Source organism: Parabacteroides sp. KHUB-01, assembly GCF_056640935.1.
The window spans coordinates 346,029-807,401 of sequence record NZ_CM153256.1; the positions used below are offsets into that span (position 1 = coordinate 346,029).

A 461,373-nucleotide genomic window follows, 5' to 3' on the forward strand; every position below is an offset into this window, starting at 1 on the left:
AGTATTGTGAAGAAAACAATTTGACCATTGGTGAAGCATCAGCCAAGGAGTTCGTTCATTATAAGGACGAGCAGCTTGAAACGGGTATTGCCAATGGTGATGCTTAAAACCATTCAATATGGCAATAAGAACAAATACCAATCCACGACAAATGGATCTGCAACCTGAGTTCCGTCAGCTATTGATGAGAAACGGGATGCAAGCCCATGTGGTCAGCAATGGCACTGCGTATCAATTAATCGTGCAGGGGCATGATTCTCCTATGCTCACCTATAACATCAGCCAAAAGCAGATGCTGTCTTTGACAGACTGGGGAACCAATTCTGCCAACAAGAAAGCCTATAATATATTCACAAGCATCGTTGGCAATGATTTTTATATGCCAAAAGACTTCGTTCACTTCCGAAATGCCAATGGACGTGTAGCAATGGGTTTGCATGGTTACAGAATAGGCATCGGTGAGTATGGACGATTTGGCCGTATAGGAATGCCGCCCCCGTTTTTAGGTTGGACACCGAGAAATCAAGAGGGCTTTCATCTTAGACGTGTTGGAGGTCAACTCTTCTACCCAAAAGCACCTATGGTTGCAGAGCGTTGGGACAAACGTATGAAGCCTGGCGAATTACAATCAGGAGGCTATGGTTTCTATTATAAAGGACAACAAAGGCAGAATGTAATTATTCAGCAGCCCAGTCGAGATGTTCTTAAGGATTTGCAGACAGTCATCACTCCTATCGTTTCAAGACCTCGAAGCCAAGAACCTGCCAAGCCCTACAAGGAGCTTGTTGGCTCAGACGTATATTTTTCAAATGAGAAATGGCAAGAATGTCTTTCATTGCATGGTGTTATCATCGACAAGGATGCTAAAACACTAACCATACAGTCTGAGAGCATCAATGCCGATATGGTTTATGACCTTAAAGACGATGAGTTAGCTTCGCTTACGAATAACTCCATTAAGGATCAACCTTTAGAAAAGCGTCTTGAGATTATCAATGCCATTATCAAAGACGACTTTGTAGAGGGTATTGATATGAATATGCTCAATAGTAACGAGCGTATCTCGATAGCTCTGCACCCATCCGTCAACGAAGAACTGCAACAGCGTATTGAAGAGGAACATACCATATTCCATGGAATAGAGCAGACAGATGTTCAAAGTCATGTCATTCCAGACATCAATTACAACGAAGCAACCATCATTGATGGTAATGACCTTGCCTATATCAATGAGAACAAGGGATGGTATCGGGAAGGGACACATGGAAGAGAGGTCCAGGTTGACGATATTATGGTTCATCCATCTGAAACAGAAGGCAAGTACAAGATGACAGCCATTATCAATGGAGAGGCTATCAGCCATGAAATCAGTGCTAAAGAATATGACAAGTTCCTTGCTGTGGATGATTATCACAGAATGAAACTCTTTTCTAAGATTTTCACTGAGGTAGATATGAAAACGCATCCCGAAGCCAAGAGTAATATAGGAGCCAAGATTTTGGGAGCATTGACAGCTGGAGCAGTTGTAACTACAGGCATTATCCATGGGCTGAATCATCATCACCACAGACCCGATTTTCATGAAGGGCCGCATTTCGGGCCGAGGCCCTATTTCAAGCCGGGTGTTGATACACCTCGTGATGTAGCAGCTCGAGTCTTCGAGGCAGAGATGAATAAAGAGATTGGAGAAATCAGAATGGGAAGATAATGGATAAAGGAATGACATACGACGACTTCTTGCGAAGTCTATCCATCAAGGATATTCTTGTTGATGCAGGCTATACTCTGAACAAGAGAGATGGCTTGCGTTATCCTTCGTATGTCCGTTATGGAAGTGATGGAACACGCATTCGAGGGGACAAATTCATAGTTACTCAGAATGGCAACTGTTGTTTCCGCCCTCCAGAACAGAAACTATACAATGTCATCTCATTCATCAAGGCTTTTCCTGAAAAGTTTACCGAGTTCAGAGGTGGCATATCTTCTGACCATTTGGTTAATCTAGTCTGCAATCGACTGATGAATAATCCCATAATGGATAATTCTACACATCATCGGAATTATACCACAGGAGTAAAACCATTTTCTTTGGATGACTATACGGTGCATCTGTTTAACCCTCAAGATCGAGAAACCCAGAAAAAATTCTACCCCTATTTCAAACATAGAGGTATAGACCTATATACACAATATGCCTTTCACAAGCACATTACATTGGCAACCAAGGATCGCCCAGATGGTAAGTCATATACCAATCTTTCGTTTCCACTCACCTTACCAACCGACAAGGAACAAAAAATTGTTGGATTCGAAGAAAGAGGCAGACCACAGAGTGACGGTACATCATACAAGGGAAAGGCAGAGGGCAGTAATTCGTCCAGTGGATTGTGGATAGCCAACCTTTCGGGAAAGTCTTTGGAAGATGCCATGAAAGTCCTTTGGTTCGAAAGTGCATACGATGCCATGGCTTATTATCAGCTTCATCGACAAAGTGGAGCTGACACTAAAGCCGTGTATGTCTCAACTGGTGGTAATCCTACTGAGAATCAATTTTGTGGTTTGGTAAGTGTCACGCCCCAAGCCAAACATCACCTATGCTTCGATAATGATAATGCAGGACGAATTTTCGCCTTAAACTTTGCATATCAACCCAAATTAGAATGGAGAGACTATGTCTACAGTCTAAAAGATCCATTGGATGTAAAAAGCGGAGATTATTCGCTACTGCCTAAGGACGCAAGGAATTTGTATGCTAAGGCTGAATCATTGGAGATTGAATATTATTCTTCAAAGAGCAGTGGTTTGGTGTGCAAAGAAGACCTGGAAGATATCAAGTCTGAAGCAATCATGGCTATCAAACAGTTTAATGAGGCCATACGTGAAGCTTTGCCATTCAGGTGTTCTGTGGCAATAGAGCAAATACCATCAGGATACAAAGACTGGAATGATGCATTGATTCATGGAAAGGCAAAAGATATTGAAACTGAAGAGACGATTGAAAGAACTGGAGGAATGAAAAGATAATCAAAAATACTATGGCAATAAGTAATCGAAACATATTAAGCATTACCCCCAACCCGATACAGTTCATCATTAATGAACTTCCATACCTGATGCTCTGTCCATTGGGTTTGGTGTATTCAGGTATTGAGGGTAATCCCTTATCCAGTTTGGTGTTAGGCATATCTATCTGTTTACTCATGATGTTAATCTACAGATATGCCTATTTGCGTAGAATACGATATCATATCGGTGAGGAACAACTGATTTTTGAATATGGTATATTCCAACGAAAAGTGCATTACATGGAACTCTATCGAATTGTAGATTTCTATGAACATCAGAGTTTTATGCAGCAGTTGCTTTCGCTCAAGTCTGTTACTGTTTTCTCTATGGACAGGCAAACCCCACGACTGGAGATGCAAGGTATACGAGCCTCTAAGGAGATTATTTCGATTATTCGCCAAGGTGTTGAATCAAATAAGAAAAGACGAGGAGTTTATGAAATTACCAATAGATAAGATACTGATTATCATCTGTCTCTTTTGCGTAACCCATGCAAAGGCCCAGATTGCGGCATCCAATCCACTTGAATGGATGGCTTTGGCCGAGGGTAATGAGCTTCTTAACTCTGAGATTGAGAAACAGATCAATGGTCAGACCAAGACCGCTGTTCTTCAGAATACCATAGCAGCCGAATTTACCAAAATGCATGAGTGGGAAAAGAAGTACAATGCCTATCTGAAGACTGCAAGTGGGTATGCTTCATCACTAAAGGCATGTACTCATCTATACAACGATGGAGTACGCATATTCATTACGCTGGGAAAGGTTAGATGGAAAATATAAAGTCACTTGACCCACTATTATACTCTAAATTGACCCATCAAAAAAATATTAGAATTAAGTAGAGAAAAATGCATTTTAACCCGGGTCAGTTTCAATTATAATTCTTTATAGCAGATACTACTTCTTTTTAGCATTAATCTTTCTTACAGAATCTCCCGTTAGTTCAATTTTGTGTGCCGTATGTACAATTCTGTCCAGGATTGCATCAGCTAAAGTAGGATCTCCAATTGCATCATACCAGCTTTCAACTGGAAGTTGTGATGTTATTATGATTGATTTTATTCCGTGTCTGTCTTCTATTATTTCCATAAGTATTGACCTTTCCCTGGCATCCAGTCCTATAAGAAAGAGATCGTCTAAAATAAGCAGTGAACACTTTTCAATTTTTTTCATCTCAGATTCTATAGTTCCCTTGTTTTTGGCCATTTTAAGCTGTCCCATAAGCTTTGACGCATTGGAGTATAAAGTTCTGACTCCATTTTTGCATGCTTCATATCCTATTGCTGAAGCTATATAGCTTTTACCTGTTCCGGAGCTTCCTGTGATAAAAATATTCTGTCCGTCTCTTATAAAATCAAGAGAAGCAAGTCTCTCGAGCTGGTTCCGGTCAAGGTTCCGTTTTATTGTATAGTCTATTTTTTCCATATATGCCTTATATCTGAAGTTTGCAGATCTTATCAGTCGCTCAATGCTTACATTGCGTCTGTAATCATACTCGCTTTCAAGAAGCCATTTCAGGAACTCATCGTTTGTCATACCATCAGAGGATGTTGTCCTGCAGTCATTCCTGTATGTTTCAAGCATACCGTAAAAACGTAATTTGGAGAGTAACTCCATTATTCTGTCCATATTTTTTCCGACAGTTCTGTTTGTTTTATTATTACTTGTCATTTTTATCCATATTTTTAGAGTTAAAATAATCCTTACCTCTGAGATTTCTGTGTTTAGGGGTAAGTTCAGGAGCAAGCCCCTCCATTTGTATATGATACTTTTCATCTTCCCTGTTTACCAGAAGGCTTTCAAGTTCGTTGAACCCGAACATGCAGGATTCCATTGCTATCTGGCATGCAAGAACCACTCTGTCGTGTCCGAAACGTTCCACAAGACATAATATACCATCAGCTGAACGTATAGCCTGAACAGGATATTTTTTGGCAACAGCCACCAACTTTATATACTCTTCCACTACCGGGTCTATTTCACGTGCCTTGCGGTATATATCATCCATTCTGATTCTGTATTCATGTAGTACTCCGGGAAGTTTATGGGAAGGTTTTTCTGAATAAGTGAAAGGTGTATCATCCCTGCGATGTGTCGTTATGTGTCTGAATTTATGATATATCTCCACTGTGTCCCCATCATACAGTAATTCTACAGCATCGCCTATATACTCTTTAGGAACACTGTAATAGTGATTGTTAAGCGATACATAACTGTTTTTCATGACAGTTGCCGTTTTCCGGTTTTTTGATATAAATCTTGTTGCCGGCAATATATGTAGCCTGTCTTTCTCGACCTCGAGGAAACGCTCCCTACGGCTGTAGCTGCGGTTGTACATCTTTCGGCTGTTCAATGCGTCAGTATGTTTCATTATTTCTATGTTCAAGGCTTCAATATCATTGAATTTCAATCCTGTCATCTTTGAATATACCTCCCTGTAAAGCAGTCTTACAGCATTTTCAACCAAAGCCTTGTCTTTGGGTTTGCGCACTCTTGCCGGAAAGACAACACAACCATAATGGTCTGCAAATGCCGCAAAGTCATCATTTATTACAGGCTCTATTCCACCGGGCCTTGTTACGGCAGATTTGAGGTTGTCGGGAACTATGGCATTTGGTACACCTCCAAAATAATGGAAAGCATTTTCACATGCCTGGATAAGATATTCTTTCTTTTGCGATGGTACAGCCTCGTAATAAGTAATCTGACTGCATGGAAGTATCGCAGCAAAGACTTCTACGGGAACCTTATCACCCGTATTCCTGTCTGAAATATAAAGTTTGTCACCGGCAAAATCCACATACATCTGATCACCAGCTATATGATCTATGCGTCCAACCGGTATTTTTACCTCCCTTTCACGTCTGAGATACAGGCAGAATGAACAATAACTGTAACCTTGGGGACGGTTTCTCAGATACTCCTCATACAAGGACCTTCTTGTTGTTCCACGGGATTTAAGTCGTTTAATGTACTCAGGTATATGTTCTTGAAGATACTTATACTCTGCAGATCCTGTTGATTCGTTGTCAGTCTCCGTACCGAAAAGTTCATGCAGATGATGCTCGTCCATTTTCAACAGGCGTTCCAGCTCTATACCCATATCCTCGTATATTCGGATATACCGTTTACTGTATTACGTGAAATCAGAAGAGAAGAACTGATACTACGGATACTCATTCCTGACTGGTAGCACCGCAGTATGTGCTTGATTCTTATTTTCATTCTTTAAAATTTTTATTCGGTTAATGATACCGGGTTAAAATGCTTTTTAAAGTACAAAAACAAGACTGAAATGTGGTAATTCTATAGGGTCAATTTTTATTATAATCTAAGTGGGTCAGTTTCGGTTATAAAGGTGGGTCAGGTGATTTTTATAATAGTGGGTCAAGTGACTTTATATTTTCCAGTTAGAAAAGCCATACAGAATAACCCACAGGGTATCGTCGCAACCATGAGCATGAACAATCTCTATATTGAGACAGCAACAGAGCTGATTTCAGTTTTCACGATGCTCAATGATGCAGTGGCTAAAGGAGGAACGGACAACATGTTAAATGGAGCAGAGCGTTCAAAGACCCTCTGGGCATTGAATGACCGTCTTGCCTGCTTTTCTGACAAGTTGAATATGTTATACCTCAGTATCAGATACTACACATTAATGGATGTATGGGATAATGCCACTGAAGGTATGATAAATAAGAACAATGGAATGATTGCTAACAGAGCTTTGGACCGTTGGAGAAGAGCAGCCATGTATTCAAGGAATTGATAGCTTATGAAGAGAGTGATTTTAGTCATGATGTTGTTACTCAGCATCAATAGCATAAAGGCACAGAATGACCCAGTTCTAGCAGGTATGATACTTCTCTATACCGAAAAGGCAGAAAAGACCCTCAAGAATCAGGAGCTGGCTATGATGATGCAAACCACCGGACATCTTTGGACAAAGGAAGAAGTTGAAGCAACAGCCGACTTGCAGAGGGAGTTCAATACCTACCTTGACTCTTTTCGTTCGATTCTTTGTTATGCAGCACAGATATACGGTTTTTATCACGAGATAACGCTGCTTACCGAGAACATGGGTGGACTGATACAGCAATTAGAAAAGAATACTACCAACGCATTGGCTGTTGCACTCTCCACGAACAGGAACAAAATCTATCGGGAAGTTATCCTGAACAGCGTGGAGATTGTCAATGATATTCGGACGGTCTGTTTGAGCAAGAATAAGATGACCGAACAGCAACGTTTGGAGATAGTCTTCAATATACGTCCCAAGCTTCAGGTGATGAACAAGAAGCTCAAACGGCTCACCATAGCGGTTAAATACACCTCCATGAATGATGTGTGGCTGGAAATCAGTGAAGGTACACGCCCAATGGCCGACAAGACACAGATTATTGAGGATGCTAAAAGACGGTGGAAACAGATAGGTAGAAATGTAAGACCATAAAATTTATAGATATGAGTTTTTGGAGTTCATTATTGAAATATGGTGGCCAAGCAGTAAAAGCCACAGGGCGTTCTGCTGGTCAAGCCCTGCTACAACCTAGTAGAACGCTGAGAGGTGCAGGGCAAGCAGTCAAAACAGCAGCCATAGGTGGAGCAGTAGGTTATGTCGGTTGGGAAAAGCTGACCACGGACAAAAGTGTTGTACGCATCGTTAGTGATGCCGTTGTAGGCTCTGATGCATCGGACGCAATAGCAGAAACAGCTAGTGATGTTAAAGCATTGAAGGAAAAGGCTGGAGAGGCAATCGAAACGATGAACACTGCTATGGGAGACATGAATTCAAAATGGAGTGGCATGACCAACTTCTTTCAGGGTCTCTTCAGTGGTAATGGTATCGATATGTTCAAGAATTTCTTCAGCAACCTAGGTAAAGGCAATGTTTCAGGACTAAGTCTGGCTGGACTAGTAGCTGCTGCTTATTTGGTTTTTGGCAGAGGTGGCTTCTTGGGTAAGCTTGCAGGAACAATGCTAGCCTTGATGTTAATTGGCAACAACTCCAATATGAACCAAGTGATTGCAAGAGACAAAGGCACAGAACGTAATGTCGAGCCTGAAGAAACACAATCTAGAGGCATGAAACGATAAATATTAGGATTATGAAATATACAGAAGAGATGATCTTGTATTCTTCAAGTGGTTACTGTATGCCCTTCGAAGAACAGAAAGGCAAGGAAGTAGAAATGTTGTTTGGTTACGGCAATCAAAAGAAAGAAGACTCAAACGAAACTTACTTCAATCATGGCATTGATTTCAAAGCCAAGAATTATCTATTGTCTGCCGTAGCTACTGGTATTGTAACGAGTGTCGGCAATGAGCGAAACAAAGGTGTGTATCAGACTATCCGCTATGGTAACTATGAGGTCACATATTCAAAGTTGGCTTCTATATTCGCCCATTTCGGTCAAAGGGTTAAGGCTGGTGATATTGTAGCCATGAGTGGCGACTCCCTGCATATGGAAGTCAAGTTCAATGGTCAGGAACTCAATCCTATCGAATTTCTCACTATGCTCTATGGTAACATTAAGGCATTGGAAGAATCCCGACACAATGGAAGAGTTGAGTTCATGACTTTTGATATGGGGCCAACCAAGTATGAGAAGGACAAACAGGAAATAGAGGAACTTTTGATGCAATATTTCCCCATCTACATGCAAGACCTTCATTGTGGTGAATATGCATTACCAGAACACACAGAGCAATCTCTAAGAAACATCTTCTCTGTAGCCTCTTCGAAGAACTATTTCTTTGAATCAGTCCCAAGCATGTCCAATCCGATGGGGTTAGGAAACAGAGCTATGCCTATTGCCGTCAAAGTTCAGAATCTGCTTATCGGTGATTTCTTGAACTACCTGGCATTACGGCATAATGTCTACCTATCCACGATGGATGAAGTAGTAAAAAAAAACTTTATGCCGAAGCAACAGTAAGTAGTGGAATTGTTGACCCACTGGCAGAATTGGATATCGATATCCAAACATTTGATATACCAAGACTCGTCTCTGTCTATCCTGACCGTGCAGGTGTAAGATGGTGGACAAAGGCTTGGTTCAACAATCGGGATGAAGGAGAATGTTCTGTAGAGATTGAACGGCAACAAGCAATCCAGTTCATACAGAACCGCATTGATAAAGACTTGTGGTTGGAGGAATACTTCCCGAAACAGATGGAAGTCTACCACCATGCCATAGAACAAACCAAAGAGCAGTTATTACAACAATTGAACATTTAGAAGATGAGCGTTAGCAACCAAATAAGTCGTTTTGCAGAACTGGAAGTGTTGATGGACAAGTATTTTCATCAGCACATTGCTCCTATTATGAAAGAGACAAGAGCGTATCTTGTTCAAAAGCAAGGAGAAGAGATGCGAGAGTATTCAACCAGTGCTGCTGGCATACTCAGTAGCATGGCTTCTGCCCATATGCCGATGTCCACACCCTATGATACCTTGAAGGTCACTGGAGAGTGGAACTCCAAGAATACTGAAGACTATATAGCCATGTGTAGGGAGCGGATTGTGGAATCAGATAAGATTCAGCACGACTTGACTTTCATTGCTGACGAATGGCGTAATACCGTGATAGACGAAGTTGGCTTGGAACGTTATGATGAGTTGTCTGAAGCTATCGGTACAGATTTGGCCAACGCTTTTATTGAGAATCGGTTTGAGCAAAAGATGATAGACAAACTGGTTAAAGAGAGGACGCCCCAGTCTTCTTCTGAATATATCATCCGTAAAGCTGCTGAATCATCTATTTTCGGTCTGAATCAAGTTTTAAAAAAGTCACCTTTGGATCATGAGATTGATAAACGTGGCGAAGCAGCTTATAACCCAAGTAATCTTGAAAAGGGTGCTGGTTATACAGTTGGAGCTGTAGTTGATGCTGTTTCTATGGGTGGTGCAGGTTCATGGACCAGTCTTGCCAAGTTTGTAGGAATTGACCTTGCTATCACAGCAGTAGCAAACAGAGGGAACGATGAAAAAGAGGCAGTTTCTGTCGAAGAATGTATTAGCAAAGGTGTATTCAATAGCGACAAGAATGTGTTCGATGGATTCCGTGAAGAAGCAAGGAGACTCACTATAAACGAGAGTGAATACATTGCCAATACAAACAAGCAGTTGAGCAATCCACTATACATACCTGATTACAGCTTCAGCCATTGGATAGATCCTCAGCAGCACATCTGGAAATGGAATGAAAATTCTAACAGTCAAGAATCACGATCCAATGTCCCACTTGTCATAGCTCCAGGGCATGAGAAAGCGTACCTTCAGTCTCTTCAAGAGAAAAAGAAGACTGAACAAACAGAAATTATCGAGGTAGAAGAACCCTCTCCTATTGTTACCAAGGAAGAGGTTCAGAATGACGAACAAGTTATAGAGGAAGCAAATGAGAATGTAAGTACTCCACAACAGACGAACACCAAGGGTTGGTCAGGATTGCTAAGTACTGTAGGGCTTGATAATTTTAAGGATGTGAGCCATAATCTCGGTTATGTCTTTGCCATGCTTCCCGATATGATTGTTGGTCTGTTTACTGGCAAGACCAAATCATTGAATTTAAGCAACAGCCTTCTTCCTGTAGCAAGTATCCTTGCAGGAATGTTTGTGAGGAATCCATTACTGAAGACATTGCTGATTGGACTCGGAGGCATGAACTTAGTCAATAAGGTCGGACATGAAGCCTTGCAGAACAAGCAGAATGAAGGTTGGGATAATCCGAATGTCAGAAATGCCAATCAGGTGCAGTATCGAAAATATGAGGATGAGCCTTTAAATAGCAGAATCAGTGGTCCAGTCCTACAAGGACATAGCTTGATTGCCACTATCGACAACATACCTTGTACGATACAGCTTCCAAGCTCAGTCATTGATGCCTATAGGTCGGGAGCCTTACCATTGAATACATTGGCAAATGCTGTTTTGGCAAAGAGTGACCAGATGCAACGAATGGCTTCACAGAACTATGAACAGGAACAGAGAGAGACAATCACCAGAGTTAGAGGTATACAATAAATCAATATCGATATGAAAGAACTTACCAATTCGGAAAAAGCTTCAGCAAGCAGACAAATAGAGCTGCTGAGTGATGCGTTTAATACTGCATTGAATGCCGGTGGATATTGGTTGAATGCCACGGGTAAGAAATATCCAAAGTTTTACCCTCAAGGTGTAGCCGTCAATCCCCACAATGCCTTGTTGATGGCACTTCATTCTGACAAGAATGGGTGTAAAAGTAACCTTTTCACTCTATACAACGAAGCTAAAGCACGTGGTGCTTCAGTAAGAGAAAACGAGAAAGGTGTACCTTTCCTTTTCTATAACTGGAATAAGTACGTGAACCGCAATAATCCTGAGCAGATTATCTCCCGAAGTGATTATCTCAAATTGGCACCTGAAGAACAGAGGCAATTTAAGGGCGTTCATAACCGAGAAATCAGAACCCTCTTCAACATTGACCAGACCATACTTCCCTACGTTGATCGGGATGGTTATGAGAGTGCCATCTTGAAGGATGGAAGCATTCACCATCGTCAAGTTACGGCCAATGATGAACGCTATTTGAGAATCAGATTCAATGATTTTCTTCTTAAAATGAGAGAGAATCTTGTACCTGTTCGAAGTAATGGAAGTGGAAAATCTTACTACGATTCTTCCAAAGATGCAGTATATGTCCCTATTCAGAGAGGATTTGACCATTACCATGACTATGTGCAAGAGACATTACGACAAATCATATCAGCAACTGGACACCAGCAGAGACTGGCACGTGAAGGTATGGTCATGAAAAATGGTGTTGCTCCATCTGAGGACTCTGTAAAAAGAGAACAATTAGTTGTCGAGATTGCTTCAGGTATTAAAATGTTGGAATTGGGACTTCCTGCCAGGCTATCTACAGAAGGCATGAAGATGGTTGAGTTCTGGAATCGAGAACTCAAAGAAGACCCTAATTTGCTCTCTGCTATAGAGGGTGATGTAAACAACTCTCTTGAGGTTATTCGTAGAGCAGAGAAAGGCGAAAAGATTGAATATGCCACCTATCGTAATGCAAAGGAAACGGAACAAATGCGTGATCAGCTTCCAAAGCATTATACAATAGCAGATGAGATAAAGAGCAGACCTAATTCAGATAATCGTATTGTCGTCATTGTCAAAGATATTGGCTCCAAGCAAGCCGATGTGATCCTCCCTCAAGGAGCATCCTTGGAGCCTGATGTGGAAGTTAAAGGCATGAGTAAGGCTCGCATAGAACGAGAACTTAAACTCAGTGGAATTGAGAATGTGAGGTTCTACAATCCCGATGGAGCCTTTGGCTACCGTCCGGATGACTCTTACTTTGCCAATAAGGAGATTTCAGAAGCCCGACTCAATAATTGGGCATTGGAATACCTTTCAACCCTTGACGCCACATACGCAGTCAAGAAGGCTAATGAAGTTCGTTTCGACCAGATACAAATGCTTCAGGATGACAAATGCAGATGGACGTTATATATCAAGCCTGAAGGTAAAGATGGCTTCTCGATATATCCTGATAAAGCGGATTTGAACCTCTTTTTCACCACTTTGAAACAATCAATGAATAACTTGGGAAACATTCGTTCTGAATTGGCCAACAAATATTACGCTCTGTCAGAGACGCATCCCGAATTAAAGGTGGACCTCTTTGGAAGTAGTGCTCAAGATACCGATCTGAATAAGATTGAACGCATTGCCATATACAAGACGAAGGACGGCATCTTCTGTGCTGCATCCATCAATGGTGAGAAGGTTGCACCACGCAGTGTTACGCCACAACAATGGCAACGCATGTGGATTGCAGAAGACAAGAATGAGTATAAACGCCATTTAGCAGCCACTCTATATGCAGATATTCTCAATATCGGTGCTTCTCATGAAAAGAGTACCAATGAGAAAACGGCTCAGGAAGTAGAGAATGCCAATCAGAATGAGAACCAATCAGAAGAAGAGAGACGACCACAAGGAATTAAAATGTAATCATAGATATGGGAAAGAGTAAAAATCAGGAATATGCGGAACAGTACGCCCAGTACGCAAAGGAACAGATGGTCAAATACGGCATTCCAGCATCCGTGACATTAGCTCAAGGAATATTGGAGAGTGCCAATGGGCAGAGTCAGTTAGCGAGGAAGGAGAATAACCATTTTGGCATTAAAGCCAGTGCTGCCTGGCTTGCTCAGGGCGGTAAATATGGAGTATACACGGATGATAAGCCAAATGAGAAGTTCTGTGCCTACGACAATGTGGGTGAATCCTTTGAGCACCATAGTAAGGTATTGGTTGACAATAAGCGTTACGCCCAGTGTTTCACTTTAGCTCCTGACGATTATAAGGGATGGACTGAAGAAATAGCCAAGGCTGGATATGCCAGTGGCTCAGACTATGACAAGAAACTCCAGCAAATCATTGAACGTAACGGACTTGACAAGTATGACAAGGAAGTGATGCTACAATTACAGTCTGAAGGGAAATCTACAGGACAAGCCAATGCTGAGATGAGAGAACCCCAACCGATTGTAGTAGATGACAAGATTCTTGTTACAGAATATTCCTTACCACTTAAACGTGATGATTTCTTGTTTGTCACATCCCCATTCAGAGTTCGTGAAGACCCTCTTGACCCATCGAAAAAGCAGATGCATTCCGGTATGGACATCAGGTGTGATAAGGAAATCCTTATGGCAACTGAATCTAATGGCAAAATTGTCAAGGTTAACCACAACGGACAGACAGAGGCTGGTAAAAGTGTGACCGTTGAGTATGAACGAGAAGACCAGACAAAGGTACAAGTTACCTATGCTCATCTTGATTCCGTAACAGTGAAAGTTGGCGATACTGTCAAGGCAGGTCAACAGTTGGGTATTTCAGGTAATACAGGTACACGAACAACTGGACCTCATCTACACCTGGAGGTGAAGACGATTCAAGCGGATGGATCTTCGAGAAATGTTGACCCTGCTGCATACTTGGCTGAGATTTCTCAAAAGGGAAATATCCAAATACAAGCACTACATAACGGAACTGATTTGATGGCCAAGTTCCAGACAACAGAACATGGAACACAAATAGACCATACGATGACCGCTGATGACTGGATGAAGAAACTACTCTCATCCGAAGATAGTGGCATTGGATTGGGTGGCAGTCATGACCCTATTATTGACTTTGCTGTCACGGCTTTCTCTTCATTGATGATGCTTGCCGTAGAGATCGATAAGAAGAGCGAAGAGGAAAAGATTGATGAGATCTCCGATGCTGTAGACAAGAAAAGCATCGATTTGACCTCTTTGCTACCTAATTACAAGAGTTGTACACTGGATATCAACGATAAAGGAGAGACGCTTATTAGAGCAACTACTGGCGACAAGACAGTGTCGCATACGCTGAGTTCCAACGAGCTTAGTCGCCTTTCTGTGGTTTTGAATAATAATGAGCTTACAGATGAATCAAAACGCCTGCGTGTAGCCGGAATAGTAAATTCTGTGATATTGACCAAGTTTGCCTCTCAGAACTTCGAACAAGGAATGAGTCAGGGACAGGGTCAGGAAGAGAGTCTTAAACGATAGTATTAAAAGCGTGATGATATGATACAAATGATTAGAGCACCTGATGGTGAATTTATAACTCAACGTTCAACAAATTAGTCTGTATTAGTCATAGTCATTGTATAACACTAAAGCAATAATTATGATTAAATGTGAAGTTAGCGTATGTGGCACTATCAACAAAGAGGCCATCATTCGCACCAATAAAGACGGTAAATCGTTCATGTCTTTCGCTATGAATATCGTGCTTCCTACAACATCAGGAAGTAAGGTGTTAGATGTCAGCGTTCTTTGTGATTGTGAGAAGAATAATGATGTATCCAAATTCTGTGTCGGCACACGATTGAATGCATCTGGAACATTGCTCTTCAAGAAGCGTGGAGAGAACCTATATCTCAATCTTTATGCAGAGGGATTTGAGTTCGAGAATGTAGCTGCCATCGATTCTATCAAGGGCAGTATGCTGTTCCGAGGTAAATTGGGCAAGACCATCGAGGAGAAAACCGATAAAAAAGGGAATAAATATCGCACCTTTTCAGGAGTATCATCGGAAAAGGTGTCAGATGGCTTTGAGTATATCTGGATCAGTTTCTTTGATTTCAGTCAAGTTCTTGATGACGCTATCAAACCAGAAACAAAGGTGGAGATTGCAGGAACTTTGGATCTGTCTTTCTTCAAGGAGAAGCTTACCATCAGTTCAAGAATCAAGAGCGTCAGCCCATATGTACCTGTTGCCAACACATCTAATCAAGAATAGTTATGGCTCGATATCATAAAAACTCATCAGGTCCAAGCAGTGAAGACAAGGCTCTTGAGCTGTTCGCGGATATGATTATTGAAAAGATTGAAGGTCTTCAGCAGGATTGGAACAAGCCCTGGTTCACCCAAGGTGCCCTAAGATGGCCTAAGAATCTGACTGGTCGTGAGTATAATGGAATGAATGCCCTTATGCTTATGATGCACTGTGAAAAGAATGGATATACCATACCCAGGTTCTGTACTTTTGACTGTATTCAGCGATTCAACAAGCCAGACGGTAAAGATGGCGAAGAACTTCCCAGAGTATCAGTCCGCAAGGGCGAACAATCATTTCCTGTGATGCTTACCACCTTTACATGCATCGACAAAGAGACCAAAGAGAAGATTAAGTATGACGACTACAAACGTCTGACAGATGAAGAAAAAGCACACTACAACGTATATCCCAAGTTACAAGTCTTCAGAGTGTTCAATGTGGCTCAGACAAACCTTCAGGAAGCACGGCCTAAACTATGGGAGAAGCTGGAACAAGAAGAGACAGTCACCGCAAGGGAGAATCAAGATTCGTTCAAATTTGAGCCGGTAGACAAAATTATAGCAGATAATCTATGGATTTGTCCCATCAAGCCACAGTACCAGGATAACGCCTATTTTTCCATATCCAAGAATGAGATTGTGGTACCAGAGATGCGACAGTTTAAAAACAGTGAGGCTTTCTACGGAACACTGTTTCACGAGATGATTCACTCTACTGGAGCTAAAGACCAATTGGATCGGTTCAGTCCTTCACATGGCTTTGGAAGTTCTGAATATGCCAGAGAGGAATTGGTGGCCGAATTGGGCAGTGCTCTTACATCACAACGATATGGAATGACCAAGAATATAAAAGAAGACAGTTGTGCTTACCTGAAGTCATGGCTAACCCAGCTCAAAGAGTCACCACAATTCATTAAGACAACTCTGTTGGATGTAAAGAAAGCAACCTCCATGCTTACCCAAGTAGTCGATAAAGTCTCTTTGGAACTGGAAGAAAGCAGGACTAGCAATGTTGGCCAGCGAAATGATTCGCACATTGTTGAAGAATTGTCAAATGAAGGTATACAAAAGGATGTGGAAGAGGTTGATGAAACGCACGAAACTGAAGATATCGAGAGACGTTCTTCCATGAGAAGATGAGATTAGCCACCAGTAGTATTCGCTATTGGTGGCTAATCAATTTATGCTTCCAGATACTCCTGCCAGTCCATCTCATCTACTGTCAGTTCCTTCAGCTCCCAATCGTAGGCAACTTCAGGTAGCGTAGTATAAGGAAAATGAACCGTATAACCTATCTGGCCGTATGAACAATGGAGTGGCGTAACACAAATCATCGTTCCATAATAGGTTTGAGGAGTGCAATATTTCTCCCAATCAAAACGTCCATTGCGGATGTTGGTACACAATGTACGTATAATCTTATTTTCCATATTTCTCCTCCAAGGTTAGGTACAAGTCAAGTATATATTTCTCTGTCGCCTCCATATCCTCTACAATATCCTTGATGTGATAAGGTGCTCCATTCTTTCCGTGTCCGTCTTCACCAATCCAAAGATAGGCTTCATAGTCAGGGTCGTATGAATCATAGCATTCATAAAGATTATGAATAAATGACTTGACATCATTACCTGACATTTCAACAGAGATATTAAAATCCTGACCAGCAGGAGTGAAACGCTGAAGCTCAACACATTTAGCATTCTTTCCAAGATTCTCAATAGAGACGTTCCACCCTTGCTGTTCAATGATTTTCTGTAGTCGTTTAACACTCATTCCCATAGTTGTAGCTTAAAAGTTTGCCAAGAAATCCTGCAACTCCTTATCCTTTATCTCCTTGAGTTTACAAGGCTTAAAATCCTCAATAGCCTCTATATGAAGTTTTACAGGTAATCCATATCTACTACCGTCAACCTCTATGCTCTCCATCTCACTAAGGCTGAAGTAACCATACTCTGTTTGGTACATACCGGTTACAATACCAAAGAATGTGAAGTCATCACCTTGTTGTTCTCCCTCGATGATGTACCATCGGATATTGCCTATTCCCAACACTGCCACACATACGGCATCACCTCGCTTGTCATCTTGAGAATACAGAGGGTACTGTTTCAGTGCCTCAATCATTGCTGCTGTCAATAATCTGCTTTCCATAAGTCTGTCTTTGTTAAATGAAATAATCCTCGTTATCTACTTTAAGTGCCTCTATCAGCTGCTCATCTGGTAAAGCCAGTGTCTGCTCGTCTATGAAAAAGAAAATCTCATCATAGATTTCTTGGGCTTTCTTGCTTACGAAACCCTCCATTGGGTCATCCATGGCTTGCGGTTGAAGAGCATCCAAAAACTTCAGCCCACCAATGATAAGGTCGTAACCTTCATTGTCCTTAACAATCCTACAGGTAAACACCTCACCTTGAAATACAAAATCTCTTGTCGTCATACGCTTGAATATTAAGTTTTTTCTTTTCCCTTATTTTATTGCTTCCAATCGAAGCGGAATCGGGATTTACGGATGCTGATAGAGGTCATTTGAAGAGCTTTCTGTAGGCTTTTATGATGAAATACGCTCTCCTTGAGAGGAAGATTTCTTCATAAACATGCTTGAGCCGTACATAATGCTCAATGACCTACCTTTGCTATCCGAAAAACCGTATTTCGGTTCGCAAGCATAAATGATGATGTTCTTATAAAGGAAGGAGCATACTAACTATAATAGAGATAGATATGTAGCATTTATAAAAGGGAACCAGGCACTAACTACCCTCCTATTGGAGAGCAGTTAATACCTTACGCAAGCATACGTTGCTTAACCAGTGGCACATTCTTATGAACTAAGTTTATGATATGCTGGTGATGTTTCGTATTCTTGTTGCATAAACCTCTTGATTGAATGACTTGGAAAGTCTTAAGGCTCAATTCAACAGTTTCTATTCGTTGACCATCAATTCTTGCAGAGAAGACCAATGAGTGTGGCTTCAGGAAATATTCACTCTGACCTACACAATGATGCATCGTTTTGCCCTCGTTGTAGTATTCCTGAATACTTTCCAATACCGACACGATAATGGTTCCGTCTGTGAATGACAACCCAAAGAACTTCTCCTTGAGTTCCTTGAAGCGAGCCTCATTCTGAATGGCTATCTGTCGCTGTCGCTCCTTTTCTTCACGCTCTCGGATGCGTTCAGCCATCTTCAAAAATCTGTCGTGTGAAGACCTCAAATCTGTAGGGCAAACGTAAAAGGCATTATTCAAGTCTTTACCACATTTGTCCAGTAGTCTGATATAGTCAACCCACAAAGACACATCAGCGATTTTGTAATTATGTCTAAGCACAATTCTGAGTGATGCCCAACAAGCATCCAATTCTCTCTGATGATTGAGGAAATATGACAATTCACGTTTCCGACCAGTCTTCAACAAGGTTTCTATCCTACTGTCTTTCAATAGTCCTTGAATAAGAGCTTGAAACGGCATATCCGCTATTGAACCTCGCAAGCCGTTTCTCTTAAGTATTGGCAATACCTCATAGTGTGGATATACATAAGAGTCAGATAAGTAAGCATACACTTCATTATCGTATCGAAGTTCCAAATTGCCGTCACGAACAAAAGTGTCTCTGTAAAAACCCATAGTCCGTTTCAAGGCAGTCACAGCAGTTTTCCCTTGCTCATTTGTCCAGTATCGGGCAATCTCCATAACACTCTTTTGAGCAGGAGTGGAAAATATAAAGTCACTTGACCCACTATTATAAAAATCACCTGACCCACCTTTATAACCGAAACTGACCCACTTAGATTATAATAAAAATTGACCCTATAGAATTACCACATTTCAGTCTTGTTTTTGTACTTTAAAAAGCATTTTAACCCGGTATCATTAACCGAATAAAAATTTTAAAGAATGAAAATAAGAATCAAGCACATACTGCGGTGCTACCAGTCAGGAATGAGTATCCGTAGTATCAGTTCTTCTCTTCTGATTTCACGTAATACAGTAAACGGTATATCCGAATATACGAGGATATGGGTATAGAGCTGGAACGCCTGTTGAAAATGGACGAGCATCATCTGCATGAACTTTTCGGTACGGAGACTGACAACGAATCAACAGGATCTGCAGAGTATAAGTATCTTCAAGAACATATACCTGAGTACATTAAACGACTTAAATCCCGTGGAACAACAAGAAGGTCCTTGTATGAGGAGTATCTGAGAAACCGTCCCCAAGGTTACAGTTATTGTTCATTCTGCCTGTATCTCAGACGTGAAAGGGAGGTAAAAATACCGGTTGGACGCATAGATCATATAGCTGGTGATCAGATGTATGTGGATTTTGCCGGTGACAAACTTTATATTTCAGACAGGAATACGGGTGATAAGGTTCCCGTAGAAGTCTTTGCTGCGATACTTCCATGCAGTCAGATTACTTATTACGAGGCTGTACCATCGCAAAAGAAAGAATATCTTATCCAGGCATGTGAAAATGCTTTCCATTATTTTGGAGGTGTACCAAATGCCATAGTTCCCGACAACCTCAAATCTGCCGTAACAAGGCCCGGTGGAATAGAGCCTGTAATAAATGATGACTTTGCGGCATTTGCAGACCATTATGGTTGTGTTGTCTTTCCGGCAAGAGTGCGCAAACCCAAAGACAAGGCTTTGGTTGAAAATGCTGTAAGACTGCTTTACAGGGAGGTATATTCAAAGATGACAGGATTGAAATTCAATGATATTGAAGCCTTGAACATAGAAATAATGAAACATACTGACGCATTGAACAGCCGAAAGATGTACAACCGCAGCTACAGCCGTAGGGAGCGTTTCCTCGAGGTCGAGAAAGACAGGCTACATATATTGCCGGCAACAAGATTTATATCAAAAAACCGGAAAACGGCAACTGTCATGAAAAACAGTTATGTATCGCTTAACAATCACTATTACAGTGTTCCTAAAGAGTATATAGGCGATGCTGTAGAATTACTGTATGATGGGGACACAGTGGAGATATATCATAAATTCAGACACATAACGACACATCGCAGGGATGATACACCTTTCACTTATTCAGAAAAACCTTCCCATAAACTTCCCGGAGTACTACATGAATACAGAATCAGAATGGATGATATATACCGCAAGGCACGTGAAATAGACCCGGTAGTGGAAGAGTATATAAAGTTGGTGGCTGTTGCCAAAAAATATCCTGTTCAGGCTATACGTTCAGCTGATGGTATATTATGTCTTGTGGAACGTTTCGGACACGACAGAGTGGTTCTTGCATGCCAGATAGCAATGGAATCCTGCATGTTCGGGTTCAACGAACTTGAAAGCCTTCTGGTAAACAGGGAAGATGAAAAGTATCATATACAAATGGAGGGGCTTGCTCCTGAACTTACCCCTAAACACAGAAATCTCAGAGGTAAGGATTATTTTAACTCTAAAAATATGGATAAAAATGACAAGTAATAATAAAACAAACAGAACTGTCGGAAAAAATATGGACAGAATAATGGAGTTACTCTCCAAATTACGTTTTTACGGTATGCTTGAAACATACAGGAATGACTGCAGGACAACATCCTCTGATGGTATGACAAACGATGAGTTCCTGAAATGGCTTCTTGAAAGCGAGTATGATTACAGACGCAATGTAAGCATTGAGCGACTGATAAGATCTGCAAACTTCAGATATAAGGCATATATGGAAAAAATAGACTATACAATAAAACGGAACCTTGACCGGAACCAGCTCGAGAGACTTGCTTCTCTTGATTTTATAAGAGACGGACAGAATATTTTTATCACAGGAAGCTCCGGAACAGGTAAAAGCTATATAGCTTCAGCAATAGGATATGAAGCATGCAAAAATGGAGTCAGAACTTTATACTCCAATGCGTCAAAGCTTATGGGACAGCTTAAAATGGCCAAAAACAAGGGAACTATAGAATCTGAGATGAAAAAAATTGAAAAGTGTTCACTGCTTATTTTAGACGATCTCTTTCTTATAGGACTGGATGCCAGGGAAAGGTCAATACTTATGGAAATAATAGAAGACAGACACGGAATAAAATCAATCATAATAACATCACAACTTCCAGTTGAAAGCTGGTATGATGCAATTGGAGATCCTACTTTAGCTGATGCAATCCTGGACAGAATTGTACATACGGCACACAAAATTGAACTAACGGGAGATTCTGTAAGAAAGATTAATGCTAAAAAGAAGTAGTATCTGCTATAAAGAATTATAATTGAAACTGACCCGGGTTAAAATGCATTTTTCTCTACTTAATTCTAATATTTTTTTGATGGGTCAATTTAGAGTATAATAGTGGGTCAAGTGACTTTATATTTTCCACAGGAGAACCTTTAACAGTCTTTACCTCCATCAAAAAGATACGTTGTAATTGCAATCCGTCTTGAGTAGATACGATTGAGAAATAACTTTTATCAGTCATTGTGCGTAGCCTTGTATCCTTGATTTTCAGATATGCATTACATTTCGGGCAACGAGCATATTTGCTATGTTGTTCAGTACTCCATTGATGACCACAATCCATACAAGTCGTTTTACCACTTGCTGTTCTATAAGCATAATGATTTATAGTCTTTTGATAAGCCCATTCTATTGGTGCTTCGGTGAGTTGTAGCAACTTTTCGTTAGCTGCTACAACCTCATATTGGAAACGTGTCTTGGGTCTCATAATCAGAAATCAAATAAAGATGGTTGTGGAGTACTGGGCTGTGGTTTTGTAACCTTTGGCTTATTGTTACGGTTCTGCATTATACGCATCTGTTCTGCTTGATATGCTTTGATAGCCTCCTGTCGTGCCTGCTCCTTTTCTTCAGCAGTAAGTTCTATCTGGTGGTTTACAACTACACCACAACTTATCGGAGAGCCAACATCGATGTTATCCTCATCATAGTAGTGCGTTGCGAGAGAGTAGACTTCATCGTCAGTCATACCACAACAGCCACTTGCTTTGACTTGGTTCAGAATGAATGTGATGCAGTCATCGAGGTTCTTGTTCTCCTTTGCATAAGATACCGCAAATAAAGAGTCTGTACTGGCTCTGTTGTCCAAGTACGCCTTAATTGTCTTCTTGAAGTGTTCTGTTCCTTTCATATCGCTTAAACTTTAATTTTTTCTTTTCCCTTATTTTAAAACCTTTTGGCTTCATGGTCGGGTTGAGAATTTCAAGCGTTCAGAACAGCGAACAAGGTAGATAAGACAAGTAAATGGCCTAGGATTTAATGGAATACCCAAATCTGTGATTTGTGGAAGGTTGTTGTTAAATCCCACGCCTATTAGCAAAGCGGTACTTGGCATTCGAACTGTCGCAGTAACTTTGCGTAGAAATTCCCTGCCGACAATGAAAGCCTAAGTCATCAAATGGTATAGCTATAAAAAAGTGAGAGTACCAATCTTCACAGATGGGTACTCCCTAAAATCACAATTATGACAAAAAAAGTAGCTATCGCAAACTCAACACAACTTTAGTATGACGATTCGCCTCGTTTGGCGAGTATTCTTCTATACCACCGGCAAACACCTTGGCTATTCTTGCAGAGTCCACTCCTTTAGATATAAGCTTATTAGCGATATAATCTGCCCTGGCTTTACTTAAAGACTCATTGATGGTTGCTGTACCTGTACTAGAGTCAGCAGCTCCTATAAGTGTTATATGTAAACCATGCTTGATAGCTACTCTGGCCAACTCCTCAATATTGAGATTCTGCGATTCTTCTTTGAACTGGGAAGAGTTTATCTCAAAGAAGAAGTATATAGGTGCTCCAATAATCTGTCCCTCTACAAGTGACTGTGTAAGACTATCATTGGCCAATGATGCTATATCTGTTTGGATAGCACCCGTAGAACTGGTGTTTGTGTTATCCGTTTCTGATGATATACTTACAAGTGGCGACTTGCCATCCCATTTGCTGTTTTTCATTCGGGCTCTTAGGGAGTTCAAACCGCTATAGTTGTTTCTTGGATACTTATTCTGAATGATATTTTCATTATCAAACAGGTGTTTATACTTATCAAGCAGCCCCTCGATTTCTAAAATCGTCTTTAATTGCTCAAGCGTTTTTTGTTGCATATCGATTCGATCTGAAAAAACTTGATTCTGTTCTCGCATCGAATTTGCCCAGTCGGTCAACCATTCATTCTGCTGCACATACGGAAGATGATCTACAGGCTTCTTCCATCCTATTTTGCCAATCTTGAATGACAAACCTACAGAGGCGTTGAGCATATGGTCGCCCAAAGTGTTCTTCCTAAATTGACCATCAAAACTTTGGAATGTCGTAGCGTTTGACACTTCCATTGTCAATGCAACCCTCTGACAGAAACTATATTCGGCTTGAAAACCGTACGAAATGGCGAATGGATTATGCTTATTGGTTTTGTTATGAATCATACCAACACCTACAAAAGGAAATAAATTCCAACGCAGTTCGTTGTCTTCTCTGTACAATGTCCCCAGTACATTCCAAAGCAAATCGGCATGAACGGAATGGTATTCCTGTTTGTCCAGGAGTGAGTTCTTAAAATTGAAACCTTGGTAACTGATTCTTGAGCCGATAGAGGGTGTGAACCATTTACCTATAGCCAAACCAACTGATGGCTGCATTCTGCCAAACAGATCTTCGCATCCTAATGGAGTGCCCATAAAAGCATTCGTACCACCAGAGATATTCACAAACCAGTTGCCGTTCCAAGGAGATGTTACAACCACTCCTTTTTGGTAAGTAGGCTTCAGGTATTGATACGTTTCAGTAGCATCAATAGTTGCTTCCATTCGAATTGTATCAAGATTATATGATTGGTCATCAGCTTTGACTTGAACCGTACAGCATAGAGCTGTCATCATCATTAATATCATTTTCATATTTGAGATTCTTTTGATTAATAGATTTTAAAACTTTATTATCGTTAGCCATTATCGTTTGGGCTTGTTTGCGTATTTAGGCTTCATCATCTTGGATGCCATAGCCATACATCTTCTGGCCCAGTTTCTATCGTCTTCATCCTCATTGCGTCCCCATTTCAAGTCGCTTTGCGTTCCTCCACCGCCATTGCTTTCGGCAAATGTTGTAGCATCGTCAATCAGATTAAGGAAGAGCAATGTGGCACAATGCATCACTCCAGAGCTTCGTTCTGCCAAATCATTTATGAGACTGTTGTCAAAGAGATTTTTATCGTCTTCACCAAAGTTTGCCGAAATGGTGCGATGTTCCTTAACCACATTCTCAAGCATCACATCTCTAAGAATATTGACCGCATTGGAATGGACACTACGAGAATACTTCATAGCCTCGGACTTCAATTCGTCACGACGCTCTCCTATGGACACAAGGTCATCCTTCAACAATGAAAGTGTTCTTTCAGCCTGAAGCAACTTGTCTTGCTTGTCTGCCAATTTGGACTGGATAGAGGATAGTTCCCGGTTAAGCATCTCCATCTTCGTTCTGATGCTGTCTTCATTGCCATATTTCTCAAGTAACTCTTCCTGAAGTGCCAATAGTTCATTCTCCTTTTCCAGTCTTTGCTGATTCAGGTTATCAACCATAGTACTCAAACCTTTTACTCTTCGTTCTGCCAATCTTATCTCGACATTCAAGTCAGAAAGAGCCTTCTGATGTTGGGTTATTTCCTGCTCGATCGAAGTGCATAGTTCGGTCAGATGTCGTCTGTATTCTTCGGTTGTCCGATGGCGAGCACCAGTTTCGGAGATACTTGACCCACGTTCCATTCCCCATTTGCTATTAACCTCTGCAAAGTCATTATGAAGCTGCTTCATTCGTTGACTGAACTCATACTTATCCTTGCCTGCAAAGATTTTCTTATAAGCAAACCGTTCATTCTCAATGGGTAAAAGAGTGCAATGTATATGCGGATTGAGTTCGTCTAGATGAACGATGAATGCCGCAATATTCTTCTCTCCATACCTGTCGGCCACGAATTTATAGACATCCTTAGCCCATTCCTCAATGTCTTTCTCTCGATGAGCATTAGAGTTATCAGCACCTTGCTCAAAGTCTATTTGTTGATTCCCGAACGCCAATTCCCTCATCCTTTCCCTTGATCCACCGAAGATAAAGTTGACTACAGTCCTATACTTAGGCTCTTCTAAGCCCATATTAGGGTCTGTAATGCCTCTTTCTCTCAGGATTGAAGCAATCTGCTGTGGAATGGTCTTCGTTTTGTCTACAGGCTTAATTTCGCCTTTTACGACCTCAAAGTTCAGATGTTCCCTTGATGGGTCATAGTTTCCACGACTCAAAGCAAACTCTTTACCCTTTTCGGTTCGGTTCCTCTTATGTTCATTGCTTTGGGAAACGGTCATCCCTTTTGAGACATGAACATCTATTACCTGTTTTGCCATTCTATTGTTCCTGATATTGGTTAATAATCTTGCCACAGCTTGCTGCTTGTTTTGGCACCTCTCCCGACAACGGAAGTTAGTCGGGGTATTAGGCTCCCCCTTCTTCCCTCAGTTGTACACCGGGCAAGCCCGATGAAGTAGATGCAATGGCAAGCCAATGCCAGCTGTTACAAAAGTTAAGTTAGTCATTGTCCAATATCTGAGCTTCGCTCTCCGAAGATTCAAGAGAGGTAAATCCTTCTTTCAACTCGGACAACGACATTGATTCAGGAATTGTGATGACGATGCTTTTAGGCAATGTTATCTTCTGGATCAACCCGAACGCCTCCATCCTCTCAAGATACGAACGAACTGTAGCCCTATGCCAGTGCCATTCAGCTGCAAGGTCAGTTATGGTAACGTGGCATTGGTAGGTCCCAATCTCGTAATCCTTATTTCTCAAGAAGCGTGACACAAACCTTTTTGATGCTTTGTCCAATAGGTCGCAATAAGCTTCTACCTTGGATTTCCTATCACCGATTCTCTCTTTGAGGTAGAGGAATAGTGAAGCATTTGCCGATACTGCAATCTGCGGAATTTGATTTTCTTTCATCTTTGTTTCTCTTTACTTGTTTTACAATTGCGTGGATTCAGTATCATTGTCACTATCCACTTCATCGTGACAATTAGCGTGATGATTATCATTATTGGAATCGGTAGTTACTGAGTCGTTTTGTCCAGTCTGACTGCATTCTTTCATAGTAGCATATTCGGCAAGCTCAGACGATGAAGGATAGAATGCGGATGCCATTAAAATAAAGGCGATTGAAACCGACAAAGTGTACAATTCAGGCATGAATAACGTGGCCAACGCAAACAATCCGACAAAGAAGAATATTTGCCTATTGTCCCTGAATGCCAGCAACATTTTATGTGTACGGTTGTGAGAGAACAAGAAGATACACAAAACGGTCGTTACCAAGATGCCAAGATGAGCACCGTGTCCATTGAGATATATGTAATGGAACACCAATAGTATAATCAGCAACACTTGTGTATGAAGCTTTCTCATTGTCTCTCGACGGAGCATCATTCTACGGAATTTCTCTATCCAAGGATGCTTGCTATCATACAATGCAATCGGCACAATAAATAAGATTGCCGGAAATAGAAGTTGTAAAATAATCCAAATCATAATGGTTAATAAAATGGGTTTGTATTGACGTATGCCTTAAGGTTCAATTTGAGATATCCGTAAGTGGCCAGCTCAATAATTGACTCAACATCTCTAGGCAATAGATAGTGTGCACCTCTGTTCAATCGGTTTTTGATATGAGGATCTTTCTTCCGTAGAATAGCCAATGCACGGTCAAGTTCATGCTCGGGTATATGCCAGATGCGACCTTTGGCATATTGCTCATGTTCGTATAAAGCCTCTATTACAAGTGTACGACCTACATAGGCTGTCCATTGACGCTGATGGAATATCATGTGCCGTTGAAATAGGTTACTCTCTATGGCTTTTGCCCATGTCCGTCTATCGTTAATTATAAAGACCAACTGACGGTAAATATTCATTCTCATAGGAATCCAATCATCACGTCCTCTTTCTTGCGTACATACTTAAATTCTCCATCTTTTGAATGCAGCGTTGTGTCCAGACACAAATCACCATACATCATCTCCAACGAATCATAGATGGTCACATGGATATTGTACACTTTGCCATCGCTCAATGTCTGTGCGTTCATCTTGAACATCTGACCAAAGGCTGGATTGGAATATGCACAGGTGCTATGTCCAAACTGACTGGTTCGACTTGGAACATGATGATACAATGTGATAAGTTCAATATCATCCTCAAACATATCCATAACCTCTTCCAGGTCATATGGCTCATCGGTTACGAATGTCAATAGCACAAAGTCATCATAGAATTTAGGTTCTTCCATTCTTGTTGTATCTAGCAACTGTGGAAGTTGACGAGGTACTTTATCAAGAAAATCGTCATAAAAATGCTGTAACATAATCATAGGATATTGCAGTTATACGATTTAAAAAGTGTCTATTAAGGATAGGGTTATATTAGTTGGCATTGTCTCAATGATGCTTGGTTCCAGATTGAGATGTACATTTAGTTTGGATATTGCCATAGGCATTGAATCGGACACCTTGTGAAATTTCATCCTCTCTACATCAGACATCAAGGAGCAATCAAATGGCTCGATAAGAATGTATGGCTGAAGAAGCATCCATAGGTAAGACATTGCCTGTTCCTTGTTTGAAACCTTTGCATCCGATATGTCATCAATGCACGCTATAGCGTTCAAGAGCATTCTTCGCGTATTTCGTTTAGACATGAATACCACAGCATCATTGTAGGAAATCAAACCTTCTTCTGTAGACTGGTAAACCAACATACAAGCCTCTTCAGTCAAATGGGAAATGTCAGTCATATCGTGTATGCTAGAATTATCAAGATGATTCAAAAAGGATCTGAAATAGAAATCCTCCATACTGAAAAATTCAAGCATTGCTTGTTTGTTTGAGATGCCATCCTCACAAGTTTTAACCAGAAAAGTTCTATAGTCCTTTAGAAGTGATTCAATTTTTCCTGTATGTAGTTTTATAGAGTCCAACTTAGAGTAGAAGTCATCGGCTTCAATGATTATAGACATCATTGCTTCATCGACGTTTGGACTTATTTTTAGCTTCAAATCAACCAAGTCTGCAAATGTCATTTGTGTCATACCTAGCAGACGAGAAATATCCACTTTTATGTATTTATCAGTCTGTTCCAGACTCAAAAGAATACTACGCTGCGTATTGTTGGTAGTATCATTAGATATAATAGGAAATACGGCACCTCTTAATTCCTGCCATCGGGATATTTTATCTACCACTTCCTCAAATGAAAGGTTATTGCAAGAGGAAAGATCTGATGAAAACTGAGTATATGCATTGAATGCATCTTTACTTGATTTGAACTTTTCATTTGTAGTATCATTTCCGCAAGATGCAAGTATGATTATACACAAGCTAATCATTATACTTGTTATTGTTTTATGAACAACACATAAGTATGATTCTCCAAAACAAGATGCAATTAAGTTAGTTGCATTCCGAAAATTGTTTTTGTTATTAATAATGCGTTTCATCTACTATATACATTTAGTTCTCAACTCATTTGCGATACAAATGTATATATAAAATTTGGATGAAAGCAACAAATGATTCAAACTTTATAATATATTTTAATTCATACTCTAAAGTATGATTTTACATACAAACAAACACATATAATCGACAAATACAAAGTACGATTTTAATATAATTTTGCTCAAAGTATGATTAAGTATAAAATAAAACTCATATATTTGCACTGTCAACAAGAAACAAATAATGTTATGGCAAAAATTGGTTATATATTTAATGCTGCTCATCAGGAAGGATTAGATTGTGACAGAGCCTGGATGAAAGAGTATGGTTGTATTCAAATCATTGAAGAAGCAACTGATCACGAAGCATTGCGTCCTCAATGGAAGCAACTGATGGCAAATCTTGACAGAGGTGATGAGTTGGTCATCTCAAAATTCAGCAATGCGGTACGAGGTTCACGTGAACTTTCTACCCTTATCGAGTATTGCCGAGTAAAGGTTGTTCGAATTGTATCTATCAATGACAAGATAGACTCAAAGGGCATCCTCTTCCCTGAGACAACTGCTGCCCAGGTTCTTGAAATAGTTGGAGCATTGCCGGAAGAAGTCATCGCACTTCGAAGAGCTTCTGCTCACCAGATACAGTTGCAGAAAAGTATCAAGGTGCCAAGCAGCATTCAAGGTCAGAGCAGAGACGAGCGTGAAAAGACCATTGTTGCCATGTACAACAACGGACACTCTATTGATGATATTTGGAATATCAGCGGATTCCGTAGCAAGAGTTCGGTATTCCGTATCCTGAACAAATATGGGGTCAAGCTCAACAGAGGAAAATTCAGTGGTCCGCTTGGCAAAAGAAAGAGCAAAGAAGAACCGTCTGAAGAATAATATATATGAGTCCAAAACAAAAAGCGTTGTATGCCCTGATGGAAGACCAGGGATATAGCCATGCATGTATTACGGCAACGATCATGCTTCTGCGTGACGAACGTTATGCATTGGATGATATGATACTCTTCATAGAGGATGAACAGCCTACAGAAGAAGAGATAATAGAGAAGACAGCTGAATTACTCCAGAAATAATAAAGTCTTTCTATCGCATTTACAGGCTGCAATATTTGGCTAAGTGACTAAAATTGAGTATCTTTGTATTGAATATAAACACCTTAAATATAATTATGTATGATGGATGTAATCATTGCAATCGGGGTGTTTTACGTAGTCGTTAAACTCCTCAAAGGTGTCTTCGGTGCTTTCTCAAAGACGGATTACCGAAGAGACCGTTAGCATTAAAAATGCTGTTCAACCCTTATGGGTTCTCTCGTATAAATATATGTTTTAATTCTCCCTCATCTCATTCTTTAATAAGGGCGGGAGTTTCCACGTGAGATGCCCTAAAGAGGCAAATCTATACATATTCAAAAGAGCAACAATCAAAGCTACGGACAACAGTCGTAGATGATTCTTGCTCTGAATATATATAGTTTTGCAAAGGGCTAATCGATATTGTCTTGTACTTCTTTAGAAGCATAAGTCTATATCGATAGAAACATGGAAACGGGTTGGGTGTAAGTCTATAAAAGTATCGATATTTAACGAGCAAAAAGAAAGCGGCCGAAGCCGCTATCTATTAGGCTGAGGATATTACTACTTCTTCTTTCCTTTTGCAGTGCCTTTAGGCTTTTCTTCCTTTTCTTGAGCCGGATAGAAAGAAGTGGCAACCATAACGATTCTGTTGTGCTTGACACCCTCCTTGTCGGTCCACTCTTCAGGTTTGAAGTAACCTTCAACTGTGAGCAATGTGCCCTTGGTAAGATTTTCAAATGAATCAGTTTTCTCGTTCTTACGCCATGCTTCCACATTGATGAATGCCGAGATACGGTTTGAATCATCACCGTTTTTCTCTTGACGGCTTACTGCCATTGAGAAACGTGCTACACTTGTGTTGGCAAACTGGCGGATTTCAGCGTCCTTACCTACGAAACCTGTTACTGCGAATGAGTTTTCAATCTTTTTCATAACGAAATGTATTTGAAGTTATTAATCAATTTTTACAATGCATAAATAGTTGGTGCATAAAAGGAATACACCAAGGATTACAGCGTAAATACTCTTTATTTTCACTTCACTGAAATCGGAGACTCGATAAAGGAAGATTTACACTGAAACGCCATTGGTTAAGTTCCTCAAGAACGATCCTTGTTGCATACTAACTTCGCAGTGGAAAAATGATGATGACTTCTTAAAAGACAGGGCGGAAAAAGTTGATGTAACACATCGCATAGGTTTGTATAGGACACTGTAAATCCTGTTTGCCGATAGTAGTACGTTTCGGGCAATCAAGCCATGAGAACAACTGTTTGAAAACCGTGGCATTGTTATGTGAAAGCTGTAAGATGGAAAATCATTTAAAATGCCAAGAGCACATAGAGTGGAGTCGGATTAAAAGCCGAAACGCCACAAGAGAGTATCAAGCACAGAATCATGGTAAGCCATTTATTGGCTCAAGATGGAAGATGCCCATAGGCTTGCAATGGAAGAAGTGTTATACTCTAATAGATTGTCGACAAGGCCGGTATTGCGAGTCAATTCATATAAAAGGAGCAAACAGTATAATATAGAAATAAATAATTATATAGTTATATAAGTATATAATTATACAAACATATCTTACTATGAATTAGATTTGTATAGTAAGTATCTCGTTGATGTTAGTCAAATAGTTCTGACTACGGTGTTCGCATTTCACTCTCCATTTCTGTTCCTTGTCCCCTTCAGCCAGCAGTTTTATTGTCTTCAAACCATACCGATGGTTTATTACATCGATAGCTTTCATTAAGTCAGAACGCTCCTTCCGATTGTGAATCGGATCGAACAGATTCATCTGAAGCATGGACATGCTGACGATATCACCTACGATGACTCCTGATTTCTTGTACTGGATGCCAGGGCGGTAGATTTGTTTCAACAATTTCAATGCAGCACTCGTAATCTCAAGTGTATCGGAGGTGGGTGTTATAAAAGTATAAGTGGCAGAATTTCCATATTGGGGCAAATCCTCTCTAAACCGATTGCTACAGATGAAGACGGTAACGGAGCGTGCTCCAGCGTTCTGACCACGAAGTTTGTTGGCACAACTGCTGGCAAACAAAGCTACGGATACCTTGAGGGATGGTAAGTCTGAAACCATTTCACCAAAGCTTCGGCTGGTACAAATGGTTTGGTTCTGAACAACCTCGGATGTATCAATACAAGGGGTACCATTCAGCTCAAGCCACGTCTGTATGCCTGGTTTATGAAAATTGGAGCGAACCCACGATTCGCTTTTGTTGGCAAATTCAAGAGGCGTGGATACTCCCAAATAGTTCAACTTACTTAAAGTTTGTCGGCCGATGCCCCATATATCTGCCAAATCAAAGAGGGATAGAGCCTTTATCCGTTTCTCTTCGCTATCAATCATGCAAACGCTATGGTAGCCATCGTATTTTTTGGCGAATTTATTAGCGACTTTAGCTAGAGTCTTGGTAGGTGCAATGCCAACACTTACTGGGATATCTGTCCAAAGCTTTATCCTGTCTGCCACGCCTCGCATCAAGTCCACCAGATCGAAATGGCTTTCATAGCCTTTGAGGTTACAAAAGCTTTCATCGATACTATAGTTCTCTACGTGATGAATGGACTTGCGGAGAATGTTGGTTACTCGCTTGCTCATGGCTGCATAAAGCTGCATATTGGTAGAGAAAATAGTAACGCCATGCTTACGGACAATATCCTGCACCTTGAAAATGGGATCGCCACGATGAAGGCCGAGTTTCTTTGCTTCGGGAGTGAGTGCAACAATGCAACCGTCATTGTTCGAGAGAACACAGACGGGCTTACCCTCCAGTCCAGGATGAAAAACCTTTTCTACCGAACAGAAGAAGCTGTTGCAATCTACCAAGGCATACATATCAATGACGGGGTTTGTGGATGATATAGGTGACTGTTCCCCAAATGGAGAATCGGTCATCGGGAGTAACCTTTATTTCTGGAAAGTCGGGATTGGCTGGTATGAGCCATCCGAAGCCATCTCTCTTGACGAAACGCTTCAATGTGTAATCACCGTTAAACTCGCAAACAGCTACCTGACTTTCGGTTGGATTACGGTTGCTCTTATCGACTATGACAATGTCACCAGAATGTATACCTGCATCGATCATTGAATATCCTTCCACACGGATAAGATAGCATGATTCGGGATTGGGACATAGCATCTTCAGCAGTTCAATGTCTTGAGCTTTCTCGTCATTATCCAATGGAATCGGGAATCCTGCAACAATACCAATGTCAAAGTACGGCAAATTCATTTCCTTGATTTGAGTTGCCGAATATACAGTACCCAACTTCTCAAGGTTTGTACGCTCGTCAACGATGGACTTTGCTATACAGTTCTTGATGAAGTCCGTCTTGTTATCTTGAGCATCTATGTATTCAGCCATACCTTTAGGTGCTCTGAAAGTATAGAGTTTGCTATCGGTACCAGGTCTTCCAGCACCTTCACGCTTTCCTCCTCTTGAACCTTTTTTCATTGAATTATCCATAGTCTCCATATTCTTTGGTGCAAAATTATGAACTTATTTTGATTTCCGTATTACATAATCAAAGAAAAGTATTCATCAATGCTGAAAAAGTAGTAATTTCATGCCGTATAGCTTCATTTTGTATTCTGTATAGCGGTATAAAGGATGCCGTAGGATGCATTTGAGACACCTGTCATGAAGATGACAAATGTCTGTATGCTGTAATAGAAAAGTAAGTCCAGACTATATCGTAGTGCAACCACGACATAAGGATGGTGTTGTAGAAACACCCTATAAAAGGAGAATGATTTTGCAATGATTTCCAAATGATGTGCGTCATTCGGAAATCATTGTTATTAGCGTGGCTACTCAAATGTGAACTTATTGATGTAAAAGTAGGTATCCAAGTCCTCGTATTCATACTCATGGATGTAGTCCATCATTTCGTCTTCAGATTTATCACCTCTTTCCACTCCCATCTTTGAACACCATTCCTGTATGGCATCTTCAATGGTATCAAAGGCTTCATCACACAAATCATCGAACGGGTCTCCAGAACACGACACACAACAATCTTCAGTAAAGAACTCGCCCTCGTCATGAACACAGAAGATGATACATCCTGGTTCTATTTCACGATAACTGATGCTAAGCTCATCGCCAAGAACTTCATTGACGGCATGGAAGAAATCGTGACAGCCAGCCCATGCCGTATCGGTTTCCAATGTAAGCAAGTGCCAATCCTCTTTTTCGTCCGATTCATATTCCGCAAAGATGATATTACCTCTGACGGAAATCTGCCGTTGCTGATAGTCTATTCCGTAATGTTCTGCCAATTTTGCAAGCCAAACATCTTTTGAATTTACATCCATAGACTCAAGGGTGTCCCATAAATTCTTTACTGCCTTTTGTGTACCAGTAATCTTGTAAGTGGTGTAACAGTTGTTTGCCATACTCTTAACGTATTGAATTATAAATGTTGATAATCTCCATCCCCATAGACTTTGCCTTTTTATAAGTATAAAATGTGCCACCTTTATATTTGCCATCATACAAGGTAATAAGCCGTGAACTTCGTTGAACCATATAGTCATTTCGTCGCAAGAAACATTGTTGTTGATAATGTTCGCTGACAATAATAGTTTCATCCACCTCATTTAGAATACGTTCATATTCCACTTTATGCTTTTCATTCCATCGCTCAGCCTGTTCACGATATGGTAGAACTGCTATAATTTTAATCTGCGATAATTCAGGCTTCAAAGAAAGGACAGCCTTAGCAGCCAATAAATCAAATCCTATTGCCATTCCACAATAGAAACAATGATAACCCTCGTGATAGGATTTGGTTATCTCATTTCTCAAAAGTTGCATAATTTCATTTTGTTTTGCAAATGGTACAATCCTATGTCCACTAAAGCAAACCGATTTCAATGTCTCAAATTCTTTTTTCATTTTATACTACCTTATAGTGAGTTCTTGCTAAAAATACACCGCCAATTACATTTGCTCCATTACTTTCAAGTTGATGGGCGTATGTTGCGTAACTTATGCCCTTGGTTATTATATCATCAAAAACCAATACGCACTTTCCATTAAAGAAAGCAGAATCAAAAACTATGTTTTCTTCCTTACGAATATCAAGTTCTTGTTTCCGGTTCTTATGAAGAGGTCTTCTCTCCTTACTGATTGTTACGTGTTCATAGCCGTTGATTGCACCCGTTAGTTCGCATACTCGCTTGCAGAATGCCTTGTAGCGGATTTCGTTTTTCATACTTGTTGATGCAGGGACAGGTGAAAAAACGATATTGCCACAATCTAAACCACATAGTTCATTCATGGCAAAAGCGGTTCGTTGGGCAACTTGTTCAAATGATTTTCCATCCTTAAAATCAAAGATGACTTTTCGGTCGTTGATTTCACGTTCGCCTACATTCTTAATCCGTGTAGGGAAATATTTGTAAAACCATACTTGAGGTTTATCCAATTGTCTTTTAAGTTCGCTGCACAACATAAGTTTCATAAGTTTTTCTTTTCCCTCATGTAGATTCAATTCTATTTTGGGCGGTTCAACAATTATGTTGCGTCCAAGATGCAGCTGGTCCAAAGACAAAGGTTCTACTACAAAATACTACCTGAAAGTGTGGAGATTTTGCAGTAGACATGCGGCTCGACCTTTAAGGCTTTGAGACAAAGCAAATAACTTTGCAACACAATTCTGAGCCGACACAAAAGAGTTGTTATAGTAATCTATAAAAGAAGATGTATGTAGTTACATAGTTATATAATTATATACTTGATTAAAAATATAATTGGTCAAATCTTTGGCTATACCAATGTTTTTCAATATCTTTGCATATACTTAATTATATAATTATATAACTCAATGGAAAACAGAATAGTATTGTTCAGCAATATAAAGGGTGGTGTGGGAAAGACTACGTTGTGTGCTCTTTTTGCAAGCTATCTCGCAGAGAAAGGCATACCAGTATTTGCAATGGATGCAGACTTGCAAGCATCCTTGTACCGTCACAGACAGCGTGAGAAGAATGTTGATCCAGATACATCTGCTCCATGGGCTGTTGAGATGCTGAACACCTCAGACGGGAAGAAACTGGAGGAGACCATCAGCAAACTTAAGAGCGTTCCTGGTATTGTCTTGATTGACTGCCCGGGTAACTTGAACGACCGAAATCTTGAGCATATATATAAGGCTGCTGATGTGGCCGTAATCCCCATGTCTTTCGATGCGGATACAGTTGACGCAACAGGTATCTTCATTAAAGCATTCAAAACTATTTCGAATGCAAAGCTCTTGTTCGCACCAAACCGAATAAATACGTCAGAGGGTAAGGCTGAAGAACTTCGCCAACGCACTCAGACAACCGAGTTCTTGGGTCTGGTGGGAACTGTACTACCTAGAATCAAGCAAAGTGTAGTAGTTAAGAGATATACAACACTGTATCCATTGGAGCGAAATCAGAATAGTGCAGTGGAATCAACATTTGAAACAATCATTCAGGAACTGAATATAAAGTAATAAAGCTATGGCTAATAAAAAAGAAAGACCTGCAATAGAAAACCCATTGGCAAATATGGGTCTTGATGAAATTGTCAGAGGTATAACAATAAATGAAGCCCCACAAGAAAAGCCAGTTGTAAAAGTCAAGGAGCCAAAGAAACGCATATCGGCTGGTATGAAGCGATTCGAAGAAAATCTTGACAAGTATACTGGCGTGAGCGAACAAGGCGTAGCCATTTGGCTTCCAAAAGAGGTAAAGAAACGCCTTGAGGTTATCCGTGCTAATGCGGACAGAAATATTCCGCTCAGATCATTGGCTGCTGCCATTATTATGACCTATATTGAAGAAAACGAATCAAAACTGGATGAGCTATGATACAGAAGGATATGACAATTAAAGATATTCAAGATTTGATTTTCGGTGACGAGGATCGTGTTCTTGAGCTCAAAAAGAGTACTGGAGAGTTGAAGGATGGCATGAAGAGTGCATGTGCATTTCTTAATACCGATGGCGGTTGGGTGATTTTCGGAATCACACCTACCTCATTAAAAATAGTCGGTCAACAGGTAACAGACAACACAAGAAAAGAGATAGGACAAGAAATTGCAAAATTGTATCCTGCCATCGACTTGAAGCCTATCTACGTGCCCGTACCTGACAAAGACGACTTTTACGTGATAGCCATACACCTCAATGCATGGCCAAGAGGTACTGCACCTTATACATACGACAATCGTCCATATTACAGACTGGAAAGCATCACCAAGGTCATGCCAAGAGAAATGTTCGAGGAAAGAATCCGTGAAAGCAAACCTCATTTGTATGCATGGGAAAGACAACAAGCGGATGGTATAAACATCGAGGATTTGGATGATAACCTTATAGCTGGCGCAGTACGTGGTGGTGTTAAAGGAGGTCGATTGAGCACTTCTGCCTTGAGCGAAACAACAGAGAACATATTGTCTAAATTCCAACTGCTCAATGAAGGTAAGCCTAACAATGCAGCGGTTGCTCTTTTTGCGAAAGAAACAGGATGGTACACTCAATTGGAGCTGAGAATGGCTCGTTTCAAAGGCAATGGAAAGAATGAGTTTGGCGATAACCAGTCATTAAAAGGCAACATATTCAAACTGTTCGATGCAGGTATGGCATTCTTCTTCAAGCATCTAAACCTTAGTGGCAAGATAACAGGAACTCGCAGACAAGAAGAATTGGAAATCCCTTATGTGGCACTTAGAGAAGCATTAACCAATGCTTTGTGTCATCGAACATATGATGAACTTGGCCCTTCGGTTGGAATTGCCATATACGATGATCGTGTAGAAATAACGAATCCAGGAAGATTCCCTGCTCATTTAACCGCTGAGACCATTAAGCAGCCTCATGATTCGCATCCACGCAATCCTCTTATTGCAAATGTTCTTTATTTGTCTACATATTTGGAAAAATGGGGTTCAGGCGTTGCTCGTATTATAGAAGCGTGCAAAGAGCATGATGTTCCAGAGCCAACTTACGAAGACAGAGGAGGTTTCATTCATATTGTTTTCAAGAGAAAGTCATTTTCACTGTCAAATGACACCCAAAATGACACCCAAAATGACACCCAAAATGACACCCAAAACGGTTTGTCTGAAAGACAGAATAAAATTGTTGAAATATTGAAGAAAAATAATAAAACTACCGTTGAAGAATTGTGTGGAGTATTTTCAAAATCAGAATCAACAATAATAAGAGACATTAGAAACATAAAGAAACAAATGTCACTTAGTTGGATTGGACCAAGCAAAGGTGGCCATTGGGAAATCAAAGAATAAGGAATAATGAAACCATATATAATCTGTCACATGATGTCTCTCCTTGACGGACGAATTGATTGTGATGTAACAGAAAAGATAGAGACTGGGGATGAGTACTACGATGCCCTGAACCAGTTGGATTGTTCATCTACATTGATGGGTAGAGTGACCATGGAAATGCATTATGCACTTCCAGAAGCATTTGTTGCAGAAGACAAAGCTCCTATCGGTGAGGAATGCTTCAATATAGCCATTCAGACAAAAGGTTATATCATAGCCATTGATACAAAGGGAAGATTAAAGTGGCCACACAACCAGTTCGACGGAATGCCACTTCTAGTCATTACGTCAGAGGATTGCCCGAAAGAATACCTTGACACTCTAACCAAGCAGTATATATCATGGATTGCAGTAGGCAAAGGCTCCATCGACCTAAAACGTGCCATGGAAATACTAAGAGCCGAGTTTGGCATAGAAAGGTTGAGCGTAACAGGTGGTGGCAACATAAATGCTGCATTCCTGAAAGAAGGCCTCCTAGATGAAGTGAGTATGATGTGGTGTCCAGGTATCGATGGTAGAAAAGGTATGACAGCTGCGTTCGATGGACTTGCCAATGACTTCCCTCCTACTAAACTCAAGCTTATAAGTGTAGAAAAACTAGGAGACACCATTTGGGCAAGGTATAATCTATAAAAGGACGAAAATAAGGTTTATTACAAAGAGTCGGCAATGCTTTTGCTGATGGGCAAAACATGAAAATATGAGACAATTCAAAGTTATAAATCAGCTACAATTGATTGATAGTGTTCTAATGTGCAAGAAGCCATCAGGACGTTCATTTCAAAAAGCTCATTATAGACAAGGTGATTTAGATGAGGCCTGCGGTGCGTATTCAATTGCAATGGTTCTCAACATATTGGGAGTGTTTGAAGCAGATAATATTTACAGTGACTCAAATAGTGGAGATAATCGATTTGCAGAAAGAAGACTCATAAAAGCATTAAATGAACAAGGTCTTTATCGTGACGGCTTAGATTCTAATGAAATCAGGCAAATTCTCACAACAGCTTGCGATAAAGTTCGAAGATAGATACAATTTGCTGTAGGTTTGTTATATTTACACCGATAAATCGAAATTTTATGGTCACTTATTTTGATGCATGTGAGATTCTTGAAATGCTGTCTGAAGCATCTGTAAAGGTGTTTCTGGACGGCGGTTGGGGTGTCGATGCACTTATAGGCAGAGAAACAAGAATACATAACGACATCGATCTGTTCGTAGAGAAGAAAGACTATGGTAAGGCCATATCCGTGATTACCTGGAAGGGATACAGAGAAGTTGTAATGGACTATACGACCGATAGCCATACTGTCTGGAAAGATGACAACGGAAGAATAATCGATCTGCATTGTTTCGAATATGTCGAAGATGGAATTCTATATGACGGATACACTTTCCCAAGCGAAACTTTCTCAGGTAAAGGAAATATCGGGAATATTGAGGTAACATGCATAAACCCGGAGGCACAGGTACAGTTCCATCTTGGATATGAATACGATGAAAATGATGTCCACGACGTCCTGTTATTATGCAGAACTTTCAATCTTGAGATACCGGAGCAATATAAAACTCACATCTGATTCAATATGCTATGATTACTGATAGTTATGATATTGAAACTGAACCAATGATCAATCTGTTTGATTTCTACGGCAGACGTGGAGATTTTGCAGATATATGCCTGATAATATTCTCGAAGGAGATTCATCGGCATTTACTTGATTCCTACGAATCTGAAATTATTGCAACTATGCCGGCTTGCAATGGCGATACGCATATCTATAAAACAACTTATAAAGGAGTTACGATAACTTTCTACCTGTCAGGAATAGGTTCAGCAGTAGCATCCTCTCAATGTCATCTTGCAAGCTGGCTAACTGGAGCATCAAAGTTCATTATGTTCGGTTCCTGTGGCAGTCTTGACCGTACAACCACACAAGGTAGATTTATCATACCGACACAAAGTTACAGAGGGGACGGGTGTTCATATTATTTTGCAGCACCATCTGACTATATTGATATAGCCGCAAGCAAGGAACTTTCCATAATTTTCGACATACTTTATACTTCCCTAAAACTATGACTATAACTATCTAAATATCAACACAATTCAAACTTGCATAAATTTACGACTAACACGAAGGTAACATATTCGTCGAAAAAAATTAGCCTGATTTATAATTGAAAGACAGTTGCAAATATACTACTTTTACCTTTTCCTTGGAATTATTTTTTGCCTTCAAAGAAAAAAATAAGCCCAATTATCCGCTTCCCTCCTTTTTTATACCCATCCAAAATCGTCTTTGCTTTCGACCTTGTTCAAAGATATACATGAACAGGTCAATAAATATGTCAGTCAGTTCATGTATATATAGTACATGACTTCTGACTTGTTTTGTCTTTTGACCGAATTCGATTTCATTGTCATCGTAGAGCCCCGTCTTTAATCAAGTCAAAATATTAGTCAGTCAGTTCGTGTATATATAACACGACTTTCTGACTTGTTTCGTATAAGGTCTTTTTTCTTTTTTTTGAAGGTCTCTTCTTTTATTGTTTCCACGTTGTGTTAATGATGTTCCATTTATAGAGATTTCAGCATTTACGATTCCCACGAAAGTTTGTTTTCGTGTGCAAAGTTACGGAGAGAGAACGTCCACCAAGAAGCGTTCCCTATCTTCAGCAAAATTTGACGGAAACTTTCCGCAATCACAGATTCCGGCATTTCATAAAATTTTATCCTTGATTTCTTGTCTGTCGTCCTTTCACTCTCCGTCTGAGACGGCACATGAAAACAATCCTTTCAGGAGAAGTCGAAAGACCTTGAGTAAAGGGGAACAAGTTTAACAAATTAAAGTTTAAGAATATGCCTAACTGGTGCTGCACAGCGTATGCGATAGAGGGCGACGCAAAGGAATTACAAAGCCTCTATGACTTGATGAACAAGCTACAGGAGTCAAAAGACCCTTCTGTTCCGAATGGATTTGGGACTACTTGGTTGGGATGTCTTGTTGATGCCCTTGGCGAAAAATGTGAAGATGTATCTTGCCGTGGAAGCTGGAACGATTTAGAGTTTGACGGCAGAGTGCTTACTTTCAATACAGAAACAGCATGGGCTCCATGCAATGAGACGCTCGATGTGGTATGTAGGAAATATCCGACATTAAACTATCTATATCGGTCGGAGGAACCAGGAATGGCTCTGTATTATACCAATGACGATGAAGGCAGATACTTTCCTGATAGATTTGTTGTCGAAGTGTGCATTTCAAAAAAGGAATACTACACCGAGTATTTTACAGATTTGCAGAGTGTATATGAGTGGTTGGAGGAAATCTGCGATATGCAAGTCCAGTCAAAGCTAGATGTGGATGCGATTGTAGGACAATGGAGAAAAAAATACGCACATGCCTACTGCTATATCCACGAGTACAAAATTTCCGATTAACTGGATTTATTACTAATGCACAGAGTGTTAATTAGGAATCGCTAATTTACGCTAATTGAAATAGGGCCGTAACATAGCCCCATTTCAATTAGTGATAAATTAATTAGTGTTGTAAGAATTGAAGCGAATAGATTTAGTGTGGCATTATTTTTTTTCCTTAAATGGAGATAGTTTTATTGTACCATACCTATCTGGCATTGCTGCCGACGAACAATGAATAAAGGAATTGCAAACATGAGTAGAGTAAACATCCCCATATTTCGCAAGCCAATATACTAAACGCCCACTCGGGTGTTTTTTGTTCCCAGCAGCAGATATATAGCATTTTTTCGGAGAAAGATTCTCTATGATTGACGTATTCAGATTCCTACGGCTTCCATGATGAGGAACTTTAAGAAACTCAACATTTCTCAACCATTTATATTTGTCCAGCATCATCTGAAGAGAGGTAGTATTTGCGTCTCCAGCAAAGAGTAGTCTTTTACCATCACCAGGCTCGTACAAGACAATAAGGCTGGAAGCATTGTAAGGAGATGGGTCTTCTTCATTGTCAATCACACTCTTTATATCCTTCTCATCAATCTTGAACGCATCGTCGTATGCTTCTTTTGAGCTATCTTCGTATGTCTTTATACCATAGTTTGCCACCATAGCCTTTACTACCTCAACATAATAATCAGCAGAAGGACCTACAACACATATTGGAAGTTTATCATGTTTGAAGCCATCTACAACATTGTAAACGTCACAACCTTCATCAATGGCCAATTCGATCAAATTCAAATTATCGTCAGTTGACTTATTCCATATTTTACGAACAGCCGATACAGCGTTATCGTGGTTACGATAACGCTGTATATCGTTTTCGTCAATGAAAGATGCAGGATCTGTTAGCCATAATTCCTGGATAGTAATTTCTTCGTCTAAAAAGAGGTCAAAGAAGCCATCTTTATGGTCACTGTCTGGATGTGTACATATTGCCAAGTCAATATAGTAACTTCCATAATAATCATTCAGATGCTTTTTTATTATAGCAGCATCACCTGCATTACCAGCATCAATCAGTACGATGAACTGTTCATCACCAATATAGTGTCTGATAAGTATTGCATCAGCATCTCCTACTTTCAGGACTTCGTATTCATATTTTAGTCCATTTTTAGTCTCTTTCATATTCTTCTCCAGTAATATATGCGTTATACATAGCCCTTGCATAATCATTGGCTTTAGATTTGTAGGATGTATAATCTATTAAACCAAACAAAACCTGAACAAATAAAGCCACCAACAATATCCTTGTGTATGGCATATCTAAGATTAGATTCACAATAAGTGCAAGAATGATTGTGCCGATAGCATACACACAAGCTCCAAGATAATTACGACAGAATCCGTACTTTCGATTATACTGCTGAAGATTTTCGTTTTTACGAGTCACCTCTCTTATCTTTCCAACAGCATCAACAATAGCACGTTTAGCCTCGGATGGATTCGCAAGTTCTTCATCTTTTGACAATAGTTGAATACCAAAGTCAGCCTTCACTTTTGCCGCAATCTGTTTTATTTCAGTTTCAGACTTCCTCATATCACTGCTCCATAGAAGAAGTTTTGTTGTTGGCATCTCTGTTTCATCTTCCTTAAACAGGCGGAACTGAAACAACAGTTTAGAGGCATCGATAAAAAGTTGACGCATCCAATAGGCCAATGCGCCATAAATCAAAGCCACCGGGATAAATAATCCGATTTTTGCAATTATCGACTTCCATACCTCAATGGTATCGGGTACAAATGATGTAACATACAATGTAGTCAAGATGATGGGGATTATCATTCCCACGATAGCTGGATACACTCTTGCCTCTTTTACGTACTTATTCATTGTTTCTTAAATTTAATTTAATGAAAAAATCGCAAACTTCATGCCAAAGTCATTTTGGCTAATTCTATAGTATTTCACAATCGAGGATGTTATAATAGCATGTCAGGTTCTCTGTCATTATGACAGCATTTAGGACATACATAAGAACAACTCCCCAAAACTGTGAATAAGAATATAAGCGTGGCGGGTAATATAAATGAGTTTAAGGCAAAATGATGAAGAACATGAGGCACAACCTCATTACTGAATTTCAGTCTGCCGACAGTTGCGCCATGTTATAAGGTACAAGGATTTGTTCAAAACCTTTGCAAGTTATCCGGTTATAATCTTTTTTCTTTTATAAGGCTTCCAGCAGCTTTTTCTCTGCGCCCTGTGGAGGATTCTATTTTTCTACGAAGGTAAATCGGCTTTCCCAATCATGTCAATGCCGACTGTAGTCGCGAGTGAACCGTAAAATCTTCCTCTTCTCCGTCGAGCGTATTTTTCGTATCAGCCTTGCAGGATTGCCCCAGCCTCCTTCTTTATTGCAGAAAAATAAATCCCAGCGGTCGCAAACAGGCCGAATAAAGGGAAATAATAACAATCAAAATTTATAAGACAATGAGCAAATATGATTTTATCAAGGCAGGCAACCTTCTTTATTGGAATGACCCCGATAACGGCATATCCAGCGGTGACTACAAAGTCATTTCCGTTCCTGAAGAAGTACATGAGGACAGCATTATTCTGATTGCAAGCCGCCATTCCGAAGCGGAGGTCTTTGCCTCAGAATTATCACCGATACCCCAGACAAGAAGTCATAAAGAGGAATTTCTGAAATGGAGAGAGAAACAAGAAGCAGACGGTTCTGTGTTTTACAACAGACTTTCGGATGTTATCGCTACCGAATTTGATTTGGAAGTAGGCGACATGGTGGCGTTCACAAACGATTACGGTGTGGTCTTTGGACCTTGTGAGATATTGGCTTTCGGCAAGCCATGGAACGGTGACAGATGTGTGTACCTTGACAGTGATGCCTATTGGTTTGCAGACCGTCCGAGCCAACTGACACTGATAAGCAAGAGAACTTCAGAATAACAGACCTAAGCATAGACCATCCGTTATAATACGGGTGGTCTTATACTTCAAAACCATATCCGGGCTATCCCTTTTATAATTCCGTTTCATGCTTATCCTATTTTACCCATCCAATATCCCTGTATAAAGCCGGATCTGCTTGCCGTGACATCGCCACGGTTTGTTTTCCTGTGCAAAGTTACGGTGGACGAACACCGCTCAAGTACCGCCGTGCTACCTCCGATGAAATTTGACGGAAACTTTCCAGAATCAGAGATTCCGGCTTTTCATAAAATTTCATTCCCGGTTCCTTGCCCTATGTTCTTGCCTCCCCCGTTTGAACCGCACGTAAAACAAACCCTTACGGCGAAGTTAGAAGGCTTCAAAGGCAGGGAAATAAATAAACTGAAATATGAAAGTGATATGTACAAAATGCGGAGGTATGAATGTGGCGTGTGAAGCCATGATTAACCCCAATGACAAATCTTTCCGGAATTATACGGACGAAGCGTTTGTTTATGGATGGTGTGATGACTGTGGCAACGGTGTTGTCCTCTCTGATATTGATGAAATCAAAGAGGATATAGACAAACTCTATGCAGATTTTTGTGCCGAGCATGGAACAGAGCCGCTTTATGCGATGTGTGAAATCGTGTGGAAAGATGAAAAATTTGTCGAGCCGTCCCCTGTAACCGTAAAGTTGTCCTCAGATGCGGACGATGCCACTGATGAAAAGATATTCTTCTATTGCGATGGTATCGAAGACCTTAAATCTCTCGCTGAATTTGGTGTTGAAGATTTCGTCCTTACAGCCTGCAACTATTTAACCAATGATTTATAACAAGATGAATAAGTACAACTGGAAAGGCTATGATTTTATAGGGACAGTACCCGAATTTGCAGAAAAGTTCGGGTACTGCAAGACCCCCACTTTTGTCAATGCGGTAAAGCGTGTTCCCCGACATAAATACAACTGCATGGATGAAATGGAACAAAGAGCCTATGAGGAAAAACGCAAACGTGCGAAGCGAGCCTACTGCATCTACATGAACGAAGAGATGACTGACAGCTACATCGTCACGAAAGAGGAATACTTGGCAACAAACCTCCCGATAAAGGAGAAGCTCCACGAACCGTTCTTGCTCTCGTATCGTAACAGGGTATTGCCATATAACTTCATCGGAAACAGCCATGACGAAATCCCTGTCAGGTCAGCCATGGTGAAATACTCTGCCGAAGCAGTGAAATTCGCCGAACAGCTTTTGCTTGCCGCAGGATATTTCAACGGTAGCAACTCTGTGAAAAAGCCATTGGTAAAGATAAACTACACTTCGCTATACCTGACCTATGCTAACGGTATCAGCATTACCTTTGACTCTGAACGGAGCCGTGACGGAGTGGACAACTGCCGTCTTTCGATTATCGACTTTAACGGAGAACGGATTTACAACGGGTGGCGGAGATTAAACAGCGTCGATGAAATCCTGTACTATACCACCATAAACAAGGACAGCAAAGACGCCTCTTGCTATTTGGGGGGATAATGACGGACAGGCAGGGAAGCCCCTGCCTGTTTTCTTAAATCATCCGTTGCCATTCCTCTTGTATTCCACGGAGTTCACCTGTGGTTATATCTACGATTTCCTGTTATAGCCATACATGACCGTCCATTTATATAGTCAGCTCCGTCCTTTTCTATTTTGGATTTATCAATTCCTGCTTGTCGGTCGGGGTTACAGAATATTACGGTGCAAAGGTAGAAGCCGCTGTCAGATCGTCAAGGTCTGGCACACGGTGTTTGTCACTGCAAGATGGAGACTCCGCTCTATCTTTCCCTCCAAAACCTTGCCTTATCTGCCATGCGCCACCTTTACAGGCACTGTAATATTCAAAATCCCGATGCACAAGCGAAAAGGCAGGGATAAAAACCAATAACTTTAACACAGACAAAACCATGTATGAGACAGAAGAAACATCGGACATCATCGGCGCATACTGCACGCTTATAGAGGACTATCAAGGCATCTGTGACGCTCAGATTGTTGGAGATTACGGCACAGAGGTCGTAGTACGGCTTTCAAACGGCATAGAGATGGCAACCCATCGGGACGAAGTGATTGTTTTCGATTGACACATGCCAATGTATGGATGCGGCAATCCGGGTAACATGCTCGGATTGTACCGTCCTGGTATTTCCTGTTATATTTTTTTGAAGGTCACCCTTTATACTCGCCGGACACGGTTGCGCAGTGATTCCCTCTTTTACCTGATAATTCCTTTGTTAATGGCAGACTGGTTCGCCGAGACAGTCAGTCCGTACCTTCCTTGAAGACACGCCGGGAGCGTGCATTTCCTTTTGGGCTTGCTCTTTCTACTTTTGCCGGATATATTCTGTAGGCGGTTCACCGGATGTGGCAAAGACTGCGGCACTTTATCCGTCATCTTTCCAATCATCCATTATCCGTATGGGCATCGACCATGGACCAGCCTTTCTTGGGTAGCGGTCTATATGTCCACGTACAGCCGCACTCACATATACAGCCTCGAGGCGTCTCTTTGCTGTCGGTACTGCGTCAAAATGAAAAGAACGTGCAATATCCGGTTCCCGAGTTTATGCGGAAATCGCTATGACGTACAGCCAACCGGTAAAGTATGGTGTCGTCAAGTCACCACAACAGTATTACGGCGAGTCATACACACTTATTTTTCCTGATGCGAAGTTATGATCATGGCGGAGCTTTAGCTCCTACGGGACGGACATTGCCTTTGACCAACGGCTTTCAACAAATCTTCCTTTTTCTTTTCACAGGCTCAACAAAAAGAGTATTTGCCGAACCTTCCGCTGGTGCTACCCTATGCCCATGTCATCTTTTTGCATCGTAAAAATTAAATGTTTAACTCTTTAATACTTAAAGTTATGGCAACTTCAACAAACAACACCAACTCTTTCAACCTCAGTGGCTTCGTAGCCGTCAACGCAAACATCCGCAACTTCGAGAAGAACTCGGTTGCCCGTTTTCCCCTCTCCATCAGCCGCACGGAAACCAACGGCGACGAAACCACCCGCAAGTCGGCCCTTGTAAACTGCGAGTGCTGGCGCAAGTCCGAAGAGGCATCGACCTTCGAGCTTCTCAAGAAAGGCAAGCTCGTCCAGGTTTCAGGCTTCATCCGTCCAGAAGAATGGACATCGGAAGACGGAACCAAGCACAGCCGCATCGTCTTCGTTGCAACATCCGTCAGCGAACTGTCCACCGAAAAGAAAACCGATGGCAAAAAGCCAGCGAAAGGCAAGACTTCCAAGAAGAAGGCTGCGTGACGCTTCCCAACCTCTCTTCTCAAAAGACGGCTACGGCCGTCTTTTCTTTTGCTCACCGGCTGCGACCAAGCCCTTTATATATTCTGATTGTCACCGGTTGTAATATCATAATCACCGTTTATATCTCATAGTTCATCCGGCGGCCGGTCATCCGTTTTCTGCGGCGAATTTGGAGGTGGCAGGGCAAACATCAAGGCACACTCCGTTCTGAAGGCCTTGCCTAATTCCCCTTATGACCACCATCCCCTCAATGCCGCAAGAAAACAGGAATGGCCGAACCGCAAGCCGGGCTAAGGCAGGGAAAAGGTCATTCCACAAGTCTAACAGTTAAATTCAAAAAAATGGAAAAGAGTATCGAAAAAATCCCGACCTACGCATTGCCTTATCTGGTGAATGGCGATGCAAGCAACCTGAACGCTGACGAGATTAAGCAGATTGACGACATCTGCCGCGAACAGGGCATCGAAGTAGTCGTCCCCATCACAGAAAGCGAAGAAGGGGGCGCGGAACCGTATTTCAGCAGCGTCCCTTTGTTCGGGCAGCCGACCGAAGTGGAGGATTGCATCATAATCTATAAGAACAATGATTAGTGCCATGAATACAGATGACCGCAACATCGTGTTCAGCAAAGCCAAGCTGGATGAAATAAGGCAGGACGGGCAAACCGTTCTGTCAAGTAGTGACGGCGTTTCTATTCCGATGATATTCCGCAATCTCAGCGGTAAGAATTTTTCGGGAGCGGAATACCTGGACTATCTGAAACACGTTGCATACGGTGATATGGGTTTCGTTCCCGGCACAATCACGTTGTGGCACGGCGGGGTTCAGATGGCGGAAGCTGTACTGGAGAAACCGGCATACTGACAATCAAACCTCTAAAATCACTGATTATGGAAAAAGAAAAAGTGACAGCCCATGACGAGGAACTAATAGAACTCGCATACTCCACTACCTACCGCAGCAGCATCCGCACGATGATACAGGAAGCCGACACAGAACGATGCCGCATAGTCCTACGGCGCATCATGGAAGATGCCGATGTGGATTGGGAAGATTGAGCATGACAGAGGGACTGCTGACATTCGGCAGTCCTTTTCCATGCGAAATCCATTTATAGCAGACATGATGTCCTTGAACGAGCCTTTTATAAGTTTTGGCAACACCGGCGGGCCACAGGGACACCCGATGCTGCCAGGCACGCCGACGCCCTGCATTCCGTTCAAGTCCAGGCGGCCTCCGGCTCAGGGCGAGCGTTGGTCGGCAGAGTGTGTCATGCTTCCACACACAGCCTGTCGGTGACACCCACGGTTCGCTCTTCACCCCGACTCACCCTCCACTCCGGGTTGTCGTGCCAGTGCTGTTGTCAGCCCCGTGACTTCCGCCTGCTTACTTTTATAACATATAGCCCATTTTATAATGACACTTGTCCGACATGACCGATTCTCCCTTTATAGCCTTTCGGCAACACTGGCGGATCGCAAGGACACCCGATGCTGCCAGGCACGCCGACACCCTGTATTCCGTTCAAGTCCGGGCGGCCTCCGGCACAGGGCGAGCGTGGGCCGGCAGAGTGTGTCATGCTTCCACACACAGCCTGTCGGTGACACCCACGGTTCGCTCTTCACCCCGACTCACCCTCCACTCCGGGCTGCCGTGCCTCTGCTGCGGCCAGTCCCGCGACTTCCGCCGCTGCCTTTTATAATCAGACCTTTTATAAAAATTCTCCGCCATTTATAGAAAAATCCTTTTCTGTCCGGAACCGTCACTCCCGGTGGTTATCGGCGCGAAGTTCGGCATCCGGGCTTATAAGCCAAGGTTGTACGGAGTTTCTGCGAGATTTTACGGACAGGCGGTAAAATCATCTTGAAAACCTTGTCCCTAAAGCCTCTTAGATGCCCCTGTGTTGCGCAGATAACCACCTCACGGACGGCTCCGGAAGGAGCAGGAAGTGAGGGAAGAAATAAATCTTCAACATTAAGGTCAGATATGAGATACAACAAGAAAAAGGCATTAGCCGACAACGTAAACGCCATAGAGACAGCTTTGGCGGTACACGGTCAGGGCAGACAAGCCACTGACAGCGAGAAAAAAACATTAGCCCTTTATTCGGGGTTCGGAGGCATCAAAGAGGTGCTGAACATCGGCACGGACAAGCCCATGCCCGACGGCATGGCAGAGCCTATGAAACGCTTGCAGGAAATCCTGCTTGCTTTTGCAAAGTCCGACATTACGGAGTACAAAACCCTCATTGACAGCATAAAGTCATCCGTGCTGACGGCGTTCTACACTCCGCAGTTCATCATCGACACCGTGGCGGCGCAGATACACGCCACTTTCAAGGACAACGGTATGCAGATGCGCACTTTCCTTGAGCCGAGCGCAGGGATTGGCGGCTTTATGAAAACCGCCATGCAGGGAACAAGGGCATACGCATTTGAGAAAGACGCCATCACAGGGCTTATCCTCTCGCTTCTCCATGACAACGCCACCACGATAAGCGCAGGATATGAGACTATCGGGGAACAAGACCTGCAGGACAAGGGATTTGATGTCATCGCCTCAAACATTCCGTTTGGAAACTTCCGTGTGTTCGATGCCGATATGTGGAAAAAGGGCGGCATATACGAGCAGTCCACCAAGACCATACACAACTACTTTTTCATAAAGTCCATGGATTTGCTCAACGAGGGCGGCATACTCGCTTTCGTGACCTCAAGGGGCATCGCCGACACTCCCGGCAACAAGTTCGTGCGCGAGTACCTTGTGAACCATGCAGACCTCATAACCGCATTACGGCTTCCCGACAACATCTTCATGGAGACCGGCGGCATAGAGGTAGGCACTGACCTGTTGGTGTTCCAGAAGCACACACGGAAAACAACCCTGTCACACCGTGAGCAGCTGTTCATGCAGGTAGGCAGGGAAAACGGCACGGACGGTATCGTGACGGAATATGCCAACAAACTTTTCATGCAGCCCAAGACGGCACTTGCCACCGACAGCCGTATTTCCATGAACCAGTTTGGCAAGTATGTAAGGAAATACCAGTGGCAGGGTGAGGAAGCGATGATGCGGCAATACTTCTCCGCATTGCTCAAAATGGACTTCAGCCGTTTCTTCCGCAAGAGCCTTTTTATCAATGACGGACAGGACACCGCACAGGGGCAGATGTCGCTCTTTGACCTTTTCGGTGAGGAAATAACCGCCAAGCCCAAAGATATGGGCAAACGTGCATACACCGACACCGTGGCATGGTGGATGAAAGACGGCGCAATGGTGATGTTCGAGGGGCAGCTCGGCAACCTCAAGATGCGCAAGTCAAGCCGTTATGCCGATGTAGCCGTGGATTTCGTGCCTATGGCTGATATAGAAGCGGCGAAAGAAAGGGCAAACGACTATTTCCCTATCCGTGAGACCTATCTTGAGCTGTCAAACAAGGAGCGTGAGGAAGAACAGGAACATCCTGAACTGCGGGAACGGCTTAACGCCCTATATGACAAGTTCGTAGCCAAGTGGGGATATTTCCATGACAACGACAACAAGGAGTTTATCATGCTTGACAGCCTCGGTGTCGAGGTGTTCACCATTGAAATGCAGTCGGGCGATACCATAGGCAAGGCTGACATCATGCGTGAGCCGGTGGCGTTCAAGAAGATAGACACCATGACCGTGCTTTCTCCAATGGAAGCGTTGGCGACAAGCCTCAATTTTTACGGCAAGGTGGATATGCCGTTTATCGCACGAAGCTCGGACAGGAGCGAGACGGAAGCCATAGACGACCTAAAAGGCGAAATATTCTACAACCCCATATCGGGAGAATGGGAGAACAAAGGTAAGTTCATTGCCGGGAATGTGATTGCGAAGCACAAGGAAATCATGTCGCTGCTGCAGGAACTTGAGGGCAGCGAAAAGGATTATACGGAAGCCTCGCTGAAAGCGTTGGAAGAAGCGACACCCGAAGCAATCCCTTATGAGGAGCTTGACATCAATATGGGCGAGCGTTGGATTGACTCAAGCCTGTATGCCGCTTTTGCAAAAGAGCTTTTCGAGACCGATACCATGGTTATGTATTTCGATGTGAACGACACCTATGTTGTTTCCTTGCAGGGATATTCAGCTGTAGCCTATCACACCTATTCTGTCCGCAACTATAACGGTGAGGACTTGTTTGTTCACGCCTTGCAGGACACCGTGCCCGAAATCACCAAAGAGGTGTACCGCAATGGTGACAAGGTGCGTGTGCCGGACGAGGAAGCCATACAGGAAGCGGCTACCAAGATACAGGAAATTCGCAGCAAGTTCAATGCGTGGCTTGACAACCAGCCCATAGAGGTGCGTGATGACCTTGTGAGAGCCTACAACGAGCGTTTTAACTGTTATGTCCGTCCTCATTATGACGGCTCGGCGCAGACATTCCCCGGTCTCTCGTTTGAACAGTTCCCTTACGATGACCTCTATTCCTCACAGAAGGATGCTATTTGGATGATTAAGCAGAACGGCGGCGGCATCTGCTGGCATGAGGTCGGTACAGGAAAGACCATGATAATGTGCGTAGCCGCATACGAAATGAAGCGTCTCGGACTTGTGCGCAAGCCTGTGATTATCGGGTTGAAAGCCAATGTGCATGAGATAGCAGACACTTTCAGAAAGGCTTATCCGTCAGCGAAGATACTCTATCCGGGCAAAGAGGATTTCACCCCTGCCAACCGTAAAGAGGTGTTCTCAAAAATCCAAAACAACAACTGGGACTGCATCATTCTCACACACGACCAGTTTGCCAAGATACCGCAGTCTGATGAAACGATGTTTGAGAGATTTTCGGAAGAACTGCAGGATGTCGAGCGTAGCCTTGAGGTATTGGAGGAAAGCACCATGCGTTACCGAAGTGGCAGGATGCAGAGCGGATTGGAGAAACGGCAGCAGAACCTACAGGCAAAACTCGCCAACCTACGCATGAGCATCAACAGCCGCAAGGATGACACGGTGGATTTTCACTCCATGGGAATAGACCATATTTTCGTGGACGAGTGCCACATGTTCAAGAACCTTATGTTCCAAACACGCCATACGAGGGTTGCGGGCATCGGCAACACGAAAGGCTCACAAAGGGCTGCGAACCTGCTTTTTGCTATCCGTGACATACAGAAGCGTACAGGGCGCGATTTGGGTGCAACATTCCTGTCGGGTACTGTCGTAGTCAATGCCCTTACGGAGCTTTATGTGATGTTCAAGTATCTGCGTCCTGATGAACTGAAACGGCAGAGGATAAGCTGTTTTGACGCATGGGCGGCTATATTTACCAAGAAATGCGCCGACTACGAGCTGAACGTGACAGGAAACATCAAACGCAAAGAGCGTTTCCGCACCTACATCAAAGTGCCGGAACTCGCCGCTTTCCTGCGTGAGATAACGGACTACCGCACCGCCGACATGATTAACCTCGATGTGCCGGAGAAGAACGTGCGCTTCCTTTCCCATGCCCCGACCATGGCACAGGAAGAAATGATAGGACGGCTTGTGTCATTCGCCAATTCCGGAAATTGGACGGATCTGGGACTTGACACACCCGAACCGGACAATCTCGACAAGGCTAAAATGCTTATCGCTACCAACGTGGCAAGAAAAATGGCTCTCGACATGAGGCTGTTCGGTGACAAGTTCCTTGACGATGAAAACAACAAGGCTTCCATATGCGCAAGGACGGTCTATGACTACTATGTGCGCTCAAACGCAAACCGTGGCACACAGTTCGTTTTCAGCGACCTTTCCACCTACAAGCCTAATGAGTGGAACATCTATTGCGACATAAAGGAGAAACTGATAATGCTCGGCATCCCTGCAGGTGAGATACAGTTTATCCAGTGCGCCACCACCGAGAGGGCGAGGAAACGGCTGTTTGACGATATGAACACAGGCAGGGTACGTGTGCTTTTCGGCTCTACATCCATGTTGGGTACAGGTGTAAACGCCCAGCAGAGGGCTGTTGCGGTGCATCACCTTGAGATACCTTGGCGACCTGCCGACATGGAACAGCGCAACGGTCGGGCGGTACGCAAGGGCAACACCGTGAAGCTGTGGGGAAACAACACCGTGGATGTGGTAATCTATGGTACAGAAAAGACACTTGATGCCTACAAGTTCAACCTCTTAAAGAACAAGCAAATGTTTATCAATCAGATAAACAACGGCACGATAGCCGTGCGCCGCATCGACGAGGACAGCATGGACGAGGACAACGGCATGAACTTTGCGGAGTTCGTGGCAATCCTTTCGGGAAATACCGACCTGCTGAACAAGGCGAAGCTCGACAATAAAATCATGCAGCTTGAAAAGGAGTTTGCCATATTCAAGAAAGAGCGCGGACGTGCGGAGCGCAAGATCGCACAGAACGGACAGGACACGGAAAAGGCGGCATCCTTTATTCAGCGTATGGAAGATGACCTTGAGTATGTGGCATCATACAGCGGCGACAAAATCGTTTCCCTGCTCTCAACCGGCGAGGACACGGCGGAAAAGACAGGCCGTGAGCTTCACAGGATAGCAAAGACATACAGAGGGAACGCCTATACCGTCATCGGCTCATACATGGGGCTTGACCTCTTGGTAAAGAGCGAGTATAACCTTGACGGCTCATTTGACCGCAACACTTTCTTTGTCGAGGGCAAAAGCGGTCTGAAATACCGTTACGGAATTTCCGGTGCATTGCCATTGGGCTTTTCAGACACGGCACTCTATCCGCAAGCCACGCTTGACAAACTGCCTTCTATCATAAAGCAGCAGCGTGAACGCATAGCCAAACAGGAAAGCGAGCTTCCCACATTACAGGCTATCGTCAGCCGCACATGGGGCAGACAGGATGAACTGACCACACTCAAACAGGAATGTGACGAGTTGAAAAAGCGGATTGAAGAGAGTCTCAAGGGCAACAGACCGGAACTGGAAGAGGCGGAAACAGACACGCCCCCGATACCCGGCAGAAGAGCAACTGATTACGCTGCCTGATTACAATATAATTTCTGACCTTTCCCTCTGTTTGGTTGTGATAACCGGGCAGAGGGTTTCTTCTGTATAGAAAAGATTGTCTTGGGTGTTTCCCGGACTACCCTCCGGCATACCTATTATACATATCAGATACCCTCTTATCCACTGTCCACCGGTCCCTTTTTACATAGTGGGAACCACCTGATCCTACTTGCCTTTTGTATGTAGAAGCACCTGTTATACTAATCTTTTTAGAGTATCTTTCCTTGAAAGCCGTCCGACCGTGGTTTACGGCGCGAAGTTCGGCATCCGGGAGCGATGTGCAAGGTCAGGCTTTGTTTCAGCGAGATTTTGCAGCATGGGTGAAAAATCATCTTGAAAACCTTGCCTTTCGCCCCTTGACGATGCCATTGTTATGCGCAGATAAACCTCTTGCGGAAGGCTTCGGAAGGAAGATTCCAAGATAGGGAAATAAAAATTAAAACAAAATTCAGCGATGCGAACAAAAAGAATGACAGCAGAACAAGGCAGAAGATGTGGCATCAGCCGCTTCCCAAACTGCCACTGCACAGGCTCAATAAAGGGCATGAAGAAACTCTATTACGGAAATGATGCGCTTCTTGTAAGGTGTGGGCAGTATGTCTATAATGTGACAAGCGAGCCGTCAATATACAATCAAGCAACAATATAATTTCATACGGACATGAAACAGATAATATGGACAAGTGACTATCTTTTAGATGATAAGGCGAGAAAGGAATACGAGAACTCACAGCGTTACCTACTCGATGATGACGATTACAAAGTCAGCGATACGGAATGGGCAGAGGTTGTCAATGATAATCTGTCGGACGAGCGCATGAACCTTGACAAACAGATAGAAGGTGTTGTCATAGCATTTGCCGACCTCGGTTTATGGGACGGCAGACGGCAAGGGTACAAGATACTCGGACATAACATCAACGGCATATTAAACGTGTCGGAAGATGATAACGAATGGTATGGCGACGGTTTCAACATCCGTGGCAGCCTCTCACATCATGACGGCACCCATTATGTACTTTACCGTGTGGCGAAAGACATTGACGAGGCGGAACGTATAGGTGAAATGATTTACAACCGTGAAATAGACGAAGCCGGCTTCCGCAAAAAAACACGCTCGCTTTATCCGTATGTGGCGGAGATTTATGGGTGGAAAACAGGACGTTTCAGAAGGGCTTTTCAAAAAGCGGTGTGACCGATGACACGCTGATTTCTCCATGAGGGGTTGTAAAAATCCTTCATGGTGGAACGGCATGCCGTCCTTTCCCTTTATATCTCCGTTTGCCATCCGACCTGTTATACGGAATATTCCCTTTTGTGACATAGGCTTCCCGCCCTATAATAGCGGAATGTCTGTAAATTTCCAGCAAAACATCAGGAGCGAGGACCGGATGACCGGCATCACGCTTCTTTCTTTTTTGCAGGAAATCTTATCGGCAAACATGACACATGCCGTATGCTGACACAAACGGCAAGAGTCATTCTTCAGTTTGCCTGGCAGACATCATATACCCACCCGTGCCTATGTCTTTCAAGTCGTCCAGGTGGCCGATTCCTATTTTTATCCAACAGATTTCATGGTAAGGACTTGCCTTTAGTCAATAGCCACCTTATTTATCTCGGTCTGCAGTATATCGAGGAATTTTGCGGCATGGGCACCGTCCATTTGAGTGTGGTGGAATTGGAAAGATAAAGTCAACTTTGTTTTGAACCAACTCTTACGGTATCGCCCCCATATCATAAACGGATTATTGAAGATACCACTATACATCCCCACGGCTCCGTCGATTGCATATTGGGCCAATGCGGATGTGCCGATCACCATGCTGTTGGTTATATCATGATTCTCGCAAGTCTCCGCCACTCGTTGCGTCAGACGGAGATAATTGGCATTGAATTTAGCCACATCCGGAGAATATGGAATGTCGCATGAACTTACTTCTCCGGTCTTGTTGGCAACAATGGTATTGACCGCTATCGAATCATAGCGGACAAGTCTGTCGCCCACAGGAAGCATAAAGAACTCTCTTACCTGGCTTGCCGCTTTGCCGATACACCAGCAAAGCAGCATATTGAATTTCAAGCCGCTTCGTTTACTGATTTTTCGCAATTTACTGACATTTATGGTACGAAACAATGTAACCATAGGCATTGGGACATTCATCCACATTTCAAATGCGTATGCGCGGGTTGTCTCCGCAGGATTGACTTCTTGCATCATTTTTTTGATGCAAAGTTACGCAGACATTTTTGCATGGGATAGAAGAAAAGAGACATTCACACCGGATGGGTGAACAAATCGGAATATGGCTCACAATGGTTCAATAGTGATTTGGGTGTGTAGCCACTCATAACCTTGAAGTCCCGGATAAAATGCGACTGGTCGGTAAAACCGCAATGGTAAGCTATATAGGCATAATCCCGTGAACCGCATTGCAACATCCTGAGCGATTTTTGAAATCTGACAATCCGGGCATATTCCTTCGGATTCATGCCCACCTGTTCACGAAACACACGTTCGTATTATTTCTTGCTCAGACAAGCGTTGTCGGCAAGGATATTGATTGGAATGGCCGAGGTGTTCAATAGTTCCCTTATCGAATTGCCTATTCTTTGAATATTCAATGTCGGTTTTACTTTACCCAGCAGCCACCGTTCAAGGATGCCAAGGGATTCGTCACTACTTTGGCAATCGAATATCTTTGTGGCAATCTCGCTGAGCTGTCGGTTATCAATATCATATCCTGAAATCTCCCGGTTGTAAAAGGCAGATGGCGGTGTGTCTATGAACATCCCTATGGTATGCGGATAAAACACAGCCACAATCATGTCCAAATTTCCATCCGATTGAATATGTGACGGGAAATTCACTTGCCCACTTATAGTAAACCTGTTCTGGAGACTATTTAGTTCGGGAACATATAGTGGTGATTTGCGGTGGAATATAATCTGAAGACAACCAATGGGAAATGTCAGGACACTGAACGGCTCATCGTCCTCCAGCATCCAGTAATAACGCACATACGGGCGTAACTCTTGTTTCGGTTGGATAATCCTCATGACATACGTGTTTTGTATGTGAATACTGTTTTCCTTTATTTTGCAGTCTGATCTGAATGTCTGGAGATGAACTCAACAGATTCTTTCACGGAACGGCAGAATGCCGTCGGCTGTCCGGCAACCGTTATAAACAGATGGACTGATCCGGGAATCAGAACATATTTCAGCTCCACCCCAAGTTGCGTCAGCCTGTCTGCGAAGCCTGCCCCTTGACACCGGAGTATGTCTCGTTCAGCCGCCACAAGCAATGTTGGTGGCAGTTTGGCAAGAGCCGAATCAGCCGCTTCTGCAGGAGATACCAACGGATGGTGTGGTTCTGAGGTATAAGCATCGTTGAAAGCGTTCATTAGTTCACTGTCAAGTCCGAACCCTTTCCCGAATTGTTTCCATGATTCAGAGTCGTCTGCATAAGCTTTTGTGACAGGATAGAAGGTAATCAGACTGTTGAAAGTATTCTCGGGGAAACTCAGTGCCACGGCTATGGCAAGATTTCCGCCGGAACTGTCTCCACCAACAGAGATGCTGTCACATTTCCACTCCGTCATCTTGCTTTGAGCAAATTTTATGGCATCAATGCAATCTTTCAAACCTTCGGGAAAAGGATGCTCAGGCGCAAGCCTGTAATCTACGGCAAGCACAGCAATGCCCTTCTCAGCCATTGCTGCGCAATATCGGGAACAACTGTTTACACTGCCAATCACCCAACCGCCACCGTGGAAATAGACAAGTAGTGGTATCGTGTCGTTATCATAGCGATCGCTACGGAAGAATGTCAGGTTGTTGCCTATGTCAGTGCGGGTCACTCCAATGGGTAATTCAGCTGCCAGGTTTCTTGCATTTCTTACGTTAAAAAGCAAGTCGTCATCGCCGGCAATCGCCTTGCGGATCGCTTCTGTCTGGCATTCCTGAAGTTTGTCCGGCATATTGGCAAGAAATGAATCGGCTTCAATACGTTCCGTATTCTTGTCGCAGTCGGTATTTGCGGAATATAGTGAGCATGCGCACCATATTACAAGTGCAACAATAAGCAACCTGTTGAATTTTGACATCAAAAACATTGATCTAAATGGAATTATCTTTATAGAAAAAAGAGTTCTTTATGTTGTCTATACTTCTTTTGATATATATGGAGGATAATCGTCTTTTGATAATCTTTTTTCCAATGTTTTCGGATTGACATCCCAAAGTGTAGGAAGATACTCATATACAACTTTTCCTTCATTAAGATAAACACGGATTCTGGAATCAAAAGCTACAGGCTTATATTTATCCTCATCAATAGGATTATCCCTATACAGTAATTGGTTTTCCTGCCAACAGAGTTCCTTTCCATCAAAGACGACATCAAATATACCACATACAACTGCATCCATCGTTTGGTTTTGAACTGTCGTGGAAACACAATGCATATACCCTGTTAATTGATTTGTACTTTTCCTCATTGCCAATTCATAACAAAACACACTTGTACCTGTATAGTCTTTAGCGATGGTAGTTCTCACACCGTTCTCATCTAAATTAAAAATCTGTTCATGGGTTATGGTAGTGAGATTAAACTTAAAGCCATTTACTGTTCTTTCCAGATTGGAAAACACCATTTGGTCGCTGTATATACCTTCCAAATTCCCATCTCCAAGTGTATAGACAACCTCATCAGTAGCCAATTTCTTGCCAATAAGGTGATTCTCTAAAAAGTGAATAATTTTATCTTTCATATCTAAACGATTATTAGTCTTTCCAGTATTGGAATTGAATATATTTTCCATATATTTTACTTTACTGCTTTTTTATTGCATGACATTTGCGTAAGGTCATTTCATCGGCAAATGCCTGTTCACCACGTTCACGGATATAGTTGATACATGCAGGACGGTCTGACCCGAACAAGAGACCTAAAACATTCCCTATGGGATTGGAGAAAATCCTGCAATCTGTAACATCCCTATCGCACTCAGCACAGGTGTGAAAACCGCAGCCTTTGGCACATGTCCTGATTTTGCACCATGAAGTTTTCTCATTAAGGTGGCAACCGGGGCATTGTTCCGTAAGATACTTACGACATGCGCCACAATACAGCCCGCACGCAGCTATCAGTTGTTTGTTTGCTTCAATCTTTTTCACTACTATTCACATGTGCGCCCCATAGTCCAATAAGGCTGATTATTAAATGCAAAAGCGCGGACCGCAATACCACTTCTAATTTGGAGGTCGTAGGAAACCTTGCATACAGATGTAGTAATAGCAGCCCACGCTATAGCGTGAGAACCACCATGCCATCTTAGTATGCAATTTGAAAATTTCCTACGTTTCCAAATACCTGATGAGCATAACGCTTCTTATCTTTTCGTATGTTTCGGACAAGAGTTGCCTCTATCCGGGTGCAAAGTTACTCATTTTTTGCGGCAATCTCTTATAATTTAATGGCTTTCTGCGTTTGGGCTGTAAGATTTTGCCTCACATCGTATTCTCGCACTCCCCAAAATCCAGTTATATGAAATCAGAACACGCTATGTTCTGAAACACCTCTTCTATATTGTCTTTTTTGTGTTCGTTCGGTTGGCCGGCCTCAGATGATTGTTTTACCGCGAAGTTAAGTCCGTCCGGCAACCGTCAAGGCCATACCTGTCGGTGACTTCCGAAAATCTTCCTCCTGCGGAGCGTATTTTCGTGTCAGCCTTGCCTTTATGCCTGCCGTTAGCTTCGTGTTTGCAGTAAAAAATTCCTCTAAGTCCGGAACACACCGGAAGAAAGGGAAAAGTAAACTTAAAAAATATCAGTTATGGACAACAGGCCCAACAAGGAACAGGAACTTGCAAAACAGGTGGAAATGGCTCTAAACTCCTTCAGCTTCAGCCCCAAACTGTTTGCAGCAGTTATCCCGACAATGCACCGCACGTTACAGCAGTCGCTTTGGCGGCTCATAAAGGAGTGCATTAAGGTTATCGCTGACGATAAGACAGGACACGATGACCGCAACATGGCGTCACATCTTGAAGCCAAGGAGATGCTTGAATACTTAAACAAACATGGACGGCACATTCCGTTCGTATAAAATCTTATGGATATGGAACAGACACTCTATCTACTTACAACCCTCATTGAAATGCAGGACAGCATTTCTGACGGACACGCCCCATATCGTTCACTTGACGATGCGATGAAAGCGTTTGAAGATGAAATCGCAGATTGCCAAGAAAACTTCAACGTGCAACACGGTAGCACCCTGATAGACCTGCCACGGTGCAAGGAATGGAGAACAGAGGACGGTTACGGCTATACGGTGACAGTCGAAGAAATGACACTGCTATGAAAAAGCCAAAATACAACTACATCTACAGACTGATTGACCGGATAACCAAGTCCGGTCAATCAAATAATGACAGTTTTACCTATTACGGGCATCTTGTGGAACTGCAAAGCGGTACAAGAGGCTATGTTTCTGTGACACTGTACAAAACAGATGACAGATATGGTGGTGAACTCGCAGATTTTAGTTTCGACTATTGGACGCTTGAACTGCATTTTGTCAGCACAGTAGGAAAGGCTCTAACGGAAAGCATCATCTATGCTTTCAGACATTTTTATACTCCCCGGACTATTCGCATATCATACGATGAATACGAGTATGAGGACGAGGATACGACCTATGAGTATGACGAAACAGATTGGGACAAGCCGCCTGTAAAACGGTTCAACAAGTGATAACCATCAAACAAAAAGTATTATGACATTCGATTACAACAAGGAACACAAGACATCCATGTCGCTGGTGCTTGAGAACGGTATTTCAGTAGAGGGCGAGTTTATCGACCTCAGAATAACAGTCGATACCCTGCCCACAGGGAAGCAGTGGTATCAGATACGCCACTGTGACGATGATGGCTCAGAACCCGCATCGCTGAAAAGGGGGTGCGTGGTTGTAAACTTTTTCGGCACTTTCATCTGCGACCCGATAGACGAAATGAAAGACGGTGACGAACTGGAGATAACAGAATGGGATTGGTAAATGACCGCCCCTGTATATAACTTAAAACATGGATATATGAAAGTAAAGAAATTTGCGACATTCGGGCTGTTTGTTGACGGCGAAATGATAGACAGCGGAAGCATACACGCTATGGAGAACGAGGCGACACGAAGAATCTTAAGCGGTCAGTCTGAAGCCGCCCACATATCTGTCTTTGACTTCGACGGCGACAAGGTAGTGGAGAAAGTACCTGTCTTATCGCTCCGCAGAAACAATGACGATATCATCATCGCCAATATGCTGTTGCCCGACAATTCCGAAAACGTCAGGAAAAACCTCACGCTGATTGAGATAAAGGATATTGTCGATGAGATAATGGAGTGTGACTCTTTGGTTGACCGCACCGAGTTTGACACGGTACGGTGCAACATCGGCGGCGGTATGCTGTGGCTCTGCGACCTTGAGAAGCTCCAACGGCATTTCGACATAAAGGGTGTTATCGCCGAAGGAGATAATATCGCCCTGCTTATCCGCAATTACCAACTTTGACCTTTTTCCCTTTGCCTTCCCCACCGAGGCAAAGGGAGCCTGCTTTTTTATAACGCTGAAGCGCAACCCCTTTTTAATGCGTAACAGTCCATACCTGTTTTATCTCCCGGTTTTATCCGTCGTACCTGCCTGTTATAGTTCTCTGCCATGATTTCATACATACCGCCTGGAAAATATAAAGTCACTTGACCCACTATTATACTCTAAATTGACCCATCAAAAAAATATTAGAATTAAGTAGAGAAAAATGCATTTTAACCCGGGTCAGTTTCAATTATAATTCTTTATAGCAGATACTACTTCTTTTTAGCATTAATCTTTCTTACAGAATCTCCCGTTAGTTCAATTTTGTGTGCCGTATGTACAATTCTGTCCAGGATTGCATCAGCTAAAGTAGGATCTCCAATTGCATCATACCAGCTTTCAACTGGAAGTTGTGATGTTATTATGATTGATTTTATTCCGTGTCTGTCTTCTATTATTTCCATAAGTATTGACCTTTCCCTGGCATCCAGTCCTATAAGAAAGAGATCGTCTAAAATAAGCAGTGAACACTTTTCAATTTTTTTCATCTCAGATTCTATAGTTCCCTTGTTTTTGGCCATTTTAAGCTGTCCCATAAGCTTTGACGCATTGGAGTATAAAGTTCTGACTCCATTTTTGCATGCTTCATATCCTATTGCTGAAGCTATATAGCTTTTACCTGTTCCGGAGCTTCCTGTGATAAAAATATTCTGTCCGTCTCTTATAAAATCAAGAGAAGCAAGTCTCTCGAGCTGGTTCCGGTCAAGGTTCCGTTTTATTGTATAGTCTATTTTTTCCATATATGCCTTATATCTGAAGTTTGCAGATCTTATCAGTCGCTCAATGCTTACATTGCGTCTGTAATCATACTCGCTTTCAAGAAGCCATTTCAGGAACTCATCGTTTGTCATACCATCAGAGGATGTTGTCCTGCAGTCATTCCTGTATGTTTCAAGCATACCGTAAAAACGTAATTTGGAGAGTAACTCCATTATTCTGTCCATATTTTTTCCGACAGTTCTGTTTGTTTTATTATTACTTGTCATTTTTATCCATATTTTTAGAGTTAAAATAATCCTTACCTCTGAGATTTCTGTGTTTAGGGGTAAGTTCAGGAGCAAGCCCCTCCATTTGTATATGATACTTTTCATCTTCCCTGTTTACCAGAAGGCTTTCAAGTTCGTTGAACCCGAACATGCAGGATTCCATTGCTATCTGGCATGCAAGAACCACTCTGTCGTGTCCGAAACATTCCACAAGACATAATATACCATCAGCTGAACGTATAGCCTGAACAGGATATTTTTTGGCAACAGCCACCAACTTTATATACTCTTCCACTACCGGGTCTATTTCACGTGCCTTGCGGTATATATCATCCATTCTGATTCTGTATTCATGTAGTACTCCGGGAAGTTTATGGGAAGGTTTTTCTGAATAAGTGAAAGGTGTATCATCCCTGCGATGTGTCGTTATGTGTCTGAATTTATGATATATCTTCACTGTGTCCCCATCATACAGTAATTCTACAGCATCGCCTATATACTCTTTAGGAACACTGTAATAGTGATTGTTAAGCGATACATAACTGTTTTTCATGACAGTTGCCGTTTTCCGGTTTTTTGATATAAATCTTGTTGCCGGCAATATATGTAGCCTGTCTTTCTCGACCTCGAGGAAACGCTCCCTACGGCTGTAGCTGCGGTTGTACATCTTTCGGCTGTTCAATGCGTCAGTATGTTTCATTATTTCTATGTTCAAGGCTTCAATATCATTGAATTTCAATCCTGTCATCTTTGAATATACCTCCCTGTAAAGCAGTCTTACAGCATTTTCAACCAAAGCCTTGTCTTTGGGTTTGCGCACTCTTGCCGGAAAGACAACACAACCATAATGGTCTGCAAATGCCGCAAAGTCATCATTTATTACAGGCTCTATTCCACCGGGCCTTGTTACGGCAGATTTGAGGTTGTCGGGAACTATGGCATTTGGTACACCTCCAAAATAATGGAAAGCATTTTCACATGCCTGGATAAGATATTCTTTCTTTTGCGATGGTACAGCCTCGTAATAAGTAATCTGACTGCATGGAAGTATCGCAGCAAAGACTTCTACGGGAACCTTATCACCCGTATTCCTGTCTGAAATATAAAGTTTGTCACCGGCAAAATCCACATACATCTGATCACCAGCTATATGATCTATGCGTCCAACCGGTATTTTTACCTCCCTTTCACGTCTGAGATACAGGCAGAATGAACAATAACTGTAACCTTGGGGACGGTTTCTCAGATACTCCTCATACAAGGACCTTCTTGTTGTTCCACGGGATTTAAGTCGTTTAATGTACTCAGGTATATGTTCTTGAAGATACTTATACTCTGCAGATCCTGTTGATTCGTTGTCAGTCTCCGTACCGAAAAGTTCATGCAGATGATGCTCGTCCATTTTCAACAGGCGTTCCAGCTCTATACCCATATCCTCGTATATTCGGATATACCGTTTACTGTATTACGTGAAATCAGAAGAGAAGAACTGATACTACGGATACTCATTCCTGACTGGTAGCACCGCAGTATGTGCTTGATTCTTATTTTCATTCTTTAAAATTTTTATTCGGTTAATGATACCGGGTTAAAATGCTTTTTAAAGTACAAAAACAAGACTGAAATGTGGTAATTCTATAGGGTCAATTTTTATTATAATCTAAGTGGGTCAGTTTCGGTTATAAAGGTGGGTCAGGTGATTTTTATAATAGTGGGTCAAGTGACTTTATATTTTCCAATTTGATGAAAGAGTAATGCTCTCTGTAACTTTGAAGAGTGATAGCCTTGTAGAACAGGGTTTTCAACACACCATCCTGAGGTATTCTCATCTCTATAAGCCTTTCCGTGTCTATGACCTTTATCCATGTCCTGTTTTTATGTATGATGTCAGCAATGAGATAAAACGTTCTTTTCTCCATCAAAGACCGCAGTTGAAGTCGTTCATGATTTGAACATGTTCACGTTTCACCTTGAAGGTTCCACGCTTCTCGTGAAGACGTAGGTCTTCAAAGAGGTCAGCTGACATCACCTCAATGGAGTTGTATATCGTGACATTGAGCTGGTGGACAAGTCCGTCAACATGTGTCTTGCAGTTAATCTTGAACATCCGTTCCGTGACGGGGAAGCAGTAGGCGCAGCTCTCATGGCCGAAGACCGTATCAACTGGTGGTTCCAGATGATAGAGGATGGCAAGATCAGCATTCATTTCCAACATTTCCAGGACATTCTCCATAGACTGAGGCTTGGGAACGTCATAGAGAAGAATGGCGTAATCCTCATAGGAAGTGACCTTGCTGAGGAAAACATTATCTATGAGGTCTGGCAGGATTACTGGTCCTGACGTTTTGAATTTGTAGATGGCTTCCTGTAACATTTTCGAGGTTGATTAGAGTGTTGATATGTATAAACGCATGAGCTGTGTTGGCAATTTATCGGACAGTTCCTTGTCTAAAAGATGTTTGCTGGCAAGCCTTGAAACAATCGCCTGGAAGTCCTTCGCAATATCTGTCATGGCTTGCGACTGCTCGGGAGTAAGCATTGCCACGCCAAAGGAATCCATCGAAAGGTACGGCTGGAGCATCATCCACAAATAGGCATTGGCTTGAGGAGCATCTTTTATCTTACCTCTTTTTAGTACCTCGTGGCAGATCTTTGCATTGAGAATCAATCGGCGGTTGGTTCTCATGGACATATAGACCAGTGCTTCCTCTGCGGAAATTATTTTCTTGGAGGCATTTGAATATACATTTGTACAGATGTCGGTTGTCAGGTTCGTAATGCCAGTCATATTCATTGAGGAGCATTTGTCAAGATGCGCAAGAAAAGAGCGGAAGTGTCTGTCCTCATTGGCTATGTAATTGAGGAACTCTTTCTTTGAATAGATTCCCATCCTGTTCACCTCGGAAAGGTACTTGGAGTAGTCTGCAAGTATCTCATGTACATCTTTATTATAGATTGGATTCTTATCCAAGCTGGAATAGAAATTACCAGCAGCCTGTTTTAAGGAATCAAGTCCACTCTCTTCAGCATATTTAGATGTGTGTAATTTCACGTATGCCACATCGCTCAAAGTGCATTTATCAGCCAATCTTAGCAGAGCCGTGCGGATGGAGTCCGTGTTTTCCGCAAACACCATTGACAAGCCGGCATGAGCTGTGAACGCTGGGTCTTTCTCGATGTAATGAAGGACTGTATCTGACAACTCTTGCCACTGGTTGATGTAAGCAGCCATTTGTTCAGAATTGACTACTTGTTGTTCCTGTATGGAATGAAAGAAGCTATTATATTTTCTCAAAGCGTCATCAGAAGACTCAAAATCATATTGAGTTCTAGTAGAACACGAAGAGGAAATAAATAAGGTACATAAAAAAAGCAAGTGAAAGATTAAACTCTTATGAGTCTTTTTTCTTTCACTTGCTTTACTTTCTTTCATTTCGCTTTTGAGACCTGAAGCAGAAGGGTTGCAAAGGCAACGCTGATAATGGAAACAGTGTGGTATTATCCTATATTTCATTGGCATTTATGTGTTAAATTCGAGTGCAAAGATACGGATATTTTTCCATACCACAATGAAAATAATGCCACTTTAAATTATTTTGTTATTCATACTCTATAAAGTATGATAAATTACCAACCATGGAAAGCATTAAACAAGGTTAAATAATCAAGAAGGGTTAATTATATTGCCTCAGTATGATTATTTTTCTGAATATAATTTGTAACTTTGCACGCAAAATAGAATGATGCGTATGACCAAACCTCACTACCACAAACGGCTGGCTGTAAGGTTAGGTTGTATCTAACCATCATAATATCAGATAAATACCTTTTTACAATGGCAAAAATTGGCTACATCATGGCTATCTCCCAGTACGACAGACTGGAGGAAGACCGAAAGTGGATGAACGACTATGGTTGCATCCGTATCGTTGAAGAAAGTGACGAGAACGAACGCAACAGACCGCTCTGGAAACAACTGATGGTTGCCCTGCAAAGGGGCGACGAACTTGTTATATCCAAGTTTTCCAATGCCTTGCGTGGCAGTCGGGAACTGGCAACATTTCTGGAATTTTGCCGAGTCAAGGTCATCCGTATTGTAAGCATCCATGACCAGATTGATTCAAGGAACGAGCTGTTTCCCGAAACAAGGCCGTCCGATGTATTGGAAATGATGGGTGCTTTACCGGAAGAGGTTCTTGCCCTGCGTAAGTCTGCGGAGCATGTAGTCAATTTACAGGAGAAGATGATAGTGTCACTACCTCCCGTCTCGTCAGCTAAGATGCAGAAGCTCGACAGAGAAAAGACTGTCATCAACCTGTATGTTGCAGGTCATCCCATTGATGAAGTATGGAGGGCCAGCGGTTTCAGAAGCCGAAGCTCTGTGTTCCGCATACTGAACAAGCATGGCATCAAGCTGAACCGTGGCAATCATTCTGGGCCAATCAAGAGAAAGGGCATATCTGACAATCCACAAGAAAAAGAATAAATAGCATGAAAAAGATACTCTTCCTACATGGTTTCTTTGCTACTGGCAGCTGTCCGATGGCGAGAGCACTGAGGGAGGCCTTTGATGGGCAAGCCATCGTGCTGACTCCCGACCTTCCTCTCCATCCCAAGGAAGCACTGAAATACATACGCATGCTTATAGACAAGGAGAAGCCAGACCTGCTCATAGGCAACAGTTGCGGGGCTTTCCTTGCACAGATGCTTTCTCCTGTCGTTGGCATCCCTGCCCTACTTGGCAATCCTCATTTCAAGATGACGGACTTCCTGAGAGAACGCATTGGCGAACATGAGTACAAGGCTCCGCGCATGGACGGTAATCAGACAATAGTCATCAACGAATCACTCATCAATGAGTTTGGGGAACTCGAAGCCACACAGTTTGATTATTGTAATCCGTATTACAAGGATCGTGTGTGGGGACTCTTTGGTGAACAAGACACACTGGCTCATTTTGAGCCGTTGTTCTTGCAACACTATAACAACAGCTATCACTTCCCTGGCGGACACACGCCCACAGAGCAGGAAGTCAAGACTTGGTATGCCCCGCTGGCACAGAAGATGCTCATGGAGTATTCAGTTAAAGAAGAAAGATTTTTCCGTCATTTTAAGGGAGGAATGTACAAGTATATCCATTCCGCATATGACAGCGAAACTCAGGAACGCATGGTAGTATATCAAGCATTATATGGTGAGGAAGCATACTGGGTTCGTCCCGAGAAGATGTTTTTCGAGCAAATAACAAGAGACGGAAGGACATTTAACCGATTCACAGAAATAGACAGATAAAGATGGAAACATTCAAAGACGTTATATCAAGCGACCAACTTGTCTTGGTCGATTTCTTCGCCACATGGTGTCAGCCATGCAAGATGATGCACCCCATCTTGGAGCAGGTGAAGACAGTGCTGGGTGACAGAATCCGCATCATCAAGGTGGATGTAGATAAGTACGGCGTAACAGCAAGCCAATACCGCATTCAATCCGTGCCTACGCTGATGCTCTTCCGAAACGGAGAAGTATTGTGGCGCACAAGCGGTGTGGTAGATAAAGCCGAACTGCTGGCTACGCTTGATCCATTCTTAAAATAAAAAGATGAAAAGAATAAAGGAAGAGTAGCGAGTTGTGGAGCAGATGATACGTTCTGTACTGCAGGAAGAAGGAGGGCAATAATGAATTATGTCCTGGGTGCCAAGAGTTGCTACAGTACGCTACTGCAAGACTGGAACGCTGTAAGTTTGGCGAGAACAAACCAACTTGCAAAAAGTGTCCCATCCACTGCTATCGTCCTCAGATGAAAGAACGAATGTGCAAAGTGATGCGCTGGGGTGGGCCAAGAATGATTTTGTATCACCCGGCAGCTGCCATCAAGCATGTCATAAGAGAATTGTAACAATAAGAAAATTAGCATGAAACAGATAGAAACACTCGTCTTTGATTATGGAGGTGTCATCGTGAACATTGATGATGCTTCTGTTGTGAAAGCCATGGAGAGCCTGGGCGTAACGGCGTTCAAGCGACTAATCCATGTCCGCAAGATCAAGAGACTGATGCACCAATATATTAATGGTCTTGTAGCGGAATCAGAAACATTGAAAGAGATGCTGAGTCTTTGCCGTAAAGGAACCACAACCGCGGATGTTGAAAAAGTGCTCGAAGAGCTGTGTGGTAATCTGCCCGTAGAAAGACTGGAAGCATTGGTCAAACTTCGGAAGCAGTACAAGGTCTATCTGCTCAGCAACATCAACGACACGCTTTGGCAGAAGTCGGTCTGTCTGATGAAGCAGCTTGGATATTCCACGGACGAGTTGTTTGATGAAGTATTCCTCTCATACGCCATGCGGAAGGAGAAGCCATCCGTCGAAATCTATGAAGAGATGACGAAACAGACTGGATTGAATCCTGCCACCACCCTCTATTTCGATGACCGTGCCGAGAATGCCGAAGTTGGCAGAAACTTCGGCTTCCAGAGTGTACTGGTAAAGACCAATCATCTGGAGGAGCATCAGGAATGGCAAGAAATTAACAAGAATACAAAAGAATAATCTTATGCGCATAATAGGAAACTTACTTTGGTGGCTCTTCGGAGGTCTCGAAGCTGCCATCGGTTATTTCACTGGGAGTCTGGCTCTTGCATGTACCATCATCGGCATTCCCTTTGCAATACAGACATTCAAGATTGGTCTGCTCTGCCTATGGCCTTTTGGTTCAACGGTAAGAGAAACGAATAGTCCAACTGGTTGCATTCGCATCCCGCTGAATTTACTCTGGCTGATTTTCGGAGGTTTGTGGGCTTGCATCATGCATCTGTTCTTCGGCTTTCTCTTATGTATAACCATTATCGGCATTCCTTGGGGAAAACAGCATTTCAAGATGGCCGGGCTTTCGCTCGCACCATTCGGCAAGGATGTGGAGTTGGGAATTTAAAGTGATACAGATTGCGCGGATGGCGTATTTACACATGAATAGATAACAAAATAAAGAACGAAGCATATGAAAAGTTTTGCACCAAAGCCGTGGGTAGTACCACAGCCTGTGCTGATTATAGGCACATATAATAAGGATGGAGTTGCCAATGCAATGAACGCTGCCTGGGCAGGACAGTGGGACATGAAGGAGATTATGATCTCGATGGGAAATCACGTTACCACAGACAACCTAAAAAATGGCGGTGAGTTTACCGTTGCATTCGCTACCAAGAAAACCATGGTGGGTTCTGATTTCGTGGGTATTGTTTCTGCCAAGAACGATCCAAAAAAGATGGAGAAAACAGGATGGAACATCAAGAAGGCAACTATGGTTAACGCTCCCGTATTTACAGATTTTCCTATGACTTTGGAGTGTCGCATCAAGGAAAAGATTGACGAGTCGGAAGAGGGCTATTACATCGTGGCAGAGATAGTCAACATCCTTGTGGATGAGAACTATCTGGCAGAGGATGGCAAGCCCGACATGGAGAAGATGGAACTCATCGTGTTCGACCCGATACATCATGGTTACATCGAACTTGGCAAGACCATTGGAAAGGCATTCTCAGATGGCAAGGCTTTGAAATGATGACACTCAGATACATCTTCCATAGCGGATTCCTGCTTGAAACGGCTCGGTGCATCCTGGTCTTTGACTACTGGATGGATCCTGCCGATGTCATGAGTGGCTACATGAATACATGTAAACATGTGTACGTGTTTTCAAGCCACTTCCATGAGGACCACTTCACGAAAACAATCTTCAAATGGAAGAATAGCATCCCCAATATCACATACATCCTGTCAAAGGATATACTCAAACGCCGAAGAGCGCAGAAAGAGGATGCCGATGTATGGATGGCCAAAGGAACGGTATGGGAAGATGAGAACCTGAAAGTATCAGCCACGGGCAGCAATGACAGTGGCGTGAGCTGGATTGTGGAGACAGAAGGTAAAACCATCTTTCATGCAGGTGACCTGTGCAACTGGTACGCACGCTTTCTTGTTGACGGCACGCCTGTAGGAGAGGTCTTCAGTGAAGAGATTGATCAGTACATCAATCCTGTAGCAGAGGAAAAGCGGTTCCTTGGTGAACTGAAAGACATCCGAAAGACTACCGACTCCTTTGACCTCGTGATGTTTCCTGTGGACGGACGCATCGGCAATGGCTATACGCTTGGAGGGCGTCAGTTTATCGAACGCTTCAAGGTTGGAATGTTTGTCCCAATGCACTTTGTCATGAGTGGGTTTGAGAGTGCGTGGCGCATGGAGCCTTTCTGCAAAGAAAAGGATGTCCCCTTTTGGTGCATCGGGCACGAAGGAGACAGCATAACAATATAATATTAACACATTAAATCGTTAAAACAATGGACGCAAAAGAAAAAGTATTAGCAACAATGAAAGAGGCAGGTCAGCCTCTTAACGCAGGTAAAATCGCAGAACTCAGCGGTCTCGACCGCAAAGAGGTAGATGCAGCCATGAAGCAGCTGAAGGCAGAGGGCGCAATCGTCTCTCCTGTTCGTTGCAAATGGGCACCTGCAGAGTAAAAACTTTAATGGCTTGGTACTGCGGTCTTGAATAACAGGCTGCAGTACCTTCCTTTCCTATCTGAACTTCTGTACCACCAATAGGATGATTACCCGACTGCAAAGGTATACCTTTGCTACGTTTTTTTATAAAGTAACAAAACATTCGCCACATAGTAGCCATGCAAGATATTTGTTTGTCTTGTTATATGCGATTTTTTATGGAAATTTCATTGTTTTTCAAAAAAAAATCGTACCTTTGCACCGAAATGTCAGATACACATGAATACTGAACAAGTATGAGGTGACACAGAACAGGAAGAAATATATGGCATTACCAATAAACATCGACGAACTGCAGAAGGGGAAGACTATGGAATGGTCACTTCCTTACGACGGTGCCCGTACATCAGGCTTTTGTTGACGAGAAGGCTTATCTTGTCTCTATTGGCAAGGAACTGGATGAGGGTGGCAAGAAAGAAGGAAAGAAAGACAATGATTTCCCAAAATACTTCCCAAAAGAATCTATGGAAGAAATAACTGATAGACAGCGTATTATACTATCATTGGTGCAGAGTGATTGCACTTTACTTCCCAAAAGATTTCCCAAAAAATTTCGGAAAAAGAACCTGTAACACAGAGAACGATAAAAAAAGATATTGCAGACCTGCAATCCAAAGGCATACTCTCTCGTGAAGGCGGTCGCAAGGATGGCCGATGGGTGATAACAAACAAAAATGACAACAAAAATCGTGAGTAGTGCAGAAATCAGAGTTATTGGCAACTCTTGACCCATTCTTAAGATAATGAAAGCATATACATATATAGATAAAGGCAGGTTTGAAGATTGACACCACACCGCTCATCACCCACCGTTTTCCGTTGGAGAGGATAGCTGAAGCCTATGAACTCTTTGAGCAGAAGCGAGATGGAGTTATCAAAGTGGCCATAACTCAATAAACAGATAAAGGAAAGATGAAGATACATCAAATCATATTCAACCCCACGGGAGGAACTCAACGAGTGAGCGAAATCCTACTCTTTCTGCTTCTCACCTTTTTCCTGGCTTACATCCAGACTACAGAGGCGAAAAGTCAATCCCCATGTCTTTCATATGGGGCAAGCATTATGAATGGAGAATTATGTTGCGGTCATCAGGAGGATAGTGCTTTTGCCATGCATAGCGTCATGAAATTTCCACAGGCTTTATACGTAGCAGACTACTTGCACAAGAAAGGACTGACACTGAGCGACTCTGTTCTTGTGCACAAGGACAGTCTGGACGCTGAGACATGGTCGCCTATGCTTTCAAAATTTGAAGGTATGCGTTATTTCACGTTTGCTGAGTTAATAGAATGGTCATTGAAACAGAGCGACAATAATGCGTGCGACCTTTTGTTTGCATCATGCGGACAGCCGGATGCAGTAGAGAAATATATCCATACGCTTGGATTCAAAGACATCCATGTGCAACTGACGGAGAAGGAGATGAAAAAGAATCCTCATAGAGCCATAGAAAACTCAGCCACTCCAAAAGAAATGGCAAGGCTCTTGGAGTGGTTTTATCTTCATAGGGATGACAACAAGAATCTCTCCTTTATCTGGGATACAATGGCTGATTGTAATACGGGTCAGCAACGCATAGCAGCAGTCTTGCCCAAAGACGGCAAACTGATTCACAAGACAGGTTCTGGTTTTCCTTCTTCTGACGGAAGACAAGATAGAAACGATGTTGGGATCGTTCTGTTGCCCGACGGTTCTCACTTATCAATTGCCATCTTCTTCCCAAAGTCAAAAGAGGAGAAAGAGGTGGCAGAGGTAGCAGAACAATGTTTGATGCGCATCCAGGCAGATGGATTTCTACGTAACATGCCGTCAGACCTACAACACAAACAGACATTGGCTATACTCAGAGCTATAGATGGAGATAACAAAGAGTTGACAGCTGTCCGCAATGCCCGGAATGCTCCACCCAAGTATTCTGACCATGTGGAAACAAAGATGATTACCCCAATCATGCGCCTTTATGAGCCCAAGGGAAGTCAAGACCAACGCCTTCCAGTCTTGTTGTATCTGCATGGAGGAGGCTGGACTTTTGGGAGCATCAATAGTTGTGGAAGATTCTGTGATGCCCTGGCTGCATCGGGCAAGATGAGAGTTATAGCTCTTGACTATCGTTTGGCTCCAGAGCACCCTTATCCTGAAGGACTGGACGATTGTATCTCTGCCGTCAATTACATCATCGACCATGCTGCAGAGCTGCATATTGATGCCAACCACATCACCATTGGCGGTGACAGTTCTGGAGGCAACCTTGCCCTGGCCACAGCTTTGTCAGAAACATGCCGCGGCAAAATAGAATCCTTGCTTCTGTTCTACCCTGTGACAAAGGCTTTTGACGATGGTTCGGAATCATGGAAGCAATATGGTAAAGGATTTGGTTTGGATGCCGAAATCATGGAAGCTTTCAATCGGGCGTACACCATCAATGCAGACAATCGCTGTTCCGCCATCAGCGTAGGCCTGTGTAGTGATGAAATGTTGAATATGCTTCCGAGAACTTTTCTCATAGCTGCAGAAAGGGATATTCTGCGCGATCAAGGATTGAATCTTGCAGAAAGAATGTGCGGACAGATACAGAGGATAGAATATAAAGGAGCCGTACATCTTTTCATCACAGTTCCCGGGCAGGATACGGCATTTGACAGAGCAGTCAAAGATGCCATTGGATTTATCTGTAACAAATAATAAAACAATTCTCTGTCACTGAAATGCGTTTCAACAATATTGTTACTTCTCCTTGTAAAGAACGTAACTGGGCATATATAAATTTTCTTCAGGTTGGAAAGCATATTGTTATGCCATCCTTCAATATCGAGGAAGACAATATAGCGTATCAGTATGTCAAAAATGCCTTTCCTGATTGTCATATACATCTGTTAGAAATGACGGAAATAGCAAAAGAAGGAGGAGCTTTGCATTGTATCAGTTGGAACATTCAAAGATGAGGACTGATTTAACACAACAATAATGACCGCACCGAGTATTGAATCATCTACACGAGAAGAGCGTTTGGATTATGTTCTGAATGAATGGAAATGCTTACACAACTGTGAGTTGTGCGGCAAATGCCATGTTCTTAAAGGCCGATGCGAAGAATTGCTCTATGCCGACTATATAGACGGCAAGCGGTCGTATATGGATATAACATTGGAAATAAGAAGCAACAGATGAGTCTATGACACTAGATACAACCTATAATAATAACACATTAAATCGTTAAAACGATGGACGCAAAAGAAAAAGTATTAGGAACAATGAAAGAGGCAGGACAGCCTCTTAACGCAGGTAAAATCGCAGAGCTCAGCGGTCTCGACCGCAAAGAGGTAGATGCAGCCATGAAGCAGCTGAAGGCAGAGGGCGCAATCGTCTCTCCTGTTCGTTGCAAATGGGCACCTGCAGAGTGATGGTACAGGACTCGACAACATATTATGTATGGATAGGCGGGTCATGTGACTACGGTCATAAAGAACCGACGCACGAAGCAAGAGCAGAATCCCAAGCTCGCTTGGGTTATGCCTTGCAAGAAGGAGGAAGACGAAAGTCAACGTGCTGGTGGTACATGACATGGCAACATAAGCATCAAGGAAATCGCAAGGATATGCGAGACATATCATCTTAACAATCATTAGTATTATGACCGAGGACAACCGTACATATATAGCCATCGACCTGAAATCGTTCTTCGCTTCCGTGGAATGCGTAGAGCGAGGTCTCGATCCGCTCACCACCAATCTTGTTGTGGCAGACGTGAGCAGGACAGAGAAGACCATCTGTCTGGCTGTTTCCCCTGCCCTCAAAGCCTACGGCATTGGAGGAAGGGCACGACTGTTTGAGGTTATGCAGCGGTTGCGTGAAGTCAACAATGAGCGAAGGTACAAGAGCCCTTTCTGTCGCCTGACTGGAAAGTCGTGGAAGGACGAGGAACTCAAAGTTCACGAAGATTGGGAAGTTGACTACATTGCTGCCCCTCCTCACATGGCCAAATACATTGAATACAGCACACGTATCTATCAGATATACCTGAAATACGTCGCTCCAGAGGATATTTACGTTTATTCCATCGACGAGGTCTTTATGGACGTAACGGCTTACCTTGACACATACAGGATGACGGCACATGAACTTGCCATGACCATGATACGTGATGTCCTGAAGAATACCGGGATAACGGCTACTGCCGGCATCGGCACAAACCTTTACCTCTGCAAGATAGCCATGGACATCATGGCAAAGAAGGCTCCTGCTGACAAGGACGGTGTGCGCATTGCGGAACTCAATGAGATGAGTTACCGGGAACAGCTTTGGGACTATACCCCCATCACAAAGTTCTGGCGTGTGGGCAAAGGCATAGCAGAGAAACTTGCTCAGTATGGTATGTACACCATGGGCGATGTGGCTCTCTGTTCCGTAGAGCGTGAGGGACTGCTTTACAAACTCTTTGGTGTGAATGCGGAACTCCTTATCGACCATGCCTGGGGATGGGAACCTGTCACGATGGACTATGTGAAAGCCTATCGACCTGAGACCAATTCGCTGAGCAGCGGACAGGTGCTAACAGGACCCTACACATTCCAGAAAGCAAGGGTCGTTGCCCAGGAGATGGCGGATGCCGTTGCTCTCGACCTTGTGAGCAAACGGCTCGTTACAGACCAACTGGTGCTGACAGTAGGCTATGACATAGAGTCTTTGACGAACCCTGACATTCGTGACAACTACCATGGCGATGTCACAACAGACCACTATGGCCGCCAAGTGCCGAAGCACGCTCATGGGACAGCCAACTTAGACAAGTTCACTTCATCTACCAGACAGATTATGAAGGCTGTGGCATCCCTCTACGACCGGATTGTCAACCCCAACCTGCTGATACGTCGCCTGACACTAACAACCAACCATGTCATCAGTGAAGAGAGTGCCAGAACAACGAACTCCACTCCCATACAGTTAGACCTGTTCACCGACTATGAAGCATTGGAGGCACAACATAAAGCCGAGGAAGAAGCACAGGCTAAAGAGCGAAGGATGCAGGAGACATTATTGAGTATCAAGAGCAAGTTCGGCAAGAACTCCATACTCAGGGGACTGAACCTTGAAGAAGGGGCTACAGCCATAGAACGCAACAAACAGATAGGAGGACACAAAGCATGACGGATAAATACGCCCATATCATTGACTTGCCCCACCACGTATCAAAGGTCAGACCACAAATGACCATGTACCAGCGTGCAGCTCAGTTTGCCCCATTTGCGGCTCTAACAGGGCATAGTGCAGCCATCAGTGAAACGGCAAGACTGACAGACAAGGTGATAGAACTCTCTGAGAATGAGTGTGAAGTGCTCAACCAGAAAATCACATTACTTTTAGCGAACCTCGACGAACATCCGAATGTCTGCATTACATACTTTGTTCCTGACTTGCAGAAGGAAGGTGGCAAATATGAGACACATTCGGGTTCCATCAAGTCCTGGGATGAGTACGAACAAAGGATTACCTTCGACGACGACACGCAAGTCAAGGCAAATGAAATCATTGACATAAAAGGGGAATTGTTCGACAACAGAGCATTTTGAATGTCCATCACCGATTGAAGTGTAGCCACATAATGCACCTGTAGGAGCATCCAATAAGGCTGCCACTACAATTCTTAGTCATTACATGTAGAACTATGACTATCTATCCCGTCTGAAATCATTGCGCTCGTCCCCATGCCACCATGCTCCTAAGAAAGCGAACAGCACGCGGAAGACAACGACAATGACAACAATATCAAATATCTCATTCATAAGCGTTCTAATATAAGTTTGTAACAGAAATACCCATCTCTCTTGCCTTTCTTATGGTGTAATAAGTTCCTCCTCTTTCCCTACCATCATAATAGGCAATAATCTGTGCTGCATTGCATACCATAAACTCATCCCTGTCAAGGAAACACCTCGGATAATAATGTTCCGACAATACAATCACCTCGTCTGCTTTTTCTATAAGTTCATCGTAACACCTCCTGTCATGTGGTTTGAACCTGCCAGCCTGTCCTCTGAAAGGTATTGCGGCGGTGAGCACCATTCCTGGGTGAGAGAGCTTCAGAGACTGTACGGTCTGAGCTGCCATAAGGTCTATGCCTGTGGCAAATCCCGAAATGAAGTTTCGGATGCCATTGTCGTATGCTTCGACAATGGCTCGTGACAGACGTTGCCTGATAATCTCTTTTCGTGAGAAGTCATAGTAACGATGTCCTGTGAAGGCTGCTGATTTAGCCCTGTCAAATGAGTTGTTGTTTCTTTTTTTCATTGCTGTACATATTTATATGATGTCTTGCCGAGGAATATGCCATCTGTAACATGCGCCCCAACCTGTTCTAATTGATTACTATAAGCACAAAAGGAAGAGCCGGTTGTCACCACATCGTCCCAAATGCAGACTATCTTATTCTTGAAGAAATCTGCATCCACCTCAATGTTCATACCCTCCTGTAATCTCTTCATGCGTAATTCTTTCTTTATTTTTGTTCCATGAACGGCAGTACGTTCCCCTTTTACTCTTACATGTGAAAAACCATCAATGGCACCCGATAGCCTGCATACAAGTTCGGAGAAATACTTGTTGCGAGCCTCGTTTCGTTCCTGGCTGCTTGCAGGAACACAAGAGAAGACTACCTTGCCTATCTTGCGTCCATACTTCTTCACCAACATCTTTGCAACACATTTGGCTACTTCTGCATGGTTGTGACCATCCTTGAAGTCATAGATGATTTGTCTGTCAAAAACAGCATCAAACCCAATGTTTTTTATTCTTGCAGGATAGTAACGTAAGAAACTGCTTAGGTTCTTGTCTTCTTGTCCTTTGATGTAAACCTTGACCATGTTCATTGTTCTTCTGATTTTTATTTCCCTCTCGTTAAATCCTTTCGGACTGTGATTGGGAAGATTTTCTGCATTCAGAAGTGCGGTCAAGGCAATCAGACAAGTCTGCCGTGAAGAATACTCTTTTTCTGTGAAAAAGGAAGATTGTCCACGAAGCACGACTTGCCATTTTGCATTGAACAGTGGTAACTTCGCAGAAAATTCTCCCTAATCACCCGTCCGACAGGAAGTAAAGAGCATCTTTACGTGAACCCTACATGATAGGACTTGCCAAGATAGTAAAAGAGGATGTACTGCTTTTCGCTCTTTGTTAGTCATTCGGGGTCTTATAAGTTTAGATACCACTCATTGATGTTCCACACCTCAATGTCATAATTCGTCTCATAGCCTTGGGTCTGGTAGGCAATTTCAAGTTCCTTACGGAGTATGCGCCTTGCTTCTGCTTTCAGCACACGTTTTGAGGTTTGTTCTATCTCGTCCTTGTCGAAGAACTCTTCCAACTCTATGCGATGGTTCTTCACAATGGCATTCACTGCCGCCCATTTGCTTGTGAAAACGCCTGCACACTTTCGATGGCTCATGCTATGCCATGCATCGGTTTCATAAACTACAAATATTTGTCTCATAATACTTTGTGATTATTAGGAATAGGCAGCATTGTAGCCACCTATCCCTAAAGTGAATTACTATCCAATCTCTGAAATGATGAAGTCAATATGACCAGCAAAGATGTCATCTGCCTTAATCTCATGCTCATTGCCTCGGTCGTTCTTCTCATCACCAATGAAAGTGATGTCTCCGTCTTTATCCATTCTGACAGCAAGGATAACCACGTCACAAGGCTCATCATAGTCGTATGCGGCTACGATGGGACATTCTCCCTCAAAGTGCCACTCATAGCCATCATCCACCTTTTCACCATGAAGTCGAAGTGCGGTTGCAAGTTCTTCCTGCTCTCTGTTTTTCACTTCCTGCACACTGTCATAGATGGTAAAGTCTTTGAGCCTTGCGTGACGTGATGCATGCATAAACTCTCCGTTGGGTTGGCTGATGCTGTAATCATGGAATTGCACCGGCACAAAGTCAATGGGGGCTGCCATCCATGAAATGTTGTTAAGCGAATAATCATGCTCTGTCAAGAACTGCTCGATGTCCTCGTTTATCATGTGGTCGGGAACATTCAAAACTTCGATGCGAACATTTGCGCTGTCCATTACGATAATCTTCATAATCTTATGCGTTTATAGGGTTATATATTAGTCTTTGTCATAGAGCCGTGAGAGAAACGCCTGCAGTTCTGCGTCCTCAATCTCTGCAAGGGTGCAAGGCTTGAAATCCATGTCCTGCTCAATCCTCAAAGTGCCAAGTCCGTACTCGCTTGCATCATAGGTGATACTTGCCATTTCGGTTACAGACTGGTAGCCGTACTCCGTCTCTTGCAGTCCAGTAACGATGCCATAGAGCGTAAAGTCATTGCCTTCCTGCTGTCCTTCCATGATGTACCAGCGGATATTGCCAAGGTAAAACACAGCAATGCAGAGAGCATCCTTATGCTTGCCATCCTGTGAATAAAGAGGATAGTCTGCCAATCTCTTCTGCAACTCAGATGTTATCAGGCGGTTAGTCTTTGTTGCACACTCCTGGGTTCTTGCAGTGCTCGAACCTTGTTCGGCTCTGCTGCCATTGTTCTTTTGCATGTTCAAATCTGTTTTCATATCTCTAAGATTTTTTCTCCCTTTCGTTAAGTCCTTTCGGACAGGATTGGGAAGATTTTTCTGCTTTCAGAAGTGCGTACAAGACAATCATGCAAGTCTGACGTGAAGAATACTCTTTTTTGTAGAAAAAGGAAGATTGTTCACAAGGCACGACTTGCAAACTTGTTGAAGGACGCAATAACTTCGCAGAAAAATATTCCCGAAATCCTACGGACGACATGGAGGAACATTATAACTCAGAAAAGAAAACATAGTATCGCCAGAAAGGAAATCGGTTAAAACTGTATCGGGTGGGCTAATTCCAAATCATCTTGCTGTCAGTGGTGACAAAAGTGAAGTGTCATCAATACAAAGAGCCCACTTCAGAAAGAATGGAGCGTTTAGTTCCATCCTTACGGAAGTGGGCATGGATTGAAGACTTTTCACGTCACCACCTTTTGGGGAGTGTCTTCTGTTCATAGTCGTTAGATCTTGAATGGAAGACTCTCACCAAAATTGCAACATGGTTTGGGGTTGGTGTGGGGCGAAGCATTATAACAGCTGGGTGGGAATGTCCTTGCAGACACCAACAGCCAGTGCGACAATAATGAACTCTTCGTCTATCTTTGATGACAGAATGTTCATGTCGCACCTTTGATAGAGAGGCTTCCTGCCCATAGTCGATACGCTCGACCATGGAGCAAGGAAGTCTCTCCATCAAACTGTTAGTGTTTGCGGACATCGGTGTGGGCGAAGGTTAAGCTAAAGAAAGAATTATACGTTATAGCAGGGAAAGAAGTATATTGAAACGAGGACAGCCATCTTTTTATAAGTTGTAAGAAGGGAGGGGGCAATGAAGAATGCTGCTGTGAGCAAGAGCATCTTCTTGACGAATGGACATGCAGTATAGGCAAACTGATTAAGTGGGTAACGCTTGCGTCCCACCTACTCAGTTTGTTAGATACCGCATGTCGTTTCGTGATGCTCCTTCCTGCTGAGTGACCTGGCTTTACGTCATGCTCCGCTGACATAAATGAAAGGTCTTTCAGGTGGAACTCCAGTTGCTTCCTTCATGGTGTGGGGCGAAGCTGTAAAACATGTGGGTGGGAATGTCCTTGCAGACACCAACAGCCAGTGCGACAATAATGAACTCTTCGTCTATCTTTGATGACGGAATGTTCATGTCGTACCTTTGATAGAGAGGCTTCCTGCCCATAGTCGATACGCTCGACCATGGAGCAAAGGAAGTCTCTCCATCAAACTGTTAGTGTTTGCGGACATCGGTGTGGGCGAAGGTTAAGCTAAAGAAAGGATTATACGTTATAGCAGGGAAAGAAGCATGTTGAAACGAGGACAGCCATCTTTATATAAGCTGAAAGAAGGGAGGGTCAATGAAGAATGCAGCTGTGAGCAAGAGCATCTTCTTGACGAATGGACATGCAGTATAGGCAAACTGATTAAGTGGGTAACGCTTGCGTCCCACCTACTCAGTTTGTTAGGTACCGCATGCCGTTTCGTGATGCTCCTTCCTGCTGAGTGACCTGGCTTTACGTCATGCTCTGCTGATATAAATGAAAGGTCTCTCAGGTGGAACTCCAGTTGCATCCTTCATGGTGTGGGGCGAAGCTGTATCTTGGCAAATGAAAATACTCTGGAAAAAGAATAACTCATCGTTTTCGACGAGATAAGGATTATAAAGGTCTTACATAGAAGATTATACAGTTGTGTACATGTATTCACGTCCACATGAATACAACTACACAAAAGAATGATTGCCACCACCAGAACTGGAAAATCTGATAGTGGCAATCTTCATTATTTCAATAAACAAAGGAATAGTTCACGTTAAAACATAAATCAGACACCTTCATGGTGGTAATGACCATAGACCTATCCTCGGTGGTGAAACAGTATTGGTAGGAAGTTTCATCGGATGCAGATACGAGAGTGTAGTGTTTCTTCAGATAGTCTATTATCAGACGGCTGTTGGAGATAAGTTCCGTATCTATGACTGAATACAGGGTGCTGTCGCTTCGCAAGAAACTATAGAGAATAGCCTCGTTGCCATTACCCGTCTTATATGCCAACTGAAAACTATCAGCGGTCTTGTTCTCTGCCTCGAAATGGTAACGCATCATTGTACCACTCATGTAAGTTGTTACTTCATCCAAGGACGCACCTTTGATGTGATACGGCTCTACCCATACTTTGAGCTCGGATGATGGTTTTTCAGTTTCTTCGATAATGTCATTATCACCACAAGAGGTAAACACTGTTGCCACCAACAATGATAGGATGGCGGTTAGGAAATACTTTTTCATTGTCTTTTTATTTTATTGGTTACTAATATTTTGAACTATGTTCTCACGTCCACATATATATATGTATTCATGTCTATATGTATTCATGTCCACATGTGTACACGTCCACCTATATACATGGCTACATATCCACATGGCTACATCACCTCATGAATCTCTTTCGACCTGATTTTCTTCACCTTTCCATGCTTGGACTCATAAGCCTCTATACCTTGTTTCATGACATATTCCATGAAGGAACGGATAGTAAAGCCTTCTTTGTGGGCAATAGCTTGCACCTTGTCCACAAGGGCTTTTGAGCATATAAAGGAGAAGTGTCGCCAAGTGTCATCAGGCTTTTCCTTGGTTGTTGCTTTCGTAGATGGTGCTGGAGCATCATTCTCTGGTAAAGGAGCAGCCGGCTCTTCATACCTGTCCTGCGGCTTGATGGCAGCATTTCCCAAGATATTGCCAAGCAGGATGTCCATATTCTTCTTTCCCATGGTCTTTATTGATTACGTGAAATAATCTCCTCCGTCAACGCAAGGTAATCTTTGGCTCCATTGGAGTTAGGGTCGTACTCGAAGATGCTTTTTCCGCTTCCTGCCGACTCGGCGAGGGCTATGTTCTCACGGATTCGGGTCTTCATGGTGATGCTTTCGTAGCGAGACTTTACGGCTTGCTCAACCACCTTGTTCAGTTTTCGATGGTTGAAGCGGGCTATGAACACACCTCCCAGGCGAAGAGAGGGCTTCACTCTTTGGAGGTTGGTCACAAAAGCATCAAGCATCCTCATTCCTTTGAGCGGAAGCAGCTCAGGAGTCATTGGCACGATGATTTCATCGGCTGCAAGAAAGGCATTCGTGGTGACGATGCCCAATGAAGGTGGGCAGTCGATGAGGATGTATTCATAGTCCTGTCTGATTGGGTCAAGAAGCCTACTGAGCAGCTGTTCTCTTGCCAAGAGATTGGTCAGGGCAATCTCCGCACTCGCCATTTCAAGTGAAGATGGCACAAGGTCGAGATTTTCCCTAATATGCTTCACTGGCAATGGTGCTCCATCTACGAGAGCATCAAAGATGCTGGTCTCAATCTCATCTTCGTTAGGGATGAAATACAATGTGAGATTTGCCTGTCCATCGAGGTCGATGAGCAGGACTTTCTTTCCCATTTGCGCCATGCAAGCCCCGATAGAGGCTGTAGAAGTGGTCTTTGACACCCCTCCTTTGTGGTTGGCGAACGTAATGATTTTCTGTTTCATACTTATTTCCATTATGTATATATGTATAAATGTGTACAACTATACAAGTCCACAAGGCTACGTGGCTACTTGTATTAACGTGTACAAAGTTACTGACGTTACTTTGGTTAGCCTTGTCACTTCTCCTGACAGCCTTTATAGTCAGGAGAAGTGTTAGGTGGTCAGAGTATAAACACCTCGTCTCTGAGTACTGTCACCTCTGCACCATTGCTCACTTGTACAAGCAGTTCCTTTCCATAATCTTCAATGATTGTAGCAAAGCGGCAGCCTTTCCATGGGGTTCCCAGTTCGCAAGACTCTCCCAATAATTCTGATTCATATTCGTACATATTCTGTGTAGGTTTAATGCGAGAGCACAAGGCTTGCTCATGCTCTCGCTTGTTTCTTATTCAAAAGTGAAGACACGAATATAGAAGTAGGTTTCTTCATTCTCATACTCATACTCGTTGATGAAGTCAACCATCTGTTCCTCTGTGCGTTCTCCTTGTTCGATTCCGGTCTTTGATACCCATTCGTTGATAGCATCCTTCACCGTATCGTAAACGTCATCATAAGCGTCCTCAAATGGTTTGCCGTTTGAACTGACACAACACTCTTCGGGGAAAAAAGAGCCTTCATCATGGACGTAGTAAACTTCGCATCCACATTCACAAACTCGGTAACTGATAGAGAGTTCATCGTGTAGATGATGGTTTATCTCCTCAAAGAGTTCGGTGCACGCATCCCATGCGCTTTCTGTCTCAAACGAGAGAAGAGAATTCTCGTCATCTTCCTCATACTCTGCCCAATAGATATGCCCTCTGACGCTGATTTGCTTTGCTCCGTAGTCGATGCCATAGAAGTCTGCCAATTCGTTCAGCCATACATTCTTGGTGTTCACATTCATGCCCTGAAGGGTCTTCCAAAGGTCGCTCACAGCCTTGCGAGAACCTGTCACCTTGTAGGTGGTAGTTGCCTGATTTGCCATAACTGTCTATTTGTTTATTGTGAAATGTGGGCGGTAATGCACCGCCACACTATTAGTATTCTGCTATTACTGCGAATGTAGCATGATGTTCAAGCCATTCCCTTACGCATTCCATGTTATACTCGCTTGTGATGACTGCCGTTTGTTCGTCTATTGCGGTGAAACGTGTGCTTTCGTAATCGTCAATCCATTCTTTCAGATTGCCAACTCCCAAATAAGCCGCATCGTTAAAGACTTCATCTATTACTGCAATGGGCGAGTTGAACCTGACAATAAGTGTCATGTAAGAAGTAATCATCTTGTTCCCTCCTTCCTTTTCATCCATTCATCACGCTTCTTCCGGCACTCTTCAAGCGTTGCGCATACGCAAGAGAAGAGTTCTCCGTCCGCATGTCGGTAGTCATATTGTACAAGTGTACGTCTCTTTCTGCCTATGCCCGACTGATATTTCTCGTATTTCTCAGCACCTGCGATGGTGCAGGTGCTTACTCCATTGATAGTCATTTTCTGTTCCATATCTGAATTGATAGAATTGTTACCATTCTGTGTAATAACTCTGGTCATTGCTTTCGCATTCTTCTGCCCACTCTTCATCTGTGAAGTCACTATGTAAGCAATCCTCGCTGCAATAGTAGGCTACTCCCATATCCACACAATAGCCTTCACGCATGAGTTTGCCGCACTCAGAGCATCTACGGCAGGCTCTGTCAGTGTCCCACCAATAATCCACAAAGGACTCAGCAATTACGTCTTCGCTTGTGTTCTCGTCCCACTTGTCACGGTAGAAGTCCGCAAACTTGTTCAACTCATCCTTGCTGAAAAGTTCCTGGTCTGTGCCACTAACACCCTTGGTCAGTCGGCTCAAAATCGATTCTCTTGTCGTCATATTGATATTGTTTTTTCTCCCTTTCGTAGATCAACTACTTCGGGAATGGTTAAAAATTATGTTGCTTTCAGAAGGTGTTACGGCTATCTTGGCAAGGTTTTGATGCAAAATACTACCCGAAAGGTGTGGAGATTTTCCATCAAAGCGGGCAGCCTTGACCTTGCAGGAGATGAGACGTAACCATTACCTTCGCAACAGAATTTCTACCGATTCCCAGAAGTCGATGTATGGCAATCATTATAACAGGAACACCCATTCGGCAAAGAAAAGGAGATGCATAAAAAAAAGCGACCCGAAGGCCGCTCTTTGATGACGAGAAGGGTTATTTGCCCTTCTTTGTCTTGCTCTCCTGTGGAGCAGGAGTTTCTTCTTTCTCCACAGCTTCGTAGAACTTGGTTGCGACGAGAACCACACGGTTGTGCTTAACTCCATCGGCATCCTGCCATTCCTCAGGCTTGAAGTAGCCTTCTACCGTAAGGAGTGTTCCCTTTACAAGGCGGTCGAAGGAAGAGGTGTTCTCGTTTTTGCGCCATGCCTCTACATTCATGAAGGCTGATGTGCGGTTTGTTTCTTCGCCGTTCTTCTCAGTACGGCTGATGGCCAGTGAGAAACGTGCAACGCTTGCTGTTGAGAACTGATGGATGCTTGCATCCTTACCTACGAAACCGCTTACTACGAAAGAATTTTCAATCTTTTTCATAACTTTGATATTTTAGAAGTGAAACATTTATTTTTTACGTTGCTATCAGAGTTGGCAAGGAAAGCAGGCAAGCAAGGAATTACCGAATTATTTCACCTTGGCATAGAAAAGTTTTTTGGATGATGTCAGACGAAAAAGTTTTTGAAATAATTCAGGTAATAAGGCACTGGTACTTGATACAATGCGGCTTGCACTAACTTTGCGACGGAAAAAGTAAGTGTGTCTGCTTCGTCCAAAATAAGAAGTGGAGAAAAGTGCAGAAAATCAAATAGTCGGTGTTAGGTAAAGGAAACAGGTATCTATATCAGATAAACAAGCGATGCACAAACATCGTGTCCATAGCCGTTGAAGGATGGTCGGAAACTGAGCAACAGCATGAAGAGCTTGGGGATGCAAATACGATGAAAAGACGGAGAACGCACAAGGAAGGGAACATAAGGAAGGCACACCTGAGGATTAGGATGTCGAGAGTAAACGCAATGCGGTTCTCGCAATGATTCACAGAAGCTAAAGAAAGAAGTAATTCAGCAAGGAGAAAAAAGAAGGACTGACCCTGCCGTCAATGAGCAGCCATCGGGCTCAACTTATGGCATGTAAGTTTAAGTTTAGAATTACTCATGTATATATACATGTTCTCCAAACTCAAATGTTTTCATGGTTTCAAGTCTATTACCCATACTTTCGAATGTAAAAAAGACAGTTTTCCTTCAGTAGGGAGAAGGTATAAAAAAGAGCGACCGAAGCCGCTCTTTATGTAGTATCAATATGTAGATTTACCTGGCAAGGTATGTTTCAACCAGTGTATGCAGTTGTTCTATCGAGAGGTTGGAAGTTCCTGTTTCTTCAATCTCTGCATACGCTGCTTTGTTTTTTGATATAACAAACTTACGCTCTTTTCCTTGTATCTCGCAAAGAAGATGGAAATTGCCTTTGTAAGTTTGTTCTACACGTACATTCTCATATAGAATGCCATCAATATCAAATGATGGTGAACTGCTATCTGGCAAGAAGCCCCAATTTGCCAGATGGTTGTTCAAGCAAGTTTCAACAGCAGCTATCCATTGCTGACCTACACCACATTCTTCTGCGTATTTACGGAACTTACAGATAGCAGAAGCAACCTCTTTGATAATGGTTTCTGCCTTTCTGATACCATTATCTTTGGCGAGAGCAAGAGCATCTTCAAGGGTTTGACCTTGCAGCTTTCCTTGCATCATAAGGCAGTGCATAGTCTCTGGAAGGAAACCTCCGACATTGAAAATATAGGTCATATCATATGCTGGCGATAACTGCCAATGACCGTTTTCGTCCATTAGGAAAGAAAAGTTCTTATTGTGGTCATCGGTGTTGTTGGCAAGGATGTTGAACACCATCCTGCGAAATACCTCTTCCTGTGTGGATTCAGGAAGTCGCATCTTACGACATACCATCAGCAGTTTCTCGTAGCTGTCTGCCTCGGGGTATAAGGCAGCCAGTGTCTGCATGTGAAGCTTACGTTCCTCATCACGATCGAAACGATGCGTTATGAAGTGATTCTGTCCCTCAACTTCAATAAGTTCACATGGCATCATGTTGATACCAGCAGCTGTAGCCATTTTGTAATAAGCCATTTCAAGCTCAGCAGAAGAACGTGAAGGATCACCAAACTTAAGAATACAGTATTCAAACTCTTTTTGCCCAGCTATCTGTCCGCTTCTTATCTCACCTGTCTTTGGATTTATGGCAATGATGGCTTTAGGCTGTCTGCCACCTGCAGAGGTGCCAACAGCTATCAAGGATTGCATCGTCAAAGACTCATCTGGCATTATCTTTACGTTCTCACGCTCAGTGAATATCTTTTGAGCCAAGTCCGTCAAAGCTTTAAGATTGAGTTGTTCGGACTTCTTAATGCCAGATGATTCAGGGATAAACTCCAATGCTCCCATTCCTCGCTTGCCAATGAAAGAGAGAATTTCAAGAGGAGTGATTTCCTGGTTTCGGATGCCGCTCTGTATTCTCCAACATTCGAAGACTTGATTTCCCCAAGCATCAGGAAGCGAATCAGCAAGAAAAGGAGGCAATTTACGGTAAAGCTTCATTTCCTTATCTCCCATGATAGGACGACGGCTTGCAGGTGACTTGGTAGAAGCAATAAGAGGGAAAGGATCTAGTTCGCCACCGATAACAGCAGGATTGAACTCGAAGTACGAAATTCCTTTCCTGCCATCCCATGACAAACGACCGATTTCCTTGTCCCAGAGCATTATTTTAAGGGAGCTTGTTATCATGATTTCTTATGTCTAATTCGTTGAACCTTCTTTTCTGACTTGATGAGATATGCAGAATCTGGAAGTTCTGGCATCAGTTCGTCTAGAGTATTTATCTGGCCGATAGCCTTCATCAGCAATAGGAACGTACCAAGCGACATATTGCCTGACGTTCCGTTCTCAAACTTGTGAATGGTAGTAATGGTGATACCAGATTGCTCAGAGACATCCTTCTGCGTCATGTTACTACGCAGACGATAATCTTTGAATCTCGCTCCAAGCAGCTTTATCAATTCTGGTATGGAATATTCGTAATAGTCAGCCATAATGTCACACTTTTATTTTATACTTTGCTATAATTTATAGATTATATTATCGTCTATTTTATATTACGCTTATATTTACGACTGCAAAATTACGCAATGTTTTTGAAATAAATGCATAACGGCAAGGAAAATGTTGGATAAAGAGCAAATTTTATGGTTCTGTAAGGAAAAAGAGTGCCCAAAACACAAAAAAAAGCGACCCGATGGCCGCTCTTTGATGACGAGAAAGGTTATTAGCCCTTCTTTGTCTTGCTCTCCTGTTGAGCAGGAGTTTCTTCTTTCTCCACAGCTTCGTAGAACTTGGTTGCGACGAGAACCACACGGTTGTGCTTAACTCCATCGGCATCCTGCCATTCCTCAGGCTTGAAGTAGCCTTCTACCGTAAGGAGAGTTCCCTTTACAAGGCGGTCGAAGGAAGAGGTGTTCTCGTTTTTGCGCCATGCCTCTACATTCATGAAGGCTGATATGCGGTTTGTTTCCTCGCCATTCTTCTCAGTACGGCTGATGGCCAGTGAGAAACGTGCAACGCTTGCTGTTGAGAACTGATGGATGCTTGCATCCTTACCTACGAAACCGCTTACTACGAAAGAATTTTCAATCTTTTTCATAACTTTGATATTTTAGAAGTGAAACATTTATTTTTTACGTTGCTATCAGAGTTGGCAAGGAAAGCAGGCAAGCAAGGAATTACCGAGTTATTTCACCTTGGCACAGAAAAGTTTTTTGGATGATGTCAGACGAAAAAGTTTTTGAAATAATTCAGGTAATAAGGCACTGGTACTTGATACAATGCGGCTTGCACTAACTTTGCGACGGAAAAAGCAAGTGTGTCTGCTTCGTCCAAAATAAGAAGTGGAGAAAAGTGCAGAAAATCAAATAGTCGGTGTTAGATAAAGGAAACAGGTATCTATATCAGATAAACAAGCGATGCACAAACATCGTGTCCATAGCCGTTGAAGGATGGTCGGAAACTGAGCAACAGTATGAAGAGCTTGGGGATGCAAATAAGATGAAAAGACGGAGAACGCACAAGGAAGGGAACATAAGGAAGGCACACCTGAGGATTTGGATGTCGAGAGTAAACGCAATGCGGTTCTCGCAATGATTCACAGAAGCTAAAGAAAGAAGTAATTCAGCAAGGAGAAATAGAAGGACTGACCCTGCCGTCAATGAGCAGCCATCGGGCTCAACTTATGGCATGTAAGTTTAAGTTTAGAATTACTCATGTATATATACATGTTCTCTAAACTCAAATGTCATGACCTCAAATGGCTTAGAACAGGAACAGAGATTGAGTTTACAGGTTTATGGAAGCCATATATATGTATATGACGAAATAAACTTGTATGAATAGCTGATACTCCATTTTTTCTTTCTCTTTACTGAAGAAAGTTAAATTTTGAGGTGTTTTGACTGATTTCAGTATAAAAATGCCACAATGAAAAGTATTTGTGGTAATTTTGCATCATCATTAGAACAGGTAATATAGATTGCAACTCATACATCTTATCGGCAAGATGTCGAGCCAAGATAGAATTGCATTCTCCAAAAAGCATGAAAGCATATGCCAGAATGAACACATACAAGTTCTTCGAGGTGTTCATGTTGAACAACTGGATCTGCAGAACAAAGCAAGATTACGCTACGTTTTGATAAGAGCACATAGCAATATTGCGTTATTGAATGTTAAATATGTTAATTTTACAATCTGCAAAATTAGGTTCAAAATGAAAAGAAGAGAAAGCAAAATTTAGACAAATAGCTGATAATCAAGCTAAAATGTTTTCAAAAGGACAACGGCTCAACTATCGTCCTTTTAATACGTAAAACACTGATAATCAGATGTGTTGAAAATCTGCGTGGGAAAGTAGAAAATGTTAATTAGAAGACATCTCCCCAATGGAAGGTCAAATCATGACAAAATAGCAAAACCGCTGATATTCAAAGGATTAACAGGAAAGTACAGAGAGTGTGACCAACGGCTCAATTACCGACCGTTATACACTATATACGCTGATAGTCAGAGTGTTACACGCTCTGTATTGACAAGTGGTTGGACAATCACGATGTATGCCGAAAGCTGCGTATCAGTCCGAGGACATTGCAGACGCTTCGTGATAACGGAACGCTTGCATTCAGTAAGATTGGTAACAAGACCTACTATCGTCCCGAAGATGTTGAACGCATTATCAGGATTGTGGAAGATAGACGCAAGGAAGCCAAATGGCGAGGTAGAACCATTTGACCAACTGTAATGAGTAAAGTAACAATGATAAAAACTAAAAGCGTATGAACAATGAAATCTGGGAAAAAGACCACGAGTGGGTAAAGATGTTCCACTCAAACATTGACAGACTATTGGTGTCGATTGAGAAGTTATTTGAGAGCCGACAGCCAGGTGCGTTCAACGATGAACTGCTGACCGACAAGGAGGTCGCCCACATCTTGAAAGTGAGCCGAAGAACGCTCCAAGATTATCGAAACAATGGCATCTTGTCTTACATTCAGGTGGGTGGCAAAATCCTCTACCGCACCTCCGATGTGCAACGAACCATTATGAGCGGATTCAAGGAGGCGTATAGGCTACGGGATAGTGAATAGGATTATATACAGCTGCACCATTTGACTGTAATAGTAAAGGGTACAGCTGTGTATATTTAAGTCATATTGGAATATTAGTTTCTATCATCTATTAAAATAGTGTCTTCATCTAACTCCCAATTTTGATACTCACCGTATTTTTTAGTGATAATTACATTGAATCTTTTAAAGAGATTGAAAAACTCTTCTTTACTTAATCCCTTTTCAAAAGAAATTTTTACAGCTTTGTTAGGATTTTCTAATTGTTTATCCTTGCAGATAATGGAAGCACCAAAATAGCGCTCACCATGATAAAATTCTGCCCCAATAGGCTCATATCGTTCTGTATCAACCCCTTTTTGTTTTAAATACTCATCCAATCTAATCCAATCGTTTATATCTGCAGCTGCAGTTCCAATAAAGTCATTATACTGTACACTTGCTTTCATTTTAACACCTCCTTTCTATAATTAGTTTAACTTATAAAGTTGATTATATAAAGAGTATTACAAAAAACGCTCCACCTTCTATGTATATGTCATATTTTCAGTGTTTAAGCAAATATTTTATTGATTATCAATCGTCGACTGTCGATATGTCATGATATTAAGTAGATAGCGTAGGGTTGCTTTTAATTGATTATTCTATACCATAGGTTTAGTTTTGACGAATAAAAGCAACCATGTTTATTGTGCTTATCAAGAAAAACACTATCTTTGCGGTTGAATTTAATCGATTATTATAAACTATGAGTTTAGAATATCAAAGTAAATTAAACCAACTGCTTATGTCAGGCAAGAAGAATGGACTCTTTTTCTCTGATTGGTTAAGGAAAAATGGTTATTCAGATCAGTTGATAAGAAAGTATCGACAATCTGGATGGCTTGCGACTTTAGATAAAGGGGTTATGTATCGTACAGGAGATTCATTATCTTCATTCGCAGCATTGTCTTGTTATAATGAACAGTTAAATAAAAAGGCGAGAGTGGCTGCACATTCTGCATTGGAACTTTTCGGCTTTAATCATTATGTTCCGATGGGAAAGCCCTTACTTATGGTAGCCCATCATAATTCCAATATACCCAAATGGATGACAAGTGATTCTTTTGACAAGAATTTCAAGCCATTTAGCACTAAAATGATTGATGTACCCCAAACAAGTACCTTACAGATAGAGGGTGTTGATGTTTTAGTATCTTCTCCAGAACAAGCTTTTATGGAATGCTTGCTTTTGGCTCCAGAACAATATAATTACATGGACTTATACTATATAATGGAGCAATTAACCTCATTGCGTGCTGATGTGGTGCAAACACTGCTTGAACATATAAAAAATCAGCGAATAAAAAGAGTTTTCCTATATATGGCCGAAAAAGCAGGGCATTATTGGTTCGACATGCTGAATATAGACAGAATAAATCTCGGCACATCCAAGCAGCAATTAGTAGAGAACGGAATATATATAAAGAAGTATAGAATTACAATACCTAAAGAATTGAACGAATATGAATGATATATACAAAAAACAAGTAGCCCTTTTGATACGCATTATGCCTTCAGTTTATCGTATCAAGGATTTTGCTGTTCACGGGGGAACAGCCATCAATCTGTTTCATAAGAATATGCCTCGTTACTCTGTGGATATTGACTTGACCTACATTCCAATACAGGAAAGAGAAGAGAGTTTGAAAACCATTAACGAACATCTAAAAACTCTTAAAGCTAATATAGAGAAGTCTGTTCCTGGCATTAAAGTCGTTCCGAAGTATGATGTTTGGAAATTGCAATGCACACTCAACGGAGCAACTGTTAAGATTGAGGTAAATGGCACGAAGAGAGGTCTAATCGGAGTGATTGAAGAAAAAATGTTGTGTGACAAGGCTCAACAAGAATTCAGTATGGCATGTAAAGCTCGTACTGTGTCATATTCACAATTATATGGTGGTAAGATAACTGCTGCATTGAGTCGCCAGCATCCACGAGATTTGTTTGATTGCAAGTATATGGAAATTTCATCTTTCGATGATGTGAAAGATGGTTTTATGTTATGCCTACTCGGTAGCGACAAACCCATTATTGAATCTTTGCAACCCAATAGCATTGACCAAGCTGACGCTTTAGAAAAGCAATTCAATGGAATGTCTGATGTCGAATTTGGTTATGCAGATTACGAAGAAGCGAGAACAAATCTGATTGCACAAGTCAATGCTGCATTAACAGAGGCAGATAAAGACTTTATTTTGTCATTTGAAGAAGGAACACCCGATTGGGGCAAGTGTTGTGCAGGGGATTTGGGCAACTACCCATCGGTTAAGTGGAAGTTGCAGAACATCATCAAACTAAAAGAGACCAACCCACAGAAGCACAAACAAGGTATTGAGCGATTGAAACAATTCTTTGGTAGATAATATTTTGTCTTATTTTACAAATTGATTACATATAATATGAGTTGGTATGAAAATCTATTGATAAATCCTCTTTACCTAATTATCTTGTTAGTCATTTTGACATTAATAGGGATATTCATTGTAAAGAATACATCAATATCGGATAAACAATGGCGGAAGTTTGATTTTTGGTGTTTAATCTTCGCATCTTTAGGTATATTTTGCATATTGAGTGATAACAGAGAATTCTTTTACACACGAGAGGCAAATATACGGAGCCACAGAATCAATACATTTGAATGGAGGGTAAATTGGGACTTAGATCCCAATATATATAATCGCACATTTAATACTACAATATATAGCCCCAAGGAGATTGAGTTAATTGATGAAGATTATAAAACTATGTATTCATGGATTCTTGTTAATAAAGACTCTATTTTAGAATGCATCAAAGAAAGGCGATATATTGATACTTTATCCCATTGCTGTCCACTAAAAATGTGGACGGTTAATAAAAGTTAAAAATCAAACAAAGTGGGTTCATAAAACCCGTCAAGTTCTTTGTCAATACTGAAGTTAGATTTGTTAAAGAGGTCTTGAAGTGGTGTCGTGTCGGTAAGTGATATTCCGAGGATCTGTAGGGTCTCATAGATTGTGCGGTCAAGTTTCATTTGATGATGTACAATGGCCACCAAGCAATATGAAATGATGGCAGTGTAGATCTGTATCCTGACTGCATTTTCAGAGTCACCCCAGAACTTCTTGATCTTCAGATGCTGTTTCAACCATTTGAAGAACAGTTCTACTGACCAGCGGTTCTTATATAGAAGAGCTACTTCTAAGGCAGTGATATCCATTGCATTAGTAAGAAAAACAAAGTTCTTCTTGAGCTCCTCGTCGTAGTATTCAACTCTGCGGAGTTGCTTAGGATAATCGTTACGGCTTTTGTAAGTTACCAGTTCTATGATTGAGTCAGATAACACGCCTTTTGGCATTCGTCTCTTCCATCTGATGACCTTGTATTGTAGGTTCTTTTTGGCTCTAACTACGAAGAATGCACATGCGCACTCGATCCTGTAGAGCTGTAAAAAGAAGTTGTATCCTCGGTCGAAGATGTAGTAGGCACCTGTCTCAACCGGTATTTCTTTCATCACTTGGGAGTCATGAACTGAGGCTGTAGTAATGTGAAAGAATGCTGGTACTCGGGCTTCAACATCGTATAGCGTGTGAACTTTTATACCGCCTTTCTTCTTCCTGAACTTCGCCCAGCAGAATACAGCAAGGCAGAGTTCGATGGTAGTGGAATCGAAAGCATAAATGTTCCCGGCTAGGCTGAATATCTTTGTAACTTTCAGAGTACGAGCCTGTTCTACCATATAGTAGGCAAACTCCTCAAAGATATGATAGTCCCTGTTCTGGTTCGCTTTTGCAAGATTGCTGCGTGTGACAGAGTCTCCGAATCCAAGGAACTTAGCCTTGCCTCGGTGAGCCTCTATTGCGACTATCAAGTCTCTAAGACTGTCACGTCTGGAGAGTTGACCGAACATAAGAACTTTGAGCTGATTCCAGCATGAAAAGTGCTTTATGTAGCTGTCACCGTGATACTTAGCAACGATTCTATTGAACTTATTACGGTTCAAGGACGATGTTAATTGAGCAAAAACGTATGATTTGTTATGCATAACCAGCTGATTTGCTGGCAAATATAAAAATCAAAACCGTTCGGCCCTAAAACTACCCCTAACTATCTAATTATCAGTATTTTCAATGAACTATTTATAAATTTTTAGTGGACACTAATGACTTTATCCTTTAAGTTACCAAATTTCAAAACAGGGAATCAGACATTCTTACCTCAAGAAATCGAAGAATTTAAACATATAATATCAGAGTATAACAATGTCTTGGATGAATATTACTATTATACAGAAGGGACTAATAGAAATTGGGTAGAACTTCTATATGATATCTTTGCTCCAATGTTTTTGGTAATAAGTTTGTCCTATCAGTTTGTTAGATGGTTTTGGGAAGGGACTAAGAAGTAGGAGCAAACAAAACTAAATTATATTTCTGGAGGGAGTGCAGTTTACCGTCTGCCCAATTATTATGATTCCTAAAGAAATCCCCTCCTATGGATAGAAACGAGAACAGCGTACATTTAGGCGTTCAAGTTATATACCTATCTGTACGCTGTTCTTCTTGTGTTTTAATTACATTTCCGTCAGTCGTTTGTTTCCGTTGCCGATAGCGTCCATTGTACAGACGTGAAAGGGAAAAGGTTTTCGGGCTGAATACTCTCCGTAGGAGGAAGATTCTGCCCGAAACGGCTTGCCGCTTGACCTTTACACTTTCAGAAGAGTCTGTACTAACTTAATGGACAGCAACGGAAATAAGCGACTGATAATTTTTTTTAAAAAGCTATAATTCTTCCCCTACCAATGCAATCCAATTATCACATTTTGTACATATACATCTTTTTAGATTTGCATTTAATGAATTACATACGGACTGTACTATCTCAAGTGATTCTTCCTTTTTTGTATTTTTCTTAAATAAAGTTGTGTTCGGCAGATAGCATTTAGTATTATTGTCACCAATCATAACTTCTTCGAACCCAAAATTCTCGATTAACCTTTTTCTTACTTGAGTATGATATTGCTCTATATCATATGTGACTAAAACATTGTATTTTTCGTTCATATATTTAAGTATTAAGTTACAAATAGAATATAACAAAAAGTAAACCAGTGTGTATAATGAGACAAATTGTCATATTTTAATAATTATTATGACATAAATTACTTCATAATATATTCTCTATTATCTTTCTTTTCTCAATCAATCTATCCATATCCTCCGAAATCTTATCATCAGTTACTTTTGCATAGCCTTGAGTTGTACGGATATTGGTATGTCCCATCATCTTGGCAATACTCTCTATCGGAACTCCTGCCGAGACAAGGAGCGTTCCGAATGTGTGCCTCGATTGATGGTAGGACAAGTTATGTTTGAACTGGTGTGCAAATCCCAATTCGTGTATCTCGAACCAAATCATATCCCTACAAGGTAATGGAAAGATTGGCTTGCTGTCATCTGTGGTATTGTACAGCGAAATAATCTGTTCGGCAATCGGGTGCAGTGGAATAAATGCCTCTACATCTGTTTTCTTACGGTAGGTTCTAATGTATTTGCGCCCTTCCGCTGTTGTTCCTATGTGATGAGGATATAATCGTTGCACATCCACATACGCCAATCCACAAAAACAAGAGAAAATAAATGTTCGTCTCGCCAACTCCTGCAATGGATCAGGCTTTGGATGATTCATAATATCCTGCAATTGACTTTTGCTTATGTACATCAATTTCTTCGGAGGTTTTTTCTCATACTGGACATCTTCTATTGGGTTGAAACGCAAGATACCATTATCCACAGCCAAATAGACTAACCGTTTCAGCCAACACAAACAATGGTTCCTATATGATGGCTTATGCGGGTAGTTTATCTTCATATAGAGAATATAGCTGTTGCCCAATTCCTCTGTAATATCGGTAAATAACATATCCTCCTTACCCAACGAATTAATATACTCACGCAAATAATGTTGGTACATCTTTGATTGGCGATATGTAGATGTGGAGTCAATCTGTACGGAACGGATTTTAAGATGTTCCCTCTCTATCTCTCCTGCTTGCAATATGTATTTTGGAATATCTGAAACACCCGTAATGGCATTCTTTAGCAATTTGGCAGTAATGACACCATTTGTTTTTAGCAGACTATTGTAAGTATCATCAATACGATTCTTATAGTCATTGAGCATGCCATTGATTCTAATATTCTTTGTTTCGCCTTTCTTACCGTTCCAGTCATCAGGACGGCAATAGAGTCCTGTAGATAATACAGTGGCTTTGCCATCAATGGTTACTCGGCACATAATGGCGGTTGTACCATCGGCTTTAATTTTGCTGCGGTTAATGTAGTACAGTTGTTTATATGTACTTCTCATAATTCAAACTTTTTGTGGGTTATAAAACTAATGTCATATCACTTGTTGCCTTGATGAATATATCCATATCATCGAACAACTTCTTAGGTGTTACCTTAGCATAAAGTTGAGTAGTGGTAAGGTTGGTATGCCCAAGCATTTTGCTGATTGTTTCAATGGGGACACCTGCTTCAAGCGTAATCAGACTTCCGAAGGTATGACGCCCCATGTGATAGACCAAATCCGTCTTAATCCCGGCTAAATCCCGAAGTCCTTTCATATGCCTTCGCAGATTAGGGTGGTGTATCATCGGGAATAACTCCTTGCGCTCATTGCTGCGGTATTTCTCTATCAGAGCAATAGCTTCGGGCAATAGTTTCACTCTACCCAAATGTTCATTCTTCTTTCGCAGATATTTCAGCCATAATGCACCGTTATCGTCTGTATATATGTTATCGTCTGTTATTGAAACAGCATCGGCATAGGGAACGCCTGTATAGCAAGCGAACAAGAATAGATCCCTTGCAATATTATGCGTTACTCTTGATGCCGGAATTTCCAAATCTCGGATTTTCTCAAAGTCCTCACGGCTCAATGCTCGTGGTGCTTTCCTGTTTTCTTTTGGAAGTTTGAAATTTACGAAATAGCGTTTCTCTGCATGACCCTCTTTGAAAGCCAATCGGCAAATCTTTTTGAGTATGGCCAGATAATGTCTTGCCGTATCAACAGCAAGACCTTTATCCTTCAAGACATACTCCTGAAACTCATATGCCATATGCTCATTCAACTGCCCGAAAGCCAAATCTTCAACCTTGAAACGCTTTTTAATAAACTCACCAAGGTATCTACGAGTATAGATATAGGTTGACATAGATGACTTGGCGACATCGATACCGATTCTCGACTGCATATCATCAATATGAATATCCAATCGCTTAAGCAGCGTCATTTGAGATTCAACGCTACCTTGAAACGCTTCTTTGACTGCTGTTGCATCGAAATCAATCTTGCGTTCCAAGAGAGAATCAAATGCCGAGTTTATGGCAAGCAGCAACTTGTCAATCTTGGCATTGATTTCAACAGCCTCCTTGCTTTTGCCATTTAGTCGGCTCTCGCGAGGATTCCATAATTCGGGAGTACACGACAGCTTGCTACTGAACTGCGCCATCGTTCGGTTTACGGTAATGCGTCCCATAATGGGAGCCTTACCCGACTTGTCTAATCCACTCTTTTTAAGGTAGAGCAACACCTTGAATTTTTCTATTTTCATACGCTTATATTTTTAGTGGCAAAGTTAGCCTATATATAAGCGTTCTTTGTTATGCAAAATGATGACAATCAACGCAATGTGATGCTATTGCAGATTATTTCGTTACCACTCGGCTTTCGGCAACAGCCAAGCTAACGATTTGGTAACTGAACTCCTGCTCATAACCGTTACTTCTTGCGTTAAGTAGATAGTGCAAGAAATTCACTTTTAGTTGTTTCTCAACCGTTTACGTTTGCCTTATTCTATTCCGAAATTGTTTGCTTTGCTACTTGCTTTCCACTGCTTTAGGCACACGTATGCTACACTACAGATCGCAGCCGGTACGGACATCTTCACAGTGTCAAAAATGCTTACTCATAAGAATGTTGCAACAACACAAATCTATGCTGAATTAGTGAGTGAAAAGAAAAGAGAAACTGTCGATAAGATATCACTAAAGTAATATGCAATAAAATTGCATATCTGAAATAAACATGCAATAGTGATCAAAAGTTTTTATATGTATAGCCGTTGGGAAAATCGGAGTTTCCCAACGGCTTTTTCATTTATGTAACAATACAAAATACAGTTAAAAATGTAAATTTTCTTTGTTCGTTTTTTTATAAGTATGATTGGCAATTTCACGAAGTATGATACTTATATTATATTAAAAACCAGACATTTTGTAATCATTTCCTTTAATTTCTGATACTTCAAAAATATATTTGCATCAAAATCAATAACAAAAAATCATTAATTATGAAAAGATTAAATTTATTCCATTTTGCTGTAATATATGTAACTGCAATATGTTCAATTACCTCAATTCCCAGATATCTGATATTGAAAGGAAACTCTCCACATAGTCTGGACCTTGTATTATACTCACTCTTCACTACCCTACTTTTTATTACAATCATATTTATGGTTGAAACAGCTTACTGTAAATATATTGTACCTACAATATGTAATTTTATTGATGTATTACAAGATCAAAGAAGTAGAAGGGTTACCAAAATAAAGGGAAATACGAAAAGGAATGGTCGACTATCCATAAAACTATTTCATAAAACCATTGATGATGGTAAAGAAAAGACAGAAAATTCTATATTGTACTCTCATGAGGAAGAAGTAAGATTGGATAGAGAACGTATCAAAAAAGAAAAAGATGATACAATAAAAGAAGTCTTGTCTTATTTTGAAGCTACTTTCAAAGATATACTGACAAGCAATGAAATGAGTGTCATGAAAGAAAATATTATGGCCTTAAACAATAAAACAGAAATAAAGACAGCTGTATTACGTCGTTTGAATGGAGTTACATCAAAAGATCTATACCATTTAGCTAGAAATATCGGAAAGCGGTTAGGATGCTCAAACATGCAAATAGCACATTTCATCAAAAAAAGTTTTCAGCTTATGCTTGAAGATACAGAAATACTGACCATTTCCAGCAAACTCACCTGTAATGAAGGACGGTTTACAATAAAAATTATTCCTATCGGAACACCGCTCGTTGCACAATCTCTTCCCTTTTCAAGGGATTAATATAGAAAAAACATTACTATCCATTGGTTAACTTATAATCCACCAGTTAACCAATAATACACCATCTTTCTTTGCTGAAAATCAATTTAAAATGATGAAGATAAAATTAAATTTCGAGGAATTACCTCAAGCCACAGCTTTTCTATTGGAGAAGGTGGAAGAACTGACGATTTCTATTAATGAGATGAAGCAGTTATTAAAGAGACAGACAGCAGCAAAGGAAGAAATGATTGGTATTAACGAGGCTTGTGAGATACTCAGTCTGGCTAAGCCAACGGTTTATGCTCTTGTTCAGGCAAATAAAATTCCCTATTATCAACCTGGGAAAATGCTTAAATTCAAACGTACAGAACTTATGGAATGGATGGAAAAAAGCAGGAAAAAACCGATTGACAAAGAGAACCTATACAAAGAGATACAAAAAGGAGTAAAACATAAACCAAAATCATGATGGGAGGAATTTTAGATATGGGAAAAGTTGAAATGACAGATGAATACGTAAGAGTTGGTACCACACTCTATAAAATAGTTTTTCAGCCTCTTATTAATGGCACATTTGCCAAGCGTAGAGTCCCTTGGAGTATGGGGACTTTACGTTATGATCATGGGAAAGACTTCATAGCAAGTGTTCCTAAATACGATGGTTTCTGTACAGTTCCAAGTCACGTAGATTATAAGAGGAATATTGGCTCGTTCCTTAATCTGTATGAGCCGATTACCCATACCCCACAAAAAGGGAAGTTCCCACATATACAAGAACTTATTCTTCATATTTTCGGAGAACATTATGAGTTAGGTATGGATTACTTTCAGCTTCTTTATCTCAATCCAGTACAGAAACTACCAATTCTACTTTTGGTTTCTCAGGAAAGAAACACCGGTAAAAGTACCTTTCTGAATTTTCTGAAAGCAATCTTTCAGGATAACATCACATTTAACACCAATGAAGATTTTCGTAGCCAGTTCAATGCTGATTGGGCCGGCAAATTACTCATTGGAGTTGACGAAGTGTTGCTTAACCGTAGAGAGGATTCTGAACGATTAAAGAATCTAAGTACAGCAAGTGTATACAAGATTGAAGCAAAGGGTAAAGACCGCTGTGAAGTGCAATTTTTTGGTAAATTCATCATGTGTTCCAATAATGAAGATACTCCTGTTCTTATAGAACCGGGAGAAACACGTTATTGGGTGCGAAAAATTAATCCTCTCAAAAATGACGATACGAGTTTTCTTCAAAAACTAATCACGGAAATTCCAGCATTCCTTTACTTTCTTCAACACCGTCAACTTACTACGGACAAAGAAAGTAGAATGTGGTTCAATCCGCAACAGATACATACGCTAGCTCTCGACAGGATTATCAATTGTAGCAGGAATCATACAGAAATAGATCTCGCTGAAATCTGCATAAATATCATGGATACCATGAGCCTGGATAAATTGACTTTCTGTATCAATGACATTCAGCAGTTATTATTACTTAGTAATATCAAGGTTGAAACCTATCAAATTCGAAACATTTTAAAAAGGAACTGGAAACTTACACCTACTGACAATTCTCTTGCTTATTCAACCTTTATAAAAAACTTCCCTCCAGGCCCTCCGTATCGAGAAGAAAAGAAAACTGGCCGCTACTATACCATTACAAAAGAATTTCTTAAAAAGTTCCGATGATTTGATGAAATGATGAATATTGTTGTTAAACAATAGGGAATGAATGATTTATAATTCATCAAATTTTCATCATAATTCAGAAAAAAGACTCAATGTTTCTTTATTTGAGGCATTGAGCCTTTTTCTTCCCTATTGTAAATAGGATATACTAGAGTGAATACGATAGATTAGAACTACTCTTCTCAGGAAAATGTACTGAACAATGCCGGGTGCGTCAGAATCTTTACGCACAAAATCTCCGGAAAGGAGTCCAAGCGTGATTGTCCTGACAGCTTACATAGATTACCTACGTTCCGGTGATGGATTTGTCATTTTCCACCTGGATAAACTAAACCGGTCCATCAGAAAAGCTCAACTTTTGTGCCAAATTTGATGAAGCACAATTGGCCATCTGTGCATTTTATTTGTGTTTCGATGTATTTATTTCACCAAAGTTCTGATTGTGTTCATTTGATTGAATAAAAAGTTTTAAATCTTTTATTTGTCGAAAATCTACATATACATTATATACCCCAACATCTTGTTTTTTTCAGAAAATCTAGACATACAATACATTCGTTATTATATAATTGAATCATTTTTAATTGAATGTTTACAATTTATTCTACTAAAAAGATAAATTCAACAATATTGGACATTGAAATTATTTTTAAATAAAAAATCATTTATAATTTAGGCTTATCATTCGTAATGCCAGATATATAATTTAGAATTTTTGGTAAATCATCAAAGTTATTAAACCAAATCACATTTAAACCAAAATCTGACATCATGTATTCCATTTCCTTCCAATGTTCCTCATTTACCTCCTCGGATGCTTCTCCTTTTAATGGCGTTTTCTTCAAAAATACATAATGAGGTAATTTTTCTATTTGATCTGAATCTTTATCTTTTTCTCGTGCCAACTCTAAAAGGCGTCTCTGATTTGGATCTGTCATAGAAAAACCTATAAAAAAACAGGTTGATGTATATAACGCATTTAACTGAACGACATTTGCCCAATTGTTAGGATTACTATATAGAGCATGATAATCCTTTTCACTTAAAACGGAATTAGATGGCTTTGTATTATCTCTTGAAATCATTCCATGAACATGATATATCGGAATTTGATTTATCCTGGGAATCATATTGCCAGAAACAGAATAAAATCCTTTTTTATTTAATAATTCATCTAAAAGGTCGTCAAAATTATATGTAATAATTTGTGCCGGTTTTTTACGTCTAACAGCTTTTGATACAGCTTCTATAAGCGTAGACTTATATTTTTTCTTTTTGTACAATACATTGCGAATACGATCTATGAATATTTGCTTATTATCATCTTCCGTTCTACTATCATCTTTAAGATAACCATCTGAAGCATATCTGCCTGTTATTATACTTGAATATCCCAATGCAGAAGATATTGATTCTGAATTAGCACTATTAATATATTTATAAGGTGTATGATTTTCTTGATTTAACAATGCTTCTAATAGTTCTGACCAACTCGGTAACTTTGCATCCATAGATAGTCCTGCCCCCAAGAATAAAGTATATTTTGTATTGTTAAAGTCATCCTTTGCCTTATCAATTATATCAATTCTGTTAATAATTGACTTATTATTTTCGACAAGAGTTTTGTTTTCTAAATCTTGTCTGAAATTATATAGCTCTATAAAAGAAGTATTTAAAGATTCTAAATATTGATTTATATTAGAATCATCAATACGACCAATATAAATAATTACTAACTTTGAAACTTCCTTTGCATTAAACAATGGTAAATATTGTTGATAAATCCAACTTATAGATGAATAGAGTAAACGACATTTAACTTCTATAGCAGTTCTGGGAGGCCATTTCTTTGCTTGACATCCTTTAGTTAAGTAATAATCAGCTCTTACCATCCCTGAAAGAAAACTCTTTTCTCTTTCTACAGTTCCATTTGGACATATTGAAGTTAAAAAATCCCCTACTTTATCTTCAAAAAGTTTTGCTGCTAAATATGAATATGAATTCCCTGTTCTCATGATCCTTCTAAAATTATTATTAATCCTTTTGCAACCTTCTAAGGTATTAGTCCTTCATTATATACTCAAATATTGAATCCTAAATCATTAACCTCTCCAATTTCATTTTCCACTTTTTCCAATCTGGCATTTCCTGAGTCAACAACTCATAAAAGTCTTTGGTATGGTTACGATGAACAAGATGGCAAAGTTCGTGTATGATAACATACTCTATACAAATACGAGGAGCACAGACTAATCGTGGATTGAGCAGAATTTGCCCCGTAGCAGTACAACTTCCCCAACGGGTTGCCATATCTTTCAGTTTGATGGCAGACGGTTTGACCTGATAACGATTAAAACGTGCTATTAACGGAGTAGCATACTCTTCAAACTTTATTTCAGCACGTTTTCTGTACCAAGCCAATAGTAAGGCGCGTGCATCCTTACGGTGCCTACACTCTATTTCTATTATGTTTCCTTTATAATGCACTTCGTTACGTTCGCTATCAATGATGCGTAACATATACTGTCTGCCTAAATATAAATGAGATTCCCCACTGACATATTTACGTTCGGGAGTGTGTATACCAAAAGAAGAAAAATATCGTTGCTGTTTGCAAATCCACGAAGCCCGACGATGAACATGTTTTCTGATTTGCTCCAGTGGTGCTTCCACTGGAGCCTTTACTTCCACACTACCGTCCGGATGCACGCATATACCCAAAGTTTTTCTGCGTCTGTATTCAACAGCATACTCCATGACAACAGAGCCATATTCTATACAGTCTTTTATTTGATCCATAGTTTTGCCACGTCTACACAGCCGTCAATAATTGTATCCATATCATCAAAAGAGAAATTAAGTCCATACTTCCTTTTCACCTCATCTATCAGATAATCTTCCAACTCGATTTTCATACGACCAATAATATCCGATTTCTGCTGCCAGTCAACCAATACACTACCATCCACAATTAATGTATGATTGATAATTTCATCAAAAGTCATAGCAGTTTCCAATGCCAAATTCTTCAAGCTCATCTGTGCGTCACCAAATATGCGCTGATAGGTTTCCAATGCTAATCCGTAATAAGCTTTTGCTGCATTATTTTGCTGTAACTCTTCCGGCAATTCATTGTCGGTATGGGCCAATATGTCCTCTTTATATTTCAGGACTCGTTTCAAATACTCCAGTTCATCAATTCTACCTTGTTCATAAGCAGCAATGGTCTCTTTCAGCAATTGGGAAAATTTCTTATAAAACACCGGATCTGTATCCATATTTTCAGTAATGAATTTACTGGTTCGGGAGGCTATTGTATCTGCCTTTGCCGCTGTTCCTACAATCTTTTCCACTTCCTGCTCAAAGGCTTCCGTATCAAAGATATTCACTAATTCAGTGATTGGCCTTACCGCTCCACTCTCCACATGCCGATTAATCAATTTCTGTATCTGCCCTTCATATTGCTTGTAATCTATTGTATCTGAATAGCGTAATTGAACTGCCGATCTCAGTTTGACGAACATATTCAAGTCATCTTTGTATCGTTTGATATCTTCTTCTGGAGTCTTCGCATGGAAATCACGTGTAGAAAGAGCTATTTTCAGGCAAGATGCATAAGCAGTCAGTCTCTCATAAAACTCCTGCCGCCTGTCTTCCTCACGTAATGACTGTGCATATGCCTCCAAGTCCCGTTTATTGGAAATTGACTTGAACAAATCCCATAAATATGAATATTTCTGTGGCAACTTTGCTATTTCAGTATCAACTGACTCCAGAGTCTCACGGAAAACCGCCTGTTCTTCCTCGTCATAATTAGAATACAAATCCAACGCTTCGTCCAATTCTTTTAAGACTCCATAATAATCAATAATGTAACCAAACTCTTTGCCATCACATACCCGGTTGACACGCGCCACGGCCTGTAACAATGTATGTCCGTTCAGTTTACGGTCCAAATACATCACTACGATCTTCGGTTCATCAAATCCTGTCAGCAATTTGTCCACTACAATCATGATTTCAGGCTGTTCCTGATTCTTGAAGCGGGAAATCAGATTATCTTGATATTTTTTAGGAGTTCCGTGCTCATCCATCATCTTTTTCCAATACGCCTTTACTTCTTCCGACGTATCACCGTATGACGATTCTTCACCTTCTCGCATGTCAGGAGCTGTAATAAGCACCTCAGAAGATACCAAACCTATCTCGTCCAAATATTTCTTATACAATACAGCAATGGTTTTTCGGGGCGTGACCAACATAGCCTTGAATTTTGTTCCCTGCCAGTTGTCACGGAAATGTTCAGAGATATTCCAGGCTATGGAATACACCCGTTGGTCTGTCTGATTGACAAAATCAGTTCGTGAATACTTTTTCTTAAGGTCGGCTGTCTGATACTCATTAAGTCCCTCACAAACCTTGGTGAAGAAATCATCTATAGGTCCCTCATGTACCTGCTGCGGGACAATTCGCCCTTCATAAAGCAATGGAACTACGGCACCGTCTTCTACAGCCTGACGCACAGTATATACAGGGCGGATGATACCGCCAAAGGTATTTGCCGTATTCTTTTCCTTCTTCATCAGTGGTGTACCGGTGAAAGCTATTTTGCAGGCATTTGGCAGTACCTTATCCATCTTGATGGCCATTTCCTTGTATTGGCTGCGATGTGCTTCGTCAATCAGGATAAAGATATTCGGGTCAGTAAGTGGTTGTTTCATGCGTTTTACTGCCGTTTCAAACTTGTTGATGACAGTTGTAATAATGGCATCTGTCTTGCTTTCCAATAATTCCACCAGATGAGTTCCTGTAGTGGCATTCATCACTTCCCGTCCGCATTTCTTGAATGTACTTGTAATCTGGCTGTCCAGATCCGTGCGGTCGGTTACCATAACAATTCTTGGATTCTGTATTTCTTTGATCTGGGCTATAGATTGTGCCAGCAGAACCATCGTAAGTGACTTGCCGCTTCCTTGAGTATGCCACACCACACCTCCACGACGTTTGCCATGTTCCAATTTTTTCACACGTTCAGTAATCTCCTTTACAGTAAAATATTGCTGATATCGTGCCAGCTTCTTTATGCCACCGTCATATATAGTAAAGTTGTGAATCAAGTCGAGTAAACGTTCAGGGCTACACATACTGAGCAGATATCTGTCCTGCTCGGTTGGTATTATATTTTCCTGTTCCATAGCATCGAAGTGTGCCCTTACATAGCGGAAGCGGTCGCAGAACATATGAACCTTCTTTTTCTCGTCCAATGGAGTATTGACGAGCTGATTCAATTTCTGTGTATACTCATTCTCTTCTGTTTCAGTGATGAACATTTCCTTCCACATTGTCCAGAATTTGGCAGGAGTGCCTGTTGTGGCATACGCTCCGTAACTGTTTCCTATGCTTAGGAGCAAGGCACTGTACAGATAAAGTCCACGTATGCCATCGTCCTTCTGGTTACGCAAGTGTTGTGAGATAGCCTGGTCAAGCGCCCCTTTCATGTCCGGTCGCTTACACTCTATCACCACAATAGGAATGCCATTAACAAACAGCACAATATCAGGACGGTACGTATCGGCCATCCCGGTACGGGTTACTGCAAACTCTTCCGTTACATGAAACACATTTCTTTCCGGTCGCTCCCAGTCGATAAAGCGCATGGTGTAACTTTTTTTATCACCATCGATACTCTGCTCAAACGCCTTGCCCAGTGTCAATAGATTATAAACAGCTTCATTTCCGCTCAGATAACCGCCTTCCATCGGGATATTACGCATGGCCAGAACTCCGTTCTCAATGTTTTGTTCTGAAAACAGTTCCTCCTTGTTGCGATTCACCCGAATGGAATTAATGCGACGCAACTGGCTGCGCAGTACGTCCTCCAGCAATACGTTCGATGTCTTCCCGCCACGCATGGCCAATGCCTCGTCAGGAGTCAGATAGGTGTATCCTAATTTTTGCAGCAGCTGTAAAGCTGGTATTTGACTGATTTGGTCTTCTTTGAATGAAATCATACTTAGAATTTTATAGAATCCAACGGATAGGTAGTGAGAATGTATAAAGTAAGCACATAATCCATATAACGAAATTTATAATAGTCAGACACTGCTTACGGAAAGAACTAGAAGTCTTTTCTAGTTCATATATATATTTAAAATCAAAAAACAGATATACTATAATTATAATTAGATTAATTGAATAGCATATTACTTCTGTCCATTTTGTTGACTTTGATAATTTCTCAAATCGTGTTATCTTATTACCTGTTTTTTTGTATAATATACTAACGTCTTTTATATCTCTATCACTAATATTGATGATGCTATCATTCATGGAAATACATATCAGGTCAATGTATTCTTTGGGTTTCCATTGCTTGAATACTAGTCTATTTTTCTCATCTAAATCTGCAATTTTATTTGGTATGAGTTGTATGAACTTTAAATCGGTTGAATAAATGTTTGTGATAGGCAATCTGTTCAGTTCCGTTAAAATATCACTCTTATCACCAAAACCTAAAATTGTTGTATTTCCTGTGTTGGTTATTCTGTATTCTATTAAGGAATACTTGTTATCCACCTTGATAGAATCTAAGTAATATATGGAGAATTTATTTCCATATATATTATTAATAGGTACATTTCTACATTCTTCTATTGTTAGCTCCTTATGGTTAGCGTTTTTTATTTCCCATATTATTTGAAAAAAGATGGGAATTAGTATTGGTATACAATATGTTATAACTTTTCTCATATAATACGTTTTTTACCTGTGAGGAGTTGCTGCATAAGCCCGCGTTTTTGTCTTTGGATTAGCTTTAGTCTTTGCTGAGCTATTTCTATTTCGCGGTCTGAGGCAGATAATACTTCTGCAATAGCAGTTTGCTCAACGAAAGAAGGTATATTTAAAATGAGTTCAAAGAAGTCTTTGGGAGTTACATTTAACAAGCCATGTGCTCTTCCTCCTTCATTAGCTATCTTTGTTAAACCTTTATTTAATCCTCCATTTTCAAAATAATAAGAGAGGAAATCAATGTTTGTATTCGTTCTTGATTTTACATTAAAACATATATATAAAGATGTAACAACAGCTTTATCTGTTTCTGATAATCTCTTGATTGCTCCCATAGGATAACCATTAGAATAACTCTTATTGTAACAGAATTCATCCTTGAGAACCAAATAGTAGCTCTCTAGAGTTTCACTTGCAACACTTTTATTGAAGAAGTCTGTTTGAACGACAAAACCTCGTTGGGCAGATATTGTCATTACATTTTTATTATCTTCAATATTCTTTCGGACAACCTTTTCACAGATTTCTTCTAACTTTAAATTCTTCCACTTTTCACTAAATCCAGGCAAACGTTTCTTTCCAGTGAGTAATTGTTGCATCAATCCTTTTTTGCGCAATTCAAGTTTCTCAATGAGCTGCGTTTGCTTCTCAATGGCTTTGTCCCATACTTTAAGGATTTCTGCTATTTTTTTTTGCTCTGGAAGTGGAGGAATTGGAATAATATAATTATTGACAATATCTCCAGATAAGTTACCTTGTCCTCCTTGTAAATACTTAGCAACATACATATTCTTTTTCAATTCTAAAAACGAACATAAAAAAAATGTAAGCAAATTATAAGGACGAATACATAAGATAGCTTGATTGATAGCCCCATTTATTTGAGATATCGCAGAATCTCCGCTATTTGCACCATACAAGGCTATCAATAAATCGCCTTTTTCTACTATTTTAGCAGATGATTCAGCTAATCCTAACTCAGAAAGGAATAATGCAGTATTTTTTTGATGTATCTCTCCAGAGCGAATAAAAGGTATATTGCCATCATAATATTCGTTATTACCTGCTTTAGGTGTTCCGCCACTAAAACTTTCAGCCACGTCTCCTAATTTCTTTACCTCCCATTCTTGTGGAATAATCCCAAGTGGTGAATTCTTATATCCTTGTGGTATATTATTGGTTGTTTTCATGCTGTGAAACTGTATTGTCATTTTTATTAACAATGACTTTTAGTGTATTACCAACGGTGTGTGCTATATCTAATGCTTTGTCGAGATCTTTTTGGTCATTTGTATTGCTTGTCGCTTTAATAATGTTACCAATAAGGTCAACCAATTTATTGTAATTATCTAATTTGTCATTCATTTTTGTGTAATAATTAAATTAGACAGGATTGTTGTTTTCTATGAAAGCCATTAAGAAACGACCTATTACGTTTATAATGGTTGCTTCATCTTGTTCTGACAAAGATTCAAGATAAGAAAATTCCTTATTATATAGGCTATCGTAATATAAATAGCCATTTGTCAAGGAAATATCAATCTTGTAAACAAACTGTTGTACAATCAGTCTGACTACAATTATTCTTGTAGCCGTAGTAACCGCAGTAGGCTTAGTTACCGTCATTGTTGACGTGTAAGTATTGTTGCTTGTGTCAAATACAAATTCCGCAACACCTGGGTCCCATATAAAAGACGAGAATATTGAATAAAACTCTGAAAGTTCAGAGTCGATACGATTAAGTAAAGGCTGATAAACCTTGTTGAGAACATTATCTAAGAACTCATCTGTAAGTGCCGGTTTGTTCAACTTATCACGATATTTTAGTTTTAGACTCTTTCTCCAGTCGTCAGCTTCATCTATATTTTCACCATGTGCAGCTTTTATACTTATAATCAATGCACGTTCTAAACATTTTGACATATACGCAATAAACGGTTCGAGTTGCATTACCTCGGCATGGGCACCAACAGATGGAGTTGGTCCTACAACGACATCGCATCGGTTTAACACTGTAAGATAATTTGATTTGTCCTTACTCTTAACAACAAGCATGGGATAACCATGACGTGTGAGAATGTAATTTACAAGCAAACGTGAGATACGTCCATTGCCATCTTCGAAAGGATGAATACGAATATAACGGTAGTGAAAAACAGCAGCCAATTCAATGGGCGACAACTCACCTTTCTGTTCTTCGATATTGTACCATTCCACCAAGTCGGTCATCAAGGCCGGTGTCTCTTCAGGTGAAGCATATTCAAAACGTTCGCCAGTAACCGTTATCACCGAATTGGGACGGGTTTTGTACACTCCTGCATGAATGACATAGGAAGTGGTGGTTCCATCCGGTAACTGACGATACATGGTATAATCTTCACGAAGCAAGGTATGATGCAACTGACGAATAAAAGTTTCCGTTAAAGGATGACTTTTATCGTCTGCCTCTTCCTGCACCATTCTCAGACAGACATTATGGGCTTTCATCTCTTCCAGATCCTTCATGTTAGCCTCGTCTACAACCTTTCCGAAAAGTAACAACAGTTCAGTTTGCCCATAGGTCAAAGTATTTCCTTCTATATGATTGGAGTTGTAATTGAACTCCAACATGAATTTTCGGTCCAGCCTGTTCTTATCTTCCGGCTTTAATGGCTGTAAGGACAGCCATTCATTATATAGTTGATCAAAGTGAGTCATATTTTCCAAGTCTTAATATCCCAATTCCTTTAAATAATCTCTCATCTTAGCCTGTACCTCTGCTAATTCTGCCTCCAATGCATCAATTTCTTTTTGTACAGCCGGAATATCCACTTCTGCTTCTTCCTCAAAAGTGTCCACATAGCGGGGAATGTTCAGATTATAATCATTTTCCTGTATATCGGCAGGAGTGGCTACAAAAGCATATTTCTCTTCCGCTACACCTGGTTCAAGCTGTCTAGAGGTAAATTTTTGGTAGACAGAAACAATATGATTGATATCTTCCGGACGCAGTTTGTTTTGGTTCTTTCCGTTTTCATACTCTCTGCTGGCATCAACAAACAACACATTGTCTGTTTTTTTCCCTTTGTTGAAAATAGCAATGGCCGCCGGAATACCTGTTCCGAAAAACAAATTGGCAGGCAAACCGATAACAGCTTCCAGTAGATTTTCATCTATCACCTGTTTGCGGATTTTGCCTTCGCTTGCTCCACGAAACAGTACGCCGTGGGGAATTACCACACCAACTTTACCACTACCTTCCTGAGCTGCTTCTATCATGTGAGAAATAAAGGCCCAGTCTCCCTTACTCTTTGGCGGAACACCTCTCCAAAAACGGTTGTAGGAATCGTGAGCAGCCTCTTCAGCTCCCCATTTGTCTAATGAAAATGGAGGATTGGCAATCACTGTGTCGAATTTCATCAATTTGTCATCTTCCTTCAGCTTCGGATTACGCAAAGTATCTCCCCAGCGAATCACTGCATTGTCAAAACCGTGGAGGAACATGTTCATCATGGCCAGCGCCCAAGTGCTGCCATTTACTTCCTGACCGTAAAGAGAGAAGTTATTGTTGCCCACCTCCTTGCCGGCCTTAATCAGCAGAGAACCGGAGCCACAAGTCGGATCACAGATACGTGCACCAGGTTTGCTCTTTGTCAGTTTAGCCAACAAAGTTGAAACTTCTGCCGGAGTAAAGAACTCTCCCGCTTTCTTCCCTGACTCACTGGCAAATGTAGAGACCAGATACATATAAGCATCTCCAATGATATCATTATTTTCCAAATGAGATTCATCCAATTCCAATTCACTGAAATCTACCAATAGATTTTTCAAGCGGGCATTCTTTTCTTTCGGTTCACCCAAGTTAGCTGAATTGAAACTGATATTACGGAAAATACTGCTGCCGTCCTCACTGCTCATTTTCTCCCGATTGGCATCCTCAATATCAGCCAATGCCATATCAATCAACTCTCCGATATTGTCCGCCGTACGGTGTTGATATAAATAATCAAATGAACTGGTTTCTGGAATAAGGAAACGTTCATGACGCATGGAACGGGCCGCCCGTTCTTTGTCTCCTTCGTATCTGTTTAAATATTCTGAATATTTGGCTTTGTATACATCACTGACATATTTCAAGAAAAGCATAGTCAAAATATAATCTTTATATTGACTAGGATCTATCACTCCACGGAAAGTATCACAAGCTTTCCAAACTACACGATTGATTTGTAACTGATCTGTTTTTTGTTGATTTTCCATATATTGATTACTTTATTTTATTCATTAATAATTGTTGGACAATAGTCTGTTTTTTTTCAATGATTGCCTGTTGTAGCTCCATTTCTCTTTTTGACAAACGAGCTATGGTTACAATAGTTTTCTGTTCTTCTAACGAAGGGACAGGTATCTCTAAATTTTCCACAGCAGGTTTATGAATAAGTGGTGTTGCACTACCGGCCTGATTGCTTTTAAAATATGCCTTTACAGAAGATTGACACAAGAACCAACAAAGATACTCAGATGTAACTATCGGTGATTTTAATCGGATTACGAAAAAAGAAGTAGAAGCTACCGCTTTTTCTTGCTCACGAAATACCACACTTAAGTAATTTACTCCCTTAGAGGCAAAAAGAATATCACCTTCTTGCAATAAATTCTTCTGCATTTTAGCTGTCAATAATACTCGGGAAGCATATTTTATGATTACCGCATCCGTACAATCTTTAGTCTGTAAATATGCTATCTCTCCATCAGGGTCTGTTTTCTCATATACCCCAGACAGAATTTCCGCAAGGTCTTTTAGATATATTTTTTTCTTAGTAATCATTTTACTTATATTTGTCAATGCAAATATACATCTTATTTTTATTATTCCAAAGCACATAACATATTTTTCTAAGTAATCTGATTACTATTTATATTATATAGGCATAATACCATATATTATCCATACGATGATATGTAAATCTCTACCTGTAGTGAAAAACTAAACGACTCATTTCAAATACATGGAAAGTGAAAGTAAAAAGCGGAAAAACAATACCTGTTATCTATATAATAAAAAAGAACGTATGATATACGGAAGTATCAAGGGAACACCAACTTCTACATGCCTATATGCTTCATCACCATTTTGTCTATCACCTTGAACGTAACGAAGTCCACATTAAAGAAGACTTTAGAAGTTTTTTTACCTTAATGCGGAAATAAAACAAAGCATTATGGGGATATAATGCTATTTTATTGTAAATTACTATATTTGTAACATAAAACCAACAAATATTTGTTATGGATACAACAAGATTAGAAGCAAATTATGGGAACGAAAACTTATTCTTAATAGGGATAATTATTATTGTCATTTTAATCATTTTCTACTTCCTGCTTAAAATAAGCAAGAAAAATAATAAATTGACTAAGAAACTTGTAAATGCAACCTCTGAAAAAACATCTAATAAATTAGAGGAAAACATAAAACAAAAAACATCTACAAATAGATTTCAAGATGAACAGGGCATAAATCAACCCCAAAATTTCTCTTTTGAAAAACGCCCAAAAAGAATACCAAGTCCTATACTACAAGAAATAAATGAAAAAATAGAAGAGAAGCCCGAACATTCCTTACCCAAATACATCGGATATGAGCCGATAAATATATTTACTCAAACAGAACCTTTACATTATCCGTATGTAATAATGCCTACAAGGACAAAGTGTCCAATCAAATTTCCCCAAAAAGGAAGAAGCGGTAGAAAAGGATATAAAGAAGATGAATTTCTTTTATATATACAAAAATATTTTAAAGAGACATTCAGCATATATGATGATCGATATGTTTTGACGAAAACAAATAGATATGAGCCTGATTTTTCATTATTAAATGAAAAAGATGGAATTAATATCTTTCTAGATATAGAAATTGATGAACCTTATGAAGGTATTAACGATGTTAATATTAGAAAAGCAACCCATTTTCAATTTGCTGATATCAATAGAAATAATGAATTCAAAAATAGAGGTTGGATTGTTATCAGATTTGCAGAAATACAAATTCATCAGAATCCCAACGGATGCTGTAGGTTTATCGCTGATGTTATTAAAAGTATCTATCCCCAATTTACAATTCCACATGATTTGTTATCAATAAAACGTATAGAACCTGTTCAACAATGGACTAAGGACATTGCGTTGACCTGGTCAAAACAAAGATACAGAGAAAAATATTTAGGTATCAACCAATTTGGATATATACCAGAGACGGTTGGGGCAGATATTACAATCATCCAAGATGAGAAAGTAGAGGAAGAAATCGTAGATGATAAGATGGTTGTAATTCAAGAAAAGGCCATGAGTGATATGCCTGAACAAAACATTGTGATCACTGCCATTGAAACCGGCAAATACGTTTCCTTTCAATACGACCAGGAAAAAACTATCGTAAAACCTTCAAACTTTGACGGGATCATTATGACGGGGTATTGTTATGTAAGAAATGGAGTTCGCAATTTTGAAATAAGTAAAATGCAAAATTCCTGCTTAAAGGATAATTATTGCACACTAAGTTTATCCGCTGATAAACTAGGAATCAAAAATGTTGCAAACATCATGAATATTATCATCCCTAATAAGAAATATGTTAGGATGGAATATACCAGAAGAGAATGGAATTCTATTTATATAGATCCTGAAACAGGAGAGTTAGTTAATAATAAAACCGAAGCAGAAACCAGTATCCGTACAATTAGTAATATACAGCTTGATACTGAAAGATGGGGAGATAATTATATTCGTGCTTATTGCCATAAAAGAGAAGCCGAACGTACATTCTATTTTGCAAGGATTAGCCTTCTAGAAATTTTAGATATATAAAAGCAAAGAGCATTGACATTATAGCGAGTAGATTGTAGTTCAATTGAGCAATAGCACAGTCTACTTCTTCAGTATATTACTTTATTTCTAATGTTTGAAAATAAACATCAATGTTTTTTTTGATTGCTCTGTGTATCTTCCATAATAATTTGTAGCCCCAACAACATTTTAACCTATGATACGAAAATCAAGAAACTTTTTTGAATAATGAAACAAACCATTAAATATAGATATGCCTTTGACTGCAGAAAGAATACAATTGACATCACTACTATAAATAAAAACGATAGAAATAGTTCAAAATATTACTGTATTTCATGCGGAAAAGAGCTCACAGCCAAATTAGGGGATAAAAAGCAACATCATTTTTCTCATAAAATCAGTACGGACAGTACATCCTGTAGCTTTGAAACTTATTTACATAATCTAGCGAAATACAAGATTAAAGAAATATTCGACAATGATACAACTTTCAATATCAATATGACTGAAAAAGTTATATGCTCATCTATACAAAACTGTTATTTTTCATCAGATGAAAATTGTTGCAGTCACAGTAGAGAAATACTTGTGAATTTAAAAGACCGTTATGATTTGTGCACTGTAGAAAAACAAATAGAAGGTTTCAAAGCTGATATATTATTGGAAAACAGCAATAATAAGTATAAGCCATTATTAATAGAAGTTTTTGTAACCCATGAGTGTTCAGAAGATAAAATTAATTCAAAATTACCTATTATTGAAATATCCATCAAGAAAGAAGAAGATATCCAAGACATTAAAGAGATAATCAAATCAAACAAAAAAACATACAATATACCTCCTATAAAAGTATATGAACCATTAGAGATAAACTACCCTTTTCAAAAATATGCATTATATGCATCAGGTAAACATTACGCTAATTATATTAGTGAAGGGACTTGTAATGACATAGATCTAAAAAAGTATAACAAAGCATTATTAGAAATTTCAGTGTACAAGAATCAAATGAGTATCAATTCATTTCTACTCTATGCTTCTTTTTTAGGATATAATATCAGAGATTGCTCTATTTGCCAACATTACAAATACGTTGAAAGTTATTATGGAAATTATCCATTATGCTTGAGATATAAGAAAGATAACACTCCTAAAAATCCTAATTCCTTATATGCATATCAATGTGAATATTATAAAATCAATAAGATTAATTATCTGAGTTTCGTTAGTTCCATATCTGAATATGGGATTAGAATTATTCAAAACCAAGTAGAGTTGTTCAACAATATTGATCTAAAATCTTTATATATAAAAAACATCAACAATGTTTTAAAGGATTGTATATCCCAGGGCAACCGCATCAAAATTTGTAATCATCAGTGAAGTGTTTATCTGTGCCTCACCTTAGATTTGCAGCGGCAAACCGAAACAGAAATAGAAATGATAAATTTGCAGTGAAATGAATCCATCCAAGTATTTTTCAGAAGTTACCGATCCTCGTGTAACAGGTCGTTGTCTACATTTGTTGTCAGACATATTAATGATAGGTTTGTGTACTTACCTGACAGGCGGAACAGATTATGAGGATATGCGTCTGTTTACCTTGGAACGTGGAGAAAAACTTAAGGATATGCTTTCACTTCCTCACGGTGTACCTTCAAAAGATACGTTTGAGCGTGTGTTTCAACGCATAGACCCAACCGAATTAGAACATTGTCTTTGTAGTTATGGGAAGTCAATCCTGTCGGATTTATCAGAAAAACAGATTGTTATAGACGGGAAGAAGCAAAGTGGGACATCGCCGACCTCTCGCGGGAATAAAGGTCTGTACATTTTGAATGCCTGGGTAAGCGAGAACGAATTCTGTATATATCAGAAAAAAGTGGAAGACAAGTCCAATGAGATAACAGCCATTCCCGAAGTGTTGTCAGCCATAGATATTGAGGATGCAGTTATATCCATAGACGCTATGGGAACGCAACGTGAGGTTGTAGACTTGATACTTGAAAAGAAGGGGCATTATCTATTGTCGGTAAAAGGTAATCAGAAGTCTCTATATGAGGATATTGAATGTGCTTTTAAAGTACACGGCGGCCTTGATTCGGATACGACTGTGGAAAAAGACCATGGAAGGATAGAAGTCAGGAAATGCAGCATTCTTCCAGCCATGGAATATCTGCTTCCGGAAACCATTCAATCTTGGAAAGGACTAGGGACGATTGTAAAAATGGAATCAAGTAGGGAGATGAACGGGAAAACGGCTCTTGAAACCAGATATTATATCAGTGACGAGCAAGGATTAAGTGCGTCTTACTTTCAAAAAATAATAAGAGGACACTGGAGTATTGAGAACCAACTGCATTGGCATTTGGACGTTACTTTTAAAGAGGATGATTGCAGAGCGAGGAAAGGATATTCATCACAAAACCTGTCAGTGATTAGAAAAGTGGCTTTACATATCATCTCTGAACAAAAGGATAAGTTAAGCCTTAAAAAAAGACTTTACAAGGCAGCTTTGGATATTAACTATTTAAAAAAGTTATTGCAGTTCTGACCGGATGATCTGAATCATAAAAAAGAGGCCTCTTTTTATAAGAGTCCTCTCATAAGATCTTACGAATCATAGTCGAAAGACTTTGGTTGTAAAATCGACACGTAAAAAATCCAATCGCTAAGGTTGTTTTTCATAGTTAAGGTTTTGCTATCCGCAATATCCGCTTTATTTCCCAAATAACACATTTTTTTCAGAACTATTTTAACAAACCTGTTGCAAAACATATTTTGAATGGAATTTTGGTGCGGTTGCCCTGTGTATATCCCAATTAGAAGATTCGTTCAGAAAAAAGAATTTATTTATTAAAATAGCTGACAGAGATATAGATACAAGTGATTATTATAACAAGGCTGAAACTTTAAAAATAAAAGAATATGTACATTGTCTAAAACTATATCATTCAACAAAAATCAGCAGACCGCCATTGTTTATATATTGTATTGAGGCGAATTTTAATTATCCTGTTGAGAATTCTAATAAAGCAATATGTATAAAAATCAACGACAAAAACGACTTACAGGAATTCATTTATAAGAACATCGTAAAACTTTATAGGAATAGCAAGATTTGTTATCACAATATTAAAACACACAAACAAGAAAATAAGCCTGAAATGGATTTGCAAAGCACTTATAATATTGATGCTTTAAATGAAATATATCAAGTTCCGCAACTTCCGTCTGATTATAAAGAAGATGTTATTCCCTTTTTAATGAAAGAATTCAACACTAAAAACATTTTTATAGAAAGATATAATAATGAGGTAATTGCCTTAAAGCCTTTATACAATAATTGCGAGAGAAGTGATATTAAAGAAAATGTTCTATTAAAAATATTCAATAACAATAAAGCAATATGCCCTATTTATATTCAACTATGTTTTAATAATGAGTCTCCTATTAAGGATATGCCAACTATTGTATTAAGACTTGATTTATATGGTAAATGGAAAGAATCAAAACACCAGGAATGTTTGCTGATAAAAGAAGGTAAAAATGGAGAGTTTTACAAAATAGACCATCTTTACAAGAATAATAATTAGATTTGTAACACAAATTAGCAATTTTATGAAATTAGGATATATACACAGCAACAGAGAAGAGCAAACCCGAGTCATGCAAGTACTGAAAATGACTTCGGAATCTGTAGCTCTCGATGAACTCGGCATTGGCCGTATCCGTGATGCTTTTGCAGACCGTATGTTTCCCGGAATATCTACCCTGCAAAAGCACATGAAGTATTTCTCGCTCATGCCACAACTCTATCGTAAGGCTACAGAAAAACGATATAACCGTTTATCGGAGGTGAAAGCGGAAATTATCCGTCTGGAACGGATCATGACAAAAAATCTATACGATGGCAGTGCGGACAAACGAGGTATCACAGGAAGTGAGATGATTGGTAAAAGTGGAAACAATTATGTAAAATATGATCCGGCATACATCTACAATTCCGGATTACAGACTTTTGGAATCTTACGTAGTCCACAGTTATATGAACTAATCTACTCAACTTCAAAGGCATTACACAATGCTCCTAAAGTGACCAAGACGGATAATGAAGATACAAATGACGATGTGGATGAGAAGTCCGGCCTGTTCCAGTTCTGCTCTTTTCCTAATGTAGATTATGATTTTACCCAGAAATGTACATTAGATCTGACCGTAGAGGATAAAGACTTTATTGTGGATCACATTCTGAACGCAGAAGCATGTCAAGGTACCTTATTACGTTACATCGTGGATAATCCTGACTTTGCAATAGCCGATAGTTTTGAACAGATTCCCTTCCGTCATTTGCCACAGGAGATTGGAGAATTGCAAGATTTGGCCCGACGCTTCGCAGATTTCATATATATGGTGCACATCCGCTATAACTATATATATTCGCAATACCAGGATGAAGAAATGCGAATCGAATTTCAAGAAAAACTTGAAGAATACCGGAATAGTGGTACGAACATAGACAAAGTGCTGAATGCTGTAAGCATACGGGAAAACAGTGGGAAATGGTTCTGCAAAGAAGTTGCGGAACGCATTGCAGCCAATGACATTGAAGAAGATGGCGGTTTGGATCAGTTGATTATCAACCGGGAACGAAGAGTAAAAGGGAATCGAAGAAAAATTGGAAATCCAGCATATATTTATAATAAAAGGAATCGCATACACTACTATAAACTTACCTACCGGTGGGAAACGGTAAAAACCTTTACCGAGGAATTAAGAAAGGAGGCTATCAATGGCTGATGTATTATGGAATGATATTATCTATACGGATGTGTTGCAAAGCGATGGCTTTGTAATTGATTATGCGGTTTGTACTACCTATAGTCTGGACATGCCTTCCTTGTTATCAGTGCCCTTTATGTTGGGCACAATGACCGACCTGACAGAAACAGCCATGCGCTCTCCTCACCTAATATTGGAGACTATCAATAAATCAGCTGGTAAGTTTGCCGTTTTCTGCAATGCCGGATGTATGGCAGTACCGCAAGCCAACTCCAAAGTGTATTCACTATTGGAGCAGAGCGTTGTACAAGTAACACTGCAAGCAAAGGGAGGCGGTTTCGTCAATTTTCATCCCAAGATATGGATTATAAAAGAAACGAACCCGGACACCGGTGCTCAGCAAATTAAACTGATTGTCCTTTCCCGCAACCTTACCGGTTCCAACGATCTGGACGTAGTATGTGAACTTGTCGGTAAAATCAGCCCCAAACCGGCCACAAGAAAAGCGCAAGTCAAACATACACCTCTTGTGGATTTCCTCACATGGTTAATCGCAAAAGCCAATAGCAGTACTATCCGTAAAAATATGCGTTCTATCTGTAAGGACATCGACTATATTGAACGATTTGACCTTACAGATTCTCCTTTTGAAGATTACGAGTTTTTCCCTATGGGGATACCTGGATATGATGGATATACAAAGTGCTTTGGACAAAGTATGCTGAATCATGCGGCAGAAATGCTGGTCATCTCCCCCTTCGTGGACAAGAATATTTTGAATCAGATGGTCAGTTGCAATCCTAGTGCTAAAAAGACACTCATCACACGACATGCTTCAGTTACACAAGAGGTTATAAACTTGTTTAATGACGGTGTTTATGCTCCCAAGGAAGTACTGACCGATAAGGTGGAAAAAGATGTAGCTGTCGACTTGCACGAGAAAGTGTATTTCATACGCCGAAACGAGGGCAATCTCAGCTATAACCATCTGTATCTTGGTTCTACCAATGCCACCATGAATGGATTCAGACGGAATGTGGAGTTTTTACTGCACCTGAAGTTTGCTCCCTATAAATCTTCGTATGAAAAATACCGGAGTGAACTGATAAACGACAGCAAGGAATGTATGTTCGAGCAGGTTCTTTCGGTACCAGAGGAAGACTCTGAGAAAGAGGATGTCACTAACGAATTGATGCTGCGTCGTGCAATTTCGGCCATTCAGCAGGCACAAATTACATCTAATGACGGAAACTATACCATCACCATACAATGCCAGACTAACAGAATGCCTTCGGAGCCTGTTTTTCTTTATCCTTTAGGATGTGACGGCAAGGAACAAGTATTAGCTGACGGGTTGACATTTAAAGATATGGCACTGGATTCATTAACAGAATTTTACACGATACGGATTGGAGATTTGCGTCGTCTGATAAAAATACAGACGGAGGGAATGCCAACCGATGAGCGAGACAAAGCAATATTCCGTTACTTTATCAATACGAAAGGAAAGTTCATCAACTATCTGGCATTCATGCTAACTGATGAGGTGGAACAGTATATATTGGAAAGCCAACAACTGGAAAAGGAGCTGGCCAATGACAAGGCATCCTCTTTGGAACAGCAAATTAGTACCTCACTTTATGAAGACATGGTGAAAATGGCCTATAAAGACCCTGACCGCATCGCTTCTATCCGGCGAATCGTAGAGAAAGCAGACGAGACAGTCATCCCAAACCATTTCATGGAGATGTACAACACATTTGAAAACGTTATTAAACAAATAAAACGCTTATGAGTCAGGAAGTAAAGGATTTTCAGCGTACTACGGCAGATCGCATTCTGCATATCTATAAAAATTTAGGTCATCGAAGGGTATTGCTAGCCGACGAAGTGGGATTAGGCAAGACGTTCGTGGCCAAACAAGTCATCAACCTAGTTCGTGAATGGCACAAGCAGGAGAAAGATGACTTCTTTAAGGTGGTTTATATCTGTTCGAATGCCAACATAGCCGATCAAAACATAGAGAAATTAGGGGTTGAAAATCGGATGAGCATCAGCGAGAGCCGTCTGTCAATGCAGCATCTCTATATCAAATTGGCTGAGAAACGGATTGCAGAACAGCATGAGCAGGGAGAAATGCCTGAATCAATCATTCCGCTGACTCCTTCCACTTCCTTCCGTTTTTACAGTGCACAAGGAACAGCCAATGAACGTGCCTTGATGTATAATATTTTATGCGGACTGGATCAAGTCAAAGATTATAAGGAAGTTATCAGTGATTTTCTTAGCTGTAATGTTAAAAACTGGCAGGAGCTTACGAACATTTATAACGAAAAAATCAATGGATGCGGAGATGATTATCTTTGTGAGATGCATAGTAAGTTACAGACGAGATTGTCGGATACTATTACAAATCAATTGATTGAGTACGCACAAAATGGTTGCGATAATCGTCAGAGGGCAGACATGATCAATAAGCTACGTCGTATTTTCGCAGAAATCAGTATTGACATGCTCGATCCTGACCTGGTTATCATGGATGAGTTTCAACGCTTCAATTCGTTGCTTGAACAAGGTGATGACGAGCAATCCATGCTGGCCAACAAATTCTTTGACAACGAGCGTTCCAATACGAAGATTCTGTTACTTTCTGCTACGCCCTATAAACCTTATTCCACCCTTGAAGAGTTAAATACAAATGGGAATGACGAGCACTATCAGGACTTTATGAAAGTAATGGATTTTCTATATGCCACAAAAGATAAAATGGACCGGTTCAAGTTGATATGGCACACATATTCTGCTGCACTCAAACGTACAAATGTGGTTGATTTAACACCGCTTGTGGTAACCAAGAATGAAGCAGAAGAAGCACTGTATGGAGTGATGTGCCGCACGGAACGGTTTAATAGTGGCATTATAGACGATTCCTGTGTATGTGACGTACAGGTCGTGCCGGAAGATATCCTTTCGTTTGCAGAGGGGCAGTATCTGATGGATTGTCTAAATCAAGAAAATACGAAAGTGCGCTTGGGTAATCTCCCCATGGAATACGTCAAATCTTCACCTTATTTGTTGTCCTTTATGGATAAATACGAACTGAAGAAACGAATTGCTTCGGCATTACAACACTTAGACGTAAAAAGATATGGAAAAAAGGACGCATTGCTTCTATCGAAGTATGCCATCAATAATTATCGTCCCATTCCTGCTGCTAATGGAAAATTAAAGTATCTTCACGACCTAGTATTTGGTACACATCACGAGAAGAAAACACAGTTGTTGCTTTGGGTTCCTGCCTCTAATCCATACTATAAAGCCGGAGGTGTATTTGAGAGTAACGAAGCCCGCAGTTTCTCCAAGATTATCCTATTCTCTTCATGGGAAATGGTACCGAGAATGATTTCCATTATGATGTCATATTATTCGGAGTTATATACTTTGGGAGAGTTAAAGAAGGTAGAAGCAGAGATACGCTATACTTCTCAAAAGAAGAACCGTTATGGCGAGAATCGTTTAAGAGCCGACGGATTATTAGAGTATCCTTGCCAAACCCTATCCGGTCTTTTCTCTCCTACCACATTTTATGGAGAGAAACTTTCCTCAATCCGGAAAATCATAAAACAGAGAATTCAAGAAGAATTTGCACAGAATACTATCATAAGTAGTATTCCACAACAAGGGCGAAACAACGCCAAACTTATTCTTACTCTCATGAAAATACTGGATGGAAAGCCAGTAGAAGATTTGAACGACTTGTATGTGCCTTCAAATGCATTGGATGTGATGACAGATATTGCCATCGCTTCACCGGCTGTATGTGCTTATCGGCAATCCAGCAATGAAGAAGATGCCCAAATGGTGGCTAAAGCAATCGTCTCAGTATTCAACAAACCTGAAAGTGCAGCTGTGATAGACCTGATGTATAACAAAAAGAACGATGATGATTATTACGAATCTGTTCTTGATTACTGTGTGGTAGGTAACCTGCAGGCTGTACTTGATGAATATGCCCACATGACACAAACAAAGATGTTGGGACATACTGTTACGGAGGCTATTATTGGCACAAGCAATCTTAGCATAGATACAACCGATTCATTGGGAATGGAAGAAAAGAAACAACTTATGCGTTGTCATTTTGCTATTCCATTCATTGATAAAACGGTCACTGACAAATCTGTAGCTCGTACCACTAATATTCGTAAGGCTTTCAATTCTCCTTTCCGTCCGTTCCTGCTTTCAACAACATCAATAGGTCAGGAAGGCCTTGATTTTCATTGGTATGCCAGAAAGATTGTTCACTGGAATCTACCCTCAAATCCTGTAGATCTAGAGCAACGGGAAGGTCGTATCAACCGATTTAAGTGTCTGGCTATTCGCAGAAATGTGGTAAAATTGTATGGCAGTGAAACTTATCATACTTGGGATGAACTGTTTTCTCTAGCTTATTCGAATTTGAAAGGCACACATTCGGATATTGTTCCTTATTGGTGCCTTCCTGTCGCAGATCTGACGGAAGAACAACGGGCAAAATTGGAATACATTGAGCGTATTGTTCCGCTTTACCCGCTTAGCCGCGATCGATATAAGTACGAACGTCTTATCAAGGTGCTTGCCTTGTATCGCATGACACTGGGGCAACCACGTCAGGAAGAGCTGTTAAACCTTTTGAGAAATATGCATCTTTCGGATGAACAGCTCAAAGAACTGACAATTGATCTGTGTCCATATAATAAAAGGAAATGATTATAAAAACAGTTTCTCTCGAAAGACTCTATATTTAATCAGATAAAGTAGATAAAAGAACAGAAATCACCTTACTTCTCATCTATAAATTACAGTCTAAAAATCTCCAGCTTTTAGTCCTATAATTGAAGTAAACAAAGGCTAAAGCTGGAGATTTTAATCATTACAACATTCACAATTGAGGGGAATTATAAATACCTTTACCAACATAAAGTATCCATCAATAGTCAATTATAATTCTAATAGATTTATTGCTTAATAACTTAAAATATAACCAACAAATTAATAAATAAAATGCTCAACAAATTGTTATTCATTCATTGTATAGAAACACATAACAAAAAGTTTTTTATATCATTGACATCAATATGCTCGGATATACAACAAAAACATCCAACAATAAACATCTGTTCAAAAGGATAGATAAAGAACCATTTGTAATATTGCAGAAAAAATGAGCAAAACATGTTCCGTTTGCTTAAGATTATAAGAAACTATAGGGAAGAGATTAGTTATATAGAAATCAAACAATTAATCACAGATAAAATGCCAATTAATGTAGCTCTTTTACTAGATATTTTGATATACACTTTTTCCCTAAACTATCATAGAAAAACGCTTTTATAAAAGGGCTTGCCCTATTCACTTTTTTAAAAGAGGGAAGCCTAATTCCCCCTTCTTAAAAAGGGCGTTAGAAAAAGACAGTTTAAAAAGGCAGCAAGCTGGATAATTTTGTTATGCAGTTTACAGAACAGAGAATCGAATTTTTGCCATAATTTGGATCAAAACATTATCAGCTGCACAAATACTAGCAATACACAAAAACAATCGTAAGAAGGGCCTAAAACTAGCTAAATTCCAAAGTTATTCTCCAGTAGCGACAGCCGTTTTATCATATCAAGAGCAATAGAAAACCAATACAGACTTGGATCTTTTTTAATTAAGAGTCCCCAATACATCATATACGACTGAAACAATTTATATTGGAATGTCCAACATAATTATACAACAGGATAACCTTAAGAAATAGAATTTTTGTTATACACTATACCTAGCAAAAATATGATTAGAGCAAAATAACAATGTACAAGAAAATAGGGCTTAAAGTAGCAAACAAATAAACTTGATCGCTCCAAATGTAAGTATAGTATGGAAAGAATAATAGTATCTAACAAAAAACTTTTTAAGATGCATTAAAAACCATACTTTTATTCTAAATTGACATAATCAAAATCCAAACAATAACCTCATCATTTCATCAATTCATCAAAAAACAATTGTATCACATAACGTAGAATTGTATAAAAAAGCAATAAGCACTTTTATATTTAAACGTCATTTCATACTTTTGAGATACATCTTTTTTTTCACTATTAATGCCCAGCACAATAGTAATAATTTATAACAATATACGTCATGATTAAAATTTATAGTATGAATACTTGTCCGGACTGTATTTATGTTGAAGAGCAGATACAGGGAGACGACAGATATGAGATTATAGACATAGGTTCGCATGTAAAACATTTAAAGGAATTTCTAAGAATCCGTGATAATAGCCCTGTTTTTAATGAAGCGAAAAAAGTTGGAGCTGCAGGCATTCCATGCTTTGTTCTAGAGGATGGTTCTGTTACACTCATACCAGAAGAAGCCGGACTTGCTTCAAGACCAATAACAGAAGGAGTATCATGTAATATAGACGGAAGTGGTTGCTGATACAAACTATATTTTGAGACATCTAACCTATCATATAATAAAGTTTAAATATGAAATCTGCTTATTATATGATAGGTTGTACTCAAAAATGACCTCTAATCACAAATTGATCTTAGATAATAATTGGCAGTTCTATATGAATGTTTACTATCTTTCTCCTCTATGAATCGTGTATATTGGAAATATAGCTTCTGATATAATGCAATGATGATGAATATGGTATACTTACCTGCCGCTTGTTGTATGGGAAAATTTTGCCAATGAGGATTTATAAAGATGTAATCCTAGCAAAGGACTCAACTATATTGAGAAATTAATGGAATATCTTTTTAAGTCATCCGATGAACATTGAAGATATTTCCGTATTTTTGAAATCATAATTTAATCATTAACAGAATGTATTATGGGACAAGAATTTTGTCAAAGTTGCGGTATGCCTCTCACTGATACAAATAAAGGAACAAACTCTGATGGAAGTTTGAACAATGAATACTGCTCTTATTGTTATCAGAAAGGACAATTCACACAAGATTTTAACATGAGCCAGATGATAGAATTTTGTGCTCAATTTACGGATCAGATAAATAAGGAGACAGGATGGAATCTTACTCCGGAACAGGCTAAGAAAAATATGAGACAATTCTTCCCTACTCTTAAACGATGGAAAGAAAAAGATGAAAGAACATTTACAGAAAAAGCAACTGGCTTGTTAGCACAATGTAAGGACATTACGATTGCCTCAATTGATAACGAAGGATTTCCACGTCCGGTTCCAATGTCCAAAATCAGTTCAAAAGGATGTAATGAGGTATGGCTGGCAACCGCTGCCAATTCTGTGAAGGTTACAGATTTCAAACTGAACAACAAAGCCGGACTTTGTTATTCAAACTATGGTGACAGTGTCGGCTTGAGAGGAATCATTGAGATTATAACTGATGATAACATACGAAAAGATATGTGGCAAGACTGGCTTATCAATCACTTTCCGTATGGCCATACAGATCCTAATTTTGTACTTTTACATTTCATAGGAAAAGAGGCTACATTTTGGATTAATGGAGAATTTGCGCACGAAAAGTTGTAATATAAATTCATATTATTAAGAATAGACATAGCATTCTTTATGTCTTGCATTCATTATGAAAAAAGTAAGATATTTATGACAATAACCTTCTACTGAAAGGACAAAATTACAAAATGCAAATCAAAAATGGCCGACAATGGAAATTCATAATTTATTGGATGTCAAATCAAGAACCGAGCTGCGTGAATGGTTAATACAGAACCACAAAACTGAAAAAGAATGCTGGGTAGTGGTAAAACGTGGTAGACCTACGGATAACAATACTTTCTGGTATATCGACGCTGTAGAGGAAGCCCTATGCTTCGGTTGGATAGACAGTACTACTAAAAAAATAGCAGATGATGTAACAGTCCAGAAACTTTGTCCACGAAAGCCAAAAAGCAATTGGTCCGAGCTCAATAAAGAAAGATGCCGCAGAATGGAACGATTAGGACTGATGACTGATGCCGGAAGAGCTGTTCTGCCGGATATGTCTCCCAATGGTTTTACCATAGACAAGGATATATTGCAAAGGCTACAATCCGACCCGTTAGTGTGGAACAATTTCTGCCAATTCCCTGATTTATATAAACGAATCAGAATTGATACTATCCAAATTAAAAAGAATCAGCCTGAACTTTTTGAAAGTCGCCTGAACAAATTCATAGAAAATACCCGAAAAGGACTTCTTTACGGAGAATGGAATGACAATGGAAGACTTTATAATAAGATTTTGAGATAAAACAAGAAACATTATTTAATATACACATTTTATTCTCTTCGATTTTGTACCACTATGATGTTATACCTGATTTACAGAATCATCTAAATTATGTGTATTTTTGATGGTTAAAAAAAATCCTTATATTTGAAATTTTAAATATATTTGCAAATATATTATTTAAGTATAAATCCACTCTTTTACATATATTTATTGAAAATGGAAAGTTTTGCATTCGCATATAAGTTAAGAAATGTCCAGGACGATAAAGACCAGAACAATAAAGGCCAAAATGACAAAGGCCAGATCAACAAAGACCAAAATGACAAAGGCCAGAACAACAAAGACCAAAATGACAAAGAGCAGAACAACAAAGGCCTAAATGACAATTTTGCAGCAGAATGTCATATCAATGTTTGGAAAATTGACACAGGAAAATATATATTTTCAAATACGAAATTATATTTTGATTTTGGTTTAATGATTAATTCAGAAATTGAATGGATATATGTGTATATCCCCTTTGATTTTGTAGAGAATGGTCATGATTTTGATTTGATAAAGAAATTACAAAATAATAATCAATTACTTTGTACTGTTTTTAATAGTGATTACAAAACTGAGGTAGGTCAGGGTGATACCTTTGGGAAAGTCATGGATAAAGAGAATAATACAAAATTCTTTTTACATCAGTTAGGACCTACCAAATTTGATATTATCCCTTTCTATAAAACATACTCAAAAAACAATAAGAGCATTATTGCTGGGAAATTATTAAGAATTCATATTCAAAATGCTCCATTAAAAATAAATAAAATTTATATTCGCTTTAGAATAGAACCGACAAAGATTAATGATATAGTTAAATCAGAACACATTTCTAATGATTTTCTTCAAGCAGCTTTCTCACAAATTGACATGTATGATTTTCGTATAAATGAAATTAGAAATATTAGTACGGATGTTATGGATAAAATTAAAGAGGATAAATATACCCCCTTTAACTTTGATAAAGTTCATTTATTCTACATGGCTGATACAAGGGAAAATGTGGCTAATGGTAGTTCTATAAAACAAGACAGTCGACTCTTAGAAAAAGATTTATGGGAAACATATCTTCCTAAGAATTGCTATAAAAGAAACTATATTGCTCATCATTGGAAAAAAAGAGAAAAAAAGAAGAAATGAAAATAAACGAAAACTCAATAATTGAGACTAAAGAAAAATTTATTCCATTTAATGATTACCGTATATTTTTTACTACTATATACCCAAAAGTCCAATTGATTAGATTATTTGTATATTTATGTATAGTAGTACTTCTAGGTTGGTGTGGTTCTATGCTTTCATTCAAAATTTCAAATTTTTTACCATACTCAATACCTGAATATTTTAAACTGTTAATAATATCTGGTATGATTATTGTTGTTTTTATATCTATTATAGTTACTTCATATCATTTAATTATTAAATTGATTAGAAAATGAAAATACTCATAGGTACTGATATACTTCTTTGTTATTTATTAAAGGCTGACTATATTGATGGAATTCATTTGTTAATTAATTGGCTGGATAAGATCAAAGCAGAAAAGATTATTGATATTTCTTCTGTTGCTATTTTAACAAACTTTGCTCCTATATCTGAGTTTGATAAACTTTATACTTTTATCCCATTAAAAATAGTACCACCATTAACATCAAAAATTTATTCCCTAAAATCAAAAATCAAAAATTTATTGTATGTAGAACGCAAATCAGCCAATACGGCATTAGCTCATTTAAATTTGCTTGACACAAATAATGTTGATTATCTCATTACTGAGAATGAACAGACACATTTAATGTCTCAAGAAATAGGATTAGACTCACGTGTATATACCATAGAAAGTTTCATAGAAAAATGTTCAATAGAATATCGTCATTTAGATGAAACTAAAGGAGCAATTGTTCAAATATGCAAATTTGGTTCTTTATCTATTAAAGATCCTTTCTTTGGAGATTTTAAAAGAGAATATAATCCATACTTTATGGAATGGTTTAGAAAAAAAGCAGATGATGATGTATTTATCAGCACAGATAAAAAAGGACGGCTCAAAGCTTTATTAAAATTAAAAATAGAAGATGAAACAGAAGATTATTCTGATATATGCCCTGTTTTTCAACCACTAAGAAGGCTTAAAATTTCTTCATTAAAAGTTAACTATAATGGTCAAAAATTAGGTGAAAGATTTATGAGAATTATTTTTCAAACAGCTTTAATTAATCAAGTTGAAGAAATTTATATTACCATTTTTAATAATAATAAAGCACGTAAAAGATTAATAAATATGATAACAACTTGGGGATTTGAGAATTATGGAGAAAAAGAAAGTGGGAAACTATATAATGAATTAGTTTATGTAAAAAAAATGAAGTACACTTTCAAAAATGATATTATGAAAAATTTTCCTATGCATCATATACCTAATCATGCATTTATAATCCCTTTAAATAAAACATATGTTTATCAACTATTACCACAAGATACTCTTTTTGAAGATAAACTAGATATAATGCCAACAAAACGAGCAATCAAAAAGATCGTTATACTTAATAATAGTAGTAATACTGAAATATCGTCAGGAGATTGTTTGCTATTTTATCAAAATTCATTAGAGAAACAAGAACGGAAATTACTTGCTGTCGGCATAGTAGAGTATATTTATAAAAAATTTGAAACTTATCAAGAATTTTACAATAGATGCAGAAAAAGAAGTATACTTTCAAATGAAGAATTAACCAATTATTGGATAAAAGCTAATAGAGAACCTGTTGTTATTGAATTTCTTTATATATATGGAATTGAAAGTTTCAACATTGATAATAATGACTTGGAAATGAATGAAATTAATACATCACAAATAACCTCACAAACTCCAATAAAAATTAATATCAGACAGTATTTAAATTTATTAAAAAAGACATCGTATGAAATGTATCTTACTACCAATTAAGCCCAAATTCGTAGAAGAAATACGGATAGGTAATAAATTATATGAATACCGTAAAGCTATACACAAAGATAGTAACATAAAGAAAATATTAATATATAGTTCATTTCCAGTAAAAAAAATAGTTGCTATAAGTTCTATAGAAGCGATTTTATGTAATAGCCCTGAAAACATTTGGGAGTCAACATATCTACATTCAGGAATTACTAAAAATTTCTTTGATAAATATTTTAATGGTTGCCCAATTGCCTATGCAATAAAATTGAAAGATATTTCATTTTATGAGAAATCAAGGGAACTTTCTGAATTAGGTCTTAAATCAGCTCCACAATCTTTCCAATATATAGAATTACCTGAATCATTTTTATGATTATATAGGGCACAGAACGAAGCGTTAAAATGAGGTTGAGCAGAAAGTGACCGCAACAAGTTATGGATTAGCACGTTACAGGAGATTGACATCGGACGGCCTTTCAAAACGAAGTTTACTTTTGGCTTACTCCAGGTTTACACGTAGGAGGTTAAATGAGGCCGTTTTCTTTGCCTCTGTTGCCTTTTAGCTTTACTCCCGTTATCTTTATTAGAATGGCTATAGAAAGCCGTTAGAACGCGCCATAATGACGTCTGTTCTGGCGGCTCTTATTTTGAGTACAAATTTGAGGTGTGATTGAAAATAATTTGGCGTAAATTCTTCCATATAAGCGTTATTTGGTATATTTGCAGTAGAAAAAGTGCGATATGGGACAGATTAAGGTAGTACATGTTCATTTGATTTTTGAGAAGAAAGACTTCTATTTCGGTAGCCTTTCTGCCGTGTTTGATACGTTGGATGAAGACCGTATCGGGATCAAGAAAAGCACCCTTTTGCACGCCAAAATGGAGGACGGAAGCATCCGGATGACCAAGCGCGCTCGGATTGTTGTCTCTCACCTTATTCGTAGTACTATATAAATTGCTGTTATATAGCTGTTTAGCCGCTGTTTCGCTTACTTCCCGGAGCGTTTCAGCGGCTTTTTTTATACGTAATGGGTTACGAAAAGGGTTACGTATAAGGGTTACATTATAAATGTTAAAAGGGTTACAAAAGGGTTACAAAAACCATGCTTTCAGACCTCGTACAGATATACAAAATGTAAAATAAATGCCCCTTTTGGCAGAAAAAGCCGTTTAAATGGGTAGAAAAAGCCACTTGCAAACGGTATATAATTATATCTAAACATTGTATAATTACCTATTATTCAGTATATTATGTAATATGGTAACCTTTTAAGGTATAAAATGTGCGTGCGTGGGGCGTTTGAGTGCTATTCGAGTCGTATTACGCCAATGACGAGTGCGACCGCGTGGATGGCAGCGAGTGGCAATTCGAATGGGTCGTACTTCTCATTGTCTGATACTATCAATACATGTTCTTGATCGCTTCCCGGTTTGATGCGTTTGATTAGTGCTCCTTGATTGGTGTCGATTACATACACCTTGTTCCACTGGAAGAACAGGTCGCTCATCGATACACGCTGGCAGGCTACGATGTCACCGGAACTGTATTTCGGGTACATGGATGATCCTTTCACCGGAATAAGGAAGTCTGCCCCTTTGAACATAGGTACAACATAGCGTTCGCATTCGTATTCCAATACCGTTTGCTCACATGTGAGTGCACCGGCCATCGCTTCAAAAGGTATCAAGGGGATGCCCTCACCTGGTTGGGTAGCAATTCTGGCAGTTGTTTCCTCTGTTTTATCCTCAGCAGTACCATAGGAACCAGTACCAGTTGGCGCAGTGGCCCCAATATAATTCACACCTTTTGCCGGATCTGTTCGAACCAAGTCTTTCGGTATGCCGCCATCATCTTTCAACATCTGTCCTCTACCGGTTAGCAGCCAATCACTATTGATGTTTGGATAGGTGGCGATAAATTTCGCCATTACATCCTCTGTGATACCTGTACTACTCTCAAGAGTCCCTCTTGACACCCCTATTTTACTGTAAAAATCACGCTTGCTTATACCTAAAGTACCAGCAAAAGACAAAATCCTTTGCTTTATTGGCGATATTTTTTGTTCTTTTGTTTGCATATGGCGAAATGTTTTGTATATTTGCACCGTGTTCAGTGATGAACAGCGGCCAAATATACTAAAAAGGGCCGAGATTCACGAATATTAGAAGTAAAACTTAAAAAGAGCAAAGAATATGATACTGAGATTCGAGACTGGAAACGTGCCTGCAAAGGAGATGGATGGAAAATATAAAGTCACTTGACCCACTATTATAAAAATCACCTGACCCACCTTTATAACCGAAACTGACCCACTTAGATTATAATAAAAATTGACCCTATAGAATTACCACATTTCAGTCTTGTTTTTGTACTTTAAAAAGCATTTTAACCCGGTATCATTAACCGAATAAAAATTTTAAAGAATGAAAATAAGAATCAAGCACATACTGCGGTGCTACCAGTCAGGAATGAGTATCCGTAGTATCAGTTCTTCTCTTCTGATTTCACGTAATACAGTAAACGGTATATCCGAATATACGAGGATATGGGTATAGAGCTGGAACGCCTGTTGAAAATGGACGAGCATCATCTGCATGAACTTTTCGGTACGGAGACTGACAACGAATCAACAGGATCTGCAGAGTATAAGTATCTTCAAGAACATATACCTGAGTACATTAAACGACTTAAATCCCGTGGAACAACAAGAAGGTCCTTGTATGAGGAGTATCTGAGAAACCGTCCCCAAGGTTACAGTTATTGTTCATTCTGCCTGTATCTCAGACGTGAAAGGGAGGTAAAAATACCGGTTGGACGCATAGATCATATAGCTGGTGATCAGATGTATGTGGATTTTGCCGGTGACAAACTTTATATTTCAGACAGGAATACGGGTGATAAGGTTCCCGTAGAAGTCTTTGCTGCGATACTTCCATGCAGTCAGATTACTTATTACGAGGCTGTACCATCGCAAAAGAAAGAATATCTTATCCAGGCATGTGAAAATGCTTTCCATTATTTTGGAGGTGTACCAAATGCCATAGTTCCCGACAACCTCAAATCTGCCGTAACAAGGCCCGGTGGAATAGAGCCTGTAATAAATGATGACTTTGCGGCATTTGCAGACCATTATGGTTGTGTTGTCTTTCCGGCAAGAGTGCGCAAACCCAAAGACAAGGCTTTGGTTGAAAATGCTGTAAGACTGCTTTACAGGGAGGTATATTCAAAGATGACAGGATTGAAATTCAATGATATTGAAGCCTTGAACATAGAAATAATGAAACATACTGACGCATTGAACAGCCGAAAGATGTACAACCGCAGCTACAGCCGTAGGGAGCGTTTCCTCGAGGTCGAGAAAGACAGGCTACATATATTGCCGGCAACAAGATTTATATCAAAAAACCGGAAAACGGCAACTGTCATGAAAAACAGTTATGTATCGCTTAACAATCACTATTACAGTGTTCCTAAAGAGTATATAGGCGATGCTGTAGAATTACTGTATGATGGGGACACAGTGAAGATATATCATAAATTCAGACACATAACGACACATCGCAGGGATGATACACCTTTCACTTATTCAGAAAAACCTTCCCATAAACTTCCCGGAGTACTACATGAATACAGAATCAGAATGGATGATATATACCGCAAGGCACGTGAAATAGACCCGGTAGTGGAAGAGTATATAAAGTTGGTGGCTGTTGCCAAAAAATATCCTGTTCAGGCTATACGTTCAGCTGATGGTATATTATGTCTTGTGGAATGTTTCGGACACGACAGAGTGGTTCTTGCATGCCAGATAGCAATGGAATCCTGCATGTTCGGGTTCAACGAACTTGAAAGCCTTCTGGTAAACAGGGAAGATGAAAAGTATCATATACAAATGGAGGGGCTTGCTCCTGAACTTACCCCTAAACACAGAAATCTCAGAGGTAAGGATTATTTTAACTCTAAAAATATGGATAAAAATGACAAGTAATAATAAAACAAACAGAACTGTCGGAAAAAATATGGACAGAATAATGGAGTTACTCTCCAAATTACGTTTTTACGGTATGCTTGAAACATACAGGAATGACTGCAGGACAACATCCTCTGATGGTATGACAAACGATGAGTTCCTGAAATGGCTTCTTGAAAGCGAGTATGATTACAGACGCAATGTAAGCATTGAGCGACTGATAAGATCTGCAAACTTCAGATATAAGGCATATATGGAAAAAATAGACTATACAATAAAACGGAACCTTGACCGGAACCAGCTCGAGAGACTTGCTTCTCTTGATTTTATAAGAGACGGACAGAATATTTTTATCACAGGAAGCTCCGGAACAGGTAAAAGCTATATAGCTTCAGCAATAGGATATGAAGCATGCAAAAATGGAGTCAGAACTTTATACTCCAATGCGTCAAAGCTTATGGGACAGCTTAAAATGGCCAAAAACAAGGGAACTATAGAATCTGAGATGAAAAAAATTGAAAAGTGTTCACTGCTTATTTTAGACGATCTCTTTCTTATAGGACTGGATGCCAGGGAAAGGTCAATACTTATGGAAATAATAGAAGACAGACACGGAATAAAATCAATCATAATAACATCACAACTTCCAGTTGAAAGCTGGTATGATGCAATTGGAGATCCTACTTTAGCTGATGCAATCCTGGACAGAATTGTACATACGGCACACAAAATTGAACTAACGGGAGATTCTGTAAGAAAGATTAATGCTAAAAAGAAGTAGTATCTGCTATAAAGAATTATAATTGAAACTGACCCGGGTTAAAATGCATTTTTCTCTACTTAATTCTAATATTTTTTTGATGGGTCAATTTAGAGTATAATAGTGGGTCAAGTGACTTTATATTTTCCACTGTACCATTCTCGAATTTGTGGATGGTTGTAAGTCCAATACCGGATTGCTCAGAAACATCTTTCTGAGTAAGATTGCAACGAATTCTATATTCCTTAAATCTGTTGCCTAATAGCCTTACAAGCTCAGGCGTGGAGTATTCATAGAAATCTACCATATAAGCCGAATTTATATATCATTATAATGATAGTTATATGTATTTTCGAGTATTAATCTTCACTATTATGAAGATTATAAACACAAAACTATGTAATTTCTGAGAATAAAACTAATTTTTATTAGAAAACTTATTGTCAAATCATAGTGATTGATTGTAAATCCTATATTTTATACTTGTTCTATTTTCATATCCTACCGCTTGCTACATCCACCTTAAATAGTTTTACAACACCCTCCCCAAAAAGTACCTAAAGTGATGCATCAGAGATATAGCTCACATTCTTTCCGCACGGTACATGCCTTCTTTAGCATCATGTTTACGACAGCAAGGAGCAATCCGTTCACCTTTCTTGCATGATGTGGACATACAGTAACGCATCGCATGCACGAGATACAGACTTTCTTGTTTACTTTTGCCGGATTATTCTTGTCGATGGCTCCTACCGGGCATCTTAAAGCACAGAGACCGCATTGGGTACATGCATTTGTGACTTTAGGCACGATACCTACATTGGCAATTTTCCGGTAAGGTCTGTTGCCCGGTATTGCTGGAGTGGAAAAGTCATTTGTCTTCAATTTCTCACTTATCTTCTCTGCAAACTCTTTCAATATTCCGTAATCATCCTTATCAGGTCTGTTTGTGGCATATTTATGAGCTATTGAATGTTCAGCAATTGCAACAACAGCTCCTATAACAGAAAATCCCGCCTGCTGAACAATGTCCTGAAGTTCCACCAATGTATCCTCATAGGCTCGATTGCCATACACGCAAACCAAAATTGCTTTTGCTCCATTGCCCTGAATCTTTGCAATGCGCTCCGCGGCTGTGGAAGGCACGCGCCCGCTATATGATGGAACAGCAACTATAGCCGTATCTTCATTTGCCAAAGAGAATCTATGAAAATCCTCATTCGCGTTTGACAAATCGATACATCTAATTTCCTGACTCAATTCGGCAGCCAGAAAGTCGGCAACTTTCTTTGTTCCACCTGTCGGACTGAAAACTATTTCATAAATGTTCATATCTTTTATCTCCTCTATCTATGATTTTTATTCTGTTTTACTCAGCATACCAGGAAGTAATATATTCAGTCTTTAACGGGACTAATCTTTTTACGGTCACACATAATATCATCCATATTATCAATAGACCATTGGAGTAGTGAATCAAGGATTGGCTTCAATGATTTTGCTCTTTCAGTAAGAGCGTATTCCACTCTCGGTGGTATCTCTGAGAATATTGTTCTTGTCACATATCCGTCCTCTTCCAGTGTACGGAGTGTCATTGTCAGCATTTTCTGTGATATATCCGGCATTTGCTGTTTCAGCTCCATAAAACGCATGCTTTCCTTATCTGACCTGTCAAGGATATATATGACGAGTAATGCCCATTTGTCACATAATCTTGCCAATATGTTCCTTACAGGACAACCTGGGAACATGGCATCTTGTACTGTTGATCTTTTCATGGACTATCTATATCTAATGAATTCCAGTGCACAAAGATAATAATATACTTTATTTACCAAGTATATTTTTTATACTAAAGCAGAAAGCACGTGATTCAAAATGGACACTAACCCCAGCTTTAATGCATTAAAACAAGAAATTCTCACCCCTACATATATATATAATGAATTATTTACTAATTTAGCACAATGAAGGCCGTGAAAACGGTTTGAGACAAATAAAGTTTGGATGAGAAAAATTGATTCTGTTGGCTTGCCCCAGCTCTATTACTGATTCTTGTCAAATTTTAACAATGATAATTTATGTATTATGAAATTTAATCGTCGAGAATTTTTAAAGACAGGAAGTATGGCCGTACTTACATCTCTTGCTGCTCCTTCATTCCTGAGCAGTTGCACAAGTGGTAACGCTGTTGACAAAGCACAAGGAGTGGCTTTTGCCTTGAATCACTTCAAGGTGAGTGAAGAAGATCTTAATAAAGTTTTGGCTGCGGCTTTGGAAAAGGGTGGAGATTATGCTGATCTTTTCTTTGAACATACGCATTACAACAACATAGGGTTGCAGGACGGAGAGGTTAACTCTGCTGCTTCAAACATCGACTTTGGTATGGGTGTGCGTGTTCTTGCAGGCGACCAGACTGGTTATGCCTATGTTGAGAACATCACTCTGGATGAGATGATCAAAGCGGCACGCACTGCTGCCAGAATTGCAAACTCTTCAAACAAATTCCAGCCGGCTAATATCACTGAAATAAAGCCGGAACACAATTACTATAATATTTCAAAGGATTGGGATTTGCTGTCTGTCCAGGACAAGATGCCTTATTTGCAGAAGCTGAACGACCGTATTTTTGAACTTGACAAGAGAGTTCATAAGGTTAGAGCTTTCCTTGGTGATTCAACTTCTCATATTTTGTTCTGCAACAGCGAAGGACAGATGTATTATGATTATCGTCCGATGTGTTCTCTTTCTGCCGTATGTATTATGGAAGACAACGGACAGGTTGAAAATTCATATGCTGCAAGAGCGTTCCGTATGGGCGCAGAATTCCTTAATGATGAGCTGATTGAGGAATTGGCTAATGAGGCTGTGAATAAAACATCTATCCTGTTCCAGGCTATCAAGCCTAAAGGTGGTGAAATGCCGGTGGTTATGGGTGCCGGTGGTTCCGGTATCTTGCTTCACGAAGCTATCGGACATGCTTTTGAGGCTGATTTCAACCGTAAAAATGTATCTATTTTCTCAGACTTGCTTAACAAGAAAGTTTGTGACGAGCATATCAATGTGGTGGACGATGGTACTATTCCTTTCAACCGCGGTTCTGTGAACATCGATGACGAAGGTATCGAAGGACAAAAGACTTATATCGTGAAAGAAGGTATTCTGACAAGTTATCTTCACGACAGAATCAGTGCGAAGCATTATGGAATCCGCTCAACAGGTAACGGACGCCGTGAAAACTTCAGACAGATGCCTATTCCTCGTATGCGTGCTACTTATATGGAAGCAGGCAACGTTACTGAAGAGGAAATGATTTCAACTGTGAAGAAAGGTATCTATGCTGCAAACTTCACAAACGGACAGGTTCAGATTGGTGCCGGCGACTTTACATTCTTCGTAAAAGACGGTTATCTGATTGAGAACGGAAAGCTGACTCAGCCTATCAAAGATATCAATATCATTGGTAACGGTCCGAAGGCTCTTGCCGACATTACTATGGTTGGAAACAACTATAAAATGGACAACGGAACATGGACTTGCGGAAAGGATGGCCAGTCTTGTCCTGTAACTTGTGGTATGCCATCTGCTTTAGTAAGTAAATTAACTGTAGGAGGAGAAAATTGATTATGATTACAAATGAAAATAAAAAGCTGGCTCAATGGGCTATGGAGTTTGCTCTGAAAAATGGTTGCCAGGCTTCACGAGTAACAATATATAATGGTTCAAGCAGTACGTTTGAGATTCGCGATATGAAGATTGACCGTCTTCACCAGGCTTCTGAAAACAGTTTTATAATTCAGATTTATGTTGACGGAAGATTCGGTTCTTATTCCACTAACAGACTTGACAAAAAAGAACTTGAGAAATTTATCAAAGACGGCATAGCTGCTACACGCTTCCTTGCTGAAGACAAGGCAAGAACTTTGCCGGACGCTGAACGCTATTACAAAGGAGGCGGCGAGGATTTGCAGCTTTTCGACTCTAATTTCGACAATATCCAGCCGGACGAAAAGGTGGATTTGGCAATGAAGGCGTGCGACGAAATTATGGGCAAGGATGACAGAATTATTTCTGCGTCTTCTTCGTTCAGCGATGGTAAGGAATTCAAATACATGGTTTCAAGCAATGGCTTTGAAGGCGAAGCTTCTTCTTCTTCGTTCAGCACTTTTGCCAGCGTAAGCATCAAGGGCGAAGGTGAAGCGCGTCCGGAATCATACTGGTATGACTTCTCTTTGTTCTATGACACTCTGAAGAAAGAAGGTATCGGACAGAAGGCCCTTGAAAGGGTTTTGCGCAAGTTGGGACAGAAAAAGGCTGGTTCCGGCAAATATACTATGGTTGTTGACAACATGAATTCTGCAAGATTGCTTTCTCCGGTAATTGAAGCTATTGATGGCGGAAGTATCCAGCAGAAGAATTCATTCCTTCTTGACAAACTGAACCAGAAAGTGTTTGGCGACAAAATGACGATTATTGACGAACCGCATTTGAAGAAGAGTGCCGGTGCAAGATATTTCGACAATGAAGGTGTTGCTACCAAACGCCAGCCAATTTTTGAGAATGGTGTGCTAAAGACATACTTCATCGATACTTATCGTGCCAACAAGATGAATGTTGCGCCAACTATCTCCTCTCCTTCTATTATGGCTATGAATCTGGGAGATAAAGATGTTGAAGGTTTGATTTCTGATGTAAACAAGGGTATATTCGTTACTGGTTTCAATGGTGGAAACTGCAACAGTTCAACAGGCGACTTCTCTTATGGTATTGAAGGTTTCCTTATCGAAAACGGAAAGCTTACTAAACCTGTTTCCGAAATGAATGTAACTGGAAATATGGTTACACTGTGGAGCAATCTTGCTGCTATCGGTAACGACCCAAGAACTTCGTCAAGCTGGAGAATTCCTTCTTTGGCGTTTGAGGGTGTGGATTTTAGCGGATTGTAAGTATAGGGGACGAGTTGACGAGTTAACAAGGGGATAAGGCTATAGGGGAACAAGTATTAACTACTTGACTTCTTAACTACTTGACTACTTGACTCCTTCCCCCTTGTCAACTCGTCTCTGAATCCTCGTCGACTTCAATAACAACTTTAACAAAAACAATTATGAAACGAAAGATATTGTCACTGATGGTGGCAGCCTGCTCTCCTTTCATGTTCGTAAATGAATCTGATGCCTGCACAGGTATTTCTCTATCTGCAAAAGATGGGAGTTACATTTATGCACGAACTATTGAATGGGGCGGCAGCGAGCTGAACAGCCAGTATGTAATTGTTCCAAGAGGTTATGAACATCAGGCGTTTACCATTAAAGGTCAGGGTATGACGTTCAAATCCAAGTATGGATATGTAGGTCTGTCGGTAGAACAGAAAGAATTTGTAGCTGAAGGAATCAATGAAGTCGGGCTGTCTGCCGGTCTTTTCTATTTCCCTAACTACGGAGAATATGAAGCTTTTGATGAAGCGAAACGCTCAAGCAGTATTTCCGACCTTCAGCTGGTTTCGTGGATTTTGGCAAATTGTTCAACAATCGAAGAGGTTAAGGAAAAGATAAAAGACATTCATGTTGTGGCAATAGACCCGAGAGCTTCTACTGTTCACTGGAGAATTGCCGAGCCGACCGGGAAACAGGTTGTGCTGGAAATTGTTGACGGGAAATTGAATTTCTATGACAACAAAGTTGGTGTTATAACAAATTCTCCTGGTTTTGAATGGCATGTAGCCAATCTGAACAATTATGTGAATCTTTATCCGGGTTCTGCACAAAGCCAGAATATCGGTGAAGAAAAGATTTCCCAGTTCGGAGCCGGAAGCGGCTTTTTGGGAATGCCGGGAGACGTAACTCCTCCTTCTCGTTTCGTAAGAGCTGCTTTCTATAAGGCTTCGGCTCCACAAAAGCAAACGGCTTATGAAACAATTGAGCAGTCATTCCAGATATTGAACAACTTTGACATTCCTATCGGAATAGAGTTTTTGAGCTCTCAAACTCCGACAGATATTCCAAGTGCTACGCAATGGACATCGGTTACGGATACTAAAAACAAGAAGATTTATTTCCGTACGATGTATAACAGCACTATAAGATGTATTGATTTGAATAAAATAGATTTTAATTCTGTGGGATATAAATTTGTTCCTATGGATAAGGATAAAAAACAACCTGTTGAGGAGATTTGTGTAACCAATATTTAAACTTATCAGAATTATGAAACGTCGAGATTTCCTTAAATCAAGTGTTATTGCAGGCGCTGCCCTTTCCTTAAACTTTGAAGGTTTGCAGGCTGCTTTGACATCAAATAGTATCGCAGTAGAAAAAGCGCCTGATATGGTTGCCGTTATGGGTGGAGAACCGGAAGTTATGCTTGATAAGGCATTGCAGGAATTGGGCGGAATTGGAAAGTTCGTTAAAAAAGGACAGAAAGTAGTTATCAAACCAAATATCGGTTGGGACAGAACTCCGGAGATGGCAGGAAATACAAATCCTAAACTTGTGAAGGCTTTGGTTAAGAAATGTCTTGATGCCGGAGCGGAAAAAGTTACTGTGTTTGACCACACTTGTGACAACTGGCAAAAGTGTTACGAAACCAGCGGTATAGAAAAGGCTGTGAAAGAAGCCGGTGGTATCATTATGCCCGGAAATGACGAAAAATATTACAAGGAAGTTTCTATTCCTGGCGGAGTTAAACTGAAAAGCGCAAAAATCCACGAAGCTCTTATCGAAGCTGATGTATGGATCAATGTTCCTGTGCTGAAGAATCATGGCGGAGCGAAACTTACTTGCGCAATGAAGAACTATATGGGTATCGTTTGGGACCGCCGTTTCTTCCATCAGAATGATTTGCAGCAGTGTATTGCCGATATCTGCACATGGCAGAAAAAGCCGGTGCTGAACATTGTTGATGCTTACAGAATTATGCATCAGAACGGCCCGCAGGGAAAGAGCCTTGCCGACGTTGCTACTTTGAAATCTTTGATTGCTTCTCCTAATATTGTTGCTGTTGACACTGCTGCTTTGTCATTGTTCAACCAGGTGAAGAAACTTGATATGGCAGCTGTTGGTCATATCAAAAACGGAGAATCTCTGAAATTAGGAACAACAGACTTGAAGTCTCTGAACATTAAACGAATCAAGTTATAATTTCTGACAATGAAGAAACTTAATATACTTAAAGGAGCGAGAATTGTTCTCGCTCTGGTTTTCTTCTTGCCTATAATATTGTTTTTCGTTGATTTTGCGGACGTCCTTCCGGATAAGACACATACATTTCTGCATTTGCAGCTGATGCCTGCCTTGCTGGGTGGCTTTGCGGGTGTGGTGATTGCTGAATTGCTGCTGACATTCGTATTCGGACGAATATATTGTTCCGCTATTTGCCCTGCGGGAGTTTTGCAGGACATTATCAACCGTATATATTGTATCGGCAAGAAAAAGAAGAATGGCTCTCACCGTTTTTCTTACAAGAAACCATATAATATTCTGAGATATTCACTTCTTGTTCTGACTGCGATAAGCGTATTGGCTGGAGTTCTGAATATCTATCTTCTGCTGGATCCATACAGTAATTTCGGCAGAATTGTGACTAATATTTTCAGACCAATTATTATATGGGGAAACAATGGCATTGCCAGCATATTGATGTCGATGGATAATTACAGTCTGTATCAGGCAAGTGTAACTACGGTTACGACGGCAGGTCTGATAAGTGGAGTTGTTGCTCTTGCTTTGTTTGTAGTTATGGTGGTTTTCCACGGACGACTGTTCTGTAATTCCATTTGTCCGGTCGGTGCTTTGTTGAGTATTTTGTCACGCTATTCGCTTTTCCGTATAACTATTGATAAAGAATCGTGCGTTCATTGCGGGAATTGCGAGCGAGTTTGCAAAGCAGAAGCTATAAACAGTAAAGATATGACTATTGACACATCAAGGTGTGTCGATTGTTTCAACTGCGTTTCTTCATGCGCGAAAGGAAGTTTGAAATACAAACTGAAACCAGCTTTTGCCAAAGAAACTGCTCAGGATGCTACGGGCGAAACACAGACAAATAATTCTGCAAGCCGAAGCAGACGTTCTTTCATCGCTTCGACTGTAACTGTTGCTTCTACCCTTCCGATTGCTTCAGCTCTTGCTGAAAAAGTTGGCGGAAAAGGCGGTCATCATAAGAAGAGAAGAAAGAAATGGGGACCGATAACTCCTCCGGGCTCTCTTAATATAGAGCGCTTCAAGGATTTGTGTACGGGTTGCCATCTGTGCGTTACTCAGTGCCCGAGCCAGGTGCTCAGACCTGCGGGATTGGAATATGGATTTGACTATCTGCTGAAACCGCATGTTTCATATATTGACAGTTACTGTAATTATGAATGTACGGTCTGCTCTGATGTTTGCCCATCTCACGCAATAAAGCCTATTACAAAAGAAGAGAAGGCAACGACTCAGGTAGGTATTGCTCATTTCTTTATAAACAGATGTATTGTAAATACTGAGAATACGGATTGCGGAGCTTGTTCGGAACATTGCCCTACTCAAGCTGTTAAGATGGTGCCTTTCAAAGGCACGCTTACTATTCCGGAAGTGAATCCGGATTTGTGTATCGGCTGCGGCGGTTGCGAATCTATTTGTCCGGTAAGACCTATGAGAGCTATTATTATCAAGGCTAATGCCGAGCATAAGAAAGTTGAGAAACCGAAAGTTGAGGAAATCAAGGAGGTTGAGGTTACGGACTTTGGGTTCTGATGTGAATAGTATATATCATCCACTATAATATGAGCTCTGAAGTGGCGACACCATTGGATATTAGTGTCGCTCCTTCAGAGCTCATTTTTTTCAATTGCCACGATGGGCTAATATTGTTATATGAACAAATTCAAATTGGCTTCTTCTGCCCTTTCCAAATATGTGGCAACTCCGCCAATATTTACATTGTCCATCAATTCTTCCTTCTTGACACCCATAACATCCATACTCATTGAGCAGGCAATCATTTCGATGCCGTTTTCTACTGCCTGATTTATCATTGATTCAAGACTGTCAATTTTCTTGCGCTTCATTATTCCACGCATCATCTTGTCGCCAATGCCAAACATGCTCATTTTGGATAATGACAGGCTGCGGCTGTCTGATGGAAGCATCCAACCGAACATCTTTCCGAAAATATCCTTTTCAACGGCAGGTTTCTGCTGTTTCTTGACAACATTCAAGCCCCAGAATGTAAAGAACATTGTTACTTTCTTGCCAGTTGCCGCTGCTCCGTTTGCAATAACAAATGATGCCAAGGCTTTGTCCAAATCATCGCTGAAAACGATAATTGTTTTATTGTCCTGCTGTGCAACCGGTGAGCACTGCGGATTATTGTTTTTGGCAGCTTTCTTTATGTTGGCACATATTACACCGTTTTTATTCTGCAATGAAAGCAATTCCGCACCAGTCATTTTGCACCACGATGCAACGTCTTTTCCAAAGGCTGAGTCTGTCGCTTTTATTGTTAGCGTCTCACCGTCCTGCAGCAATCCGAAATTCTTTTTAAGCTGCATAATTGGTCCGGGGCACATCAATCCGCATGCGTCAACTGAAACTACAGGATTTGAGGAAGAAGATATGCTTCCGTCGTCGTTCATACTTTCAGTCGGGCATTCACATGAGATTTGAGGTTTCTTGACGGGCGAAGTTGCAGCACTCCATGTCTTGTAGCCACCGGATAGATTCTTCACATTCTTGTAGCCGTTCTGAGTGAGAATTCTATAAGCCAGATAACCACGCAGACCGACTGCACAAGTTACGACAATTTCCTTGTCCTTAGGAATTTCACTCAGATGCTCGCGGAGTTCGTCAACCGGGATATTTATGAATCCAGGTATTGAGCCAAGCGAATATTCATCTTTTGTTCTTACATCAATCTTTATTGTTTCGTCCGGCAGATTGGCAATATCTCGCCAAGAAATAATATTTACTCTTCCGTTAAGAATATTATCGGCAACGAAGCCAGCCATATTTACAGGGTCTTTTGCTGAAGAATATGGAGGAGCGTATGCGTGTTCCAGCTCGGTCAAATCATAGATTGTTCCTTTTCTCTGAATTACTTGAGCCAGCATTTCTATTCTCTTGTCAACTCCGTCGAAACCTACGACCTGAGCGCCTAGAAGTCTGCCATTCTCCGGAGAAAACAGAATCTTTATGGAAAGACCGACTGCTCCTGGATAATATCCGGCATGCGAACTGCCATGAGTGTATGAAGATATGTAAGGAATAGATTCTCTCTTGAGCAACTTGGCGTTGGCTCCGGCAGCAGCTACTGTCAATGAGAATATCTTGGCAATTGATGTTCCGATGGAACCATCGTAAGTATATTTGTTTCCATAAACGATATTGTCTGCAACTATTCTGCCTTGCTTGTTTGCCGGTCCGGCAAGAGGAATCAGTGCAGGTGCGCCAGTCACAGCATTCTTTACTTCTGTGGCATCACCAAGAGCATAGATATCATTGGAAGAAGTCTGCATATATTCATTTACAGCAATTCCACCCGTTTTGCCAATTTCCAATCCGGCTTCTTTTGCCAATTTGACTTCCGGTCTTACTCCTATGCTTAAGATAACCAAATCGGCTTCTATTTCGTCTCCGCTTTTAAGACGTACGGCAACTTTGCCATTGACATCAGTAAATCCGGTCACACCATTTTCCAAATGCAGGAAAACTCCATTTTCCGACAAATGATGGTGAACAATGGAAGCCATGGAATAGTCCAGCGGAGCCATTACCTGATTTCCCATCTCAACGACATGAACTTCTGTTCCAAGTTCTCTCAGATTCTCTGCCATCTCAAGACCGATGAATCCGCCGCCAACAACTACAGCTCTGCTTATTTTTCGGCCTTCAACGAACTGTTTTATTGCATCCGTATCAGGAACGTTTCTCAATGTCATGATATTCGGATGGTTGATACCTTCGATGCCCGGACGTAAAGGTTCGGCTCCCGGAGACAGAACAAGTTTGTCATAATTCTCAGTATAAACTTCACCGTTACTCAAACGGCGGACTGTCACTGTGTGATTGTCTTTATCTACTGATATTACTTCCTGTTCTGTCCTTATATCGATTCTGAAGCGCTTCACGAAACCTTCAACTGTTTGGACAAATAATTTATTTCGTTCTTTGATAACGTCACCGATATAATATGGCAAACCGCAATTTGCATATGATACATATTTGCCACGTTCAAACATAATAATATCAGCTTTTTCGTCATTTCTGCGCAATCGCGCTGCAACTGTTGCTCCTCCGGCAACTCCTCCTACAACTATGTATTTCATAGAATATAATTATATATTTATCATTAATAATATTTGCTAGTGGAAAATATTTAACTATTAAAAAAAGGCATCAGCCTTTTTTAATACAATCAGAAAGAGATTTGAATAGTTCTTCAAAGCCCAGCTCCTTGTTCTGCATTTGGCGGATCTTTTCCCTTCCTTCATCAGTCAGGACAAAAAGCATCTGTCTCTTGTCAACAGGATTAAGAAGTCTTTGAATATAAGACTTATTCTCAACTGATGTTATTACTTTTGAAACACGTGAATTTGACAAACCAATATATTCACATATTGCGCCCGCAGTTTTTGAGCCTCCTTCTTTCAGACTGCAAAGCACCATTGCTTCATTAATTGTTATATCATTTTCCTCAGAAAATGCTTTCTCAAATTGATATAATACTTTATAAATATCTTTTATAGAGCAAATCGGTTCCATCTTTATTTCATTTTTCACTGCAAATATACAATATTTTTATACATACAAAATAATTTCTAGTAGAAAATATTTCTATGTACGGCAAACTTGCTTTACTGCAATATTATTTCCCCATTAAACATATTCATTAACCGACCCATTTATATTCCATAAATATTTAAAAAATAAACTATATTGATAAAACAGAACATTTTTAGAGCCAAAATACCCATTACATAAATATTATTTATAATATTGAATTTTCCCAGTACAAATAAAAAGTTTAATTTTGCACTTCAATATTATTCCAAAAACGAAGAAACGGAAAGAAGAACTATATTCATGGTCAAATTTAAATTTTCCTACAATTATTGGCTGGTTGCCTTTTTACTACTTTTCACCAGCTCCATTGCATTTGGACAGAACACTACTTCTGCATCCGGTATTGTAAAAGACTCAATAACCGGAGAACCTTTGTCATACGTATCTATTCTTTTCAAGAATACTACTATTGGTGCAATGACTGACGATAATGGTAATTTTTCACTGAAAAATACACAAGGAGCTCGTCAGCTTATAGTTTCATCATTGGGATACAATGAGAAAATAGTGAATTTGAAACCTAATCAGGATAATAAAAACCTGGTGATTCTGATAGCACCAACAAGTTTCGAAATTGCTGAAGTTATTGTAAAACCGAAGAAGGAAAAATATAGCAGAAAAGATAACCCGGCTGTAGAGCTGATAAAGAAAGTTATCGAACATAAAGAAGATAACAGAATTGAATCAAAAGACGAATATCAGGTTGAACAATATGAGAAACTCAGTCTCTCACTGGACAATTTCAGTCCGAACCTAGACAAAAATAAATTTACCAGAAAATTCAATTTCATAAAGAATTATCTTGACACATCTGAATTCAACGGAAAGCCAATTCTTACATTGTCGGTCCGCGAAACTCTTTCTGACAAATATTACCGTAAAAAGCCTAAAGCTGAAAAGATTATTACCAAAGCTAAACGTCAGCAAGGTGTTGATAAGACTTTGGATGAAGGCGGAATAAGTTCAAACCTGGAAGAAATATTTCAGGGTATAAATATCTTTGACAATAATATTAATATCTTGCTTAACCGATTTGTAAGTCCTTTGTCTTCAACTTTGGCTACAACGTATTATAAGTATTATATTATGGATACTGTAGATGTTGCAGGAGACAAATGTGTTGACTTGGCATTCGTTCCTGTTAACAGTGAAAGTTATGGATTTACTGGTAGATTGTATATTATGCTTGACGGAAGTTATGCAATAAAGAAATTTACCTTGAACACTCCGGCTGATATTAACCTTAACTTTGTTGACAAACTGAGAATAGACCAGCAGTTCAAACAATTGGAAGACAGCACATGGGTTCTTGACAAGGAGAATACATATATTAATTTCTATATAATAAAAGGAACACAGGAATTCTATGCTCACCACTTGCGTAACTATGACAAATATAAATTTGAAGTAGCAAATCAGGATTCTATTTTCGGATTACTTGGCCGTACACATATTGCGGATAATGCGACTGCATTGCCTGACAGTTTTTGGGTAAGTCATCGTCATATACCGCTGAAAGAAAAAGAAAGTGCTTTGGATGAGTTGCTTGCACAGATGAGAAAAGTTCCGGTGTTCAATGTAATTATCAAAACAGCAGAAATTCTTATTTCCGGATATATTCCTACAGGAAAAGACAGAACTACAAGTAAATTTGACTTCGGTCCTATGAATACTACATTCAGTGCGAATGAACTTGAAGGTTTCAGAATGCGTGTCGGTGGTATGACAACTGCAAATCTTAACCCTTACTGGTTTGCCAGCGGATATGTGGCATATGGTGTAAATGACAGAAAGTTCAAATATAATGTGAAGTTGACAAAGAGTTTCAACAAAAAGGAATATCATGAAGGTGAAGTTCCGCGAAACAATTTGTCATTGATTCAGGAATATGATGTCTATACTCCTGGTCAGGACTTCCTTTTCACCAGCAAGGATAATATGTTCGTTGCAATTAAAGTCGGTACACCGGTAACTCGTATGCAGTATATCAGAAAGACGATGTTGCAATATGAAAAAGAATGGCTTAATGGTTTAAGCATACTTGGTTGGGTGAGAAATGAAAATAATGAAGCTGCCGGAACATTAAGCTACGACAGAATTAATGAAGACAAAACACTCACTCACATCAAGGACTTTACAACAACAGAAATTGGTGCAAGATTGAGATTTGCTCCTGGAGAAAGAGCATATAACGGCAGAGCGGGTAAAGAGTCTGTATTTAATCTGTCTCAAGATGCTCCTATATTCAAACTGTCGCATCAAGTTGGTGTTAACGGTGTTCTGGGTGGCGACTATTATTACAACCATACTGAATTCAGTGCGGAAAAGAGAATTTGGCTTTCTTCATTCGGACATATCGACGCGAAAGTGAAAGCAGGAAAAGTTTGGGATAAAGCTCCTTTCCCACTCCTGATTCTGCCTAACACAAACCAGTCTTTGACTATCCAGCCTGAAGCATTCAATATGATGAATGCGATGGAATTCGTTACGGATGAATATGTATCATGGTATTTGACATATTATCTGAAAGGATGGATTCTGAACCGTATTCCGGTTATCAAATGGCTGAAGCTTCGCGAAGTTGTGTCGTTCAGCGGTGTGTATGGAAATTTGACTGATAAGAATAATCCAACAATCACTCCTGGCTTGTTCCAGCTTCCTGACGGAACGATGCCTATCGGAAATGTTCCGTATATGGAATGCAGTGTTGGTTTGGAAAATATCTTCAAGATTTTACGAATTGATTATTATCGCCGACTTACTTATTTGGATAATCCAAACATAAAGAAAGGCGGTGTGAGAATTGCCCTTCGATTCTCATTCTAAAATCATGTTGATAAACTAAATGTTAATAATAAGGATGAACAATAATGATATACAACGCACACCAAATGCATGGGCTTTGACTCCTTTGGTTGTTTTTCTGGTTTCATATGTCGTTGTATCGTGCATTGCCGGTGATTTCTATAAAATGCCAATCACCGTTGCTTTCCTTCTTTCCTCAGTCATAGCAATTGCTATGTCGAAAGGTGGAGTTTTAAGCAATCGTATCGAGCAGTTTTGCAGAGGAGCAGCCAATACAAACATCATGTTGATGGTGCTTATATTTATATTAGCCGGAGCTTTTGCCCAGACTGCAAAAAATATGGGAGCGGTTGATGCTACTGTAAATTTGGCAATGTCATTATTACCGGGTAATCTGCTTGCTGCCGGAATATTTATTGCTGCCTGCTTTATCTCAATATCAGTGGGAACATCGGTAGGAACAATAGTTGCACTGACGCCAGTTGCCATTGGTATAGCAGAAAAGACAGGAATGCCGGATGCATTGATGCTTGGTGTTGTTGTCAGCGGTGCTATGTTTGGAGATAATCTCTCTTTTATTTCTGATACCACAATTGTTGCAACCAGAACTCAAGGTTGTCAAATGTCTGATAAATTCAAAGTCAATATCAGAATAGCAATGCCGATTGCCATTATAACCGGAATAATATTTATTCTGAAAGGAAATTCTGCTGTAGAAGCATATGCTGTTGAACAAATTGAATGGACTAAGGTTATTCCATATATTGTTGTTCTGGTGTCTGCCATTTGCGGAATGAATGTTATGAGAGTATTGTTTGTCGGAATATTGCTTTCCGGCTTAACAGGATTGCTCACCGGAACATTTTCACTATGGGACTGGACCGGAGCCATGGGAAAAGGGATAACAGATATGGGCGAGCTGATTATCGTCACCCTTCTTGCCGGAGGTTTATTGGAAATGATTCGATTCAATGGCGGTATTGACTGGATAATTTGTAAATTAACAGCGCATATAAAATCTCAGCGAGGCGCGGAATTCAGTATTGCATCTTTGGTCAGCTTTGCCAACTTATGTACGGCAAATAACACAATTGCACTGATTATGTCCGGACCGATAGCCAAAGATATTGCAGATAAGTTTAACGTGGACTCCCGAAGGAGTGCAAGTATATTGGATATATTCTCATGCTTTGTTCAGGGCATAATTCCTTATGGAGCGCAGTTGCTGATGGCGTCAGGGCTTGGAAAAGTTTCTCCGATTGAGATTATGCAATATTTGTATTATCCGTACTTGCTCGGTGCAGGAGCCTTGCTTGCGATTATATTCAGATATCCTAAAAAATACACCTAAATAAAAACATTCGATATATGACAACGATTGGTACACCAAAATCATCCACAGCAACTAAAGTGGTGCTTTGTGGATCTGGAGAATTAGGTAAAGAGTTCGTAATTGAGTTACAGCGTTATGGTGTGGAAGTTATTGCATTGGATAAATATCCGGATGCTCCTGCCATGCAGGTGGCTCACCGCTCTTATACACTTTCAATGCTTGATGGAAAAGCCTTGCGTGAAATAATAGAAAAAGAAAAGCCTGACTACATTGTTCCGGAAGTTGAAGCAATCGCAACACAAACTTTACTGGAACTAGAAAAGGAAGGATATAATGTGATTCCAACTGCTAAAGCTACATGGTTGACTATGAACCGCGAAGGCATTCGTCGCCTTGCTGCTGAGGAACTTGGTTTGCCAACTTCCCCATATCGTTTCGCTGAAACAAAAGAAGAATTTGAAGAAGCTGTAAAAGTAATCGGTATGCCTTGCGTGGTTAAGCCAATTATGAGCTCAAGCGGACACGGACAGAGCGTAATCAGAAAAGCTGAAGATATTGAGCCGGCATGGCACTATGCTCAGGAAGGCGGCAGAGCCGGTGCTGGTAAAATGATTGTTGAAGGATTTATTGATTTCGACTATGAAATAACTCAGCTTACAGTGAGACATATTGGCGGAACATCTTTCCTTGAACCAGTTGGTCATGTTCAGAAAAACGGTGACTATCGTGAATCATGGCAGCCGCAAGTAATGTCAGAAAAAGCTAAAGCTAAAGCTCAGGAAATAGCACGCAAAATTACTGATGCTCTCGGTGGTAGAGGTATTTTCGGTGTAGAGTTGTTTGTAAAAGGTGACGATGTTATATTCAACGAGGTTTCTCCTCGCCCACACGACACAGGAATGGTGACAATGATTACTCAGGATTTGTCTCAGTTTGCTTTGCACGCTCGTGCTGTCCTAGGTTTGCCTATTCCAAATATCAGATTCCACGGACCGGGTGCTTCCAGAGCAATCGTTGTTGAAGGCGACAGCGACCATTTGTCATTGGGAAACTTGGACAAAGTGCTTGAACAGCCGGACACACAGATGAGATTCTTCGGAAAACCTGAAGTTCACGGACATCGCAGAATGGGTGTTCTTTTGGCAAGAGGAAATGATGTTGAAGAAGCAAGAAAGAAGACTGGCATTATGCTCGATAATCTGAAAGTAAACTTGTAAAATTCACTATATATAAAATGAAAATAGCGGTATGAAATATAATAATTCATATCGCTATTTTTTATGTGAAAACACATCCGAACCTAGAGTAAATTAGGGCCGTATATATTTCAAAATATATATAGAAGTACGACAAATTGGGGCCGTATATATTTTAGAATACATCCGTATATATTTGAGGAATAATTTAACCGAAGTTTCCAGGATTCATTTACCTAGCAGAAGTTCTGTTGCTGTTCAGCAAATCTCTGGCATTAGCCAATGATGCTTCAGTTAATTGCGAGCCGCTCAACATTCTGGCAACTTCGTTAATTCTTTCCTCTTCCGAAAGTTCACGGATATTAGTTACAGTACGTTCATCAATATCTTTCTTATAGACATAATAGTGCGACCTTCCTTTTGCTGCAATCTGCGGCAAGTGAGTTATGGTGAGAACCTGCATTTTAGTTCCGAGTTCCTGCATGATATTTCCCATCTTGTCGGCAATATCACCGGAAACACCAGTGTCAACTTCATCAAAAATGATAGCAGGCATGGCTGTGAATCCGGCAATCATAGCTTTCAGACACAACATAAGCCTTGATATTTCACCACCGGATGCAGTTTGCGACACCGGCTGCAAATCTCCGCTCTTATTGGCAGAAAACATAAAGCACACATCGTCTATTCCGTCGTTATCAGGCTCTTCCTTATGAGCAATATCCACACGGAAACGGATATTTGGCATTCCAAGAGGCGTCACCATTTGTACAAGCTGTTCAGACATTGCTTCTGAAGCCACCTTTCGTTGTCCGCTGAGCACATAAGCCTGCTGAAGCAATTCCTTATACGAAGCTTCAACTTGCTGCGAAAGTTGCTCAATCTGCTCATCAAATGAATCTATTTCCTGAAGCTGCTTTTCATAATTTTCCTGGATTGAAAGAAGTTCGGGAACAGACTGTACATGATGTTTCTGCTGCAAAGAATAAATTGTATTCAGTCTGTCATTAACCCATTCCAGGCGCTCGTGGCTGAATTCGATATCGTCTTTCTTCGACTCTGCATCGGAAGACAAATCACTCAAATCGATATATGCCGAGCGCAATCTCTCTGATATTTCTTTTGCCTGAGGGAAATATCTTTCCAGAGAATCGGCAGCAGAGAATGCATCTTTTATTAATTGGATTGCTCCAAATTCCTCTCCATCAAGAAGCTGGGTAATCTTATATAATGTGCCTTTTATTTCTTCGGCATGAGTCAGAGTTTCCTGTTCCTGCTCGAGTTCCTCCTGCTCTCCTTCCTGCAAGCGCGCATCCAGAAGTTGCTCAAGTTGGAAACGGACATAATCTTCTTCTTGCTTTGTTTGCTCGGCACGCTGTTTCAGTTCCTTCAAATCACGTTTCAGAGACTGATATCTGGAATATTCCTTTCTGTAAAGAATAAGGAGAATCTCGTTCTCAGCCATCACATCAACAACTTTCATCTGAAAATGATTGTTGCCGAGAAGCAAATTCTGATGTTGTGAATGAATATCTATCAGTTTGCTTCCCAATTTCTTCATTATATTAAGAGAAACCGGTGAATCGTTTACAAAAGCACGTGATTTGCCCGACGCATAAAGCTCACGTCTGAGAATACAGGATTTATCATCATATTCCAGATCGTTGGCAAGGAAAAAAGGTTCCAATCTGTATTGTGTAATATCAAAGACAGCTTCGATAACGCATTTTTCAGAACCGTTCTTTATGCTCTTTCCATCCGCTCTCTGACCAAGCACAAGAGACAAAGCTCCGAGAATAATTGATTTTCCGGCTCCGGTTTCACCAGTTATCACAGAAAAGCCTTTATCAAAGTGGATATCAAGATTGTCAATAAGAACAAAATTCTTTATAAACAGCGATTTGAGCATAATATTTATTTTTTAAGTGCTTCCAATCTTTTGGTCTGGGTTGGGAAAATATTAGAAAGAAGTTTCAATGCCGACTGTTTTTCCTGGCTTGTCGCTTTGGAATAAATGCTCATGAGTTCATCAAGTTTTGTATCTGCATAAACCTGAAGAATCACGGAAGTTGGTCTTGTTTTGTAAACTTCTTCCAACAATGGTAAAGTCTCGATAATTGTTGTGCGTCCTCTATCAGGATTGGCAGCCATTTCATCCAATCCTTTGCGGTGATATGTGTACCACATATTCCGGAAATTCTCGGAAGTATTATCGGTCAATGCAGTAATCAAGGCATGCCTGTTCTGATTGCCGTCGAAGGCTTTCCAGCCATTCCATGTTCCCTGCGACTGAGCCATATTGACTATCTGCTGCGCCTGTTCGAAATAAGCCTTTCCGCCAAGAGGCGAAAAGCTGTCGAAATCTAATCCTAATATGATATAGATATAATATACAATAGTTGCTGTAAGATTACTGGTCAAGGATGTGCCAGTGAATTCCAGCTGTTCAAATTCCACGTATTCAAAATCAAACTGAGTGTCGCGGAAATTGAATAAAGTTGTTGTATAAGACGAATTATAAACCGGACGACGTGACTGCACCTGAATTTCTGCAGAAAACGTATTATCGTTCTGCTCATTGACTATGATAGTCATTGAGCAGTCGATACGTTCGTTAACTGCAAATGTTGCGTCAGTCCATTTTCTGTTGTTTACGAATTCTGTCAGTGATGTCTGAAGTGTCGTAAACACAGATTTGTTAGTTCCCTGAATTTTGTCGCTATTAACTGTAATCCTTGCATTCAATTCCTGAGAATTGGCAACAAACGGAACAGCACAGAAAAGCAACGAACAGAACAAATTTCTTATTTTCATAATTCAGAGCACTTATTTATATGTCGTTATACAATCATTTTGCAGCTTTGTCAATAAACTGGACAAGTTTAGTGACAATATCTTCGGCAACTTCGTGTTTGCTTTTAAGCGGATATTCAGAGATTTCACCTTCTTTGGTAAGAATAGAAATTTTATTTGTGTCACATCTGAATCCGGCTCCACTGTCGCGAAGAGAATTAAGAACGATGAAATCAAGATTCTTTCTTTTCAACTTGTCAGCAGCATGCTTTGTTTCATCGCTGGTTTCAAGAGCAAAGCCCACCAATATCTGATTATCCTTCTTTATTTCGCCCAAAGAAGCTGCTATATCTTTATTTGGAACAAGATGAAGAGTCATCTCTCCTTCTTTTTCTCTCTTTATCTTGTCTTCAGCCTGAAATTCCGGACGATAGTCGGCAACAGCAGCACATAATATTGCAGCATCTGCATCCTGAAAAGCATCCATCGCTGCTTCATACATTTCATTTGCAGATTCCACATCAATGCGCGAAATATTCGGATGCTTTGCTTCCAAAGACACAGGTCCGGCTATTAGCTTCACATTTGCACCTTTTTGCGCACAAACTTCAGCAAGGGCAAATCCCATCTTTCCGGATGAATAGTTTCCAATAAAACGGACCGGATCAATCTTTTCGTATGTCGGGCCGGCAGTAATAACAATATTTTTGTTTTTCAACTCAGACGAAGAAGAAAAGAATTTCTCCAATTCTTCGATAATCTTGTCCGGCTCTTCCATTCTTCCCTTTCCGACAAGGTGACTTGCCAATTCTCCTGTTCCCGGTTCAATGATATGATTGCCAAAAGAACGGAGACGGTCCAGATTCTGCTGAGTTGTTGGATGAGCAAACATATCCAAGTCCATTGCCGGAGCGATGAATACTGGAGCTTTACATGACAGATATGTTGTGACAAGCATATTATCGGCAATGCCGTTAGCCATTTTGCCTATCGTAGATGCAGTAGCCGGAGCCACAAGCATTGCATCAGCCCATAAGCCTAAATCTACATGGCTATGCCACGAACCGTCGCGATTGGAAAAGAATTCGCTTATGACAGGATTACTGCTCAACGCCGACAAAGTTATAGGAGTAATGAATTCTTTTCCGGCAGGAGTTATAACAACCTGAACTTCGGCACCTTTCTTCACAAGTCCACGGATAATATAAGCAGCTTTATAGGCAGCAATACTACCGGTAATTCCTAATATTATATGTTTACCTTTCAACATAATTATTTCTTATTAAATCCTCTAAGTTTGATTTCAGTAAGTTTCTGTTTTGTGTTCAGAGAGAAATCACTGTTCATCATCCATGAATAATATCCCGGATCAACAGAAAGAACTTCTTCTACAAGACGTCCTTTGTATTTTCCAAAATTTATCACTTCCTGACCTTTCTCATTATAAATCATTCGACCTGCAAAATCCACGTTGTTGGAAAACGAAGAGAATTTTGACAAGAATGTTACATCATTCTCAAGTTCCGGATATTTGTCAAGCTGTGCTTTCAGAACTTCGTATGTAGCCATTGTGTCTGCAGAAGCTGTGTGTGCATTCTCAAGACTTTTACCACAATAGAATTTGTAAGCGGCAGACAAAGTGCGCTGTTCCATCTTATGGAATATAGTCTGAACGTCGATAAACTTTCTGCGCGAAAGATCTATATTTACTCCGGCTCTCAAGAATTCTTCTGCCAAAAGCGGAATGTCGAATCTGTTGGAGTTGAATCCTGCAAGATCGCATCCTTCGAATTGAGCAGCCAAAGTCTTCGCAACATCCTTAAATAAAGGGCAATCCTTTACATCTTCATCAGTTATTCCATGAATAGCTGTGGATTCCGGCGGGATTGGCATACCGGGATTTATTCTCAATGTTTTAGATTCTTCCTTTCCGTTCGGGAAGACTTTCACATATGAAATCTCAACAATGCGGTCTTTCACTATATTGATGCCGGTTGTTTCCAGATCGAAAAAAATAAGAGGATTTCTAAGATTCAATTGCATAATCACACAATTATTTAAAATCCGCAATCATTTGAATAAACAAACAATTGCGGAACAAATTATATTATCAGTCATTAAGCATCATTGGCATAAGCAACATAAGCAAATCTTCCAGAGGCTCATTTTCTGCCGGAACAATTAATCCCGGACGAGCAGCATCACCAAGTTTCATTATAACTTCTTCTGAACTGATATTGCTCAATATTTCAATCAGATATGTAGCTTTAAATCCGATATTCAAATCTTCACCGTCGAATGAGCATATGATAGTTTCTTCAGCAGCTGTTGAGAAATCAATATCCTGCGCAGAAATCACCATCTTCCCTGATGTAATATTCAGCTTAACCAAGCTGCTTGCCGGATTAGAGAATACAGAAACACGCTTCAGTGCATTCAGGAATGAAAGTCTGTCAATTGTCAGCTTGTTCAACTTATCTTCCTGAGGCATAACACTGTTGTAGTTCGGATAACGTCCTTCAATCAGGCGGCAAACCATTTCGAAGTTATTACAACTGATGTGAGCATTATTGTCGTCAAACTTGATAAGAACGATATCGTTTTCCTTAGCCAAAATATTCTTCAACAAATTGGCTGGTTTCTTAGGCAAAATAAATGCTGCTCTTTCCGGTGATTTGACAGCAAGATTACGAAGGCGCACAAGTTTATGTCCGTCTGAAGACACGAATGTAAGTGCATCCTGCTGTATGTCAAAGTAAATGCCATTCATAACAGGACGCAATTCATCGTCGGCTGTAGCGAACAATGAGCGGCTGATTCCGTTAAGCAACTGTGTTGATTCGATAGTAAGAGAAACAGCATTTTCGCTTAATGGACGTTGTTCCGGATATGCATCACCATTTTCTCCGATAAAATTATACTTACCGTTCTGGAAATGAATGAAGATTTCCAAATTACTATCATTGATATCGAAAGTAAGCGGCTGTTCCGGCAATTCCTTCAAAGGTTCAAGAAGAATCTTTGACGATACAGCAAATGTTCCTTTTCCCTGAACATTCATAACTTCAACAGAAGTAACCATTCGTGTTTCAGCATCCGAAGCAGTGATAGTCAGAATATTTCCATCCAATTCAAAAAGGAAGTTATCCAAAATCGGTAAAGAATTCTTGTTTACAATCACTTTGCTGATAGATTGAAGGCGCGACAGCAACGCTGTACTTGAAACATCAAATCTCATAATTTAAGTTATTTAGTTTTTTAATATTATCTTGTTTTTGGTGTATTGCTCCGGATAATCCGGACAGCCAACACGAATACAAATGTACTAAAAATATACGAATAGTATCTATTCTGCCGACAGTGTTTTAATGCCGGAAAACTTAATCTTTCGGAAAACTGATATAAAAACAAAAAGGCATGCCGAAATCGACATGCCTTTTGTTATAATAAGATGTAACTACAATTATTTTGCGAAATAATCTTTTACAGCTTCGTTTGGAACCATTTCTTCCTGGAAGATGTAAGCACCTGTTTTAGGAGACTTAACCATCTTAATTACTTTTGAGAAAGTACGTCCATCACCTTTTTTAAATGTTGCAACTGCTTTCTTTGCCATTGTTCAAATCTCCTATTATTTAATTTCTTTGTGTAAAGTCATCTTCTTCAAGATTGGGTTGTATTTCATCAATTCCAATCTCTGAGTAGTGTTCTTTCTATTTTTAGTAGTGATATAGCGAGAAGTTCCCGGCATACCGCTTTCTTTGTGTTCGGTGCATTCCAAAATAACCTGAACTCTGTTACCTTTTGCTTTCTTTGCCATCGTTTAAATCCTCCAACATTAAGCGTTTAAATAACCTTTTTCCGCTGCCATTTTGATAGCTGCATCCAAACCTAATTTGTTAATAGTGCGCAAGCCTGCTGCAGAAATATTCAGGCTAACCCAACAATCCTGTTCTACCCAATAGAACTTTTTAGTAAACAGGTTAACATCAAACTTACGTTTCGTTCTTCTCTTAGAATGCGAAACGTTGTTGCCAACCATTGCTTTCTTTCCGGTAATTTGACAAATTTTAGACATCTCTATTCTTTTTATTACATGTAATGAATCATATTTTCCAAGCACAAAGATACGAAATCTTTTCTTTTCCGCAATCATTATGCCCCTCTCTCTAGGATTTTCACTTCTGAACTAGCATCACGATCAGAACTAAAAACTTTCCTCGCTGTAAAAAGATATAATATCCTATCTCTTACGGGGTGCAAAGGTAAATATTTATTCCATATATTCCAAACAAACCTAGAAAAAAGATTCATATAATTACGAATAAGATTTTATATCTTCATTATCAACGCTATAATTTCCTACAAAATCTCTTCCTTAATATAACCAAGTATATAAATCACCTGTACTTTGCAAAGATTTTCCTCAGAAAAACATTAAACAGCGCCAGTAATGGTACAGTAAGTAATATAGGAACGCTTTCTGCAGGAATATTTATTCCTTTAAAGAATGTTTTCACTCCCGTCATCATAGCAGATAATGAATTAGGGAAAAACCAAATCATAAAACCAAAATAAAAACAAACCATCAAAATTATAGTAAGAAGCATCAAAGCATAAAGCCTTCTCTCCTTTTTGTATTCACGGAGCAATTCTTCCTGACGTATCTTCTCCATCATTTTATATGAAAAATTACTAGGAATACGATATGACGGCTGTTTCCTTACTGCTTTATTCAATCCTTCATCCATATTTTGTCATTTATTTTTTTGCTTCAATATACAATTTCTTTCTGAGTCTGAACAAACGCACCTTCACATTTGATTCAGACAAATTAAATATAGAAGATATTTCTTTTACAGATTTCTCTTCTTCATAATATAATGTAATCAGAGCCCTGTCTTCAGGCGGCAATTTCTGCAGTGCATTCATAAGAAGTTCGATTTGAGCTTCACTTTCGTCGGACAAAGCATCGTCAACCTCTGTATCAGATATAGTATTCCACACTTTATCATCTACAACATATTCTTCATTTTTCCTCTTTCTTGTATATGAAATAGCTGTATTGTATGCAATCCTATATAACCATGTAGAAAAGCTACTGATTCCGTTGAATGAAGGCAAATTCATATAAGCCTTCATAAAAACATCCTGTGTAACTTCTTCAGCATCTTCCTCGGAATTAACAATGCGGACAACAAGAGTGAACACCTGCTGCCCATAAACATCCATAAAATAGGAAAACTCTTCGGTCTTTCCCGACAAGATGCGCATTATTATTTGTAATTCATCCTTCTTCATTATGCCTCTTTAGACGCAACATAGGAAAACTGGTTACACTTTATATTTGAAAAATAAAAAAAATATTTTTTTGTAACCTAAAACAATTTGCTGCGTCTAAAAGGACAAAGAAACAAATTTACTAACGAATAAAACATATTATTATGGATGAATTAATGATTGTAGCTAATGTAGCTATTGTTTTCGGAACAATTTACAAATTGTTTGAATTATTTGCCGGACGAAAAGAACGTTTGTCTTTAATAGAGAAATTGGGAGACAAAATCAATCCGGACACTTTTAAGAATGGTATTTTCTACAAACCAAGTCTTTTCTCTTTCAACACACTCAGAGCTGGATGCTTGTTAATTGGTCTTGGACTTGGAGTATTGCTAGGATATGTTATTGTGAGCATTAATTTCCCACAATATTTCAGTTCAAATGAAATTATAGGAAATTTAACTGAGACAGTTTCAACCATTTATGCATCTTGCATACTAATATTCGGAGGTCTTGGTCTGCTGATTTCATATATCATTGAGCTCAAGCAATCTAAAAAGGAGTAACAAAATTAATTACAGGGTCCGAACCTATGCCAGCACAGGTTCGACCCCAAATGAAAATAGGATCGAACCTACAAACTCATAGGTTCGGTCCTATTTTTATATTATTAAGTTTCCAGAAATTTATTCAACAGATATAGATAAATAAAAAAGAGTTGTCTGCATTCTCAGCAAACAACTCCAAAACAATCGTGACCGCGACAGGATTCAAACCTGTAACCTTTTGATCCGTAGTCAAATGCTCTATTCAGTTGAGCTACGCGGCCATTCTTAAGTGATTCGCATAGGATTCAAACCTATAACCTTCTGATCCGTAGTCAGATGCTCTATTCAGTTGAGCTAGCGAACCATTTGTTTTTTAATCACTACTTTACCAATCGTGACCGCGACAGGATTCAAACCTGTAACCTTTTGATCCGTAGTCAAATGCTCTATTCAGTTGAGCTACGCGGCCATTCTTTGTGATTCGCATAGGATTCAAACCTATAACCTTCTGATCCGTAGTCAGATGCTCTATTCAGTTGAGCTAGCGAACCATTTGTTTCGTGATTGCGAGTGCAAAGGTAGCTATTTATTTTAAAGATACAAATTTTTTATACACTTTTTTCTTCCCAATAAAATCAGTTTTATTATATATTACTATTGAACAAATAGTTAATGCCTCAAAAAAAATTACTATCATATAACAAAAAGTTGGGATATGAAATCTGCATATCCCAACCTTTTATCCTGATTCAATCAATATCCTAAAATATATGGCTGCTCAACTGCCTTCACGCCATCCGACATCCATTTAGGCATAGGCTCTTTTTTGAGGAAATGATTAAAGAATTGAAGCATCCTTTTCTGGAAATCCACCTGATTTGCCATTCTCAAAGGCCAATGAGGTTCGCCGGTATAATTAAGCATCCAGCAAGGTTTACCAAGTCTTTTCATTGCAACAAAATATTCTATTCCCTGATACCAAGGCACGTGTCCGTCAGCATCGTTATGCATAATAAGAATAGGTGTTTGCACTTTGTCCATATTGAATAATGGAGAATTATCCCAATACTGGCGAGGCATATTCCAAGGAGTTCCACCAATTCTGCTCTGTGTATGCTCATACTGGAAGGAACGAGCCAAACCTGAGCCCCAACGTATTCCGCCATAAGCACTGAACATATTCACCACAGGAGCACCGGATTCAATGGCTGAAAACAAATTTGTTCTGGTTGCAAGATAAGCCACCTGATATCCGCCCCAGCTATGTCCTTGCGCCGCAATAGCCTTTTCGTCGATATAACCTTCAGATATAAGCTTGTTTATTCCAGACATAACACAGTTGTAGCAACTTTCACCCGGATAACCATCCTTATATCTCACATCAGGATTGAACACAATATATTCATTACTGTTATACAAACGATAATCCACTGTTGAGCGATGTGGCTGCGGAACGCGATATTTATAAAGAGTTTCCGAATTAGTCTCATAGAAATTCACTATCAACGGATATTTCCGTGAAGGATCAAAATCCACCGGCTTATAAACAACTCCTTCTATTTTTCTTCCATCCAAAGAAGTCCAGCTAATCAGCTCTGCTGTTCCCCAACGGAAAGGTTTCTGCTGCTCGCCGCAATTCGTCAACTGCACAGATTTGCGGAAATTCATATCCGAAAGCAAAATATCCGGATAAGTTTCATATGTTTCCTTAGTATAAATCAGCGCATTTGAATCTTTAGCCTTAATTGGAGAAGAAAGCATATAATTTCCTTCCATAATAACATCCGGCTGTTTTGCCCCCGGCTTAAGTCTGTAATAACCATATCCTTTTGAGACGCGGTTATAGCCTTTGAGCAATAAATCTTGTTTGTCATTAATGCTCCGTTCTTCGTCGTCCAACTTCACATAAGAATAAAACACATTTTTCTGACGTCCGTTGTTTGTGATATTCTTTATCTGACGTTCGCCAGTTGGATCAAGTTCCCAAATATCATATCTGTCATAAACCCAAAGAGAACGGTCTCCTTCAGTCCATCCGGCAAGTCCGTATGGAGACGGATAATTAGGCATATCAAAATCCTCGTCCCAAGCGACGAAAGATGATGGCTCGGTCAATCGGTTAATCTTTCTGCTCTCTAGTTCGGCTGCATACCACGAGCTGTCAGTTTCTGCATACCAATAAGCATATTTTCCTTCCGGTGAAATCCTCATTCTAGCATAATCAGCTTTGCTGAGAAGTTCTTTATCTCCGGTTTCAACACACACTGTATAATAATCGCTGCGAGTGCGTGCTTCCCACATCGAAGAAACCGAATAAGGTTCGGAAGTTGAAACCAATGCATATTTTGCATCACCTTCGTTTCCGACCGTACAATTAGGAACAGATTTGTCGGAAAGCTGAACCATCTTTTCTGAGTCAATCAGATACACAGCGCTATAGTTCTTCTTCAAATCCTTTTCCTTGTTGTATTGCTGCACAGTGTATTGAACCGGCTCGTCCCAGCTCCACACCTGCACATTCGGTCTGTATTCATCAAGAATTGTAGTATCTTTCTGCAATGGCTCAGGCGAAGTGCCAAAGAACAGACGCTTTCCGCTTTCCGAGAACCACAAATCTCCATACTGACTCACCACCCAATTATCCGGCATTCCTTCCGACGAGCGTGAAACAATTTTTGCAGCTTCCGAATTATTTACGGACAACCACAAATCCATTGCCTTGTATGTAGAATCTTTATCTTCACAATAAAGGAAAGCTATGCGAGAACCTTTTTTATCAAAAGAAACTTTGTCGAACACACCTTTTCCCTTTTTTACGAGCCTTTGATTTTCCGACTTCAAATCTACACAATACAAACCAGCTTCACTGTCTTCGTTTCCTTTAGTAACGTAGTAAAGCGCATCGCCTTCTTCAGCAAAACCAAAGGACGAAACTTTCGGATATGAAAAAGTTTTCTTTCCGTCCAGTGAGCGCATCTGCAAAGTAGAATCTTTTCGACCTGCCTGATAAGCAACCCAATCAGCGACTTTGCTCACCTCATACTTGCGCAACGAATCAACAAAAAACGATTCTGCTCCAATCTGCATTATCTGCAATTTGTCCATCGGAAGTTTATTTTTCTTCACTTTTGCCAATTTTGCAGAATCAAGCACAGCTTTTCCTGGAGACAACTGCACAAGAATATAATCCGAAGATGAAGAAAATTGAGATTTAACCACTGGAGAAAAAGTTGCAACTTCTTTTCCGTCTTTACCGTAGAGTTTCAGTGTCGCGTCGCCTTCCCAAGGCGCAATACGTGCTGAAACCCAGCGTCCGTCATCCGAAACCGAACTGGACGTAATATGTTGCCAGTGAAGCAAATCTTCAACCGTCATCTCTTTATTCTGAGAAAACGAGCTGAGTCCCATTCCCAGGCAAAATGTCAGCAAACACAGTGTCCTGTTATTCATATACAATATATATTTATTTCATTTTGCAACAATAATAATAAAAATGCGTATCACATGCAATAGTTTCACGCTACTTATTTCCGATACAAAAAACAAAAGCCGGATTCTGAATAAATCAGAATCCGGCATATAAAATGAATATGAATATTATTCAAATATTATTTGTTCATTTCAGCTTCGATAGCTTCGAATTTATCACCCATATTCAAGTTGTAGTAGATACCACGCAAAGCAGTCATTACATCTCTAGCTTCTGGGTTGATCTGGTGAGCTTTTTCGAAGTAAGGCATTGCCTGTTCGAACAAAGCTTTAGCCTTAGACAATTCTTCCTGATATTTCTGCTGATCGTTGATGCTGTTAGCTTCAGCCTGTTTGTTTACAGCCTGGTTGTAGTAAACACGACCCAAGTTTGACAAGATATCAGCATTTTCTGGGTCCAAGTCCAAAGCTTTCTTGAAATATTCTTCTGCTTTAGCTGCATCTTTAACACCAGTTTCGTAAACACGACCCATTACGTCATACAACTGAGCGTTGTTTGGTTCTTTAGAAATAGCTGTATTCAAATATTCGATAGCCTGTTCGTTTCTGTTTGAATAGATATAGTTGTTGATCAAGCTCAACAAATAATATTTTTCTTCAGGGAATTTTTCCATACCTTCTTTCAAAGTTTTTTCCAAATTCACTGAATCTTTAGCCTGTTCGTATTCGTAGCACAAATACTGATAAACATCATTTGCACGGAAATCAGTACCTTTTGCACGTTCCAAAGCAGCTATAGCCAAAGGACGATTGTTCAACTGAGTTGCAGCAACTGCAGCATAGAACTGAACTGTCATGAAGTTAGAGTCTCTTTCAGCAACTTTTTCACCCTGGAACATTGGAAGGTCTGAAATCTGCAAATACTGCTGGAAGAAATCATAAGCCTTCTGATAATCTTTCTGATCGAAATAGTAAGCACCACCGTTGATATAATATACGTGGTTTGTGCTCAAAATATCTTTGATTTTCTTTGTAAATTTAGGTTTTACTTTACCTTTTTCGTTTGGAAGCTGATCCAATTCATAAGATTTCAAGAAATAAGGCAATGTGCTACCCAAAGCGCTATACATAACCTGTTCATTTGGCTGCTGACCCAAAATCTGTTTTGTTCTTTCGTTGCTGAACTGCTGGTCTTCAATGAAACCTGCAGCATACCAAGTTTCAGCCATGTCTTTTGTTTCAGGGTTTTCCATAGCACCTTTGATCAAAGTTCTTGCTTCGTCAAAATTAGGTGCAGTACCTTTTACGATTGACTGAGCTTCCTTAACTGCTTTTTTCTGAGCAAATGAAGCTGAAGCTACAAGGCACAAAGCCACTGTAAATAAAATTCTTTTCATTGTAATAATAATTTAATTAATACTATATTGATTATTCTTTTTGTTTAAACTTCCTGATTATCTTCTGAATCAACATCCGATTGCTGATCTGACACTGTGTCATCTGAAACTGCATCAGAATATGGTTCAGCTACAGTTTCACCCGAAGCCTTCTCTCCTTTTTCTATTGCTGTTTCTTCTTCTGTATCAGACATCACTTTACAAACAGATGCGATCTCGTCATTTCGTTTTTCAAGATTGATAAGACGGACACCTTGCGTTGCACGACCAATTACACTCAAGTCGGACACATTCATACGGATTGTGATACCAGATTTATTGATAATCATTAAGTCGTTTTCATCTGTCACGTTCATCAACGCCACCAATTTACCAGTTTTTTCGGTAATATTGATAGTCTTGACTCCTTTTCCTCCACGATTCGTGATTCGATAATCCTCAATGTTAGTACGTTTTCCATATCCTTGTTCAGAAACAACCAACACTGTCTCTTTTTCTTTATCTTTCACACAAATCATGCCCACAACTTCGTCGTTAGGATCTTCATCCAATGTCATACCGCGCACACCAGCTGCTGTACGTCCCATCTCGCGCACTGCACTTTCGTGGAAGCGGATTGCACGTCCGTTGCGGTTGGCAATCAGAACTTCGTTGTTGCCGTTTGTCATACAAACCTGAATCAAACCGTCGTCTTCTCTCAAAGTGATTGCGTTCACACCATTCTGACGAGGACGAGAATAAGCTTCAAGCAATGTTTTCTTTATTACACCTCTCTTAGTACAGAACAACAGATAATGTGAGTTAATGAACTCTGTATCCGTAGTAAGTTTCTTGACGCGGATAAATGCCTGAATCTTATCATCAGCATCAATATTAAGAAGATTCTGAATAGCACGACCTTTGGCATTCTTCGCTCCTTCAGGAATTTCATAAACCTTCAACCAGTAGCACTTACCTTTAGCTGTGAAGAACAGCAAAGTTGCGTGCATTGATGCAGGATAAATATATTCCACGAAGTCTTCGTCCCTGGTTTCTGAACCCTTGGCTCCTACACCACCGCGAGCCTGAGCACGGAATTCGCTCAACGGCGTACGCTTGATATATCCCATGTGAGAGATTGTAATAATCATCTCATCATCGGCATAGAAATCTTCCGGATTCAATTCCTCAGACGCATATATAATGTCAGTCTTACGTTCATCACCATATTTGTCCTTGATTTCCTGAAGCTCATCCTTGATAACTTTCATACAAAGATCATTGTTTTCCAGAATTTCTGTCAAATATGCGATTGTCTTTTCTATTTCTTCATATTCAGCACGAATCTTATCCTGCTCAAGACCTGTAAGCTGACTCAAACGCATATCTACGATTGCTGTAGCCTGCTTGTCCGACAAAGCAAAACGGTTCATCAAGCTGCTGATAGCTTCGTTTCTGTTCTTTGAAGATTTGATGATTGCGATAACTTCATCAATATTATCCAAAGCAATCAGATAACCTTCAAGGATATGGGCACGTTCCTGAGCTTTAGCCAAATCGAAACGTGTACGTCGGATAACCACATCATGGCGGTGATCAACAAATGCTTTGATCAAATCCTTCAAGTTCAACTGACGAGGACGACCGTTTACAAGAGCAATATTGTTAACACTGAAAGACGACTGCAAAGCTGTCATCTTATACAACTTGTTCAACACTACGCTTGAGTTTGCATCACGCTTCACATCGATTACGATACGCAAACCACCACGGCTTGAAGACTCGTCGCTGATATTTGAAATTCCTTCAAGGCGTTTTTCGTTCACCAAGTCAGCAATGCTCTTAATCAAATCAGACTTGATAACCTGGTATGGAATTTCAGTGATAACAATTTTCTCGTGATTAGTATCCTGTTCGATTTCGGCTTTTCCTCGAAGCACTATTCTGCCACGACCAGTTTCAAAAGCCTCTTTCACACCCGCATATCCATAGATTGTTGCGCCAGTTGGGAAATCAGGAGCTTTCACATACTGCATAAGACCAGCCACATCAATATCTCCACGGGCATCAATATAAGCCATTGAAGCATCAAGCACCTCGCTCATATTGTGAGGAGGCATATTTGTTGCCATACCAACAGCAATACCAGAAGCACCGTTCACCAGCAAGTTTGGTATTCTTGTCGGCAACACTGTAGGCTCCTTCAACGTGTCGTCAAAGTTCAACTGAAAATCAACTGTGTCTTTATCTATATCGCGAAGCATTTCTTCTGCCAGCTTGCTCAAGCGGGCCTCAGTATAACGCATCGCTGCCGGGCTGTCATTATCCATCGAACCGAAGTTTCCCTGTCCGTCCACCAATGTGTAGCGCATCGACCATGACTGCGCCATACGAACCATGGCATAATAAACTGAAGAGTCACCATGAGGATGATACTTTCCTAAAACTTCACCAACAATTCTTGCAGATTTCTTATAAGGTTTATTGGATGTATTTCCCAGCTCATTCATTCCAAATAATATACGGCGATGAACCGGCTTGAAACCATCCCTAACATCCGGAAGGGCACGCGACACTATGACAGACATTGAATAATCAATGTATGCCGACTTCATTTCCTCCTCGATGTTAATCTTAATAATTCTGTCTTGATCAACCATTTAGTTTTATATTTATTACACTCAACAATCTTTCCTACGAAAAATTGCACTAAGGTAAGGTTTTTCCGTCTAATACGAAAATAAATAAGGTATTTTTAATTCCGACGCAGAAAACCCTATGTTATGCCGTCAAATTTATCCTTTTTTCGTCAAATATTCTGACAAAATCGTCCACTTTTTCATTTAACCCAGTAAATCAGCAATTTACATTTTCAACATATTTTTCAGGCTTGAAAAAATATTTTCATCCGGATGAAAAACTTTTTTCACAATATATGAAAATGTTTTTTCATAATATATGGAATTTTATTTCCACACAATTACGACAAAGTTGGAATTGTTATACCTCAAGAATTAATTCAATATATATTTATAGTTTTTTGAAATGATTGGCACGAATTTTGATAATAGTTCAATATAGTTTATTATTTTTGCAAATTCCGACAGAATGGCATAATACTGACATATCTGAAGGCTTTATATACATTATATAATATATAAACATGACCAATAATTATTCAGACCGTTTGAGAGATGTCATAGAATATAGCAGAGAAGAAGCCGGCCGCCTTCAAAACAGCTATATCGGGCCGGAGCATTTGCTTTTGGGCATTCTCCGCGACGGTACGGGCAGAGCTATCGACGCCCTGCATCATTTGAATGCGGACTTATCCGCCATAAAGAAAGAAATTGAAGATGAAATTAGAAACGAGCTTGACAGCAATGTTCAAACTTTTGAAATAATTGTCAGCAAAATAAGTGAGAAAATATTAAGGATGAGCATTCTGGAAGCGAAATTGCTACAGAATGAGCTTGTTGATTCTGAACATTTATTATTAGCAATCATGAAAGAAGGAGAAAATATTGCAGCCAGAATTTTACAGAACAATAATGTGAAATATAAGCCTATATACGATTTCCTTTCCGGAGCAGCCAATGAAGCTGAAGAGGAAGTGGAAAAACTTGGCAGCATAAACGATGGCTTTACTGAGGACGAAGATGATGATGAAGACGATGTGATGCCTCAGAAGGACAATTCACGTCAGTCGTCGGGCAATGCCTCATCGTCACAATCAAAGCCGACATCAAACGACACTCCTGTTCTGGACAATTTCGGAACGGACATGACTCGTGCTGCTGCTGAAAACAGACTAGACCCTATTGTGGGCAGAGAAAAAGAAATCGAACGCCTGGCGCAAATCCTGAGCCGCCGCAAGAAGAATAATCCTGTGCTTATCGGTGAGCCTGGCGTTGGTAAGTCTGCAATCGTTGAAGGTCTGGCACTTAGAATTATACAGAAGAAAGTATCACGCGTATTGTTCGACAAACGAGTGATAAGCCTTGATATGGCTTCAATCGTTGCCGGAACAAAATACCGCGGACAGTTCGAGGAAAGAATAAAGGCAATCCTTAACGAATTGTCGAAGAATCCGAATATCATCCTGTTCATCGACGAAATTCACACAATAGTAGGTGCCGGTTCTGCTTCAGGTTCAATGGACGCAGCCAATATGCTCAAGCCGGCTTTGGCTCGTGGCGAAATCCAGTGCATCGGCGCAACTACTCTCGATGAATACCGCAAGAACATCGAGAAAGACGGAGCTTTGGAACGCCGCTTCCAGAAAGTAATTGTTGATCCGACAACTGCCGAAGAAACTCTTCAGATTCTGAACAACATTAAGGAACGTTATGAAGAGCATCACAACGTAATTTACACTCCGGAAGCATTGAAGGCTTGCGTGAAACTTACTGAGAGATACATCAGTGACCGCAACTTCCCGGACAAGGCAATCGATGCCCTCGACGAAGCCGGTTCGCGCGTGCATATCTCAAACATCGTTGTTCCGAAGAATATCGAAGACCTTGAGGCTATGATTGAAGCTGCAAAGAATGAGAAACTTGCCGCAGTGAAATCACAGAATTTCGAACTTGCAGCAAGCTTCCGCGACAAAGAAAGACAGTTGCAACTCGAACTCGAAAAGGCAAAAGCAAAATGGGAAGAAGAATTGCAGGAACACAAAGAAACAGTTGACGAAGACAAAGTGGCAGAAGTTATCGCTATGATGTCCGGCGTGCCTGTTCAGAGAATTGCTAAGGCTGAGAATGCCAGACTTCTGGAAATGGCTGATGTATTGAAAGAGAAAGTTATCGGCCAGGACGATGCCGTGCAGAAAATAGTAAAGGCAATTCAGCGAAACCGTGTTGGTCTGAAAGACCCTAACAAGCCAATCGGAACATTCATGTTCCTTGGTCCGACCGGTGTCGGAAAGACTCACCTGGCAAAGAAGCTTGCTGAATTCCTTTTCGACTCGGCTGATGCTCTTGTAAGAATTGATATGAGTGAATATCTTGAGAAATTTGCCGTGTCAAGACTTATCGGTGCGCCTCCGGGATATGTAGGATATGAAGAAGGCGGACAGCTCACAGAGAAAGTACGCAGAAAACCTTATTCTGTTGTATTGCTCGATGAGATTGAGAAAGCTCATCCGGACGTGTTCAATCTTCTTCTTCAGGTGCTCGACGAAGGACGACTGACTGACAGCCTTGGCAGAAGAATCGACTTCAAGAACACTATTCTGATTATGACATCAAATATCGGAACTCGCCAGTTGAAGGACTTCGGCCGCGGAGTTGGTTTCAGCAACAATATCAATGGAGATGTCGACAAAGAGTTTTCACGTAGCGTAATTCAGAAAGCTCTTAACAAGGCGTTTGCTCCTGAGTTCCTGAACCGTATCGATGATATTATCATGTTCGACCAGCTTGACAAGAAAGCTATCTGCAAAATTATCGATATTGAATTGCGTGGTTTGTTCAAACGTGTGAGCGACCTTGGCTTCTCTCTTGAACTTACAGACGAAGCTAAAGATTTCATTGCAGAGAAAGGCTATGACGTTCAATTCGGCGCAAGACCGCTTAAACGTGCTATACAGAAATATCTCGAAGACGAAATCGCAGAGCTTATTATCCGAGCTTCTGTTGGCGAAGGCGACAAGCTGATTGTCGATTATGACAAAGAAGAGAAGAAAATTGTCACTACGGTGAAGAAATAAATATCAATACATAATAAGAATGTATCAAATGCCGGGACACTGAGAAAGCAGAAATAAAATGGCAAAGGGAACTTGTCTGACTGCTAACTCTGTGTCTCGGTGTTTTATAACATTCTCAACCTTTAACAAGCAAAACAAGAATTAGTCTTATAAAACCTCTTAATTTTTTATTACCCTGAAAATGAAAAGAACAAGCAAAATTGTCCTTTTAGCAACTTTTGTGCTTACCTCACTGGGTGTAGCAAAAGCATTTGCACAGAAAACAAACCAGCCGGACAGTGTTGAGATGCGATTACGTTCGCTTTACACTAAGCGTGAAGTTATGATTCCAATGCGCGACGGAGTATCTCTCTATACGGCAATCTATGAGCCAAAGAACAATAAGGAAAAGCATCCTATTCTGATGCACCGTACTCCTTACTCTTGCTCTCCTTATGGCGAAAGTTTCTGCCGCCATCTCCGTTCTTCATTGAAGAATTATGTTGACAACAATTATATTCTGGTGTTCCAGGATGTTCGCGGTCGCCACAAGAGTGAAGGCGAATTTGTTCAGGTGCGTCCTCTCAATAAGAATAAGAAAAGCAAGAAAGACATCGACGAAGGAACTGACACCTACGACACTATCGAATGGCTTATCCGCAATACTAAGAAAAACAACGGAAATGTAGGAACATGGGGAATCAGCTACGACGGATTCTATGCCACAATGAGTGCTTCTTCTGCTCATCCGGCTTTGAAGGCTGTTTCACCTCAAGGTCCTGTGACAGACTGGTTCCGTGGCGACGACCGCCATCACAATGGTGCTTTCACACTTCTGCAAACTACTAATTTTCTTCCTGGTCTGGAAGGCCGACACATCGGTGTTGGTGTAATGAAAGAAATTGTAAAGAACGATGTCTATACAGATTTTCTTAATATAGGAACATTCAAAGACGTCAACGAGCTGGTCAACGACACAACTCCAACTCTATGGAACATGATTGCCTCTCATCCTAACTTCGACAAATTCTGGCAGGAAAGAGATGCACGCCAGTCATGCTATAATCTGAAACCAGCAATTCTTGTTGTAGGCGGTTTGTTCGACTCTGAAGACTGTTATGGAGCATGGAACACATATAAGGCGATTAAAGAGCAATCTCCGGAAACAGAACTTTACCTTGCCTTCGGTCCGTGGTGGCACGGAGCATGGACTCGCCGCGATTTCCAAGGATTTGGAAATATGTATTTCGGTAACAACACATCAGCATATTATAAAGATGAAATAGAATATCCGTTCTTCAGATATTATCTGGAAGGAAAAGGAGAAAAGCCATCAAAGAAAGTCCAGGTATTCTACACTGGAGAAAACAAATGGAAAAGTTATGACGAATGGCCGGTTTCAAACGTATCTCCTACTACATTCTATCTGCACGAAGGCGGAAAGCTGTCGGCAGAAAAGCCAAAGGAAAAAGCATCGTTCACCGAATATATTTCCGATATGTCGAAGCCTGTTCCATACACAGCAAATCCGACAACATACAGAACTCTGGAATATATGATTGACGACCAGAGATTCGCTTCTGCCCGCCCGGATGTAATCACATTCGTGACAGACACACTTACTGAGCCGCTCACCATCGCCGGCCCGATTGAAGTGGAACTAAAAACAGCAATCGGAGGAACAGACGGAGATTTTATGGTGAAAGTAATTGATGTTTTCCCTGAAAACTTCCGATATCCGGAAGAAGCAGTGAAATATCTCAACAACAAATCTTATCCAATGAGCGGATATCAGCTGATGGTGAGAGGTGAATTGTTCCGCGGCCGTTATCGCGAGAGTTTTGAACATCCGAAAGCTTTCACTCCGGACAGCATCACTTCGGTAAATTACACTCTGTATGATGTAGCCCACACATTCGAGCCGGGGCACAGAGTAATGATTCAGATTCAAAGTTCATGGTTCCCGATTATAGACAGAAATCCGCAGAAGTTCATCAACACATACAAATGTTCGCTTGACGATTTCATGATGAAAATGCCAGTGAAAATATATCATCAGGACGACGCATCGACAAGAATAATCCTTCCGGTAGTCAACAACTGACAAAAATAAATAAGGCACAGAAGAGCAGAGTTCTCCAATTCAATCTCTGCACTTCTGTGCCTTAATTCTTCAAACACAATTTATATCAGCCGAAATGAGGAGGACGCTTTTCCAACTTCTTCTCCACAAATGATTTCATAAATGCCACAGTTTCGTCAATACCAAGAACCGAAGCATCAATCGAGAAATTATATGACGAAGCCATTCCCCAAACTTTATTTGTGTAATAATTGTAATAAGCCGAACGGGATTTGTCGATTTTGCTGATTTTCTCTTTCGCTTCCTCAACAGTGATGTTCAGACCTTCAACAAGGCGCTGAATTCTGTTCTCCATCGTATTGTGGATAAAGAAACTTATGCACGCAGGATTATCACGCAAAATATAATCAGCACATCTTCCGACCAGAATACAAGATTCTTTTTCAGCAATATTTCTTATTGCGTCGCTCTGAATGCGGAAAAGTTCGTCATTCGAAAGAATGTCATTATACGGAGTAAGAATTCCCATATAAGAAAAGCCCATACTGAAAGCATATGACATTCCGCTTGAAGCTCTTTCATCAGCTCTGGCAAATACTTCTTCACACAAGCCACTTTCCTTTGCTGCTGCAGACAGCAGTTCTTTGTCATAATATGCTATGCCTAAAGCTTCTGAAAGTTTCTGTCCTATCTCGCGACCACCGCTTCCAAACTGACGGCCTATGGTCAATATTATTTTATCATTGTTCATGGTACTCTGTTTTTATTGTTTAAATGTAAAGATAATCGGAAGAATCAAAATATAACAGATTCTTACCTCTTTTTTTTATTTGTCTATAGCAAAATAACAGCAAATAATCATATTTACTGCTTTTTTCAGCAGCAAAATTACATGACACCTTTCTGTTTGAAATTCTTAAACTGACGGAACAAAACAATAGCCGTTACAATTGAAGCTGTCAAATCAGCAAGAGGAATACTGCCCCAAACACCAGGTGTTCCTATAAGCTTAGGCAAAATAAGCAATGCCGGAATAAGGAATATCATCTGTCTTGTAAGAGACAGGAATATTGCCATCTTTGATTTTCCTATTGACATAAAGAAGTTTGTTGCAACCATCTGGAAACCGACGATAGGAAAGACTGCAAAAACAATTCTAAGACCTTTTACAGCAACGTCAATCAAAGCTTCATCTCTCGTAAACATTATTACAACAATTTCCGGGAAAAGCTCACATATAATAAAACCGGTGCTGGCAACGGCAACAGCACAAAACGTAGTCTGTTTTGTCACCTCAAACACTCTGTCGAACTGCCTTGCCCCATAATTATATCCTGCAATAGGCTGCATTCCCTGGTTAAAGCCGAGAATAATCATAATAAATAAGAAAACGACTCTGTTCACAATACCATATGCACCGATTGCGATGTCACCGCCATGCTCTTTCAATCCAAGATTGATAAGGAGAACTATCAGGCACGAACACATATTCATAAGGAAAGGTGAAAGTCCGATAGAGAATATTCCGTCAACCAAATCTTTTCTCAAATGATATATTCCTTTCCGGAAATGCAAAAGCTGCGTAGGTCTCGAGAAATGTATGAGCTGCCCAGTAAGAGAAATGACCTGAGATATAACTGTCGCCCATGCTGCTCCCTTGATTCCCCAGCCAAGCCAGAAAATAAATATAGGATTCAGAACACAGTTTATGACAACAGAAAGCAGTGTTGCATACATTGCCATACGCGGAAATCCTGAAGAACGCAAAACGGAGTTAAGCCCCAAATACATGTGAGTCACAACATTTCCATACAGCACTACACGCATATAATCTTTTGCATAAGGAAGTGTCTGCTCACTCGCTCCAAAGAAATAAAGAACCGGATCCAAAAACATTAAAAACACAACAGAGAAGAGCAAACCCATCACAACATTCAGAACAAGCACATTTCCCAAAACATTGTTTGCACCTTCATAATCCTTCTGCCCCAACTTAACAGAAACCAAAGTTGAAGCACCAACACCAACCAGCGAACCAAAAGCCGCTGCCAAATTCATCAGTGGGAATGTAAGAGCCAGCCCGGCTATTGCCATAGCGCCAACGCCTTGTCCGATAAATATGCTATCAGCAATATTATACAACGAAGAAGCTGTCATTGCAATAATTGCCGGAATTGCATATTGCGTCAGGAGTTTTCTGACCGGCTCAGTCCCTAAAATCAACGGGGAATTTTTATCTGCCATAATCTTACGGTTAAATTTGTGCAAAGGTAATTTTTTTTATCTTTGTAAAGTATGAATAAAAATATTTTAATATGGCTGAAGAATTGACAATATGCTCAGGCAGCAAAGAAGAACAATACAAAATGCTATTTCCACAGATGCAATCTCTCATTGGAAATGAAACAGATATGATTGCCAATATGGCAAATATGGCAGCAGCTCTAAAACAGACTTTCGATTTCTTTTGGGTCGGTTTCTATATAGTCCGTGACAATCAGCTTGTGCTTGGTCCGTTCCAAGGTCCAATTGCCTGCACGCGCATAAAACCGGGTCGAGGTGTTTGTGGAACAGCGTGGAGCGAAGCCAGAACTCTTATAGTTCCGGATGTAGATAAATTTCCGGGCCATATAGCCTGCAATTCTGCTTCCCGTTCTGAAATTGTTGTTCCTTTAAAGAAAAACGATTCAGTATATGCAGTTCTGGATATAGACAGTGACACTCTGAATTCTTTCGACGAAACAGACAAACAATGGTTGGAAAAAATAGTAGGAATATTGTAAAGGATGATTTGATATATCTATAATAATGCCACCATAGAAGCTGAATGTAAGCATTCTATGGTGGCATTTTTCTCAATAAATCTTATAATCTCCTGCCTTCTCAGAAATTACCTTTTGTAAATCGGTAATATTCAATTCGTGCTCGCTCTCGATAACTGCAACCGGTGGATTTAATGTTACAACAGCTTTCACACCTTCAATACTGTTCAATGCCTTTTCTACATGTGTGCGGCAGTGATTACACATCATTCCTTCAACTTTAAATTCGTACTTCATATTATTCTTATTTATTGGTTCTGAAATTCCTATTTTCTTCCTCATCAGACGAAGACTGTTCGACACCACACTCAGACTGCTAAATGCCATAGCAGCGCCGCCAATCATCGGGTTCAATAAAAATCCATTGAACGGGAACAATACACCTGCGGCCACAGGAATGGCAACCAGATTATATATAAATGCCCAAAACAGATTCTGGTGTATTGTTCGCACTGTGAATTGCGACAGACGAATAGCTTCTGCAATCTTAGTAAGGTTTGACGATAAAATTGTTATCATCGAAGTATCTACAGCAATGTCACTTCCTTTTCCCATTGCAATGCTGAGGTCAGCCTGAGCCAATGCCGCACTATCATTTATTCCGTCGCCAACCATAGCAACAGTATGTCCTTTCTTCTGTAATTCTTTAACAAACGCAGCTTTATCTCCGGGAAAAACGTTTGCCTTATAATTTGTGATTCCAGCTTTTCCGGCTATATATTTTGCAGAAGCTTCATTGTCTCCAGTCAACATATATACGTCAATATTCATATTTCTGAGCAAATCAACTGCATATGCTGAAGTTTCCTTTATTCTGTCTGTTAGTGCAAAGGCTGCAATAGCTTTTGTGGTATCAGAAAGCCATACAATTGTTTTGGCTTCATTCTCCCATTCTTCTGTTTTTGATTTTAGAACTGTGTCAATATTTACATCGTTTGAGCGAAGCAATTCCGTGTTTCCTACATAATAAGTTCTTCCCTGAACAGAACCAGTCACTCCTTTACCGGGAACATTCTCGAATCCAACGACAGTTGATTCCGCATCATACTTCTGTTCTTTCATATATGACACAACAGCTTTCGCCAGAGGATGCTCTGACTGAAGCTCGAGGTTGTAGAATGCAGTGCGAGTCTCCGGAGAAGTTTCAATCCAAAATTCATCGGTAACAACAGGATGTCCTTCCGTAATAGTTCCAGTCTTGTCAAATATAATAGAGTCCACCTTGCGGGCAACTTCCAGGCTTGTTGCATCTTTGACCAGAATGCCGGATTCAGCCCCTTTCCCTATTCCTACGATTAAAGCCGTTGGAGTGGCAAGCCCCAATGCGCAAGGACAAGCAATAATAAGCACTGTAACCATGGCTAGTATTCCATGTTCAAAACCTCCGGACTGAGCCAGTATACACCAAAGGGCAAATACAAGTATTGACAATCCAATAATCACCGGGACAAATACTCCTGCTATTTTATCCACCATTTGCTGAACCGGAGCTTTGCTTCCCTGAGCATCCTGCACCATTTGGATAATCTGGGCCAACATAGTGTCCTGCCCTGTCTTCTCCGCTTCAAAACGTAGTACACTATTTTGATTGATTGAACCGGCAAATACTTTATCTCCGTTCTTTCTTAACGAAGGAATCGGCTCGCCGGTAAGCATACTTTCATCAACATATGATTCACCACCAACCACAATCCCGTCAACGGCAATTCTCTCTCCAGGCTTGACAACGATAATATCTCCTACCTGGGCTTTTTCCACCGGAACAAATCTTTCACCTTCATCAGTCTGAATTGTTACTGTCTTAGGTTGCATACCAATAAGTTTCCTTATGGATTTAGAGGTCTTTCTCTTTGCCCTTGCCTCCAATAATCGTCCAAGAAGAATAAAGCTTATAATGGCACTTGCTGATTCGAAATATAAGTGAGACTCAATGCCTCTTTCCTCCCAAAATTCAGGGAATAAGAGATTGAACAAACTGAAGGAATAAGCTATAGCTGTACTGGTTGCCACCAACGTGTCCATATTTGCCGACATATGCTTGAATTGTTTCCAGGCATTAACGTAGAAACGATGTCCGAAGCAGAACAAAACAATGGTGGACAAAATCCATACGACATATTTCATGTAATCTATGTCGATGAAAAACATACTTATTAATATGACAGGAATGGTAAATATTATGGCAGAAATCGTCTGCCTTCTCAATTTCCTATATTCATTTTCATATCTTGAGTCTGCAGAATCTCTATCTTCTTCTGTTTCCGTCAGCAAATCATATCCTGCATTCTGAACAGCAAGCTTAAGGGTTGAAGCAGAACATTCATCAGGATTGTATATAACTTGAACCGAAGCCGAAGCATAATTCACATTAGCCTCATACACACCACACTGATTACTAAGAGCTTTGTTAACACGTGCTGCGCAGGAAGCACAACTCATACCCAGCACTGGAAACGTCTCTTTCCTTATTTTACCTTTGTCCATATCATTCTTTTTTGCGGACAAAGATATTATCAGACAGAAACAGGGCTGTTATATATTTATGGATATGATTTATATCTCGTCAAGTGGTTTCAGTTTCCTTTCCTTTGCAAGCTTGAATTTAGTCGGTGAAAGTCCGGTAATAGATTTGAACTGTGCACTCAGATGAGCCACACTGGAATAATGCAGTTTGTCCGCAATCTCGCTTACCGACAATTCATCATACACTAGCAATTCCTTTACAAGCTCTATTTTCTGAGCAATGCAATATCGCTCAATACTGACACCTTTCATTTCCGTAAACAATTTGCTAAGTGCACTATATTCTCTATGGCATTTCTCCTGCAAATAATCAGAAAGATTCATATTTTCAGAATATTCAGGATTGCGGATATATTCAATCACACCTACTCGGATTTGTTCCATCAACCGCATACGCTTGTCATCAATAACTTCAAAACCATATTCCTCCAGTTGATGCCTGATTGACTTGAATTTTTCTTCCTCCAACGGTTCAGTAAGCGTAACTGTTCCCAAATCAACATTCAACGGAATTATACCATTTTCCCTGAAAAGATTCGAAACAATGATTATACACCTTCGGCAAACCATATTCTTTATATAAATCTCATTTTTCTCCATAAAGCAACTTCTTAATCCTGCTAAAACAAAAAACACGGGGATACAAATATAGTATCTCCGTGCTATAAATATCAAATAATTGAAGTAAGGCAAATTTACCGGAAGTTAATTAACCTCCAATTTCGGCATTCAATCCTCTGTCCTTGAATATATTCAGACAATGACGCTGCCATTCTTCCGAAGGAGCACTCATAGGAATATTGTCGGGATTATAAACTGTGCCCAGTTTCTCATGTTTATTCTTTCCTATATCGTGATATGGAAGCAAATTTATCACTTCCGGCGGATTAGGAAGCGAAGCCAGGAAATCAGCAGATTTAGTGATATTCTCTTCGTCGGCATTCACACCTTCAATCAGCGGAATGCGGATAAAGAACGGATGACCTGCCTCCGACACCATACTGATATTTGAAAGAATAAGTTCATTAGGAACTTTGCAATAGAAACGGTGTTTCTCCGAATCCATCAGTTTCAAGTCCACCAGAAACAACTCACAATTGCTCATCACCTGTTTCACCAGCTCCGGACGGGCAAAAAGAGTCGTATCAACAGCACGATGAAGCCCAAGTCCCGCAGCACGGTCCAAAAGAGCAAGAAGCATTTCCGGATGCATAAGTGGCTCGCCGCCACAGAATGTGACACCGCCACCTGAACCGTCAATCACAGGAATTTCCTTACGCATCTGCTCAGTAAGATAATCCAGTGAATATTCAGTTCCTGACATTTCCATAGCCAGCGTCGGACATTCTTCAACACATTTGCCACAAAGAACGCACAATGACTTGTCAGTAACAATCCCGTCACGAGTCAGCTTCAGCGCGTGTTGAGGGCATACCTCAACACACGACTGACAACCAATACATTTTTTCTTTGTATAAAGCTTTTCCTTATGATTAGCTATACCTTCCGGATTATGACACCATACACAATGCAGCGGACAGCCTTTCATAAAAATAGTAACCCTGATTCCGGGACCGTCATTAATGCAATATCGCTTTATATCAAAAATCAGGCTCATAGCCAAATTCCTTTATTTAGAAAGATTCATTTTCTGTACGTGAAATAATTTCGCCCTGCAAATCGGCATTCATATCGTTGAAATAGTCGCTATATCCTGCCATTCTCACCAAAAGGTCTTTATAGTCTTCCGGCCTTTCCTGAGCTGCATACAGAGTCTGAGTATCAACAATATTGAACTGAACATGATGTCCGCCCATTGCAAAATAACTTCTTATAAGATTTGCCAATTTTGCTATGTCGCTGTCTTTCTTCAGCAAGCTAGGCAAGAAACGTAAGTTAAGCAATGTTCCGCCACTCTTTATCTGATCAAGCTTGCCCAAAGATTTCACAACAGCTGTAGGTCCGTGAGTATCGGCACCTTGTGATGGTGACGTACCATCGGAAATAGATCTCTTCGCAAATCGTCCGTTCACACTAGCACCAAGCACAAGGCCAAAATACACGTGGCAAGTTGTTGAAAGCATATTCAGACGGAAACATCCACCCTTCGTATTAGGTTTGCCATCTATTGCATCAACCAAATCATCATACACCTTCACAGCGATTGAATCAGCATAAGGATCATCATTTCCGAAGAACGGAGTTCTGTTCACTATGAACTGACGCAATTTCTCCTCACCTTCCCAGTTCTTTGCAACAGCATCAAGCAATGTAGACATCTCGATTTTCTTGTCTTCAAATACATGCTTTTTCAACACAGACAAGCAGTCGGTTGTTGTTCCAAGACCTGTGCACTGAATATATGTAGAATTATATCTTGGACCACAATCATAATAGTCTCTGCCTCGAGCAATACAGTCATCGATGAACAATGAAAGGAATGTTGCCGGAGCATATTTTGCAAACATTCTGTCGATATAGTTGCTTACACGCACTTTCTGGTCAATGATGAAATGCAGCTGTTTCAAGAATGCATCATACAATTCGTCATAAGACTTGAAATTACGCGGATCACCGGTTTCAATACCAACTTTAATGTTTGTAACCGGGTCCATACCGTTATTAAGCGTTACTTCAAGAATTTTCGGCACATTCAGATAACCAGTCAAAAGATAAGCCTCCTTACCGAATGCACCAACTTCGATACATCCGCTGCATCCACCTTCACGAGCATCTTTCAAAGATTTTCCCTGGCGCAGCAGTTCCTGAACATAAACGTCAGGATTGAAAACAGATGGATAACCATGTCCCTGTCTGATTACCTTACAACCTGCATGCAGGAACTTATCCGGAGTTACAGAGCTGATATGGATTGAGCAACCCGGCTGCAAGAGGTGCAATTCTTCCAGAACTTCAAGCATTATGTATGAAACTTCGCTTGTACCATCAGAACCATCTGCCTTCACACCACCAATATTCAAGTTTGTAAAGTCATTATATGTACCACTTTCCTTGGCAGTAATTCCCACTTTTGGAGGTGCAGTATGGTTATTCACTTTAATAAAGAAGCATGACATCAACTCCTTAGCCTTATCACGTGTAAGAGATCCGTCAGCAATTCCCTTTTCATAGAAAGGTGCCAAATGCTGATCAAAGTGTCCAGGGTTCATAGCATCCCATCCATTAAGCTCGGTGATTGTACCAAGATGAACGAACCAATACATCTGAATAGCTTCCCAATAGTTACGCGGAGCATGTGCCGGAACCCAACGGCAAACTTCAGCAATCTTCAAAAGTTCTTCACGACGCACAGGGTCACTGCATTCCTTAGCCATTTTCTCAGCAAGGTCTGCATGACGCTCAGCAAACAGAATAGCAGCATCGCAAGAAATAGACATTGCCTGCAATTCTTCCTGCTTATCTGTAGCTTCAGGATCATTCATGAAGTCTAGTTTGTCAAGCTCGTCTGAAATACGTTTCTTCAAATCAAGCAAACCAGTTCGATACATCTTTCCATCCATAGCAGTATGACCCGGAGCTCGCTGTTCCATAAACTCTGTGAATAGTCCGGCCTCGTATGCCGCTCTCCATTCCTGAGGAACGTGTCCGAAAATACGCTCGCGCTGTGTACGTCCTTTCCAATAAGGAATAACCTCACGTTCGTATCTGTCAATATCTTCCTGAGAGATAGTATATCTCTGCAATTCGCGTGTATTCAGCACATGAAGGTCTTCCACACTGTGGCATGTCAGTTCAGGGAAAGTAGGCACAGCTTTTGGACGCGGTCCTCTTTCACCAACAATAAGTTCATCATCACCGATATAGATTGTCTTCAAACGGCATATTTCATAAAAATTCTTTGCTCGCAGGATAGGAATAGGATATTTACCATAGTTCTCCTTATAGAACTCTGTTTCTATCAATGCACGCTCGATAGACAATGAAGGCTGAGCATCAAATGATTCTTTTCTCAAACGTTTGATTCGATCATTCATTCCGCAGACATTTGCGGATGGCTCAAAATTACAAGCGCTTTGTGGCGCACGCTGTGCGGTCTTAGTTTCCATGATATGATATTTTTATTTCGGATGTGCATTCATTGGGATACACAGTCCAAATACAACTTTAACTTTTTAATCATCGCAAAAATATCAAATAGAGAATTATTTTTCAAACAAAAATGTAATTTTTACATCAATAAAAAAGTATGTTGTTCAACACAGATATTTTTTCAAGTACACAATGCTCCATTATATGCCAAAACTTCACTAAATTTGTTAAAACAATTCACAACATTTTTATGTTTATATAAAAAGAAGTTTCACATATTAAAAACTATATAATATGAGAGAACAGCAATTTTTAGGACTCATTGAAAAAAGCGTGCGCGCCCATTGGGAATTGGAAGCACTCACCGACTACAAAGGCCTGACTTATTCATATAAAGATTTTGCACGACACATTGAAGAATTTCATATAATACTCAAATCTGCAGGTATCAACAAAGGAGACAAAGTAGCCATAGTTGGCAGAAACTCTTCCCGTTGGGCTATAACATTCTTCGGGACCCTCACATATGGAGCTGTTGCTGTTCCCATACTTCATGATTTCACTCCTGATATCATACATAATATTATCAACCATTCCGAGGCAAAGGCACTTATGATTTCTGCAGCCAACTATGCATCGTTGGACACAGGGCTAATCCCCAATGTGGGACTTATCATGCAGCTCGACGATTTCACTCTACTGAAAGCCAACGATGAAGTACACAGGACATATGACAACTTGGAGAAACTTTTTGCCGAAAAATTCCCGTCATTCAGTCCGGAAGATGTATCCTATCACATAGAAGACAATGAAGACCTGGCTGTGCTCAACTACACTTCCGGAACCACAAGCCTCTCCAAAGGAGTAATGATTCCTTTCCGCAGCCTATGGAGCAACACCAAATTCGCTGAAGATAATCTGGAATTCATAAATCCGGGCGACAATATACTATGTATGCTCCCAATGGCGCATATGTACGGACTTGCTTTTGAAGTGCTGAATTCAATCAACAAAGGTTGTCATATCTTTTTCCTCACCAAACTGCCTAGTCCGGCAATCATACAACAGGCATTGAAAGACATCAAGCCACGCCTGATACTTGCTGTTCCGTTGATTATTGAAAAAATGGTCAAAGGGAATATTTTCCCAATAATCGAAAAACCTCATATGAAGCTCCTTCTTTCACTTCCTATTGTAAAGGATATCATAAGAAAGAAAATATGCGAAAGAATAAATACATTCTTCGGAGGTGAATTTGAAGAAATTGTTATCGGAGGTGCTGCAATAAACAAAGATGTTGAGAATTTCCTTCGTGAAATAAAATTCAGATACACCGTCGGATATGGAATGACTGAATGCGGTCCGCTGATTTCATATTCCCAGTGGGATGTGTTCAAGCCTGGCTCTGTCGGAAAAATCGTGGACAGGATGCAAGCAAAAATTGCAAACCCAAATCCAAATACCAAAGTCGGAGAAATCCTTGTAAAAGGAATGAACACCATGTTGGGATATTACAAGAACGAAGAAGCTACTAAAGCAGTAATGCTGGACAACGGATGGATGAGAACCGGCGACCTTGGACTGCTCGACAAAGACAACGTCCTCTACATCAAAGGACGATGCAAGACCATGATTCTTGGTCCAAACGGGCAAAATATCTATCCTGAAGAAATAGAGAACAAACTCAACAACAAAGACTTCGTTGTCGAATCTCTTGTTATTTCCGAAAACGAAAAGCTCGTCGCCCTCATATATCCGGACTACGAAGCTATAAAGAAAGCCAGTTCCAACGCTAATCCAAATATCGAAAAAATTATGCAGGAAAATATTTATTCTTTGAATAATGAAATACCTCGCTACTGCAAAGTTTCATCTTTCAGAATTATGGAAAAGGAATTTGAGAAAACTCCTAAACGAAGTATCAAGAGATATTTGTACCAGAAGTAAATCGGTGTTTGAAATTTTTATATTTATATTAAAGAGTGGGCACATTTGCTCACTCTTTTTTCACTTTATATTACGTCAAATTATTTTCAATTTGATTTGAATATTTTTCTCATATACTCTAATTAAAATAAAAACTTATTCTATACGTATATATAATTACAGACAATTAATTATCATTTGAAGTTCATCTAAAAATTTTGCAGCATGAGCTCCATCCATTTGTGTATGGTGGAATTGAAATGAAATAGTCAGGTATTTCCTGAAGAAAGTTTTTTTTATTTTTCCCCATATCAGGAATGGATTATTGAATATACCACTATACATTCCAACAGCACCATCTATTTCATAATTCACAAGAGCAGAGGTACCAATAACCATACTTTCAGTTAAATCATAGTTTTCACAGTTTTCTCTTACCTGTTTGGTCAATTGGAGATAATCATTATTGAATTGAATCAGATTTTCTGAAAAAGGAATATCACAGGAACTTATTTCACCAATTCTATTGGCTACAATCGTATTCACGGCAATTGTATCATATTGAACCAATCTGTCACCAACAGGAAGTATATAGAATTCCTTAATTCCGGAAGCAGCTTTGCCTATACACCAACACATCAACATATTCAATTTCAGTCCTTTCTTTTTACTAGTTTTTACAAGTTTAGTCACATCTACCGTCTTGAAAAATGTAACCATTGGCATAGGTGCCTGCATCCACATCTTGTATGCGTATGCTCGTGTTGTATTTGCGGGGTTAATTTCTTTCTTCATTTCTGTAGCTTTAATTTAAGGTACAAAAATAAAAAGAGCATTTGAGCATGTATAGAACAAAAGAGACATTATAATGGAATGCTAAACAGATCAGAATATGGTTCACATATTTCTTTCAGAGATAAGGGAGTATATCCACTGAATATTCTAAATTCACGGATAAAATGTGACTGGTCTGAATAACCGCATTGATAGGATATTTGCGCTAAACTGATACTTTCAGGTTGGTTTTGCATAAGTTTAAGGGATTTCTGAAATCGTACGATTCGTGCATACTCTTTCGGATTCATACCGACCATAGCAAGAAAAACACGTTCAAACTGTTTCTTGCTTAGGCAGGCAATAGATGCCAGTTCTGAAATCCTAATATTAGGATTAGAATACATTTGACGGATAACTGTCATAATCCTGTCAATATACTGTTCACGTCTTGATGTTGAATTGATTCTTAATTGCGAAAGTAGCCATTGTTCTATAAGATTTATACAGTAGTCATTATCTTCACAATCCAGGACTCTCGCAGCTAGACAATTTAATTTCTTATTCTCCAGTCCATAACCAGATACTTCCCTATTATAGAACAGAGACGTGGGAACATTAAGAAAGGTACTCATGGCATAAGGATGAAACACTGCAACAATCATCTCTATATTATCCGTAGCACTAATATGAGACGAGAAGTTAACTTGTCCACTAATAGTTAGTTTATCCTGCTTCGTGCTTAATTCGGGAATATATAAAGCCGACTTTTTATGAAATATAATCTGAGGGCAACCAATTGGGAAGGTGTAGGTCTCGATCGGCCGGTTACTCTCAAATATCCAATAGTATCTGATATAATCCCTCAACTGTTAGCATGGTTTATAAAATCTGAATCCACTTGTCATCTATAAACATGTTTGTTTTCCTTAAAAACAAGAACAAAGATAGTGATAATAGAACATTATCCGAACATATTTTAAGCTATTAAAAATGAACATTGAAGATATTTCCGTATTTTTGAGATTATAATAATAAAAACTCTCAATTTTTAGAAGCAAATATATGGGACAACAGTTTTGCCAAAGTTGCGGTATGCCTCTCACTGATACAAATAAAGGAACAAACTCTGATGGAAGTTTGAACAATGAATATTGTTCCTATTGTTATCAGAAAGGACAATTCTCACAAGATTTTAACATGAACCAAATGATAGAATTTTGTGCTCAATTTACTGAACAGATAAATAAGGAGACAGGATGGAATCTTACTCCGGAACAGGCTAAGGAAAATATGAGACAATTCTTCCCTACTCTTAAACGATGGAAAGAAAAAGATGAAAGAGCACTTACAGAAAAGGCAACTAGCTTGTTAGCACAATGTAAGGACATTACGATTGCCTCAATTGATGCCGAAGGATTTCCACGTCCGGTTTCAATGTCCAAAATCAGTTCAAAAGGATGTAATGAGGTATGGTTGGCAACAGCTGCCAATTCAGTGAAGGTTACAGATTTCAAACTAAACAATAAAGCCGGACTTTGTTATTCAAACTATGGTGACAGTGTCGGTTTGAGAGGAATCATTGAGATTATAACTGATGATAACATACGAAAAGAAATGTGGCAGGACTGGCTTATCAATCACTTTCCGTATGGCCCTACAGATCCTAATTTTGTACTTTTACATTTCATAGGAAAAGAGGCTACATTTTGGATTAATGGAGAATTTGCGCACGAAAAGTTGTAATATAAATTCATATTATTAAGAATAGACATAGCATTCTTTATGTCTTGCATTCATTATGAAAAAAGTAAAATATTTAGGACAATAACCTCCTACTGAAAAGACAAAATTACAAAATGCAAATCAAAATGGCCGACAATGGAAATTCATAATTTATTGGATGTCAAATCAAGAAACGAGCTGCGTGGATGGCTAATACAGAACCACAAAACGGAGAAAGAATGTTGGGTAGTCGTGAAACGTGGAAGGCCTACAGATGACAATACTTTTTGGTATATCGATGCTGTAGAAGAAGCCTTATGTTTCGGCTGGATAGACAGTACTACAAAAAAAATAGCAGATGATGTCACAGCCCAGAAACTTTGCCCCAGAAAGCCAAGAAGCAATTGGTCCGAGCTCAATAAAGAAAGATGCCGCAGAATGGAACGATTAGGACTGATGACAGATGCCGGAAGAGCCGTTCTACCGGATATGTCACCTAATGGTTTTATCATAGACAAGGATATATTACAGAGGCTACAATCCGACCCGGTAGTGTGGAACAACTTCTGCCAATTTCCTGATTTATATAGGCGAATAAGAATTGATACCATCCAAATCAAGCGGAACCAACCCGAACTTTTTGAAAGTCGCCTGAACAAATTCATAGAAAATACCCGAAAAGGACTTCTCTACGGAGAATGGAATGACAACGGAAGATTATAAAATACAGGAAAGCATTAACCTATTTCTATTTTTATTACCTTTGTATCTAGGATATTAAAAACAAAGATTGTTCAACCTATGAAATGGCAATTGTGCATATAGCTGCGCATAATAAATAGCATTCTCAATTCAAGCTATTGTTAATATACAGGCCCATAATACAGGCCTATACTTCTTTATTTTGCCATTATATCAAATAATTACTTTACAAATAAGTTATGTTACCAGTTGACAGTACTTATTGTATTATATCATGTTGAACAATGAACTATACATATAAAAACATATGGCTCATCAACTTTCCGGTTATGATGAGCATCCTTATCGAACAACTTATTAATATAACTGATGCTATCTTCTTAGGTCATGTTGGTGAAATAGAATTGGGGGCATCAGCACTCGCTGGAATCTGGTATCTTGCCATTTATATGCTCGGCTTCGGATTCAGTATAGGTTTACAGGTTGTCATTGCACGGCGTAATGGCGAGCAGCAATATTCAGAAACAGGTAGGACATTCTTTCAAGGATTACTTTTTCTGTCGGGTTTAGCAGTTCTACTGTGCACTATTTCGAAAATATTATCTCCCATGATTCTGAGCAATCTGATTGCATCTGAGAAAGTATATTATGCTGTTATTGACTATCTGGACTGGCGCATTTGGGGATTAATGTTTTCTTTTCCATTTCTTTCGTTACGATCTTTCCTTGTCGGTATCACACTTACAAAGCCCTTGAACAAAGCTGCCTTCACCGCAGTATTGGTGAATATACCTTGTAATTGGCTTTTCATATTTTATTTCGATATGGGAATAGCCGGTGCTGCTATAGCATCTTCATTTGCAGAATTGTGCTCATTGATAATATTGTCTATACATGTTTTACGAAAAATGGACAGAAAGGTTTATGGTCTGAACTGGCAGTTTAATAAAAACATATTCCATCACGTTTGCCGTGTATCTATCTGGAGCATGTTCAATCCGTTTATTGGTGTAGCCTCATGGTTTGCCTTCTTCGTAGCTATTGAGCACTTGGGCGAGTTGGAACTGGCAGCGACAAATGTAATACGTAGCATATCTACCTTGTTTTTCGTCATAGTCAATTCACTGGCAGCAACAACCGGCTCATTGGTAAGTAATCTATTGGGAGCAGGACAAAAGAGTCAGATTTTCCCGTTATGTAACCGGGTTATCCGTTTGGGATATGCCGTGGGATTCCCTCTTATTATCCTTTCTATAATCTGTTTCAATCCTCTTTTCAATATTTATTCGGATAATGAAAGTATGATACAAATAGCACAGCTACCATTTACAGTAGCTCTGTTGAATTATGCTTTTGCATTACCTGGTTATGTATATATGAATGCTGTCACAGGAACAGGTGCCACACGTACAACCTTCATTTTTCAAGCTGTAACCATTATAGCCTACCAGATTTATTTATGGACGATAAGTAATTTCAGCTCATCACTGTCTGTATATTGGACATCTGAATATTTGTATGTAATATTATTTGGAATACTTTCCGTCATCTATATTAAATACAAAAACTATTCATAGTTTTAATTCCATAATTAAAAGTAATTTAGAGAAATCTACTATTCCAAATTTTAATACCTAAAAGAACGTGATTTTTATAAATACGCTCTTTTAGGTATTGGTTATTATTTCCTATTCTTTGATTGTTCTATTTATTTCTATATGATAGTCTTACCTATGTTAATGAAAATCACACACTAAAATTCCACAACCTTATCTATCTTCAATATCCTGCCACTCTCTCCATCAACCAATTTATACTGTATCTGTCGAATTCCACCAGTCGGTTTAGCATTACTGTCTCCATCATTGTAGATTGGGAAACGTTGGCAAAATGTGTTTTCAACAATAGCCATTTCATCATGTCCCATATAACCTTTGTTTATTTCATTATTTTCTGATACTTCGGGTAAATATACCTGACTTACAGATTTTCCATTGTTTACAGAATATCCGATAAATTTTCCATAACTACCGCTTCCATCTGATGTAAGATAAACAAACAACTCCGGATAACTGTCAATATTCAAATCTCCTATTTCGGCATTAACAACCGCATATCCAGTTATATCATGACACAATGTTTCGTTGGATACACTCAATCCGGAAGGTTGAATCATAAGGCTGTCACCTTTAACACTAACATTAAATGATATCTTGCTTCCAGGATACGTCAATTCTTTATTAAATCTTTCCTCACATACCTCCTGTTTTAATGAACCTGCATCTTCTTTAGCTGTCACATCTGAAACTTTTTCATTTTTGCTGAAGGAACAAGACATCAATAAAACACATAACACAAATGAACTTATTTTCTTCATATTCTTCATTCTTTTATAACTGCACAATAATTTATTACTTATACATTTTTATATCATTACATATTTGCTGGATTTCATTTATAAATCTTGATACATGAAACCCGTCACAAACAGCATGATGAACTTGAATAGAAATAGGAATAAGATATTTATCATCTTGCTGAAAATATTTTCCATAAGTAAAAATAGGCAACAGATAACTTCCATCTGCAAATATATTCAGATTGAAACCGGTAAATGTGGCCCAAGGTAATGAAGATATTGGAAAGGTATTCGCTGGAATATTAGGCTTGGCATCTATTCCACAATTACAGCCAAACATCTCGATATCCTGCTCATAATTAGCAAGGAAAGTCATAAGATTATCATTCCATTCTGTCCATATATTGGAAAATGTTTCATTCTCCTTATGGAAAACTGTATAGCATGGCGACATGCTATCCCATACACCCAATTCACCCTTATCATTTATTGCTGTACGAAACTCTTCATGATTATTTACGACTTTTGTCAATACATAAATCAAAAGTGGATAAAGTTTCGTATGATTTTTGTTTTTAAACAATATAACCTCTGATATGTCTATGTTTACGGTAATGCTATACGTACACCGTATCTGACTAAAATAATGATCAAAATACGATTTTCTTTTCCAAGTTTCTTTATTTATAAGTTTAAACATATAATTTCTATTTTGAATGAAGACCTATCCGCAAGTCTTCATTATATAATCACTCTCTTACTTTCCCCAATTAACCTATCAAACCCTCAAGAATATACGCTGCTTATACATAACCCACATAATAAAGTAAACAATCGCTACATTACTTAATACAATCAATGGGTGATAAAAGCTGCCAAGATATTGTGAAAATCCATAAAGCAAAGATTCTCCTATGCAATTAAAACTGATAGTTTCAGCCAACATATAAACTACGATAGAATTTTGACCATAGACCTTGAGCCAAGTAATATTACTGCGGTGACCTTTATAATCTATCCAATAATAAAACAGTCCCATAAGCAGAAAACAATAACCGCTGCTGACAAACACCATCGAGCTAGTCCATATTGTCTTGATGACCGGCAACACCAGATTCCATGTCCAGCCTAGCACTACGAGAGCAGCTCCGACAGATAGAAATAACTGAACCTTCTTTTTCTCTGCCAGTTCGTGACTTTTGGCAATATATCCGGCAAACATTCCCGACATCACTGTCACCACAAAGTTCAGACTGCTTAAAATCCAAGTGTAATAATAACCAACAGCAAAAACTACTGTTCCATTCTGCATTTCAGCCCCGTCGCGGAAACGACCCATCAATGCACGGTCAATTCCTTCACAGAGATTGCCATCCGGAGTGTAGTCTCCACCGCCAAACGAACCTAATCTGATGAACTGCATTGCAGCCCAATAAATCATCAACAAGACAAATGACGATATAATCTGAGTACGTTTGGATGTGTACAAGTAAAACAGTACAGAAAATAAATATCCCACGGCAATACTCTGCAGTGTATTTGTATACAAATAGATATGCGACGGATCTAATGACCGTAAATTACCCTGCACTATCATACCAAAGAGCCATAGAAGCAACACACGTTTCACCAATCGCCTTATAAATGGCTTTTTGTCCGGATCATTCTTATAACGTGAATATGCAAATGGAATCGTAATTCCCGACATAAAAAGGAATAATGGCATTATCAAATCCCAAGGTGAGAATCCTGTCCATTCCTGATGTGAAAGCAACCATTTACACGAATTCAACCATGGCACGTCAGCGGCATTGATAACAGACATGAGAAATGGTCCTAACGCAACCAAAAAGAACAAATCGAAACCCCTAAGGGCATCAAGCGATTCCAATCGCTTCGGCATAGCTTGTTTTTCCATATTTATTAGAATTAATATTTGTCAGATTTAAAGAAAACATTTTTAGAAATAATAATTATTATCCCTTATCTCAAGCGTGATATCCATATATGAACGCTTGCCCTCGATATAGTCTGCATATAATATCTCGGCTTCCTTTCCTTTCAGGATACGGCACTTACCACACGATTCACAATCGTGCAGGCATTTCCAAGCATTGAGGACGAATGCTCTGCGCTCTTCTTTTGTTGATTGTTCAATATTTGGAGGTATCATAATATGCAAATATATAACTCGAAAAGAGCAGAAACAAATCCAGAACCGGATTTTTTATTTGAAATAATATGATGCTAACATAAGCTTGATTTATCAGACATAATATCTTACCTTTGATGGAACTTCAAATAATAATGCTATGATTAAGATTTATGGTATGGAGACTTGCCCTGATTGCACATATGTGGAAGAGCAAGTAAAAGGAAACGACAAATACGAAGTCATCGATATTGGCCGGCATGTGAAAGATCTGAAAGCTTTTCTGAGACTCAGGGACAACAGTCCGGTTTTCGATGAAGCAAAACGTAACGGAGCTGCAGGCATTCCTTGTTTTGTTCTGGAAGACGGAACTGTTACATTGAATCCTGAAGATGCAGGATTAAATTCACGCCCGGTAAACGAAGGGGCAACATGTAATATTGACGGAAGCGGTTGTTGATTATGGCACACAAGATTATTTTTCTTCACGGATTTTTTGCTTCAGGGGAATGTGTTCCGGCACAAGCCCTGAGAGAATATTTCAATGGTAAGGCAGAGTTGCTGACACCAGATTTGCCTTTACATCCATATAAGGCTATCGAATTCATGCAGCATGTTTGCGAACAGGAAAAGCCGGATATATTGATAGGAAACAGTAACGGTTCGTTCCTTACACAAATAATCGCTGCAAAAAATGGAATTCCGGCATTGCTGGGAAATCCTCATTTAAAGATGACGGATTTCTTAAAAGAACGTGTTGGCTTGCATGAATATAAGTCGCCGCGCGCCGACGGAAATCAGCAGCTCGTCATAGACCAGGCATTGATTGACGAATTTGAAGATCTTCAGCAACACCAGTGGGACTATTGCACACCTGACAATCAGGAAAGGATATGGGGCTTATTTGGAGATAATGACCAACTGGCACATTATGAGCCGCTATTCCTGATGCATTATAAGCATTCTTATCATTTCCCCGGCGGTCACACTCCAACTGCGGAAGAAGTAAAGAAATATTATGCTCCGCTGGCAGAAAAGTTATATATGAGCTTTGTTAGATAGAATTATGACAAAAGAACTTTTACATTCATGTCCGGAGCTGGTGGATTATATTGACGAGGTGGGCTTTCTTCCTCTGCTCGACATGGGAATCTCCGGATGGTCGGCTGAAGAAGTTCTCGACGAGGATTGCGGGTATAACAAATTGCCTGACGGAGGATGGGAATGGCCTCTGTGGGAATGGAAAGGTGCCATATTGAGAGACAGCGGCTGCGCATACGGAAAGTTTTTCAAGCAGAAGGCTGCGTTCATCAGCAAGGAATGGTGGCCGGATTTCTTCAACTATCGCCGCAGTGTTTTCCCTTATCCGGAAGAAGGAAGCGTTGAGGAATTTATTTTATCTACGCTGAAAAGTTGCGGAAGTCTCATCACGCGCGAACTTCGTGACGCTTGCGGATTCACGGGGCCGAAAATGAGAAGCCGCTTCGATGCTTATGTGACGCGTTTGGAAATGGGCGGTTATATAGTAACGGAAGATTTCATTTATCCACGCGATCGGCACGGACGTGAATATGGCTGGGGATGGTCGCTTCTCACTACGCCAGAAGCTTTGTTCGGACGTGATGCGTGTTGTCCGGGACGCTCACCGCAGGAATCACGGGAAAGGATTCTTTGCCAGTTCCGTAAAATTCTGCCGGATGTATCTGAGAAGACATATGACATTCTGCTAAAATAAAAGCAAGTGCGATTATATAAACAATAATGCTTTTTCCTAATCGGATAATGATTCAGGAAAAAGCATTATTGTTTGTTGGAGAATTTATTTTCTTTCGATTTCTCTCAGATTTTCCATTTTCTTTCTCTGCATGAATTCATATATTCCTTCGAGATGCTCAACAACTTTCTGATTGCCAAACTCATATACTTTTGTAACAAGCCCGTCGAGGAAGTCACGGTCGTGAGAAACAACGATAAGAGTTCCGTCAAAATCCATTAGAGCCTGCTTCAGGATATCTTTTGTCTTCATATCGAGATGGTTTGTAGGCTCGTCGAGGATAAGAAGATTCACCGGTTCCAACAGTAGCTTAATCATTGCCAGTCGTGTTCTTTCTCCTCCGGAAAGCACTTTCACTTTCTTTGTCGAATTTTCCCCGCCAAACATAAAGGCACCGAGCAAATCCTTTATCTTGTTTCGGATATCACCTTTGGCAACATCATCTATTGTCTGGAAAACTGTAAGATTCTCATCCAGCAGCGATGCCTGGTTCTGAGCGAAATATCCTATCTGGACATTATGTCCGATAGTAAGCATTCCTTCATGCTCTATTTCCTTCATTATACATTTCACCAATGTGGATTTACCCTCACCGTTGCGGCCAACGAATGCGATTTTGTCCCCACGCTCGATTGTCAGGTTCACATTCCTGAAAATGGTCTTGTCACCATAGCTCTTTGCAACGTTCTCGATTATCACCGGATATGAGCCTGAGCGAGGTGATGGCGGGAACTTAAGGCGAAGTGCCGAAGTGTCTTCTTCGTCAACTTCAAGAATTTCAAGTTTCTCAAGCATCTTCACGCGGCTTTGCACCTGAAGAGTCTTAGAATATGTACCTTTGAAACGCTCGATAAATTCCTTTGTTTCGGCAATGAACTTCTGCTGTTCGTCATAAGCTTTCTGCTGCTGTTCTCTCCTCTCCTTTCTGAGCTGGAGATATTGAGAATAATTCACCTTATAGTCATAGATTCGTCCCATTGTGACTTCTATGGTGCGAGTTGTGATATGGTCAACGAAGGCACGGTCGTGACTGATAACAACAACTGCCTGTCCGCTATCAATGAGGAAATCCTCGAGCCACTGGATAGACTCGATGTCAAGGTGGTTAGTCGGCTCGTCGAGCAACAGCACGTCCGGTTTCTGAAGAAGGAGTTTTGCCAATTCGATTCTCATTCTCCATCCGCCGCTGAATTCTGATGTCTGGCGATTGAAATCTGTTCTCTTGAAACCAAGACCAAGGAGAGTTTTCTCAATATCGGCATCGTAGTTTATCTCTTCAATAGAATAGAATTTCTCGCTTAAAGTGGAAACTCTCTCGATTAGCTCCATATAGCTGTCGGAGTCGTAATCTGTGCGAGTTTCCAGCTCCTTGTTGAGAGCTTCAATTTCTGCCTCCATCTCATGAAGATGGGAAAAAGCCTGGGCTGTTTCCTCAAAGACCGTACGTCCGTCTTCTGTCATAAGATGCTGAGGCAGATAAGCTATTACTGTATCTTTAGGGGCGGAAACTTTTCCTCTGGTCGGTTCTCTTACTCCCGCCAATATTTTCAACAAAGTAGATTTTCCTGCTCCGTTTTTTCCCATCAATGCGATTCTGTCATTCTCATTGATAACGAAAGAAATATCCGAGAATAGAGTTGTCCCTCCAAACTCAACTGTCAATCCGTCGATAGAAATCATGTCGTATTTTATTTAATTCTGATGTTTCAAATGAATGGATATAAAGTTGCAAAGATACTATTTTTCCGCCATATGACAGTCTATTATTGATAGATATACTCTACATCCGATTTCTTGAACCTTACGATTCGTGTATTGTTTGCACCGGCACCATTCTTTGTTGCATGTAATGCACCCATACTGCCATTGAAATACCAGCCCTGACCCGTCTCAGGATTGTGAACGGCAAAAAGCATATTGTTGTAGTGTCCGTGATTAATCCCGCTATCGTTCCACTGACTGCTGGAACCATACCACACCAAAGGTTCATGCTCGCTCACCGAAGCATTATACATACTTATGTAAATCAAATCCGGCAAGGCAACACTTCCCACTGAAACATCATTTCGGCGTTTTTGTCGTCTCTGCAACGATGTGCCCCCGTTCCACGCTGTCGAATGCGAGCCATCCCACATAAGCCAGATATAATCGCCGGTCGACTCAAGAACATTGTTGTAGTCCTGCATCGAAGGAAGTTCATAGCCGTTAGGTGCTATTGATTTCGGATCAAGTTTATTGATATGCACAGTGTTATTGAAATAACCTGCCAATTTTGCCACGCCATTGTCATCCACAACTTCAAGACCCTGAGTCTTATCACCCATATATTGCCATTTCCACAGGTTGAAATATTCTTCAGCCGAGCATTCGCCAAGATACTCATAAAGAGTTTTACCTGCTCTGGCTGCCGGATCATTTGACGAAAGAATCTGATCCTCAAAATTACGGGAATCGCCCATAGCATTATATTTGCACCACCATACTCCATTCAGATAAGTGACAGGTAATCCCCAGTTTCTTCTGGAAATCGTATATTCTTCTCTGTCGCTACCGTCAGACTTGTTTTCTATTACAATTCTGGCTGTCTGAACACGACCGTCTGCCTTCGGGTCATTAGGTTTCCATCCGGCAAGGACACGGAATGAAGTCATGGATCTGTAAGTAGAAACTTCTTCAATTTTCACCCAATTATCCTCATCTACAGGATATTCAATTCCCAGAGATTTTTCAGCAGGCAAAGTAAAAACAGCTATCTCATTTTCCACATATTCAGAGAAATGATACTCATTGTTTTCGTCAAAATTGATAGAACCGCTAAGCTGAACAGGATTAGCTTCCATAACCACAGTAATATAATCTGCCTGATAATTTTCATTCATTCCTTTGCGGTGGAACATCAGCTTACGCTCTACAGCTTTCATTCCTGGGCGCCATATTCCCTTAGAAACAGAAAATATGTTTTTTCCTATGTGTTCTGGAGAATTACCAATTCGGGTAATCTGAAGAGGTAAAGCCGGATCCGGAATAAACTCCAATTCATCATCACAATCCAAAGCCAAGGTAAAATCTGTTTCTTTGTATGAAAGAACTATTCGCTTGTTGGATTCTGAAACGGATGCATCAGCAGGAAGTTTGGAACTATTTATATCAATGAATAAATTACTTGTATTTGGCAATAATTCAACTTTTCCGCCATCTTCCCACTCAATGACATTTATGATTATACCATTTTCAGGATGTTCGGGGTCAACTGGTCCAGGATTTTCCGGTTCCGATGGTTCTGAAGGCTCTGACGGTTCTCCGGGTTCTGATGGTTCACCTGGTTCTGACGGTTCTGATGGTTCTGACGGACCGCTTGGCTCAGAAGGGCCAGATGGTTCCGATGGACCAGATGGTTCGCTGGGTCCGTCAGGATTTTCTGACGTTGTATTATCAGAATACGTAATATTGACAGTATATACAGTATTTCTTCTCAATATTGAAGGAAACTTCACTTCTTTGACCATAGTCTTGTTGTTAGCCTTGATTGTCAAAACAGCACGTAGATTATCCGACACCTGCTCACAAAGATATGCTACTGCCTTTTTATTTCCAGAAACTGGCTTTTCAAGATTCACCGTAACATCTCCAAATATTGCTGAATCAGGCGTTGCCACCGATTCTTTCGGGAACATATATGACTTATTTGCCACATTCTTAAACACGATTTTCTCCACAGATACAGGAATTGATGTATTAACAGAAAAATCAATACGAGCCACACCACGTCTGAGTTTTATCGTATGTTCTGCCAAATCAGACAAATCAACGTATCCACTGTAATAATCCAAAGAAAGACCTCCGTGATGAGCAACTTTTATATCGAGCCATTCATCTTCCGTCATACCTCTGTCGCGCAATTTGCTCAAAGGCTGCTCGCCCGGAAGATTTCCTACCATATAAAGTCGGCCTTTCGATTCGTCAATTCTTATTCCGCTGTTCAGGTCGATATTCTCATATACCTCCTTCAACAGACCATCTTCGAAAAGACAAGCGTGCAGTTCGTTTATAATGTTCTCACCATCAGCACTAGCGTCTTGCCCCTGTATTTTGTATGGCTGTAAATTAGCACGTACAATCACAGCATTCCCGCTATTCTGATTTAGATTATTTCTCATATCATCTTCGCACGAAACAGCAAAGAGTAATATAATTAATGATAAAATTCCCGGTATGAAACTATCAAACAGTTTCGTCAATATTGTGTTTATTTTCATCTTAATTTTTATTTCAAAATATTATTCTTTCAAGTGCAGCTATTTATCACTACTTAAGTTTCTCAACAGTACACTTAACTAGGTTTCAAAGTTTTGTCAACTTGTTTCCTATTCAACTAGTTAACTGAAGAAACTTGAAATCATTATAATAAATCATGTCATTGAAAAGTCATGCTACAGTAATTACAATTATTTATAACATTTGTCATATTCAAAATATTGCTCCACCTAGGTGGTTCAATCGGCTCACCTAGGTGAATTGATTAGCTCACCTAGGTGGATTGATTGACTCACCTAGGTGAGCCGATATTTTGATTACTAACAAATCCCTAATCCATTACTAAAATGGAAGCATATCATTATTATGATATTGAAAAAAATTCAGCTACTTAAATTACTCATAAATATATTCCACCGGAGTTTTTACGCAGCGAATTGTTCTTGTCTTATTCTGGTTATTGGCAGAATACTTGAACCAGTTTCCTGAACCGTCTGACTGTGAATAACCCTCAATAGACCATGTATTTGACTTGTTTCCGAATGTTGCAAACAATATACTCATCTTTGCTATAGATGTTTCGTTCCACTGATGTCCCAAACCGCAAAGAAGCAAATGTTCGCCTTCATATTCAAAATCATAGAAAGTAATTGGTCCGTATTCATTTCCCAAGAAAGAAGCATTGCGCTCAACAACCTTGAAATTCAATCTTTGTCCCAAACCATTGTTAAAGGCACCAGGATTATGATAACCCAAATTTGAATTATTACCCCAATTAAAGAACCGGAAATCATCATAGTCCGGTATTTCATATCCATCAGGAGCCATAAATGTCGGAGACAATGTTCCAAAGTTGTCGGATTTGGTATTATAATTCTCATACACAAAACCTTCTCCATTATGAACAATACTTAGTCCCTCCTGGTTTCCAGCCTGATACTGGTCTCCAATTACATTAAGGAATTCAGCATCGCTACATGAAGACATATAATCCGCAAGATTACCACCAGCCGGCTCATTCGAGACAAGTATCTGGTCAGTAAAGTTCTTCACATTTCCTCTAAGATTGTACTTACACCACCATGTTCCATTGATGTTGACAACAGGCAATCCCCAGTTCTGACGCTTAACGGTATATGTTTCGATGTGTTGGTTGCTGCCATCGGATATAGTAATCTGTGCAGTCTGTATTCTTCCGTCAGCATCAGGGTCATTGGGCTTCCAACCTGCCAACAGACGGAAACGGTTGTTGCCATTTTCTTCAAGTTTCATCCACTCCGGAGAATCATCTGCAAAAGAAAGAGAGATATTCTTCCCTTCAGGGAGAGTAATTACTGCCACTTCACCATCAATATATCGTGCAAAATCACACATCGCATTTTCATCAAAGTTGAGATGACCTTCCAACTTTACAGGATTTGCCTTGAATACCAGAACAACCCTATCTCGCAACACATCATTCTTATATACATTTATATATGCATATTGCTCAGCAACACCTGGCATTTTGAGCTTACTGCGAACATTAAGCTTACGTGAATTTGTTACCAGTGAACGAGACGAAATAAATTCCATATCAACTTTGTCAACATTTCCATCAATTCGGCAATCGGCTCCTTCTTCCGACAAAATAGCAAGTGTGAAACTATTGTCCCATGATTCAACAAAAACAGAGTCTCTGTTCTTATTGACATAAACAGCATCACTGAGTATTGAATTATCTATGTCGACAATCCCTTTATATACGTCTTCTGTTTCCGAGCCTGTTCCATACTCCCAATCACCAGTATCAACACTAATGGCAAAGTCTGCTCCGCTTCCATAGATTTTTAGTGTATAGACCTTGTTTCTCAGAATTTCCGGCAATTCAGCTCTCAACCTCTTCCATGCACCATTTACTGTTATAAGAACTTCTACTTGAAATCTTTTGTCATACTGCTCTGGTAAATAATCAATGGTTTCTTTTTTGTTAGAAAAAGGAGTGTCGCCGAAATCTTTGAATACATCTTCTTTATCAAATATATCTTCGACTTTTCCCTCTTGTTCAAATACATATCCTTGAGAAGCCACATTTTTTATTCTCACACTATGCACATTGGCATCAACGGAATATGATTCCAAATCAATTCGAGCCACCGAATGTCGGATTGCAACTGTAAGATTATTGTCATCATTGCCAGTCAAATCAGCTTTTCCGGTCATTGTAATACCACGATGGTTCATACCTTCCATATCGGACTTAATGCTGAGAAAGTCTTCTTCAGATGTATTGTCAACCTGAAAGTTGTTATCTTCTATTATTCTGGCAGCATTAGCAAGGAAATACAAATTTCCTCTCGTCGATGCCATGTTAATATCAGCAACTCCTTCTTCGTTTATACTAATATTGCTAATTACTTCCTTTAGAATATTATCCTCGAATCGGAATGCTGAAATATTATCAATCTCAGAAGATAATCCGCCCGAATTCTGCTGATTCGGCATTGAAAACCTTACAGAAAGAGGTTCTGCAACAGTTGTAGAATCTCTGAAGTCATCTGCCGTGCAAGCACACAATGCTATCAGAAAAACAGGTAAATATATGTATCTTAATATTTTCATTTCTTTTATCTTCAATTTATCAGTATTTATTCGGGTTCAACTTACTCTTCAAGTAATCAGGAGAATCAATAGGCATTTTGCTTATATTCTGAACATAGAAATTATTCATTAATCTTTCTGCCCATGGTCCGTAAGTAAACGAACTGTTATGTCCGTATCCCATAACATGACCTAATTCGTGGAACATCACATTGCAGGCATATGTATTGCTATAATGACTGAACCAGCCATCCTGATATGCTCCGAAAACAGTTGGGCTTCCCAGTCCGACTACTCCATTTCCCGGATAAACAAGGCCAACTTGCAATGTTCTCTCCTGTCTCATCTGAGCCAATACTTGCTCTACTTTTACAGGATTTCTGTTGTCGTCATATAAGTCACCAGCATTATCACGCAAAATCTGCTCGTGTTCTTCCATATCAATCAAATAAGTAAAATTCAGGAAGAATGCCACTGATTCCCTACAATGCACGGGACGAATTCCCATCCAATTACCGACAGGTCCGCCATCTTCTCTGTCCGGGTCACCATTGAAAAGTCCCCAAAAAATATTCCAGCCATGCTTGATAGCTTTTATCTTTTCCCAATATGGGTCAGTAGATTCTATCACAAACTCAGCTCCAGAAAAATCTGAAATAGATAGTTTTGGAACATTCACATATCTACCGGATTCAAGTCGGCACATTGTAGCCCGTTTCAACATTGGTGTTGTTTCATAGAAGTCTGCAAAAGCAGGTATTGAATCAAAATGTGCAAAATCAAAATACTCATCAGAAACAGATGGCAGCTTAACTTTTATTGTTGCATCATACAAGACGCGTGGAGAATAGAAACGTGCATGCAATTCTCCATTATCATTTACTGATATCTGAAGAGGACGTGAAGTGTTGAAACTTCTCTGAGTTCTGTCTGTATAGATATCTTTTGTTTCTTTATCTGAAAGAATCTCATAATGCTTTGATAAATTATAAGACCTAGGTGTAATATACATCACAGGCGAATTATCATCCGGATGATTAACCACATTCTCTATATTATGAATATTGTTAGGAAAAATACCTTTCTGTTCGAAATCAAATGAGACTGACGCTTCTTCTGACAAATAATTAACAGTTGAATGTTCGACAGTTGCTTTTACTGATGAACCACCGACCGTTGGCATAAACATGAAAGAATGAATCTCATTCAAGCTTATTTCGTCCATTACGCCATCGCTTTCTCCATCAAAATCTCCGTTTCCTTTAAGGGATGTATAGAATCTGGACTTCGTGATTAGTAGCTTTTTATCTACTGTCGCATTTCTCACATATTCATTATTATATATGAAATCAAAATCAAGTCTGCCGATAATTCTTTTCTGCATTATATCTTTGTCAATCACGGCAATTTCTGTTTCTCCAAATTCTGAAGCACTAGTTTCAACTACAAATGGTGTTGAAGAATAGAAATATTCAGCTTGTAATGGTCTGTGCAAATCGGAAGGGAAACTAAGCCACTCTTCATCGGCAGATGATATTTTATTTATCTCTGCCATATCTTCACTCTCATCTCCTTTAATGCCTAACACCAAAAGATTATATTCGCCTTCGTGTAAACCTTCAGCATAAATTTCGGACTTTGAAGAATTGTGGTCCATTTTTACAGTTTCCACAATATTACCGTTTTCATCAGCTATGTAAAAGAATAGTTTATCATAAGTAGCAACAACAGAAGCGACATTACTTTGTCTTCCATTTGATTCCGAATAGTTTTCATGCCTCAATTTGAAGCGTATAGGATACATTAAACTCTGAGACGAATCCTCGGAAACTAACAAATCATTGCTACAAGACGAGAATAAAAAAACACTTATAAAAATAAGTAAACCAAAAAACTTTTTCATTATCTGTATTTATTTTGTTTTAGGATAAATATTAACCGGATACCAAATTCAAAGGAACTTCAATAGCTCCGCCATCTTCCCAAGATTCAAACTCTGAGCCAACTGTTATTCCTTCATTATTGAAAATGACATTCATCATACAATATGTTCCTGCCTGGAAATTCTTCAGTTCGTCAATTACTGAAGCAGGAACTATTGATTTCACAATCTTTCCGTCTGCCAATTCAGCTTCAATAATTACCGGAATTCCATCAAAATTATCTGAAGGAATCAATGGCATATAACCACGTCCAAGGTATCATAACTAAACTAAAATAACCGCAGATTCCCCATAAAAAAAGTCTGTACCTTAACACCATAAAAATTTTATCAATAAATAAGTTTGTAACCTATAACACCAATTTTAACAGATTATACACATATTATGTTCATTAAAGACAATAAGTAAAAGCACTGTTTTATGATTTATTGCGAAATTTCCTATTGAAATTTTTGTAAAATACATAATCCAATCATAGATAAACAACTATTATCAAGCCTATTACTCCTATACACTAAGACTTAACAAGCAAGAACCTTCAATTAAATCATTTTAATACACTTTTTACATAAATAGAGGAATTATTTACAATAAGCCATATATTATCGAATATTCAATTTAAATTGTTCCAAAGACATCAAAAAGATGAAAACTGTAATAAAAAAACATACAAACTCTGTTTTATCTGTTGCAAGGATAAATTTATAATTCTATCTTTGTACTGGCTTACAAAAATGAGAAAAGCGTAAAGTTTTTATTATCATTAATATAATAAATTAGCGATTATGATTTATTCACATGAAGTTCAACACATGTGTGTTGTTAAAAAGGGCGCTAACCACCCTTGCGCTCCGATTCCAGAAGAAGGAAAATGGGTTAGAGCAACTCAGATTACTGACATTTCAGGTTTGACTCACGGTATCGGTTGGTGTGCTCCAAAGCAGGGTGCTTGTAAATTGACATTGAACATCAAAGAAGGTATTATCCAGGAAGCATTGGTTGAAACAATCGGTTGTTCTGGTATGACTCACTCAGCAGCTATGGCTTCTGAAATCCTTCCAGGCAAGACTTTGTTAGAAGCTTTGAACACAGACTTGGTTTGCGACGCAATCAACACAGCAATGCGTGAATTGTTCTTGCAGATCGTTTACGGACGTACTCAGTCTGCTTTCTCAGAAGGCGGTCTGCCAATTGGTGCAGGTTTGGAAGACTTGGGTAAAGGTTTGCGTAGCCAGGTAGGTACAATGTTCGGTACATTGGCTAAAGGTACTCGTTACTTGGAAATGGCTGAAGGATATTGTACTCGTATGGCATTGGATGCTAACGACGAAGTTATCGGTTACGAATTTATCCACCTTGGTAAATTCATGGATATGGTTAAGAAAGGCGTAGACGCTAATGAAGCTTTGGAAAAAGCTAAAGGTTCTTACGGCCGTTTCAAAGATGCTGTAAAATATATCGATCCTCGTAATGAATAAGAAAACACTTACACGCGTACTCATCGGGCTGATAATAATATGTGTTATCGGATTTACGATAGCTTATTTTGCTCTGAAAGGTGAAAAGCCTTGGTTAGCATTCTATGTGGCTTGTTGTGGCGGTGTGCTTGTTTTCAATTTTCTGATTTCATTATTTCTCGTAAACAAGAATTTTAAAAAGTAAAAAATATGGCTTTATTTGAAAGTTACGACCGCAGAATCGATAATATCAATGCGGTTTTGAAAGAATACGGTATCAACGGCATCGAAGAAGCAAAAGAAATTTGCGCTGCTAAAGGCCTTGACCCATATACAATGTGTAAAGAAACTCAGCCTATCTGCTTCGAAAACGCATGTTGGGCTTATGTTGTAGGTGCTGCTATCGCAATCAAAAAAGGTTGCACAAACGCTGCTGATGCTGCTGAAGCTATCGGTATCGGTTTGCAGGCATTCTGTATCAAAGGTTCTGTTGCTGACGACCGTAAAGTAGGTATCGGTCACGGTAACTTGGCTGCACGTTTGTTGCGTGAAGATACTCAATGTTTCGCTTTCTTGGCAGGTCACGAATCTTTCGCTGCTGCTGAAGGTGCTATCAAGATTGCTGAAATGGCAAACAAAGTACGTAAATCTCCGTTGCGCGTTATCTTGAACGGTTTGGGTAAAGATGCTGCTAAGATCATTTCTCGTATCAACGGCTTTACTTATGTTCAGACTCAGTTCGACTATATGACTGGCGAAGTTAACGTAATCGAAGAAGTTGCTTACTCTGACGGTTTGCGTTCAAAAGTAAAATGCTACGGCGCTGACGACGTTCGCGAAGGTGTTGCTATCATGTGGAAAGAAGATGTAGACGTTTCAATCACTGGTAACTCTACTAACCCAACACGTTTCCAGCACCCAGTTGCAGGTACATATAAGAAAGAACGTGTATTGGCAGGCAAACCTTACTTCTCAGTAGCTTCTGGTGGTGGTACAGGTCGTACATTGCACCCAGATAACATGGCTGCTGGTCCTGCTTCATACGGTATGACTGACACAATGGGTCGTATGCACTCAGACGCTCAGTTCGCTGGTTCTTCTTCAGTTCCTGCTCACGTTGAAATGATGGGCTTCTTGGGTATGGGTAACAACCCAATGGTAGGTGCTACAGTTGCTGTTGCAGTTGCTATCGAAGAAGCAATGAAGAAGTAATTAAATATTTAACAATAAAATGAGGATATATTCTATTTAGATATATCCTCATTTTTTCATATAGAATAACCTTAAATATTTAATTAATATGCTGTTTAATGATATTATACAGAATTTATATAGCGATGATGAATCATCTATTCTTGAAATCTTAAATGCAAGTATTCATGTTCAAGAATTAAAAATTATAAATGATGAACCTGCTATTCATACAGGTTTTTATTGCTATGTACATACTGGTAATTTATTTGAGTTTATATATATAATATCTACTAAAGAACTATGCTTTCAAAAATCTTCACATAATAATGTATATGCACCATTGGGACTACCTTATATTTGCGAGTATACACCTAATCCTTATAGTTATAAACAATTTAAATTTACACATCAAAAAGGAATATGGTATAATTCTTACAATAACATAACCGATACTTTCTCTTTTATAGAGACTAATGAAATTAAAGAATATGAGATTCAAGATAAAAAAGTTATAAAAATAAATACAAAAGACAATAATGTTATATCACAATTTAAAATTAAAGCAAAAACATTTACAATCTCAAAAAATAGAAGGAACCTATTAATACCAGAAAACAAAGAATTTAATTATAAATTAAATCCACTTTGCCTTCCTAAGTTTTATAAATCAAACAAGTTTCATATATTTAAAGATAATCATACAATAGAGAGTTCCTTTTATGAAGAAAATTATAAGACATATGAAAAATATAATGGAACATATGCACAAGATATAGAAGGTCTAGATGATGACTTTATTGATGATGTTTTAGGAGGTGAGCCTGAAGCCTATTGGAATATTGATTAAAGGATTATCATTTTACAAAAAGAGTACCTATCTATATAAACATATATAGGTACTCTAATAAGTATAACTATTTTCACATCAATTTTATGTCTACAGCTCCTTCAATTCCTTATACAAACGCTGAACCGGCAAACCCATGACATTGTAAAAACTGCCTTCTATATTTTCAACAGCAACATAGCCAATCCATTCCTGGATACCATAAGCTCCAGCTTTGTCGAACGGACGATATTTATCAACATAATAAATAATTTCTTCGTCTGTCAACTCCGCGAAACGTACGGAAGATGTAACGGAGAATGTTTTCTTAAAAGATTTAGTTGTCAGACAAACTCCGGTTATTACCTGATGTTCATGACCGGAAAGGGAACGTATCATAGCTATTGCCTCGTCACGGTCGGCAGGTTTTCCAATCACCTGATTATTGTTCCACACAATTGTATCTGCAGTAATCAGCAAATCATTATCTTCCAACGAATCCAGATATGCAGATGCTTTCTGTTCGGCAAGATATGCCGGGATTTGTCGTGCCGGAAGACTTTCCGGATAAGATTCTTCAAGTCCCGGAATTACTTTTACCTGAAACTCCAAATCCAGTCCGCCCAACAATTCCTTCCTTCTTGGCGAATTTGATGCCAGTATAATATTATATTTATCTAAATTACGCAACATATTTCTTTTCTGTATTTATCCGCAGCCAGCAGCTTGCCTTTCCATCTCAATATATTTAGGAATGAAAAAGTTTTTTCTCCCTGATGAAAATTTATTTTCTCCCTAGTGAAAAAAGTTTTTCATAGGCATGAAAAAAGTTTTCCAAAGCAAAAAAATTACTTGGAAATGCAATTGCTTGACTACTAACATCATATTCAAAACACTATTTTATACAATCATTTCACCAGCCAAAAGCCTCGCCCTGCATCCATCGTCCCTGAGCTTTCAGAGTCTGTTCGATAACGTCGCGGGCAATTCCGTCGCCACCATTTTTATGGGATATATATTTTGCAATGCTTTTTATCTCAGGAGCTGCATCGGCAGGTGCAACAGGAAGACCGGCAAGTCGCATAACTTCATAATCAGGAATATCATCTCCGGCATACATCACCTCTTCAGGCTTTAGTCCTGTTTTATTCAGGAAATCCTGATAATCGTTTATTTTCACAGCGCTGCGCATATAAATATGCTGGACTCCCAAACGTTCGAACCGGATGCGGACTGAATCTGTGTAGCCTCCGGTTATGATTGCGACCTGATAACCCAGTTTCACTGCCAGCTGCATTGCATAACCGTCTTTTATGTTTACCGTGCGCATTGGGTCGCCATTCGGATGCAGACTGACAACGTCTCTCGAAAGAACTCCATCGACATCGAATACGAAGGCACGGATTTTAGTCAAATCATAATTTATTGTACTCATTTCGTTGATTCCTTATGTATGCTTTGGCTCAACAGACGATAAATTTCGTTCATCATCGGGTCCGAAAGCATATTCAGATGTTTGTTTATTACATTTTCGTCATATCTGACAGCAGGTCCGGTCTGCGCCTCACGCGGAGGAATCTGATGAACCTTGCTCACTGTTTCGTCAATCAATGGAAGAAGAACATCGAAAGGAATATCAGCATCTTCAAGAATATTTGCTGCCAATGCATAAATATGGTTTGTGAAATTGCATGCAAAAACTGCTGCCAGATGGATATTCCTTCTTTTCTCTGAAGAAAGGACTCTCACATCGGAAGATATGCTTAAACCTAGATTTTCCAGTATTGAAAGATTCTCTCCGTCGCAAGCTTCGATGAATATCGGGATTCTGCTGAAATCCACAATGCGCTGTTTGCTGAATGTCTGCAACGGATAGAAAACTCCATATCGTTTCGCGTAAGGCTTGAATACTTCCATCGGAACACTGCCTGCGGTGTGAACCCACAATCCGTCGTTTTCCGGCACTTGAGACAGTACTTCTTCCAGACATGAATCTTTCAGCGAGAATATATATAAATCTGAACCGGGAAGAATTTGGCTTGCGTTGGTAGTGAAGTCACAACCTAAATCCCCGGCAAGTTTCTTCGCATTATCTTCTGTGCGGCTATATACTTGGGCAAACTCCACTTTGCCGCACGATTTTAAAGCTGCGGACAAATTGGTTGCCAAATTGCCCGAGCCTACTATTGTCACTTTCATTCTTCTGATTTTGTTTCCGGAGCTTCCGGCATTGAATATTTTCCTAGATGTATCTTTTCCCACTGAAGTTTTGATTCATCGAAAGGCTTGTTGACCTGGTCTTTATATCCAAAACCAATGATGGATAGAACTTCGAGCTGATAAGGAATATCCAGAAGATTTCTTACATACTGAGCGGCATCAACGTCTTCGTCGTACTGACGGTTGCGAATCTGACACCAGCAGCTTCCCAATCCCAAATCTTCAGCCTGAAGCTGCATGAATATTGAAGCAATTGAAGTGTCTTCAATCCACACGTCGCTTTCCATTACATTTCCAAGAACAACAACTGCAAGCGCACATTTTTCCAGAAAAGCAGCACCGTGAGGCTTGCAGGCTGCAAGTTTCTGAAGCATTTCCTTATCTTCAACAACAACAAACTGCCAAGGATTTTTTCTTTTGGACGCCGGCGCCATCAAAGCGGCACGCAATATTTTTTCAACTTGTGTAGGATTCAACAACTGAGAAGTAAATTTACGTGTACTTCTTCTGTCCTTTATCAATGATGCAAAATCTTTCATATTTTCTTTCTAATTTTGTAGTCTGAATCACAAAAATAGAAAGAATTTGTGATATTCAGAAATTTGGCAAAATTCAGCAAAAACAAAGAAAAGTTTAATACTGAAATATAATTTTTTGTATTTTCTACGTTTATATGTAGAAATGGTCTGTTGATATGAATATATAATGAAGTCATATCAATATTTTAATCCTATAAATAAAAAAGTAACAAATGATAAAACGTCGTGCAATAACAGCACTTATATTTATTTTTATTGTATTCTATACTTTTGCGCAGAAAACAGTAAAAATCACCGGCTACGTGAGAGACGCAGATGGCAGTCCGCTGGAGCTGGTAAACGTAAGAATAAAGAACACTCTTAACGGAGCCATGACCAACGAAAAGGGCTTTTACTCCATCAACACCACACCGGGCGATTCCGTTTCGGTAATATATTCGTGTATCGGCTTCAACAAGGCAGAGAGAATTATCCCTTTGCTAAGCGGCGATATGCGCCTTAATGTGCAGATGAACTACACATCACTTGAGCTGGGCGAAGTTGCCGTCACTGCCATCCGCAAGCAGACAACAACTATGGAAACTATGAAGGCAGACAAAATAAAGCTCCTTCCCGACCCAGCCGGCGGAAGTATTGAAAGTTTGGTTGTGACCTTTGCCGGTGTTTCGTCAAACAACGAATTGAGTTCGCAGTATTCTGTGAGAGGCGGTAGTTATGACGAAAATATTGTTTATGTAAACGGTATCGAAGTGTTCCGCCCATTGCTGATTCGTTCCGGACAGCAGGAAGGACTAAGTTTTGTAAATCCTGACCTTACAGAGGCAGTAAATTTCTCAGCCGGAGGTTTCGAGGCAAAATATGGAGATAAGATGAGTTCTGTTCTCGACATCAAATACAAACAGCCAAAAGGTTTTGAAGGTTCAGCATCGGGAAGCCTTATGGGTGGCTCGGCATATGTGGGAAGCGGAAACAACAAATTCTCGCAAATTACGGGATTCAGATATAAAAGCGGTAGTTCGCTGCTGAGCACAATGGACACGGACGCGGAATATGACCCTCGATTCATGGACATACAGACTTATATGACATATAAGCCATCGAGCAAAATTGAGATGAATTTCCTTGGAAATATGTCACGTAACACATATCACTATGTGCCTCACAGCAGGGAAACATCTTTTGGTACGACAAATGACATCACAAACTTCACTGTATGGTTTCCTAACAGTAATGAAAAAGACAAGTTCCAGACGCTTTTCGGAGCATTATCTCTGAAATATAAGGTAAACGACAAATTAGATTTAGGTTTGCAGGCATCAGCATTCGACAGCCATGAAGAAGAAAGATATGATATTTCGGGAGAATATTGGCTGAGCGACGGAACGGAAAACACTGCAACCGGAGATGCCGGAGCATCAGCAATGTCTGTCGGCAGATATATGGAACATGCGAGAAACCAATTACACTCCAGTGTAATGAATATCGCACACACAGGAAACCTGCGTCTGAAAGGAAACACCATAAACTGGGGATTACTGGTTCAGAGAGAAAGAATCAACGACAGAATCAGTGAATGGGAAAAACGAGATTCATCGGGATATTCACTTCCACACACTGGCGACGGAGTGAATATGTATTCAAACTTATATTCAGACAATAAGCTGGAAAGTACCAGATTCTCGGCACACATACAGGATGCATTCAAGTTCAGAACAGAACAAGGTATGTTTACCATCGTTGGCGGAGTTCGAGGAAGTTACTGGAGTTTCAACAAAGAGTTTATTTTCAGCCCGAGAGCATCAGTTGGATTCATTCCTAATTTCGACCAGAATCTGACAATGCGCTTTGCAACAGGTATTTATTATCAGTCGCCTTTCTACAAAGAACTGCGTATGATAAAAGAGGACGAGAATGGCAACGACATAACTGTCCTTAACGACCAGCTTAAGTCGCAAAGGTCAATTCATTTCATATTAGGCGGAGATTATACGTTCAAACTTATGGACCGTAATTTCAAATTGACTACGGAATTATATTATAAGAAACTGGATGACCTTATTCCTTATACAGTAGATAATGTGAAGATAAGATACTACGGAGAGAACTGCGCGAAAGGTTATGCAGCAGGACTTGACATTAAATTCTTCGGTGAATTCGTCCCGGGAACAGACTCATGGATAAGTCTGTCGCTTATGAAAGCAGAGCAAACTATCAGGGGAACAACCAAAGCTCCACTGCCAAACAGTCCGGGTTATAACCTCAGTCTTTTCTTCCAGGATTATTTTCCGGGATACAAAAGAGTGAAGCTTAATCTTAAAGGGGTTTTGTCCGGAGGTTTGCCTGTTACTATTCCGAATCACGGATATGAAGACGGATATTTCCGCACACCGGCATATAAGCGCGTTGACATAGGTGTTTCATATCAGTTGGCCGGCGGCGAAAGCAGACTAATGGACCGCGGAGTGTTCCAATATCTGAAGAATATATGGATTGGACTTGATGTATTCAATATATTTGATATTAAGAACACAAATTCATATTATTGGATAGCAAAACCAGATGGAGCACAGTATGCCGTACCGAATTATCTGACCGGACGCCAGATTAATGCTAGGCTTATTGTGGATTTCTAATAAAATCGCCAATATTGTATTATGGACACGGAAAACATCATTTTATGGTTAGAAAACTTTAAAAAAGATGAACTTTCTTAAGAATTCGTTTCATTTTTTTCTTTTTAATCAAAAAAAGAAATGTACCTTTGCCCGTAAGAAAAAACATAAAAACATTATCAATCTTTAAATCATTATCAAAATGGAACTTACACATATTGAACATTTGGGTATTGCAGTAAAGAGCATCGAAGCATGCTTGCCTTACTACGAAGGTGTTTTAGGTTTGAAATGCTACAGCATTGAAGAAGTTGCTGATCAGAAAGTAAAAACTGCTTTCTTCAAAATCGGACAGACAAAAATCGAATTGTTGGAACCAACCAGTGAAGACAGTACTATCGCTAAATTCATCGAAAAGAAAGGTGAAGGCATCCATCACATCGCATTCGCTACTCCTGACGTTCAGACTTGCTTGAACGAAGCAGAAGAAAAAGGCATTAAGTTGATCGATAAAGCTCCACGTCGTGGTGCTGAAGGTTTGGACATCGCATTCTTGCATCCGAAATCAACTTGCAGCGTATTGACAGAACTTTGTATGCCGGGCAAATAATAAATGGGAAAATGAGAATTGAAAATTGAAACATATTCTTAAGTGGAATTATTTCGATTATCAATTCTCACTTTTCAATTTACTAAGTTCATTACTAACTTAAATAAATCATAAATACAAAAATGAGTAATCAGCTTGAAAAAGTAAAAGAGCTTATCGCTTTGCGTGAACAAGCACGTTTGGGCGGTGGAGAAAAGAGAATTGAATCTCAGCATAAAAAAGGTAAATATACAGCTCGCGAACGTATCAGCATGTTGCTTGATGAAGGCAGCTTCGAAGAAATTGATATGTTCGTAAAACACCGCTGTTCAAACTTCGGTATTGAAAAGACTAAATTCTTGGGTGATGGTATCGTAACAGGTTATGGTACAATCGACGGCCGTTTGGTTTACGTTTACGCTCAGGACTTCACAGTATTCGGTGGTGCATTGTCTGAAATGTTGGCTATGAAGATCTGTAAAGTTATGGATCAGGCTATGAAGATGGGTGCTCCAGTTATCGGTTTGAACGATTCAGGTGGTGCTCGTATCCAGGAAGGTGTAAACGCATTGGCTGGTTATGCTGAAATCTTCCAGCGCAATATCTTGGCTTCAGGTGTTATCCCTCAGATTTCAGGTATCTTTGGTCCTTGTGCCGGTGGTGCTGTTTATTCTCCAGCTTTGACAGACTTCAACATCATGACTCGTGGAACAAGTTATATGTTCTTGACTGGTCCGAAAGTTGTTAAGACTGTAACAGGTGAAGATGTAACTCAGGAACAGCTTGGTGGTGCTAGCGTTCACTCAACAAAATCAGGTGTTGCTCACTTCGCAGTTGACACAGAAGAAGATGGTTTGAAACTTATCCGTCAGTTGTTGAGCTATTTGCCACAGAACAACTTGGAAGAAACTCCAGTTATTGAATGTAAAGACCCAATCGATCGTTTGGATGACTACTTGAATGAAATCATTCCTGACAATCCAAACCAGGCTTACGATATGTATGAAGTTATCGGTACTATCGTTGATAACAACGAATTCCTTGAAGTTCATGCAGACTATGCAAAGAACATCATCGTTGGTTTCGCTCGTTTCAACGGTCAGGCAGTTGGTATCGTAGCTAACCAGCCAAAAGTTATGGCAGGTTGTTTGGATAGCAACGCTTCTCGTAAGGCAGGTCGTTTCGTTCGTTTCTGCGACGCATTCAACATTCCTTTGGTAACATTGGTTGACGTACCAGGATTCTTGCCAGGTACAGGTCAGGAATACAATGGTGTTATCCTTCACGGTGCTAAACTTCTTTATGCTTACGGTGAAGCTACTGTTCCTAAAGTAACTGTAACATTGCGTAAATCTTATGGTGGTGCTTACTGTGTGATGAGTTCTAAACACTTGCGTGGTGATATGAACTATGCATGGCCAACTGCAGAAATCGCAGTTATGGGTCCGAGCGGTGCCGTAGAAGTTATCTTTGCTAAGGAAGTTGCTGCTGCAGAAGATCCAAAAGCTTGTGCTGCAGAAAAAGAAGCAGAATACAAGAAAGCATTTGCTAATCCTTACAATGCAGCTCAGTATGGTTACATTGATGATGTTATCGAACCTCGTAACACTCGTTTCCGCATCATCCGTGCATTGCAGCAGTTGCAGACTAAGAAGTTAAGCAACCCTGCTAAGAAACATGATAACTTGCCATTGTAATTCTCTAAAAAAAGGAAAACTTATGATGAATAAAAAATTCGGAATGTTGTTGCTGCTTCTGACACTGTTTACATTCGGTGCTCATGCTCAGCTGACATCTTCCGTTAGAATAAACGAAGTATTGGTTGTCAACGAAGATAACTTCGTAGACGACTATGGCAAGCGTCATCCATGGATTGAATTATACAACAATTCAGCAGGAACTGTCGACTTGCGTGGTTGTTATCTGACAGACGATAAGAACAATCCAAGAAAATACATGATCCCGAAGGGTGACGTATTGACTAAGATTCCACCTTATCAGCACACTTTATTCTGGGCAGACAATCAGCCTACACGTGGAACTTTCCACATTAATTTCACTTTGGATCCAAACAAAGACAACTATATCGCTTTGTATGATGCAGACGGTACAACTTTGATCGACGAAGTTGTTGTTCCTGCAGGTCAGAAAGCTGATATCAGCTATGGTCTTGACATGGACGGAAAAGGAAAATGGACAACTCTGACAAAAGTTACACCAAGTACTAACAACGTAACTTTGGACAGTAACGCAAAAGTTGAGAATTTCCAGCGTAATGACTCTTGGGGTATTGGTATGACAATCACAGCTATGGCAGTTGTGTTCATTGGTTTGATTGTTCTATACTTGGTATTCAAACAGATTGGAAATGCTGCTATCAAAGCAAGCCAGCGTAATGCACAGAAAGCTGCTGCAGCTGCAGGTACTAAAGTTTCTGCTGATGCAGGCCGCGAATCAGGCGAAATCTTCGCTGCAATTTCAATGGCTTTGTATGAAATGAGCGATGACAATCATGATATTGAAAACACTGTATTGACAATTCACAAAGTACAGCGCAGATATTCTCCATGGAGTTCTAAGATTTATACTTTGCGACAGACTCCTAACAAAAAGTAATTATTCCTTTTAAACTGAAATTAAAGAATGAAAAGTTTTAAATATACCATCAACGGTAACGAATATAAAGTGCATATCAACTCAATTGTTGATGATATTGCTGAAGTTGAAGTAAACGGTACTCCTTACAGCGTTAAAATGGAAAAGCCGGCTAAAAAGCAAATGGTAACATTGAAGCGTCCGGCTCAGGCTCCAACAACTCCGGCTGGCGAACCAGTAGTTGCTCGTCCAGTTAGCTCTGGCGCTGCAGGTGCTGTTAAGTCTCCACTTCCAGGTGTTATCCTTAGCATCGACTGCAAAGTTGGTGATGTAGTTAAGAGAGGTCAGAAGATTTTGGTATTGGAAGCTATGAAAATGGAAAACAATATCAACGCAGACCGCGACGGTAAGATTGTAGAAATTAAAGTAAACAAAGGCGATTCTGTACTTGAAGGTGCTGATCTCGTCGTAATCGGTTAATAAGAGTATGTTTTCATCAATATTATTACAAGCGGCAGGTGCATCTGAAAGCTTTGCTCAGTTCTTGGCTGAAAACATACAGGTGTTCTTGTCTTATACAGGTTTTGCGAACGCAACTCCGGGCCACTTTATAATGTTGCTCGTAGGTTTGCTGTTCATCTTCCTGGCAATTAAATATGAGTTCGAACCGATGTTGTTGATTCCTATCGGATTCGGTATCCTGATTGGTAACATTCCTTTCAAAGATGCAGGTCTTCAGTTAGGTATCTACGAAGAAGGTTCAGTGTTGAATATCCTTTATCAAGGTGTGAAACAAGGATGGTATCCGCCGTTGATCTTCCTTGGTATCGGTGCGATGACCGACTTCTCGGCTTTGATTTCAAACCCGAAACTTATGCTAGTCGGTGCAGCTGCACAGTTCGGTATCTTTGGTGCTTATATCATCGCTTTGCAGATGGGCTTCGACCCAAGCCAGGCTGGTGCTATCGGTATCATTGGTGGTGCTGACGGTCCAACAGCTATCTTCTTGTCATCAAAACTTGCTCCTAACTTGATGGGTGCTATTGCGGTATCAGCTTATTCATATATGGCATTGGTGCCAATCATCCAGCCTCCATTCATGCGTTTGTTGACTACTAAGAAAGAACGTTTGATCCGTATGAAACCGCCGAGAGCCGTTTCACAGACTGAAAAGATCATGTTCCCGATCGTAGGTTTGTTGTTGACTGCTTTCTTGGTTCCTTCTGGTCTTCCATTGTTGGGTATGTTGTTCTTCGGTAACTTGTGTAAAGAAAGTGGTGTTACTCGCCGTTTGGCAGAAACAGCTCGTGGTCCGCTGATCGACGTTATCACTATGCTTCTTGGTGTTACTGTAGGTGCTTCAACTCAGGCAACTCAGTTCTTGACATTGAACTCAATCAAAATCTTCGGTTTGGGTGCATTGTCATTCGTAATCGCAACTTGTGCAGGTGTATTGTTCGTTAAATTCTTCAACTTGTTCTTGAAAGAAGGTAACAAGATCAATCCGCTTATCGGTAACTCTGGTGTATCAGCCGTTCCTGATGCTGCTCGTATCTCACAGAACGTAGGTTTGGAATACGATCCTAGCAACTATTTGTTGATGCACGCTATGGGTCCGAACGTAGCAGGTGTAATCGGTTCTGCAGTAGCAGCCGGTATCTTGTTAGGTTTCTTGGGATAATAGATTGAATATATTACTATAATGAAACGAGGTAGTTCCTAATTGGAATTATCTCGTTTTTGTTTTATGAAATATATATACCATAAATCGAGAACAAAAACGTACACTATAATTTGCCACTCCACTCTCCTTTTCATATCTTTGCAACGATAAAAACAAAGGTGTAATATTCAGCCGTTCGGCTAATATTAGTAAAAGGGAATTCGGTGTGAATCCGAAGCTGTACCCGTAGCTGTAAGTCTATTAATCCACAGGCGTACTCTTTATGCCACTGGCTATTTGCCGGGAAGGTGCCTGCATTATGGAAGACAAGCCAGAAAACCTGCCTTTGTTGGTTGTGCCGGCAATTCTCGGGTAAGAGCTGCTGCTAACTCTTTAATTCTATTTATGCTAAGAAAAAGATGTTTTTGTCTGCAAGGACTCATTAGTCTTTTGCTGCTCGTCTGCACACATACAAATGCACAGATTGATACAACTAAGACGCAGGATTTGTCGGAAGTTGAAATCACGGCAAAGTCACGACCTTCAACAACCCGCTCATCTGCACCTATTCAGCTTTTGGACAAGAAAAGTATTGAAATGCTGGGCATGCAGGATTTGTCCGAAGCTATAAAAAGATTCTCCGGAATTACTGTCCAGGATTATGGAGGTGTTGGCGGACTCAAAACTGTCTCAGTAAGAAGTCTTGGTGCAAAACATACAGCCGTAAGTTATGATGGAATAACTATTACGGATGCACAGAGCGGACAAGTAGATATCAGTCGTTTCTCGTTGGATAATGTAGGAATGATTTCTCTATCCATCGGGCAAACTGACGATATATTCCAGACAGCCAGAATGTATGCATCTGCCGGAGCTTTAAGCATACAAACCTCTGCTCCGGAGTTTACCGACAAATCATTCAATCTGAAAGGGAAAATCAAAGGCGGTTCTTTCGGTCTGATAAATCCTTCTGTAAATTATGAGCAGAAATTAGGTTCTAAATGGTCTGCTTCAGTATATGGAAACTGGACGAAAAGCAACGGTGAATATCCTTTTACTCTGGTGAACGGAAATCAGATTACAGAAGAAACACGACGAAACAGCGACATCACAAGTCTGCGCCTCGAAGCAAATATATACGGAAACCTTGGAAATGCCGGAGACTTGAAGGCAAAAGTATATTACTATGATTCCGAACGTGGTTTGCCGGGAAGTGTTATATTATACAACAACACGGCAAATGAACGTCTTTGGGACAATAACTTCTTCACTCAAGTGAACTATACAAAAGCATTTTCCGATATGTGGAAAATACGTGCTGATTTGAAATACAATTATTCTTTCAGCAAATATCTTGATGTGAATGACAAATATGCAGATGGATTCCAGAAGGACCTGAACACTCAGAACGAATATTATGCTTCGCTCGGTGCTTTGTTCTGTCCTCTTTCTGGATTGTCTTTCTCTCTGAATTCGGATATTGCAAGAGCTATGCTCGACAATAATTACATGAATTCTCCAATGCCGAAAAGGTGGACTTCGCTGACTGCTCTTGCCGCGCAATACAAGAACTCAAGAATTACAGCAACAGCAAGCGTCCTCGGCACATACATTACTGATGAAGTTGAATATGGCGACAAACCTGCCGACAGAAAAAGACTCTCTCCTGCCCTTAGCCTTTCGTGGCGACCATTCGAAGAGCAGAATCTGAGAGTGAGAGCTTCATTCAAAGATGCTTTCCGTGTTCCTACTTTCACAGACCTTTATTATCTGCGAATGGGAAACACAAATCTGGTTCCGGAAAAAGCTACGCAATACAACATCGGATTGACATGGAGTGAGCGCCTTGCATTCTTCAGTCTGATAAATATATCGGCAGATGCTTATTACAACAAAGTGAAGGACAAAATCGTTGCTTTGCCTACATTATATATATGGAAAATGATGAATTTCGGCGAAGTAGATATTAAAGGTGTTGATATAAATTTCAACTCTGAAATTCCGCTGTATGATAAGATTATTCTTTCTCTGTCGTCTGCTTACAGCTATCAATACGCTGTTGACGTAACTGATAAATCAGCCAAAAACTATAAACATCAGATTCCTTATACACCGCGGCACTCTGGTTCAGTTTCGGCTATGATTGAGAATCCCTAGGTAAATATCAGTTACAGTCTGATTGCTACCGGAGACAGATATGCATTGCCTCAGAATATTGAAAGCAATCTGATTAAATCATATATGGAACATACAATCTCCGCAAACCGCAGTTTCACAATAAAGAATAAAGTAAAATTACGCCTGCAAGGAGAAATAGTGAATCTTACAAACAAAACTTATGAGGTGATTCAATATTATCCTATGCCGGGAAGATCGTGGAGATTGAGTCTAGGAATTGAGTATTAATGAAGTTGACAAGGAGAGAATGCCTGATAATCTGGTCAACTCGTTCCCTTGTCAACTCGTTCCATCAAGCTATATATTTATAAATCTAAATATCAATAAAATGAAAAAGAAAAACTATTTTGCACTTTGTGCTCTTTTGATGGCTTCAACCTTGGTTGGTTGCAGCAAAGATGATGCAGAAAACAATCCACAGCCGGAGCAGCCGGGACAAACTGTCCTCAACGGATATTATGTTCTGAACAGCGGAAAAATGGGAAGTAACAATTCAACAATAACTTTCTATAATACCGAAAGTAAAGAAACAACAAGCGATATTTTTGAAACTGCCAATGGTAGAAAACTTGGTGATACAGCAAATGATATGATTATCTATGGCTCAAAGATTTATCTGGCTGTATATGGTTCACAGACTATTGAAGTGACAGACTTGAACGGCAAATCACTCAAACAGATAAAAAGCAATACAGATAAACCATTGCAGCCAAGAGCTTTCACTTCATACGGCGGCAAAGTTTATGTTTCTTTGTTTGACGGCTATGTTGCAAGTATCGACACAACATCACTGGAAATAGACAACACAGTTGCTGTTGGCAGAAATCCGGAACAATTAACTGTAGCAAACGGAAAATTGTATGTTGCAAACTCTGGTGGTCTTGACTATAATACTGAAGTTGGCTACGACAAAACTGTTTCTGTCGTAAATCTTGAATCATTCACAGAAACAAAGAAAATTGAAGCCGTTCTTAACCCATGTAATGTTCAGCGTGATTCACAGGAAGATGTATATCTTGTTTCTATGGGTAATTATGCTGATGTTCCAAACACATTGCAGAAAATAAATACTTCGACAGACGAAATATCAACTGTTTCTGTTGCAAATGCTACTGAAATGGCTTCACTTGGTGATAAAATATTCATGATGTATTCTCAGTATGATGAAAACTGGAATCAGACAATTACTTATTATATGTATGACGCGATAAATGAAAATATAATAACTGATTCTGCGCTGAAAGAAACTATTGCTAAGCCTTATAAGATTGCAGCAGACAAAGCTTCTAACATGCTATTTGTCACTGAATCAGACTATACAAATAACGGAGACGTATATTGTTTCGACGGAGACGGAAATCTTAAAGTTAAGTTCGAAGCTGGTCTGAATCCTATAAAGGTTATTGCTTCAAGCGTACAATAATCGAGAAATATAGAATTATTAACTTCGCCACAACTGTGGTTTAATTAGGTCACAGCCGTGGCGAAATTAAATCACAACTGTGGCGAGATTAAATCACAGCTGTGACTAAAATAGTTTATACTGAACAACAGGGCAAATAAAAATATAAGCAATAAACTTCAATTTTGCAACCGGAAAAATATAAGATAATGATGAAATTGATATATACTCTGATAGCTGCATGCATGCTTCTGATTTCATGTCAGAATACAAAAAACAAACCGGAAGAAACTCCAATCGGAACAGAAACCATACGCTATGCCCAAGGTTTTTCAATTCGTCATTACAAAGATTACTCAACTGTTGAAGTGCGCAATCCGTGGGACACAACGAAACTTCTGCAAAGATATGTCCTAATTGACAGAAACTCCGAAGAGCCGGAAAACCTTCCTAAAGGAACTGTAGTAAGAACTCCAGTTAAGAATATTGTTGCCTACACTTCTGTTCACGTTGCAATAATCGACCAGCTTGGTGAAAGCGACAAAATAATCGGTGTTTGCGAACCGAGATATATGGACACTCCGGTAATACAAAACGGATTGAAAGAGGGAAAAATCACCGACCTTGGTGAAGCAACTTCGCCAAATGTTGAGAAAATGATAGAGATTAATGCCGAACTTGTCATTGCATCTCCTTTCCAGAACAGCAGTTATGGACCAGTTGAGAAAATAGGCATTCCTATTATTGAAGGTGCTGACTATATGGAAAATCTGCCTTTGGGAAGAACTGAATGGATAAAGTTTTACGGACTGCTTTTAGGCAAAGAAAGCAAAGCAGACTCTATTTTCCGTGAAACTGAGCAAAGATATTTGAAACTTAAAGAGCTGACGGCAAATATAAAAGACAAACCTACTGTTTTCACTGAAAAGAAATTCGGCGCATCATGGTACATGCCGGCAAAGAGCAGCTATATCGCACATCTTCTGGAAGATGCCGGTGCAGAATATATTTTCCGCGACCTAGAAGGCGCCGGAAGCATTCCGCTAACTTTCGAGCAAGTGTTCGAGAAAGCTATTCATGCCAATATATGGCTGATAAAATACAATCTTGCTAAAGACATGACTTATCGTGAACTGGAATCAGAATACAGTCCATACAGAAATTTCGATGCTTTCAAGAACAGAAAGATTTTCGGTTGCAACACCGGAATTGTTCCTTATTATGAAGAATTTCCTCTCCATCCGGACTATTTGCTGGAAGATTTCATCAAGATTTTCCATCCGGAAATAATCGGAGACAGAGAGTTCAGATATTATAAACCTATGGAATAAGTTCAATCAAATCAAATTCGCCCCAATACCAATGCGTATATCCGGCAATCAGATTCTTATAACGATAAACCGGAGTCGGGCACAAGGTGTTGCGGGCTGAATATTGGTTGACAACCGATTCGAGATTTTCCTCTTTCACTGATGAATAATGGAATTCGTGACCTCTGATTTCACGGTCCTTATAAATGAATTTTCTGTATCCGAGATGAAGTTTCATTGATTCCATTGTTGCAACATTATCCAGCACTCCAACAACCGGATATTGCTTGCCGTCCATTCCTATTATACTCTTGCACAAATACATCATGCCGCCACATTCGGCAAAAGCTTTGCCTCCGTTCTCAATATAATCAGCAATTGAGCAAAGCATCGTCTTGTTTGAAGATAATTCTTCGAGATAAAACTCCGGATAACCGCCCGGAAGATAAAGGAAATCAATATTGTCCGGCAATTTGCAGTCAGCGATAGGACTGAAATATATTATCTCTCCTTTTTCAGATAATTTCCTTATATTTTCACGATATGTGAAATTAAAGGCATTGTCGCGAGCCACTGCTATACGCAATTTATTATCTGCAGCTTCTGAATCGGCAGAATATTCATGGCGGTGCACAGTTGCAGCAGTCAGCTCAAAAAGCTTATCCATATCCACATGACGCTCTATTTCCTCTGCAACTCTGTTAATCAGTTTCTCCTGTTCTGCAAGATGCTCAAGGCTAAGTCCCAAATGTCGTGAAGGAATTTCCATTCCGGACAATTTGGGCAAATATCCGAGACATTCCACACCTGCGTCATCACAAGCATCTTTCAGAAAAGAGAAATGAGATTCTGAAGAAACCTGATTGAATATCACTCCGGCAATATTTACCGATTTATCAAAATTCTTAAAGCCGAAAATCAACGGAGCAACAGAATAAGCCGTTGATTTGGCATTGACAAGAAGAATAACCGACAAATCCAAATGTTTTGCAATATCAGCACTGCTTCCTTCAGATTTGCGCGAACCGTCAAACAAACCCATAACTCCTTCCACAACGCAAGCATCTGCATCATTTCCATATCGGGTAAACAAATCGCACACATGCGCTGGCGAAGCCATCCAAGTATCAAGATTGACGGACTGAGTGCCCGCAGCCAACGTATGATACTGAGTGTCTATATAATCCGGACCGCATTTGAACGGCTGAACCTTCAGATTTCTGTTTCTCAGAGCACGAAGCATTCCCATTGTGAATGTTGTTTTTCCGCTACCGGAAGAAGCGGCTGCTATAAGGAAATGGATTTTAGACATGGAGTTTCAAGTTTGTTAGTTATCGAATTTTTAAGTTTGTGAATTGTATTCTTGTTATTTCGATGCTTTCCCGCAATCAATACAAATCCAAGACAAAGCTTTGCATTGTCAGCAAATCAATTGTCCATAATTTGCCGGACAAATTCTCACCGCATCCTGTAATGAGTTTTATGGCTTCAGACGCTTCAACGCAGCCAACTATTCCGGGAAGAACGCCCATAACGCCCAATGAAGGACGAGGCATCGACATTATTTCTTCCTCATCGGGAAACAAATCTCTGTATTTCCTTCCATCAGGAAGATTGAACACCGAAACTTGCCCGTCGAATTCACGAATAGCGCCATAAATATATGGAACAGACAAGCGCGAAGTTATATCGCCTATCAAATATCTGGTTGCAAAATTGTCGGTTCCGTCAATGACAATATCATAGGCAGATATTATGTTTTCGGCATTCGTTTCGTCCAGTCGGAACGGATAGGCAGTTATCTCTATTGATGAATTCAATGCTTGAAGTCTGCGCTTTGCGCATTCAACTTTAGGAAGTCCAACTTCAGACTCAGTATATAAAACCTGACGCTGAAGATTCGACTCGCTTACAACATCATCGTCCATCAATCCCAAATGTCCAACACCGGCAGCTGCAAGATAAAGGGCAATGGGCGAACCAAGTCCGCCCACGCCCACAAGCAATATCTTTGCCTCGGACAATCTCCGCTGTCCGTCCTCTCCTATTTCATCCAGGAGCAGATGACGCGAATATCGTTCACGAAAATCTTTATCCATGAGCCTGCAATGTTGGTTCATCAAAAGCCTGGTCCCAGTCTTTCCAAACCGGCTCAATTCCCAATCCCTTCAAAGCGGCAGTAACTTCGCGGGCAGTTCTCTCGTCACTGACATGGAACTGTTCCAAAGTCTGAGGATAAGAATAATAACCACCTGGTTCAGTCTTACTTTCAGCGCTCATAGTTGTTACACCAAGGCGAGCCATATTGTCGCGGAACTCAGCACTCTCACGTGTAGAATATGAGATATCAACATCATGGTCAAATATTCGTGTAGCGAAAGTAAGCTGAGCCAATTCTTTGTCAGACATAACAACATTCGGCTGGAAACCACCGTTTTCCGACGGACGCATACGAGGGAAGTTGAAGCTGTATTTAGTTTTCCAGTAATGCTTCTGCAAATAGCGGAGATGATATGCCATCATAGTCACATCTGTGCGCCATTCCTTTTCCAGACCAATCAACACTCCCATTCCGATGCTGTGAACTCCGGCCTGTCCCATTCTGTCGAACCCGTTCACTCGCCAGTCGAATTTGGATTTCATTCCACGCGGATGATAAATATTATAGTTTGCCTTGTGATATGTTTCCTGGAAGCAAATCACACCATTCATCCCGTGATGAGTCAGCTCCTTATATTCTTCGGCAGACAAAGGCATAACCTCAATCTTAAGGTTTGAGAAATATGGCTTTGCCAAGTCCAGTGCACGGGCAATATACGGCACTCCGGCTTTAGCCGGATTCTCGCCTGTTACAAGAAGCAGGTTCTCAAACGGAGCCAGTTTCTTTATTGCCTTATATTCATTTACGATTTCCTCCTCAGTAAGGATAGTTCTCTTCATCGGATTGCTGACGTGGAAACCACAATAAACGCATGAATTGGTACAAGAGTTTGTGATATACAACGGAACGAACATCGACATTGTATTTCCGAATCTTTCTCTTGTATATTTATAACTTAATTGTGCCATTGTTTCCAGATACGGCTCAGCCGCAGGTGAAATCAATGCCATAAAATCATTGACATCAAGATGCTCTTTTGCCAAGGCACGACGAACATCGGCTTCGGTTTTAGAGTAAATAAGGGATGTTGTTTCATCCCAATCTATTTTTTCTAATTCTTCCGAAAACATATTTGGATAGTTTTATAAATTCTTTAAATCACGGCTCAACTTCATTGCGCAGAAATTCGGACCGCACATTGTGCAATATTCACTGTCTTCGTGACGGCCTTCCTTGTAATATTCCAAAGCTCTGTCTGGGTCGAGACTTAGATGGAACTGGTCGCGCCAGCGGAATTCATAACGAGCCTTTGACAATGCATTGTCGCGAATCATCGCACCCGGATGACCTTTGGCAAGATCGGCAGCGTGTGCGGCAATCTTGTATGTGATAACTCCTGTGCGCACATCTTCCTTGTTAGGCAAGCCAAGATGTTCTTTCGGAGTAACATAGCAAAGCATTGCAGTTCCCAACCAGCCAATCTGAGCAGCACCGATGGCAGACGTAATATGGTCGTAACCCGGAGCAATATCCGTTACCAACGGACCGAGTGTGTAGAACGGAGCATCGTGGCACGACTTAATCTGGCGTTCCATATTCTCACGAATCTTATGCATAGGAACGTGTCCCGGACCTTCGATAAATGCCTGGACATTCTTTGCCCAAGCTCGCTGCACCAATTCTCCCAATGTGTCAAGTTCAGCAAATTGAGCTTCGTCGTTGGCATCATAGATTGAACCCGGACGCAATCCATCGCCCAATGACACAGCCACATCATATTGTGCAAGAATATCACAGATTTCATCAAAATGCTCATAAAGGAAGCTTTCACGATTATGCATAATGCACCATTTGCTCATAATACTTCCACCACGGCTCACGATACCGCAGAGACGTTTGTCGGCAAGATGAACATTCTGATATCTTATACCTGCATGAATAGTGAAATAATCGACACCTTGCTCGCACTGCTCGATAAGAGTATCTTTATATATTTCCCATGTCAAGTCCTCAACTTTTCCATTTACTTTTTCCAAAGCCTGATAGATTGGAACAGTTCCGACTGGAACAGGACAGTTTCGGATAATCCATTCGCGGGTTTCGTGGATGTTTGCGCCAGTTGAAAGGTCCATCAATGTGTCGCCGCCCCATTTGCAGCTCCACACAGCTTTGTCCACTTCCTCATCGATTGATGAAGTTGTTGCTGAATTACCGATGTTAGTATTAATCTTGACAAGGAAATTACGTCCGATAATCATCGGTTCGCTTTCCGGATGGTTGATATTTGCAGGAAGAACAGCACGACCTGCAGCAATCTCGTCGCGCACAAATTCCGGAGTGATATATGACTCAATGCCAAGTTCTGCACAGTTCATATTCTCACGAATGGCAACATATTCCATTTCCGGAGTGACGATTCCCTGCTTCGCATAATACATCTGAGTGATGCATTTTCCTTCTTTAGCTCTATAAGGCAAGGCAATATGCTCGAAACGAAGATGGTCAAGAGATTTGTCATCACGGCGCATCTTTCCATATTCTGATGTAATGGAAGGAAGCTGCTCCACATCTCCACGGGAAACAATCCATTCCTCACGCATACGAGGCAGACCTTTCTTCAAGTCAATCTCGATAGAAGGATCGCTGAACGGACCGCTGGTATCATAGATATATACCGGGGCATTTGGCGTCATAACCTTCTTTCCGTCCTCAACCGTTACAGTCGGAGCAAGATTAACCTTCTGCATTCCAACTTTGATGTATGGGAACATTTTCCCTGACATATATGTTTTCTCGGCATGAGCATAAGCTCTGTTGTCTTTTTTATCCATATAATTTTAGTTTCTGTGTTTTTTAAGTTTTTGAGTTTTACTCAAGATTAGCGAGCTCAACTCATACTTATCTTCTTTTTATCCCAAAAATGAAGTCAAAGGAGATGATGCAGAAGCCTGGAAGTTATTTGCCACTCCACCTAATCCGGCTTCGTAAGCCTGACGTCCTGCTTCAACCGCAGCCTTGAATGCTTTAGCCATTTCAACAGGATTTCCGGCAACGGCAACAGCAGTGTTAACCAACACAGCAGAAGCACCAAGTTCCATAGCTTCAGCAGCATGACTTGGAGCACCGATTCCAGCATCAACAACTACTGGAATACCAGCCTGTTCGATAATTATGCGAAGGAAATCACGAGTCTGCAAACCTTTGTTTGTTCCAATCGGAGCACCAAGAGGCATAACAGTTGCAGCACCAGCTTCCTCAAGCTGCTTGCACAATACTGGGTCTGCCTGGCAATATGGAAGAACAACGAAACCAAGTTTCACCAACTGTTCTGTTGCTTTAAGAGTTTCCACAGTATCAGGCAACAAATAACGAGGATCCGGATGGATTTCAAGTTTCAACCAGTTTGTTCCAAAAGCCTCACGCGCCATCTGGGCAGCAAATACGGCTTCTTCGGCATTACGAACGCCTGAAGTGTTAGGCAACAACTGTATATGGCTGTGTGTGATATGTTTCAGCAAGTCATCTTCCTTGTCGTCCAAATCTACTCTCTTCATTGCAACTGTCACCATTTCTGAACCAGAAGCAAGAATAGCTTCTTCCATCAATTTATTTGAGTTGAATTTTCCTGTACCCAAAAACAAACGGGAATTAAATTCTTTTCCCGCAATAACCAACTTTTCCATATGATTATGATATTATATATATTTATTATCTGACTTATGCTTCTCAAAGACTTTATCCGCCACATGCAGCCTTAATCACAACAAGAGAATCATTCTCTTTTATGACAAACTGCGCCCATTCAGTACGCGGAACCAAACGATTGTTTACGGCAACAGCAATTCCTTTTTCCGGCCATTGCAACTGCTCTGACAATTGAGCCAAAGTTGAAGTTTCAGGACACTCCAATGATTTGTTATTCACCTTTATATTCATAAAACTGTATTTTGATATGAAATAAATAAAAACGATGCTTTAACTCACACAAAATGTGGATTAAACTCTAGCATCCTAAAATACAATGGAAATACAAAGGAATGTATATAAGCGGAATATTATGAAGAGAAATATCAACAATCCCTACGGCAGCACTAACTGCGTCAGGTTCGAAGGGTATAATCTCAGCCTCCGTTCAGGCACCCCTTTGTTTTCAATAGCAAAATAAGACATTTTTTTTCGAATTACATAAATATAGGATAATTATTTTCCATTAAATATCTTCCTATGTTTTGCATTAATCTCTATTCAAAACATAATGATACTTCCCTTTAATTTTGGAAATTCAAATTTTTTAAATATATTGCAGACTAATTATAAATTAACTTTCAAAAGTGCGGCTTTCAATCAAAGAATCGGCAAGTTTACCTAACGTCACAAAACAATAAAAGAATACACATCATGAAAGAAGAAAAAGAAGAAAAAGTCGGCGGTCTGCCGGAAAATGCTTACAGGGAACTAAAAGAAGGAGAAAAATATGTTCCTGTTATGTCTCCGGACAAGAATTATCGCGAAGTTACTCCATGGTCCGTATGTTGGGGTTTGGTTATGGCAATAGTTTTCAGTGCGGCTGCCGCATACCTCGGACTGCGTGTGGGCCAGGTATTTGAAGCAGCAATTCCAATTGCAATTATAGCAGTCGGATTGTCAGGAGGATTCAAAAGGAAAAATGCTTTGGCTGAAAACGTAATAATACAGTCAATCGGTGCCAGCAGCGGAGTGATTGTTGCAGGTGCCATCTTCACATTGCCTGCATTATACATTCTGCAAGACAAGTATCCGGAAATAACAGTAAACTTTTTTGAAGTGTTTATGAGTTCTCTTCTGGGAGGTATTCTGGGTATATTATTGCTTATTCCGTTCAGAAAATATTTTGTTTCGGATATGCACGGCAAATATCCATTCCCTGAAGCAACGGCAACTACTCAAGTGCTTATTTCCGGCGAAAAAGGAGGAAACCAGGCGAAGCCATTGATTTTTGCCGGTCTTATCGGAGGTATATACGACTTTATAATCGCATCATTCGGCTGGTGGAGCGAAAATATAAGTACACGCATCATTGGCGCAGGCGAAATGCTTGCCGAAAAAGCAAAGATTGTATTTAAAGTGAACACAGGCGCAGCTGTTCTCGGTTTAGGATATATTATCGGACTTAAATATTCAGTTATAATATGCGCCGGTTCATTTTTAGTATGGCTGGTTATAATTCCTGCAATGTCTGCAATATTTAACGGAGATGTTCTTACATTCGGCAATGCAGCCATAACTGCAACTGTTGGCCAAATGAGCGCAGAAGAAATCTTCACTAATTATGCCCGCCACATCGGTATCGGCGGTATTGCTACAGCCGGTGTAATTGGTATCATCAAATCATGGGGAATAATCAAAGGAGCTGCAGGCTTGGTTTCACGTGAATTGAAAGGCAAATCTGATGTTGCAGATAATACTTGTGTACGAACACAAAAGGATATTTCAATGAAAATCATTGCTTTTGGAGTTATTGCTACATTAGTTATCACATATTTATTCTTCCATTTCGGAGTTCTTGACAATTGGTTCTATGCCGTTGTAGGACTTTTGTTGGTTGCTGTCATAGCATTTCTGTTTACTACAGTGGCTGCAAATGCAATTGCAATTGTTGGAACAAACCCTGTTTCCGGAATGACTTTGATGACGCTGATACTTGCTTCCATAATTCTGGTTGCAACAGGATTGAAAGGCACAGCCGGCATGGTTTCAGCTCTTATTATCGGAGGTGTTGTTTGTACTGCATTGTCAATGGCGGGAGGATTCATTACAGACCTTAAAATCGGATATTGGCTGGGAACAACTCCGGCAAAGCAGGAAACCTGGAAATTCTTGGGAACATTGGTTTCTGCGGCAACAGTTGGCGGCGTTATTCTGGTTCTAAACAAGACATATGGATTTACTAGCGGACAGCTCGCTGCACCTCAGGCAAATGCAATGGCAGCAGTTATTGAACCGTTAATGAACGGAACTGGCGCGCCATGGGCTTTATATGCAATCGGAGCAGTTCTGGCTGTTATATTAAATTTCTGCGGAATCCCGGCTCTTGCATTTGCTCTTGGCATGTTTATTCCAATTGAACTCAACACTCCTTTGCTTATAGGTGGAGCCATAAGCTGGTATGTCGGCAGCAGAAGTAAAGATGAAGCATTGAATGCAGCAAGGCTGCAGAAAGGAACTCTCCTTTCATCAGGATTCATCGCCGGAGGAGCATTGATGGGTGTTATCAGCGCAATCTTAAGATTTGCGGATATAAATTTATATTGCACAGAATGGGCTTCGGGCGCAATGGCAGAATGGCTTGCAGTTGTTATGTACGTATTGCTAATGGTTTATTTGACTAAGAGTTCATTAAGCGCAAATAAATAGCAAGCCAAACAGGCCTTTGCCTGATAAGATAATCAGGCAAAGGCAAAATCATCAGTCAATAAATATTAATACAACAACAATTATTTTATGGAAACACCGGAAATCAATATAGGCATAGTTAAAGGAGAAAGTATCTTTTTCTCTTTCAATGGAGAATATATCCTTGCAGAAACGGGAGCATTAATCACAGGAGAACAAAAGGTTTCCGTAAATAATGGAAAGATTCTTTTCAATGGCAAGTGGCACGACGAGCTGTTCTTCGAACCCACAGGAGATGATGTTTCGTTCGACCTTATGGATGTTACAATCGGTATTGACTTCCATTGGGAACGCAAGGAAAATCAGCGATTCAAAGGAGCTCTTAATCTGATTGTTGATGGAGAGTCTATTGTTGCAATCAATCAAATTGACATAGAAAGTTATCTCAGCAGCGTAATTTCTTCAGAGATGAACTCTGATGCTCCGGGAGAATTCCTTAAAGCTCATGCTGTAATATCAAGAAGCTGGGTTATGTCGCAAATAAGGAAATCATTGCGCAGACATGAAGACAGCAAAGGTGAAGGTCAGGTTGAAACAGAAAACCGAAGAATCAAGTGGTACGACCGCGAAGACCACAAGCTTTTCGATGTCTGTGCAGACGACCATTGCCAGCGCTATCAAGGAATAAGCCGCAAGACAAATCCTCAAATCGAGAAGATAATAGACAAGACATATGGTGAAGTCCTTATGTATGACGGTGAAATCTGCGATGCCCGCTTCTCAAAATGCTGCGGCGGAGCCATTGAGGAATTTGATGCGTGTTGGGAAGATATTTCCGTTCCATATCTTAAATCTGCCGGAGACAATCAATATGATTTGCTTATCGAAGATTTAACAAAGGAAGAAGACGCGGAAAAATGGATTCGCAGTTCTCCAAAGGCTTTCTGCAACACTCACGACAAACAATTGTTGCAGAAAATCCTAAACAACTACGATTGCGAGACTCCGGATTTCTACAGGTGGAAAGTTTCATATTCACAGGAAACACTGAGTAAGCTTATAGAAAAAAGGACAGGAATAGATTTCGGAAATATCATAGACTTGGTTCCCCTCAAACGTGGAAAATCCGGCAGAATCTATGAACTGATGATCAAAGGCAGCAAGCGCAATATGGTTATTGGCAAAGAGTTGGAGATCAGACGTTCTCTTTCCGAATCACATCTCTACAGCTCAGCCTTCGTAGTAGATAAGGTAATGGGCAAAGATGGAATACCTGAAGAATTCACTCTCACCGGAAGCGGATGGGGACACGGCGTCGGACTTTGCCAAATCGGAGCAGCAGTTATGAGCACAGAAGGATATACTTATAAGGAAATCTTGAAACATTATTTTCCCGGCTCTGTTCTGGAAAAAATTTATGAAAAAGAAAAATGAGCAGATATACAATTCTTTTTATAATAGCAGTCTATTTCGGGCTGCTATTATTTATTGCATGGCTAACAGGAAGGAAAAGTAGCAGCAACGATGCTTTCTTTACAGGCAACAGGCAATCACCATGGTACATAGTTTCTATAGGAATGATTGGCACTTCCCTGTCCGGTGTGACTTTCGTTTCTGTTCCCGGCATGGTGAGAAGTATCGACATGACATATATGCAAACCGTATTTGGTTTTTTCGTCGGATACATTATCATTGCGCACATACTTCTTCCACTCTACTATAAGCTTAAACTAACATCAATCTACAGTTATCTGAAAGATAGAATAGGTCATAGAGGCTATAAAACCGGAGCTTCTTTTTTCCTGTTGTCTAAAAGCATAGGTGCAGCTGCAAGGCTTTATCTCGTGGTTCTGATTCTTCAGCATTATGTGTTTGATGCGTTCAATATTCCTTTTGCAGTAACTGTCATATTAAGTATATTGCTTGTCTGGATTTATACCTTCCGCAGTGGCATCAAGACAATTATATGGACAGACACAATACAAGCAATATGCCTTATTGCCATGTTGGTTGTAATCATATGGCAAGTCAAGGACGCTTTGGGCATGAGCTTTGTAGAAATGAGCGCTTCTGTTGCTAACAATCCTCATTTCCGCATTTTCGAATTTAACGACTGGAACAGTTCCCAACATTTCGCCAAACAGTTCTTCAGTGGAATATTCATAACAATAGTAATGACCGGGCTCGATCAGGATATGATGCAAAAGAATCTCTCATGCAGGAATCTGAAAGAGGCGCAAAAGAATATGTACACTTACGGATTTGCCTTCACTCCGGTGAATTTCCTGTTTTTGGTTTTAGGAATACTTCTCCTTATTGTTGCCGAACAGAAACAAATAGCCTTGCCGGAGCTCAGTGATGACATATTACCGATGTTCTGCACTTCTGGAATATTGGGAAACAGCATACTTATTTTCTTCACCATCGGAATTATTGCAGCAGCATTCAGCAGTGCCGACTCGGCATTGACAGCCCTCACCACTTCTTTCTGTATAGATATATTGGATATACAGAACGACAGTGAAAAACAGGCAAAACGCAAACGACTGATGATTCATATTGCAATATCAATAGTTTTTGCCCTCATTATTCTGGTTATAAAAGAAGTGAACAACAGAAGTATTATTGACGCAATATATATGATTGCATCATATACATACGGACCACTGCTCGGAATGTTTATTTTCGGCTTATTTACCAAACGCTTGGTAAAAGACAAGTTTGTTCCGTATATTTGCATCATATCTCCGGTAATCAGCTTTGGCATTAATTATGTTGTTGAAAACACAACAGACTATATTTTCGGATATGAAATATTGATGATAAATGCAGCCATAACATTCTTTGGAATGTGGCTTACTTCAAGCAATAGCCGGGAAACCAGTTCTTCATTAGAAATTAAAAACTAAATTTTCATGGAAATAAAAAGCGCAGAATTCGTTATCAGTAATACTAACGTAAAAAAGTGTCCGGAAGGAAACAAACCTGAATATGCTTTTATCGGACGAAGCAACGTTGGCAAATCATCATTGATAAACATGCTGACAGCAAAAAAAGGTTTGGCTATGACCTCCCAGAAGCCTGGAAAAACCATGCTTATCAACCATTTCATAATAAATGACGAATGGTATCTAGTGGACCTTCCTGGTTATGGCTTTGCACAACGTGGCAAAGAAGGACGTGAAAACATACGCAAGATTATTGAAAGTTACATTCTGATGCGTGAGCAACTTACTTGTCTCTTTGTCTTGCTCGACTGCCGCCATTCTCCTCAAAAAATAGATTTGGAATTTATGGAATGGTTGGGTGAAAACGGTGTTCCGTTTGCTATAATATTTACAAAGACTGACAAAATCAGCAAAGGCAGACTGGCAGAAAACACTGAAGTGTATAAGAAAAAGCTCCTTGAAACTTGGGAAGAATTACCTCCTATCCTCTTCTCTTCATCAGAGAAAAAAGAAGGAAGAGATGATATATTAGATTTCATTGACAATATCAACAAATCAGTAAACGAATAAAAACAAAAAGCCTGGTCAACACCAACCGGTCCGACCAGGCTTTTTTGTATATTAATATGTCCAAATAATTACGGATTATAGATTTCTAATCCAGATGTTACGATAAGCAACAGCAACACCATGATCCTGAAGCAACAAAGGCAATCTGCCATGAGCCTTGTATGTTGGGAATCCAATATACGGAGTATTACCTTTCAGGATATAGTTATTCTGAACCAAAATACCATTCAAAACAACAGTAACCATTGCCGGTGATTCCAATGCGCCATCAGTTGTGAAACGTGGAGCTTTATAATAGATATCATAAACCTGCCATTTTTCAGTTCCAGTAAATGCATTAGCCAAAGGAGCCTGCTGTTTGTAAACACTACCAACCATACCGTTTACATAAGTAGGATTGTCTTCGCCATCCAAAACCTGAACTTCATAAATGCTCTGAAGGAAAATACCACTGTTACCCTTCATCTGCAAAGTATTCTTCGGACCAGCTTTAGGAGTTTTGAATTCAATATGCAACTGGCAGTCACCGAAATATTCTTTTGTCTGAACGTCGCCGCCACCAGGAACGATTACCATTGCGCCGTCTTCAATTTTCCAAGTAGGATCAGTAAACTTACCATCTTTTGGAGTCACCCATTTTGACAAATCTTTTCCGTCAAACAATACGATTGCATCTGATGGTGGATTACCTGGTTTATCACCTGGTTGAACTTTAGGTGGCTGAGGAGTATACCATTCTGTAGCTGCTGGAGAAACATGTCCACCTTGCTGAGCGTTTGCTGCTGTAAAAGCACAAACCAAACTGATTAAAAGAAGAATTTTTTTCATGTTTTTAAATATTAGTTAGCTATAAATTAGGTTTAATTATTTCATCACATAGTATTCTGCCTTGTGTTTTCTTGAACAAATATATTAGTTTTTCAACAAATAACACAAAAAAACCTGCTCAAATTTATTCATCACGGCTTTTTTACATAATGAATAAATCAAAGCAGGTTTAATAAAATATATCTAATAGCCTAATATTCTGAATTTAGAGATATGCAACTTCTTTACCTCTTACATTATCATCAATTTTTCCATCAGAATATGCCAACTGGCCATTTACATATGTTTTCCATACGGAATGGTGGAAAGTATATCCTTCAAACGGCGACCAGCCGCACTTTGTCAATATATTTTCCGGAGCAACTGTCCAATGCTTTTCCGGATCTATCAGAACCAAGTCTGCATAATATCCCGGGCGGATAAATCCTCTCCTGTCAATATTAAATAATATAGCCGGATTATGTGCCATTTTCTCCACAACCTTCTCATATGTGAAAAGTCCGGACTTAGCCATCTTAAGCATAGCAACCAAAGAATGCTGAACCAACGGACCTCCGGATGCAGCCTTCAGGCATGAACCTTCTTTTTCCGAAAGAAGATGTGGCGCATGGTCTGTCGCTACAATATCAATAAGATTATTGTTTACAGCCTCGCGCAAAGCATCACGGTCAGCAGCTGTTTTTATTGACGGATTCCATTTTATTCTGTTGCCGAAACGGGCATAATCACTGTCGTCAAACCAAAGATGATGAACGCAAACTTCACCTGTAATCTTCTTTTCCGACAATGGCAAGGAATTGTCCAGCAAAGTAGTTTCCTTTGCAGTTGACAAATGAAGTATATGCAATCTTGAACCAAGACGAGTAGCCAACTCAACAGCCTCGGAAGATGAAGCATAACAAGCCTCTTCGCTTCTTATTTTGCTATGGAAAGATATATCCAAATCTTCACCATACAAAGAAGTGTAATGAGCGATGTTGCGTTTAATCACTTCCTCTTTCTCGGCATGGATAGCAATCAGCATTCCAGTTTCACCAAACAGGCGTTCCAGAGTTTCCTTATTGTCCACAAGCATATTTCCTGTTGAAGAACCAAGGAACAGCTTCAATCCGGGAACACGGCTTCTGTCCAGCTTCTTTATTTCATCCATATTATCATTCGTTCCACCGAAGAAGAATGAATAATTGGCAACTGAAGTTTCTGCCGCCCTGCGGAATTTCCATTCCAAATTCTCAATTGTAGTTGTCTGAGGTTTTGTGTTCGGCATATCCATAAATGTCGTAACACCTCCGGCAACTGCCGCACGGCTTTCTGTTCCGATATCAGCTTTGTGAGTCAAACCCGGTTCACGGAAATGCACCTGGTCGTCGATACATCCGGGAATAAGCCACTTACCAGTCGCATCAACAACCTCAGCTCCGTCGATATCCGGACAATTGCCCTCGAATATCTCAGCAATCTTATCCCCTTCTATTAAAAGAGAGCCGACATAGCGACGGCCCTCATTTATTATTTCTGCATTTTTAATCAGTGTCTTATGCATAAATCTCTTTTTTATTTCAAACCTCTGTTCTTAAGCAATGGCTCAGTGTTAGGAGTTTTTCCACGGAAATTCTTATACATATCCATAGCATCGTCAATGCAACCCGGCATCAAAACATACTGACGGAATTTCTGAGCAACTTCCTGATTGAAAATATCTCCAGTTTCCTTGAATGCTTCATAAGCATCAGCATCAAGAACTTCTGCCCACATATAGCTATAATAACTAGCTGTATAGCCGCCGCCCATTGTGTGGTTGAAGTATGTTGTACGGTATCTTGACGGAATCTGCTTCAACAAGCCGCGTTTGCCAAGAGTTTCAGACTCAAATTTCACGATATCCAAGTCTGCAGGAATTTCCTTAAGAACGTGATAGTCCATATCAAGATACGAAGCTGCAATATATTCTGTTGTAGCAAAACCCTGACCATATTTATCACTTTCTTCAATTTTCTTCACAAGCTCAGTTGGGATAACTTCACCAGTCTGATAATGTTTAGCATAAACTTTCAAAACTTCAGGTTCAAGAACCCAATGTTCCATAATCTGAGAAGGAAGTTCAACGAAATCACGAGGAACACTTGCAACTCCGGAATAATGAACATTTCTGAAGAAATTATGCAATGCATGTCCAAACTCATGGAACAATGTCTTAGCTTCGTCAACACTCAACAAAGCAGGTTGTCCGGCAGCAGGCTGAGTAAAGTTGCAAACAACAGTTACAATAGGAGCCTGATATTTGCCGTCAACATATGACTGCGGACGATATGAACCGCACCATGCTCCACCGCGCTTGCTTTCACGTGGGAAGAAGTCCATATAAAGCACACCAAGGCTTGAACCATCTTTGTCCTTGCATTCAAATGCCTGTGCATCCGGATGAGGCAATGGAATATCGCTCAAAGCAGTGAAAGTAATTCCATACAATCTGTTAGCTACATAGAAAGCTCCATCACGCACATTTTCAAGTTTAAGATACGGACGGACTTCATTCTCATCGATAGAGAATTTTGCTTTCTTAGCTTTTTCGAAATAATATCTCCAATCCCAGCCTTCAGCAGTGAAGTTATTGCCTTCTTTCTTGATTTCGCCCTGAATGTCAGCCAATTCTTCTTTAGCTTTAGCCAAAGCCGGAGCCCAAACTTCATCCAGAAGATTATATACATTCTGCTCATTCTTAGCCATACGAGTGTCAAGCACGAAAGCAGCATAATCATCACAACCCATCAATTTAGCCTTTTCAAGTCGTGCAGCAATCAATTTCTTCACAACTTCCTTATTGTCGGCATCATTATTGTTGTTTCCACGATTGATATAACCGTTGAAAATCTTCTCACGAAGTTCGCGATTGTCAGCATACTGCAAGAAAGGCATTACGCTAGGATTCTGAAGAGTAAACACCCATTTGCCTTCCATGCCCTCGCTTGCCGCAGTAGCAGCAGCATTGGCAATCAAGCTTTCTGGAAGTCCTGCCAAATCCTCTTTCTTGTCGATTACAAGCTTGAAGTCATTAGTTTCCTTAAGCATATTCTGTCCGAAAGTAAGCTGAAGCATTGAGATTTCATTGTTCAACTCACGCAACTTAGCCTGCTTGTCTTCCGGAAGATTTGCACCGCCACGAACGAAATCCTTATAAGTTTCTTCAAGAAGCTTCATCTGCTCCTTGTCAAGGTTCAGTTCGTTTCTCTTTTCATAAACTTCTTTTACTCTTGCAAAAAGACGAGGATTAAGGCTTATATCATCGCTATGCTTTGACAAAAGCGGAGAAAGCTCACGGCTCAAAGCCTGCATCTCGTCACTTGTATTTGCACTGTTCAAACCATAAAATACAGCGCTTACCTTACGGAGCAATTTTCCGCTCTGGTCCAATGCAGCAATAGTGTTTTCAAAATCAGGAGTTGAACGCTGATTTATAATAGCATCTATTTCCTTTGCCTGTTCTTCCATTCCCTGGATAAAGGCAGGCTTGTAATGTTCCAACTTTATTTTATCGAAAGGAGGAACACCAAAAGGCGTTGTATATTCCGTAAGGAATGGATTCTCGCCAACAACTTCAGCAGATTTCTGTGCGCCGCCACCTCCACATGCCGACAACATAGCAGCCAATCCGGCTGTCAGAAAAATTTTCTTCATAAATTCAAAGTTATTATTGTTTTATTCAAGTTTTGCAAGCCCAACCTTCAGTTAACAAAGTTGACAAGAAAACAACTAACAGCAGTTTGTTCCCTTGCCAACTTGTTCCTGAAGCCTCGTCTTCTTTCAAAAGTATATTTTATTGTTTTTTAGCAGCCTCAACTTCCTCAGCATGCAATGGAAGTTTCTTACCCAAAAGGCGTGCGCCTGTTTCTGTAATCAGATAATCCTCTTCGTTTCTTATACCGCTGAAGTCCTTATATGTCTCAAGCTTGTCGTAGTTCAGGAATTCAGTGAACTTGTTCTGGCCTCTCCACAAATCAATCAATTCAGGAATAAAATAAATACCAGGTTCGATTGTCAGAACAAATCCAGGTTCAAGCTCACGGCCCAATCTCAACGACTTGCGTCCGAACTGAGTGCTCTTCGGCTTTCCGTTATATCCTACATAAACTTCACCCAAATTCTCCATATCGTGAACATCCAAGCCCATCATATGTCCCAAACCACAAGGCATAAACATTGCATGAGCACCGGCTTTTACAGCTTCCATCGGGTCGCCTTTGGCAAAACCAAGGTCCTTCATACCCTGCATAATAACTGCGCAAGACTTTTCATATACATCCACGAAAGGAATACCCGGACGAAGCTCAGCAACTGCAGCCTCGTGAGCAGCCACCTGAATGTCATATACATCACGCTGACGCTGAGTAAACTTGTCGTCTGCAGGAATTGTTGACGACATATCACCGGCATATCCCATTTCAGTTTCTGCACCGGCATCCAGCAAAAGCATATCACCGCTTTTAATCATATTGCTATGGTCGTGATTGTGCAATGTCTGACCGTTAACAGTTGCAATAATAGGGAAAGACAACTGATAATCATGTTTGTATGCAGCCTCAGCAACAGCAGCAGCAACTTCACATTCACGAATGCCCGGACGGACAGTACGCATAGCAGCAAGATGCATATCAGCAGTTACAACACAAGCCTTTTCAATTTCTTCAATTTCTTCGGCAGATTTATAATTTCTCTGATTTACTACGCCATATATGAAAGGAACAGATGGCTGTTCAGCACCAGGAGCCACACCCAACCAGGCAAGAAGCTTGATTTGATGTTCGGCGCGATATGTAGGCAAATAATGAATTGTCTGTCCTTTGCTCTGGGCAGATTTCAAATATGATTCTATTTCTTTATACGGTCTGACTTCTCTTATACCTGCAGCCTCGCTTTTTTCTTTCAAAGTTGGCTGAGTTCCCATCCATACAATAGCATCAATAGTCAACTCATCACCAAAAATGATTTCCTTGTCATTGTCGATATCAATAACGGCAGACAATCCTGCATAAGGAAGTCCAAAGAAATAAAGGAAAGTTGAATCCTGACGGAAATGATATGTATTATCTGCATAGTTCATGCCACTTTCATCATTTCCCAAAAACAACAGCAGTCCTGAACCGACTGTTTTTTTCAATTGAGCCCTGCGGGCAATGTAAGTTTCTTTTGCAAACATAAGATTAGCTATTTTAATACGGCCGGGTGCCGAAACCAAAAATTCCGACACACGGCCTTTATTGTTTTACATGTATCAAAGATACTAAGTTAATCTAAGTTTTGCAAATTAATATTTATCCTTTTGCATGCATCACCAGCAAAGGAGTATTTGTGTGGAACAACATCCTGCGTGCAATGCTCGGACTGAACATTCTGGCAAGAATATTTCTCCTGTATGTGCTCAACGCCAATATATCAATATTCTGATAGCGCACGAATTTCTCTATCGCTAGCAGTAAATCCCCGTCATCAAGCACAGTATATGAAATATTCGCATCCGGATACTGCTTCTTGAAATACTCTTTTGCGCCGGACAGTCTTATCTCATTCCAGTCGTTGCGGCTAGTCGAAATATTGAAAAGATGAATATTTACATCATATCCGGCAAACACTTCCATAAAAGCGTCAAACACCAGCAAATCCCTTTCATTGAAAGAAGTCGCAAAAGCAACATTCTTAACCTTTGCCAAGTCGTTGAAAGGAGTATCCTCAGGAATAGCAAGCACCGGAACCTTATTCAGTTCAATAACTTCACCGGTGACACTACCAATCAAATCAGCATCTTTCTGGTCCGAGCCCCTGGTTCCCATTATGATTATATCAGGTCTGTATTCCTTTCCGTAAGCAATAATCTCTTCTTCAGGCAAGCCTTCACGCAAAACATAATTGAATTCCACCATCGGAAGTTCGCCATCCTCCATCTTCTTGTTCAGCACACTGCAAATTCCTTCCATATCCCTCTGCACCTTGTCGCGCAAATGCTCCGGAGAATCCTCTTCTTTCAAATGATAAGCCGTGGTATCACCTATCGGAGCAGCAGTCGGGAAATATGGAGTGTAATATGCATGCATAATCATCACCTCAGCATTTTTCTTAAATGCATAGTTTATACCAATCTCACAAGCCTTCAACGAATAATCCGAAAAATCAACCGGGATCAGTATTTTACCAATATGAGGATCCTTTGCCACCTTTTCCTCTTTTTCATCCAACCATTTACTGTCTTCAATAATTCTCAAGGCATGAGGAAGGTCTGTTTCCTTTATTCTGATACGGACTCCGGCAGATACAACCGGCTGAATCTGATTCACGTTGTGAATATACACTTCAATACCTTCAGTTTCCAACAGAGTCTTAAGGATTTGAGCTTTCTCGAAAGTATGTATAGCTAATGTTACCAGTTTGTCTTCCATAATCTATCTCCTTTCTTTTCTTATGTAATTATTATACAATTATCAGCCCTTTATTATTAAACAGTTTTGCCTGAAAAATAGTTCGGGAATTGAATAAAAAAGATGGAATATAATCTATTTGTCAATCTTCTTCTTCCGCCAATATCTCCATTGCCCTGTCATATATTGTTGTGTCGTCCAGAACAACAATTCCTCCATCAGGACCTGGTTCAATATGCAGCCCGCAACTTTGCCCGTCTTTGAAATTCTGAGCTCCAAAATAGTTTCTTACTGTCTCCACGGATATTCCCAACTCATCAGCTATTCGGTGCGTTGTCCCATCAGGCAAACTGTCTTTTAGTTTTCTCAATTCATTAAACGAAATTACTTTCGGCATTTATCAATCTTTTTTATTTGTTAAACTTATATCTTTTTCTTCGACTAACATAGTTATTTATTTTGGTTGGTGCAAATTTATGGGGGGATAATGTGGGAAATCTTTATTATGGGGGATTTTATGGGGAGGAAAGGATGATATGAAAATCCGCCTCTGCAAAGCCAAATACAAAGATGTTGTCACTCCTGTCGAAATCAGAAAAATGGAGAGTACAAGGATTAATATGTGCAGTAATATTATTGAGAAGTTTAGGAGGTTGGTTGAGATGGCTCAATAAAAGAAATCGAACATACAAATCTCAAATATCTTATTCAACATTCATCATCTGATAAGGTATTTTCAATCCCGTGAGATAGTTCGATATTTTATAGAAAGTATCGAACACGTCCGAGGTTTTCCAAGCCTCTCCTTTCTCTCCATATTCATGGCTAAAAAATCCGGGCAGAGCTTTAAGTGATGAACCGGTCACATCCATCAGTCTCTCAATTCCCGCACGCTCAATTATTATCATTTTCCTTAAACAGGATAATAAATCCTCCGGATTATCATATTTCTCTAATACTAATTCAAAAACAAGATTCCTTTCTTCATCAAAACCTACTCTCAACGCAGCCCATGGATCCAGATCATCGTGCATATATATTATACTTTCCTCAAAAACAAGTTGTTTGTTCATAATCTTTATTTAAGTTTTTGTTTGGGTTCTAATAATAAGTATTTTCCTTTAAAAACCACACAAATAATAAGTTAATCTTGATTAAGATATAAGGTTATTATTTGTCGGAAATTCTATTCCTTAACCTTAATAAAATTCACTTCATTAAATGTCTTAAATTGCACCATCCTGTTATTCGTAAGTGTTCGTAGTTGCCAAAACAAATCATCATAGGCGGCTTCATCATAATAGAAGAAATCAAACTTTTTGCGTTCACAGCCTTTGGTGCTTTGTTCACGGAAGAAGTCGAAATAAATATACAAATAGAAAATAAAAACATTATTTTAATTTGTCTATATATAACCATTTCCGATATTTTCCAGTCATAAAACAACTCTTAACTTTCTATTTATCTAAGCATTACTTATAAACAGTTGTTTTTACCTTACAAAATTAAGGATAATACAACCTAAGCAGTTTACCGTCTATGACCCTGTTACGTTGTTTTTACCTTACAAAATTAAGGATAATACAACATCATTATCAAAATGGCAAATAATAAGAATGTTGTTTTTACCTTACAAAATTAAGGATAATACAACTCTATTGCCCGAGTAATGAAAATGCACCTGAGTTGTTTTTACCTTACAAAATTAAGGATAATACAACATGCAAGAAATTATGTATCTCAAAGAATATGTTGTTTTTACTTTATAAAACAAACAAAACATCTCCATTACAAACACTCCATAATATGTTCCAAATTCTTACTAAATAAATTATAAACCTTTTCAGCAATCATTATTTCTACATTATTGATACAAACTTTTTTATATTCATTATGTAAAAACATATTCCTTGCATTATTGATAAAATTACTATTAAAATTATTATTAGAAACACGATGAACAATTATATCTATCAACTCAGAAAATGGATAATAACCTTTGTTCGGAGAATCCGAAATAAGTCCTTTTTCCAAAAGTTTCTTTTCAAGTTCATGACATAACTTTACAGCCTGAACCCTACATTTGTCAAAACATTCCTCTTCATTAATATATGACTTATAATCTATAATTTGCCTGTTCCCTTCAAACAACTTATCATAAGATATAAATCTTATATCTTTTTTCAGACGAAGCATTTTTCCAAAATTCTTGACAGGAATATCAGTGTCAGAAAATAAGGTTATATTATTCATTTTAATCTCAAAGCGTACAGGTTGGTCAAATTTCTTATTAACATCTTTCAATGTCATAGAAAAACTTGTTGAAACTTTTTCTTTTCTTCCTTGATTATCACCAAACAAAGTTTCGTTCCAAAGCCTTTTTGCTACCATAAATAAAAGGATGTCCTGAACCTGATATTGGCGTATGATGGACTCATTATTACAAACCTGATTATACGACTTGCGTAACAAATATTCTTCTTTTTCCAATATATCATTTGCTCTTGAGACTTCTATATTTTCAGGCTTCTTCTCTTTCAATCGTTCAGCTCGTTCTTCCAATGTCAAATAACGATTTTCATCGAGAAATACATATTTTCTAGGTTGTTTATAAAATTCCTGAATCTCATCTTCATTTATTATTTCATGAAACTTCAATATCTGATAAGCCACATTCCATGAACGATTGTCAGCTCCTTGATTCTTTAGATATGTTCCAAGTTTCGTCTTCTGTAAACAGCTTTTAATCGCTTCATTAAATATTCCACGAGGCAAAAAAATAGGTTGACCTTCTTTTTCTCTTTCTGCTGCAGAACTTTTTCCCTGCTGCAATTTCCTTAAAGGATGACATGCTATGTTTATACGTCCTTTATGAAGTTTCAGTTTTATTCTTTCAAAATAATTCAAACGCTCACGCATATAAGCCAAATAGAAGTCAAACAATGATGCCATTGTATTAACTTTGATCTGGCTGAGAAAAGGATGCGGATTCTTGCCACCGATTAAAAACGCTCTTTTAAAAACATCTTCCAGTTCATTTCTCCTGAAAAAAGCCAAAGATGTTTGCAAAGCTCTGAAATTTGCTCCAGTCACTTTATCTTTACTGTCTTTAGCCGGTTGAAGCCACAACATATCATGGGCCAGAATATCAGCTTTCTCACCAATCTTAAAACTCTTTTTGTTGTCACGTTGTTTTTCGGCTTCATTTAATTTTGTTTTAGTCCATATTATAGCTTTTTCTACACGTCGAATCATCAACACAGATACATCTTCAGCCTGTTTTGTTTTTTCTTCTTTGGATTTTAACAGGGCTTCACGCAATATTTCATCTACTGATTTGTCACATTTGTTGGCAAACCTACTATCCGAACGCAGATACGCGTAAAACAATAATGCAGATAAATCATACTTGCTCATCCAAAAATGAGGAACAACATTTTTTGACCCTTTATTTTCCAATTTTGGTAAACCAGATTCTGTTTCACTCAGAAGCCTTATTCCGACATTGTTATTATTAACAACATAATGCGGATAAGCTTTAATCACATGTGGCTGGAATTCATCAGGTAACATATAACTTGTTTCTGTGGAATCCTTAACCTTGATATTATATTGATTTGCCACAACAGACGATAAATCTCTATAAATATCCTTGCAACAACCATACATTTTTTCTGACAAATAACGTTCCTGCTCTGTTTCATCAATACGCACCTTCATATAAGCTTTATGGACATAATTTCCCAAATACGTATAAAATCCTATTCGCTTGAAGTCATCCAAACGATCCAAATATGTCAGTGCTAATTGCTCAAATCGGTTTCTTCCTCTTTTACAATAAGCCTCATAAGATGTATCTTCATCAATATCTATATTCAGCTTATCCTTATATTGATTAATATAAGTTTCGTGTAAAGTTTTATATAATTCATTTGGGATCTTACAAATTTCACCTAATAAATCCATAATAAATGCAGTGTCGCTATATTTCTCAGCTTTTAATCTTTCCACTGGCTTTATATTGGAATGCGCCAAAAAAGTTTCCAAGGTTAACCTATAAGAAAATGTTCCGCCATTCTTAAACCCTTTTAATTGTTTAAGCATCAAATAACCGTACTTCCTATTAAGGAATAAAGACGTAAAAAAAGCAACACCTTTTTCTGTAAGCTGATTATTCTTCTCCAATAAATACATAAAATGATCAGCTTCTGTTTTTCTGACAGCATTTTTACCATTCATCTTATAACGCCTTAAATGTGATACTGCACATTCGTTGGCAGAAAAACGCTCTTTTACCAATTTAATGCTTGCATCATAAATTTGAAGTAAAGCCTTAAGTATTGAAATCTGATATATTATACCTTCCTTTTTATATATTATAGGACTATAAACAACCGCGTTATGAATATAATGAGTATAGCTATCACGCAAATCCTTCAGATTTTTTGCGAAAGCACATAATACATCTTTATAAAATGTCTTTAATTCCTGTAATTCAGATTCTTCAAATCCATTAGCAAATTTCAACGCTTCCAACCACGGGAAATAAAATTCCACTATCTTTTCTGTCTCCGGAACCCTATTTGAATTATTGAATATACGGGATATATATGTTTCCACTTGATCTAAATTCTGGTCATTTCCTTTGGGTGTTTTCAGCTTTTTCGCCAACAAATGAATAGTATTAATAAAATTATCATTTGCCATATTCAAATAACTGCCGAATATATATTTATTATCCATGGTCTATCTCTTTAAATATTTACTAAACAATATATTATAAGCTTCACTCATTCTTAATATTCAAAAGTAACAAAAGAATAATGTTTAAGCAAACATAAAATAATTGTATTTGATTTTGGTTATTAGAAACAACTCATAACTTGCTTTTTCTCTTAGTTTTATCAATAGTCTGTTGTTTTTACCTTACAAAATTAAGGGATTTACAACAATATCTTGACTTACTTAAGAGTAAGGAAGGTTGTTTTTACCTTACAAAATTAAGGGATTTACAACCAGAAAAGGAAAAGACTTAGCCCACACGGTGTTGTTTTTACCTTACAAAATTAAGGGATTTACAACACGGAAAAATTGTTGGTCCCTTTAGTTTGGTTGTTTTTACCTTACATAATTAATTGGGGTACAACCAATATTTTTATAGGATTACATTCAAAGTGTTACTTTTTTGTTTGCTTCGTTTTGTTACTAAAGTTTTTCACAATAATATAGTTATAAATTCATTGTTAAACTATTAAAATCAACATACCAAAAGATTATTTACAGATTTTATCTATCCATTTTTAGGTATCATTGAAATAACATCTGGCATATTACGAACTACATCCCATTTTGCAATTTGTATCATTTTCTGTTTTCTGTCTGAGCTATAAAATGTTAAGTCTTCACGTTGACGAATTAGTTTTTCCAAGCTACCTGTTCCCGCTGACGAGAAAAGAAAAGCCTTTTCAGGGTTACAGATTCTTTTGCACATATGGAAATATCTCTTTATATGTTATAGCATTCATATTTCCTATTACAAGGAATTTTTTTCTATAATTAAACAACAAAGAAATAAACTGCCTAAATAAAGAAAAAGGCGGATTTGTAACAACAATATCCGATTCATTCAAAAAATTAATACATTCTTCGCTTGCAAAATTTCCATCTCCTTTCAACTTGTTAACATTTAGAACATTAATTATTTCTTTGTAATTTTTATTTGCGAGTAGTTCTTCCTCAATCTTATCAACTTGAAGAACATAGCCTCTATTATCTATGCTTGATTCTAAACATGAACGTTTTGAATTTCCATAAGATGTACAAATCAATTTTTTCAAATTGAATCTATTAAAATTGTATATAAAAAATCTACAGAAATCAGATTCAAATGGATCATCACAATTACATAATACGATCTTGTCTAAAAATTGGGATTGATAATTAATTAATTCTTTTTCAATTATCTCTAATGGAGTATAAAACTCATCATTTTTGGTATTCTTTGCTGATTGTAAGTATGTATTAGTATTACTTTGCATTATAAATTGAGGATAAATTTCATTTTACAAATATACAATTTTCATCAAAATATACTTTATACTAAGAGTATCTTGTTTTCATTTCGAAGAAATAATGTCTTTTAATCAATAAATTAATTCTTTACTAATCAAAGAGCCGCCACAAAGCGGCTCTTTTAACATTTTTCTAAGCCCTCATCTCCCCCCACTTATCAAACTCCTGCATCAGCAGCCATGCCATAGCCTGGGATTTTATGATATACTGGCAAGCATGTTCCGGGATATTAAAACCTCCGGTCGGTTTGAAATCTTTGAAACGCTCCATGGCTTCCAGTTTCTGCTCACGGGTATGATGGATAATTCCACGGTCCTGCAATGTCTTGTAAATATATGGCGGGCGGAGCATTTCCAGACTTTCTCCGTTTTTGTAGCGGCGGAAGGCTTCACGAACGTATTGCATATCCCGGTCGGCGGAAGAAAGGCTGTTGTCGGCGGAAAGGGCTTTTTGCTGTTGTTCTTCCTGAATCTTTTTGCGCACCTGTTGGCGAATATCGCTTGTCTTGTACTTTTCAAGCCAGGTTGTGAATGTCCAAAGATTTATTCCGTTAAAGCGGCCTAAGCGTCCTTTTGCTCCGTTTTCAAAGCAATATTCAATTTCCTTGCATGTCAGATAAGAATAACATTGAAAAAGGTCTGATACGAGTTTTGCGGAAATTACACCAACCGCCTTTTCTTCATAAGTCTGATAACCGACCATAAAATAGCATTGCACTATCTGGGACGATACAAACTCGGTCAACTCTTTCTGGCTCATATCTTTTATCTTTCTATCATGCATTGCTTTATAAAGCATCATTTCTTCATAACTGTTTTCCATACTACAATCCTCCTCCATCTAATAATCGTTGGGCAATAACACTCGCTTTTTGAGCACATTCCATAGCCTCGTCAACCTTCGATTTCTTTTCTTCACGAATCTTACGGGGCTTTGAATTTTGCTGTTCCAATATCTCCGGAACTGACTGGAATTTCAGGTATCTCCACCAGTTTATCAGACGGCGTTTATAGTCGTTGATGTTAAGCATCGAACCTGTTTCGCCGATTGACACTATGTGCTGTTCAAAATAGTCCATAATTTCTGGCAGCAGTCTTAACACCGGAGATCCTTTCCCGCTGCTTCTGACAACGCTGCTCAGCCATTCTTCGTCTTTCATAAGCTCGGCATTCCATTTCTTGCAGTTTTCGCTGAATGAGTTTGGCTTTTTAATTTCTTCCTCTAAAACTATAACTCCATTTGCTTCTCGCGCGCACGCGCACGCGGATGATGAAGAAGAATATAAATTTTTTACTTTACTTTCTTTTACTATACTTTCCTTTCCTTTACTTTCCTTTACTTTACTTTGTTTGGAAATGTCAACATTTTCACCCGTTGAATCAACTGAAATGTTACATTTTTCATCATTCAACGGAGATGATTGTTGCATTTTTGAGGCGTTTTTTGATTCAGAAAAACGCTTTGGAATTGGCACCAAAAGATATTCAACATTCTCACATACAAAGTTTTTACGGCGTGATATGATTTCAAAGAAACGCTCCTGTATTCCTTTTGATGTTAAGATTTGGTGCTCTAAAAAGAGCTTTTTGTTAAAGAAATTAAACTCAACCAGAAAGTCGATTATCTGCTGCACCTTTTTACTGTTAAAACGTGAGTGCAACGAATATGTAAACACCTTGCAAATTGTTTCATTCCATCGCATATAATAACCATTCGTATATATTTTGCACAATAGTTTTATATACACTCCGGATGCTTCAAAACCAAAATTTGCCATTAGCATTTCGATTTTTTCATTTTCGAAAAATTGTGTGTCCAGTGGGAAATACGATAATTTATTTATTTCTGTAGCCATAATTTTTTAGTTTATTAGTTAGCAATTTATCAAGGCTGAAAGCCTTCTTATAGCCCAGGGTGTAAGCCCTGGGTCTAACATGAAGTCGAGAGACGGAGCGCTGAAAGTGCGACACCAAAATCCAATTGTTTCGCTCCTTCAGAGCTTGTTTTTGGATGGCGGCTAGTGACCCAGGGCTCACGCCCTGGGCTATGCTAAAGGCTTTCAGCCTTATATCCCTTGTCTCTGTAGCCTTCTCCATTTTGGTGGATTTGCAATCCACATTGATTGGAACGGGATTACAAATCCCGAACAGCATAAACATTGGATTACAAATCCAATGCAACGGATAGCCTCAAATCCTCGTCAACTCGTTTACTTGTCAACTTGTCTCCTCATATTTATTGCCCTCACAATCAACCTCCCCGTCCTCATAGTCAACAACTCCGACGGCAAAACCCGGATAAGCAACCAACCACAGGCGGCTGCTTCATTGTATTTTTCCATATCACGTAGGAATCCTTCGGGGCGGAAATGGCGACCGCCATTATATAGACCGCCTTCAACCTCGACGGCAACTTTTGCTTCGATGACTGCAAAATCAAAGCTCCAGTCGCGCGTGGGATGGAAACGGTGCTCCGCAACGACATGAAAACCAGTGTTGCGGAACACCATATCGTCAAGCGGCGAATAGCTCATTGTAATCTATCAGGAATTGCTCAGCTTCATACTGAGAGTCAAACATTTTAACCTCATACGTGTTCATCCGGTTATCGAATGCTATCCAGGCATTGTTGGCTTCTTCATAGAAATATCCGTAATCGTGGTTATGGTTGAAACTGTAAGCACGGCTAAGATGTTCACCAACATTCAGCTCATTGTACTTTTTCTTTGCCTCATTGTCGAAAAGGCAGGAGTTCATAAACTCCCGCACTTTGTCTGCATTAATCATGTATTTTTTCATAATCATGCTACTTTTTTAGGTTCTACATTGGTGTTTTCTATTGTCAGGAACTTGTCCAGTCCGTAACGCTTGCCTTTCGTGATATACAATAACGCTTCACGTTCGCAGAGTGACATATCTTCAAGAAGGCGGTCTATCCATGCATATTCATCTTTGCCCAAATGTAAACGCACCGATATATTGCTTGTTGACTCGTAATTCACTGAAAGATGGGCATATATAGTCAGCAACTCACTATTTCCCGACGGCTGGCGATAATATCCGTCAACAACAAGATTGTGATAACTTGTTCCCGTGATTTTTTCAATATGGAATGCAAGGTTTTGCATTGCCAGCGCAAATTCTTCGTGAATCGGCGCCTCGTTGAAATAAACTGTGCGATAAGTATCGTCGTTTTTTTCATCAAAAATTTCCATTTCTACTTTTAAGTAGTTACTTTTGATTGATATTTGAAAAATCCTTTTTTCAGATGTCATAATATTATTGTTTTTAAATATTTATAAATTTCAACGGGTTAACCTAAGACGTGAGTCTTGGGTTAACTTTTTTTGTCTCTGTCTCTGTTCCAACGGATTTGCAAACCGTTGGTTATTCTTGGTGGATTTGCAATCCACATTGATTGGAACGGGATTAAAAATCCCGAATAGCATACACATTGGATTACAAATCCAATGGAACGGACTACTTAATTTCTCCATAATCACGCCGCTTTAGGTTCTTCCTTATATTCCACGCATGGAGAATCAATTCTAACACCTTTCCTAGCCTGTTGTTTCGCAAACATCAGCATCGGGTGCATTATGCGGCGAAGGTCTGCATCGGGCAATCCCTTACCGACATTTTCCCACCAGAATTTGAACAGCTCAACATAGCCTTCGTTAGTCAAGGCTTCAGGAACAAGCTCCATCTGCACTGCTTTGAGCTGCAATGAGGCAAGTCCGGCAGAACGGCGTTCGGCTGCACGGTTGTAGGCTTCGGCCTTTTTCTTTTCGTCCGTGATTTTTCCGATTCGTTTCTGCGACATCTCATAGTTTTTCTGCAATCTTGCTGCTTCCGCACGTGCTTGTTCGGCTACAGACTTAAGGTATTGCTTCAGCAACTGATTACAATTATAAGCCGGTGATTCTGACTTTTTCGGATCAATAGCATTTTCAAGCGAAACAAGCTGCTTTTGCAGTTTTGTCAAAGCATCAGTTATCGGTCGGCGATTTTCGTGCATCAAACGCACTGCACCTGAGCATTCAATAATGTAATTACGGATTTCATCGGCAAGGTTTTCATTAACACCAGAGGCTTCAGCCTGTTTCAACAGCTCTTCTCCCGTATTTTTCACATTGATACTTTTCCCAGCATTTTCTGCTAAAACGGTTTCACATGATTGGATTTCCAATCTTAGATTTAATGATTTGTTTTTTCTCATGTAATATATTTTAAGGTGTTGGCAACAAGAATATTCCCGTTGTCTTACAGTAACAAATATAACAATTTATTTTTAAACAATAAAACATTTATAGCACTAATTATCAATTATTTTGATTTATATCATTTAATTTTTTTAGTTTAAAATATATGTATAATTTGGTGCACTGTGGGATACTGTTGCCTTATTTGTAGAATATTGGCGATATAGTAAGAATTCGTCGTTTGGCGAAAGGAATCATTTTACCCACGAATATAATTCATATTTCCTTTCGGAAGAAAATCAATTTACTCCCGAAGGTAAATCAATTTACTTCCGAACGTATTTTAATTTTCTTCCGAACGTAAATTCACACCCAACATAATAATGAAACATTTGCAAGACATATACGGATACTGGGACACAGAAGCGGACAGCAGGGCTATGAAAGCAACGTATATTTACCAATCATACCAACGTAAAATATATAATGTAAATGAAAAGAATCCTATTATCAATTTTGATTCCTGTATGCTATGCCTGTGGAAGCAGTAGAAAAACGGAAAACGCCATGTCCGCCAGCAGAAATATGTTTTCAACAGAAACGCTGAAGGCTACTACGGTGAGCATACCTGCAAAAAAGGCGTTTCTCTCCATTCCGCTAACCGATGGGAAAATAACTAAACCGCCTGCCGGAGCATCATACCAGGCACGAAACGCGCACAACACAGTAAAGGCAACCATCGAAAATGACACGTTATTTATTGAATCCGTTTGCGACAGTATTCAATCAACGTATTACGGCTATGAAAGGATATCAGGCGAAAATGAAAACAGCGAAATACGGCAAAACAAGGAAACGGAAACCGGAAAAGACAGCAGCCTACGAACCATTTTAATTATAATTTCTGCTGCAATCGTCCTGTTATGCGTATACAGAAAACAATAGGCGAATGTAGATGCACGCTGGCGGACAATAGCGGACAGTGCAAGGTATGGGCGGTTGTAACTTTGTAATATCAAGGCTGAAAGCCTTGGGTTATAGCCCTGGGTGTAAGCCCTGGGTGTAAGCCCTGGGTCAGGTAGATTTCCCCCACCACCAATATAGCCCTGAAGGGGCGACACAATGTCCGGTTGTGATTTTGGGGGTTAATTGAGTGTCGCTCTTTCAGAGCTCCGATTGGATGGTGACCATTATACCCAGGGCTCACGCCCTGGGCTATACAAATCAGACTAATGCCTGATTTGAGAAGGCTTTCAGCCTTATCAACTAAAAAACTTAAAAACTAACAAACTTAAAAACTTAAAATCTATGGCAGTAAAGTACAGATTAGTAAAACGTAAGGTATCAGACCTTAAAGGTGGTGCCCAGGTTGAAAAAACCTTTGCGAGCACCGTTTACAACAGCAATGTGGAACTGGAAAGCGTATGCGAACTGGTTGCAGTACGTTCGTCAATGTCGAGTGCCGACGTTAAGAGTATCATTGACTCCCTTAACTACGTGCTTGTCCGCGAGCTGAGCAACGGCAATATTGTGGAACTTGGTGAACTGGGCAACTTCCGCCCTTCGGTTTCTTCAAGCGGTGCTGCAACTGAAGAGGAATTCTCTGTGGCAACCAACATCCGAAAAGCGAGAATCATCTTCTCGCCGGGCAAGGCTCTCCGAAACCTGAAGAACAACTTTAGCTACACGGTTGTCAAGCCGGTTACGGTTACGGAAGAATGTGACAAACCACACTTGGAGTAAGGCTAAACGGTTGATTTTCTGCTACAACAGCATTAAGAAAAGTAAATAATAACTTGCCTATTTACAAGATTTTCACTATCTTAATGCTATGAAAGCAGAAGCAATTACAATCAAGGAAATGGCCCTGATGTACTTCCCGAACAGTACACCGGATTCTGCCCGCCGACAGTTGTCACGATGGATACAGAAAAACACACAGCTACAGGCTGAGCTCGCGGACGCAGGATTTTACAGAGGCCAGAGAGTGTTAACGCCTAGACAGGCAGGTATTATAATTTATTGGTTGGGGGAACCGTAGGAAAGAGACAAGGTATCAGATACGAGGGGACAAGGGAAATAACTATCAAGGCTGAAGGCCTTGGGGTTATAGCCCGGGGTGTGAGCCCCGGGTTAAGATGCACCTCCTCTCTCATCTCAGCTCTGAAAGAGCGAGGTTGAGCATCAAGGTGCGCTCCTTCAGAGCTTATATTTGGGTGGCGGATAGTGACCCAGGGCTCACGCCCTGGGCTATAAGAAGGCTTTCAGCCTTATACGGCCTTATTTCTGAAACCTTGTCAACTCGTTTACTCGTCAACTTGTCAACTAACAAAAGAAAGGAGGCATGAAAAACATACAACTATACATTGCTACAATATTATGCATTTCGGGATTAGTGTTATTATATCTCGGTTTTTGGGTTCCACCTCAAGGGGAGATTCATTCTTCCGTCCTGGTTGCCTTCGGTGAGGTTTCGACATTTGCGGGGGCGTTATTTGGGGTGGATTATAAATATAGGGACAAGGTGTCAGATACGAGGGGACAAGGGGAATAACCATTAAGGCAGAAGGCCTTGCATTTTATATGCGTAGGGCAACGCCCTACGTTTTAGGCATCCATCCTATCTATATACGCCCTGAAGGGGTATAACTGGGGGAAGTTCCGCCCTTTCAGGGCTTAATCCCTATACACACATCTGATACACAGGGCGTTGCCCTGTGCTGTAAAATTTAAGGCTTTCAGCCAAACGTGACGCTCCTTCAGAGCTTGTTTTTAGATGGCGAATTGTGACCCAGGGCTCACGCCCTGGGCTATGCTAAAGGCTTTCAGCCTTATGCGCCCTCGTTCCTGTAGCCTTGTCAACTCGTCAACTAAATCAAAGAAAAGGTGGTGAAGAAATAAAAAAAGCTGTATCATCACTGATACAGCCCTACTATTAATTCGTTTCCAAGAACAATCACTGAAACCGTAAGGAAAATGGCGCATACTATCAAATGCTTTCTTTTCCCTGAATATCTGTCCGCCGGATTATCAACGAAATCCGGAACTCTGTCTTTAAGCCATTTCCGACGAGCGGCAGCATATAAATAATATACAAAAGCACCAAAGAACAAGCCGGACAAAGCTCCGGGTATGATATCTGTTATGAAATGAACTCCCAGATATATTCGGCTATAAGCTGTCACAGCTGCCCACAGGAAAATGGTCCAGCCGAAAATCTTGTCACGCATGAGCAATGTCATAAACATGGCAAAACCGAAAGCATTTGCAGCATGACTGGAAATGAATCCATATTGTCCGCCACGGTAATTGAACACTGTATGAACCAAATCCTTGAAGTCCGGATGATGCGTCGGTCTGAAACGGTGGAAATAATCCTTGCAGAAGCCTGAAGCAAACTGGTCGCAAAGTGTTATGACCAACGCTATTGCCAAGGCGATGAACAGGCTTTCTCTCCAGTCTTTCTTATAGAACAGGACAAAGAGAATAAAGGCTGCCAAAGGTAGCCATATCACTTTCCCGGTATAAATCCACATGAAATTATCCCAGAAAGGCGAATGGCAACCGTTTAGCGCAAGAAACGCATCACGTTCATAGACCAAAAGTTTTTCAACCATTGTTCAATTATATTTTTACTATATCCTTACTTGGCATCCAGCCCACATTTCCATCTTCAAGGGAGATTTCGCTCCATTCGCCCAAAGTGCTTTTTACAGATACTTTGGTTCCTTCATGAATGACAAACAAGTCTGTTCCGCTATTGTCCGGTGAGCTTTTAACTGTTACTGTCGGAGTAAAGACTATTGCATCCGAACGATTTGTAAGCTCACTTTTCTGAGCTGAGCCAAACACGTTGGACATGATTGTCACGAACAGGAAGAATAATCCGGCATAAAAGCCGACTTGCTTGAATAATCTCTGTTTTGAGAAAAAGAAAACTGCAAGACAAACCAGAAATACAAGGAAAGTGACAATTCCTGTACGTCCCCAACCATCTGCCGAGGCAATATTCTGGATTGAATGATACCATTTAACGAGGAAAAATTCTCCTAGCGGTTCAATCTTGTCCACTGTCATTTGCTTTGCCAACTGCAAATTGAAGCGGATGTCTGCATCTGCCGGTGAAAGCAGCAAAGCTCGTTCGTAGTTAAGAATTGCCTGCGCTATCTTTCCTGACTTGTAATATGAGTTTCCCAAATTATAATAGATGGCAGCAGATTCGCCGTTATTCTCCAGAATGCCTTCATACAGTTCGATTGCTGTATTGTAGTCTTCTTTTGTGTAGGCAACTTCGGCTTCTTTGATAACCGCATCCTGTGCTATTGCAGGAAAAGAAATGCAAGCCAGAAACAAAAAGATTAATATTCTAATATTTGCTCTCATACCTAATTTCACTTTTTAATTGTATTTTCCATTTTGCCAATAGCATCAACTGTCTGTCCGTATAGCTTGTCCATTGCATCAGGAGCCTGAGACGGAGCGTAACGGGCGAACTCGCAAGTATTGAGGATTTCGATAAAGTCTTTGATAAGAACTTCATCAACGCCATATTTGGCAAGCTCTGCTTCAACATTGTCTTTGGTCAACTCTGCCTTTGAGATATTAAGTTTGTCGCTCAGATATCCCCACAAAGCACGGAGAACTTCTTCGTAGAATTCTTCCTTCTTGCCTTCTGCCATCAGTTTGCCGGCGCTCTTCAATCGTTTTACGGCAATCTTGTTTGCTTTCTTGTTACGCACACGTGCCAAGTCTGCATTTTCCTTTATCTGCTTTCTGTAGATAACGAAGAATATTGCAAACAACACCAGAGGAATAAGATAGCACAATGTGTACATGAACGAACCGAAGAATACATCTTCACCTTTCTTTGTGAAATGGAATCCCTTAGTCTTAAGATAGCGAATATCTTTGCCCAAGAATTTCACGCTTTCCCTGTTGGAGCTGAAGTTTGAAACAACTGGTGCTGCGGCATCTCCGCCCTCGCCTTTATCAACGTGCAATTTATACGGTTCTGATTTGATTGTTTTGTAAGAACCGGATTTAGTGTCGAAATATGAGAATTCAATAGCCGGGATTTCAAAATCGCCTGCATATCGTGGGATTGCCATATATTCGACAGTTTTGGTGCCTGACACGCCTGACACAGTAGTTTTACTGTCTATCTCGACTTTCGGATCATAGATATCAAAGTCGTTAGGGAATTTCACTTCCGGATTCTTGACCAGCTTCAAGTTTCCGTTACCGCTGATTTTTACTGTAACGGTAACAGCTTCATTAGCCTTCAGGCTGTTTGTGTTTATAGTTGAAGACATAGTGAAATTACCAACCGCACCTGAGAATGAAGCAGGTTTTCCGGAAGGCAACGGCTTGACATCAACTGTTGCCGAAGCTGTTGTGAGTTTCTTGTTCACTTCCTGATAAGCATCGAAGAAGTCGTCAAATATACTTCTCACCTTTCGCTGTGTTGCAACAGGAATTACGGCATCAATCTCTGCCGGACTGATAGTAATCTTTCCTGAACGCTGAGGATAAAGAACTGTTTGCTTCAGAACAACAGTGAAATAATTTCGTCCGTTATAATTGTCTTTTTCCCACTGTTTCTGCTCCGGCAATTCCACTTCCTGGGCAAGGAATCCTGCGAAATCAGGGAACTTGGCTCCACTCAGGTTACATGGACGGGCTGCATAAAGCTTGAATGTGACCAAAAAGCCTTCCTGCTCATACACGCTACGGTCAGAAACTTCCATACGCACAAAGAAGTCGTCTTTTCCGATTGACGAAGCAGAGCCGGCATCGCCCGAAGTTTTGTTTTTCGATGTCTTGTCTTCCGGAAGGACTTTAATTGTCAAAGCGTTTGACGTGTAGTTTGCGCCATTAGCCTTTACCGTAGCCGGAGCAATCTCGAAAGTTCCTTCCTTTTTCGGCATCAAAATATAAGTAAAGCTAACTGTAGTTTCACTCTTACTCTGACCGTTTACCCATGAACTACTGTGCGACACAGACTGCGATGGTCCCATAAGCACTTCAAAATCGGGCATCGACTGCACTCTCAAATCCTTTGCCTCTGCATTGACGGTGTAAGTCAGACGAAACTGCTCTCCCATGGCAACGGCACTCGGAGCCGAAGCTTTGAAAACAATATCGCCTGCTGCCTTGGCTGTGAAACCAACCATAAGCAAAAGGACAAAGAAGAAAAATAATTTTCTCATTGATATTCAGTTTTTTTATTTATTTAAGTTCCGCAAGCTCAACTTAATAGTTAACAAGGCTCAGATACAAGTTTAGAAGGTTAAAAAGCCTGTAACTTTATAAGTTGTTATCTAAAAACTCTTGTTAACTTGTTTTCTTGTCAACTTGTTTCCTGCAAGTTGAGCTTGCAAAACTCTAATTATTTACTTTTACTTCGTTATAAAAATATCCAAGGCAAAGAAGTTACCACTGTTTCTCAGTCTTGCGTCGCTGCTGTTGCTGCTGCTGAGCCTTCTTAACCTTTTCCTGAGTGTCTTTTTCGTCCTGCAAGAAAGCATCAAGCATTTGCTGGGCATTGTCCTGACTCATCTGTTCGTTTGGCTGTTCCTGCTCCTGAGTCTTGTTCTGCTTGTTGTCCTGCTGCTGTTGCTGTTGTTGCTGCTGCTGGTCTTGCTGGTCCTTGTTTTCGTCCTTGTCCTGATTCTGCTGGTCCTGGCTCTGATCCTGGTTCTGCTGGTCGTTCAGCAATTTCTGGGCAAGAGCCAGATTATATCTGGTTTCATCATCTTTAGGATTCAAACGAAGAGATTCCTTGTAAGCCTCCACACTCTTGGCATAATCTTTACCGTTCATAAAGATATTGCCCATATTATGATACACTTCGGAAAGGCGCTGCTTTCCTTCGGGTGTTTCTTTCAATCTTTCACTCTGACCGGCAAGCAACTGATACTGCTCTGCAGCTTCCGGGAATTTTTTCTGCCTGTACAGGGAATTTCCCAAATTATATGTGCCTTCAATTGAACGGGGATTGACTTCAAGAGCCTTTCTGTATTCAATTTCCGATTCGGTGAATTTCTCTGATTTATACAAATCATTCCCTTCACGCACATGCTTTCTCTCTGCCTTTTGCGCAAACACGGAGCTGCTGCTCAGAATCAGAACCGTCAGACATAATATAGTTCTTTGCATACGCTTCATTTTTTATCAAGAGAATAATTTAATTTTCTTAAATATATGATTCTTTCTGTCCAAGGTGAAGAAATCCACCAACAGCAGAATCAATGCAATCCATGCGAAAATCTGGAATTGCTCGTCGTATTCGGAATAGACTTTGCTGTCAAGTTCCGATTTGTTCATTTTGTCAATTTCTTTCTGCAATGCTTTCAAGGCAGAGTTTGTATTGTCCGCACGGACATACATTCCATTGCCTGCCGCAGCAATCTCCTGACACATCTGTTCGTTCATCTTGGTGATAACAACATTTCCTGAGTTGTCTTTCATGAAGTTGTTATTTCCATCCAATGGAATAGGTGCGCCTTTAGGGTCGCCCATACCTACGATATTCACGTGTATGCCTTTTTCGGCAGCTGCCTTTGCTGCTCCCACGGCATCGTCCTCGTGGTTCTCACCGTCGGTAATCAGAATAATAGCTTTGTCTGAAGTTTCGCTCGGTGTAAACGAACGTGAAGCCAAATTGATTGCCGCGCCAATCGCAGTTCCCTGTGATGAAACCATCTCCGGATTAATTGACGAAAGGAACATCTTTGCAGAAATATAATCCGAAGTTATAGGAAGCTGGGTAAATGCGTCACCCGCAAAGACTATCAGGCCGACTTTGTCGTTAGAAAGGCCATCGGTAATCTTGGCAAGCATTTGCTTTGCTTTATCCAATCTGTTAGGAGCAACGTCTTCAGCAAGCATTGAATTGGAAACATCAAGACAAACCATAATTTCAACGCCCTGGCGTTTTACTGTTTCCAGCTTTGAACCGAACTGTGGTCCCGCCATCACAATAATAACCATTGCCAAAGCTCCCCAAAGCAACCAAAACTTAAGATGATGCCTTGAAGCCGAAACGTCCGGCATGAGCTCCGACAGCAATGCCGGTGTGCCGTATTTCATTATTGCCTTACGTCGCCAGTAACGTGCGTAAACATAGAACACAAGCACCAATGGCAACAATAGAAGCAAGTATAAAAATTCTGGATTTGCGAAACGAAACATAATCTTAAGATATTAAGGAATACTTTTTAATACAGTGTTTCTCAAGAATAACTCAAGCAGAAGCAACACAAAAATCAGAATTGCCCAATTCTTGTATTCTTCCTGTTTCTTGCTGAATTCCTGAACACTAATCTTTGTCTTCTCCATCTTGTCAATTTCAGAATATATTTCCTTCAGACTGGCATTGTCGGTCGCACGGAAATACTGGCCTCCGGTTGTGGCTGCAATCTGTTTCAACACAGCTTCGTCAATCTCAACCGGGATATTCTGATACTGGACACCAAAAGCAGTTGGAATTGGATAAGGAGCTTCGCCCTGAGTTCCCACACCGATAGTATAGACGCGGACGCCAAATGTCTTGGCAATTTCTGCGGCTGTTACCGGGGCAATTTCTCCGGTATTGTTTACACCATCAGTAAGAAGGATTATCACCTTTGATTTTGCCTGGCTATCTTTGATACGGCTCACGGCATTAGCCAAACCCAAACCAATGGCTGTTCCGTCCTGGATAACACCAGGCTGCACATCCTTGAACAGGTTCAGAAGAACTGTATGGTCGATAGTTAAAGGACATTGTGTGAAACTTTCCGCAGCGAAAACCACCAGTCCGATATTATCATTCTGTCTGCCGTTGATAAACGAAGATGCAACATCCTTTGATGCTTCCAATCGGTTAGGCTTCAAGTCTTCGGCAAGCATTGATGTGGAAATATCCATTGCCAGCATTATATCAATACCTTCAGTCGAAGAGTTCTGCCAACTGTTAGTAGATTGCGGACGTGCCAGAACCACTATAAGCAACGCCACAGCCACAATGCGAAACACAAATGGCAAATGACGCAAATATACTTTCCACGACTTAGCCTCGGGCAGTTCGAACACTTCCGAAGAAGATACCTGCAAACTTGCCTGGCTCTTGCTCAGCTTATAAATGTACCATCCTATCAATGGTATAAGCAAAAGCAATAAATATAAATATGTTGGATTTGCAAAAACCATTTTACTGTTTCACTGTTTTATCGGTTGTTTCTTTTGCCTCATCATCGTTATCGTCAGAGCTGTTGCCGTCGTTGTCGTTCTTTGGCAACTCAACAGGTTTTGTCTGGTTAACGAAGAAATAGGCATTCATCAAACTCAAATCATTCTCATCCGGAAGAGGACGGAACTTCGCGAATTTCACATAATCGGCAAGTTTAAGCACTTGTTCCAATTTATCATAAGCCGGAACAACATCATCTATTTTGCAGACACTGTCAAGTATTTCCGCAGATGTCATTTCCATTGCGTTCACACCGAATCTGTCTACAATGTACTTACGCAATGTGTCGGTAATCGACGTATGATATTCTTTTTCTTTTCCCTGCTGCCACAACTTGTTTTGCTTGATTTCGTCGAGCTCCTTGATAGCCTGCTCATAAGGAGGAAGCTTAGGTTCTTCAGGCTGCTTGAATGGAATAAGCGACTTGCGCTCACGTATACGCTTGATAATATATACGGCAAGAGCAATAAGCAGAAGAGCCAGCAGAATACCGCCGATTATAGGATAATAGTCTGCCCATACGAATGGCGGTTTCCATACATCTTTAATATCAGCAAACTCTTCAGGTTTATCCACATTCACAGGAACAGATGACACCTTCAGCGCCACCTGGTTTGAATATACAGTATCAGCTCTGTCGATTACTTTTATCGGCGGCAACAGATAAAGACATGAATCAAACGAAGTGACCAGCACATCCTGCTTAATCAACATTCTGTCGTTCTCGATAAATGTTGTGTCAGGCTTAGAACGCTCCAGCACCTCAACGCCACGCATCAATGTGTCTGCTGGAACAAGTATCTGCACTTGTTTATCCTTATCAGTAGTTACTGTCAGATGCAATTTTGTCTGCTCGCCGATAAGTATTGCTGCCGAGTCAACAGTCACTTCAATGAGTGTCTGCTGAGCCTGCACCTTACCGGAGGCAAGAGTAGCCAAAACTGAAAGAAACAATATGCCTTTTTTAAACAATTTCATCTTTACTATTTTAGTTTCGTTTGTCAAAAAGAGCCATTAAAGCTTTTACATAGTCGTCTTCCGTACGAATGGAAACAGAATCGACACGACATTTCTTGAATGTATCATCCATCACCTTCTGACGCTCCGACCACCATTTGGCATATGCTTCGCGCACACGGACCGATGAAGTATCAATCCACTGTTCCTTTCCTGTTTCAGCATCTTTTATCTTCATCAGACCGACTGAAGGCAATTCAGTTTCTCTTCTGTCGTACACCTGTATTGCAACCATATCGTGTTTCTTGTTGGCTACAGTGAGCGCGTCCTTGAAGCTGTCTTTATTTATAAAATCTGAAATAAGGAAAGCCGTACAACGTTTCTTTATCGCATTAGTCAGATATTTAAGAACCTGACTGATATCAGTCTTCCTGTCCTCCGGATGGAAGTCTATCAATTCGCGGATAACATACAGAATATGCTTCTTTCCTTTCTGTGGCGGAATAAATTTCTCAACCTTGTCAGAGAAAAATATAACTCCGATTTTATCATTGTTCTGAATAGCTGAGAAAGCCAGTGTTGCTGCTATTTCTGTGATAACTTCTTTCTTCATCACATTTACAGTACCAAAGTCACGGCTTCCGGAAACGTCGATAAGAAGCATAACTGTCAACTCGCGTTCTTCCTCGAAGACCTTTACATACGGACGCACATAGCGGGCTGTGACATTCCAGTCGATGTCGCGGATATCGTCGCCAAACTGATATTCACGCACCTCGCTGAACGCCATACCTCTGCCCTTGAAGGCTGAATGATATTGTCCGGCAAAGATATTGCGGGAAAGACCGCGGGTTTTTATCTCAATCCTGCGAACTTTCTTCAGTAGTTCACTTGTTTCCATTTTTAAGGTACCTCAACTTTGTTCAGAATTTCGCTGATAACTTCTTCTGTTGTCAAATTGTTTGCTTCTGCTTCATAGCTCAATCCGATACGGTGACGAAGAACGTCATGACACACTGCACGGATATCTTCCGGAATAACGAATCCACGGCGTTTGATGAAAGCATAAGCTCTTGCAGCCAAAGCCAGGTTGATTGAGGCACGAGGTGAACAACCGAAAGAAATCATATTTGCCAAATTAGGCAAACCATGTTCCTGAGGGAAACGTGTTGCGAAAACGATATCCACGATATAGCGTTCAATCTTTTCGTCGATATAAACTTCGCGTACAATCTTGCGTGCTTCAATAATATCTTCTTTAGTAAGAATTGGCTGAATATCTACCTTTTCACCAGAAATATTCTGACGGATGATAAGCTTTTCTTCTTCTTTCTTAGGATAGTTGATGATGACCTTCAGCATGAAACGGTCCACCTGAGCTTCTGGAAGAGGATAAGTACCTTCCTGTTCAACAGGGTTCTGAGTTGCCATTACAAGGAAAGGCTTCGGCAACTGATATGTCTGTTCGCCGATAGTCACCTGACGTTCCTGCATTGCTTCGAGCAAAGCACTCTGCACTTTTGCCGGAGCACGGTTGATTTCATCCGCCAAAACGAAGTTTGCGAAAATAGGACCTTGCTTAACCTGGAATTCTTCGCTCTTCTGGCTATATATCATTGTACCGATAACGTCCGCCGGCAACAAATCCGGAGTAAACTGAATACGGCTGTATTTTGCATCAATCAATGAAGACAAGGTTTTAATTGCTAATGTCTTTGCCAATCCCGGCACACCTTCCAACAAAATATGGCCATCAGAAAGCAAACCGATTAACAACGATTCTACCAAATGCTTCTGACCCACAATCACCTTATCCATACCCATCGTAATCATATTTACGAATGAGCTTTTGCTTTCAATTCGTTCGTTCAGCTCGCGAATATCTACTGTCTGACTCATATAAATTTAGTTTTTTATGTTATTTGTTTTTCTTTCTGCGCAAAATTAGAAATGTTAAATTCGTATTGCTCACTTTAGCCGTTAAATAATACTAACTATACATTTCCTTTGTTTATCATATTATAAAATGACTGATATATTAATATTTTTTTGTAAGAATCTCACTTTGCAAGGCAGCAGCCTTTTCTCTTGACTCTGCACTTGACGCGTCTATTCCATACAGTTCCGGTGCAGGAATCCTTATCTCCGTTCCTATCGGAACATTGTTCGGGTCTGCAATCACTGCTTTGTTATATTCATAAAGATATACCCAGAATATCTTATGTCCATAATATTTCAGTGCTATAACAGTGAGCCTGTCACCATGGGCAATAGTGTCTTTTCCTATTTCCTTCGTGTTATTTGCCGGCTGTTTCACTTCTTCCGTTTCAGAAAAAATATCTGCGGCTTTAACTGTGTCCGGAACGAAGGCAGCCGTATCTGCTTTTTCTTCTTCAACATCAAGCGTATCCGGAATTACTGTTTCAGGAACGACTGCCGGCTTTTCAGTTGTTTCAACTGAAGGAACTTCTTCCCCGCTATATACATTATTATATATATACACGGATATTCCGACAACAAAAACTACAATCCAAAATGCAACCAGCATTTGCAATGATTTATTCTTCTTCTTCGGTTGCGGCATTTCAGATTTCTCTTCCGGAACGGCAGCCGGGACTTCATTTGGCTGCGGAGTTTCTTCTTCTACGGGTATTTCTTCTTCATGCGACGCTTCTTCTGCTGCCGGAAGTTCAGGAACTTCTTCTGGTTCCTCGTTGCGGACCTCTTCCACAACTTCCTCAACATTGCTTTCCGGCTCTGGTATATTATCCGGAGCTGTTTCTTCTTCCACGTCGGAATGATGGGTAACTTCTTCAGTTTCAATTTCCGGTTCTACTTCTTCAGCAAAGTTTTGCTCATTGTCGTCTGAAACTGTTTCATCAACATGCTGTTCTTCTGGAGAAGTAACATTTTCTTCAGTTTCAGTTTCCGGGCGCAATGTTTCCTCTTCTTCCTCTTCTACTGAAGATTCGTCTTCCATTGGTTCTGACGATTCAGCCAAGTCAGGGAATTGAACTCCTTCATTGATTTCTGTAGTCTCAAAAAAGGAGAATGGTTTGTTGACAATATCTTTCAGTTCTTTGTCCGGCACGAATGAAAATTTATAATGGTCCGGGATTTCTATTCTTTCTCCGGTATTAACATGGATGCTCTCACGTTTCTCCACCGTTATAATCTTAAAAGCACCCAATCCCTTAATCTTAACCACCTTATCAATAAACACATGTTCGGAAACGAGCGCGACAAATTCACGGAGAAAACGTTCCATTTCCTCCTTGTCCCGTCCGGTACGGACCGCAAGCATCGAAGCCAATTCTTTTATTGTAAGTCGGTTATTCATCCTGTTCTAATGTTTTTAACTTGTTCTTTATTGTGGTTCCGGGCTTAAAAACCGGCACTAATTTAGGTGGGACCAGATAGCGCTTTCCATTAGCCGGGTTAACAGAAATCCTTTCTGCCTTCTTCCGCGATTCAAACTGACCGAAATATTGCAGATAAACTATATCATTGTCAACCAATCGAGAACCGACTTCCGAGCTAAATGCAGAAAGTACATCCTGCACCTCCTCCGGAGTCCATTGCATACGCTCGGCAAGCTCGGCTATCAATTCTTTGTGTTTCATATTTTCACCTTTCCGTAAATTTCAAAAGGCTGCGCGTCTTCAATTTCCACATTATAGAAATTGCCTGGCACAAGCTCTCTGTCTTTAGTAATAAGCACTTCCGGGTCAACTTCCGGAGAATCATATTCTGTACGTCCGATATAGAAGTCGTCTTCCTCACGGTCCAGAATCACCTTATATGTGTTTCCTATCTTGCTGTTGTTCACATCGGCAGATATACGTTCCTGGATACGCATCAGATAATCCAGTCTGTCCTGCTTCACATCTTCCGGAATTTCATCCTTGTAATTCTTGAAGGCATAAGTTCCTTCTTCGTGACTGTATGCGAATGCACCCATTCTTTCGAAACGGATTTCTTTTGTGAAATCAACCAGCTCCTGATAATCCTGATCTGTTTCGCCCGGATGGCCAACCATAAGAGTTGTTCTCAAATGTATGCCGGGAACTTCCTCGCGCATGCGGCGAATCAAATCATATGTCTGCTCCTTGCTGATGTTGCGTCGCATAAGTTTCAGCATATTATCACTGATATGCTGCAATGCAATGTCCATGTATTTACAAACATTGTCGCGCTCACGCATAACACGAAGCAAATCCATCGGGAAATGTGTCGGATAGCCATAATGCAGCCTTATCCACTCCACACCAGGAATGTCCGAGATACGCTCAACAAGCTCCGGAAGCATCATTTTCTTATACAAATCCACGCCATAGAATGTCAAGTCCTGGGCTATGAACTGGAATTCCTTCACGCCTTGCTTCACAAGTGAACGGACTTCCTGCTCAAGTTCCTCCATCGGGCGAGACTGATATGCTCCGGTGATGATAGGAATTGAGCAATAAGAACAAGTTCGGTTACAACCCTCACCTATTTTAAGATAGGCATAATGCTTTGGAGTTGTCAGGATACGTTCGTGCGCCAATTCCGAATGATAAGATTTTCCCAAATCAGTAATTAGCTCTTTCCAGTTGAATTTACCGTAAAATTTGTCCACTTCCGGAAGTTCCTGCACCAAATCGTTCATAAATCTTTCCGACAAGCATCCCATCACAAACAGCTTACCGATTTTGCCCTGTTTCTTTGCCTCGCCCAAATCCAGAATCATTTCAATAGACTCAGCCTGAGCATCGCCGATGAAACCACAGGTGTTTACAACCACAATCTCACCATTAATCTTATGAGGATCGTGTTCTATCTTATAGCCATTTGCTGCAAACTGACGCATTAGCTGCTCGGAATCCACCAGATTCTTCGAACAACCCAAAGTAATTATGTCAACCTTATTCTTTCGCATTATTATTCTCCAAACAATGAGTTTACAAATTCACGCTTGCGGAAAACCTGCAAGTCTTCAATTCCTTCTCCCAAGCCGATATATTTTACCGGAATGCGGAACTGGTCTGAAATACCAATCACAACACCGCCTTTTGCTGTTCCGTCGAGTTTTGTCACAGCCAAAGCATTGACCTCAGTTGCTGCAGTAAACTGTTTTGCCTGTTCAAAAGCATTCTGACCTGTAGAACCGTCGAGAACAAGAAGGATTTCGTGCGGAGCATCAGGAACAACCTTCTGCATTACGTTCTTAATCTTTGTAAGCTCGTTCATCAAGTTAATTTTATTGTGCAAACGTCCGGCAGTGTCGATGATTACTACATCTGCACCATTTGCCTTTGCTGAGCTCAATGTGTCGAAAGCCACAGATGCAGGGTCGGAACCCATTTTCTGTTTGACAACCGGCACACCAACTCTCTCACTCCAAATAACAAGCTGTTCCACGGCTGCAGCACGGAAAGTATCCGCCGCACCCAGATATACGCTTTTTCCAGCTTTCTTAAACTGATAAGCAAGCTTTCCGATAGTTGTAGTTTTTCCTACACCATTCACACCTACCACCATTATAACGTATGGTTTTTTATCTTCAGGGATAGTGAAACCATCACCGTCAACAGTATTGTTTTCTGTAAGCAGACTGGCAATTTCATCACGCAACAAGGCTGTCAGTTCCGAAGTTGTGACATATTTATCCCTTGCCACTCTTTTTTCAATTCGGTCAATGATTTTAAGAGTTGTCTCAACGCCTACATCCGAAGTGATAAGAACTTCTTCCAGATTATCAAGCACTTCATCATCCACCTTACTCTTTCCGGCTATTGCTCTGGTGATTTTGGTAAACACATTTTCTTTAGTCTTGGACAAGCCTTTGTCCAGATTCTCCTTTTTTTCTTTGCTGAAAAAGCTAAAAATACCCATATATCAAATCGTTTGCTTTATACTATGCATAATATCGAGCAAAGATATTAAAAATTCGTGAAACAACAGTATGTAAATTATTTAAGTTTCACAAGCTCTATAACTATAAGGAGTTATAAAGTTTAAAGTATGATTTTGAACCTCCGACTAGATTCTTTCCTCTTTATATAAATATTTGATATAAGACCAAAAGGGAAGCAAATATTCTTAAAACTAAGCTTTAGTTTCTATAAATTAAGCCTTAGTTTACAAAAACTAAATCTGAGTTTGTAAAAACTAAGACTTAGTTTTAAGAAAATATTTAATCCTAATGGCTACACAATTAATATTTGCAGGATTTAATAGACAAATTGGCGAAGTAAATAAGAAAAAATAATTTTTCTTGATTTCTATTTTTTATTTATATTTGCACCGTCTTGGTGAAATGATTAATCGTCCGATTATCATTTTTAAAAGGGAATCCGGTGAAAATCCGGAGCAGTACCCGCTACTGTAACACTTAATCGAAAAAGGGAATCAACACTATCGCCACTGTTTTTTCAAATGGGAAGGCATGATTTCCAAAAGGTGGAGTCAGGAAACCTGCCAAGATTAACGGATAATTTACATATCCCGGGATTAGGATATTAATTTACTATAAAACAAATAATATGAACATCAAAAAAAATCTTGTCATAGGTCTTGCTATGGCATGCGGATTATTCTCACAGGCTAATGCTCATGGTGACGGAAACTATGTGCATTCCGACTTGCTGTCGTCACTGCAGAAAGGCGACAAAGCTGCGTTGCTTATGGTTCATTTTGGAACTACTCATGATGACACTCGCCAACTAACTATTGACGCAATCAACCAAAAGGCAAAAGAATTGTTCCCTGAATTTGAAATCAGAGAGGCTTATACCTCAAGAATCATAATGGCACGACTTGCCAAAAGAGGAACAAGGAAGTTGAATCCTGCCGAAGCTTTGGCTCAGCTTAAAGCTGACGGGTTTACTCACGTAATAGTTCAATCGACAAATATAATTGACGGGGTTGAAATGGAATCTCTCCGCAAAGACATTGCCAGCATGGAATTTCTGTTCAAGGAAATCAGATTGGGCAATCCTCTGCTCTATTCCGTTGAAGATTATGAAAAAGTTGCTGAAATAGTTTCCAAGAAGGGAAAGGAAAAAGCTATGACTATATTGGTCGGTCACGGAACTTACGACCCGTCGACTGCACAATACGCTATGCTGGACCATGTTATGCAGACTAGCGGACATAAGGATTTCGTTGTCGGAACGGTGGAAGGTTATCCTTCTTTCAACAATGCTATCGACAGAATCCAGGAACAGAAGAAGATAAAGGAAGTGCAGCTTTTGCCTTTCATGTTTGTTGCCGGCGACCACGCCAAGAATGATATTGCCGGAGATATGAAGCAGGAACTTGAGGAAAAGGGCTACAAAGTGACTGTTCTTCTTGAAGGACTCGGACAAAATCCGGAAATCCAGGATATTTTCATTGACCATATTCGTTTTATGACAAAGCATAGAATGATTGATATCATGGATAAGAAAAAGGCATATACCGAAGAAGAGAGTAAATAATTCTCAGACCTCTCGAATTTATATTCCATAACTACTTATTGATATAATTATCTTGGTCGGGGTAAATATAAAATTTATCCCGACACAAACTTTACACGCTTAAAAAAATGAAAAAATTATTGACTATTTTACCGTTATTATCTTGTGCAATAACACTTTCCGCACAGGAAAAGAAAGAATATACAAACTTCAACGACACAACATTCAACATTCAGGAAGTCGTCGTTAATTCCATTCGTAAACCTCGCCCACAAATATCTAAACTGGAAGTTCCTTCAAAATATCTGCCTCTGTCAATAAATGCTCTGGAAGCCGGAAGTCTGGAGATAAGAGGAATCAGGAATATTCAGGATGCCGTTCGCTTTATGCCCGGAATCAGAATCCAGACATCATACGGAGCTTTCCAACAGATTTCGGTCAGAGGTTTTGACCATGCGGTTATGATGATTGACGGAATTAGGGATGAACGTTCGGGAATAAGCAATTCATATCCGGTTCCAGACCTTTCGTCTGTCGAATCTATTGAGCTTCTGAAAGGTCCGGCATCAGTGCTTTACGGACATTCTGCCGTGGGCGGTGTTCTGAATATCGTAAGAAAAGCTCCGACAGAAAAGCAAACCGTAAATGCTCGTGTGGCATACGGAAGTTACGACAGCAAAGAAGCCACTTTCGGCATGGGCGGAAAAATTGCCGGCCCGGTGAATTATTATGCTAATATAAACTATTCGGACCAGGAAGGCTGGCGCAGCACGGGAAACAAAAGATTCTCGGGTTATCTTGCCCTGAATGCCAAATTATCAGAAAAAGATATAGTTGACTTGCGTGCCGGATTCAACCGGGATTATTATGGAACGGAAATTGGTTTGCCGGATGTAATGACTGACGATATTTATAACGTGTCGGACAATAAGCTATATCTGAAGAAGAATGAGATGCTGCCGGGACTGGACAAAGAAGCAAGATATAACAACGAATCTGATTTCTTTTATAACAGAGGATGGAATATTTCGGCTCAATATGTCCATAAATTCTCGGAAAATATGAAGCTCACGGACAGACTTTCTTTCTCAGCAGACGATATAAATTATTTCGGCACGGAATCTCTTGATTATCTGGAAAGCAGCGAGCCTATATACAATCATTATTATCTGAAAAGCAACGGAGAAAAGCAATATATCTGCCTCGACAGTGTTTATCTTTCTTTTCCTCTCCGCTTCTCGCACGTATCGAACACGGTTGGAAATACGCTTGAGTTGAGCGGGAATTTCCATACCGGAAATATAAAACACAATTACATGGGTGGATATTCATTTGTGGCTTTCAACCGTACAAGTTACACAGGATATAATTTGGGCGACGATGTCCAAGGGCCGGGATTATATTCTCACGTTTCGGTTTATAATCCGCAAAGTATGGGATATATGACAAGCAAGTTCTCTTCTGCCACAGTAACGCATCATTACACCAACAGCCTTTATATCCAGGATTTATTGGATTTGAGTGAAAAGCTGAAAGTTCTGGTTGCTCTCCGTGGTGATTTCTTCCGTTATCTGTCTGCAAAGGCAGAAACTCCGACCGGATACAGAGAATATGACAGTCACGGAAGTTTCAGCAGAATATTGAATAAGGCTTTGACTTATCGTTTCGGTGCGGTTTATCTTCCTCACCCGAACACTTCTCTGTATGCTTCGTTCGCTTCATTCTTCAAGCCTATCAGAACATTCTATCAGGATAATGTGATTTATATCGACGCAAACGGTGAAAGATATAATGCTTCGCAAAATGGAGAAGTGTTCAAGCCGGAAAACGGTTATCAGGCTGAAGCCGGCGTAAAATACAGTTTGGGGAATATTCTTCATGCAAATGCCAGTGTTTTCTATATTCGCAAGATGAACAGCACGGCTACATTGCTGACCGGCTACACGGAAAACGATGTTGAAAAGAACATCATCGGACAAGTCGGTGTTCAGGATTCGAAAGGTTTTGATGTAGAAGTTACGGTGACGCCTGTTCATTCTTTAGGAATAACTGTCGGTTACAGCATGAATGAATCTAAAATACGTGAGATGAAAGAAGTAAAGGATAAAACTCTTGCTGATGCGATTTATGGCTCGAATCCTGACGAGACAAAGGAAAATCTTAACAGCCAGAAAGGAAACTGGCAGACTAATATTCCTGACCAGACGTTTTATGCTTACGGAAGCTACACCATTCCTAAAGGTTTATTCAAGAACCTGGAATTCCATTTGAGCACGAACTATACTGGAAAGGTGTATAGAAATACGGCAAATTCTATGTGGTTCAATCCTTATTGGCTGACAGATTGCGGCGCGTCATACACAATAAACCAGAATATCCGTCTGACTTTGAATGTAAACAATTTGTTCAACAACAGTTATTACAACCAGGCATTAGGAAATCAGTTGGTTCCAAGTATGCCAAGGAATTTCCAGGTTTCCATAGCTTATAAATTATAAAAGAGATGTCTGTATCAAGTAAAATACACAAAATCCTCGGCACATTGCTAAGTGCATTGATGGCTGTTTGGTTTTTCTCCGGATTGGTAATGGTTTATCACAGATTTCCGCGTGTAACCAGCAATGAAACAATAAGGAAGAAAGACAATATTGATTTGCGCCATCTTCCGGATATAAATATTATCACCGAAGAATTGCCGGGAAATGCTTCGATAAAAAGTTTGTATGTAGATTGTGTTCTGGGGCAAACTTTCTTTCATGTCAAAACTGATGCAGGAACATTTGATATTCCCGCAGATTCACTACAGTCGTTACCTGAAATAAACGGCAATACTATCAGGATGACGGCTCAAAGATGGTGCAATGCTCCGATAGCAAGGATTGACACGTTGTACGAACTGGAACAATGGATTCCTTTCGGGAAATTAAGAGAGGAATTTCCTATTTACAAATTCCACTTTGCTGATGCAGAAAAGCAACAGCTTTATATTTCGTCGAAAAGCGGAAAAGTGTTGCAGCACACCACAAGTGAAAGCCGATTCTGGGCATGGCTGGGAGCGATTCCGCACTGGGTTTATTTCACTCGTCTGCGCCAGGATGTTGAGTTGTGGAGCAACACAGTTGTTTTCCTTTCCGGACTTGGTTGCATAATGTGTATTTTCGGCATTTACAGAGGTTTCAGGGTGATTCGTTATTCGGGGAAAAACAGGTCAATCACTCCGTTTAAGAAAAAAGCATACAGATGGCATCATATTTATGGTTTGGTGTTCGGCATAACTGTATTTTTATTTTGTTTCAGCGGAATGATGTCTCTTGCCCGTTCAATGGATTGGGTTGTGAAACCAAAGTTGGGTTTTGACCCGGTGAAAAGGCTGTCGGAAAATCGGCCGGATTTACAGTCGTATTCCATTGACTACAGAATTGCTGCCGGCTCACTAGGAAAAGAGATAAAGCAAATCGAATGGAACAACTTTGGCTCGCTGCCATTCTATAAAATATATACTTCGGATAATATATATTATATTGATGCGAGAGACACAGAGCCCAAAGAGTTGCATCTGTCCGAGCAGGATGTGCTTTCTGAAATAAAGAATGTCCATAATGAAAAAGACATAAAGATTTCACTTATGGATGAATATGACACATATTATCTGTCGAGAGTAAAACTTGCGCTTCCGGTGTGGAAAGTTGAAATTGAGAATTGCGACAATAGTTGTTATTACATAAAACCGGGAAATGCCCAGATAAAATATGTTGACGATTCATATCGTTTCAATCACTGGGTTTATCCGGCATTTCATCGTCTGAAACTTTTATTCCTGGTAAAAAATCCTTTGGTATGGAAAATTGTCATGTGGATGCTGATGATTGGCGGATTTATCGTATCAATTACCGGAGTTTGGCTAGGGACAAAAGTTCTGGTTAGAGAAACAAAGCATTATTTCCGCAGAAATAAAAGAGCTGAATGATTTTATTTAAGATTAGTATGTAATATGAACAAAAAAGGCTGTGTTGAGAATTTCAACACAGCCTTTTATTTATCCGATACCGACAGTCTCAGAATCATTCTTCATTTTCATCAGCATCCGCCTCATCATCATCATCTTTCGGGGCAGGACGCACAAAGAATGCGCTCAGTTCATATAATCCGTATAACGGGAAGAACACTACACTCAGCGTAAACGGATCGCTACTTGGAGTGATGAATGCTGCAGCAATCAGCAAACCGACAATTGCATGACGGCGATATTCATGGAAGAATCCACGATGCAAAAAGCCTAATTTAGAAAGCAGCCACGATACCAAAGGCATCTCAAACACTACGCCCATAACGAAGATGAGCAGCAGGAAGTTGTCCATGTAGGAATCCAAGGATACTTGTTCTATGATACTGGCACTAAGCTGATATGTTGCAAGGAAACGCAGAGTCATCGGGAAAACCACGAAATAACCGACTGCACAACCCAAGAAGAACATCAATGTACCAAAGAAAAATACCCATCGAACATTCTTCTTCTCGTTTTCATACAAGGCAGGACTGATGAATTTCCAGATTTCCCACATTAGATAAGGGAATGTCAATACAAGAGCCAGCCAAAAAGAAGTTGTCATGTGAGTGAAGAACTGTGATGCCAACCTGATGTTGAAAATCTCAACATGGAAATTGTCATTACAGAAGTCCGGCAGCACATCAACATAAGGGCTGATGTCGCGAAGCCATTCATTCAATGCACACAACCAACGGTAAAATATGAAATCGGAAGAGCAAGGAGCCAATATGACGCGATCAAAAATATCACGCATAAAGGCAAAACTGCCTATCGCAAAAACAAAGAGCGCTAAAATGGAACGAAACAGAGTCCAGCGGAGTTCTTCCAGGTGATCCCAGAAGGACATTTCATCTTGCTGTTCCATTCTTTTTTATTTTTTTTCTGTATCGTCAACTTTAATTTCGTCTTCCAGACCTTTCACTCCGTCTTTAAAGTTTTTCACTCCTTTACCCAAGCCTTTCATCAACTCAGGAATTTTCTTACCACCAAATAACAACAACACTATCAATGCGATAATGATAATTTCACCTGTACCAAGGTTTCCTAAAAATAGCAATTCGTTCATGATATTATAAATTTTATATAGTTAATATATCTTGATAAAACGATGGCAAAGATACAATTTGAAATGAATTATCATCATATTATTTTAAATTTATTACCTTTGCAACGTCTTAAAAAACTAAAATTAGAAAAGAATTAGAAACATGAAAGCTTATGTATTTCCAGGACAGGGAGCCCAATTCGTAGGAATGGGAAAAGACCTGTACGAAAACAATCCTCTTGCTAAAGAGTTGTTTGAAAAGGCTAACGATATTTTAGGTTTCCGCATAACTGACCTTATGTTTGCCGGCACAGATGAAGATCTGAAACAGACAAAAGTTACTCAGCCTGCTGTGTTCCTTCACTCTGTTATTTTGGCTAAAACTTTAGGTGAAGAATTCCAGCCTGATATGGTTGCAGGTCATTCTTTGGGTGAATTCTCTGCTTTGGTTGCTTCAGGAGCTCTTTCTTTCGAAGACGGCTTGAAACTTGTATCTAAGCGTGCAATGGCAATGCAGAAAGCATGCGAAATGACACCTTCAACTATGGCTGCTGTTTTGGCTTTGCCAGATGAAAAAGTTGAAGAAATCTGTGCAACAATCACTGACGAAACTGTTGTTTGTGCAAACTACAATTGCCCGGGTCAGCTTGTAATCTCAGGAACTGTTCCTGGTATTGAAGCTGCTTGCGAAAAACTTTTGGCTGCTGGTGCAAAACGTGCATTGAAACTGAAAGTTGGTGGTGCATTCCATTCTCCGCTGATGGAACCTGCACGTGCTGAATTAGCTGCAGCTATCGAAGCTACAACTTTCAGCGCTCCTACTTGCCCAATTTATCAGAATGTTTCAACTAAAGCTGAAACTTGTCCTGATACTATCAAGGCTAACTTGATTGCTCAGCTTACAGCTCCAGTACGTTGGACTCAGTCTGTTCAGAATATGATTGCTGACGGTGCAGATCATTTCATCGAACTTGGTCCGGGTGCTGTTCTACAGGGTATGATTAAGAAAATCAACAAAGAAGTAACTACTGAAGGAAAACAGTAATTACTATATATAAGACTGAAGCGTATATTGCAAGGTGATATAAGCCTGCAATATGCTCTTCAGCTTTTATTATTTATTGAAGTTTCCTGATTGCTCAATAGTAAAGTTGACAAGGTCAAACGATTGTCACTTAGCATTTAATTATTAAGAACTATATCTACTTATTATTTACTTGTTAAATCGTTACTGAAAGTTGAGCTTGTGAAACTTGAATTAAATTATTTATTCAATAAGTTATCTATATCTATATATATGAAACATTTTTTCCTCTCCGTTTTCCTAATTGCAGCAATTGCAGCTCCGGCACAAAAGAAGCAAGTTCAAACTGTTTGCCGGTCTGGATTCTCTTATGATATCAGTAAAAGTAAAAATTGGGGATTCAACAAACCTGTTGTTACGACAATCAATCCTTATTCGTCGGCAGAAAGAGCAGGGATAAAGCCTGGTGATATCATTGAGGAGATTGACGGTTACAAAATCGCAGACCTTACTGAAGCAGAAATATCCAGCCTGATGAATCCGGAAGGGAAAAATGATATTGTTCTGATAATATCTAATATTCAGAACCCTACTAGAGAAGTTATTGTAAGAAAAGAATGCAAGAAGTCGAATGCTATTACAGAAGAGCAATTGGCTTCGGCTTTCTGTATGTATAGCCTTGAAACAACTTCGGAAAGAAAATTCACTTGTCCGTTCAAGACAACTGTAACTGCTGATGAAGTTGATTTCGCTAACTACAAGACTTTCGCCTTCTCTCCTATCGACGAGAGCAACAGAAGACTTGAGTCTGCAATAAACAACTCCATCGAGAAAGAATTGATAGCCAAAGGCCTTGAAGTTGACACTGAAAATCCGGACATGATTATCCAGACTTTCTACTTCTTCGACAAAAACCCTAATTATGTAGGACATAACCAAGTGGTGGTAAACAAGGAACGTCCGATGAGATACAGCTCTATTCATAAAAAGATGATGGATTTCCCATTTTTGAATATTTCTGCATCCGAAGCTGAAGCTCCTTACCTATTGCAATATGGTTTCAGATTAATCGACCAGAAAGAAGTTCCTGGAAGAATTTTATGGGAATGCGAATCTAACGAAATGTTGGACGAGCCTTTCCAGTTGGATGAATATGCGCAGATTCACACTCCGTTGATGTGTATGCAATATCCTTATGTGAAATATACAAATAATGTAACTTTCTATATCAATCAGAAAAGTTATAACTACACCGGTATCAATTACAACATTGACAATCTGAGTCAAATAGTAAGTGTTGACAGAAACTCTCCTGCATATGAAGCTGGAATAAGAGCAAAAGATGTTGTAGAAGAAATCGGTAACCAAAGCATGGAATATTCAGCAGAAGAATTCACAGCTGCTTACAAACAGTTTATTACAAACACAATGAAGTATAGAGACACAAAGACTGTGTTTACTGATGCCAACGGATTCACTCGCTGTATGTATTGGGATACATTTAATTATATTGATGTATCAAATGCGATAAACAAGAAAAACAGCCGTAGTGCATTTGCATATTTGTTCAACTATGCGCCTTATATAAATCCGACCGGCAATAACGCCTGTACATTCAAGGTTAGACGAGGTAAGACAGAAAAGGAATATACTATCCGTCCAACCGTTAGAAAAGAGATGACTATAGAAATACGATAATGATATATCCATATAATTTCGAACAAAAGACGGGCTTTGATAAAGTCCGTCTTCTTATTTCAGAAAAATGCCTGAGTACACTTGGAAAGGAACTTGTTGATGAAATGAGTTTCCTGAACAATTATGCTCTTATCAATGAAAAACTGGATCAAGTAGCGGAGTTTGTTTCCATTCTTGAAGGAGAAGACGACTTTCCCGCAAACTTTTTCTTCGATGTTCGTTATTCATTAAAAAGAATCAAGCCTGAAGGAACTTGGTTGGACGAACGTGAGCTTTTCGACTTGAAACGTTCGTTACAGACTATTTCCGATATTGTAAGATTTTTGCGTCCTTCGGATGAAAGTGAAGAAATACGCTATCCGGCACTAACTGCGCTGGCTGGCGAAACTGTTCTTTTCCCTCAACTAATCAACAGAATAGACAGTATTCTAGATAAATTCGGGAAAGTAAAAGACTCTGCGTCTGTTGAATTGCAGACAATCAGACGTGAGATGACTATAACGATGAGTGGCATTTCCAAGAGTCTGCAAGCTATTCTCAGAAGTGCACAGAGTGAAGGTTTCGTTGAGAAGGATGTAACACCGACTATGCGTGACGGACGACTGATGATTCCGGTTGTCCCTGCCTTCAAGCGCAAAATCCGTGGTATCGTGCATGATGAATCTGCCAGCGGAAAAACTGTTTTCATCGAGCCTGAAGTTGTTGTTGAAGCAAACAACAGAATTCGTGAACTTGAAGGCGAAGAAAGAAGGGAAATAATTCGCATTCTTACAGACTTCACAAATGAAGTACGCCCGCTTGTTCCTGAAATTCTCCAATCATATAGTTTTCTTGCAGAGATAGACTTTATCAGAGCAAAGGCTATGTTTGCTCAGGTTATGAATGGAATACGCCCTATTGTTGAAGACAAACAGCAGATTGACTGGGCAAATGCCATACATCCTATATTATATCTGTCTCTGAAAAAACAGAACAAACAAGTTGTTCCTTTGGATATCGAGCTCAATGATGAGAACAGAATACTTCTGATTTCCGGACCAAATGCCGGAGGTAAATCAGTGTGTCTGAAAACTGTCGGTCTGTTGCAATATATGATGCAGTGCGGTTTGCTTGTTTCGCTTCATGAAAGCTCAAGAATGGGAATATTCGATAATATTTTCATTGATATTGGCGACGAGCAAAGTATTGAGAATGACTTGAGTACATATTCTTCTCACCTGACAAACATGAAGTATTTCGTAAAAAACTGCAACAACAGGACAATACTTCTTATAGATGAGTTTGGCGGTGGAACTGAGCCTCAAATCGGTGGCGCCATAGCTGAAGCTTTGTTGGACAGATTCAACAAGAGCAAAAGCTTTGGTATCGTAACGACACACTATCAGAATCTTAAGCATTTTGCCAAAGATACGCCGGGCATAATCAATGGCGCGATGTTGTATGACCGCCATCTGATGCAGCCTCTTTTCAAATTATCTATTGGAAATCCGGGAAGTTCATTTGCAATTGAAATTGCACGCAAAATCGGATTGCCGGAAGATGTCATTGCAGACGCTTCGCAGAAAGTCGGCACTCAATATATTGAGACAGATAAATACCTTCAGGATATCGTTAGAGACAAGCGTTACTGGGAAACCAAAAGACAAAATATACGCCAGAGAGAAAAGAAGCTTGAAGATATAACTGCAAAATACGAAAAAGACCTTGAGGAAGTGAATCGCCAAAGAAAGGAAATTATGCGCCAGGCTAAGGCTGAAGCTGCAAAAATCCTTCAGGAAGCAAATGCACGAATAGAAAATACTATCCGTGAAATCAAAGAAGCTCAGGCAGAAAAGGAAAAAACTAAAATTGCACGCAAGAGTTTCGAGGATTTCAAGGCTTCTGTGGCAAACGAGAAGGAAGAGAACGATGCTATAGCTCGTAAAATGCAAAAGCTCAAGGAAAGAAAAGAACGAAAAGAGCAAAAGCAAAAGACTTCATCAAGCCAGCAGACTTTCAACAAGGACGTTATTGAGATTGGAGATAATGTTCGTATCAAAGGTCAGACTTCAGCCGGCACTGTAATCGACATTCAGGACAAGCAAGTAACTGTTGCTTTTGGAATGATAAAGAGTACAATCAAGATTGACAGACTGGAAAAAGTCAGCAAAGGACAAATCAAGCGCGAAATTCAAAAAAGTACCTTTGTCAGTGCACATACTACTGACGAAATGCACGAAAAGAAACTGAATTTCAAACAGGACATTGATGTCCGAGGCATGAGAGGCGACGAAGCTCTGCAGGCTGTCACATATTTTATCGACGATGCTATTCAGGTCGGCGCTTCAAGGGTGAGAATCCTACATGGAACAGGAACTGGCATTTTGAGACAATTGATTCGCGAATATCTGAGAACAGTTCCAGGAGTGAGACATTTCCAGGACGAACATGTTCAGTTTGGAGGCGCAGGTATTACAGTTGTTGATTTGGATTAATCGCCAAATATTAAAAAGTGTTCAAGATTCACATCTTCTCCTTGTCTATCAAGAATATAAGAGAATTGTGAAACTAGGAAAAGTAAAAAACACTGTATAATACAGGTTAAAATAATAATTACGGAATTAAGACCGTATTATTCTGAAAAAAGGTCGGCATCTTTTCTTGAAAACATGGTAGTGTTTCCGGAAAAAGATGCCGACCTTTTTTCGGAAATAACCGGTAAAAATAATTGCTCCATTTTCATCCGAATGTAATCTGAAATATTTACGGAAGAAAATATATTTTCTCTCGGAAGAAAATCAAATTACTTACGGAAGGAAAACGAATTGCTTTCGGACGAAATATTGATAATTTTTATATAAATCCCTACCTTTGCCACCATGAAATCTTTCAAAACAGAGGCATGGTTGCCTACAACAAAAAAAGAAGTTGAAGCACGTGGATGGGATTATATCGACGTGATTATTTTCAGTGGAGATGCCTACGTTGATCATCCTTCATTTGGCGCTGCCGTTGTGGGCAGAACGCTTGAGGCTGAGGGATTGAGAGTAGCGATTGTTCCACAACCGGATTGGCGTGGAGATTTCCGAGACTTCAAGAAACTTGGTGCTCCGAGATTATTCTTTGGTGTGTCGGCAGGTGCGATGGACTCGATGATAAATCACTACACTGCCAACAAAAGATTAAGAAGTGACGATGCATACACTCCGGACAGACGTGCCGGAATGAGACCGGACTATCCGAGCATTGTATATACGAAAATACTTAAGGAACTTTATCCTGACGTTCCAGTGGTTCTTGGTGGTATTGAAGCATCACTGCGCAGACTTACTCATTATGACTATTGGCAGGACAAACTTCGTCCGGGCATACTCATTGACAGTCCGGCAGACCTGTTGATTTATGGCATGGGAGAATTGCCTCTGAAAGAGCTTGTTCATAAATTAAAGTCCGGTATTCCTTTCAAGGATATAAAGGATATTCCTCAAACAGTTTATTTATCTTCAGACATAAAAGCTGGAGATGACGACATTGTTCTTTTCTCCCACGAAGAATGTTTGAAAGACAAGCTGAAGCAGGCTAAGAATTTCAGACATATTGAAGAAGAATCCAACAAACTGAATGCAAAAAGAATCATCCAGCGTGTAGGCAAACAGGCTTTGGTTGTGAATCCTCCGTTCCCTCCTATGACGGAAGAGCAAATTGACGCATCTTTTGATTTGCCTTACACTCGCCTGCCTCATCCGAAATATAAGGGTAAAGTGATTCCGGCTTTCGAAATGATAAAATTCTCGGTTAATATCCATCGCGGATGTTTTGGCGGATGTGCTTTCTGTACTATATCTGCACATCAGGGGAAATTTATTGCATCCAGAAGCAAGGAATCTATTTTGCGTGAAGTAAAGGCTATCACACAGATGGAAGATTTCAAAGGTAATCTGAGTGATTTGGGTGGTCCTTCAGCAAACATGTATAAGATGAGAGGAAAGAATACTGATATTTGTGCGAAATGCAAAAAGCCTTCGTGCATATCTCCTACTGTTTGCAAGAATTTGAATGCAGACCATTCTCCTCTACTTGAAATATATAAGGAAGTGGATAAGTTGCCTGGTATAAAACATTCATATATTGGCAGTGGCGTGAGGTACGACCTTCTTCTGCATCGCTATGATGACGAAAAGCTAAACAAATCAGCACACCAATATACAGAAGAATTGATTTCCAGACACGTTTCAGGAAGACTGAAAGTTGCTCCTGAGCATACACAGGACGAGGTGCTGAAACAAATGCGAAAGCCTTCGTTCAAATTATTCGAGCAATTCAAAAGGATATTCGACCGTATAAATAAGGAGAAAGGAATGAGACAACAGTTGATTCCTTATTTCATATCAAGCCATCCGGGATGTACGGAAAGCGACATGGCTGAACTTGCTGTCATTACAAAGGATTTGCATTTCCAGCTTGAGCAGGTGCAGGATTTCACTCCTACTCCGATGACTCTTGCTACGGAGATGTATTATACGGGATATCATCCATACACACTGGAGAAAGTATATACAGCAAAAACAAAGGAACAGAAACTGGCTCAGAGACAGTTTTTCTTCTGGTATAAGCCGGAATATCGTCAGCAAATTACCAAATCTCTTCAGCGACTGAAGAGAAATGACCTTATACAGAAGTTATTCAAAAGAAAGTTTTGATTGAATATGAAAACAATTTATGCATTTTTAGCCGCACTACTGAGTGCCGGACAAGCATTAAATGCTCAGACACCTTACAGAACTCAGGTGTTTGAACATAAGCATATCAAATCTTTACAGATTTTACAGCCGGATCAGACTTTTTCAATTCCGGTTCTGGCTCTTAATTCTGACGCACAGTTGGAATTTGTATTTGATGATTTTCTGAATGCACACAGCAGATATGCATACTCGATAATACACTGCGATGCAGATTGGCAACCATCAGATTTATCTCCTATCGAATATCTGGATGGATTTCAGGATTTGACAATTGATGATTTTGCCAATTCTATGGCAACAACAACTCAATATACAAATTACAGGTTGTTTCTGCCAAACGATGATATCCAATTCAAAGTATCCGGCAATTACGTTCTGAAGGTTTATCCGGAAGATGACCCGGAGAGAATCGTTCTGACTGCTTGTTTCCAGGTTGTGGAACCACAGATACAGATTTCGGCAGAAGTTACAGGCAATACAAATATTGATACATACCAGCGTCATCAGCAAGTCAATTTTGTGCTTAACACAAAGAATTTCCAGATTGCTTATCCGCAGAGCGATATAAAAATCTGTGTTACACAAAACAACAGAACAGACAATGCTGTTACAAACATTAAGCCAAGCGGCATTCTGGACGGGCAAATTGTTTATGAGAACATTCCGGAACTGATTTTCCCGGCAGGAAATGAATACAGACGAATGGAGTTCCTAAGCAACAAGTATAACGGAATGAGAGTGGAAAGTATTTCATTCCACAATCCATTCTATCATGTGACCTTGCTCAAGGATTTTCCGAGCGCAATGTCTTCATATGAATATGACCAGGACCAGAACGGACGTTTTTATGTGAATTCAAGTGGAAGTACTGACCCTGACACCGAAGCTGATTATTATTTCGTTCATTTCACTTTGGCTATGCCTGAAGCAAAACAGGGCAAAGTATATCTGAATGGTGAAGCATTTCATAATCTCTTCAATGAAGGAACAGAAATGTCGTTTAACCACGAAACCAATCAGTACGAAAAATCAATGCTTTTGAAGCAGGGAAATTATAACTATCAATATCTTTATGTTCCCAATGGAGAAACCAAAGGCAGAACAGATGCAATCGAAGGAGATTTTCATCAGACTGAAAATGAATATTGCATATATGTTTATTACCGCCCAATGGGTGCAAGGTATGACAGACTTATCGGAGTTTCTTCAATCTCAAATTTAAGGGAAAAGCAATTACAATAAATAATATTAGCCGGCAAACCTACTCAGATTTGTCGGCTAAATTTTATCATTCTAATGAAATGACTACAGTCTTCTCACCTTTGCCTCCCAACAATTCAAGCATTTGTTCTCTCGTGGATACACCGTCCACCTTTCCTAGTTTCGTAAAACTCCATGAATTTGAATCATAGTAAATCACAAATGAATTTCCCTGATATAAAATAATATCTCCGGGACCAGTCGTTGTGTACGCATCATTTCTTGGCAAGGAAAAACTTAACGAACCTACTTTTTCCATATCTCCGTAATCATTCATTCGAATACTTATTTCACCTTGAGAGAGACGTTTAACCAAAGCCTCAGTTGATGAGTTTTTCACTAAAGTAGCCGTAAAAGTTTTTCCATTTATATTCAGCGCTATTTTTCCACTTTCCATATTACTATTATTATCTGATTCGTTATCTTCCTGTTCTGTATTTTCTGTCTGTCCGGCTTGCTCCATTGCTTCATCATCAACCACGCTACACGAAACAAACAACATGAATACACAGAACATAAATGGATAAGTCAGCAATTCATTTATGTAATCTTTACTTAAAGCCATAATATTATTCATTTATATTATCAGGCTAAATTAATATGCTATTTCAGAAGGTTATACACATCATCTGTAACAGCTTCGAGCCATTCATTTGAAGTTTCTTCGCCGGAAACCTCAAATGCCAGATGAGAGAACCAGCTGTCAGCAGCAGCTCCATGCCAATGTTTTACTCCTGCAGGAATATGAATCACTGTTCCGGGAAGAATCTCTACTGCGGGTTTACCTTCTTCCTGATACCAACCACGGCCGGCAACGCCAATCAGCATCTGTCCTCCTCCCTGCTTAGCATGGTGTATGTGCCAGTTGTTTCGGCAGCGAGGCTCAAATGTAACATTATATACAACAACCTGGTCATTTGAAATCGGAGCCAAATAACTGTTTCCAATGAAGTATTTTGCAAAAGCAGTATTTGGTTCTCCAATAGGGAAAATCATTTGCTTCTGGAACTCTGCCTTTTCATCTTCTGCAGTCTCTTCTGCCCATACATCTTTAGCCAGGCGAAATGCTGCCCATGCTTTCGGCCATCCTGCATAAAAACCGATATGTGTAAGTATTTCCGAAATCTCAGTTCTAGTAATGCCATTCTTACGAGCCGACTGAAGATGATATATCAAAGAACTGTCTGTTATTCCCTGACTGATAAGCGATGTAATAGTCACCAAGCTGCGGTCACGCAATCCCAATTTGTCTGTACGGCTCCATACTTCACCAAAAAGAACATCATCATTTAATTCTGCAAATTTAGGAGCGAAATCTCCGAGCTGTTCACGTCCTGCTGTCTGTTTTATTTTTTCCTGTGCCATAATTGTAATATTATTTAATGTCAATGCCATAAAGGCAATAATAACTTTAGTTTTCATTTTAATTCAATTTTATAATCCTAATTATCGTTTTTGCAAAGTTAAATGTTAGAAAGAACTGACTTTGTATACAATTCAACGATATTTATACCTAAATTATAGATTATGACATATAAAATAAGCTATAGATATCTGATTAAAACACAACAATGATTGAGACATTTTGCATATTACTTCAATTTGCCTACTTTTGTAAAAGCAAAAAATAGAAAACACAAATTGTATTAAATATGAAAAGAATAACACTGACAGCTGCAGCACTTGCATTAGCCTCTACACTTATGGCACAAACCCCTGAACAAAAAGGACTATCAACAATAAACAAAAGCACAGCAGAAGCACATATCGGCTTTCTTGCCTGTGATGAACTTGAAGGTAGAGAGGCTGGTTATCCAAGCTGCCGTATAGCCGGTGAATATATTGTTTCACATCTGAAAAGCATGGGATTGGAACCTCTGAGCGGCGACTCTTTCTTCCAGCCTTTCGAAGCATATCGTAAAGAACGCCAGAAAAAAGCACGTTATCAGGTGCATCCTGATTCTATCGCCATTCTGAAAAAGGAAACACACCAGAAATTGTCTTTGAGAAATATTCTTGCTAAAATAGAAGGAAAGAATCCGAATGAATATGTGATTGTCGGCGCACATTATGATCATCTTGGTGTTGACCCACTTCTTGACGGAGACAAAATTTATAATGGAGCAGATGACAATGCTTCTGGTGTATCTGCGGTATTACAGATTGCAAGAGCATTCCTTGCTACTGGCAAGCAGCCGGAACGCACAGTTATTTTCGCTTTTTGGGATGGTGAGGAAAAAGGTCTTCTTGGTTCAGAAGCTTTCGCTCAGTCTTGCCCATTTATCAAAAACATCAAAGGTTATTTGAATTTCGACATGATTGGACGAAACACAAATGAAGCAAATCCTCAGCATGTAGATTATTTCTATACTGAAGCACATCCTGCTTTTGGAGAATGGCTGAAGAATGACATCAAAACATATAATCTAAATCTAAAACCGGAATATCGTCCTTGGGACAGACCAGTTGGCGGAAGCGATAACGCTTCGTTTGCTAAACGAGATATTCCTGTTATCTGGTATCATACTAATGGACATCCGGATTATCACCAGCCTAGCGACCATACCGACAAAATAAACTGGGACAAGGTTGTTGATATCACAAAGGCTTCATTCCTTAATATGTGGAATTTGGCGAATGAGAAGAAATTCTAAGACGTTTATATAGTTATAAAGTCAGGGCTTCGAAGAACAAATATTTATATTGTTTCCCGATATAAATTGCATACTGTTCTTCGAAGCCCTGACTTCTTTATGTTTTTACGCATTTGTACTACTTCAATTATAATTTTTATCTTTGCTGAATAAAACAATTCAAAATGCCACTAAAAACAATTCTAATAAATATAATCTGCCTTTTTGTCTTTATGCCGCTGTTGTGGGCAAGAGATTCCGAACAATTCATGTTCAAACGTATTGATGTTGAGAAAGGATTTGCCAATAGTGAAATCAGATGTATATATAAAAACAGTGTGGGATACATGTGGTTCGGCACAAGGTACGGGCTTTGCCGATACGACGGATATAATGTAATTTCATACAAACAGGATTTAATGGCTAATGGTGTATATCAGAATAATGATATCGCATTAATTCAAGAAGATGCAGAAAACAGATTGTGGCTTGAAACCAGAACCGGATATAATATCTTTGACCCACTGAAAGAAGAATTCATTTCCAATTCATCAGAAGAAATAAAAAAATATGCACTGACAGACAGTATTCTGTATATGTATATTGATTTAGGTAAAAACATGTGGTTTGTCACCAATGATGATATTCGTTTCTTTAATATAAAAACATCCAAAACAAACATATACAAACTCGGAGACACAGGAAGACCTCAAAAAGGGAGAATTGCTGCTATTTGCCAAGGGGAAAACAAATATTGGATCCTTCACACCAATGGACTTGTGGAATGCATGGATGCGCAGACGCATACAATTACAATGAAAGATTCAACTCTGGTATTCAATTCTCCGGATTTCTATGATGGGCAATCACGCCTTTTCTCTGATTCAAAAGGTAACTTATGGATTTATGGATTGATGGAAAAAGGTGCTTCCTGCCTGAATACGAACAAAAATACTTGGGAACATTTTTCCAAAAGCCAGGAAGATGTCAGACATCGTCTTCCCGCAAATATTGTTACGGGAATCACCGAAGACAAGCAAGGAAGAATTTGGATTTCAATGGACCATGGTGGCATTGCTTTATTGGACAAGGAGAATAATATAATATCAGAAATAAGACACGACAGAAGAAACGTAAACAGTCTGGCTCAAGATGCTGTAAAAAGCATATATATTGACAATGAAGATATTGTTTGGGCTGGAACTTATAAACGTGGCGTATGCTATTACCACAGCAGCATTTTCAAATTCCACACCGTAAAGAATCATGAAAGCGACAAGGAAATGGATGTAAACTGTTTCCTTGAAACTAAAGATGGGAAAATATGGATTGGTTCAAACGGAAACGGACTTCTGTGTTACGACAGAGATACGGAAAAATTCATATCCTACAAACATGATCCCCAAAAGACTAACACACCTGCGGGAGACGTTATTGTCAGCATTGTCCAAGACTACAAAGACAGATTGTGGATTGGATATTACATGAATGGCATGGACTGCTGGGACGGAAAGAAGTTCACACATTATGACTTCATTCCAAACGAAGAATGCTTGCTCCCAGACAAAAATGTATGGAAGCTCTTATGTGATGACAAGAAAAGGCTTTGGATAGGAACTCTAAACAGTGGAATCGTTACTCTCGATTTGGAGACTGGGAAAAAGCTCAAACATTTTCCTTCAATAAGTTCTGTATTTTCGATTATTCAACGTGCAGACGGAAGTATTCTTATCGGTGCGTTGAACGGACTTTTCATTTTTGATGAAGACTCAAAAACTATAAAAGAATATGAGCCGGAAATATTCGGTAAAGCACAACTTAGCAGACACGACATTAACTATTTATTTGAAGACAGCAGAAAACTTCTGTGGATTGGCACACGAAACGGATTGTTCATCTTTAATCCCATAACAAAAGAATTAAGACTATTCACTGTTGAAGATGGTTTGTCTGCCGATTTGATCCAAAGTATTCTTGAAGATGCAGAACATAACATATGGATTGCAACTAACCGAGGATTGACTCTAATAAAAGTAAACACACAGAATGACACTCCGGGATATTTCTTCAAGATGCTTAACTACGACCAGGCAGAAGGATTGCAAGGCGAACAATTCAACTATAACGGAGCGTTGGCTACTTCTCATTCTGAATTGATATTCGGCGGCTCATTAGGATTTAACATTGTTAATCCTAGTGCAATCCATTACAACAACAATAATCCAAAGGTTATCCTTACCAAACTGAAAATTTATGATAAAACAATCACACCGGGAATGAAATATAACGGTAAATCAATATTGGACAAAAGTATTTCATATACCAAATCAATTGAATTGGGACATAGTGAAAACTATTTCACTCTTGAATTTGCTGCATTGGATTATTGTGTTCCGGATAAATCAAGATACTTTTATAAACTTGAAGGATTAAATGATTTATGGATTGAAACAAATCCTAATACAAGAGAAGTAACATATACAAATCTCAACCCTGGTAAATATACATTTCATGTCAAAGCTATAAACAGCGATGGAATGGAAAGTATCGAACCTGCGTCATTGGAAATCATAATTAATCCTCCATTCTGGAAATCCAATCTGGCCTGGGGCATATATTTAATCATATTGTTATCTCTTCTATATATTTATCACAGATATTCAAAGAAAAAAGAAGAGAAAAAGATTATTTATACCCGTGAAAAAATGAAAATAGAGAATCAGCATAATATGGATGAAATGAAGCTGCGTTTCTTCACAAACATAAGTCACGAATTCCGTACACCGCTTACTCTTATAATTACTCCATTGGAAGAATTAATAAAGAAATCTGAAAAAGCAGAGGATAAAGAACTGCTAAGAATCATCCATAAAAATGCTCAGCAGCTTTTGAATCTTGTAAATCAGCTTCTCGATTTCCGCAAAATGGATGTCAATGGTTTGAAGTTAAATCTGCAAATTGGAAACATTACTCTTTTTGTGAAAGATACTGTTTTTCTGTTCAAGGAAGCTTTTGCACATAAAAATATTGAATTCAGCATTGACGGAACAGATGAAGCTATCTTCATGCGTTTCGACGGAGAGAAAATTGGTAAAGTGCTTAATAATCTGCTTTCAAACGCTTACAAATTCACGCCTCAGAATGGTAAAATAAATGTATGCATTGAGCGTGATGACGCTAATCATGAAATCAGAATATCAGTCAGCGACTCCGGAATTGGTATCCAAAAAGATGAGCGGGATAAAGTATTCGACAGATTCTATCAGGTAAACCATAAATACTATGACGCCAACGGATTATCCGGAAGTGGAATCGGACTTCATCTTTCAAAAGAATATATTGAACTTCACAAAGGTAAAATATGGGTAGAAGATTCACAGTTTGGAGGATGCAAAATGGTATTCTCTCTTCCATTGCCTGACGAAGGCGAAGAAGCTCTAATTGAAGAATTGGAGAATGCCAGAAATAATGAAGATGAAGATATAAAGGAATATAAAGATATAAGCAACAGTAATATGCCAAAATTGCTGATTGTTGACGACAACAACGATTTCAGAACTTTCCTTTGCACCTGTATGCAAAACCGATTTGAAGTTATTCAGGCTGAGAACGGAGAAAAAGCTTTTGAAATTGCAGTAAACGAAATTCCGGACATGATTATCTCTGATGTTATGATGCCGGTAATGGACGGCATACAGCTTTGCAAAAAACTGAAGAATGATGTCCGGACTTCGCACATTCCACTTATTCTGCTCACAGCAAAAACCGCAGAAGAAAGTCAGATAGACGGATTGAAATCCGGAGCAGACGATTATATTTCCAAACCGTTCAATATAGATGTCTTATATATAAAAATGAAGAATCTGATTGAATCAAGGAAAAAAATGCAAAGTATGTTGAAAGAGCCAATTCCTATCGAGCCTTCAAGAATAACGGTAAACAATATCGACGAGGAATTGATAAGAAAAGCTTTGGAATATACAGAGGCAAACATTTCAAACCCTGATTTTTCTGTTGAGGAACTCAGCAAGGAACTTGGCATGAGCCGCGTTCATCTTTACAAAAAGCTTCTGTCGCTCACAGGAAAAACTCCAATCGAATTCATCCGACTTGTTCGTCTAAAAAGGGCTGCCCAATTATTGAAGGAAAGTAAAATGAATGTTTCTGAAATCGCATATGAAGTAGGATTCAATCATCCTAAATATTTTAGAAAATATTTCAAGGAAGAGTTTGGCGTTCTGCCTTCGCAGTTTGAGAAATCATAAAAAACAATCCGGAGTTCAATTGAACTGCCGGATTGTTTTTTATATGAAATATAATGGATGAGATGATTTTCTCAATCCTGATTCACTGAAATTATACCATTGATTATGGACATACATAAAGTTGAATCATTGCATAATCCTTCTTTATGAAATATAATAGACTCATCATGTTCTAATGTTTCGATATATGTATTCACTGATATTGAACTCTTTCTCTCACTAATTGGTTTTATGAACATAGAGACCTCTGTTCGCTGTCCCTTATATACACTTAGCAATTTGTCGACTACTGTAAATTTTTTTGCTTTAATAAATCCTGCCGAGGAATCAACACAGTCAATGAAATAATCTTCATTGCACAAATAGCTTAATGCACTTTGATATAAGCTATCGGAATTCATCTCAACCGTATAAGGTTTTATGCCTTGAGCTAAAACAGTATTATAACATATGCTTATAAATAAACCTATTATCAAAAATATAGCTTTCATATTATTCTTTCTTGTATAAATTATACCTATTCATTATTAATATTAAAGAACAATAGAATATTAATAGAAATAATTAGTTGTAGTCCAAAGATAAAGACGGACATTTTCCCTTTAAAACAGAGATTAATTTATCCTGATTCTCAGGATATAAATAGAACTTCTTTCCTTTAGTATTTGTCAATCTGAGAGAATATAATCCTTGATGATTAAATTTTATTCCATTATAAATATCAGCTCTCACTATTTCTTTTAAAACAATAGTATTATACAAATTATGGTTGGATTTAATCCGTAATAAATCATTCACAAAAGAATAATATTTGCAACTATGAATCCAGCTTACAAGAATTCCGGGAATCATAAAGAATAAATAATGAATCCAAAAGTTAGAAGTATAATTGGATACCAAATCAAATATACCTAATAATATAAATCCACATAAGAGCCATATCAGAAATATTGTGCCTCCGTAAAGCAATCTGTTTTTCAGTCTGAATTTTTCCATACAATATAAATTTAAGTTACTTATATCCTAGTTATCGCAAATATATCAATATTATTATATCATTTTACTGATAATAAATTAAAAATACTAATTCTATTCTGCAAACTAAATCTAAGTTTGTAAAAACTCAGACTTAGTTTCTACAAATTAAGACTTAGTTTTTAAAAACTAAAGCTTAGTTTTAAGAATATATGTAATACTTTTATATCGAAAATAAGGTATGCGCAACTTATTTAGAAAAGGTTATCAATGGAACATGATAATAGAACAAAATTCGTACCTTTGTTTCTGAGGAAAACTTGAATGGGAAAAGGGAAATGAATCTAAACAAGCAAGTCATATTTATTATTTTCTGCTGGTTCACTTTATTATCTGCTAACGCCAACGATGGTAATAATTTATCTCTCAGATTTACATTGTCAAAGAAAGTCTGGAAAAATCTTTCCGTACAAGTTGAAGAGGATTTACGCACCACTTCAGACTTTCATACGGCTCAATGGCTGCTGAGTATTGCAGAAGTGAACTATCAGTTTCATCCGATGCTTAAAGGTGGTGTCGGATATACTAATCTGGCAAATTTCCTGGATTCAAGAGAGACGCGAAACAGATATTATTTTTATCTGAACGGAAAATATTCAGTCAGCAATTTCAGATTTTCCCTTGTTGAACGCTTCCAAAGTACATATAAAAGGCACAGCAGCGAACCAAACAATTATCTGAGAAGCAAACTTACAATTGGTTATACAATCAAGAAACTGAAACTGGAGCCTTTTGCTTATGCCGAACCTTTCAATAATGCCGGATGTAATGGAAAGCTGAAACTGGACAGAATAAGGTTTTCCGGAGGATTGAATTATAAAATAAACGGCAAAAACACTTTGCAATTCTACTATCGCTATCATGTGTTCAAACGGTTCGACCCGGTGAATTATCTGCATGCTTTGGGCATTGTATATAAATTACAATTATAATATTCTGATATAGATAAAATTATATGCAACTATCATAAAAATAAAACCCTTCTCCTCGCCTATCACGAAAAGAAGGGTTTTTATGTAAAGATTGTTATATTCTGAAACTTCAGATATCCGACAATTCCAAACTCTTCAGCTTATTATATAAAGTCTTGCGGTCGATACCTAGCATTTGCGCAGCCTTTGTCTTATTATTTCCGCATGCAATCAATGCTTTGCGGATAAGTTCACGCTCGTGATTTTCATCCTTTAGCTGTGAAACGCCGACAACTTCACGGCGAGGAGCTTCAATCAATTCTTCAGGCAATTCACGGCGAGTAATGTATCTGCCCGTAGCCAGCAATGTTGCATATCTGATGACATTCTTCATCTGACGAAGATTTCCGGGCCATGAATATGATTCGAAAATCCTCATGGTTTCTGCATCGAAACCAACGATATCTTTCTGCAACTCACTGTTTGCCATATCCAGGAAATGATTGGCGAATAGAAGCAAGTCTTCTTTTCGCTCGCAAAGATTCGGGATACGGATTGTGAATTCATTTATTCGGTGATATAAATCCTCACGGAAATCTCCTTTGTCGATTGCCTGACGGAGATTTTCGTTGGTTGCCGAAACCAGACGCACATTAATATCTATTTCCTTGTTGCTGCCGACCGGACGAACTTTCCTCTCCTGCAATGCTCGAAGAAGCTGAACTTGCACTTCGTATGTAAGGTTTCCGATTTCATCTAGGAACAAAGTTCCGCCTTGAGCTGCAACAAAAGCTCCTGTCTTGTCGCTTATAGCTCCGGTAAACGAACCTTTCACATGACCGAAGAATTCCGACGCTGCCAAATCTTTTGGAATCGCGCCACAATCGACAGCTACGAAAGGAGCATTTTTTCTGTTGCTCTGCTCATGAATGCGTCGGGCAACATATTCCTTTCCCGTTCCGCTGGAACCATTTATTAGCACGGACATGTCTGTTGGCGCAACAAGACGTACATGCTCATAAAGTTGGCGAGCTTCGAAGCTCTGTCCTTCGATGTATTGATTAATTGCTTCACTCTTCTGTTTCTTTGCAGGCTCTGATTTTGCTTTAGCTGGCGCGGCAACCGTTTTCTTTGTGTTTGATGTTGTTTCGGCAGTCTCGTTTTGCTTTACCAGTTCATTGATTTTCTGCAGAAGATTTTCGGGATTGACAGGTTTGGATATATAATCCGAAGCACCAAGTTTCATTGCCTGAACAGCAGTCTGAATCTCGGCATATCCGGTCATCATAATAAAAGGAATTTCCCTTTCATTATCTTTCATCCATTTCAACAAATTAATACCATCCTGATCCGGCAGGCGCAAATCAGACAGAATCAAGTCGCACGCTTCCTTGCCAAGCCATTGCTCAGCGTCTGCTACACTTGACACACTATTCACTTTAAAACCTTTTTTCCCAAGCCAGGTTGTAAGCATCAAAGAGAAAGTTATATCATCTTCTACAATAAGAATAGATGGCATAAAGTACGTTTTTAAGTTTTGCAACAAAAGTACATATTTTGATTGAATTTACATTAGTGTTACATCACTTATTGAGAAAGATATTTTAAGGAAAGATTAGCGAGAAGAATAAAAAAGCACAGAAAACGCTGAATGAAATCATTACGTTTTCTGTGCTTGTATATTAATAAATGAAGTTTGTCAAACTCTACCTAAAGATAACAAATAATATTCTTGTTCAATATTATTTCTTCAAGTTCAAGCTAACTTTCATTTCTGTTGTACTACTCAATACTTCTGTCAATTGAGGCAACAATGCTTCTACCATAGGCTTAACATTTTCTGGGATAGATTTAAGAATCAAGCCTGAAATTGTTTCGTTTGTAAGAACGAATGAAAGAAGTGGAACAATAATATCTTTTTCCAATGTGATTGTTGCGTTGCTTCCATCAACAGAGCAAGTCAAAGGAACACCTTCAGACAAAAGAGGCAAGAACTGAGCAATAGCACCCATATCAAAACCAGCTTTAGTCTGGTTGATAACAGTAAGCAACATTGCAATATTCATCTGAACATACATCTTGTCGTCTTTCATATAATAATTAGCAATGTTCAGAGGAGAAACCTTTTTCTCACCGTCCTTATTGTAATCAGCTACGATATTTCCATCATTATTGAAAGAGATTGTATTCAAGGCAGCCTTGATTGGCTTATCTAAAGCCATAGAAAGAAATTGAACTAAATTTTCAACAGGCCATTCTTCAGTAGAACCAGGCAACAAAATACCTTTATCAGAATTCCATACAAGAGTAACAACCTTAGCATCTGCCAAATTCCAAGTTCCCTGAATTTTGCTTTCCGGCATAACATTGTTGATAGCCAAAGTAAGTTTTCCTTTTTCTACCTGACCTTTATATTCAGTTGTACGTCCGTTCTGTGAATCTGTGCCTTCGAACTTATAAGTTTCACCGTCAAGAGTCAAAGCCACATTAGAAATAGTTGTTGTAACTTCACCTGGAATTACACCCGGAGCCAAGTTCATTACAGGCATATCAGCCTTAGTTGGAATAAGTGAAGTAAGATCGAACTCGCCCTTCATTTCCAAAGTGGCAGTCTTACCGTCTGTTGTATTAAATGTGATAACTTTTCCAGGAAGAACACTTTCGCTATAAGTCAAGTCCAAAGATTCTCCTTTATAAGATGCATTTACATCCAGAACTTTTCCTTCTTCAACAGTTGGTTTATCATCTTTACTACAAGATGTAGTCATTAAACTTAAAGAACATAGCATAGTAAATGCATACAATAAATTCCTTTTCATAAACAATTAATTTTAATTAGTAAAATAGCCAATATCTATCATAAGACAAATACAAGCGTTTTTTTATCACTCCTTTTATATTTGATATCAGATAATCTGATTTCAAAGTCTTATATTTTTATCCGGGAATTAACATGACTTATGAGTCATAATATCAAGCACCAGCTTGTCAGTTTCTTCCATTCCCTTGGAACCAATAGATGTCAGGTTACGGATTGAAATATCCACATCTTCGTCAATGATTCCTTCAACTGAAGTAACAACTTTATCTTCGATTGCCATCATTGCAGAAAGCATAGCAGTTGAAACTCCGCTGGAAACTTTCATTGCGCAGCTTGGTTTGGCTCCGTCGCAAATCATACCAGTGATATTTCCAATCATATTCTTGATTGCGTATGACATCTGGCGTCTGTTTCCTCCCATAAGCCAAGTGATGGCACAGCTTGCGCCTGTTGCAGCAACGACACATCCGCAAAGGGCAGACAATCTTCCCAAACTCTGCTTTATATATATTACCATAAGATGGCTCAGCATAAGAGCACGTATCAACTGTTCTTCAGAAGCATTCATATCTTCAGCAAATGAAACAACAGGCAAAGTCGCAGCTATGCCCTGATTTCCGCTACCTGAATTACTCATAACAGGAATCATAGCACCATCCATTCTGGCATCGCAAGCAGCAGATGTTAATGTAAGCATGTGAGTGAAAGAAGAATCACCCATATATTTCTTTCCTACTGGACCGGAAATTGTCTTGCTGACAGTATGTCCGTAATTAGCTTTTACGGAAGCCAAAGCTGCCTTCTTGTTCAATTCGGCAGTTTTCAATATGAAACGGATATCATCAAGCGGAGATTCAAGAGCAAAATCACACACTGTGTTGAATGTAAGAGTAAAGTCCTCATCATGAGCATCGTCATCAGAAGAATACTCATGCCTTTTATCAAGAAGAATTTCTCCGTTCTTCTCTACATAAACGAAGTTAGTGTGCTCATGACTAATAACAACTTTAGAGAAATTATCAGCAGCATAAGCCACAATCTCAATATATAATTTATCTACATTTTCCTTCAGAGCAATATTAATACAATGGCTGTCGACCATTTGTTTGCCTTCTTCCAAAGATTCCGGAGATAGATCTCGCAAAACTTCCAGCTCGTATTCCGATTTTCCAATCAATGCGCCTAAAGCGACAGCTATTGGCAAACCAACCATTCCTGTTCCTGGAATACCAACACCCATAGCATTCTTTAATATATTGGCACTAAGGAAAACATCTAATTTTTCAGGTTTAGCACCAAGCACTTCGGCAGCTTTAGCTGAAGCCAAAGCTACGGCTATTGGCTCTGTACATCCGATTGCCGGGATAACTTCTCTGTTTATAAGCTTTATAATCTGTGTTTTAATTGCATCATTCATGGCTATTCATTTTTCTGAGAGTACAAAGATAAAATATTTGCATGACAATGTATTTGTAAGGATGAAAAAAAGAATATATTTGCAATATATAATAATTGACGTTTTGCAAGTTGTTCAACCCAAAAACCAAAGAATACTTCAGGCAACAGTTTACACTGAGTTGATAAAAGGAATAGTTGTAATTAGCTTGTCAATCCGTCAAATTGTATTCTGCATGCAAAACTTGCGAAACATCTAAACATAATATTTATATGCTGAAACGTTTATTATGTTCAATTACAGTTATAGGATTATCTCCGTTTTTTATTGCTGCACAAGAAATAACCCAGCATGAAAAGCCTGGAGAACAGTTAACCTTGGTTGAAAGACTGACTCATGGGAAAACCAGCATTGAAAATGCAGAAATGAACTTTCAAATATTTACGACTGCCAATGCAGAATTTCATGACAAGAATTTTGATGGGGCTAATTTCAAGCTGAACAGAGTAAGGCTGGAAATAAAAGGTGATGTAGGGAAATATCTTTCTTATCACTATCGCCAGTCGTTCAACAAATATATGGATCCATTTTCACTCGACAATCTGTCTTCATCTCTGGAACTGGCTTGCGTAAATCTCAATCTGTCCGACAAACTGTCGATAACAGCAGGAAAGCATTTCCTTGCTATGGGCGGATATGAATATTATGTCAATGCCATAAAAGTACGTGAATTCAGCGAATTCAACGAAATGATAAGCTGCTATCAGGCTGGTGTCACTGCAAACTGGCAAATCACTCCTACTCAGGAATTATGTCTTCAGGTAATGAACAACCGTTCCGGAAGTGACGATGAAATATACAAGACAGGTTTGCCAGAAGGCGTAAAATCGGCAAAAGTTCCATTTTTCTATTCTGCAAACTGGAACAGTTATTATGCAGACAGAAGTATAATGCTGAGATATGCTGCATCACTGGCACAAGTGGCACAAGGATACAGTGCTTTTTATTTCACTTGTGGAAATATATACGAGAAAGGTCCTTGGCTTGCCTACCTTGATATTATGTACACTAAACAGCAACTGGACCAGCACGGAATAATAAGCCATTTGCCGGCAAATCCATCAATGGCTCCGAATACCGAATATTTGTCTGTAATCGGGAACGTGGATTTCAGGTTTCACCCAAGATGGAACAGCTATATCAAAGGTGCATTTGAAACGGGACGAGTATATAAAAGTTCAGAATACTTCGAAAAAGGGAATTACCGTAATTCCTGGAATATTCAAACATGCCTGGAATATTTCCCTTTCCCGAATATAGATCTTTTCGTATTCGGTCTGTACTCATACCGAGGTGTAAACCTTAATGACAGAACTGTTGAACTTGGAGCTACGGCCTACGACAGACACAGATTCTCACTCGGACTGGTTTATTCTATTCCTGTATTTTAGAGAATATGCGACAAACAGAAATTTACACAATATTTTGACTAACAAATTGATACAATACATTAATTTATATTAGAAATGGAAATAATAAATTTAGGAGCAGGAAACTCAATCTTAAACAAATTCGTATCAGAACTGAGAGATGTGAATATCCAGAAGGACAGTATGAGATTCCGAAGAAATATTGAAAGAATTGGAGAAATAATGGCTTATGAAATCAGTCGCCGTTTCGACTATGCAATTCAGGAAATACAATCTCCTCTCGGAATTGCACCAATGTCTTTGCATACTGACAATATCGTAATCAGCACAATTCTTAGAGCCGGACTTCCTTTCCATCAGGGTTTTCTCAGCTATCTTGACCATGCGGAGAATGCCTTTGTTTCTGCATACAGAAGATATAAAGACAGACTAAACTTCGACATTCATATCGAATATATAGCTTCTCCTTCAATACAAGACAAAACTCTTATAATAACAGACCCGATGCTTGCAACTGGAAGCTCCATGGAAATGGCATATCACGCTCTGCAAACAAAAGGCGAGCCGGCGCATATACATGTTGCATCAATAATTGCCAGCAAACCCGCTTTGGAATATGTAAAAAGTAAATTGCCTAAAGATAAAACAACAGTTTGGGTTGCCGCACTAGACGACAAACTAGACGACCACGCATACATCGTTCCGGGATTGGGCGACGCAGGCGATCTTGCTTACGGAGAAAAAGAAGATTGAATATCAGAAATGATACGCAACGCGGAATGATATAAGCGTCTGGTTCATCGTCTTGACTAGATTATACTTTAGCTCTGCACCAAGGGTAAACAAGTCGGTGAGCCAGACTTCTCCTCCAACTCCTGCATTTACACCAATGCGTGTAAAGTTCTCCTTCCCTTTCAGAACCGAATGATCAAGATGCCATTCATAAGTATCTTTCCAGAATGACAAATCTATACCAGCCAAAGGATAAATGACAAATATATCTCCAAGAGGAACAACATAATGAGCATTCATATCCAATGCCCATCCGCTCAATCCGCCATCCTTTACGAAATATGTCAGACCGGGATTCAAACGTATTTCGTCAGTTATATTATATCTGTAATCTATTCCTACAGTAGCATTCTTTGTCTTGAATCCATAACCAACCTGAAAGCCTACAGATGAATATCCTTGATATATCTGAGCCTTTACTGTCATTCCAAGGAACAACAAAAGAGAAAGTATTATTATTTTCTTCATAAAGAACATTTTTTATTAACTTAACTTTCAGATAACGAGTTAACAAGAAGACAAGTTAACAAGGGCTTTTAGATATAAATTGTAAAGTTACAGGTGTTTTTATCTTGTTAACTTGTACCTGAAGCCTTGTTAACTTTTAAGTTGAGCAACTTGCGCAACTTAAATATACTAATTAAGTATCACAAGTAAGAACTTTCAGGTTATCGATTGATAAGGAGACAAGTTGGCAAGCCTTTTTTAAGATATCCTAAATTAATACTTATATATTAACCTCGTCAACTTGTCTATAAAACCTTATCTTCTTAATATTTAATGGTCAGGATTAATAATTCTCCTTCAACAACCTGTCCGCAACCTTATCTCCCAATTCACTAGCCTTGAGCAAAGACACTTTCGCTTCATCCATCTTTTTCTGACGTATTAGCGACACTCCGCGCAATCTGTGACAAGCAGCAAAGTCCGGAGCCAAAGCCAAGGCTTTGTCCACACTTGCCAACGCTTCGGCATATTGCTCCTTTCTAATCAGGACAGACGCTTCTTCGGCAAGATATGTAGCATTGTCCGGCGCCATCTTGATTGCTTCTTTTATGTCGGCCAAAGCGCCATCCAAATCGTTGGCACGGAATTTTGCCTGTTCACGGAAATAATAGAAACTGTCATTCACATTGCCATTCATCATCTGGTAATACAAATCATAATCGGCAATAGCTTCACGATATTTCGTTAATTTCAGTTTCCAGTCAATACGTTCCAAAACAAACGGAGCTATTTCCGGTTTTGGAGATGATTCGCCCGCAACTATGGCACTATCCAGCAAATTAATAATCTCTCCAATATTGACATTAGGCATTTTCTCACGCAATTTGGCTGCCATATACCATGTTGAAGGCGAAGCTATGTCGCTTTTATTTACAATCATATATTCGTCATATGCCTGCTGCATATTTCCTTCGTTCACATATATATCTGCCTTAAGCTGGTGATAAAGCGGCTTGTCCGATTCCGATATTGCCTCGTCCAGTTTTGCCTTTGCCGATTCCACACTCCAACTACCATTGTTGAGCAGCGAATCCGACGATGCTACGCCATACATAAGCTTAGCTTCCTGATATAAGCCTTCACTCTTATCGTCAACTTTATCCTGATATGAACGGATATCATTCATTGCCATATCGAGGCTGTTTGCTCCCAATTCTTTTCTGAAATAAGCATAATGCGAAGCTCTGCTCAGATAAGCATCTGTATTTGATGGGAAAGTCTGAATGTAATCGTTCAAAGTTTCCAAGTAAGTCTTTGCATCCTGTTTTCCCTGAAGCAACATAAGCATCACCTGTGCTTGCTCGGCATTCTCTGGCCACGCCTTGCGTATTCCCAAATCAGAATAAGTGGAGTTAAGAACATCCATTGCCTGAATAGTCAGACTATGCGCATAAGCTGCCGAAACGGCAAACGAACGTTCCTTGTTTCCCGAAGCATCTTCCTGAGCAAGACCTATGACTTTTCCATCTTCCGTCATAATAGGCGAATTCACCCAATCATGATTTATCGGGATAGACAATTCATAGTAACTGTAATCGCCTTTCAGCTTTGTGATATCATTGATTTTGCCGCTTCCGAAATTCTTTATCTTACCTTCGGAGAAAGGCATAAGATAAGCAGTGCTTCCTTCAGCCGGTTTCTGGTCGGCTATGACAAGAAAAGCAACTTTCTTATCTACATCGGCACGCAAGCGGATAACATCATACAGCTCATCGGCACCAATCACTCGCGACACTTCATATTCCTTGCCTTTGGCATCTTTCACCACGGCATGGTCAGCGTTCTTCAACACAGAATATGACGACAGCAACTCTCCCGTTTCGGAAACGAAAAATCCGGTTCCTTTACGCAACTCTTTGTTGTCTTTATTATATGTAGTTATAACCACTACAGCCTGTTTCTGCTTGTCCATCCATTTTGGAGCCTTCTGCTGCGCATGGATAGACACGGCAATAAAACTTGCCAGAAAGAATGATATATATTTTCTCATGGTAAAAAAACTTTTTTTATTCCTCTCCGTCCGGAGTATGGAGAATAAATGTTGTTGCCCCGATTGTCACGATTGCTCCATCTTCAATGACAACTCGTTCGTTTTTTCCGAGGATTTCATTACGCAGGAATGTTCCCGTAAGACTTGGGAAATCGCGCAGTGTATAAACCAATTTTCCGTCGCTTCCCTGTTTCACATTGATGATGCAATGTTTGCGTCCCATACTAGGGTCGCTTGTTATGATTGGCGCATCAACTCCTTCGGTGTCTTTGTTTCGGCGTCCGATAACATTATCTCCCAAAATCAACGGCAAATCCTGCTTGAAAGCAAAAGCATTCTCAATCACTGTTATGAATCCGCATGAGAAATCCGGTTCTTTCACTTCTTTTTCCAATCCGGATTCGGTGCGAACTACTTTGCGTCCTATTTTTATCTTGAACTGGGCTGTACATTGAGGACAAACTATAGCCAATACTTTTCCGTCAGGATATTTAGTATCATCAAAAGCAATCTGACGATCACACTTGGGACAAAATACTCTTTTCATTTTTCTAATTTACATTTTGAGAACAAAGATATAAAAGGTTATGGATTTTTTCCACAATTTTACTCATTATTCCACAAAACAGGAATTATAGCTATAATATCTTATCATTCTTTCTTACAATATGTTAACCAAAATATCATTTTTATGGCACAAGCATTGCCATTAGATATATGAACGGAATAACACAGCATACACATTATGCTGATTCAACATTTAAAACTCAAAGGTCATGAAAAAAAGAATTATAGTAGCTGTTGCAATAGTATTGGGCAGCATTTCAGGAATAAACGCAATTGAGAACGTAAACAAAACTAACGAAGCTATCAGAACTGAAGCAAATCTAAATACTTCGGATGTCGAAGAAATGGAATATACTGAAATTTATCTCAGCGACATCACAAACGAAGTTATGACAAAAATTGCACAGGAAGGAGCAATGATAAAACAGGCTTTCATGACTTACACAAAGGAAGGAATACGCCTCTACAAATTATTCCTATATTCTTGCGAACTCCAGGAAGCAACTTTATATATCACGGAAACCGGACAAACTGTCAATGAAATAGTGTTCCCTTGATAAAAGAGGCGAAAATCTCGTTGCATACGAAAGAGATTTATTACTGATAATTTTATTCTTATTTTTATATAAATGCTAGTCTATTCTTAAAACTAAGTCTTGGTTTGTAAAAATCAAGTCTTAGTTTTTATAAACTTAGTCTTAGTTTTTAAAAACTAAAGCTTAGTTTATAGAATATATAATATATTTCCGGATTATACGGCAAAGCTTAAAGATTATACAGCAAATAATAAGGAATATATATTATATATCTCCGGCTTTCATAAGTTTGGTTGGCAAGGACATAATAAAAGTGTGCCGCTCTCACGAGCCACACACTCCATCAAATAATTAATTAACAAAAAACAAAGACTGATTTCATTGGTCAAATAAATACTAAAAAACAACCTTAGTGATACAAATGTAAATAGTTTAATTTACTACAAACAAAATCAGTGACAAACACCACAAAAGTGATGACAAACGTATGCGGAGGCATATTGCCACAAGCTGTTCAATAGTATACTTTTGCATTTGAATTGATCTTAATAAACAATATAAATAATCTGCCACTTGATGACAGTGAATATCATTGACTGATAGCTGTGTTCCATTTCTCGCAACTTAGTTATAAAGCTTCAGAGAATGGAGCACAGCATCACTCAGTTCAAAAACACTCATTACTAAGAAAGAATACTTTCTATTGAAAGAAATGCCAAAAGATTATTGGGAATAATAACCGTTTTAAAACTTAATTTTATATGAAGAATCATGCATTATGGATGCTTCCGATGATTGCTATCGGAACTGTCGCATCTGCGCAAAATTCTGCAATAACAGGAAAAGTTGTCGACGCTGATGGCTATGAACTTCCGGGCGTCAACGTAAGTATCAAAGGAACTAAAATCGGGACACTAACATCCATCGACGGAACATTTTCAATCAGTAATATTCCAGACAAGGAAAAAGCCGTGATAGTTTTCTCATATGTAGGATATAAAACTGTGGAAATGCGCGTGGGCTCACAAACATCATTCAATGTGATGATGAAGGAAGACACGGAAAATCTTGACGAAGTTGTAATTCTGGGCTATGGCTCACAGAGCAGGAAAAACCTTACTGGTGCAGTGAGCCAGATTGACTCAAAAGTTATCGGAGTTCAGAATGTTTCAACTGTGTCAAAAGCCCTTGAAGGCTCAATCCCGGGACTTCAGGTTTCTGCAGCTGACGGACAGCCTGGTGTTGATATGGGAATAAGAGTGAGAGGTGTAAGTTCTGCAACGGGAAACAATGCTTCGGCGCTAATCGTAATTGATGGTGTTCCGGCGCAGAACGAAAACCCGCTGTCAAACATGAATCCTCAGGATATTGAAACAATTACCGTTCTTAAAGACGCAGCATCAACTGCAATGTATGGTTCACGTGGAGCAAATGGTGTAGTTCTGATTACTACGAAAAAGGGAAAGACTGGAAAGACTCGTATTTCGTTTGACGCAAGATGGGGATGGAATTCTATCGGTTCGTTCAACACCAGTGGAATGACTAGTGCCGCAGATTATTACACTTATGTTTGGCAATCAATCTACAACTCATACAGATATGGAGTTAATGGAACCGGACGTCCGGGAATTGACGAGAACGGTGTTCCATACACAAATGTGAACAATCCTAACCACACTCACGAAGAAGCAGCCAAATTTGCCAGCGAGCATCTTTTCAACTACAATAGTGGAGCGAGCAATAGTGAAACAAATTTCTACAGAAACGGATTAGGAAACTGGATGGCATATAATGTTCCGGGAGCAATCTACACCCCGGATGGAGGAACAGGAGTTCTGCAAAGTGCCACAATGAGCGGACAATATCTTGTTGGACTGGACGGGAAAATAAATCCGAACGCGCAATTCCTCTATGGCGACGGAGATACTTATGCCGACGCATTGCTGAACACAGCTTTCCGTCAGGAATATAACATATCTGCCAGCGGAGGTTCGGACAAGGTAAGTTATTACACATCTCTCGGCTATCTGTCCGACCCGTCATATATTCGCTCTTCCGATTTCGAAAGATACAGCGGACGTGCCAATGTAGATGCCAAATTGTTCAAATGGCTTAAAGTTGGAGCTAATGTGGGATACACACGCACAACTACAAATGCGATGTCGACCAAATGGGGACGAAATCCGGGCGCTGCAACAGGAAACGTGATGCTGTATGTAAACGGACATTTGCCGACAATGTCAATGTGGGCGCGCGAGGCAAACAGCGACGGCTCAATTGGTAATATAATATATGTAGACGGACAGAAGAAGGAAGCCGGAGTTGAAGGTTCTTCTTATTCTCCTCTTGGTTCAACTGCAGGTAATCAGCTGGGGCGTGATATTCTTTTCGAGATTGACGAAAACAAGAATCAGACAGAAGTTGATCTTTGGACATCAAGAGTATATGCCGACTTTTCATTCCTGAAAGACTTCAAGCTGACTGTTAATTTTTCAATGGATCAACACGCCAATAAGCTGACAAAATATCTGAATAGCAAAAGCGGACTTGGTGATGGTGTGGGCGGCATAGGAACACAGAAATATACCCAAAGGATTATAAACACTCAACAGCTCCTGAGCTATAACAAGGACATAAACAAACATCACGTTGATGCATTGATTGGTCATGAATACAATGATTTGGATAAAGATATGCTTAGCTGGGGTTCGGCTTATGAACTGATTCCGGGATATATTTCTCCAGGAAACTTTACAAGCCACTATTATAATATTTCCAATCTTGCCACTCCGGGATGGTCGCTCGACAAAGTCCGAATGGAATCATATATGGCGAGGGCTAATTATGTATATGACGATAAATATTATTTGTCTGGTTCTGTGAGAAGTGATGGTTCATCAAAATTCATGATAAATAAATGGGGCACATTCTGGTCAGTAGGCGGTGGATGGCGTTTCACATCCGAACCGTTCATGCAGGCAACCAAAGGATGGCTGGACAATGCTAAGCTCCGTGCAAGCTACGGTGTCATTGGTAACCAGAATGGTATTGGTAACTATACAAACCACACTTGGACTTATGGCGTGGCTGTATGGAATCCTTCAACTAACGGACAGGGAACAGGACAAGAATATTCCATTGGCTATGGTTCACTGATAAACGAAGAACTTACTTGGGAAACAGTTCATACAACTGATATCGGTCTTGATTTCTCTCTGTTTGGAAACAAACTGGTTGGTAGCGTGGATTTTTATGATAATCTAACGGTCAACTCTTTCTACAACGAACCTGTATCTATTCTTGGAAATGCCGGAGCAGAAACCAGACAACGTAACTCTGCCAAGTTAAGAAACAGAGGTTTTGAATTAGAATTAAGTACAAACATCATAAACACCAGAGATTGGACATGGAGCGTGTCACTCAACGGTACTCATTACAGAACAATCTTGGTTGACGTTCCGGAATCTACAATTCCCGCCTGGAACGAAACTTCTGACCTTCCTAAAGGAACTTGGCTTGCCAACGGAGAAGGATGGAGTGCGACTGGCTCAGGTGATACAAGTTTCCCGTTCTATCTGAGAGGCGAAGGTCGTGACTGGTATAATATTTATTTGTATAGATATGCCGGAGTTGACCAGAACAGCGGTCTTCCAATGTATTGGCACCGCGTTACGTATGACGATGTGCACAACAATGACCACGGCGGACGCTACGCTAATTATCAAGTCGGAGACAATGTTCCTACAACCGTAAGCAGCGACGCTTCGCAATATGAAATGGGAAGTGCGATTCCAAAATGGATTGGCGGATTCACAACTTCGTTGCGCTATAAGGATTTCGACCTTCAGGTGATACTTGCATATCAACTTGGTGGAAAATTCTTCTCCACAGAATATGCCAACGGACTTTACAGAAGTGCTCAGGCAGGAATTGGATATGAGCCTCAATCAACAGATTTGTTAGGAAATACCTGGACTCCGCAAAATACTAATGCATATTTTCCAATGCAATGGTATGCTGTTGACGAGAACTTTTATTACGATGGTTCAACCTTTGGTTCGTGGAAATACACAGATATGTCATTGTTCTCAGCTTCTTATTTGAGATGTAAGAATATCACTTTGGGATACACTCTTCCTCAGAACTTATTAGACAAAATGCATATAAGTAAATTAAGAGTATATGCTTCTGCTGACAATCTGTTTTTTGTTTCTGCTAAAAAAGGTGTTGACCCAAGTATGGCTCTTACTGGAGGTTGGGCTGTCGGACAATACATTTATCCAACTATGCGAACAATGTCCATTGGTATAAATCTTGAGTTCTAGTCTTTATTTAGTAATTAATGTTTCGAAAAACTTAATATGAGATAGTGGCAAAAATAGAATATTGAGTTACCGGAACCACAAAATATAATATTGTCATGAAAATGAATTTTTACACAAAAAGCGCAATCATAGCTTTTGCCGGAACTCTAATGATGAGTTCTTGCGCAGATAAACTTAATATAACCGACCCAAACAAGTTCACTGATGAGCAGATTGAAGATATCCTTATGAACGGAACAGATGCTCAGAGAGAAATGATTCTTGGCGGATTAGCAGCAAACATGCCCGGACAGCTCTGCCGCAGAGACAACAAAATGTACGGCGGTTTCAGCAACATGACTTACGACAACGAATGGGCTTTTGCCATGATGAGAGATTTGCAATGTGGAGACATTGTCTATGGCGACACAAGGAACACAGCCGGCTGGGGAAGATACTATCGTAATGATCCTTCGCTTATGTATTGGGAATCAAACCAAGTTGAATCGTGCTACGGATATTGGGTTGGTCCTTCGCTTATTATAAACGAGGCAAACAAAGTTCTTATGTATTTGTCGGACGATATAGTTTCTGCCTCTGCCCTGCTCAAGAAATACAAAGCACAATGTCTGACTATACGTGCATTCGGATATATGGAGCTGATGGAACGTTTCACCAAATCCTATCTTCACGGCGGAAAGGAAGGAACAGGAATGCCTATCTATACCAAATATGCATATAATGAGCCTGTTGCACCTTCATCTGCCGAAGAAACATGGAATTTCATAAAAGAAGACCTGAACCAGGCTGTAGAGCTGTTTGGTGAATCAAACTTTGGTAACGGAGGTTATACAATAGGAAATACTCAAACCGAAGTTTATGATATTGACCTTGGAATAACTCAATATATGGTGGCACGTGCTGCATTGCAAACCGGAGATTATCAATCCTGCATAACAGCATGCAAGGATATATTGGATCATTACGGATGGAAATTCATAGAAGAAAAACATTATGGAGCAGCCAATAGCAGAGTAAAAGCTATATGCGAGAAGAAAGATGATGTTTTCGCTGACGACAATGCTTTTATGTCTGTAGCTGTAAATCCTGAATGTATGTTCGGATGGACCAACGACAGTAATCAATATCCATGGTTCTATCTTGACCCATTCAACAGTTCAAATGGCGGATATGGTGAAGATTATATGCAGATTGACGATGTCCTGTACAGTAAATTCGCCGACACCGACTATCGCAAAGAGCGATTTACGACTGAGATAAACGAGTTCCCTTATTTCGAAATCGTTTCCAACGACACTGTGTGGTATCCGAAAAATATTCCTGCATTTACATCTCTGAAATGGGCTGCCAGCATCGCTTCCGATCAGGACAAAAGAACACACGACAAGACAAATTCCGATGTGATTCTGTTCCGTACATCCGAAGTTCTGCTTATGCTTGCTGAAGCACAGGCAGTGTCAGGAGATGAAAATGGCGCAAAAGAAACTCTCAACAAACTTCTGGCTGCAAGAACCAAGGCCGAAGCAACTCCTCTTACTTGCGACACTTATCCTTCAATGCAGGGTAAATCTGCTTTGGAAATGGTAAAACTTCAGTGGAGAATGGAAATGTGGGCAGAAAACGGTGTGAATTTCTTCAACCATAAAAGATGGAACGAAGCTCCGGTTTATGAAGGAAGTAATCATTGGAGCGACAAAACTTCTGTCACTATTGAACATATGACTTGGGATATTCCAGATAAGGAAACTCAGACTAATCCAAACTGGGGTAAATAAAAAAAGAAACAAGTTGACAAGTGAACAAGTTGACAAGGAAATAATAAACCTTGTCAACTTACATTCTTGTCAACTCGTTTCTTTATTTTCTATATTTCAATCCGGCAGCAATGCCAATAAGCACCACCAGTCCTATGCCTGAATATATATATACAAACAATCCGTTGATATTGTCATTCTCACCATATGAGTGCATTCCACTAAGGAAATAATTCACGCCAAAGAATGTCATCAATACAGAGAGGAATGCTATTACCGATAGAAAATTAAATGACCATTTGTTATGCAACTTTGGCAACAGACGCAAATGCGACACAAGCGCATAAACAATCATTGTTATCAGAGCCCAAGTTTCTTTCGGGTCCCAGCCCCAATATCTTCCCCAAGATTCATTTGCCCATATTGCTCCCAAGAATGTACCAATAGTCATAAGAACAAGTCCTATCAACATTGCCATCTCATTAATAACAGTCAGCTCCTCAATTCTTGCCGAAACAAGAGCTTTATTCTTTTCGTTGCGTACGATAATCAGAACCATATTTGTCAGACCAATCAGGCAACAAATGCCGAAGAATCCATATGCAGCAACAATGACCGCCACATGAAACATAAGCCATGGCGACTTAAGAACAGGAACCAACGGACTTATCTGCGGATCCATCCAGCTCAATCCGGACACGAAGAGGATAATGCCACCGAACAAAGTTGCCAAAGCCATCGTCATTACACTTTTGCGCATAAATACAAGTCCGGCGAGTACAGTAGCCCAAGCTACATAAACCATTGTTTCGTAAGAATTACTCCACGGAGCATAGCCTGCAATATACCATCGGAATCCCATTCCATAAATGTGATATGCGAACACCAGTAAAATACCGGCTATCAAAACTCCACCTGCAATCTTTATCCAAGAACGATAATTGAACAGCGATACAAAAGCCAACACAAGCAATAACCCACCCAGAATAAGATATCCTTTCTTGCAAGTTCTGAACACATCCAAATTATTATACTTTATCTCTGCTTTTATCTTATCTGTGCTGAAATCGGGAATGCCGTTTTTCTTTTCCTGATATAGTTTTATGCCTTCAAGCAATTCGTCAGCTTTTGCCCAGTCCGAAGTCTGCAGACCTTTCTGCACTTCCTGAATATACCATGGGAAAACCATAGCCACGAACAACGAATCCTTTCCTGAGAATGAAGACAAATCATCTCCCGGCGCATACCATTTATGTTCCGGATGTTCTTCCTGAGGGAAAATTTGAATCAGCTGGAAATTCATAAGCTGATAAATAAGATTAGCCTGTTCATCCAGCTTTAGCAAATCCTTGTCCAAGCGAGTGCGCTGTGCAGGCATCTTCTGAGAATCTGTTTAAATTTATTTATAATTAGTTGTAAATCAGTAGGTTAATTGGAATTTTTTTCGTAACTTTATGATTATCAAGACATTAAAGTTATGCATAAGTACCCAACCAACCTGACTGATAAACAGTGGCAAGTTATAAAAAATATGTTAGACCCCAAAGAAAGATTCAGAAAATATTCACTGCGCTCTGTTTTTGACGGCATCCTGTACATCGTGAAGACCGGCGTGCAGTGGAGAATGCTCCCATCGGATTTCGCTCCGTGGCAGACAGTGTATTACTATTTCAGCAAGTGGAAGAACGAGGGCCTGCTTGAAGAGATCTTCGACACCCTCCGCGGCATTGTCCGCCGTCTTTCGGGCAGGGCGGAGAGTCCCAGCCTTGGGATCATCGACTCAAGGAGTGTCAGGACCTCCCATCATATTGATGGTCAAAGGGGAATAGACGGAAACAAAAAGATAAAGGGCAGGAAGGAGCACATAGTGGTTGACACACTGGGGCTGCCCATGTCAGTGAGAGTCCATCCGGCAAATGTCCATGACAGCGTAGGGGCGGAAGAGGTGTTCGAATCCATGAGATACAAATTCCCGGGGCTGAAACGGATTCTGGCGGACGGAGGTTACAGGGGCGAGACTGTCAGGAACACGGTCAAGAGACTGCTGCATTGCGACCTGGATGTCGTACTCAGGTCCGACAAACGGACGGACAGATTTGTCCCCATGCCAAAAAGATGGATTGTCGAGCGCACTTTCTCATGGCTCGAGAACTTCAGGAGACTGACCATTGACTATGAATACAGGGCCGATACGCACGAAGCCATGATGCATATCGCTGCCATAAAATTATTTTTGAATAAAATTTAAACAGTTTCTGATAAACTTCTTCCAAATCTTTCTGCAGCTTATAGGCGCCGTTGGAATCAAACAATTCCACATAAGCACATATATTTTCAGTAAGATTATACTTTGATGAAATATCCTTGCTTGGCAAACTTATGAACGGCACCTGAACCCACATATTAGGCATAGCCAGAAAACTAAGAAGAAACTGGTCTGAATTCAGTCCCTTAAAATTATCTTCGTTATAAATCTTCCTCAATATCTCAGAAGAGAAAGTATTCATCGGAATCATTCTTCCGGAAATAGACTGAACTGGAAGTTCTCCGAAAAGCTCAGCCTTATCAACAGGCACTGATTTTTCCAGCAAAACCTTTTCTATCTGTGATTTAGCATTTACATACGAAGCAGACATGGCGATAAGAAGAATCACACACGAAATTTTTCCAGCCGATTCTCTGATTCTCTTCAGTTGTCTGTTCAATTGCATAAATCGTGAATTAGGCTCAACAAGGCAAATTATCAGACCCAGGAACAACAAGGCATAACCAACATATGTGATTGTACGTCCGGCAACATCTCTGCTCACAGAAAGCACTGTGCCAAGCTCATCCCTGTCATACGAAGCCTGAAAGAAACGATAACCCTTCAAGTCAAGAACATTATTCATATAAATCCTCTCCTGGCGCTTTTGGCCGTCCACATACACATTCACCTTACTCTCGTAGGAAGAAGGGCTTGACGAACCGGGATATCTTGTAAGGATAAAATCCGTCAGCTCCACATCAAAAGGAAGATTATGAGTTGTTACTCCCTTGGATGTACGGATTTCCATTACACTTGTTTTCTCTCCTTCACGGATATGCATGATGCCTTCTTCGCTGAACACATGCGAAACAAAGGCACCACACAAAATTACTATAAACGAAAAGTGAGTTATTATCGCTCCCCATTTCTTACGGCTGAACAATGAATACTTTCTTGTCATAAACAAGAAATTGACAATCATAAGAAGCTGCAATAAAATGAATAAAGGCGAATAATAAACAATTGATTTAGCGGCGACTGTCCCCATATATTTCTCAATAAATGTAGCGACAGCCAGTCCAACTGCATATATTATCATAAGCACGGCGGCAGTTACCGCCGACGATAGCAGATTTTCTATTTTCCTCATTTAGTCAACTTTTTTTCACTTACACCCTCATTTGTTATTTTGATAGGATTGATATAACCTTTCTCATCGAAAGTCATTCTCTCTATACATGTGTAACGGTGATGTCCGTTTTCATCGTTCAACGGATGACGGTGATAAACTATATAATATTCATCTGTTCCCGGAATGTTGATAATAGAGTGATGTCCGGCTCCAGTTCCAATTTCCGGATCCTGCTGCAGAACTACACCAATTCGCTCAAACGGACCGAAAGGAGAATCACAGATTGCATAAGCTACACAATAGTCCGGACCAAACCATCCGCCTTCGCTCCACATAAAATAATATTTTCCGTTTCTCTTGAACATTGTCGGACCTTCCACGTAATTTTCCGGTGTAATTTCCTTATAGTATTCACCATCATCAAATGGCTTCAAACCTGTAAAGTCATCTTTCAGGCGCACCAAATTACAATGTTTCCATCCGCCATAATACATATAGTATTCACCATTTTCACAGAATACATACTGGTCGATAGGTTGTGCACCGTTCACGATATCATTAATCAAAGGTTTGCCCAGCAAATCCTTATATGGACCTTCCGGCTTGTCGCTGACAGCAACACCAATTCCGCCAACTTCACCTTCATGCACATCATTCGCTGCAAAGAAAAAGTAATATTTTCCATCCTTGCGAATAACAGATGGAGCCCACATAGCTCGCTTAGCCCATTTTACTTCAGCTGTGTCGATTATAGAACTATGTTTTGTCCAATTCACCAAATCTTTAGAAGAGAAGCAATCAAAGAAAGTCTGTTTTTCATATTCAGCACTATAAGTCGGATAAATCCAATATGTGTCATCATATATTATAGCTTCCGGGTCAGCATACCAACCTTCGAAAACCGGATTTCCACTTTTCTTCTCAACCACTGTTTCCTGATTTTTCGTCTGTGAGCATGCAATGCCCAACAAAGGGAAAATCAAAGCCATCAACTTATAAAAATTTCTCATTGTATATGATTTAGGATAAAATAAAAATAACAATCTATTTTCTTAATTAAAGTGTTCTTCCATATGTTTAGCCAATCCGCCTTCAGAAGTTTCCTTATACAAAGAAGGAAGGTCTTTTCCCGTCTGTCGCATCACTTCCACAACCTGGTCGAAGCTTACACGGTGCTTTCCGTCCGAGAAAGTAGAGAATGTATTTGCATCAAGAGCTCTAGCCGCAGCAAAAGCATTTCTCTCGATACACGGAATCTGAACCAGACCACACACCGGGTCACAAGTTAATCCAAGGTGATGTTCCAGTCCCATTTCGGAAGCATATTCAATCTGAGCAGGTGTTCCACCAAACAGCTGACTTGCTGCTCCAGCAGCCATAGCACAAGCAACACCAACTTCACCCTGGCAACCAACTTCTGCTCCAGAAACCGAAGCATTAGTTCTAACAACATTGCCAAATAGTCCGGCAGTAGCCAAAGCTCTCAATATTCTTGAGTCTCTAAATTCACGAGTTTCTTTAAGATGATATAATACGGCAGGCATAACACCACACGAACCACATGTAGGAGCAGTCACAATCTCGCCACCACAAGCATTTTCTTCAGAAACAGCAAGTGCATATGCATAAACCAGACCTCTACTCTTTATACTATTACCAAAACCTTTAGCACGAATCATATAATCAGAAGCTTTGCGACGTATACCAAGTCCTCCTGGAAGAATACCTTCAGCCTCAAGACCTCTGCGCACTGCAGCTTGCATAACGTCCCACACTTCAGCAAGATAATCCCAAATTTCAGAACCTTCACGCATGCCAACATATTCCCAATATGAATGACCTGTTGACTCACACCAATTCTGTATTTCACGGATCGTACTCATTTCATATATCTCAGCAGCTTTCTGCTCATTATATTCTTCATTAGCCAATGTCCCTCCGCCAATACTGAAAATAGTCCAACTGTCCAACACTGTTCCATCCTGAGAAAAAGCCTGAAACAACATTCCATTAGGGTGAAATGGGAGGAACACCTTAGGTTCCCATATTATATCTACCGGAGCTTTCGGAGTAAGGACTTCAAGTATTGCCGCATCCGTCATATGGCCTTTGCCTGTTGCTGCCAAACTACCATATAAAGTTACTGACAGTTTCTTATAATCCATGCCACATATTCTCTCAAGAAACATTTTAGCAGCACGGCGCGGACCCATTGTATGACTACTGGATGGTCCATTTCCTATTCGATATATTTGTTTAATTGATTCCATATTCAAAGTGTTTAGAAAATTAATTTATAATTGCACACAAAGATATGGAGAAACAGATAATTTTTTACTATAGCACCAAAGATTTTACATATCCGGTTTATTAAAGTTAACAAGGCTTCAAAAAGACAAGTTGACAAGAACAAGCAACTATTACTTTTCTATACTAAATATAAGAAAAATCCGTTCAAATGCTTTTCCTGTCAACTTGTCAACACTTCAACCGTAAGGTTAGTTTACAAAACTTAAGATCCTATTTATTCATCCCAATACGGCAATTTATAAGGATTACGATAGTCATAATGATACAACCTGTGGGCTTCTGCTTCCTTGTCATTTCCGAAACTCAAAGTTGCAGGATCCCAATTTACAGGGCGACGCAGTTCATGTGCAATATTATTCAGACAACACATTATATTCGTACTACATCCAACCTCTACCGGAGCGATAGGGATTTCACGTGAACGCACACAGTCAACAAAGTTCTGCATATGTGACGGTTTCTTGAATCTATCTTCTCCAATTTCCTTCAATACCGAAGGATCTGAACATTCAATAAATCCGCGTGCTACTTTCAACCAACCTTTAGTACCAAAGAATTTTATACCTTTTTCATTTGGATCTGGCTTTCCGTCTTTCCAGTCATCAATGATTTGTTCTGTAACAACAATACCATTTGCATATTTCATTGTACAATGCTTTGTTCCGTTATATCCTTTAGGAATATATTCTGAAGGTCCTGATCCATCCATACCAAGAGCTGCTTGTGTTATATCATAATGATGTGCACCCCAGTCGCCGGTAAAACCATTTCCTGTTTCCTGATAATAACGCCATACAGCCCAAGGTCCTGTTTCTTTCATCTCAGGATTATCAATAGGAGGACACATATCTGGATGATAATGAACTTTAGGACTTGTCAACGGTCCCATCCATCGGTTAAAGTTCAAAGATGCAGGAACAGGGAATTCAGGCAAATCAAAAGGAACAGGAGGTTCTCCAATCTGGACCTGAACACTCTCAATATGCCCAATCATTCCAGAACGTACAATATAAATTGCCTTCTGGAATTCACTGTCCGAACGCTGCTGACTGCCAACCTGTAATACACGGTTGTTTGCCCTAACTGCTCTTTTCACTGCAAGACTCTCTGATATTGTATAAGTCAAAGGCTTCTGTAGATAAACATCTTTTGATGCCTGGCACGCATGAATAGCTGCAAGTGCATGCCAATGGTCTGGAGTAGCTATCGAAACGACATCGATATCTTTTCTATCCAGCAAATCTTCATAAAATTCATATGAGTCACATCTCTGATTCCAACCTGCCTCCTTCTGCCATTCCATAACCTTCTTTGCAAATCTGGCAGTCTTCAGCGAATCTACATCACAGCCTGCCACAACCTGCACTCCCGGACATTTACTTGCCGCGTAGAAATCACTCAATCCTTGTCTGCCCAAACCGATGAACCCCATGACAACCCTGTCACTCGGCGCAAATTTTTGTCCGTTTACAGACCAACTAGGAAGGATTGTAAAACTAGCCAAGCCTAACGCTGACAAACCAAGGAACTCTCGTCTGTTCAATTTTTCTAAATTCTTTTTCATGATTCTAATAGTATTTTAATTCGATTTATATGGTTAATAAATGAAATATTTCTAAGTCTTCTTTATTAAATCGTCATTCTATCTCCTTACCGGAAATTCAGCAACACGCAATGTAGTACAACCAAATGGAATCAATTCAATAGTTTTCTCACCAATAACATCAGCGTCCATCTGTGTATAATATGCAACCGGACCCACTGAACCATTCACAAGTTTCCAGTCTTTAAGTATCTTTGCCTTAGTTCGGATAACAATAGGTGCATTATCCACATTCCACGGATAAGAATTCTTTCCTTGCTTTTTCTCCTCAACAATGAATGATTCCTTTATCTTATCCTTAGCCAATGCTGATGCAGAAAGAGCAAAATTCCACGGAGTGTCCGACGTCACTTCATAATAACTGTCACCATACTTAGTTCTGTATTCTTTTTCAAACTCTTTTTTAATCCATTTCTCATTCATCTTAAGAGCATAAATTAGAGGACCACGCTCAATCACTGCACCATTATCATACCAACAGCTGACAGAAACTTCCATCGGCAGATTCAATGTCAACCTGTCACCACTTTTCCATTCCCGGTAAACTTCAGCCACCTCCCCAGAATGTATGTCGATATCCAATTTTTCTCCGTTAACCATTATCTCTGCATTTGCACACCATGCTGGTATTCTGAGATGAAACGGGAAGCACACCTTATCCTTATCATCAAGTGACACAAGAAAATCAATCTTTTCGTCAAAAGGATAATCAGTTTCTTCTGTAATCCTAACACCAACACCATTGGCAACTTTCACACTAACTTCCGACGGAGCGTAAACTAGTGCTGCAACACCACGGTCCTCAGTAGCATACCAAAGATTCTGTACTAGCTTAGGCCAACCCTGATGCAAGTTGGAAGTACAACAAGGATATCCCGTAAGCACTCCAAAAAGCAAATCCGTATCATCATGTGGAGTAGAAAATTCTCTTACATCTCGAGTTACACTTACCTGATTAAACTGCTGATAATACTGGCGCGCATCATAGTTGTCAGTCACCTGCGTAGGAAGCACATTATATGCAATCTTTTCCAAATAATCAGCCCATTCCACACCACCTGTAATCTCCAGAATCTTCTCAAGAGAAAACATCATCTCAACAGCTGTACAAAGCTCTGAACCTGCAGTAGGCTTTCCAAAACGCAATAATTCATCACCGCCCCACAAACCAGTTGGCAAACCTATAGTATTACGAATCTGCGATACAGCCTTTCGCATTGCATCCAACTGACATTCATCCTTACACTGCTGGTAATAAACCACCGGTTCCTTGAACCCCTGTGCCAGATTTACACAATGCAGACTATGTTGACGAATAAGATGATCTCCTTCCAGGAAGACATCAGTCCAGTTGAATGTCTGACTATGAATCAATTCCCCAAGTTCTAGCAGAAACTTGTCTCCAGTTATATTATACAGCCAATAAACAACCATCAGATTATCTCCGCCTCGTTGTTCTCCCCAGAAAGTCCAATGACCTAAAGGACTTTCCGGAAGTTTTTCCAGCTGATATCTGAAATATTTCGTCAGGAAATCAATTACTCTTTCATCTTCTGTAGCCATATAATACTGCTGCATAATCTTCAGCATCACCATCTTTGGCCACCAGTCGTGTGCATTGTCACGTTGTAAACCAGCCTCATAAGGACGGTCTGTGTCCGGACCAAAATATCCGTTTTCTTTCTGAGAGGCAAGCGACCATTCAATCCACGGCTTAACCTTTGCTATCAGTTCCTCATCATTCAGGATATATGCCAAAGGTAGCAAACCGTCAATCCAATACGGACCGCGTTCCCATACATCACCGTCACCGCCAAGCCATCCGTTCCGGCTACCCATAACATGCTCATATACTTTATCGAGATGACCTGTCATTCCATTCTTCATTCTAAGAAGCTGCTCATGCATCCATCCTTCGGCTTTTATACTGCCCAATGGCAATTCCATATAGTCCTTTTTAACCAAAGGATATCTGTTATTTATATAATTGTCGCAACTCACAACCTCTGTTTCCGGTGTAGCTGAGGCTGTTCCAATCAACGAAGAGACAGCCATTATCGCTAAACATAGTGTTTTTTTCATAAGTAACAATTCAAAATTAATTTTTTATTTAAATATCCAATTGTGGGCAAGTTTGCACAAAACTCACTTTAGAAATTTCTCAGCACGACCAGGAGAAAGCAACTCCCACAATGAAGCAACTGTCCATCCCGGACCAAATATATCATTATAAAAGCCTTTGCCATTCTTTCCATAATCCCAATTTGTGTGCTGCACCACTTCCGGATAAAATCCCTTCTTGGCAATGTTGCACATATGACCATCATAAGGTAACAACTGCCTCATAGATGAATCAATAACATTGGCAAAGTCAGCAAATCTGCTCTCGCCAAACTCAACAGACAGCCAGCGTAACACATTCACAAAGTCAAAGACAAAGACATCAATATGATTATTCTCCACTGAGACATTTCCCCAACCTCTGGTTTTTAGTCCTAAATCACCAAGCATCTGTCCCGGAGCAAAAGGAACATCCCAAGTGTAATACCACGACAAGGCAAAGCATGCAGCCTTTCTTGCCAGTTCAGCATAATGCTCATGATCCTTTCCTTTCGACACTAATGCCAAATAATATGATGCAGAACAAGCATAAAGAGAAGCCTCCTTATCCTCACAGTTTGCATCAAGAGTAGAAGAGAAATAGTCCGACTTAGATATTATCTCTTTCTCCAAATAATCCACTGCTTTGCGGGCTGCATTCAAATATTTCGTTTCATTGAAGAACTTATAGCCCATCACCAGCGGCAACACAGCCGATGGAGTGCTACCACCACTCTTGTCAACGATGCTCATGTCGTTTCTGAATTTTCTCGGAAAACTTCCGTCCTCATTCTGCAATTGAAGAAACAAGTCCAAGATACGGCGGATTTTCTCGTTCCATTCAGAGTGCTTCCTTCCATTCTGTTTCTCGTGATTCAGATAATACAATATGGCATATACACCTTCTGACTGACGGCGTATACTGTTTAAGTCAGCATCATATTTATGTTCAAACTTAACAACTTCACGCAGGAAGCCACTATCGGAGAATCCTTTTTCTTTATAAGAATCAAACACAGAGCGTGCATCTGCTACCATTTCCTCATCATTCTTAGACTCACCATATTCCAAAGCATTGAAAGCATTCAAAAGAGTGCGGCCAATAAATCCAACCTCAGCAATATCATTAGGCTCACAAGTAGCTGTTTCCAGTTCCACTCCTGAATAATATTTCAATTCATATTTGTCAACATAACTTTCCTTAAAATAATTGCTCAGCACACTTTTCATATATTCAGTATCATATGCTGTTTCCACCGGCATAGGCTTGTAAAGGTCAAAACATTCTTTCCATGTTTTCTCAACGACATCAGAATATTTATCACTTTTCTCCTCCGATATAATCCATGAAAAAGAACAAGTTTCACCTTTCGGCAAATAGCAGAATGTTTCTATCTCAGGAACAAGAGTAAGTTTCCTGATATAACTGGACGGAGATTCGCAATACGGAAAACCGAACGACAGACAAGATTCTCCATTATCATTCTCAAAACCTACATAACCTATTGAAGAAACACCTGAAAGAATCACTTCTCCACTTTTATGTGAAGTCATAGCATCCTTTCCTTCTCCTTCCGGTACACGGAAAACTGACATTGATTTTTTCTCCTTTTCATCATAAATTACAGTTACAGGAGAACTCAATCTGTCTTCACGCACTACCCAGCTATCCGAAGTATAGAACGACGGAGCCTCTTTCGGCGAGCGTAAATTCTTCCTATACCAGAAGCCCGGCATCAGAAACATACAATCGTCATGTCTGTATCCGGTCTTAACCTTATGCTTGTAATTAAAATATATATCATCAGTAGCTACTATCATAACCTTAAGCCTTTTCTTGCCTCCGGTTGTATCAATGCTATTATACACAAATGCCGGAATATCAGCACCAGGAACCAGACGGAAATCCATACCGCCTTCGCCTCCGCTCTTAAATTCAAGATGATAATCCTTTGCCGGATTTCCTGGAGTTTTAAGGCTAATCACTGCTTCCATTCCGTTCGAAAGATTTACCGGAGATGTTACAACCGGAGCCTCAGCCTTATCCGATGGCTGCAAGTTCTCAACATAAGGCCAACCGTCCTTATCCCATAACACCTTGTCAAGAAGCACCTGCCTGTGAGCATCAAGCCTGTCGAGCTCAAAGGCATGATAAAGCATCCATGTGTTTCCCTCATCATCAACCTGCAGCAATGAATTATGACCAGTCCCTACAAAGCGATTATTCTTATGAAGCACAACTTCATGCTTGTTGTCCATCATGCTACCGCCTTTTCTGTCTAAATATGGTCCAAACAAACTTTTCGAGCGTCCAACCACAGTTGTATATGTACTTTTCTCACCCTCACAACATGAACCAATCGAACCGAACAAATAATAATAACCGTCTTTCTTCCATAAGTTTATTCCTTCATAGGCATTTCCAGCAATCTGCTTTTTAGTTTCCAGTTTCGGAGTGATATCCATATTGCTGTTTATATCCAGTTCCATTATATATATTCCTCGGAAACTTCCCCACAGCATATAATATTTACCATTCTCCTCATAAAAGAACTGGTCGATTGAATTTTCCACATCTACATCACGGCTGTTGAATACCTTTCCCTTAGGCACAAAAGGACCAACAGGCGAATCAGACACAGCATATCCCACTGTGCTTATCCAATGATTACCCCATTCGGCAAGAGAATAGAACAATACATATTTTCCATTTATATACTGTATATCCGGAGCCCATATTGCAGCCTTCTTTCCTTCAGGATTATTATCTACAAAATTCGGACGAGTCGCATCGGTAAAAGCCGTTCCCACTTCAACCCAGTCAACCAGGTTATCAGACCTGAATATCGGAAGATTCTTTATATCTTCAGTCGAATACAAATAATAATAACCATCACCAGCCTTTATCGCTGTTGGGTCCGGAGCAGAAATCCGAATAACCGGATTTGTATAATATTCTTTACCCTCTTTATTTTCCAAAACTGTGCTCGCATCAGCCGCACAAAGCAGCGAAAATCCCGCCGCTAAAATCAACATTCCTGATAATACAAACTTTCGTCTCATAATTATTTCCATTCCAACCAAACTTTCATCTTTCCTGCCGAGCGATTATCCCACGCATAATAAGGCACAAACAAAATATTTTTGTCGTCTGTTTTAGCTTTAATCACCTTTACTCCGCCAAGCAAATCCGGAACATCAGCAACTTCAAATGACGAAGAGTCATTCAAGTGGAGCGAATCAAAACCAGTACCATTGTCCACTTCTTCAATACAATATACAAGCGGTCCTCTCTGAATAGCCCTCTTTCCAACGTTTTCCTTAACTCTCGGGTCTGACTCCATAATTTCCACAGGCATTGCCATATCCAGTGTCACAACATCTCCAGGGTTCCATTCCTTAATCACAGCATATCCTTTCTCTACATCAGCGTCCACAGCCTTACCATCAACACTCAAGCTGTATTCATCGCACCATTCCGGAATACGGATTCGCAAATCCTTGTCAATATCATTCTCTGCCGAAACTGTCAGGTTCACCTTTCCTTCCCATGGATAAGATGTTTCCTGATGCAGCTTCACTTCCTTACCATCAATATCAACAACTGTTGTATTTCCTATAAACAGATTCACCCATAAAGCATCCTTTGAAACTCCATAAATATAATTTCCAATCGACGGAAGAAAACGTGAAATCTGACTCGGACAGCAGGCACAACCATACCATTCCTTACGATTATGATTACCTTTTGACTCCAAAGGATTCACATAGAAAAATCTATCACCGGCAAGTGACACACCTGCCAGCGCACCATTATACATAGAACGTTCCAGAACATCCACATATTTCGAATCTCCTGTAAACTGATTCATTCTCTGATTCCAAAAAACCATTCCTACAGAAGCACAAGTCTCACAATAAGCCTCAAGATTAGGCAAGTCATAATCAACAGTGAAACCTTCATTATGTCCGGACGAACCTATTCCGCCTGTAATATACATATTGCGATGCACCACATCATCCCACAATTTGTTCATCGCCTCAACATATCCGGTATCGTTCTTCAATGCGGCAACATCTGCCATTCCACAATACAGATACATACATCTTACAGCGTGTCCTGAAATACTTTCCAGGTCACGAACCGGAACCACATCCTGATAATACTCCTTGTTCCACTCGCCTTCGCCGCCCATGCTGCCATAGCCATGTCCGCGCTCCTCAAGCAACCAGTTAGCGAAATCCAAATATTTCGTCTCGCCAGTAGTTTCATATAATTTCACCAAAGCAAGCTCAATCTCCTCATGACCCGGAACCCAATTTCTTTTTCCCGGACCGAACACACTCATCATATGGTCAGCCATACGAATACTCACATCCAGCAACTTTCTCTTTCCCGTAGCCTTATAATAAGCCACAGCAGCTTCAATCATATGACCAGCACAATACATCTCGTGCTTATCCATATTAGTCCATCTTTTGTCCAGCCCCGTAAGAGTATAATACGTATTGATATATCCGTCAGGTTGCTGAGCCGCCGCCATTTTGTCAATCCATTCATCCGCCTTCTTTTCCAGCTCTGCATCAGGATTGTTTATCAGGCTATAAGCAATACCTTCCAAAGCCTTATACACATCCGAATCATCAAAAAAGATACCGGAATGCTTGCCTTCGCCCTTTGCTGCATTCTCAAAGTTCTTTATTCGCCCTGTCTGATTTTCAATCTGGTCAATACACACCGGCAATGTCGCTGAGGTATGTTTTTCCAAACGAGGATACCAAAACGAATCCTCAATTTTCACATGTGAAAAATCAATCTGACTTATTTTCTTTAACGGTGCATCATCCTGCTGCACATCTTTCGGACCAGTACAGCAAACAAACAAAAATGAAATAACAGATAAGGTAACAATTTTCTTCATGATATTATTTATTCATATTTATTTAACTTGGTTTCAGAGGATGAGTCGATAAGATAATAAGTTAACAAGATTATAGAGAACAATTATTAACTACTTGACTCCTCTATTCCCAAAATCCACGTTATCCTATTTCTTCAGGCTCTCTACATTCCAAATATTTTCTCCATTTTCAGATAATATCCTGACAACATATCCTTTGTCAGCATTATCTACTTTATTTTTACAATCCAAAACCAACTTGACATCAGAATATGGTTCAATAAGAGGAATCAAACCTTCGGCAATCAACCTTCTATCTTTACCATCTTCTGCATAAAGCTCAAATTTGGAATCTGCTGAAGCTTTCAGACCAAAGTTATCTATATACACCTCAATCTTATCACCTGGAAGTATTGTAGGTTTTCTGGCAGATAATATCGACGGAGTATAATCAACCCAAGGCACACGCATAAACCCAAAAACCATACTTCCATCCTTCTTCTTACCAATAACTTTAGGAGCAAATTCTTTGCTGTCAACCCCACAACCTTTTGCGTCAAAAACCACAATCAAGTTATTTCCGGACTTTTCTGTTCGCAGAACTTTAGTTCCCTTTCCATAATTCACATATTCCGACGAGCCGAATCTCAAACTGTTTAGATCCAAATCGTCAAAAGGAGAAAATCCCTCTTCTGCCTCAACAAGTACACGTACTTCCTTTGTATCCTCATCAACTGGTTCTTTATTCAGCATTGTAAGAAGCATACCTGGATTCAATGGAATACTGATATTCTTTGAACTGTGGCGGTCGTTAGGCAAATCTTCATTCTTAAGAGTATCAATCACCGCAAAATTAGCCTGTATTGCCCGTCCATATTTATCCTGCAGAATTTTTATCCTCTCATATTTGAACCAGTTCTCGCAATGTCCATCCTTATGCTTCGAAATTACACCAGGCAGATAAGCCTCACCCGGATCAGTAACCCAGTTCACACCGTCTTTGGAACGTAAATAAAAGGCAATTCTTCCCAGCCAGTCGTTTACAATCAAATGATACTGCACATTATCTTTCCAAACAACAGGATCTTCAAACTCTCCATCAACGGCAGGATAAACCATCATGTTGGAAATCTGACTATATTCGGACAGACCTGTACGGCTAATCCACACACCGCCACCACGGCATATCATCAGATTGGATCCATCCTCACGTTTAGTAAATGTCAGATTGGAAAGTCCTTCAATAATTTTCCTGTCACGAGGATTGAATTTGAATTTCCCATATTTCCATGGACCGTCCAAAGAATCTGACAAATAATACCCATCTATTACATATACTACATATTGCCCGTTCTTAGCTTTGAATATCTCAGGATTATGCCCCGGTCCTATTGTGTCCTTTATAATATATGGACCAACAGAATTGTCACAGACAGTATGATAAACTATCGACTGTGGCCATGTGTGATGTCCCTTTGGCGAATCCTCACGCCACCCGCAAACATACAAATGATATTTTCCATCATCACCTTTTATAATATTTCCGCCCCAATATGACCGAACATCATCTTCTATTCCATTATCAATAAAGCGGGGAACAACATTTTCTCCGCCCCAGACTTTGGCTGAAAGTTTACCTTCCGGCATCGGAAGAAAACGGTCTATAAAACGGGATCCTTCAACCAAGTTATCCCATTCCTTAGGACGCGGACGTTCTGTAATCTGTGAAAACACACTGGCACTTCCCTGACAGACAAACAGCAAAAACGCCATTGCTAAATTTCTTTTAATAGTATCCATAGATTTAAATCTTTTATCTGCCATATTCATTTCCTCACCAAAAGCACCCAGTCTTCCCCTTTCCCATCATCTGGAACGGAAAAGCCGACGCTATTCGAAGCCTTACAAACACCGGCATCTGTATATTCGCCGGTTCTCGGATTCATCCACCATACACTAAGTTTACTGCCATTACCAAGCTGCGACAGATCACAAACAATATCCCTGCCATCCGGAATATACACCAAAACATATGAATCTCCTCTCATGGCAACAACCTTATTATCCGGATTTTCATTTGGAGAAACAACTATTCCATAGTCAGGACAACGCTTCTCCCAACTTATGCTCTCCATCAATCTGCGGGCATGAATCATATCTCCGGCACCTTCCAAATCCAAGGAAGTGTACCAATTGCCACGAGCCAATCCCACAGCCTCATGTTCCGGTGATTTCATCTGCCATATATCATGACATCCATAAGTATGTCCCAAAGCCCCGGAAAACAAATTCCAATATAAAGCCTTTCGCACATCTGCCGCATCAAACCATCCTAAAGAATCCGGTTTCCAGCAAACCGGATGATTCTCATATCTCGGCTCGGCATCCATACACGGCTTCACCGGTTCCATCTCATAGTCCCGTTTTATCATCCTTTCATAAACTGCATAATTCTGCTGGCAATGTCCCGTCTGAGCCATATTGAAATCCAACCATTCTTCATTATGGAACCAGTCGGACGACGAATACTCGCCTTGCGGATGGAAAGACATAAGATGATTCTTGTCAACAGATTTTATTCCCTCTGCAAGGGCATTCCATATTGCAAAGTTTTTGCCACCGCCAAAGCGGTCGCCACCGTTTATCCATATAATATTGGGGAAATCCTTATATCTTTCGCCAAGCCATTTCCCATATTCAAAAGCATTCTTCTCATTAAAGATCTCAGGACCAATACCCCATTGCTTGTCCACCTTGTCGCCCCACGTAGGCAACATACCAATATATAGACCTTTATCACCGGCAATTCTCACAACTTTATCCACCCATTCGAAATATTCCGTATTAGGATTCTCCGGAGAATTATCAATCAATGGTTTATTCCCATTTCTGTCCGGAGTATTAAGTCCGTCAATCTCAGCTAGAACTACTGCCTGTATCACACTAAATCCCTTAGCTCTTCGATTCTCCAGATATTTCTCAACCTCTTCCTCGTTCAAACGGTGAAAAAGCTCCCATGCAGTATCGCCCAAATAAAAGAACGGCGTACCATCTTCATGCTGAAGATAGCGCCCATTTTCTGAAACCTCTAATTTACCATGAGAAAAATCCACTGAATTGCCTTCCCATAAGTTTTCCTGGGCATTTCCCTGCATTGTCAGCAATACAAACATTGCTAAACTCAAAAACCGTTTTTTCATATTATCTTATCTCTATTTAAGATTCCAAAACATTTTTGTTACTGTTCGATAGCACTTTATTTTATTTATAACCTTATAAGGTTTATATGTAACATAATATAAAGCATGCACAACATATATGCAATATTCGTAAAATTTCTCAAAATATGCAAGTAGGGATATAGTAAAATACTAAAGACAGAAACTACTATCATATAATTAAACCTGTACTAGTTTCCAGATCATAATGTATATATATTTAATTCCTTTTCCTATTTTTGTACAAAACCAATTATTAATAAAGTATGAAGGCTAAATTATTACTTACATTGTTTGTCTTTTCATTTTGTTTAAGCATGACATCATGTGTAACAAGGAGACATCATCACCCTGGGCCTCCACCACCACATAAGGAAGTGCCACCGGGGCATCATCATAAAGAAATACCTCCAGGACATGCTAAGAAAATTTATGGGGATAAGTCAGCAAAAGATCATGCTCCTGGACACAACAAGCATAAGCATAAATAAAAGACAACATCAAGAACAAATCATGTGCGACAGAGTAATCCCTATCTGTGTCGCACATCTTTCAAAACTTTGTATGGTAAAATTTAAAATTGAGAGCTGCAATTGAGATTAAAATTTCAGGACAAGTTTTGGACAAGTTCTTTTACTCAAATTTGAGGATATTGTCCTTTTTTCTAATTTCAAAAATAAAGTAATAATAAAAAGAAAGCGAGAAAACTCGTATTGGTTATCAATACTTTAGTTTTCTCGCTTCAAGTGATCAGGCTGGGATTCGAACCCAGGACCCACAGCTTAGAAGGCTGTTGCTCTATCCAACTGAGCTACCCGACCATCCTTCTCAATTGCGATGCAAAGGTAGGTGATATTTTTTATTATTCCAAATGTTTTGGAAACTTTTTTCAAAGAAAAATTGATTTTTTATTCTCTTTGCACAAGAATCTACCATCAATACCTTATATATCAAAATATTGCAAATATAACCCCAATTGCGTTTTTTTCGCTCAAAACAAAAAAAAGAGATTGCAAACGGAGTTTCCATATTGCAATCTCTCAGTATTTTCTTCAGCAAAGCCAACAAAAAGGCTCAGAATGCTTAAAAAAATTATAAAGCACCTACTTCCTTCAAAGCTGCATTTGTTTTGTGTACAGCTTCAGCGCTCTTGTCGAACAATGCTTTTTCTTCAGCGTTCAATTCCAATTCAACGATTTTTTCGATACCGTTCTTACCCAAGATTACTGGAACACCGATGCACAAGTCTGAGTGACCATATTCGCCTTCCAAATATACAGAGCAAGGGATCATCTTCTTCTGATCGTGAAGGATTGATTCAACAACGAATGCTCCAGCAGCACCTGGTGCATACCAAGCTGATGTACCTAACAATTTAGTCAATGTTGCACCACCAACCATTGTTGACTGAACGATTTCCTGCAATTTTTCTTCGCTCAACAATGTGCTTACAGGAATACCTTTGTATGTAGCCAAACGAGCCAATGGAATCATTGTTGTGTCACCGTGACCACCGATTACCATACCTTCAACTTCGTTTGCGTTGCAAGCCAAAGCCTGAGACAAGAAATATTTGAAACGTGAGCTATCCAAAGCACCACCCATACCGATGATACGGTTCTTTGGCAAACCTAATGATTTCAATGCCAAATATGTCATTGTATCCATTGGGTTAGAGATAACTACCAAGATAGCGTTTGGAGAATATTTCAAGATATTCTGAGCTACGCTCTTAACGATACCAGCGTTAACACCGATCAATTCTTCACGAGTCATTCCCGGTTTACGAGGAATACCTGAAGTGATAACAACTACATCAGAGTTAGCTGTTTTTTCGTAATCGTTTGTGCAGCCTACAACTGTTGTGTCGAAACCTAACAACTGAGCTGTCTGCATCATATCCATTGCTTTACCTTCAGAAACGCCTTCTTTAACGTCCAACATTACAACTTCGTCTGCCACTTCATTGAAGGCAAGAACATTTGCACAAGTAGCACCTACATTACCGGCACCAACAACTGTTACTTTTGACATAATGATTTAATTTAAATATGTTATTATACAATAAACTTGCTTTTCCTAAGCATTGACAAATGTACTAATGTTTGATTGAATAAGGAAATTTTTCCTTATTTTTTTAGAGCTTACTCAACATACAGTACCAGTCCTTTCAGATACTCTCCTTCCGGATGATATATATTTACCGGATGGTCAGCCGGTTGTGTGAGCTGATGAAGAATCCTTACATTGCGTCCAGACTGGGCTGCAGCACTGAACACTGCAAGACGGAAATTCTCCTTGCTTACTACCTGCGAACATGAGAATGTAAAGATAATTCCGCCCGGCTTAATCTTTTCAAATGCGATGGCGTTAAGTTTTCTATATCCCTGAAGAGCATTGCGGAGAACATTTTTATGTTTTGCAAATGCTGGTGGGTCAAGTATAATCAGGTCATAGTTACTTCCCATTCTTTCCAGATATTTGAATGCGTCTTCGGCAAATGCCTGATGGCGCTCGTCGCCAGGGAAATTCAGTTCCACATTTCTGTTTGTCAGAGAAATTGCTTTTGCCGAACTATCAACTGAATGAACCACTTTTGCTCCTCCCCTCATTGCATAGAATGAAAAACCACCGGTGTAGCAGAACATATTCAACACAGAGCGGCCACGCGAATATTTCTCAAGCAATGAGCGGTTCTCACGCTGGTCAACGAAGAATCCGGTTTTCTGTCCTTTCTGCCAGTCAACACAGAACTTAAGTCCATTTTCCAAAGCAATATCCTCAACATCACCTCCAAGAAGATAACCATTTTCACTGTCGATATCTGCTTTATAAGGCAATGTTGTTTCTGACTTATAATATATATTCTCAAGCAAATCACCGATAACAGCTTTCAAAGCCTTAGCTATTTCGTGACGTGCATGATGCATTCCTACTGAATGTGCCTGCATTACTGCTGTGTGGGCATACATATCAACAACAAGTCCCGGAAGACTGTCGCCCTCACCATGTATAAGGCGGAATGTGTTGTTTGTCGGAGTGTCAACAAGACCGAGTGAGCGGCGTATGTCAAATGCGATTCTGATACGTTCTTCCCAAAACGACGCATCAATCTCACGCTGGCGGAACGACAACACTCTCACAGCTATACTGCCAATCTGATAATGGCCCACCGCCAGGAAACGGCCGTTAGATCCATAAACCTCAACTAAATCACCTTCTTCAGGCTGTCCCTCGATTTTACTGATTGCTCCGGAAAACACCCACGGATGAAAACGCAACAGCGACTCTTCTTTCTTGGGCTTTAGAAATACTTTACAATAGCTCATTTATTCGTGATTATTCAGATGTTTATAAATTGTAAGGCATGCCCAGGCATCCAATGCCGCATATTTTTTCTGCGGCTCGGTCAGCACGTCGGCCTCCCAGTTCGACAGGCGCTGCCCCTTTGATATTTTCTTCTTAAACAGAATTGCATATATTTTCTGCAAGCTGGCTGCGTCAATTCCGTAGCTGCCGACAATCGACTGCAGGTCGATAAAATTAACCGGCTCCACTGATGAACGCTTGCGTAAGGCTCCGAAATCGTCGCGGAGAGAAAGTCCGATTTTCGTTACTTCCGGACTCGACACAAACTGTTTCAGCGACTCAGGAAAGCCTATATAGTTCAGACGAAACAGAAAGCATGTGTCGTCTGTTGAAATTTGGATTAGCGATACTTTATAGTATTGTCCTTTCTTGAAGCTCGGACGTGTTTCAGTGTCAAAACCCACAAGATTGTATTTCATAAGATATTCCACTGCCTTGTCTGCTTCTGCCTTGGTCTGTATAACTATTATACGACCGGCAAATTCCTCAACCGGCAATGTAGATATCTCTTCCTTCGTTATTGTCTGTAGTGCATGCTCTGCCATCATTTCTCCTCATTTGATTCCCACAATTCATCAGCACCATAACGGAGATTATGCAATGCTCTCAAAGCATTGAGCAACTGCTGCCCCCAATAATCCTTGAAGTTGTTATAGCACAAAGCTATCGACTCGCGCATAACTTCTTCATTTCCCTGGCGGAACAATGCAACAAAATTTCCTGTGTCCTGATATACATCTGCCAAATTCTCCGAAATAAAAGCAGCTATGGCGGTTTCGCTATATGCCATGTCGGCATGGAAAGTTTCAAGATATGTATCCTTGTCCGCCAGAAGGGCTGCAATGCGCGAACGGACCGAATCATACATATCTTCAGTCACACTGAGTTCAGGTTCGTAATAATCGTCCGCCTCAATCACAGGAAGAAGTGAAGCCTTGAGATAAAGCAATGGCAGTATCTTTGTTGCCTTATCAACAAATTCAAGTGCTTCCATCTCACCCGCATGCTCAACAAATGAGCAATATTCAAGCGCAACGGTTACAAACTCAAGTGTATTATGCGAATATATCGGATTATTGTCTTTTCCTTTGTCCATAAAAATGAAAACTGCTTTTAAAAATTCCGTTCTGCAAAAGTACGAATTTTTCTTATAATATACCTAATTTTGTCAGTCGGCAAGTAAAATCTGATTTATCATGAATTTGATAGGGAAAACTATAAGAATAATTCGCAACATTTTAATCGTGCTGTTTGCAGGAAGTATATTGATGGTGATTGCATACCGCTATATTCCTGTATATTTCACTCCTCTTATGGCAATAAGATATATTGAGCAAATAAAGGATGGCAAAAGCAAGGGAATAAAACATGAATGGAAAGATATCGACAATATCTCACGCAACCTGGTTATGGCAGTGATTGCGTCGGAAGACAATCGCTTTATGACTCACAATGGTTTCGACATTGAGCAGATAAAACTTGCCCGTGCCGAAGCTGCCGCAGGCAAGCGAGTACGCGGAGCCAGCACCATATCACAGCAGACGGCAAAGAATGTGTTCCTATGGCCGGGAAAAACCTATTTCAGAAAAGGACTTGAAGCATATTTCACATTGCTTATAGAATTTATGTGGGGAAAGGAAAGAATTATGGAAGTTTACCTGAACTCCATCGAAATGGGCAACGGGATTTTTGGCGCCGAAGCCGTAGCCAAAAGCCATTTCAAGAAGAATGCCGGGAAACTAACAAAAGGCGAAGCCGCTCTTATTGCCGCGTCTCTGCCCAATCCCAGAAGATTCAATTCCGGAAAACCTTCGCCATATATGTATAAAAGGCAGAAGCAGATTGTTTCTCTGATGGGGAAAATTTCTCCGGTTGAAATTGGTTGTAAATAGTTCAATTTGATTTGTATAACTTTATTCAATAATATCTATGAACAGTTTCCATTACCACGATTTGGGAAAAATAAAATATGAAGATGCTCTGAAAATACAAACTGAAAAGTTTGATGAATCAGTGCAGAAAAAGAGAAATGGAGAAATTGCCGACAATCATCTGTTTTTCTGCGAGCACAATCCGGTGTTTACTATCGGAAAAAGCGGAAAAGATTCAAACCTGCTCATTCCGGAATCTTTATTGGAAGAAAAAGGTATCAGCCTTTATCATATCGGACGCGGCGGCGACATAACTTACCACGGCCCTGGACAGATTACCGGCTATCCGGTGTTCGACCTCGAGCGCTGGAATATCGGTCTGCATTCATATATCGACAGAATGGAAGAAGCCGTGATTCGTTTCCTCTCGCTATACGGCATAAAGGGCGAAAGACTAGATGGTGCCACAGGTGTATGGATTGAGCCTCATGTTGCAGGACGGGCACGCAAGATATGCGCCATTGGAGTGAAGAGCAGCCGCTATGTTACGATGCACGGCTTCGCACTGAACATCAACACAGACCTCAGCTATTTCAAGCTTATCAATCCTTGCGGATTCACAGACAAAGGAGCCACTTCCCTTGCCAAGGAGCTTGGTTCGGAACAGGATTTCGAGCTTGCCAAGGAAAGACTGAAAGATATTTTCGCCGAATTGTTTCCTTAATCATTTCACCGCCGTCGAATCCGCTTTGGAAACTTTATCATCCTTCTTTTCCTTGTTTATGAAAGGCAGGGTGAAACGACGGCGGCGGAACATCTCTGAGAAATTGGAGAAATCACGCTTGAACATAATACCAACGCCCTGAGTTGTAAGCGCCTGCTTCAGATACTGATATAAATCATTGGCGTGATTATACGCCTTCAGGCGAATATCTCCACTCTTTGTCAACTTATATTCCAAATCAAATTCGCCAATGAAAGCATTCTTCTGAGTAGAATTATTCTTATATCCAAAGTTTCCGTTAAAAATAAGTCTGTTGTTGAGCAACTGGCTTGAAAGGAGCATTTCCACCTCAGTATCAGTTATTCCGTCTTCACTGGCACGGATATTAGTTCCTATCTGGACTTTATCAGTTATGTTGTTGAGCAAACTCGACAATTGTGATGACAAAGCCGACGAAGCAACAGCCGTGAAATCATTCGAGCCTTTTGTTCCCGTATATTCCGGAGTATAGAACTTGTTGAGCACAAGCAAATACACGATTTGTCGCGTCATCATATCTTCAGTGTCAACAAGGCTCTTCATCTGTCTCTCCAGCTCTTCATTTGAGCCCGGCAATTCCAAATCGAATGAAATCTTAGGACTGCGCAACGAGCCGTCAAGATTCAGCACACAATTCACAGGAACATTTGTTCGCGGACTTTCAAGTGCCAAATTCTGGTCCAAGTCTCCAATGTTTGCAGTAAGATTATATATCGCATTGATATTCATATTTGCCTCAAGCGGATCGCCATTGAAATTGATTATACTTCCTTCGCGAATCTTGAACTCCTTATGTATCAACTGCTGCAAGCTGAAATTATAACTTCCGCTGAGAATACCCACGTTTCCATACATTCTCAGGTCAGTCTTGTCGCCATACTGAATCTGGAGGCTTCCGCTTCCATAACCTTTGATATGGTCTCCTGCATTCGGGTCCATTATAAGTTCAATGTTTGCATCCGGAGTGATGTCGAGCAAAAAGTTCATACGCATCTCCGCCCCTTCGTCCTGCGGAAGAATAGGAATATCAGCAACATTGTGCACCGAATCTTTGTTCTGAGCATCTGCCTTCAGCTTCTTTCTGTCCACAAATGTTATAAAGTCATATTCTGCGGCCTTTGAACCACCCATAAAATTGAGAAAAACAGACGTACGAGGTTCACTCTTCATATTTATATCAAAATTGAGCAATTGTTCGTTTCCACCGATTCGTGCGGTTCCACTTCCGAAAACAGTTCCGTATATCATAGGATTATGACGTTCCGAAGCATCATACATAAGCATATTCTGGGCTTCGATTGCAACCGAGAAATCATAATCCTTGAAATGTTTATGATTGAACGTAAGGTTCACACTGGCAGAATTATTGAACTTATCATAAACTTTCAGATTCCTTGTTCGCACCGACTTCGAATCCAGGAATATAGAATCGGAGAAAGTGTAATATGTATTCAGGAACTCAATGCCTAAGCCTCCGTCGCGCACAAAAGCATTCCCCTCCACATTAAGAGCCTGGAAAGGACCATAAAGGCGAACATTACCGGAGCCAAAACCTTTTATATTCTGCACCACCTTTTCAACGAAAGGATGCAGAAATGCAATATTGATATCATTGGCGTCGAAGTTTAAGGACAATCCTGCCGGACGCTTCTCACTCTTGACCGGATAAATATATCCGTAAACGTCAGTCCATGTTGAGTCATCCTTGAATATCGAGCCTTGCATCAAAATACCCTTCTCTTTGTCGTCCCATTCACTGAAAAGGTCCAGTTTACCCAAAGCCACCTTATTAAACGAAAAGTCTTTTACAATCAAATCCGTATTCAATATACGACTTCCATATAAATCGTTGATATTGAATTTTCCGGTTGCTTTACCGGCAAACTGAAGCACAGGAATGTTCAGGATATCGAATATATTGCTAAGTTCAATATCATTCAGCTCAAGATTAAGAGTGTCTTCCGGCGAAGGCGATACAAACCCGTTTATCTTGGCATATTGCATTCCATGATAAACATAAATATCCTTCACTTCAACCCGTTTGTCCTTCAGAGAAATAAACGCCGGAGAAATATTCCACACTGAATCGTTAAGAGTCATCTGAGTCGGATTCAGTGTTATTTCCGTAAGCAAAGATTTCTTTTTCTTCTCTTCCCGGATTTCAGTGAACAAGGTTGATGCTGATATCTCTGCCTTGAAAGTCTTTTCCTTGTTGTTTGCCCAGTTTACCACCGTATTGAGCACATTATCTTTAGCTCCAAGCTTCAAGTCCAGATAATTCTTCCTTCCTTTCTCATTATAACTTGTAGCTCTCAGTTTAAGTTCGATTTTATCAGTAAGATTGTCGCAATCCACATAACCCGACTGGAAAGTAGTCTTTCCCAACTTGAAATGCGGCAAAAAGGCCTCAAGCCTGAAACGGTTATACTGATTATTATACAACCCGGTTATCCTTCCCGGAGAAAGAACAGTGAATGGCAATTTCAGTGTATTCGACAAGTCTTCTGTATTCTGAACCGTAAGCAGCAGAGAGAAATTATTTTCCTTTATATCCTTGATATTCTTCTTTGACACATTAATCAAAGCCGGAAGATAAGCGCTGAATGTATTCATAAAACTTGGGAAAATAGTCTTGAATGAATACGCCCCAGTCACTTCCCCGTTCAACAAGTCAGACTCGATTATCAGTTTTCTGTCCAACGAATGTCCCGAAGCTGCCACTTTGAATTGTTTCAGGAAGAAATTGCTTGGCTTCGTATTGAAAGTAATACTGTCAACAATTATGTTTCCTTCAATATTGTCAATATTATTTCCTGAGAAATCGGCATTCAGAGAAAAACTAATATCCGGCTCCTCATATTTCTTTGTCAGATTCAACTTATCAGGATGGAAATTCTTGACTTTTGCCATAAAATTGAAAACCGAATTCTTTCCATTATGACTGAAGAAGCCGTCTGCGTGAAGAGAACCGTTAGGGTCATTTATCATAAGACAGCCATCAAAAGCATTTCGGCTGAAACTTCCATCAACAGTTATATTCTCATATTTATATCCTTTATAGTCGAACTCGTTTATTGTAGATTCAATTTTTCCGGCAAAATGCCCGTCTACAGGCCGGGATGCATCTATCGAGATGTTCAACTTCGCCCTGCCAAAAGGATTTCCTTCGGGGAACAGTCGCTCAATCTTAAGGCTCGATGTGGAAATATTTCCTTTGAGGAATGCAGCAATATTTTCTTCCTTGTTCTTTCCGAACACAAGGTCAGTCTGCAAACTTCCAACCGAGGTTGAAAGCTTACCATAAGCAACAAGATTATCGAAAAAGCCAGATATTTCGCCTGTGAAATCAATTGTTCCCAACTTGGTAACCGGTGCAGGAAGATTTACCGGTGATTTGCTAAGACTGTTTATGAGCCAGTTCAATCCGGAAGATGTGATGAACATACTGTTCACCTGGCCGAACAGATAAGCATCAGAAGGATGGCTTATTCCTTTCAGCTCCATTTTGCCAGACAGCCTCAACTGCTTATTATAGTTGACCGACAGATTCTGAAGATAAATATGATTGATTGAGCCGGACGCACTGGCTGAAATAGAAATAGTGTCCGAAAAATTCTTCAGAGCCGGAACAAACGCCGAAATATCTCTCAGACTGATTTGCGATGGCGCAATATGCAATCGCATTGGCGAATCTAGCAAATTCTCACGAAACATCGAATCAACAGGCGGAAGCTTTAAATGCGCCTGCATAATTTCCAGATTAGTCTGCGGCAGTTCCAGGTGGAAATCCGTAACATATGCGCTGTCGCGATTTGCCACAACACCAACAGTAAGCTTATTCAGAGAAAAACCTGAAGCTTCATCAAGGCTCAATTTCTTGACCTGGGCATTAAGACTGTCTTTATTGAATGCTCGAAGCGAGATTTTCGCACTTACATTCTGAATGTCGATATGCTTAGGATTGAATTTCCCGGGCGAGTAAGGTGCATCTTCAATATCAAAAGAGAAAGCACCTTTGCGCACAATAACAGTGTTGAACCGTAAATCAATATTACGCTCCTTTTTCACTGTATCCTTCGATGCAAAAGCATCTATCACAAACTGGAGATTAAGCGGCTCGCCGGAAGTTTTCTTCGACAGACGGACAGTCGGGCTGAACAGACGGACTGTGGTAAACACCATTTTCCCATCAAGCAAAGGAAGCATTTCCATTCCGGCAGACACATGAATAGCCCGGAAAAGCTCTTTGCCCTGCTGGTCTTCCAAATATAAATCCTCAAGAACAACACGGTTTGGCCATTCCATATCTACTCTGCCTATCTTGACAGGCACACCCAATCGCTCTGTAAGTTCTTGCGTGGCAGTTTCCGAAATCTTGTTTTGAACATACGGGATGCTGACCAGAATAGAAGGCAGAACATACAGAAAACCAACTAGAATTAGTAGTAAAACGGTTATGTATTTTAATCCTCTGATATCAGTACTTATAATTATTTAAGCACAAAAATAGAATTTTATCGCGATAGATTTTGTTATTTTGCATAAAAAAGTAAACCGAATTTATTATGAGTATAACAATATTAGGCATAGAATCATCATGCGATGATACTTCTTCATCAGTTATCCGCGATGGAGTTATGCTGTCAAATGTAATTGCCAGTCAGGCTGTTCACGAGGCTTATGGCGGTGTCGTTCCGGAACTTGCCTCACGTGCTCACCAGCAGAACATAATCCCAGTCGTGTCCGAAGCAATCAAGCGTGCAGGAATCGACAAGTCCGAAATTGACGCTATTGCTTTCACCCGCGGACCGGGACTGATGGGCTCACTCCTTGTCGGCACATCATTTGCCAAAGGTTTGTCGGCATCACTCAATATCCCGATGATTGAAATCAATCACTTGCAGGCTCATGTGCTTGCCCATTTCATAAAGGAAACTCCGGAAGACGACCATGCTCCTTCCTTCCCTTTCCTTTGCCTTTTGGTTTCAGGAGGAAATTCACAGATTATAAAGGTCAACGCATACAATGATATGGAGGTTATCGGACAGACCATCGACGATGCTGCCGGAGAAGCCTTCGACAAATGTGCAAAAGTGATGGGACTCGGCTATCCTGGCGGACCGGTTGTGAACCGTCTTGCCAACGAGGGAAATCCAAAAGCATTCTCGTTCAGCAAACCTCATATCCCGGGCTACGACTACAGCTTCAGCGGGCTGAAGACCTCATTCCTTTACACTCTGCGCGATGCCCTCAAGGAAGACCCTGATTTCATCGAAAAGAACAAAGAGGATTTATGTGCTTCGCTACAAGCAACAGTAATCGACATTTTGATGAACAAATTGCGTAAGGCTTCTAAAGACCTTGGCATAAAAGAAGTTGCCGTAGCAGGCGGTGTTTCTGCAAACTCCGGTTTGAGAGATGCTTTCCTTGACCATGCAAAGAGATATGGATGGAAAGTTCATATTCCTAAATTCTCATTCACAACAGACAATGCAGCAATGGTGGCAATCACCGGTTACTACAAGTATCAAGACAAAGATTTCTGCCCAATGGATGCTGCACCATTCTCAAGAGTTCAGATATAATGAAAACAGAAGAGAAATTGGCGGAATTGCTGCGCGAACATAATCTTAATATGTGTTCGGCAGAAAGCTGCACAGGCGGAAGAATTGCCAACATTATCACATCAATGGCAGGAAGTTCGGAATATTTCAAAGGCAGCGTGGTGGCATATTGCAACACTGTTAAGCATAATGTCCTCGGCGTTTCGTCCGAAGATTTAGAAAAATACGGTGCCGTGAGCAAACCGGTTGTCGAGCAGATGGCAACTGGCGCCTGTCGCGTTCTGGATTGCGAATGTGCTGTTGCCACTTCAGGAATTGCAGGTCCGGGCGGTGGCTCGGCCGAAAAACCTGTTGGCACTGTGTGGATAGCTGGCGCCTTCAAATCCAAAGTTGTTTCGGAATGTTTCCATTTCGAACACGACAGAGCCGGTAATATTGAGGCTTCGGCTAATACTGCGCTGCGCATGCTTTGTGAGTTGGTTGCTGAAGAGATTGAAGGGAAATAATAAAAATTCTCATTATCAAATCTTTGGATGGAAGCGTTTAATCATATTGCACTGGTAATATATTGTGTATAAAACACATATTAAGCCTTGAAAGGACATACCTTACCTCAGTTATGCCTTTTCAAGGCTTATTTTTATAAAAATACATTAGGGATATCAAACTTGCGCAATATTCTTGACACTGTCATCAGATGCTCTGCATCATAATCTGATTATCTTCCTCACGCCCTCATTTCCCCCCACTCATCAAACTCCTGCCTGAGCAGCCACGCCATCGCACGTGATTTTATAATATACTGACAAGCATGCTCCGGAATCACAAGTCCTTCGGTCGGTTGGAAATCCTTGAAACGCTCCATGGCTTCCAGTTTCTGCTCGCGGGTGTGATGGATAATTCCACGGTCTTGCAAAGTCTTGTAGATATATGGCGGGCGGAGCATTTCCAGACTTTCTCCATTTTTGTAGCGGCGGAAGGCTTCGCGGACGTATTGCATATCCCGGTCAGCAGAAGAAAGGCTGTTGTCAGCAGAAAGGGCTTTTTGCTGTTCTTCTTCCTGAATTCTTTTGCGCACCTGTTGGCGAATATCGCTTGTTTTGTACTTTTCAAGCCAATACAATAGCACACGGATATTTACACCGTAATAATCACCATATTTGCCTTTTACGCCATTATCGAAACAGAACTTTATTTCTTCCATCGTATAATTTGAATATTCACGGAATATATCCTTTGCCAATGTTATAGAAATCAGCGTTATATCATTTTCCGAATATTTTGACACTCCTGCCAACGCATAACATCGGGTTATGCATGATGATAAAAAATCTACGACTTGCTCCTGCGTAAAAGTATGAATCTTGGGCATTCGCATTGCCCTGCTTAATATTTCAAAAGACATTTTCTAACCCTCCACTTTTTCTTAATATTTCACGTGCCATAATTTTTGCTTTTTTACCACATTCCATTGCCTTATCAACATTCGACAACGGCTCCGCTTGTCGTCTTTCAAAATTATAGCTACGTTTTTTTTCTTTCCTGTTCTGAATTTCGTAAGCTGATTTGAAATCCAGGCAACGCCACCAGTTTATAAATCTGCGTTTGTAGTCGTTTATGGTTGTTATCTGTCCGCTCTCGCCCATTGAGATTATATGAGACTCGAACAACGGCAAAATGTCTTTCAGAAGGTTCAATACTTCCATACCTTTTCCGCTGCTGCGAACAATGCTGCTTAACCATTCTTCATCCTTGCGAAGCTCCTCATACCATTTATGGCATTTGGCTTCAAATTCGCCAATTCCGTTTCCAACTATCTGGAAAACATTTTCGGATGATGATTGCACTGTTTCCGGTGACAGAACCTCTGCTTCCACTGTTTCTACTTCAGAATCATTTTCAGAAAAATTTTTCGCGGATTCGCTATTACTACTACTATTAAAAAAATTATATACTTTTCTTTTCTTTACTCTACTTTCCTTTACTTTACTTTGTGGCATTTCTTCCGAATTAACCGGGGTTTTTTCTGCAATAACTTGAGTTTTTACCGGAATAACTGCCATATCAAGCAAATAAGGCATTGTTTTTATGTTTATGTTCTTTTTTATCTTTGCTGTAAAATATCTTTTTTGAATCTCCACAGAAGTTAGAATTCTCTTCGTTTTCCACATTTCCGCATCAAACAATTTTAGATTAACCAAGCCATCAAGCATCTGCAATGATTCGTCTTCTGTTATTCCGAATAAATCAGACAATTCAAAAACTTCATTATCCTTTATTTCAATATAATATGAATTCTTGTATATTTCACAAAGCAAAAATACGTAAGCCATAAAACCTTTTTCTCTATATTGTTTTATTACTCTGCGTATCTTTATATTATGCAATATATCTACATCCATTGGAAAATAATCCAATCCTTCTTTTATTGGTCTAGCCATAATGTTTTCAGTTTATTAGTTTTTATTTATTAGTTAGCTATTTATCAAGGCTGAAGGCCTTCTTATAGCCCAGGGTGTGAGCCCTGGGTCTGGCATAAGATCGAGAGAAGGAGTGCTGAAGGAACCTTAAAAACTCCCGCACTTTTTCTGCATTAATCATGTAGTTTTTCATAATTACGCAACTTTTTTAGGTTCTACATTGGTGTTTTCTATTGTCAGGAACTTGTCCAGTCCGTAACGCTTGCCCTTTGTGATGTAGAGCAGTGCTTCACGTTCGCAAAGTGACATGTCTTCAAGAAGGCGGTCAATCCAAGCATATTCATCTTTGCCAAGATGCAGACGGACAGCCATATTAGTTGAAGACTCGTAATTCACTGAAAGATGGGCATATATGGTCAGCAACTCACTATTTCCCGACGGTTGACGATAATATCCGTCAACAACAAGATTGTGATAACTTGTTCCCGTGATTTTTTCAATATGGAATGCAAGGTTTTGCATTGCCAACGCAAATTCTTCGTGAATCGGCGCCTCATTGAAATAAACTGTGCGATAAGTATCGTCATTTTTTTCATCAAAAATTTCCATTTCTACTTTTAAGTAGTTACTTTTGATTGATATTTGAAAAATCCTTTTTTCAGATGTCATAATATTATTGTTTTTAAATATTTATAAATTTCAACGGGTTAACCTAAGACGTGAGTCTTGGGTTAACTTTTTTTGTCTCTGTCTCTGTTCCAACGGATTTGCAATCCGTTGGTTATTCTTGGTGGATTTGCAATCCACATTGATTGGAACGGGATTAAAAATCCCGAATAGCATACACATTGGATTACAAATCCAATGGAACGGACTACTTAATTTCTCCATAATCACGCCGCTTTAGGTTCTTCCTTATATTCCACGCATGGAGAATCAATTCTAACACCTTTCCTAGCCTGTTGTTTCGCAAACATCAGCATCGGGTGCATTATGCGGCGAAGGTCTGCATCGGGCAATCCCTTGCCGACATTTTCCCACCAGAATTTGAAAAGCTCGACATAACCGTCAACGGTAAGAGCTTCCGGTATCAGTTCCATTTCAACGGCGTTCAGTTGCAACGAAGCAAGACCGGATGTGCGGCGTTCCGCAGCACGATTATAGGCTTCTGCCTTTTTCTTCTCGTCCGTGATTTTTCCGATACGTTTTTGCGACATTTCGTAATTCTTCTGAAGGCGAGCTGCTTCGGCTCTGGCTTTTTCGGCTACAGACTTAAGGTATTGCTTCAGCAACTGATTGCAATTATAAGCCGGAGATTCGGATTTTTTCGGATCAATAGCATTTTCAAGAGCAACAAGCTGCTTTTGCAGTTTAGTCAGAGCATCAGTGAACGGTCGGCGTTTTTCGTGCATCGTCCGGACCGTACTTGAGCATTCGGAAATGTAAGTACGGATTTCATCGGCAAGATTTTCATTCATACCATAAGTTTCGGCTTGCACAAAAAGTTTTTCACCGGTGGTCTTAGTTGCAACGCTTTTCCCGGCATTTTCGTTTAAAACGGTCTCAAAAGAATTGATGTCAATTTTGAGAGTTATTGATTTGTTTTTTCCCATATATTGAGATTTAAAGTTGATAAGTGGACTATTCCTCTTATCTTATAGTAACAAATATAACTATATATTTTTTAACCACAAAATATTTATACTATTAATTTACAATATATTTAATTTTTTATGTTATTGTTTTTTTATTTAAAATATGTTTATACCTTAGTACTACTTTGATATACTAGTGCCTATCCGAACCTATATGGAAATACGTCCGTATATATTCTTTCGTGGGGCAATATATATTTCTCCGTGGGGCCGGACCTACAAAAAATGGCTTCGGGGCTTTTTAGATATACATCAACATTTATTCTCGTATTTATACTATTATTGAGATACAATGGAATCTTTCGGAAACCATAAGCGGACAAATGCGGACAGTGGGAAAAATGGAGGCGGTAACTTTGCAATAGATTTAAACACGGAGACAAGAATTAGGATTGAACCGCTCCTTCAGAGCTTGTATGTGGGTGGCGGCATAGCCCAGGGCTCACGCCCTGGGCTATGCCAAAGGCTTTCAGCCTTATACCTCCGTTACAACGGATTTGCAATCCGTTAGTTAATCTTGGTGGATTTGAAATCCACACCATTGGAAACGGGATTACAAATCCCGAATAAATTTCCATTGGATTGCAAATCCTATGGAACGGAGGCTTTCAGCCTAATTCCTTGTATCTGTAACCTTGTCAACTCGTTAACTCATAAACAAACTTATAAACTCAAAAACTTAAAGCCTATGCCAGTAAAGTACCGTTTAGTAAAAAGAAAAGTAAGCGACCTCAAAGGTGGTCCGGCAGTCGAAAAATCATTTGCCCAGACAGTCTATAACGCAACTATCGAGTTGGAAGATGTCTGTGAACTGGTGTCGATGCGTTCGTCAATGTCGAGCGCCGACGTGAAAAGTATCATCGATTCGCTCAACTACGTGCTTGCCTTTGAGATGAAGAAAGGAAACATCGTAAAATTGGGAGAAATCGGAAACTTCCGCCCGTCCGTATCGTCAATCGGCGCAGGAGAAGGCGAGGAATTCTCGGTGGCAACCAATATGCGAAAGTCAAGAATCGTGTTCACTCCGGGCAAGCTGTTGCAGAATATGCGTTCAGGATTGTCATATTCCGAAGTTGAGCCGGTTGTGGTAACTGAAGTTTGCGACAAGCCTCATTTGGAGTAAATCCACTGAAAAACAGTATGTTTTGCTTGTTTTTGTCATAATTTTTCACTATTTTTATATTATGAAAAACAACGCATTACATATGAAAGAACTGGCGGTTATGTATTTTCCGAACAGCACCGCCAGTTCGGCACGCCGCCAACTAAAGCGTTGGCTGATGCTCAACACTACGCTTTGGGAGTCGCTTCTCGAAGCCGGTTATATCAACGGACAGCGGGTTTTTACGCCGCTCCAAGTTAAGTTAATCTTTAAATATTTGGGAGAACCGTAGGAAAGAGACGAAGGAACAAGATGACAAGGGGAATGGCGCCCTCTGTTCCAATGGCTTTGCAATACACATCATGGGGAAACAGGATTGCAAAGCCAATGGAACAGACCTCATGTAGCCTTCTCAACTATCTCTTGTCGACTCATCAATTAATGAACTTAAAGCCTATCTGTAAAATTGAAATGGAAATCAATTTATATTTTCTATCTCTTCCACACTTAACCCTGTATATTTCACTATAATTTCATATGGGACATTATCTGCCTTCATTTTCTTTGCCATATTATATTGAGCTTTCTCCATTCCTTCCTCAAATCCTTCAGCTCTTCCTTCAGCTCTTCCTTCAACTCTTCCTTCAGCCAGTCCCTTAGCTCTCCCTTCAGCTAATCCCTTAGCTCTTCCTTCAGCAATTCCCTCAGCAATCGCCTGTTCCTTCATATAATTCCACGTATTATAATTATCACGGTAAACTTTGAGGCAGGCTTCATATTCATCACGTTCTTTCTTGTTCATATTGACAATACGGGCTAGCTCTTCCAAACGCTGGAAAAGTGCCTTCTGTCCTTTGAACTGTAAAGATTCCAATTTCTCCATATGCTTTAAATTGTATAGCCAATAATCCAATGGCGTTTCACATTCTTCTTCCGTTTTGTTGAATAATGGAAATTCGATAAATATCTCACGTATCATTTTTGATACAGGTTCACCCGTTTCCTTATCGGCAAGGATTATGTCAGTGCGCACCTTGTTAGTCTTGCCACTTTTAAAATTAAGGAAGAATATTCCATATACGGGTACTATATCGAAATTCCATCCATCGCCAATCTTGTCCTGACCGGCTATGGCACGGCAAATATAATAAAGTCCACGCTCATAAATATAAGGCTGGTTGCAATTTTGCATTTCTACTATAAACATATTGCCGTCTTTGTCCTTGCAGCGAAGGTCGAACACTGCTGTTCTGCCGTCTGAGGTTTCAGGGGGCATTTCAGTGTTCATATACGTAAGGTCTTCGATATGACGCTCGCCTTCCAACAAATCATTGAGTAAATCTATCAGCAGTTCCTTGCTGTTTTCCTGTCCGAAAAGAATTTTAAAACCTCTGTCCACAAACGGACTGATAAATACACTTTGTTTCATAGAAAGATTTTTTATGGTTACATTGCAAGTTTAGGGAATTTTTTTGACAACTACAAATTTTACTCTGGTTTTGGAATAAGCACAGAGAGCACGGATTCATAGAGCTTTTTTATCTAATAATAAATCCCTCGTATTTCCGTGCTCAAAGTCTTATACTACATATCAAGAAGCCTTTCCAATTCCTTTTCCGTAACTTTCAGGACACTTCCATGTCTGATTCCTTCAGGCATTTTCAGCTTATCTGATATTTCATTCCAGTTTTTCAGGTCGGAAGATTCAATCACGCCAAAGCAGCCTTCTGTGTATTTGTCGAAATAGACATAATATTTAGAGCCTAAATCAAGCAAGGTTGGCCCTTCTGCCCAATAATTACCGGTGATTGGTTCCGAAGGTTCTGAATACGGACCTGTAAGTTTATCGGAATATGCAATTCTGATATTCTTCTGAGGCGGAGTGAGAGTTTCATCTTTCAGAAGCATCACATATTTGCCGTCCAGATAATTAATTGAAGCGTCGATAACATTGAATCCGTAATCATAAAGAAGGAATGTTTCTGAGAAAGTTTGGAAATCTTTCGTTGTCACAGCATACATTCTGTGGCTGAGATTGTTTTCCTTGCCTTCGGCTGTTTCCGTAAAACGGCCTTCGATGGTTGAAGCCCAGTAAATCATATATTCGCCGTTCTTGCTGTCATAGGTAATCTCCGGCGCCCAGCAATTTTTTACTCCGTCAACGCCATCGAACACGGGAATCATTTTCTGCTCGCTCCAGTTTATCAAATCACTGCTGCTGGCATAGCCAATTCCCTTTTCGTGCCAGCTGACTGTCCACACCATATGAAAAAGTCCGTCGCCACCACGGATTATACACGGGTCGCGCATCAGTCTGTCCTTACTCAATTCCGGTTTAAGCAAGGATTCACCATTGTTTATGGTGTTCCAAACAAGCCCGTCGGTGCTATAAGCCAGGTGCAATCCGTCTTCGCCATTTCCTGTGAAATAGGAGAAAATATATGCATTTTTCTGGTTGCCGGAACAAGCGGCTAATAAAAATATTTGCAATAGAATTATTATGTATTTCATAGATTTATGCGTATGATTATGTTTAGAGGACAAGGGAACGAGTTGATACTAGTTGACAAGGCTTCAGGTAAAAAGAAATTTCTACTTGACTTCTTGACTACTTAACTCCTCAACTCTCCTTGTCCCTAAAACCTCGTCAACTTAAAATTATCTTCCATCCTACAACACCGGCAACAAATATTTCCATATCAGATTTATTTCTGCCTGCATATCACCGATATTTGCCGTAGTGACAATAACCGCATCCTTTTCAGGAAGCACAATTATATACTGTCCGTTGGCACCATCTGCCCTGAATGCATTATTGCGGCAACGCCACATCTGATAGCCATAGCCTTGCAGCCAGTCGCTGTTGCGTTTGCTCAAACCTTTTGACTTCAATTCTTCCGGACGAACACCGGCAGGAACAGACTCAACCAAAGCTGAAGAGGCAACATCAAACCATGTTTCGGGCAGAAGCTGTTTTCCGTTCCACTGTCCTTTCTGCAAGATGAACTGTCCCATCTTTGCCATATCTTCAGTGCGGATATATAATCCCCATCCTCCGCAGTTGATTCCCTGAGGACTTTCTTCCCAGTTCAGACCAACAATGCCAAGCGGACGGAACAATCGGGGATAAAGATATTCAATAAGGGTCTGACCGGTTACTTTCTGTATTATTGCAGAAAGCATATAGGTTCCTAGGCTGTTATAACAGTAAAATGTTCCCGGTACGTGCTCGAACGGAGCTGAAAGGAAAGCCCTGACCCAATCAACATTACCGGACTTACGAGTCAAGCCTGTCGGGTCTGTATCATGTCCGCCTGTCATAGTCAGCAAATGGCGGATTTCCAATTTCTCCAGATTCGGACTGACGGTTGAAGGAAGTTTATCCGGGAAGAAAGATATAACCTTGTCTGTTTCCTTCAAAAGACCTTCGGAAACGGCAAAGCCTATAGCTGTTGCTGTGAATGTTTTACTGACGGAATTCATCACATGAGGCTTGTTCCATTCTCCTTCACTCATCCATTTTTCAGTGATAACCTTTCCGTGCTGAAGTATCATCAAGCTATGCAAGTCCTGATTTTCTTTCTGAACGGCTTTAAGATATTTATCAACTGCCTTTGTCACTTTTGGAGAAGCTTCGGCACGAGGAAGAGATTTGGTCAAATCGTTATAGCAGATTAGACGTATTCCTTTTTCTTTTATCACATCTTTTACCTTCTGACTGGTGAAAAGATTAGTAACACCCTGACGGTCCTCTGCAACATTTTCATATCCGATGTGTCCGACGGTCTGCATTTCTTCGTTGTCCAGCGCCGGGTGGTCGATAAACATATAATTCTTTCCCGGCTCCAGTTTGTTCAGACGGCTGATAAAGCTTTTCTCCTTTTCTTCAGAAGTTTTGCTTGGTCCGTCATATCCCGCATATGAGAAGTTATATTCTTTCATGGAATCGGCTCTGTCCACAGCCGGAAGATTATATTCCTTTGCAAGACGTTTGACGAGAGCATTTACTTCGGGAGAAAATCCTGTTGCGCCCATATGTCCGGAAATATGGCTGATTTGCGGAATATTCTTCAAAGCCAACTCTATCTGAGCTCTGAATTCCTGTTCTATTTCATCTATGTTCCATTTATTCTCAGTAATTGCCAATCCGGGATAGTTAGGATTCTTTCCCATCATCGGGAAGAAATATCCATTGCTATCAACCAGGCTCGGGCAGTTAGTGAGCGGTCGCCATTTTATATTGTCCCATTCACTTGTGATGGCAAGGTGCAAGCCGACATCAATTCCGGGATTTTCCCTCAGCATACGTGCTGCCTCCGGGAACCAGGGAGTGACAACCATAACTTCGATTGAGGTTTCTATTCCGTTTTTGTAACCTTCCATACAAGCAATGTTGGCTGAACGGAATGAACCCATATCATCTGCCCTTATAATCAGATTTGCTCCATTATTCTGAGCAAAAGCAGAGAATGCAGAAAATGCACACATAAATGCTGTTCCTAATAAAATATGTTTTTTCATGATATTGGAATTTATATTTATTCAACTTGTGATTCTACTACGCAAAAAGTTCCCGAAGCCTTACCAACCAATTTATCGTCACAATAAATCTCACATTCGCAGAAATGCAAACGGCGTCCGGGTTTAATGACAAATCCTTTGGCTATCAGCTCATATCCCCATGCTGCGCGGAGGAAAGAAATCTTCAGCTCGGCTGTGAGGACATCGTTTTCGAAAGGAGTCATTGTGTATGCGGCAAATCCGGCTATGGTGTCCGCCAATGCGGCAAGAACTCCGCCATGAGTCACACCACTATACTGGCGCTGCTCGTCACGCAATGGCATACGAGCCTCAACATAACCTTCTTCTATTTTGCTGAAATGAATTCCAAGGAAATTTACATAAGGATTTGTGGCTATTCTCTCTTTTATTTTTTCCAATAATTTTTCATCCATGATATTTAAGATTAAAGTTTACACTTATAATTGACTATAAAAATATATCAATCATATTATACATGCAATATATGCATAAAATAAAAAAGAGGTCGCCCACAATAAAATTTGAGACGACCTCGATTTATCAAGTTCTTTATTTAATCCAATCAGAACAGAAGAACAGTCAATTCACGGGCACCGTGTGCACCCATAACCAATGCCTGTTCAATATCTGCCGTCTTTGAAGGACCGGAAATAAATACGCCATAACCATATTCGCCTGTATCTATTTTCTGATAAGCTTCGTGCATATTATTGACCAGTTTTTCACGGTCGAGCAATATAATCAGTGCTTCGGAAATAAAATATACGGCACGCTGCTCAACGTCCTGTTCAATCCAAACGGCTCCGTTTTCACATACTCCGATGTGTCCACGCACTACTGCCAAATCTGTTCCATCCAGCTCAGCAGAAGAAGCCACATCGTCCGGATGGAAAGTTGCACAAGTAATCTCTTTCAGATTTGATGCAATACGCTTGGCTTCCGGATATAATCCACGAATCAAAGCATTCACATCTTCTCCGGGTTTCACTTCTACTACATGTCCGCCTACTTCGCCAACGACCTTACAAAACTGTGCTACCGGATCAGCATAGGTAATTGCTTCTTTTTCCAGTGATGACAAATCAGGTTTATCATAACGAACCCTTGTATTACGACGGATATTCTGTAATATATCTTCTCTACTACTCATGGATACTTATTTTACTTTACCCTTTTTCCACATTTCATTAAAACTTTCTTTGGCAAACTGAGGCATGTCGTGTTCTTTTCCCCAATCGTTCAGGCCATTGTAAACCATTGAGTGCGGGAATGAATTGACCCACGGAGCACGTCCCAAAGCAAAATTAAACAACGCCGGATGTTCCATCAGCACCTTCATTCCGCCAGACATAACTCGTTTGGAAGAGCTTGCCACTCCAAAGCTATCCAACTTCTGTCGCCAACGGTAAATCTGGTCCGCAAGGTCAACTTTAGCAGGACAAACATTCTGGCAAGAGTAACACAGAGAGCATGCTGATACATTATCATAATAGCGCAACGGAGCTTTGAGCATACCCAAATTGATACCGATTGGTCCGGGGATAAAATAAGTATAGGAATAACCACCAGAACGACGGTAAACCGGGCATGTGTTCATGCAGGCACCACAGCGAAGGCAGTTCAATGTCTTTACGTGTTCCTGGTCGGCAAGAATTTCGCTACGACCATTATCTACGATAATGATATGAAGTTCTCCTCCATTGCGAGGCTTACTGTAATGAGAAGTATAAGTGGTAATCGGCTGTCCTGTGCCTGAACGAGCCAGCAAGCGGGTAAATACGCCCAGGGCTTCCCTGTCTGGTACAATCTTTTCCAATCCAAAAGCGGCAATCTGCAACTTAGGTTGTGAAGTTCCCATATCGGCATTACCTTCGTTGGTACATACCACAAACTCACCTGTTGAAGCTACGGCGAAATTGGCGCCTGTCATAGCAGCTTCGGCTTCAATAAATTTGTGACGCAAATTCTTGCGTGCTGCATGTGTAAGATAAGTCTGGTCGTTGTTTCCCGGTTCCGTTCCCATTTCCTTCACAAACAGTTCACCGATTTCTTCTTTCTTTATATGAATTGCCGGCACAACAATATGGCTCGGTTTCTTGTGCATGAGCTGAAGGATTCTTTCACCCAGGTCACTTTCCACCACGTCGATACCTTTCTGAATCAGGTATTCATTCAATCCACACTCTTCAGCCAGCATGGACTTGCTTTTGATAAAGTGATGTACGTTGTGTCCGTGAAGAATATCATAGACAATAGAACAATACTCATCGGCATCTTTTGCCCAATACACGTGTGCTCCGTTTGCCTGAGCATTTTTCTCAAATTCCTCGAGGAGCTCGTCGAGGTGGCTGTTGCTGTACATCTTGATAGCTGAAGCCATATCACGCAAATGCTCCCATTCCGGTACATCCCGGCTTATTTTATCGCGTTTGGCACGCATCATCCACAAAGTCTGGTCGTGCCAGGCTGCCAGTTTCTTATTCTCCTGAAACTTCTCGGCAGCTTTTGAATGTTTCGTACTCATAATCCTGCTGCTAAAACTTCGACGATATGAATAGTTTTGATAGGTAATTTTTCCCGGGAAATGATTCCGCTCTGGTGCATCAGGCAAGAGCCGTCGGCTCCTACAATATATTCAGCCCCAGTGTCAATATGGCGCTGAACCTTGTCGTGTCCCATCTGTCCGGACACAGAATGCTCTTCAACTGAGAACATACCGCCGAAGCCACAACATTCATCAGGACGTTCCGGCTCAACAACCTCAATTCCTTTTACAAGGGAAAGTAAATCACGAAGTTTATTATAATAAGGTATGTTCAATTCACTAGGGGAAGAAAGGTGCATCAGGCGAACGCCGTGACAACTGTTCTGGAGACTCACTTTATGCGGGAAAGATGCCTGCAATGAAGTAGGCTTTACAACATCATGGATAAACTCGCAAATATCATAAATTTTCTCTTCACTGGCACAACGATGTGGCTCTTTAGCCAACAGGTTGCCATAATGGTCGCGTACAAAAACTACGCAACTTGCCGATGGGCCAACAATGTAATCATACTGTTCAAAAAGCCGGTCAAAACGTTTGGCTAGCTCTACAGACTCATTTTCAAACCCCGCATTTGCCATTGGTTGTCCGCAGCAAGTCTGGTCCAGCGGATAATCAACATCAACTCCAAGACTTTTCAGCAACTTAAAAGAAGCTACTCCCACCTGTGGATAAACGGCATTGATATAACAGGGAATAAATAATCCTACTTTCATATACCTAAATAAGTTTTTTAGTCTTCTTTTTCGTTGAACAAAAGTAAAAGGTTTTATTTGGAAATAAAAATTTCAACTAATTTTTTGAGCAGGATTTAAGAACGAGAAACGAAATATTACAGAACTTCAAGGGAATACATAAATAAATTTTTTCACCTTGCCGACTTGTCTATGAAGCCTTATGTCAGAGATAAAAAAAGAGGCCACCTCTTTCCTTTCTGAGACAGCCTCTTTCCCTCAATGTATGTTATATCAACATTTTATACTTAATTCTCTAAGTACATCTCTTATCTTTTCATATGTTACAATACGAGTAGGAACTAATGGCAAACGCAATCTGTTCTCGATAAATCCCATCATATTCAACATACTTTTCACACCGGCAGGATTTCCGTCAACGAAAAGAAGACTGAAAAGTTCTGTGAAACGGTGGTGGATTGTGCGGGCACTGTCATAATCACCGGCAAGAGCAAGACGCACCATACGACTGAATTCACGAGGGAATGCATTGCCGATTACAGATATAACGCCAACGGCTCCCAAAGTAATCAAAGGGAATGTTATACCATCATCACCGGAAATAACACTGAAATTCTCAGGTTTGTTCTTGATGATATCGTCCATCTGTGTGATATTGCCTGAAGCCTCTTTAACTGCAATAACATTCTTGAATTCTCTGGCTATTCGCAATGTTGTTTCTGCTGTCATGTTTACACCTGTTCTGCCCGGCACATTATATAATATAACAGGCAATTCAGTTGCTTCGGCAATAGCCTTGTAATGTTGGTAGATTCCTTCCTGGGAAGGTTTATTATAATAAGGAACAACAGACAGAATAGCGTCTATTCCTTCAAAGTTTCCATTCTTCAAATTATCAACGACAGCTCTTGTGCAGTTTCCGCCCACACCAAGAACGATAGGAATTCGGCCGCGAACCTTAGTTACAACCAGCTCTATGATTTTCTTTTTCTCTTCTTCAGTAAGAGTTGGAGTTTCGGCTGTTGTTCCAAGCACAACAAAATAGTCCGTTCCGTTTTGCAACTGATAGTCCACCAAACGGTCTAAAGCCTCATAATCTACACTGCCATCTTCTTTAAACGGAGTAATCAAAGCTACTCCCATTCCTCTTAAATTTATATCAGCCATAAGTTTTTATTGACAAAATTCTAACTTTACACACGCAAAAATAGAAAAAAATATACTATTTAAAACTAATTGTTTGCAAATAAAATAATATTTGAGAAAACAAATAATCAATTTCCGCAGCTTCTGATGTAGAAATTGTCAAATCATATAAGTCCATATCATTACTCTTTACACCAACCTTGAATGGAGCATTATGCTTAAGAAGCATATATTGTAGTGCCGGGACTTTTCCACATGTCAAGTCAATAATAATATCGCAGCCGACAGAAAGGCATTTGTCAAGTTTCTCCTGCTTCGGGAAGCCCAACATCGTCAAATCTTTGCCAGGCGAAATAATTATGTCGTTTTCGGAGAGTTTTTCCGAATTGTCTCCCGTTGTGGAATAAACACATAATATCACATCCTTATTATCCGATTTTAATTGTGACAGTTGTTTGTCTATCACATCCAAATCAGAATAAGAACAAAAGACAAGCAGACGATTAGCCTTTTGCAGAGAGCAGAATTTGCGGCTACTACGCTCCGGCTGTTTTTTCATCTGCCTGCTAATTTCCTTTTTGATATAATACTGTGACAAAATCATCTTAAGATTCCAGCATTTTTAGAAATTCTTCTTCAGACACTATTCTAACTCCAAGTTTTGAAGCTTTCTCCAGTTTTGCAGGTCCCACATTTTCTCCAGCTAATATAAAACTAGTCTTTTTAGATACAGAACCGACATTTTTCCCGCCATTCTGCTCTATCATGTTTTTATATTCATCACGTGAGAAAGATGAGAATGTTCCGCTAATCACAATCGTCAGGCCTTGAAGTTTGTCGGATCTTGAAGCAAGACTTTCTTCCGAGACTTTCATCTGCAATCCTGTATTTTCCAGTCGTGCCAGAATTGCCATGTTATTTTCGTCGGCGAAATAGTCCACTACACTTTGTGCGATTCTCTCTCCTATCTCATTTGTAGATACAAGCTCTTCGAATGAGGCATTTCGGATTCTATCCATAGAATGGAAAACCAAAGCAAGTCGTTTTGCCACAGTTTCACCAACATATCTTATTCCTAAAGCAAAGAGAACACGCTCGAACGGCACTTGCTTTGATTCCCTCAGACTTTCCATCAGATTTCGGGCACTCTTTTCTGCCCATCGTTCCAATGAAAGCAAATCAGTCATCTTGAGGTCATACAGGTCTGCAATGTTCTTGACCAAGCCTGCATCATACAAAGCCTCGATAGTTTCAGGACCAATATTAATGTTCATCGCCTTGCGGGTAACAAAATGCTCTATTCTTCCTTTTATCTGAGGAGGACAGCCGTTGGTGTTAGGGCAGTAATGAGCTGCCTCACCTTCAGGACGGAACAATAAAGAACCGCACTCCGGACATTTCTTTATGAAGGAAACTTTGTCTCCCATCATGAATGAGCGGGAATCAACATCCACTCCCACTATTTTAGGGATAATTTCTCCTCCTTTTTCTACATATACATTATCTCCGATATGTAAATCAAGAGATGCAATGATATCGGCATTATGCAATGATGCACGTTTCACAACTGTTCCGGCAAGCAATATTGGCTCTAGATTTGCAACAGGAGTAACAGCTCCCGTTCTTCCCACCTGAAACGAAACAGAGTTAAGCCGTGTGCAAGCTCTCTCTGCCTGGAATTTATAGGCGATTGCCCAGCGTGGGCTTTTTGCTGTAAAGCCGAGGTTTTTCTGCTGTCTGAGAGAATTGACTTTCAAAACAATTCCGTCAGTTGCCACCGGCAAGTTCTTTCGTTCTGTATCCCAATATTCTATATATTTGAGAATATCTTCTACGGAGTTGCATATTCTTATCACATCAGGAATCTTGAAGCCCCATTTGCGGGCGGCTTCCAAATTTCCATAATGAGTGTCGGCAGGCAAATTCTCGCCCAACACATAATAAAGATATGCATCCAGTTTACGGGCTGCAACAATTGCAGGATTCTGCTGTTTCAGTGTTCCTGAAGCTGCGTTTCTCGGATTTGCGAACAGAGGTTCTTCCTGTTCTTCTCTTTCCTTGTTCAGGCGGTCGAATTCTGCCCATGGAAGAAGGATTTCTCCTCTGATTTCGAAATTCTCAGGATAATCATCACCTTGCAACTTCAACGGAATAGAACGTATTGTACGCACATTGGCAGTGACATCATCTCCACGTGTTCCATCACCGCGAGTTATAGCACGGACAAGACGGCCGTTTTCATAAACTAATGAGATTGATGTTCCGTCATATTTCAGCTCAGCTACAATTTCGAAAGGTTCGTTCAAAGCCTTTGCCGTTCTTTCATAAAATTCGCGAATGTCAGCTTCAGAGTAAGTATTTCCCAATGAGAGCATTGGATATTTATGCTCAACCTGCTCAAACTCCTTTGACAAATCACTTCCGACGCGCTGAGTTGGCGAATGCGGGTCAAAGAACTCAGGATGCTCTTCTTCCAACTTCTGCAACTCACTCATCTTGTCATCAAATTCCTTATCCGAAATTGTTGGTGACGACAGCACATAATAATTGTAATTATGCTGTTCCAATTCACTGCGGAGAGCTTTTATGCGTTCTTCTATTGCATTCATATTGTGAGTATCTGTTCAATATTAATTTAAAACTTTGAGTTTTGGGAATTGTATGACTTAATAGTTGACAAGGCTTCAGAGACGAGTTGACAAGGAGTTTTTTAATTGAAAATTAAAAATTGAAAGTTGAAAATTATAATACTCTGTTCCTCTGAGACTCTGTGTTTAAAAGCCTCGTCAACTTGTTCCCTTGCCAACTACCTTGAATAAGTTACAAACAAATCCGCTCCTAATATACAAATTTTACATTGTCCACCCAAAATGTATTTCCCGGAGAGCCTATATATGCTCCACCATGGCTGGAAACGAACTGCAGAACAATATGAGTTGGTGTTTCGTTTGCTCCAGCCCATCCTACTTCCTTGATAGGAACACTTTTTCCTTGACCGTTCACTGTATATCTTTCCTCAACCTGAATACGCATATAGTCTTTGTATTCCGGCTTAGAAGTTATATTACCATACAATACAGGAAATTCAGCTCCATTTACCCATCCGTTGCTGGACTTTGAGAAGCGTTGTATCATTGTACCTACCCTTTTGGCAAAGACATTTCCGTCCTTGTCTTCCCATCTTTTCTGCAAAAGCAAGACTACAGCAATTGAGTCTTGTCCGGGAATCTTTGTTTTACTGCTGAATCCGGTGCTTCTCACACGATACATTTCAGGCATGACTTTTGTCTTATAGTCAAACTTCAATGCTTTCGGGCGTTTGGTGAAAGGAACACCGCTCAACAACATACTCTGCGGATTCTGAGTTCCCTTTATTGGCTCATGAATCGTTCCAAGGAATGTTGAACCGGCAGCAACGACCTCAATATCAATAAAGCCCAATGCTTTCACTCTTTCCATTCGGGTTTCCATTCGGACGCACCATCCGTTACCTCGTCTTTCAGGAAATACAGATGTATTTGTCTTGACAATACCGGCAATTTTTGCCATGACATTTGATGTTGCCCATGGCGAGCCGCCCTTATTGGTGTATGGAATACTTCCGACGATAGTGTCGGAAGGTCCAAGTTCATATAGCAGTTTTGTGTTACCACCTATTATTTTAGATTCTGTAATCTTGCGGACAACCCAATTGTCCATATCGCCATACTTGATAGCTTCTTCCTGAGCATCAGCAGAAGTAAAGCTGCAAGCAAGCGAGAACAGACATAAAACAAAATTCTTAATTCTACCTAACCCCTTCATTGAACACAAATAAACTTAAAGCATGAACAAAATCTACTACAAATTATATCCCCATTCCTTCAATGCCATACCCCAGTTTTCTTCAACTGTCTTAACTGTCGCATCTTCGTATTTGTACTGATTCTTTTTGTAGCCTTTTTTCTTACCCAAATAAGCTTCGATACTAGCTTTTGATTCATTGAAGTTTGGCAAATCAAGAGTTCTGTATATTTCCTCAGTCATTCCAAATGCATCTTTTTCGAAATCTTCGAATTTAACTTCGATAAGATTGCCTTCAGGAATAAGATGTTTCTCTTCTTCGTACTTATAATACAACCTTTTATAAACCTCAACGAAATTCTTTATCAGTTCTTCGTCAGAAATATTCTGAAGCATCAAAGGCTTTATTGTGTTTGTGAAGAAACTGCGTGTACTTTCATACACTGTATATGGATTACGCTTCAAATAAATAAACTTGGCATTAGGGAACATTTCCACCAAAGTCTTCACTCTTCCTGTATGTGGAGGATTCTTACTCAAATATTGTGTTCCACCAGTATTGTAAAGCGAAACTTTCACAAGACGCAAGAAAGTGTCTTTCCAAATCTGTCTTTCACTTTCTGAAATATCATTAAATAGCAAATACTTATCACAATATTCCAACATTCTCTGAGGGAAGAACCAGAAATTATAATAAGTGTATGGCATCATATTTGACAAAGCAAATTCTTCTTCCTGAGGCAAATCCACTTTCAATTCCATATTGTCGGTCGGTCTGTGATCCGGCATCAGAAAAGACATATTCTTCTTGAAGAATCCCTGTCCCCACAACATAAGATTAGGGAATACTGTCTGATATGTTGTTGTGTATCCGAAATGCTTGTCGCAGGCAAGGACATTATGCACAAAAGTAGTACCGCTTCTCCAATGTCCGAGCACAAACAAAGGATCCATTTCCAATGGTTTGTCGGCAATCTTCTTATAGCGGCTATCCTCAAGTGGCTTTAGCAGACTCAATAAACGGCAAACACCTTTTGTCAGTCTGTATTTACCTTTATAACCGTCCTCTATATTCTGATTTGCAGTAACCTTCTTGAAAGTATCCCAGTCTGCACCAACCAGAGTATTTATCGGAAGTTTGTCAAATTCAATAAGTCCCATTATATATTAATTTAGTTCTATTACTTTAATAAAGTTGACAAGGCTTCGGAGACAAGTTGACAAGACATAATAACCATAACTCATTCCCTTGTCAACTTGTTCCCTCGCCAACTGACTATATTACTTAATTACTCTCAGTTCAACTCCGTTTTTCTCAATTTCCTTACAAACACGTTCAACGGCATCATAATGTTCTGGAGAAATGCCGAGTTCAGGCAAATTCAATGTTATTACGCCATTGTCGTTCAACTGCTGATTTGCCTCAACCTTGTCGATTATCATACCAACGGCAGAGGTATTGTTTGTAATTGGGTCTATAAGGATAAACGCGCCAGTCTGCTTGTTCTTCTTATAAGGGTCAAAGAATAATTCTTTTCCTGTTGAAAAAACAACACGGCCGATTTCATTCAATACAAGGTGATCAACTTCTGACTGTTCCATTGTGTTCACATTCACCTTATATTTTATTCCGTCGATTCTTGCACGAGTTGTATTTGTTGTATGCTTGATATAGAACTGCTTGCTGACATCCATCGGTTCTTCGTCCATCCACACAAGCATTGCCTCAAAGTTTCTGCCTTCATATGGTTTGTTGTCCGGATGAACAAGCATCTCTCCTCTTGAGATGTCGATTTCATCTTCCAAAGTAAGAGTAACAGACATTGGAGGGAAAGCTTCTTCGATTTCTCCTTCATAAGTTACAATGCTCTTGACCTTTGATGTCTTTCCTGAAGGCAAAGCCATAACAGCATCTCCCTTTCTTACAACGCCGCTTGCCACTTTACCGCAGAAACCTCTGAAATCCAAATTCGGACGTAAAACGAACTGAACAGGATAACGGAAATCGTCATAATTGCGGTCCTTGTCGATTGGAACGTTTTCAAGGAAATCAAGCAATGCCGGTCCTTCATACCAAGGAGTGCGGTCACTCTTCTCAACAACATTGTCGCCATCGAGTGCAGACAAAGGAATGCAAGTTACATCGTCGATAGCAAGAGGAGCTACAAACGACATATAATCTGCAACAATCTTATCAAACACTTCCTTATTGAAGTCTACCAAGTCCATCTTGTTCACTGCAAGGACAACGTGGCGTATTCCAAGCAATGACACCAGATAAGTATGGCGACGTGTCTGAGTAATCACTCCCGTACGTGCGTCAACAAGAATAATGGCAAGGTTTGCTGTTGAACCGCCGGTAATCATATTTCTGGTATATTGCTCATGCCCCGGAGTATCAGCGATGATAAACTTTCTGTTGTTTGTGCTGAAATATCTGTAGGCAACATCAATTGTAATACCTTGCTCACGTTCCGCCTTCAATCCGTCTAGAAGCAAAGCATAGTCAATATGGTCGCCGGCATTTCCCATTCTCTTACTGTCGCGTTCCAAAGCGTCCAGCTGGTCTTCATATAATTTCTTGCTGTCAAAAAGCAGTCGGCCAATCAATGTTGACTTTCCGTCATCCACAGAACCGGCTGTAAGGAAGCGCAACAAATCCTTCTGTTCGTCTTTATCCAAAAAGGCTTTTATATCTAGATTACTTTCCATGATTTCCAATTTATTAAAAATAACCCTCACGTTTTTTCTGTTCCATACTTGCATCCTGGTCGAAATCGATGACACGAGTTGTTCTCTCGCTCTTTGTTGTTGTCATCATCTCTTCTACAATCTTTTCAATTGTATCAGCATCGCTTTCAACTGCACCAGTCAGCGGCCAGCAGCCTAATGTTCTGAAACGAACTTTTCGCATCTGGATTTTATCTCTGTATTGTTCAGGCAAACGGTCATCATCTGCCATAATCAGATTACCGTCAATTTCAACAATCGGTCTTTCTTTTGCAAAATACAATGGAACAATTGGAATATTCTCCAATCTTATATATTGCCAGATATCCAACTCTGTCCAGTTTGACAACGGGAAAACACGGATACTTTCGCCTTTGTGAACACGGGCATTGTATATGTCCCACAATTCCGGACGCTGGTTCTTTGGGTCCCACTGATGAAATTTGTCTCGGAATGAGAAAATTCTTTCCTTGGCACGGCTCTTCTCTTCATCACGGCGAGCACCGCCAAAAGCTGCGTCAAATTTATATTTGTCTAATGCCTGGAGCAAAGCCTGGGTTTTCATCAAATCAGTATGCACCTTACTTCCGTGAGTGAAAGGTCCGACACCGGCTCTGAAAGCCTCCATATTTGATTCAACAATCAAGTTCCATCCAAATTCTTTGGCGTAATTATCGCGAAACTCTATCATTTCCTTGAATTTCCATTTTGAATCAATATGCATCAAAGGGAAAGGAACTTTACCCGGGGCAAAAGCCTTTTCTGCAAGGCGCACCATCACAGATGAATCTTTTCCAATTGAATAAAGCATAACCGGATTCTCAAACTCCGCTGCTACTTCACGTATGATGTGAATTGATTCAGCCTCAAGTTCCTGTAAATGGCTTAATTTATAATCAGACATATTTTTGAGTTTTTTAGTTTTTAAGTTTATGAGTTTTGAGTTGAAAAGAGGACGAGTTGACGAATTGACAAGGATTAATACCAATCATTTCACTCTTAATCGTCTACAAACTCTTGTCAACTTGTTCCCTTGTCAACTTGTTCCCTTGTCAACTTGTTTCCTTGTCAATCGAGAATCTTTTCCAAAAGCAATTTTACTGATTCCTCAACAGACAATTTTGATGTATCCAATGTCAAATCCGGATTCTCCGGAGCTTCAAACGGAGCTGACACACCGGTAAAATCCTTTATTTCTCCTTTACGGGCACGTGCATATAAACCTTTCACGTCACGACGCTCACATTCTTCAATCGGCGTACTTACATACACTTCCATAAAGCTGTCTTTACCGATAATATCGGCTGCCATCTTTCGCAAATCATTATTCGGACTTATGAATGCTGCAAGAGTTATAACTCCAGTTTCAACAAACAACTTTCCTACTTCTGCTATACGGCGAATATTTTCCACTCTGTCCTCAGGTGAAAAACCAAGATTATTATTTATTCCGCTTCTTATATTATCTCCGTCGAGAATACGGCACAACAAACCACGTTTGTGCAACTCACGCTCCAAAGCTATTGCAATGGTACTTTTTCCTGAACCGCTCAGGCCTGTAAACCAAACCATCAACCCACGTTGTCCAAGCAATTCTTCCTTATCCTTTCTTGTCATCATCTTGTCGAAGATTGGATAAACATTATGAGTTTTTGTTTCCTCCATTATATTTTTGTTTTATGTTTTTCTTTATTCAAGTCATTATTTTCGGCAAGCTTAACTTCACTTGCAAACAGCAATCCCTTAAAATTCCCATATCAAAGGAATCAGGAATATTGAAATCAGGAATGTAATAAAGTTTAAAGGCAATCCGATTTTAACGAAATCCGTAAACTTGTATCCACCGATACCTTGAACTATCAGATTTGTCTGATAACCAATAGGCGTACTGAAACTAGCAGAAGCAGCCATACATATAACAACAAAGAAAGGAGTTGGTTCAACACCCAACTGATTTGCTACTGAAAGAGCTATCGGGAAACTTAATGCTGCAGCTGCATTATTGGTTATAAGTTCGGTAAAAATATTAGTTATAATAAATATTACAGCCAAAAGAGCATATGGACCAAGTCGATCTGTCATACCTATTATATAATGTGCTATCATATCAGCTACGCCCGAATTAACCATTGCTTTGCTGATAGCAAAAGCACAGGCAATAGTTATCAGAATATCCCACGAAATATATTTCGTATATTTCTTAGGTGGAAAAATCTTTGTCCATGCCATAATTATTGTAGTTATACAAACGAAAAAGAACATATCCAGTTTCAAATCCGGGAATGTTTCTTTCGTTATTGGCAATTCTCCGATTGTTGCTCCAAGAATCATGAAAATCAACAATCCCAAAGCCAACATACGTTTCTTTGGCGAAACTTCTTCCTGTGAATCTTTTCCATTGGCAAGCATAAGGAAGACACTGGATTCACCCCATGTCGGAATGAACGTATCATCTGCCCACAATACCAAAGTGTCACCCTCATTCAAACGGACTTTATCCAGATTATGAGTAAACCTTCTTCCTCCGCTTATTACTTCTTTAACAATAGCACCATAATGGCGAGTAAAATTAAATTCGCCCAATGTCTTATTCAAACCAGGGAAACGAGCTCCAAGCACGGCTTCAACTTTATGCAGATTTCCAAGTTCTTCCTCAGAAGAATCATCAGAGTCAGTTTTACGTGAAGAATCCGGAAGAAGCTTGTTTGAGAATATGAAAAGGTAAATCATTCCGAACAATGCAATGAAAAAGCCGACTTTGCCCAATTCAAACATAGTAAAGCCTTCATATCCTGCTTCCAATATCATTCCGTGAACCACCAGATTTGTTGACGTACCAATCAATGTACACATACCACCCAGAATAGTCACATATGATAGAGGTATAAGAAATTTTGTTGACGGAAGTTTAACATGTTCAGCCCATCTTTTTATAATAGGGGCAAATATTACAACAACAGGCGTGTTGTTGAGAAATGCAGAAATAAATGCTATTGAGGGAAGCATCCTTAACTGGGCCTGGAAAATAGTGGTACTTTTCCTTGGTAATAATTTCTTTATAAGTTTTCCCAACGCCCCGCTTTGCCTGACACCTTCACTTACCAGGAAAAGCATACCAACAGTTATCATGCCCTTATTACTAAAACCTTCCAACATTTCCTTAGGGGTTAGTATTCCGGCACAAAGAAACAGTACTGAGACTGTCAGCAGCACCATTCCCGGACGCATCTGATCCCAGATAAGGGCAGCTATCATTCCGGCTAGCACTGCCAATACAAAAAATATTTCAAAACTCATGCCAATATCTTATTTCTTTACAGATTTAGCCACAAATATACGAAGATATTGGATGAGTTTTGGAAAATTGCACTCAGATTTAAGCACAATAATACAAATAGACCAATATTGTCACGAAACGGAAGATACCGATTTTACGACAAACCAAGGATTTTTTAAATCTTCCTTGTTATACTTTATCGGTGTTTTTTCATCTATATGATATATCTCACATCCTGCGCCACGGGCAATTGCATGTCCGGCAGCCGTGTCCCACTCCATAGTTGGGGCAAATCGTGGATATATATCAGCTGAACCTTCTGCAACAAGACAAATCTTCAAACTGCTGCCGCTGCTTATCAATGTTACTGGCAAGCCTTTCTTACGAAGATTATCAATATATCTTGTTGTTTCTTCTGTCTGATGAGAACGGGAAGCAACAACAACAATTCCCTGATGTGCTGCTGCCAATGGTAATTTAGAAGCTCTTTCTTTTATTTCGTCATACGAAGGCTGAGTCATGCAATCCACATCAGAAAGTTTATATGCTCCCATATTATCGGATGAGAAATAAAGTTCTTTTCTTACTGGAACATAGATAACACCAAGCACCGGGACATGATTCACCACCAATGCTATATTCACAGTAAACTCACCGTTTTTCTTTATAAATTCCTTTGTTCCGTCAAGCGGATCAACAACCCAAAGAGTGTTCCAATTCTTTCTTTCACTATAAGGTACTTGCAATTCTTCCTCACTCAGCACTGGTATTGAAGTAGTAGACAGAATTTTAACAATAACTTCATTCGAAGCTTTGTCTGCCAATGTCAAAGGAGAGTTATCAGCCTTCATTTCAACACCAAAATCAGAATCCGGATTATTGTAAATATCCAAAATAGACTTTCCGGCATCCAATGCCGCACGTATTGCGATATAAAGATAATTCTTGTATTCCATAACTTTTTAATTTAGGGGACGAGGATAAACAGATACAAGGTTACAGTATATATAAATCATCTGTTTACTTGTAAACTCATTAACTTGCCACTGCCTTCTCGACACAAACCATTTATTTGCTAAGATAGCATATTGTCATGAATAACGCAAAATTTTAATGTTACTTAAGTTTTGCAAGTTACGAAACTTAAAAAATGACAAGACTTCAGGTACAAGTTGACAAGTTGACGAGTTGACAAAACTTCAGAGAAACAGATATTTCTTCTTGACTCCTTAACTCCTTGACTTCTTAACTCCTTTCCTCTTATACGCAAACAAATTCCAGCGTTCTTCCGGCCAATTTTGCTTTTGCATTTCAAGCTTTGCCATTACAAAAAACAAATCCGACAATCGGTTTACATATTTCAATATATCTTCAGGCACAGCATCTTTCCTGTTCAAAGTCCACAATCTTCTCTCGGCTCTTCGAGCTACTGTCCGTGCCAATTGTAATTGTGCAGACACAACAGTTCCTCCGGGAAGGATAAAAAAGCCGAGTTCCTCAACTTCCGAACTGAACTCGTCCAGCTTATGCTCAATGTCAGTAACAATATTTTCATCCAGCGTATTCGGATTATTATGGCGTATTGCCGATGGTGTGGCAACAAGGCTCATCACAACCATCAGATTTCGCTGGATGTCATACAAAAGTCCATTCCATTCATGCTCCGGTTCCAAGAGGGAACGGACCACTCCAATCAAAGCATTAAGCTCGTCCAAGCAGCCATTTGCCTCGATTCTTATATCATCTTTAGGAACTCTTTCTCCTCCGTGTATCCCGGTTGTTCCTTTGTCTCCTGTGCGTGTGTATATACGTTTCATGCCGCAAATATACTTTTTGTCATCAAATACGCCATCACTTAACTCTTATTTTGTATGAGCCGATGCGGTTCTTCTCGCCCATAATTTTATATCAATTTAGATTAACCGGAATTTCTTACGGACAAAACACATAATTCCTTCCGAATCCGGCAAGATTTTCTTCCGTAAGTAATTCAATTTACTTTCGAAAGAAAATCTTATTGCTTTCGAAAGTAATTTAGGGCACAAACGAATTTCGATTAATAACACTTCTTATTCCACCACCTGCAACTTAGCATACTTAAGCAAAAGCTGTTTCTGACCGGAATTTTCGAAAGATACTGTTGCTTTTTCGTTTCCTCCGTCGCCTTCAATTGCAATGATAACACCTTTACCGAAACGGTCGTGACTGACAACGGCTCCGACAGAAAGACCTGTTGCTGAAGAGGGTTTCAGCGATGGTGACGGTGATGAAACACCGGTATTAATCTTTGTAAGTTTGCGAGGGGCAACCGGTGTCTGATTCATAGGCGAACGGAATGCCGGACGCTCTTCCCTGCCGAACAATGGCTGTGAAGATTCCGAGCGAACGGATTTGCTAACTGCTCCAAATCCTCCATCAACTGGCATCGTAAGGTATTCCGGACTAATGTCCTTCAAGAAACGGCTTGGCGAACATGGTTGGTTCTGCCCGTTGCGGAAACGGCTTTTGGCATAGCTGAGCACGCAATTTTCTTCGGCTCGGGTTATAGCCACATAGAAAAGGCGGCGTTCTTCCTCGATTGCCCTCAGGCTGTCGCGCGACATGGATGAAGGGAACAATTCTTCTTCCATACCGACAATGATGACGTTCTTGAACTCCAAACCTTTGGCAGCATGAACTGTCATCATCGTGACCTTGTTGGTGCGTTCTTCCTTCGTATCATCCTGGTCTGTCAGCAATGACACTTCTGCAAGGAAGTCGGATATTGATGTATTTTCCGAACCTTCTTCGCGGCGTATCTCACAGAATTCGGATATACCTTTCACCAATTCCTGAAGGTTTTCGTATTTGCTTATTCCTTCAACTGAGCGGTCCTGCGCCAAGGTGTGTAACAATCCGCTTTCCTTAACTACAAGTGCGGCAAGTTCGTCTGCCTGCAACTGGTTCTGCTGGTTGATGAAGGCTTCCATCAATGTGCGGAAATCTGCCAGTTTGCGTGCCGTTCCGGAATTTATGGAAACGCCATATTCGATAGGAGACTGCAGGACTTGCCATAAGCTCAACTCGTTTGTGGCTGCGGCAATAAGAAGTTTGTTCAGTGTTGTGTCTCCAATTCCGCGAGCCGGATAATTTATGATTCTCTTGAATGCCTCCTCATCATTAGGATTTATAATCAGACGGAAATATGCGATTACATCTTTGATTTCCTTTCTCTGATAGAATGAAAGACCGCCGTAAATCTTATACGGAACGCCACGCTTGCGGAATGCTTCTTCGAGGATTCTGGACTGGGCATTCGTTCTGTAAAGTATTGCGAAATCAGAATATCCGTATGACGCAGCGCACATTGTGCCTATGATACTTGCAACGGAATATGCTTCTTCATAGTCCGAATACGACGAGATAAGTCGCAGCTTGCTGCCAACACTTTTCTCTGAAAATACAGTCTTGTGTATCTGCTCCTTATTTTTGGATATAAGACTGTTTGCTGCATTTACGATATTCTGTGTGGAACGATAATTCTGCTCCAACTTGAAAATGCGGCAACCCGGATATTGGTTACGGAACTGGAGAATATTGTCGATATTAGCCCCACGGAAAGAATATATACTCTGTGCATCATCGCCAACAACGCAAATACGGCGGTGAGTGTCGCAAAGTTTACGGACAATAAGATGCTGCGCAAAATTGGTGTCCTGATACTCATCAACAAGTACATACTGAAATAATGACTGATATTTCGCCAAAACGTCAGGATGGTCACGGAAAAGTATATTCGTGTAAAGCAAAAGGTCGTCGAAATCCATTGCTCCCGCGCACTGGCAGCGAACCTGGTAACGCTTGTATATCTCGCGGAGAAGAGGAACTTTGGCATTTATGTCGTTCTCCACCAGCTCCTTGTTCTGCTCGTATGCCTTATAAGTTATCAAAGCATTCTTGGCATTTGATATGCGGCTCTGCAGCATGCCGGGGCGATAAATCTTATCGTCCAGCTGCATTTCCTTTATTATTGCTTTTATTAGATTCTTTGAGTCAGTAGAGTCGTAAATGGTGAAATTGGAAGTAAAGCCAATGCGCTCAGCCTCGACACGGAGAATACGGGAAAATATCGAATGGAAAGTTCCCATCCAGAGGCGGCGTGCCACTGATTCTCCAACTATGCCGGCAATTCGTTCCTTCATCTCACGTGCAGCCTTGTTGGTAAAAGTCAATGCCAAAATTCCACGTGGCGAAAGTCCTTGCTTTATGAGCCAGGCTATTTTATATGTAAGCACGCGTGTTTTTCCGGAACCGGCTCCGGCAATTACCAAAGAAGGTCCGTCGCAATAGAGGACGGCATCACGCTGGCTGTTGTTAAGTAGTTCCAAATATTCTTCCATTGTTGTTTTTGTTTAAGTTGACAACTTGTCGTTTGCCAAGTTTGCAGACTTGCAAAGTTAGTGTTTTATTCAGGTTTCACAAGCTTGACTTTCGGTTAATGAGGGAACAAGGGAACAAGTTGACGAGTTGACAAGGCTACAGATAAAAGCTATTCTACTTGACTCCTTGACTTCTTAACTCCTTAACTTCCCAACCTTCTTCTGCCATTATGTCAGTCTTTCACTTTGGCATCACTTTTGTAGTATATCTATCGAATTTGAAATTAAAATAGAAAATAAGAAAGGAGTATAAATATATGAACTTTAACAATTTTACAATTAAAGCGCAGGAAGCAGTTCAGCAAGCCGTTCAGCTCGTAACTCAAAGCGGACAGCAGGCTATCGAGCCTGTTCATTTGCTGAAAGCTGTCATAATGACTGGCGAAAGCATGAGCAACTTCCTGTTCCAGAAACTGGGTGTAAGTCCGCAAAACATCATGCGTGCGCTTGATGCCCAGATTGCTTCTCTTCCGAAAGTTTCGGGTGGAGAACCTTATTTGTCAGGCGAGACAAACAATGTTTTGCAGAAAGCCATTGAATATTCATCAAAGATGGGCGACCAATATGTTTCCCTCGAACCGATATTCCTGGCTTTGTTCACTGAAAAGAGCGTTGCTTCTCAGATTCTGAAAGACGCCGGAATGACTGAAAAAGAACTCCGACTTGCCATCGAAGAACTCCGCAAAGGAAACAAGGTGACAAGTCAGTCTGCAGAAGATACATACGATGCGTTGAGCAAATATGCAATCAACCTGAATGAACGTGCAAGAAGCGGCAAACTCGACCCGGTTATCGGACGTGACGAGGAAATCAGACGAGTTCTGCAAATCCTTAGCCGACGTACAAAGAACAATCCGATTCTTATCGGTGAACCGGGTGTTGGTAAGACTGCAATTGCTGAAGGTTTGGCTCACCGTATTATACGTGGTGATGTTCCTGAAAATCTGAAGACAAAACAGATTTACTCACTTGATATGGGTGCGCTGATTGCCGGTGCAAAATATAAAGGTGAATTTGAGGAACGTCTGAAGGCTGTAGTAAACGAGGTGATGAAGAGCGATGGCGAAATCATCCTTTTCATTGATGAAATCCACACACTTGTCGGTGCTGGTAAAGGTGAAGGCGCTATGGATGCAGCAAACATTCTGAAACCTGCGCTTGCTCGTGGTGAACTTCGTTCAATCGGTGCTACAACTTTGGACGAATACCAGAAATATTTTGAGAAGGACAAGGCTTTGGAACGCCGTTTCCAGATTGTAATGGTTGACGAGCCGGATGAACTTGATGCAATCTCTATTCTTCGTGGTTTGAAAGAGAAATATGAAAACCACCACAAGGTGCGTATCAAGGATGATGCGATAATCGCTGCCGTTCAGTTGTCCAGCAGATATATTTCTGACAGATTCTTGCCGGATAAGGCTATCGACCTTATGGATGAAGCAGCTGCTCGTTTGCGTATGCAGATGAACTCTGTTCCGGAATCATTGGACGAAGTCTCACGTCGTATCAAACAGTTGGAAATCGAAAGAGAAGCTATCAAGCGTGAAAACGACCAGCAGAAACTGGAACAGTTAAGCAAAGAAATCGCCGACTTGAAGGAAGAAGAGACAAAACAAAAGGCTCAGTGGGAAAGCGAGAAAGAGCAAATCAATAAAATTCAGCAGAATAAAATTGATATTGAGAACCTCAAATTCGAAGCTGAGAAGGCAGAACGTGAAGGCGATTTCGGTAAGGTTGCCGAAATCAGATATGGTAAAATCAAGGAAAAGGAAGAAGAAATCAAGCGTGTCCAGGAGCAGCTTCACAATATGCAAGGTGCTGCTGCAATGATAAAAGAGGAAGTGGACAGCGACGATATCGCAGATGTTGTTTCCCGCTGGACAGGAATTCCTGTAAGCAAGATGCTTCAGAGCGAGAAAGACAAGCTTCTGAACCTTGAAGCTGAACTTCACAAACGTGTAGTTGGTCAGGATGAAGCTATCTCGGCAATCGCAGACGCTGTACGTCGAAGCCGTGCCGGTTTGCAGGACCCGAAACGACCAATCGGTTCTTTCATATTCCTTGGTACAACCGGTGTTGGTAAGACAGAGCTTGCCAAAGCGTTGGCAGACTACTTGTTTGATGACGAGAATATGATGACTCGTATTGATATGAGCGAATATCAGGAGAAATTCAGTGCAACCAGACTTATCGGTGCGCCTCCGGGATATGTAGGTTATGATGAAGGTGGTCAGCTTACTGAAGCTATCCGACGTAAACCTTATTCAGTTGTTTTGTTTGATGAAATCGAAAAGGCTCATCCGGATGTGTTCAACATCTTGCTGCAAGTGCTTGACGATGGTCGTCTGACAGACAACAAAGGTCGTACGGTAAACTTCAAGAACACTATCATTATCATGACCAGCAATATGGGTTCTTCATTGATAAGAGAGAACTTTGAGAAGATTAACGACAGCAACCACGATACTGTTGTTGAACAGACAAAGAATCAGGTTCTGGATTTGCTGAAGAAAACTATCAGACCGGAATTCCTGAACCGTATCGACGAGATTATTATGTTCACTCCGCTTAACGAAAGCGAAATCCGTCAGATTGTGACATTGCAGCTTAACGGTGTGAAGAAAATGCTCGACAAGAATGGTATAAGATTGGAATTTACCGACGCTGCTCTTGATTTCATCAGCCATGAAGGTTTCGATCCTCAGTTTGGTGCCCGTCCTGTGAAACGTGTCATCCAGAAATATGTACTTAACGAATTGTCTAAGGAAATATTGAGTGGACATGTGAATCGTGATAAGGCAATCGTAATTGACTGCGTAAACGGAGAATTGGTTTTCAAGAATTGATTGTCCGGTAATATAGAATAAAAATTAAGCTCTGAAAGGAAGATTACAAATCTTCTTTTCAGAGCTTTTTTATTAACTGAAGAATTATATCAATTTTCTTTAATTTCTAACAGCAAATCAGCACATCTCATTGATAATCTTGATTAGCTCACCGCCAATTTCCTCAGCTTCCTGCATTGTATGTGCTTCAGAATAGATACGGATAATCGGCTCAGTGTTACTCTTACGGAGATGAACCCATTTTTCAGGGAAATCTATCTTCACTCCGTCGATATCAGTAATATCGTATTGTGAGAATTTCTCTTTAACCTTCTCAAGAATAGCATCAACATCGATTTCCGGAGTAAGCTGTACTTTCTGCTTAGAAATGAAATATGGAGGATATGATGCACGAAGTTCGCTTGTCTTCACATTCTTTTTAGCCAAATGAGTAAGGAACAAAGCAATACCAACCAGAGCATCACGGCCATAGTGGCTTGCTGGATAGATTACACCACCGTTTCCTTCGCCACCAATTACTGCGTTTGTAGCTTTCATCTTTGCTACCACATTCACCTCTCCTACTGCAGCTGCATTATATTCGCATCCGGCATGGCTGCGTGTAACGTCTCTCAATGCACGGCTTGAGCTCAAATTGCTCACTGTGTTACCAGGAGTATGAGAAAGCACATAATCGCTGACAGCAACCAATGTATATTCTTCACCGAACATCTCGCCGTTTTCACATACGATTGCAAGGCGGTCAACATCCGGGTCAACAACGAAACCAACGTCTGCCTTTCCTGATTTCATCAAATCTGAAATCTCAGTAAGGTTTTCAGGGAGAGGTTCCGGATTGTGTGAGAAATGTCCGTGAGGTTCGCAGTTAAGTTTAATCACTTCTTCTACGCCTAAAGCTGAAAGCAATTCAGGCAAAACAATTCCACCAACAGAGTTTACACAGTCAATTGCTACACGGAACTTGGCAGCCTTGATAGCCTCAACATCTACCAAATCCAAAGCAAGGACACTGTCAATATGTTTCTTGTTATAAGTGTTATCGACAATTATCTTACCCAATGAATCAACATCAGCATAATCGAAAGACTCAGATTCAGCAATAGCTAAAACTTCTGCACCTTCTGCTGCATTAAGGAATTCTCCACGTTCGTTGAGCAGCTTCAAAGCGTTCCACTGTTTTGGATTGTGGCTTGCTGTGAGAATTATACCACCACAAGCTTTTTCCATTGCAACGGCAAGTTCTGTTGTCGGTGTTGTTGCCAAATCAATATCAACAACATCAAAGCCCATTCCAATCAATGTTCCTACAACAACCTGCTTAACCATCGGACCGGAAATACGCGCATCACGGCCGACTACTATTTTATTTGAAGTCTGCTTTGTATTCTTTCTGATGAAAGTTGCATAAGCAGAAACGAACTTTACAATTGCAAGTGGATTCAAACCTTCTTCCGGATTTCCTCCGATTGTACCACGGATTCCGGATATAGATTTAATTAGTGTCATAATATTTTAGTTTTTAAGTTTATTAGTTTTTGAGTTTAATTTAGTTGACAAGGCTACAGATAAAGAGTTTTTCTTCTTGACTACTTAACTCCTACTTCTGAAATATATATTTAACCTTTGTATAATACAATGGTTCTCCCTGAGAAACAAAGTCTCCTCCTGAAACCTTAAATGGGACAATCAACTTAACATATGAACTGTCACCAACGTATTCCAAACCGGAAGCTAATCCTTCACTGATAAACGATGTTGGAACTGCATTTCCTGACGCAACTTGTACTACAGTAGAGTAATAATCACTGAAAGTAGCAGTAAATGCAGCCGGACCACCATACAAATCATAACTAAGATTATTTATCTCCACTGTATCAGACATAAAGTATTTCACCTTGAAACGGCTCTGTACGACTGTTCCATTTGTATATCTGTTTCCGTTACCCGAATCTATCACATTCAGATAAACGCCATTATCCAAGATATAGAACTGATTTTCTTTGAAAACTCCATCGGCAGGATATTCGGAAAGAATTTCAATTCCCTCTTCATCAATCAGACGATCTATGGCTTTCTGCTCAGCCTTCAGCATGTCCGTATATGATTTAGTTTTATTACAAGAAGCTATCATCATAACGGCTCCAAGAATCATCATTAAATTTAAACCTTTTCTCATCTGTATATTCTTTTATTTCTGCATACAAAAATATTAAAATACTCTTTGCAGAACTTATCTTTTATTATTTCTTATAAATTATTGGGAACAAACTCGTTCAGCCCTTTCTCAAAAACAGCAACAGCCTCTTCCAAAGTTCCGTGGAACTCGCCGCCGGAAGCGTTCTTATGACCTCCGCCGTTGAAATACTGGGATGCAAACTGGTTGCAAGGGAAATCACCTACAGAACGAAGTGAAATCTTGATATATTCCTTATCTTCACGGATAAAGACACTGAAATCAACATTCTCGATACTCAAAGGCAGATTTACAAAACCTTCAGTATCTCCTGATTTATAATGGAAACGATCCAACTCATCCTTAGACAGAGTGATAAGGGCAGCCCTTTTTTCAGGATAAACTTTCATCTTCTCATAAAGGACATATCCCATCATACGAAGTCTGTCCTCTGTATGAACCTGATTGACCTGACGATAAATCCAGTCCTTATCTATTCCTTTCTTGATAAGCTCGCTGATTATTACATAAATCTCCGGTTTGTTTGAGTTATATGTAAATGCTCCTGTATCAGTCATCATACCAGTGTAGATACATGTAGCAGCATTCTTATCTAACAAAGAGAAATGTCCCATACGGCAAATGAAACGGAAAATCATTTCAGAAGTTGATGCCATTTCTGGATATGACATTGTTACCCTACAAAAATCTGCAGGATTCAAATGATGGTCAATCATCACTTTTCTACCCTCGGCAGCCAAAAGCGGACCTGCAAGTTTCTCTACTCGTTTTGGTTCATTGAAATCCAAACAAAAAATAACGTCTGCTTCGCTTATCAACTGCTCTGCAAAATCAGGATACTTTTCATGCACAACAATATCCTTTGCTCCAGGCATCCAACGATAGAATGATGGAAATTCATTTGGCACCACAACAGTAACATTATCCTTACCATAAGCTGTCAGAAAATGATAAAGTCCCAATGAAGAGCCCAATGCATCTCCGTCCGGCGATACATGGCTGACTATTACGAAACTTTCACCTTTTTCTACGTATTTCTTTGCTTTCTGAATTAATTCTTCCTGAATGATTTTTGTTATCATACTTTTATCGCACAGTTTTTCTACGCCGACAAAGATACTATATCTTCCGTAAACAGAAAAACTTTATTGTGCGTTATGATAAGCAGTTATTAGCAAATATGGCTTTATTCAAAAAAGACTGCAGTGTTTGAAAAAAATATTCGTAATGTTTCAATCGGAAACTCGCAGTGTTTCCAGACAAACACTGCAGTGTTTTTAACGAAGACATAACAATCCCATTAAGAAAAGAATAAACAGACACGACAGAAGAATTTTATTGTTCTTATATTTTATATAAATCACCAGCAAAGCCAATAATATATATGAAAGAAACAACATCGCTTCATCAAAGACAATCCGGAACTTTGGAACATCTGCAAACATTTCCACAAGTGTAATAATTGTATTTACTGTCCACTCTGTCAGTTCCGAAAGATATGGGACGTATATATTCAATTTATCAGTAGTGACCCATAGCAAACCTAATAGTATCAGACAGGACGACAACCATGATACAGGAACTGACGTGAATATGAAAACCCACGGCACTTCACGGAAATAATACATACATAATGGCATTGTTGCAACTTGAGCTGCAAGCGTAAGGGCTGTTCCGTTCCAAAAAGCGGACAACAAAGGATTTGTAATCCGAATAAAATTCTTAATGCGGGAATAGAAGAACTGAATTGAGAAAACAGCAAGATAACTAAGTTGAAATCCTATGTCGAAAAGAAAAAACGGATTATATAGCAACATAAAGAATGCAGATGCTGCCCAAACATTATAGCCGTCAACATCTCTCCGAATAAGATTGCCAAAGGAAAACAGTGTTATCATCAGGGCTGAACGGACAGTAGGAGAATCTGAACCCGAAACAAATGTAAATCCCCAAACACATAGCATCATTGAAACAAAATCAAGGGCTCGAACAACTCCCATCTTCCCGAACAAAGAAAACAGACGGGATAATATCATATATAAAACTGCTACATGAAATCCACTGACTGAAAGTATATGAACCACACCGGCCGCACTGAAACTGTTCGTCAACTCGCGACTCATGGATTCCCTGTCGCCTAGCACAAGCGTTGCCAAAACTGATCTTTCCTTTTCCTGCACATCAAGATTAGAAAACGAAGCCACGAGATTCTTCCTGACAGTCAAAGCGTAATTTTGCAAATCAGATATTCCTCCTTCCGGCAGAGACAAGAATATATCCATATAAACTATAGATATAAACAGCAGTAACAATGAGAATAATATTCCCCACATAAACCGTGAGTTATAATCCGGACAGGAGTTTTTTCTGAAATAAGAACATAGCAAAACAATGGCAGACGCAAGAAGTAACAAAGCTGCCAATATATATTTTCCATGGAAATATACTGCTATAATTATTCCGGATACAAACAAAAAAAGCGGCCTTGCAAAAGGTCGCTCAATAATTTCTTTAATCATAATCAAGGCTTTTTGGGAAAGCCGGATTGGAAATGAAACGGTATTATTTTCAATTCCAATCCAGACTGTTATGTTATTACATTATATCATAGCGCCTTCATCTCCCGGATAACCTTTTCTGGATCAGGAGAGTTAAACACAAAACTTCCGGCAACCAAAACATCAGCTCCCGCTTCAATAAGTCTTTTTCCTGTTTCCATGTTCACACCGCCGTCAACCTGTATCAGTGTGTCCAAACCTTTACGGTCAATCATCTCACGCAACGCTTTAGTCTTTTCCACCGAATGTTCTATAAAGCGTTGACCGCCATAACCAGGATTAACTGACATAAGAAGAACCATATCCAAATCCTGAATGATATCCTCCAAAAGGCAAACAGGAGTATGAGGATTCAATGTCACTCCTGCTTTCATTCCCGCTTCTTTGATGGCAGAAACCGTTCTATGCAAATGAGTACATGCTTCATAGTGAACATTCATCATATATGCGCCACAGTTGGCAACTTCCTTGACAAACTTGTGAGGCTCAACAATCATCAAATGAACGTCCATAGGCTTGGTGCATACACCTTTCAAAGCAGACAATACAGGAAATCCAAAAGAGATGTTGGGAACAAAAACACCATCCATTATATCCAGATGTAACCAGTCAGCTTCGCTTCGGTTAATCATTTCCACATCTTTCTGCAAATTCAGGAAGTTGGCAGAAAGCAAAGAAGGAGCAATCAAATGTTTCATATTATCTTTATTTTTTGCAAAGGTATGAAATATATTTGAATACTCCTTCTTCCTGATTTAATCAAAATAAAATACAATTAGTTCCATTAGTTAAGCACGAAACCCGATAATTCCGCATCAAACTTATTTTCAGCCTGATATACTCGTGCAAACTGGCGAATAAAATCTAATGTACTCTTGCGAGGTTTTTCATCCAAAGATACATTAACCTCTTTTTTGAAACTCAAATCTTTTTCGTTAATACAATGTGTAGAAATTCCACCCATAGGCAAATGTTTTTAATGTTATTACACAATTAAAACGAAGGTGTATTTCTTTTATTGTATATGCAAGAATAAAAAATCAAAAAACTGAAAGTTCAATTTTATTTTCTTCTGCCATTCTCCTCATATTCAGAAGTGCATATCTCATTCTGCCAAGTGCAGTATTAATACTTACACCTGTAATATCAGCAATTTCCTTGAAACTTAAATCCTGGTAATAGCGCATAACAAGAACTTCACGCTGATTCTCCGGAAGGAATTCAACCAGTTTTCGCACATCCTTCAAAGCCTGTTGGCGAACCATATGGTCTTCGATCGAATCGTCACACAGCTTCATATTGTTGAACAAATCAACTTCAACCTCGTCATTGGAAATTGTATTCTCGATACGTTCCTGACGATAATTATCAATGATTAGATTATGCGCTATTCTCATAATCCAAGCCTTGAATTTTCCACTTTCTGTATAACGATTTTGCTTTATGGTCATAATCACCTTAACAAAGGTTTCCTGAAATATATCTTCAGCCAAATCTTTGTTATGGACAATGAAATTTATATAAGAATAGATTGAACTTTGATATCTGGACAATAGTATATCAAAGGCATTATTATTCCCTTTTGCATAAAGAACGACCAACTCTTCGTCAGTCATCATTCTTAAATTTTCCATTACACTAATATTTTATATTCCGAGTAATGTTTATGCTATAGGCGATAGTTTTTAGAGGTTACACAAATGATTACAGCACAAAAGAACATATTTTATTTGAAATCAACAAATAAAAACAGTCCTTTTTATCAAAAAAGTATAAAAAACAGAAACTTTAATTCTGTTCCATGATATTTATTAAGCCAAACCACTTAAAAGAGTATAATTAATTCAGATTCAGCTCAACGATTTTTATCTCTTCTTTAAAGTCTTCGCATTTTTCAGTTAAATTTCCATCAGGAGCAATCACACAGCTTTCTCCTTTATATACAGTTCCGTTACGATCCTCTCCAACACAGTTCACGGCAACTACGAATGCTTTATTTTCTTTTGCCCTTTCTTTCAATAAATTGTTCCAGTCATCACTTCTTGAAGATGGCCAATTGGCAATATATAGAGCAATATCATAGTTATTTTCATTTCTGCTCCATTCTGGGAAACGAAGGTCATAACATATGAACGTTGCCAAACGAATTGATTTCCATTCCAAAATCAACTTTTCTTCGCCTGGAGAAAAAGCTCCTTTTTTGAAACAATTATGCTTATCGTATATCTTAAAACTTCCATCAGGACTTACTGCAAGCAAGCGATTATAATATTTATTATTTTCCTTGTAAATTGTTGAACCAACAACAAGAGCTCCGCTTTTCTTAGCCCACTTTCTCATATTGGAAATCACATCCTGATAACGTTCAGCAACACTGTCCTTCATATCTCTGGCTTTGATTTTGTCCTTTACTTTCATTTCACAACCAGACGTAAACAATTCTGGGAAAACAATTATATCACATTCTCTGCAAGAAGAAACTCTTTGCTCAAATGATTCGATGTTTGCATCTACATTTCCCAACTCTAATTTTGCCTGAACCAAAGCTATACGTATATTTTTGTCAGAAGAAAAAACATTCATTATTGAAACAACAGAAAAAAACAGAGTTATAAAAATCAATCTTTTCATAAAATCCGTACAAACATTATTATTGAAATATATTCATAAAAAAAGAGACACAGCAACACTGATATCAGTATAACCATGTCTCTATATTTTTATCTAATCCTTTCTAATTTACCTTCCTAGATTTATTAAAACTTATATCCTAAAGTCAACAACAATCTGGTTGTTTTAGTTTTAAGCGAAGCTGGCTGAATATCAACTACAGCCTGACCTTCTTCATCAAAAATAGGAGAGAAAGCATACAAATCTTCTTTTTGTGAACGAAGGACACATGCTAAATCAGCATAGAATCTAGGTGTAAATCTATAACCAATACCTACAGTATAATTAGTAATACCTAAGTCTACATTGTAATGAGGCATTGTTCCTGCCGTTGCCACAGAAACATTATTGTTCTTCAAATCGTTATTCATTCCAGTCTGAGTCCATGAAGCTCCTGCACGGACAGCAAACTGTGGAGTCACCTTCACCTCTGCTCCCACACGAAGTGTATTTGAATTCTTCATGAAATTCTGAATATCTCCGTTTGTATATGTATTCTGATTACCATAATAATCATACATTCTCATTCGCTTATAATTCATAAGCTCGTAGTCAACGCTGACTAAAGCAACCTGTCCTAATATTGCCGCAGCACTGAATGTCCACTTATCCGGTGTACGATATTCATATTTTGAATAAGCTCCAGCAGGTGTATTCGCAGTCCAAACACTGTTTCCGATAGTTGTACTTGCCTCTGTATAATAGAAATCTGTCATTTTATACCATGTAGGTGATGTATAAGCAACACCAAGTCTCAAAAAATTCACAGGATTTACTATAGCACCAATATTAAAACTATAACCTGTTCCATCAGTGTTCAAGCCATTACCACCTTTGTCTGTACCAAGAGTCAAAGTACTGTTATCTGCAAATTTCTCATTATAATATGACAAATAATTATAATTCAAATCCGTTATAGCCACACCAGCGCCAAGCATAAGGAAATTAGATATATTTGCTCCAAATGCAATATTATACTGATCCACCGAACCGCTCTCACGGATATTCATTATTGCTTCTGTAATCTTTGTTGGTACAACGCCTCCTGAGGCATCTTTGGTTGCAAACGGACTGTAGAATGATTTTTTATCCTTATCATATTCTATCATTCCTGAGTTCATGGCTATAATAGACATCCAGTCTCCCACCTCCGGATTTTCATAAGGATTATAGTCATTAGTCTGCCAAAGCTGGTCTCCTGTCCAACCATTCAAATTTGCTCTTACTGCCGCATAATCAGACATTGAATAATCCAAGCCTGAAGTACGTGCTGTATAATCTCTTGAATAATTCTTCAGTCTGTTGTAAGAAAAGCCTACATTCCAGCTTACCAGTCCTTCTTCGTTAGCCGTAGGGAAATATCCGACATACGCTATATTATCAAAATTAACCTTTGTCTTATTCTCAGAACTTGAAGTTCCTATCCAATCAGACTTAGTATTAATCATATTAAGACTAAGTGTCGTTACAACTTCTGAACTTCTGTAAACAGCCAAGCCAGCAGGGTTTATGTTCATAACTGAGACATCACCTCCTAATGCACCAAAAGCTCCACCCATACTTACCGCACGGGCTGTTCCACTTAATTCAGACTGAACATAACGATAAGCATCCATCATACTCTGCGAATAAGCAGTTCCCAAGCAGAATGCCAATGCAGAAAACACTGTTATAACTTTTCTTTTCATCTTGTTTCTTTCTTAATTTGAATGTCGTTTCATTAAAAACGAATTATCTTCTTCCACCACTCATTGAACGTCCGCCACCGCTATAGCTACCAACACTTGAACGTCCACCACCAAAGCTACCGCCACCGCTGCTAAAGCTTGAACGGCTACCTCCGAAATTAGAAGAGTTTGAATAGCTGTTGCGTGATGGCATACTGTAACTTCTTGTTGTAGTTCCAGAATTTGAACGTCCTGTTGAGAAATTACTGCTATTACTGCTTCTACGGCTTGGTGCAACAATTGTACTTGTTCTTGTACGAGATGTTGTTGAACCAACAGATGAACGAGTAGTAGCTCCATTAGCTATAGAACTACGAGAAGATGTTCCAGATACAGAAGATCTACGTCCTGAAGTTGTTGCAGCAGAAGAGCGAAGAGAAGTAGAACTTGTGCTTCGACGAACAGATGCTCCACTAACTGAAGAACGGCTGCTATATCTTGATGAAGAGCCACTGCTTCTCAAAGAAGAACTATATCTGCCAGTACTGCTGCCTGCTCTAGAAGAATAACTTCTTCCTGCAGAACGACCTGTACTACTCATATATGAAGAGCGTCCATTACTATAGTAATGTCCTGGTGTAGAATAAGCCCAACCATAATGGTGATAATGAGGTCCCCAATAACCACCCCAACACCATGACGGACCATACCAGCCACCGTAATACCATGGGTCATACCAACCGCCATACCAGCCGGCATAGAATCCACCCCATCCAAAATGCCATGGTCTGTAATACCATGAAGAATAACTCCACCAAGGTGAATACCATCCTCCATAATACCATGGGTCATACCAACCACCATACCAACTGCTGTACCATGGTGAACCCACATTAATATTCACATTCACATTGGCTCCGTCAGTATCATAGTCATAAGCATAATATCCTTCACTTAAATACAAGTCAACCTGATCTGCTCCGGCAATTGTAAGCTTACTCGGTGAATGGAAACGAACTATTCGTTCTGTATATTCCAAATCAGAACGTCTTTCTTTCTCCTCCTGAGGGTCAACAGCTACAGTTTCTTCCTGTGCAGCCTCATCCTGCATTTCTTCAGCATATACATCATCTGACGAATATCGTCTGTTATATTCATCAACATCACGTTCATCGGCAGACATTGCTTCAACCGGTTCAGAATTGTCTGCCTTTACCGTTTCAACTTTCTTAGCCTTAACTACGTTAGTTTCAACCTTTGACGCTTCTTTCTTTTCCTTAGTAGAATAGTAAATATCATCAAAGAATTCTTCCTGAGCAACAGACGAGAAAGCAAGCATCAGCATCAATGTCAAAGATGTCCATTTCATCGCTCTCATAATTGAATCTCCTTTCCTAATTTTATTCAAATCCCATTGAAAAACTCTCTGGAATTAATATTAATATCCTGACCAAATTCCAGAAAAAACCAACACTTCTTTTTCTGTTTTAGTCATCTACATTTTTTCTCTTATTTACAAATATAATATGAATATTATATCAATAATGCATTTATATATACTTTAATTAGTTTTTGAGTTTGTTAGTTTTTATGTTATTACTTTAAGTTTCACAAGCTCAACTTACAGATAACAAGTTAACAAGGTTTTCAGATGATAAATTGTAAAGTTACAGTTGTTTTTGACCTTGTCAACTTGTCTCTAAAGCCTTGTTGACTTTTAAGTTTAGCAACTTGCGAAAATTGAATTAACTCATATATCTATATGATGCAATTTACAGCTTATACGCTGCATAACATCAAAATTGGAAATATATAAACGGTTGAACTCCCGCACTCTTAAACTGAACTACGATAAATATCAGCACAATCAGCAACAATGCCTGGAATACAAATGGTGCATCAGTAACACACTGACGGACTTTAAACTCATATCTTTTAGGAACAAAATGGAATATATAACCGACAATCATAAGCGCGCATACCCCTTTATACCCTGAAACAAACTGCAGGAATATCTCCGGATGGAAATTTGTACAAATCTGCATCAGCATATCTTTAACTGTCTGAATATTGTTTGCCCTGAAAAATATCCAACCGAATGCCACAAGATGGAAAGTAAACAACACTCCAATTACTCTTCTCCATGGCTTCATCTCCTCTCCTGTCTTCTTAAAACTTGGGAAAACTGACATCACTGCCTTATGTATCGCAAGCGAAACGCCATGCAATCCACCCCATATAATGAAACTTACTGATGCTCCGTGCCACAATCCTCCGAGTAGCATGGTTATCATCAGATTCAGGTAAGTACGTATCTTGCCATGTCTGTTTCCGCCCAATGATATATACAGATAATCTTTCAACCAGCTGGACAATGAGATATGCCATCTTCTCCAGAATTCTGTTATTGTTGCCGACTGATATGGCGAATCAAAGTTTATATTAAATCTGAAACCTAACAGCAAAGCTATACCAATAGCCATATCTGAATAACCGGAGAAATCACAATAAATCTGTAATGTATAGCCATACACACCCATCAGATTCTCCAATCCAGTATATAACAGAGGAGCATCAAACACACGATCCACAAAATTCAGGCTTATATAGTCTGATATCACACATTTCTTGAACAAACCACACAGAACCAGAAACAGACCTTCGCCAAACTCTGCCTTGCTTACAGTCGGATTCTTGTATATCTGCGGAATAAAATCTCTTGCTCTGACAATAGGCCCTGCCACAAGCTGAGGGAAAAATGATACATAAAACAAATAGTCAACCCATCTGTTCAGAGGATTTATACGTCCTCTATATACATCTATCACGTAACTGATACTTTGGAACGTAAAAAACGATATACCAACAGGCAGGAATATATCCAACGGTTCAACAACTATATCTTTCCACACCGGAACATCCAACCAGCTACTTGCCGAGCGCAACAACGAAGCTCCAATATCTCTCAGAAAATTAAAATATTTAAAATAGGCTAGCATCCCCAAATTGACACACAAACTGAGTGTAACCAGCCACTTGCGCACACTAATGGACTCACTCTCCTTTATTGCCCTCGCTATGAGGAAATCAGATGTAGCAGTAAATACCAACAGCCCAAACCAAAGCCCACTACTCTTGTAATAAAAATACAGAGAAAACAAACTCACATACACAATGCGCAGCAATGTATGTTTCCTCAATGGAATATAGAAAAACAAAAATCCTATAAATAGGAAAAAGAATAACCCACTGCTGAACAGCATTGGTGCTGAAGGGTCATATTCCAATATATGTAGTAACTTTTCAAATGAAAGCTGCGATAAATCAAACATCTGTGAAAACTTTTTTATTTATTAATTAATCAGAGACGAGTTGACAAGTTAACAAGGCTACAGGAAAAAGCAATTTCCCCTTGACTCCTTAACTCCTAAAAAAACCTTGTCAACTCGTCCCCTTGTCACCTCGTTCCCTCTCTCAAATAAGAATTCATCATCCCCCTGAACAAAAGCGTTCCCTGCTCTTTATATCCTTCCTTTGTAAAGTGGATTCTATCTCTGCCCATAAGCTTATAATTCAACCATTTTCGGCTTGAATTCCTTCCACCGGTAGCATTGAACAAATCCCAGCAAGCAAGGCTATCTTCACGGGCAACCTTCACAATTGCCTCAGCAACTGCTTCAGTATTCTCATTTCTCTTATAAACTCGTTTCTTATTCACTGTTACTCTCCTGTAACACTCCGGAGGTGTCGTGAGCAACAAAGCAGTTTCCGGCATTTTATCTTTCAGCAATGAAACAAGAGCTCGTATCTGCCCTTCAAATTCCTCAGCTCTGAAATTCCGTCCGAATGATTCATTCGTACCCATAGATACTATTATCAAATCTGGTTTCAACTGTGCAAGTTGCTCCACATAAGCCGTATCTGTATAGTGAACATACATTGCACCATTAACGCCTATTGAATGATACAATATACCCGGATTTCCATTTTCAAGACTTAATCCATAATACACATTTCTGAATGAAGATGCCGGCAAAAGCCTGTCTATTCCTTTCTTTCGTCTTGAACTCTGTAGTTCCAGAGTGTCCGTAAGCGAAGATATAAGGAAAGTATCAGCTACAAGGTTCGCTGCGCACACAGTGTCCGCCGGTCTGTAAGTCACATCAGCCTTTCTATCCCCTGCCGGCAGCATAGGCATTGACTTTCGTCCTCTGTAAAGTATAGCTTTGTTGAATGAATATCCTTTTCCGTTATTAGGAGCAATAATCACATCAAAATTTATCGAAGGAGAAACAGCAGATATACCGAAACCGCCCAAACCAACAGGAGCCTTCCTCCTGCTCTCCCTTTGCGTGCATTTTCCTGACGACCAGTTTCGTATTACCGACGAAATGAAATAGTCCGAAGGCTCATTAGTCCTTCCAAGCTTATATGGGGCAATCCATCCTCGTCCCGCATTTCCAAAAGTCTCATGCATATGGCGCATCATCCTTCCGCTGTAATATCCAGCCTGTATATGCGAATCACCCAAATGAACAATTCTTATTATAGTGTCTTTCCCCTGCCTCAGCGAATCCAGGCCGGAATAAAACCTTTCCAAGCCGAAGTCAAAAGTCAGCGTATCCCTTTCTCCTACAAGCATACCGGGCAACGACAAAGGCAAATCAAGCGTATCTCGGCATACCATAGCCGAATCCGCACGTCCCGTACCTCCCAGTACAACCCTCGGAGCCTTTATTATCTGTTGTGCCCACAAAGTTGTAAATGCCATTGCAATCACAACATATGCAATATGTCTAAAAACCTGCCTCATCCGCTTCATCATAAAATTTCTTTTCCCTCATCAGTGCCTCATACAATATCCGGGCAAGTTCCTTGCCACCACGGAAACTCAAGTGAGTATAGTCCTTGCTTGCCCAGTTATTTTCTACATAGCGCACCATACTGTTCTCGCCCCCCATTGCACCGAACACGTTCCAGAACGTAACACCCATACGTTTTGCCATCTGTCTCTGACCGTGAAGCAAGGCAAGCACCGAAGGCATAGTTTCAAACTTACCGTCAAACTGTCTTCCTCTGTCCGAAACGCCCAACACAAGAACATCAGCAGTAGGATAACAACGGCGTAAGTGCCTTATCGCAATCTCCATTTTCTTCCCATACCAGCCATACTGCAGCACACTGTCGTTAGCCACATTCAGACCGTATTGCAATATGATAAGATCATACGGACGCACCTTGTTCAGTGCCACACTCTGCATCGAATCAACCCTGTTCAATATCAGACCAGAGTTTCCACGCAAAGAATAATTATCCACCACAACCCCTTTGTTGTCCTCGATAGCCACACCAAGAGCCAGAAATCCTCCGTCCACATTTCTGAACGAACAATCCACCGACGAAAACTCTCCTTTCTGTTCAAAGCAAGTAATTTTGTCCGTCTGAGGAAGAACTGTTTCCAGCGTATCAGTTTCACCATTCTTAGCCAACCGCATCACAGTTCCGTTATTCTTCTGATAATACAATTTGAAAGTTCCGGCACTTTTTATCTCCGGATATCTGTCAGATGTCTCCAGTTTCATCGAAGCACCTTCCTCTTCAGGCTCAAACAGCATACCACTGAGAGTATATGCCTGGGTATAGTCCGTCATCATCGACCATGTCTTCCATTTTTCCGACTTCATTTTTATTGTCGGTCGATATTGCGCGGCAACCGATGATGTAGGCACAAAGCCAACACCCCTTCCTCCGAATGTCTGTTGGAGATACGAGCGCAAGTCACCCACAAGTATATCTCCTTCCACAAACGAATCTCCAAGGAAAGCCACACGCACCGGTCTGCTCATAGTATCCCTATTGTTCAAAGCCGAGAAGAATCGTCTCAGCCCCACATGTCCCAAAGAATAGTCCTCTATATTAACGCCCAATGAATCCGCCCCTTCCGTCTGCACCAACACATTATAAAGCGAATCTCTCAACTGCAAAACCGCAGAATCCAAATCTTCATGAATTTCAATTGAATCACGCACATACAATGAGTCCACCTCCACAGTATCTTCCAGCAATTGCCGGCGAAGCGAATCCATAACATTCACTTCCTGTTTCACTCTCAATTCCGACAACAAATCAACTTTTTTTATCTTATAACCGCAAATCTGTTCCGGCAAACAATACATCAGCAACGTAGATACCAATGCCACCAGTAGCAGCAAAAGCAAACGTATAAGATTGTTATCCCTGTTCATCTCTGTCTCTCAGTTTCTTGTTTCTATATCCATCAATTCATAAAATGCATTGACAAAAACGGGCGTAAAGATAGTCATTTTCTTTCAATTTATCTTTGTTTATTCAGAGGTGAGATTCGATAGGTTATAATAGTCTTTGTATAATACAAAAAATACAAAGAGCACAGAATTCAGAGTTTCTCATTATATCTCTATAATTTTCCTCTGTATTTCTGTGCTCTCAGTATTTATCTTATATTATCTTTTTTTATTCAGCAAGTTTACCAATCTCCGTACCCATAAGAATATGCTGCAATCCGCCATTCTCATTAACCGGAGCTGTCAGTTCAAATCCTGCATCTTTCTGGAACACCAGAACAAAATCCGAACCGCCAAACAGGAAATATCCCAGCATATCACCCTTCTTCACCTTGCTGCCAACCTTCAGTTCCGGTTCAAAATTAACTGAAGCGACCTGCGACATACCGATAGGCATCACAGCCACCAAACCATGAGTTTCCGTATCCAGAATCACAAGCCCCCTTGTTTCAATACTCTGCCATCCAGGAACAGAACAATCCACCACATACTGCTGCAATTCAGGCTCCCAAGTAATAGTTCCGCCAAGAGCATCATCACCCGGTATAACTCTGATTTCCTTGATTGTTCCGTCAAGAGGGAAATGATAACGGTGATAATCATTAACATTAAGAAAAGCATGATAGAACGTACCGCCAGCAAAAGCATCACTATACTGGCTGTCCGGCCCAATAAGATTCTTGACAGAATTGAACACACGTGATTTAACTGCAATCTTCTCTGAAGTTACGATATATGATTCATCATCAATCTTCCAAGCCCCCTGAGGTTCGCTGTCACAAGGTGAAGCCACAACCGAGTTATCACCCGGAGAAACTATCGGACGCTGGTCTGCCGACTTAAGTTTACGGCTGAAGAAATCATTGAACGAATGCCAGTTCGACGGGTCCTCATACCATCCCTTAGTCATTCCCAATTCCTCCTGAGCCATCATCAGCTCCTCATATTCCTTATTCCAAGATTCAGACGATGAAAGATAATTGCCCCACGCCTTGCAATATTTCACAAGCCAACTGCGGTAAGGCTCAATATACTGCACCGAATTAGTAAAAAGATTCTCGCCCTCGAGAGATTCCAGAGGCATACAGTTTATGAAATAACAATAACAAAGAGCCTGATACATACGTCCGAAAATAGTAGGCTGACCAGGACATAATATAACATCCCAAGGCATAGCTTTCTGTGAATAGTCCACAAACTCATAATATTCTTCCAACGACTGTGCCGGGTTAGTAGTCTTGTCCGGATTGATTTGTTTACCCTTCTCAATTGCTTCCTCAAGAAGTTCCTTGATTCGGCTGTCATTTTCCACAATATTAATCAGTTCTTGCGTAGTTGCGCTATAACTTGCATACTTATCCTCATTAGCTGAAGAATTTTCCTTGCAAGAAACAGACATTAGCAAAATTGTAATTACAAGCAGAAAACCATAAAGATTCGACAGATAGTGTTTCATATTGTTTTTTGTTTAATTGATTGACATTTAAAATATTTCAGCAAAGGTAACATTTTTATCGGATTTGCGACAACCGATTAAAATCAAAAACAACACTTTTGGCAAATCATACCTAATCAATTAAAATAAATCGTTTCCAACTCTTTCCAATCCGGATTTACGTCAATAACCAAATCTTCCCCCATCGACAAATCAATAGGTTCATCCTCACCATAAGACTGTTCATGATTCTTAGCACCCATAGAATAGAGGTTGTTCCTTGCTATATTGAATGTTATCGGAGTTGCCGGATTTTCTTCCGTTATTACCTCAGGAACTCCAGATTCGCCAGGCAATACCAATGTTCTTGTTTCCGAAAATTCTTCTGCCTGTCGTACCTCAATATTCCAATACTTTAGAATCTCATCATTCTGTCCGACCAACTGCAGCTGGAATGTAGGAATACCCGCATCAGCCTCCTCCTGCGTTATACCCATCGGAACCCAATAGCAACTGTTGAACACAGATCCTTGCAGAACACGTATTATTCCGGCTTCCTCCAGCTCTTCATTGATTTTCCAGTTAGTATCATCACCATCCAGAAAACCGTCACCATTGGCATCCAGAGGCATTCCGTTTTCTCCACCCGGGAACCATTTCCCCAATTCTATATCGTTTGCAACGATAAAAGCATCATTCGTTTCCGAGCCATAATATTTAGTATCATAATCCGTTCTCGGATTGAACCCGTTTATCACTTTCAGCTTACTGAAGTCATTAGGATCATAAAGCGAACGGAAACCACCAAAGATAATAGACTTGTTCACCTTCGGCGTAACCAGACGGATTGCCCTCACAGCTTTACCCCCTATTACTGCCGGAATACGCGTATAATATCCCATCAGACCTGCCACCTGACGACGCAAACGGATAGCCGGAATTTCGGATATCTCCTCATCTTCCGGATTGGCTATAATCTTGCCGTCCTCCACATAAAACGACTGAGCGCCGGCAAATATCTCCGCCACCCCATCACCGTCAGGAACTGTTACCATTTCTGAATTTGGGAATTTATCGCCAAGCGACAAACCTTTGAAAGGCTCATAGCCGCCATAAGTCCCGGAATGAAAACCCACTCCATATGCAATATATTCCACACCTTCCTCAAGCATATCGTCCCCTTCCAGAACCACTTCCGTCTGACGTCCTCTTTTCTCGCCTTTCACATAAGGCACGCTAACCTTGTTTTCCGTATCACTCCAGTTTTTGAATGTTCCCTTATAAACTATTTTCGCCGTTAATGCTCTTTCTATTATTATCACATCCACACGGTCAATTGTTTGCTCCGGCGAGAAACTGTAAATCGGGCGGCTCTGTGATTTGGTTGTTGTCGAGTGCGACGACACCTCGCCCACACTCTCCACTTTTATCAGGAAAGACTGTGATTGCGCTTCCGAAGGATTCACATCCGGCGATATTTCTTTCTTTTCGCAAGATGAAAAAAGGATCAAAGATATAATTACTATATTTATTAGTTTATACATATTTGTCTTGTTTCAAAATTTACCATTTGACTTGTATTTCGCATATTGACAAGAACATCCGGACTATTCCTGATCATTACTGTGCTTCTCCCAATGTCAGAGAGACATCTGCATCCCAGTTTGGATTTACAGTAACTCTAACAATATAATTTTGCATAGTCAATTTATTATAATCTGCATTAATGCGATAATAATTATTCCTTTTAAAACATATTTCATATTCGGAAAAATCAGGAGGTTCCGGGTCTGGATTTTCCCCATCACCATCTCCATCCGGTATTATACCGGTTCCATTTCCATCATCCGGATGAGTAGCTTTCAATATTGAATCACTATTTCTCGGTTGTCCTACTTCACGCACACGCAATAATGTATAATACACCTTATCCAAACCTGCATCATCTTCTTCAGTTATACGCAATGCCAAAGTAGTACATACTGGTAATAAATTAGCTCCAATCATTGAAACAGTAATCTCATCCAAATTATCACTTTCACCCTTTTCCCATGATTTCAAGACAAATCCACCTTGAGGAGTTGATTTCTTTACTAAAGAATATGCTCCAATAAAATCACTATACCACCGTATATGGCTTTCTGTATGCATCGAATCTGCCAACAACTCTATTTTTTTCACTTTAGCCGGAACATTATCTATATTCAACTCTACACCTGCAACACCTCTATACAACCAGCCTGTCAACAATTCATTTTTCTTTCCTTCATCATACCAAAAAACAGTATCACCGCTCTCAAGCACCGGAGTTCCAAAAAACAATTCCGGTGTTTGATAATTTTCAGTATCGCTTAACTTCATCGATGCATCTGTAAACAATTCATTTTCCTTAACAGTAAACAAACCATTTTCATTTGCTGTTGTATTATAAGCCAAGGCTGTTACACGATATTCATAATTTTTCTTTAGACTCACCACTCCTTGAGCCGCATAATATCCACTTGCTTCATCTAAATAAGCTGTTAAATTTTGAGATTTATAATAAGCAAAATCTTCTATCTTGTTACTATAACTCCCCTTTGGGCGAGTATAAATATTTAATCGTACCTGGTCAACAAATACAGGCCTTACTGATTCGGCAGGCTGCATAGGCCTTTCACCATCAGGAATATCAGCAGACTTTGTAGTAAGCGAACCAGCCTGTAACAAATCAAAACTTACAGGAATTTCAAAAGTTTCCTCATTATCAGTTTCTATCTCTGATTTCTGACAAGATATAATACAAGGCAAAAAGACCAGAAGTATTACAGATATATATTTATGATATTGCATAAGCCCAATATTTTTAATTTGCAACCCTCAATTTCATTACTTTTTCATCTCCGTTTTCTGTTATCGCACGAACCACCAGCATACCATTTGGAACATCAAGTTGATAACATTCTGCCAAACCTGATTTCTGTGACACCAAACGTCCGTCTATTGTATAAACATCACAACGTTCCAGCAAATTACTAAAAGAACGGACTTCCAATAATCCGCTTTTACGTAAGTATTGAATGCTTATAACAGACTCTTTTTGCTTTACCATACTTTCATCAACTATACGAAAACGACCAACCTGACTATCCATTTCTGGCAGAATCAGCGAAGTTGTTTCTCCTGCTTTCAAAAGATAAATTCTGTTATTTACCAGATCTTCCAGCACTTTATCACCAACAGACAAAGGCAGACTAACTTGTAAGTTTACTGCTGCTGGATGAGACATACAGAATCCTAAATTTATCTTATCCAAATTGGCTCGCTGCTCTATATCCAAAGCCTTACCTTCATTTTCGACAAACAATGCAACAGCTGGTGAAACTTCATTTTCCAACAATATTTCAGAATCCTCTCCTTCTACAACCTCATCTGATGCAAAATCAGACAAACGGACCAACGCTGTAGAAGATTTTCCTTCAACATCTGCAATCAAAACAATTCTGTCAGAAACTTTTTCCTCTACATTGCTTTTAAGTTTTCCATCAGGTTTGGAAACAAGCATTTCTTCTGTAAAAGTAACTTCACAATACTGACTTACTCCTGCATTATCCTTTTGGACAATAAAAACTGACTGCATAGGCGCAATCACATCTAATCCTGTAGTATTACTTACTAATCCGTCATCTATATCAGCAACTACAGAATTATTAATATTTCCATCATAAACTTTTACAGACGAAATATGAGTATTTATTTTCAAAAACTCAGCTATACTAATATGCGCCATAAATGGATTACCCATCAAATAGGTCTTATTATTAAAGTCATTATTTTTCAACCGTACTTTCAACGGGAAAGGGTTTCCTTCATTTCCCGGATTTTCATAAATAAAACGTCCTATATTATTCTGTATACGACTAATCGATTCTTTCTTTCCTTCTATTGGCTCTCCTTTCTCATTTACATAATTATATGTTTTATGCAATTTAGGGAAACGGAATAAATATGTATCCTCATCTCCTGCCTTTGTATCAGGTCCTTCAGGGTCAACCAAAAGAGAGAAGGCACACAAAAAACTATTATCATTCTGCAAACCAAATAATGTTGCCAAATGATTATATGGCTTTGTCCATCTGGTTTTTTCCGGATAAACAGGTAATGGATTGTTTCCATTCAATGGGCGGTCCAATGCCGTAGTTTCCCATAAACGCTGGTAGATAGTCGGATAAGTGCGATTCTCAGCATAATTACCATCTGTCAAATCCGTGAAATAATTCGGATATACACTTTCCTGTGAGATAAACATATCTCCCGAATACATTTCTTTTAAAGGAGCCGACAACATATAATAACGGTTTGGCGACAGTTCCATTTCCACCCAAGCCTCAGTGTAAGTCAGATAATGGGTTCTGACTACTTCTGTATTGGGCTGGAAGTGGATATAGTTACAACCGTTCATGATAATATTCCCATTTATATCCTTTCCTTCCAAAATCGGATAAACAGACGCATTAGACGGAATTATCACATTCGTACAAGTCCATGGAGAACCTTTATCCCAGTTGCCCCAGTCATTCCAATCCGTACTACCATTATAAGGAGTCCATGTTGTTTCCAAAGGGTGAATAGTAATATGAGGAACATCCGTACTGATATAACTATTCTTATCCTTATCCTTAAAACGAATCATATAATCACCGACCTTCAAGGATAAAGTTAGTGTACGTTTACCGCCAACAACCTCTCCTAAGTAATACTCCTTGCTATATTCTCCATTGATAGAATATCCGGTAGATGCTGTTCTATCATAAGAATAAAACTCACAATAAACTGCTGTTATCTTCTCTATATCATTATTCTTACTTGATATAGTCAATTCTACTGTCTTAGTACCTGTCACATCTACACATTCGTTTATCACATCCGGCTGAACGGAAATCTCCAATTCTTCTTCCGGCTTGATACAGTCTGGAATATCATCACCGTCGGAGTCGAGGCGGGTGTAAGCACCATAAATCTGATCAACACCACCTATATCAACCTTGATTCCACCTAACTTAAGAACCATTCCATCTACATACTTAGGAGTCAGTGAACCAACAGCAGATAATGTAGCTTCTATATATGCTTTATCACCATAACCAATCAAGCGTAAGTCCAAAACACCATTTACATTTTGATCCTTTGCTATCAATGTCTCTCCATTATATAGCTCAACTGTCGTTCTTGCCAATAAAGCAGATAACCCTAATACTCCATCAACGGGTCTGACTATAAAGCCAATCTGTCTCTTTCCTCCGGCCGGTACAACCAACTTCTGATCCAAGCGAATACCTAATGAGAAAAATCCTCCGGGACCGACACTTAGATCAACCAATGTATTCGCTGTCGCATAGTTATACGGATCATTATCAATAACATTTCCCATACCGGTTACAATGGCAGCTACAGAGCCAATAGTATTATCTTCTAGCGAGCCCATACCGGTCTTTTCATGCCAAATAGAAGCCCCGGTTCTATAGTTCAATGTTTCCATACAAACCTCTGCCGGACTAAATCGGCGACAATCTTCACGGTCAGGTTCCCAAAAAGCATAATAAATACGGAAGTTATTACCTAATGAGATACCGGCAACACCTGCATACCAAAGTTCTATATGATCAAACTCTTTATCCGTTGTCATCGTAAAACGAACTTTGTCATGGGCTCCCGCTATCAAATCTAAACCAACAGTCGAATTTTCCCCAGATACACTTTCATCTACTTTTTTCCCATCTTTGTACAATCGGAAATAAAAGAATTTCAATGCATTCAAATTTAATAATGTAGATGAATACTGCATAGTAAACCCAACTCTGATCTTCTCACCTTCTTTCTCTGGTTTAATAGTTTGACCTTCACCCAAAGTTAAAGCAACAATAGGTTTAACATCAGCTACTCCTATCAGAGGTAAATTTACTGTTGCATAATTATTTGGATTATCATCTACCAAATTACTTGCACTTCCATGAAACGAACCACCCACACACAACAAACAACCTTGTCCATCATAAACATTGGTTACATTTGCTCCATAGTTACTTTCTAAAATAAACTGATTACACTGCTCAGCTGTTCTTGTTATCTTTGTAATAGTAACCTTTTGAATATAGGTTTCTTTTTCATTGCCCTCACCAATTGTCAATGTTGCTTCAACTGTGTAACGGCCGTCTTTTATCATTCCATGAATTACACCATCATTGGTTACAGCAAAATCAGGACTTCCTACATCTGTTCCTACCGTTCTGAAAGTTACCTTATCCTTATATTTTTTATTGATATAAAATTGATAACCATCTCCACTGTAAATCGTATCATCAGCTAATGATAAGTAGGCTTCCGGACCAACGGTTACAGGTTTGCGAATATAAGCATAGTGAACAGTTGTTACATCCAATTTTACATTCAATCCACCAAAATCTATACGCAGTTGATGACTTGGTTTAGTTGTTACAAATCGAAGATTATGATGACCACCTCCAATTAATGAAGCTCCTATTAATTCGTGAAATGTAATTGACTCTTGCTTTTTTGATTTAGCATTATAGGTTTCAAGAGATGTACCATTTAATACCCCCAAACTTAATATTCCTGCATTAGAAATACGAAAACCAACTTCATAACCTGCTGGAACTTCCTGATTGAAATTTACAGTTGCACAAGCACCTAAAAGTCCACTCACAAGAGAAAACCAACCGCCATTAGATAAATCAGAGTCGACAATCTTTTCCGAATCATACATCTTTGTCCATCCACTCAACGAACCATCATGAATGTCTGGATTTGTAAAATAAGGGCTATTTTTTACCGCCGGAATCTCTGGATTCTCTCCAACAAAGAAATAATTAATTCTCAAAGGTTCTCCTAAAAGATCCACATCTGCCAAACCTGTATTCAAAAAAGAGACTTCATCAAAGGGCTTCTCTGTCATAACAGAAAGAACTGTTGTAGGATTAGATTCTCCACCAAAACTCAATAGCTCCAAATTCAGCAAACTACCATCTTCTTCTTTAACAGCAATCGTTTCTTGTAGTTCGCCTTTCAAATAAGTTTTTATTACATATCCTTTCAATAAATCTAATCCCAAAAGACCTTTATTCTTCGACTCAAAGACAAATCCGATCTTTTGTCCCCCAGCATACACGCGATTTATATCCTTCACTGACACAAGTTCATTTGCAAACAAATCAGCACCCACTAAACCTATACCAAACGAAGTTGCATTAACCAAATCTTCATCAACCAAATAATCCAAATGCTGTTCTCCAACTGGCAAAAGTGAAACCAATTCTGACATCAGCCTATTCACCACACGTCCTTCCCCCACCAACGGCACCTGCTTATGCACCGTCCATGTTCCATCAGCATTTTGCGTCATCACCGATTCTGGAGAAGTAGACTGGCTCCAAGCCTGGGTGGCTCCCATCACCGCTCCCAGCAGAAACAGCAGACCACTTATAATTATTTTTCTTACAGACATTATCATATTTTCTTTTTATTTCTTATTTAAATACTAATTCAAATATTTCTGAAGCCGGCTGTAGATACTTACTGAAAGAAAAGATTACTTAGTTTTCAGGAATACTCTTCTTCTCCACAGTCCATTCACCTGATATCAGGATACTTCCACTTTTGGATAAATCAGGAATATCAATCTTCAATTGAAAATTGTTTAAGTCCGTACCATATTTAGAGTCTTCAACAACAAATAAATTGGTATTAATAAGATTCTTTAAATCACCACTTATTTCTACAATTAAGCCTAAATCAAAAGTTGTTGAAAACGGCTTCAGTTCTGACCCATTATTATAAGTCATTGTCGACTTATAAGTCATCACCGCATGCTGATTACCTTTGATTCCTATCGGCTTATCAACATCAATCGAAGCCTCTCGCTCACCTTTACAAAGGACAAGCTGCCCTACGCTATTTTTATCCGTTTCATCCTTATTATCTCCAAACGTATAAACAGAAAATGTATTCATTCCGTCTTCTATCAGCTCTATCGGGTTAGTAAGAGTTATAATGTATCCATCCTGACTATACGACTTCCAACCTTCAGAAATATTCAAACTATTGGCTCCGGGGTTAAACTGTACTTTCGGGGTAAAACCGTACCAAGAGGAAAACAGTTCATCTTTAACAGAAGGATTATCATTTATATCCTTTACAAGAATCTCCGATAATTGGTTGGAAAATTGAGATTCTAAATTTCTCCAATAAGAAAACTCCTTTAATTTAGCAACCAAACTTTCACGTTCTGCTATCAAAGAGCTATTTTCTTCGTCAATCACTATTTGATTAACATCGTCCGCAAAACCATTCATATACTTTTTAGCAGATTCATAAATCAAACCGCCATAACTATCTTCAGACTGAGGTTCTGCAATCCATGAAATATACCAATCAGCCAAAGCTGCATTAACCACCTCGAATTTTTCTATTTCAGAGTATTCCGCTCTCCTAAACTCCGTCTTACTCACCACCCTCTGTAACATCACCGGGCAATTATACGGATTGTCCCTGTCAGCACCTCCATTCGAAGAAAGTATCTCTTGGGTAAACAAATAAAACATTTCATCTTCCTCCGTGATAGCTGTTTCCGGAAGTTGCAAACATATTTCAGAAAAAGGACGGGGAATAGTTTCTCCACCTTCCATCTTGTCCAGTAATAATGTTTTCCCTTCTTCCGCATTGGCAACAAACACTGCAGTGTAAGTTGTATTAATATCTAATGTATCTTTCAAGGCTTCACGCTGTTCCCACGACATATTATCACGTGTCATAGGAAATTGGAAATGCGTTTCTCCACTTTTCAATGGGATTTCTCGTTTCTTTACCAACGTACCATCCTGATACAACAAATACAAAATAGACTTGATTCTATTATCCGGTTCATTTGTTTCGCCGGAACGAGTCACTCCGTTGCCAACAGTATAGTCCACGATAAACTGTTCGCCTGTATGAGGCAAATGTTGGTCGGTGCCCGAGTCCGGACGATCTGTCAGTTCGTCTTTCTCACAAGCCGAGAAGAACAACAAGGCTGTTACAGCCCAAGGGAATATCTTGTTTCGTATCATATCTTGAAATAATTTAAAATACCGGGATACGGTGATTCGCCGTGTTTAATCCAATTTTACTGCCAGCCATTCCAGCCATTATCCGGAACATCAATCACCGCATCCCCTCCATCATCAAACCCCGCATACCTCACCTCAAACTCATCCGTATGCATTCCATTGAACAGGACTGTGGTGCGTGTATTCTTCTTTATCTGGATTGGTTCTTTATTTTCGTTTTGTAATACAAATTCTTCTGATGTTCCTCCATTAAAATATACAGTTACTTTTGCATTTTTCAGCTCGCCCGGCAAAAGTGAAACACGAAGAATCTGACGGGTTTTCTGTTTCGAAACATTGATAGTAAAATATTTTTCAGACTCATCAGCTACTATCACCTGATCCTCCGCCTTATCTCGGATATAAAAACGTGTAGGAGTAATAACGGTAAGAGTTATGGAAGAAACTTGATTCTCAAACTGGTCTGCTGGTTTTCCCATATCCAGAATCAGCTGTCCGGTAACACGTGTCAGGGCAACATCCTCGCTGGTCGGATTTGTGGCATCCACCCAGCGGTCTATAATTTTCCTGTAAACAGACAAATCATCATTGTTGGCTGCTGTAGGTTCTGAAGCCTGATAACGAAGTACAGGCTGATAGTCAACCATCAGTTTATTGAAATCATGTTCTTCGGAATACTTTGTGGTTTCGCCAACAAACATCTCACTTCCCATTTTATCATTCAAAGCAGGCACACAGACAAAGGCGAATTTATACCATTGTCCTTTCAGCCCTTCCAACTGGTATGTCGAGCCGTCGAGGTCAAAACGGTTGGACGCGTCACAATGCAATGTCTCACTACCATCACTTTCCGTATGCTCCGATAATCTCTCCGCAAGAAAAAGCCGTGTGAACTGCTTGCCCGAAATCTCGTTATCAGCCGAATTGTCCGATGCACGTGTGGTCACGTTGAATGTAGCCACGGGCACATTGCCGTCATTTTCCCCGCCTTCCTTCATCTCGTCCGAGCATGAAAACAGAGCAAAGGCAAACAGCATAGCCATATATATTGTGTATCTCTTCATATCATTATTCTCCTTTATTCTTATCCATGATTTCTTCCTCATCGTCGTTCCAGTCCTCATCATTATCCACATTTCCATCAGTCTCGCCTGTTTCCGGGCCTAACCATCCATCGGCACGGCGGGCGCAAAGCACATTGTAATAGCGAGAACGCAAACCGATGGCTTTTTTGCCGGTCGAAAGTGTCACATAATAGGAACGTCCCGGCGTTATTCCGGCAGGGTCGGCAACAGAAGGCGATGACGTATGGAATATTCCATTATCCTGATCCCAATCTACAGTTTTAAATATTTCAACATCTTTAGGATAATAATCACCAGCTCCTTCACCATAAATATGCGCGCTCAAAGCCTGGATTTCATTTGCGGCAGGCAAATACCAAAGAATTTCGTTATAGTCTATCTTTCCGTTTCCATTCCTGTCGCGGTTCTTGTTTATCGCATAACCAAGAGCAATATCCTGAGGTATTCCATTCGGATATTTATCGGCAGGATACATAGGAGCCACGCCCCACTTGTCGCCATTGAGTGCCACATCATACAGGCGGCGAGTATTGGCAAGTCCATCCCACTGCCCGGCAGCAATCAAGTCGTCGGTGATGAAACTCCAGTAATGTTCAAATCCCCAACTCATATTCTTCTTTTCCAATACACGCTCCACATAAAAATCCTCATTGATTTCTTTAGCCAAATGAATATCATAATCAATATGCAAGCGTACCAACTGTGCCGGGTATTGTTTGATTTCCACACGTTGTGACACATTTCCGCATTTGAACACCAGAGCACCAGTGCGTGGCTCGAACAAACGATTATCCGCAGGATTATTAATCTTAGGCACATACTCATCCGTATGAATATATACATACTGCAAACCACCTGTCCCACTCATGCTGAACGAAGCTTTATCTGCCGAAGCAGCCTCGCCAGCCATTCTTGGTATATAGCGCGCGGACTTCGAAATCTCAAGCCAAGGCGTCTTATCCGGGTTCTCCACATTCACCGTCCAATCACCTTGGGCATACATCAATGCCTGCAATACGTTCGGATGAGCGTCCAATATCTCATCAAAGTTTCCATACACTTGTATTGCCCCGATACCGTTTGAGATTACACGCGTATCGGTCTTGTCCATATCATAAATAGTAATATTATAAATATAATGATGATTACGGCATACATTGAAATCCTTATAGTTATCCTTACCCAAATAAACATAATAGGTCACTTCATAAGGGCCGCTCTCGTTGGTATAAACCCCATGAATTGTCAGATAGGAAGCATATTGAAAACCTGTCTCCTTTTTAGTTGTTTCATCATATACCCCATCATTCGCCCTTTTAAATTCCAAAGCATGCTGCCTTTTATATATCTGCTGATATTTTTGATAAAGGTTATCATAAGGATATGCTCCTTCTTTAATACTCTGCAGACCTATGATATTTGCCCAATTTCCAACTTTATCCTCTATTCCTCCCTGACGGTTCTCATACAGATAATAAGAAGCAGAGTAATAAGGCGCAGTTGCAACACCTGAGCCAGAGTCTGATTCGTCAACATATTCAAAATCAACCCAAACCTTATCCTTATAGTATTTATTTGCCCTATTTGTATAGTCAGTATCATACACATAATCAACAGTCTTCACATTCAAATAATCATCCACGCACGCATAATCTTCCGGTTCCAACAATTTGCTGCCCATAGGAATATTATGCATATATATCGCGCTCAGCATAAACTGGTCTCCAGTGTTCTGTGGAGAAAATGTTATATTAAAGTCGAATTTGGCGGCAAGGCGGGTTACGGTGATTTCGTATGATGATGCTCCTGAATCTGTAGGAGTTTTCCCGCTCATCACATACTTTCCTGTATAAGCTCCATCCGGCTGTGACAATGTTACGGATACTGATTCCAAATCAGACAAATTATCTACATCATCCAATATACTTATATCCGGCACATTGCATAGAGCATAAACCACAGTTACCCCTTCCGGTATATAAAGCCTTACCGTATTGTTATTCTCTATCAATTGCTGATATGCTTCTACTTTCAATTCTCCAGCATCATTAAATCCCATCAGCATCACACTTTCAAAAACTTCATCTGTTTTTGCGTCACCGCTTCGTGTATATATGGCTGAAGCATCTGATGCCTGCAAGACAAATGTAGTCTTACCGTCTGAAGGATATTCACCTTCAACGGACTGCTCCAAATCATCCTGGCAGGCTGCAAGGAGAGAGAGGAGTAATAATATTATATAGGTGTATTGTTTCATTATATTATTAATTTTCGTTTATTATGCAGGCTTGACGCATATAAAAAAATTCGTTTCTATTTCCTGATATACTATATCCATCATAACCTACAACATCATACAAACCTACTGTATCATTATTTTTTCGATAAATATTATAAGAACACCAACCTCCTTGATTACTTGATGTCCAATATTTTTGAGGTTTAATCTGAACATTCCAACTTAAATCATATAATGAACTCTGAAAAAATGATTCCATTTCATAATAAGCAGGCAAAAACCAGATATTATTAGTTGTTTTTTCTACTTTTAATGAATTCGAAATATTCAATCTTTTTTTTGCAGCTTTATATATCGCACAACCATTTTTATATACTGTATTTTCTCCATAATAAAATGCATCATAGAAATTACCTTTAGATAATTCTAATGCACGAGTATAATTATCATAACCACTTTTATTTGAAAATTCTGATAAAACACTTTCCAGAAAATTCCATTGGACTGCAATACCTTTATTTATAATAACACCTGTTCCTAAATCCCTCTTAACCCCCCAATCATAATAACTGAATCCAAGAGTTCTACCTTCATAATTAACAGTTATTGCATTATACTGTGCAATAACCATATCATCTGTCGCTACTATATTACCATCTTCGTCCAACGTTTCCAATAATATTTTAGAATAACGTTTTTTTTGAGAGAAATAATTTCCATCAGCATAATCCGTCAATAATAATGTAAGAGAAGTTCCATCTTCACATTCTTCCTGAGTTGCTTCATATTCTTGTACATAACTGTTATTATTATTGATATAAAGCATTTCTCCTCCCGACGGATTACTATCTATATTACCATCCTCATCACATTTATAAATTGTCACCCTCCATTGTGATTTTAACAAAGACGGGCTTATGCGTAATATTAATCTTTCTGGAGTTGGATAATATAAGGGATATGACGGAGATTCTGTAGTATAGCCATAACCATCCACATCATCAATACCAATACAATCAAATATATATTTATCCGTATTATAAGCCATACCGTCTTCATTGACCAACTCCATCGTCGCATTCACCGGCACACTCGGAAACTCCACATTCACATTTTCCTTATCCCATTCCTTAGCCGTAACAGTTATCTTCGTTCCTGCCAGGCTCATTGGATAATCACCGTCAGTAGAATCTGACTCCGGCTTCTCTCCAATATGGTATATATAGTTAGGGCGTATTGAATAACTGTTTTTATTCTCTCCTGTTACATCCACATTATCCCATTCCACAGGGAAGGTAGTAATTTTAGTCAATGCAGCTCCTTCTGCTATATTGTCATCTTTATTTTCATCATATGCTTTTCCCCACAATTCCAACTCCAAGGTATTTTTGCCATCTTCATTTTTTATAGGCAAGACATAAGCTCCTTTCAATAAAGTATTTTCCAATTGATTAGATAAAGTAGTGGATATTACATATAATTCATTTTTAGAGTCAGGTTGATAATTATCACCTGTCAAATCAAAAGAACAAATCGTATTACTTGTTTCTGGAGCCGAACCGTTATAAGTTCCGAAATCATCAGGAAGCAAATTACCATTCGTTGGATTAATTCTTCGCAAAGAAATTTCGTTGTTTTGTTTGTCCATTAAGTTTAGACGAATTTCTGTAATCCTGTATGTTGTATTATTAGTGGTGAGTTTATAAGGAATGTCTGTCAAATAACACAACACCCCCGCCACTCTCCTCTTCATCTCAACTTCCACCTTATTCTCAATATCCGGTTCATAGGTGAAAGTGTTCCATCCGGCGAATAGTTCGGAGGTAGCTATTGAAGCTGCATTAGCAGCAATGGCTTTGGCTTCGGCTAAAGTATTAGCAGTTTTAAGTTTAGTTTCAAAATCGCTCAATTAGGTAAAATATGTCGTTTTAGAATCAGCATCCAACCCTACAGCCAGTATGATATATTCTCCGGGTACGAGATCCGTGAACTGAAGTGGGCGTACCTGTTTCTCGTATGAGGTTACATTTTCGGTTTTATCCCATTCAAAATCCTTAGCAGCCACAAAAGTAGCATTGTCATAGACTCCGTCTTCATTTACTTTATACAAAGCTATATAAACCGATTCCACATTCTGAGTGGCAGCTGTTGAAGTCAGATTGGTGCGTGTTTCCATATTCCCGCTGGTAAGCGTGAGGGTGATTCCTCCTATATTCGGATTGTCGCTTCCGGGAATATCGTCCTTGCAACTGCCAAAAGAAAGTGTGAACAATACAGATAATATGTAATAAATATATTTCATATAGCTTTCTATAAATATTTATTTAAGTATTGCTTATATTCTATTCATTTGAAACTACATGTTTCAGGTAGTTTTTTATATTAGTCAAGTGCCTCCCTGCCTTTCCGGCAGGTTGGCACTTGGATTTTTAGTTATGAGTTTGATAGGGTTATTCTACTTCCATCTGGTGGATCATTTCCCAGTTGTCGTTAACCTTAACAATCAAATTCAAACCTTTTGACAAGTCTTCAGGTTCATTATCTTCTTTGCTAATCTGACCGACAGTATACAAATGGTTACGAACCAAACTGTATGAAGTTCTGTTTTCTTCGTATTCTGCAGCATTTTCACCCAAAGAAACTGGAGTGTCATCAGCATTAGATTTTAATACATAAACATGACGACCTTGAGTTCCAATCTTCAACTGAGGATCACTTTCTGGCAAATTGATATTCCAAGCACGAACAACGTTTTCTTGAGATACAATTTGTGTATTTCCATCATTTGCCTTCAATTCTGCCCCTGCTACTAGCTGCAACTGCATTGTTCTAACATCAGGAGTTTTTGCAACCGGAATCAAAAATTTACCAGCAAAAACAGTACCACGCTGATAAGCAACATCATCTGAAATACCAACAGGTGTCACCCAATTATCTCCCTGGGCATCATCTTCTGTCAAATAACAGTCACCATCAACGTCTGCAGCTTTAAACCAATCTTTCAAACTGATTTCATATACAATGTGACTATCTTTATTAGATTTATCAATTACAGGAAGACCTGTTGTTTTATCAAATTGACCTGTAGCATCTACAAAATTAGCATCTTTTGAAATAGCATCTTTTGTAGTACCATTTACAACATACACCACATCTTCTCCTGTTTCTGTGAAATTAGTATTGAAACAACCCATCTGTAACATATCATTCAATCCTGATACTACTAAACGAAGTTTCAAACCTTCAACGTAAGTCTTATAATTTGCAGCAGAAACATGAGAGGCATCATTATCATCACCAATTGTAAATTTATTTCCTGCAGGGAATGTAGGTATATTCTCAAAATAACCAATTGTACCTGTAACCTGACGATGCAAAGTCAATACATTTTCATCACCGTTTGTCAAGACAAACTCATTATCTGTATTAACTTCAATTGAAGCGATTTCTCCTGCAAAAATTTCTTCACCATAATCTTTAGTTTCAGTTTTAGTAGGGGGCATAAAACGAAGCGATTAAACTATGAATAAGGACAAACTGATGTATAATACAGTAAATTAGATAGTTATACAGATAACATGGTTTTGGGCAAATAAAACGAAGCGTACTTTTCCCTTTACTTTAGGTTTACTTTTCAGGCGTTGAATATGGGCAATTATTTGCTCAGTTTTACATTTTAGATTGCACGTCTTATACTTTCACCAGAAATGATACAAAGCCCGTCAGATCGCCTTAAAATAGGTTGAGTCCGGCGGGCTTATTTGTGGGCGTATATTGTATTGATAAAATATGGTTTTTGGAATGTTTAGCGTGTAAAATACTTCCAAATAGCTGTTATTTGGTACTTTTGCATAAAAGATACTTCCAAAGTATATGGATAAACAGGATATAAAAATAGTGCATGTACATCTAATTTTTGAGAGGAAAGACTTCTATTTCGGAAGCCTTTCCGCGGTGTTTGATACTCTGGAGGAAGACCGCGTAGGAATCAAAAAAAAGTACGCTTTTACATGCCGGTTTAACGGATGGGAGTATCAAGATCACAAAAAGGGCACGAATTGTGGTGTCGCATCTTATTAGAGGCAGTCGTTAAAACACTGTTATATTGCTTTTTAAGGGCCGTTGTAACGTCTTTTTCCCGTGGCGTTACTTCGGCCTTTTTTGTAAATAGGGGTACAAAAAGAGGGGCGTAAAAGAGGGATATAATTAAATGTTAAAAGAGGGGCAAAAGGGGGGCAAAAACTCGATTTTTTGATAGTGTACAAATATACAAAACGTATGAAAAACGGCTTTTTGACAAAAAAAGCCGTTTAAATTGGTAGAAAAAGCTATATAATAAACTGAATAATGACGTGTTTATCTCTCTGTAAATCAAATACTTCTCGCTGTTGTCTAAACCTGTTTTAATCGAAAACGTGTGCGTGTTAGGTTTTGTTGCGCATCTGGATGTATTTTTGTCGTAATTGCAATATCTTTTGTTCTACCATTTGATTATCTCTTACATACCATTTTTGTAATAATTCAGTTGTGTAATTAATTAGATAATCAATTCGATTGAGGTAAGCGTCCTTGCGTTTATATCTCGTCAATTCACTATCCCAATATGCTTCATAATTATTACAAGCCTGAATTATGTATGAGCTTCTATCTATTATATTCTGATGCTCTATTATAAGATGAGCATCGTTTTTTATCGTTGCTCGACGTGTTGTATAAACCCCATCTTTTCTTAATTTATTATATAGCGCAATACCTTGTTTGATGTAAAATTCGTAATCGCCTATTAATAAAAGTTCTTTTCTACATTCATCGTAATTTTCGAACTTCTTTTCAAAATCGTAGATTGAAGGCATGTATTCCAAATCAATACATGCATGCAAAAAACTTGCGACAACATGGGTTTTTCTGCTTTTAATTAAATTCCCATAAGAGGTATAAGATTTTTCCCGTCTTTCATTGTACGAAGTTTTATCAACTTCTTTAATTTCTATTGTATCCTTTTCTTTCCCATGGATTTCATTTGTAGGTTTATTTTCTAATGGAACTGTAAATTCAGAAAAGGCTTTTGCTTTTTTCTTTTTATTCTTTTTGTGGATCTTAATAGCCATGTATAAACAGAATATGACTAAAACACCACTTAACCAAAGATATAATATGTCACTCATTTTATCAAATTATTCAAGGCTAACAGAACCAACAACTAAAGCTATACCGGTAATTTCATCTACCGGAATATCAAACGGCGGATATTCCTTATTATCTGATACGACCCGAAGGTGTTGCATATCGTCTCCGGGCATTAGACGTTTTATCAAAATGCCTTGTTCCCTCGTTGCAATTACATGGCATTTGTTCCATTGGATAAACTGTGTATTCCTTAGTATAGAACAGGCGATCACGTCTCCAGAATTAAAGTGCGGGTACATAGATAGTCCGGAAACTTCTATCATAAAGTCGACCTTACAATACTTGAATTTGGGTATTACGTAGTATTCCTTCACGTCGCTTTCCTCTATTGAGAAATTGGCGTTACCAAATCCGGCAGCGGCCGTTTGAGTTACCAAAGGTATAGGACTTAACCCGGATCGGGCTGCCTCCGCAAATGGAATTGCCTCGCGGTCCATTATTTCTTTACTGAAAAGCATGGACGTTTTTTTATGGTCTGCTTTTGTATCGCTCTTTACCATATCACCCTCACCAGTTAATAGCCATTCTGCAGATATATCACTACATTTTGCATATATAAGTTCTGAATCAAATGTGCTTCTGGCCACCCACGCACTAATAGTTTGTGGTGAAACACCTAATATACTGGCAAACTTTGCCTTATTTCCATTTGTATAATGGGCTAAAATAGCCTCAAGCATTTGTTTCTTATCCATATTCAAAAAAATAATCTACATTTTGAAGAAATAATCTACATTTTGTTTTGTTTATATCTACAAAGTGTATATATTTGCAGTGTGTTAACAATGATAACGGGCGGTAAATATAATGAAAACGCCTGAGAAGTCATATGGAAAATATAAAGTCACTTGACCCACTATTATAAAAATCACCTGACCCACCTTTATAACCGAAACTGACCCACTTAGATTATAATAAAAATTGACCCTATAGAATTACCACATTTCAGTCTTGTTTTTGTACTTTAAAAAGCATTTTAACCCGGTATCATTAACCGAATAAAAATTTTAAAGAATGAAAATAAGAATCAAGCACATACTGCGGTGCTACCAGTCAGGAATGAGTATCCGTAGTATCAGTTCTTCTCTTCTGATTTCACGTAATACAGTAAACGGTATATCCGAATATACGAGGATATGGGTATAGAGCTGGAACGCCTGTTGAAAATGGACGAGCATCATCTGCATGAACTTTTCGGTACGGAGACTGACAACGAATCAACAGGATCTGCAGAGTATAAGTATCTTCAAGAACATATACCTGAGTACATTAAACGACTTAAATCCCGTGGAACAACAAGAAGGTCCTTGTATGAGGAGTATCTGAGAAACCGTCCCCAAGGTTACAGTTATTGTTCATTCTGCCTGTATCTCAGACGTGAAAGGGAGGTAAAAATACCGGTTGGACGCATAGATCATATAGCTGGTGATCAGATGTATGTGGATTTTGCCGGTGACAAACTTTATATTTCAGACAGGAATACGGGTGATAAGGTTCCCGTAGAAGTCTTTGCTGCGATACTTCCATGCAGTCAGATTACTTATTACGAGGCTGTACCATCGCAAAAGAAAGAATATCTTATCCAGGCATGTGAAAATGCTTTCCATTATTTTGGAGGTGTACCAAATGCCATAGTTCCCGACAACCTCAAATCTGCCGTAACAAGGCCCGGTGGAATAGAGCCTGTAATAAATGATGACTTTGCGGCATTTGCAGACCATTATGGTTGTGTTGTCTTTCCGGCAAGAGTGCGCAAACCCAAAGACAAGGCTTTGGTTGAAAATGCTGTAAGACTGCTTTACAGGGAGGTATATTCAAAGATGACAGGATTGAAATTCAATGATATTGAAGCCTTGAACATAGAAATAATGAAACATACTGACGCATTGAACAGCCGAAAGATGTACAACCGCAGCTACAGCCGTAGGGAGCGTTTCCTCGAGGTCGAGAAAGACAGGCTACATATATTGCCGGCAACAAGATTTATATCAAAAAACCGGAAAACGGCAACTGTCATGAAAAACAGTTATGTATCGCTTAACAATCACTATTACAGTGTTCCTAAAGAGTATATAGGCGATGCTGTAGAATTACTGTATGATGGGGACACAGTGAAGATATATCATAAATTCAGACACATAACGACACATCGCAGGGATGATACACCTTTCACTTATTCAGAAAAACCTTCCCATAAACTTCCCGGAGTACTACATGAATACAGAATCAGAATGGATGATATATACCGCAAGGCACGTGAAATAGACCCGGTAGTGGAAGAGTATATAAAGTTGGTGGCTGTTGCCAAAAAATATCCTGTTCAGGCTATACGTTCAGCTGATGGTATATTATGTCTTGTGGAATGTTTCGGACACGACAGAGTGGTTCTTGCATGCCAGATAGCAATGGAATCCTGCATGTTCGGGTTCAACGAACTTGAAAGCCTTCTGGTAAACAGGGAAGATGAAAAGTATCATATACAAATGGAGGGGCTTGCTCCTGAACTTACCCCTAAACACAGAAATCTCAGAGGTAAGGATTATTTTAACTCTAAAAATATGGATAAAAATGACAAGTAATAATAAAACAAACAGAACTGTCGGAAAAAATATGGACAGAATAATGGAGTTACTCTCCAAATTACGTTTTTACGGTATGCTTGAAACATACAGGAATGACTGCAGGACAACATCCTCTGATGGTATGACAAACGATGAGTTCCTGAAATGGCTTCTTGAAAGCGAGTATGATTACAGACGCAATGTAAGCATTGAGCGACTGATAAGATCTGCAAACTTCAGATATAAGGCATATATGGAAAAAATAGACTATACAATAAAACGGAACCTTGACCGGAACCAGCTCGAGAGACTTGCTTCTCTTGATTTTATAAGAGACGGACAGAATATTTTTATCACAGGAAGCTCCGGAACAGGTAAAAGCTATATAGCTTCAGCAATAGGATATGAAGCATGCAAAAATGGAGTCAGAACTTTATACTCCAATGCGTCAAAGCTTATGGGACAGCTTAAAATGGCCAAAAACAAGGGAACTATAGAATCTGAGATGAAAAAAATTGAAAAGTGTTCACTGCTTATTTTAGACGATCTCTTTCTTATAGGACTGGATGCCAGGGAAAGGTCAATACTTATGGAAATAATAGAAGACAGACACGGAATAAAATCAATCATAATAACATCACAACTTCCAGTTGAAAGCTGGTATGATGCAATTGGAGATCCTACTTTAGCTGATGCAATCCTGGACAGAATTGTACATACGGCACACAAAATTGAACTAACGGGAGATTCTGTAAGAAAGATTAATGCTAAAAAGAAGTAGTATCTGCTATAAAGAATTATAATTGAAACTGACCCGGGTTAAAATGCATTTTTCTCTACTTAATTCTAATATTTTTTTGATGGGTCAATTTAGAGTATAATAGTGGGTCAAGTGACTTTATATTTTCCATCAGCCGTCTGAAACGCTCTGCTTTCAATGCTGTTGCTCTCGACACTAAGGCTATGCAGAATTCAACTCAGAATCTGAGCGAAGCTCTTGCCCAGGCTCCGGGAATGAAACTTCGTGAAAGTGGCGGCGTTGGTTCGGATATGCAACTTATGATGGACGGATTCAGCGGAAAGCATATCAAGATTTTCATCGACGGTGTTCCGCAGGAAGGTGTGGGAAGTTCGTTCAGTCTGAATAATATTCCGGTGAATTTTGCGGAAAGAATTGAAGTGTATAAAGGTGTGGTTCCGGTTGGTTTCGGCACGGATGCCATCGGTGGCGTAATCAATATCATCACCAAGAAAAATCAGAAAAGATGGTTTCTGGATGCCTCTTATTCGTATGGTTCGTTCAACACCCATAAATCATATGTGAATTTCGGACAGACTTTCGAAAATGGCCTGACTTACGAGATCAATGCTTTCCAGAATTATTCGGATAATGACTATTATATCGATACTCCGGTGAAGGATTTCGAAACAGGTGCGATAAACAAGAAAAAGCTTGAGCACGTGAAACGCTTTCACGACAAATATCACAATGAGGCTGTGGTTGGAAAAATCGGTGTGGTTGACAAGCCGTGGGCAGACAGACTTATGTTCGGCTTCACTTATTCGAGAATGCACAAGGACATTCAGACTGGTGTAAGACAGGAAGTGGTGTTCGGCGGTAAATACAGAAACGGACATTCACTGATGCCATCGGTGGAATATCGCAAACGCGACCTGCTGACCAAAGGTCTGGATATTGTGGTGACGGCTAATTATAACAAGAATATCACAAACAATGTGGATACATCGAGCTATGAATATAACTGGCGCGGAGAAATTAGACCGCTGCGCTCGCCCGGTGAGCAGTCATATCAGTATGTCCGCTCAAACAACAATAACTGGAACGGGACAGTGACTCTGAATTACCGTATAGGCAAAGCACACGCATTCACACTGAATCATGTGCTGAACTCTTTCCGCCGTTCGAACATGTCTCTTTTGGATGAAGACAGAATTGAAGATGCTATTCCAAAGGAAACGATGAAGAATATCAGCGGTCTCTCTTACCGCCTTATGCCAAGTGAGAAATGGAATGTTTCGGTGTTCGGTAAATACTACAACCAGTTTATTGCCGGTCCGGTAGCAACATCAACGGCTCTCGACAATTATGTGAGAACAACAAACAGCGTGAGCGCTATGGGATATGGTATGGCAGGAACTTATTTCATACTGAAAAGCCTTCAGGCAAAACTTTCGTATGAAAAGGCTTACCGACTGCCGACAAACGAAGAGATGTTTGGCGACGAGGACCTTGAAAGCGGAGATGTCAGTCTTAAGCCTGAGAGAAGCGACAATATAAATCTGAATCTTAGCTATAATCATAATTTCGGGAGACATGGTATCTATGCCGAAGGTGGTCTGGTATACAGAAACACCAATGATTATATTCAGAGAAAGATTGTGGATTTGAGTGGCGGCAAGTCCGGTGCGGCTTACGAGAATCACGGAAAGGTGCTGACAAAAGGATATAACTTTTCGGTGAGATACAGCTTCAGCAAATGGGTCAGCCTTGGAGGTAACTTCACTCAAATGGATGTGAGAGACAATGTGCGCACAATAGGCGGCGGAACAAACCAGGAAAGCCTGACTTACGGTGCACGTATGCCGAACCTTCCATATCAGTTTGCCAACTCGGATATTTCGTTCTACTGGAACGACCTGATAAAGAAAGGAAACAAGCTGAGCCTGACATACGACAATCTGTATATGCACAGTTTCCCTCTTTATTCCGAGGCTTTGGGAAGTGAATCGGAATTTGTTGTACCGACACAGTTTTCGCATAACCTGACTCTGTCATACAGCATTGGAAACGGTAAATATAATATCTCATTTGAATGCAGAAATTTCACTAACGAGAAACTATACGACAATTTCAGTCTGCAGAAGGCTGGAAGGGCGTTTTATGGGAAAGTTAGGGTGAGGATAAATTGAGAAATTGAGAAGTCAAGGAGTTAAGGAGTCAAGAAGAAATAGCTTTTCTGTTCCAACGGATTTGCAATCCGTTGGTTAGTATTGGTGGATTTGTAATCCACATTATTGAAACAGGATTACAAATCCTGAATTACATAACCATTGGATTGCAAATCCAATGGAACGGCTCCCTTGTCAACTCGTCAACTAAAAAACTCATAAACTTAAAAACTCAAAACATATGACTAAAAACTACTTACTAAAAACTTTTGCCGCAGCAATGGCTGCCGGTACAATGATGACTTCGTGTTCAGAAGATACGATTCTTAATGAAGGTAACAACACAGACAACGGAACAGATGTAGCAGAAAGCATCTCGAAGTATGTAATTGCTGCATCAGTGGACGATGCAAACTACCTGCTTACAGCAGACACTTTAGCCGAAGGAAGCATTTCAGTGCAGAACAATGGTCTGACTACAGAAAGCAGCACTCAGTGGGTGTTCTGGGGAGATAAATATCTCTACCGTCTTGTATATAATCAGGGAAATGCAGGTGTGACTTCTTCATATATTCTGAACAGTGAAGGCAAGATTCAGGAAAGAGACAATACATACGAAATCAAACGCTTCACATCATACGGTATATATAAAGATTATATTATTACAACGTCAACAGGAGATTTGGGCAACGAACTCGCCGATGAGAACGGTTATCTGCCTCAAGGTTTCCTTGTGTCGTATCTTGATGTGAAGAATGAGACTTTCACAAGCAATAAGGATGTGATTATGGCTGAGAACTATCTTGGCAACGGTGAGTTTGTAACATTGTCCGGTATTCAGGAATCGAATGACAAGATATACAGCGTTGCTGTTCCGATGGGATTGAGTAAATACGGTGTGAAAGCTGAAGGCGGAAAATATGTGAAATATCCTGACCTGGTAAAGACTGAAAGCGGCGGTTCAGGAAGTAGCGCATATGAGAAAGGTGAATTACAGTGGACTCAGTATCCCGACGAATGCTGGGTTGCGATATTCAACGACGAAAGTCTTCAGAATCCTACTCTTATAAAGACAGACAAAATCAGCTATGCCTGCGGACGTATGAAGTCAAGATATTACCAGACTATCTGGAGTGCAGAAAATGGTGATATATATGTATTCTCTCCTTCGTTTGCAAAAACTATGACAGACAAGAGACAGCAGACTACTCTGCCTGCCGGTGTTGTAAGAATCAAAGCCGGAGAATCTCAGTTTGACGAAAGCTATTATTGCAATCTTGAAGAACAGACTGGGGGAAAATCATTCGTGAGATGCTGGCCTATCAGCGAAGATTATTTCCTAATGCTTATGTATGACCGTCCATTGACTGAAACAGGATATACAGCGAACCAGCTTGCTGTGTTCAAGGCTGAAGATATGAAACTTACTTATGTAAGCGGTTTGCCAGCCAGCGAAACTATTTCAGGATTCGGCAACACACATTATGTGGACGATAATGGTATCATTAACGTAGCAATTACAACTACTGACGGAAGCCAGCCTACGGTTTATCAGATTGACCCTGCAACAGCTACGGCGACTAAAGGAATCACTGTTGCTTCTGAGCAGATAAGTGGAATTGGTAAGTTGACGTTTGGGGAATGAATTTAGGAGGAGTCAAGGAGTTAAGGAGTCAAGAAGAAATAGCTTTTTACCTGAAGCCTTCTGTTCCAACGGATTTGCAATCCGTTGGTTGGCATTGGAGGATTTGTAATCCACATATTTGGAACAGGATTACAAATCCTGAATAATATAACCATTGGATTACAAATCCAATGGAACGGAAGGCCTTGTCTCCTTGTCAACTTGTATCCTCGTCAACTAACAAACTTAAAAACTCAAAAACTAATAAACTCAAAACATACAATGCGAAAACTCTTTCACTCTCTACATCTTTGGTTATCCATTCCCGTAGGCATTATAATATCAATCATCTGCCTTACGGGTGCAATCCTGGTTTTCGAGCAGGAAATAAAAGAACTGGCATCACCAAACCTGTATAAAGTTGAAATTCCGGAAAACGGCAGGATGCTGAAACCTTCGGAACTAAAACTAAGAATAAACGAACAAATAGGCGACAGCCTGCAAATCAGCAGTATTGTCTATCCGGGAAAAGAAGGAAGAGCCTGCACAGTGTCATTCCGCAATATGGGAAGAAAATCACTGAGCGTTAATCCATACGACGGAAACGTGAACGGATGGATTGAAAGCAGCGAATTTTTCCTTGCCACAAGACGTCTGCACCGTTGGATGATGAATCCTCCGGAAGTGAAGGGCGAAATGTCAGTGGGCAAATATGTGGTGGGAATCTCCACTTTGGTTCTGCTAGTAATCCTTCTGAGCGGTCTGGTGATTTGGGTTCCAAGAAACAGAAGAGCCTTGAAAAACAGACTTACTGTGTCGTTCAGCAAAGGATGGAGAAGATTCTGGTATGATAGCCATGTGGCTTGGGGATTCTATTCTACACTGCTTCTGCTTGTGATGGCACTGACCGGGCTGACATGGTCATTCGGATGGTTCCGTAGTGCAGCTTATTCGCTTGTCGGGGCAAGCAACAATACTACCGAACAGCACTCGCACCACAATGAAAGCGAAAACAAAGGGAAAAGAATCGACAAGGACAAAACAGAAATCACACTGGTGTGGGATAATGTTCTTGCCGGTATTCAGGAAAGATATGACGAATACAGCCAGATAATATTCCAAAGAGATATGGCTTTTGTCGGAACTAATATCTACACCTCAATGAGAAAGAACGACAAAGTTTATTTCGACGCGAAAAGCGGGGAGATTACATCGGTGACAAAATACTCGGAAACACCAATGGCACAAAAGGCAAAAGGTATATTCTATGCCCTACATACAGGCTCCTGGGGAGGATTTATCACAAAGATTCTGTATTTCCTTGCCTGCGTGATTGGAGCTGTTCTGCCATTGAGCGGATATTATCTTTGGATAAAAAAGATGAAATAGAAAAGTCTTCGGGATTTTTCATAATTTTAGAGGGTGTTGCAAAAATCAAACCGATATTTTAAAAAGTTACAGACTGAAACAATATAAATAAGCAACAGTTCAGTATTAATTTATATCGAAAGCTATATTTCTATATAAATATTGGCTGAAAGCCTTAAATTTTACAGCGTAGGGCAGTGCCCTACGTTTTTGACCGTCACATACTTAAGCGCCCTGAAAGGGCATAACTTCACTCAGTTCCGCCCCTTCAGGGCTTATTATAGGGTATAGCCATTGAAACACAGGGCGTTGCCCTGTGCTATATAATTTAAGGCCTTCAGCCAAAAAATGTTTGTGGTGGTCTGAAAATTATTGATTAATTTCAAATTGTAAGTTCTCTTAATTCAATATTCAGTTTTGCAACACCTTCTAATATGGAAATACGTTTAATAGATTATCAAATTTAGGTAATGAACTTTAATGTGGCAGCTATTTTGATTGCGATAATGTTGAATGATAGGAAAACTGTGATTTACAAATAATTTATCAAATTCCATAAATCATTTGATAATTTTGAAAGAATCATGAATGCATCATAACTAATGCCATTGTCATAACAAAAGTATCTGTGATTTCTGTAGGACAAAATAGGCTAGATTATTTTGTTATATTATTTTGAATGTCATAATTATCAATCTTTTTCATTATTTATCTTAGCAATCATCTTTGCAGCTACTTTAGCTCTATTCTTCCAATTACCGCTGCGACTGATACCTACAATATTAGGATAGTTCTTATTAATATAAATGCCATTTCCCTTATCTTGATATTGTCCCCACAAATAATCTGATGTTGTTTGGATTCCTAAGCATAGGATAGCCTTAGGCTTAACATAATTTTCTATGAATTCATGCATTTTATGGATAAATCCTTTCCTTATTTCCCATTCGTTTTTTAATTGTTTAAATTCGGGAAGAACATTATTATCCTTCATCTTTTTAAACAACTTAGTTAAAGCATCACAATTATCAGTTCCAAAAGGATAAATGTTAAGAGTAACTAACTTTGTATCAAAATTACCATCTTTACTATGCCACCATGAAGGTTTCTTTTGCGTATCATATTCATTATGACCTGTTATCTGTGCATGGTATTCATATAGGAATTCGATACAGTTGGCTAAGAATGTATGATTTTGAGGTTTATTTGTTTCGTACCAATGTCCCCCTTGACGAGCTAGTCCCCATTCAAATAATTCGAAAGGGCGTTCACCTGTATATACCAAATGGCTTTGCTCCTTATTCCAATCACGATATAATCCATGTGCAGGATTGTAGGAAAGCAACAATATATCTGGTTTGAAATTCAAAAAGCCATTAATTGTTACCGCTCCTTTATACTCGCTATAAATGTTTTGATTTTCAGTCAGCACATCAAAATAAGGACGATAACTTTTCTCTAAAGCATAGAATGCTTGACGTAATGCTATTTCTTCTTGTAACATTTTATCAATGGTTTAATCTTCTTATATAATCTCCATAAATCATGTACCACCAATGCATATCGTGTCTTAATAAAGACAACAGGCATTATATAGAACTATCCATAATTCCATTGGAGTAGTTTCATAAAATTCTGGATATAGGCGCATTATCAGATATTGATATAATTATATCGCCCATTGCTATCTAATGCATTGTTATTGTTGTTTCTAACGCAAAATTAGAAAAACCTGTCTCATTATATAATACACCTTTGGTATTAACATTTAAAAATCTATGTTATAAGCTCCTCTATTCAAGCTTTTCTGTATGCCTGTAGCGTCATTTCTACCTTTTCACGAGGTTATTCCAGCTATTTTTCATAACTTTGCAGTGTTTAATATAATAATATAAAAGAAAAACAAGGAAACAATTTGTATCCTAATATAAAAAAATATGATTACAGTAAACGGTCTGGATGTACAATTTGGTAAAAGAGTGTTGTTTCAGGATGTGAATCTAAAGTTCACTCCGGGTAATTGTTATGGTATAATCGGTGCGAACGGAGCAGGAAAATCAACTTTCCTGAAAGTTATCAGCGGTCAGCTTGACCCTACACGCGGAAGCGTATCAATGGGACCGGGCGAACGTCTGTCCGTTTTGGCACAGGACCACTTTGCTTTTGACGAATATACAGTTATGGATACTGTCCTTATGGGACATTCTATCCTGTGGGAAGTTATGAGCGAGAAAAACGCTCTGTATGCAAAAGAAGATTTCACAGACGAAGACGGAATACGTGCTGCCGAACTGGAAGAAAAATTCGCTGAAATGGAAGGCTGGAATGCTGAGAGTGATGCAGCTGCCTTGTTGAGCGGACTTGGTATCAGTGAAGACTTGCATTACATGCTGATGAAGGACTTGAGCGGTAAGCAGAAAGTCCGCGTGTTGCTGGCACGTGCACTTTACGGACAACCTGATAACCTTCTTCTGGACGAGCCTACCAACGACTTGGACTTGGAAACTGTATCATGGTTGGAAAATTACCTGTCTAATTTCGAACATACAGTATTGGTGGTTAGTCACGACCGTCACTTCCTTGACTCAGTATGTACTCATACAGTAGATATCGACTACGGAAAATTGCAGTTGTTTGCCGGTAACTACAGCTTCTGGTATGAATCAAGCCAGTTGGCTTTGCGTCAGCAACAGCAGCAAAACAAGAAGGCTGAGGAAAAGAAGAAAGAGTTGGAAGAATTCATCCGCCGATTCAGTGCCAATGTTGCCAAATCAAAGCAGACAACAAGCCGCAAGAAGATGTTGGAAAAACTCAATATCGAAGAAATCAAACCTTCTTCACGCCGTTATCCGGGTATTCTGTTCACTCCAAACCGTGAACCTGGAAACCAGATTCTGGAAGTCAAAGGACTTACAAAATCAATTGAAGGTCAGTATCTGTTCCGTGACTTGAATTTCAATGTAGAAAAAGAAGACAAGATTGTTTTCATCAGTAAGGATCCACGTGCGATGACTGCATTGTTCCAGATTATCAACGGTGAGGAAAAACCTGATGCCGGAACTTATCAGTGGGGACAGACTATCACAACTACATATCTGCCATTGGACAACTCAGCATATTTCAATTCTGACTTCAATCTGATTGAATGGTTGAGCCAGTTCTCTCCGGATACAAACGAAGTGTTCCTGAAAGGCTTCCTTGGAAGAATGTTGTTCTCAGGCGAAGAATTGCTGAAGAAAGTAAGCGTTCTTTCCGGAGGTGAAAAGATGCGTTGTATGATTTCAAGAATGATGCTTACAGATGCAAACTGTCTGATACTTGATACGCCTACAAACCATTTGGATTTGGAATCTATTCAGGCGTTCAACAACACGTTGAAAGTATTTAAGGGTAATATCCTGTTCTCAAGCCATGACCACGAATTCATTCAGACTGTGGCTAACAGAATTATTGAGCTTACTCCAAACGGTATCATTGACAAGATGATGGATTATGATGATTATATCTCAGATCCAGCAATAGCTGAATTGCGCGAGAAATTATACAGATGAAACAAAGATTATTATTCATTGTCTCACTTTTCATAGCATGGCTACCGGTTTTTGCAATACAAAAACCGGTATTCATGTTATATAACAGTACATTGGAGAACGCCTGTTCTCCAATAAATTACCTTAAGGTAATTGCCCACGGTCTTTTGCTTGACTGCACAGTTTCGGGCTATCTCACTGCCCTCCCATTGCTACTTACAATATTGACAGTTTGGTTTCCGGGGAAATGGTTCAAAGCATTTCTAAAAGGATATTTCATAACCATGGCAATATTGATTTCAGCAATATTCTGTGTTGATATAGCATTATATCCTTATTGGGGATTCAGGTTGGATTCAACTCTGTTCTTCTATCTCCAATCGCCTAAGGATGCTATGGCAAGCGTTCCGATGTTCACGTTAATTGTACAGATACTGGCATTTGCCGTGTATGCTGTGGCAATTTATCAGTTCATGAATAGGACTGTTCTGAAACTTGCCCCTGTTTCTACATGCAACAAACGGATATTAAGCTCTTTACTCTTAATTATTTCAGGTGGAATAATGTTCATTCCTATAAGAGGAGGTGTCACAACTTCAACGGCAAACGTCGGTATGGTATATTTCAGCGACAACCAGTTTCTGAACCATTCTGCCATAAATCCTTGTTTCAGCCTTATGACTTCACTGTCGAAACAACAGGATTTTGCCGAACAGTTCAATTTCTATCCTGAAGAAGAAAGAGAAGAAATATTCAAAAGTATATACAGCAAGCCAGACAGTTGCAAAAATTCGCCGTGCAAGAAAGAGATTCTGAACACAAAACGTCCGAATGTTCTCCTTATTATTTTGGAAAGCTTCTCAGCAAATACGATTGAAGCATTGGGAGGAGAAAAGGATATAGCTCCTAATCTTAACAGATTATGCAAGGAAAGCGTTGTGTTCAGTAATGCATATGCCAATTCTTTCCGTACAGACAGAGGAACTGTTGCAATCCTGAACGGTTATCTTGCCCAACCTACAACGTCAATAATGAAATATCCGGCAAAAAGCCAAACTTTGCCATCAATTGCCAAAAGCCTTGGTGAAGCAGGATATGCATCTGATATGCTGTATGGCGGTGACATTAATTTCACCAATATGCAGAGTTATTTCTTCAGTTCGGGTTATAGCAAAATAACTTCAGACAAGGACTTCCCGATTACAAGCCGATTAAACAAATGGGGAGCAAATGATGATATTACATTCAAACATTTGTATGAAGAAATAAGAAGCAGGGAAAACGAGGAATCTCCATGGTTCACAACATTCCTGACGTTGAGCAGTCACGAACCATTTGAAGTTCCTTTCCACAAGTTTGAAGACAAATATTTGAATTCTGTGGCGTTCACAGACAGTTGCCTTGGTAATTTTATTGACAAAATACGCCTGTCTTCTGTTTGGGATGATATGCTGGTGATACTTGTTGCCGACCATGGATACAAATATCCTTACAGCACACAGGAGTTTGAACCAGGAAGATATCATATACCTGTTATATGGACTGGTGGAGCAATAAAGAATGCAGAGGTGTTTGATATGTTCTGCAACCAGACAGATATTGCAGCTACACTCTTGGGTCAGCTGGATATCCAACATAAGGAATTCCGTTTCAGCAAGGATTTGCTTTCATGTCATGGAAAGGATTTCAGTTTCTACACTTTCATAAACGGATTCGGCTTTATGAACAGTGAAGGATATACAGTATTTGACAACGAAGGAAACAAGACACTCATTGAATCAGGTGATTCAGAAGAGCAATCCGAAGAAAGACTTAAATCCGGAAAAGCTTTGCTGCAGACGTTGTATGATGATATGGGGAGAAGGTGATAATGAGTTGACAAGGGTTCAGATACGAGTTGACAAGGGAGATTAATGCTCTTTGTTTTTAAGGAGTCAAGAAGTCAAGTAGAAATATCTTTTATCTGAAGCCTTGTCAACTCGTTAACTCGTCAACTGATAATATTTCAAAACCACTCCTTAAATTCCGACACCTTAGCCTTACTTATTATAATTCTCTCAGAAGTAGGAACCTTAAGATTGATTGCAAGACGGCCATTGAACCATACACAAGCATCAGCAACCGATTTCTTTGAAATCAGATATTGACGGTTAGCCCTGAAAAACAATTTAGGATTCAATTGTTCCGTTATCTCGTCCAATGTCTGTGAGAATACAAATTCATTATTATTCACATCGACAGCCTTAACTGTTCCTTCTGCAATATAGAAATAAAGAATAGAATCAACAGAAAGAGGAATCAGCTTATCCCGTACGGGAACAAGGAAATGGGTTTTATAACTTTCCTCACGCTTTAATTCCTTTATTATAGACAAATAATCTACAGGCTTTGTGCCTTCATTTTTTTGTTTGGAATTACAGAAAAGAGAAAGCTTGTCCAAAGCTTTTTTAAGCTCTGTCCTGCTGATAGGCTTCAGAAGATAATCTACACTGTTTACCTTGAAGGCACGCAAAGCATACTCATCATAGGCTGTTGTGAAAATCACTGGACATTCAATATCAACAATGTCAAATATATCAAAGGCAGAGCCATCGGCAAGATGAATATCCATAAATACCAAATCAGGTGTAGGATTAGAGCGAATCCAATCCACACAGTCAGCAATGCTGTCAACTTCACCGACAACTTCTATATCATAGTCCACTTCTTCGATGACAGCTTTCAAATTGCGTAAAGCAGCTTTTTCGTCTTCTATAATCAATGCTTTCATATCAAAGGCAGAATAACAGTGAAACAATTGTCTTCTTCTTTAATCTCAATATTCTTCTTGTAAAGCAACAGATACCTTTGTGAAAGGTTGTTCAATCCTATTCCGGTATTTTGGATATGGTCCTTTCTTGGACGGATAGGATTAGTCACCTTTATTGCATTTCCTTCCGTATGTATTCTGACATGAAGCGAATTTCTGTTACTTATCTCGTTATGCTTTACTGCATTTTCAATCAGCAGCTGTACAGCCATCGGAGGAAGTTTCAAAGAAAGACATTCCTGATTTATATCAATATCTATCTTAAGATTTTCCTCATATCTCATTTGTAAAAGATATATATAGGAATTCACAAAATCCATTTCCTCACGTAAAGAAACCGATGGAGATTCGTTTACCTGCAATGTATATCTCAACACGCGTGACAACTCCTGAAGATAGTCCTGCGCCTTATCCGGAGTTTCACGTATCAGAGAATACAAGGTATTCAAAGAGTTGAAAAGCATATGAGGATTGAGCTGACTCTTCAACGATTCATACTGATTTATAAGATTCTCCGTTCTGAGCTGCTGATTTTCAAGAAGCATCTTACGCCTTTTCAAATTCTGGCTAGTAAGATAGACCGTACCGGTAACGACACAGGAAATAAGGAAATCACGCAACGGATGAGAATAATAATGTATAATCTCATCAATTGCAGGAATATTCAGGTTACGGTGAAGATAAATAAATGCATCACTCAGTAAATTATTTATAACCCAAGTTATTATGAATGAATAAACGGCTTTCTTCCAATCAATATATACAAGGTCGGAATTAAAATGGAACACCTTTACATTCACATAGAACAAAATCAGCAACGACAAATATGTAAACAGGACTTCGCTTATAACATCAGCAAAGTGCATTTCAGGGAACAAAACTCCTTTTCCCGAAAAGTTGGATATAGTTATCAACTCCGGAAAATGAGTAAGGAATGCCACCAAAATAGAGATGACATTCACTAACAATATAAATCTGTCGGGCTTCTTATGTTTCATACGACAAAGTTATTCTTTTCCGGCGATTTTTGCACTAACATACATTCCTGGGCGGAATTTATCATTAGCTTTTTCTATCTCGGCATAAGCCTTGATTGAACGGTTTGAAGAATCAACCATCTGATCAATGAGTATCACTTTCGCAAAATATTTATCTCCAGAAATACCATTTACCGAAAACTCTATTCTGTCGCCGATATGAAGCGGGGCAAGGTCTTTCTCATAGACTGTCAGGAGAATCATTGGGTTTGTTTTGTCAATGACATCGCAGACAGGTTCACCTACATTGAAGTATTTACCAACATTGATATTCATATTAGTGACATAACCACTCAAAGGAGATTTTACTTCGAGGTAAGGGATTATTCCACTATTCAACAGAGAAGCCACATCAACACCAAGAATTTTAAGCTGGGCAGCAGAAGCCTCCATCTTGCTCTTCATAGACAAATATTCAGCCTTGCTTTGCTGCAGGCGTTTTTGGGAAGCAGCCTCTTTGGATGCAAGATTCTGCTGACGGATATATTCTTTTTCAAGGAATTCACTCTGTGCTGTAGCTTCAAGGTATGTCTGCTGAAGATTTATGAAATCAGGATTCTCAAGAGTTGCCAGAACCTCACCTTTCTTCACATAATGTCCGGGCAAGAGAGATGTTGAATGAACAGAACCTCCCATAGTAAGTGTTACAGTTGCCTGCTGGCTAGGGGGAAGAATTACCACACCATTGAAACCTGGAATATTAGACACAGCAGTTGCTGAGCTTACAGCGTCAGTTTCGGCAAGAGTGCTGTCTGGTGTTTCCATTACTGATTCAACCTCTGCATCTGAGTTCTGAACGGGAACAGTAGCCTCTGCTTTGTCTTGCTTGGAACATGAGAAAAATAATGTTGATAATATTGCCAATGATAAATATATTCTTTTCATAATTAAAAATTATTTTCGATAATTAATAGCTTCATTTTCTTTATTCTGTATATAGTTCTATTTCAAGAACCGACACATTATAGTCATATACTGTCTGAATATAGTTTCTGCGTATGTCACGTGCAGATTTAAGACTCTGAACAAATTCCGTGATATTGATCTCACTCTCTTCAAACTTAAGCAAAGCACTTTTCTGGAGAGCTTCAGCCTCGTTAAGAGCTGCATGGGAATAATAGTCGAGACGTTCACGCTGCATTCTGATAAGCTTATACAGTTCCTCAACCTTATTTCCAAGTTTTATCTTGTTATCCTCAGCTTCCCAACGGGCAATCTGCATAGAAGCTTTTGCCTGTTTAATCTTGCTTTGCTGAGAGAAGAAAAATACAGGGAACGAAATACCGACCATCCATGAATTCAATCCATTAAGAGGAGAAATCTTCTGACGGACATATCCGGCTGATATTTCCGGGAAAAAGCGGCTTCGCTCGATATTCACCATATTCTTTTTCTCTTCAATCTGACTATTGAAATAGTTAAGGTGACTTTGAGAAAGTATGTCATAATCTTTTTTCAAAGGCAATATTGAAAGGACATCGTTATCCGGCATTATATCCATACCGGCATAGCAAGCCCACGAAAAACGGCGTATTGCAAGAGAGAGCTCTTCCCTAGCCTGTATCCAGTCCGAATGGAGACCGGCAGCCATTGTTGCTATCATACTTCTTTCAGTCTGGTCAATATCACCCTGCTGATAACGGAGATTTCCACTCTCACGTAATTTGGCAGCAAGACTTTCCTGCTCTTCATACAGTTTATAAATATTATAGGCATACTGATAATATGACCATGCTCGCTTTACTTCGGCAATTATCTCCTTTCTTATCATCTCACGGGAATATTTTCCCTTTGATATCTGAGTATTCACCAAAGCATTCTTATATATAGGTGTCAGTAATGAGCCGAACGACTGCTCCAATGCCATTTCATTGTCTTTACGATATTCCCCGTTGAGTTGTCCCCAGGAATATGAAAAGGAAGTGTTTCCAAACTCCATTATGTCTCCACGAGAAGCTTCAGCACGGTTAATCTCTGATTCTGCCATTTTCATTCTCGGATTGTTCTGAAGAGCAATCTCTATTGCTTCGGAGAGGGAAACTTTCTTTTCCTGAGCGCAGACAAAAGACGGTATTGATATTGCTACAAGCAGAGCTATCATTCTTACTCCTTTTCCCAATTGTCTTCTAAGCTTCATTTTTCCGAATTTGAATGAAAATCCTCCCACCAGTCTGTAGAATACAGGGATAATCAAAAGTGTCAATATTGTGGATACAATAAGTCCGCCAATCACAACAGTAGCCAACGGACGCTGAACTTCGGCTCCGGCAGACTTAGCAATAGCCATAGGCACAAAACCAAGTGAAGCTACCAAACCAGTCAGGAAGACCGGACGAAGCAAATGCGGACAACTCTTCTTAATTATTCTATCCGTACACATCATATAATTTCCTTTCTTTCTCAAATCATTGAAATGATTAATCATCAATATACCATTCAGAACAGCTACACCGAACAATGCTATAAATCCGACACCTGCAGAAATACTGAAAGGCAGACCACGAACCCACAACGCCAGTATTCCTCCGATTAGAGACAACGGAACTGTGGAGAATACTACCAGAGAATAAGTAACATTCTTGAAGGCAAAGAACAAAAGAAGAAGGATAAGCAACAATGCTATAGGAATAACCACAGTCAACGTACTGATTGCATTCTGCAAATTCTCAAACTGTCCTCCGTATTCGAAATAGTATCCTGGTTTCAACTTTATATTTTTGTCAAGTAATTCCTGTATCTGTGATACTACCTGCTGAATATCTGCATCACGCACATTCACGCCGATTACAATTCTTCTCTTCGTTGCATCACGGTTAATTTGCAGCGGACTATTTTCATACTTCACACTTGCCACTTCACTCACAGGAATCTGAAGTCCGGATTCAGTTCTTATAAACAACTTGTCTGTATTCAAATCTTTTACTTTATCAGAATCCAGACGAAGAACCATATCAAAACGACGTTCGTTTTCAAAAACTACACCGGCTGTCTCACCTGCATAGGCTGTTCTAATAACAGTGTTCAGCTCTTCAATATTTATACCATAGCGGGCAATCTTGGCTCTGTCATACTGTATAAGTAGCTGAGGCAATCCCATTGCCTGCTCAACAAGCACATCGGCAGCTCCAGGAACTTTACGGACGAACACTGCAGCTTCTTTCGCCTTTGCATACAGTTCAGCCATATCTTCTCCATATAATTTAATGGCGATATCAGCTTTTGCACCTGTCATAAGCTCATTGAACCTCAACTGTATTGGCTGACTGAAATTGAATGATGCATCGTCGATAACTTCAAGAGCTTCCTTCATCTTTTCCACCATTTCCGCACGACTTCCGGCAGAAGTCCACTCATCAAAAGGTTTCATAACTATCATTATATCGGCATCCTCAACTGCCATTGGGTCAGTCGGAACTTCAGCAGTACCGATTTTAGCCACCACATGTTTTATTTCAGGGAATTTCTCCTTGAGAATCTTTTCAGCTTTCAACGAAACATCAATACTCTTGCTCAACGAGCTTCCGGCTGGCAATGTCATTTGCATCGCAAAATCTCCTTCGTCCAATGTTGGTATAAATTCTGCTCCTAACTTTGTGAACAATCCAAAAGAAAGGAGAAGTGCAATGAATGAGGCTGCAATTGTTCCCCATATATGTTTCAGACAAAAGCCAAGTGTTTTAGCATATATTTTGTTTAGTCCGTCAAAAAACTTGTCTGCCAATGTCGGCTTGTCGGAAATCGAACGATTAAGGAAAAGAGAAGCCATCATCGGAACATAAGTGAGAGAAAGCAAAAGCGCGCCGATAATACAGAACACCAAAGTCTTTGCCATCGGAGTGAAATATTTACCTTCTATTCCTGTCAATGTAAGTATTGGGAAGAATACTATAAGAATAATCAAGACAGCAAATGTGGCACTTCGAACAACCTGACCTGCTCCTTTTTCAACTTCAGCGTCCATCTCTTCTTTACTGAATTTCTTACCCACAAATTTCTTACCGTAAATATGAGCAAGTATTCCTTCAAGAATAACAATAGAACCATCAACAACAATTCCGAAATCAATTGCACCAAGACTCATCAGATTTGCAGAAACGCCGAAAATACGCATCATTATGAATCCGAAAAGCATTGCCAAAGGAATAACAGAAGCCACAATTATTCCGGCACGTACGTTTCCAAGGAAAACCATCAGAACAACAAACACTATCAGCGCACCTTCAATAAGGTTCTTTATTACTGTAGATATATTTCTGTTCACCAGTTCAGAACGGTTAAGATAAGGCTCAATGCTGACACCTTCGGGCAACATTTTCTGAACTCTATCAACACGGCGTTCCAATTCCTGAGTCACTACGTTGGCATTAGCGCCCTTAAGCATCATAGCAATACCGCCAACACACTCTCCTTCGCCATCTTTAGTCATAGCACCAAAGCGTTTTGGAGCACCAAAACGAACTTTTGCAATATCGCTTACGTGGACAGGTATTCCGTTTCGGTTAGTCACGACTATCTGTTCGATATCTTTCAAATCATTGACCATACCTTCGGCACGGATATAATAAGCTCTGTTGATTTTCTCAATATAGCTACCTCCGGTATTCTGGTTATTACTGTTCAATGCTTCGAAAATATCTGAAATTGTGATATTAAGAGAATAAAGAGCATCAGGGTCAATAGCTACTTCATATTGCTTCAAATAACCACCGAAACTGTTTATTTCAACAATTCCCGGGATACCTGAAAGCTGCCTTTTCACAATCCAGTCCTGTATGGTTCTCAGCTCCATTGCGTCATACTTCTTTTCATATCCGGGAGCAACTTTCAGCACATACTGATAAATTTCACCAAGTCCAGTAGTGATAGGCATAAGTTCCGGTGTTCCCAATTCCTCCGGAATCTCTCCGGCTACAGTCTGAATCTGCTCATTTATAAGCTGCCTTGCATCGAGAGTCGGAACTTTCTCGTTGAATACAACCGTAACCAGTGAAAGACCGAAACGTGAAACAGAACGGATTTCCTCCACATTCATTATATTACTCATGGCTATCTCTATAGGGAAAGTTATTAGCTGTTCCACTTCCTGAGGAGCCAAAGTTGGAGAAACTGTTACAATCTGAACCTGATTATTGGTAATATCAGGAACTGCATCTATCGGTAAAGTCAGCATCGAATAGATACCGCTGACCAAGAGTAAAATAGTTGCCAGTGCGACAAATACTTTCTTTTTGATTGAGAAACGTACTATTGATTTGAACATATATGATGAATTTATAGTTAACGAGTTGACAAGTAGACAAGGCTACAGGGAAGCAAAATTATATTACTATTATCGCAGTAAATTCCAAAGGGCAGTGAAGCAGACAAAATGGAAGTTGAAACTGCCTAAATCCAAGTTGAACTATCTACCGGTTATAGAAATCATATTAGACCACCTTCTTCTCTTTTATCAACAGTAAATTAAGATTGCAAAACTTTAGTTTTTTATATTAACTTTGCATCAAATAAATAATTTAAGTTTTGCTGGGCTTAGATTTCAGTTAACAAGTTGACAAGAAAACAAGTTGACGAGTTGACAAGTTGACAAGGCATCAGGTAAAAAGCTATTTCTACTTGACTTCTTGACAACTTAACTCCTTGACTCCTTTAACTTGTCAACTTTATCAAGCAACCAGTAAAACATAAGTAAATAAAATAGAACTAATGAAAGAGAACAAAAGCATTCTGCTGTCAAGCGCCATGCGCTACGGATTAAGCCTTGGCTTATTTTGGATTATAAAATATGTATTCTTCATGTTGGGAAACACTACTCCCGCCTTTACTATAATATATTGGGGAATGTCCTTGAGCGTGCCTTTCCTGGCATATTTTCTGACAAAAAGATATAGAGATGATATTGGTGGCAACATCGGATTTTTCCATGCATGGCAATTCGGAATATTATTATATTTCTTTGCAGCAATACTGGTGTCACTCCTTCATTTCGTCTACTACAAATACATTGCTGACCCGAATCTGTTGTCGAACGCATTGATACAGACAGTGCAGATGATGTATGATGCAGGCGTTGACAGTCAGGTTCTGGAAAAGATGAAGCAAATAAATCTCACTCCGATACATATGGCTTTGCAAGGAATACTCAACAACGTGCTTTACGGTGTATTCCTGTCAATACCGGTAGCGGCATTTTGCAAAAGAAACGAAGAATGGTAATCAGTTACGAGTTAACAAGGTTACAAGAAACAAGTATAAACTTCTTGACTACTTAAAATATGAAACCTCGTCAACTAATAAACTCATAAAAATAAAAACTCAAAAACTTAAATTCATGGATATTTCTGTAGTTATTCCTTTATATAATGAGGCAGAATCCCTTCCTGAACTGTTCGCCTGGATTAAGCGTGTGATGGAAGAAAACAACTTTACATATGAAGTAATCTTTGTGGACGACGGCAGTACCGACGATTCATGGAAGATAATACAGCATATCAAAGAAAACAATGAAATGGTGCATGGGATAAAATTCCGCCGCAATTATGGAAAATCTCCGGCTCTGCATTGTGGATTCCAAAAGGCAAAAGGTAATGTTGTAATCACTATGGATGCTGACTTGCAGGACAGTCCGGACGAAATACCGGAACTCTACAGAATGATTACTGAAGATGGATATGACCTTGTGTCTGGTTGGAAAAAGAAACGCTACGACCCGCTGTCAAAGACAATTCCGACAAAGCTGTTCAACGCTACTGCAAGAAAATTCTCAGGAATACATAATCTGCACGACTTTAATTGTGGACTGAAAGCATACAAAAATATCGTAATAAAGAATATTGAGATTTATAACGATATGCACAGATATATCCCATATCTGGCTAAAATCGCCGGATTCAACAAAATCGGCGAAAAGGTAGTGCATCATCAGGCGCGTAAATATGGTACGACAAAATTCGGTCTGAACAGATTTGTGAATGGATATCTGGATTTGATTACGCTTTGGTTCACCAGCAAATTCGGTAAGAAGCCAATGCATTTCTTCGGACTCCTTGGCAGCCTTATGTTTTTCATAGGATTCATAGCCCTTGTGGTGGTGCTTGGAATGAAACTGGCTTCAATCATTTCAGGAGATTTAAGACCATTGGTGACTAACTCACCTTATTTCTATATCTCGCTTACGGGAATGATTATGGGAACGCAACTGTTTCTTGCCGGATTCATCGGCGAGCTTATTTCAAGAAATTCACCGAATAGAAACAAATATAAAATAGAATCAGAATTATGACATTTCTAGAACTTGTAAAAAAGCGCTGTTCTATCAGACAGTTCTCTTCCAAGGCTATCGAGAAAGAAAAACTGGAATATATAATTGAAGCGGCAAGACTGGCTCCATCCGCAGTAAACTTCCAACCATGGAAGTTCTTCGTTGTAAAATCTGACGAAGGAGTTGAAAATATAAAATCATGCTACAGCAGGGAATGGATAAAGTCTGTGCCTATGTTCATCGTTGCATGTGAAGATCACAGCCAGTCATGGAAACGAGGCTCGGATGGTAAGGACCATGCAGATATCGACGTGGCAATTGCTGTTGAGCATATCTGCCTTGCAGCTGCAGAACAAGGACTGGGAACTTGCTGGGTTTGCAATTTTGACGTAGCTCGATGCAAGGAAGTTCTTAATTTGCCGGAAAATATTGAACCAGCTGTTATCATACCTTTGGGATATCCGGAAAGAGAAGAACAATTTGCAGAATCTGTAAAGAAAAGAAAGGGAGCAGAAGAAATTGTTTCCATATTATAATACTAACCACCTTCCCCGGAAAAGATAACTATCTTTTTAAAAAAAGGTCGGCATCTTTTCCGGAAAAGGTCGGCATGTTTTTCCAAAAACATAGGCATCTTTTTTAAGTTAAAGAATATCTTATAATCCAATCCCTAAGAAATTCTTCCAAATACTAAAAACCAATATAATGTCAATATTCGAAATCATCTTATTAGCCATCGGACTATCAATGGACAGTCTTGCCGTATCCGTAACCAGCGGTTCCATAATAAAGACGTGTTCAATGAGAAACGTGCTTAAAATAGGTATAATATTCGCCGTATTCCAAGCAGGAATGACTGTAGCCGGATACTTATGCGGCATAGGTTTCAGACAACTTATTGAAGCCTTCGACCACTGGATTGCATTTATACTGCTTCTTTATCTTGGAGGGAAAATGATAAAAGACAGTTTCTCGGAAAAGGAAGAAGATGAGAAAGTAAATCCTCTTTGCATGAAAACTCTGTGTGGGTTGGGCATTGCTACAAGTATTGATGCACTTGCCGTAGGAATCTCCCTCGCCTTGCTTAAAACTCCGCTTGTCCCTGTTGCAGCCATTGTGGCTATAGTAACGCTTATATTCTCAATGAGCGGCGTAGTATTGGGGCATAACATAGGCAGAAAAATTGACCTCAAGCTGGATTTGATAGGAGGAATAATCCTAATAGCTATCGGTGCAAAAATACTTATAGAACACACCATAGGTTTCTGACATAAGCCGAAGCATCAGCTTCGGCTCACCTGCATTCCACTTTCTGACAGACTCATTTCTACAAATCGAGCTTTGTCATTAGGTGGATTTTCTGTTAGTATCCGGCGAATCCTTGCTGCTGCTTCCTGATCTTTTGCCGTCATATACAAATATCCTCCTCCTCCTGCACCCGGGAGTTTATAGCCCAGGCAGTAGTCTGATATTTTTTCTATTATTGCCTCTACTGAAGGAGGATTGGTTCCACTGTCCAAAGCTTTGTTTAAGGTCCATGACTTAGCGACCAGCTTTCCATATAAGTCAAAATCACCACGCTGAATTGCCTCGAACATATCCAAGGCATGAGACTTCATCTCAGACAATATAGATAAATGTGACTGGCTGTTGAGGAACATTCCCTGCACAATCTCTGCCAATATTCCTTTTGCCGTTCTCGTGATTCCTGTGTAATAAAGTAAATGACAGGGACGGTAAACAGGGTCGGTAAACAAATATTCCGGCAACCATCTGACAAGAGGGTTCTGATTGAAGCCATCACTTGTCTGAAGCAACTTCAATCCATGGAGAATACCACCATACTGGTCTTGCCAGCCACCTCCTGTTGTAAGCAATTGTTCCAATATTAACGTGCGGTATCCTATCTCATTCTTGTCCCAACCCAAGCCGCAGAAATCAGACAAAGCGCCAAGTACGGTAGAAGCAAGTATTGAACTTGTGCCCAATCCCGAACCGGCAGGAATGGCAGCAAGCAATGTTATTTCTATACCACAACCAAAAGCTTTCAATGCTTCTGTCAGTGAATTATACTTGTCTTCAGCAAACATTGGAGAGAATCCGGCAAGCGAAAGAGCTGCCTTTGGAATAGAAAATGGAGAACCGACTTTGTTGTAGTCATTCAGTTCTTCGAATGTTCGCACCACTTCCATTGCTCCCAAATCAATGGAACGCAAAATGATGCAAGGCTCTGATGCCGGCTTTACATACACTTGAAGAGGTTGCTGCCCATTTAGTTCAACCGCAACATTCACCACATTACCTCCGGAATACATACAGAAAGGAGGCGTATCGGTCCATCCTCCGGCAAGGTCAATTCGGACAGGGCTTCTGCCCCACACTATCTGGTCTGAATATACATTCAGATATGGACGCTGTTTTTGTCCTATCACAGAACCTACAAGCCCTTCTCTAAGCAGGGAGAAAGCCTTATTCTGTTCCTCTGCACCATTTTCACCTTTCAGATACTGTACTTTAGCCCTGAACGCATGGTTATGAATTCTTTTCATTAATGAAGGTTCAGAATCAGGCAACTCTGGTAATGCTATATTATCTTTTGCAAAGGCTGAAGCAGCATCAGACAAATCAAGCTGATAAAATACACTACGACTATGATTTGCAGCGAGTGTAGTCCAGTTTGAACGGCGGAATTTCTCACGCTGAGCAACAAGTCGCAACAGATTCGCCGTATCAGATATTGTGTTTGCCGAAACTTTCTCAGCATTCTGCCATATAGATGCTCCTTCCTTAAAGTCCGGTTCCGAAATCATCCAGCGAAGCACTTTTCCCAAATCATCTACATTATTACATATCGGGAATATAGGAGCATTCTGTAAATCCTGGAAATCAGGAAGTGTAACACTTCTCTCCTTTGCCCATACGGAAACACTTTTTCCCATCCACAAAGTAGATTCATCTGACAAAGCACCTTTGAACATATCGTTAAATCCGTAAGGACGTGCCACCCATTCGTTTTCTCTCATAGGAACGACATCCACACAAATTCCGGAACCAAGCGAAATTGTCCAGTTATTTTCCGGAACGCCTGTTATTATATGCTTGTTTGAAAGCTTCCAACCTTCAGATATAAAACTGTTCTCAATCCACAATTCAGAATTTTCAGGAGTCAGAGTTATCTTAAGCTCGGCATTCTGAACGAACATAGCAGGATGAGGTTTCACCTTCTGCTGCATAATAGCACGCTGGTCGCGCACCAGATTCTGCACTGCTAAAGTTGAAGATATCAATTCGCGGCTTGTTCCGTAATGATAGAACTCGCCTCCAGGCAAAGGCAGCACAACAACTTTCAGAGAATTTATCTCCTCATCATTGTTCAATGTCGGATTACTTCCCAAAGCCTGACCGAAATCACTGTATAAATCATATTCCCTCATTTCTCCGGATTCGGAATAAGAACGGCGGGCAAGCAGATTCACAGCCTTGTCGCTCAAAATCCATATTCCTATATCCATAAGGAAAAGATGTGTTTCTGCAAGTGACGACAGTTTCTCAACCGACGGTTTCTGTAATACAAAGTCCAACACTTCAGGAGTTTCCCTTCTGGAGAAAAAAACACCGTGTCTGCTTGCCAGAATAGGGTCAACCCACAAACCATAGCAAACCACATCGGCATCAGGAATATCCTGCAAAGGAGCTGTACTGCGGATATAAACATCTCCGCTCACAATCATAGTGCGAAGTTTCTCTGGAGCTTTGTTCATTATCTGCTCGTACAAAGGCAACTGAAGATCTAACAGGCTCTGAGATAATTTCTGACCTCTAGCCCATCGGAACACAGGTATCGGGGTAAGTATTTTCCCAGAAGGAGCATACGACGGTAATCTGCGGCTCTGCCCTCCGGCATGCAGCAAAATGCGTTTCTCTCCAGAAATCCATGAATTGAAATCAACAGAAGGATTTTCATGTCTGCGACATGATTCTAGCAGCCATGTTGTTCCACCACCAGAGCCAAGACGCTTGCCCACAGGGTCGGAAGTACAAAACCACTCACTGTCATCAACAGACAATATTTTATAGAAACTATCCACCAGATTTGGAGGAAGTGAGAGTAACTTTTTCATTACGCTAGTCTTTAATATTAAATGCTTATAAACACAATAATTTTTTTAATCAAAAGTGTTTTTTATCTTTGCTATACAAATGTAGTGAAAGGTAAGTGCAGAGCAAAATAAAAAACTTGTTTTTGATTTTACTGTGCCTAACATATCCTACATTATCATGTATATACAATTCCGGGACGGAATTATCCCCCACTTTTCAATATTTAATCTATACGCGTGAAAAATAAAAACAATTCCAACCATGACAATTGGCTATATAAGAGTTAGTACCGACAAACAGTGTTTGGAAAATCAACGCTTTGAAATCATCGAGTATGCCAAAAGGAAAGACCTCAACATTCATCTTTGGATTGAAGAAACTGTGAGCGGAACAAAGAGAGTAGAATCCAGAGAATTGGGAAAAAAGATGAAACATCTCAAGAAAGGTGATATTCTCATAACCACTGAACTGTCTCGCCTTGGCAGAAACCTGATGCATATTATGAGTTTCCTGAATTTATGTATGGAGAAAGGTATCGTTGTCCTCACAATAAAAGAAGGATACGAACTTGGCAACAACATAAACAGCAAGGTTCTTGCCTTTGCTTTTGGTCTGAGTGCAGAAATAGAAAGAAGCCTCATATCAATGAGAACAAAAGAAGCTTTGGAAAAGAAAAGGGCTGAAGGTATGACATTGGGAAGACCTAAAGGGCACAAATCCCGTAAATACAAACTCTCAGGAAAGGAAAACAGTATCAAACAGCTTCTTATGAACGGTTACACCATAAAAGAAATAAGCCACAAATTTGGTGTATCAAGACAAACTCTCAGATATTTCATAAACCAAAATCCTCGTTTCTATAAAAAATAGGAAATTTATTGTTCGTTATTGGAAAAAGACAGTTCAGACACGGAAAATATCAAGTCGGCATATTATTCCTTCTACGTTTTCCTCTTTAAGATATTTTTGTCGAAAAAACAATGAACAAAAAAATCTTATCATTTTTCATCTGTCTTTTTTTTATTTCATGTACGGAGAAGAAAGAAAAAGAGACAATAAACAATACTGTTAAAGTATTTTCAGTTGAAACTTATAAGGGAAAAGATGACAACAGTTATCCGGTACTTCTTTCTCCTTATAGAGAAACTACCCTTTCTTTCAGAGTTGGAGGTCCCATCAATGAGTTTAATGTTCAGGAAGGACAATTCTTTAATAAAGGCGAAGTTATAGCAGAAATAGATAACAGAGATTATCTGATAAACAAAAAACGTAGCGAGGCTCTGTTAAACCAAACTGAGTCGGAATATATTCGCATAAAGAATCTTTATGAAAAAGGAAATATCTCCGGCAGTACATACGAAAAAGCAAAAGCTGACTTTGAGAAAGCGAAAGCTGATGCTGAATCTGCAATAAATGCCTTGAGTGACACACGCCTTGTTGCTCCTTTCGACGGCTATGTGCAGCAGGTACATATTGAGCGTTATCAGGATGTAAAACCTACTGCTCCGGTCGTAACTTTCATCGACCTGTCGAGAGTAAAAGCTGAAGCTTTTGTTCCGGAAGAAATAGCTGTAAATTGGAACAAGGGGAACAATACTTCGTGCCTTGTCCGTCTGAATGCTATGAAAGACAAAAACATAGAAGCCGACGAGGTTTTCCTTACTCAAACTGCAACAGCTAATAATATATCTTATCAGTTGACTGCCATAATCAAGAATAATGACAAACATCTTATGGGTGGCATGGCAGGTGAAATGACTATTGTATTGCCAACTGACTCAACAACAAGCGAAAAATACCTGATTCCTCAATCGCTTATTTGCCATAATGAGCAAATAGGAGATTATGTATGGCGTGTTTCTTCATCAAATCGTGTAAGTAAAACTCCTGTTACATTGGGAAGATTGCGTAGCGGGGCACAAGTCGAAGTACTCAAAGGACTGAATACTGGCGACTGCCTTGCTGCCACACGCCTCAGCTTTCTTTCAGAAGGAATGGAAATTGTGAAATCTAAAGATGAATAATAAAGTTATAATATGAAGACTATAGCCAAATTCTTTCTGAAAAACAAGGCTCTTTCCTGGCTGCTACTTATACTCGTACTGATTGGTGGTGTTATTTCCTATAATGGTATGGGTAAACTGGAGGATGCACCTTTCACTATCAAGCAAGCTGTTGTTACGACTTCTTATCCAGGAGCTTCTCCTATGGAAGTTCAGCAACAGGTAACCGATGTTCTGGAAGAGTCAATACAGTCTCTCGGTGAATTATATTATCTGAAGAGCGACAACCGCGCCGGTCTGTCTAAAATAACTGTATATGTAAAGAAAGAAATCCGTGCTGACGAAATGCAACAGTTATGGGACAAACTAAGGCGCAAAGTAAATGATGTGCAAAACAAGCTTCCTGCCGGAGCAGGAGCATCAATGGTGAACGATGATTTTGGTGACGTTCTGGGCGTATTCTATGCGCTGAGCAGTACAGAGCATTCTTACCGTGAAATGGAAGACCAGGCAAAACTGATAAAAAACGAATTGCTGGAAGTAAAAGATGTTGCAAAAATAGAACTGTTCGGTGTTCAGAACCGCACTGTGGAAGTTGTTGTCAATCCGACAACTCTTACACAAACAGGTGTGACTATGAATGATATTGCTCTTGCCTTTGACAAACAAAACCGCATAGTAGATGCAGGAGCTATAGAAACTGAACAAAACCGTTTGCGTGTCGAAGCCTCAGGAAGTTTCTCAAGTGTAGAAGAGATAGAAAACCTGACAATTGTATCACGTTCCGGTGATTATTTCCGTCTGGGAGAAATAGCTTCGGTTTCGGAAAGCTATACACGTCCTGCCCGTAATATAATGAAAGTTGGAAACGTTCCTGCTGTGGGAATAGCAATATCAACCGTACCTGACGGGAATGTAGTAGAAATGGCATCACTTGTGTCAGAGCGCATAAATACTTTGAAATCCGAAATGCCCGAAGGTTTCAATTTGGAAATATTGTATGACCAGGGATATGAATCATCTGTTGCGAACGATGGTTTTATTATGAACCTGATTGTTTCCGTTGTGACAGTAATTGCAGTGCTACTATTCTTCATTGGCTTCAAGAACGGAACATTAATCGGTTGCGGACTTATATTCTCCATTTTCGGAACACTTATGTATATGTATGCGACAGGAGTTGCCCTTCAGAGAATGTCTCTGGCTGCTATCATAATAGCTATGGGTATGTTGGTGGATAATGCCATAGTCGTATATGATTCAGCTCTGGTAAATATGCAGAAAGGTATGCGTAAACGCACAGCTATAATGTCTGCAGTGGCAACTACAGCAATGCCATTACTTGGCGCTACACTGATAGCAATTCTTACGTTCCTGCCGATTTATCTGTCTCCTCACGTTACAGGTGAATTGTTGTCCACTTTATTCATAGTGATAGCCGTATCATTGATGTTGAGTTGGGTTTTCGCAATCACACAGAATATATTCTTCGTGCAGGAGTTTGTTCGCCGTCCTCGTCCGGAGGAACTCAATGGAGAATTGTTCCAGGGAAAAATGTATGACCGTTTCCGCAGAATACTAGGATTCACTATACGAAACAAATATATTGTCGTAGGAATTCTAATCGTATTGCTTGTTATGTCAGGAATCGGATTCAAACACATCCCACAACGGTTCACTCCATTGCTCAACAAGCAATATTTTTCTGTAGATATGTGGCTTCCGGAAGGAACACGCATTGAGAAGATGGAAAGCGAAACAGATATTCTTTCCGAATACCTGCAATCTTTCCCGGAAGTGAAAAAGGTATCAACATTCATCGGACAAACACCTCCACGTTTCTACCTTACAAATGCATCCTACGGACCGCAGCCTAATTATTCACAATGCCTTGTAGAAGCTTATTCGCCTGAAGAATCTCGTTCTATACAGGAAAAGCTGACGCAAGATTTACAGAAACGTTTTCCGAACGCTATCGTACGCGTAAACAGTTTCGAAATCAACTCAATCCCGCAAGCATTGATTGAGGCACGTTTCAGCGGAGAAGACCCGGCTGTGTTGGATTCACTGACACAAATTGCTATAGACATTATGCGTCGTAACCCAAAAGTGATGAACGCACGTAACGAATGGGGAAATCAGGCGATGATGATCAAAGCCGGTTATAATCCGGTAAAAGCAGGACGTGTCAATATGGGACGTGCAGATATGATGACTGCCGTGAAAAGTGTAAACGACGGTGTTGCCGTTGGCATATACAGGGACAATGAGAAAAAAGTTCCGGTATTGCTACGCACCGAATCAGAAGGAGAATGGACTCAATCACGTCTGGCTAATCTATCAGTATGGAACGGGAAACAATCCGCACCATTGGCTCAGGTTACTGACGATATAACATTAGATTGGGAATTCCCTCTAGTAAAGACATACAACCGAAGGCTTTCAATGGCAGCGCAATGTGATGTTCAGCCAGGATGCACTATGGCAGAAGTTCATTCCGAAATAAGAGAAGAAATAGAGAATATCAAGTTACCACAAGGTTATACATTTTTCTGGGATTCACAGTTTAAGGACCAGAAAGAAGCTATGGAAGCTCTGACAAAATTCTTCCCTCTGGCAATAGTCCTGCTTGTTCTCATCCTGGTCGGATTGTTTGGCAATTACAGACAGCCTCTGATTATATTCCTTATTCTTCCTCTGTCAGTTATCGGAATGGTTTTCGGTTTACTGGTAACAGGATTCGAGTTCGGTTTCTTCTGTATCGCCGGATGGTTGGGCTTGTTGGGTATGATAATAAAGAATGTGATTGTACTGCTGGATGAAGTAAACATATAGCGCTCGGCCGGCGTAGAACCATATACAGCCATTGTCGAGGCAACTGTTTCGCGCACGCGCCCTGTACTGATGGCAGCTCTCACCACAATATTCGGAAGTATTCCTCTGCTCTTCGATATTGTGTTCGGCGGTATGGCTGCAACAATTGTGTTCGGACTGACATTTGCTACGTTACTTACTTTGTTAGTAACACCGGCTCTTTATGCTATTTTATATAAAATAAAGTAGATGAGCTTATTTGTAAACTCATCATCAAATAACTCTAATTATGTATAAGACTATTACAATAGTTTGCCTTGCACTATCATCGGCAATATATGCCCAAAACAACACATGGCAACAGCAATATCGCGAAAAGGTAAAAATATATAATCAGGACAGAAAAGCTGCTTCACTGGCAGTTGACATGCAAAACGAAATGGTTAAATCCGCAAAAGCTGATTTCCTGCCCAAATTATCGGGTGGAGCTAATTTCCAGCATGTGGGCAATCCGCTTGAATTGTCTGTGTCCATTCCGGATATGGCAACACCAGTTACATTCCAGGGACGAGACTTGAAATATGGAGCGTCACTGACTCTTGCCCAACCGATATATACCGGCGGAGCTATCAAAGCCAGTTACGAAAAAGCTAAAAAGCAAAGTGAAATGGCAAGGCATGAGGAAGAACGTATCACCAACAACATTCTGTATGATGCTGACGTTTATTATTGGAACCATGTAGCTCAATCGGAAATGGTTAGCGTAGCAGAAGAATTCCGTTCGTCAGTTGCCCGTCTGGTTGATGTAGTAAGACATCGAGTATCGGAAGAATATACAGACAAGAATGATTTGCTTATGGCTGAAGTAAAGCTCAATGATGCTGAATACCGCCTGCTTCAGGCAAAGAATAATTCGGAAGTAGCCCGACTGTCGATGAATTCCTTTGCCGGCATTCCATCTGATACGATATTGGCAACTGATAAGGAAGTTATAGCTATCAGCCATAATGAAATTCCTGCAGCTGATGCTATGAATAACATGTATCTGCGACCGGAACTGAAGATTGCAGCCAACCAAGTTGATATACAGAAATCGGCTGCTAAAATTGCAAACTCCCAGTTCAAGCCAAAATTTTCAGTAGGAATTGACGGAAGCTATTCTTCGCCAGGGTATAATTTCAAGGCAGACTTAGATCCGAATTATGCTGTATATGCCAAACTCTCTGTTCCTATTTTCGAATGGGGAAAGCGAAAAAGTACACGCCGGACAGGACAAGCTAGAGTAAATATCGCACGTGAAAACGAAAGCAAGGTAAACGACCGTATTCGTCTGGAAATAGAAACAGCATATTACAATTATACAGAAGCTGTCAAGCGAGTTGAACTTACTGAAAACTCTCTTTCCAAAGCAGCAGAAAGCGAAACTCTTGCTATGGAAAAATACAGGGAAGGAAGTATCTCTATAGTTGAAGCTATAAACGCGCAACTTTATCATCAAGAAGCTAAGGTCAATTTCATACAATCCAAGCTCAATGCACAAATTGCTAAAAGTGCTTATTATCGAGCTATAGCCAGAATAGGAAGTAACTCTTAAACTATTATTCTTTTTATTCTATTCACAACGAAAGCGAACCGATTATGGTTCGCTTTCACTTTTATATCCAATAAACTAAAGCTTTTTGCTCTGATTCATCCAATAATCCATTTACTGCCCGGAATATAAGATATTATCTTTGAAGTTATATAGCAACTGACAAACGTGGTTACTGCTATTACCGGAATCGCTGCTACCGTCGGTAAATTAAGGTCACCTTTGAATATTGAAACCCAAAAGCTAAGCCAGAATATATGCATAAGATAGATTCCATAACTCAACTTAGATGTTTCGGTGATTAATGCCGGAGCTTCTTTCTGCCTGATGCAAGTGAACAGAATGAATGTTCCCGCCGTAAGCATAACGCAATTGATAGTGCAGAACGCCCAGCCCAATTCAATTACCGGAGTTGAATGAATAACTCCCGGAACTGCCTGGATATAGAATGACAATATTGTCCAAACTGCACCCACAATCATAAGAGCAGAACCGATGGCAAGTCGTTTGCCTCGTGTCCATGTAAGATGAACTCTTATATAGTGCGCCATCACAAGATAACCTAGATAGCCGGAGAAATACCATAACATATGATACTGATTCCAGAAACATTGTCCCCAAATTTCACCAAACCATCTTTCCAAATAAGGCATACAAGTTGAAACTAGGAAAAGACCGATGAAAAATCTCTCTTCCTTTGCTGTTGCCTTCTCAAGCCATGGCGAAATAACAGGAATAAAAAGATAAAGGCTTATAAGCGGATACATAAACCACAAATGTCCTGCCAATGTAGGGAAATTCAGGAATATACGAGACAAGTCCTTCATTGAAGTAGCTGTATCAATATTGCCTGTCAAAAGAGGCAATGTGCTGTAAAGAACCATGAAGATAAAGAAAGGCGGCAAAATATGCATGAATCTTCTCTTATAAAACTGCCATGAAGTCTGCTCTCTGCTCATCGGAGCAAGAAGGTATGCCGAAACTATCATAAAAAGAGGAACTGCCATACGGGAGAATCCGTCATAAACAGAAACCCACAGTCTGTCTGCTTCGTTTGCCAAAAAAGACTGAGGTCCAACCATGTCTGTCGAACCTGCTGCTCCATAATAATTCTCACTGGCGTGCACCAATATCACAAGGAAGCACGCAAAGACTCTGATATAGTCCAAAAAAACAATGCGTTTCATAGGTATTTTTATGATTAAATAGTTAACATGGTTTCAGAGACAAGTTAACGAAGAATTAACATTATACTAATGTCAACTTGCCAACCTATCAACTCGACTGCAACTGTGCAAAAGTAAACATTTTATTTCACACACAAATCAAAGTGTCATCAGAAACGGAAACTTACACCGGCATATGGCATACAATTGCCCGACCAATGTACAGTATAAAAGTAAATAATATCCTCTTCAGGAGGATTACCCAAGATATTATATAAACCACAGCGCAGAAACAGCTGTTTGTCACCGAAATCTTTTCTGAATGTATATCCGGCATCTATTCTGTAATTGAACGGAAAGCGGTTACGTCGGAATTTATCAATTTTGAAGTCATCAATCCAATAATCATCAACTATAACCTTCCCGGATTTAGCCAAACAACCCAACGACAGAGCGGAGCGTTTGTTTATATTATAAGTAACAGCGCTTGCCACATAATGAGGAATATCATAAAGTGACGGCAATTTGCCCAAATCAGGATATTCACCAAACCATTCCCTGCTGCGTGAATATGTATATGATGCCTGGAATATCCACTTCCGCCAATTATAATAAAGCATCATTTTCAGCCCATAACTGTCACCTTCGCCACTCATAATATAATCTTTCCATCTGTCGTTCTCAACAAAAACTCCTGGTTTTAAGGCAACCACATTGCGTCGTGTTTTATAGTAAACAGAAATATCAAACTTACCGTTATTACCAAGATTCCTTTTCCATCCTGTTTCGTAATGTTCTGAAGTTCGAGGTCTGAAACCTTCGATACTTGGCATTCTGAAGTCTGTAGGCAAAGCCATTCCGTTAAAACTCAAATAATGATAGAATTGCTCCATACGTGAGAAATTTATATAGAGCAAATCATTGTCCGTCGGTGAATAATTAAGTGCCAGTCGAGGCTGAGCACTATAATAAGAACGATAATTGTCCGGAATATATCCAACCAGATGAATACCGGCACGAGCTATAAATTTATCCGTAACACGAATATCGTTCTCATAGAACAGCGATACTTGAGACAAAGGCTCTTTCTTAGACCCAATTCTTTCACCGAATGATGCAAGATTATACACCTCGCGTGTGAACCTTGCTCCCCATCTTGCCGAATAAATATTCTCTGGTGAATAAGTAAACTCTGTGGACGCATTTACCGTTTTTATGGAATTAGATATACGGTTTTTGCTTTCAAAACCCAATACTTCGGAAAGTGCCATATTATAATATGAGGAATAATACACAGAAGATGTATTGCTCAATTTTCCCCATTGCCTGTTGAACGACAGCTTGTATATTTTACTGTTCCATTTCACAGCAGGAATAGCTTCCTCATCATATATCGGGAAAAGGTATTCATCATAAGTATTATATGCAAGAAACTTTAAGGAGCTATTCTTGTTCAGATTATAAGTCAGCTTAAGATTTATATCCAGAGAATTATGGTTCAGCCTGTTTTCTGCAGAGAAAAGACGGTCGAAGAAATCCAGCCAACTACGCCTGATTCCAACTACGTAAGAAAGTTTGTCCTTAACCAACGGTCCTTCAAGCGTAACAGACGCGGCAGGCATATCAACGGAAAGTATGCGCCTGTGTTCCTTCATATTTCCATCTTTAAGATTGAATTCTGTCACCGACGACAAACTTCCTTCGAGTCGTGCCGGAAAGAATCCCTTATGAAAGACTATATTCTTAATCACATCTCCGTTGAATTGAGGGAGAAGTGCGTTGATATGTCCGGGATGAAATACAGGAACACCATCGAGCAGCAGACGGTTCTCGTCATAACTGCCGCCGTCAACCAGGAAATTATTGCCTGTCGGAGTTCCAGTTACTCCCGGCAAAATCCATATCTGAGAGAACAAATCATTACCACTGAACGACATCAGTCCCGAAGGTGCCAGCTCGGACAATTCAGTATAATTCTTACGCCTCGCAACATTTACTTCTTCTATTTCAAATGATATAGGATTCAGGCGGAAATCAAGATAACGGCTGCCTGAAATACGAACTTCAGATGATTTAGGCTCAAATCCCACATAGCTGACATTCAGATTATAATTTCCCGGAGGCAATGCCAGTCGGAAAAAGCCGTTTTCGTCTGTTATGGAATATATCTTTTTACCATTTCCGTCGGTAAACGAAACCAATGCACAATAAAGTTTTTCACTCGAGGAACTGTCTGCCACTGCTCCCGACACAAGATATTCCGCTTCTCCATCAATGCGTATCAATATTTTCCGCTGAGGCATTTCAACCATAGTGAACCTGTAGTCCTCAAGTAATTTCTGAAGAAGATTACCTACGGTTATATTTCCCGTATGCATAATCTTACATATCCTGCTCGTATCAATGTTCGACGGATTATATGAAATCGTTATATCTTTTTCTTCCTCTATCTTACGAAACCACTCAAGCACGGAAGCCGAGGAAGCTTCCACATAGATTGCTTCCCCGGTCACCTTGTCTGATTTGCCTGTTTCCTGTGCGAAAGGCTGAAACGCAATCCACACAAAGAAAAAGGCTAATATAAAGAGTTTCCTTTCTGTCATTTATATAATCTGTAATGTTTTCCTTCCTCAACAACTTCATATTTGCTTCCGCAAAGGAAAGCCAGTTCACGAACCACAGATTCCACATCTGAAACGGAAATCCTGCTTGTCACGGTATTTCCATGCAGCGACTGTTCAACTTCAATAACAGCTCCAGTTGCCTCTCCTATTTTTCGGACAACAGACTCAACTGGCTCACCATTGAATATCAGCTCACCATCATCGCCGAATATTTCCGACGGATTCTCAATCTTTCCTGTTCTGAAACCATCACCGTCGAACTCAACCATTTCATTTCTTTTCAGGACAACTTTGTTTCCTGCCGCATCAACCCGCACAACGCCAGTTTTTACATATACTCCAGACAATTCGTCGGGCGAAACATCCACAAGAAAAGATGTTCCCATAACCTCAACCTTCACATCTCCGGATTGAACTCTGAAAGCCCATCCGTTCTTTTTCCTCACCGAAAAGAAAGCTTTTCCATCCAGACTTACCTCACGCACGGAATTTGCCTGTAATTCATTATATTTGATACTGGCTCCAGGATAAAGAACAACCGAAGAACTGTCCGGCAGAATCACTGTTTCCTGTCCTGTAGCTGAATTAGCATATAAAATCGCTTCCGGCTCAGAACCGCGGAGGAAATAAAGAATAGAGACAACAGCCAGTAACACCACAGAAGCTGCAGCATAGAACACGGACATATTGCGTAAAGAGAATCGGCGAGCCTCGGCACGCTGCTCCAATCTGCCCTCAATTTTTGTCCAAGCCTTTTCCGAATCAAAGGAACGTACGTCAGGAGTTTCAGAAGCCTTGTGCATAATTACAGACAATTTGCCGAATTCTTCGGGATTTGCCTTTATCCAGTCATCCAGGGCAATTTTCTCATCACCGCTAATGGATTCTCCTGCAAAATATCTTGCCAGCAAATCATTTATATCATCATATTTTTCCATTTGTCATTCAATTTTGAGTTTACATATGCGGAAATACTCACACGCCAATGCTTGTGATAATTGATAAAACAATGACAATAATAACTGCCATAGCAAAAGAATGAACTGCAGCAAATTCCCTAAGCAATTTTATAGCCTTTGTCATCTGATTCTCCACAGTCTTTTCCGACAGTCCCAAAGTAGAAGCAATTTCCCTGTATTTCAAGCCTTCGCGGCGCGATAGCAGAAATATTTCCCTGCATTTCGGAGGAAGGACATCAAGCGCCTCTTTCAACAATTCCTCCGGTGATTTTGCCTCACTGTCAAGAGCTTCATCATCCGGAATGTCCGCCCCGCTTGCAGGAGTATCGTCAATTGATATCGTCGATTTGCATTTCTTTCGCAAAAAAGACACGCAGCAGTTTTTGACCGCAGTTGTAATATATGCCGCAAATTCTTTTTCCGGCAGCGAGTCTTTGCCATTGTTCCAAACCGTTACAAACAAATCCTGAACAATGTCTTCCGAATCGTCCATATCAGCAACATATCCGTAGGCTATATTGCATAGCCTCGGATAATGTTCCTTGAATCTGAGCTTGAATATTTCTTTTCTGTCTGTTGTCATTTCAGCAATTAATATAGGAGACGAGTTGACAAGGGAACGAATTGGCGAGCATATATAAATATATACTTTAGTTCTGTTGTCTTCACTCCGAAGCCTTGTCTCCTCTCCTAAACCATTATATCAAAACTTCAAACTAACTCCGGCAGTAAGAAAACCTTTATGACCGATACCAGCCTCAACGAAACCGCCGATTCTGTTGTTTCCAACCCTTACGGCAACAGGATTCACCTGATATGCAAACGATGTTGAGAAATCAGCTTTTCCGGCAACTCTTTTTCCAGCCTCAGTGAAACCTTTCTCGGTGTGTCTTGTCATATTCACTCCGGCAGCAGCAGTTCCGTAAAGTTCAAACAATCCGTGCTTGAAATATACAAACTCCGCCGTAGGCAAAACCAGAAATTTCAAATCATTGCGTGAATATGAAGGAGTATTATCCACGGGTAGAATCTGTTTGTCGCTCGACTTTCCGAATCCCAAATCAGCACCAACCCTGAAACGGTTTATAGCATATCTGTAACCAAAACCATAAATAAGACTGTATTTGCTATCTGTAGTTTTTGTTCCTGTAATTGCATCCCCTATTCCTAAACCTAAGATATCAACGCTTCCCTGTGTCAGACCGTCGCTCACCGATATGCGGAATTCATGCTTGTTGTTTTCAGCATCAAATTTTCCACCGTCGTTTTTCGCATTCAACACATTCGCTCCACCTGCCATAAGCAAAGATAAGACTAAAAATTTCAGTTTCATAATGTTCTTTGTTCTTAATTTAGTTACTATAATTATCAATTCTACAAGATATTTTGTCTCTTGTTTCGTACTTATAACGCAGGTATAGCAAAATACCCCTATTTGATTTGATATTTTTTTTTGAAGAAAGATTGTAATGATAAATATCCAGAACAGTCCTTATGCTTAACACAGCATTATATAATTGGTTTTCAAGATATTCTCAAAACTAAGCCTAAGTTTCTAAAATCTTAGTCTTAGTTTATAAAAACTAAAGCTTAATTTTTGAAAACTAAATCTCAGTTTTAAGATTAAATGTAATTCTTTTTTATTATCTTTATAGCATTGTAAAAATGTTGACAAGATTTCTGGAAAAAGTTGACAAGGCAATAAAAAACAAATATCTAAAAAGTCTTGTTTGCTCGTCAAATTATCTACGTCAACTTGACAAATAAACTATCGCCCCATAAACTTAAAAACTTATAAACTCAAAAACTTAAACAATATGGCAAAATACAGAATGCAAGAAATGCCGGATATGAACAACTCCGGAAAGAAAAAACTTTATCCGAGATATGTAAAAGAAGGAAAAGCCACACTTGAAGACATGGCAGCTTTCATCAGTGAAGGAACCACATTCGGACCGGGAGAAGTAAAAGGTCTGATTGAAACCCTTACAAGAAACATTGCTTCCGAAATCCGCAGAGGATGCACAGTAAAAATAGAAGGTCTGGGGATTTTCAAAGCTTCACTCGGATTGAAAAACGAAAGCGAAGGAGAACCTACTGACGGCGAATCAAAGGTTAATTCTCACAGTATCTATGTAAGAGATATCATATTCAAAGCAGACAAGAAATTCATAGATATGGTTCAGAGCGGTATCAGGCTGACAAGAACAACATATAACAATCCTAAATCTTCGAAAAAATATACCGAAGAAGAACGCCTCAAATTAGCTCAAAAATTCCTTGAGAATAATCCGGTGATGCGTGTGTCAGACTATTGTCAAATAACCGGTCTGCTCCCAACTGCGGCAAGAGTTGAACTCAAGAAAATAGTAAGCAATCCGGAAAATGGAATAAAAATAAACGGAAAAGGCTCACATAAGGTTTATGTAAAAAATGTTTAGCCAGTTTTATTGTTAGTTTATACACTTAATAAAAAAATTCATATATTTGGAAAGTTGACGAGAAAACAAAGGCAAAACGGTATATATAGTATTGTTGCCTTTTCATCATAATGTCAATTTAAGAGCTAGAAATTCATCAACTTAAAACTACCGTATCATGAAGAAAAAATTATTTTTATCTCTGGCATCAGCGTTGTGCACGCTGTCAGCTTTAGGCCAGGTTAGCTTCGACCAGTATTTTGAGCCGAAAACATTGCGTGTTGATTTTGCATTGAGCGGTAACGCATACGAACAGCATGCCGCAATACAGCAATTAAGAGAAGAACCTATTTGGAGCGGTCCGCGGAAAAATCTTATCGACGAGTTCGGATACGGTGGATATTATGTTAATGTATATGACAAAGCAAGCAACAAACTGATATATTCGAGAGGTTTCAACACTTTGTTTGAAGAATGGCGCACTATTGAGCAGGCAAAAACAGAATATCAGTCATGGAACAACACGGCAGTGATTCCGTTCCCTAAAAATAAAGTGATTGTTGAAATTACGGCACGTGAAAAGAAAGACATGAAATTCCACAGCCTTCTGAAAACAGAGGTGGACCCGACTAGTATATTCATCGACAGAGGAAAACTGAAAGATAACCGAGTTGTTGAGATTCAACACAAAGGCGACCCGGCAGAAAAAGTGGATTTGGTGTTCGTTGCCGAAGGATATACAAAGGAAGAGGAAGATAAGTTCATTGCCGATGCAAAACGATTTATGGAAGAGCTGTTCAAAACTGTTCCATTTAATAAATGTCGTGACGATTTCAACGTATGGGCTGTAGCTCTTGACTCTGAAGAATCCGGCACTGACTGCTCAGGAAAAGGTGTATATAAGAATACTGCACTGGGAACAGGTTATTATACTTTCGGTGTGGACCGCTATCTTACAACACAGGATATGAAGCCTATACGTGATGCTGTATGGAACACTCCAACAGACGCTATCTTCCTTCTTATCAATGCTGATACTTATGGCGGCGGCGGTATGTATAACTTCTATGCATGCGGAACAGCAGGACACCCAAAGACTCCGGAAGTTTTCACTCACGAATTCGGACACAGCTTTGCCGGTTTGGGCGATGAATATTATACTTCAGAAGTCGCATATTCAGAATTCTATAATCTGGACTATGAACCATGGGAACCGAATATCACAACTCTGAAGGATTTTGACAGCAAATGGAAAGACCTTTTGGACAAAGACACTCCTATCCCAACTCCGGCAACTAAGGAGAATGCTGACAAACTTGGTGTTTACGAAGGTGGCGGATATATTTCTAAAGGAATATACAGACCAAAACAAAGCTGTATGATGAACGACCTGAAGGAATTCTGCCCTGCATGCCAAAGAGCAATTCTCAAGATGGTAGATTATTTCTGCGACAGAGAGTATAAATAAAGAGACAAGGCTACAGAGACAAGTTGACAAGGCAAATTGACTAGCAGCCTTGTCAACTTGTTTCTTTTTGTGCTCTTGTCAACTACAAATAAAATCTACGGTCTATTGCTCAGTTTTGAAAAAAATAGTAAATTTGCACGATAAAAAACTATTCATCCAGTAAATAAATAGAATCTTATGGCAATTTACTTAAACGATGTATCAAGAACTTTTGGTGAATATTTGCTTATCCCAGGTTTGACTACAAAAGCATGTCAGCCAGGAAACGTATCACTTAAAACTCCCCTGGTAAAGTATAAAGCTGGCGAAAAATCAAGAATCGAGCTTAACATTCCGTTCGTTTCTGCGATTATGCAATCAGTATCAGGTCCGGAACTGGCTATTGAGTTAGCTCGCAACGGCGGTCTTTCTTTTATCTTCGGTTCTCAGCCTATCGCAAGCCAGGCTGAAATGGTTCGTAAAGTAAAGAAATTCAAAGCCGGATTCGTTGTCAGCGATTCAAATTTGACTCCTGAACACACATTGGCAGATGTTGTTGCTTTGGTGAAGAAAACAGGTCACTCTACAATTGGTATCACTAGCGACGGTACTCCTAATGGTAAATTGGAAGGTATCGTAACAAGCCGTGACTATCGCGTTGAGAAAGATTCTCTTGACTTGAAGGTTAAGGATTTCATGACTCCATTCTCAAAACTTATCGTTGGAGAAGTTGGTTTGACTTTGTCTGAAGCTAACCAGATTATCTGGGAACACAAACTGAACACTTTGCCTATCATTGATAAAGATCAGACTTTAAGATATTTCGTATTCCGTAAGGACTATGACAATCACCGTGAAAATCCTAACGAATTGTCAGGAAGCGACAAGAAATTGTTGGTTGGTGCTGGTATCAACACTCGCGACTACAAGGAACGTGTTCCGGCATTGGTTGATGCTGGTGTTGATGTTGTTTGTATTGACTCTTCTGACGGTTATTCAGAATGGCAGTATGACACTTTGCGCTGGATCAAGGATACATACGGTGACAAAGTATTGGTTGGTGCAGGTAACGTAGTTGACAAAGAAGGTTTCGACTATCTTGTTGCTGCCGGCGCAGACTTCATCAAAGTTGGTATCGGTGGTGGTTCTATCTGTATCACTCGTGAACAGAAAGGTATTGGTCGTGGTCAGGCAACTGCATTGATTGATGTAGCTCAGGCTCGCGACGAACATTTCAAGAAAACAGGTGAATATATTCCTATCTGTAGCGACGGTGGTTTGGTTCACGACTATCATATGGTATTGGCATTGGCTATGGGTGCTGACTTCCTAATGATGGGCCGTTACTTTGCTCGTTTCGATGAATCACCTACAAAGAAATTGAAAATCGGAAACAATTTCGTAAAAGAATATTGGGGCGAAGGTTCAAACCGTGCTAAGAACTGGCAGCGTTACGACATGGGCGGCAGCGAAGCATTGAAGTTCGAAGAAGGTGTTGACAGCTACGTTCCATACGCTGGTAAGATGAAAGATAACTTGGCTTTGACTCTTGGTAAGATTAAAGCTACTATGTGCAGCTGCGGTTCTATCACTATCGAAGAATTGCAGAAGAGTGCAAAAATCACTCTTGTATCTTCAACAAGTATCATTGAAGGTGGCGCACATGACGTTATCTTGAAAGATCAGAATTAAAAACTTTTTCCATATCCATAAAAAGCCGATTATCCTTTTGGGGAGAAATCGGCTTTTTTTTAAATACTTATTATACTATGAACAACACATCAAAAATCCACACCCGTCGCAGACTGCCATTGATTTTGTGCTCAATTGGTCTTACTGCAACAACAGTTTTTGCCCAACCTAATGAAGAAAGAAATATGACGGACAGAATCCGTCTGAACCAGGTGGGATATTATCCTAATGAAGAGAAAATAGCTGTGCTGAGCGGTGAAAGTGACGGAGATATTTTCACTGTACGTAATTTCAGCAATGGCAAAGTTATATATAAAGGGAAATTATCCTCACCCAGAAAATCACCATTCTCTGACAAGACAACACGGATAGCAGATTTCACAAAAGTTAAACAAGACGGAAAATTCTATATAGAAATAGAAGGAACAGGAAATTCATATCCTTTCGAAATTCGCAACAATATTCTGGAAGAAACAGCTAAAGCTGCTCTGAAAGGTTTCTATTTCCAGAGAATGTCCATGCCTCTTGAAGAAGAATATGCAGGGAAATGGAAACGTCCAGCGGCTCATTTGGACAAGAAAGTCTTGATTCATGCATCTGCCGTAAGCAATGGAAGAGCTGAAGGAAGTGTTATCTCCTCACCCAAAGGTTGGTATGATGCCGGCGACTACAATAAATATATTGTGAACTCTGGTTTTACTCTAGGTGTTTTGTTTTCGTTGATGGAAGATTTTCCGGAATATGCTAAGTCTATGAACACAAATATTCCTGAAAGCCGTAACAACGTGCCAGATTTGCTTGACGAAATATACTGGAATCTGGAATGGATGCTTACGATGCAAGACCCTGAAGATGGCGGAGTATATCATAAACTTACTACACCTTCGTTTGAAGGGTTCATAAAGCCGGAGGATTGCAAAAAGACAAGATATGTTGTGCAGAAATCTGTTACAGCAGCATTGGATTTTGCAGCATCAATGGCACAGGCTTCAAGAATATATAAAGCTTATGAAAATGATTTTCCCGGATTGTCCGATAAATGCCTGAAAGCAGCAATCTCCGCTTTCGAATGGGCAGAGAAACATCCGGACGCTTTATATAACCAGACTGAAAACAACAAGAAATTCAAACCGGAAATCACAACAGGAGAATATGGTGACGGAAATACAAGCGACGAATTCTTCTGGGCTTCAACAGAATTATATATAGCAACAGGAAACAAGAAATATCTGGAATTTGCAAAATCGAAACTTCCAAAAGAATATAAATCTCCTACATGGGGAAATGTTACTGCTCTGGCATATATGTCGTGGATAAGAAATAAAGATGTTTTTTCATCAGATAATGATATTACAGAGAAGCTGATTAATGACATGAAAAAATATGCCGGTGAAGCAACAAGAGGAACTGAAGCTTCATATTATTACGCTCCATGCGGAAGAAAAGCTGAAGATTACATTTGGGGAAGCAATTCTGATACGGCAGCAAATCTGGGTATGACTTTATTGTTCCTTTATAAAGAAACAGGCGAAAAGAAATATAAAACAAATGCAATGCGAGTTGCTGATTATATTCTTGGAAGGAATGCAACCGGATATTGCTTCATCACCGGCGAAGGAACAAAAAGCCCTATGCATCTGCACCACAGATTATCGGCTAGCGACAATATAGAAGATCCGCTCCCAGGTCTGATGGCAGGCGGTCCTAACAGACATAAGCAGGACGGATGCAAATATCCTTCCGATTATCCAGATGAATCTTATGTAGATATTGAACCGTCGTATGCTTCTAACGAGATGGCAATAAACTGGCAGGCATTGGCTACTTATTTGTTTGCGGGTGTTGAAGGAGCAAATCTTTGAGATTGTATATTATAAACATAGAAGCACGAAACTGTGAGATTATTAATATTTCTCAGTGTTCCGTGCTTCCGTGTTTTTGAAATGCTATTGGATTCTCAATAAATACTGAAATCTTTAGGCTTTATAACAAAGCCCACACGAATCATGTTCTTGTACTTGTTATATTCGAGAAGATTTTCTCCGTAACCATTATAAAACTGGACGAAAAGATATTGGTTCTCTCTTTCATTAAACTTGTAACTAACTTCTATCTGTGTATTGAAACCAAACCACGCTTTACGTTGAGTGAAAATTGCGCCACACTGAAGGCGCTGATTGTCCGTTCTGTAGTTCAAGCCAATCTGAAATATACCATTATACTTAAGTATATCACGATTGTTGTCACTGTCAATAATAGGAATCCAAGTTTTTGCCTGTAATTCCCAATTCTTGTTCAGAATGACAGAGCCAAAGAATGAAACCTTATTCCAGCTGCGTGAATTTATACTGTCTTTTCCATTCGATTCATGCTCAAGCATAAGATAAGCTTTACCAATATATTTATTCTTATGCACAATCAAGTGTCCCAAACCAATACCGGGATTGAAATTAAGGTCACGCATAGGAAGTGATTCCTGGAATACATTCCAAAATGCCTTCTGAGTATATTGGATAAACAAATATGTGTCAAATGGCAGTCTACTTTTAGTAAGACGCTGGGAAATACTTAGTTGAAATTTAACATCAGAATTTGCTCCCGTCGGTTTCGTTCCCAAAGGAATTCCTCCGACAAAATAATTATCCTTGAATAATGTAAAATATGGACGCTTATCCAATTCAGCACGTACACTGTCCGCATTATACCTTTCTGAAAGATATTTATCCTTCGCTTTTTGAGCTGAGTCCAAATATTTGTCTCTCACCTTCTGAGCTGAATCCAGATATTTTTCCTTCAAATTCTGTGAAAAAGCAGAAAGGCATAACACTGACAAAAAAACAACAAACACAAACCTCTTCATTTCACACATTTTAATTACACAACAAACTTTCACGCATAGCTATAAATATATCAGTCTTTCTTCTTATAAACACGAACATAATCAACTATGAACTTATGCGGAAATAATGTATCGTCTATACCTTGAGCTCCACCCCAATTTCCACCGATGGCAAGGTTAAGCAACAAGTGGAAACGCTTGTCGAAAGGCCATTCCTTGAAAGTCTTATGTTCATTTTTGAAAGTGAAATAATGAATATCATCAAGATAAATTCTGTATTCATCTTTTTCCCATTCCAATGCATAAGTATGGAATACTTTATATGAATCCGCACATCCTATTCTTGCATTCTTGTGCGTTCCTATGGTATGATGATAAGCCTGAGTATGTGCCGAACCTACAATTGTATCAGGATCATAACCTACATTTTCCATAATATCAATCTCACCGCTGGCAGGCCATCCACCATATTCCCAATCAGTTGGCAACATCCAGATTGCTGGCCAGGTTCCTTTTCCTGTCGGCAGTTTTGCGCGGATTTCAAAACGGCCATAAAGCCAGTCACCTTTGCCCTTTGTGATTAATCGGGCTGAAGTGTAGTCTTTGTCTCCTGCTTTTTCCTTATTTGCCGTGATTGTAAGCATTCCGTTACTAACCCAAGCATTATCTTTATCCTCCGAAGTATAAAACTGAGCTTCGTTGTTTCCCCAGCCCCAGGCATTACCTTCTGTATCATAACTCCACTTTGTTGAGTCTGGCAAGCCTTCGTAGTCAAACTCATCATTCCACACCAATTCCCAATTACCTGTAGGAGTTGTTATTGTCTGATATTCCGGTTTATGCTCTGAACAAGAAGCAAATGAAACTAAAACGGATAATAAAGGTAAAAAAACTCTTTTCATAAATTATGAGAAATAAAATTTACTGATGCTCGGCAAATTCAACAAATCACCGTAATATGCGATGTTGAACTTACAAGCTAATTAGTCAATTAATCAAACGTCATAAAACTACACAATGTGATTGTATGACACAAAAATACTGACAAGATTCTTATATCCAATATTCGAAAGATAGCGTTTTTTGGTCTTTTTATCTAATTGCTGGATTATATTATCAGAATACAAGTTTAATAATGAAGAGTCTTATATGATTTATAAATAGATATTTATTCTATTTGTTACGGGTTAACTATTGAGAAATAGTAGGTTTTATACTAATAACAAAATCCAGTAGTGTACTGATTTTAATCCCATTAATATTTTAGTATATTTGTAGAGTAAAAAATAATGAGAGAGGAATAAACGAAAAAAACCCGTTCTTGATGAACGGGTATATCCTTAACTTGGTTACGTGTTTTGATAACAGAGGCTTGACCAAGCATTACGACACAAAGTTATCGTTTTTATTTGAATAAGCAAAATGAAATACAAAAAAGTAGTCAGATTATATTCTAATTCGAGGGTCTCTAAATATTACAGAGCAACTAACCGCGATAAGAATAAGGCAGTCATGCTTTATTTTGCAAACTTGAAGATAGCACAAGCTTTTCACCCATTGCTTTCTTCATTTGAAGTAATATTACGTAATCAGTTGCATTATGCTTTGGCATACCATTTTTCTGATGGCAACTGGATTATTAATCAAAAATCAGGATTTATGATTGCTCCTTCCTTAACGTATATAAATAAGCGAACAAAGAAGAAAGTTACTAATGATTATATACTTAAGGAGGTTCAAAAAGCAGAAAAGAAAATAACAGACCGAGGCGTTAAAGTAACGACTGGACGAGTGATTGCAGAACAAACATTAGGCTTTTGGAACAGCTTCTACGAAACACATCATTATGCCCTGCTTTCAGGAGTTCCTTGTCGTATTTTCAAGAAGTTACCTTCTGGATATGGACGTAAGGAAATTAATGATATTATAGTACAGATTCGTGAGTTGCGTAACCGAATAAACCACAATGAACCTATATGTTTTGTGAACAGGAAATGTGATTTTTCATATGTCAAGGATATGTATAAGGTTATAAGTGACTTCCTTACATGGATTGATCCTGAAATTATGCCTTCGCTAAAAGAAGTGGATAAGGTTTTAAAAGTTATTGATAAAGAAGAAAACAAACAGAAATAATAAATGTTTTATTATATTCGCATTCATTATCTGAAATTCATAGTTTCAACTAATTTTAAAATCTAAAAAACTGATGAAAGACATTATAAATTTCTATACATCAAATTGTGAGAATCTGAAACAGAAAATCTCTACACTAAACAAACGAATCCATCTGATTGGGACGATAAGACTTATAATATTCTTAGGAGCTGCCATTTCTCTTTATTTATTGAGAGATGAAAGTTGGACTACACTAGTGCTGTTAACTATAGCATTTGCAATTCCATTCATCGCACTAATGGTTGTGCACAACAAATATTTCTATAAAAGGACATACACCGAAACCAGATTAAAACTGAATGAAGATGAATTGAATGCCATAAACTATGATTTCAGCGCATTCGACGGAGCAAAAGAAATGATTGACGGCGAACATTCATTTTCGCTAGACTTAGATTTATTTGGAAACAAGTCTTTCTTCCAGTCTCTCAACAGAACGGTTACTGCTCAAGGGAAAAAACTATTAGCCGAATGGTTTATTAATCCTGCCGACAAAAAAGAAGATGTTTTGTCAAGACAAGAAGCAATAACAGAGCTTTCCAAACGCCAGGATTTATTCCAACACTTCTATACTCTTGGAAAGGTTAACAAGGAAAACAACAAATCCATAGAGATTTTGGATAAAATCAGACAAGACTTCGACCAAAGCATAGCTAGTCCTGTCTGGAAAATATTGACTTGGATTGTTCCCGCAATTTGGGTCATACTGATAGGTTGCAATTCTTTCGGACTGATTCAGGAGAAATGGATTGGTATATATTCAATCGTGGCAATTGTTGTTGCCTATTGGAACAGCAAACAAGTCATGCTGTTATACAACTCTGTGGATAAAATGGAGAATATACTGAAAACATATTCAAGCCTTATAGAAGTTATCGAGAACGAAGAATTTACATCTTCTGAATTAAAGAAAATATCAGAAAAACTTAAGAATAATAACCGCATGGCATCAGAATCTCTGAAAACATTATCGCGACACATCGGTGCTCTAAACCAAAGATTCAGTCTTGCCGGCGCGATTCTGAATATACTTTTCATGAGAGATACACGTCATTCTATCGCCCTTGTAAAATGGAAAGAAAGACATCATAATGATATTGTCGGATGGATTGAAGCTCTTGCCGAAATAGATGCATATTTATCAATGGGAAATTATGCTTTCAATCATCCGGACTATATATATCCTGAAGTTTCAGACAATTACTTCGTTATGAAAGGTAAAGCTCTGGGACATCCGCTTATAAACCGAGATGTTTGCGTAAGAAACAAAATAGACATTCCAAAATCGCCATGGTTCCTGATTATCACCGGAGCAAATATGGCAGGAAAAAGTACATACCTCAGAACTGTGGGAATAAACTATCTAATGGCTTGCACCGGATTGCCTGTCTGTGCAGAAAAGATGATTTTCTATCCGGCTCATCTCGTAACCAGCCTCAGAACATCAGATTCTCTTGCAAGTAACGAATCATATTTCTTTGCCGAACTGAAAAGACTAAAGATGATTATCGACAGATTGCAGAAAGGAGAAAAACTGTTTATAATTCTCGACGAAATTCTGAAAGGGACAAACTCTGCCGACAAACAGAAAGGCTCTATGGCATTGATGAAACAGCTTGTTAAACTGCAGAGTTGCGGTATTATTGCCACTCACGACCTAGTGCTTGGTTCTCTTGAAGAAGAATTTCCAAATGAAATAAAGAACTACAGATTTGAAGCAGATATTACGGACAATGAACTTACTTTCTCCTATCAGCTTCGCGAAGGTGTAGCACAAAATATGAATGCTTGTTTTCTTATGAGGAAGATGGGGATAACTGTATAACATTCAATGTAAATCCAGCTTCTAAATAGTCACTTAGAATAATTTGAGTTTATGTTCTTATGAAGAAGATTCTAATAATTTCAACAACAAACGAACTGATCCGAGTCAAGCCGGAAAGGGTAGTTTACATTTCTTCTGATGGAAATTACTCCACTATAATTCTAAATGATAGGACTGAACACGTGTTTACATTTAATCTTTCCCAATGCCAGAAAATTATTGAAGCCCAACTAAAAGAAGAAGCTTCAACTTTCATCAGGATTGGAAAAAGCCTCATAATTAACCGTGATTACATTTATAAAATCAATATCACAAAACAGCTTTTAGTCTTGTCAGACATGTCTTTCAATGAATCGTTTAATCTGGTTGCCTCAAAAGAAGCATTGAAACAACTGAAAATTTTACTAGAAAAAGAAATTGATTTATGAGAAGAGAAGAAGATGAAATACAAGTTTTAGGTTCACAAAAGAGCTTTAATGAAAGACGAGTGAAAAAAAGCTATGCCATTATAGTCTTTATTATAATTGCAGTTATATTAACCCTCGCCTTTCTGTATTTTTGTTTTTTACAAAAAAACAATCATGACAATAGTAATATTGAACAAACTCAAGAAAACATTACTGAGTTACAAACTCTTAAAACAGAAAATACCAATTCAAGCATAAATATATCCAATGACTCAATAAATGATGTTCCCCTTTTAATTTTAGCTCTGCATAATTTAAAACCCGAACTACAAATTGGATTACCGGATACAACTGACCAAAGCACAGTTTTGGCTCTCCCTGCAGCTGATATAAGAAAAGACAATCAGGAAATTGTCGGAGATTTTATCTTACAAGGGAATGAAATAAGCAGAGGAAAGAGAAAAGTTGGTTATTGCAGCATAATTGAAGGTAAACTTGAAATAGGAATATCAACCGATAATAATATTAAAGATATTTGCCTGGATAAGCAAGGCTCTTTATTCCGCCAGTACATTCTGGTTTTTGAAGGAAACATTCAGAAAAACATCCTTAAAGGAAAGTCTTACCGACGTGCACTAATTGTCCAAAACAATCAGACATATATTATTATCAGCAAAAAACGTGAATCACTATATGATTTCTCAGAAGCAATATCCGACTTAGGTTTTCAAGATGCAATATACTTAGTTGGAGGAGACAGTTTCGGTTTCTATCGTAACAACAATGGAGAGATGAACTTAATAGGGAAACCAGAAAATGAACAATATCCTAAACGTAATTATATAGTGTTCAAGAAATAATCATCAATATGCATTTCATACATTAGAATGTATATTTCATACAAACACCAACTTTTTATTTTATCCAACAAAGTAAACGAACTACATTAGCCTTAAACTAAAAAAGAAAGAATATGAAAAATGTATTTATCGGATTAATTGGTATTGGATTATCTCTAAATATGGCATGTAACAATACATCTTCTTCGCAGGATGAGTCAACCAAGGATAAAATCCAATTGGAAGGTAATTGGATAGAAATCATGCCCGTTAACAAACAAATAGTACAAGGTATTTGTATTGAGTCTGGTGGAAAAGCATCATCAATTGGGATGCACACTTTAAAATATGAAAGTTGGAAACATCTTGAAAAAACTAACCAGCTAATCCTAAATGGGAAAAGTATAGGGAATGGTATTACTATAGAGTTTTCTGATACATTTAATATCGTCAGCTCATCTCCCGAACAGTTATCATTAGGCAAAACAGGAGCAAAAGGTGTTCAATACAAAATCGAATACAAGAAAGTTGATAATATTGAGAAATACCAAAAAGAAATATCTGGTAATATTATCAGTGACGGACATAACGCTGAAAATTCCCTCGACTACGAAGGAACATACAAAGGAACTATTCCGGCAGCAGATTGCCCGGGCATTAATGTCACATTAATCATAAGAAATAACAATACTTTTCACTTGACGTATGATTATATTGAACGTGACAACAAATTCGAAAGCAATGGCCGTTATTTTGTTAAAGACAATTTCCTTATTACAATCGGTGAGAAAAACGATTCTACATTCTATAAACTTGAAGAAAACAGAATCCGACTGCTTGATTATCAGAAACAAGTCATTAAAGGGAAGCTGGAACAAATGTATATTCTGAAAAAGGAAATATGATAAAATTCAAAATCTCTCACATATTTTCAGCGCATTCCTGCAAGCCGTAGCAATACTTGGCTTGGTTTCCTCACTCAGAGCTTCAAGACAAACAGCCAGTTCAGCAGCCAGTTCCGGAAAAGACTGACACATTTTTGCCGCCAGTTTTATCATTACGGAGCGGCTGCTGTCGCTTTCTTTCCTGTCATTCATCTTTACAATACAAAAGTCATATAGGTCGGTCCGGAAATTTTCAGTTGTAACCATATCAACAATTGTAGAAAGGACAAGCCCACGGCGAATTTTAATATCTGGAGATATACCCATATCAACAATCCTGTCGTAAAAAGGCTTCAAATACATATTCTTATCCTCTACAGATAAATGATATAATATCCATGCGGCATTATATGCAACACGTTCATCAGAAGAAGACAACATCAAATCACACAATGAAGAAATGCTATATTCATCATTATGAAAACTTTTGGCATAATACATCACTTGTGCTTTGGAAAGTCTGCCATTTAGATTGTTTTTAAATATTGTTTCACCTGATATCATAAAGATATAGCTATTAATTTTTGTTCCTAATAATTTTTCCGACCAATATAGGAGAAAAGAATGTTGTCAGCAATTCTAAGATCGGCAACAGTTTATCTTAATTTACTTTTACAACTCTACCACCTCATCACCACCTCACACAAATCTGATTTAAACCTCAAATATTCTTCATCAGAAATTATTCTCTCTGTGCTCATTACAATCAAATGATGAGCGTCAAAAGCTTCTCTATATGCCGGATGAACGTGATTATGTATATTTTCATAAAAACCATTCCTTTTATAAAATCTCATTCTTGCAGCAGAAACTTCATCAACGATAGGATCTATTTCCAACAAAACAATTTTATTAACAGATTCTATAAATAAATTCAATATCTTACTGCCATAACCTTTTCCTCTAATATCTGAATTAACGGCAAAATGTTCAATATAAACATAACTCTCAAAATCCCAATACGATATAAAACCAACAAAATCATTTTCGTCAATATAAGCAATCAAATGGTAATTCTCTTTACAGAAAGCTATGTTTTGCTGAACCTCTGTTCTCTGTTCAAAAATCGGAAAACTGACATCATACAAGCTCTTAAACGATTTAAAATAAAGCGCCTCTGTACTTTTAATATCTAAAGTTATCATATCAAATTAATTAACTCATTTCAGATTCTACATACTTTCACTCCATCCTTCCATATTTCATCTCATCCCCATTCTTATCATACTGCTTACGTTTACCTGTTGGCGCAGATGTCAATCTGATCCTCACTACAGCAGTTCTAGCAAGACTTCTGTTCACAGCATCATCAAAAGCATCCATATGATTTGGCAAGAAACGCTCACAAATAGCCCGCAATGCCAATACTTTTTCCTCGTCATCCTCAACCAGCTCTGCCTTACCGAAAGCAATTGCCGAACGATATTGAATAGTAAAAGAACCATCCTTTGGTCCAATAGTAGGAGCACATTTTGTAACTGCAGAAAGGCAAACCTCAGGATGCGAAGCAATGGCATCAAGCTTATCTCCTTCTAAAGCGCAATGAAAATACCACACATCATCACTCACACTTGCCAATGACAACGGCAATCCATACGCACTTCCATCCGGACGTGTGAAACTAACTGTTATATATGGTGCCTTGCGCATAACTTCCAATGCCCAGGCACTGTCCATTTCTCTACTTGCTTTTCTCATGATTATTTATGTCTATTTTTACTAGTATTCATCTTTTTTCATATTAAACATTTAGGAAATCAAACATGCTGCTAGAGAAAAAACGCCTGAGTTATCAAGGACATCTGTAAGTCTTTTCTTTCCGTCAGGTGCAGTTAATTTCAACTGGTTAGTGACACTAACCACTTCATTATTCTATTTCTTTAGCTTGTTTTTCAGATACTTCCAGTAATTTCTATTCTTGGTATAATCATCCTGAGCATTAAGCACTCCTACAATATCGAGTACAGAAAACCACCATTTGGAATTTTCGTTATCCCAAATGGCACGAACTTCTCTGTCATCAAAAAAACGGATGGATATTTTATTTATATTGGTCATAATGAAAATCGTTTATTGCCTTTCAGCATTTCTGTTTCCTTCATTTTGAACTATTGTAAAAAATGCAACAAATATTTACCATTTCCTGTATCTGGTAAATTTATGCATGTTTGTCTCTGTAAGTCTTCTCCGCTCATAAATGTTTTTCTTTTTATCAAAGTTAATGTTTTTAACTGGCATAACAATGAGCAAAGGATTTTTTATGCTTAATCAAGTGTGGATACTGAATAAAACATGCCTTTCTAAAAAGTATACATCCTTTTTTCAAAAAGGGTGCATGCTTTTTAGAAAAAGGGTGCAACCTATTTTCAGATATGTCTTCAACTGATTTACCTTCCCTCCAATCTTACATTTTGTCAAACTACCAAATTGTCAAACCAACCCGTCTGAGATTCCGTTATTTCGACACAAATCACGGGAAATTCAAAAAGATGGCAGTCTCATGAAATTCAGAAAATACAATTTGACAGGATATTCGTGGTTTTGCTTTCTATAGAAAAAAAACATTGTAATGATATTTGCAGAGGAATAAAATTATGACAGATATTATGGCTATATCACTACATTTTATCATTCAGAATCTGAACATAAAAAACTTCATTCCAGAGTAAAAGATGTGATATTTTTAGGGATTTCACCACGAAAAAGGGTGATTCTTCGGAAGGAAAAGCATTTGTTAAAAAAATGATTACAATGGTTTCAAGGAATGATTGCAATGAGTGCAACAAATCATTGTGAAGACTTGGTGAAACGATTTAGATAACTGACCAAAGTCATTGCAATCATTTCCTGAAAAGAATTAGAAAAAGCCGGAATTTTAATTTTTTAGAGGTAAAATCGAGATTTATGGAGTTAGCATGAAAGTCGATTTTCAATAAAAGTGATACTATTCCGGCTAATTTGATAGATTTATGATAAACACAATATTTCGTTTATTTAGTATAAAAATAATGTCTATCATTTACATGAAACATAAAAACGGGCAAATGCTTCCTTTATCTCATCACGCACACGATGAAACTCAGAATCAATAAATTCCTGTGTTCCTGTTGCATGAGACGGATCGTCAAAACCGATATGAAGGCGTTTGCCTACTTTCCCACGAAAAGCCGGGCAGCTTTCATTTGCTCCGCCGCAGACTGTTATTACATAGTCCCATTCCTGATCGAGATATGTATTTACATGTGTAGGAATATGTGAACTGATATCTATTCCTACCTCTTTCATTACTTCAACAGCCTTTGGGTTTACCTGTGCTGTCGGTTCTGTTCCTCCGGAATAGACTTCTATATCATTACCGAACGACTGCAAGAAGCCGTGAGCCATCTGGCTTCGGCAACTGTTTCCTGTACAGAGAATCAATACTTTCATTATGTTAGCTGACTAGGCTTCAGAGACAAGTTGACAAGAAAACAAAATCTTAACCAAAGTGTCTGTGAAACTTCATTTATTACAATAAATAGTTAAACAAATAGCCCGACAAAATTATGAAAAAAGCTACAGTTCCGAAAAATATTCCTATCAGACGCCAAGTCATAACCTTCTTAAGCAGTGTAGCTTCCGGAAGAGAAAGTCCAACAACTGCCATCATAAAGGCTATCGCTGTTCCCATTGGAATTCCTTTTGCAACAAATACTTCTATCACAGGAACAATACCGGCGGCATTTGCATACATTGGTACTGCAAGTATAACTGACAACGGCACTGCATACCAATTGTCTTTCGACATATATTGCTCGAAAAATCCTTCCGGAACATATCCATGCATAAAGGCTCCTATACCAATTCCTATAAGTATATAGACTAACACACCACTCACTATTTTCCAGGCATCACCAACTATACTCGGCAATCGTTTGGCAAAGGATGTATTGTCTTTTTCCCATTCCAATGACT

The 461,373-nt window shown here is 39.8% G+C and carries 402 protein-coding genes, 5 tRNA genes, 16 pseudogenes and 3 riboswitches (2 of these 426 running past the window's edge); of the genes and pseudogenes, 178 read left to right on the forward strand and 245 right to left on the reverse strand.

The annotated features are described in order from the left end of the window. From ACYIAR_RS01575 to ACYIAR_RS01595, 5 genes and pseudogenes are all read left to right on the forward strand, one after another. Window positions 1-107 carry the 3' end of a hypothetical protein gene (locus tag ACYIAR_RS01575; protein WP_074707987.1) on the forward strand. Its footprint begins 115 nt before the window's first position, so the window shows 107 of its 222 coding nt (coding positions 116-222); its start codon lies beyond the left edge, outside the window; its stop codon occupies window positions 105-107. An 11-nt stretch (window positions 108-118) separates the two neighbouring features. Beyond that, window positions 119-1,708: a hypothetical protein gene (locus tag ACYIAR_RS01580; protein WP_480331697.1), complete on the forward strand. Its 1,590-nt coding sequence runs from the start codon at window positions 119-121 to the stop codon at window positions 1,706-1,708. Then, the gene (locus tag ACYIAR_RS01585; protein WP_480331699.1) at window positions 1,708-3,024 is read left to right on the forward strand and encodes a toprim domain-containing protein; all 1,317 of its coding nucleotides are present in this window, start codon (window positions 1,708-1,710) and stop codon (window positions 3,022-3,024) included. The genes ACYIAR_RS01580 and ACYIAR_RS01585 overlap by 1 nt, the downstream gene beginning before the upstream one ends. A gap of 11 nt (window positions 3,025-3,035) precedes the next feature. Then, window positions 3,036-3,521, forward strand: a complete 486-nt coding sequence (locus tag ACYIAR_RS01590) for a PH domain-containing protein (RefSeq protein WP_074707979.1) — start codon at window positions 3,036-3,038, stop codon at window positions 3,519-3,521. Continuing rightward, window positions 3,502-3,834 (forward strand): annotated as a pseudogene (locus ACYIAR_RS01595) (hypothetical protein); the annotation flags it as partial. The gene ACYIAR_RS01590 and the pseudogene ACYIAR_RS01595, both read left to right, overlap by 20 nt. A gap of 132 nt (window positions 3,835-3,966) precedes the next feature. Here the strand turns inward: ACYIAR_RS01595 and istB (ACYIAR_RS01600) are convergent. Genes istB (ACYIAR_RS01600) through ACYIAR_RS01610 form a run of 3 tightly spaced genes read right to left on the reverse strand, consistent with a single transcriptional unit; the run spans window position 3,967 to window position 6,294 of the window. Further along, window positions 3,967-4,740 (reverse strand): IS21-like element helper ATPase IstB, encoded by a 774-nt coding sequence (gene istB, locus ACYIAR_RS01600; protein WP_480331376.1) that lies wholly within the window; start codon window positions 4,738-4,740, stop codon window positions 3,967-3,969. Next, window positions 4,730-6,172, reverse strand: coding sequence for an IS21 family transposase (istA, locus tag ACYIAR_RS01605; protein ID WP_480331702.1), 1,443 nt, complete (start codon window positions 6,170-6,172; stop codon window positions 4,730-4,732). The genes istB (ACYIAR_RS01600) and istA (ACYIAR_RS01605) overlap by 11 nt, the downstream gene beginning before the upstream one ends. Next, complete coding sequence (locus ACYIAR_RS01610; protein WP_480331704.1) at window positions 6,163-6,294, reverse strand: hypothetical protein; 132 nt, start codon at window positions 6,292-6,294, stop codon at window positions 6,163-6,165. The genes istA (ACYIAR_RS01605) and ACYIAR_RS01610 overlap by 10 nt, the downstream gene beginning before the upstream one ends. Window positions 6,295-6,484: 190 nt before the next feature. Between ACYIAR_RS01610 and ACYIAR_RS01615 the strand changes: the two are divergent. From ACYIAR_RS01615 to ACYIAR_RS01660, 10 genes and pseudogenes are all read left to right on the forward strand, one after another. Beyond that, window positions 6,485-6,841, forward strand: a pseudogene (locus ACYIAR_RS01615) (hypothetical protein); the annotation flags it as partial. Between the two features lie 6 nt (window positions 6,842-6,847). Next, on the forward strand, window positions 6,848-7,525 hold the full coding sequence (locus ACYIAR_RS01620) for a hypothetical protein (RefSeq protein ID WP_074707974.1): 678 nt from the start codon (window positions 6,848-6,850) through the stop codon (window positions 7,523-7,525). Window positions 7,526-7,536: 11 nt separating this feature from the next. After that, on the forward strand, window positions 7,537-8,169 hold the full coding sequence (locus tag ACYIAR_RS01625) for a hypothetical protein (protein WP_413552138.1): 633 nt from the start codon (window positions 7,537-7,539) through the stop codon (window positions 8,167-8,169). A gap of 11 nt (window positions 8,170-8,180) precedes the next feature. Further along, window positions 8,181-9,011 (forward strand): M23 family metallopeptidase, encoded by an 831-nt coding sequence (locus ACYIAR_RS01630; protein WP_480331706.1) that lies wholly within the window; start codon window positions 8,181-8,183, stop codon window positions 9,009-9,011. A 20-nt stretch (window positions 9,012-9,031) separates the two neighbouring features. Beyond that, on the forward strand, window positions 9,032-9,313 hold the full coding sequence (locus ACYIAR_RS01635) for a hypothetical protein (protein ID WP_074707966.1): 282 nt from the start codon (window positions 9,032-9,034) through the stop codon (window positions 9,311-9,313). A 3-nt stretch (window positions 9,314-9,316) separates the two neighbouring features. Beyond that, window positions 9,317-11,098 (forward strand): hypothetical protein, encoded by a 1,782-nt coding sequence (locus ACYIAR_RS01640; protein WP_480331708.1) that lies wholly within the window; start codon window positions 9,317-9,319, stop codon window positions 11,096-11,098. A 12-nt stretch (window positions 11,099-11,110) separates the two neighbouring features. After that, a complete protein-coding gene (locus tag ACYIAR_RS01645) occupies window positions 11,111-13,078 on the forward strand; it encodes a zincin-like metallopeptidase domain-containing protein (protein ID WP_480331710.1) in 1,968 nt (655 codons plus the stop codon). A gap of 8 nt (window positions 13,079-13,086) precedes the next feature. Further along, window positions 13,087-14,667 carry a glucosaminidase domain-containing protein gene (locus ACYIAR_RS01650; RefSeq protein ID WP_480331712.1) on the forward strand — a complete coding sequence of 527 codons (1,581 nt, stop codon included), beginning with the start codon at window positions 13,087-13,089 and terminating at the stop codon, window positions 14,665-14,667. Window positions 14,668-14,788: 121 nt separating this feature from the next. Beyond that, window positions 14,789-15,403 carry a hypothetical protein gene (locus ACYIAR_RS01655; protein WP_258899055.1) on the forward strand — a complete coding sequence of 205 codons (615 nt, stop codon included), beginning with the start codon at window positions 14,789-14,791 and terminating at the stop codon, window positions 15,401-15,403. Window positions 15,404-15,405: 2 nt separating this feature from the next. After that, window positions 15,406-16,440: pseudogene (locus ACYIAR_RS01660) on the forward strand (zincin-like metallopeptidase domain-containing protein); the annotation flags it as partial. A gap of 182 nt (window positions 16,441-16,622) precedes the next feature. Here ACYIAR_RS01660 and ACYIAR_RS01665 read toward each other — a convergent pair. The 5 genes from ACYIAR_RS01665 to ACYIAR_RS01685 all read right to left on the reverse strand — a co-directional run bounded on the left by ACYIAR_RS01665 (window position 16,623) and on the right by ACYIAR_RS01685 (window position 19,134). Continuing rightward, a complete protein-coding gene (locus tag ACYIAR_RS01665) occupies window positions 16,623-16,871 on the reverse strand; it encodes a hypothetical protein (RefSeq protein WP_074707953.1) in 249 nt (82 codons plus the stop codon). After that, a complete protein-coding gene (locus ACYIAR_RS01670; protein WP_480331715.1) occupies window positions 16,861-17,214 on the reverse strand; it encodes a hypothetical protein in 354 nt (117 codons plus the stop codon). Before ACYIAR_RS01670 ends, ACYIAR_RS01665 begins: the two co-directional genes overlap by 11 nt. A 15-nt stretch (window positions 17,215-17,229) precedes the next feature. After that, window positions 17,230-17,592, reverse strand: a complete 363-nt coding sequence (locus tag ACYIAR_RS01675) for a DUF2958 domain-containing protein (protein ID WP_258899054.1) — start codon at window positions 17,590-17,592, stop codon at window positions 17,230-17,232. A 13-nt stretch (window positions 17,593-17,605) separates the two neighbouring features. Beyond that, a complete protein-coding gene (locus tag ACYIAR_RS01680; RefSeq protein WP_258899053.1) occupies window positions 17,606-17,878 on the reverse strand; it encodes a hypothetical protein in 273 nt (90 codons plus the stop codon). Between the two features lie 347 nt (window positions 17,879-18,225). Further along, a complete protein-coding gene (locus ACYIAR_RS01685; protein WP_480331718.1) occupies window positions 18,226-19,134 on the reverse strand; it encodes a PcfJ domain-containing protein in 909 nt (302 codons plus the stop codon). Between the two features lie 204 nt (window positions 19,135-19,338). On the opposite strand from ACYIAR_RS01685, the gene ACYIAR_RS01690 reads away from it, so the two are divergent. From ACYIAR_RS01690 to istB (ACYIAR_RS01700), 3 genes are read left to right on the forward strand one after another with little or no spacing between them, the layout of a single operon-like run. Next, complete coding sequence (locus ACYIAR_RS01690; protein ID WP_480331704.1) at window positions 19,339-19,470, forward strand: hypothetical protein; 132 nt, start codon at window positions 19,339-19,341, stop codon at window positions 19,468-19,470. Beyond that, a complete protein-coding gene (istA, locus tag ACYIAR_RS01695) occupies window positions 19,461-20,903 on the forward strand; it encodes an IS21 family transposase (RefSeq protein ID WP_480331702.1) in 1,443 nt (480 codons plus the stop codon). The genes ACYIAR_RS01690 and istA (ACYIAR_RS01695) overlap by 10 nt, the downstream gene beginning before the upstream one ends. After that, on the forward strand, window positions 20,893-21,666 hold the full coding sequence (istB, locus tag ACYIAR_RS01700) for an IS21-like element helper ATPase IstB (RefSeq protein WP_480331376.1): 774 nt from the start codon (window positions 20,893-20,895) through the stop codon (window positions 21,664-21,666). Before istA (ACYIAR_RS01695) ends, istB (ACYIAR_RS01700) begins: the two co-directional genes overlap by 11 nt. A 55-nt stretch (window positions 21,667-21,721) precedes the next feature. On the opposite strand, the gene ACYIAR_RS01705 is transcribed toward istB (ACYIAR_RS01700), so the two are convergent. The 9 genes from ACYIAR_RS01705 to ACYIAR_RS01745 all read right to left on the reverse strand — a co-directional run bounded on the left by ACYIAR_RS01705 (window position 21,722) and on the right by ACYIAR_RS01745 (window position 28,854). Then, window positions 21,722-22,141, reverse strand: coding sequence for a hypothetical protein (locus ACYIAR_RS01705; protein WP_480331720.1), 420 nt, complete (start codon window positions 22,139-22,141; stop codon window positions 21,722-21,724). 2 nt (window positions 22,142-22,143) lie between these two features. After that, window positions 22,144-22,563 (reverse strand): PcfK-like family protein, encoded by a 420-nt coding sequence (locus ACYIAR_RS01710; protein ID WP_072067265.1) that lies wholly within the window; start codon window positions 22,561-22,563, stop codon window positions 22,144-22,146. 349 nt (window positions 22,564-22,912) lie between these two features. Further along, window positions 22,913-24,331 (reverse strand): OmpA family protein, encoded by a 1,419-nt coding sequence (locus tag ACYIAR_RS01715; RefSeq protein ID WP_480331722.1) that lies wholly within the window; start codon window positions 24,329-24,331, stop codon window positions 22,913-22,915. 51 nt (window positions 24,332-24,382) lie between these two features. After that, window positions 24,383-25,828 (reverse strand): MobV family relaxase, encoded by a 1,446-nt coding sequence (gene mobV, locus ACYIAR_RS01720; RefSeq protein WP_480333518.1) that lies wholly within the window; start codon window positions 25,826-25,828, stop codon window positions 24,383-24,385. Between the two features lie 181 nt (window positions 25,829-26,009). After that, window positions 26,010-26,420: a hypothetical protein gene (locus tag ACYIAR_RS01725; protein WP_480331724.1), complete on the reverse strand. Its 411-nt coding sequence runs from the start codon at window positions 26,418-26,420 to the stop codon at window positions 26,010-26,012. A gap of 21 nt (window positions 26,421-26,441) precedes the next feature. Next, a complete protein-coding gene (locus tag ACYIAR_RS01730) occupies window positions 26,442-27,002 on the reverse strand; it encodes a hypothetical protein (protein ID WP_480331726.1) in 561 nt (186 codons plus the stop codon). A 5-nt stretch (window positions 27,003-27,007) separates the two neighbouring features. After that, window positions 27,008-27,391 (reverse strand): hypothetical protein, encoded by a 384-nt coding sequence (locus ACYIAR_RS01735; protein ID WP_074707926.1) that lies wholly within the window; start codon window positions 27,389-27,391, stop codon window positions 27,008-27,010. After that, on the reverse strand, window positions 27,388-27,840 hold the full coding sequence (locus ACYIAR_RS01740) for a hypothetical protein (protein ID WP_072067258.1): 453 nt from the start codon (window positions 27,838-27,840) through the stop codon (window positions 27,388-27,390). The genes ACYIAR_RS01735 and ACYIAR_RS01740 overlap by 4 nt, the downstream gene beginning before the upstream one ends. A 21-nt stretch (window positions 27,841-27,861) precedes the next feature. Further along, window positions 27,862-28,854, reverse strand: coding sequence for a hypothetical protein (locus ACYIAR_RS01745; RefSeq protein WP_480331729.1), 993 nt, complete (start codon window positions 28,852-28,854; stop codon window positions 27,862-27,864). A 360-nt stretch (window positions 28,855-29,214) separates the two neighbouring features. Here ACYIAR_RS01745 and ACYIAR_RS01750 point away from each other — a divergent pair, with 360 nt between their 5' ends. After that, the gene (locus ACYIAR_RS01750) at window positions 29,215-29,853 is read left to right on the forward strand and encodes a recombinase family protein (RefSeq protein ID WP_072067256.1); all 639 of its coding nucleotides are present in this window, start codon (window positions 29,215-29,217) and stop codon (window positions 29,851-29,853) included. A 5-nt stretch (window positions 29,854-29,858) separates the two neighbouring features. Further along, on the forward strand, window positions 29,859-30,050 hold the full coding sequence (locus tag ACYIAR_RS01755; RefSeq protein WP_480331731.1) for a hypothetical protein: 192 nt from the start codon (window positions 29,859-29,861) through the stop codon (window positions 30,048-30,050). 564 nt (window positions 30,051-30,614) lie between these two features. Here ACYIAR_RS01755 and ACYIAR_RS01760 read toward each other — a convergent pair. The 7 genes and pseudogenes from ACYIAR_RS01760 to ACYIAR_RS01790 form a co-directional block, all read right to left on the reverse strand. Continuing rightward, complete coding sequence (locus ACYIAR_RS01760; protein ID WP_480331733.1) at window positions 30,615-30,986, reverse strand: single-stranded DNA-binding protein; 372 nt, start codon at window positions 30,984-30,986, stop codon at window positions 30,615-30,617. A gap of 661 nt (window positions 30,987-31,647) precedes the next feature. Beyond that, window positions 31,648-32,427 carry a DinB/UmuC family translesion DNA polymerase gene (locus ACYIAR_RS01765; protein ID WP_480333520.1) on the reverse strand — a complete coding sequence of 260 codons (780 nt, stop codon included), beginning with the start codon at window positions 32,425-32,427 and terminating at the stop codon, window positions 31,648-31,650. Between the two features lie 99 nt (window positions 32,428-32,526). Then, a pseudogene (locus tag ACYIAR_RS01770) lies at window positions 32,527-32,976 on the reverse strand (Y-family DNA polymerase); the annotation flags it as partial. After that, window positions 32,918-33,556 (reverse strand): LexA family protein, encoded by a 639-nt coding sequence (locus ACYIAR_RS01775; protein ID WP_369596699.1) that lies wholly within the window; start codon window positions 33,554-33,556, stop codon window positions 32,918-32,920. The pseudogene ACYIAR_RS01770 and the gene ACYIAR_RS01775, both read right to left, overlap by 59 nt. A 335-nt stretch (window positions 33,557-33,891) precedes the next feature. Continuing rightward, window positions 33,892-34,479 carry a hypothetical protein gene (locus ACYIAR_RS01780; RefSeq protein WP_074707918.1) on the reverse strand — a complete coding sequence of 196 codons (588 nt, stop codon included), beginning with the start codon at window positions 34,477-34,479 and terminating at the stop codon, window positions 33,892-33,894. A gap of 4 nt (window positions 34,480-34,483) precedes the next feature. After that, window positions 34,484-34,981, reverse strand: coding sequence for an SLOG family protein (locus ACYIAR_RS01785; protein ID WP_074707916.1), 498 nt, complete (start codon window positions 34,979-34,981; stop codon window positions 34,484-34,486). A 1-nt stretch (window position 34,982) separates the two neighbouring features. After that, window positions 34,983-35,549 carry a ribonucleotide-diphosphate reductase subunit alpha gene (locus ACYIAR_RS01790; RefSeq protein WP_074707913.1) on the reverse strand — a complete coding sequence of 189 codons (567 nt, stop codon included), beginning with the start codon at window positions 35,547-35,549 and terminating at the stop codon, window positions 34,983-34,985. Between the two features lie 363 nt (window positions 35,550-35,912). Between ACYIAR_RS01790 and ACYIAR_RS01795 the strand changes: the two genes are divergently transcribed. The 8 genes from ACYIAR_RS01795 to ACYIAR_RS01830 all read left to right on the forward strand — a co-directional run bounded on the left by ACYIAR_RS01795 (window position 35,913) and on the right by ACYIAR_RS01830 (window position 41,851). Then, window positions 35,913-36,566 carry a ParA family protein gene (locus ACYIAR_RS01795; protein WP_074707911.1) on the forward strand — a complete coding sequence of 218 codons (654 nt, stop codon included), beginning with the start codon at window positions 35,913-35,915 and terminating at the stop codon, window positions 36,564-36,566. Between the two features lie 7 nt (window positions 36,567-36,573). After that, window positions 36,574-36,924 carry a hypothetical protein gene (locus tag ACYIAR_RS01800; protein ID WP_074707908.1) on the forward strand — a complete coding sequence of 117 codons (351 nt, stop codon included), beginning with the start codon at window positions 36,574-36,576 and terminating at the stop codon, window positions 36,922-36,924. Beyond that, window positions 36,921-38,363, forward strand: a complete 1,443-nt coding sequence (locus ACYIAR_RS01805) for an ATP-binding protein (RefSeq protein WP_258899046.1) — start codon at window positions 36,921-36,923, stop codon at window positions 38,361-38,363. Before ACYIAR_RS01800 ends, ACYIAR_RS01805 begins: the two co-directional genes overlap by 4 nt. A 6-nt stretch (window positions 38,364-38,369) precedes the next feature. Continuing rightward, complete coding sequence (locus ACYIAR_RS01810) at window positions 38,370-39,038, forward strand: RibD family protein (RefSeq protein WP_480331737.1); 669 nt, start codon at window positions 38,370-38,372, stop codon at window positions 39,036-39,038. A gap of 67 nt (window positions 39,039-39,105) precedes the next feature. Then, a complete protein-coding gene (locus ACYIAR_RS01815; protein WP_480331739.1) occupies window positions 39,106-39,435 on the forward strand; it encodes a hypothetical protein in 330 nt (109 codons plus the stop codon). Between the two features lie 50 nt (window positions 39,436-39,485). After that, complete coding sequence (locus tag ACYIAR_RS01820) at window positions 39,486-39,986, forward strand: nucleotidyltransferase domain-containing protein (protein WP_006743465.1); 501 nt, start codon at window positions 39,486-39,488, stop codon at window positions 39,984-39,986. A gap of 11 nt (window positions 39,987-39,997) precedes the next feature. Beyond that, window positions 39,998-40,489 (forward strand): phosphorylase family protein, encoded by a 492-nt coding sequence (locus ACYIAR_RS01825; protein WP_480331742.1) that lies wholly within the window; start codon window positions 39,998-40,000, stop codon window positions 40,487-40,489. A gap of 780 nt (window positions 40,490-41,269) precedes the next feature. Beyond that, complete coding sequence (locus ACYIAR_RS01830) at window positions 41,270-41,851, forward strand: hypothetical protein (protein ID WP_094401801.1); 582 nt, start codon at window positions 41,270-41,272, stop codon at window positions 41,849-41,851. Window positions 41,852-41,995: 144 nt separating this feature from the next. On the opposite strand, the gene ACYIAR_RS01835 is transcribed toward ACYIAR_RS01830, so the two are convergent. Next, entirely contained in the window at window positions 41,996-43,024 is a 1,029-nt protein-coding gene (locus tag ACYIAR_RS01835) for a ComEC/Rec2 family competence protein (RefSeq protein ID WP_094401803.1), read from the reverse strand. After that, on the reverse strand, window positions 43,011-43,730 hold the full coding sequence (locus ACYIAR_RS01840; RefSeq protein WP_094401804.1) for a hypothetical protein: 720 nt from the start codon (window positions 43,728-43,730) through the stop codon (window positions 43,011-43,013). Before ACYIAR_RS01840 ends, ACYIAR_RS01835 begins: the two co-directional genes overlap by 14 nt. 600 nt (window positions 43,731-44,330) lie before the next feature. Between ACYIAR_RS01840 and ACYIAR_RS01845 the strand changes: the two genes are divergently transcribed. From ACYIAR_RS01845 to ACYIAR_RS01880, 8 genes are all read left to right on the forward strand, one after another. Next, window positions 44,331-44,807, forward strand: a complete 477-nt coding sequence (locus ACYIAR_RS01845) for a hypothetical protein (protein ID WP_480331745.1) — start codon at window positions 44,331-44,333, stop codon at window positions 44,805-44,807. Window positions 44,808-45,198: 391 nt separating this feature from the next. Beyond that, window positions 45,199-45,627, forward strand: a complete 429-nt coding sequence (locus tag ACYIAR_RS01850) for a hypothetical protein (RefSeq protein ID WP_240513662.1) — start codon at window positions 45,199-45,201, stop codon at window positions 45,625-45,627. A gap of 4 nt (window positions 45,628-45,631) precedes the next feature. Further along, window positions 45,632-46,330 carry a hypothetical protein gene (locus ACYIAR_RS01855; RefSeq protein ID WP_480331748.1) on the forward strand — a complete coding sequence of 233 codons (699 nt, stop codon included), beginning with the start codon at window positions 45,632-45,634 and terminating at the stop codon, window positions 46,328-46,330. A gap of 410 nt (window positions 46,331-46,740) precedes the next feature. Further along, a complete protein-coding gene (locus tag ACYIAR_RS01860; protein WP_290235772.1) occupies window positions 46,741-46,917 on the forward strand; it encodes a ribonuclease P in 177 nt (58 codons plus the stop codon). A 786-nt stretch (window positions 46,918-47,703) separates the two neighbouring features. Then, the gene (locus ACYIAR_RS01865; RefSeq protein WP_094401813.1) at window positions 47,704-48,102 is read left to right on the forward strand and encodes a single-stranded DNA-binding protein; all 399 of its coding nucleotides are present in this window, start codon (window positions 47,704-47,706) and stop codon (window positions 48,100-48,102) included. A 269-nt stretch (window positions 48,103-48,371) separates the two neighbouring features. Then, entirely contained in the window at window positions 48,372-48,692 is a 321-nt protein-coding gene (locus tag ACYIAR_RS01870; RefSeq protein WP_480331751.1) for a DUF6926 domain-containing protein, read from the forward strand. Then, a complete protein-coding gene (locus ACYIAR_RS01875) occupies window positions 48,685-48,966 on the forward strand; it encodes a DUF7688 family protein (RefSeq protein WP_240513664.1) in 282 nt (93 codons plus the stop codon). Before ACYIAR_RS01870 ends, ACYIAR_RS01875 begins: the two co-directional genes overlap by 8 nt. Next, window positions 48,912-49,160 (forward strand): hypothetical protein, encoded by a 249-nt coding sequence (locus ACYIAR_RS01880; protein WP_480331753.1) that lies wholly within the window; start codon window positions 48,912-48,914, stop codon window positions 49,158-49,160. The genes ACYIAR_RS01875 and ACYIAR_RS01880 overlap by 55 nt, the downstream gene beginning before the upstream one ends. Window positions 49,161-49,513: 353 nt before the next feature. Here ACYIAR_RS01880 and ACYIAR_RS01885 read toward each other — a convergent pair whose 3' ends face one another. Continuing rightward, window positions 49,514-49,681, reverse strand: a complete 168-nt coding sequence (locus tag ACYIAR_RS01885; RefSeq protein WP_170935083.1) for a hypothetical protein — start codon at window positions 49,679-49,681, stop codon at window positions 49,514-49,516. A 407-nt stretch (window positions 49,682-50,088) separates the two neighbouring features. Between ACYIAR_RS01885 and ACYIAR_RS01890 the strand changes: the two genes are divergently transcribed. From ACYIAR_RS01890 to ACYIAR_RS01900, 3 genes are all read left to right on the forward strand, one after another. After that, window positions 50,089-55,104: an N-6 DNA methylase gene (locus ACYIAR_RS01890; protein ID WP_480331755.1), complete on the forward strand. Its 5,016-nt coding sequence runs from the start codon at window positions 50,089-50,091 to the stop codon at window positions 55,102-55,104. A 475-nt stretch (window positions 55,105-55,579) separates the two neighbouring features. Beyond that, a complete protein-coding gene (locus tag ACYIAR_RS01895; protein ID WP_094401817.1) occupies window positions 55,580-55,774 on the forward strand; it encodes a hypothetical protein in 195 nt (64 codons plus the stop codon). A gap of 12 nt (window positions 55,775-55,786) precedes the next feature. Then, window positions 55,787-56,320 carry a hypothetical protein gene (locus ACYIAR_RS01900; protein WP_094401819.1) on the forward strand — a complete coding sequence of 178 codons (534 nt, stop codon included), beginning with the start codon at window positions 55,787-55,789 and terminating at the stop codon, window positions 56,318-56,320. 399 nt (window positions 56,321-56,719) lie between these two features. On the opposite strand, the gene ACYIAR_RS01905 is transcribed toward ACYIAR_RS01900, so the two are convergent. The 6 genes from ACYIAR_RS01905 to ACYIAR_RS01930 all read right to left on the reverse strand — a co-directional run bounded on the left by ACYIAR_RS01905 (window position 56,720) and on the right by ACYIAR_RS01930 (window position 60,306). After that, window positions 56,720-57,343: a CatA-like O-acetyltransferase, family 2 gene (locus ACYIAR_RS01905; RefSeq protein WP_480333522.1), complete on the reverse strand. Its 624-nt coding sequence runs from the start codon at window positions 57,341-57,343 to the stop codon at window positions 56,720-56,722. Window positions 57,344-57,402: 59 nt separating this feature from the next. After that, window positions 57,403-57,639 (reverse strand): helix-turn-helix domain-containing protein, encoded by a 237-nt coding sequence (locus tag ACYIAR_RS01910; protein WP_480331758.1) that lies wholly within the window; start codon window positions 57,637-57,639, stop codon window positions 57,403-57,405. A 9-nt stretch (window positions 57,640-57,648) separates the two neighbouring features. Continuing rightward, window positions 57,649-58,185 (reverse strand): DUF6597 domain-containing transcriptional factor, encoded by a 537-nt coding sequence (locus ACYIAR_RS01915; RefSeq protein WP_480331760.1) that lies wholly within the window; start codon window positions 58,183-58,185, stop codon window positions 57,649-57,651. Between the two features lie 35 nt (window positions 58,186-58,220). Next, a complete protein-coding gene (locus ACYIAR_RS01920; RefSeq protein WP_094401822.1) occupies window positions 58,221-59,234 on the reverse strand; it encodes an alpha/beta hydrolase in 1,014 nt (337 codons plus the stop codon). 57 nt (window positions 59,235-59,291) lie between these two features. Beyond that, entirely contained in the window at window positions 59,292-59,900 is a 609-nt protein-coding gene (locus ACYIAR_RS01925) for a hypothetical protein (protein WP_094401917.1), read from the reverse strand. 61 nt (window positions 59,901-59,961) lie between these two features. Next, window positions 59,962-60,306, reverse strand: coding sequence for a DUF3795 domain-containing protein (locus ACYIAR_RS01930; RefSeq protein ID WP_094401824.1), 345 nt, complete (start codon window positions 60,304-60,306; stop codon window positions 59,962-59,964). Between the two features lie 658 nt (window positions 60,307-60,964). On the opposite strand from ACYIAR_RS01930, the gene ACYIAR_RS01935 reads away from it, so the two are divergent. Genes ACYIAR_RS01935 through ACYIAR_RS01955 form a run of 5 tightly spaced genes read left to right on the forward strand, consistent with a single transcriptional unit; the run spans window position 60,965 to window position 62,701 of the window. Continuing rightward, a complete protein-coding gene (locus ACYIAR_RS01935; protein ID WP_094401825.1) occupies window positions 60,965-61,237 on the forward strand; it encodes a hypothetical protein in 273 nt (90 codons plus the stop codon). A 12-nt stretch (window positions 61,238-61,249) separates the two neighbouring features. Next, a complete protein-coding gene (locus ACYIAR_RS01940; protein WP_094401919.1) occupies window positions 61,250-61,495 on the forward strand; it encodes a hypothetical protein in 246 nt (81 codons plus the stop codon). Beyond that, the gene (locus ACYIAR_RS01945; RefSeq protein WP_206073495.1) at window positions 61,492-61,887 is read left to right on the forward strand and encodes a hypothetical protein; all 396 of its coding nucleotides are present in this window, start codon (window positions 61,492-61,494) and stop codon (window positions 61,885-61,887) included. Before ACYIAR_RS01940 ends, ACYIAR_RS01945 begins: the two co-directional genes overlap by 4 nt. A 22-nt stretch (window positions 61,888-61,909) precedes the next feature. Beyond that, entirely contained in the window at window positions 61,910-62,191 is a 282-nt protein-coding gene (locus ACYIAR_RS01950) for an LPD28 domain-containing protein (protein WP_094401827.1), read from the forward strand. Then, window positions 62,192-62,701, forward strand: coding sequence for a hypothetical protein (locus tag ACYIAR_RS01955; protein ID WP_480331765.1), 510 nt, complete (start codon window positions 62,192-62,194; stop codon window positions 62,699-62,701). A 296-nt stretch (window positions 62,702-62,997) separates the two neighbouring features. On the opposite strand, the gene istB (ACYIAR_RS01960) is transcribed toward ACYIAR_RS01955, so the two are convergent. From istB (ACYIAR_RS01960) to ACYIAR_RS01985, 6 genes are all read right to left on the reverse strand, one after another. Continuing rightward, window positions 62,998-63,771: an IS21-like element helper ATPase IstB gene (istB, locus tag ACYIAR_RS01960; protein WP_480331376.1), complete on the reverse strand. Its 774-nt coding sequence runs from the start codon at window positions 63,769-63,771 to the stop codon at window positions 62,998-63,000. Beyond that, the gene (gene istA, locus ACYIAR_RS01965) at window positions 63,761-65,203 is read right to left on the reverse strand and encodes an IS21 family transposase (RefSeq protein ID WP_480331766.1); all 1,443 of its coding nucleotides are present in this window, start codon (window positions 65,201-65,203) and stop codon (window positions 63,761-63,763) included. Before istA (ACYIAR_RS01965) ends, istB (ACYIAR_RS01960) begins: the two co-directional genes overlap by 11 nt. Further along, window positions 65,194-65,325, reverse strand: coding sequence for a hypothetical protein (locus tag ACYIAR_RS01970; protein ID WP_480331704.1), 132 nt, complete (start codon window positions 65,323-65,325; stop codon window positions 65,194-65,196). The genes istA (ACYIAR_RS01965) and ACYIAR_RS01970 overlap by 10 nt, the downstream gene beginning before the upstream one ends. 149 nt (window positions 65,326-65,474) lie before the next feature. Beyond that, window positions 65,475-65,690, reverse strand: a complete 216-nt coding sequence (locus tag ACYIAR_RS01975) for a hypothetical protein (protein WP_480331768.1) — start codon at window positions 65,688-65,690, stop codon at window positions 65,475-65,477. Next, on the reverse strand, window positions 65,690-66,145 hold the full coding sequence (locus ACYIAR_RS01980) for a hypothetical protein (RefSeq protein ID WP_027324286.1): 456 nt from the start codon (window positions 66,143-66,145) through the stop codon (window positions 65,690-65,692). The genes ACYIAR_RS01975 and ACYIAR_RS01980 overlap by 1 nt, the downstream gene beginning before the upstream one ends. Before the next feature lie 12 nt (window positions 66,146-66,157). After that, window positions 66,158-67,066 (reverse strand): hypothetical protein, encoded by a 909-nt coding sequence (locus ACYIAR_RS01985; RefSeq protein ID WP_480331771.1) that lies wholly within the window; start codon window positions 67,064-67,066, stop codon window positions 66,158-66,160. 540 nt (window positions 67,067-67,606) lie between these two features. Between ACYIAR_RS01985 and ACYIAR_RS01990 the strand changes: the two genes are divergently transcribed. The 18 genes and pseudogenes from ACYIAR_RS01990 to ACYIAR_RS02075 all read left to right on the forward strand — a co-directional run bounded on the left by ACYIAR_RS01990 (window position 67,607) and on the right by ACYIAR_RS02075 (window position 77,901). After that, the gene (locus ACYIAR_RS01990) at window positions 67,607-68,257 is read left to right on the forward strand and encodes a recombinase family protein (protein WP_480331773.1); all 651 of its coding nucleotides are present in this window, start codon (window positions 67,607-67,609) and stop codon (window positions 68,255-68,257) included. A gap of 5 nt (window positions 68,258-68,262) precedes the next feature. Then, complete coding sequence (locus ACYIAR_RS01995) at window positions 68,263-69,063, forward strand: YqiA/YcfP family alpha/beta fold hydrolase (RefSeq protein ID WP_480331775.1); 801 nt, start codon at window positions 68,263-68,265, stop codon at window positions 69,061-69,063. A gap of 2 nt (window positions 69,064-69,065) precedes the next feature. Continuing rightward, window positions 69,066-69,365: a thioredoxin gene (gene trxA, locus ACYIAR_RS02000; RefSeq protein ID WP_235394174.1), complete on the forward strand. Its 300-nt coding sequence runs from the start codon at window positions 69,066-69,068 to the stop codon at window positions 69,363-69,365. A gap of 43 nt (window positions 69,366-69,408) precedes the next feature. Next, a pseudogene (locus ACYIAR_RS02005) lies at window positions 69,409-69,667 on the forward strand (nitrous oxide-stimulated promoter family protein). Window positions 69,668-69,683: 16 nt separating this feature from the next. Continuing rightward, complete coding sequence (locus ACYIAR_RS02010) at window positions 69,684-70,319, forward strand: HAD-IA family hydrolase (RefSeq protein WP_480331777.1); 636 nt, start codon at window positions 69,684-69,686, stop codon at window positions 70,317-70,319. Between the two features lie 4 nt (window positions 70,320-70,323). After that, window positions 70,324-70,701, forward strand: coding sequence for a YccF domain-containing protein (locus ACYIAR_RS02015; RefSeq protein ID WP_027324292.1), 378 nt, complete (start codon window positions 70,324-70,326; stop codon window positions 70,699-70,701). Between the two features lie 66 nt (window positions 70,702-70,767). Continuing rightward, on the forward strand, window positions 70,768-71,331 hold the full coding sequence (locus tag ACYIAR_RS02020) for a flavin reductase family protein (protein ID WP_027324293.1): 564 nt from the start codon (window positions 70,768-70,770) through the stop codon (window positions 71,329-71,331). Beyond that, window positions 71,331-72,083: an MBL fold metallo-hydrolase gene (locus ACYIAR_RS02025; RefSeq protein WP_480333524.1), complete on the forward strand. Its 753-nt coding sequence runs from the start codon at window positions 71,331-71,333 to the stop codon at window positions 72,081-72,083. The genes ACYIAR_RS02020 and ACYIAR_RS02025 overlap by 1 nt, the downstream gene beginning before the upstream one ends. 26 nt (window positions 72,084-72,109) lie before the next feature. After that, on the forward strand, window positions 72,110-72,289 hold the full coding sequence (locus ACYIAR_RS02030) for a transcriptional regulator (protein WP_005816310.1): 180 nt from the start codon (window positions 72,110-72,112) through the stop codon (window positions 72,287-72,289). Between the two features lie 377 nt (window positions 72,290-72,666). After that, a complete protein-coding gene (locus tag ACYIAR_RS02035) occupies window positions 72,667-72,903 on the forward strand; it encodes a hypothetical protein (RefSeq protein WP_480331780.1) in 237 nt (78 codons plus the stop codon). A 208-nt stretch (window positions 72,904-73,111) separates the two neighbouring features. Continuing rightward, a pseudogene (locus ACYIAR_RS02040) lies at window positions 73,112-73,228 on the forward strand (alcohol dehydrogenase); the annotation flags it as partial. 15 nt (window positions 73,229-73,243) lie between these two features. Next, window positions 73,244-75,016: an alpha/beta hydrolase fold domain-containing protein gene (locus tag ACYIAR_RS02045; protein ID WP_480331782.1), complete on the forward strand. Its 1,773-nt coding sequence runs from the start codon at window positions 73,244-73,246 to the stop codon at window positions 75,014-75,016. 23 nt (window positions 75,017-75,039) lie between these two features. Continuing rightward, a complete protein-coding gene (locus tag ACYIAR_RS02050) occupies window positions 75,040-75,276 on the forward strand; it encodes an agmatine deiminase family protein (RefSeq protein ID WP_287074318.1) in 237 nt (78 codons plus the stop codon). Between the two features lie 22 nt (window positions 75,277-75,298). Further along, the gene (locus ACYIAR_RS02055) at window positions 75,299-75,502 is read left to right on the forward strand and encodes a hypothetical protein (RefSeq protein ID WP_480331784.1); all 204 of its coding nucleotides are present in this window, start codon (window positions 75,299-75,301) and stop codon (window positions 75,500-75,502) included. Window positions 75,503-75,555: 53 nt separating this feature from the next. After that, on the forward strand, window positions 75,556-75,735 hold the full coding sequence (locus ACYIAR_RS02060; RefSeq protein WP_287074315.1) for a transcriptional regulator: 180 nt from the start codon (window positions 75,556-75,558) through the stop codon (window positions 75,733-75,735). Continuing rightward, a complete protein-coding gene (locus tag ACYIAR_RS02065) occupies window positions 75,735-75,950 on the forward strand; it encodes a hypothetical protein (RefSeq protein WP_480331786.1) in 216 nt (71 codons plus the stop codon). Before ACYIAR_RS02060 ends, ACYIAR_RS02065 begins: the two co-directional genes overlap by 1 nt. A gap of 14 nt (window positions 75,951-75,964) precedes the next feature. After that, complete coding sequence (locus ACYIAR_RS02070; protein WP_480331788.1) at window positions 75,965-77,479, forward strand: Y-family DNA polymerase; 1,515 nt, start codon at window positions 75,965-75,967, stop codon at window positions 77,477-77,479. After that, window positions 77,476-77,901: a YolD-like family protein gene (locus ACYIAR_RS02075; protein ID WP_480331790.1), complete on the forward strand. Its 426-nt coding sequence runs from the start codon at window positions 77,476-77,478 to the stop codon at window positions 77,899-77,901. The genes ACYIAR_RS02070 and ACYIAR_RS02075 overlap by 4 nt, the downstream gene beginning before the upstream one ends. Before the next feature lie 220 nt (window positions 77,902-78,121). Here ACYIAR_RS02075 and ACYIAR_RS02080 read toward each other — a convergent pair whose 3' ends face one another. The 6 genes from ACYIAR_RS02080 to ACYIAR_RS02105 all read right to left on the reverse strand — a co-directional run bounded on the left by ACYIAR_RS02080 (window position 78,122) and on the right by ACYIAR_RS02105 (window position 81,365). Further along, the gene (locus ACYIAR_RS02080; protein WP_278967694.1) at window positions 78,122-78,619 is read right to left on the reverse strand and encodes an SLOG family protein; all 498 of its coding nucleotides are present in this window, start codon (window positions 78,617-78,619) and stop codon (window positions 78,122-78,124) included. Next, window positions 78,616-79,350 carry a ribonucleotide-diphosphate reductase subunit alpha gene (locus tag ACYIAR_RS02085; RefSeq protein WP_480331793.1) on the reverse strand — a complete coding sequence of 245 codons (735 nt, stop codon included), beginning with the start codon at window positions 79,348-79,350 and terminating at the stop codon, window positions 78,616-78,618. Before ACYIAR_RS02085 ends, ACYIAR_RS02080 begins: the two co-directional genes overlap by 4 nt. Before the next feature lie 167 nt (window positions 79,351-79,517). Further along, the gene (locus ACYIAR_RS02090; RefSeq protein ID WP_480331795.1) at window positions 79,518-79,817 is read right to left on the reverse strand and encodes a hypothetical protein; all 300 of its coding nucleotides are present in this window, start codon (window positions 79,815-79,817) and stop codon (window positions 79,518-79,520) included. Window positions 79,818-79,877: 60 nt separating this feature from the next. Next, entirely contained in the window at window positions 79,878-80,420 is a 543-nt protein-coding gene (locus ACYIAR_RS02095; protein WP_027324303.1) for a hypothetical protein, read from the reverse strand. 27 nt (window positions 80,421-80,447) lie between these two features. Beyond that, a complete protein-coding gene (locus tag ACYIAR_RS02100) occupies window positions 80,448-80,906 on the reverse strand; it encodes a DUF2958 domain-containing protein (RefSeq protein WP_480331797.1) in 459 nt (152 codons plus the stop codon). 306 nt (window positions 80,907-81,212) lie between these two features. Then, window positions 81,213-81,365 carry a hypothetical protein gene (locus ACYIAR_RS02105; protein ID WP_480331798.1) on the reverse strand — a complete coding sequence of 51 codons (153 nt, stop codon included), beginning with the start codon at window positions 81,363-81,365 and terminating at the stop codon, window positions 81,213-81,215. A 553-nt stretch (window positions 81,366-81,918) separates the two neighbouring features. Between ACYIAR_RS02105 and ACYIAR_RS02110 the strand changes: the two genes are divergently transcribed. Then, complete coding sequence (locus tag ACYIAR_RS02110) at window positions 81,919-82,053, forward strand: hypothetical protein (protein WP_480331800.1); 135 nt, start codon at window positions 81,919-81,921, stop codon at window positions 82,051-82,053. Window positions 82,054-82,705: 652 nt separating this feature from the next. Here the strand turns inward: ACYIAR_RS02110 and ACYIAR_RS02115 are convergent. From ACYIAR_RS02115 to ACYIAR_RS02170, 12 genes are all read right to left on the reverse strand, one after another. Next, entirely contained in the window at window positions 82,706-83,206 is a 501-nt protein-coding gene (locus tag ACYIAR_RS02115; RefSeq protein WP_480331802.1) for a hypothetical protein, read from the reverse strand. A gap of 137 nt (window positions 83,207-83,343) precedes the next feature. Next, window positions 83,344-83,688, reverse strand: a complete 345-nt coding sequence (locus ACYIAR_RS02120) for a hypothetical protein (RefSeq protein ID WP_480331804.1) — start codon at window positions 83,686-83,688, stop codon at window positions 83,344-83,346. A gap of 5 nt (window positions 83,689-83,693) precedes the next feature. Beyond that, window positions 83,694-84,446 (reverse strand): ParA family protein, encoded by a 753-nt coding sequence (locus tag ACYIAR_RS02125; RefSeq protein WP_094378785.1) that lies wholly within the window; start codon window positions 84,444-84,446, stop codon window positions 83,694-83,696. A gap of 161 nt (window positions 84,447-84,607) precedes the next feature. Then, window positions 84,608-84,775, reverse strand: coding sequence for a ribonuclease P (locus tag ACYIAR_RS02130; RefSeq protein WP_144007540.1), 168 nt, complete (start codon window positions 84,773-84,775; stop codon window positions 84,608-84,610). Window positions 84,776-84,831: 56 nt separating this feature from the next. After that, a complete protein-coding gene (locus tag ACYIAR_RS02135; protein WP_480331807.1) occupies window positions 84,832-85,413 on the reverse strand; it encodes a hypothetical protein in 582 nt (193 codons plus the stop codon). Between the two features lie 52 nt (window positions 85,414-85,465). After that, the gene (locus ACYIAR_RS02140) at window positions 85,466-85,711 is read right to left on the reverse strand and encodes a DUF6956 domain-containing protein (protein WP_480333526.1); all 246 of its coding nucleotides are present in this window, start codon (window positions 85,709-85,711) and stop codon (window positions 85,466-85,468) included. After that, on the reverse strand, window positions 85,708-85,929 hold the full coding sequence (locus ACYIAR_RS02145) for a DUF3873 domain-containing protein (protein ID WP_027326082.1): 222 nt from the start codon (window positions 85,927-85,929) through the stop codon (window positions 85,708-85,710). Before ACYIAR_RS02145 ends, ACYIAR_RS02140 begins: the two co-directional genes overlap by 4 nt. Before the next feature lie 19 nt (window positions 85,930-85,948). Further along, the gene (locus ACYIAR_RS02150; RefSeq protein ID WP_094378792.1) at window positions 85,949-86,299 is read right to left on the reverse strand and encodes a hypothetical protein; all 351 of its coding nucleotides are present in this window, start codon (window positions 86,297-86,299) and stop codon (window positions 85,949-85,951) included. A 322-nt stretch (window positions 86,300-86,621) separates the two neighbouring features. Then, window positions 86,622-86,999 (reverse strand): single-stranded DNA-binding protein, encoded by a 378-nt coding sequence (locus ACYIAR_RS02155; RefSeq protein WP_027326084.1) that lies wholly within the window; start codon window positions 86,997-86,999, stop codon window positions 86,622-86,624. A gap of 773 nt (window positions 87,000-87,772) precedes the next feature. Beyond that, window positions 87,773-89,242 (reverse strand): type II toxin-antitoxin system HipA family toxin, encoded by a 1,470-nt coding sequence (locus ACYIAR_RS02160; RefSeq protein WP_252345005.1) that lies wholly within the window; start codon window positions 89,240-89,242, stop codon window positions 87,773-87,775. A gap of 20 nt (window positions 89,243-89,262) precedes the next feature. After that, window positions 89,263-89,571 carry a helix-turn-helix domain-containing protein gene (locus ACYIAR_RS02165; RefSeq protein WP_094383297.1) on the reverse strand — a complete coding sequence of 103 codons (309 nt, stop codon included), beginning with the start codon at window positions 89,569-89,571 and terminating at the stop codon, window positions 89,263-89,265. 233 nt (window positions 89,572-89,804) lie between these two features. Beyond that, window positions 89,805-90,179: a single-stranded DNA-binding protein gene (locus tag ACYIAR_RS02170; RefSeq protein WP_480331811.1), complete on the reverse strand. Its 375-nt coding sequence runs from the start codon at window positions 90,177-90,179 to the stop codon at window positions 89,805-89,807. Window positions 90,180-91,618: 1,439 nt separating this feature from the next. Between ACYIAR_RS02170 and ACYIAR_RS02175 the strand changes: the two are divergent. Together ACYIAR_RS02175 and ACYIAR_RS02180 are read left to right on the forward strand one after the other, a co-directional pair. Next, a pseudogene (locus ACYIAR_RS02175) lies at window positions 91,619-91,816 on the forward strand (helix-turn-helix domain-containing protein); the annotation flags it as partial. Window positions 91,817-91,860: 44 nt separating this feature from the next. Beyond that, complete coding sequence (locus tag ACYIAR_RS02180; protein WP_480331813.1) at window positions 91,861-92,172, forward strand: helix-turn-helix domain-containing protein; 312 nt, start codon at window positions 91,861-91,863, stop codon at window positions 92,170-92,172. A 74-nt stretch (window positions 92,173-92,246) separates the two neighbouring features. On the opposite strand, the gene ACYIAR_RS02185 is transcribed toward ACYIAR_RS02180, so the two are convergent. After that, window positions 92,247-92,600 carry a hypothetical protein gene (locus ACYIAR_RS02185; RefSeq protein ID WP_480331815.1) on the reverse strand — a complete coding sequence of 118 codons (354 nt, stop codon included), beginning with the start codon at window positions 92,598-92,600 and terminating at the stop codon, window positions 92,247-92,249. Between the two features lie 299 nt (window positions 92,601-92,899). Between ACYIAR_RS02185 and ACYIAR_RS02190 the strand changes: the two genes are divergently transcribed. Together ACYIAR_RS02190 and ACYIAR_RS02195 are read left to right on the forward strand one after the other, a co-directional pair. Next, window positions 92,900-93,664, forward strand: a complete 765-nt coding sequence (locus ACYIAR_RS02190) for a type IV toxin-antitoxin system AbiEi family antitoxin domain-containing protein (RefSeq protein ID WP_480331817.1) — start codon at window positions 92,900-92,902, stop codon at window positions 93,662-93,664. Further along, window positions 93,657-94,559 carry a nucleotidyl transferase AbiEii/AbiGii toxin family protein gene (locus ACYIAR_RS02195; RefSeq protein ID WP_480331819.1) on the forward strand — a complete coding sequence of 301 codons (903 nt, stop codon included), beginning with the start codon at window positions 93,657-93,659 and terminating at the stop codon, window positions 94,557-94,559. The genes ACYIAR_RS02190 and ACYIAR_RS02195 overlap by 8 nt, the downstream gene beginning before the upstream one ends. Before the next feature lie 500 nt (window positions 94,560-95,059). Here ACYIAR_RS02195 and ACYIAR_RS02200 read toward each other — a convergent pair whose 3' ends face one another. The 4 genes from ACYIAR_RS02200 to ACYIAR_RS02215 all read right to left on the reverse strand — a co-directional run bounded on the left by ACYIAR_RS02200 (window position 95,060) and on the right by ACYIAR_RS02215 (window position 99,796). Next, window positions 95,060-96,223 carry an IS4 family transposase gene (locus ACYIAR_RS02200; RefSeq protein ID WP_480331821.1) on the reverse strand — a complete coding sequence of 388 codons (1,164 nt, stop codon included), beginning with the start codon at window positions 96,221-96,223 and terminating at the stop codon, window positions 95,060-95,062. 736 nt (window positions 96,224-96,959) lie between these two features. Continuing rightward, entirely contained in the window at window positions 96,960-97,241 is a 282-nt protein-coding gene (locus ACYIAR_RS02205; RefSeq protein ID WP_480331823.1) for a hypothetical protein, read from the reverse strand. A gap of 103 nt (window positions 97,242-97,344) precedes the next feature. Next, window positions 97,345-98,547 (reverse strand): site-specific integrase, encoded by a 1,203-nt coding sequence (locus tag ACYIAR_RS02210; RefSeq protein ID WP_480331825.1) that lies wholly within the window; start codon window positions 98,545-98,547, stop codon window positions 97,345-97,347. 19 nt (window positions 98,548-98,566) lie between these two features. Further along, window positions 98,567-99,796: a tyrosine-type recombinase/integrase gene (locus tag ACYIAR_RS02215; protein WP_480331827.1), complete on the reverse strand. Its 1,230-nt coding sequence runs from the start codon at window positions 99,794-99,796 to the stop codon at window positions 98,567-98,569. A 268-nt stretch (window positions 99,797-100,064) separates the two neighbouring features. Between ACYIAR_RS02215 and ACYIAR_RS02220 the strand changes: the two are divergent. The 4 genes and pseudogenes from ACYIAR_RS02220 to ACYIAR_RS02235 form a co-directional block, all read left to right on the forward strand. Beyond that, window positions 100,065-100,238: pseudogene (locus ACYIAR_RS02220) on the forward strand (tyrosine-type recombinase/integrase); the annotation flags it as partial. A gap of 296 nt (window positions 100,239-100,534) precedes the next feature. Further along, window positions 100,535-101,323: a mobilization protein gene (locus ACYIAR_RS02225; protein WP_373134499.1), complete on the forward strand. Its 789-nt coding sequence runs from the start codon at window positions 100,535-100,537 to the stop codon at window positions 101,321-101,323. Window positions 101,324-101,414: 91 nt separating this feature from the next. After that, on the forward strand, window positions 101,415-101,774 hold the full coding sequence (locus ACYIAR_RS02230) for a helix-turn-helix domain-containing protein (RefSeq protein ID WP_480331829.1): 360 nt from the start codon (window positions 101,415-101,417) through the stop codon (window positions 101,772-101,774). Continuing rightward, window positions 101,774-102,997 (forward strand): primase-helicase family protein, encoded by a 1,224-nt coding sequence (locus ACYIAR_RS02235; RefSeq protein ID WP_480333528.1) that lies wholly within the window; start codon window positions 101,774-101,776, stop codon window positions 102,995-102,997. Before ACYIAR_RS02230 ends, ACYIAR_RS02235 begins: the two co-directional genes overlap by 1 nt. 665 nt (window positions 102,998-103,662) lie before the next feature. Here ACYIAR_RS02235 and ACYIAR_RS02240 read toward each other — a convergent pair. The 9 genes from ACYIAR_RS02240 to ACYIAR_RS02280 form a co-directional block, all read right to left on the reverse strand. After that, window positions 103,663-105,012 (reverse strand): SIR2 family protein, encoded by a 1,350-nt coding sequence (locus tag ACYIAR_RS02240; protein ID WP_480331831.1) that lies wholly within the window; start codon window positions 105,010-105,012, stop codon window positions 103,663-103,665. A gap of 79 nt (window positions 105,013-105,091) precedes the next feature. Beyond that, a complete protein-coding gene (locus tag ACYIAR_RS02245; protein ID WP_258339329.1) occupies window positions 105,092-105,796 on the reverse strand; it encodes a M48 family metallopeptidase in 705 nt (234 codons plus the stop codon). Next, on the reverse strand, window positions 105,784-109,008 hold the full coding sequence (locus tag ACYIAR_RS02250) for a type I restriction endonuclease subunit R (protein ID WP_480331833.1): 3,225 nt from the start codon (window positions 109,006-109,008) through the stop codon (window positions 105,784-105,786). Before ACYIAR_RS02250 ends, ACYIAR_RS02245 begins: the two co-directional genes overlap by 13 nt. 10 nt (window positions 109,009-109,018) lie before the next feature. Next, complete coding sequence (locus tag ACYIAR_RS02255; protein ID WP_480331835.1) at window positions 109,019-109,747, reverse strand: hypothetical protein; 729 nt, start codon at window positions 109,745-109,747, stop codon at window positions 109,019-109,021. Continuing rightward, window positions 109,744-110,976 carry a restriction endonuclease subunit S gene (locus tag ACYIAR_RS02260; RefSeq protein WP_480331837.1) on the reverse strand — a complete coding sequence of 411 codons (1,233 nt, stop codon included), beginning with the start codon at window positions 110,974-110,976 and terminating at the stop codon, window positions 109,744-109,746. Before ACYIAR_RS02260 ends, ACYIAR_RS02255 begins: the two co-directional genes overlap by 4 nt. Further along, the gene (locus tag ACYIAR_RS02265; protein WP_118212050.1) at window positions 110,960-111,151 is read right to left on the reverse strand and encodes a hypothetical protein; all 192 of its coding nucleotides are present in this window, start codon (window positions 111,149-111,151) and stop codon (window positions 110,960-110,962) included. Before ACYIAR_RS02265 ends, ACYIAR_RS02260 begins: the two co-directional genes overlap by 17 nt. A gap of 18 nt (window positions 111,152-111,169) precedes the next feature. Next, window positions 111,170-112,483, reverse strand: coding sequence for a Fic family protein (locus ACYIAR_RS02270; RefSeq protein WP_480331839.1), 1,314 nt, complete (start codon window positions 112,481-112,483; stop codon window positions 111,170-111,172). Window positions 112,484-112,495: 12 nt separating this feature from the next. Then, window positions 112,496-114,025 carry a type I restriction-modification system subunit M gene (locus ACYIAR_RS02275; RefSeq protein ID WP_480331841.1) on the reverse strand — a complete coding sequence of 510 codons (1,530 nt, stop codon included), beginning with the start codon at window positions 114,023-114,025 and terminating at the stop codon, window positions 112,496-112,498. A 7-nt stretch (window positions 114,026-114,032) separates the two neighbouring features. After that, window positions 114,033-114,593, reverse strand: a complete 561-nt coding sequence (locus tag ACYIAR_RS02280; protein WP_480331843.1) for a restriction endonuclease subunit S — start codon at window positions 114,591-114,593, stop codon at window positions 114,033-114,035. A 461-nt stretch (window positions 114,594-115,054) separates the two neighbouring features. Here ACYIAR_RS02280 and ACYIAR_RS02285 point away from each other — a divergent pair, with 461 nt between their 5' ends. The 14 genes from ACYIAR_RS02285 to ACYIAR_RS02350 all read left to right on the forward strand — a co-directional run bounded on the left by ACYIAR_RS02285 (window position 115,055) and on the right by ACYIAR_RS02350 (window position 133,591). After that, a complete protein-coding gene (locus tag ACYIAR_RS02285) occupies window positions 115,055-116,635 on the forward strand; it encodes a hypothetical protein (protein WP_480331845.1) in 1,581 nt (526 codons plus the stop codon). Between the two features lie 207 nt (window positions 116,636-116,842). Continuing rightward, entirely contained in the window at window positions 116,843-118,000 is a 1,158-nt protein-coding gene (locus ACYIAR_RS02290) for a competence protein CoiA family protein (protein WP_480331847.1), read from the forward strand. A 76-nt stretch (window positions 118,001-118,076) separates the two neighbouring features. After that, window positions 118,077-119,171, forward strand: coding sequence for an ISAs1 family transposase (locus ACYIAR_RS02295; RefSeq protein WP_480329149.1), 1,095 nt, complete (start codon window positions 118,077-118,079; stop codon window positions 119,169-119,171). A 613-nt stretch (window positions 119,172-119,784) separates the two neighbouring features. Continuing rightward, a complete protein-coding gene (locus tag ACYIAR_RS02300) occupies window positions 119,785-120,213 on the forward strand; it encodes a hypothetical protein (RefSeq protein ID WP_480331849.1) in 429 nt (142 codons plus the stop codon). 25 nt (window positions 120,214-120,238) lie between these two features. After that, complete coding sequence (locus ACYIAR_RS02305) at window positions 120,239-121,417, forward strand: DUF6361 family protein (RefSeq protein ID WP_480331851.1); 1,179 nt, start codon at window positions 120,239-120,241, stop codon at window positions 121,415-121,417. Between the two features lie 130 nt (window positions 121,418-121,547). Beyond that, window positions 121,548-123,194: a phospholipase D family protein gene (locus ACYIAR_RS02310; RefSeq protein ID WP_480331853.1), complete on the forward strand. Its 1,647-nt coding sequence runs from the start codon at window positions 121,548-121,550 to the stop codon at window positions 123,192-123,194. Continuing rightward, window positions 123,191-126,148 carry a helicase C-terminal domain-containing protein gene (locus ACYIAR_RS02315; RefSeq protein WP_480331855.1) on the forward strand — a complete coding sequence of 986 codons (2,958 nt, stop codon included), beginning with the start codon at window positions 123,191-123,193 and terminating at the stop codon, window positions 126,146-126,148. The genes ACYIAR_RS02310 and ACYIAR_RS02315 overlap by 4 nt, the downstream gene beginning before the upstream one ends. 1,416 nt (window positions 126,149-127,564) lie before the next feature. Continuing rightward, window positions 127,565-127,864 (forward strand): glutaredoxin-related protein, encoded by a 300-nt coding sequence (locus tag ACYIAR_RS02320; protein ID WP_117700094.1) that lies wholly within the window; start codon window positions 127,565-127,567, stop codon window positions 127,862-127,864. Between the two features lie 403 nt (window positions 127,865-128,267). Continuing rightward, entirely contained in the window at window positions 128,268-128,948 is a 681-nt protein-coding gene (locus ACYIAR_RS02325) for a zinc ribbon domain-containing protein (RefSeq protein ID WP_480331857.1), read from the forward strand. A gap of 136 nt (window positions 128,949-129,084) precedes the next feature. Then, complete coding sequence (locus ACYIAR_RS02330; protein WP_480331859.1) at window positions 129,085-129,669, forward strand: YdeI/OmpD-associated family protein; 585 nt, start codon at window positions 129,085-129,087, stop codon at window positions 129,667-129,669. A gap of 198 nt (window positions 129,670-129,867) precedes the next feature. Next, window positions 129,868-130,836 (forward strand): hypothetical protein, encoded by a 969-nt coding sequence (locus ACYIAR_RS02335; protein ID WP_480331861.1) that lies wholly within the window; start codon window positions 129,868-129,870, stop codon window positions 130,834-130,836. A gap of 295 nt (window positions 130,837-131,131) precedes the next feature. After that, window positions 131,132-132,643: a hypothetical protein gene (locus tag ACYIAR_RS02340; RefSeq protein WP_480331863.1), complete on the forward strand. Its 1,512-nt coding sequence runs from the start codon at window positions 131,132-131,134 to the stop codon at window positions 132,641-132,643. Further along, window positions 132,618-133,010 (forward strand): ASCH domain-containing protein, encoded by a 393-nt coding sequence (locus ACYIAR_RS02345; protein ID WP_480331865.1) that lies wholly within the window; start codon window positions 132,618-132,620, stop codon window positions 133,008-133,010. Before ACYIAR_RS02340 ends, ACYIAR_RS02345 begins: the two co-directional genes overlap by 26 nt. A 368-nt stretch (window positions 133,011-133,378) precedes the next feature. Beyond that, window positions 133,379-133,591: a hypothetical protein gene (locus tag ACYIAR_RS02350; protein ID WP_072530159.1), complete on the forward strand. Its 213-nt coding sequence runs from the start codon at window positions 133,379-133,381 to the stop codon at window positions 133,589-133,591. 353 nt (window positions 133,592-133,944) lie between these two features. Here the strand turns inward: ACYIAR_RS02350 and ACYIAR_RS02355 are convergent, their stop codons facing one another. After that, window positions 133,945-134,715 (reverse strand): S24 family peptidase, encoded by a 771-nt coding sequence (locus ACYIAR_RS02355; RefSeq protein WP_230328882.1) that lies wholly within the window; start codon window positions 134,713-134,715, stop codon window positions 133,945-133,947. A 346-nt stretch (window positions 134,716-135,061) separates the two neighbouring features. Here ACYIAR_RS02355 and ACYIAR_RS02360 point away from each other — a divergent pair, with 346 nt between their 5' ends. From ACYIAR_RS02360 to istB (ACYIAR_RS02370), 3 genes are read left to right on the forward strand one after another with little or no spacing between them, the layout of a single operon-like run. After that, complete coding sequence (locus tag ACYIAR_RS02360; protein ID WP_480331704.1) at window positions 135,062-135,193, forward strand: hypothetical protein; 132 nt, start codon at window positions 135,062-135,064, stop codon at window positions 135,191-135,193. Continuing rightward, on the forward strand, window positions 135,184-136,626 hold the full coding sequence (gene istA, locus ACYIAR_RS02365; protein ID WP_480331766.1) for an IS21 family transposase: 1,443 nt from the start codon (window positions 135,184-135,186) through the stop codon (window positions 136,624-136,626). Before ACYIAR_RS02360 ends, istA (ACYIAR_RS02365) begins: the two co-directional genes overlap by 10 nt. Then, on the forward strand, window positions 136,616-137,389 hold the full coding sequence (istB, locus tag ACYIAR_RS02370; protein WP_480331376.1) for an IS21-like element helper ATPase IstB: 774 nt from the start codon (window positions 136,616-136,618) through the stop codon (window positions 137,387-137,389). Before istA (ACYIAR_RS02365) ends, istB (ACYIAR_RS02370) begins: the two co-directional genes overlap by 11 nt. 70 nt (window positions 137,390-137,459) lie before the next feature. On the opposite strand, the pseudogene ACYIAR_RS02375 reads toward istB (ACYIAR_RS02370), so the two are convergent. The 3 genes and pseudogenes from ACYIAR_RS02375 to ACYIAR_RS02385 form a co-directional block, all read right to left on the reverse strand. After that, window positions 137,460-137,675 (reverse strand): annotated as a pseudogene (locus ACYIAR_RS02375) (helix-turn-helix domain-containing protein); the annotation flags it as partial. 263 nt (window positions 137,676-137,938) lie between these two features. Beyond that, window positions 137,939-138,700: an EFR1 family ferrodoxin gene (locus ACYIAR_RS02380; RefSeq protein WP_480331868.1), complete on the reverse strand. Its 762-nt coding sequence runs from the start codon at window positions 138,698-138,700 to the stop codon at window positions 137,939-137,941. Window positions 138,701-138,765: 65 nt separating this feature from the next. After that, window positions 138,766-139,146 (reverse strand): winged helix-turn-helix transcriptional regulator, encoded by a 381-nt coding sequence (locus tag ACYIAR_RS02385; protein ID WP_480331870.1) that lies wholly within the window; start codon window positions 139,144-139,146, stop codon window positions 138,766-138,768. Window positions 139,147-139,456: 310 nt separating this feature from the next. Between ACYIAR_RS02385 and ACYIAR_RS02390 the strand changes: the two genes are divergently transcribed. From ACYIAR_RS02390 to ACYIAR_RS02410, 5 genes are all read left to right on the forward strand, one after another. After that, entirely contained in the window at window positions 139,457-140,992 is a 1,536-nt protein-coding gene (locus ACYIAR_RS02390; RefSeq protein WP_480331872.1) for a TldD/PmbA family protein, read from the forward strand. 2 nt (window positions 140,993-140,994) lie between these two features. Beyond that, on the forward strand, window positions 140,995-142,314 hold the full coding sequence (locus ACYIAR_RS02395; protein WP_480331874.1) for a TldD/PmbA family protein: 1,320 nt from the start codon (window positions 140,995-140,997) through the stop codon (window positions 142,312-142,314). Between the two features lie 161 nt (window positions 142,315-142,475). Further along, entirely contained in the window at window positions 142,476-143,561 is a 1,086-nt protein-coding gene (locus ACYIAR_RS02400; RefSeq protein WP_480331876.1) for a linear amide C-N hydrolase, read from the forward strand. Window positions 143,562-143,574: 13 nt separating this feature from the next. Beyond that, the gene (locus ACYIAR_RS02405; RefSeq protein ID WP_480331878.1) at window positions 143,575-144,507 is read left to right on the forward strand and encodes a DUF362 domain-containing protein; all 933 of its coding nucleotides are present in this window, start codon (window positions 143,575-143,577) and stop codon (window positions 144,505-144,507) included. Window positions 144,508-144,516: 9 nt separating this feature from the next. Next, window positions 144,517-146,100 carry a 4Fe-4S dicluster domain-containing protein gene (locus ACYIAR_RS02410; protein ID WP_480331880.1) on the forward strand — a complete coding sequence of 528 codons (1,584 nt, stop codon included), beginning with the start codon at window positions 144,517-144,519 and terminating at the stop codon, window positions 146,098-146,100. Window positions 146,101-146,216: 116 nt separating this feature from the next. Here ACYIAR_RS02410 and ACYIAR_RS02415 read toward each other — a convergent pair whose 3' ends face one another. Together ACYIAR_RS02415 and ACYIAR_RS02420 are read right to left on the reverse strand one after the other, a co-directional pair. Beyond that, on the reverse strand, window positions 146,217-148,670 hold the full coding sequence (locus ACYIAR_RS02415) for an FAD-dependent oxidoreductase (RefSeq protein WP_480331882.1): 2,454 nt from the start codon (window positions 148,668-148,670) through the stop codon (window positions 146,217-146,219). Window positions 148,671-148,740: 70 nt separating this feature from the next. Continuing rightward, a complete protein-coding gene (locus ACYIAR_RS02420) occupies window positions 148,741-149,106 on the reverse strand; it encodes a MarR family winged helix-turn-helix transcriptional regulator (RefSeq protein ID WP_480331884.1) in 366 nt (121 codons plus the stop codon). A 321-nt stretch (window positions 149,107-149,427) separates the two neighbouring features. Here ACYIAR_RS02420 and ACYIAR_RS02425 point away from each other — a divergent pair, with 321 nt between their 5' ends. From ACYIAR_RS02425 to purT, 3 genes are read left to right on the forward strand one after another with little or no spacing between them, the layout of a single operon-like run. Next, entirely contained in the window at window positions 149,428-152,013 is a 2,586-nt protein-coding gene (locus ACYIAR_RS02425; protein ID WP_480331886.1) for a DUF5686 and carboxypeptidase-like regulatory domain-containing protein, read from the forward strand. 34 nt (window positions 152,014-152,047) lie between these two features. Further along, window positions 152,048-153,343, forward strand: a complete 1,296-nt coding sequence (locus tag ACYIAR_RS02430) for a Na+/H+ antiporter NhaC family protein (protein WP_480331888.1) — start codon at window positions 152,048-152,050, stop codon at window positions 153,341-153,343. A 17-nt stretch (window positions 153,344-153,360) separates the two neighbouring features. After that, a complete protein-coding gene (gene purT, locus ACYIAR_RS02435) occupies window positions 153,361-154,542 on the forward strand; it encodes a formate-dependent phosphoribosylglycinamide formyltransferase (RefSeq protein WP_480331890.1) in 1,182 nt (393 codons plus the stop codon). Between the two features lie 211 nt (window positions 154,543-154,753). Here purT and recN read toward each other — a convergent pair whose 3' ends face one another. The 10 genes from recN to ACYIAR_RS02485 all read right to left on the reverse strand — a co-directional run bounded on the left by recN (window position 154,754) and on the right by ACYIAR_RS02485 (window position 162,615). Then, the gene (recN, locus tag ACYIAR_RS02440; RefSeq protein ID WP_480331892.1) at window positions 154,754-156,430 is read right to left on the reverse strand and encodes a DNA repair protein RecN; all 1,677 of its coding nucleotides are present in this window, start codon (window positions 156,428-156,430) and stop codon (window positions 154,754-154,756) included. Window positions 156,431-156,435: 5 nt separating this feature from the next. After that, complete coding sequence (gene porD / locus ACYIAR_RS02445) at window positions 156,436-157,338, reverse strand: type IX secretion system protein PorD (protein WP_480333530.1); 903 nt, start codon at window positions 157,336-157,338, stop codon at window positions 156,436-156,438. A 31-nt stretch (window positions 157,339-157,369) separates the two neighbouring features. Continuing rightward, window positions 157,370-158,584, reverse strand: a complete 1,215-nt coding sequence (gene coaBC / locus ACYIAR_RS02450) for a bifunctional phosphopantothenoylcysteine decarboxylase/phosphopantothenate--cysteine ligase CoaBC (protein ID WP_480331894.1) — start codon at window positions 158,582-158,584, stop codon at window positions 157,370-157,372. Window positions 158,585-158,586: 2 nt separating this feature from the next. Next, on the reverse strand, window positions 158,587-159,357 hold the full coding sequence (locus ACYIAR_RS02455; RefSeq protein ID WP_480331895.1) for an exonuclease domain-containing protein: 771 nt from the start codon (window positions 159,355-159,357) through the stop codon (window positions 158,587-158,589). Between the two features lie 67 nt (window positions 159,358-159,424). Then, window positions 159,425-160,552, reverse strand: coding sequence for a DNA polymerase III subunit beta (gene dnaN / locus ACYIAR_RS02460; RefSeq protein ID WP_480331896.1), 1,128 nt, complete (start codon window positions 160,550-160,552; stop codon window positions 159,425-159,427). Between the two features lie 225 nt (window positions 160,553-160,777). Next, window positions 160,778-160,930, reverse strand: a complete 153-nt coding sequence (locus ACYIAR_RS02465) for a DUF4295 domain-containing protein (protein WP_480331898.1) — start codon at window positions 160,928-160,930, stop codon at window positions 160,778-160,780. A gap of 15 nt (window positions 160,931-160,945) precedes the next feature. Beyond that, on the reverse strand, window positions 160,946-161,134 hold the full coding sequence (rpmG, locus tag ACYIAR_RS02470) for a 50S ribosomal protein L33 (protein ID WP_005642977.1): 189 nt from the start codon (window positions 161,132-161,134) through the stop codon (window positions 160,946-160,948). 18 nt (window positions 161,135-161,152) lie between these two features. Next, window positions 161,153-161,392: a 50S ribosomal protein L28 gene (gene rpmB / locus ACYIAR_RS02475; RefSeq protein WP_480333532.1), complete on the reverse strand. Its 240-nt coding sequence runs from the start codon at window positions 161,390-161,392 to the stop codon at window positions 161,153-161,155. A 322-nt stretch (window positions 161,393-161,714) separates the two neighbouring features. Next, window positions 161,715-162,065 carry a hypothetical protein gene (locus ACYIAR_RS02480; protein ID WP_480331901.1) on the reverse strand — a complete coding sequence of 117 codons (351 nt, stop codon included), beginning with the start codon at window positions 162,063-162,065 and terminating at the stop codon, window positions 161,715-161,717. Between the two features lie 10 nt (window positions 162,066-162,075). Beyond that, the gene (locus ACYIAR_RS02485) at window positions 162,076-162,615 is read right to left on the reverse strand and encodes an RNA polymerase sigma factor (protein WP_480331903.1); all 540 of its coding nucleotides are present in this window, start codon (window positions 162,613-162,615) and stop codon (window positions 162,076-162,078) included. Window positions 162,616-162,758: 143 nt separating this feature from the next. On the opposite strand from ACYIAR_RS02485, the gene ACYIAR_RS02490 reads away from it, so the two are divergent. Then, window positions 162,759-163,160 (forward strand): DUF6249 domain-containing protein, encoded by a 402-nt coding sequence (locus tag ACYIAR_RS02490; RefSeq protein ID WP_480331905.1) that lies wholly within the window; start codon window positions 162,759-162,761, stop codon window positions 163,158-163,160. Window positions 163,161-163,349: 189 nt separating this feature from the next. On the opposite strand, the gene ACYIAR_RS02495 is transcribed toward ACYIAR_RS02490, so the two are convergent. The 7 genes from ACYIAR_RS02495 to gyrA all read right to left on the reverse strand — a co-directional run bounded on the left by ACYIAR_RS02495 (window position 163,350) and on the right by gyrA (window position 170,607). Beyond that, window positions 163,350-163,423 (reverse strand) — tRNA-Arg (locus tag ACYIAR_RS02495). 9 nt (window positions 163,424-163,432) lie between these two features. Beyond that, window positions 163,433-163,506 (reverse strand) — tRNA-Arg (locus ACYIAR_RS02500). Between the two features lie 31 nt (window positions 163,507-163,537). Next, window positions 163,538-163,611: transfer RNA gene (locus ACYIAR_RS02505), tRNA-Arg, on the reverse strand. An 8-nt stretch (window positions 163,612-163,619) separates the two neighbouring features. Further along, window positions 163,620-163,693, reverse strand: a tRNA-Arg gene (locus ACYIAR_RS02510). A 202-nt stretch (window positions 163,694-163,895) separates the two neighbouring features. Beyond that, the gene (locus tag ACYIAR_RS02515; protein WP_480331907.1) at window positions 163,896-166,592 is read right to left on the reverse strand and encodes an alpha/beta hydrolase family protein; all 2,697 of its coding nucleotides are present in this window, start codon (window positions 166,590-166,592) and stop codon (window positions 163,896-163,898) included. Window positions 166,593-166,750: 158 nt separating this feature from the next. After that, window positions 166,751-167,968: a tetratricopeptide repeat protein gene (locus tag ACYIAR_RS02520; RefSeq protein WP_480331909.1), complete on the reverse strand. Its 1,218-nt coding sequence runs from the start codon at window positions 167,966-167,968 to the stop codon at window positions 166,751-166,753. 44 nt (window positions 167,969-168,012) lie between these two features. Further along, on the reverse strand, window positions 168,013-170,607 hold the full coding sequence (gene gyrA / locus ACYIAR_RS02525) for a DNA gyrase subunit A (RefSeq protein ID WP_480331911.1): 2,595 nt from the start codon (window positions 170,605-170,607) through the stop codon (window positions 168,013-168,015). Window positions 170,608-171,110: 503 nt separating this feature from the next. Between gyrA and ACYIAR_RS02530 the strand changes: the two genes are divergently transcribed. Next, on the forward strand, window positions 171,111-173,660 hold the full coding sequence (locus ACYIAR_RS02530) for an ATP-dependent Clp protease ATP-binding subunit (protein WP_480331913.1): 2,550 nt from the start codon (window positions 171,111-171,113) through the stop codon (window positions 173,658-173,660). 181 nt (window positions 173,661-173,841) lie between these two features. Further along, on the forward strand, window positions 173,842-175,743 hold the full coding sequence (locus ACYIAR_RS02535; protein WP_480331915.1) for a CocE/NonD family hydrolase: 1,902 nt from the start codon (window positions 173,842-173,844) through the stop codon (window positions 175,741-175,743). Window positions 175,744-175,828: 85 nt separating this feature from the next. Here ACYIAR_RS02535 and ACYIAR_RS02540 read toward each other — a convergent pair whose 3' ends face one another. Both ACYIAR_RS02540 and ACYIAR_RS02545 read right to left on the reverse strand, forming a co-directional pair. Further along, the gene (locus tag ACYIAR_RS02540) at window positions 175,829-176,473 is read right to left on the reverse strand and encodes a cytidylate kinase-like family protein (protein WP_480331917.1); all 645 of its coding nucleotides are present in this window, start codon (window positions 176,471-176,473) and stop codon (window positions 175,829-175,831) included. 137 nt (window positions 176,474-176,610) lie between these two features. Then, window positions 176,611-177,966, reverse strand: coding sequence for an MATE family efflux transporter (locus tag ACYIAR_RS02545; protein ID WP_480331919.1), 1,356 nt, complete (start codon window positions 177,964-177,966; stop codon window positions 176,611-176,613). 71 nt (window positions 177,967-178,037) lie between these two features. Between ACYIAR_RS02545 and ACYIAR_RS02550 the strand changes: the two genes are divergently transcribed. Next, window positions 178,038-178,505 carry a GAF domain-containing protein gene (locus ACYIAR_RS02550; protein WP_480331921.1) on the forward strand — a complete coding sequence of 156 codons (468 nt, stop codon included), beginning with the start codon at window positions 178,038-178,040 and terminating at the stop codon, window positions 178,503-178,505. Between the two features lie 72 nt (window positions 178,506-178,577). On the opposite strand, the gene ACYIAR_RS02555 is transcribed toward ACYIAR_RS02550, so the two are convergent. The 4 genes from ACYIAR_RS02555 to hypD all read right to left on the reverse strand — a co-directional run bounded on the left by ACYIAR_RS02555 (window position 178,578) and on the right by hypD (window position 185,134). Next, window positions 178,578-181,028: a heavy metal translocating P-type ATPase gene (locus ACYIAR_RS02555; protein WP_480331923.1), complete on the reverse strand. Its 2,451-nt coding sequence runs from the start codon at window positions 181,026-181,028 to the stop codon at window positions 178,578-178,580. A gap of 69 nt (window positions 181,029-181,097) precedes the next feature. Next, complete coding sequence (locus ACYIAR_RS02560; protein WP_480331925.1) at window positions 181,098-181,667, reverse strand: helix-turn-helix domain-containing protein; 570 nt, start codon at window positions 181,665-181,667, stop codon at window positions 181,098-181,100. A 109-nt stretch (window positions 181,668-181,776) separates the two neighbouring features. Beyond that, entirely contained in the window at window positions 181,777-182,685 is a 909-nt protein-coding gene (locus tag ACYIAR_RS02565; RefSeq protein ID WP_480331927.1) for a glycyl-radical enzyme activating protein, read from the reverse strand. Between the two features lie 16 nt (window positions 182,686-182,701). After that, complete coding sequence (hypD, locus tag ACYIAR_RS02570) at window positions 182,702-185,134, reverse strand: trans-4-hydroxy-L-proline dehydratase (protein WP_480331929.1); 2,433 nt, start codon at window positions 185,132-185,134, stop codon at window positions 182,702-182,704. Window positions 185,135-185,411: 277 nt separating this feature from the next. Here hypD and ACYIAR_RS02575 point away from each other — a divergent pair, with 277 nt between their 5' ends. After that, window positions 185,412-187,064 carry an AMP-binding protein gene (locus tag ACYIAR_RS02575; protein WP_480331931.1) on the forward strand — a complete coding sequence of 551 codons (1,653 nt, stop codon included), beginning with the start codon at window positions 185,412-185,414 and terminating at the stop codon, window positions 187,062-187,064. A gap of 156 nt (window positions 187,065-187,220) precedes the next feature. Here ACYIAR_RS02575 and ACYIAR_RS02580 read toward each other — a convergent pair whose 3' ends face one another. Together ACYIAR_RS02580 and ACYIAR_RS02585 are read right to left on the reverse strand one after the other, a co-directional pair. After that, window positions 187,221-187,838, reverse strand: a complete 618-nt coding sequence (locus tag ACYIAR_RS02580) for a CatA-like O-acetyltransferase, family 2 (protein WP_480331933.1) — start codon at window positions 187,836-187,838, stop codon at window positions 187,221-187,223. A gap of 68 nt (window positions 187,839-187,906) precedes the next feature. Then, window positions 187,907-188,686, reverse strand: a complete 780-nt coding sequence (locus ACYIAR_RS02585) for a helix-turn-helix domain-containing protein (protein WP_480331935.1) — start codon at window positions 188,684-188,686, stop codon at window positions 187,907-187,909. A 196-nt stretch (window positions 188,687-188,882) separates the two neighbouring features. Between ACYIAR_RS02585 and ACYIAR_RS02590 the strand changes: the two genes are divergently transcribed. From ACYIAR_RS02590 to ACYIAR_RS02600, 3 genes are all read left to right on the forward strand, one after another. Continuing rightward, window positions 188,883-189,563 (forward strand): zinc ribbon domain-containing protein, encoded by a 681-nt coding sequence (locus ACYIAR_RS02590; RefSeq protein WP_480331937.1) that lies wholly within the window; start codon window positions 188,883-188,885, stop codon window positions 189,561-189,563. Between the two features lie 135 nt (window positions 189,564-189,698). Then, window positions 189,699-190,265, forward strand: coding sequence for a YdeI/OmpD-associated family protein (locus tag ACYIAR_RS02595; protein WP_480331939.1), 567 nt, complete (start codon window positions 189,699-189,701; stop codon window positions 190,263-190,265). 263 nt (window positions 190,266-190,528) lie between these two features. Next, window positions 190,529-191,821 carry an MATE family efflux transporter gene (locus ACYIAR_RS02600; protein WP_480331941.1) on the forward strand — a complete coding sequence of 431 codons (1,293 nt, stop codon included), beginning with the start codon at window positions 190,529-190,531 and terminating at the stop codon, window positions 191,819-191,821. 176 nt (window positions 191,822-191,997) lie between these two features. On the opposite strand, the gene ACYIAR_RS02605 is transcribed toward ACYIAR_RS02600, so the two are convergent. The 4 genes from ACYIAR_RS02605 to ACYIAR_RS02620 all read right to left on the reverse strand — a co-directional run bounded on the left by ACYIAR_RS02605 (window position 191,998) and on the right by ACYIAR_RS02620 (window position 194,776). Beyond that, window positions 191,998-192,621 carry a PliI family lysozyme inhibitor of I-type lysozyme gene (locus ACYIAR_RS02605; RefSeq protein WP_480331943.1) on the reverse strand — a complete coding sequence of 208 codons (624 nt, stop codon included), beginning with the start codon at window positions 192,619-192,621 and terminating at the stop codon, window positions 191,998-192,000. A 34-nt stretch (window positions 192,622-192,655) separates the two neighbouring features. Further along, window positions 192,656-193,303 (reverse strand): type A chloramphenicol O-acetyltransferase, encoded by a 648-nt coding sequence (gene catA / locus ACYIAR_RS02610; RefSeq protein WP_480331945.1) that lies wholly within the window; start codon window positions 193,301-193,303, stop codon window positions 192,656-192,658. A 78-nt stretch (window positions 193,304-193,381) separates the two neighbouring features. Further along, on the reverse strand, window positions 193,382-194,521 hold the full coding sequence (locus ACYIAR_RS02615) for an acyltransferase family protein (protein WP_480331947.1): 1,140 nt from the start codon (window positions 194,519-194,521) through the stop codon (window positions 193,382-193,384). A 42-nt stretch (window positions 194,522-194,563) separates the two neighbouring features. Further along, window positions 194,564-194,776: a hypothetical protein gene (locus ACYIAR_RS02620; RefSeq protein WP_480331949.1), complete on the reverse strand. Its 213-nt coding sequence runs from the start codon at window positions 194,774-194,776 to the stop codon at window positions 194,564-194,566. A gap of 139 nt (window positions 194,777-194,915) precedes the next feature. Here ACYIAR_RS02620 and ACYIAR_RS02625 point away from each other — a divergent pair, with 139 nt between their 5' ends. From ACYIAR_RS02625 to ACYIAR_RS02635, 3 genes are read left to right on the forward strand one after another with little or no spacing between them, the layout of a single operon-like run. Then, window positions 194,916-195,215, forward strand: a complete 300-nt coding sequence (locus ACYIAR_RS02625; RefSeq protein WP_480331951.1) for a glutaredoxin-related protein — start codon at window positions 194,916-194,918, stop codon at window positions 195,213-195,215. Between the two features lie 2 nt (window positions 195,216-195,217). Beyond that, window positions 195,218-195,817, forward strand: a complete 600-nt coding sequence (locus tag ACYIAR_RS02630) for a YqiA/YcfP family alpha/beta fold hydrolase (RefSeq protein WP_480331953.1) — start codon at window positions 195,218-195,220, stop codon at window positions 195,815-195,817. Window positions 195,818-195,821: 4 nt separating this feature from the next. Continuing rightward, window positions 195,822-196,490 (forward strand): AlkZ-related protein, encoded by a 669-nt coding sequence (locus tag ACYIAR_RS02635; RefSeq protein ID WP_480331955.1) that lies wholly within the window; start codon window positions 195,822-195,824, stop codon window positions 196,488-196,490. Window positions 196,491-196,574: 84 nt separating this feature from the next. Here the strand turns inward: ACYIAR_RS02635 and ACYIAR_RS02640 are convergent, their stop codons facing one another. From ACYIAR_RS02640 to ACYIAR_RS02660, 5 genes are all read right to left on the reverse strand, one after another. Next, window positions 196,575-198,209, reverse strand: a complete 1,635-nt coding sequence (locus tag ACYIAR_RS02640; RefSeq protein ID WP_480331957.1) for an ABC-F family ATP-binding cassette domain-containing protein — start codon at window positions 198,207-198,209, stop codon at window positions 196,575-196,577. An 83-nt stretch (window positions 198,210-198,292) separates the two neighbouring features. Then, on the reverse strand, window positions 198,293-200,686 hold the full coding sequence (locus ACYIAR_RS02645; RefSeq protein WP_480331959.1) for a hypothetical protein: 2,394 nt from the start codon (window positions 200,684-200,686) through the stop codon (window positions 198,293-198,295). A gap of 493 nt (window positions 200,687-201,179) precedes the next feature. Beyond that, window positions 201,180-203,384 carry a hypothetical protein gene (locus ACYIAR_RS02650; RefSeq protein WP_480331961.1) on the reverse strand — a complete coding sequence of 735 codons (2,205 nt, stop codon included), beginning with the start codon at window positions 203,382-203,384 and terminating at the stop codon, window positions 201,180-201,182. Window positions 203,385-203,403: 19 nt separating this feature from the next. Continuing rightward, window positions 203,404-205,266: a hypothetical protein gene (locus tag ACYIAR_RS02655; RefSeq protein WP_480331963.1), complete on the reverse strand. Its 1,863-nt coding sequence runs from the start codon at window positions 205,264-205,266 to the stop codon at window positions 203,404-203,406. A gap of 31 nt (window positions 205,267-205,297) precedes the next feature. Further along, window positions 205,298-205,546 carry a hypothetical protein gene (locus tag ACYIAR_RS02660; RefSeq protein WP_480331965.1) on the reverse strand — a complete coding sequence of 83 codons (249 nt, stop codon included), beginning with the start codon at window positions 205,544-205,546 and terminating at the stop codon, window positions 205,298-205,300. Window positions 205,547-206,091: 545 nt separating this feature from the next. Between ACYIAR_RS02660 and ACYIAR_RS02665 the strand changes: the two genes are divergently transcribed. The 4 genes from ACYIAR_RS02665 to ACYIAR_RS02680 all read left to right on the forward strand — a co-directional run bounded on the left by ACYIAR_RS02665 (window position 206,092) and on the right by ACYIAR_RS02680 (window position 208,804). Continuing rightward, window positions 206,092-206,784, forward strand: coding sequence for an iron-sulfur cluster assembly scaffold protein (locus ACYIAR_RS02665; protein WP_480331967.1), 693 nt, complete (start codon window positions 206,092-206,094; stop codon window positions 206,782-206,784). Further along, the gene (locus ACYIAR_RS02670; RefSeq protein ID WP_480331969.1) at window positions 206,777-206,968 is read left to right on the forward strand and encodes a hypothetical protein; all 192 of its coding nucleotides are present in this window, start codon (window positions 206,777-206,779) and stop codon (window positions 206,966-206,968) included. The genes ACYIAR_RS02665 and ACYIAR_RS02670 overlap by 8 nt, the downstream gene beginning before the upstream one ends. 5 nt (window positions 206,969-206,973) lie before the next feature. Next, a complete protein-coding gene (locus tag ACYIAR_RS02675) occupies window positions 206,974-207,975 on the forward strand; it encodes a GGGtGRT protein (protein ID WP_480331971.1) in 1,002 nt (333 codons plus the stop codon). Window positions 207,976-208,063: 88 nt separating this feature from the next. Further along, complete coding sequence (locus ACYIAR_RS02680) at window positions 208,064-208,804, forward strand: hypothetical protein (protein ID WP_480331973.1); 741 nt, start codon at window positions 208,064-208,066, stop codon at window positions 208,802-208,804. Between the two features lie 90 nt (window positions 208,805-208,894). On the opposite strand, the gene ACYIAR_RS02685 is transcribed toward ACYIAR_RS02680, so the two are convergent. The 4 genes from ACYIAR_RS02685 to ACYIAR_RS02700 form a co-directional block, all read right to left on the reverse strand. Then, the gene (locus ACYIAR_RS02685) at window positions 208,895-209,476 is read right to left on the reverse strand and encodes a Maf-like protein (protein ID WP_480331975.1); all 582 of its coding nucleotides are present in this window, start codon (window positions 209,474-209,476) and stop codon (window positions 208,895-208,897) included. A 220-nt stretch (window positions 209,477-209,696) separates the two neighbouring features. Continuing rightward, window positions 209,697-210,218: a KdsC family phosphatase gene (locus ACYIAR_RS02690; RefSeq protein ID WP_480331977.1), complete on the reverse strand. Its 522-nt coding sequence runs from the start codon at window positions 210,216-210,218 to the stop codon at window positions 209,697-209,699. Beyond that, window positions 210,215-210,982 carry a Rossmann-like and DUF2520 domain-containing protein gene (locus tag ACYIAR_RS02695; protein ID WP_480331979.1) on the reverse strand — a complete coding sequence of 256 codons (768 nt, stop codon included), beginning with the start codon at window positions 210,980-210,982 and terminating at the stop codon, window positions 210,215-210,217. Before ACYIAR_RS02695 ends, ACYIAR_RS02690 begins: the two co-directional genes overlap by 4 nt. Further along, window positions 210,979-211,542: a nitroreductase family protein gene (locus ACYIAR_RS02700; RefSeq protein WP_480331981.1), complete on the reverse strand. Its 564-nt coding sequence runs from the start codon at window positions 211,540-211,542 to the stop codon at window positions 210,979-210,981. Before ACYIAR_RS02700 ends, ACYIAR_RS02695 begins: the two co-directional genes overlap by 4 nt. Before the next feature lie 215 nt (window positions 211,543-211,757). Between ACYIAR_RS02700 and ACYIAR_RS02705 the strand changes: the two genes are divergently transcribed. The 9 genes and pseudogenes from ACYIAR_RS02705 to ACYIAR_RS02745 all read left to right on the forward strand — a co-directional run bounded on the left by ACYIAR_RS02705 (window position 211,758) and on the right by ACYIAR_RS02745 (window position 223,912). Continuing rightward, window positions 211,758-214,175, forward strand: coding sequence for a TonB-dependent receptor (locus ACYIAR_RS02705; protein WP_480333534.1), 2,418 nt, complete (start codon window positions 211,758-211,760; stop codon window positions 214,173-214,175). A 181-nt stretch (window positions 214,176-214,356) separates the two neighbouring features. Continuing rightward, window positions 214,357-214,764 (forward strand): methylmalonyl-CoA epimerase, encoded by a 408-nt coding sequence (mce, locus tag ACYIAR_RS02710; RefSeq protein WP_480331983.1) that lies wholly within the window; start codon window positions 214,357-214,359, stop codon window positions 214,762-214,764. Window positions 214,765-214,886: 122 nt separating this feature from the next. Continuing rightward, window positions 214,887-216,440, forward strand: coding sequence for an acyl-CoA carboxylase subunit beta (locus ACYIAR_RS02715; RefSeq protein ID WP_480331985.1), 1,554 nt, complete (start codon window positions 214,887-214,889; stop codon window positions 216,438-216,440). Between the two features lie 22 nt (window positions 216,441-216,462). Continuing rightward, window positions 216,463-217,359: an OadG family transporter subunit gene (locus ACYIAR_RS02720; protein ID WP_480331987.1), complete on the forward strand. Its 897-nt coding sequence runs from the start codon at window positions 216,463-216,465 to the stop codon at window positions 217,357-217,359. Window positions 217,360-217,386: 27 nt separating this feature from the next. Continuing rightward, a complete protein-coding gene (locus tag ACYIAR_RS02725; RefSeq protein WP_480331989.1) occupies window positions 217,387-217,818 on the forward strand; it encodes a biotin/lipoyl-containing protein in 432 nt (143 codons plus the stop codon). A gap of 7 nt (window positions 217,819-217,825) precedes the next feature. Next, a complete protein-coding gene (locus ACYIAR_RS02730; RefSeq protein WP_480331991.1) occupies window positions 217,826-219,019 on the forward strand; it encodes a sodium ion-translocating decarboxylase subunit beta in 1,194 nt (397 codons plus the stop codon). 142 nt (window positions 219,020-219,161) lie between these two features. Next, window positions 219,162-219,363: riboswitch (cobalamin riboswitch) on the forward strand. 43 nt (window positions 219,364-219,406) lie between these two features. Further along, window positions 219,407-221,407, forward strand: a pseudogene (locus tag ACYIAR_RS02735) (TonB-dependent receptor plug domain-containing protein). A gap of 100 nt (window positions 221,408-221,507) precedes the next feature. Continuing rightward, on the forward strand, window positions 221,508-222,602 hold the full coding sequence (locus tag ACYIAR_RS02740) for a YncE family protein (protein WP_480331992.1): 1,095 nt from the start codon (window positions 221,508-221,510) through the stop codon (window positions 222,600-222,602). Window positions 222,603-222,793: 191 nt separating this feature from the next. Further along, the gene (locus ACYIAR_RS02745) at window positions 222,794-223,912 is read left to right on the forward strand and encodes an ABC transporter substrate-binding protein (protein WP_480333536.1); all 1,119 of its coding nucleotides are present in this window, start codon (window positions 222,794-222,796) and stop codon (window positions 223,910-223,912) included. On the opposite strand, the gene ACYIAR_RS02750 is transcribed toward ACYIAR_RS02745, so the two are convergent. The 6 genes from ACYIAR_RS02750 to thiS all read right to left on the reverse strand — a co-directional run bounded on the left by ACYIAR_RS02750 (window position 223,902) and on the right by thiS (window position 229,928). Next, complete coding sequence (locus ACYIAR_RS02750; RefSeq protein ID WP_480331994.1) at window positions 223,902-225,203, reverse strand: cobyrinic acid a,c-diamide synthase CobB; 1,302 nt, start codon at window positions 225,201-225,203, stop codon at window positions 223,902-223,904. The two genes, ACYIAR_RS02745 and ACYIAR_RS02750, sit on opposite strands and share 11 nt — an antisense overlap. A 76-nt stretch (window positions 225,204-225,279) precedes the next feature. Next, window positions 225,280-225,990 carry a HesA/MoeB/ThiF family protein gene (locus tag ACYIAR_RS02755; RefSeq protein WP_480331996.1) on the reverse strand — a complete coding sequence of 237 codons (711 nt, stop codon included), beginning with the start codon at window positions 225,988-225,990 and terminating at the stop codon, window positions 225,280-225,282. Then, window positions 225,983-227,122 carry a 2-iminoacetate synthase ThiH gene (gene thiH / locus ACYIAR_RS02760; protein WP_480331998.1) on the reverse strand — a complete coding sequence of 380 codons (1,140 nt, stop codon included), beginning with the start codon at window positions 227,120-227,122 and terminating at the stop codon, window positions 225,983-225,985. The genes ACYIAR_RS02755 and thiH overlap by 8 nt, the downstream gene beginning before the upstream one ends. Window positions 227,123-227,134: 12 nt before the next feature. Then, complete coding sequence (gene thiC, locus ACYIAR_RS02765) at window positions 227,135-228,823, reverse strand: phosphomethylpyrimidine synthase ThiC (RefSeq protein WP_480332000.1); 1,689 nt, start codon at window positions 228,821-228,823, stop codon at window positions 227,135-227,137. 78 nt (window positions 228,824-228,901) lie between these two features. Beyond that, a complete protein-coding gene (locus tag ACYIAR_RS02770; RefSeq protein ID WP_480332002.1) occupies window positions 228,902-229,675 on the reverse strand; it encodes a thiazole synthase in 774 nt (257 codons plus the stop codon). A 52-nt stretch (window positions 229,676-229,727) separates the two neighbouring features. Beyond that, a complete protein-coding gene (gene thiS / locus ACYIAR_RS02775) occupies window positions 229,728-229,928 on the reverse strand; it encodes a sulfur carrier protein ThiS (protein WP_480332004.1) in 201 nt (66 codons plus the stop codon). Window positions 229,929-230,052: 124 nt separating this feature from the next. Beyond that, a riboswitch (TPP riboswitch) is annotated at window positions 230,053-230,146 on the reverse strand. A gap of 244 nt (window positions 230,147-230,390) precedes the next feature. On the opposite strand from thiS, the gene ACYIAR_RS02780 reads away from it, so the two are divergent. From ACYIAR_RS02780 to yihA, 4 genes are all read left to right on the forward strand, one after another. Then, complete coding sequence (locus ACYIAR_RS02780; RefSeq protein WP_480332006.1) at window positions 230,391-232,385, forward strand: OPT family oligopeptide transporter; 1,995 nt, start codon at window positions 230,391-230,393, stop codon at window positions 232,383-232,385. 87 nt (window positions 232,386-232,472) lie between these two features. Further along, window positions 232,473-233,798: a SpoIID/LytB domain-containing protein gene (locus tag ACYIAR_RS02785; protein ID WP_480332009.1), complete on the forward strand. Its 1,326-nt coding sequence runs from the start codon at window positions 232,473-232,475 to the stop codon at window positions 233,796-233,798. After that, on the forward strand, window positions 233,795-235,273 hold the full coding sequence (locus tag ACYIAR_RS02790) for a sodium:solute symporter (RefSeq protein ID WP_480332011.1): 1,479 nt from the start codon (window positions 233,795-233,797) through the stop codon (window positions 235,271-235,273). The genes ACYIAR_RS02785 and ACYIAR_RS02790 overlap by 4 nt, the downstream gene beginning before the upstream one ends. 6 nt (window positions 235,274-235,279) lie before the next feature. Beyond that, window positions 235,280-235,882: a ribosome biogenesis GTP-binding protein YihA/YsxC gene (gene yihA, locus ACYIAR_RS02795; protein ID WP_480332013.1), complete on the forward strand. Its 603-nt coding sequence runs from the start codon at window positions 235,280-235,282 to the stop codon at window positions 235,880-235,882. A 75-nt stretch (window positions 235,883-235,957) separates the two neighbouring features. Here yihA and ACYIAR_RS02800 read toward each other — a convergent pair whose 3' ends face one another. The 15 genes from ACYIAR_RS02800 to ACYIAR_RS02870 form a co-directional block, all read right to left on the reverse strand. Beyond that, a complete protein-coding gene (locus ACYIAR_RS02800; protein WP_480332015.1) occupies window positions 235,958-236,710 on the reverse strand; it encodes a 3-keto-disaccharide hydrolase in 753 nt (250 codons plus the stop codon). Between the two features lie 205 nt (window positions 236,711-236,915). Further along, on the reverse strand, window positions 236,916-238,253 hold the full coding sequence (locus tag ACYIAR_RS02805; RefSeq protein ID WP_480332017.1) for a dihydroorotase: 1,338 nt from the start codon (window positions 238,251-238,253) through the stop codon (window positions 236,916-236,918). Between the two features lie 11 nt (window positions 238,254-238,264). Beyond that, window positions 238,265-240,385 carry a M3 family metallopeptidase gene (locus ACYIAR_RS02810; RefSeq protein WP_480332020.1) on the reverse strand — a complete coding sequence of 707 codons (2,121 nt, stop codon included), beginning with the start codon at window positions 240,383-240,385 and terminating at the stop codon, window positions 238,265-238,267. Window positions 240,386-240,524: 139 nt separating this feature from the next. Further along, the gene (locus ACYIAR_RS02815; protein WP_480332022.1) at window positions 240,525-241,904 is read right to left on the reverse strand and encodes an aminopeptidase P family protein; all 1,380 of its coding nucleotides are present in this window, start codon (window positions 241,902-241,904) and stop codon (window positions 240,525-240,527) included. Window positions 241,905-242,019: 115 nt separating this feature from the next. Beyond that, window positions 242,020-243,138, reverse strand: a complete 1,119-nt coding sequence (locus tag ACYIAR_RS02820) for a universal stress protein (protein ID WP_480332024.1) — start codon at window positions 243,136-243,138, stop codon at window positions 242,020-242,022. Between the two features lie 121 nt (window positions 243,139-243,259). Further along, window positions 243,260-243,514: a DNA-binding protein gene (locus ACYIAR_RS02825; RefSeq protein WP_480332026.1), complete on the reverse strand. Its 255-nt coding sequence runs from the start codon at window positions 243,512-243,514 to the stop codon at window positions 243,260-243,262. 307 nt (window positions 243,515-243,821) lie between these two features. Further along, the gene (locus tag ACYIAR_RS02830) at window positions 243,822-244,190 is read right to left on the reverse strand and encodes a hypothetical protein (protein WP_480332028.1); all 369 of its coding nucleotides are present in this window, start codon (window positions 244,188-244,190) and stop codon (window positions 243,822-243,824) included. A 715-nt stretch (window positions 244,191-244,905) separates the two neighbouring features. Further along, window positions 244,906-247,860 (reverse strand): type VI-B CRISPR-associated RNA-guided ribonuclease Cas13b, encoded by a 2,955-nt coding sequence (cas13b, locus tag ACYIAR_RS02835; RefSeq protein ID WP_480332030.1) that lies wholly within the window; start codon window positions 247,858-247,860, stop codon window positions 244,906-244,908. A 728-nt stretch (window positions 247,861-248,588) separates the two neighbouring features. Further along, window positions 248,589-249,155 (reverse strand): adenine-specific methyltransferase EcoRI family protein, encoded by a 567-nt coding sequence (locus tag ACYIAR_RS02840; RefSeq protein WP_480332032.1) that lies wholly within the window; start codon window positions 249,153-249,155, stop codon window positions 248,589-248,591. 166 nt (window positions 249,156-249,321) lie between these two features. Further along, window positions 249,322-250,011 carry a hypothetical protein gene (locus ACYIAR_RS02845; RefSeq protein ID WP_480332034.1) on the reverse strand — a complete coding sequence of 230 codons (690 nt, stop codon included), beginning with the start codon at window positions 250,009-250,011 and terminating at the stop codon, window positions 249,322-249,324. Window position 250,012: 1 nt separating this feature from the next. Continuing rightward, window positions 250,013-251,044: a DUF4373 domain-containing protein gene (locus tag ACYIAR_RS02850; protein ID WP_480332036.1), complete on the reverse strand. Its 1,032-nt coding sequence runs from the start codon at window positions 251,042-251,044 to the stop codon at window positions 250,013-250,015. A 354-nt stretch (window positions 251,045-251,398) separates the two neighbouring features. Then, on the reverse strand, window positions 251,399-251,722 hold the full coding sequence (locus ACYIAR_RS02855; RefSeq protein ID WP_480331485.1) for a hypothetical protein: 324 nt from the start codon (window positions 251,720-251,722) through the stop codon (window positions 251,399-251,401). Then, on the reverse strand, window positions 251,703-251,987 hold the full coding sequence (locus ACYIAR_RS02860; RefSeq protein ID WP_480331483.1) for a hypothetical protein: 285 nt from the start codon (window positions 251,985-251,987) through the stop codon (window positions 251,703-251,705). The genes ACYIAR_RS02855 and ACYIAR_RS02860 overlap by 20 nt, the downstream gene beginning before the upstream one ends. A 2-nt stretch (window positions 251,988-251,989) precedes the next feature. After that, the gene (locus ACYIAR_RS02865) at window positions 251,990-252,403 is read right to left on the reverse strand and encodes a hypothetical protein (RefSeq protein ID WP_480331481.1); all 414 of its coding nucleotides are present in this window, start codon (window positions 252,401-252,403) and stop codon (window positions 251,990-251,992) included. Window positions 252,404-252,687: 284 nt separating this feature from the next. Next, entirely contained in the window at window positions 252,688-253,407 is a 720-nt protein-coding gene (locus ACYIAR_RS02870) for a hypothetical protein (protein ID WP_480331479.1), read from the reverse strand. 475 nt (window positions 253,408-253,882) lie between these two features. Here ACYIAR_RS02870 and ACYIAR_RS02875 point away from each other — a divergent pair, with 475 nt between their 5' ends. The 4 genes from ACYIAR_RS02875 (at window position 253,883) to ACYIAR_RS02890 (ending at window position 255,944) form a co-directional block, all read left to right on the forward strand. Continuing rightward, window positions 253,883-254,335, forward strand: coding sequence for a hypothetical protein (locus tag ACYIAR_RS02875; protein WP_480332038.1), 453 nt, complete (start codon window positions 253,883-253,885; stop codon window positions 254,333-254,335). 363 nt (window positions 254,336-254,698) lie between these two features. Continuing rightward, on the forward strand, window positions 254,699-255,133 hold the full coding sequence (locus ACYIAR_RS02880) for an HU family DNA-binding protein (protein WP_480331475.1): 435 nt from the start codon (window positions 254,699-254,701) through the stop codon (window positions 255,131-255,133). 118 nt (window positions 255,134-255,251) lie between these two features. Continuing rightward, window positions 255,252-255,431 carry a DUF4248 domain-containing protein gene (locus tag ACYIAR_RS02885; RefSeq protein ID WP_480333538.1) on the forward strand — a complete coding sequence of 60 codons (180 nt, stop codon included), beginning with the start codon at window positions 255,252-255,254 and terminating at the stop codon, window positions 255,429-255,431. A gap of 303 nt (window positions 255,432-255,734) precedes the next feature. After that, on the forward strand, window positions 255,735-255,944 hold the full coding sequence (locus ACYIAR_RS02890; protein WP_480332040.1) for a hypothetical protein: 210 nt from the start codon (window positions 255,735-255,737) through the stop codon (window positions 255,942-255,944). A 361-nt stretch (window positions 255,945-256,305) separates the two neighbouring features. Here the strand turns inward: ACYIAR_RS02890 and ACYIAR_RS02895 are convergent, their stop codons facing one another. The 13 genes from ACYIAR_RS02895 to ftsY all read right to left on the reverse strand — a co-directional run bounded on the left by ACYIAR_RS02895 (window position 256,306) and on the right by ftsY (window position 269,453). Beyond that, on the reverse strand, window positions 256,306-257,007 hold the full coding sequence (locus ACYIAR_RS02895; RefSeq protein ID WP_480332042.1) for a phosphatase PAP2 family protein: 702 nt from the start codon (window positions 257,005-257,007) through the stop codon (window positions 256,306-256,308). 7 nt (window positions 257,008-257,014) lie between these two features. Continuing rightward, window positions 257,015-257,773 (reverse strand): tetratricopeptide repeat protein, encoded by a 759-nt coding sequence (locus ACYIAR_RS02900; RefSeq protein WP_480332044.1) that lies wholly within the window; start codon window positions 257,771-257,773, stop codon window positions 257,015-257,017. 8 nt (window positions 257,774-257,781) lie between these two features. After that, window positions 257,782-259,599 (reverse strand): BatD family protein, encoded by a 1,818-nt coding sequence (locus ACYIAR_RS02905; protein WP_480332046.1) that lies wholly within the window; start codon window positions 259,597-259,599, stop codon window positions 257,782-257,784. Window positions 259,600-259,822: 223 nt separating this feature from the next. Then, a complete protein-coding gene (locus tag ACYIAR_RS02910; protein WP_480332048.1) occupies window positions 259,823-260,557 on the reverse strand; it encodes a tetratricopeptide repeat protein in 735 nt (244 codons plus the stop codon). Between the two features lie 6 nt (window positions 260,558-260,563). Then, window positions 260,564-261,583 (reverse strand): VWA domain-containing protein, encoded by a 1,020-nt coding sequence (locus ACYIAR_RS02915; protein WP_480332050.1) that lies wholly within the window; start codon window positions 261,581-261,583, stop codon window positions 260,564-260,566. Window positions 261,584-261,595: 12 nt separating this feature from the next. Beyond that, window positions 261,596-262,582: a vWA domain-containing protein gene (locus tag ACYIAR_RS02920; RefSeq protein ID WP_480332052.1), complete on the reverse strand. Its 987-nt coding sequence runs from the start codon at window positions 262,580-262,582 to the stop codon at window positions 261,596-261,598. A 1-nt stretch (window position 262,583) separates the two neighbouring features. Beyond that, window positions 262,584-263,600 carry a hypothetical protein gene (locus ACYIAR_RS02925; RefSeq protein WP_480332054.1) on the reverse strand — a complete coding sequence of 339 codons (1,017 nt, stop codon included), beginning with the start codon at window positions 263,598-263,600 and terminating at the stop codon, window positions 262,584-262,586. 10 nt (window positions 263,601-263,610) lie between these two features. Continuing rightward, window positions 263,611-264,480, reverse strand: coding sequence for a DUF58 domain-containing protein (locus tag ACYIAR_RS02930; protein WP_480332056.1), 870 nt, complete (start codon window positions 264,478-264,480; stop codon window positions 263,611-263,613). A gap of 2 nt (window positions 264,481-264,482) precedes the next feature. Then, the gene (locus ACYIAR_RS02935) at window positions 264,483-265,478 is read right to left on the reverse strand and encodes an AAA family ATPase (protein ID WP_480332058.1); all 996 of its coding nucleotides are present in this window, start codon (window positions 265,476-265,478) and stop codon (window positions 264,483-264,485) included. 139 nt (window positions 265,479-265,617) lie between these two features. Further along, window positions 265,618-266,919, reverse strand: coding sequence for an HU family DNA-binding protein (locus tag ACYIAR_RS02940; protein WP_480332060.1), 1,302 nt, complete (start codon window positions 266,917-266,919; stop codon window positions 265,618-265,620). Beyond that, on the reverse strand, window positions 266,912-267,202 hold the full coding sequence (locus ACYIAR_RS02945; protein ID WP_480332062.1) for an HU family DNA-binding protein: 291 nt from the start codon (window positions 267,200-267,202) through the stop codon (window positions 266,912-266,914). The genes ACYIAR_RS02940 and ACYIAR_RS02945 overlap by 8 nt, the downstream gene beginning before the upstream one ends. After that, window positions 267,199-268,497, reverse strand: coding sequence for a 30S ribosomal protein S12 methylthiotransferase RimO (rimO, locus tag ACYIAR_RS02950; RefSeq protein WP_480332064.1), 1,299 nt, complete (start codon window positions 268,495-268,497; stop codon window positions 267,199-267,201). Before rimO ends, ACYIAR_RS02945 begins: the two co-directional genes overlap by 4 nt. A gap of 2 nt (window positions 268,498-268,499) precedes the next feature. Further along, window positions 268,500-269,453 (reverse strand): signal recognition particle-docking protein FtsY, encoded by a 954-nt coding sequence (gene ftsY / locus ACYIAR_RS02955; protein ID WP_480332066.1) that lies wholly within the window; start codon window positions 269,451-269,453, stop codon window positions 268,500-268,502. A 400-nt stretch (window positions 269,454-269,853) separates the two neighbouring features. Next, a riboswitch (cobalamin riboswitch) is annotated at window positions 269,854-270,057 on the forward strand. 46 nt (window positions 270,058-270,103) lie between these two features. Here ftsY and ACYIAR_RS02960 point away from each other — a divergent pair. From ACYIAR_RS02960 to ACYIAR_RS02970, 3 genes are all read left to right on the forward strand, one after another. Continuing rightward, window positions 270,104-271,039, forward strand: coding sequence for a sirohydrochlorin cobaltochelatase (locus ACYIAR_RS02960; RefSeq protein ID WP_480332068.1), 936 nt, complete (start codon window positions 270,104-270,106; stop codon window positions 271,037-271,039). Window positions 271,040-271,146: 107 nt separating this feature from the next. Then, on the forward strand, window positions 271,147-273,516 hold the full coding sequence (locus tag ACYIAR_RS02965; RefSeq protein ID WP_480332070.1) for a TonB-dependent receptor: 2,370 nt from the start codon (window positions 271,147-271,149) through the stop codon (window positions 273,514-273,516). 5 nt (window positions 273,517-273,521) lie between these two features. Continuing rightward, window positions 273,522-274,985 (forward strand): PepSY domain-containing protein, encoded by a 1,464-nt coding sequence (locus ACYIAR_RS02970; protein ID WP_480332072.1) that lies wholly within the window; start codon window positions 273,522-273,524, stop codon window positions 274,983-274,985. A gap of 94 nt (window positions 274,986-275,079) precedes the next feature. Here ACYIAR_RS02970 and tatC read toward each other — a convergent pair whose 3' ends face one another. Continuing rightward, complete coding sequence (gene tatC / locus ACYIAR_RS02975; RefSeq protein ID WP_480332074.1) at window positions 275,080-275,931, reverse strand: twin-arginine translocase subunit TatC; 852 nt, start codon at window positions 275,929-275,931, stop codon at window positions 275,080-275,082. A 6-nt stretch (window positions 275,932-275,937) separates the two neighbouring features. After that, window positions 275,938-276,132 carry a twin-arginine translocase TatA/TatE family subunit gene (gene tatA, locus ACYIAR_RS02980; protein ID WP_480332076.1) on the reverse strand — a complete coding sequence of 65 codons (195 nt, stop codon included), beginning with the start codon at window positions 276,130-276,132 and terminating at the stop codon, window positions 275,938-275,940. A gap of 142 nt (window positions 276,133-276,274) precedes the next feature. On the opposite strand from tatA, the gene fabD reads away from it, so the two are divergent. The 5 genes from fabD to ACYIAR_RS03005 all read left to right on the forward strand — a co-directional run bounded on the left by fabD (window position 276,275) and on the right by ACYIAR_RS03005 (window position 284,796). Beyond that, complete coding sequence (gene fabD, locus ACYIAR_RS02985) at window positions 276,275-277,156, forward strand: ACP S-malonyltransferase (RefSeq protein WP_480332078.1); 882 nt, start codon at window positions 276,275-276,277, stop codon at window positions 277,154-277,156. A 252-nt stretch (window positions 277,157-277,408) separates the two neighbouring features. Further along, window positions 277,409-278,833 carry a PDZ domain-containing protein gene (locus tag ACYIAR_RS02990; protein WP_480332080.1) on the forward strand — a complete coding sequence of 475 codons (1,425 nt, stop codon included), beginning with the start codon at window positions 277,409-277,411 and terminating at the stop codon, window positions 278,831-278,833. Then, on the forward strand, window positions 278,833-281,307 hold the full coding sequence (locus ACYIAR_RS02995) for an endonuclease MutS2 (RefSeq protein WP_480332082.1): 2,475 nt from the start codon (window positions 278,833-278,835) through the stop codon (window positions 281,305-281,307). The genes ACYIAR_RS02990 and ACYIAR_RS02995 overlap by 1 nt, the downstream gene beginning before the upstream one ends. A gap of 384 nt (window positions 281,308-281,691) precedes the next feature. After that, complete coding sequence (locus ACYIAR_RS03000) at window positions 281,692-283,512, forward strand: YgiQ family radical SAM protein (protein ID WP_480332084.1); 1,821 nt, start codon at window positions 281,692-281,694, stop codon at window positions 283,510-283,512. Between the two features lie 6 nt (window positions 283,513-283,518). Then, window positions 283,519-284,796, forward strand: coding sequence for a type IX secretion system plug protein (locus ACYIAR_RS03005; RefSeq protein WP_480332086.1), 1,278 nt, complete (start codon window positions 283,519-283,521; stop codon window positions 284,794-284,796). Between the two features lie 46 nt (window positions 284,797-284,842). Here ACYIAR_RS03005 and ACYIAR_RS03010 read toward each other — a convergent pair whose 3' ends face one another. Together ACYIAR_RS03010 and ACYIAR_RS03015 are read right to left on the reverse strand one after the other, a co-directional pair. Further along, window positions 284,843-285,379 carry a cyclophilin-like fold protein gene (locus tag ACYIAR_RS03010; RefSeq protein ID WP_480332088.1) on the reverse strand — a complete coding sequence of 179 codons (537 nt, stop codon included), beginning with the start codon at window positions 285,377-285,379 and terminating at the stop codon, window positions 284,843-284,845. A gap of 38 nt (window positions 285,380-285,417) precedes the next feature. Next, a complete protein-coding gene (locus tag ACYIAR_RS03015) occupies window positions 285,418-286,236 on the reverse strand; it encodes a carboxymuconolactone decarboxylase family protein (RefSeq protein WP_480332090.1) in 819 nt (272 codons plus the stop codon). A 230-nt stretch (window positions 286,237-286,466) separates the two neighbouring features. Here ACYIAR_RS03015 and ACYIAR_RS03020 point away from each other — a divergent pair, with 230 nt between their 5' ends. Further along, window positions 286,467-287,468, forward strand: coding sequence for a M28 family metallopeptidase (locus ACYIAR_RS03020; protein WP_480332092.1), 1,002 nt, complete (start codon window positions 286,467-286,469; stop codon window positions 287,466-287,468). Between the two features lie 164 nt (window positions 287,469-287,632). Further along, the gene (locus ACYIAR_RS03025; protein WP_480332094.1) at window positions 287,633-291,712 is read left to right on the forward strand and encodes a hybrid sensor histidine kinase/response regulator transcription factor; all 4,080 of its coding nucleotides are present in this window, start codon (window positions 287,633-287,635) and stop codon (window positions 291,710-291,712) included. Between the two features lie 71 nt (window positions 291,713-291,783). On the opposite strand, the gene ACYIAR_RS03030 is transcribed toward ACYIAR_RS03025, so the two are convergent. After that, a complete protein-coding gene (locus tag ACYIAR_RS03030; RefSeq protein WP_480332096.1) occupies window positions 291,784-292,203 on the reverse strand; it encodes a hypothetical protein in 420 nt (139 codons plus the stop codon). A gap of 73 nt (window positions 292,204-292,276) precedes the next feature. After that, window positions 292,277-292,708, reverse strand: a complete 432-nt coding sequence (locus tag ACYIAR_RS03035; protein ID WP_480332098.1) for a hypothetical protein — start codon at window positions 292,706-292,708, stop codon at window positions 292,277-292,279. 317 nt (window positions 292,709-293,025) lie between these two features. Here ACYIAR_RS03035 and ACYIAR_RS03040 point away from each other — a divergent pair, with 317 nt between their 5' ends. Next, window positions 293,026-293,679 (forward strand): DUF2490 domain-containing protein, encoded by a 654-nt coding sequence (locus tag ACYIAR_RS03040; protein WP_480332100.1) that lies wholly within the window; start codon window positions 293,026-293,028, stop codon window positions 293,677-293,679. Window positions 293,680-293,788: 109 nt separating this feature from the next. Here the strand turns inward: ACYIAR_RS03040 and ACYIAR_RS03045 are convergent, their stop codons facing one another. The 3 genes from ACYIAR_RS03045 to ACYIAR_RS03055 form a co-directional block, all read right to left on the reverse strand. After that, window positions 293,789-295,177 carry a sigma-54-dependent transcriptional regulator gene (locus ACYIAR_RS03045; protein WP_480332102.1) on the reverse strand — a complete coding sequence of 463 codons (1,389 nt, stop codon included), beginning with the start codon at window positions 295,175-295,177 and terminating at the stop codon, window positions 293,789-293,791. A gap of 223 nt (window positions 295,178-295,400) precedes the next feature. Then, window positions 295,401-296,477, reverse strand: a complete 1,077-nt coding sequence (locus ACYIAR_RS03050) for a DUF4925 domain-containing protein (RefSeq protein WP_480332104.1) — start codon at window positions 296,475-296,477, stop codon at window positions 295,401-295,403. A gap of 129 nt (window positions 296,478-296,606) precedes the next feature. Further along, window positions 296,607-297,896, reverse strand: coding sequence for an L-cysteine desulfidase family protein (locus tag ACYIAR_RS03055; protein WP_480332105.1), 1,290 nt, complete (start codon window positions 297,894-297,896; stop codon window positions 296,607-296,609). Between the two features lie 251 nt (window positions 297,897-298,147). Here ACYIAR_RS03055 and ACYIAR_RS03060 point away from each other — a divergent pair, with 251 nt between their 5' ends. Continuing rightward, window positions 298,148-299,326 (forward strand): porin, encoded by a 1,179-nt coding sequence (locus ACYIAR_RS03060; protein ID WP_480332106.1) that lies wholly within the window; start codon window positions 298,148-298,150, stop codon window positions 299,324-299,326. A 75-nt stretch (window positions 299,327-299,401) separates the two neighbouring features. Further along, the gene (gene upp, locus ACYIAR_RS03065; RefSeq protein ID WP_480332107.1) at window positions 299,402-300,058 is read left to right on the forward strand and encodes a uracil phosphoribosyltransferase; all 657 of its coding nucleotides are present in this window, start codon (window positions 299,402-299,404) and stop codon (window positions 300,056-300,058) included. Window positions 300,059-300,061: 3 nt separating this feature from the next. Here the strand turns inward: upp and ACYIAR_RS03070 are convergent, their stop codons facing one another. The 3 genes from ACYIAR_RS03070 to ACYIAR_RS03080 form a co-directional block, all read right to left on the reverse strand. Next, the gene (locus ACYIAR_RS03070; RefSeq protein ID WP_480332108.1) at window positions 300,062-300,565 is read right to left on the reverse strand and encodes an outer membrane beta-barrel protein; all 504 of its coding nucleotides are present in this window, start codon (window positions 300,563-300,565) and stop codon (window positions 300,062-300,064) included. Window positions 300,566-300,887: 322 nt separating this feature from the next. After that, entirely contained in the window at window positions 300,888-302,594 is a 1,707-nt protein-coding gene (locus ACYIAR_RS03075) for a trypsin-like peptidase domain-containing protein (RefSeq protein ID WP_480332109.1), read from the reverse strand. A 16-nt stretch (window positions 302,595-302,610) separates the two neighbouring features. After that, complete coding sequence (locus ACYIAR_RS03080; protein WP_480332110.1) at window positions 302,611-303,141, reverse strand: FHA domain-containing protein; 531 nt, start codon at window positions 303,139-303,141, stop codon at window positions 302,611-302,613. A gap of 229 nt (window positions 303,142-303,370) precedes the next feature. Here ACYIAR_RS03080 and ACYIAR_RS03085 point away from each other — a divergent pair, with 229 nt between their 5' ends. From ACYIAR_RS03085 to ACYIAR_RS03095, 3 genes are all read left to right on the forward strand, one after another. Next, on the forward strand, window positions 303,371-303,718 hold the full coding sequence (locus tag ACYIAR_RS03085) for a hypothetical protein (RefSeq protein WP_480332111.1): 348 nt from the start codon (window positions 303,371-303,373) through the stop codon (window positions 303,716-303,718). A gap of 740 nt (window positions 303,719-304,458) precedes the next feature. After that, on the forward strand, window positions 304,459-308,022 hold the full coding sequence (locus ACYIAR_RS03090; protein WP_480332112.1) for a SusC/RagA family TonB-linked outer membrane protein: 3,564 nt from the start codon (window positions 304,459-304,461) through the stop codon (window positions 308,020-308,022). 95 nt (window positions 308,023-308,117) lie between these two features. Next, complete coding sequence (locus ACYIAR_RS03095) at window positions 308,118-309,797, forward strand: RagB/SusD family nutrient uptake outer membrane protein (protein ID WP_480332113.1); 1,680 nt, start codon at window positions 308,118-308,120, stop codon at window positions 309,795-309,797. 82 nt (window positions 309,798-309,879) lie between these two features. Here ACYIAR_RS03095 and ACYIAR_RS03100 read toward each other — a convergent pair. After that, window positions 309,880-311,157 (reverse strand): annotated as a pseudogene (locus tag ACYIAR_RS03100) (cytochrome c biogenesis protein); the annotation flags it as partial. Window positions 311,158-311,253: 96 nt separating this feature from the next. On the opposite strand from ACYIAR_RS03100, the gene ACYIAR_RS03105 reads away from it, so the two are divergent. Further along, complete coding sequence (locus tag ACYIAR_RS03105) at window positions 311,254-312,024, forward strand: IS5 family transposase (RefSeq protein ID WP_270592782.1); 771 nt, start codon at window positions 311,254-311,256, stop codon at window positions 312,022-312,024. On the opposite strand, the gene ACYIAR_RS03110 is transcribed toward ACYIAR_RS03105, so the two are convergent. From ACYIAR_RS03110 to ACYIAR_RS03180, 15 genes and pseudogenes are all read right to left on the reverse strand, one after another. Continuing rightward, complete coding sequence (locus ACYIAR_RS03110) at window positions 311,930-313,174, reverse strand: cytochrome c biogenesis ResB family protein (RefSeq protein ID WP_480332114.1); 1,245 nt, start codon at window positions 313,172-313,174, stop codon at window positions 311,930-311,932. The two genes, ACYIAR_RS03105 and ACYIAR_RS03110, sit on opposite strands and share 95 nt — an antisense overlap. Next, window positions 313,171-314,166, reverse strand: coding sequence for a glycoside hydrolase family 43 protein (locus ACYIAR_RS03115; protein ID WP_480332115.1), 996 nt, complete (start codon window positions 314,164-314,166; stop codon window positions 313,171-313,173). The genes ACYIAR_RS03110 and ACYIAR_RS03115 overlap by 4 nt, the downstream gene beginning before the upstream one ends. A 42-nt stretch (window positions 314,167-314,208) precedes the next feature. Then, window positions 314,209-315,426, reverse strand: coding sequence for an L-serine ammonia-lyase (locus ACYIAR_RS03120; protein ID WP_480332116.1), 1,218 nt, complete (start codon window positions 315,424-315,426; stop codon window positions 314,209-314,211). A 254-nt stretch (window positions 315,427-315,680) separates the two neighbouring features. Then, window positions 315,681-317,030: a Gfo/Idh/MocA family protein gene (locus ACYIAR_RS03125; RefSeq protein ID WP_480332117.1), complete on the reverse strand. Its 1,350-nt coding sequence runs from the start codon at window positions 317,028-317,030 to the stop codon at window positions 315,681-315,683. A gap of 78 nt (window positions 317,031-317,108) precedes the next feature. Further along, the gene (locus ACYIAR_RS03130) at window positions 317,109-319,151 is read right to left on the reverse strand and encodes a beta-L-arabinofuranosidase domain-containing protein (protein ID WP_480332118.1); all 2,043 of its coding nucleotides are present in this window, start codon (window positions 319,149-319,151) and stop codon (window positions 317,109-317,111) included. A gap of 63 nt (window positions 319,152-319,214) precedes the next feature. Then, window positions 319,215-321,164 carry a hypothetical protein gene (locus ACYIAR_RS03135; protein WP_480333540.1) on the reverse strand — a complete coding sequence of 650 codons (1,950 nt, stop codon included), beginning with the start codon at window positions 321,162-321,164 and terminating at the stop codon, window positions 319,215-319,217. A gap of 87 nt (window positions 321,165-321,251) precedes the next feature. After that, window positions 321,252-322,244 (reverse strand): annotated as a pseudogene (locus ACYIAR_RS03140) (family 43 glycosylhydrolase); the annotation flags it as partial. Next, window positions 322,235-324,091, reverse strand: coding sequence for a glycoside hydrolase family 127 protein (locus tag ACYIAR_RS03145; RefSeq protein ID WP_480332119.1), 1,857 nt, complete (start codon window positions 324,089-324,091; stop codon window positions 322,235-322,237). The pseudogene ACYIAR_RS03140 and the gene ACYIAR_RS03145, both read right to left, overlap by 10 nt. Window positions 324,092-324,217: 126 nt before the next feature. Beyond that, window positions 324,218-325,870, reverse strand: a complete 1,653-nt coding sequence (locus ACYIAR_RS03150) for a glycoside hydrolase family protein (RefSeq protein ID WP_480332120.1) — start codon at window positions 325,868-325,870, stop codon at window positions 324,218-324,220. A gap of 26 nt (window positions 325,871-325,896) precedes the next feature. Next, window positions 325,897-327,270 (reverse strand): glycoside hydrolase family 140 protein, encoded by a 1,374-nt coding sequence (locus tag ACYIAR_RS03155; protein ID WP_480332121.1) that lies wholly within the window; start codon window positions 327,268-327,270, stop codon window positions 325,897-325,899. Between the two features lie 765 nt (window positions 327,271-328,035). Next, window positions 328,036-328,109: transfer RNA gene (locus tag ACYIAR_RS03160), tRNA-Arg, on the reverse strand. A gap of 271 nt (window positions 328,110-328,380) precedes the next feature. Then, window positions 328,381-329,322, reverse strand: coding sequence for a malate dehydrogenase (mdh, locus tag ACYIAR_RS03165; protein ID WP_480332122.1), 942 nt, complete (start codon window positions 329,320-329,322; stop codon window positions 328,381-328,383). 110 nt (window positions 329,323-329,432) lie between these two features. Continuing rightward, window positions 329,433-330,617: a class I SAM-dependent rRNA methyltransferase gene (locus ACYIAR_RS03170; RefSeq protein WP_480332123.1), complete on the reverse strand. Its 1,185-nt coding sequence runs from the start codon at window positions 330,615-330,617 to the stop codon at window positions 329,433-329,435. Beyond that, window positions 330,618-331,205: a 3'-5' exonuclease gene (locus ACYIAR_RS03175; RefSeq protein WP_480332124.1), complete on the reverse strand. Its 588-nt coding sequence runs from the start codon at window positions 331,203-331,205 to the stop codon at window positions 330,618-330,620. Beyond that, complete coding sequence (locus ACYIAR_RS03180) at window positions 331,202-331,753, reverse strand: DUF5063 domain-containing protein (protein ID WP_480332125.1); 552 nt, start codon at window positions 331,751-331,753, stop codon at window positions 331,202-331,204. Before ACYIAR_RS03180 ends, ACYIAR_RS03175 begins: the two co-directional genes overlap by 4 nt. Window positions 331,754-331,853: 100 nt before the next feature. Between ACYIAR_RS03180 and mtgA the strand changes: the two genes are divergently transcribed. Continuing rightward, window positions 331,854-332,549 (forward strand): monofunctional biosynthetic peptidoglycan transglycosylase, encoded by a 696-nt coding sequence (mtgA, locus tag ACYIAR_RS03185; RefSeq protein WP_480332126.1) that lies wholly within the window; start codon window positions 331,854-331,856, stop codon window positions 332,547-332,549. 37 nt (window positions 332,550-332,586) lie between these two features. After that, the gene (gene lipB / locus ACYIAR_RS03190; protein ID WP_480332127.1) at window positions 332,587-333,252 is read left to right on the forward strand and encodes a lipoyl(octanoyl) transferase LipB; all 666 of its coding nucleotides are present in this window, start codon (window positions 332,587-332,589) and stop codon (window positions 333,250-333,252) included. Here lipB and ACYIAR_RS03195 read toward each other — a convergent pair whose 3' ends face one another. After that, window positions 333,253-337,596 carry a translocation/assembly module TamB domain-containing protein gene (locus ACYIAR_RS03195; protein ID WP_480332128.1) on the reverse strand — a complete coding sequence of 1,448 codons (4,344 nt, stop codon included), beginning with the start codon at window positions 337,594-337,596 and terminating at the stop codon, window positions 333,253-333,255. 260 nt (window positions 337,597-337,856) lie between these two features. On the opposite strand from ACYIAR_RS03195, the gene tsaD reads away from it, so the two are divergent. Continuing rightward, window positions 337,857-338,876 carry a tRNA (adenosine(37)-N6)-threonylcarbamoyltransferase complex transferase subunit TsaD gene (gene tsaD / locus ACYIAR_RS03200; protein ID WP_480332129.1) on the forward strand — a complete coding sequence of 340 codons (1,020 nt, stop codon included), beginning with the start codon at window positions 337,857-337,859 and terminating at the stop codon, window positions 338,874-338,876. Further along, window positions 338,876-339,361 carry a CinA family protein gene (locus ACYIAR_RS03205; protein WP_480332130.1) on the forward strand — a complete coding sequence of 162 codons (486 nt, stop codon included), beginning with the start codon at window positions 338,876-338,878 and terminating at the stop codon, window positions 339,359-339,361. Before tsaD ends, ACYIAR_RS03205 begins: the two co-directional genes overlap by 1 nt. Before the next feature lie 221 nt (window positions 339,362-339,582). Here the strand turns inward: ACYIAR_RS03205 and ACYIAR_RS03210 are convergent, their stop codons facing one another. From ACYIAR_RS03210 to ACYIAR_RS03225, 4 genes are all read right to left on the reverse strand, one after another. Further along, window positions 339,583-340,260 (reverse strand): hypothetical protein, encoded by a 678-nt coding sequence (locus tag ACYIAR_RS03210; RefSeq protein WP_480332131.1) that lies wholly within the window; start codon window positions 340,258-340,260, stop codon window positions 339,583-339,585. Beyond that, window positions 340,250-341,296, reverse strand: a complete 1,047-nt coding sequence (locus ACYIAR_RS03215; RefSeq protein WP_480332132.1) for a DUF4373 domain-containing protein — start codon at window positions 341,294-341,296, stop codon at window positions 340,250-340,252. Before ACYIAR_RS03215 ends, ACYIAR_RS03210 begins: the two co-directional genes overlap by 11 nt. 174 nt (window positions 341,297-341,470) lie before the next feature. After that, complete coding sequence (locus ACYIAR_RS03220; protein ID WP_480332133.1) at window positions 341,471-341,884, reverse strand: hypothetical protein; 414 nt, start codon at window positions 341,882-341,884, stop codon at window positions 341,471-341,473. Between the two features lie 284 nt (window positions 341,885-342,168). Beyond that, window positions 342,169-342,888: a hypothetical protein gene (locus tag ACYIAR_RS03225; RefSeq protein ID WP_480332134.1), complete on the reverse strand. Its 720-nt coding sequence runs from the start codon at window positions 342,886-342,888 to the stop codon at window positions 342,169-342,171. Between the two features lie 730 nt (window positions 342,889-343,618). Here ACYIAR_RS03225 and ACYIAR_RS03230 point away from each other — a divergent pair. Beyond that, window positions 343,619-344,053 carry an HU family DNA-binding protein gene (locus tag ACYIAR_RS03230; RefSeq protein ID WP_480332135.1) on the forward strand — a complete coding sequence of 145 codons (435 nt, stop codon included), beginning with the start codon at window positions 343,619-343,621 and terminating at the stop codon, window positions 344,051-344,053. A 61-nt stretch (window positions 344,054-344,114) separates the two neighbouring features. Next, the gene (locus ACYIAR_RS03235; RefSeq protein WP_480330852.1) at window positions 344,115-344,324 is read left to right on the forward strand and encodes a DUF4248 domain-containing protein; all 210 of its coding nucleotides are present in this window, start codon (window positions 344,115-344,117) and stop codon (window positions 344,322-344,324) included. A 186-nt stretch (window positions 344,325-344,510) separates the two neighbouring features. On the opposite strand, the gene ACYIAR_RS03240 is transcribed toward ACYIAR_RS03235, so the two are convergent. From ACYIAR_RS03240 to ACYIAR_RS03330, 19 genes are all read right to left on the reverse strand, one after another. Further along, window positions 344,511-345,461, reverse strand: a complete 951-nt coding sequence (locus ACYIAR_RS03240; RefSeq protein WP_480332136.1) for an Rpn family recombination-promoting nuclease/putative transposase — start codon at window positions 345,459-345,461, stop codon at window positions 344,511-344,513. 155 nt (window positions 345,462-345,616) lie between these two features. Further along, on the reverse strand, window positions 345,617-346,543 hold the full coding sequence (locus tag ACYIAR_RS03245; protein ID WP_480332137.1) for a glycoside hydrolase family 43 protein: 927 nt from the start codon (window positions 346,541-346,543) through the stop codon (window positions 345,617-345,619). Window positions 346,544-346,702: 159 nt separating this feature from the next. Next, window positions 346,703-348,553 (reverse strand): serine hydrolase domain-containing protein, encoded by a 1,851-nt coding sequence (locus ACYIAR_RS03250; protein WP_480332138.1) that lies wholly within the window; start codon window positions 348,551-348,553, stop codon window positions 346,703-346,705. A gap of 17 nt (window positions 348,554-348,570) precedes the next feature. Then, window positions 348,571-348,987, reverse strand: coding sequence for a PaaI family thioesterase (locus ACYIAR_RS03255; protein WP_480332139.1), 417 nt, complete (start codon window positions 348,985-348,987; stop codon window positions 348,571-348,573). A 149-nt stretch (window positions 348,988-349,136) separates the two neighbouring features. Then, a complete protein-coding gene (locus tag ACYIAR_RS03260; RefSeq protein ID WP_480332140.1) occupies window positions 349,137-349,724 on the reverse strand; it encodes a LutC/YkgG family protein in 588 nt (195 codons plus the stop codon). A gap of 6 nt (window positions 349,725-349,730) precedes the next feature. Continuing rightward, the gene (locus ACYIAR_RS03265) at window positions 349,731-351,098 is read right to left on the reverse strand and encodes a lactate utilization protein B (protein WP_480332141.1); all 1,368 of its coding nucleotides are present in this window, start codon (window positions 351,096-351,098) and stop codon (window positions 349,731-349,733) included. Next, window positions 351,095-351,835 (reverse strand): (Fe-S)-binding protein, encoded by a 741-nt coding sequence (locus tag ACYIAR_RS03270; protein WP_480332142.1) that lies wholly within the window; start codon window positions 351,833-351,835, stop codon window positions 351,095-351,097. Before ACYIAR_RS03270 ends, ACYIAR_RS03265 begins: the two co-directional genes overlap by 4 nt. 252 nt (window positions 351,836-352,087) lie before the next feature. Continuing rightward, complete coding sequence (gene dapA / locus ACYIAR_RS03275) at window positions 352,088-352,981, reverse strand: 4-hydroxy-tetrahydrodipicolinate synthase (RefSeq protein ID WP_480332143.1); 894 nt, start codon at window positions 352,979-352,981, stop codon at window positions 352,088-352,090. Window positions 352,982-353,036: 55 nt separating this feature from the next. Continuing rightward, the gene (locus ACYIAR_RS03280) at window positions 353,037-353,564 is read right to left on the reverse strand and encodes a DUF6913 domain-containing protein (RefSeq protein ID WP_480332144.1); all 528 of its coding nucleotides are present in this window, start codon (window positions 353,562-353,564) and stop codon (window positions 353,037-353,039) included. A 1-nt stretch (window position 353,565) separates the two neighbouring features. Continuing rightward, complete coding sequence (gene ligA, locus ACYIAR_RS03285; protein WP_480332145.1) at window positions 353,566-355,569, reverse strand: NAD-dependent DNA ligase LigA; 2,004 nt, start codon at window positions 355,567-355,569, stop codon at window positions 353,566-353,568. Between the two features lie 229 nt (window positions 355,570-355,798). After that, complete coding sequence (locus ACYIAR_RS03290) at window positions 355,799-356,764, reverse strand: PCMD domain-containing protein (RefSeq protein WP_480332146.1); 966 nt, start codon at window positions 356,762-356,764, stop codon at window positions 355,799-355,801. 36 nt (window positions 356,765-356,800) lie between these two features. Beyond that, window positions 356,801-357,904 (reverse strand): sulfotransferase family protein, encoded by a 1,104-nt coding sequence (locus ACYIAR_RS03295; protein WP_480332147.1) that lies wholly within the window; start codon window positions 357,902-357,904, stop codon window positions 356,801-356,803. Between the two features lie 120 nt (window positions 357,905-358,024). Further along, on the reverse strand, window positions 358,025-359,455 hold the full coding sequence (gene cysN, locus ACYIAR_RS03300; protein WP_480332148.1) for a sulfate adenylyltransferase subunit CysN: 1,431 nt from the start codon (window positions 359,453-359,455) through the stop codon (window positions 358,025-358,027). Between the two features lie 13 nt (window positions 359,456-359,468). Continuing rightward, window positions 359,469-360,407 carry a sulfate adenylyltransferase subunit CysD gene (gene cysD / locus ACYIAR_RS03305; RefSeq protein WP_480333542.1) on the reverse strand — a complete coding sequence of 313 codons (939 nt, stop codon included), beginning with the start codon at window positions 360,405-360,407 and terminating at the stop codon, window positions 359,469-359,471. A 134-nt stretch (window positions 360,408-360,541) separates the two neighbouring features. Further along, on the reverse strand, window positions 360,542-361,138 hold the full coding sequence (gene cysC, locus ACYIAR_RS03310; protein ID WP_480332149.1) for an adenylyl-sulfate kinase: 597 nt from the start codon (window positions 361,136-361,138) through the stop codon (window positions 360,542-360,544). A gap of 78 nt (window positions 361,139-361,216) precedes the next feature. Beyond that, window positions 361,217-362,770 (reverse strand): SLC13 family permease, encoded by a 1,554-nt coding sequence (locus tag ACYIAR_RS03315; protein ID WP_480332150.1) that lies wholly within the window; start codon window positions 362,768-362,770, stop codon window positions 361,217-361,219. A gap of 111 nt (window positions 362,771-362,881) precedes the next feature. Next, window positions 362,882-363,706: a 3'(2'),5'-bisphosphate nucleotidase CysQ gene (gene cysQ, locus ACYIAR_RS03320; protein ID WP_480332151.1), complete on the reverse strand. Its 825-nt coding sequence runs from the start codon at window positions 363,704-363,706 to the stop codon at window positions 362,882-362,884. A gap of 273 nt (window positions 363,707-363,979) precedes the next feature. Beyond that, window positions 363,980-364,567 (reverse strand): cob(I)yrinic acid a,c-diamide adenosyltransferase, encoded by a 588-nt coding sequence (locus tag ACYIAR_RS03325; protein ID WP_480332152.1) that lies wholly within the window; start codon window positions 364,565-364,567, stop codon window positions 363,980-363,982. 252 nt (window positions 364,568-364,819) lie between these two features. After that, the gene (locus ACYIAR_RS03330; protein ID WP_480332153.1) at window positions 364,820-367,129 is read right to left on the reverse strand and encodes an ATP-dependent helicase; all 2,310 of its coding nucleotides are present in this window, start codon (window positions 367,127-367,129) and stop codon (window positions 364,820-364,822) included. Window positions 367,130-367,425: 296 nt separating this feature from the next. Here ACYIAR_RS03330 and clpB point away from each other — a divergent pair, with 296 nt between their 5' ends. Beyond that, window positions 367,426-370,014, forward strand: coding sequence for an ATP-dependent chaperone ClpB (gene clpB / locus ACYIAR_RS03335; RefSeq protein WP_480332154.1), 2,589 nt, complete (start codon window positions 367,426-367,428; stop codon window positions 370,012-370,014). Window positions 370,015-370,131: 117 nt separating this feature from the next. On the opposite strand, the gene glmM is transcribed toward clpB, so the two are convergent. The 23 genes from glmM to ACYIAR_RS03450 all read right to left on the reverse strand — a co-directional run bounded on the left by glmM (window position 370,132) and on the right by ACYIAR_RS03450 (window position 402,789). Continuing rightward, window positions 370,132-371,520, reverse strand: a complete 1,389-nt coding sequence (gene glmM, locus ACYIAR_RS03340) for a phosphoglucosamine mutase (protein WP_480332155.1) — start codon at window positions 371,518-371,520, stop codon at window positions 370,132-370,134. 91 nt (window positions 371,521-371,611) lie between these two features. Then, a complete protein-coding gene (bamK, locus tag ACYIAR_RS03345; RefSeq protein ID WP_480332156.1) occupies window positions 371,612-372,190 on the reverse strand; it encodes a BamK family beta-barrel-assembly machinery protein in 579 nt (192 codons plus the stop codon). 71 nt (window positions 372,191-372,261) lie between these two features. After that, window positions 372,262-373,290 carry a DHH family phosphoesterase gene (locus tag ACYIAR_RS03350; protein ID WP_480332157.1) on the reverse strand — a complete coding sequence of 343 codons (1,029 nt, stop codon included), beginning with the start codon at window positions 373,288-373,290 and terminating at the stop codon, window positions 372,262-372,264. Between the two features lie 195 nt (window positions 373,291-373,485). Next, window positions 373,486-374,727, reverse strand: a complete 1,242-nt coding sequence (locus tag ACYIAR_RS03355) for a ComEC/Rec2 family competence protein (RefSeq protein ID WP_480332158.1) — start codon at window positions 374,725-374,727, stop codon at window positions 373,486-373,488. Between the two features lie 86 nt (window positions 374,728-374,813). After that, window positions 374,814-375,464 carry a ribulose-phosphate 3-epimerase gene (rpe, locus tag ACYIAR_RS03360; RefSeq protein WP_480332159.1) on the reverse strand — a complete coding sequence of 217 codons (651 nt, stop codon included), beginning with the start codon at window positions 375,462-375,464 and terminating at the stop codon, window positions 374,814-374,816. An 86-nt stretch (window positions 375,465-375,550) separates the two neighbouring features. Further along, on the reverse strand, window positions 375,551-375,730 hold the full coding sequence (locus ACYIAR_RS03365; protein WP_480332160.1) for a hypothetical protein: 180 nt from the start codon (window positions 375,728-375,730) through the stop codon (window positions 375,551-375,553). A gap of 76 nt (window positions 375,731-375,806) precedes the next feature. Beyond that, complete coding sequence (locus ACYIAR_RS03370) at window positions 375,807-376,400, reverse strand: RNA polymerase sigma factor (RefSeq protein ID WP_480332161.1); 594 nt, start codon at window positions 376,398-376,400, stop codon at window positions 375,807-375,809. A 205-nt stretch (window positions 376,401-376,605) separates the two neighbouring features. Then, entirely contained in the window at window positions 376,606-377,397 is a 792-nt protein-coding gene (locus tag ACYIAR_RS03375; RefSeq protein ID WP_480332162.1) for a nitrilase-related carbon-nitrogen hydrolase, read from the reverse strand. A 125-nt stretch (window positions 377,398-377,522) separates the two neighbouring features. Next, window positions 377,523-379,124 (reverse strand): OmpP1/FadL family transporter, encoded by a 1,602-nt coding sequence (locus ACYIAR_RS03380; RefSeq protein WP_480332163.1) that lies wholly within the window; start codon window positions 379,122-379,124, stop codon window positions 377,523-377,525. Between the two features lie 43 nt (window positions 379,125-379,167). Then, window positions 379,168-380,481: a hypothetical protein gene (locus ACYIAR_RS03385; protein ID WP_480332164.1), complete on the reverse strand. Its 1,314-nt coding sequence runs from the start codon at window positions 380,479-380,481 to the stop codon at window positions 379,168-379,170. Between the two features lie 418 nt (window positions 380,482-380,899). Beyond that, window positions 380,900-382,435, reverse strand: a complete 1,536-nt coding sequence (locus tag ACYIAR_RS03390) for an MBOAT family O-acyltransferase (RefSeq protein ID WP_480332165.1) — start codon at window positions 382,433-382,435, stop codon at window positions 380,900-380,902. Window positions 382,436-382,560: 125 nt separating this feature from the next. Then, window positions 382,561-383,928, reverse strand: a complete 1,368-nt coding sequence (locus tag ACYIAR_RS03395; RefSeq protein ID WP_480332166.1) for a GDSL-type esterase/lipase family protein — start codon at window positions 383,926-383,928, stop codon at window positions 382,561-382,563. After that, complete coding sequence (locus tag ACYIAR_RS03400; RefSeq protein ID WP_480332167.1) at window positions 383,900-385,348, reverse strand: SGNH/GDSL hydrolase family protein; 1,449 nt, start codon at window positions 385,346-385,348, stop codon at window positions 383,900-383,902. The genes ACYIAR_RS03395 and ACYIAR_RS03400 overlap by 29 nt, the downstream gene beginning before the upstream one ends. 247 nt (window positions 385,349-385,595) lie before the next feature. Further along, a complete protein-coding gene (locus tag ACYIAR_RS03405) occupies window positions 385,596-386,882 on the reverse strand; it encodes a phosphatidylserine decarboxylase (RefSeq protein ID WP_480332168.1) in 1,287 nt (428 codons plus the stop codon). Window positions 386,883-386,998: 116 nt separating this feature from the next. Then, window positions 386,999-388,405: a hypothetical protein gene (locus ACYIAR_RS03410; RefSeq protein ID WP_480332169.1), complete on the reverse strand. Its 1,407-nt coding sequence runs from the start codon at window positions 388,403-388,405 to the stop codon at window positions 386,999-387,001. 76 nt (window positions 388,406-388,481) lie between these two features. Beyond that, window positions 388,482-389,693, reverse strand: coding sequence for a hypothetical protein (locus tag ACYIAR_RS03415; RefSeq protein WP_480332170.1), 1,212 nt, complete (start codon window positions 389,691-389,693; stop codon window positions 388,482-388,484). Between the two features lie 13 nt (window positions 389,694-389,706). After that, the gene (locus ACYIAR_RS03420) at window positions 389,707-394,362 is read right to left on the reverse strand and encodes a hypothetical protein (protein WP_480332171.1); all 4,656 of its coding nucleotides are present in this window, start codon (window positions 394,360-394,362) and stop codon (window positions 389,707-389,709) included. Between the two features lie 88 nt (window positions 394,363-394,450). Continuing rightward, the gene (locus ACYIAR_RS03425) at window positions 394,451-395,962 is read right to left on the reverse strand and encodes a hypothetical protein (RefSeq protein ID WP_480332172.1); all 1,512 of its coding nucleotides are present in this window, start codon (window positions 395,960-395,962) and stop codon (window positions 394,451-394,453) included. A gap of 56 nt (window positions 395,963-396,018) precedes the next feature. Then, window positions 396,019-397,104 (reverse strand): hypothetical protein, encoded by a 1,086-nt coding sequence (locus ACYIAR_RS03430; RefSeq protein ID WP_480333691.1) that lies wholly within the window; start codon window positions 397,102-397,104, stop codon window positions 396,019-396,021. Next, the gene (locus ACYIAR_RS03435) at window positions 397,031-399,304 is read right to left on the reverse strand and encodes a DUF4906 domain-containing protein (RefSeq protein WP_480332173.1); all 2,274 of its coding nucleotides are present in this window, start codon (window positions 399,302-399,304) and stop codon (window positions 397,031-397,033) included. The genes ACYIAR_RS03430 and ACYIAR_RS03435 overlap by 74 nt, the downstream gene beginning before the upstream one ends. Before the next feature lie 7 nt (window positions 399,305-399,311). Further along, window positions 399,312-401,195, reverse strand: a complete 1,884-nt coding sequence (locus tag ACYIAR_RS03440) for a hypothetical protein (protein WP_480332174.1) — start codon at window positions 401,193-401,195, stop codon at window positions 399,312-399,314. Next, complete coding sequence (locus ACYIAR_RS03445) at window positions 401,196-401,588, reverse strand: hypothetical protein (protein WP_480332175.1); 393 nt, start codon at window positions 401,586-401,588, stop codon at window positions 401,196-401,198. It lies immediately after the preceding gene. 148 nt (window positions 401,589-401,736) lie between these two features. Further along, window positions 401,737-402,789: a hypothetical protein gene (locus tag ACYIAR_RS03450; protein ID WP_480332176.1), complete on the reverse strand. Its 1,053-nt coding sequence runs from the start codon at window positions 402,787-402,789 to the stop codon at window positions 401,737-401,739. A 370-nt stretch (window positions 402,790-403,159) separates the two neighbouring features. Between ACYIAR_RS03450 and ACYIAR_RS03455 the strand changes: the two are divergent. Then, window positions 403,160-403,379: pseudogene (locus tag ACYIAR_RS03455) on the forward strand (hypothetical protein). A gap of 331 nt (window positions 403,380-403,710) precedes the next feature. Here ACYIAR_RS03455 and ACYIAR_RS03460 read toward each other — a convergent pair. Both ACYIAR_RS03460 and ACYIAR_RS03465 read right to left on the reverse strand, forming a co-directional pair. Then, complete coding sequence (locus ACYIAR_RS03460) at window positions 403,711-404,394, reverse strand: hypothetical protein (protein ID WP_413640017.1); 684 nt, start codon at window positions 404,392-404,394, stop codon at window positions 403,711-403,713. A 66-nt stretch (window positions 404,395-404,460) separates the two neighbouring features. Continuing rightward, window positions 404,461-405,168, reverse strand: coding sequence for a S24 family peptidase (locus tag ACYIAR_RS03465; protein WP_480332177.1), 708 nt, complete (start codon window positions 405,166-405,168; stop codon window positions 404,461-404,463). A 319-nt stretch (window positions 405,169-405,487) separates the two neighbouring features. Here ACYIAR_RS03465 and ACYIAR_RS03470 point away from each other — a divergent pair, with 319 nt between their 5' ends. The 6 genes and pseudogenes from ACYIAR_RS03470 to ACYIAR_RS03495 all read left to right on the forward strand — a co-directional run bounded on the left by ACYIAR_RS03470 (window position 405,488) and on the right by ACYIAR_RS03495 (window position 412,957). Then, window positions 405,488-405,619 carry a hypothetical protein gene (locus ACYIAR_RS03470; RefSeq protein ID WP_480331704.1) on the forward strand — a complete coding sequence of 44 codons (132 nt, stop codon included), beginning with the start codon at window positions 405,488-405,490 and terminating at the stop codon, window positions 405,617-405,619. Further along, complete coding sequence (gene istA, locus ACYIAR_RS03475; protein WP_480331766.1) at window positions 405,610-407,052, forward strand: IS21 family transposase; 1,443 nt, start codon at window positions 405,610-405,612, stop codon at window positions 407,050-407,052. Before ACYIAR_RS03470 ends, istA (ACYIAR_RS03475) begins: the two co-directional genes overlap by 10 nt. Beyond that, complete coding sequence (gene istB, locus ACYIAR_RS03480) at window positions 407,042-407,815, forward strand: IS21-like element helper ATPase IstB (RefSeq protein ID WP_480331376.1); 774 nt, start codon at window positions 407,042-407,044, stop codon at window positions 407,813-407,815. The genes istA (ACYIAR_RS03475) and istB (ACYIAR_RS03480) overlap by 11 nt, the downstream gene beginning before the upstream one ends. Window positions 407,816-407,943: 128 nt before the next feature. Continuing rightward, window positions 407,944-409,965, forward strand: a pseudogene (locus ACYIAR_RS03485) (TonB-dependent receptor domain-containing protein); the annotation flags it as partial. A 220-nt stretch (window positions 409,966-410,185) separates the two neighbouring features. Next, on the forward strand, window positions 410,186-411,589 hold the full coding sequence (locus tag ACYIAR_RS03490) for a DUF4374 domain-containing protein (protein ID WP_480332178.1): 1,404 nt from the start codon (window positions 410,186-410,188) through the stop codon (window positions 411,587-411,589). Between the two features lie 261 nt (window positions 411,590-411,850). Beyond that, window positions 411,851-412,957, forward strand: a complete 1,107-nt coding sequence (locus ACYIAR_RS03495) for a PepSY-associated TM helix domain-containing protein (RefSeq protein ID WP_480332179.1) — start codon at window positions 411,851-411,853, stop codon at window positions 412,955-412,957. A 670-nt stretch (window positions 412,958-413,627) separates the two neighbouring features. On the opposite strand, the gene ACYIAR_RS03500 is transcribed toward ACYIAR_RS03495, so the two are convergent. Beyond that, a complete protein-coding gene (locus ACYIAR_RS03500; protein ID WP_480332180.1) occupies window positions 413,628-414,440 on the reverse strand; it encodes a hypothetical protein in 813 nt (270 codons plus the stop codon). A gap of 433 nt (window positions 414,441-414,873) precedes the next feature. Between ACYIAR_RS03500 and ACYIAR_RS03505 the strand changes: the two genes are divergently transcribed. Both ACYIAR_RS03505 and ACYIAR_RS03510 read left to right on the forward strand, forming a co-directional pair. Further along, window positions 414,874-416,487: an ABC-F family ATP-binding cassette domain-containing protein gene (locus ACYIAR_RS03505; RefSeq protein WP_480332181.1), complete on the forward strand. Its 1,614-nt coding sequence runs from the start codon at window positions 414,874-414,876 to the stop codon at window positions 416,485-416,487. Then, window positions 416,484-418,334, forward strand: a complete 1,851-nt coding sequence (locus ACYIAR_RS03510; protein WP_480332182.1) for an LTA synthase family protein — start codon at window positions 416,484-416,486, stop codon at window positions 418,332-418,334. The genes ACYIAR_RS03505 and ACYIAR_RS03510 overlap by 4 nt, the downstream gene beginning before the upstream one ends. A gap of 137 nt (window positions 418,335-418,471) precedes the next feature. Here ACYIAR_RS03510 and ACYIAR_RS03515 read toward each other — a convergent pair whose 3' ends face one another. From ACYIAR_RS03515 to ACYIAR_RS03530, 4 genes are read right to left on the reverse strand one after another with little or no spacing between them, the layout of a single operon-like run. Next, the gene (locus tag ACYIAR_RS03515; protein WP_480332183.1) at window positions 418,472-419,236 is read right to left on the reverse strand and encodes a LytR/AlgR family response regulator transcription factor; all 765 of its coding nucleotides are present in this window, start codon (window positions 419,234-419,236) and stop codon (window positions 418,472-418,474) included. Next, on the reverse strand, window positions 419,233-420,273 hold the full coding sequence (locus ACYIAR_RS03520) for a sensor histidine kinase (protein WP_480332184.1): 1,041 nt from the start codon (window positions 420,271-420,273) through the stop codon (window positions 419,233-419,235). The genes ACYIAR_RS03515 and ACYIAR_RS03520 overlap by 4 nt, the downstream gene beginning before the upstream one ends. 9 nt (window positions 420,274-420,282) lie before the next feature. Continuing rightward, on the reverse strand, window positions 420,283-421,197 hold the full coding sequence (locus ACYIAR_RS03525) for an efflux RND transporter periplasmic adaptor subunit (RefSeq protein ID WP_480332185.1): 915 nt from the start codon (window positions 421,195-421,197) through the stop codon (window positions 420,283-420,285). Between the two features lie 40 nt (window positions 421,198-421,237). Further along, a complete protein-coding gene (locus tag ACYIAR_RS03530) occupies window positions 421,238-425,572 on the reverse strand; it encodes a CusA/CzcA family heavy metal efflux RND transporter (RefSeq protein WP_480332186.1) in 4,335 nt (1,444 codons plus the stop codon). A gap of 443 nt (window positions 425,573-426,015) precedes the next feature. Here ACYIAR_RS03530 and ACYIAR_RS03535 point away from each other — a divergent pair, with 443 nt between their 5' ends. The 4 genes from ACYIAR_RS03535 to ACYIAR_RS03550 all read left to right on the forward strand — a co-directional run bounded on the left by ACYIAR_RS03535 (window position 426,016) and on the right by ACYIAR_RS03550 (window position 428,839). Continuing rightward, window positions 426,016-426,525, forward strand: a complete 510-nt coding sequence (locus ACYIAR_RS03535) for a DUF4199 domain-containing protein (RefSeq protein WP_480332187.1) — start codon at window positions 426,016-426,018, stop codon at window positions 426,523-426,525. Window positions 426,526-426,640: 115 nt separating this feature from the next. Then, window positions 426,641-427,591 carry a glycosyltransferase family 2 protein gene (locus ACYIAR_RS03540; protein ID WP_480332188.1) on the forward strand — a complete coding sequence of 317 codons (951 nt, stop codon included), beginning with the start codon at window positions 426,641-426,643 and terminating at the stop codon, window positions 427,589-427,591. After that, window positions 427,588-428,106, forward strand: coding sequence for a nitroreductase family protein (locus tag ACYIAR_RS03545; RefSeq protein ID WP_480332189.1), 519 nt, complete (start codon window positions 427,588-427,590; stop codon window positions 428,104-428,106). Before ACYIAR_RS03540 ends, ACYIAR_RS03545 begins: the two co-directional genes overlap by 4 nt. Before the next feature lie 169 nt (window positions 428,107-428,275). Continuing rightward, window positions 428,276-428,839: a manganese efflux pump MntP gene (locus ACYIAR_RS03550; protein ID WP_480332190.1), complete on the forward strand. Its 564-nt coding sequence runs from the start codon at window positions 428,276-428,278 to the stop codon at window positions 428,837-428,839. Window positions 428,840-428,853: 14 nt separating this feature from the next. Here ACYIAR_RS03550 and ACYIAR_RS03555 read toward each other — a convergent pair whose 3' ends face one another. Next, on the reverse strand, window positions 428,854-431,709 hold the full coding sequence (locus ACYIAR_RS03555) for a bifunctional fucokinase/fucose-1-phosphate guanylyltransferase (protein ID WP_480333544.1): 2,856 nt from the start codon (window positions 431,707-431,709) through the stop codon (window positions 428,854-428,856). A gap of 223 nt (window positions 431,710-431,932) precedes the next feature. Here ACYIAR_RS03555 and ACYIAR_RS03560 point away from each other — a divergent pair, with 223 nt between their 5' ends. The 4 genes and pseudogenes from ACYIAR_RS03560 to ACYIAR_RS03575 all read left to right on the forward strand — a co-directional run bounded on the left by ACYIAR_RS03560 (window position 431,933) and on the right by ACYIAR_RS03575 (window position 438,082). After that, entirely contained in the window at window positions 431,933-432,541 is a 609-nt protein-coding gene (locus tag ACYIAR_RS03560) for a master DNA invertase Mpi family serine-type recombinase (RefSeq protein WP_480332191.1), read from the forward strand. A gap of 110 nt (window positions 432,542-432,651) precedes the next feature. After that, entirely contained in the window at window positions 432,652-433,695 is a 1,044-nt protein-coding gene (locus ACYIAR_RS03565; protein WP_480332192.1) for an efflux RND transporter periplasmic adaptor subunit, read from the forward strand. Window positions 433,696-433,707: 12 nt separating this feature from the next. Further along, window positions 433,708-436,737 (forward strand): annotated as a pseudogene (locus tag ACYIAR_RS03570) (efflux RND transporter permease subunit). A gap of 40 nt (window positions 436,738-436,777) precedes the next feature. Further along, the gene (locus ACYIAR_RS03575; protein WP_480332193.1) at window positions 436,778-438,082 is read left to right on the forward strand and encodes a TolC family protein; all 1,305 of its coding nucleotides are present in this window, start codon (window positions 436,778-436,780) and stop codon (window positions 438,080-438,082) included. Between the two features lie 95 nt (window positions 438,083-438,177). On the opposite strand, the gene ACYIAR_RS03580 is transcribed toward ACYIAR_RS03575, so the two are convergent. The 5 genes from ACYIAR_RS03580 to ACYIAR_RS03600 all read right to left on the reverse strand — a co-directional run bounded on the left by ACYIAR_RS03580 (window position 438,178) and on the right by ACYIAR_RS03600 (window position 444,161). After that, on the reverse strand, window positions 438,178-439,266 hold the full coding sequence (locus ACYIAR_RS03580; RefSeq protein WP_480332194.1) for an acyltransferase: 1,089 nt from the start codon (window positions 439,264-439,266) through the stop codon (window positions 438,178-438,180). 149 nt (window positions 439,267-439,415) lie between these two features. Beyond that, the gene (locus ACYIAR_RS03585; RefSeq protein WP_480332195.1) at window positions 439,416-441,848 is read right to left on the reverse strand and encodes a TonB-dependent receptor; all 2,433 of its coding nucleotides are present in this window, start codon (window positions 441,846-441,848) and stop codon (window positions 439,416-439,418) included. Then, a complete protein-coding gene (locus ACYIAR_RS03590; RefSeq protein ID WP_480332196.1) occupies window positions 441,845-442,807 on the reverse strand; it encodes a FecR family protein in 963 nt (320 codons plus the stop codon). The genes ACYIAR_RS03585 and ACYIAR_RS03590 overlap by 4 nt, the downstream gene beginning before the upstream one ends. A gap of 37 nt (window positions 442,808-442,844) precedes the next feature. Then, the gene (locus tag ACYIAR_RS03595) at window positions 442,845-443,411 is read right to left on the reverse strand and encodes an RNA polymerase sigma-70 factor (protein ID WP_480332197.1); all 567 of its coding nucleotides are present in this window, start codon (window positions 443,409-443,411) and stop codon (window positions 442,845-442,847) included. A gap of 120 nt (window positions 443,412-443,531) precedes the next feature. Further along, on the reverse strand, window positions 443,532-444,161 hold the full coding sequence (locus tag ACYIAR_RS03600) for a hypothetical protein (protein WP_480332198.1): 630 nt from the start codon (window positions 444,159-444,161) through the stop codon (window positions 443,532-443,534). A 484-nt stretch (window positions 444,162-444,645) separates the two neighbouring features. On the opposite strand from ACYIAR_RS03600, the gene ACYIAR_RS03605 reads away from it, so the two are divergent. The 4 genes from ACYIAR_RS03605 to ACYIAR_RS03620 all read left to right on the forward strand — a co-directional run bounded on the left by ACYIAR_RS03605 (window position 444,646) and on the right by ACYIAR_RS03620 (window position 450,249). Continuing rightward, window positions 444,646-445,269 (forward strand): HU family DNA-binding protein, encoded by a 624-nt coding sequence (locus tag ACYIAR_RS03605; RefSeq protein ID WP_480332199.1) that lies wholly within the window; start codon window positions 444,646-444,648, stop codon window positions 445,267-445,269. A 157-nt stretch (window positions 445,270-445,426) separates the two neighbouring features. After that, window positions 445,427-446,716, forward strand: coding sequence for a M64 family metallopeptidase (locus ACYIAR_RS03610; protein ID WP_480332200.1), 1,290 nt, complete (start codon window positions 445,427-445,429; stop codon window positions 446,714-446,716). A gap of 177 nt (window positions 446,717-446,893) precedes the next feature. Then, window positions 446,894-448,387: an IMP dehydrogenase gene (locus ACYIAR_RS03615; RefSeq protein ID WP_480332201.1), complete on the forward strand. Its 1,494-nt coding sequence runs from the start codon at window positions 446,894-446,896 to the stop codon at window positions 448,385-448,387. A 77-nt stretch (window positions 448,388-448,464) separates the two neighbouring features. Beyond that, on the forward strand, window positions 448,465-450,249 hold the full coding sequence (locus tag ACYIAR_RS03620) for a glycoside hydrolase family 9 protein (protein WP_480332202.1): 1,785 nt from the start codon (window positions 448,465-448,467) through the stop codon (window positions 450,247-450,249). A 95-nt stretch (window positions 450,250-450,344) separates the two neighbouring features. Here ACYIAR_RS03620 and ACYIAR_RS03625 read toward each other — a convergent pair whose 3' ends face one another. After that, window positions 450,345-451,247, reverse strand: a complete 903-nt coding sequence (locus ACYIAR_RS03625) for a phospholipase A (RefSeq protein WP_480332203.1) — start codon at window positions 451,245-451,247, stop codon at window positions 450,345-450,347. A gap of 50 nt (window positions 451,248-451,297) precedes the next feature. Beyond that, complete coding sequence (locus ACYIAR_RS03630) at window positions 451,298-452,128, reverse strand: glycoside hydrolase family 16 protein (RefSeq protein WP_480332204.1); 831 nt, start codon at window positions 452,126-452,128, stop codon at window positions 451,298-451,300. 520 nt (window positions 452,129-452,648) lie between these two features. Here ACYIAR_RS03630 and ACYIAR_RS03635 point away from each other — a divergent pair. From ACYIAR_RS03635 to ACYIAR_RS03655, 5 genes are all read left to right on the forward strand, one after another. After that, the gene (locus ACYIAR_RS03635) at window positions 452,649-453,362 is read left to right on the forward strand and encodes an Abi family protein (protein ID WP_480332205.1); all 714 of its coding nucleotides are present in this window, start codon (window positions 452,649-452,651) and stop codon (window positions 453,360-453,362) included. A gap of 73 nt (window positions 453,363-453,435) precedes the next feature. Continuing rightward, window positions 453,436-455,229, forward strand: coding sequence for a MutS-related protein (locus ACYIAR_RS03640; protein ID WP_480332206.1), 1,794 nt, complete (start codon window positions 453,436-453,438; stop codon window positions 455,227-455,229). 59 nt (window positions 455,230-455,288) lie between these two features. Next, window positions 455,289-455,657, forward strand: coding sequence for a LytTR family transcriptional regulator DNA-binding domain-containing protein (locus tag ACYIAR_RS03645; protein WP_480332207.1), 369 nt, complete (start codon window positions 455,289-455,291; stop codon window positions 455,655-455,657). Continuing rightward, the gene (locus tag ACYIAR_RS03650; protein WP_480332208.1) at window positions 455,654-456,496 is read left to right on the forward strand and encodes a hypothetical protein; all 843 of its coding nucleotides are present in this window, start codon (window positions 455,654-455,656) and stop codon (window positions 456,494-456,496) included. Before ACYIAR_RS03645 ends, ACYIAR_RS03650 begins: the two co-directional genes overlap by 4 nt. A 113-nt stretch (window positions 456,497-456,609) precedes the next feature. Beyond that, on the forward strand, window positions 456,610-457,380 hold the full coding sequence (locus tag ACYIAR_RS03655) for a lipocalin family protein (RefSeq protein ID WP_480332209.1): 771 nt from the start codon (window positions 456,610-456,612) through the stop codon (window positions 457,378-457,380). A 6-nt stretch (window positions 457,381-457,386) separates the two neighbouring features. On the opposite strand, the gene ACYIAR_RS03660 is transcribed toward ACYIAR_RS03655, so the two are convergent. The 6 genes and pseudogenes from ACYIAR_RS03660 to ACYIAR_RS03685 form a co-directional block, all read right to left on the reverse strand. Continuing rightward, window positions 457,387-457,923: a hypothetical protein gene (locus ACYIAR_RS03660; protein ID WP_480332210.1), complete on the reverse strand. Its 537-nt coding sequence runs from the start codon at window positions 457,921-457,923 to the stop codon at window positions 457,387-457,389. A gap of 116 nt (window positions 457,924-458,039) precedes the next feature. After that, entirely contained in the window at window positions 458,040-458,564 is a 525-nt protein-coding gene (locus ACYIAR_RS03665; protein WP_480332211.1) for a GNAT family N-acetyltransferase, read from the reverse strand. Window positions 458,565-458,601: 37 nt separating this feature from the next. Next, entirely contained in the window at window positions 458,602-459,117 is a 516-nt protein-coding gene (locus ACYIAR_RS03670; RefSeq protein WP_480332212.1) for a pyridoxamine 5'-phosphate oxidase family protein, read from the reverse strand. Between the two features lie 60 nt (window positions 459,118-459,177). Next, a pseudogene (locus ACYIAR_RS03675) lies at window positions 459,178-459,477 on the reverse strand (BRO family protein); the annotation flags it as partial. A gap of 957 nt (window positions 459,478-460,434) precedes the next feature. Then, complete coding sequence (locus tag ACYIAR_RS03680) at window positions 460,435-460,848, reverse strand: arsenate reductase ArsC (RefSeq protein WP_480332213.1); 414 nt, start codon at window positions 460,846-460,848, stop codon at window positions 460,435-460,437. A 79-nt stretch (window positions 460,849-460,927) separates the two neighbouring features. Then, window positions 460,928-461,373, reverse strand: partial view of a permease gene (locus ACYIAR_RS03685; protein ID WP_480332214.1) — the final stretch only. It continues 523 nt past the right edge of the window; 446 of the gene's 969 nt are visible here — the last part of the coding sequence; its start codon lies beyond the right edge, outside the window; it ends in the stop codon at window positions 460,928-460,930.

Excerpts from the sequence above, each read along its gene's own strand:
- ACYIAR_RS01580 (WP_480331697.1), top strand. The coding sequence starts at position 119 with ATGGCAATAAGAACAAATACCAATCCACGACAAATGGATCTGCAACCT.
- ACYIAR_RS01585 (WP_480331699.1), top strand. The coding sequence starts at position 1,708 with ATGGATAAAGGAATGACATACGACGACTTCTTGCGAAGTCTATCCATC.
- ACYIAR_RS01590 (WP_074707979.1), top strand. The coding sequence starts at position 3,036 with ATGGCAATAAGTAATCGAAACATATTAAGCATTACCCCCAACCCGATA.
- istB (WP_480331376.1), bottom strand. The coding sequence starts at position 4,740 with ATGACAAGTAATAATAAAACAAACAGAACTGTCGGAAAAAATATGGAC.
- istA (WP_480331702.1), bottom strand. The coding sequence starts at position 6,172 with ATGGGTATAGAGCTGGAACGCCTGTTGAAAATGGACGAGCATCATCTG.
- ACYIAR_RS01610 (WP_480331704.1), bottom strand. The coding sequence starts at position 6,294 with ATGAAAATAAGAATCAAGCACATACTGCGGTGCTACCAGTCAGGAATG.
- ACYIAR_RS01620 (WP_074707974.1), top strand. The coding sequence starts at position 6,848 with ATGAAGAGAGTGATTTTAGTCATGATGTTGTTACTCAGCATCAATAGC.
- ACYIAR_RS01625 (WP_413552138.1), top strand. The coding sequence starts at position 7,537 with ATGAGTTTTTGGAGTTCATTATTGAAATATGGTGGCCAAGCAGTAAAA.
- ACYIAR_RS01630 (WP_480331706.1), top strand. The coding sequence starts at position 8,181 with ATGAAATATACAGAAGAGATGATCTTGTATTCTTCAAGTGGTTACTGT.
- ACYIAR_RS01640 (WP_480331708.1), top strand. The coding sequence starts at position 9,317 with ATGAGCGTTAGCAACCAAATAAGTCGTTTTGCAGAACTGGAAGTGTTG.
- ACYIAR_RS01645 (WP_480331710.1), top strand. The coding sequence starts at position 11,111 with ATGAAAGAACTTACCAATTCGGAAAAAGCTTCAGCAAGCAGACAAATA.
- ACYIAR_RS01650 (WP_480331712.1), top strand. The coding sequence starts at position 13,087 with ATGGGAAAGAGTAAAAATCAGGAATATGCGGAACAGTACGCCCAGTAC.
- ACYIAR_RS01655 (WP_258899055.1), top strand. The coding sequence starts at position 14,789 with ATGATTAAATGTGAAGTTAGCGTATGTGGCACTATCAACAAAGAGGCC.
- ACYIAR_RS01665 (WP_074707953.1), bottom strand. The coding sequence starts at position 16,871 with ATGGAAAATAAGATTATACGTACATTGTGTACCAACATCCGCAATGGA.
- ACYIAR_RS01670 (WP_480331715.1), bottom strand. The coding sequence starts at position 17,214 with ATGAGTGTTAAACGACTACAGAAAATCATTGAACAGCAAGGGTGGAAC.
- ACYIAR_RS01675 (WP_258899054.1), bottom strand. The coding sequence starts at position 17,592 with ATGGAAAGCAGATTATTGACAGCAGCAATGATTGAGGCACTGAAACAG.
- ACYIAR_RS01680 (WP_258899053.1), bottom strand. The coding sequence starts at position 17,878 with ATGACGACAAGAGATTTTGTATTTCAAGGTGAGGTGTTTACCTGTAGG.
- ACYIAR_RS01685 (WP_480331718.1), bottom strand. The coding sequence starts at position 19,134 with ATGGAGATTGCCCGATACTGGACAAATGAGCAAGGGAAAACTGCTGTG.
- ACYIAR_RS01690 (WP_480331704.1), top strand. The coding sequence starts at position 19,339 with ATGAAAATAAGAATCAAGCACATACTGCGGTGCTACCAGTCAGGAATG.
- istA (WP_480331702.1), top strand. The coding sequence starts at position 19,461 with ATGGGTATAGAGCTGGAACGCCTGTTGAAAATGGACGAGCATCATCTG.
- istB (WP_480331376.1), top strand. The coding sequence starts at position 20,893 with ATGACAAGTAATAATAAAACAAACAGAACTGTCGGAAAAAATATGGAC.
- ACYIAR_RS01705 (WP_480331720.1), bottom strand. The coding sequence starts at position 22,141 with ATGAGACCCAAGACACGTTTCCAATATGAGGTTGTAGCAGCTAACGAA.
- ACYIAR_RS01710 (WP_072067265.1), bottom strand. The coding sequence starts at position 22,563 with ATGAAAGGAACAGAACACTTCAAGAAGACAATTAAGGCGTACTTGGAC.
- ACYIAR_RS01715 (WP_480331722.1), bottom strand. The coding sequence starts at position 24,331 with ATGAAAATGATATTAATGATGATGACAGCTCTATGCTGTACGGTTCAA.
- mobV (WP_480333518.1), bottom strand. The coding sequence starts at position 25,828 with ATGGCAAAACAGGTAATAGATGTTCATGTCTCAAAAGGGATGACCGTT.
- ACYIAR_RS01725 (WP_480331724.1), bottom strand. The coding sequence starts at position 26,420 with ATGAAAGAAAATCAAATTCCGCAGATTGCAGTATCGGCAAATGCTTCA.
- ACYIAR_RS01730 (WP_480331726.1), bottom strand. The coding sequence starts at position 27,002 with ATGATTTGGATTATTTTACAACTTCTATTTCCGGCAATCTTATTTATT.
- ACYIAR_RS01735 (WP_074707926.1), bottom strand. The coding sequence starts at position 27,391 with ATGAGAATGAATATTTACCGTCAGTTGGTCTTTATAATTAACGATAGA.
- ACYIAR_RS01740 (WP_072067258.1), bottom strand. The coding sequence starts at position 27,840 with ATGATTATGTTACAGCATTTTTATGACGATTTTCTTGATAAAGTACCT.
- ACYIAR_RS01745 (WP_480331729.1), bottom strand. The coding sequence starts at position 28,854 with ATGATTAGCTTGTGTATAATCATACTTGCATCTTGCGGAAATGATACT.
- ACYIAR_RS01750 (WP_072067256.1), top strand. The coding sequence starts at position 29,215 with ATGGCAAAAATTGGTTATATATTTAATGCTGCTCATCAGGAAGGATTA.
- ACYIAR_RS01755 (WP_480331731.1), top strand. The coding sequence starts at position 29,859 with ATGAGTCCAAAACAAAAAGCGTTGTATGCCCTGATGGAAGACCAGGGA.
- ACYIAR_RS01760 (WP_480331733.1), bottom strand. The coding sequence starts at position 30,986 with ATGAAAAAGATTGAAAACTCATTCGCAGTAACAGGTTTCGTAGGTAAG.
- ACYIAR_RS01765 (WP_480333520.1), bottom strand. The coding sequence starts at position 32,427 with ATGATTGATAGCGAAGAGAAACGGATAAAGGCTCTATCCCTCTTTGAT.
- ACYIAR_RS01775 (WP_369596699.1), bottom strand. The coding sequence starts at position 33,556 with ATGGAGACTATGGATAATTCAATGAAAAAAGGTTCAAGAGGAGGAAAG.
- ACYIAR_RS01780 (WP_074707918.1), bottom strand. The coding sequence starts at position 34,479 with ATGGCAAACAACTGTTACACCACTTACAAGATTACTGGTACACAAAAG.
- ACYIAR_RS01785 (WP_074707916.1), bottom strand. The coding sequence starts at position 34,981 with ATGAAAAAAGAATTTGAGACATTGAAATCGGTTTGCTTTAGTGGACAT.
- ACYIAR_RS01790 (WP_074707913.1), bottom strand. The coding sequence starts at position 35,549 with ATGAAACTTATGTTGTGCAGCGAACTTAAAAGACAATTGGATAAACCT.
- ACYIAR_RS01795 (WP_074707911.1), top strand. The coding sequence starts at position 35,913 with ATGGAAAACAGAATAGTATTGTTCAGCAATATAAAGGGTGGTGTGGGA.
- ACYIAR_RS01800 (WP_074707908.1), top strand. The coding sequence starts at position 36,574 with ATGGCTAATAAAAAAGAAAGACCTGCAATAGAAAACCCATTGGCAAAT.
- ACYIAR_RS01805 (WP_258899046.1), top strand. The coding sequence starts at position 36,921 with ATGATACAGAAGGATATGACAATTAAAGATATTCAAGATTTGATTTTC.
- ACYIAR_RS01810 (WP_480331737.1), top strand. The coding sequence starts at position 38,370 with ATGAAACCATATATAATCTGTCACATGATGTCTCTCCTTGACGGACGA.
- ACYIAR_RS01815 (WP_480331739.1), top strand. The coding sequence starts at position 39,106 with ATGAGACAATTCAAAGTTATAAATCAGCTACAATTGATTGATAGTGTT.
- ACYIAR_RS01820 (WP_006743465.1), top strand. The coding sequence starts at position 39,486 with ATGGTCACTTATTTTGATGCATGTGAGATTCTTGAAATGCTGTCTGAA.
- ACYIAR_RS01825 (WP_480331742.1), top strand. The coding sequence starts at position 39,998 with ATGATTACTGATAGTTATGATATTGAAACTGAACCAATGATCAATCTG.
- ACYIAR_RS01830 (WP_094401801.1), top strand. The coding sequence starts at position 41,270 with ATGCCTAACTGGTGCTGCACAGCGTATGCGATAGAGGGCGACGCAAAG.
- ACYIAR_RS01835 (WP_094401803.1), bottom strand. The coding sequence starts at position 43,024 with ATGAAAGAGACTAAAAATGGACTAAAATATGAATACGAAGTCCTGAAA.
- ACYIAR_RS01840 (WP_094401804.1), bottom strand. The coding sequence starts at position 43,730 with ATGAATAAGTACGTAAAAGAGGCAAGAGTGTATCCAGCTATCGTGGGA.
- ACYIAR_RS01845 (WP_480331745.1), top strand. The coding sequence starts at position 44,331 with ATGAGCAAATATGATTTTATCAAGGCAGGCAACCTTCTTTATTGGAAT.
- ACYIAR_RS01850 (WP_240513662.1), top strand. The coding sequence starts at position 45,199 with ATGAAAGTGATATGTACAAAATGCGGAGGTATGAATGTGGCGTGTGAA.
- ACYIAR_RS01855 (WP_480331748.1), top strand. The coding sequence starts at position 45,632 with ATGAATAAGTACAACTGGAAAGGCTATGATTTTATAGGGACAGTACCC.
- ACYIAR_RS01860 (WP_290235772.1), top strand. The coding sequence starts at position 46,741 with ATGTATGAGACAGAAGAAACATCGGACATCATCGGCGCATACTGCACG.
- ACYIAR_RS01865 (WP_094401813.1), top strand. The coding sequence starts at position 47,704 with ATGGCAACTTCAACAAACAACACCAACTCTTTCAACCTCAGTGGCTTC.
- ACYIAR_RS01870 (WP_480331751.1), top strand. The coding sequence starts at position 48,372 with ATGGCCGAACCGCAAGCCGGGCTAAGGCAGGGAAAAGGTCATTCCACA.
- ACYIAR_RS01875 (WP_240513664.1), top strand. The coding sequence starts at position 48,685 with ATGATTAGTGCCATGAATACAGATGACCGCAACATCGTGTTCAGCAAA.
- ACYIAR_RS01885 (WP_170935083.1), bottom strand. The coding sequence starts at position 49,681 with ATGACACACTCTGCCGGCCCACGCTCGCCCTGTGCCGGAGGCCGCCCG.
- ACYIAR_RS01890 (WP_480331755.1), top strand. The coding sequence starts at position 50,089 with ATGAGATACAACAAGAAAAAGGCATTAGCCGACAACGTAAACGCCATA.
- ACYIAR_RS01895 (WP_094401817.1), top strand. The coding sequence starts at position 55,580 with ATGCGAACAAAAAGAATGACAGCAGAACAAGGCAGAAGATGTGGCATC.
- ACYIAR_RS01900 (WP_094401819.1), top strand. The coding sequence starts at position 55,787 with ATGAAACAGATAATATGGACAAGTGACTATCTTTTAGATGATAAGGCG.
- ACYIAR_RS01905 (WP_480333522.1), bottom strand. The coding sequence starts at position 57,343 with ATGCAAGAAGTCAATCCTGCGGAGACAACCCGCGCATACGCATTTGAA.
- ACYIAR_RS01915 (WP_480331760.1), bottom strand. The coding sequence starts at position 58,185 with ATGAGGATTATCCAACCGAAACAAGAGTTACGCCCGTATGTGCGTTAT.
- ACYIAR_RS01920 (WP_094401822.1), bottom strand. The coding sequence starts at position 59,234 with ATGTCAAAATTCAACAGGTTGCTTATTGTTGCACTTGTAATATGGTGC.
- ACYIAR_RS01925 (WP_094401917.1), bottom strand. The coding sequence starts at position 59,900 with ATGAAAGATAAAATTATTCACTTTTTAGAGAATCACCTTATTGGCAAG.
- ACYIAR_RS01935 (WP_094401825.1), top strand. The coding sequence starts at position 60,965 with ATGGACAACAGGCCCAACAAGGAACAGGAACTTGCAAAACAGGTGGAA.
- ACYIAR_RS01940 (WP_094401919.1), top strand. The coding sequence starts at position 61,250 with ATGGAACAGACACTCTATCTACTTACAACCCTCATTGAAATGCAGGAC.
- ACYIAR_RS01945 (WP_206073495.1), top strand. The coding sequence starts at position 61,492 with ATGAAAAAGCCAAAATACAACTACATCTACAGACTGATTGACCGGATA.
- ACYIAR_RS01950 (WP_094401827.1), top strand. The coding sequence starts at position 61,910 with ATGACATTCGATTACAACAAGGAACACAAGACATCCATGTCGCTGGTG.
- ACYIAR_RS01955 (WP_480331765.1), top strand. The coding sequence starts at position 62,192 with ATGACCGCCCCTGTATATAACTTAAAACATGGATATATGAAAGTAAAG.
- istB (WP_480331376.1), bottom strand. The coding sequence starts at position 63,771 with ATGACAAGTAATAATAAAACAAACAGAACTGTCGGAAAAAATATGGAC.
- istA (WP_480331766.1), bottom strand. The coding sequence starts at position 65,203 with ATGGGTATAGAGCTGGAACGCCTGTTGAAAATGGACGAGCATCATCTG.
- ACYIAR_RS01970 (WP_480331704.1), bottom strand. The coding sequence starts at position 65,325 with ATGAAAATAAGAATCAAGCACATACTGCGGTGCTACCAGTCAGGAATG.
- ACYIAR_RS01975 (WP_480331768.1), bottom strand. The coding sequence starts at position 65,690 with ATGGAGAAAAGAACGTTTTATCTCATTGCTGACATCATACATAAAAAC.
- ACYIAR_RS01980 (WP_027324286.1), bottom strand. The coding sequence starts at position 66,145 with ATGTTACAGGAAGCCATCTACAAATTCAAAACGTCAGGACCAGTAATC.
- ACYIAR_RS01990 (WP_480331773.1), top strand. The coding sequence starts at position 67,607 with ATGGCAAAAATTGGCTACATCATGGCTATCTCCCAGTACGACAGACTG.
- ACYIAR_RS01995 (WP_480331775.1), top strand. The coding sequence starts at position 68,263 with ATGAAAAAGATACTCTTCCTACATGGTTTCTTTGCTACTGGCAGCTGT.
- trxA (WP_235394174.1), top strand. The coding sequence starts at position 69,066 with ATGGAAACATTCAAAGACGTTATATCAAGCGACCAACTTGTCTTGGTC.
- ACYIAR_RS02010 (WP_480331777.1), top strand. The coding sequence starts at position 69,684 with ATGAAACAGATAGAAACACTCGTCTTTGATTATGGAGGTGTCATCGTG.
- ACYIAR_RS02015 (WP_027324292.1), top strand. The coding sequence starts at position 70,324 with ATGCGCATAATAGGAAACTTACTTTGGTGGCTCTTCGGAGGTCTCGAA.
- ACYIAR_RS02020 (WP_027324293.1), top strand. The coding sequence starts at position 70,768 with ATGAAAAGTTTTGCACCAAAGCCGTGGGTAGTACCACAGCCTGTGCTG.
- ACYIAR_RS02025 (WP_480333524.1), top strand. The coding sequence starts at position 71,331 with ATGACACTCAGATACATCTTCCATAGCGGATTCCTGCTTGAAACGGCT.
- ACYIAR_RS02030 (WP_005816310.1), top strand. The coding sequence starts at position 72,110 with ATGGACGCAAAAGAAAAAGTATTAGCAACAATGAAAGAGGCAGGTCAG.
- ACYIAR_RS02045 (WP_480331782.1), top strand. The coding sequence starts at position 73,244 with ATGAAGATACATCAAATCATATTCAACCCCACGGGAGGAACTCAACGA.
- ACYIAR_RS02050 (WP_287074318.1), top strand. The coding sequence starts at position 75,040 with ATGCGTTTCAACAATATTGTTACTTCTCCTTGTAAAGAACGTAACTGG.
- ACYIAR_RS02055 (WP_480331784.1), top strand. The coding sequence starts at position 75,299 with ATGACCGCACCGAGTATTGAATCATCTACACGAGAAGAGCGTTTGGAT.
- ACYIAR_RS02060 (WP_287074315.1), top strand. The coding sequence starts at position 75,556 with ATGGACGCAAAAGAAAAAGTATTAGGAACAATGAAAGAGGCAGGACAG.
- ACYIAR_RS02065 (WP_480331786.1), top strand. The coding sequence starts at position 75,735 with ATGGTACAGGACTCGACAACATATTATGTATGGATAGGCGGGTCATGT.
- ACYIAR_RS02070 (WP_480331788.1), top strand. The coding sequence starts at position 75,965 with ATGACCGAGGACAACCGTACATATATAGCCATCGACCTGAAATCGTTC.
- ACYIAR_RS02075 (WP_480331790.1), top strand. The coding sequence starts at position 77,476 with ATGACGGATAAATACGCCCATATCATTGACTTGCCCCACCACGTATCA.
- ACYIAR_RS02080 (WP_278967694.1), bottom strand. The coding sequence starts at position 78,619 with ATGAAAAAAAGAAACAACAACTCATTTGACAGGGCTAAATCAGCAGCC.
- ACYIAR_RS02090 (WP_480331795.1), bottom strand. The coding sequence starts at position 79,817 with ATGAGACAAATATTTGTAGTTTATGAAACCGATGCATGGCATAGCATG.
- ACYIAR_RS02095 (WP_027324303.1), bottom strand. The coding sequence starts at position 80,420 with ATGAAGATTATCGTAATGGACAGCGCAAATGTTCGCATCGAAGTTTTG.
- ACYIAR_RS02100 (WP_480331797.1), bottom strand. The coding sequence starts at position 80,906 with ATGAAAACAGATTTGAACATGCAAAAGAACAATGGCAGCAGAGCCGAA.
- ACYIAR_RS02105 (WP_480331798.1), bottom strand. The coding sequence starts at position 81,365 with ATGAACAGAAGACACTCCCCAAAAGGTGGTGACGTGAAAAGTCTTCAA.
- ACYIAR_RS02110 (WP_480331800.1), top strand. The coding sequence starts at position 81,919 with ATGAAAGGTCTTTCAGGTGGAACTCCAGTTGCTTCCTTCATGGTGTGG.
- ACYIAR_RS02115 (WP_480331802.1), bottom strand. The coding sequence starts at position 83,206 with ATGAAAAAGTATTTCCTAACCGCCATCCTATCATTGTTGGTGGCAACA.
- ACYIAR_RS02120 (WP_480331804.1), bottom strand. The coding sequence starts at position 83,688 with ATGGGAAAGAAGAATATGGACATCCTGCTTGGCAATATCTTGGGAAAT.
- ACYIAR_RS02125 (WP_094378785.1), bottom strand. The coding sequence starts at position 84,446 with ATGAAACAGAAAATCATTACGTTCGCCAACCACAAAGGAGGGGTGTCA.
- ACYIAR_RS02130 (WP_144007540.1), bottom strand. The coding sequence starts at position 84,775 with ATGTACGAATATGAATCAGAATTATTGGGAGAGTCTTGCGAACTGGGA.
- ACYIAR_RS02135 (WP_480331807.1), bottom strand. The coding sequence starts at position 85,413 with ATGGCAAATCAGGCAACTACCACCTACAAGGTGACAGGTTCTCGCAAG.
- ACYIAR_RS02140 (WP_480333526.1), bottom strand. The coding sequence starts at position 85,711 with ATGATTACTTCTTACATGACACTTATTGTCAGGTTCAACTCGCCCATT.
- ACYIAR_RS02145 (WP_027326082.1), bottom strand. The coding sequence starts at position 85,929 with ATGGAACAGAAAATGACTATCAATGGAGTAAGCACCTGCACCATCGCA.
- ACYIAR_RS02150 (WP_094378792.1), bottom strand. The coding sequence starts at position 86,299 with ATGACGACAAGAGAATCGATTTTGAGCCGACTGACCAAGGGTGTTAGT.
- ACYIAR_RS02155 (WP_027326084.1), bottom strand. The coding sequence starts at position 86,999 with ATGAAAAAGATTGAAAATTCTTTCGTAGTAAGCGGTTTCGTAGGTAAG.
- ACYIAR_RS02160 (WP_252345005.1), bottom strand. The coding sequence starts at position 89,242 with ATGCTCTGGGACAAGGAAATCGGTCGTTTGTCATGGGATGGCAGGAAA.
- ACYIAR_RS02165 (WP_094383297.1), bottom strand. The coding sequence starts at position 89,571 with ATGGCTGACTATTACGAATATTCCATACCAGAATTGATAAAGCTGCTT.
- ACYIAR_RS02170 (WP_480331811.1), bottom strand. The coding sequence starts at position 90,179 with ATGAAAAAGATTGAAAATTCTTTCGTAGTAAGCGGTTTCGTAGGTAAG.
- ACYIAR_RS02180 (WP_480331813.1), top strand. The coding sequence starts at position 91,861 with ATGAACAATGAAATCTGGGAAAAAGACCACGAGTGGGTAAAGATGTTC.
- ACYIAR_RS02185 (WP_480331815.1), bottom strand. The coding sequence starts at position 92,600 with ATGAAAGCAAGTGTACAGTATAATGACTTTATTGGAACTGCAGCTGCA.
- ACYIAR_RS02190 (WP_480331817.1), top strand. The coding sequence starts at position 92,900 with ATGAGTTTAGAATATCAAAGTAAATTAAACCAACTGCTTATGTCAGGC.
- ACYIAR_RS02195 (WP_480331819.1), top strand. The coding sequence starts at position 93,657 with ATGAATGATATATACAAAAAACAAGTAGCCCTTTTGATACGCATTATG.
- ACYIAR_RS02200 (WP_480331821.1), bottom strand. The coding sequence starts at position 96,223 with ATGCATAACAAATCATACGTTTTTGCTCAATTAACATCGTCCTTGAAC.
- ACYIAR_RS02205 (WP_480331823.1), bottom strand. The coding sequence starts at position 97,241 with ATGAACGAAAAATACAATGTTTTAGTCACATATGATATAGAGCAATAT.
- ACYIAR_RS02210 (WP_480331825.1), bottom strand. The coding sequence starts at position 98,547 with ATGAGAAGTACATATAAACAACTGTACTACATTAACCGCAGCAAAATT.
- ACYIAR_RS02215 (WP_480331827.1), bottom strand. The coding sequence starts at position 99,796 with ATGAAAATAGAAAAATTCAAGGTGTTGCTCTACCTTAAAAAGAGTGGA.
- ACYIAR_RS02225 (WP_373134499.1), top strand. The coding sequence starts at position 100,535 with ATGAAAAGATTAAATTTATTCCATTTTGCTGTAATATATGTAACTGCA.
- ACYIAR_RS02230 (WP_480331829.1), top strand. The coding sequence starts at position 101,415 with ATGATGAAGATAAAATTAAATTTCGAGGAATTACCTCAAGCCACAGCT.
- ACYIAR_RS02235 (WP_480333528.1), top strand. The coding sequence starts at position 101,774 with ATGGGAGGAATTTTAGATATGGGAAAAGTTGAAATGACAGATGAATAC.
- ACYIAR_RS02240 (WP_480331831.1), bottom strand. The coding sequence starts at position 105,012 with ATGAGAACAGGGAATTCATATTCATATTTAGCAGCAAAACTTTTTGAA.
- ACYIAR_RS02245 (WP_258339329.1), bottom strand. The coding sequence starts at position 105,796 with ATGGATCAAATAAAAGACTGTATAGAATATGGCTCTGTTGTCATGGAG.
- ACYIAR_RS02250 (WP_480331833.1), bottom strand. The coding sequence starts at position 109,008 with ATGATTTCATTCAAAGAAGACCAAATCAGTCAAATACCAGCTTTACAG.
- ACYIAR_RS02255 (WP_480331835.1), bottom strand. The coding sequence starts at position 109,747 with ATGAGAAAAGTTATAACATATTGTATACCAATACTAATTCCCATCTTT.
- ACYIAR_RS02260 (WP_480331837.1), bottom strand. The coding sequence starts at position 110,976 with ATGAAAACAACCAATAATATACCACAAGGATATAAGAATTCACCACTT.
- ACYIAR_RS02265 (WP_118212050.1), bottom strand. The coding sequence starts at position 111,151 with ATGAATGACAAATTAGATAATTACAATAAATTGGTTGACCTTATTGGT.
- ACYIAR_RS02270 (WP_480331839.1), bottom strand. The coding sequence starts at position 112,483 with ATGACTCACTTTGATCAACTATATAATGAATGGCTGTCCTTACAGCCA.
- ACYIAR_RS02275 (WP_480331841.1), bottom strand. The coding sequence starts at position 114,025 with ATGGAAAATCAACAAAAAACAGATCAGTTACAAATCAATCGTGTAGTT.
- ACYIAR_RS02280 (WP_480331843.1), bottom strand. The coding sequence starts at position 114,593 with ATGATTACTAAGAAAAAAATATATCTAAAAGACCTTGCGGAAATTCTG.
- ACYIAR_RS02285 (WP_480331845.1), top strand. The coding sequence starts at position 115,055 with ATGGATACAACAAGATTAGAAGCAAATTATGGGAACGAAAACTTATTC.
- ACYIAR_RS02290 (WP_480331847.1), top strand. The coding sequence starts at position 116,843 with ATGAAACAAACCATTAAATATAGATATGCCTTTGACTGCAGAAAGAAT.
- ACYIAR_RS02295 (WP_480329149.1), top strand. The coding sequence starts at position 118,077 with ATGAATCCATCCAAGTATTTTTCAGAAGTTACCGATCCTCGTGTAACA.
- ACYIAR_RS02300 (WP_480331849.1), top strand. The coding sequence starts at position 119,785 with ATGGATTTGCAAAGCACTTATAATATTGATGCTTTAAATGAAATATAT.
- ACYIAR_RS02305 (WP_480331851.1), top strand. The coding sequence starts at position 120,239 with ATGAAATTAGGATATATACACAGCAACAGAGAAGAGCAAACCCGAGTC.
- ACYIAR_RS02310 (WP_480331853.1), top strand. The coding sequence starts at position 121,548 with ATGACCGACCTGACAGAAACAGCCATGCGCTCTCCTCACCTAATATTG.
- ACYIAR_RS02315 (WP_480331855.1), top strand. The coding sequence starts at position 123,191 with ATGAGTCAGGAAGTAAAGGATTTTCAGCGTACTACGGCAGATCGCATT.
- ACYIAR_RS02320 (WP_117700094.1), top strand. The coding sequence starts at position 127,565 with ATGATTAAAATTTATAGTATGAATACTTGTCCGGACTGTATTTATGTT.
- ACYIAR_RS02325 (WP_480331857.1), top strand. The coding sequence starts at position 128,268 with ATGGGACAAGAATTTTGTCAAAGTTGCGGTATGCCTCTCACTGATACA.
- ACYIAR_RS02330 (WP_480331859.1), top strand. The coding sequence starts at position 129,085 with ATGGAAATTCATAATTTATTGGATGTCAAATCAAGAACCGAGCTGCGT.
- ACYIAR_RS02335 (WP_480331861.1), top strand. The coding sequence starts at position 129,868 with ATGGAAAGTTTTGCATTCGCATATAAGTTAAGAAATGTCCAGGACGAT.
- ACYIAR_RS02340 (WP_480331863.1), top strand. The coding sequence starts at position 131,132 with ATGAAAATACTCATAGGTACTGATATACTTCTTTGTTATTTATTAAAG.
- ACYIAR_RS02345 (WP_480331865.1), top strand. The coding sequence starts at position 132,618 with ATGAAATGTATCTTACTACCAATTAAGCCCAAATTCGTAGAAGAAATA.
- ACYIAR_RS02350 (WP_072530159.1), top strand. The coding sequence starts at position 133,379 with ATGGGACAGATTAAGGTAGTACATGTTCATTTGATTTTTGAGAAGAAA.
- ACYIAR_RS02355 (WP_230328882.1), bottom strand. The coding sequence starts at position 134,715 with ATGCAAACAAAAGAACAAAAAATATCGCCAATAAAGCAAAGGATTTTG.
- ACYIAR_RS02360 (WP_480331704.1), top strand. The coding sequence starts at position 135,062 with ATGAAAATAAGAATCAAGCACATACTGCGGTGCTACCAGTCAGGAATG.
- istA (WP_480331766.1), top strand. The coding sequence starts at position 135,184 with ATGGGTATAGAGCTGGAACGCCTGTTGAAAATGGACGAGCATCATCTG.
- istB (WP_480331376.1), top strand. The coding sequence starts at position 136,616 with ATGACAAGTAATAATAAAACAAACAGAACTGTCGGAAAAAATATGGAC.
- ACYIAR_RS02380 (WP_480331868.1), bottom strand. The coding sequence starts at position 138,700 with ATGAACATTTATGAAATAGTTTTCAGTCCGACAGGTGGAACAAAGAAA.
- ACYIAR_RS02385 (WP_480331870.1), bottom strand. The coding sequence starts at position 139,146 with ATGAAAAGATCAACAGTACAAGATGCCATGTTCCCAGGTTGTCCTGTA.
- ACYIAR_RS02390 (WP_480331872.1), top strand. The coding sequence starts at position 139,457 with ATGAAATTTAATCGTCGAGAATTTTTAAAGACAGGAAGTATGGCCGTA.
- ACYIAR_RS02395 (WP_480331874.1), top strand. The coding sequence starts at position 140,995 with ATGATTACAAATGAAAATAAAAAGCTGGCTCAATGGGCTATGGAGTTT.
- ACYIAR_RS02400 (WP_480331876.1), top strand. The coding sequence starts at position 142,476 with ATGAAACGAAAGATATTGTCACTGATGGTGGCAGCCTGCTCTCCTTTC.
- ACYIAR_RS02405 (WP_480331878.1), top strand. The coding sequence starts at position 143,575 with ATGAAACGTCGAGATTTCCTTAAATCAAGTGTTATTGCAGGCGCTGCC.
- ACYIAR_RS02410 (WP_480331880.1), top strand. The coding sequence starts at position 144,517 with ATGAAGAAACTTAATATACTTAAAGGAGCGAGAATTGTTCTCGCTCTG.
- ACYIAR_RS02415 (WP_480331882.1), bottom strand. The coding sequence starts at position 148,670 with ATGAAATACATAGTTGTAGGAGGAGTTGCCGGAGGAGCAACAGTTGCA.
- ACYIAR_RS02420 (WP_480331884.1), bottom strand. The coding sequence starts at position 149,106 with ATGGAACCGATTTGCTCTATAAAAGATATTTATAAAGTATTATATCAA.
- ACYIAR_RS02425 (WP_480331886.1), top strand. The coding sequence starts at position 149,428 with ATGGTCAAATTTAAATTTTCCTACAATTATTGGCTGGTTGCCTTTTTA.
- ACYIAR_RS02430 (WP_480331888.1), top strand. The coding sequence starts at position 152,048 with ATGAACAATAATGATATACAACGCACACCAAATGCATGGGCTTTGACT.
- purT (WP_480331890.1), top strand. The coding sequence starts at position 153,361 with ATGACAACGATTGGTACACCAAAATCATCCACAGCAACTAAAGTGGTG.
- recN (WP_480331892.1), bottom strand. The coding sequence starts at position 156,430 with ATGCTCAAATCGCTGTTTATAAAGAATTTTGTTCTTATTGACAATCTT.
- coaBC (WP_480331894.1), bottom strand. The coding sequence starts at position 158,584 with ATGTTGAAAGGTAAACATATAATATTAGGAATTACCGGTAGTATTGCT.
- ACYIAR_RS02455 (WP_480331895.1), bottom strand. The coding sequence starts at position 159,357 with ATGCAATTGAATCTTAGAAATCCTCTTATTTTTTTCGATCTGGAAACA.
- dnaN (WP_480331896.1), bottom strand. The coding sequence starts at position 160,552 with ATGAGATTTGATGTTTCAAGTACAGCGTTGCTGTCGCGCCTTCAATCT.
- ACYIAR_RS02465 (WP_480331898.1), bottom strand. The coding sequence starts at position 160,930 with ATGGCAAAGAAAGCAGTTGCAACATTTAAAAAAGGTGATGGACGTACT.
- rpmG (WP_005642977.1), bottom strand. The coding sequence starts at position 161,134 with ATGGCAAAGAAAGCAAAAGGTAACAGAGTTCAGGTTATTTTGGAATGC.
- rpmB (WP_480333532.1), bottom strand. The coding sequence starts at position 161,392 with ATGTCTAAAATTTGTCAAATTACCGGAAAGAAAGCAATGGTTGGCAAC.
- ACYIAR_RS02480 (WP_480331901.1), bottom strand. The coding sequence starts at position 162,065 with ATGGATGAAGGATTGAATAAAGCAGTAAGGAAACAGCCGTCATATCGT.
- ACYIAR_RS02485 (WP_480331903.1), bottom strand. The coding sequence starts at position 162,615 with ATGAAGAAGGATGAATTACAAATAATAATGCGCATCTTGTCGGGAAAG.
- ACYIAR_RS02490 (WP_480331905.1), top strand. The coding sequence starts at position 162,759 with ATGGATGAATTAATGATTGTAGCTAATGTAGCTATTGTTTTCGGAACA.
- ACYIAR_RS02515 (WP_480331907.1), bottom strand. The coding sequence starts at position 166,592 with ATGAATAACAGGACACTGTGTTTGCTGACATTTTGCCTGGGAATGGGA.
- ACYIAR_RS02520 (WP_480331909.1), bottom strand. The coding sequence starts at position 167,968 with ATGAAAAGAATTTTATTTACAGTGGCTTTGTGCCTTGTAGCTTCAGCT.
- gyrA (WP_480331911.1), bottom strand. The coding sequence starts at position 170,607 with ATGGTTGATCAAGACAGAATTATTAAGATTAACATCGAGGAGGAAATG.
- ACYIAR_RS02530 (WP_480331913.1), top strand. The coding sequence starts at position 171,111 with ATGACCAATAATTATTCAGACCGTTTGAGAGATGTCATAGAATATAGC.
- ACYIAR_RS02535 (WP_480331915.1), top strand. The coding sequence starts at position 173,842 with ATGAAAAGAACAAGCAAAATTGTCCTTTTAGCAACTTTTGTGCTTACC.
- ACYIAR_RS02540 (WP_480331917.1), bottom strand. The coding sequence starts at position 176,473 with ATGAACAATGATAAAATAATATTGACCATAGGCCGTCAGTTTGGAAGC.
- ACYIAR_RS02545 (WP_480331919.1), bottom strand. The coding sequence starts at position 177,966 with ATGGCAGATAAAAATTCCCCGTTGATTTTAGGGACTGAGCCGGTCAGA.
- ACYIAR_RS02550 (WP_480331921.1), top strand. The coding sequence starts at position 178,038 with ATGGCTGAAGAATTGACAATATGCTCAGGCAGCAAAGAAGAACAATAC.
- ACYIAR_RS02555 (WP_480331923.1), bottom strand. The coding sequence starts at position 181,028 with ATGGACAAAGGTAAAATAAGGAAAGAGACGTTTCCAGTGCTGGGTATG.
- ACYIAR_RS02560 (WP_480331925.1), bottom strand. The coding sequence starts at position 181,667 with ATGGAGAAAAATGAGATTTATATAAAGAATATGGTTTGCCGAAGGTGT.
- ACYIAR_RS02565 (WP_480331927.1), bottom strand. The coding sequence starts at position 182,685 with ATGAGCCTGATTTTTGATATAAAGCGATATTGCATTAATGACGGTCCC.
- hypD (WP_480331929.1), bottom strand. The coding sequence starts at position 185,134 with ATGGAAACTAAGACCGCACAGCGTGCGCCACAAAGCGCTTGTAATTTT.
- ACYIAR_RS02575 (WP_480331931.1), top strand. The coding sequence starts at position 185,412 with ATGAGAGAACAGCAATTTTTAGGACTCATTGAAAAAAGCGTGCGCGCC.
- ACYIAR_RS02580 (WP_480331933.1), bottom strand. The coding sequence starts at position 187,838 with ATGAAGAAAGAAATTAACCCCGCAAATACAACACGAGCATACGCATAC.
- ACYIAR_RS02590 (WP_480331937.1), top strand. The coding sequence starts at position 188,883 with ATGGGACAACAGTTTTGCCAAAGTTGCGGTATGCCTCTCACTGATACA.
- ACYIAR_RS02595 (WP_480331939.1), top strand. The coding sequence starts at position 189,699 with ATGGAAATTCATAATTTATTGGATGTCAAATCAAGAAACGAGCTGCGT.
- ACYIAR_RS02600 (WP_480331941.1), top strand. The coding sequence starts at position 190,529 with ATGAACTATACATATAAAAACATATGGCTCATCAACTTTCCGGTTATG.
- ACYIAR_RS02605 (WP_480331943.1), bottom strand. The coding sequence starts at position 192,621 with ATGAAGAAAATAAGTTCATTTGTGTTATGTGTTTTATTGATGTCTTGT.
- catA (WP_480331945.1), bottom strand. The coding sequence starts at position 193,303 with ATGTTTAAACTTATAAATAAAGAAACTTGGAAAAGAAAATCGTATTTT.
- ACYIAR_RS02615 (WP_480331947.1), bottom strand. The coding sequence starts at position 194,521 with ATGGAAAAACAAGCTATGCCGAAGCGATTGGAATCGCTTGATGCCCTT.
- ACYIAR_RS02620 (WP_480331949.1), bottom strand. The coding sequence starts at position 194,776 with ATGATACCTCCAAATATTGAACAATCAACAAAAGAAGAGCGCAGAGCA.
- ACYIAR_RS02625 (WP_480331951.1), top strand. The coding sequence starts at position 194,916 with ATGATTAAGATTTATGGTATGGAGACTTGCCCTGATTGCACATATGTG.
- ACYIAR_RS02630 (WP_480331953.1), top strand. The coding sequence starts at position 195,218 with ATGGCACACAAGATTATTTTTCTTCACGGATTTTTTGCTTCAGGGGAA.
- ACYIAR_RS02635 (WP_480331955.1), top strand. The coding sequence starts at position 195,822 with ATGACAAAAGAACTTTTACATTCATGTCCGGAGCTGGTGGATTATATT.
- ACYIAR_RS02640 (WP_480331957.1), bottom strand. The coding sequence starts at position 198,209 with ATGATTTCTATCGACGGATTGACAGTTGAGTTTGGAGGGACAACTCTA.
- ACYIAR_RS02645 (WP_480331959.1), bottom strand. The coding sequence starts at position 200,686 with ATGAGAAATAATCTAAATCAGAATAGCGGGAATGCTGTGATTGTACGT.
- ACYIAR_RS02650 (WP_480331961.1), bottom strand. The coding sequence starts at position 203,384 with ATGAAAATATTAAGATACATATATTTACCTGTTTTTCTGATAGCATTG.
- ACYIAR_RS02655 (WP_480331963.1), bottom strand. The coding sequence starts at position 205,266 with ATGAAAAAGTTTTTTGGTTTACTTATTTTTATAAGTGTTTTTTTATTC.
- ACYIAR_RS02660 (WP_480331965.1), bottom strand. The coding sequence starts at position 205,546 with ATGCCATTGATTCCTTCAGATAATTTTGATGGAATTCCGGTAATTATT.
- ACYIAR_RS02665 (WP_480331967.1), top strand. The coding sequence starts at position 206,092 with ATGATTTATTCACATGAAGTTCAACACATGTGTGTTGTTAAAAAGGGC.
- ACYIAR_RS02670 (WP_480331969.1), top strand. The coding sequence starts at position 206,777 with ATGAATAAGAAAACACTTACACGCGTACTCATCGGGCTGATAATAATA.
- ACYIAR_RS02675 (WP_480331971.1), top strand. The coding sequence starts at position 206,974 with ATGGCTTTATTTGAAAGTTACGACCGCAGAATCGATAATATCAATGCG.
- ACYIAR_RS02680 (WP_480331973.1), top strand. The coding sequence starts at position 208,064 with ATGCTGTTTAATGATATTATACAGAATTTATATAGCGATGATGAATCA.
- ACYIAR_RS02685 (WP_480331975.1), bottom strand. The coding sequence starts at position 209,476 with ATGTTGCGTAATTTAGATAAATATAATATTATACTGGCATCAAATTCG.
- ACYIAR_RS02690 (WP_480331977.1), bottom strand. The coding sequence starts at position 210,218 with ATGAGTACAATAAATTATGATTTGACTAAAATCCGTGCCTTCGTATTC.
- ACYIAR_RS02695 (WP_480331979.1), bottom strand. The coding sequence starts at position 210,982 with ATGAAAGTGACAATAGTAGGCTCGGGCAATTTGGCAACCAATTTGTCC.
- ACYIAR_RS02700 (WP_480331981.1), bottom strand. The coding sequence starts at position 211,542 with ATGAAAGATTTTGCATCATTGATAAAGGACAGAAGAAGTACACGTAAA.
- mce (WP_480331983.1), top strand. The coding sequence starts at position 214,357 with ATGGAACTTACACATATTGAACATTTGGGTATTGCAGTAAAGAGCATC.
- ACYIAR_RS02715 (WP_480331985.1), top strand. The coding sequence starts at position 214,887 with ATGAGTAATCAGCTTGAAAAAGTAAAAGAGCTTATCGCTTTGCGTGAA.
- ACYIAR_RS02720 (WP_480331987.1), top strand. The coding sequence starts at position 216,463 with ATGATGAATAAAAAATTCGGAATGTTGTTGCTGCTTCTGACACTGTTT.
- ACYIAR_RS02725 (WP_480331989.1), top strand. The coding sequence starts at position 217,387 with ATGAAAAGTTTTAAATATACCATCAACGGTAACGAATATAAAGTGCAT.
- ACYIAR_RS02730 (WP_480331991.1), top strand. The coding sequence starts at position 217,826 with ATGTTTTCATCAATATTATTACAAGCGGCAGGTGCATCTGAAAGCTTT.
- ACYIAR_RS02740 (WP_480331992.1), top strand. The coding sequence starts at position 221,508 with ATGAAAAAGAAAAACTATTTTGCACTTTGTGCTCTTTTGATGGCTTCA.
- ACYIAR_RS02745 (WP_480333536.1), top strand. The coding sequence starts at position 222,794 with ATGAAATTGATATATACTCTGATAGCTGCATGCATGCTTCTGATTTCA.
- ACYIAR_RS02750 (WP_480331994.1), bottom strand. The coding sequence starts at position 225,203 with ATGTCTAAAATCCATTTCCTTATAGCAGCCGCTTCTTCCGGTAGCGGA.
- ACYIAR_RS02755 (WP_480331996.1), bottom strand. The coding sequence starts at position 225,990 with ATGGATAAAGATTTTCGTGAACGATATTCGCGTCATCTGCTCCTGGAT.
- thiH (WP_480331998.1), bottom strand. The coding sequence starts at position 227,122 with ATGTTTTCGGAAGAATTAGAAAAAATAGATTGGGATGAAACAACATCC.
- thiC (WP_480332000.1), bottom strand. The coding sequence starts at position 228,823 with ATGGATAAAAAAGACAACAGAGCTTATGCTCATGCCGAGAAAACATAT.
- ACYIAR_RS02770 (WP_480332002.1), bottom strand. The coding sequence starts at position 229,675 with ATGGAAAAGTTGGTTATTGCGGGAAAAGAATTTAATTCCCGTTTGTTT.
- thiS (WP_480332004.1), bottom strand. The coding sequence starts at position 229,928 with ATGAATATAAAGGTGAATAACAAATCATTGGAGTGTCCTGAAACTTCA.
- ACYIAR_RS02780 (WP_480332006.1), top strand. The coding sequence starts at position 230,391 with ATGAAAGAAGAAAAAGAAGAAAAAGTCGGCGGTCTGCCGGAAAATGCT.
- ACYIAR_RS02785 (WP_480332009.1), top strand. The coding sequence starts at position 232,473 with ATGGAAACACCGGAAATCAATATAGGCATAGTTAAAGGAGAAAGTATC.
- ACYIAR_RS02790 (WP_480332011.1), top strand. The coding sequence starts at position 233,795 with ATGAGCAGATATACAATTCTTTTTATAATAGCAGTCTATTTCGGGCTG.
- yihA (WP_480332013.1), top strand. The coding sequence starts at position 235,280 with ATGGAAATAAAAAGCGCAGAATTCGTTATCAGTAATACTAACGTAAAA.
- ACYIAR_RS02800 (WP_480332015.1), bottom strand. The coding sequence starts at position 236,710 with ATGAAAAAAATTCTTCTTTTAATCAGTTTGGTTTGTGCTTTTACAGCA.
- ACYIAR_RS02805 (WP_480332017.1), bottom strand. The coding sequence starts at position 238,253 with ATGCATAAGACACTGATTAAAAATGCAGAAATAATAAATGAGGGCCGT.
- ACYIAR_RS02810 (WP_480332020.1), bottom strand. The coding sequence starts at position 240,385 with ATGAAGAAAATTTTTCTGACAGCCGGATTGGCTGCTATGTTGTCGGCA.
- ACYIAR_RS02815 (WP_480332022.1), bottom strand. The coding sequence starts at position 241,904 with ATGTTTGCAAAAGAAACTTACATTGCCCGCAGGGCTCAATTGAAAAAA.
- ACYIAR_RS02820 (WP_480332024.1), bottom strand. The coding sequence starts at position 243,138 with ATGGAAGACAAACTGGTAACATTAGCTATACATACTTTCGAGAAAGCT.
- ACYIAR_RS02825 (WP_480332026.1), bottom strand. The coding sequence starts at position 243,514 with ATGCCGAAAGTAATTTCGTTTAATGAATTGAGAAAACTAAAAGACAGT.
- ACYIAR_RS02830 (WP_480332028.1), bottom strand. The coding sequence starts at position 244,190 with ATGAACAAACAACTTGTTTTTGAGGAAAGTATAATATATATGCACGAT.
- cas13b (WP_480332030.1), bottom strand. The coding sequence starts at position 247,860 with ATGGATAATAAATATATATTCGGCAGTTATTTGAATATGGCAAATGAT.
- ACYIAR_RS02840 (WP_480332032.1), bottom strand. The coding sequence starts at position 249,155 with ATGCAAAGTAATACTAATACATACTTACAATCAGCAAAGAATACCAAA.
- ACYIAR_RS02845 (WP_480332034.1), bottom strand. The coding sequence starts at position 250,011 with ATGGAAAACAGTTATGAAGAAATGATGCTTTATAAAGCAATGCATGAT.
- ACYIAR_RS02850 (WP_480332036.1), bottom strand. The coding sequence starts at position 251,044 with ATGGCTACAGAAATAAATAAATTATCGTATTTCCCACTGGACACACAA.
- ACYIAR_RS02855 (WP_480331485.1), bottom strand. The coding sequence starts at position 251,722 with ATGAGCTATTCGCCGCTTGACGATATGGTGTTCCGCAACACTGGTTTT.
- ACYIAR_RS02860 (WP_480331483.1), bottom strand. The coding sequence starts at position 251,987 with ATGAAAAAATACATGATTAATGCAGACAAAGTGCGGGAGTTTATGAAC.
- ACYIAR_RS02865 (WP_480331481.1), bottom strand. The coding sequence starts at position 252,403 with ATGGAAATTTTTGATGAAAAAAACGACGATACTTATCGCACAGTTTAT.
- ACYIAR_RS02870 (WP_480331479.1), bottom strand. The coding sequence starts at position 253,407 with ATGAGAAAAAACAAATCATTAAATCTAAGATTGGAAATCCAATCATGT.
- ACYIAR_RS02875 (WP_480332038.1), top strand. The coding sequence starts at position 253,883 with ATGAAAAGAATCCTATTATCAATTTTGATTCCTGTATGCTATGCCTGT.
- ACYIAR_RS02880 (WP_480331475.1), top strand. The coding sequence starts at position 254,699 with ATGGCAGTAAAGTACAGATTAGTAAAACGTAAGGTATCAGACCTTAAA.
- ACYIAR_RS02885 (WP_480333538.1), top strand. The coding sequence starts at position 255,252 with ATGGCCCTGATGTACTTCCCGAACAGTACACCGGATTCTGCCCGCCGA.
- ACYIAR_RS02890 (WP_480332040.1), top strand. The coding sequence starts at position 255,735 with ATGAAAAACATACAACTATACATTGCTACAATATTATGCATTTCGGGA.
- ACYIAR_RS02895 (WP_480332042.1), bottom strand. The coding sequence starts at position 257,007 with ATGGTTGAAAAACTTTTGGTCTATGAACGTGATGCGTTTCTTGCGCTA.
- ACYIAR_RS02900 (WP_480332044.1), bottom strand. The coding sequence starts at position 257,773 with ATGAGAGCAAATATTAGAATATTAATCTTTTTGTTTCTGGCTTGCATT.
- ACYIAR_RS02905 (WP_480332046.1), bottom strand. The coding sequence starts at position 259,599 with ATGAGAAAATTATTTTTCTTCTTTGTCCTTTTGCTTATGGTTGGTTTC.
- ACYIAR_RS02910 (WP_480332048.1), bottom strand. The coding sequence starts at position 260,557 with ATGAAGCGTATGCAAAGAACTATATTATGTCTGACGGTTCTGATTCTG.
- ACYIAR_RS02915 (WP_480332050.1), bottom strand. The coding sequence starts at position 261,583 with ATGTTTCGTTTCGCAAATCCAGAATTTTTATACTTGCTTCTATTGTTG.
- ACYIAR_RS02920 (WP_480332052.1), bottom strand. The coding sequence starts at position 262,582 with ATGGTTTTTGCAAATCCAACATATTTATATTTATTGCTTTTGCTTATA.
- ACYIAR_RS02925 (WP_480332054.1), bottom strand. The coding sequence starts at position 263,600 with ATGAAATTGTTTAAAAAAGGCATATTGTTTCTTTCAGTTTTGGCTACT.
- ACYIAR_RS02930 (WP_480332056.1), bottom strand. The coding sequence starts at position 264,480 with ATGGAAACAAGTGAACTACTGAAGAAAGTTCGCAGGATTGAGATAAAA.
- ACYIAR_RS02935 (WP_480332058.1), bottom strand. The coding sequence starts at position 265,478 with ATGAGTCAGACAGTAGATATTCGCGAGCTGAACGAACGAATTGAAAGC.
- ACYIAR_RS02940 (WP_480332060.1), bottom strand. The coding sequence starts at position 266,919 with ATGAATAACCGACTTACAATAAAAGAATTGGCTTCGATGCTTGCGGTC.
- ACYIAR_RS02945 (WP_480332062.1), bottom strand. The coding sequence starts at position 267,202 with ATGAAACACAAAGAATTGATAGCCGAGCTTGCCGAGCGTATGCAATGG.
- rimO (WP_480332064.1), bottom strand. The coding sequence starts at position 268,497 with ATGCGAAAGAATAAGGTTGACATAATTACTTTGGGTTGTTCGAAGAAT.
- ftsY (WP_480332066.1), bottom strand. The coding sequence starts at position 269,453 with ATGGGTATTTTTAGCTTTTTCAGCAAAGAAAAAAAGGAGAATCTGGAC.
- ACYIAR_RS02960 (WP_480332068.1), top strand. The coding sequence starts at position 270,104 with ATGAACATCAAAAAAAATCTTGTCATAGGTCTTGCTATGGCATGCGGA.
- ACYIAR_RS02965 (WP_480332070.1), top strand. The coding sequence starts at position 271,147 with ATGAAAAAATTATTGACTATTTTACCGTTATTATCTTGTGCAATAACA.
- ACYIAR_RS02970 (WP_480332072.1), top strand. The coding sequence starts at position 273,522 with ATGTCTGTATCAAGTAAAATACACAAAATCCTCGGCACATTGCTAAGT.
- tatC (WP_480332074.1), bottom strand. The coding sequence starts at position 275,931 with ATGGAACAGCAAGATGAAATGTCCTTCTGGGATCACCTGGAAGAACTC.
- tatA (WP_480332076.1), bottom strand. The coding sequence starts at position 276,132 with ATGAACGAATTGCTATTTTTAGGAAACCTTGGTACAGGTGAAATTATC.
- fabD (WP_480332078.1), top strand. The coding sequence starts at position 276,275 with ATGAAAGCTTATGTATTTCCAGGACAGGGAGCCCAATTCGTAGGAATG.
- ACYIAR_RS02990 (WP_480332080.1), top strand. The coding sequence starts at position 277,409 with ATGAAACATTTTTTCCTCTCCGTTTTCCTAATTGCAGCAATTGCAGCT.
- ACYIAR_RS02995 (WP_480332082.1), top strand. The coding sequence starts at position 278,833 with ATGATATATCCATATAATTTCGAACAAAAGACGGGCTTTGATAAAGTC.
- ACYIAR_RS03000 (WP_480332084.1), top strand. The coding sequence starts at position 281,692 with ATGAAATCTTTCAAAACAGAGGCATGGTTGCCTACAACAAAAAAAGAA.
- ACYIAR_RS03005 (WP_480332086.1), top strand. The coding sequence starts at position 283,519 with ATGAAAACAATTTATGCATTTTTAGCCGCACTACTGAGTGCCGGACAA.
- ACYIAR_RS03010 (WP_480332088.1), bottom strand. The coding sequence starts at position 285,379 with ATGGCTTTAAGTAAAGATTACATAAATGAATTGCTGACTTATCCATTT.
- ACYIAR_RS03015 (WP_480332090.1), bottom strand. The coding sequence starts at position 286,236 with ATGAAAACTAAAGTTATTATTGCCTTTATGGCATTGACATTAAATAAT.
- ACYIAR_RS03020 (WP_480332092.1), top strand. The coding sequence starts at position 286,467 with ATGAAAAGAATAACACTGACAGCTGCAGCACTTGCATTAGCCTCTACA.
- ACYIAR_RS03025 (WP_480332094.1), top strand. The coding sequence starts at position 287,633 with ATGCCACTAAAAACAATTCTAATAAATATAATCTGCCTTTTTGTCTTT.
- ACYIAR_RS03030 (WP_480332096.1), bottom strand. The coding sequence starts at position 292,203 with ATGAAAGCTATATTTTTGATAATAGGTTTATTTATAAGCATATGTTAT.
- ACYIAR_RS03035 (WP_480332098.1), bottom strand. The coding sequence starts at position 292,708 with ATGGAAAAATTCAGACTGAAAAACAGATTGCTTTACGGAGGCACAATA.
- ACYIAR_RS03040 (WP_480332100.1), top strand. The coding sequence starts at position 293,026 with ATGAATCTAAACAAGCAAGTCATATTTATTATTTTCTGCTGGTTCACT.
- ACYIAR_RS03045 (WP_480332102.1), bottom strand. The coding sequence starts at position 295,177 with ATGCCATCTATTCTTATTGTAGAAGATGATATAACTTTCTCTTTGATG.
- ACYIAR_RS03050 (WP_480332104.1), bottom strand. The coding sequence starts at position 296,477 with ATGAAAAGGAATTTATTGTATGCATTTACTATGCTATGTTCTTTAAGT.
- ACYIAR_RS03055 (WP_480332105.1), bottom strand. The coding sequence starts at position 297,896 with ATGAATGATGCAATTAAAACACAGATTATAAAGCTTATAAACAGAGAA.
- ACYIAR_RS03060 (WP_480332106.1), top strand. The coding sequence starts at position 298,148 with ATGCTGAAACGTTTATTATGTTCAATTACAGTTATAGGATTATCTCCG.
- upp (WP_480332107.1), top strand. The coding sequence starts at position 299,402 with ATGGAAATAATAAATTTAGGAGCAGGAAACTCAATCTTAAACAAATTC.
- ACYIAR_RS03070 (WP_480332108.1), bottom strand. The coding sequence starts at position 300,565 with ATGAAGAAAATAATAATACTTTCTCTTTTGTTGTTCCTTGGAATGACA.
- ACYIAR_RS03075 (WP_480332109.1), bottom strand. The coding sequence starts at position 302,594 with ATGAGAAAATATATATCATTCTTTCTGGCAAGTTTTATTGCCGTGTCT.
- ACYIAR_RS03080 (WP_480332110.1), bottom strand. The coding sequence starts at position 303,141 with ATGAAAAGAGTATTTTGTCCCAAGTGTGATCGTCAGATTGCTTTTGAT.
- ACYIAR_RS03085 (WP_480332111.1), top strand. The coding sequence starts at position 303,371 with ATGAAAAAAAGAATTATAGTAGCTGTTGCAATAGTATTGGGCAGCATT.
- ACYIAR_RS03090 (WP_480332112.1), top strand. The coding sequence starts at position 304,459 with ATGAAGAATCATGCATTATGGATGCTTCCGATGATTGCTATCGGAACT.
- ACYIAR_RS03095 (WP_480332113.1), top strand. The coding sequence starts at position 308,118 with ATGAAAATGAATTTTTACACAAAAAGCGCAATCATAGCTTTTGCCGGA.
- ACYIAR_RS03105 (WP_270592782.1), top strand. The coding sequence starts at position 311,254 with ATGCATAAGTACCCAACCAACCTGACTGATAAACAGTGGCAAGTTATA.
- ACYIAR_RS03110 (WP_480332114.1), bottom strand. The coding sequence starts at position 313,174 with ATGAGGAAAATAGAAAATCTGCTATCGTCGGCGGTAACTGCCGCCGTG.
- ACYIAR_RS03115 (WP_480332115.1), bottom strand. The coding sequence starts at position 314,166 with ATGAGAAATTTTTATAAGTTGATGGCTTTGATTTTCCCTTTGTTGGGC.
- ACYIAR_RS03120 (WP_480332116.1), bottom strand. The coding sequence starts at position 315,426 with ATGGAATCAATTAAACAAATATATCGAATAGGAAATGGACCATCCAGT.
- ACYIAR_RS03125 (WP_480332117.1), bottom strand. The coding sequence starts at position 317,030 with ATGAAAAAGAATTTAGAAAAATTGAACAGACGAGAGTTCCTTGGTTTG.
- ACYIAR_RS03130 (WP_480332118.1), bottom strand. The coding sequence starts at position 319,151 with ATGAAAAAAACACTATGTTTAGCGATAATGGCTGTCTCTTCGTTGATT.
- ACYIAR_RS03135 (WP_480333540.1), bottom strand. The coding sequence starts at position 321,164 with ATGGAAGCAGTGATTAGCCTTAAAACTCCAGGAAATCCGGCAAAGGAT.
- ACYIAR_RS03145 (WP_480332119.1), bottom strand. The coding sequence starts at position 324,091 with ATGAAGAAAATTGTTACCTTATCTGTTATTTCATTTTTGTTTGTTTGC.
- ACYIAR_RS03150 (WP_480332120.1), bottom strand. The coding sequence starts at position 325,870 with ATGGATACTATTAAAAGAAATTTAGCAATGGCGTTTTTGCTGTTTGTC.
- ACYIAR_RS03155 (WP_480332121.1), bottom strand. The coding sequence starts at position 327,270 with ATGAAAAAACGGTTTTTGAGTTTAGCAATGTTTGTATTGCTGACAATG.
- mdh (WP_480332122.1), bottom strand. The coding sequence starts at position 329,322 with ATGTCAAAAGTAACAGTTGTTGGTGCCGGTAATGTAGGTGCTACTTGT.
- ACYIAR_RS03170 (WP_480332123.1), bottom strand. The coding sequence starts at position 330,617 with ATGAGCTATTGTAAAGTATTTCTAAAGCCCAAGAAAGAAGAGTCGCTG.
- ACYIAR_RS03175 (WP_480332124.1), bottom strand. The coding sequence starts at position 331,205 with ATGATGGCAGAGCATGCACTACAGACAATAACGAAGGAAGAGATATCT.
- ACYIAR_RS03180 (WP_480332125.1), bottom strand. The coding sequence starts at position 331,753 with ATGGACAAAGGAAAAGACAATAATCCGATATATTCGCATAATACACTT.
- mtgA (WP_480332126.1), top strand. The coding sequence starts at position 331,854 with ATGAATTTGATAGGGAAAACTATAAGAATAATTCGCAACATTTTAATC.
- lipB (WP_480332127.1), top strand. The coding sequence starts at position 332,587 with ATGAACAGTTTCCATTACCACGATTTGGGAAAAATAAAATATGAAGAT.
- ACYIAR_RS03195 (WP_480332128.1), bottom strand. The coding sequence starts at position 337,596 with ATGGAATGGCCAAACCGTGTTGTTCTTGAGGATTTATATTTGGAAGAC.
- tsaD (WP_480332129.1), top strand. The coding sequence starts at position 337,857 with ATGAGTATAACAATATTAGGCATAGAATCATCATGCGATGATACTTCT.
- ACYIAR_RS03205 (WP_480332130.1), top strand. The coding sequence starts at position 338,876 with ATGAAAACAGAAGAGAAATTGGCGGAATTGCTGCGCGAACATAATCTT.
- ACYIAR_RS03210 (WP_480332131.1), bottom strand. The coding sequence starts at position 340,260 with ATGTCTTTTGAAATATTAAGCAGGGCAATGCGAATGCCCAAGATTCAT.
- ACYIAR_RS03215 (WP_480332132.1), bottom strand. The coding sequence starts at position 341,296 with ATGGCTAGACCAATAAAAGAAGGATTGGATTATTTTCCAATGGATGTA.
- ACYIAR_RS03220 (WP_480332133.1), bottom strand. The coding sequence starts at position 341,884 with ATGGAAATTTTTGATGAAAAAAATGACGATACTTATCGCACAGTTTAT.
- ACYIAR_RS03225 (WP_480332134.1), bottom strand. The coding sequence starts at position 342,888 with ATGGGAAAAAACAAATCAATAACTCTCAAAATTGACATCAATTCTTTT.
- ACYIAR_RS03230 (WP_480332135.1), top strand. The coding sequence starts at position 343,619 with ATGCCAGTAAAGTACCGTTTAGTAAAAAGAAAAGTAAGCGACCTCAAA.
- ACYIAR_RS03235 (WP_480330852.1), top strand. The coding sequence starts at position 344,115 with ATGAAAAACAACGCATTACATATGAAAGAACTGGCGGTTATGTATTTT.
- ACYIAR_RS03240 (WP_480332136.1), bottom strand. The coding sequence starts at position 345,461 with ATGAAACAAAGTGTATTTATCAGTCCGTTTGTGGACAGAGGTTTTAAA.
- ACYIAR_RS03245 (WP_480332137.1), bottom strand. The coding sequence starts at position 346,543 with ATGAAATACATAATAATTCTATTGCAAATATTTTTATTAGCCGCTTGT.
- ACYIAR_RS03250 (WP_480332138.1), bottom strand. The coding sequence starts at position 348,553 with ATGAAAAAACATATTTTATTAGGAACAGCATTTATGTGTGCATTTTCT.
- ACYIAR_RS03255 (WP_480332139.1), bottom strand. The coding sequence starts at position 348,987 with ATGGATGAAAAATTATTGGAAAAAATAAAAGAGAGAATAGCCACAAAT.
- ACYIAR_RS03260 (WP_480332140.1), bottom strand. The coding sequence starts at position 349,724 with ATGAGTAGTAGAGAAGATATATTACAGAATATCCGTCGTAATACAAGG.
- ACYIAR_RS03265 (WP_480332141.1), bottom strand. The coding sequence starts at position 351,098 with ATGAGTACGAAACATTCAAAAGCTGCCGAGAAGTTTCAGGAGAATAAG.
- ACYIAR_RS03270 (WP_480332142.1), bottom strand. The coding sequence starts at position 351,835 with ATGAAAGTAGGATTATTTATTCCCTGTTATATCAATGCCGTTTATCCA.
- dapA (WP_480332143.1), bottom strand. The coding sequence starts at position 352,981 with ATGGCTGATATAAATTTAAGAGGAATGGGAGTAGCTTTGATTACTCCG.
- ACYIAR_RS03280 (WP_480332144.1), bottom strand. The coding sequence starts at position 353,564 with ATGATTTTGTCACAGTATTATATCAAAAAGGAAATTAGCAGGCAGATG.
- ligA (WP_480332145.1), bottom strand. The coding sequence starts at position 355,569 with ATGAATGCAATAGAAGAACGCATAAAAGCTCTCCGCAGTGAATTGGAA.
- ACYIAR_RS03290 (WP_480332146.1), bottom strand. The coding sequence starts at position 356,764 with ATGAAGGGGTTAGGTAGAATTAAGAATTTTGTTTTATGTCTGTTCTCG.
- ACYIAR_RS03295 (WP_480332147.1), bottom strand. The coding sequence starts at position 357,904 with ATGGGACTTATTGAATTTGACAAACTTCCGATAAATACTCTGGTTGGT.
- cysN (WP_480332148.1), bottom strand. The coding sequence starts at position 359,455 with ATGGAAAGTAATCTAGATATAAAAGCCTTTTTGGATAAAGACGAACAG.
- cysC (WP_480332149.1), bottom strand. The coding sequence starts at position 361,138 with ATGGAGGAAACAAAAACTCATAATGTTTATCCAATCTTCGACAAGATG.
- ACYIAR_RS03315 (WP_480332150.1), bottom strand. The coding sequence starts at position 362,770 with ATGAGTTTTGAAATATTTTTTGTATTGGCAGTGCTAGCCGGAATGATA.
- cysQ (WP_480332151.1), bottom strand. The coding sequence starts at position 363,706 with ATGGAATACAAGAATTATCTTTATATCGCAATACGTGCGGCATTGGAT.
- ACYIAR_RS03325 (WP_480332152.1), bottom strand. The coding sequence starts at position 364,567 with ATGAAACGTATATACACACGCACAGGAGACAAAGGAACAACCGGGATA.
- ACYIAR_RS03330 (WP_480332153.1), bottom strand. The coding sequence starts at position 367,129 with ATGGAAGAATATTTGGAACTACTTAACAACAGCCAGCGTGATGCCGTC.
- clpB (WP_480332154.1), top strand. The coding sequence starts at position 367,426 with ATGAACTTTAACAATTTTACAATTAAAGCGCAGGAAGCAGTTCAGCAA.
- glmM (WP_480332155.1), bottom strand. The coding sequence starts at position 371,520 with ATGACACTAATTAAATCTATATCCGGAATCCGTGGTACAATCGGAGGA.
- bamK (WP_480332156.1), bottom strand. The coding sequence starts at position 372,190 with ATGAGAAAAGGTTTAAATTTAATGATGATTCTTGGAGCCGTTATGATG.
- ACYIAR_RS03350 (WP_480332157.1), bottom strand. The coding sequence starts at position 373,290 with ATGATAACAAAAATCATTCAGGAAGAATTAATTCAGAAAGCAAAGAAA.
- ACYIAR_RS03355 (WP_480332158.1), bottom strand. The coding sequence starts at position 374,727 with ATGATTAAAGAAATTATTGAGCGACCTTTTGCAAGGCCGCTTTTTTTG.
- rpe (WP_480332159.1), bottom strand. The coding sequence starts at position 375,464 with ATGAAACATTTGATTGCTCCTTCTTTGCTTTCTGCCAACTTCCTGAAT.
- ACYIAR_RS03365 (WP_480332160.1), bottom strand. The coding sequence starts at position 375,730 with ATGGGTGGAATTTCTACACATTGTATTAACGAAAAAGATTTGAGTTTC.
- ACYIAR_RS03370 (WP_480332161.1), bottom strand. The coding sequence starts at position 376,400 with ATGGAAAATTTAAGAATGATGACTGACGAAGAGTTGGTCGTTCTTTAT.
- ACYIAR_RS03375 (WP_480332162.1), bottom strand. The coding sequence starts at position 377,397 with ATGAAAAGATTGATTTTTATAACTCTGTTTTTTTCTGTTGTTTCAATA.
- ACYIAR_RS03380 (WP_480332163.1), bottom strand. The coding sequence starts at position 379,124 with ATGAAAAGAAAAGTTATAACAGTGTTTTCTGCATTGGCATTCTGCTTG.
- ACYIAR_RS03385 (WP_480332164.1), bottom strand. The coding sequence starts at position 380,481 with ATGAGAGCGATGAAATGGACATCTTTGACATTGATGCTGATGCTTGCT.
- ACYIAR_RS03390 (WP_480332165.1), bottom strand. The coding sequence starts at position 382,435 with ATGTTTGATTTATCGCAGCTTTCATTTGAAAAGTTACTACATATATTG.
- ACYIAR_RS03395 (WP_480332166.1), bottom strand. The coding sequence starts at position 383,928 with ATGATGAAGCGGATGAGGCAGGTTTTTAGACATATTGCATATGTTGTG.
- ACYIAR_RS03400 (WP_480332167.1), bottom strand. The coding sequence starts at position 385,348 with ATGAACAGGGATAACAATCTTATACGTTTGCTTTTGCTGCTACTGGTG.
- ACYIAR_RS03405 (WP_480332168.1), bottom strand. The coding sequence starts at position 386,882 with ATGAAACACTATCTGTCGAATCTTTATGGTTTTCTGCTTGTAATTACA.
- ACYIAR_RS03410 (WP_480332169.1), bottom strand. The coding sequence starts at position 388,405 with ATGTATAAACTAATAAATATAGTAATTATATCTTTGATCCTTTTTTCA.
- ACYIAR_RS03415 (WP_480332170.1), bottom strand. The coding sequence starts at position 389,693 with ATGCAATATCATAAATATATATCTGTAATACTTCTGGTCTTTTTGCCT.
- ACYIAR_RS03420 (WP_480332171.1), bottom strand. The coding sequence starts at position 394,362 with ATGTCTGTAAGAAAAATAATTATAAGTGGTCTGCTGTTTCTGCTGGGA.
- ACYIAR_RS03425 (WP_480332172.1), bottom strand. The coding sequence starts at position 395,962 with ATGATACGAAACAAGATATTCCCTTGGGCTGTAACAGCCTTGTTGTTC.
- ACYIAR_RS03430 (WP_480333691.1), bottom strand. The coding sequence starts at position 397,104 with ATGGAAATGTGGATAATGATGAGGACTGGAACGACGATGAGGAAGAAA.
- ACYIAR_RS03435 (WP_480332173.1), bottom strand. The coding sequence starts at position 399,304 with ATGAAACAATACACCTATATAATATTATTACTCCTCTCTCTCCTTGCA.
- ACYIAR_RS03445 (WP_480332175.1), bottom strand. The coding sequence starts at position 401,588 with ATGAAATATATTTATTACATATTATCTGTATTGTTCACACTTTCTTTT.
- ACYIAR_RS03450 (WP_480332176.1), bottom strand. The coding sequence starts at position 402,789 with ATGCCCCCTACTAAAACTGAAACTAAAGATTATGGTGAAGAAATTTTT.
- ACYIAR_RS03460 (WP_413640017.1), bottom strand. The coding sequence starts at position 404,394 with ATGGCTATTAAGATCCACAAAAAGAATAAAAAGAAAAAAGCAAAAGCC.
- ACYIAR_RS03465 (WP_480332177.1), bottom strand. The coding sequence starts at position 405,168 with ATGGATAAGAAACAAATGCTTGAGGCTATTTTAGCCCATTATACAAAT.
- ACYIAR_RS03470 (WP_480331704.1), top strand. The coding sequence starts at position 405,488 with ATGAAAATAAGAATCAAGCACATACTGCGGTGCTACCAGTCAGGAATG.
- istA (WP_480331766.1), top strand. The coding sequence starts at position 405,610 with ATGGGTATAGAGCTGGAACGCCTGTTGAAAATGGACGAGCATCATCTG.
- istB (WP_480331376.1), top strand. The coding sequence starts at position 407,042 with ATGACAAGTAATAATAAAACAAACAGAACTGTCGGAAAAAATATGGAC.
- ACYIAR_RS03490 (WP_480332178.1), top strand. The coding sequence starts at position 410,186 with ATGACTAAAAACTACTTACTAAAAACTTTTGCCGCAGCAATGGCTGCC.
- ACYIAR_RS03495 (WP_480332179.1), top strand. The coding sequence starts at position 411,851 with ATGCGAAAACTCTTTCACTCTCTACATCTTTGGTTATCCATTCCCGTA.
- ACYIAR_RS03500 (WP_480332180.1), bottom strand. The coding sequence starts at position 414,440 with ATGTTACAAGAAGAAATAGCATTACGTCAAGCATTCTATGCTTTAGAG.
- ACYIAR_RS03505 (WP_480332181.1), top strand. The coding sequence starts at position 414,874 with ATGATTACAGTAAACGGTCTGGATGTACAATTTGGTAAAAGAGTGTTG.
- ACYIAR_RS03510 (WP_480332182.1), top strand. The coding sequence starts at position 416,484 with ATGAAACAAAGATTATTATTCATTGTCTCACTTTTCATAGCATGGCTA.
- ACYIAR_RS03515 (WP_480332183.1), bottom strand. The coding sequence starts at position 419,236 with ATGAAAGCATTGATTATAGAAGACGAAAAAGCTGCTTTACGCAATTTG.
- ACYIAR_RS03520 (WP_480332184.1), bottom strand. The coding sequence starts at position 420,273 with ATGAAACATAAGAAGCCCGACAGATTTATATTGTTAGTGAATGTCATC.
- ACYIAR_RS03525 (WP_480332185.1), bottom strand. The coding sequence starts at position 421,197 with ATGAAAAGAATATATTTATCATTGGCAATATTATCAACATTATTTTTC.
- ACYIAR_RS03530 (WP_480332186.1), bottom strand. The coding sequence starts at position 425,572 with ATGTTCAAATCAATAGTACGTTTCTCAATCAAAAAGAAAGTATTTGTC.
- ACYIAR_RS03535 (WP_480332187.1), top strand. The coding sequence starts at position 426,016 with ATGAAAGAGAACAAAAGCATTCTGCTGTCAAGCGCCATGCGCTACGGA.
- ACYIAR_RS03540 (WP_480332188.1), top strand. The coding sequence starts at position 426,641 with ATGGATATTTCTGTAGTTATTCCTTTATATAATGAGGCAGAATCCCTT.
- ACYIAR_RS03545 (WP_480332189.1), top strand. The coding sequence starts at position 427,588 with ATGACATTTCTAGAACTTGTAAAAAAGCGCTGTTCTATCAGACAGTTC.
- ACYIAR_RS03550 (WP_480332190.1), top strand. The coding sequence starts at position 428,276 with ATGTCAATATTCGAAATCATCTTATTAGCCATCGGACTATCAATGGAC.
- ACYIAR_RS03560 (WP_480332191.1), top strand. The coding sequence starts at position 431,933 with ATGACAATTGGCTATATAAGAGTTAGTACCGACAAACAGTGTTTGGAA.
- ACYIAR_RS03565 (WP_480332192.1), top strand. The coding sequence starts at position 432,652 with ATGAACAAAAAAATCTTATCATTTTTCATCTGTCTTTTTTTTATTTCA.
- ACYIAR_RS03575 (WP_480332193.1), top strand. The coding sequence starts at position 436,778 with ATGTATAAGACTATTACAATAGTTTGCCTTGCACTATCATCGGCAATA.
- ACYIAR_RS03580 (WP_480332194.1), bottom strand. The coding sequence starts at position 439,266 with ATGAAACGCATTGTTTTTTTGGACTATATCAGAGTCTTTGCGTGCTTC.
- ACYIAR_RS03585 (WP_480332195.1), bottom strand. The coding sequence starts at position 441,848 with ATGACAGAAAGGAAACTCTTTATATTAGCCTTTTTCTTTGTGTGGATT.
- ACYIAR_RS03590 (WP_480332196.1), bottom strand. The coding sequence starts at position 442,807 with ATGGAAAAATATGATGATATAAATGATTTGCTGGCAAGATATTTTGCA.
- ACYIAR_RS03595 (WP_480332197.1), bottom strand. The coding sequence starts at position 443,411 with ATGACAACAGACAGAAAAGAAATATTCAAGCTCAGATTCAAGGAACAT.
- ACYIAR_RS03600 (WP_480332198.1), bottom strand. The coding sequence starts at position 444,161 with ATGAAACTGAAATTTTTAGTCTTATCTTTGCTTATGGCAGGTGGAGCG.
- ACYIAR_RS03605 (WP_480332199.1), top strand. The coding sequence starts at position 444,646 with ATGGCAAAATACAGAATGCAAGAAATGCCGGATATGAACAACTCCGGA.
- ACYIAR_RS03610 (WP_480332200.1), top strand. The coding sequence starts at position 445,427 with ATGAAGAAAAAATTATTTTTATCTCTGGCATCAGCGTTGTGCACGCTG.
- ACYIAR_RS03615 (WP_480332201.1), top strand. The coding sequence starts at position 446,894 with ATGGCAATTTACTTAAACGATGTATCAAGAACTTTTGGTGAATATTTG.
- ACYIAR_RS03620 (WP_480332202.1), top strand. The coding sequence starts at position 448,465 with ATGAACAACACATCAAAAATCCACACCCGTCGCAGACTGCCATTGATT.
- ACYIAR_RS03625 (WP_480332203.1), bottom strand. The coding sequence starts at position 451,247 with ATGAAGAGGTTTGTGTTTGTTGTTTTTTTGTCAGTGTTATGCCTTTCT.
- ACYIAR_RS03630 (WP_480332204.1), bottom strand. The coding sequence starts at position 452,128 with ATGAAAAGAGTTTTTTTACCTTTATTATCCGTTTTAGTTTCATTTGCT.
- ACYIAR_RS03635 (WP_480332205.1), top strand. The coding sequence starts at position 452,649 with ATGAAATACAAAAAAGTAGTCAGATTATATTCTAATTCGAGGGTCTCT.
- ACYIAR_RS03640 (WP_480332206.1), top strand. The coding sequence starts at position 453,436 with ATGAAAGACATTATAAATTTCTATACATCAAATTGTGAGAATCTGAAA.
- ACYIAR_RS03645 (WP_480332207.1), top strand. The coding sequence starts at position 455,289 with ATGAAGAAGATTCTAATAATTTCAACAACAAACGAACTGATCCGAGTC.
- ACYIAR_RS03650 (WP_480332208.1), top strand. The coding sequence starts at position 455,654 with ATGAGAAGAGAAGAAGATGAAATACAAGTTTTAGGTTCACAAAAGAGC.
- ACYIAR_RS03655 (WP_480332209.1), top strand. The coding sequence starts at position 456,610 with ATGAAAAATGTATTTATCGGATTAATTGGTATTGGATTATCTCTAAAT.
- ACYIAR_RS03660 (WP_480332210.1), bottom strand. The coding sequence starts at position 457,923 with ATGATATCAGGTGAAACAATATTTAAAAACAATCTAAATGGCAGACTT.
- ACYIAR_RS03665 (WP_480332211.1), bottom strand. The coding sequence starts at position 458,564 with ATGATAACTTTAGATATTAAAAGTACAGAGGCGCTTTATTTTAAATCG.
- ACYIAR_RS03670 (WP_480332212.1), bottom strand. The coding sequence starts at position 459,117 with ATGAGAAAAGCAAGTAGAGAAATGGACAGTGCCTGGGCATTGGAAGTT.
- ACYIAR_RS03680 (WP_480332213.1), bottom strand. The coding sequence starts at position 460,848 with ATGAAAGTATTGATTCTCTGTACAGGAAACAGTTGCCGAAGCCAGATG.